Genomic DNA, 461,373 nt, shown 5'->3' with positions numbered 1-461,373 from the left:
GCATCACCTTCTGCTGGTTGCCGCCGGAGAGTTCGGACACCTTCTGCTCCGGCCCGGCCACCTTGATCCGCAGCCGATCGATGAAGGTATCGACGATCCGATCCTGTTGCGCGCGACTGACCAACCCGAATCGAGACAGCCGCGGCAACGCGGCCAGCACGATGTTCTCCCGGACCGACAGCTCCGGAATGATCCCGTCGGCCCTGCGGTCCTCGGCCAGCATGGCAATGCCGGCCGCGATCGCCGCGGGCGTGCTGCCGGATCGAACAGTCTTCCCGCCGAGGACGACCGAACCGCGATCCAACGGCAGCGCCCCGAAGATGGCCCGCGCGGTCTCGCTGCGTCCGGAACCCAGAAGCCCGGCCAGCCCGACGATTTCGCCCGCCCGCGCGGACACCGAGACGCCGGCCAGCCGAGGCCTGCTGACCAGATCCTCGGCCCGCAACACCTGCTCGGCCGCGGCATGCCGATCGTCGGCGAAGTTGGTCGCGCCGTGCGCGCGAATCTCGCCGATATCGCGGCCGAGCATCATGGCGATCAGCGGCAGCCGTTCGAGTTCGGCGAGCGGCCCGGTGTGCACCAGCTTGCCGTCGCGTAAAACGGTGACCCGGTTGCAGATTCGGTAGAGCTCATCGAGCCGGTGGCTGACGTAGACCACGGCGATCTCGCGTTCGTGCAGGCGCTCGATCACCGCGAACAGCGTCTCCACCTCGCGTGGTTCCAGGGCCGAGGTCGGCTCGTCCATGATGACCACCCGCGCGTCGATCGACACCGCGCGGGCCAGCGCGACCATCTGCTGCGCGCCGACACCGAGACTGCGCAGCGGTCGGCGGACATCGTCGGTGATGCCGTACCCGGCGAGCAGCTCGGCCGCCATCCGGAACATCCGCCGTTGGTCGATGAGCCCCAACCGATTTCGCGGTTCACGCCCCAGAAAGACGTTGTGCGCGATGCTCATCATCGGGATGAGATCGACCTCTTGGTAGATCGTGGAGATGCCCGCGCGTTGCGCGTGCAGCGGCGTCGGGAACACGGCGGGTTCGCCCCGATAGCGCAGCTCTCCGCCGTCCAGCTGGTAGACGCCGGTCAGCGCCTTGATCAGGGTGGATTTGCCCGCGCCGTTCTCCCCGACCAGCGCATGCACCTCACCCGGGCGCAGGGTGAAGGACACACCGTCGAGCGCGCGGGTGCCGCCGAACTCCTTGCGCGCCTCGACGACCTCGAGCACCGGTTCGCTCATCGGAATCTGCTTGTCGGCGTGATCAATACGAGTTGGCCGCCTTCGCGGCGGCATTCGTCTCGTCGTACTCGTCGTCGGAGATGATCACCGTCGCCGGGATGGCGGCGCCGTCCTGGAACTGCTGCAACGTCTGGAACGCCAGCGGGCCGAAGCGCGGATTCGACTCGATGACCGCGTTGTACGAACCGTCGACGATGAGCTGGACCGCGTTGTGCGTGCCGTCCACCGAGACGATCTTGATGTCGGTGCCGGGCTTCTTGCCCGCGCCCTTGATCGCGTTGACCGCCCCGATGCCCATCTCGTCGTTCTCCGCGTAGACGGCGGTGATGTCCGGGTGGCTCTGCAACAGCTGCTCCATCACCGACAGTCCCTTGGACCGGTCGAAGTCGCCGGTCTGCTCGGCGACGATGGTCAGACCGGGCGTGCCGGCCAGCCGGTCCTTGAAACCCTTTGTCCGGTCGGTGGTTACGTTGTTGCCGGAGGAGCCGAGCAGGATCGCGATCTTGCCCTGGCCGCCGGTGACCCGGATCATCTGATCGGCCGCGCGCTTGCCCTGCTCGACGAAGTCGGAGCCGATGAAGGTCAGGTAGTCGGTGCAGGGTTGGGAGGTGACCTTGCGATCCACCGTGATGACCGGCACCCGCTTGGCCTTGGCCGCGTCCAGCGCCGGTTGCAGGCCGTCGGAGTTCAGCGGGGCCACGATCAGCGCCTGCACGCCCTGATCGAGCAGCGACTTGATGTCGCTGATCTGCTTGTTCAGATCGCTCTGGGCGTTGGTGACGAGGAGATTGCCGGACGGAATGCCCAGTGCGGCAGCCTGTTCCTTGATCGACGCGGTCTCGGTGATCCGGAACGGGTTGGCTTCCTTCTCCGATTGGGAGAAGCCGATTTTCGCCGTCTTCGGGTCGATCTTCGGATAACCGGTCTGGGCCAGGGTGCAGGTCGACTGCCCGCTCGGCTGGGTCGCGGCCGCCGATGCCGCGGGACCGGCTCCGGTCGGCGCGGACGAATCCGTCTCGGATTTCGCGCATCCGGACAGGGTGAGGCCGACCGCGGTGGTGACGGCGACGACGATCGCGTGGGTCTTGTTGACGGGCATCGGTAACTCCTCCAGGGCACCCCGTCGAGGGCCGGAGCGCGACCCGATCCTCGCTGCCGTGCGAGGCGTTAGATGAGTTTTACAACGTTGGAACAACGTTGTAAGTAGTTTGGAGAAATCCGTTGAAGATCGGTTTCCGCGGATCGGGCCGAGGGCGAGGAGGAGCAGCGCAGTGGCCGCCACGCTCAAAGATGTTGCGACGCTTGCCGGCGTCTCCATCAAGACGGTATCGAACGTGGTCAACGGGTACGACTTCGTCAAACCGGAGAATCGGCGCAAGGTGCTGGCGGCGCTGGAGGCGACCGGTTACCGGCCGCACCGCGGTGCGCGCAATCTGCGGCGCGGGCGGACCGGGTTCATCGCGCTGGTGCTGCCGGAGCTGAGCATCCCGTACTTCGCCGAGCTGACCGGTCTGGTCATCACCGCCGCCCACCGGCACGAGTGGGGTGTGCTGATCGAACAGACCCAGGGCGTCCGGGGGCAGGAACGCGCCGCCCTTTCGTCGATGGGCCCCTACCTGATCGACGGGGCGATCGTGAGCCCGCAGGCGCTCGAGACCGCGGACTTCGCCGAGTTGTCTCCCGCGGTGCCGCTGGTGCTGCTCGGCGAGCACGCCGTCGACGTGCCCATCGACCATGTGGCGATCGACAATGTGCGCGCCGCTCACACCGCGGTGGGACACCTGGCCCGGATCGGTCGCCGGCGGATCGCCGCGATCGGCCACAACCCGCACCGCGGCACCGCCGCCCTGCGTCTCATCGGCTATCGGGAAGCGTTGGCCGAGAACGGGATTCCCGAGCGGAGCGAGTTGATCGTGACGGCGCTGGAGTATCACCGGCGCGACGGCGCCGAGGCCATGGATCACCTCCTGGATCTACCGGAACCACCCGACGCGGTCTTCTGCTTCAACGACCTGCTCGCCCTCGGCGCGATGCGCCGGGTCGCCGAACGGGGCCTGCGAATTCCCGAGGACGTGGCGATCGTCGGGTTCGACAACACCGAGGAGAGCGCGTTCAGCATCCCGTCGCTGACCACCATCGCACCCGACAAGATCGCCATCGCCGGCACGGCGGTCGAGCTGCTCCGCCGCCGCGGCACCGAAACCTTTGCCGTCCAAGACATTCAGATCCCGTTCACGCTGGAGATCCGGGAGAGCACCGGCGGCTGACCAACAGGGCGGCGGTGAAGGTCGAGTCCCGGAAGGGGTTTCAGCCTGCGCTCTGGTAGTCGGGTTCGATGCGGGCGACGACCCGTTCGAGGTCACGGGAGTACGGGTTGCCGGTGTACTTCATCGCGAGGCGGTCGATGATCGGCCAAGCGGCGTCGCCGTCGAGCCACTCGACGACCTTGCCGCGGATGATCACCGGCTGAAACAGGTTGTCGGCGGGGGTCATCGAGAGCGCGACGCGTGGGTCGCGGCGCAGGTTGCGGGCCTTACGACTGCTCGGACCGGTGAGGATGACGACGTGGTCGCCGTCGGTGCCGACATAGACCGGCACAGCATGGGGCGAGCCGTCGGGGAGGAGGGTGGCCAGATGGGCGTGCGGTGCGCCGTCGAGCACTCGGCGCACTTCGGGATCGAGAGTGCGGCGTTCGGGATCGTTCCCCTCGACCGACGCTGCATCGGCGCTGAAATCCTTGCTCATCTCGGTAAACCTTTCAAAGTTCCTTCAAGAGACCCCAAGAACGTAGCACTCTAAGTTCCCTAAGGGAACCCCAATTGGCGGGCCGGTTCCCGCACGCGACGAAAGCCGTCATTTACCTCGTGACAATGCGAGGATCGCGGACGACGAACCGTTGACCGGGCGCGGGGCGGACATGTCGGGGGCGACCAGGCCGATGCGCTTGCTCAGGTGGGCCACCTTGCGCAGGATCGGTTCGGCCTCGTCGGTGCGGCCGACGGCGGTCAGGGCGCGGCCGTAGACCCGCATGGCACGCAGGCGGCGGACGGTGGCGGAGACCTCGGTGAGCGCCCGCACGGCTTCGGCGGCGATCGGCACCGCGGCCTCGGCGTCGCCGCTGTAGAGGGCCACCTCGGCCAATCTGGCCAGCGCCCAACCCTCTTGGTGCCGGCGACCGTCGCGGCGGGCCACTTCGAGCGCCTGCTCGCACAGCTCTCTGGCTTTCACGGGCTCGCCGCGATGCAGGGTCGCGTAGCCGAGCTCGTGCAGGGCCATCGACTCGAGCCGGAGGCTGCCGACCAGTCGCGCGATGCACAGGGCCTGCTCGGCGGATTCGGCGGCTTCCGGCCAGCGCCGGGCGTCGCAGTAGGTGCGGGCGAGGGTCGCCCAGCCCATGCCTTCGCTCCACTGGTTGCCGCCCTCCCGTCCCAGTTCGATGGCGCGCCGGAAGTGTTCCGCGGCGACGTCGACGTTCTCCTGGTAAGCCATGGCGGTGCCGAGCATCTGCTCGGCGAGGACCGCGCCGGCCAGGTCGCCCAGGTTACGGAGCAGCGCACCCACATTCCGGAGGGTGCGCGCGGCGCCCAGATCGCCCATGCCGACCAACCGGGCGACCGCGGCGGCGAGTTGGGCCCGGCCCATGGTCTGCTGGTCGCCGTCCTTTTCGGCGGCCCGGCTCAACTTCTCCAACACGTTCGCCACCTGCGGCAGGTGCTCGCCCGCATCGCCGCCCACCGCGAGCGACAGCGCGAGATCGACTGCGAGCGTGCGGGTTCGGGCGTCGGAGACATCGGCCACCTGCCGATAAAGGGCAACCAGCCCGAATCGTTCCGCCTTTGCCCATGCGGCGCACTGCCGTTCGTCGGTGAACGACTGCCCGGCCACGCTGGTCGCGGCGTAGTAGTCCGTGCCGACGCCCGGATCACGCAGTTCCACAATGTTTTTCGCACTGGCCAGATAGAAATCGATCAGCCGGCGCAGGGCATCGGCCCATTCCTTCTGCTGCGCCGCATCCGCGACACCGCGGGCGAACAGCCGCAAGAGATCGTGATACCGGTAGCGGCTGCGCTCGGGCGTCTGCAACATGCCCAGGTCGACCAGGGATTCGCAGAGCCGCTCGGCCTCGATCCGATCCCGGTCGATCAGCGCGGCCACCGCGGCGACCGACAGATCGGGCGCGTCGGAGAACGCGGCGAGCACGAAGACGCGGGCGACGTCGGGGGTGAGCAGGCGGTAGCTCTCCCGGAACACAAGTTCCACGCTCGTGTTCCCGACCGAGAGTTCGGCCAGCCGGCCACGTTCGTCGGCCAGTCGTTCCGCGACCGCGGCGAGCCGCCAGGTGGGCCGGCTCGCGAGCCGCGCGCCGACGATGCGCAACGAGACCGGCAGATGCCCGCACGCCCGCAGGATGGCATGTGCCGCATCGGGTTCGTCCCGCAGCCGCCGCACCGACACCATCCGCTCGAGCAGCGACCACGCCTCGTCCGGGGTCAGCACATCCAGCGGGACCAACCGCGCGTCGAACAATTCCGCCAGACTCGAGCGGCTGGTGACCAGCACCGCCACTGTGCCGGAGCCCGGCAGCAGCGGGGCGAGCTGCTCGACGTCCCGTGCGTTGTCCAGCACCAGCAGAATGCGCTTGCCCGCAACGGTGTTGCGCCACAAGGCCGTTCGCTCTGCCAGATCGGACGGCAGCTCCCCCGCCTCGATGCCGAACGAGCGGAAGGCGACCGCCAGCAGCATGTCGGTCGAGCGCGGATGTTCGTCCAGCCCACCGAGATCCAGATACAGCGCGCCGTCCGGATAGTGCTTCCGCGCGCGATGGGCGAGATGCACTGCGAGCGTGGTCTTTCCGACGCCGCCCAGCCCGGTGATGGCGATCATCGGGCGGTGGTCGGAGTCCGCGGCCAAGATCTCGGCCAGCTCGTGGGCCACGTCTTCGCGGCCGACGAAGTCGGCGAGGTCGGGTGGCAGCTGGGCCGGAATCCGCCGGGGACCTGAATCCATTGCGACAGTAGGCAGCTCAGCGGCTTCCTCGAAGTCCGGCGCCTCCGCCGACAGGATCTGCTGATGCAGCCGGGCCAGCTGCGGACCGGGCTCGAGCCCGAGTTCGTCGGCCAGCACCCGGCGCGCGTTGCGGTACACGTCGAGCGCCTCGACCCGCCGCCCGCTGCGGTGCAGCGCGAGCATCAGCAGTTCGTACCAGCGCTCGCAGTGCGGGTCGGCCGCGATGAGCGCCTCCGACTCCGCGACGGCGACCGAATACCGCCCCAGATCCAGCGCGACGGTGACCCCGACTTCGTACAGGGCCAATCGCAGCCTGCTCAGGCGGGCGCGCTCGCCTTCGGCCCACGGTCCGGGCAGCCCGATCATCGGGTCGCCGCGCCACAGCTGCTGCGCCGCGGTCAACTTGGCGTCCGCCTCGTCGAGCGCACCCGACCGGCGATCGGATTCGGCGGCCGCGATCAGTTCCTCGACGGCGACGACATCGAACTCGACCGGCAGGTTGAGCCGATACCCACCGCGCGTCGAAGCGAGCCACTCACCTCCGGCGCCCGCGTGCCCGTGCGCATCGAAGAGCCGACGCAACACGAGCACATGGTTGCGCAGGACGCTGGCCGCCGTCTTCGGCGGCCGGTCGGCCCATAGGCGCGCGGCCAGCTGCGTCGTCGACAGCGTGCTCCCCGGCTCGGCCGCGAGCATGGCCAGCACGGCCAGCAGCTGCGGCGCCGCGATGTCCAGATGCTCGTCCCCCAGCCACACCTCGACCGGCCCCAACATGCGTAGTCGTAGTTCTCCGGGCCCCGCCCCATCAATACCCGAACACTGCTGCGGTGCCAAACGAATCCCTCACATTCGAATCCAGCCGAGCAACAAGGATTTCAGTCACTACCCAGCAGAGACCATGCCGGTACGGCACACTCAAACGAATGTGATGCAGGTCACATGCCTGGCCTGGTTACCTCCCAGTCCCCTGCCGCGCTCGTCCGCCGCAATTTGTATCGCTGTTCGAACCCCTCCAGATAGAGCGACGGCGCGACCGAGGACGACGACTGTTCGACCACGCCGTCGTCGGCGACATAGAAGATGGCGCGGCCGATGGCGATCTCGTCGGGGCGGGTCGGCACGAAGACCATCCAGCCGACGCTGAGCCGCTCGGCGACCAACTCGTCGACGGGGTATCGATCGGCGTCCGCGTCCTGGGCGCCGATGTGCGCTCGGACCAGTGCGATCGCGCGGTCCTGCGCGAGCGCCGCCGGAACCCTGGTCACCAAGCCCGCCAGCGACAGCTGGTACAGGGCACTGTCGATGTCGTCGTTCGGGTCGGTGAACAGGGCGGCCAGGGTGTCGCGGGTGACCACGCCCGCCTCCGCGGCCGCCACCAGAGTCGCCGCGGCGGCGCGCAATTCGTCGCTCGGATGGTCACTGAGCACGCCGCACACCACGTCGACCACGGTCTCGTCGGTCCAGATGCCGGGCACGGCCGGACTGAGCACGTCCGCGGACGGCGAGTCCCCGCGATACCAGCTGTTGTCCTCCCACCAGTAACAGAACGACATCAGCCCGCGGGCCGCCCGCGGATTGAGCACCTGGTTGGCCACCCACTCCGGCGCGCCCGCGTACAGCTCCGGATGCGGTGCGTCCTCGTTGTAGGCCGCGTCCAGTTCCGGAGCGTTCCACACGCCGCCGGACAGAATCGCCCGGCCGCCGGGCAGCACGTAGAGCGTGGATCCGCTGCGCGCCGATCCCTCGAACACGCCCAGCGCGGGCTGGATCCGCGGACCCCACTCCGAGCCGACGGCGACGAAGGCGGCGGCGATCGTCGCCCAGCGCGCCCACAGCACGGGCAGCACCGGAAAGTCGTCCAGCGACCGCACGGCGACGACACCGGCCTCCTGGTCCGCCCGGGTCTGCGCGGCGGCTTGCTGGGGCGAACGCCACTGCCGATTCTCGTGACCGATGTAGGCGGCCAGCCACATCGGCAACCGCTCGCGCGGAAACGCCTCGAGATCGGCCAGATACGCCTCGGGCACCAGCAGGTGCTCGTCCGGGAACGGCTCGTCGCCGTAGTCGTAGTCGAGCTCCAACCGGCCGCTGACGTCGAACTGCATGGTCAGCCGCCACCAGGGTCCGTCGCCGAGCGGGGCCGAGACCTCGCGCTGCCACCGGACCAGTTCCATGATTTCGTCCGACGGCTCGATCCGGGCCGCCCCGTCGGCCTCGTCGAAGTAGACGGCGGTCCGCACCCCGCCCGCCACCGTGAGGGCGAAGACCGCCGCCAGCCGCCGCCAGCCCTCCGGACCGGCGACCGCCAGTTCCTGCGCGATCCGGTGGGCCAGATCGGTGGCCTGGTCTTCGATCGTCGGTTCGGCTGCGGCCGCTTCGGGTTCCGGTTCCGGTTCCGGTGCAGGCGAATCGGGGGCCGCCGGCGTGGGCGCCGGACCCGCAGAACCGAGGCCGCCGAGCCGGAACGAAACGTCCGGCAAGGCACCGGAATCGGCACCGGCTGGAGTGTGCGGTTGTGGATCGGTCATCTAGTCAGCCACTCCTCACGAATTCCCGGAATCCATGTTGTCCATCTTGTCCGCGGCGCCGTTCATGCCTTTGCTGAACTTCTTCGCCGAATCGGTCATGTTGTCACCACCGGTCAGCAGGTTCTCCGCAGACTTGGTGTAACCCTTGTCACCCTTGGTGAACTTGTCGCCGTAGTCGTCCTCGCCGAAGGGAAAACCCTTGGCCTGCAAGTTGCTTCGCAGCGTGGCCATGATGGATTCGGTCGTCTTGCCGACCTCCTCCATCTTGGCCGCGGCACCGCGCAATCGCGTGGTGTCCACCTCGATCCTGCGTTCACCGGACATGGCGTCGCCTCCTGTTCTCCTACTAAGGTCAGTACCGATCGTCGGGACGCCCTGCCTCCCAATGTATTTCGAGACGCTGCATCAGATTGTCGATATCCCGCTGAATCCGTTCGGTCAGCTGCCTGCGGCCGGTGGCGACCGCGACCGGCGCCTCGTCGAGCGACATCACATACCGGCCGTCATCGACCACGTCGCGCCACATCATCTTCGTCTCGTGGATACCGCGCGGACCGTACTTCGAGCGCCCCTGCACCACGATGATCGATCCGGTGCAATCGGCCCGCCGCTGGAAGAACTGCTGGGTCTGATAAACCGGCGAATCCTCCCGCTCGTCCCGGATATAGCTGTTGCCCCAGGTCGGCACCTCGTGCTCGGCCGGGTCGGTCACGACCGGAATGTCCGGCAGCCGACCGGCTTCCACCGGCGGGAGCGAGGCGACCACCGCACCGGCCAGCGCGCGCGGATCACACTCGGTGACGGTGAAGGCCAGAGTGTCGTAGGTGATCAGGCCGGGGGCCTGTTCGAAGAGGTAGCCGTGCGCGCCTGCCCGCGCCGCGTGCAGGTGGTACTGCTTGGCCATATTGCTTTCCGCCTGCTCGTCCCAACTACGCACGCGGACAAAAAGTTCGGGGGCGGTCAGCACCTCGATCGCGCCGTCGAACGAGCCGCCGAGCCGACGCCGCAGGTCCTCCCACACGACCCGCTTACGCCGTTCCAGCTCGTCGGCCATGACCACCTCCTCGGTGACGAACAGGAACGGCGTCGGCAGCGAACCTTCGCGATACTGCTCACACAGGACGATGAACTCGAGCGCGGTGAACTTCCACTGCTGCGTCACGGCTCGATCACCGGCTTCGAGCGCTCGATGTCCGGCCCGAGGGCGCTGTCCAGATTGGTCACCGAGTCGAGGTACTTGGGCCGCTTGTATTCCCCGCTACCTTGACCGGGTCCCGGACCAGGGCCGGGACCCATGGGCCCCGGCGCGCTTCCGGCCTGCGCGGTCTGCATCTGATGGCCCTCGCCGATGCCCTGAATTGCCGCCCGCGGGAACAACTTCGACGACTCGGCCGGGCCACCGGACAGGGTGGTGAGCGGCGCGTGCGATCCGCCGGGTCCACCGGGCCCGCCTGGTCCACCGGAGGGGATGCCCGCGGCGTGTTTGAGCGCAGACGCGAGATCGCTCGGCGCCGCGCTGCCACTGGCCATCTCCATATGCTGGAGCTCGCCGATGCCGGGGATGCCGAGCACCCCGCTGCTCGCCAGGCCGGCGAGCGCTTCGGTACCGGTCTTGACCACGTCGCCGATTGTCGAGGTGAGCCCGCTCAATCCGTCGGTCAGCAGCTTGAGCAGATCCCCGCCGCCGGGCACCTGGGCGAGGCTGCGCCCCAGATCGCGCACGGTGTCCGGACTCAGGTTCCGCAGTGTTTCCGGATCGAGGTTCTTCAGCGTTTCGGGGCTGAGGTTCTTGAGCACGTCCGGGCTGAGGTTCTTCAGCGTTTCCGGGCTGAGGTGCTTCAACTCTTCCGGGCTGAGGCCGCCGAGGATGTCGGACCCCAGCTTCTTCAGTTCCTCCGGGCTCATCCCTTGCAGCAGATCCGAACCCAGCTTCTGCAAGGCCTCCGGGCTCATGTTCTTCAACAGATCCGGGCTCAGACCACCGAGCAGATCCGACCCGATCTTCTTCAGCGCCTCCGGACTCAGATCCTTGAGCGGGTTCTCGCCGTTCAGCAGCTTTTTCAGCAGATCATCCGGCGAGCCAGGGACGGGGCTGCCCGGCTTGCCCGGACCCGGGATGGGCGGGTTTATCTTGGGTCCGGGCGACGCGGAGCCCGGTCCGCCGATGGGCTTCCCGCTGGAACCGCCGCCCGGTCCGCCGGTCGAGCCGAGGCCGGGTCCACCGACGCTGCCGCTCGGCGCGGGCGATTTGCGCTCAGGATCGCTCGCGCCGAGATTGGACAGGTCGGGAATCTGCGTATTCGGGCCGGGCGAGCCGCTGCCACTCGAACCGGGCCCGCCCTTCGACTCGGAGCCGTTGGCGCCGGGGCCGCCGGACTGTCCGCCGCTGCCACCTGACTTGCCGCCGGACTTGCTGTCGCCGAGGCCTTGCTTGTGGCCGTCTTCGTAGCCGCCCTTGTAGTTGGGGTTGTTCTTGTCTACGCCGCCGCTGTTTCCGCTGCCGCCGCTGCCGGGCCCTCCGTAGTTTTGCCCGTTGCCGTTGCCGTTGCCGTTGCCCTTGCCGTCGCCTTTTCCGTCACCCTTGCCGTCGCCTTTTCCGTCACCCTTACCGCCGCCGTCTTCCAGACCCTTTTTGTAGCCGTCTTCATAGCCGGCCTTGTACTCGGGACTGTTCTTGTCGATGTCGCCCTTGCCGTCACCTTTGCTATCGCCCTTACCGTCACCTTTGCTATCGCCCTTGCCGTCACCCTTACCGTCTCCGGGCGGCGGGGGTGCGGCGACCGTGCCGGTCACGGCGATAACCGGCATCGCGGCGACCGCACCCTCGATACCGGGCAGGTAGGTGTCCTTGTATCGGCCTCGGTAATCACCGAGCCGATCCCGCTTCACGCAATCCGATGCATAGGTGTTGTCCCACGTCTTTTCGGGCGTCTTGTTGTAGGTGTAGTTCAGCCACTTCGAGCAGTACAGCAGATCGTTGCCGAGGTTGGTCAGGCTGTTGGCAAAGGTGAGCGAGCTTTCGGTGAATCGCTGAATCGCCTTGGTAGCCTGGTCCGCACCCTCACCGCTCCACATTTCGGACGTCACCCGTTTCAGTGCGCCGTTCAGGTCGGTGAGATCTCCGCTGAGTTGTCCGCTCATCCAGTTGTATCGAGTACCGGCCTCGTAGGTGCGCCAGTCGTGCCCGATCAACGACTGCCCGAAGGTCTGGAATCGGTCCCAGCCCCAGCCGCTGCCGTCCTCGACGCTGATCGGCTGGCCGGGGTCCACGCCGGTGGGCGGTTTCGGCTTGTCCGGGTTGCTGTTGGTATTCGACAAATGCGGTTCTTTGGGCGGATCGTTCTTCGGCTTGATGGGATCCACCTTCTGCAGATCGCCCACCTTTTCGAGTTCTTCGGTCGACTTCCCGTCCGCCCGAAGATAATTTCCACCCGCGCTGAGGAACGTGTCGCCCATGTCCTCCATGATTACTTTCATGGTGTCCATCGCGGCCAGCACGTCCTGACCCTTCTGATTGAAACGGTGGGTGAGCTGGATGCCGCCCGTCTCGTCAGACCAGTTGTCCATGTTGGCCATTTTGTTGTTATTGATGAAGTCCTGATACCACTTCAGTTTCCCGATCATGTCGTGGCACAACTGTGCGCACTGAACCACCACCTTGGGATCGAACTTCAGGGGATTGAACTTCAACGTGTGGTGATCCGCCTTCGACCGCAGATCCTTCCAATCGTTGGCCGAGGTCTTGGTGGTGTCGTCGATCTTCTTCGGCTCGTCAGCCATCTTCGCTTCTCCTCGTGGTCGATCGCGCCGTGCTATCCGGTTCGGGTTCCTGGTTCGAAGCTCCCAAAGCAAAAGGGACATCGACGGACTCGTCGGGTCCCGCTCGTTCGGGGGCCTCGGACGGCGAGGGCATCAGCATTGATCTCGGTGTCTTTCGTGGCTTGTCGTTCTTCTTGCGATCTCGGCGTGGTGGCTTCTGTTTGGCTCCGGCCGCGGATTGCGCCGCGGGGGGCGGGGTACCTGGCGGTGGTGCGGCACCCGGGGGCGGCGTGCCACCGGGCGCGGAGGACCCACCCGGCTGGTGGCCGTCCTGCGGCGGCATGGGCGGCCGTCCCGGGGTGGACGACTGCTGGGCCCCGGCCGCGCCCGGATGCGACGAGTTTCCGTGCTGCTCTGGGATTTTCGTCGTTCCCGGCCTGGACGAGTCGTCCTGGCCGCCCGGCCCGCCGTGCCGGTCACCGGCGCCTTGGCCGCCCGGATGGTCTCCGGAGCCCGCGGTGCCCGGCCGTTCGCCGGAACGCGGATCGCCCGGTTGCTCGCCGGAACCCGGGGCATCCGAACGATTCTCGGAGCCGGGAGCGTGCGATTGATCCGTGGCACCCGAGCCACCCGCTTGGCCTCCGGGTCCCTGACCGCCCGAACTGCTGGCAGGGCTCTGGCCATCCGCGCGGCGCTCCGAACCCTGCCCACCAGGGCGATCCTCGGCGCCCCGACCATCTGGGCGATTCTCCGAACCCGCACCGCCCGAACGACTCTCAGATCCCTGACCATCTGGGCGGCTCTCGGAACCCGAACCGCCTGGGCGATTCTCCGAACCCCGGCCATCTGCGCCCTGACCACCCGGGCGGGTCTCAGAGCCCTGACCACCTGGGTGGTTGCCCGAGGTATCCGGCCGATTGTGTGTCTCCGGCGCGCCCGGATTGCGCTCGGCACCGGGCAATTTGGCGTCGCCCTGTCGGTTCGGCAACCCGGAACTGCCTCGCGGATCGTTCGATGAACCAGGGTTGCTCCCCGTACCGGACTGGGCACCTTGCTCGCCCGAACCGCCGGCGGCCTGCTCGCCCAACTGATTCAGCATTCCCCGCAACCCGGACAGGTCCGGTGGCGGCGGCACATTCTGCGACGAACCCTCGCCAGATTCGGAGAGGCGGGTGAAGTCCGGCGACTGTCCGCCCTCGCTCCCCGGTGTCGACGCACCGCCGTCATCGGGAGGCGGAATCATCCCGTCCGCGGCGTGCAGGTTCTGCAACATGTTCGCCAGCTCTGCCGGGTCCGGCTGCGGCGGCTGCTGCTCGGCCGACTGATCCGTTCGGTCGTCCTCGGCCGAGTCATCTTGGTCCGCACCGGAATCACCGCGGCTTCCACCATCCTGGTCGGAATCGTCGCGCCGTTCATCGGCACCGCCCGCGTCACCGGAATCGCGGTAGTCGTTGCCGCCGAAGCCATCCGGTCCACCATCGCGACCCGAGTCGTCACCGACACCCGGACCACCGGAGTCTTTGCTCTGCCCGGAATCACGATCGTCGCCCGAATCACGATGGTCATCATCGGGACCGTCGCCGGAGTCGTCGTAGTAGTAGTGGTCCTCCCCGCCCGGACCCCAATACCCTTGGTAATCGTCGAAGAGATCGGGATCCGGAGGCTCCCAATCGTTCTCGTCGCCGTCCCTGCCGTACCCCGGTGGAATCCAATCGTCCAGCTCCGGTGCCTTCGGCGCGTGGTATTCGCCCGGCATCGGACCGATGTCCGGGACGCGACGCGGCCGTGTCTTGGTGGTCTCGTCGCTGCCGTCGACCCAGGAGTTCTTGCGCAGCGGAGGCGGCGGCGGCGCGTCGGTCCCATCGGGATGAGAGACGTAGATCTTTCCGGCGTCGTCGACCTTCCAGGTGGTGCCGTCCGGCCTACTGCCCCAGGAGGTTCCGTCCGGTGCGGTGACCCGAACAGCCCCGTCCGGCCGGACCTCGCGCACGGTGCCGTCCGGGTCGGTGACGAAGGTCGTTCCGTCCGGCCGGGTTCCGCGGGCCACGCCGTCCGGATCGGTGAACTTCGCACCGCGCGAACCGATTTCGGAGGTGGAGTGATCCGGGTGGGTGACCCGGAAGCCGCCGGAAGTCCGCTCCACCTCCGCGCCGTTGGACATCACGATCGGCTCGGTCACGGTCCGGACTTCGACCTCACCGTTCGGCGAGGTGATGCGCACGGAGCCGCGCGAGCCCGATTCGTAGGTGGTGCCGTCGGGGTCGAACACCTTGCTGCCCTTGGGCGTCGACTCCAGCCCGATCCCGTCCGGCCGATCCATCTGGATGATGCCGTGCTTGCGCGGGCCGTCTTGCGGAAAGCCGCCGAGCCGATCGCGCGGGCTGAAGTCCAGCGTCCCCTTCAGGTCGCTGTGGATGACGGTCCCGTCGGGATGCTGGGTTCGTCCGCCGCCTTGATTGTTCGCGGAGTCGAACACGACATGCTTGGTGCCGTCCGGGTTCTCGACCGTGACCGCGCCGTTGGGTTCGGCGGTCTGCTTGGTCCCGTCGATGCCGGTGGTGACGATGGGCTTGCCCGGCCCGGACTCGACCACGGTGCCGTCCGGCTTCGAGATGGTCTTGTCGCCGGTGGGCGAGGTGAATTCGGTCGCGCCGTTGGGCTTGACCGTCGTGGTCCAGTCGTCCGGGGACTTGGTTTGCACCGAGCCGTCGGGCAGCACCGTGTGCGAGACGCGATCCGGCCGGTTGAACGACGGCGACCGCACACCGGTGTCCTTACCCGCCGCGCCGCCCTCGGGCCGTGGGGCCGCGCCGGAGCCGTCGGGCGCGACGAACGCGATCGTGTGCTCCGGGCCGACCCGGAGGGCCTGCGGATCATCGGGACGGCTGACCACCATGGTCCCGTCCGGGCTGATCACATGCCTGGTGCCGTCCGGCGAGGTGACCACGAAGGAGCCGTCGGCCTTGCGCTCCCAGCTCGCGCGGTCGTTCGGCACGACGTGCGTGCTGCCGTCGGGGCGGGTGACCGTGGTGGGCCCGTCCGGCGGCGTGTGGATGGTGGTGCCGTCCTGCTCGCGCTGTGTCCGATCGCCGGACGCCGAGCGGAAGTCGGTCGCGCCGTTGCGCTGGATGGTCGTCGTCGACCCGTCCGGGGACCTGGTCTGCACCGAACCGTCGGGCAGCACCGTGTGCCGGGTGCCGTCGGGCCTGCCGAAACCGAACTCCCGCTCCGGCCCGCTCGCGCCGCCGGCCCGCGGACCGGGTTGTGCCGCAGGATGATTGGCGGAGTTCGGCACTAACTCGGTGGAGCCGTCGGGGCGGATGCGGACCGCCGTCGGGTCGCCGGGACGCCCGATGGTGATGTTCCCGTCGCGGTCGACCATATGCCGGGTGCCGTCGGGTGAGGTGACCAGCACCTCGCCTCGTTCGTTGCGGATCCAGTTCGGGTTCCCCGGGCGGTTTTCCTCGTGGGTCCACCCGCCGCGGCCGGTCTGCACCGCGCCCTGCGGCCCGTTCGGGTCGTGCTGTCCCGGCGGCGTGGCCGCTCGTGGCGGTGGCTGTTGCCCCTCGGGCGGCGGCAGCAGCCGCTGCTGCTCGGGGCGCGGCGGCGGCGCACCCGTGTCGTGCTCGCCGCGGGCATTCGACGACGAGGACACGTTGTTCGACTCCGGCGCCGACGAACGCGGTGGCGGCGGTGTCCCACCGGAATTCGACGCGGCGATCCGTTGCGGCGGCTGCTGCCCCGCGGTGGTCGAATTCGGCTCCGGCACCGACGAACGCGGCCGACCCGAGGGGTTCGAGTTCGACTCGGTGGCCGGCGGGCGCTGCGGCGACGAGGTTCCGTCGCCCGCACCGGAATTCGACACCGACGGACGTTGCTGCGGCCCCGCCGGAGACTCCGAACCAGGCCCGCGCTGTTGCGGCGGCGCACCAGCCGGATTCGACTCCGGACCCGCGCCACGCTGCGGCGGTCCACCGGCCGGATTCGACTCCGGACCTGCCCCACGCTGCGGCGGTCCACCGGCCGGATTCGACTCCGGACCTGCCCCACGCTGCGGCGGTCCACCGGCCGGGCTCGACTCCGGACCTGCCCCACGCTGCGGCGGTCCACCAGCCGGATTGGTCTCCGAACCGGGCACCCGCTGCTGCGGCGGCGCGCCGGCGGGGCTGGACTCCGAGCCCGGCGGCCGTTGCGACTGTCCCGCAGTGATATTCGATTCGGGTGTGGTCGAGCGCACCGAGGGCTGCGCATCACCGGCGGACGGTTGCGGCGCGGGCGAGCGCTGGTATTGCGCCGAACCATCGTTGCCGGAGGTCGTACGCGTGTCCCGGCCCCCGCCATCGGCACGTTCGGTCGAACTGCCGGCGTTCGACGAGCCGCTGTTTCCGGCGTTCGACGAATTGCCGTTCCCAGCAGTCGAATTCGTGGCCGTCGAGGGTCGCTGCTGGGTGCTGCCCGGCTGGTTCGATGCGGACTGCTGCCCATTACCGGTGGACTGGTTGTTCGTCGTCGACCCGCTCTGATGCGAGGACGATCCGTTCACGTCGCGCGAATTCTCGCTTCCCCCCGCGGTATTCAGCGGCGGCGCGTTCCGGTCGCGGCCTCCCCCACCGCCCGGCGACGAACTGTTCTGCCCGTTTGTCGAGTTGTGCTCGGACCTGTTCCCGCCGGCACTCTCCCCGCCGCCCGACCCGTTACGCGAGCCGCCGCCGTTTGCCGAATCACCATGGAGGTTCGGCTCGTTGGACCGGGCCGGAAAGATCGACGGAGACGTATCGTGTCCGTTCCCGCGCGATCCCGAGCCGGACTCGTCGAAGGTGATGGCCCGGTTGCTGCCCGGGGATCCGTTCGTGCCGAAGTTCCCCGGTCGATTCGTGGCGTGCTCACCGTCGAAACCGTTGCGCGAACCATTGGATCCGCTGGATCCGTTGTGCCCCGAATCGAAGGAGAACCCGCCCTTCCCGGTGAAGTTCGCCGATCCATCCTTGTTCGATCCCCACGGAACCTCGAAGCTGTTGCGGTTGTTGTATCCGTGGATCCCGACGTACCCCTTGACGCCACCCGAGATCCCGCCGCGCGCCGCACCGCCGACCCAGCTGACCGGGTTGCCGAACGTACCCTCCCAATCGCCGGTGATCAGGACCGCGCCGAGACCGCCGACCGCGGCGCCGAACGGGCTGGAGCCGACGCCGACGACTACCCCGTTCCCGGCCCGGACCCACGGGTTGGTGATCTTGTCGCCGAGCAGCTTCCCGGTGAATTTGCCGATGTTGTCGGCCGCGATCCGGCCGAACGGCGAACCGAGCCCGGAGGACAGCACCGAGACCCCGAACTCCTTGCCGTCGAAGTGTTTCCGGTGCCCGGCGGCCATCTGCCCGAGTTGCACGCTCGCGTCCATGGCGCCGGAGATGAACATCGCCTCGAGGATCTTGAGCAGGTAACTCTTGCTGAGGTTGGCGAACTTCTCGCCGAACACCGACAGCACCTTCGCCAGGATCCGTTCCTGGAGTTGCAGTTCCAGCCGGCGCAGGATGGATTGGGTGGCCGCGGTCTCGGCCGCCTCGACGGCCGGCGCGGTCGGCGGGAACATCCAGGCCCAGGCGATTTCGATGGCCAGCGCGATGAGCGAGACGATCGTCATCAGCTTCGCGGCTTCGATCTGCGTGCCGAAATCGAAGACGGCGTCGGAGATCTGCTCCATGAACTTCGCCAGCGATTCCACCGACTGGTCACCGGTGATGAGCTGGTCGAACAGCGCGCCCATCTTCTCGCCGCCCGCCCCTTCGGGGTAGGCGGACATCGTCATGCGCTTGACGTCCTCGATATCCGGGGTGAGCTTGTTCAGCGCCGAGCTGGCGTCCTTGAAGGCGTCCGAGACATGCCAGACCTCGGTTTCGTCGCCATCCGGCCACGCACCGCCCGCGATCCACCCCAGCCAGCGCAGCTCAGGCGGCAGATACAGTCCCATCTCGGCGCGAACTCAGTCGTCGTGGCCGCTGACCATCGACCGTCGTCCGCCGAATCTGCGCGCATCACCGAAGCCGGTGTCCTCGTCCTCGTAGCGCCGCTGCGGCGAGTTCGGCGGCGCGAACGACGCGGGCGGCGCGACCGGCATCGCGGATCCGAGGTCGGGTGCGTCCTCGATGAGGTCGGACAGCTTCGGCAGCTGAGACTTGCGCTCGCGCAGCGGTTCCATGAGCAGACCGACCTGCTGGGTCACCCGCCGGGCGGCCTCCTGCACGACCTCGGTCATCGCCTCGGCGATCTCGGTGTGGGTCAGGTCGCCGATGTCGTCGGCGAACTTGGTGTCGATGAGAATACCGTCGGCGTTGACGGTCACGGTGATTCGCTTGTCGCACGCGGTGGCGGTGGCGGTGAGCCGGGAACGATCACGTTGGATTTTGGCAATACCGAGCATTTGCTCATGCAGGGCTTCCAGCATCATCGCGGCGTCGGCCTTCAGTCGTTCGTTCGCCACCAGAAAGCCTCCACCTCGTAGTTCGAGCTCGCTCCGCAACGCCGCACTGAGCCCAGTTGCCGCACAATGAGATTCAACATGGCTCCGGTAACGGAGACATAATCCCTCACGTAATACACACATAAGTATTTGATAATCGCGGATTATCCTCGGCGATTAGGCGCGGTAACGTTCAGCGGGGAATCGATGCGGAGGCATCGCGGGTTCCGAATTATGTCGGGCAGCAGGAGAATTCGACGTGGACAACGACCGAGCCAAGGGTGACCTCGCAGATCTGCTGGACACGGTCAATCTGCATATTCGCTCGATCGCCGAGGCACAGCGGCAGCGGGTCGAACTCACCGCGACCGCCACGGCGGCCAAGGGCCGGGTGCAGATCACCGTCAACGCCGACGGTGTCGTCATCGAGACCCGATTCGCCGACGACATCGACGAATTGGATTACGACGAGATCGCCGACGCCGTCACCGACGCCACCCAGGAGGCCGCGATGGAGGTGGCCCGGCGCGCCAACGAGTTGATCGCGCCCATTCAGCGCACCCGATCGCAGCTGCCCAGCCTCTCCGAGATCGTCGCGGGCCTGCCGGATCTGAAGACGCGGGTCCCGGAACCGCAGCGGGCCTCCTTCGATGCTCCGTCGGCACGTGACAACGACCGCTGAACCAGCCCTGGCCTGACCGATGAGCATCGAGATGCCCGAGGGCCTGCAATGGCTCAGTTATCTCGCAGGCGCGTCTTGGCCGAAAGGCGACGAGGACGCGTTGTTCGCGCTCGGCGACGACTGGAAATCGGCGTCCAAGGACGTGCACGACCTCATCGAGGCCCTGCACGTCGCGTGTAACACCGCGCAGGTGAGCTACTCCGGCGACGGCGCGGACAAGATGAAGAAACAGTTCGACCAGTTCTTCTCCGGCGATCAGTCCGTCGAGAAGCTGGCCGAACAGCTCAAGCAGCTGGGCGAGTCGGTGCGCCAGTGCGGCACTCAGACCGAGTACGCCAAGCTCCAGATCATCATCACGCTGGCGATCCTGGCCGCGGAGATCGCCTACGCGCTGGCCACGCTCTGGGGTGCGTGGGCGGTGCCCGCCATGGAGGCCGAGGCGGCCGGCGTGTGCCAGCTCATCGGCCAGCGGCTGATCACCTTCCTGGCGAACCGGGCCACCCGGCTCGCGCAGATGCCGATGTGGAAACTGGCCGCGATCACCGGCGTCGAGCAGGCCGCGATCGGCCTCGGCGCGGACGCGCTCGCCCAGGGCATTCAGCTGGGCAAGGGGCACCGGGACAGCTTCGACGTCAAACAGATGGTCATCTCGGGCGCCGTCGGCGGCATCTCGGGTGCGGTGGCGGCGCCGGTCGGCAGCATGATCGGTAAGCGTCTCGGCAATTGGGTCGGCCACGACTCGATGACGTGGTGGAAGGCCGGCGGCATCGCGATCGGCGCGGGCATTCCCGCGGGTGTGGTCGGCGCCGGGGCGGGCATCGTCGCCAACGGCGTTTTCACGGGGCAGTGGGAGTTCGATCCGGCCGCGATCCTCGGCGGTGTCGGCGGTGGTCTGGTCGGTGGCGTGCACGGTGTCGCCGGACACGCGCAGTCGATCGGGATGGCCAAGGGCGGCTACACCGGGCTGTCCGCGCCGCCGCCGGTCGGTGCCGACGGCAGTCACGAGCGGCCCGACCCGAGGGTCGTCGAGGTCAACGAGGGCGACAGCGGATCTTCGCGCCCCTCTTCGCTTTACGACGGCGACAGCGGGAATCACCGTGCGCCGTCGGTGCATACGACGAGCGATCGGTCGAGTACGGCACCGGCGGATCACACCACCACGCACAACGATTCGACCACCCGGAACGGCCGGACGAACACCGCGGAGACGAACGGCAGGACCGAGACCAACAACTCGGCCGCGCAACAGAACAACAACTCGACGAGGTCCACCGACCGGTCACCGTCGACCAACCAGTCGCAGTCCACGAACCAGTCGCAGTCGAACTCCGGCTCCGGGCGGTCCAACGGCACTTCGCCCGCACAACAGCCTGCTACGTCATCGCGCGTCGAGGGGCAAACAACCCAACAACCCGCGACGCGCACCGGACTCGATCCCAATTCGAGTACCTCGCAACCGCCGCCGCAGCCGGTGCACGCGCAGTCCACGGATTCTCCTGCGCCGCAGTCGGCAACGCAGACCCACTCCGCGACGACGTCGAATCTCGAAGGCAACTCGAACAATTCGACGACCTCGACCGCGCAGGCGTCGGTGGAGCAACCGCGCAACGATGCATCCACGAGTTCGCCGCCGCAGTCCGCACACGTCGGGAACATCACGGAATCGCCTGTGCCACCGCCCGCGGCGCAGTCGAGCACTGGAATCCGTACGGACGGACCGCCCGCACAGCCGGTTACCGCGAACACCGGCGCTACGCCGAGCAGCACTCCCCCGCCGGTGACGTCGTCGCGGAGCGAGTCGCCGCTGCCCCCGCCTTCGGTCTCCGACAAGTCCTCGGTTCAGTCCCCGCCGCCGTCGGCACGACCCAGCATCTCCTCGGTCGGCGACGGCTCCGCGCGCCCGCCGATCACGGCAGGCGTGCGCACCGACCCGATCCCGAACAACCAACGCGCATCGACCTCGTCGGCGGTCACCCCCGAATCTCAATTCCGCACGGTCGAACCGGCGCAAGGTCCTCAAGACCACCTGACCACCCCGAAACAGCCCGAGACTTCGCTCGAAATCCCAAGGGAACCTGCAACTTCCAACGAAACATCGCGGGGCGCGTCCAGAGGCCCCGAGGTTCCGCTCGAATCAGCCAGAGAATCGGGCGATTTCGCGACGCCGAAAAGCGACGAACCGGTCCCGCATCCCTCGGATTCGAACTCCCCCGAGCAGCGCCCGCTGCCGGAGCCGACGCGCGAAAAGCCGCCCGCCGGCCTCGAATTCGTGCCGCAGGCCGACTTCAACCCCACCCCGCAGCAGGTGTCCGCGCTGCCCGGCCATCGCCTGGAGCGCCTCCCCGCCGGCGGCGACGGCCTGTTCCGGGCGATCGATCACGCGACCGGCGGCAAGCTCGGGCCCGGGCCGGCGGCCGTTCGCGAGAAGTTCGTCCAAACTCTGCAGCAGAGCAAGGACAAGCTGATCGGGAAGTTCGTCCCCGATGACCCGGACTTCCGCGAAGCCGCCCGGGAAATCGCCCGGATCGACGCCAACCTGCGCGACTACCCGGATCACCCGGATCGCCGAGCCTGGGAGTCCGAACGCGAGTTCCACACGCAGGATCTGGAATTGGAACGCTCGCTGGCGTTCGACCTACAGCACGAACAGCTGTCCCAGCCCGGCCCGCACCACAACCAACTCGGCGATTTCCTGCTCTCCGCGGGCGCCGACGCGAACGACCTGCACCTGGTGGTGGTGGACCGCGACGGCACGATGACGCATTTCGGCCCGCAGGACCGCCCCGAGCACATCCTGGTCCGCGCCGACGAGACCGGCGACAACTACCACGTCGCCGAACCGATCGCGCGTCACCCCGAAGACCCGAGCACGCCTCCGGGCGACGGTGCCCGCATCGATTCCCCGGGGCGGACGGAAACCCCGGTGCCGCCGCGTGATTCGTCACCGCCGCCGCCCGAGATCGTGGTCGGCGACCCGACCCCGCAGCAGGCGCCGTGGCCGCAGCACTGGGCGCCGGTGCCCGACCGCACCGATCCACTGTTCACCACGGTCGCCCGGATTCTCGGCCTCCCGGATGCCACGCACGTACGGTCCGGCATCACCGACCACCTGAACCGGCTGGAGCAACAAGAAACCAATTGGCGAGCCACCATCGAGGAGGAGCGCAGGCAGAATCGGGTCGACGAGACCCAATGGCAGAGCGAACTGGAACGCCGTCAGCAGTTCGAGAACTCGCTCGACGAACAGCGCAACACCGCGGCCGCGCCGCCGACGCCGCCGACGCGCGACACCGTGGACCGGGATCTGCACCTGGCGGCGTCCGCGTTCGGAATGAACGTCGTCGTCCAGCATTCGGACGGGCACGGCGCCGAGCACGCTTTCGTGCCGGGACAGCGGAATGTGTTCCTGCGCTACGCATCCACCGGCGAGTTCGAGATCGGCGTCACGCCCGAGGGCAACCTGTTCGCGGCACACCGGCATCCGAGCCCGCCCGCACCGCTCAGTTCCGTGATCGACCAGGTGGTGCCGCGCAGCGAGATCCCGCCGCCGCTGAATCGCGTCCTGGCCTCGCCGCAGATCCCGCTGCTCGACGGCGCCGCGCTGGCGCCGCACTACACCGGGGAAGGCCGCCCGATCGGGGTCAAATCCCAGCTCGACCCGATCCCGGACGCGAAGCCACTCGCCGTTCAGGAGCGCCTGCCGTATCACACGCCGGTGCGGCACATGAGCCCCGCGGAGCTGGAGAACCATCGGCTGTTCGTGCATGAGGGGAGGTTGTTCCGGGCCGCCGACGGCCGGCTGTTCGACACCACCCAGATCGCCTCGGCGCGCGAAGGCGGAGACGCGCGAGCCATCTTCGTCATGGACGAGTTCGGCAACCTCTACGCCGGTGACCAGGAACTCGGGTCCCTCCATCATTCGTCGTTCCTCGGTGGACGAACCGTCACGGGCGCCGGTGAGATCGAGGTCCGCGACGGCCGCCTCGTCGTGCTGAGCGATCGCAGCGGGCACTACCTGCCGCGCGGCGAGCTCAACGACTACGCGGTGGATCTGCTACGGCGACAAGGTCTTTCCCTCGACGAGAACTTCACTCGCCTCGGTTTCGACAACCAGCCCCGGGAACGATTCGGCGAAGTCGACCGGGAGCAAGCCGAACTCGCGCGGCGGCAGATCGCGCTCGATGCCGCCGCGGAAGCGCTGAGCCGCAAGGAGAACGAGCTCGACCGGGCGGGCACCCCCGACGATCCCGATGCCCGCCGAATCGTGCAGGCTCGACGAGAGTTGCTGAACGACGAACAGCACCAGCTGAATCAGTGGAAGGCCGGACTCGACCAGGGCATCGTCCAGCCTGAGCTGCGGGACCAGGTCGTCGCGCATCCGAATCCCACCGGCCCGAACGACCGGATCACGCCGCCCCGGCCGCCCCTCGGGCTCGACGGTACGAATCCGGCGGCCGACCGGACCGCCGCCTGGTGGCGCGACACCGGCGAATCCTGGTGGAACAACCTGCGATTCGACGATCTGTCACCCGCCTACCAGCACGGTCTGGTCACCGACTTCCCCGGCCTGCGCAATAGCGAAGGCATCCCGGCGGCGGTCCGGAACACCCTCAACACCACCTACATCCAGCACGAGATCCAGCGCCTGGAAAAGATCGCGGACGGCTCCTCGCTGTCGTCGAACGAGCGACGGCAACTGAACAACCTGAAAGCCGTACTCACCGACCTGAACACCGCGGACATCGACTCCGCGATCGCCGCCCATCGTGCGGGCACCGAGCAACCGGCGACCCATCTGCTGTCCTTCGATCAAGACGCCCAGGGCCGGCGGGGCCGCGAGGTCATCGGATTCGGTCCCGTCGACTCCGCCACGACGGTGCACTGGCAGGCGCCGCCGAACGCCTCGCTCGGTTCGGCCGGCCACGCGGTGGCGCACGCCGCACAGCAGCACGTCGAAACCGCGCGCACCCAACCGCACCACGCGACCGTGATGTGGGTCGACCACGACTCCACCCGCGGCGCCTCCGGGCCGTCGCGGCTGGTCTCGAAGCTCTTTTCCGGACCGCCCGACCCCACGCCGGGCCGGCTCGGGACGGCGATCGCCGAATTCACTGGGCAGCATCCCGCGGCGCGGGTGCACGTGTCCGCACCGGAACCGCTCGCGAAGTCGCTCGCCCCGCACGTCGATGCGAATTCCGTCACGGTGCACAGCGGTACGGCGGCCGGTGCCGGGCACCGGCTCTTCGGCAACGAATCCGTGCATTCGGCCGAATCACACGGCGGAGCACCGGATCTCGCGACGAACCGACCGGACCGCGGCGCGGAAACAGCCGATGGCAGCAGCGTGCGCCGCACGCCCGATCAGCCCGACCCGATCACCACGACCGCCGACCCGGGTTCCGATTTCCGCGGTCAGGTGCAGCCGCTGCCCCTCGGCGACACCGGTCCGGTGCGCGGCCTAGAAGCCGGACACCTCAACGATTGCGGGCCGTTGGCGCTCAACGAGCTCGTCCGGCTGAACAACAGTCCGGTCATCCATCCCCCGGAGGGTCCGGTCGGGCTCGCGGGCATGAGCGCGGAAGAGATCCAACGCGCCGCAGGCGCGCCGCTGCAACACTTCGGCGGCCACGACCGCGTCGCCGAACACCTGCGCGGCCTCGGTAACGGCGCCACCGCTCTCGTCGTCGACACCTACCACGGCCCAGCTGATCAGTACGGTGTCGGCGCGCACGCCTACGTGCTCATCAACGACCACGGCAGCATTACCGTCCGCGATCCGAGCACCGGCGCCGACCGGCCGTTCATCGCGCAGACCCCGGCGCACGTCCAGGACACGCACGCCGTTCTCTACACCGATACCGGTCAACCCCACACCGTCGACACGGGAAGCACACGCCCGCTCCCCGACGTGCGCGTCGGCGCGATTGATTCCGGTCCGCGGCACGACACGTTCGGGGTCCGTGAACTCCTCGAACGATTCGGCGGCACCGAGTATCCGCCCGGCACGGTGATGTATTTCCCGACACCGACGCCGGGAATGCTACGCATCCAGTTCGGTGACGACCACCACGTCCTGCTGACGACCGATGTCAACAGTCCGCCACCCGAGGTGAACCGGCGCACCGTAGATGACTTCTGGAACCATATCCGAGCCAGCCACGACGAAATGGGGCTGACCGACGTCACGGTTGCCCAGCCTGCGCATTTCGGGGACCAGTCCCGTCGGATATGGGACGTCTCCGACCTGAAAGTCGAGCTGGTCGCGAACGGCTTCGACTCGAAAACGTCCATCAAATTTCACGACGGCGACCACAGCCAGACCGCGATCGTCCGCAAGGACGGGAATATCGAGATCCGCGAGTCCGGCGCGGAGCATCGCCCGCCGTCACGCATCGTCAGCCGGACGGAATTCGAGGCCATTCTCGACCGGCACGACGTGCAGTCCGCCGAAGTCACGCTGCCGGTCCCCGAATCCTGGCATCGCGTCGCGCCGGGCCAGGACAACCTTTTCCCGACCCTGACCCGCATTCTGAACGAAGCCGACCCGACCCAGCTACGCCGGGAGGTCGCCGTGCACCTCCAGGAAAACCAGGATTTCTATGCCGGATATATTTCCAGCGACCATCTCGACAGCCTGTGGAGCAATCCGGAAAACCACCAGGATCCGAACTTTCCGGCCTGGGCGGCGAGCCAGCGTCCCGAAATACTGAAGTACGAGATATCGAAGCTGTATTACGAGTCCGGCGGCACGGGCTACCACTACGCCGGACCCGCGAAGATGGAATTCGCGCTGTACGGCGCCACCTGGGCCAAACAGATGAACATCACCACCCTCGACCCGCACCTGCCGAGAAATGAGGTGCCGAATTTCCCCGGCCGGCCGCAGATCTTCCTGCGGCGCGCGGAAGACGGCGCCTACGAGGTCGGGATGAACCGCGACGGCACCATGTTCTCGGTGGTCCGGCCCGATATGCACGTAACGCCGGACGAGCCGCCGACCATCTCGATGGAGATGATTCCGAAGCCCCTGACCACGATGCTGGCCGGCGGACCGGAGCCGCTGCTCGAGGGCGCCGCACTACAGAAGAGATACCTCGGGGAGCAGCGCCCGATGGTGCCGAAGAGCATCCTCGAGCAGCGCGGCTCCGCGGCGGATTTCGCCGAGCATCCGATCCGGCACTACCACACGCCGATTCACTACATGGACAGCGCGGAACGCGAGATGCATCGGCTCTTCATCGGGCCGGACGGCAGGCTGTACAACGCCCGCGACGGATATCCGTTCGACACCACGGACCACCCGAACACGATTTTCGTCATGGACGAGTTCGCCAATCTGTATGCCGCCGAAAAAAAGACCGGCCTGATCCAGCATTCCTCGTTCTTCGGCGGTCGGACAGTTACCGGTGCGGGCTTCATCGGCGCCAGGGACGGCTACCTGACCGAGATCATGGACAGCAGCGGGCATTACATGCCCGACTCGCAGATGAACGACTATGCGATCGCCGCATTGCGGGCTCAGGGCCTGCGGATCAGCGCCAGCTTCGAGCACAAGTACATGAACTCGGACGGTCACTGGGTCGCTCGTGACCCCGAGGTCGAAGCGCGGATCCAAGAGAACGCGCTGGCCCGCGCGAAACGAATTCTGACCGAAGGTCCGACCCCGACTCGGCCGTTCAAGATATACCGAACCGAGCAAGCACACGACCATCTCACCTGGAATGATTTCCCGCCGGGGACGACGATCAGCTTCCGCGGCGACGACCTGGCCACCACGGCGACGGTGACGAACGATCAAAACTTCCGGGTCGTCGATCGTCCCCTCGACGGTTCCCATCAAGACCAGCATTACCACGCCGACCCGACCATGCTGCAGGATCTGATTGCCGCTCGCGAGGTCGAGACCGTCAAGGTCGAACAGCCCGAATTCCCGCCGCGGGCAGGGCAGCACGACGAATCGACCATCAATACGCACTCGCTGCTCGAGGCCCTCCCGACGATCCACGAAGAGCCCCGGACCGCGCTGCCGCCGGGATTCGACCAGCACCTCAACAATTGCGCGCCGCTCGCGCTGCACGAACTCATCACCGACACCGGCAGTACGGCCGCCCGCCTGCCCGAGCATCCGGTCGGACTGGACGGCATGTCCGCCACGGAATTCCAGCACCTCGCCGGCGGCCCGTTGCAGTCGTTCACCAATCATCAGGCGATCGGCCGGCACCTGAGCGATCTCGGCCCCGGCGCCACCGCACTGGTGGTCGACACCTATCGCGGTCCCGCCGACCAGCACGGCGTCGGCGCACACGCCTACCTGATCACCAACGAACACGGCACCATCACGGTGAAGGATCCGAGCACCGGCGCCCATCACCCGCTCAGCGAGCACACCTCGGCGCCGGTCGACACCGTGCATGCCGTCATCTACGACGCCGGCGGCCAGCCGCACACCGTCGATCAGGTCGTCTCGCACCCGCTGCCCACGGCGCGCATCGGCGCGGGCAACGAACGGACCGGCGGCTTCGGCATCGAGGAATTCCTCACGAAGTTCGAGGGCTCGGAATATCCGGCCGGCACGAAGCTGCATCTGCAAGGCCAGGAACTGGAGGCCACCGCCACCTTCACCAACGACGACCACGTCATGGTGGACGACCTGCACGACTCGGCCAACCCGCCCGCCCTGCACGCCATCGACGACTTCTGGAGCATGCTCCGATCCGACCACGAGGCAATGGGTTTGGATCACGTCGAGGTGTTCCAGCCTGCGCTGCGCGGTGATACGAGTGAGCGCGTCCAGGAGATCTCCTACGTCACCGAGAAGCTGTCGCGCAACGAGTTCACCACCGGGACAATCCTGGAGTTGCACAGCGACACCACCGACTCCGTCGCGATCGTCCGCAGGGACGGCGCATTCGATCTCCACGATCTGCGCGCCGAGCCGGTCACGCCCCCACCGACCATCGGCAGGCCCGAGTTCGAGGCCCTCCTCAGCGATCACGAGGTGCACTCCGCCAAGGTCACCCTCCCGGTGCCCGACTCCTGGCATCGCATCAGCTCGGCCGACGAGCAGCTGTTCCCGACCTTGGCCCGCATTCTCAACGCCGAGGATCCCGCCACCGTGCGGCAAGACCTCGCGAACTACCTGCGCAAGCATCCGGGTCACTTCACCCCGTTGATCACCAACGATCGGCTGGACAGCCAAGCGAATGATCCGGCGAACCGGGCAAACCCCAGATTCGAAGGGCGGCTACAAGACCAGCGTGCCGCATTGCTGGGACGAGAGATATCGAAGCTGCTCACCGGCGCCGAAAGCACCGGTAGCCGGGCCATCGGTCCCGGCCGCGCGGAATTCCTGTTGATGGCGGCGGCGACCCAGCATCAAATGAATATCACGACCTTGGACCCGAACGGGCCGCGGGTCAATCTGAATTTCGGCCGGTCGAAGCCGACCATCTTCCTGCGGCGCCCGGAAGGCGGCGGCTACGAAGTAGGCGTCACCGAGACCGGCAATATCTTCTCGACGGTGAGACCCAGCCTGCCGCGCAGCTACGCGGAATCGGGCGACCTGATCCCACCGGATCAGATTCCGAAGCCGCTCACCGAGATGCTGGCCGGCGGGCCGGAGCCGCTGCTCGAGGGCGCGGCCATCGACAAGCGCTATCTGGGCGAACGGCGGCCGCTGGTGCCGCGGTCCGAGCTGCCGGAACGCGGCGACATCGCGGATTTCGCCGAGGACCCGCTGACCCATTTCCACACTCCGATCCACTACATGGACGCTGCCGAACGCGAGGCACACCGACGTTTCGTCGGACCGGACGGCCGGCTGTACAACGCGCATGACGGCCGCGTATTCGATACCGGCGGCAGCACGTCGTGGATTTTCGTCATGGACGAGTTCGGCAACCTCTATTCCGCCAGAAAAGAAACGGGACTCATCCAGCACTCGTCGTTCGTGGGTGGTCACCCCATTTTCGGCGGGGGCTTCATGCAGGTCGTGGCCGGCCGCGTCACCGACGTCACGGACAGCAGCGGCCATTACATGCCCAACTCGCAGATGAACGACTATGCGATCGCCCTGCTCAGAGCCCAAGGTCTGGAACTCGACGAGAACTTCGCGCGAACCTACCTGGATACCCAGGGCGAATTCCGAACACGCGATCGGGACCTCGAGGATCGAATACAAGAGGCCGCGCTCGCCCGCGCGGAGCGCATTCTGACCGACGGGCCGACCCCGACTCGACCGTTCCTGATTCATCGAATCGAGGAGTCGTACTCCTATCTCAAGTGGGACGATTTCCGGCCGGGCACGAAAATCACCTTCCACGACGAGGATTTCGTCACCACGGCGATCGCTCGGGAAGATCACACCTTCCGCGTCACCGATCGCAGCCGAGACGGATCCAGTCACGCGCGTACCTACGATGCCGACGTCGACACGATGCTGGACCTGGTCGTCGACCGCGATATCGAGACGGTCAAAATCGAGAAGCCCGAGTATCCGCCCAGGCCGGGCGCGAGTGAGTCGACCACCGACCTGACCGCACTCCGCGAGGCGCTCCCCGAGGTCACGGACCCGCCGCCGACTCGCCCCGCGGCCGACGACAACCTCGTCAATGAATGCGCCCAACTCACGCTGAGTGCCGTGGTCGACCTGACCGGCAGCCAGGTCGTCCGCGTTCCGGAGGGCCCGGTCGGGCTGAACGGCATGGACGTGACGGCATTCGAACGCGCCGCCGGTGCGTCGCTCGAGCACTTCCGCGATCACGGCGATATCGCCAGCCACCTGTTCCGGCTCGGCGACGGCGCCGTCGCGGTGGTCGTCGACTCCTACTGGGCGCCCGCCGACGAGCACGGCGTCGGCGCGCACGCCTACCTGATCGTCAACGACGACGGGGACATGGTCGTCGTCGATCCGACCAAGAACGAGGAGTATTCGCTCTCCCCGGACAACCACACCGCCGAGGGGGTTCGCTCCACCGACGCCATCATCTACACCGCCGACGGCCGGCCGCACCGCACCGGCGTGGGCGCGGGCATCACCGGCGCCGAGGCGATCGGCGATGTCCGGATCGGCGCGGGCGAGACCGAGGCCAAGACCGCCGATGTCCCGATCCGCGCCGGCCACACCGACGACCCGCCGCCCGGCGCCCCCAAGCGCACCCTCAGTGGAACACCACCGCGCGAGGGAGACGGGGCGGGCCCCGCGCTGAAGACCGCGCGGCTGACCGACGCATCGGATTACACCACGGCCGCCCGCCCGGAGACCGCCGCGGAATTCGCGGCCGCGAATCCGCATGCCAAGGTGGACGACACCACGGTGTCGAGGCTTTCCGATAATTTCGCGCGCAAGCGGTTGATGAGCGGGACGACCATATTTTTCGGCGGGCAGACCGATCCGGTCAAGGCCACGGTCATGCACGACGGAAACGTCCGTCTCCACGGCACGAGCCCGGAGGGAACCCCACGGCACGAGATCGTCACCTTCGAGGATTTCCAGCAACTGCTCGCCGACCGGGATGTCACCACCGTCGCTCATGTGTCGCCGACTCCGGCCACCTGGTATCGGCCGCCCAGCGACGGCGAGACGACCTTCTCCACGCTCGCTCATGTGCTGAACCACCCGGATCCGCAGGAGTTGCGCAATCGCGTGGCCGACCTGCTGGAACGCGAGCACAAGAAGTATGTCGAGCGATTCATCCCGCCGGGTCTGCAAGCAAAGGTGAGCAGCGAAGAAGCGCACTGGAATTCCGTGCTCGAACGGAAATCGGAACTCTCCGACCAAGAATTCCAGCGTGCAAAGAGCGACCATGAGCAAAACCTGCGGAACCTGGCCGCCGAACGAGAGCAGGAATTCCGGGCACAGATAGCGGCATTGCGTTCCGGCGACTCCACGTACGGTCATTACCGCGGCAGTCGAATGGACTTCATGCTGGCCACCGCGGGTCACATGAACAACGTGAATATAATTCTCGAGCACCCGAACGGCAGCCGGGAGCGATTCACTGTCGATTCGACGAAGCCCTACGTTCTGCTGAAGGCGTCCGACGACAATGGTTACGGCATAGGCGTCGATCAGCGCGGTGGTCTGTTCTCCACCATGGTGCCGATCCAGCACCACCTGTCCGCACCCACCGGGGACGTCGTGCCGAAGGCCGACATTCCACCGAAGTTCACCGAAATGCTCGCGAGCACAGCGAAACCCGCGCTCTCCGGCACCGCCGTCCAGCACAACTACCTGGCGGAGAACAAGCCGATGATCGTGGACACCGGGATCCGCGAGCGACTCGCCCCGGACCGGCTCGCCGCGCTCGACGCGGTGATCGACTCCGGCGAGTTGCAGAACCGGCCGAAAACTAAGCCGGTCTCGCACCACCACACGCCGGTTCACTACATGGACGAGCTGGAGCGCGAAACGCATCGGCTCTTCGTCGGCCCTGGCGGCAGATTCTTCCGCGCCTTCGATGGACGACTGTTCGACACGTCCGCGGGCGACCGGCAGGGCAACATGACCATCTTCGTCGAGGACGAATTCGGCAACTTCTACGCCGCCGTCAAGTTGCGCGGCACCCTGCAACACTCGTCGTTCTTCGGCGGCCAGATCGTTTCGGGCGCAGGTTTCGTCATGGCGCAGGCGGGACGGCCCACCCTCATCGCGCACAGCAGCGGGCACTACCAACCGAGTGCGGAATTGAACAACGCGGCGCTCGCGGTGCAGCAAGCACGGGGCCTGGTGCTGCACCCGAAGTTCGAGAGCACCGATCGCAGACTGCACCCGCTGCCGTCCGCCAGCGAAGAGATCAAGCGGACAGCAGCGCTCGCACGCGCCCAGCAAGTCCTCGCCACGCAGAACGCCCCAGCGCAGACCCGGTACTACCGGACCGACAACAACGAGCACGTGAACCAACTGGCCCGGCTCGGCGAGCAGAACTTCCCACCCGGCAGTTCCGCGCAGTTCTCGACCACCGCCCTGTCCACGAAGGTGACCTTCAGCGACGGAAAGTACCTGGTCCACGACGTCAACCGGAAGGGCGAGGAACGCACCCTCGAAGTGACTCGCGCCCAACTGGTCCGCCTGATCCTGGACCGGGAGATAACCAGTATCGCGGTGACCACACCGGGGGCACCACGCATCGGCCTCGCCCCCGGGACCGCCGACGGAAGCAGTGCCCACGCCAGGCCCACGATCACCGCCGCGGCCGTACCAGGCTCCGAATTCCACGGTCACGTCGAACCACCGACGACCAGCCACGTCGAACAGATCCGCGGTCAGATCGATAGCGCATTGCACACCGTGGTCGACGGTCACGGCGGCTTGCGGATCGACCCGATCGACCCGAAACGGGGCGAGTATCGCGTCACCGACACCAGTGGCGTCTACAGCAGAGACCAGCACAGCTTCACCGTGCGCGTGGAAACTCAACGTATCGGCGACGACACCGCCGCCCGGTCGATCCTGAATCACGACAAGGGCCAGCACGTCATCCAGATCTCCGACCGGATCTCGACGAAACATGTGCCCCGTGCACTGGCGCACGAGATCGGCGAGATCGTCGCCGACCGCAAGCGCTACCTCGTCGACAAGCTCGATTCGTTCGGCCCGCGCGACGGCGTTCTGCATCCCGGCGGACCCACCGATCGACCCCGGCTCACGCCGCACGACGCCGGCCGTATTCAAGAACTGCGGGTGCTCGGCGACGAACTCGACGGGCTGCCGGCCACCCAGCAGCCGGAACGCAACGCGCTGCGCGGTGAAGCGATGGCGCTGGTCGACCACCTGGGTCTGCGCGAAGGCACGCCGGGCGCCCAGGAACGCAGAACCGTGGTGTTCGATCATCTCGATCGTTCCGCCTCCGGTAGTGCGCACGTACGCACTCTGCTCGACGACGCAGGCCGCGAGCCGAATCGGCTGCCACCCGAGGATCAGCAACTCCTGCAACGCATTCAGGATCGGGCCACAGACGACCGGGCCAGGTTCGAGGCCCATCGAGCCGCCTTGCGGCCGGCCTTCGAACGCCCGATCGCCTTCGACGGCGAACGCGCCACCCCCGAACAGACGCGAATTCTCGCCGACCAGAGCACCCGGCAACGTGCGCAGCGCAGCGCCGAAACCCTCGCCGAACTGCGCACACAAGCCGCGGCCGCACCGCAGGGCGAATACCCGAAGTTGTCGGTCATCGAGGCAGGCGGTGGCGCCGCGCTCGCCGCCCGTGACCCGCAAGCATTGCTGGTCGACGACCGTGGGCGATGGCAGTCCGACAACGGCGACCGCATCGCCCAAACCGCAGACCAATTGCGCAATCTCCGCCAAACCGGACTCGGCGACCCCTACCAATTCGTGGGTGAGGGCAGGCCCGATGCCCGCGTACCCCTCGACGCGGTCCGCTACTGGGAAGACTCGATCGCCGCCCAAGGACCGGTGGTCGACGGCAGAACAGCATTCCGGATGGAGAACGGAAAACTCCTCGCCGACATCACCCCACTCGACGGCAGCCCGCCGATCACCGTTGATGTGCAAGGCATTCCGGTCATCGCGACCGGCTTTCCGCCCGAGATCATCCCCGGCATCGCCCGCGGCATCGGCGGGATGCACGGGACATTCGACACTGCCGCACGGGAATTGGGCAACCTCACCGCCTCTGGCGCCCCTGCGGCGAAAGCGCAGATCCAAGCCCTCTCCTGGCGGGACCCGGCCTCGGCGGGCAATGCCTTGGAGATCCTGTCGGCCAACGGCATCGCTCCTTCCGCGTTGTCCAAGCCCACCCGGGACTCGCTGGGTGCGGTCGACAACTGGAAGTCGTTGCGCGACAACCACCCCGGAAAAATCCTGTCCGGCGACGAAGCCAACCTCGCCGGCGTCGACCCGAACCTCGCAAAACACTGGATCGTCGCAGGCACCGGCGGCACCGGCATCAGCGGCGTCGAAAACATGCTCAAACTCAGCAACGACGCCACCTTCACCATGATCGGCCGCAACGCACCGCCCGGCCTCGCCGACAACACCCAATGGAAAGAAGTACGCGGACAACACGACCTCGGCTACGACCACAACAATCCGCGGGCCGCCAGCCAGAAGATCAATGGCGTCTGGCCTAATCCGACCGCCACCGGCCGCCTGACCATGGCATTCGACCGGAACATGAACATCGGCGGCATCGAAGAACGCCCGGGTTCCCGTTTCGTTGTCGCCGGTTTCGAAGGCGACGGGGTGATCGCCTCGCTCGGCACCCGCAACTCGGTGCCACCGGCAGTCGCCGACCTGGTCGACACCGCGATCAAACGCGACCCGAATTCGGTATCCGCGCGAATGCTTTTCGACAACGACGGCCAATACCTCGGCTACCGCATCACCGCCGACGGCCGCGATATCGACGTCACGGGCGCCGCCTCCCGCTTCTTCCCAGGCGGGCAACTGTTCAAGCCAGGCACCGGTGACGTCCCACCGCTGCCCGCGGTAAATCCAGGGAAGGTATGGGGCACGCAGGATTCCCGGTACGCGTTGTCGCGGCCGGAACCCGGCTTCGCCGCGCAAAACGCCTCGAATCGGGACGCTCCGCCTGAGGGTGGCAACTTCGACGGTGGATATGTCGCCTCCGCGACGCAGGCGACGCACTATGCGGCATGGCGGCGTAACGAGGCAGACGGATCGAATGTCATTACCGCCGCGGCCGTGCCGGGCTCCGAATTCCACGGTCACGTCGCACCGCCCACGACCAGCCACGTCGAACAGATCCGTGGTGGCATCGACAGCGCACTGAACAGCGCGATCGATGGTCACGGCGGATTGCGGATCGACCCGATCGCCACCGACAAAGGGGCCTACCGCGTCACCGACACCAGCGGTGTCTACGGAACCGGTCAACGCAGTTTCACGGTGCGGGTCGAGACCCAGCGCATCGGCGACGACACGGCGGCCCGCTCGATCCTCAACCACGACAAGGGCCAGCACGTCATCCAGATCTCCGACCGGATTTCCACCAAACACCTACCGCGCGCGCTGGCCCACGAGATCGGCGAGATCGTCGCCGACCGCAAGCGCTACCTCATCGACAGGCTCGACGCTTTCGGTCCCGACGAAGGCGTCCTGCGTCCCGGCGGACCGACCGACCAGCCGCCGCTCACGCCCCACGACACCGGCCGCATCCAAGAACTCCGCGTGCTCGGCGAACAACTCGACGCACTCCCCGACCCGGCCGGCCGAACGCCCGAAGATCGAACCCGCTACGCCGAACTGCACCGCGAAGCAACGGCATTGGTCGAGCACCTGGGCCTGCGCGACGGCACACCGGGGGCCGAGCAACGCAGAGCTCTGGTGCTGGATCACCTCGAGTCCGCCCCGACCGGTCGTGATCATGTGCGTCAGCTACTCGACGACGCCGGGGGCAACCGGGATCAACTCTCGGCCAATGACCAGCGGCTACTGCGTTCCATCCAGCGTCAGGCCGGAATCGATCAAGCGGCGTTCGACGCGCACCGGGCCGCCTTGCGGCCGGCCTTCGAACGCCCGATCGCCTTCGACGGAGAACGCGCCACCCCCGAACAGACGCGGACCCTCGCCGACCAGAGCACTCAGCAACGTGCGCAACGCAGCGTGACCACGCTCGCCGATCTGCGCGAGCAGGCCAAGGGCGGCGACTACCCGAAGTTGTCGGTCATCGAAGCAGGCGGCGGCGCCGCACTCGCCGCCCGCGATCCACAAGCCCTGCTGATCGACGACCGAGGACGCTGGCAATCCGACAACGGCGACCGAATCGCCCAAACCGCAGACCAATTGCGCAATCTCCGCCAAACCGGACTCGGCGACCCCTACCAATTCGTCGGCGAAGGACGACCGGACGCCCGCGTACCCCTCGACGCAGTTCGCTACTGGGAAGACACCATCGCCGCCCAAGGACCGGTGATCGACGGCAAGGCGAGTTTCCGCATGGAAGACGGAAAACTGCTCGCCGACATCACCCCACTGGACAACTCGGCGCCACTGACCGTGGAGGTCCAAGGCATCCCGGTTATCGCGACCGGTTTTCCGCCCGAGATCATTCCCGGCACCCGCGAGGTCGGCGGCATGCACGGCACATTCGACACGGCGGCAAAGGAATTGGGCAAGCTCAATACACCCGCCGCGACAACCGCGAAAGGCCAGATCGAAGCCCTGTCCTGGCGTGATCCGGCCTCTGCGGCCAAAACTGTGGACATTTTGACGACCAACGGCATCGCTCGCTCCGCGTTGAGCGACAACCTCAATCACGCGCTGGATTCGCTGAGCAACTGGAAGTCGTTGCGCGACAACCACCCCGGAAAAATCCTGTCCGGCGACGAAGCCAACCTCGCCGGCGTCGACCCGAACCTCGCAAAACACTGGATCGTCGCAGGCACCGGCGGCACCGGCATCAGCGGCGTCGAAAACATGCTCAAACTCAGCAACGACGCCACCTTCACCATGATCGGCCGCAACGCACCGCCCGGCCTCGCCGACAACACCCAATGGAAAGAAGTACGCGGACAACACGACCTCGGCTTCGACGCGGCCAACCCCACCGCCGCGAGCAAGCAGAACCCGGACGGCAGCTGGCCCAACCCCACCGCCACCGGCCGCCTGACCATGGCATTCGACCGGAACATGAACATCGCCGGCATCGAAGAACGCACCGGCCCCCAGGGCACCCAATTCGCTGTCGGCATACACACGGGCGACGGCGTCATCGCCTCGCTCGGCACCCGCAACTCGGTGCCACCGGCCGTCGCCGACCTGGTGGACGCGGCGATCAAACGCGACCCGAACTCGGTATCCGGACAGATGCTCTTCGACAGCGACGGTCAGTACCTGGGTTACCGCATCACCGTCGACGGCCGCGATATCGACGTCACGGGCGCCGCCTCCCGCTTCTTCCCAGGTGGACAACTCTTCCGGCCCGGCAGCGGAGCGGTTCCGCCGCTACCTGCGACGAATCCAGGGACGGTGTGGCGTACCAACGACTCCCGATACGCGCTGTCGCGACCGGAACCCGGCTTCGCCGCACAGAACGCGTCGAACCGGGATGCTCCGCCCGAGGGCGGAAACTTCGACGGCGGCTACGTCGCCTCCGCCATTCAGGCGACACACTATGCAGCGTGGCGACGCGGCGGTAATCGGCCCTTCGCATGAACGACGGAACCGAAGGCGGGAGAGGACAGGATGGGTAACGAACCATGACCGCGCCCTTCGCGCAGGTATGGCGGACGGCGGCGGTCGACGAGCCGAACGAGTGGGTGCGGGCCGTCGCCTGGGCCGAGATAGCCGGACGACCGGCGGCGATCGCCGTCGCGGGGACCACGCTCGCCGCGTGGGACCTGACCTCCGGTACGCAGCTCATCAGGTCGAGTGTGCCGGTCGCGCAGGCGAATTCGACCTTGGTGCAACTGACGGTCGGCCGCGTGGCCGGGAAGCCGGTCGCGGTGACCGGCGATGTCGCGGGCCGCATCCAAGCGTGGGATCTGACCAGCGGCGAACCGTTCGGGAAGCCGGTCGCCGAACTGTACGGTCGTGCGGCGGCACTCGTCGCGGCGGATGAGCTGGTGCTGATCGGCCGGGGCGCGGGCGCGACCTCGTCGGTATACGAGGTGCCGGTCAGCTCCGGATCGGTCGAGGTGTGGGACATCGCGAACGGGCAATCCGTCCACTCGCTGTGGCACGGCGGCTTCACCGATTCGATCGCCGTCGTCGACCATGGTGATCGCCCGGTGGCGGTCGTGGGATCGACCTACGCCGCACGGCCGTTGCTGGATCCGGACGACTCCGAATCACAGCTCACGACCTGGGATATCCGGACCGGGGCAAGCCTCGGCGAACCCGTCCTGCTCGCCGGCAACTCGGTGGCCGAACCGTTGGCGGCGGGCGTACTGGATGGACGCGCGGTCGCGGTCACGGTCGGCGGTGCGGGCCTGGACCTGTGGGATCTCGCCGAGCGGCAGGTGCGGACAACAGCCGCTTGCCCAGGCCGGATCGAGGCGATCGTCTGGCGGCAGACCGCGGCCGGGCCGATCGTGCTGGCCGGCGGCGGCGACGTGCAGGCGGCAGGCCGGAATTGGCTGCGGATGTGGGATCCGCGCGACTGGCGGCTGATCGGCGAGACCAGCACCGGGACCGGCAGCATTTCGAGCTGCGCGCCGGCCCCGGACGGCAGCGTTATCGTCGCGTGGGGTGACCGGGTCCAACTGCTGCGCGGGCCGGAAACACCTTGACCCGCGGCAGGTTCCAGGGTCTAGAGGCGGGCAGCGAGGGCCTCGCGGTAGGCACTCGCGGTCGCCTCGAGCCGCGCGCGAGTGAAACGCCCTGGTTCGCGGGTGTAAGCGGCGCGACCGACCGCAGAGCTGAACGCGTCCGCGGGGACGGCATCCATCGAGTCGGGGATGAACTTCAAGACTTCCGTCACCGCCTCGACCGCGGTAGCGACCGCGAGCCGGTCGCGGTCGTCCTGGTCCGCCACGGCCACCGGCACCAGTGCCACCGACGCGGCGGCCTGCTCGGCGACCAGGAGGAATTCGCCGGGACAAATGATCCGCGACGCGGTGGGGCCGCCGAACGCGGGCGGCGACGGCGGAATGGCCTCATCCAATTCGAACATGAACTGTCGCGGCAGCCCGCACCGCGCACAACTACCCGCGTAGACGGCGAGCAGCCGCCCCTCCTGGTCCTCACGCAGCACATGTTCGGCGTCGAATTTCGTCTCGCCACAGGAACAGGCGTGCAGATCCATATAGAGCTGGCATTCAACGGATGACCGAGCAATAAGCACCTGGAAATGCTACCCCGATCGGCCGAAGGAGCACGATGGACAAACCAGTGGAGATCAAGCCCGAAGGACTGCGCCGCGCCGCAACCGAATTCGACGATGTCGCCGATCGCGCCCAGAAGGTGCTGGACAGATTGAAGGGCGCGTCCGAGAGTAAGGGCGAGCCGTGGGGGCACGACCACGCCGGGGAGAAATTCGCCGACGGGGAGAAGGGATACAAGAAGAACCGCGACGGGACATTCTCCTCCCTGTCCAGCCTGGTCGGCGTCTTCAAGGACAATGCGAAGAACCTCCGGGATTCGGCGAAAACGTTCGAGGAGAACGAGCAGGCAGCGTTGCAGGCCCGGCAACCCGTGCAACGCACCAGGCGGGACTACGTCCAGCGGTCCGTGGAGGGCTACCGCCCCGCCCTGCACGATTCCATCGCCGCGGTGCCGCGGAGCAGGCTGTTGCGCGCCGACTCCATGCCACGCAACGACGCAGCCCCACTCGAACCCTTCCAAGCAGCGCTGCGCCCGACCGAGATCACGCCGCGCCGTGCGGACCGCGCCGACATGTACACGCCAGAGGGCGAGGTCACCGAGCCTGAATAGGGTTTGGCGTAGCGGCCAAACTTGTTGAATCTCAAAGTATCTCGAGACCGTAATCACTATCATCGGTCCGGTGAGCTTTCCCGAGTCGATCGTGCAGGCATTGCGTGCCGCTCCGGAAAAGGTGGTGGTCGAGCACGGTGCGCGGACGGTCACCCGGGGGCAGTTGCTCACGATGATGGGCACGATCGCCGGTGGATTGCGCGGGTCGGGACTCGGCCCTGGGTCCGGCGTGGCCATGGTCGTGGATGTGAGCGCGGAGTCGTTGGCCGCGTACCTCGCGGCGTACACGCTCGGTTGCCGGGTGATCGGGGTGCGGCCCGGGCTCGGCGAGCGTCAGCAGCGGCATGTCCTGAGTAATGGCGTGGACGCCGTCCTGGACGACCAGCGGGTGGCGGCGTTGCTGCGCGGGCCGGCGCAGTCGTTGACAATCGAGGCGCGGGCGAGTGACATCGCGCGGGTGTCCTACACCAGCGGCACCACCGGACTTCCCAAGGGCTGCGCGCAGACCTATGGGGCAATGTCCGTGCATTGGTCGTGGGGTAAGCCGACGTGGAGCCCGGACACCGCGGAGCTGGCTGCCTGCTTCGACCGTTATCTGTTGTTCGGCACGCTGGCCAGCGCGGTCGTGCAGGACTATCTCGCGCTGTGCCTGCTCGGCGGCGGCACCGCGGTGATCCCGGAACCCGGTGGGGCACAGTTGTTTCCCGAGGTCATCGAGCGGTTGCGGATCACCGCCACGATCATGAACGTGCCGCGGCTCTATCAGATGCTCGATGACTTGCGCGCCATGCCACTGGACACCAGCAGTCTGCGGGCGATGGTGGTCGCCGGGTCGCCGCTGGCCGCGCACCGGCTCGCGGAGGCGGTCGAGGTACTGGGACCGGTAGTACACCAGGCGTACGGACAGACCGAGACCGGCGGCCTCGCCGCGCTGACCCCGCAGGACATCGGCAGCGGCGTACTCACCTCGGTCGGCCGTCCATTGCCCGGCGTGCGCGTGGACGTCCGCGACGGCGAGATCTATGTCCGCAACGACTACATGATGTCGGAGTACTTCGGCGACCCGGCCGAGACCGCCGACGTGCTCGTCGACGGCTGGCTGCGCACCCGCGACCTGGGCTATCTCGACGACGGATACCTCTACCTGACCGGCCGGGCGCGCGACGTGATCATCGTCGACGCGCTACCGGTGTACGCCGGCCCGATCGAACGAGTACTGGCCGGGCATCCGGATGTGGACCAGGCCTACGTCGTCGGCGCACCCGATGACCGCCGCGGCGAAGCGGTGCACGCCTTCGTCGTCCCGCGCGCAGGCCACTCCCCCGACTCCGCCACGCTGTCCGCCCTGGTGCGCGCGGAACTCGGCGAATCGAGCATCCCGCAGACCTACACGGTGGTGCCGGACGCCCCGATCGCGGCGAGCGGCAAGCCGGACAAAAAGGCCTTGCTGGAGCTATATCCACGGTAAGCACGACGTTTGGAGGAGACCTTGTCAGAGCTCGACTACCTGATCATCGGCGCGGGTCCGGCCGGTCTCCAGATGGGCCACCATTTACAGGCGGCCGGTCGCGACTATCTGATCGTCGAGGCCGGAGCGGCCGCGGGCACATTCTTCAGCCGGTACCCCCGGCATCGTCAGCTGATCTCCATCAACAAAGTGCACACCGGCTGGGACGATCCCGAGCTGAACCTGCGGATGGACTGGAACTCACTGCTGCCCGGGCCGCTGTTCAAGGAATACACCCCGCGCTTCTTCCCCGCCGCCGACGACATGGTCCGCTACCTCGGCGATTTCGCCGCAGGGCACGAGTTGTCCGTCCGGTACGACACCCGGATCGAGCGAATCAGCCGACCGGACCTGTTCGAGGCCGTCGACCAGCACGGCAATGTGCTGCGCGCGCGACGGCTGATCATGGCGACCGGCGTCTCGAAACCCTATGTCCCGGAGATCCCCGGCATCGACACCGCCGAGCTGTACACCGAAGTGTCCGTGGACCCAGCGGATTTCACCGACCAACGGGTACTGATCATCGGAAAAGGCAACTCCGCCTTCGAGACTGCCGACAACCTGATCGAGACCACCGCCGTCATCCACGTCGCCGGTCCGCACTCCATCCGCTTGGCCTGGCAGTCGCATTTCCTCGGTCACCTGCGCGCGGTCAACAACAACTTCCTGGATACCTATCAGCTCAAGTCACAGAACGCGATCCTGGACGGCAACGTCATCGACATTGCCCGGCAGTCGGACTCGTCGTATCTGGTGACCGTGAGCTTCTCCCGGGCCAACGAGGTCACCAAGGACATCCGCTACGACCGGGTGATCGTGGCGACCGGATTCCGGTTCGACGCTTCGATTTTCGCGCCGGAGTGCCGGCCGGAGTTGGCGATCAACGATCGATTCCCGGCGCAGACATCGGCTTGGGAGTCGGTCAATGTGCCCGGGTTGTACTTCGCGGGCACGATCACGCAGGTACGCGATTTCAAGAAGTCGACCAGTGCGTTCATTCACGGGTTCCGTTATGGGACAAGGGCATTGCATCGGTTCCTGGAGCAACGTGAGCATGCGCAGGTCTGGCCTAACCGCGAGTTGCTCGGGATCGCCGACGACGTCGGTGAGGCGATCTTGGCGCGGGTCAACCGGACGTCCGCGTTGTGGCAACTGTTCGGGTTCCTCGGCGATGTCGTCACGCTGAACGCGGCTGGCACGGCGCGGTATTGGGAAGAGCTGCCGGTCGATTACGTGGCGGATGCGATCGCGGCGGGATCACTCGGCGAGGTGGACACCTACTTCGTGATCACCTTGGAGTACGGCAAGGACCACGACCGAGTCGACCCGTTCGATATCAATGCCAAGCGGATCGCGCAGTCCGACGCCGAAAACGCCCCGGACGGCCGGTACCTGCATCCCGTGCTGCGGCAGTACCGGGGCGGCGAGCAGATCGCCGAACATCACATCACGGAGAACCTCGAGAACGAGTGGACGCACGAAACAGTGCACCGCAAGCCGCTTTTCGACTTCCTCGAGACCGCGTTGCCCGCGCCGGAGCCCTCGCGATGACCGACCCGCTGTCCGCACTCGAGCAGCGGGCGCGGGAACTGCTCGATCCGGTGCACTACGACTACATCGCCGGCGGCGCGGGCGAAGAGATCACCCTGACCGACAACGAGCAGGCGTTCCGGCGGTTTGCGTTGCTGCCCAGGGTTTTACGCGATACCACCGGCCGGTCCATCGCGATCGACCTGCTCGGCGATCCGAGCGGCATGCCGGTCTTCGTGTCCCCTACCGCGTTTCACCGCCTGGCCCATCCGGACGGCGAGCGGGCCACCGCCAGGGGTGTCGCCGCGGCGGGGCTCATCATGATCGCCAGCATGGCCGGGACGGTGGCCATCGGCGAGGTGACCGCCGCCGCGCGGGAGGTCGACCGCGACGCGCGGGTGTGGTTCCAGCTGTACCTGCACCCCGAGCCTGCGGTGACCGAGGAGCTGGTCCGGCGGGGCGAGCGAGCAGGCTGCACGGCACTGGTGGTGACCGTCGACTCGCCCGTGCGCGGCCGTAGGTTTCGGGAGGACCGCCACGGCTTCCACGACCTGCCCGCGGGGATGTACGCGGAGAACATGCGCGGCCTGCCGGGGACGACCGGAAACGGGGTCCGGTCGATCGCGATGTCGGCCGACTTCACCTGGGACCACCTGCATCGACTTCGGGAGCTGACCCGGCTTCCGCTTGTGCTCAAAGGAATCCTGCACCCGGAGGACGCGCGCCTGGCGGTGGAGCATGGAGCCGACGCGATCGTCGTGTCCAATCATGGTGGCCGCCAACTCGATACCGTTTCCGCGACCTTGACCGCGCTGCCCGCGATCGCCGCGGCGGTGGGCGGGCGCATCCCGGTATACCTCGACGGCGGCGTCCGGCGCGGCTCGGATGTGGTGCTGGCGTTGGCCCTCGGGGCCACGGCGGTCGGTGTTGGACGACCAGTGTTGTGGGGCTTGGCCGTTGGCGGCGACAAAGGGGTTACGGAGGTACTCGACACCCTGCGCTCGGAGTTCGAGCACACGCTGACGCTGTGCGGTGTAGCCGAGCTGTCCGAACTGAACGCGGACCTGGTCACCGCGCGAGGGGCGGCACGGTGCTGAAGCGATTGACACCGCTGCTGGCGACCGCAGCAGCACTGTGGGCGGTGTCGCGCTGGCTGCCGCAGGCGGTAGTGGCGCTGCGGGTGTGGATCTTCGCGAAAGTCAACGGCAGCAACGAGATAACGCTCCCCGGCGAGCGCGGCGGCCCCGACCTGTTCCTGCGTCTCTACTCGGACCCCGCAGCCAACGGGCGCAGCCGAGGAGCGGCGCTGTCGGACCTGTTCTGGTACTGGCTCGCGCCTGGCCCCGAGGTCCACCAGGAACATCTGGAGGACGGTCCCCGCTACGACGAGGCGGCCCGCACCACCCGAGCCGTGCTGTCCCTGCCCACCCCCGAGATCGAGCGCCTCGCGGACCGCTGCGCCCGCCGAGTACTCGGCGAGCTTCCCCGCCGGCCGATGACGCTGGTCCGGCTGCGCGACCTGATGATGCCCATCTGGGCAGAGTTCTTCTACGAGTTGGTCTTTCGCGAACCCTGCCCGCCGGACGCCCGAGCCCTCATCGTCGGCAACGCCGACGACGTGGTTACCTCACTGAAATGCACCGGCCTCCGCCACATGCGCCGCCGCGACCGCCTGACCCGCTACCTGCTCGCCCGAATCGACGCCGGCGACGTACCGCACCAGCTACCCGGCTCGCTCGACCGCCGCGAACGCGCCCACTACCTGCAAGGCGCGTTCTTCAACACCGCAGTGGTCCAGATGTCCGAAGGCATTGCCCACCTACTACTCGCGATTGCCCAGCACCAAGACGTTCAGGACCGCCTCCTCGCCGACCCGAACACCCAATACCTGGACCACGTACTCGACGAAACCCTGCGCCAATTCCCCCTTTTCGGCATCGCCCACCGAATCACCACCGCCGACATCGATATCGGCGGGGACACCATCCCCACCGGAACCGTCCTCTGCTTCAACTACCAGGAATTCGAACGCACCGGCCACACCGACCCCGACCGCTTCAACCCCGACCGCTGGACCACCCACCGCCCCAAAGACACCCACCACATCCCCTTCGGCGTAGCCGCCAACCGCCCCTGCCCCGCCTGGCGCCTATCCCCCATAGCGATGCGAGCCGTAACCCGAACAGTCCTGTCCCACTACCACCTACGCTCCTCCGTCTCCCACACCCGCTCCATCCCCCACCGAGCCCCCTGCCTCCTCCTGTCCACCGACCATCCCCCATCACCAGCTCGGCTGCGCACCACCCTCACCGCCCTCCGAGCCCGCGACCGATTCGAAGATGTCTGGCGAGGCACCACCCAACTCCTCCTCGGCACCTGGATGGTCCTGGATGCCCGCCGCCTCCACCTCTGCCGAACCCACTTCGCCACCCAAGACCGTCCGGAAGCACCGACCTGCCCGGTAGCCCACCCACGCCAACCTTCCCCCGCACCACCTCGCTGACCAGGCGCAAGCGTCGACACGCAACCCGGTCCGTCTCGTGGGTAAGATCCCGATCAATGATGTAGATTGAATCTACATAGATACAATCTACGTAGATCGGATCTACCAAGGAGTCGTAGTGACGTCGGAGTTCGTCGGCCGGAGCGTCGAACTGGGGCTTCTGCGGACCCGCTTGCAGCGCGTCGCGGAGTCCGGCCGGGGCACCGCCGTCGCGATCAGAGGGCGACGGCAGGTCGGAAAATCACGCCTTGTTCAGGAGTTCTGCAACGCAGCACAGGTGCCGTACCTGTACTTCACCGCCACCAAAGGTATGCCGGTCACCGAATCACTCGCGTCGTTCCTGGCAGAGTTGAAGTGCTCGAGGATCGCACCTGATCCCGACACTCTCCCCGATAGCATCGGAGGGGGCTGGCCCGATGCGTTTCGACTGCTCTCCACTGTGCTCGCGGATAGCCCGACCGTAGTCGTGATCGACGAATTACCGTGGCTGGCAGAACAAGACGCAGTCTTCGATGGTGCGCTACAAACGGCATGGGACAGGTTGCTGCAGCAACGCCCGATTCTGCTGCTGTTGCTGGGCAGTGACATCCACATGATGGAACGACTCACCGCCTATGACCGCCCGTTCTACGGACGAGCCGACAACCTCGTCCTCGAACCGCTCAATCCCGCCGAAGTCGGTCACGCTCTTGCGCTCGAACCGGCAGAGAGCATCGACGCACACTTGATCACCGGCGGGCTGCCAGGCATCTTGCGCAGTTGGCCGCGCGGCCTTCCACCGCTCGAGTTCGTCCGGCGCGAATGCGACGACCCGGCGGCACCGCTGTTCGGCGTACCCGAGTCCACTCTCCTCGCCGAGTTCCCCGCGCCCGATCAAGCCCGACGCGTACTCGAAGCGATCGGCAACGGCGAACGCACCCACGCCACCATCGCGGCCACCGCAGGCAGCCGCAGCGGCACACTACCTTCAGGGACGTTGTCGCCACTACTGCACCGGTTATCGGCGGAAAAACACGTGCTGTCGGTAGACGAGCCCCTGTCGATCAAGCCCGGGAAACCCGCGCTCTACCGAGTCGCCGACAGCAATCTCCGGCTCTACCTCGCCACTCTTCGCACAGTTCAGGATCTGGTCCGACGCGGTCGCGGCGACGCGGCCTATAAGTTGTTCGCCCGACGCTGGACCTCCTGGCGTGGCAAAGCAGTCGAGCCCCTCGTACGAGACGCACTCGAACTCAGCGCGCTCGCCGGAGCACTGCCGTGGAAAGACGTCACCACAGTTGGCGGCTGGTGGAATCGCACCTTCAACCCCGAGATAGACCTCATCGGCGCCGACCGCTCCCCCGTCGCGAATCGGATCATCTTCGCCGGATCCATCAAATGGCTCGGCACCCCCTTCGACCGCCACGATCTAGCCGAACTGACTCGCGCGGTCACAGAGGTTCCAGGCTTTGAACCGCGCGAAACAGCCTCGGTCGTAGTGTCTTTGACAAATATCGACAGCACCCTTACCGACGCCCTCGACCTGGTGTGGAACGCCGCCGACGTGCTCTCGGCATGGGGCTGAGATCGCCTGTTATGGCGATTGAAGAGCGGCGGGTTCAGGGGAACGGGCGAATCGGAGGGTGACGAGTTGGAAGGGGCGCAGGCGGAGGCGGACTCCGGGGTCTTCCTGGGTCGCGGGGGTGTCCTCCTGAAGTGGTCGCTCGAGTAGGTCGCAGACCTGGAATTCGGTGAATTCGAAGCCAGGGGTTACGAGGGCTGAGGCTCGGCCGCCGTGGGATTCGTAGACGCGGAGGATGATGTCGCCGGTGGCGTCGTCGGCGAGTTTGACAGCGCTGGTGACTATGGCGTCGTTGTCGATGGTGAAGAGGGGGGCGACGGGTTCGGCTACGCCCGCGCGCAGTGGGGTGAGGTTGATGCGGTAGCCGGCTCGGACTGCGTCGCCGATGGTGGCGCCGGGGATCAGGGAGTGGCGGAAGTGGTGGGCGCCGTGGTCGGTTTGGGGGTCGGGGAAGCGGGGGGCGCGTAGCAGTGAGGCGCGCACGGTTGTTGTTGTTCCGCCGTCGGGGCGGATGGTGCGGGTGACGTCGTGGCCGTAGGTGGAGTCGTTGACGAGCGCTACGCCCCAGCCGGGTTCGGCGAAGTGGACGAAGCGGTGGTTGCAGGCTTCGAACTTCGCGTATTCCCAGCTGGTGTTCGTGTGGGTGGGGCGGTAGAGATGGCCGAACTGGGTCTCGGCGGCGTACCGGTCGGCGTGGATGTCCAGGGGGAAGGCGAGTTTGAGGAATTTCTCGGTTTCGTGCCAGTCGACGGTCGTGTCGATGTCCACGCTGTGCGCGCCCGACCGCAGGGTCAGGGTCTGTTCGACGGTGGAGGAGCCGAATGCGCGGCGGATCCGGATTCTGTTCGAATCCGGTTCTGCGGCAATGGAGTCCACCTCGACGAGGTCGGTGACGCGGTTGCGGTAGAAGATGTCGACGTCCCAGGCATCCCAGGAATTCGGGAGATCCGGGTGCAGCTGAAGCAGATTCGCGGTCGAGCCCGGCGGCAGGGTTTCGCGCTGATGCCCGACATCGAACAGCGACACGATGAGTCCGCGCGCATCGACCTCGACCCGCAGCAGACCGTTGTCGAGAACGAATCCACCCGCCGTGCGCTCGGTCACCGAGCACGGATCACCCGAATCCTCCGGACCAGCAGCACCGGCCGGAATCGAGCGCCACGTGTGCGGTGCCGGGTTGAAGACGTTCGGCCCCACCTGCTCACCGCCGAGCGCCCATTGAGACTGCTCGATGATTGCCGTAAGTTCCTCGGCCACGTCGGCGTACGTCTGCTCCGCCTCTCGATACACCCAGGCGATCGACGACCCCGGCAGAATGTCGTGGAACTGGTTCAGCAGCACCGTCTTCCAGATCCGGTCCAACGCCGCATACGGATACTCGACGCCATTCCGGACAGCGGCGGTCGCAGCCCACAGTTCGGCTTCCCGCAACAGATGCTCGCTACGCCGATTCCCCTGCTTCGTCTTCGCCTGACTGGTCAGCGTCGCGCGATGCAACTCCAGGTACAACTCCCCCACCCACACCGGCGGGTTCTCGTACTCCGCCTCGGCCTTGGCAAAGAAGTCGGCAGGCTTGTCCCACACCACCTTCGGCGAACCCTCGAGGTTCTTCATCCTGGCCGCCTTGGCGACCATCTCCCGCGTCGTCCCGCCACCGCCGTCGCCGTACCCGGTCGGCGCCAACGACCTCGACGCCCGCCCCTTCTCCTTGAAATTCCGTGCGGCATGCGCGATCTCGCGCCCCTGCATCGAGCAGTTGTAGGTGTCGACCGGCGGAAAGTGGGTGAAGATCCGAGTTCCGTCCACGCCTTCCCACAGGAAGGTGTGGTGCGGGAACTGGTTGATCTGACTCCAGGAAATCTTCTGTGTCAGTAGCCATTTGCTCCCGGCGGCCTTGATGATCTGCGGCAGCCCGGCGGCGAAGCCGAACGTATCGGGCAGCCACGCCTCCTCGTTCTCCACCCCGAATTCGGCCAGGAAGAACCGCTTCCCGTGCACGAACTGCCGCGCCATGGCCTCGGAGCCGGGCATATTCGTGTCGGCCTCGACCCACATCCCGCCGGCCGGCACGAACCGTCCCTCGGCCACCGCCGCCTTGACCTTCGCGTAGACCTCCGGCCGATGCTGCTTGATGAAGTCGTACTGCGCCGCTTGGGACATAGCGAAGACGAACTCGGGTTCCTCGGCCAGCAACGCGGCCATGTTCGCGGTGGTGCGCGCGACCTTGCGCACCGTCTCCCGCAACGGCCACAACCACGCCGAGTCGATATGCGCGTGCCCGACCGCCGAGATCGTGTGCGCGGACGGTATCGCCGGCTTGGCCAGCACCTCGACCAGACAGGCCCGTGCCGCCGCCGCGGTGGCGTTGACGTTCTGGAGATCGATCGCGTCGAGCGCCCGCTCGATCGCCCGCACGATGTCGTAGCGCCGCGCCGGATCCTCCGGCATCTCGTGCATCAGCTCGCCGAGCACCTCCAGATCCAGCACCAATTGCCAGACCTCCTCGTCGAACACCACGAGATCCATTCGGCCCAAACGATATTGCGGATCGGTACCGGCGGTGAGCTTGTCGCCGAGCGCGGTCGGCGCGAAGAACGGGATGACCGGATTCGACGCCGCCTCGACATGCAGCAGCACCTGCTCCCCGCCGACCGCCGGAGCCGCCACCCGCACCCACTGACTACGCGGATGCAGCCCCTTGACCGGCGATCCGTCCGCCCGATAGACCAGCCCCTCGCACTGGAAGCCGGTCATGTTCGGATCGAAACCGATATCGATGATCGCCTCGACCGTCTTACCCGCCCACTCGGCGGGCACCGTCCCCTCGACCGTGAGCCAGCTCGTCCCCCACGGCGCACCCCACTGCGCGCCGGGCGCGACCGGTGTTCGCGGCGCGGCCAAACCCTCGGCGACCGGCACCGGCTCATCCGGCGCCACCCAGATACCCGCGGTGAGCGGCACCGACTCCGGATAGATCGCCGGCGCGATCCGCTCCGACAGGACCCGCCCGAGGCGGCTCTCGATCAACCGACGGTCATCGTGCATAGCGGTAGCTCCGATCGGATCGTGGGCATGATCATCGAACTGCACCCATTCTGCGACAGCGCGGTGAATTCTCCGGCACAGTAAGTATTGATTTGCCTTGCAGGAGGAATCCATGGCGTCGAACTGGCGGTTGTTCGCGGCGGTGGTGAGCGTCAGCTCGCTCTTGGTGGGAGGGGCGGCCTGCGGGTCGGACAGCGGCGGGGACACGGTGACGATCACCGCGAACGCGATCAACTCGGCGGGCGGGAAGAACGCGGCCGAGGCGAAATGGATCGAAGACTGGGTCATCCCGAAGTTCGTGGCGCAGCAGCAGGCCAAGGGCGTCACCGTGAAGGTGAAGTTCCAGGCGACCGGGGTTCCGGACGAAGACTACAAGAGCCGGATCGCCAAGGACCTGAAGACCGGCACCGGGGCCGATGTGGTGTCGCTGGACGGGATCTGGGTCGGCGAGTTCGCCGAGGGCGAGCAGATCAAGCCCCTGGATGAGCTGGTCGGCGCGGACCGGGTCAAGGCGTGGGACGGCTGGCAGCACATTCCGGAAACCGTGCGGCAGTTGACTTCCTACAACGGCACGCAGTACGGCATACCGCAGGAAACCGACGGACGGGTGTTGTTCTTCAACCGCAAGCTGTTTCAGCAGGCGGGCATGCCGGCGGACTGGCAGCCGACCAGCTGGGACCAGGTGCTGGAGGCCGGGCGAAAGCTGAAGGCGGTGCCCGGAATTACTCCGGTGCAACTGAATGCGGGCACTAGCTTCGGCGAAGCGACCACCACGCAGGGCGTGCTGCCCTTGCTGGCCGGCACGGGCAGCACCCTGTTCGAGAACGGGAAGTGGGTCGGGAACACCGCGAAACTCCGTAGGGTGCTGGACTTCTACCGCGCGACGTACGACGACAAGCTGGGCGACGCCGAATTGCAGCAGGACGCCAAGGGCCGGGAGAAGAGCTTCGAGAAGTTCGCCAAGGGCCAGGTCGGAATCCTGTTGGAGAGCGACTACTTCTGGCGCGGGGTGCTGAATCCGCGCGGCGGCAGCTTCCCGATGGCCGAGCGGGACACCCAGGTCGGATGGGCGAAGATCCCCGCCGCCACGCCGGGCACCGGAGTGCACAACCAGGACTTCGTAAGCGTGTCCGGGGGCGGCGGGCGGGTGATCAACCCGAAAAGCAAGCATGTCGAATTGGCTTGGGAGCTTTTGCAGTTCATGAACTCGCCGGAGGCGTTCAGCGCGCTGATCGCGGGCGGCGGGCCGCGGATCACCGCGCGGCAGGACGTCAATGCCGATGCCCTGGGCGAAGATCCGATGCTGACCTTCGTGTCCGAGCAGATCCTGCCGATCACCTCGTTGCGGCCCGCGCTGCCGGAGTACACCAAGGCGTCCAAGGCGCTGGCCCAGGCGACGCTGGACGTGGTCACCGGTAAGAGCACGGCGGATGCCGCTGCGGCGTACGGCAAAGCGGTAGAGGAGGCGGTCGGCAAGGACAAGGTAGCCAGTGACTGAACCCGTCATCACTGAGGTACCGAAGAGTGGATCCGACACCGATGTCGCCGGGTTGGGGCGCTGGAAGGCGAGTGCGTTCGTCACGCCCGCACTGCTGCTGATCGCCGCGTTCCTGGTTTTTCCGGCGCTGTGGTTGCTGTGGATCGGGCTGACCGACCTCACCGTCTCCGGGCGTACCTCGGTCGACGTTTCCTTTGTGGGACTGGACAATTACGCGAAGGCGCTGAAAGACCCGCTGTTCGGCAACAGCGTGTGGATCACGCTGCTGTTCGTGTTCGGTTCGGCCGTCATCGGGCAGAACTGCCTCGGTTTCACCCTCGCCTGGTCGATGCGCACTGCTGCACGCTGGGTGCGGGCGGTGGTGGAAAGCCTGGTGCTGCTGGCCTGGATCCTGCCCGCCAGTGTCGTTGCGGTGCTGTGGATTGCGATGCTCGACCGCGACGAAGGCAGCGCCAACCGGCTGTTGAACACCCCCGGCCATGCGTGGATGATCCAGCAACCGTTGGCCGTCATCATCGTGTTCAACATCTGGCGCGGGACCGCGTTTTCGATGCTGCTGTATTCGGCGGCCCTGTCCACGGTGCCGCCTTCGCACCTCGAAACCGCCCGGCTCGCCGGCGCTTCCGGGCCACAGATCTTGCGGGACGTGCTGTTTCCGCACATGCGCGGGCACGTCCTGACCAATACGTTGCTGATCAGTCTGTGGACCTTCAACGACTTCACCCCGTACCTGCTCACGCGCGGCGAGCCGAACCATCGCAGTGAGACCTTGCCGATCTTCCTGTACCGGCAGGGAATCGATGACGGGGCACTGGGTTACGGCGCTGCCGCGTCGGTGCTGATGCTGCTGATCAACCTGGCGCTCGCACTGTTCTATCTGCGGCTGCTGCGGAGGAGGACGCGATGAATCCTCGACAGGTCGTCGGACGGATCGGGTTCTATACCTTCGTCGCGGTGGTGACCGGGTTCTTCGTGCTGCCGATGCTGTGGCTCGCCTCCGCACCGTTCGACGCGAACCCCGGGTATGCGCCGAGGTTTCCGAAACAACCGACTCTGCAACATTTTTCGGCACTGTTCGAGAACGATTTCACCATGGGCTCGTTGTGGAACTCCGTGCTGCTGTCGTTCTTCTGCATGGTGCTCGTGGTTTCCAGTGCGGCGCTGGCCGCGTACGCGCTGTCCCGCGTCCGGATCCCCGGCCGAGATGCCCTGCTGTACTTGCTTTTACTGCTGTCCAGTGTGGTCACCGGCACTGCGGCGATGGTGCCTATCTTCCTGATGATCTGGAAGATAGGGTTGCTGGACAAGGAATTCGGCGTCGTGCTGGTGCTGTCCGGCGGGTTGCTGCCCGCGGCGATCTTCATTCTGAAGGACTTCATGGACTCGGTGCCCCGGTCCTATGAGGAATCGGCGCGGGTGTTCGGGGCCGGGCCATTGCGCATCCTGCGCGACATCGTGGTGCCGCTGGCCCGACCAGGATTGGCGACCATCGCGGTATGGACCGTGGTGAATGTGTGGGGCAGCTACCTGGTTCCGTTCCTGCTCCTGCGCGACCAGGACAAGCAGCCTGCCGCGGTGGTCGTGCGCACCTTCTACGACGAGGGCGGCGGCGCGCAACTCGGCCCGATCTCCGCGTTCTCGCTGCTGTACTCGATCCCGGTCGTGCTGATGTATCTGTTCGTCAACCGGCGCTACGGCTTCCGGCTCCACGGAGGGATCAAGTCCTAGATGGCGCAGATCGATCTGGCCGACCTCACCAAGGTCTTCCCCGGCGACGTGAAAGCCCTTGACGCCCTGAGCTTCACGATCCACGACGGTGAATTCTTCGCGCTGCTCGGCCCGTCCGGCTGCGGCAAAACCACCCTGCTGCGCACCATCGCCGGCCTGGAAACCCCGACCAGCGGGCAGATTCGGATCGGCGACAAGGACGTCACCCGGCTGTCCCCCGGCCGGCGCGACGTGGCCATGGTATTCCAGGACTACGCACTGTTCCCGCATATGACGGTGGTCGACAACATCGCCTACCCACTGAAGGTCCGCGGCACCGACAGGCGTACCCGCGCGGCAAAGGCGACCGAAACCGGAGATCAGCTGTCGCTACAGGGATTGATGGAACGCCGGCCAGCCGAACTGTCCGGCGGGCAACAGCAACGGGTCGCCCTGGCACGCGCAATGGCCTGCCACCCCAAGGTCTTTCTGTTCGACGAGCCCCTCTCCAACCTCGACGCTCGCCTGCGCCTGGAAGCCCGAACCTTCCTCAAGAAGCTGCAACACGAACTCGGCGTAACCACCGTCTTCGTCACCCACGATCAAGCCGAGGCACTCGCCCTCGCCGACCGGATCGCCGTGATGTTCGACGGCCGGATCCGCCAACTAGGCACCGCCCGCGAGGTATTCCGCAGGCCCGCAGACACTTTCGTAGCGAATTTCATCGGCTCCACCCCGATGAACCTGATCCCGGGCAAGCTGGTCGGCCTGGATTCATCCGTTATCTGGGGAGCCCGTCCCGAATACCTCGGCTTCTCCGCCACAGCCGTCGATGACGCCCTGCACGGCACGGTATCCACCGTCGAACACCTGGGCGCGACTTCCCTTGTCACAGTGGAAGCCAACGGATTCACTGTAGGCGTCACCGTCCCCGAGGCAGCCGAGCCGGCCCTGGGCACCGACGGCTGGGTAATCCCCCAACCCGACCGCGTCCTCCGCTACGACGCAGAGTCGGGCAACCTACTCCCTTGAGCCACGCCACCGCCGCCTTTGCTCTGTGCGTACCAGGCCTGAAATCCCGCGAGCACCAGCGCGATCACGCCGACCGGCAAGTAGTACGCGAGCGCCGCGAACATACTGTCGGCGGCGGGCAACGCAAGAAGTGAACCGATCACGAGAACGCCTGCAACAGCCCACGACAGTCCGCGGGTGACGCGCAGCGCGGGCAGCACACACAACACCACCGGCACCGCCAGCAGCAGCACGAGCCACACTCCGTAACGGGCGGCTATCGACTCGCCGCACGCCGCGTCCATCTGCACGACCTCACACGATGAGATCTGGTGCAGCGGTTCGGATCCTACGAATATCCCCCACGCGACGGTCGCGCCGGCCAACAGCAACCAGGTCGCGCGCGAAAGTTCCATGTCCGCCATCGTCGCATCGATCGACGCTATCCGGATGTCTCACTCCGGGTTCGGCCGTTGGTGCGCAGGGCGGTGTTGTCGTCGCGGAGGCGGTCGTTGTCGGTGTGCAGGGTGGCGTTGGTGTCTTCGAGGTCGAGGATGCGGCCGATGCCGGCGAGGTTGACCCCGGCCGCGGCGAGGGCGGCGATCCGTTGCAGGCGGGCGATGTCGTCCCCGCTGTAGCGGCGGGTGCCGCCGTCGCTGCGGGCGGGGGTGAGCAGGCCGTGGCGTTCGTAGAGCCGAAGCGTTTGCACGCCGATCCCGGCAAGGTCGGCGGCGACCGAGATCCCGTACACAGCTTGGCTCGGGTCGGGCAGATGTGATCCTGGCTGGGGGTCCTGCTGCATCGCTCTCCTCATCTGTGGGTGCCGGTCAGGTTTTCTATTCTAGCCACTTGCGTTCACTTGTCGAGAGTGCTACAACAAATCTATGCCATTTGGCACAGGTTATCTGACTCGATAAAGAATGGAGTGTGTTGGAGGTGGCGACCATGCTGATGCGTACCGATCCGTTCCGTGATCTGGACCGTCTCACGCAGCAGGTGTTCGGCACAGCGGCTCGGCCCGCGGTGATGCCGATGGACGCCTGGCGCGAGGGCGACGAGTTCCTGGTGGAGTTCGACCTGCCGGGGATCGACCCGAAATCGCTGGATCTGGACATCGAACGCAATGTGGTGACCGTGAAAGCGGCGCGCCCGGAGCTGGATTCGGGGCGGTCGATGATCGCCGCGGAACGCTCCCGCGGGGTATTCAGCCGCCAGCTGTTCCTGGGCGAGGGCCTCGATACCGACAATATCCGCGCCGACTACACCGATGGTGTACTGCGCCTGGCCATTCCGGTCGCGGAGAAGGCCAAACCCCGCAAGATCGAGGTCGAACACCACGATCGGCGGCAGGCGATCAACGCCTGATCCGCCTGCCACGAAGCTGACGAAAGCCCCGGCGCTCCGGGCGGGTCCGGTCACCGGACCCGCCCGGTCCACCATTCGGAACAAACTGTGCGAGGAGGTATGCCATGGCCGCAGTCTCGACTAGCTACGCCGGGCGGCACACCCATGTGGACGACCCCGAGGCCGTGGTCAGCGAACCTGTCGTGACGACGGCGGCGGCGTGATGAGCGCCGAATCGCGCGCGTTGCAGGTACGCCTGGACCGGGTCGACTCGACGGCGGTGCTGACCATCGGCGGTGAGGTCGACGCGGTGTCGGCGCCACAGCTGCAATCCGGGATCGAGGAGGCCTTGGAGCGGGCGCCGGCGGTGCTCGTGCTGGATCTGTCGGGGGTGGGATTCTTCGGATCCGCCGGTCTCAGCGTGCTGCTGCTCGCGTTGGACAAGCTCGACAGGGACAGCTTGCGGGTGGTCGCGTCGCCGCAGGTACGGCGACCGATCGAGGTGACCGGGCTCGACGGCATGCTCGATGTGTTCGAGACCCTGTCCGCCGCACTGCGTTCCGGGGAGACTCCGAGCATCGCTTGACGGCGAAAACCCTTGGCCTGCACTCCCGCGGGATCGCTACGGTTGTGTCGTGGCCATGCTCGTGCACCTGACACCGGAGAAGAACGCCCGTCGAATCCGCCGGGCGGGCATCGCCGCGTCCGGGTATGGGCGCGGCGTGTTCTGCATGCCGGTGCTGCCGTCTTATGTGCTGTCGCATCAATGGTTGCGGGAATTGCGGCGCGGCGGGCAGCGATTGATCGTCGCGGTGCACTTCCGGGTGCCGGACGACGAACTCGTCCGAGTCGGGCACTACTCGAACGCCGGTGCGGAACTGACTGCGGCCGAGGCTGTTTCGATGATACTGCACGCCGAGGACCCGCGCGGATACCAGATCGTCGTACCTCGTTCGATCGCGCCCGCCGAGCTGCATCAGGTTCGGCACGTGCGGCAGGTGACGGGGTGGCGGTATCAGCCGAACGCGCACGGTCGGCGACCCTGCGCCTGCCCGGCCTGCCTGGGGCGCGGCGAATTCAAGGCCGCCGTCCTGCGCCGCCGATTCGACACCGATCCACCGGATCTCACGAAACCTCAACTGCTGGAACAATTACGGAACGCGAACGACGATGACGACGTGATCCTCGTGCTCTACGGCCTGGGTCGGCGCAGCCGTGGCGATGTCACCGACGTCGCACGTTTCGTCGATCACGCCAACCCCGAGGTCCGTTACGCGCTCGCGTGGGCGTTGCACAGATATCGCGGCACCGAGGCCCGCCGGCTGCTGGCCCGCTTGGCCGCCGACCCTGATCCTGAAGTGTGCCTCGCGGCGACGAAGCGTCGATAGGCCCGGCCTACTTGTTGTCGATACGCCCGATCGGGGCGGCGGATCGGTCGAGATCGGACTGGAACTGCTTCCAGCCTGTGTCGTCGATCCCGAGAGCGCTGCGCAGATAAGCCCACGAAGCCTGCCGGATCAGCGAGACGCGCTCGGGGCTCTCGTCGGTGGTGTCCTTGGCGTCGTAGGCGTGGATTCCACCCAGTGAGTGTTCGGCGCCGAACAGGGTGAGCAGGCTTTGCGCGCCGGGGCTGTAGGTGTAGACGTCGGCGAACCAGTCGGGGCCGCGTGTCGAGAGCAGCGACTGGTCGTGATCCCCTGCAACCACGAGGGCCGGCGTGGTCAGACCGTCGAAGTCGGGGTTCATGAAGGAGAAGTTCTGCACCGCGAACGGAGTCAGATCGCCGCCGCCGATGCCGGTAGTGGCAAGCAGCACACCGGCTTTCACGCGAGTATCGGTCAGGTCAGGCCCGGGCTGTCCGTCCGCGTCGAGGACGCGCGCGCCGAGCAGCATGCCGACGGTCTGTCCGCCCCAGGAGTGTCCGGCGACGGCGATGCGCTCGCGATCGATGCGCTCGGCGAGGCCCGGAATGGCGGCGACGAGGTCGTCGAGCTGGTCGAGTACGCGCACCACGTCCTGCACGCGGGTGCGCCAGATGTCCGGGTACCGCGGGTCGGCCGGAGCGAGGGCGAGTGTGCGCGAATCGAGGAACGTCGGCTGGATGACGACGAAGCCGTGGCCGGCCCAGAAATCGACCAGCGGGTCGTAGGAGGCCATCGATTTGCCGAAGCCGTGGGCGAGGACGACGACCGGGAGGCCGGCGCCGGAGACCGGTGCCGAAACGCGAACTTGCAGGTCGTCGCCTCGGTCCGGCGCGGATAGGACGACCGGTTTGATGCTGATGATCGGAGTGGTCAGGGCGGGGACGGCACTCGGGGCGGGTGCGGGCATGGGGGTTCCCTTCGAACGTGATGAGCGCCGCGTCCATGGGGCGGACGCGTAGGTTCCGGCGGACATACCAATGAACCGGAGCACTGTTCCGAATATACGGAACAGTGCTCCGATTGACAAGTGGAGTCTGAGAGAAGGGACGCTGCATGTTTTCCGACGACCCGGTCGCGGGATCCGGAGCGGACCCCGCGACCGATTGGGCTGTGCCGGAATCACATTCGTCAGGCGTCGAGCGCCGCGGTGATCTTGCGAGCCATCGCCGCCACCGCAGGACTCACCTGTCCCTTGCCGGACTGGATGGCGGCTTCGACAGCGACCAGAACCGTGTCGCGGAAATTGCCCGCCTCGACCGCAGACTGCTTACCGAGCAGCTGCACGGCCGCGGTCAGCGCAGGAAGCACCTGATCAGCCAGCTCGGCGACGGACTTACCCGGCAGGTGGATGTCCTTGGACTTCGCCGAGAGCACGTGCCCGACCAGTCCGGTCGCCGAGGTCAACGCGGTCGATCCCTGCGAAATACCCTTGTGCGGCGCACCAGCGGCAGCCAGCAGCGCGACAGCTCCATAAGCGGCGGTCCGCAGGGTGCTCTTGTCCTGGTCGGTCAGGGTGATGGTGATGGACATGTCGTGCTCCTCGAAATAGGTTGTGGCACCGGGTTGGCGCCGCTCGTTTTGTTCGATGTACACACTCTGTCCGGGCCCCCTGACACCGCGCTGATACGCACCTGACACCTCCACTGACACCACAATCGGCGCGCTACAGGTTCACCCCGCCGCTGACATCGAGCTTGGTACCGGTGACCCAGCGAGCGTCTTCGGAGGCGAGGAAAGCGACGGCATCGGCGATGTCGGGAACCTCGCCCATTCGGCCCAGGGCCGTCACGCTGACGTTGCGTTCCACGTTCGCCGGATCGGCCAGCACCGCGGCAGTCATATCGGTGCGGGTATATCCGACACCGACTGCATTGACGGTGATCCCCCGTGGCCCAAGGTATTTCGCCAACGAATGACTGAACACGTCGAGCGCACCCTTGGTGAGCGGATAGCCGATTCCATGAGCCGAGGCGATCCGGGTCGAAACCGAGGAGATATTGACGATCCGGCCACCGTCACGAATCAGCGGCAACAACCGCTGGGTGAGAAAGAACGGCGCTTTGACGTTGACCGCGATCATCCGGTCGAACTCCTCGGGCGTGAGCACCTCGATCGACCGCCCCATGATGTTGAGCCCGGCATTGTGGACCAGGATGTCGATCCCCGATTCCCCGTGTTCCCGGAGTCCGGCCGCCAACCCGGTCATGAATGCGTCCATGTCGCCGGCGATACCCAGCTCGGCACCCACGAGGAACGCCCGCCCACCGGTCGCGGCGATCGCCGCGACGGCCTCCTCGGCCGCCTCCTCGTTACTGCCGTAGTGCACCCCGACCAGAGCCCCGTCACGAGCCAAGCGCTTCGCGATACCGCGTCCGATACCCCGGCTTCCGCCGGTGACCAGCGCGACCTTCCCGCTGAGATTCCCCATCGTCACTCCCCTACCGCGCGCTCGGCCACCTTGACGCAGAGTTCGGTGCCGCCGTGCAGTGGCAGCGTGACCGCCAGGAACCCGTTGGCCGGATCACGCACGTAGGCAAGGAAATCCGGCTCGGCGTTGTCGTTCATGACATATCCGCCGATGCGCAGCTGCGGCGCGATGATCTCGATCAGCTCACGCGCGAGCGACGGCTCGACGCCGAGCCAGCCGTCGATCAGCGCGAAGTCGACCGGACCGCCGAGGTCGCGCAGCGTGGTCCGCGCGTCACCCTCGCGGATCTCGGCGTAGTCGGCGAGTCCGGCATCGGCGAGGTTGCGCCGGGCGGTGGCGACTTTGGCGGGCACGATCTCCGATCCGATCACCGTGCCGCCTCCGTTGTCCCGCATCGCGGCGGCGAAGTAGAGCGTCGACATGCCGACGGAGGTCGCGAACTCGACGACCCTGGTCGCGCGGAGGCCGCGGCACAGCAGATAGAGCAGGTCACCCTGGTCCGGGGAGATGGAGAAGCCGTACTCGCTGTAGGCGTGCGGATCACGCTCGAGCCCGTGGCGCGGGTCGTCGGGCGGATACTGTTGCGCCGCCGCGAGTTTGTCGATGACGGCGTTGACCACGGGGTCGAGGATGGGGCGGTGGGTGTCGTCGGTCATGATCGAATCTCCTTCACTCGGTACGCATTCGGTAAGGATCTCGACGAACGTCCGGTTCGGCCGAACAGATGTAATAGGTTGCGGCCCAGCGCAAATCGTTCACTCCACTACCTGCGGCACCCGCGGAAGCGGCTCGCCCGCTGGCAGTAAGGCTAGGCTAATATGGCTGGATGGCGGCAAGTGGCCAACCACAGCCGCGAAACGGCCAACCTCAGGCGAACAGGAGGAACGGGTGAATGCCGACAACTCACCGGATCCGCCTGGGGGCGAAAGGCTTCCACCGCCCGTGGCGATCCGCACACAGGTCGATCGCAGCACCTCACTGACCGAACACCAGCACCCGCATCACCTGATCGTGTGGGCGACCAGCGCGACCGTCACCGTGCGCACCGACACCCGGGACTGGCTCGTCCCGCCGACGCACGGACTCTGGCTCCCCGCCACAACCCCACACGCCGCGGACGTCCTACACCCCGGCGACGCCTGCACCATCGCGATCGACGCCTGCTGCCCGATCCCCTGGACCGAACCCACCGGCGTGCTGATCACCCCGTTGATCCGTGAGCTGATCACCTACCTGCACAGCCACCCGGACCCGCACCACACCCGAACCCACATCGAAACGGTCCTGCTCGACCTGATCGAACCCACCACCAGCACCAGCGTGCACGTGCCGCTGCCAGCCGACCCGCGCATCCGAACCATCGCCGACCTGCTCATCGCCCACCCGGCCGACCAGCGCGACCTCGCCGCCTGGGGCCACGAGGTCGGGGCAGGCGTGCGCACCCTCACCCGCCTGTTCGCCGGCGAAACCGGAATGACGTTCGCCCGCTGGCGCACTCAGGTCCGCATCCGCGCGGCGCTCACCCACTTGGCCCGCGGCACCTCCGTCGGCGCCACCGCCCGCGCCGTCGGCTACCGCAAACCCGGCGCCTTCAGCGCCGCGTTCCACCGCATCACCGGCCAATCCCCGAGCATCTACCTCGCGAACCGCGGCTAGACCTGTTCGACGGTCCGGGCCACCGGCGCGGCTGCGCCGGTGGCCGCGACGGTCAGTAGGTGAAGCGGCTGACCTTGTCCGGGTGGATGACGAGGCGGACCTGTTCCGCGGCAAGTATTTCCGCGAGTTCATCGGCGCGGACCGGGTCGTTCAGATCCCAGTAGCGCGAGGCCAGTCGGGCGCAGAGGTCATGTGCGCCATCGGGTTCCACCGTGACGCGGCCGGCCACCGACACCCAGCGTTCGCGTTCACCGACCGGGGCGGCGACAACGATCGAGGCGCGGTCGTCGCGCTGCAAGCGCCGCACCTTGAGTGCGTCGGGGGCGGTGAACAATTGGATCGTGCCGTCGTCGGTGACCTCGAACCACACCGGCCGTGGCTGCGGCGGGAGCGGCGCCGCGGCCACGGAGAGGAACCCGTGCAGCGGGCGGCGGAGGAACTCGAGGTCCTGGGCGGTCAGCGAACTGGCATCGTCGGTCATCGCGGCCTTCCGATAGAGAATGGTTCCAAGATCGTTCAACGAGGAACTTGCCGACGGTGTTCCGCGAGCACCCCTATCGGCTTCGGCACCAGCGGGTTTCGCTCGGCGATTCGAAGTCGCCCACCGGCTACGGTGTCGCTCGAGCAGTGATGCCTCGCGGCTTGAGCACCCGAGTATCCGACCCGGAAGCCGCGACGGCGATCATCGCACGACCGATCTCCCGATTGTCGTTGAACGCGTTCGGCGCCAGCCGCTTGAACAGCGGAACCAACGGCCGCGTAACGGTATACCCGGCGCGATACAACCGAGTCTTGGACACCACCCCGTCCTTCGGCTGCACGAACCCCGGCCGGAACATGAACGCCTGGAACGGAAGTGCGAGCAGATCGTTCTCGGTCTTCCCCTTCACCCGCGCCCACATCGACCGCCCCTGCTCGGTGCTGTCGGTGCCCTGCCCGGAGACATAGATGAAGGTCAACTCCGGATTCGCCGCCGCCAGCGTGCGACCGACCCGCAACGCCAGGTCATAGGTGATCCGCCGATAGTCCTCCTCCTGCATCCCGACCGAGGAGACCCCGAGACAGAAGAAGCACGCATCGAACTCCCCCAGCTCGCCCGCGATCGCCGAAAGATCGCTCGGGTCAGGCTGAACCAGCTCGCGCAGCTTGGTGTTCTCGATCCCCAGCGAGCTGCGCCCGACCGCGAGCACCTGCTCCACCCGCTCGTCCCGGAGGCTCTCGGCGAGCACCCCTTGCCCGATCATGCCCGTCGCCCCGAAGAGGATTACCTTCATGCTCGAATCTTGCCTCAACCGGACCATTATGCCGCCACCCGCGATTTCGGGCAGCCGAACGGCAGACTGCTCCCCTGGACAATCCGGACCATCGGCGGCAAAGATGGCTCCATGTTCCGACGCGCCGGTGTCGACCCCGCGGTCGAACAAGTCCGAAAGCTGGCGGATTCGCTCGACGTACCACGTCCGTGGAATCTGGCGGCCTTCGTCGAGCGCGTGGCGGAACGGGTCGGCAAGCCGATTCAGATCGTTCCCCGGCAAGACCTGACCACGGGCGGCTTTCCGTGCGGACTCGTCGTCGAGCGCGCCGACGACATCGTCATCGCCTACGACGCGGCCAGCACCGGCTATCACACCGACCACATCGTGATGCACGAGATCGCCCATCTGTTGCTCGATCACGCCGGGTTCGTTTCGGTGGGCGCCCAGCGCCGGACGCTCGCCACCCTGTTTCCCGACCTGGATGTCGACAGCGTGCTGCGCGTGCTCGCCCGCAGCGATTACGACGATGTCGACGAGAACCAGGCCGAGCTGTTCGCCTCGATGCTCATGTCCGACGTCGAGGTGGAGCGGCCGCGTTCGGTGCTCGGCCGCTTGGTCTTCCGGCGCTGAGTCCCGCGAGCAACGATGATCTCGACGCTGCCCACAGCGGTAACGCTGCCCGTGGTGGTCGCCGCGTTCCTGTTGCTCAGCGGCCGCCTCGTCGGCTTGCTCAGCACCGACCTGGACCGGCACGTCACCATTGCCTTCGGCTGTGTCGTCGCCACCGCGGCGACCCGGGAACCGACGGTGTCCCGCCTGGTCAGCGAGCTCTCCGGCGGGTGGCTTTCCGAACAGTTGATTCTCGAACTCGGCGCGGTCGGTTTCAATCTCGGCTATGCGGCCGGGCTGCTGATCGGGGCGGCGCTGCTGCATCGCACCCGCTCGCCGCGGGTCAGCTACGGGATGGCCGTCGGATTCAGTGTGGCCGCGCTGTGTTTCAGCGGATTCGGCGATGGCGACGGCACGATCTTCGAACGCACCGGATGGGCACAGTTCGGCTACTGGCTGTGCACGGTGCCGATCGGTACGGCGATGGCGGTGCTGATCATCCGGGCGGCCACCGCCGAACTGCGCAACCGCGTCGGCCGCCGGGAGTCGGCGGTGTACGTGGCGATCCTCCTGTGCGGCATCGCGGTCGTCGTCCGCGTCGGCGCGACCCTGGTGGCGTCCACCATCCGGATCGCCGGGCCGCGCAACTCGTTCACCGACATCCAGGCCGTCGTCGATCGCAACCTGGTGTTCTTCGATCTCGTGCTGTGCATGGGATTGACCCTGACCGCCATCGTCGCCGCGGCGCGCAGTCGGCGCGACGTCAACGATCTGACTCGCCACCGCAAAGCGCTTCGCCCGCTCTGGGCCGAACTGACCGCCGCGTGCCCGGAGATCGTGCACCACAGCCCGGTGCCGAACGGCGCCCAGCCCAACCGATATCTCCTGCACCGCACCGTCATCGAAATCCGGGACAGCATCCTGGACCTGGCCCGTTACGCGACACCGCACCCGCCCGAGATCGATGCGGCGATCTCGAGCGCCGCGTCGACCGGCTCCTACGACGCATTGGATCGCGCGGTCCTGCTGGTTCGCGCCCGCGACGCCAAGGCGCGCGGCAATCCACCGACCGGCGGCCGCTACTTCGGGCTCTCGGCCGCGGACAGCCTGCTCGATGAGGTGACCGCGTTGACCGCGATCAGTGCGCAATGGCCGGTCGCCGAGGCGATCGCGGCAGGAGTCGGGCAGCCCAGCGCACGGTGACCGCGGCTGTCCTTTGCGCGCTAGTGGATCCGCGGCGGCCCGGCGTCCACGATCTCCAGCGACAACTCCAGCGGGTCGAAATGGATGAGTGATTCCATCCACCAGGTCATGCCCGCTGCGCTGAGCTCCGCGAGGTCGACTGTGGTCGGTTCGTTCCATGCGGGGCTGGCGTTGCCGGCGACGACGACATCGAAACGCTCGGCCTTGTCCACCGCGGCGACGAGGCCGGTCAGTTCGCCGGGAGTCGGTGTGTGATCCTCCGGAAGCGGAAAGATCCCGTCGTGACGGGCGGCTCGGCGGATCACCTTCGGATTGCCGGTCGAACTCGCCACCCAGATCGGGATGTGGTGCGGGTGCGGTGTGGTGGCTTCGAGGCGGACCCGGTAGTGCGGGCCGGAGTGCTCGTAGGCCTGTCCGGACCACATCGCGCGGACGATGTCGAGGCCTTCGTCGAGCCGGGCGGATCGGGCGCGCAGGTCGTCGGGTTCGCCGAATCGGCTGAAGTCGCCGGACTCATCCGAGCCCAGACCGACGCCGAGGATGAATCGGCCGTTGGACAGGTTGCTCAAAGTGGCCGCGTGGCGGGCCACGACCCAGGGACGCCGCCGGGCGAGCGGTGTGACCGTGGTGCCGAACTGAATCCGGTTGGTGGCGTGGGTGATCGCGCCGAGGGTTGTCCACGGATCGGCGATCGGCATGGCCTCGCCCAGGAGGTGATCCCAGAGGAATACGCCGTCCCAGCCCGCGGCTTCGGCACGGACCGCCAAGTCGACGAGATTGCGCGGATCGCCGAACGGGCCGAACGGCGGTAGATAGACGCCGTAACGAAGGTGGCTGCCGGTCAAGAGATTTCCCCCGCGGTATTCGATCGATGGACGGAGCTGATGGTATGCCGTTCAGTGCCGTCTGGTACTCCAGTGCGATGGGCGGTAGTACCGCAGTCCAATGTGATTGCCGGGCCGGGGTTCTTACCGTCGGGTCATGCGTATTCCAGCCTTTGCTCTCTCGATCTGTGCGGCGGCGGCGCTGTTGGCCGGCTGTGCGGCGGACCCGGTCGAGGCCGCCGCGCGACCGTCGGATGGTGCCCGGGCGGACGTGATGGGTGATCTCGACACGTTGATCCGTTCCGGCGCGGTCGGCGCGCTTGCGACGCTCACCGGCAACGGTGACACGACCGTCCTGACCTCCGGTCTCGCCGATGCCGCTGCCCGAACCCCGATCCGCACCGATCGTCCGGAGTATGTCCGAATCGGCAGTGTCACAAAGACTTTCACAGCCGCAATCGTGCTGCAACTGGCGGCCGAACAGCGGATCGACCTCGACCGGTCGATCGACACCTACCTGCCCGGTCTGCTCGTGGGCGACGGCATCGACGGACGGGTCATCACGGTCCGCCAGATCCTGGGTCATCGAAGCGGGCTGCCCGAGCCGGTCGAACCAGAGGGATTGAACGAGTACGAGGCGGCACGCGCCGGGCGCACCTACACCCCCGCGCAAGAGGTCGCCCTCGCCTTACAGCATCCGGCAACGTTCGCACCTGGCGCCCGATTCGAGTACGCCAACATCAACTACCTCGTCGCCGGCATGTTGATCGAGGCGGTGACCGGACACCGGTACGCCGATGAGCTACGCGACCGAATCCTCACTCCGCTGGCCCTTTCCGACACCTACCTACCCGCCACCGGCGAAACCGGCCTGCGCGACCCTCACCCGAACGGCTATGCGACCGCCGACGGCAGCGTGACGGACCAGACGCGGATCGAGCCATCCATGCCGTGGACATCGGGCGCGTTGGTCAGCACCGGTGCCGACCTGAACCGCTTCTTCACCGCACTGCTGGCCGGACAGGTGCTGCCACAAACTCAACTGCGGCAGATGCTCGACGGTGTCGACATGGGTAACGGTGACGGCATGTCCTACGGCCTAGGCGTCGGCTACTCCCAACTACCTTGCGGCGCACAGTTCGTCGGCAATGTAGGCGGAGTCCCCGGTTTCACCACCGTCTCCGGCGCAACATCCTCCGGCCGAGCAGTCACCTATTCCTACACCGGCACGGTGGCTGACGCAGATCTCGGCGGAATGCTCAGCCACGCACTGTGTGGGTGAGCATCTCCTCTTGGTGCCGGGCCGGCCGTGCGGCTTCTCGACGTGCTGGACCAACCGTCGGCACTGCGGTGCCGTTCATCGCGCGGTCTCCGGGTCGACGGGGACCGCGGGTTCAGCCGTTTCGGCAGGGGTGCTGATTGTTGCGTAGACGATCGTTGCGGCGAAGAGGGCGAGGAAGGCCAGGGCCAGGGCGGGCATGGCGAGGGCTTGTGCTTGGTTCAGGTAGTCGGGGGTGTGGCTGTTGTAGCCGTCGACGCCGAGGAGGAGGCCGGCGGGTGATTGCCAGTCGTCGGCGTCGCCGCCGTCGGACATGAACCAGCAGAAAGTCGTCAGACCGAGCAGGTATGTCCACAGCAGGGTCAGGACAATGGACTGGCGAACCTTGGTCGCGGCGGCGAAAGCGCTGGTGGACAAGAACATTCCGCGTGCCATCCAGCCCAGCAGAGCGAAGCTCACCAGCCAAAGCGGTGCGCCGAGGAAGAACAGGAAGGCGAAGATCCAGCCTGGTTCTACGAGGAACCGGGCCAGGATGTCCACTACCTGAACTATCAGAATCGCCGTCGCGGTCGCCACGGCCCACCTGCGCATCCCACTCATCGTTGCTCCCCTCCCGTGCTCGGTCTTGCTTGCGGCTTCGAGTGTTCGCCGGATGTCGGATCGGGTCATGAGTATTCCTACTGGGCGGGGCTCGGTGGTTCCACGCCCTCAACTCAGGCAACCCACTTCACCAGGGGTTATGCCTGCACGCACGCCGAGCCCAATCGCGAGCACAACCGTCTTGAACAAATGTCTTGCACATTTGTCTCAATCGAGTTAGGTTCTTCTTGTCAGCAACTGAAGGAGACCGAAATGACCACCACCCGCGCCACTTTCGCCATCGACGGTCGCAACCTGTCCTACCTGGACTTCGGCGGCACCGGACGCCCTGTGCTCGCGCTGCACGGCCACATGTCCGACGCCGAGAGTTTCCGCGGAATCGCCGAGCGGCTTACCCCCGGCTCACGGCTGATCGGGCTCGACCAACGCGGACACGGGTTCTCCGATCGCGCAGCCGACTACTCCCGGGCCGGCTACCTCGCCGACATCGCCGCCCTGCTCGACCACCTCGGTCTGGAACATGTTGTGCTGCTGGGCCATTCACTCGGCGGCATCAACGCCTACCAGTTCGCCGCCCGTTATCCCGAGCGGGTCGAGGCGTTCATCGACGCCGACGGCGCGGTCAGCTTCGGCCTCGACGGCCAGAACCCACTCCAGTTCGTGCTGTCCCTGCGCTACGAGGCGCCGACCCGGCACGAACTGGTCGACGGCTTGGGCCCGATGGCCGCCATGTTCGGCGGTCTGGTCCGCGAGCGCGCCGACGGCAGCTGGAGCCTGCCGTTCCATCCCAGCGACATCGTGGACTCCGAAGACCAAGTGCACGGCGATCATTGGGCCGACTGGCTGACCAGCACCTGCCCCGCACTGCACTGCTCATCCGCGCCACCCAGGGCGTGATCCCGCAGGACCAGGCCGAAGCCATGATCGAACGCCGACCGAACACCCGCATGGTCGAACTCGACACCGACCACTTCATCTATGCGAACGATCCGAGCGGGTTCGCCAAGGTGGTCAACGAGTTCCTCCTCGGGCTCTAGTCGAGACTCGCACCGAGCGGTCAGACCTGTTACCGCCCAAGGTCAATGGATGCGCGGTGCAGGTACTGACAAGCGCCAAGGTGTCGCCAATGCTCTCGCCGCCGACGCCCGATCACCATCCTTGATCCACGCAGCTCAGCAATCCTTCGTCGACGGCTGGCAGCATCCGATGTGGGTCGGTTTCGGAGTGATGGTCGGCGTGCTGATCTACGTCCTCGCCCGCGGCCCCAAACCCCCCACCCCCGCGCCGGACGACCTGTCCCCCACCGGCGCTGTTCCAGCACCGAACGCAACCCCGGTCTCAACCCAACCGACGCCTAACTCCCGTACCTTTGATGATCCGGTCGATCGAGTTGCGCCGAGCCACAACACATTCGACCGCTTCACCTCACAATCCCGAGTTCGCTGTGGTCGGGAGCCCTGATCCCCGGCCACCCTGCACCCCGCCCACAGCGTCACCGAAGCGTTCACCGTCCCGGAGTGGCTCGGACCAACGCGTTGTACACCCAGTTGTGGGCTTGACCTACGGTGACGCGAGTTCTGAGCAATTGCCCGGTCAGCGACCAGTAACGGTGAATTCGATGGTCGGTGTCGGTCGCGTTGGTCAGCAATTGCTTGCGGAAACGTGGGGAATCACGTTCTCCGCGAGCATTGGCATGAGCGTTGACGAATCTGTCGAGTTCACTGCCGTCGCGCGGCCGCACACCTGCCGAGACAAGTGGCACCACGTCCGCCATTACGTCGGCCATGTCGGCGTACAGTCGTCGCCCGTCGCGGATCAGACTCGGCTGACTTCGCCAGAATTGCTGTCGCACAGCACTGTTCATTCCGGGATCGGCGACCAGGGCAGCCAACTCGGCATACGCGACGACCTCGACGACGGATGGGTCAACGGGCGGCTCCGGGACATTCCAGCCCACCCAGCCGTCGGTGTCGCACCGAGGTATCGGCGCGAGGACGCGTCGCCAGAATCGCACGAGGCATTCGTGTGCGGCAGCACCGTCCTGCGCGGCAGCCAGCAACGCGAGTCGCTCGGCCCGTTGCGGCGGGGCAGCTGTCTCGACTGCCCGCAGTGACGCCCGCCGCCAGGCCAGCGCCCTGAACTCGATGTCGAGCCGCCCACTTTCGGCGGCGACGACCTCAGCGATAGACCGATCTCCGTGCAACACATCGGTGATCGAGCCCAGCCCCAGGCCGAGCGCACGCAATCGCCGGACCAGCAGCAGCCTTTCAATGGCGCTGTCGGCGTCGAACATCCGATGCCCGCCCGCGCTGCGGTGGGACTCCAGAATGCCTTCATCGCAATAGAACCGAATCGTGCGCACCGCGATCCCGGTGCTGCGCGACAACTTTCCGATGCTTATCAGCGCACTCGCCTGTGTGTCACCTGTCACAACTTGTTGAACCTCCACCCCGGTGGAGCTCCTAGCGTAATCGCATAGCCGATCGGACTCATGCGACGAGTTCGGCAGGCACGCAACGCAAACACATCGAGCAAGGGAGATTCGTGGCAACCACGCAGGAAGAGATCGTCGCCGGCATCACGGAGATCATCGAGGAGGTGACCGGCATCGAGGCCGCCGAGGTGACGATCGATAAATCCTTCGTCGACGACCTGGATATCGATTCGTTGTCCCTGGTGGAGATCGCTGTACAACTCGAGGACAAGTACAGCGTGAAAATCCCTGACGAAGACCTGGCGAGCCTGAGAACCCTCGGTGACGCGGTCGCCTATGTCCAGAAGATGGAGGCCGAAAAGCCTTTGCTCGCGGCGGAGATGGAGGCGAAATTCAAGGAAGGCCAGGAGAGTTGAGCCTGCTGACCTGGCTACCGTCCGCGGCGAAATGGTGCGCCGGTGATTGCTGACGCACGGTTGGATCCCGCCGCCGTCGAGCTCGGCACCTTCTTTCCGCGGCCGCCGGAAACGGTATGGCGCGCGTTGACGGAGCCGGACCTCTTGGAGCGGTGGTTGCTTCGGCCGACCGGATTCACCGCCTCCGTCGGGACCCGATTTCGATTCACCACCCCGACCTCCTCGAGCGATGAAATCGCCTGCGAAGTGCTGGCTGCCCAGCGGTGTGCGCAGTTGACCTACAGCTGGATCTATTCACAGGCTCCCGCTCGGTGGGTGGTCGACTGGACGATGCGGCCACAGGGCAATGGCACACGACTTCTGTTGACGCAGACAGGTTTTGACATCCGAGACCGACGGCAGAAGATGACGCGCAACGCCATGGAGCGCAGATGGAAGCGGCTCGTCCTGCCGCGGCTCGGTGAGGTCATCCACCACTGAACCGATCACGAGAGACGCCCACTGTCGCACGTCGGGGGCGGCGGCATCGGTGGTCCCGAGCCCCGCTGACCGGAGTGACTTCGGGTCGTGGGCACCGGTTGGCGGCGTTTCGCAGCATGATGGGGGGATGGCTGAGCTGGTGAGTGTATGCGTGCATTGTTGATATTGGTCGTTGTGCTGGCGATTGCGCTGGTGGTGGGCGATCGGGTTGCTGTGGTGATGGCGCAGAACGAGATCGGGCGCAAGATCGCGGCGGACTATCAGTTGGCGCAGCGGCCGAGTGTTGAGATTCGCGGGTTTCCGTTTTTGACCCAGGCGGCCGACGGCAAGTACCGCGATATCGATATTCGGGTCGGTGATTGGAGCGAGCAGAAGGTCACGGTGCACAACCTCGATGTGAAGTTGACCGATGTGTCCGCGCCGCTGAGCGATCTGCTCAACAACCGCACATCGAACCTGGTCGCGGCTACGGCGGCGGCGACCGCCGTGGTTCCGTACGACACCGTGCGGGGATTCGCGCCGTCGGGAGTGGAGTCCATGTCGGATGCTCCGGACGGGCTGCGGGTTACCGGGACATTCTCGATGGAGGGTATCCCGGTGCCGGGGACGGTCGTCGTCACCGTCGCGCCGGTCGAGGACGGTATCGAGGTCACGCCGGTTTCGGTCCAGTCTGCGGCTGGTGGGCCGACGATTTCGCTGGCGATGCTGCGGCAGACGCTCACCTTCACCGTGCCGTTGCAGCGGTTGCCGCTCGGAGCGCGGCTGACGTCGATTCAGCCGGGGCCCGATGGTCTTCATGTCACCGCTGTGGCCCATGACGTGCGGTTCTCCGATTTGAAGTGAGGTCGACTTACGCGCGGGCCGGCGGTGTGCGGGCTGCGTCGGCGTAGCGGCGGGACAGGTGGGCGAAGGCGGCGGCCAGGTCGGGTGGGCCGACGACCTCGATGTCGGCGTCGAATCTGCCGATGGCGGCGGCCAGGCTGGGCCAGGACCATGAGCCGAGGATGAGTCGGCAGCGGTTCGGGGTGACCTCCTCGACGACTCCGTCGTGGGTGTAGCCGGCCACGACGGAGGCGGGGAGGTCGAGGATCACCTCGCCTCGGCAGGGCCAATCGACCGAGTTATCGGAACCGCGAAACCTGCTGGCGACGAACGCGGTTACGTCACCGCCGGGCAGGTCACGCGGGGTGAATCGAGGACCGGTGGGAATCCGGGGCGTTATCCGATCGGCGCGGAAAGTGCGCCAGTCCGCACGATCGAGGTCCCAGGCGACGAGGTACCAACGCCCGCCCCAGGTGACGAGATGGTGCGGCTCTACTCGGCGCGGCGGCACGTCTCCAGCCGATGCGGCGTAGTCGAAACGCAGCACTTCACCGGCGTGCACGGCGGCGCTGAGCGTCATCAGCACATCGCTGTCGACCTGCGGATTCGACTGCTCGACGGCGGTCACCTGGACGATTTCGATCCGGCGGCGCAACCGTGCAGGCATGACCTGTCGAACGGTGTTCAGCGCCCGCGCCGCGCCCTCCTCGATGCCGGCGCCGGCGGTGCTGGCGATCTGCAAGGCGACCGCGAGCGCAACGGCCTGCTCGTCATCGAACAGCAACGGCGGCAGCGCGGTTCCGGCTTCGAGCCGATACCCGCCGTCCGGCCCTTTGACGGCCGCGATCGGATACCCCAGCTCACGCAGCCGATCGACATCGCGCCGCACGGTACGCGGGCTGATATCCAATCGCTCGGCCAGCAGCGCACCCGGCCAGTCCCGCCGCGCCTGGAGCAGCGAGAGCAACGCAAGCAGTCGCGCGGAAGTTTTCGGCATAACCCCATACTGCCTGGAGAAGGGGACACAACCTGTCCGCTACCCCATCCGAACGACGATCATGACGCACGATGCCCATCGAGCCGGTTCGCGCACAGTACGGCACGCAGAGCCGCGGGCCGATATCGTTCGACCGGTGACCGATCACGAAGAGCGTCCGCTGCTCTTCCTCGATGTCGACGGGCCGCTACTTCCCTTCGGTGCAGGCACGCGCCCCGAACCACCCGGCCCCGCCGGGCACTTGGCGCGATTGCGCCCGAATGTCGGACTCCGGTTGATGGCACTGCCTTGCACGCTGGTCTGGGCCACGACTTGGGAAGACGACGCGAATACAGAGATCGCGCCACGGATCGGGCTGCCACAGCTCCCCGTGGTCGCCTGGCCCGATCCGTCCGACGAACATCTGCTCGAGGACCAGTGGTTCGGATTGTGCTGGAAGACCCGGGCTTTGGTGGACTGGGCCGCCGGACGCCCGTTCGCCTGGGTCGACGACGAGATCACCGAGTCCGATCGGGACTGGGTTGCGTCGACCCAAGCGGGCCCGGCTCTGCTCCACCATGTGGAAGCCTTCCGTGGCCTCGACGACGAGGACTTCGCCGTTCTGGCGGAATGGTTCCGAAGGCTCTGAAGCTATGGGCGGGCTCCCGTCTGGGCGGAGGTGCGGCTGCCGGATGGCCGGGCACGGTCGCTTCGGTCCGTGACGGTGTTGCGGAGGGTGCCGATGCCGGTGATTTCGACTTCGACGGTGTCACCGGGGGTCATCGGTCCGACGCCGGAGGGGCTGCCGGTCAGGAGGACGTCGCCGGGTTGGAGGGTGATCCAGCGGGTTACGTAGGCCAGTAGATCTCCTACTCCGAAGACCATTTCCGAGGTGAGGGCGGATTGGACGACTTGGCCGGCTAGGCGGGTGGTGATGCGCAGGGCGGAGGGGTCGGGGATGTCGGTTTCGATCCAGGGGCCCAAGGGGCAGAAGGTGTCTGCGCTTTTGGCGCGGGTCCACTGTCCGTCGGCGCGCCAGTCGTCGGCGGTGACGTCGTTGGCGCAGGTATAGCCGAGGATGAAATCTGTTGCGCGGTCGGCGGATACGTTTTGGGCGGTCCGGCCGATGACGACGGCCAGTTCACCCTCGTACTCCAGGCGCTCCACCTCCGCTGGACGGAGGATCGGAGCATCCACGCCGGTGATTGCGTTGGGGGACTTCAGGAACAGCGAGGGCTGCTGCGGCCAGGGTCTGCTCTTCTCGATGATCTGCCCGGCGTAGTTGCTGCCCGCGCAGACGATCGTGCGGGGCTCGCACGGTGCGAGAAGCGTTAGTTCCGAGAGTCTTCCCACCACCGCTCCGAGTTCCACGTCGAGCAGGTCGTGCACGACATCGCCGACCAACGCACCGCACCCGGTCCGTCCGTCGAGTGAGTAGCGGACGATACGCATAGCTCTCCTATTCGGGTCCGGCCAGTGCCTCGCGCACCAGCTCGACGGGATGCCACGCGGTGCGACCCGCGCCGTGGAAGATCTGCTGACGGCAGGACACGCCGGTCGCGGCGACGATGGTGTCTTCCGGTTCCGCGGCGAGGGTCGGGAAGAGCCGGTCGCCGCCGACGGTCATCGACATCTCGTAGTGCTCGGACTCGAAACCGAACGAGCCTGCCATTCCGCAGCATCCGGAGTCGATCTCCACGACCTCCACGCCCGGAATCCGGCGCAGCAGGGCCATGGTTGCCGCCGTGCCGACCTCGGCCTTTTGATGGCAATGACCGTGGAACACGATGCGTCGACCCGCGAGTGGAGAATCCGCGCGCAGCGTCAACCGCCTCGCGTCGATCGCTTCGACAAGCAACTCCTCCACCTGCCTGACCCGCTCCGCGATCGCACGCACGGACGTCGAATCCGGCAGCAGCGCAACATGTTCGTCGCGCAGCATGAACAGACATGAAGGCTCACAACCGACGATGGGCGAGCCGGGCTCGGTGTCCTCGGACAGCGACCGGACCAGCGTCGAAGCCTTCTTCTTCGCATCATCGAGCAGCCCCTTGGACATGCTCGACCGCCCACAGCATCCGCCGCTCGCCAGCTCGACCCGCCAACCGGAACGCTCCAGCAATTCGATTGCCGCAGCGCCGATATGCGGCTCGGTGAACGTGGTGAACGAGTCGGCAAGCCAGTTGACCGTGCCGAGTGGCGCCTGGCCCACTGTCACGTCGCGACGACGGAACCAGCGAAGCAGGTTGACTCGTTGAAACACCGGAAGCGGACGAGCGGCAGTGATGCCTAGCGTACGGTCCATCATCCGACGCGCGAATCCATTGCGCCCCGGCAGATTAGACAACGGAGCCGTCGCCGAGCCGATCCGATTGAGCAGCCGAATCGAGCCGAAAGCCCTCGAGCGCAACGGCGTTCCGTGGATCTCATGATGATGCGAGAGCGTCTCGGCCTTGAGCGACGCCATATCCACACTCATCGGGCACTCGCTCTTGCACGCCTTGCACATCAAGCACAGATCGAGGATCTCGTGCAATCGCTCACCACCGAGCGCAGCATGCGGATCCGGCTCGGACAACGCCTTCACCAGCGCATTCGCCCGGCCGCGCGTGGCGTGCTCCTCGTTCTTGGTCGCGATGTACGACGGGCACATCACCCCTGAGGTCGACTTGCGGCACAACCCGATATTCATGCACCGATCCGCCGCGCCCCGCATTCCGCCGACCACCTCGAACGTCAACGCCGTCGTCAACGGCGGTGCGGGCGGCAGTGCGTCACGGTCGCGCAGGTTGTCGGTCATCGGCGGCGCGTCGACGATCTTGCCCGGGTTCATGATGTTGTCGGGGTCGAAGAGCCGCTTGACCTTTCGCATCGCCTCGTACAGTTCATCGCCGAAGATCTCCCGGTTGAACTCGCTGCGCGCGAGACCGTCTCCGTGTTCGCTGGAGTTCACCCCGCCGTACTCGGCGACCAGATCCTTGACCGCTTCGGCGACCGTACGCATCTTGATCACCTCGCTCGGCTCGGTCAGGTCGACGAACGGGCGAATGTGCAGGCAGCCGACCGAGCAGTGCCCGTAGAACCCGGCCTCCAGCTCGTGCTCGTCCAGAATCTCCTTGAACCGCTTGGTGTATTCGGCCAGATGCGCCGGATCGACGGCCGTGTCCTCCACGAACGCGAGCGGCCGCCGCGTACCCTCCCCCGCGGCCATCAGCAGCCCGAGGCTGGACTTGCGCACCTTGAGCAGCGCGGCCTGATCAGCGGAGGTGATCGCCCGCAGCGTGTGATAGCCATGCCCGTTCTGCCGCCACAGCAGCTCGAGCCGGTCCAGATCGGCGACCAGCCGCGCCTCGTCGTCCCCGCTGAACGAAACGAAAAGCAGCGCACCAGGATCGCCGACCAGGATGTTGCCGAGCTCGGCGTATTCGATCTTCTGCCGGGACAATTCCAGGATCGTCCGGTCCATCAACTCGACCTGATGCGGTTCGCAACTCAACGCGTCCGCGGTCGCCGCGATCGCGCTCACCGTATCGGTGAAGTGCCCCACCGCATATACCGTGCGAGCCGGCTTGGGCACCAGGTCGACCAGCGCGTGCGTGGCGACCACCAGCGTGCCCTCCGCGCCGACCACGAACTTCGCCAGATCGAACGGCTTGTCCGCGCCGAAGCCCATCAGCCGGTCGAGCCGGTAGCCGCAGGCGCGCCGCCAGAACGTCGGCATCCCCGCCTTGATGGCTGCTTCCTCGGCGATGACCAACTCCGGAAGTGCTTGGTAGATGCGTCCTTCCAGCGTTTGCGCTGTCGCCCGCCGTTTCCGTTCGATCTCGTCGACGGGTTCCAACCGGGCGCGCGATCCATCGGAGAGCACCACATCCAGGGCCCGCACATGATCGATCGTCATGCCGTAGGTCCTGGAACCGCTTCCCGCGGAGTTGTTTCCGATCATCCCGCCGATGGTGGCCCGGTTGCTGGTCGAGGTGTCCGGTCCGAACATCAGCCCGTGCGCGGCCGCGGCTTGGTTGAGCTGGTCCTGCACCACGCCGATCTCTACCAGCGCGGTGCGCGCCTCGGGATCGATCTCCAAGATCCGATTCATGTACCGCGAAAGGTCCAGTACCAGGCCAGGACCGACGGTCTGTCCGGCCAGGCTCGTTCCGGCTCCGCGTGCCACGATCGGCACGCCGTGTTCACCGGCGGCCCGCACCGCCGCGGCGACATCGTCCGCGTGCCGCGGAAAGGCAACGCCCAGTGGAGTTATCGAGTACATGCTCGCGTCGCGGGAGAAGATGTGCCGGCTGTAGTCGTCGAAGGCGACCTCGCCGTCCATCGTCGCGCGGAGTGCGTCTTCCAGACGGGTGGCGACGGTCGATAGATCGGGGTCGCTCGTGGATATGTTCATGAGAGTCCTTCTGATCCTTGGCAATTCCGATAGGTGCGGCGGCCGATCCGACCAGCGAATCGGCCGCCACAGCGGTTAGACGAGGGGTGCGGGGTCCGTCACCGGATGCGCATCCGCCTTCACCGATTTCGAGATGACCACCGGTTGTCCCTCCGCCGGTACCGGTTTCGGATCCGGGGCCGGTTCGACCGCCGACGTCGCCTCGCGCATCTTCTTACGCAACGTCAGGACCAGCAGCCCCGCGGTAGCGAAAACCCCACCGAAGAACGCTTGAGTAAGCGCGTACCCGCCGCCGCTGAGGTCGCTGAGCCAGCCACCGATATAGGGGCCGAAGAAGCTGCCGAGATTGCCGACACCATTGATGAGACCCAATCCCGCCCCGGCGGCCGCGACCGGAACAAGCTTGGTGACCGTTGCCCAGAACGGTCCGTACCAGGCGATCGACGCTGCCGTACCCAGGATCATCGCCCCGAGAACCAGCCACTTCTGATCCGGCGAGATCAAACTCGCGCCGCCGAGAATAATCGCCGCCGAGCCGAGGACCAGCGCCATGTGTGCGATGTGCCCGCCGCGTTTGTCTGCCGATCTGCCGATCAGAATGATCGCGACGCCCGCGGCGATCTGCGGCAGTATCGCGACGAAACCCACCTTCAGGTCGGTGTGGAAGGCCTTCTTCAATACGCTGGGCAGCCACAGCGTGAGGCCGAGCAAACCCATCTGCGTCAAGGTGTAGATAAGCGCGAAGTGCCACACGATCTTGCTGGTGAAGGCCGCCTTGAACGTACCGCGATGCTGCAGTGGTTCCCCTTCCGCGACCCGGGCCTGCTCGATGTAGTCGCGTTCGGCCGTCGACAGCCAACCGGCCTTGGCCGGCGTATCGCGCACCACCGCCAGCCAGGCCGCGAGCCCGACGATGAGCGGTGCCCCGCCCTGGATGATGAACATCCATCGCCAGTCCGTGTAGGTCAGCAGAATGCCGGAGAACGGCGCGGCCACAATCGCCGCGATCGGGGTGTAGAGCTTGAAAATCGCGTAGGCCCTACCCCTTTCCGCGAACGGGAACCACGACCGGATGGTGGCCATCAACGCCGGTTGTACGCCACCTTCCGCCACGCCCAGCAGGAAACGGGCGATCAACAATTGACCGACGGAATTGGTGAAGCCCTGCGCCATCGCCGCAATACTCCACAACACCATCAGAATGGCGATCCACTGTCTGGCACTCCACCTTTCGGCCATATAGCCGCCGGGAATCTGCAACAGCAGGTAACCCCAGAAGAAGATGCCGCTCGCCAGACCCTGCTCGGCTTTGCTGAGCCCCATATCGGCTTCGAGATGCGGCAGCGCGAAACTGATGTTGGTTCGGTCGATATAACAGATGACATAGATGAAGACGACGACCGGCAAGATATAGGTCCACCGCTTCATTTCGGACAGGCGCCGGACTGGGGAAGTTCGCTCGGACAACGACCTACCTCCTCGTAGGTGGCCGACGGAAAGCGTCGGCGTATTGCGGATCCCGGCTCGTGGCGGAGCATCGGGAGAGTCACTCGGGGCGGAGCATCGAGGGGTCGAGATCAGGAGGCCGGTATCGCGGTGAAGCGCCGATCTGGCGGATCTGTCATTGCGGCCCAACGCCGTTGACGGGCGGGGGCTGACGACTTGCCCAGCGGTGAGCGATCGAATTCAGTTGGAATGGGCTGTATCCGGTTGCACCGGAAGGCTTTTCACTCGGCGCGTAACACCGACAGCGCGGCTTGCAGACCGGTGGGGTCGACGCTCACGCCGGCGAGTTCGAGACCCATCTGCACGCCGGAGAGGGTGCCGGCGAGGGTCAGGTCGTTGAGGTCGCCGAGATGTCCGATCCGGAACACCCGCCCGGACAGCTTGCCGAGGCCGGTGCCGAGCGACATGTCGAAGCGGTCCAGGATAATTCGGCGCACCTTGTCCGCGTCGTGTTCCGCGCCGAGCAGCACGGCGGTCAGCGAACCGGAGTACTCGCGCTCGTTGACGCACAGCACCTCGAGGCCCCAGCCGCGGACGGCCGCCCTGGTGGCCGCGGCGTGCCGGTTGTGCCGGGCGAAGACGTTGCGCAATCCCTCTTCCTCGAGGAGCTGCAACGCTTCGCGGAGGCCGTAGAGGAGGTTGGTGGCAGGGGTGTACGGGTAGAAACCGTGCTCGTTGGCGTCAAGGATCGGCGTCCAATCCCAGTAGGACTTGGTCAGCCGGGCCGTCGGTGCGAGCGCGAGCGCCTTGTCGCTGATTGCGTTGAAGCCCAAGCCCGGTGGCAGCATCAGCCCCTTCTGCGAGCAGCCCACGGTGACGTCGACACCCCAGTCGTCGTGCCGATAGTCGATGGAACCCAGCGAGGAGATCGTGTCCACCAGCAGCAGCGCGGGGTGATCGGCCTCGTCGATGGCGGCCCGGATCTCCGGGATGCGGCTGGTGACGCCGGTCGAGGTCTCGTTGTGTACGACCATCACCGCCGCGATGCTGTGGCCTTTGTCGGCGGCGAGCCGCTCGGCGACGACCGTGGCATCGACGCCTCGGCGCCAATCACCGGGCACGAAGTCGACGACCAGGCCGAGACGTTGCGCCATGTCGCGCCACAGGCTGGCGAAGTGGCCGGTTTCGAAGGCGAGCACGCGATCGCCGGGCGAGAGCGTGTTGACCAGCGCCGCCTCCCACGCGCCGGTGCCGGACGACGGGTAGATGACGACCGGGCCGCCGGTGCCGAACACCGGTTTCACCCGTTCGCGCAGGTCCAGGGCGAGTTCGGCGAAGTCGGGTCCGCGGTGGTCGATGGTCGGTTGCGCGATGGCGCGCAGGACGCGGTCCGGGACGTTGGTCGGGCCGGGGATTTGCAGGAAATGCCGTCCACTGTGAGCGGTCATTACATCGGTTCCATTCCGTGCCGTGATATGGCACACTGTGCCGTGAAAAGGTGCAGCAAGGGTAGGGATGTGTGATGAAGGAGTCAATACCTTGCGAAACGTTCTGAATACGCTCCGCGTGCTGGAGGAGGTCGCGGCGCGGCAGCCGATCGGCGTCGGCGAGCTGGCGCGGGTGCTGGAGATGCCCAAGAGTTCGGTGCAGCGGGCGCTGGTCACCCTCGATGAGGCCGGATGGATTCGGCCCGCGTCCGGCGAGGTGACGCGATGGGTGTTGACCACGAAGGCGCTGGCCGTCGGCAGTCGCGCCGGCGGAGATCTCGGGCTGCGCGGCGTCGCCCTGCCGATCATGGAGAACCTGCGGCGACAGACCGAGGAGACCATCCACCTGACCGTGCCCGAGGACAGCAAGATGGTGCTGATCGAGCGGCTGGAGACCGACAAACCGGTCCGCACCAACATGGCACTCGGCCACTCACTCCCCATGCACGCCTCCGCCAACGGGAAAGCAGTTCTCGCACACAGCAATCCGGAGTTCGTCCGGCAACTGCTCGCCGCCGAACTCCCCCGCTACACCGACACCACCGTCACCGACCCGGACGAACTGCGCGCCGAACTGGCCGTGATCCGAGAAACCGGCTACGCCGTCAACCGCGGCGAGTGGCGCTCCGACGTAGGCGCAGTCGCCGCAGTTGTCCTGGGAGACAACGGGAAACCGGTGGCAAGCCTCAGCGTGAACGTCCCCTTCAGCCGGCTGACCGAACAAACCGAGCCAGTATTCGGCGCAGCAGTAAACGCCGCCGCAACCACCCTCACCGCCCGCCTCGGCTAGCGCCCCGAACCCTCGCCCACCACAGCCGCACACCTTCTGACATCCGCACGCGTGTCAGGTCGGCAAGTCGCTGTGCGGGAAATCAGAAGTGGTGCGGCTGCCACGTGCCCGCACAAATCCGCGCCGAATGGGACCACGCTGAGGTGGATGCCGAATAGCCCCCATCAAGTCCCGTTCGGGGCACCGCCGCGCGCCGCGTGGGGTCGGCGGGGCAGCAGATGCCGAGTGGGCACTCTGGCAGGTCCCGTTCCAGGCACCACCGCACACCGAGCGGGACCACGCAGCGGCACATGTCGAATGGACACTCCGACAAGTCCCGCTCGGAGCACTACCGCACGCCGAGTGGGACCAGGCTGAGGTGGATGTCGAGTGGACGCTCCGTCAGGTCCCGGTTGAGACACCCTCGCACACCGAGGGGACAGGACCGGGGGTGCGTCGGAGGCAGGTGGGGAGGGGAAGTGGGTGGGGTTCAGTGAGTTGCGTGCTTTGCTGGTGGTTCTGTGGCGATAGGTGTCTGGGGTAGGTGGTGCTCGGCTATGTGAGTGCCTAGGCGTTTTAGTAGGTCTTCTCCTTCGGTGAAGCAGCGGTTTATGTCGGGTTCGATCTCTGATAGTGAGTAGGCGGCGGTGAAGCCGGCGGACTGTAATCGGGTTTTGGGCAGGGTGTTTCGGCCGCAGACTGCGATCACTGGGATGCCTGCGGCTTGGGCTGCGGTGGCGACGCCGGTGGGGGCTTTGCCGTGCAAGGTTTGGGCGTCGAGGGTGCCTTCGCCGGTTACTACTAGGTCTGTGCCGGTCAGGTGGTGGGCGAAACCGGCCAGGTCCAGGACCAATTCGATGCCTGGGGCTAATGTGCCGTTGAGGATTGCGACGGCGGCGAAGCCGACTCCTCCGGCTGCGCCTGCGCCCGCTGTGTCTCGGCGATCGGCGCCTGTGGTTGTCGCGACTACGTCGGCCCAGTGGGTTAGTGCGGTGTCGAGAGCGGACACCTGGGTCTCGTCTGCACCCTTCTGTGGGCCGTAAACGGTTGCCGCACCGCGGGGTCCGGTGAGTGGGTTGTCTACATCGCAGGCGACGGTGATATCGATGTCCGCCATTCGTTTGTGTAGTGCGGTCAGGTCTATCGTTGCTACTTCGGTCAAAGCCGCACCGCCGTCGGCGATTTCGGCTCCGTCGGCGTCGAGTAGGCGGGCTCCGAGGGCGCGCACTAGTCCTGCGCCGCCGTCGGTGCCTGCGCTGCCGCCGATGCCGAGCACGATGCGGCGGCAGCCTGCGCCTACCGCCGCCGCGATCACCTCTCCGGTCCCCCGGCTGGTTGCCGACATCGGGGCGAATTTGCCGCTGGGTAGGCGGAGGAGGCCGGACACGTCGGCCAGTTCGATGACGGCGAGGTCGTCGCGCCGGGCGTATATGGTGTCGACCGGTTCTCCGGTTGGTCCGGCGGCGACTACCGGTATTGCCTCGAAACCGGCGGCCAGCGCGGCGGCGACGGTGCCGTCGCCGCCGTCCGCGACAGGTACGACGGTGATCGAGGCATGCGGCAGGACCTGTCGAATACCGGCCGCGACGGCGGCGCCGACCTGGGCGGCGGTCATCGAACCCTTGAACTTGTCGGGTGCGATGAGGACTCGGGTCATTGCTCCTCAGTCCAGCAGGGCGGTCGCGGTGGGGGCGTCCGCGGCGGTTTGGGCCAGTTCCTCGAATTCGACGATGTTGTCGATCTCCAAGCCCATGGACACGTTGGTGACGCGTTCGAGGATGCATTCGACAACCACCGGGACCCGGTGTTCGGCGAGCAGCTTCTTCGCGTCCTCCAGTGCGGGGCCGATGCCGTCCGGTTCGAAGACTCGGATTGCCTTGCAGCCCAGTCCTTCGACGACCTTGACGTGGTCGACACCGTACCCGCCGACTTCGGGGCTGTTGATGTTGTCGAAGTCGAGCTGCACGTAATAGTCCATGCTGAACGCTCGTTGGGCTTGACGGATCAGGCCGAGGTACGAGTTGTTCACCAGCACATGGATATACGGGATGCCGAACTGGGCGCCGACGGCCAATTCCTCGATGAGGAACTGGAAGTCGTAGTCACCGGACAGCGCGACCACGGTGGCGTCCGGGTCGGCCGTGGCGACGCCGAGCGCCGCGGGCAAAGTCCAGCCCAGCGGACCTGCCTGTCCCGCATTGATCCAGTGGCGCGGGCGGTAGACGTGCAGCATCTGCGCGGCCTGGATCTGCGAGAGGCCGATGGTGCTGACATAGCGGGTATCCGGGCCGAAGGCCCGGTTCATTTCCTCGTAAACCCGCTGCGGCTTGATCGGCACATTGTCGAAGTGAGTCTTGCGCTGACTCAGCTGCTTTCGCGCCCGCACCTGCCCGGCCCAATCGCTGCGGTCGGCCAGTTTTCCTGCCGCCGACAGCTCGCGAGCAGCCTCGATGAACACCTTCAGCGCCGCACCAGCGTCGGAGGTGATGCCGAAATCAGGGGCGAAGACGCGTCCGATCTGGGTCGGCTCGATGTCGACGTGCACGAAAGTGCGGTCCTTGGTGTAAGTCTCAACCCCACCTGTGTGGCGATTGGCCCACCGGTTACCGATGCCGAGGACGAAATCGGACTCCAACATCGTGGCGTTGCCATAGGGATGCGAAGTCTGTAGCCCGACCATGCCCGCATACAGCGGGTGATCGTCGGGAATCGTGCCCCAGCCCATCAGCGTCGGCACCACGGGAACACCGGTCAGCTCGGCGAATTCGACCAACAGACTCGCGGCGTCGGCGTTGACGATGCCACCGCCCGCCACGATGAGCGGGCGCTCGGCCGCGTTCAGCATGGCAATGGCCTTCTCCGCCTGTGCCCGCGTCGCAGCGGGCCGATGCACCTGCAACGGCTCGTAAGTATCGATGTCGAACTCGATTTCGGCGAGCTGCACATCGATCGGCAAGTCGATCAACACCGGCCCCGGCCGACCCTCACGCATCAACTGGAACGCCTTCTGAAAGGTGCCCGGCACCTGCGCCGGTTCCAGTACAGTCACCGCCCACTTGGCAACCGGCCCAGCGATAGACGCGATATCGACAGCCTGGAAATCCTCCTTGTGCAACTTGGCCACCGGCGCTTGCCCGGTGATACACAGGATCGGAATGGAATCCGCACTCGCCGAGTACAACCCGGTGATCATGTCGGTACCGGCCGGACCCGAAGTCCCAACGCACACGCCGATATTGCCGGCGGCAGCACGGGTATAGCCCTCAGCCATATGCGAGGCAGCCTCGACGTGACGAGCCAGCACATGCTTGATCCCGCCGTGCGCGCGCATCGCGCTGTAGAACGGATTGATCGCCGCCCCGGGCAACCCGAACGCCTGTGTCGCGCCCTCTTTTTCGAGAATCAACACCGCGGCGTCCGCGGTACGCATCCGTGCCATCGTCAGTTCTCCTTGTCCGCACGCCCACTCAGGCGCTCCACCCCGCGCAGCAGGGCACTGTGGTCGAGTCCGCCGTCACCGATCGCCTTGGCGGAGGCCATCAACTGCTCGACCAGCGAGCCGATCGGCACCACCACTCCGGCCTCGCGCGCGGCGGCGGTCACGATGCCCATGTCCTTGTGGTGCAGGTCGATTCGGAATCCGGGCGTGAACGAGCGGGACAGCATGTTGCCCTGCTTCTGGTCCAGCACCTTCGAACCGGCCAGTCCGCCACCGAGCACGCGCAGAGCCGCCTCGGTGTCGACGCCGTACGCCTCGAGGAAGATCACGGCCTCGGCGAGCGCCTGGATGTTGGCGGCAACGATCAGCTGGTTCGCCGCCTTGACGGTCTGCCCCGAGCCGCTCGGGCCGACGTGCACAACGGTCTTGCCGACGACATCGAAGATCGGTTTCGCCGCCTCGAAGTCCGCGGCGTCACCGCCGACCATGATGGACAGCGCGGCGTCGACCGCGCCCTTCTCCCCGCCGGAGACCGGTGCGTCGAGCATCCGGAACCCCCGCGCGACAGCCTGTTTCGCGAGCTCGAAGGTGACATCGGGCCGGATGCTGGAGAAGTCGATGATCAGCGCGCCGGGCTCGGCGCTGTCGAACACGCCCTTCTCGCCGGCCAGCACTGCCTTGACGTCGGGCGAATCGGGCACCATCACGCAGATCACCTCCGCGCGGTGCACCGCGTCGGCGATCGAGGTGGCGGCGCGACCGCCCGCTTCGACGAGCGGTGCCGCCTTGGCGACGGTGCGGTTGTAGGCGGTCACGGTGTGGCCCGCCGCGGCCAGGTGGACGGCCATCGGGCTGCCCATGATGCCCAGGCCGATGAAAGCGATTGTGGTCATCTGTAATCCCTGAAGTCGTTCGTCGACAATGGTTTACGCGGTCCTACGGCGTTCGCGCGGCAGCCAGTCGAAGCTGTCGGCGGAGGCCGCGGACGGTTTGTATTCGAGTCCGACCCAGCCGCGGTATCCGCGCGTCTCGAGTTCGGCGAGTTGGCGCTGCAACGGGAGTTCGCCGGTACCAGGCTGATTCCGGCCGGGGCTGTCGGCGATCTGTACGTGCGCGATGCGGGCGGTGTGCTCGGCGATGACCTTGTCGACATCGTCACCGTTGACCGCGAGGTGGTACAGGTCCGCGAGCAGTCCGAGATTCGTTGCGCCCGTGGATGTCTGTACCCGATCGATGACCGCGAGCGCGTCCGCGGCGGTCCGCAGCGGGTAGCGATCCGCGCCGCTCACCGGCTCGACCAGCACGGTGCCGTCGATGCGGGCGGCGGCTTCGGCGGCGCGAGCGAGGTTTTCGGTCGCCACCTCGTCCTGCTCGGCGGCGGAGTTCTCCTCGGTCCGATTCCCGTAGAGCGCGTTGAACGCCCGGCAGCCGAGGCGCTCGCCGATGCCGATGGTGACGTCGATGTTGTCGCGGAACTCCGCGGAGCGGGCGGGCCAGGACAGCAGGCCGCGGTCGCCGCCCGGCATGTCCCCGGCGGCAAAGTTCAAGCCCACCAACGAGACTCCCGCGTCTTCGACGGCGGCGACGAAGGCGTCGACCTCCTGGTCGCCGGGTACCGCGCGGTCGAACGGCCACCAGAACTCGACCGCGTCGAATCCGGCCTGCCGTACCGCCGCCGGCCGTTCGAGCAGGGGCAGCTCGGTGAACAGGATCGAGCAGTTGACCTCGTATCGGAGTGAATGACTCATGGATCCCTCCAGATCAAATTCCACAATGCGGAAAAACTATTCTGATATACGGAATAGCTTAGGAGCAGGCTCTGACCTGGTCAAGGAACGTGCCGGCCGAGCACCGCCGGTAGGCTTCCACCATCCGGAAACATGGAGGCAGGCAGTGACCGCAGCGAACGAAACCAAGGGACGCACCGGCGGCGTCCAGTCGATCGAGCGGGCGTTCGGACTGCTCGAGACCATGGCCGACGAGGGCGGCATGATGGGACTTTCGCAGCTCGCCACCGCCTCCGGCCTGCCGTTGCCCACCATCCACCGCTTGGTGCGCACGCTCGTCGACCTCGGCTACCTTCGTCAGGAACCGTCGCGCCAATACGTCCTCGGCCCGAAGCTGATCAAGCTCGGCGAAAGCTCCGCGCACATGCTGGGCCTGCGCGCCCGCCCGCACCTCGCGCGACTGGTCGACGAACTCGGCGAATCCGCCAATATGGCCATGCTCGACGGCGACCAGATCGTCTACGTCGCGCAGGTCCCATCCCGCCATTCCATGCGCATGTTCACCGAGGTCGGCCGCCGAGTCCTGCCCCACTGCACCGCGGTCGGCAAAGCCCTGCTCGCCGGCATGCCCCCCGAGCGCACCCGAGACCTATTGCAGCGCAACGGAATGCCCCGCTACACCGAACACACCATCACCGACCCCGAAGAATTCACCCGCCAACTCGAAACGGCGGCCCGCAACGGCTACGCCATAGACGACGGCGAACAAGAACTAGGCGTGCGCTGCGTAGCCGTGGCCGTCCCCCAAGCCCCCGCCCACCTGGCCATCTCCATCTCCGGCCCGGTAGGCCGAATGTCCGAACAACTCGTAGACCGAGCCGTCCCCCTGCTCACCGAAGTAAGCCAAGCCCTATCCACCGACCTCCGCTGAAACGGACCGACCGCTGACTGCTCCGCAGGGATCACGACGTTTCTCGGCTTGCCGACTGCTGGGCGGACGTTCGAGCGGGTGGGGTCTCGGTGGTCATGAGGACGTAGGAGAAGCGGCGGATTCGAGGAAGCCAGGCTTGGAGAGCGGAGAGGTCGGGAAGGTCGACGGTTTCGGAGAGCTTGGTCAGGCCTCGGTGAAGTCGAATCCAGTGTGGGAGTTGGGGGTTGGGGAAAGGGCCGACCACTCGGTTGGACCAGGCCGATTCCGTGCGGTGGGGTTCTAGATCCAGGACGAACTGGGTCCAGGGGGTGTTGGCTGCGCGGTGGGCGATCCCGCCTTGGACGCCGTTGGCGGGATCCGGTGGGGTGTCGAGGACGCCGCCGAGCGGCCGGGCGTGGGCGGTGAGCAGACCGAGAAGGAGGACTACGGCCTGGTATTCGCCGGGTTGGCCGTCGGTGCCGAGAAAACGGGAGGCGTCGGAGAGGTCGCGGGTGGCGCGCACCATTCGGTAGAGGTTGAACAGGCGCTTGGCTTCGCGCGGGGTTTCGATCAGGAGGTCCAGCGAAGTCAGCAGGGCCAGTTCGGGTTCGGTGAGCGGCCGCGGTGGGGCCGGGGTGGCTCGGGGCTGGGTGTCGACCTCGGACCCGGGCTCGATGATGGTGAAGCCGCCCTCGTTGTACACACGGTTCGTGGAATTGGGTAGGAGTTGCTGACGGGTATTCGCCTGGGTCACCACTTGTTCGGTCGACGCGGGAGAATGGGCTTGATCCTGATCGATCGATCTGAGCAGTCGGCCGAGGCTTCCTTCCGACATGGCGGGCAGTGCGAGCGGGATATTGAGGATCTTCTCCAGGTAATCCTCGGGCGTATGCCAGTCATCGGCCATATCGCCGGCGATTCCGTCATGCAACAGGTCCGCGTACTGACTGCGTAGCGAACGCAGCAACCACCGCGGATCGACGCCGACGACGACAACGAACAACTTGAATGCCAGTAAGAGATGGACCGCTTGCAATACGGCGACAACCTGGTCCGGGCGGCAGCGGTCGAGATCGTCTATGTACAACACGATTCGGTCCGCAGGGCGTTGGGTACCAGCCCATTCTTCCGGATTCGCGCGCCATTCCTCCATCAACTGAACGAGTTGCGCGAGGTCCTTACGGATTGTCGAAACCAGGCCCAGGTTTCCGGAGTAGGAGTTTCCTTGCGCGCGATCGGCGAGGAACGAGTACAGCCGTCTGCCGGGCGCTAGCTGTGCCAACTGCCTGCCGAGTTCGCCGACGTGCGCGACGACGTCGTCGAGTTGGGCCTGGGCGACTCGTTGTTCGGCCTCGGCCGTGCGCAGTTCGGCGAGCTTGTCGGCCAGTTCTTCGACGGCCGAGCCGCGGGTCGCCTGGCTCAGCTGGGACTGCACGTCCTCGGTGACCTCGCGCAGATTCCGCAATCCCTCGCGGGTGCGGGCAAGTAGCCCGACCCCTACGCCGCCGAACACCAGCACGGAGGTGACGACCGGAGCCGCCCACTCCCGGACCACCGGCGCCACCATCGCCACCACCACACCGAGCAACAGCAGCACGACCGCGACCGCCAGCGAGCGGCGACCCCAGCGTTCAGACGCCCCGCGCCGCAGCCCGTCCGCCTCGGTCAACGTGCCGTGCAACTGAGCGGTGAACAGCTGGGCCTGCTCCACCTCGTCATCGACGCCCAGTTGACTCCACAGCTGACTGACCCGGCTGCCGAACACCGGCGAGGCCCGCAGCGCCGTCATGAGATCGCCGGCCGTGGATTTGCGCTCGGCAATCGCCCGGTCCACGGTGGCCTGGAGCCGGGCCGCGGTCACCCCGGCCTGCTCGGTGACGAACTCCAGTTGATCGCGCTGATCGAGCCGCTCGGCCAGTTCGGAGCGGATCTGCTTCGCGTGCTCCTTCGGATCGAAGGCCGGACCGGCGAGCTGCCGGAAGATCTCGTCGCCGAGGCTCGCCCACAGGTTGGTATCGGCGTAATGCCATGCGTTGAAACCGATTTGCGCGACCTGACCGCAGTATCTGGTGCCGTCCGATCCGGCGAGCAAGGTGACTCGGGCGCGCAGCATGGCCATGAAAGTGCTCTTGCCCGAGCCCCATTCGCCGAAGATTCCGATGGACAGCGGCAAAGGTGTTGCCTTGTCGGCGATTACGGTCGCCAGCATGCTGACGTAGGGAGCGAATCCCAGTTGGTCGCTGGAGAGCGGGAGTCCCTCGTTGGGGTCGACGAGATCGCGGGCGGTTCCGCCGGCCAGTTCCGATCCGCTCTGTTGCAGATAGCGGGTGAACTCGCGGTTGATCAGTTCCTCGTCTTCGGTTGTCCGGCAGACGAAGACGAGAAAATCCGGGCGCCCGCTCGGCAGCGCCTGCACCGCATCGATGACAGCGGGCACGAGGACGGCCGCGATGCCGTCGGCGGGTTCGGCCATCGCACCGGTGCCCAGCAACGGAAAACCAAGCGCCCGAGACCCATTCGCCGCTGCGGCGGCAACGGCGCTCTTGGCGACGAGACGCAGGGATTCATCGGTGATTTCGCCGATGTCACCAACCTGATCTCGCGGCGTGGCCAGGATCGCCCGCCGCAGATGCGTGACGGCACTCGACGTTTCTCCGGACAACTCCAATACAGCCGGAGCGTCGGCGCGGATATCGGCGAATCGAATGGAATCCCACGCCGCATCCGGGAACCGGCCTTCCAGCGCGCGGCCCAGATTTCCGAGACTGCTACCCAGAGACACCACGATCGTGTCGATCTCCAGGCTCCACGGCTGACTCGTCCGCGCGACCGAACACAGCACGTCCCCGATCACACCGAGCGCGACTCCGGACGGGACCTCTTCAGCCACGTGCACCCCCTGCTGACCTGTGTTCACTAGGCCGAAAGGGATTGTAGTGCAGCAGACATCGCCAACGGGGTGTTGCGGACTAACCCACGTCCCGACGCAACCAGGTCACCTCGGCCCCGGATTCGGTCCCGTAACGATAGATCTCCAGATCCTCGTCCCACGCAGTCCCGAGCGCCCGATCGATCTCGGCGGCCAAATCATAGGTGTTGTACTTCCCGAGTTCCCCCGCGGCTTGCAGCATTGCCCGCAGCCGCATTTCACCGAGGGTGACGTCGCCGTTGGCACTGGTGGAACCGTGCCAGAGCCCGAGCCCGGGCACGAAACAATAACGTTCGCCGTCGACTCCCTCGCTGGGATCTTCGGTCACCTCGAACCGCAGCACCGGCCACGAGCGCAAGGATTGAGCGATGCGGGCGGCGGTGCCGACCGGGCCCAGCCATTCACTGGTTGCGCGCAGTTGGCCGTCGGCGGGTTGCGCGGTCCAGCGCAGCTTGGCGGTCGAGCCGAGTGCGGAGGTGAGCGCCCATTCGACGTGCGGGCACACCGCAGCGGGCGACGAGTGGATGTACACCACACCCGCCGTCACGTCCGCGAACTGACTCGATGCGCGCACTACTAACACCTCCAGCGTCGACGGGGGACGTCTTCCCCAACGAGCCCGTCTGCTGGTGTTGCCTGAGTGTACTGGAGTGCCCGATGTTACGTGTGTTACTTCACCGCCGTGTTGCGTGGGATTGTCGCCTCCGCAATAACGGCATCACTGAGGGGCGGCCAGGCCGCTCTCGCCCAGTCGCCGAAATTCTGGTCGGTCAATACGAGACACGCCAACGACGACGCGGGGTCGACCCACAGAAAAGTGCCGGATTGCCCGAAATGACCATACGTTTCCCCCGAATTGGCGCTACCGGTCCAATGCGGAGTCTTCCCGTCCCGAATCTCGAAACCCAGACCCCAGTCATTGGGGCGCTGCGACCCGTAACCGGGCAGCACCCCATTGAGCCCGGGAAATTGGACGGAGGTCGCCTCGGCGTGGGTCTGCGCGGAGATCAACCGCGGGTCCAGCAATTCCGCCGCGAAACGCGCCAGATCGGCGGCGGTGGACCGGCCGGCGTGCCCCGCGGGCCCGGCCAGAACCGAACCTTTCATGCCGAGTGGCTCGAACACCGCGTCGTGCAGATATTCGTCGAACGCGATCCCGGTCTGCTCGGTGACAAAACTCGCGAGCACCTCGAATCCGGCGCTGGAGTAGATGCGGCGGGTGCCGGGTGCGGCCTGGATCTCGGTGGTGTCGAAGGCGAGTCCGGAGGTGTGCGCGAGCAGGTGCCGCACGGTCGAGCCGGGCGGGCCTGCGGGCTGGTCGAGTTCGACCGCCCCCTCCTCCACCGCGACCAGCACCGCATAGGCGACCAGCGGCTTGGTCACCGACGCCAGCGGGAACACCCGATCGAAGTCGCCCTCGGTCTCCGTCTCCCCGTCCCGTGCGACGACCGCGGCCGCCGCGTGCCGAACCGGCCAATCCCTGATCTGCTCGAGTGAACGCACTCAGCGAGCGTACGACCAGAACGCCGTTACCATCGAATGACTATGGGTGAACAGCTAACGATCCACGGCGAGGTCGAGTCCGGCTTCGGGCCCGTCGCCGACGCTTTCCGGCGCAATTTCGCCCAGCACGGCGAAATCGGCGCCGCGGTCGCGGTGTACGCGGGCGATCGGGCGGTGGTGGATCTGTGGGCCGGTCATCGCGATCGGCACCGGACGCTGCCGTGGGAGCGGGACACGATCGTGCCGGTGTTCTCCTCGACGAAGGGGCTGGCGGCGTTCACCGTCGCGTCGGCGGTTTCCAAGGGGCTGCTCGAATACGAGGAGCCGGTGGCGAAGTACTGGCCGGAGTTCGCCGCGCACGGCAAGGGCTCGGTCACCGTGCGGCAGCTGATCGATCATCAGGCCGGGCTGTCCGGCCTCGATTCGGTGGTGCGGCTGAGTCAGATCGCGGACCTGGACGGGCTCGCGCCGATCCTGGCCGGGCAGAAGCCCGCATGGAAGCCGGGCACCCGGCACGGCTATCACGCGATCACCCTGGGTCTCTATCAAGGCGAGTTGCTGCGCCGGGTCGACCCGCAGCACCGCACGCTCGGGCGAATCTTCGCCGAGGAGATCGCGAAACCGCTCGGCCTGGATTTCTTCATCGGACTGCCGGCCGAGCAAGGGCTGGAACGCATCGCCACCATGGCCGCCACCCGCGGCCTGGACGCGCTGCGCTACGAACGCGACTTCCCGCTGCGCATCGGCGCCGAGATCGCCGCCAAGCGCGGGTTCGCCTATGCCGCCCTGAGCAATCCGCGCACCGGCAGCCCGGCGCGGGCGACGCGACGCGAATTCCTCGAGGTGGAGCTGCCCGGTTCCAACGGCGTCGGCAACGCCCGATCGCTGGCCCGCGTCTACGGTGCCGCGGCGGGCCGCACGGGTGTCCTTCCGATCGACGACACCCTGCTCGACCGGCTGGCCGCCGCGGACACCGCCGACGACGTGCCGGCCGGAGATCTGGTGCTGCACATCAAGACTCGGTACCACCTCGGCTTCCGCAAGTCCGGCGGCGAGTTCCGCTTCGGTTCCGACAAGCGCGCCTACGGCACCACCGGCCTCGGCGGTTCCTTCGGATTCGCCGACCCCACAACGGGTCTCGGCTTCGGCTACACGATGAACCGCCTCGGCCTCGCCGTCCTGGACGACGTCCGCAGCCGCAACCTCCGCGAAGCGCTGCTGCGCAGCGCGGGCTGATTACTCAGCGCCACACAGAGATCCCTTTACGGCCGCGGTGGATCGGCCGCGACAATGACCGGATGGGTATGTGGACCGTCGCGCCGGAAGCCTTCGACTCCCCCGGCGCAACCCTGCTGTGGCGCGCTTACTACACCGAAGTCAGCGACCGCTGGTATCAGCTGCATGAAGGCCACGCGACCGACCCGATGGAACTCGAACGGGGTATCGCCGCGACGACCGGGGCCGAATTCACGCCGCCTCGTGGCGTATTACTGGTCGCTCGATATGCGGGTGAACCCGCTGGAACGGCCGGCGTGCACCTGCTCGATGCCGCAACCGCGGAGTTGAACCGCGTATTCGTCCTCCCTGCCATGCGCGGAAAAGGCGGCGCGGAACTGCTCAGCACGGCCGCCGAACACCACGCCCGCACCCTCGGCGCCGCGCGAATCGTCCTCGACACCCGCCGCGACCTGGTCGAGGCCCGAGCCCTGTATGCCCGGCTCGGATACGCGGAGTCGCCACCACACAACGACCAGATGTACGCCGAGTGCTGGTACGAGAAGAGGCTGTAACCGAACGGCAGTCCTGCTTACACTGACGATGCTCCACCCGCTTCAGCGATTCGAATCAACACCCGAGCACGGAATCGAGGGACCTCGTGGCAGAGCAGCCCACCACCGTCGACACATACATCGCCGCGTTTCCCGAAGACGTGCGCGGCATCCTCGAGGAAATCCGGCACACCATTCAGCGCGCCCTGCCGGAGGCGACCGAGGCGATCAGCTACGACATTCCGACCTTCAAGGTGAACGGCCACAATACCGTCCACTTCGCCGGCTGGAAGAAACACATCAGCGTCTATCCGATCCCGGACGGCGACAAAGCCTTCAATCGCGCCGTAGAGCCCTATCGAGCGGGCAAGGGAACGCTGAAGTTCCCGCTGACCAAGCCGATCCCGTACGACCTCATCGCGCAGATCGCGACCACCCTCGCCGCCCGCTCCTGAAGGCCCACAGTTAATGGGTCTACGCCGCTATCGCGGTAGGCGGCATCATGATCGACGTCTCGATGTCGATCAGCGGTGAGGGTGTCCGATGGCAAGTGGTCACTATGGATACGACCGGCTCCCGCCGATCCGGCACGGGCTCGTCGAGATCGATCACGCGGTCTTCGAGGCCAATCAGGCCCATATCCGCAGTGCGGTGATCACCACGGAGAATTCGGTCCCGCTCGGCTACACCGTGCCCGCCTTCGCGACGGTCGACGACGCCGTCCGGCGGGTCACGCTCGACGACATCGTCGCGAACGGCCCGGCCGTGCTGATCTTCTACCGCGGCGCGTGGTCGCGGCGCTGCACCGAAGCCTTGCGCCGATACGAGCGGGAACTACTGCCGGAGCTGTATCGGCGCGGCGTGAATCTGGTCGGGATCAGTCCCCAACTCCCCGACGGATCGCAGTACACCAGGGTGTTGAACAACCTGACCTTCCCGCTGCTGACCGACTCGGGCAACGTGATCGCCCGCACGCTCGGCATCGCCCATTTCGCCGACCCGAACACCATGGACACGGTCGAGCGGGCCGGTTATGCGGTCGGCAAGCGCAATTCCGACGGCGAGTGGGAGCTCCCCCATCCCACGACGCTCATCCTCGACCACCGGCGCACGGTGCGCTTCATCGATGTCCGCGTCGACGGCCTGCCGCCCACCCACCCCAAAGACATTCTGGCCGAACTGCATTCGTGACCTGGCCGGGCCAGGTCACGAACACGCTCGATTACCAGTCGGCCTCGGTGTACTTGATGATGCCGCGAATGTTCTTGCCGTCCAACATGTCCTGGTAGCCCTGGTTGATTTCCTCGAGCGCGTAGGTGCGGGTCACCATGTCGTCGAGGTTGAGCTGACCGGCCTTGTACAGGCGGAGCAGGTTCGGGGCGTCCTGGCGCGCGTTGCCGCCGCCGAAGATGGTGCCCTTCACCGTCTTCTGCAGCATGGACAGCAGGAAGCTGTTCATCTTGACGTCGCCGGCGTCCATCCGGCCCATCGAGGTGACCACGAGCGTGCCCGCCTTGGCGGTCAGGATCAGGCCCTCTTCGACGTAGTCGCCGTGCATCTCGCCCATGGTGAGGATGACCTTCTCGGCCATCCGGCCCTCGGTGGCCTCCAGCAGCGGCATGATCGCGGCGGCCATGCTCTCGTAGGTGTGCGTCGCGCCGAACTTCTGCGCCTGCTCGCGCTTCCACGGATTCGGGTCGATGGCAACGACTTTCGACGCGCCGGAGAGCACCGCGCCTTGCAGCGCGCTCATGCCGACGCCGCCGATGCCCGCGATCACCACGGTCTCACCGGGCTCGACCTGCGCGACATGGGTGGCGGAGCCGAAGCCGGTGGGCACGCCGCAGCCGACCAGGCAGGCCACCTCGAACGGGATGCTCGGGTCGATCTTGACCACCGAGGTGTGGTGCACCGTCATGTACGGGGAGAACGTGCCGAGCAGGCACATCGGGATGACGTTCTCACCGCGCGCCTGGATCCGGTAAGTGCCGTCGCTGATCGCCTGACCCATCAGCAGGCCCGCGCCCAGATCGCACAGCGCCATGTTGCCGCTCACGCAGGACGGACAGCGTCCGCACGCGGGAATGAACGACAGGATGACGTGGTCGCCCACGGCCAGATCGGCGGGGCAGTTCGGCCCGAGCTTGGTGATCACGCCCGCACCCTCGTGCCCGCCCATCACCGGGAACGCGGGCATCGGCGTCGCGCCGGTGACGATGTGATGATCCGAATGGCACATGCCCGCCGTTTCCAGCCGGATCTGCACCTCGCCGGAGACCGGATCGCCGACCTCGATCTCTTCTACCGACCATGGTTGGTCGATCCCCCACAGGATCGCGCCCTTCGTCTTCATTCCTGTCGACCCTCTCGCATGCACGTGCTTATATGTGACTGCACCCACAGTAAGCCAAAAGTGGAACGCGTTCTAGTACCGGGTTGGAAATTCAGCGGTATCGGCACTCGAGGGTCCGGAACACGTTCTAGTCCTGCGGCGAATGTCAGCCGCGCACGTCGTGCACGTGATGAACCAGATCGTGGATGAAGTAGAGCGCGAACGAGTCGACGGTGAAGTCCGCGCCGTCACTGCGCTCGCCACGCAGGGCGCGCTGCTCCGGGGGAACGGACTCGAAGGCACGCGCGATCGCCTCGGCCGCGCCGGCGAGTTCGGTGGCGACCCGGGCGGGGTCCTGCTGGTCGTAGCGGTCGGCCACGGCGGTCTCATCCTGGTCCCAGTTCGCAAACCGCGGGACCGTGCCGTCCGACGTGCCGCGCAGCATCTGCGCGAGGCGGTGATCGAAGAGCCGGCACACGTCGCGGACGTGCGCGCCGTACTCCAGCGGCGACCAGGTCGCGTCATCCGGACGAACCCGGGCATCAGGCCGCGCGAGCACCTCGGCGAACCGCGTCGCGGCGTCCCGGGTCAGCGGCGGCACATCCGTGTAGCCGGTCGCGGCAGGGTCGAAACCGCAATCGGCACAGGCACGTTCGAGCACCCAGGTCCAGTTCTTCACGTCAGGAACGATCGGCATGCGGCAAACCTAACCTGGCCGAATATCACCAACCACGGATATTCAGCCAACTGTCGGCAACATCCCGACAATCAATCCATCAGTCGGTGCGCGCGCTCGAACAGCTCCAGCGTGATCGCGTGCAGGAAGTCCCCGACCTGCTTGGGCGCCTTGCCGGCGAAGGCACGCGCGTGCGTGCCCTCCAGCACGATGCCGAGCTTGAAGCAGGCGAGCACGGTGTACCAGGGGACGGCGCTGAGGTCGCGGTCGGAGAACTGCCCGTAGTGCGCGACCATCTCGTCCGGCGTCGGCAGCCCGCCCGCGGCGCCGAGCTTGCCGACCAGCGCGGCGCCGGTGGTGCCGGGCTCCGGCCGGGTCGCGATCTGCCAGCCGAGGTCGAGCAGCGGATCGCCGATAGTGGACATCTCCCAGTCGACCATCGCCGCGACCTGCGGGCCGTCGTAGGCGAACATCATGTTGGCCAAGTGGCAGTCGCCGTGCAGGATGCCGGGCGTCCACTGCGCGGGCCGATTGCGGTCCAGCCACTCGCCGGTCCGCTCGACGCCCGGGATCTGCGGGCCGGGGTAGCCCTCGTTGGCCGAGTAGGACTCGAGCTCGCCGAGCCAGCGCGGAACCTGACGTTCCAGGAAGCCGTCCGGCTTGCCGTAGTCGGCCAGTCCGAGGGCCTGATAGTCGAGCGCGCCGAGCCGGGCGATGGCCTCGACCGCGGACAGGCCCATCGCCTTGCGGACGGCCGGGTCGCCCGCGTGCAGCTCCGGCAGCTCGTTGGCCGGATTGAAGCCGTCGATCGGCTCCATCAGATAGAAGACGGCGCCGATCACCGAGTCGTCGGGGCAGGCCGCGATCACCCGCGGCGCGCGCACGTCGGTGCCGTTGATCGCGGCGAGCAGGCGGGCCTCGCGGCGGATCACGTCGTTGCTCTTGGCCCGCAGATGCTTCGGGCCGCGGCGCAGCACGTAGTCCGCGCCGCCGCGGCCGAAGCGCAGCATGACGTTCTGCGTCCCGCCGCCGAGGGCGGTGACATCCTCGAATTCCCCTGCGGGCAAGCCCTGCTCATCCATCCACTTGCCGACGAGGGCGAAATCGACGAGTGCCGGATCGACGCCGACTGGTTGCGCAACAGACATGTCCAACATTGTGCACCACCCGTCGAACCGAACTGAGGGCACTAGACAACAGTTGGGCCCAACCTGGGCGGCGTAGGGTTTCGAGCACCATGCGCACGTTGTTGATCGACAATTACGACTCGTTCACCTATAACCTGTATCAGCTGATCAGCGAGGTGAACGGCATCGAGCCGACTGTCGTGCGCAACGACGAGGCCGGCGAGCTGGAATTGGCCCGTTTCGACAACATCGTCATCTCCCCCGGACCCGGTCGACCGGACGTCGCCCGCGATGTCGGCATCTCGGCCGCGGTGATCCGCGAGACGGACCTGCCGCTGCTCGGCGTGTGCCTCGGGCACCAGGGCATCGTGGTCGCCGCGGGCGGGACGGTCACCGTCGCGCCGGCCGCGCGGCACGGCTACCTGGACCGGATCGAGCACGACGATCGGGACCTGTTCGCGGGCCTGCCCCAGGGCTTCACCGCCGTCCGCTACCACTCGCTGGCCGCCGAGCCGCCGCTGCCGGACAGCCTGGAGGTCACCGCGACGGCCGCCGACGGGGTGATCATGGGCGTGCGGCATCGCACCCGGCCGCAGTGGGGCGTGCAGTTCCATCCGGAGTCGGTCGCCAGCGAGTTCGGCGCGGCGCTGCTGCGCAACTTCGCGAAACTCACTGCCGCACACCGGGCCCGGGCGACCGGGCGGGAGACCGCCGCGCAGCGAGTGGATCCGGTGACGATGCGGCTGCGCCCGATCACCATCGCGCAATCGCATTCCGCGACAACGCAATCCACCACCTCGACGCTGACCCACGAGCAGTTCCCCGCGCTGGTCGAGCAATTCGGCGCCTCGAGCAGCGGCCCGCTGACCGGTACGGCACGACCCGACATCCTGGATCGCTACGGCGGTGCGCCGCGGCATTGGCAGCTCCAGCACGCGGTGCTCGACCGGGCGATCGATACCGAGAGCGCGTTCGTGCGGCTGTATGGCAACTCCCCCACCGCTTTCTGGCTCGACAGCGAGCACGTCGAACCGGGGCTGGACCGGTTCTCGTTCCTTGGCGACGCGAGCGGGCCGCTGGCCGAGGTGGTGCGGTACCGGGTCGGCACGGGTGCGGTGACCGTCGAATCGTCCGACGGGAATCGGCGCGTCGTCGCCGGTGGGGTGCTGGACTATCTGGCCGCCGAGTTACGGCTGCGCCGGCTCGAACTGCCGGATCTGCCTTTCGATTTCGCGGGCGGGTACGTCGGCTATCTCGGTTACGAGGTGAAGGCCGACTGCGGCGGGCAGACCGCGCACCGGGCGCCGACCCCGGATGCGCAATGGATCTTCGCCGACCGGATCGTGGTGGTCGATCACGTGGGCGGCCGCACTCATCTACTGTCCCTGACGGATTCGACGGCGGACTCGCTGCGCGCGGGCGCCGACTGGCTGCGCGACACCGGCGAAACCCTGGAAACCCTGCCCACCTGGGCGAATCCGCCCACCCTGGAGATGCCGTCGGACGGCGAGGTGGTCGAGCCGCTGCTGACCCGCGGCCGGGAACGCTATCTCGCCGACATCGCGACCTGCCGGGAACGGCTGCTGGCCGGTGAATCCTATGAAATCTGCCTCACCGACAGCGTGACCGTGCCCGCCGTCGAGGACGGCGGCCTCGAGTTCTACCGCACGCTCCGGCGCTGCAACCCGGCCCCGTACGCGGCCTTCCTGCGCTTCGACGACCTCGAAATCGCTTGCTCCTCACCGGAACGCTTCCTGAAGGTCGACCGGAGCCGCACGGTGGAGAGCAAGCCGATCAAGGGCACCGCCGCGCGCGGCGGCACGCCCGCCGAGGACGAGCGGTTGGCCCGCGAGCTGGCCGACAGCCCGAAGACCAGGGCCGAGAACCTGATGATCGTCGACCTGCTGCGCAACGATCTCGGCCGGGTCTGCGAGATCGGCAGCGTGCACGTGCCGAAGCTGATGGCCATCGAGTCGTACATGACCATGCACCAGCTGGTGTCCACCGTGCGCGGCACGCTGCGTCCCGGCGTCGGCGTGATCGACTGCCTGCGTGCGTGTTTCCCCGGCGGCTCGATGACCGGCGCGCCGAAGCTGCGCACCATGGAGATCATCAACGAGCTGGAGACCGAGGCGCGCGGCATCTACTCGGGCACCATCGGCTTCCTCGGGCTCGGCGGCACCGCCGATCTCAACATCGTCATCCGCACCGCCGTGCGCTACGACGGGCGCTGGCGGATCGGCGCGGGCGGGGCCATCGTGCTCGACTCCGACGCCGAGGACGAGTACCACGAGATGGTGCTCAAGGCCGCCGCCACGTTGCGCGCGGCGACCGACCGCGTCGCTCGCTGACAACGGGCAAATCCTGCCGATATCCGGTACGGCCCGCCGAACGGAGGGGTCGGAGGATTCGGCGTGTCGGTGGGTCGTGGCATAGTTCGGTCACGATGAAACTCAGCAAAGGCGCCAACGCAGCGGTACCGACATCCCTTCTTGCCGTGGTTGTTTCGTGGCGGTCGGACCACACGGTGGACGCGCATGCCCTCTTGCTGGGCGAGTCGGGGACGGTCCGCACGGATCGCGATCTGGTCTTCTACAACGCCCCGCGCCATGTTTCCCAGGCGGTGACCCTCGATCAGGAGCCCGCGCCGCGGACCGCCCGGCTCAGCGTTTCGCTGCCGCGCACCGAGGCCGACGTCGATCGGATCGTGATCACCGGCTCGGTCGACGACGGGACCTTCGGCGACATCACCGGCCTGTCCCTCACCATCCACGACGCGCACGGCCCGATGGCCGGGTTCGCCATCGAGGACGCCGATCCGGTCACCGCGCTGATGTTCGGCGAGTTCTATAGACGCGACGGGCAGTGGCGATTCCGGGCCATCGCGCAGGGGTGGTCCACCGGATTGCCCGGTCTGGTCACCGAATTCGGGGTCAGCGTCGACGAGCAGCCGCGCGCGCAGCACCCGGCGAATCCGTTCGGTGGGCGGCCTGCGCAACCCCCGACGCTGGAGCGCATTCCCGTCGATGACGGCTCGATCGACCAGAGCGCCACGACGAATCCGCGGCTGCGGCAAACGGATCTGCTCGACCACCGGCGACCGATCGACCTCGGCCGCCGCCTGGCCGACCCGGTGCCCCCACCGCCCCCGCCGCCGAATCCCGAGCTAGCCGACTGGCATTCGGATCCGGAGAACCCGGCCCGCCTGCGCTGGTGGGACGGCACCGAGTGGACCAGCGCCACCCACCACCGGCACCAGCCGCGCGACCGGCACTGCGACCGCTGCGGAAACCTCCGGCGCCGCAAGCTGTTCGGCGGCCTGGCCCCGTGCCAGTCGTGCGAGTCGGAGATCGAAGAATTCCTGACCCACTGGCACACCCAGGCCTGGCGGGTGCTCACCGCGCACGGACCGCGCGGACCCGAATGGGCGTCGCTGTGGGCATCGTTGCGGTATCAACGAATCGACGAGAACGTGGGCCGGGAGGTGCTGCGCGACGGGGCGCTCAGCTACGTGGAGCGGTTGGTCACCTTCACCTTCGCCGACGGTGAAGTCGAGCAGGAGGAGCTGGCCGCGTTCGAGCACGCCGTCAGCGAATTGGGCCTGGACGGTCCGTTGATCGAAGACCTGCGCCGGCGAATGCATCGCGGCCGCACCCTGTCCCGGCTGCGGGCCGGTGACCTGCCGGTGGTGCGGACACCCGGCCTGCACCTCGACCCCGAGGAGAAGGTGCACCTCGATCTACCCGCGGTGCACGTCCGGCAACTGGCCCGCGGGCCACGCCTCACCGAGGGCCGGTTGATCGTCAGCAACAAGAAGCTGCGCTTCGTCGGCGACGGCACGGGCACCGAATTGCCTTGGTCACGTGTCGTTTCCGTGCACACCGAGCAGAACACGGTGGTGCTCGCGGCCACCTCCTCGCGCGGCGGCGCCAGCTTCACCGTCAGCGACCCGGACTACGTCGCCGCCGCGCTGGAGGGCGCGCTCCGGGTGGCCAAGCGCCTGATCCTCACCCCCGGCCAGCTCGACACCCGCAGCATCCCGCAGGAGGTGAAAGCTGAAGTCTGGCAACGCGACGGCGGCAAGTGCGTCGAATGCGGCGACAGCCACTACCTCGAGTTCGACCACATCATCCCGCTCAGCCGCGGCGGCGCCACCAGCGCCACCAACCTGCAAATCCTCTGCCGCGCCTGCAATCGCGCGAAAGGCGCGCGCATCTGAGCGGACCTACTCGGTCAGCAGCCCTGCGGTGTGGCCGAGGTCGACCAGCATGGCGTCGAACAGGATCTCGGGGTTGGACAGCGGGATCGGGTAGTTGCCGAAGACCTCCAGGGTGACGTGCCCGTACAAGCGCGCCCACATCTGGATCATCAGATACATCACCCCCAGATCGAGCTTCTCCGCCGGGAACTTCTGCCCGCTCTCCGACAGCGCCGCGAGCAGCTCGGTCTGGAAGTGCACGAGGTCTTCGCGCAGCTCCGGCGGGATGACGTCAGTGGGCGGGGTGACGATGTCGTAGTTGGCCAGCAGCCGGCCCGCGGCGGCGAGGAAGATCCGCCCGAAGGGTTCGTCGAATCGGCGCAGCGCGCGGGCCTCGCCGCCGCCGGGCGAGGCGAACACCAGGGTGAATTCCCTGGTGTGCGCCAGCGCCCAGCGGCGAAAGCCCTTGCAGATGGCGAAGAACTGCACCACGCCGTCGTCCGGCAGGGTCGCGATCTCGGCGGACAACTCGTCGGCGAGGTCGGCACAGAACTCCAGGCGCAGCCGTTCCAACAGGTCGTCCAGCGACCCGTAATAGCGGTACAGCGCGGGTGCGGTGATGCCGAGCTCGCGCGCGATCGCGCGCAGGCTCACGGCTGCTTGTCCATGGTCGACTAGCAGCGTCCTGGCCACCCGCCGGATCTCAGCGTCGGTCACGATCGGCGAGCGGCCCCGGGGTTTGGGGTTACTCATGAGGTGATTCAAGCGTATTGAACATCCCACCGCTTGATGCCGTTCAACCAGCCGGAACGCAACCGCACCGGTTCGGCGACCTGGCGCAGGTTCGGCATGGCGTCGGCGATCGCGTTGAACATCAGATCGATCTGCAACCGGGCCAGGTTCGCGCCGACACAGTAGTGCGTGCCGGTGCCGCCGAAGCCGACGTGCGGGTTGGGGTTGCGCAGCACGTCGAAGCTGAACGGATCCTGGAAAGCCTCCTCGTCGAAGTTCGCCGAGCCGTAGAACAGTCCGAGCCGCTGGCCCTTCTTGATCTGCTGGCCGCCGAGCTCGAGGTCCTGGGTCGCGGTGCGCTGGAAGGCATTCACCGGGGTGGCCCAGCGGACGATCTCGTCGGGCGCGGTGCGCGGCCGCTGCTCCTTGTACAGCTCCCACTGCTCGGGGTTGTCCACGAAGGCCTTCATGCCGTGGGTGATCGAGTTGCGGGTGGTCTCGTTGCCTGCCACCGAGAGCAGGATGACGAAGAAGGCGAATTCGTCGGAGGCCAAGCCCTCGCCGTCGATGTCGGCGTTGACCAGCTGGGTGACGATGTCGTCGGCCGGGCACTTGCGCCGGTCCTCGGCCATGTTCCAGGCGTAGCCCATCACCTCGGCGGTGGCCACCTGGTGATCGCCCTCGAATTCCGGGTCGTCGTAGGAGATCATCTGGTTGGACCAGTCGAAGATCTTCTTGCGATCCTCCTGCGGGATGCCGATCAGCTCGGCGATCGCCTGCAACGGCAGTTCGCAGGCGACCTGCTCGACGAAGTCACCGCTGCCGTTCTGCTTCGCGTCGTGCACGATCTTGGCCGCCCGCTCGGTGAGCGCGGCGCGCAGGCTCTCGATCGCGCGCGGGGTGAAGCCCTTGGAGATGATCCGGCGGACCTTGGTGTGCTTGGGCGGATCGAGGTTGATCAGCAGCATGTCGCTGAGCATGCCGATCTGCTCCGGCGTGACGTCCTCGTTGAACCGGATGATCGACCCGTTCTCGTGCGAGGAGAACAACTCCGGGTGCTTGGAGATCTCTTTGATGTGGTCGAGCTTGGACACGACCCAGTAGCCGCCGTCGTCGAAGCCGCTGGCCCGGCCGGACTGGGCGCACCACCACACGGGGGCGGTGCGGCGCAGCTCGGCGAATTCCTGCACGGGCAGTCGGCTGGCGAGCATGTCGGGGTCGGTGAAGTCGAATCCTGCGGGAATCGCGGGCGTGGTCACGGTCACGGGGCTATCTCCTACCGGTCTGGCGTGCAGACCTCACAACGTTGTGTGGAACACGTTCCAGAAACGATGGAACCACAGAACCACGGCCGGTGAACAGTGTTTAGTAAAACCTGTTTACTTGATTCCGCTCAGCGGGCGCGCGCACGCCCAACCCGTCCGGCTGGGCGTGCGGGCGTACGACTCAGCCGAGTTTGCGGAAGAATACGCGCAGGTCATCGACCACCGCCTGCGGATCCTCCATCGACAGGAAGTGCCCGCCGCGACCGAGGTCGGTCCAGTGCACGATGTGGTGATCGCGTTCGGCCCAGCGGCGGATGGTCACGTCATGGGCGGAGACCAGCACGCCGGTCGGGACCGTCGGGGCCGCCCAGTCGCCGGAGCCCCAGTTGCCTTCCGATTGCCCGGCCGTCTCGTCCGGGGACCATTCGCCCGAACTCCATTCGTTCGCGGAGATCTCCTCGTAGTAGATCTGCGCCGACGAACCCGCGGTCCCGGTCAGCCAATACAGCGAAACCTCCAGGAGTATCCGGTCGCGATCGATGCTGTCCTCGGGCAGACCGTCTTCGGGCAGGGTCAGCTCCTTGAACTTCTCCACCATCCAGGCGAGCTGACCCACCGGCGAGTCGTTGAGGCCGAACGCGACGGTCTGCGGTCGCTTCGAATTGCATTGCAGGTAGCCGTCATTGAAGTTCTGCATCTGCGCCCAGATCCGCTGCTCGGCCTCGGTGAGACCGTCCATTTCGCCTTCGATCCCGACCGGGAAGGTGATCAGCGCGTTGACGTGCACGCCGACGACCCGCTCCGCATCCTGCTTGCCCACCTGCGGCGCGACCCACGCCCCGGTGTCGTAGCCGTGTACTCCGTACCGGTCGTAGCCGAGCCTGGCCATCACCTGACTCAGCGCCCCAGCCATTTTCGCCGCGTTCATGCCCGGACCGGCCAGCGGAACCGAGAAGCCGAAGCCGGGCAGCGACGGAATCACCAGGTGGAAGGCGTCGGCCGGATCACCGCCGTGCGCCCGCGGATCCGACAGCGGGCCGATCACGTCGAGGAAGTCGGCGACCCCGCCCGGCCAGCCGTGCAGCAGCAGCAACGGCGTCGCGTCCGGTTCGGGCGAGCGCACGTGCAGGAAGTGGATGTTCTGGCCGTCGACCTCGGTGCTGAACTGCGGGTGCGCGTTGAGCCGGGATTCCTGTGCCCGCCAATCGAATCCGGTCTGCCAGTAGTCGGCGAGATCTTTCAGATAGCCGACCGGAACGCCCCGGCTCCAACCGACGCCGGGCAGTTCCGCGGGCCAGCGGGTGTTGGCCAGCCGCGCGTGCAGGTCATCGAGCTCGGCCTGCGGGATGTCGATGCGGAAGGGGCGGATGCTTTCCGGTGTGTTTGTCATGATCAGGACGGTATTGACGGCTTAGGACAGCCTCATTCCTAAGTCGAGAACGAATTTTCGGCGCATTGTGACGGGCCTCAGGACACCGGCGTCAGCGGCGGTGGTTGCCAACGTCCCTGGATCGCTTCGTCTTTCGGCGCGTACAGCCGCAGGGTGAGGGAGAACTGTCCCGACTCCGGGATGGGCAGCCAATTGCCCGGGGGCACAGCCGGACCGGGATCGGCGTGCTGGACCGCGAGATCGACGGATCCGTCGAGGTTGGGCACCACCGGCAGTTGGTGGCCGATCGCGTAGATCCCCGCCGGGTTGGACATCAGATAGCTGTCGGCGTCGTAGGCGGTCAATGACCAGAAGGCGTCGACCGGTGGCAGCTGTCCGGCCGGGAAGTGCAGCCGGAACCGGCCGGTGCTGCCATTCGCGCCGGCCGTGGCGAACAAGGTCGGATAGATCGCGTCCTGAGGCAGGTTGGCGCCCAACCCTTTCCAGGCGACGCCGGCCCGTTGCAGATAGTTGGTGCCGTAGGTCCCGATGGCGGGATCGAAGGTCCAGCCGTTCTCGTTCACCGACTTCGGATCGAGATAGACCGGAATCTGTTGCCGCGCAGCGCTGACCGCGGAACCCAGCTCACGATCGGAGAGCCCGTCGACCTTGCCGCCCGGCGTCAGGCCGATGGTGGCGAAGCGCTTCATCGCGGCCGCGTCGTCGGGCGCGGGCGGGTTGATCGCCAGCAGCGCGGCCATCCGATCGAAGAACGCCCGCGCGCTCAGTTCGGCGACCTGTTTGGCCGGCGGCGTCGAATCCGATTGCGGCGCAGGCTGAGTAGGCGCCGCCGGTCGCCCGGCGGTCCAGTCGCTCAACGGCGCCAGCTGCAACTGCTGCTGGAGCCCGTGCACCGCGGGCAGGTCGTCCGCGCCGTTGACCTGGATCCGGCCGAGCAGCCACACCGTCGGCGTCGGCATGGGCAGCGGGGTCAGCTCGTCGGGCAGCGTGCCGGACCAGCCGGGGCTGACAATCGCGTAGGTGAACGGAGCGCCCGACTTCGCTTGCGGCCGAACGCTGCTCGGGTTGTGCACGGTGTTCGACCACGCGTCGAGCAGCTGCATCAGCCAGTACCGTCCGCCGTCCATCGCCGGTACCCGCAACACCACCGGCTCGGCGCGCAGGTCGAGCCACGCGGCGGAATACAGCGTATCCAGGTTGAGCCGCACCACATCCCGGCGCGCGGGCGTCGGCGGCGCCGCGGCATGCTGGAACCGATTGGCCGCAGCGCTCGCCTCGGCGGCCGCCCTGGTGACGTCCATCAGCACCAAGGGAAAGCCGAAGATGTAAGCATCCTTGGCGACCGACTCGGTCGTACTGAGCGCCGCGGTGGTCGGCGACGCCGATGTCTCGTCGGCGTCACCGCACGCGGTCAACCCGAGCGCGGACGCCGCGGCGGTTGCCGCCAAGCCGAACATGGTCCGGCGCGACACTCCGCCGTCGGTCTCGCCCATAGCTCTTTCTCCTGCTTCCGATCCGATCGGACATTGCGAGAGATCCGCGCAGGAGTATAGCCAAACGTTTGCCGCGAACGGCTCAGGTGCCCAGCACGGCGTTCATGATGGTGCCCGCACTGGTCGCGATGACGCCGCCGATCATGGCCCCGGCGATCATCTTCGGCGATTGCAGCGCGCCGCCCTGCCACTTCTCCCAGGCGAACTTGCCGCCGGCGAAGATGATCGCCAGGATCCCCGAGAGCAGCGCGAACCAGGTGAGGTAGCGGACCATCTGTAACAGCTTGTCCGACAACGGCGGCGCTTCCGGGGTCGGGTTGCTCACCTGCGCCAACGTTGTGAAGCTGTCCCCGATCGACGTCAAAATGATGCTCACCGTCTGCTCCCTACGCTTCACTACAACTTTGCCGCCGCCGAGCTGCCACGCGAAAGTTGTTCAACCACCGATGAATTCGATCTTGGATGAGGATACTGGCACGCCGACTGTCGCGTGACCGCCATGTGCGTAACCACACGACATCTTCGGAATCGCCCCCCAAGCGGTAGTAAGCGACAACCCGCCGACGGACCGGCGGCGCGCGGCGACCGGGTCATCGAGCACCCCGCCCCACCCATCATCCCGACCCAGGGCAACCCCGGCAAGGGCACAGCGACACCGAACTTCACTGCGCTGCACCGACCCGACTGCATTGCAGCGAACAAACCGATACCATCGCAGTCAGCGAATCTTGCCCTGTCCCGAATCCAGAATGAGCTGACCACGATGATCCTGCTCGCCGTGCACGACACACTGCTTGCTCAGATCGGCAACCCCAGCCCCGAGGCTCCGCCGATCTCGGACAAGTTCCTCCAACTGGTCCGCTACTTCACCTGGTTCGTCCTCTTGGCGGGCATCACCGCCATCATCTACGCGGGCGGCAAGTTCGCGTGGGAGAAATGGACCGGCGGCGGACTCGACTCCCCGAAGATGGTGGCGGGAGCCATGATCGGCGGCGTGGTCGCCACCAGCGCCGGCACCATCATGAACGCCGTCATCGGCTGATCTCCCCGAATTCGCTGGTCAACGTGCGCGAAACGGCCGCAGCGGTATCGGACCGCCGCGGCCGTGCTTCGAACTAGTGGTCCGCGAGCCAACTTCCGTGGAACCCGAACGGGACACGGCGCGGGAGATGGATGGTGGCGACCGGTTCAGCCGCCACGTCGTCGGCATTCAGGATGGTCAGATCGCTGCGGTCGGTCTCGGCGTTGTAGACGTAAGTCATGAGATAGCCGGGGCCGCCTGCGTTCTGGTCGGCCGGGGCGAACGCGGCCTCGCCGGGGATCTTGCCGGGGCCGAACTCGTGCGCGATCTGGCCGCCCGTGTGCAGGTCATAGCGGATAAGGGCGCCGGCATCGCCGGACACTGCGGCATGTCCGAAGCGGGCATCCAGACCGACCAGGCGATCGTCCACCCGCGGGAACTCGGCGTTGCGATCGTCGAGCTGTTCCTCGGTGACGGCGCCGGTGGCGAGGTCGATCGTCCAGCGCCACAGCGTCGATTTGTCGAAGCCGTCCGAATCGGCGCGCCACAGTTCCGCGTAACGCATCACGTACAGCACGATCTTGCCCGGCTCGTCATAGGCGTTGAGCGAGTGGAAGACGTAGCAGGGGTCGATCGGGAACCAGCGGACCTCGCCGAACGGGTCGTCACGCCGCAGCACGCCAAGTCGCGCCTGGTAGCCGTCGTTCCAGCGGAACGGCATGCCTGCTCCGGACGCGGCGGTCGCCAGGTCGAAAACGACCGGTAGATCCATGAATACGACATGCTCGGCGGTCAGGTTGAAGTCGTGCTGCATCGTCGCGGCCGGCACGTCGATGGGACGGCTGAGCAGCAGGTTGCCGTCGGCGTCGGCGCGGTGGTAGGTCAGGAACGGCTCCCCGAACACCTCGTAGCCGAAGAAGTGCAGCTCGCCGGTGACCGGGCAGGTCTTGGGGTGCGCGGTCATCGCGGTGCGCAGCTTGCCGTCGAAATCGTAGGGGCCGACGGTGTCCAGCTCGCGGGTCAATTCATAGGGGTAGGACGTTTCGACCAATGCCAGGGTTCGTCCCGCGTGCCGGATGACGTGGGTGTTGGCGACCCCGGCGGTGAGGTTCCGCTCGCCGGTTTCGCCGTAACCGCGGGCATCATCGGTGAACGTCGAGGTGCGGACCCAGCGGTTGCGGTAGGAGACCGCGCGGCCGTTCTCGATCCGCACCCCGTGCACCATGCCGTCGCCGGCGAACCAGTGCCGGGCGGCCGCGGCGTGCGGGTTGGGGCCGTTGCGCAGGTACCAGCCGGTGAGCTCCGGCGGGATCTGCCCGGTGACGGGGAGATCGTGGGCGGTCAGTTCTTCGGTGACGGGTGCGAAGTTGCCGGCGAGGTAGGGGGCTGAAGTAGTCATGGGAGACAACCGATCTGGTCAGGCTTCGGCGCCGGCCGGCGCCTTGGACTGGATGTAGGCGACGTAGCGGATGGTGAAGACCACCGGGATCACGAAGGCCAGAACCTGCGCGATGGTCCGCGGGGCCGAGTCGGCATGTGCGAGGAAGGTCAGCACGACGCAGCCGACGGTGAAGCTCGCGGCCCAGACCGAGGTGAGCACGTAGGCGGTCCGGATGAACACCGGGTTGTCCCAAAGCTCTTTCGGGCTGGACTGTTTCGCGATACCGAGGGTGAACGGCTTGCGCACGGCCAGCGAGACGATCGCGATCAGCGCGAGCACACCGGAGGACAGCGCGGGGCTGTAGGGGTGCAGTGCGGTGTTCGGATCGGCGAAGGCGAGCACGGTCAGCGCCGCGAAGAAGACCAGCGAGCCGAGAGCGATCATCAGGGCGTCGAGGGTGCGGCCCGCGCGGAGCTGGCGGGTCACCTCGACCACCGACAGCAGCAGGGCGATCAACGCGGCCCACTGCCAATGCGCGGACGGAATGATCGCGTAGACGATCCAGGGGGCGAAAGTGCGCAGGTACGACATGTCCGAAGCTCCTCGACTCGCGTCGCCGCGATATTCCAGTTGTGACATGTCAAAACTAGAGCCTCCCAGTTCGACCTGTCAATAGTGGAATGTAGAGTGAGGGGCATGAGTCTCCGGTTCGCCATGCTCGGACTGCTCGCCGATCGCCCGGCCAGCGGATACGACCTGCTGCAACGGTTCAAGGTGTCGCTGGCCAATGTCTGGTCCGCGACGCAGAGCCAGATCTATACCGAGCTGGGCAAGCTCGCCGAGGCCGAGCTGATCGCCGTGTCCGACGAAGGCCCGCGCGGCCGCAAGGAATACACGATCACCGAGGCGGGACTGGCCGAACTGCGACACTGGCTCACCGAGACCCGGCCGAAAGGGGTGGTCCGCGACGAGACGCTGCTGCGCGTCTTCTTCCTCGGCGTGGTGTCGCAGGCGCAGGCCGCCGACTACCTGGAGGGCATCGCGACCACTTCCGGCAAGGGGCGGCAGGAACTACTCGAGCTCGAGGGAGCTGTCGACTGGGACGACAACGACTTCTCCCGGTACGGCCGCATCGCGCTGGAGTGGGGCGAACGCTTCTACGCGATGAACGAGGAGTGGGCCAAGTGGGCGATGGAACAGCTCCCCGAAGACTGAAATCCGTTGCGGTTCAGCGCAGGACACCCGCGGCCCTGGCCGCGCGCAGCCAGTCCGGGAACTCACCGAGCAGGCGGGCGTACAGCTCGCCGTCGTCGACTCGATCGATGTCGTCGAGTGCGAAAAATCCTGCGTTGTCGACGATTCGGTCGGTCATCTCGTCGAGCGAGCGCAGCAGGCCGTAGTTGGCGCGGCCGAGACCGATGAACTGCCAGAACGCCGGCAGGTGCGAGGCCTCGCGCATGAGCGCGCCGATCTCGCGCTTGTTCGCGAAGCCGCCGTCGGTGAAGAACAGGATCAGCGTCGGCCCGTCGCCGGGGCGTAGCGACGCCATGATGTCGCGCATGATCGGCAATTCGTCGTTGCGGCCACCGATTCGGTTGTAGTCGATGCCGGCGTGGGTGCCGCTGAGGTGCAAAAAGGTCTGCGCCCATTCGTCGCTGTGTTCGACGGTGATGTCGGGCAGCTTGGCGAAGGAGAGGGCGTAGAGGTACGCCTCCAGCGCGCCGTTGTCGTCCAATTGGGTTGCCACCGGGACCATTCGCTGCACCACGCGATGCACGACCTGGTTGCGGTACTGCTTGAGCATGCTGCCGGTCTTGTCGATCACCAGCACCACGCGGGCACGGATTCCCAAGGCGTCCTTGCTGATCAACACCTTGGCCACGGCCCGCTTGCGCAGGTCGAGCTTTTCCCGCTTCTCGAACGAGAGCGCGGCCTCGCCGGGGACCGTGCGCACGGATAGATCAGACGCAGGCTGCGGAGCAGCAGGCTCCGATGGCTCGGACGTATCGTCCACACTCACACCATGATCGGTGATCAGGTCCGCGAATCCGCCCGCGTACCCCTGCCCCACCGCCCGGACTTTCCACTCGGCACCACGCCGATACAACTCGAGCGCGATCACCACGGACTCACTGCCGAGCCCCTCGATTCGATACTCGTACAACACATTTCCGGACGCATCCGCCACCGTCGCCACCGGCGCGGCGAACCGACCGAACGTGGCGTCCGGATCATCCAACGTGACCACCGCCCGCAACTGCGCGATCTCCACAGGCACCGCCGCGAACGAAACCTCCAGCGCCGCAGACCGCAACGAAACCCCGGGAGCCTCCGGCTGATTGAAGAACACGAAGTCGGCATCCGAGCGCACCCGGCCGGCCGCGGTCACCAGCAACGCGGACACATCGACCGCCGCCTCGCTCCGCACCGACACCACCACCCGCGGCTGCGCCAGTCCCCCGTTCTGCCCCTTGACCAGTGCAGCACTCACGGCGACTCCCTAGAACAGACCGACGAACCGTAGTCAGGGTAGGGCAGCGACCAGGAGAACGCCGAGCGATCCGACCACCCCGGTGCGACACGGGTCACAGAGGTTGCGTCGAAACAGTTGTAACTCCACAATAGTTGTGTGATTACAACTGTTCCGGAGCTGACGGCGCGGCGTAAAACGCTGGTGCTGGCTACCTGTTGCCTCAGCCTGCTGATCGTCTCGATGGACTCGACGATCGTGAACGTCGCGATACCCGCGATCCAGACCGATCTGCACGCTCCGCTGTCCCGGTTGCAGTGGATCGTCGACGTGTACACGCTCACGCTGGCCAGCCTGTTGATGCTGGCGGGCGCGACGGCGGATCGGTTCGGGCGGCGCCGGGTATTCCGGATCGGGTTGGTCACCTTCGCGATCGGTTCGCTGCTGTGCAGCCTCGCACCGTCCATCGAGATCTTGATCGGTGCCCGCTTCTTGCAGGCGATCGGCGGCTCGATGCTCAATCCGGTGGCGATGTCGATCATCACCACGGTGTTCACCGGACGGATGGAACGCGCTCGCGCGATCGGGGTCTGGGGTGCGGTGGTCGGTATTTCGATGGCGCTAGGGCCGACGGTCGGCGGCGTGCTGATCGATGCGCTCGGCTGGCAGTCGGTGTTCTGGATCAACCTGCCGATCTGCCTGGTCGCGCTGGTGTTCACCGGGCTGTTCGTGCCGGAGTCGAAGTCGGCGACGTTCCGCGGCATCGACCCGATCGGGCAGGTGCTCGCGGTGGTGTTCCTGTTCACCACGGTGTTCGCGCTGATCGAGCGGATGCCGCTGATCTTCGTGGTCTCGGCGCTCGCGCTGGCCGCGTTCGTCTACTACGAGTCGCGGCGCGTGGATCCCTTCATCGATCTGCGGTTCTTCCGCAGCGTGCCGTTCGCCTCGGCGACGGTGATCGCCATCTTCTCCTTCGCCGCGCTCGGCGCGTTCCTGTTCAGCTGCTCGCTGTATCTACAGAACGTGCGGCACTACACGGCGGTGCACACCGGTGTGCTGTATCTGGCGATGGCCGTCGCCGTGGTGATCGTCTCGCCGCTGTCCGGTCGCCTGGTCGGCCGGGTAGGGACCAAACCGTCGCTGATCGGCGCGGGCGTGATGATGACCCTGGCAGCCGTCCTGCTCACCACGCTCGATGCGAATACACCGGTGTGGGCGCTGGTGATCATGTTCGCGCTCTTCGGGATCGGGTTCGGCGCGGTGAACGCGCCGATCACCACCACGGCGGTCAGCGGGATGCCGCTGGATCGGGCGGGCGCCGCGTCGGCGGTGGCCTCGACCAGTCGCCAGGTGGGCGTGAGCATCGGTGTCGCGCTGTGCGGCGCGCTGGCCGGCGCGGGACTGTGGTGGGTGATCGCGGTGCTGACCGCCGGGGTCGCCATACTCGGCGTAGTCGCGAACACGCCGTGGGCCAAGCGGTCCAGTGACCGCGTCGCCCCGCTACTGGAACAGAAAGTGCCCGTTCATGCCGCATGACAACCCCACTCCCGACGAGGTGTGGGCCCTGCTCACCCGCATCGTGATGTACTCGCGCGACCCGTGGCGGCGGGCCGCGAGCGAGCGGGCCGGGGTGTCGTTCAGCCGGATTCGGGTGTTGCGCCGGCTGCGGACCGGGCCGATGACGGTCAAGCAGCTGGCGCACGCCGCGGCGATGGACGCCCCGGCGGCCACGGTCGCGGTCAACGATCTCGAGGAGCAGGGTTACGTCGTCCGCGAGATCGATCCCACCAATCGGCGGCAGAAACTGGTGTCCATCACCGATGCGGGCCGCGCCGTGCTCGCCAAGGCGCTGGCGACGCCGGATCCCGCGCCGGAGTCCGTCACCGCGCTGTCCCCCGACGAGCTGCGCGCACTACGCGACATCCTCAGCCGGATCGAGCACTGAAACCGTTCAGGCGCTGACGAATTCGCGATCACCGTACTGAACACTGTGCGCATCCCAGGTACCGCCGAGCTTCGCGACGAACCGCTGCGCCAACTCCACATCGGCGATATCGACCACGAGAATCAACGTGCCGGCCTCGGTCACCGAGCCGCCGACGAGCCGTTCCCGAGCCACCGGATCGGCGACCAGTCCGTCCCGGAACCGCTGCACGTCGATCCCGGCGACGGTGACCGTAACCGCGTCCGCTTCAGGCGAATTCGCGGCAAGCCGCTGGAAGGTCAGCACCGACTCCTGCCGATACCGGGTGCGCACCTGGTCGGCGATCCGTCGCAGATCGGCGCTGCCGACACAGGCGAGATGGAATTCGCGGGACCGTTCATAGGTCGCCTGCCGGCGCTCGTCCGACCAGAACACGCCGCTGACCAACGTCGATCCGACCGGTAATCCGATGTGCTGCACCGCGATTGCGCCGACGGCCAGCTCGAACCCGGCCAGTCGGTTGCGCAGGCGCTCATCCTGCGGGTCGGTGATGGTCGCGGTGTTGTCGGTGGCGAACAGTTCGGCGGTGGGCTGCAACGGATTTCCCGCCGCACACGCCGCAGGCCCCGCCGCGGCAGGACCCACTCCCCCGGCCAATCCCGCACTGACGAATACCGATGCGACAACAGCAACCACGCGTGCCGCGATCATCCCGAATCCTCCCGAGCCGTTCGATCAACGCGATAGACACCTGCACCCTATCGCCGGGCTCGGCCTGATCAACACCTTATTACCGCCGTCCCCGGACACGGACGAGCGGGCGGCGCCCAATGGGGCGCGCACCCGCTCGACGGCAGTGACCGGATTATCGGTCAGTTGCGGAAGGCGTCCTTGACCTTCTCGCCTGCGTCCTTGAGGTTGGACTTGACCTGATCTGCCTTGCCCTCGTTCTTCAGGTCCTGGTCGTCGGTGGCGTTACCGAACTTCTCCTTCGCCTGACCGGCGAGTTCCTCAGCCTTGTTCTTGGCCTTGTCAGCTGTGCTCATTTGTCTAACCCCTTCCGGTTGGGTTCGACCGACCTGCCTTTATCGGGCCAGTCGATCCCCGGATAACCGGACTGAGTGGATGCAAACACGCGCGGGCTGTCTCCGGTACCGCCGGTAACCCTCAGTCAGGCCCCCGAGCTGCGGCTCAGGCGTAGAGTTCGAGGTGAAAATTCCCCGAGTCCCGCAGCGTGGCTCTCCGTGCCCGCGACCGAACCCGGAGGAATCATGACCCTCGTTTCGCCCGACGAACTCGTCCAGCAGCCGGCCTCGCGCCCGCCGCCGCAGCACACCGGGCCGCAGCTCTACGACGCCGCCGAGTTCACTCGGTTGGGCGATCGGCTGGTCCGGAACCTGTTCGACACCGGCCTGCGACTCGACACCATCCGCATGGCCTTCGATCGTGACCAGCTGACCAGCGCGGAACTCGACGAGAACCGGGCCGCCATCGTCGACATCCTCACGAATCTCGATTCGATGATCCGCACAACCGGCCTGGCCATGCTCTCCCTGACCGCCGCCGCACCGATGGGCGAGCTACGCAGCAGGCGGCGGCGATGAGCCGCCGCGCCGGGTCGCGCCCTTCGCTGGGCGGGTATCTGCCGGGGCGTTACCCTGATCCCGTGCACCTCACGGCTGGTCCGCGCGACCATGACCTCGGATGACCAGTACGCCGTCGTTGCCATAGCCTCGTCGGCGGGCGGTATCACCGCGCTGTTCAAGGTCCTCGGCGCTCTCCCGGCCAGCTTGCCGGTCCCGGTGCTCGTCGTGCAGCACCTCGATCCACGACACAAGACCGTGCTGGCCGAATTGCTCTCGCGCCGAACGGAATTGCAGGTGAAGCTGGCGCAGGCGGGTGAAACCATCACGCCGGGAACGGTTTACATCGCGCCGCCGAACTTCCATCTGCTGGTGGAGCCGCACGGGGTGCTCGCGCTGTCGGGCAGCGAGCTGGTCCACTTCGTCCGGCCGTCGGCCGATCTGCTGTTCGAATCGGTGGCGGGCGCGTATGGTTCGCGGGCCATCGCCTGCGTGCTGACCGGCTCCGGCAGCGACGGCGCGACCGGCGTGAGCGCGGTCAAGTCCCGCGGCGGCACGGTGGTCGCGCAGGATCCGGAGGAAGCGGAATTCAAAGGCATGCCGGGCGCCGCCGTGGCGACCGGCGACGTGGATCTCGTTGTGCCACTCGACGAGATCGCCGGAGTGATCCGCGGTCTCGTGGTGGAGAGCGCGACGTGACCGAACCGAGCGAGGAGATCATGACGGTGCCGGGCGAAGAGATCGACACCGTCGACCCGGCCCTCGAGGACCTGCTGCTGTTCATTCGCGATTCGCGCGGGTTCGATTTCACCGGCTACAAGCGCTCGTCGCTGACCCGGCGGATCCGCAAGCGGATGCACGAGGTCCGGGTGCTCGACTACCTCGACTATCGGGATCTGCTGGAGAGCAACGCCGAGGAGTTCCGGCACCTGTTCAACACCATCCTGATCAATGTCACCAGCTTCTTCCGCGACCTGGAGGCGTGGCAGTACCTCCAGCGCGAGGTGCTGCCGGAACTGATCGCGAATACCAAGCCGGACAGCGAGATCCGGATCTGGAGCGCGGGCTGCTCCAGCGGCGAGGAAACCTATTCGCTGGCCATCGCGTTCGCTGAGGTGCTCGGCGTCGAGGAGTGCGCGAAGCGAGTCAAGTTGTACGGCACCGACGTCGACGAGGAGGCGCTGCGCGAGGCCAGGTCCGGTGTGTATCCGGCGAAGTCGCTCAGTCAACTGTCGGTCGAACTGCGGGACCGGTACTTCGAGCCGATCGGCGACAAGTTCGCCTTCCGATCCGACCTGCGCCGCCGGGTGATCTTCGGCAGGCACGACATCACCCGCGACGCGCCCATCTCCCGGCTCGACTTGCTGGTGTGCCGAAACACGTTGATGTACTTCAACGCCGAGGCACAATCGCAGATCCTGGACCGGTTCCGGTTCGCGTTGCGCGAGGGTGGATTCCTGTTCCTCGGCAAGGCGGAACTGCTGCTGTCGGAGGGCGAGCGGTTCGGCGTGGCGAGCATGCGCCAGCGCATCTTCCGGCGCCGGGCAGGCGAGGTCCGGCCGCCGCAGCAGCCGAGTCCGGCCCGGCTCGATGTCAGCCTCGGCCTCGAGGTGCAGGGCCTGGTCAAGAAGCGCCAGCTGAGCGAACTCGCGCTGGAGACCGCGCCGTACGGCATGCTCGGCCTCGACGCGGACGGCAAGATCTCCATCCTGAACAACCAGATGCGCAGCCAATTCGGCCTGACCCAGCACGACGTCGGCCGGCCGCTGAGCGAGCTGGAAATCTCCTATCGCCCAGTGGAATTGCGCTCGCTGATCCAGCAGGCGGTGTCCGAACGCCGCCACATCCGGGTCGGCTCGGCCGAACGCAAACTCGGCCCGGACGACATCCAGTACTACGACGTGCACGTCCAGCCGTTGTGGGGCAGCGACGGCGCGGATGTCGGCGTCGTGGTCAATTTCGTCGATACCACGGTGGCGACCCGGCTTTCGCTCGAAGTGAAGGTGAAGCGCGAGGAACTCGAGACCGCCTACGAGGAGCTCCAGTCCACCAACGAGGAACTCGAAACCACCAACGAGGAACTGCAATCCAGCATCGAGGAACTCGAAACCACCAACGAGGAACTGCAATCGACCAACGAAGAACTCGAGACCACGAACGAGGAACTCCAGTCGGGCAACGAAGAACTCGAAACCATGAACGAGGAGATGCGGCTACGCACCGACGAGCTGAACGAGACCCGCACCTTCCTCGAGGGCGTGCTGTCCAGCGTTGCGGCCGGTGTGGTGGTGCTCGACGATCAGTTGCGGGTGCGCAGCTGGAACCGGGGCGCGGAGGAGATGTGGGGGCTGCGTTCGGAGGAGGTCCAGCAGCAGGTGTTCTTCGCGCTCGACTTCGGGCTGCCCACTCAGCAGCTGCACGAGAGCATCCAGCGCTGCCTCAAAACGGGGCGCCGCGACGCCCCGGTGGAGATCCCGGCGGTCAACCGGATCGGGCGGTCGATCACCTGCGCGGTGACCTGTTCGCCGTTGGACGGCACCCGGGACGGGGTGGTGCTGCTCTTGGAGGAAGTCCCGCCGACAAACATTGCCATACAGGGCAATTAACGCTGTCACCAGCGCAAGCGCGTAGGGTTGAAAGAGTGCGGTCGTATTCGGACGCTCACCAGGAAATTGTCCGTGAGTGGCAGGAATTCAGCGCCGAGCGCGAACGAGCCGCTCGAGCGGCAGCGGTGGCTGCGAAATACGAGGCACAGGCCACCCAGCGACCCGAAGCCATGCAGCCTTTCCGGCAGCGCATGGCTGAGCTGCATCGACGGATCGAAGGCCGGCATCTGGCCTGTGCGCGACTGCACCGGTTGCACGCCCTGCGCCTGCAACGCTGGTACATCGGCGACCGGGCCGCGCTGCGGCCGGTGTTCATGGCCGCGGTCGCCCAGCACCTGGGCGTGGACAGCGCGGCGGTCACCCTGTTCGGCCGGAAGGGTGACGAACTGCTGGTCGCCGCGTCGGACGTCACCGCACGCGCCGCGCACGACCTGGAACAGCTGATCGGCGAGGGCCCGGCCCGTGACGTGCTGGACGGCCGGGACTTCGTCACCGCGGGCGGCACCGATCTGGCCACGCGCTGGCCCGAGTACGGCCCGGCGCTGGCCCAACTCGGCGTGCACTCCGTGGTCGCTGTCCCGCTGCTGTCGTCGCGTCTGCTCGGCGCCCTGTGCGTATTCGCCGGCGTGGACGGATTGCGCACCGAGATCACCCCGGCCACCGCGAAGGTGGCCGACGCACTCGCCAACACGGTGCTGCTCGGCGCGCACGGAACCGCCGCCGACGGTGCGCCGCAGGGCACCCTGTTCGATGATGCCGATTACCTGGCTACCGTGCACCAAGCCGTCGGTATGGTTGCCGTGCAATGCAGTTGCGATATCGACGCCGCGCTGGCGCTGTTGCGCGCACGCGCCTTCGCGGACGGCATCGCAGTCCCGGAGATCGCCCGCCGCGTACTGGAGGACGGATACCAATTATGTTGACCGTCAAGGCATTTCATGACTGACGAACTGGCGTTGGGGATGTCGGAGTTGACCGCGCTGCTGCTGACCGGCGACGAGGTCGGCGAATCACTGTGCGCCATCGCCGATACCGTCGTCCGGATGCTGCCGGAGCACCCGATGGCCGGGGTCACGCTGACCCGGGAACACGGCACCATCGTCGGCGGTTCGAGCGCCGCGCACGAGATCCTGATGGAGGAGTCGCGATTCACCGAGGGCTACGACCCCTCGCTTCAGGCCATCAGTACGGCACAACAGATTTCGGTGCCCGATCTCGCGGCCGAGCACCGCTGGGGCGGGTATTCGACACGGATGCTGTCCCACGGCGTCAAATCGATCTACGCCCAACCACTTTCGATAGACGGGCAAACAGTCGGCGCGTTGTCGCTCTACTCGACCCAGCCGAACGGCATCACCGAACGGGTCCGGCAGGCGGCCACCCTCACCGCTGAACACCTCGGCATGCTGCTCGCCGTCGCCTCCGACTCCGCACGGCAGGCCAAGCTGACCGAACAGCTACGCGCGACGCTGGCCTCGCGCTCCACCATCGATCAGGCGCTCGGCATCCTGATGGCCGAACACCGCTGCGACCGCGACGCCGCATTCGAGGTGCTGCGCAACAAGTCTCAGCACAGCAACGTCCGGGTCGCGGACTTGGCCGTGGAGATCATCGAGACAGTCACCGGCCGCCGGCCTACCGCACCGCATTTCGTCGAGCCGGAGGGCTCGTCGCGGCCTCGCCGCCGTTCCTGATCACTCACTCCCCCAAGGTATTTCAACTCCCCAGCGATGCCGTCCAGGCAAACCGGCGGTAAAAGCGGTACCGCCGAGTAGAATTGGTGCTGTTCTACCGAGTCCCGAAGTGCGGCTCCGGATCATCCCACTCGACACTCGGGGAACGGTATGGACGAGCCCGCGTTATCCAACGACCACACCGAGCGGCGCGCACCCCTGCGTTCGTTGTTCCGGGACCGGCGCGACGCGGGCCGTCGGCTCGCCGACCGACTACAGGCGTTCCGCGGACCGGATGTCATCGTCCTCGGCATACCCCGCGGCGGCGTCACCGTGGCCCACGAGATCGCCGCGCGATTACGCCTGCCGCTCGACACCATTATGGTCAGCAAGCTGCGCGTCCCCTATCGGCCGGACCTGTCCTTCGGCGCGATCAGCGAGGACGGCACCCGCATCATCGACGAGGTCGTCGTGCGCAGCGCGTTCCTGACCGACCAGGAACTCTCCGACACCGAATCGCACGAGCGCGACCGGTTGCATCGCCTCGCCGAACGGTTCCGGCGCAACGGTCCGCGGCCGTGGCTGGGCGGGCGCACGGCGGTGGTTGTGGACGACGGCGTCACGACCGGCATCACCGCCCGGACCGCCTGTCGAGCGGCCTATCGGCGCGGCGCGATCCGGGTCGTGCTCGCGGTTCCGGTCGCGCCGCATCGCGTCGTGCGGACGCTGGCCTATCACGCCGACAAGATCGTGTGCCTGGAAACCTCACCCAACGCGCGCCCGCTCGGCGAGTCCTACCTGCACTTCGACCCGGTCGCCGATACCGACGTGGATCACCTGCTCCGCCGGCGCATACCGGCCGCGCTCGCACCCGAACGAATTCGCCTGGCGGAGAGCGGAAACGGAGGCGGGTAGCCGGGTTACCCCGCCCGCCGCGCCCGGAAACCCGGTGTGCCCCCTTTCGATGGCTGCACCACCCGCGATAGGTATACGATTCGGCGGGCGGTGGAATGGTCCAGACAGTGGCTGACCACCGCGATTTCGAGCACGCGATGTCCAGACGCGTGGGATGGAGCGGAGGCGGCATTGTCCGAGCTGTCGATTACTGCGTTCGCGACCGACACCAGCTTCAACGGTGTCAGCGAGGGGCTGCTTTCCGAACTGGTGGAGCACCTGCGGCAGAACCGCACCGTGCTGCGCGAGGAATGGGCGCGGCGGATCACCGAGGCGCAGTTACTGACCGCGATGACGCCCGACGAGATGTTCTCCGAGGCGACGTCGGTCTACGACAACTACGTGGCCGTGCTGGAAACCGGTTCGGTGGAGGCGTTGCAGGATTACGCGCGCGACCTGTCCGAGCGCATCATTCCGCGCGGCGTGGAGACCGACGAGGTCCTCGGCATCGTGCTGCTGCTGCGCGACGTGCTCGCGCGTTCGCTGTTCGAGAAGTACCAGGCCGACTTCCAGCTGCTCAACGCCGTGCTCGATGCCTACGAACCGGCCGCCAACCGGATCGCCAATACCGTGGGTGTGTCGTTCGTCGAGGAACGCGAACGCATCATCCGCCAGCAGCAAGAGGCGATCCGCGAGCTGTCCACGCCGGTGCTCCAGGTACGTGAACAGCTGTTGATCCTGCCGATCATCGGCGTGCTCGACGGGCAGCGGGCCCGTCAGCTCACCGAACAGCTGCTGCGCGCGATCCGGGCCAACCGCGCGAAGGTCGTCGTCATCGACATCACCGGCGTGCCGACCATCGACTCCACCGTGGCCAACCACCTGGTGCAGACCGTCGACGCGTCCGGCCTGATGGGCGCGAACGTGATCATCACCGGGTTGTCCTCGGAGATCGCGCTGACCCTGGTCACCATCGGGCTGGACCTGTCGAAGATGAACGCGGTCGGCGACCTCCAGGGCGGGATCGAGGAGGCCGAACGACTGCTCGGCTACGAGGTCAGCCGCACCGGCACCGGCGACAACACTCGCCGACCGGAGAACTGACGGCTATTCCGGTCCGGCGTTCTCGTGCACGGTCAGCAACAGGTGGTCGAACGCGGTCTGCACCTGCGGCGCCGCCGGCGGTAGTGAGTCGAGTTCGGCGATGATCCGCCCCGCAAGGGTGCGCAGCTTGACGTTGGTTTCCTGCGACCGCCACTGCAACACCCGGAACGCCTGCTCGGCATTGAGCCGGTACACCCGCATCAGCACGCCCTTGGCCTGCTCGATCACCGCCCGCGCCTCGAACAGCTCCGGCAGCGCGTCGGCCAGCAACTTCTGACGCTGTTCATCGATCGTTTCGGTCAGGTCGACGTAGTAACCGGTGGTGCCGACGACCTTGTCGTCCTCGGTCATGGTGTCGCCGAAGACGATCACATGGCGGATCTGACCGGCGGTGTCGATGATGCGGTGCCGGCTACAGAACGGTTCGGCATTGCGTAGCGACTTGGCGATCGTCTCCGCGACCTGCGCGCGGTCGTCGGGATGCTTGTGCGACAACAGCAATTCCGTCGTCGGCGTCACCGTCCCCGGCGCATACCCGTGCATCACGGCGACCTCGTCCGACCACTGCCACCGCTGATCGGCGAACCAGAAATCGAAGCTTCCGGTCGGCTGCGGTGTGCCGCCACCGACCACCTGAACGACCGCGTGGGTCGCCGATTCGGCGGCCGTCGCGCCTGTTTCCATCACCGGGTAAGTATGCGCGCTACCTGGGGTTTCTGCGCCGTGTCGGCGGTCGGCCGCTCGTGTCGGAACGGAACTGAAATATGGCAAATTCAGAGTCTTTGTGCCCTGTCCGAAGGGACTTTCAGCCCTATGCCGCCGGGTAAGACGAGTCACATCGCCACGACCGGATGCCGGCTATCGGGTTGGGCACACACTTCGGGGGTATGGCATCAGTGAATCGTTGGGAGGCGGTGAACATGATGAAGGTGGTTTCCAAGACATCGACACCACACCAAACGGCCGTAGTCGCACACCGAGTGGCTTTCGAGCTGGCAGCTGAACCGCATGAACTGGGCATGCTGCGCGCACTGACCGACACCACGTGCATGATGGCCGATGTCACGCTCGACGCGATCCCGGATATTCGGCTGGTGCTCAGTGAAGCGGCGACGGCGCTGATGCTCGACGCGGTGCCCGGCTCGACCCTGCGGTGCGCGTTCACCTACAACAAGCGGCGGCTCAGCGTGCGGCTCAGCGCGAGCACGACCCGCGATGTCGAAGTCAGCCGCGATCCGTTGAGCTGGCAGTTGGTGCAGGTGCTGACCGATTCGGCCGAGTTGCTCCAGGATTCGTTTGATCTCGATACCGGTGGATATCCGACGGCCATCGAATTCAGTTGGGAGCGAGGTACATCCGATGCAACGTGAGTTCACCACGGACCGAACCGAGACACCGCGGCGCAGCAGTTCGCGCGGGGACAGCTACGACAACATCGAGCCTTGGTTCGAGAAGATGGCGGCGCTCACGGTGCACGACCCGCACCGAAACGAGTTGCGCGAGGAAGTGATGCGGCTGTGCCTGCCGCTGGCCGAGCATATCGCGCGCAAATTCTCCGGTCGCGGTGAGGCTTTCGACGATCTGCATCAAATCGCCAGGGTGGGTTTGGTTCTCGCGGTCGACCGGTTCGACGTCTCGCGCGGGAGTTCGTTTCTGTCCTTCGCCGTGCCGACGATCATGGGCGAGGTGCGCAGGCACTTCCGCGATCGCACCTGGGCGGTGCGAGTTCCGCGTCGGCTCAAGGAGATTCAGCAGCTGATCGGGCCGGCGACCGAAACACTGTCGAACAAGCTCGGCCGAGTACCCAATGCCAGGGAGATCGCCGCCGAGCTGGGGGTCGAGCTCACCGAGATCACCCAGGCGCTGATCGCGCGCAATGGGTACCAGACGAATTCGATCGATGGCATCACCCGCGACGACGGCGAGAACGCGACGTTGTCCGTCGTGGCCGGCCTCGGCGCCGAGGAACCCTGCTACGAACTGCTGGAGCAGTCGATGACGGTGCGTCCGTTGATCGCGGCGCTGCCCGAGCGGGAGCGGCAGGTGCTGATCATGCGGTTCTTCGAATCGCTGACTCAGGCGCAGATCGCCGAGCAGCTCGGGGTTTCGCAGATGCAGGTCTCGCGCATTCTGACCAAGACGTTGAACACCCTGCGTTCGCAGGCGTTGGACGACCGGCCCGCGCAGGTGGCCTGAGCTACGCCACGTGCCCCGGCTTCAAACCGGCGACGAGGTTGTAGCGCAGTGGTTCGGTGTGCGGGGGCGGAGCGGAGGATTCCTCCGGTGCGATGAGCATGCCGACGTGATCGCCCAGGTCGTGCCGCTCGAGGATGCGGCCGGTGAACCAGCCCGCGGCGGCGGCCAGGATGGGTAAGTCCGCCGGGCCCGGATGCCATTTGCAGTGCGCGAACTTATTGATGTCGTCGCCGGTCTCCGCGCCGAAAAGTGCGGCGAGCGAGGACTGTTCGCGGCCGAGCAGATGAACGGCGAGGTGCTCGGCGGCCATCGCGACGCCGAAGGTGAAGTTGTTCTTGGAGATGCCGAGCAGAAACCGCGGCGGCTCGATGCTCACCTGCGAGGTGAAGCCGACCAGACACCCGGCTTGGCGGCCGCCGGCCCGGGCGGTCACGACGAACACCGGGTAGTCGGCGGCCGCGATCACCGCATCGAAACCGGTTCTAGCTGCTGTGACGTTGTCCGACATGGTCCTCGCGCTCGGCTCGGCCGTGCTCCGACGCCGCGGTTTCGGCACGGCTCGGGACCACGGCAAGTGGGCAGTCCGTAACCCACACTACGAGACATCGGCGGTGATCAGGGCGGTGAATTTCGTCAGCGGCCGGTCATGACGTCTTCCCGGAGTTTGAGGATGTTCGCCTTTTCGGCGAGGAGTCGTTCGATACCCGCGTCCAATTGGCGGGTGCGCTCGTCGAGTTGCGCCAGCACGTCGTCGCGGTCCTGATCGGTGGCGCTCTGCGGGGCGGTGCAGGCGATATGGATCAGCGCGGCGGCCTCGGACAGCGACAGGCCGGAGGCGAGCAGGCAGCGGATGTCGTGCACCGTCTTGACGTCTTCCTGGCGGTAATGCCGGTAGCCGTTCGGATCGCGCTGCGGGGTCAGGACGCCGGCGTTCTCGTAGTGCCGCAGCATTCGCGGGGTCGCGCCGGTGAGCTCGCTCAAATCCTTGATCCGCACCGCGAGCTCCTCCTTGACATTGACGTTAGTGTCATACCTTACCTTGGCCGTATGACGAACGAACGGAGTCGGCCGAAGGTGCTACTGGTGGTCTCGCACCCGGACCACGAGTCCGCCACCTGGGCCATCGCCCGCGCGGTGGAGCAAGGCATCCAGGCGGACGGAAACACTACTGCCACAACGCATGACCTGACCAAATCGGGCTTCGATCCGGTGTTCAGCGCGGCGGATCTCGCGGTGCATCGACTGGTCGGCGAGGTCCCCGAGGATGTGCGGCGCGAGCAGCAGCTGATCGAATCGGCCGACGTCGTCGCACTGCTGTTCCCGGTGTACTGGTGGTCCATGCCCGCGCTGGCCAAGGGGTGGATCGATCGCGTCTTCAGCCGCGGCTGGGCCTACGAGAACACCTCCCCGAACGGGCCGAGCGCGATCGATGAGCTGCATTTCATCGCGCTGGCGGGCGTCAACCAGGGCACCTTCGATCGTCGCGGTTACAAGGACTCGATCTCCCTGCAATTGCGACACGGCATCGCGGACTACTCCGAGATCGCCGAGTCATCCATCGAGATCCTCTACGGCACCGAAACCAGTGACCCGCAGGCACATCAGGAACTGGTTGCTCAGGGGTTCAAGCTCGGTGCCGATCTGGCGCAGCGTGCGCAAGCGGCGTTCGATGGGTCAGCCCGCCTGCGCGAGTGAGGTCACGATCTGCGCGGCGCGGGCGCTCGGCGTCCGCGCCTTCGCGGCCGTCCATCGCCCGTCCGCCGCGGCCGCTTCGATCGCCGCGAATCCAGGCTTCCGCATCCGGCCCGCCGCGATCAACGCCTCGGCCTTCGTCACATTCAGCTGCGACCAAGGGCTTTTCGCGCGGCGCGGTGAATACCGTTGCAGAAAATGCTGCTCGTCCAAGGCCTTTCGATGGCTGTCGATCCAACCGAAGCAGAGTGCGACATCCAGCGCCTCGCCGATGGTGAGTCCTTCGGCGCCCTTCTTGGCGATCACCAGCCAGACGTCCGTCGCGTCGTCATGCCGGTCGGCGAGCCACGACTCCCACTGCGCCGCGTTCGAAAACCGATGAGAACCTGCGTCGATGCATTCCATGAACTCATCATCCGCAGTTAAGTGCTCACCGAATGAGCACTTTCTTGTCGAGGTATGCCGATGATGCCGGACGCCACCAATCCAAAGGCCGACTCGGGTCCGAATAGCGGGGTGTTCCACACCGGAACCCCCACAGAATCGAGGCCCATTCAGTGCCCTGCCGCCCCGCCCAACTCGCCGCCGGCCTCACCACCGTCGCCTCGCTGGTCCTTCTCGCACCCACCGCGCATGCCGTGACGTCCCCGAGTTACCGGTGCAAGACCATCGAGTCGGGTAAGGAAATCAGCGACAACCTCGCCCCGGTGACAGCCGACAAGTGCACCGCAGCCAACAAGGCCCCCAAGGACGGCGAAATCACCGGACTCTTCTTCATCCTCGACTCCGCCAAGAAGGAGCCGTACTACCTCTGCGGCGTCAACCCCGACGGCAAACTCGCGCCCGTGACGACAACGACCGGCACCGCCACCCTCCCGGGGAAAGTCGCCGCCAAAGGGTGCAAAATCTTCCCGAAGGGCGAGATCAAATTCACCCCCCGAACAGTTCGAACAGGAACTGGCCAAGCAGTCCAAGGAAAAAGGTATGACGCGTTAGCCGGCCGCCCGCCGACGTCTCGACCAGCGGGCTGACCTGCGCAACCTGCCGACCAGGCCCTTATCGTGTGGTGGTGCGTGGCGAGACGAGCGAGACCGGTGGCGGCGAGGACGCTTCGCCGCGAGCGCTGTTCGTGGCCAGGTTGGCCGACTTGTGGGACGCCGCGGGCAACCCGACATTGCAGCGGGTCGCGGCCAGCACCGAGGCACGGCTGAAAGCCGCCCGCACACCGGCACAGAGTCAGCGTTCCTCGATGCAACGCATCAGCGACTGGCGCACTGGACGCAACGTGCCGTCCCGCTTCGAATCATTGGATCCAGTGCTGGTGACACTGATCGCGCTGGCGCGACAGACATCTGGCCCGGTCCCGTCGGTCTTGTCGAACCGGTCGGCTTGGCGGCGGCTATGGAAAGCGGCAAGCAGCGAGCCCGTACGCCCGGCGGTACTGACCTCGCTCCGCCGTGACGTCCCCACGTTCGTCGGACGCGATGTCGAGGTGCAGCGAATCCTCGACGCCGCCGGACCAGGCCGGGTGGTGTCCATCCACACCATCGACGGCATGCCCGGCGTCGGGAAAACCGCCTTGGTCACCCGCACGGCGCATCTGCTGTCCGAGGTGTTCCCCGACGGCAGATTCTTCGTCGAACTGAATTCACACACCCCAGGGCAGGTCCCCGCGGACCCCGCCGAGGTGCTGGCCACTCTGCTCACCGGCCTCGGCATCGCACCAAGCCACATCCCGGAATCCCTCGAAGCCCGCCGCGACCTGTGGCGCGACCGCGTGTCCGCCAAACGGGTGCTGCTCGTTCTCGACGACGCCCGCGACCACGACCAGATCGAACCGCTGCTGCCGGCTGGACCGGAATGCCTCACCCTGATCACCAGCCGCCGCCGGCTCATCGCGCTCGACGACGCCCTCCCACTGCCGCTCGACACCCTCGATCCGGATAGCGCTGTCGACTTGTTTTGCCGGTTGGCCCAACGGAATCCGCAGGGCGACGATGTCGCAGCGGTCGCCGAGATCGTCCGGCTGTGCGGGTACCTGCCGCTGGCGATCGTGCTACTCGCCGGCCGCCTCGCCCACCACCCCGCCTGGACCCTCACCAGCCTCACCGACGAATTCCGCACCGCCCGAAACCGACTCGACGAACTCAACGCCGGCCAACGCGCAGTCCGCGCCGCATTCACCGCCTCCTACGACAATCTGCCACCCACCAGGCGGCAGTTATTCCGCATGCTGGGCCTGCACCCGGGTACCGATTTCGACGCCTACGCCGTCGCCGCGTTGAACGACATGCCGCTCACCGAAGCACGAATCCACCTCGACGCCTTGTACACCGACAACCTCATCCAGGAGACCACCCGCGGCCGATATCGCCTGCACGACCTCGTGCGCGAATACGTGCGTGCCCTCAGCGCGACCACGCCGTCCAGCACCGGGGCGATGCGGCGGTTACTGGATTACTACCGGGCCACTGCCGCAGCGGCAGACCGATGGCTGACCAGAAGACCTCGCCCCACCGACGACAACCACCCCGCAGGCCTGACCGGCGGGGTGGTACGGGAATTCGACGGCGAGACGCGCGCGCTGGCGTGGATGCGGACGGAGCGAGCCAACCTGCTCGCCTGCCTCGAGTACACCGCCGCCCACGATCCCGCACGCATGGTCGGGCTGACCGAGGTGCTGGCGGAATTGCTGGAGCGCGAAGGGCCGTGGCCGACCGCGAGCAGGCTGCATGAGCGCGCCGCCGAGGCTGCCGGTCACCTCGGCAACCACCTCGGCCGAGCCAACGCACTCACCAACCTCGCCATCGTGCAGTGGCAAAGCGGGCGATACCAGTACGAGCAGGCCGCCGACCTACTCCGGCAGGCCCTCGCCCTGTACCGCGCGGCCGGCTACCCCATCGGCGAAGGCAATACCCTGGTCAGCCTCGGCGGCCTACACCGATACACGGGCGACTTCCGGCAGGCCACCGACCTGATCCAGCAGGCCCTGACCGTGTTCCGGGCGGCCGGCCACCGCATCGGCGAAGCCGACGCCCTGACCCGACTCGGCGGCTTGCTCCGCGACTCCGGCGACTATCCACAGGCCACCGCCCTGATCAGGCAGGCCTTGATCCTGTTCGGCGAGACCGGCTACCGACTCGGGGAAGCCGGCGCGCTCACCATGCTCGGCAGCGTGCACCGCGAGGCTGGAGACTACGGCGAGGCGACCGAAGTGCTGTTACGTGCCGCGGCACGGTTCCGGGAGATCAGCAGTCCCAGCGGCGAAGCCACCGCGCTCGGCAACCTCGGGCTCGTGCGCCGCGAGATCGGCGATCACGCGCAGGCCACCGACCTGATCCAGCAGGCCTTGGCCCTGTTCCGGGAACTCGGCCACCGCGTCGGCGAAGCCACCAACCTCAACAACCTCGCGATAGTGCGCCGGGAGACAGCCGACTACGGGCAGGCCGCCGACCTCTCCCGGCAAGCCCTGATTCTGTTCCGCGAGACCGGCTTCCGTATCGGCGAAGCCGAGGCCCTCGCCAACCTCGGCGCGGTCTGCCTGGAGACCGGCGATCACGATCGAGCCGCCGACCTCTCCCGGCAAGCTCTGGACCTGTTCCGGGAGATCGGCTACCGAGTCAAGGAGGCCGAACTCCGCACCACCATCGAGAAGGCCCTGCTGGCATCCGGCAAACCGGACGAGGGGACGACGATGTTCGCCGACGCACCACGTCGGCTGAACAGATCCGAAACCGATGCCGCGGCAACCCATCTCGCCACGCTCGAACCCCACCGTCCGAACTCCCGAGATCGACTCCCGCGCATCGGCCCGGATACCCGGAACCGCCGCTGATCCCCTCCACCTGCGGCGCCCCTACCACCGCTCCCGGATGGCGCCGCAATCATCACCGCAAACACTGAAGCATCGCCAAGCCACATCAGCTGTTCACACGGTGAACTCCCAGGTCAGAAGCCATGGGCCGGAATTCCGGTCCGGAGGATTCCGGAGGCCGGACCTCCGGGCATCGAGTCGAAAAGGTTTGCTCTGACGGCACTTTTACGGCATCTTTACGGGTGGTGCGCCGGGAAGCCTGGTCGGCAAACCCGGCTCGTGATCGCGGGTCGGGCGGCTGAGGGTGGGAGGCTCCCGATGGTTATCTCTGGCGGTACCACGGCACTGCCCTCTTCGAGTCCGCTGATCACGGCGGTCGTCAAAGCTCAAGGGGGAAGCCCATGTTCATCACACTCCGCGACGACAGCGGCACTGCGCTCGACTACGTCACCATGGCGCTCGGCTGGGACCCGGTCCGTACCCATCGATTCTTCGGCGCGCGCGGCAAGGACATCGATCTCAACGCCGCCGCACTGCTGTTCGCCGACGAGGAGATCGTCGACGTCGTCTACCACGAGCAACTCATCTCCCGCGACGGCGCGATCCGCCACCTCGGCGACAGCACCACCGGACAAGGCAAGGGCGACAACGAGATCATCACCGTCGACCTGACCCGATTGACCCCGCACATCAACGCGGTGGTCTTCATCGTGACCTGTTACACGGGTCAAACCTTCGAACAGATCGACAACGCATTCTGCCGGTTGATCGATAGCGTGACCGGCATCGAGATCGCCCGCTACGACCTCAGCGGCGGCGGATCACACACGGGGCTGGTCATGGGGAAGGTATTCCGCACCGACGGTGTGTGGCAGTTCGAGTCGATCGGCGAGGCCATCCGCGCACAGCACCCCGCCGAGGCCGTCACCCAGGTGCGCGTCATGCTGGTCTGACCTGGCCGTTCGGGCTGTTTGTGGGGCGGGCGGGGCTCGAACCCGCGACCAATGGATTATGAGTCCACGGCTCTAACCGACTGAGCTACCGCCCCGCTTCTGCGGGTGTACCGCAGGCGTGGGGGATGCTACCGGTTGGGGTGGGGCTTGCACCACTTGGACCCGGGTGGCGGTTAGGGTTGGGCGTCCGGCAACCGTTCTGGAGGGTCGAGCATGGCGAGTTTGTTCGCGAATGTGCTGAAGGTGCACCAGTGGGTGTACGAGAACAGCGGTGGGTTGGTGGGGCACCGGGTGCTGTTCGGGAATCCGACGTTGCTGCTGCGGACGGTGGGGCGCAAGACGGGGCAGGCGCGGACCTCGGCGCTGACGTACGGGACGGATGGGGCGGACTACTTGGTGACGGCGTCCAATGGTGGGTCGCCGCGGCCGCCGGGCTGGCTGGCGAATGTGAAGGCCAAGCCGGAGTGTGAGATTCAGATCGGGCGGCGCACGATAGCGGTGGTCGCGCGGCCGACTTATCCGGACGATGCGGATTACGCTCGCCGGTTCGCGATCGTGGACAAGATCAATAAGGGGCGGTACAGCGCCTACCAGAAGATGACCAAGCGGCCCATTCCGGTGGTCGTGCTGACGCCGGCCGGCTGAGTTCGGTCAGTCTCGGTAGTCGTCGTCGCGCTCCTCCCAGTGACCGTTGTAATCGTCGGGATCATCTCTGTCCCAACGTCTCCCGTCTTTCGGGGGTCTGCTGGCGATTTGCACGACAACGATGACCAGGGCCAGTACCACGAGGACCACACCAACAACGATCAGAGTCTCCACCCAGGGCACCCTAGCGCCGAGCCAGGGTGCCCGCTAGGGCGAAGACCGAACGGTCTCAGCGGGCAGAACCCACGGTCAGCAGGGTGCGTCCGACCGCGGTCCTGGATTCGATGGCGGCGTGCGCACTTTCGGCGTCGTCGAGCGGAAAGGCCTGGCCGATCACCACTTCCAGCCGCCCGGCCGCGGCCTCGGCGAGCGAACGTTCGGCGAGCCCGGCCCAGTCGGTGTTCGCGTCGGTGATGTCGAACAGCCCGTAGACGGTGATGCCGCGCGCCGTCGTCGTCGCGGCGTCCGGTGTCGCGAATTCGCCTGCCGAGGCGCCGTATCCGAGGAATCGGCCGCTGTCCGCGACGGCGTCGAGCGCGGCCTCACCCAGCTCGCCACCCGCTCCGTCGAGCACTACGTGCACGCCCGCGCCGCCGGTCACCGCCCGCGCCTTGTCCGACCAGCCCGGTTCGGAGTAGTCCAGGACGGCTTCGGCCCCAAGGCGCTCGGCGAGTTCCAGCTTGGTGCGGCCGCGCGCGGCGGCGATCACGTGCGCTCCGGCGGCGTGCGCGAGCTGAATCAGCAAGGTGCCCAAGCCTCCTCCGGCCGCGGTGATCAGCACCCACTCCCCCGGCTGGATCGCGGCCCGATCGAACACCGCGAGCGCCGTCTTGCCGTCGTGGGCGAGCGCGACCGCCTGCGCCAGGCTCAGTCCGTCGGGCACCGTGGTCAGCGATTCGGTCTTGGCCAAAGCCTTTTCGGCGTAGCCGCCGATCGGCTGGCCGCCGCCGATCTTGCTCGCCGCGGTCGCGGTGGCGACCCGCTTGCCGACCCAGGACGCGTCGACCCCGGCGCCCACCGCGCTGATCACGCCGGCGACCGCGCCACCCGGCACGTACGGCGTCGCCAGCTTGAAGTAGTCACCACCCCAACCGCTGCGCAACCGGGTGTCCAGGAACATCACGTCGGCGGCGGCCACGTCGACGACCACCTCGCCCGGCCCGGCGACCGGCTCCGCCACCTCACGCACGGTGAGCACCTCGGGTCCACCGAATTCCACTGCCTGCACAGCCCGCATGACCATCCTCCATCGCTTCCCTGTTCCGACTGACAGGACCAAGCATGGAACCTCAATCAACGTTGAGGTCAAGCCGGGCGATTATGCCGACCGCGAAATCACCACGCGCAGCCGGGAAACCGCGCTCAGGAACTTCCGCCACCGCAGCTGGAACTGCTCCCACCGCCACAGCTGGAACTGCTTCCGCCGCCGCAACTGCTGCTGCTCCCACCACCGCAGCTACTGCTACTGCCGCCACTGTCGTGGTGACCGCCGTGATGGTGATGACCACCCCCGTGCCCCGGATCCCAGCCCCCGCTACAGCTACTCGACGAGCCACCATCGGCGAACCCGGCGGCACCGGCCGCCCAGTACGGGTCGGAGCTGTCGTAACCCCCGCCGTAGCGCCGCCGCGGACCCCCACGCCGAGCCCCATACGGCGGAACCCGCCTGCTGTTGCGCCGCAGCACGCCGACGATCACGCCGATCACGATGAACGGTGTCGCGATGACCAGCAATATCACCAAGACGAAGAACACAAAGAAGATGGTCTCAGCCATTCATGAACCGTAACGGCGCAGCTCGCCTGCGTACAGTGAACTGTGCCGTCTTTCCGCTTCCGCAGATCCCGGCCGCGCGACATCGACCTCGCGACGGTCAACGCCGCAGTCGCCGCGCTGGAACTGCCCGAGGCCGTCTACAAGACCTCCCCGTGGCTCCCGCGCGACCTGGTGGAAACCGGCCTGCGGCAGTGGCTGCGCTGCTGCGGCGCGGCCATGCGCGACGGCCAGGTGGTCGGCATGCCGTCCCATGCGGTGGACGAGGCGTGGCACGGGTTCATCCTCTGCACCGAGCGCTACGCCGAGTTCTGCGCCGCCGCCTACGGTCGCTTCCTGCACCACTTTCCGGAAGGCGCAGGGCCGCCTAAGGTTTCGCACGGCTCGATGGCCGAGCAACTCGGCCGCACCGTGGTCGCCTGGGCGCTCGTCGCCGAACCGGGCGAGACCTGCGTGCTGTGGGATCTGGACCGCAGGGTCGGCGTCGAACACCCGTGGGGCGTCGACGCCGAACGCGTCGCGGCCATCGAGGCCGACCTGCGCGCCCTGGCGGATTAGGTCAGCTTCACCCGCGCCGCGACGAACCGGCCGACCGCGGGCGCGAGCCTGCTGAAGTGGTACTGCAACCGCGCTTCCGGCGTCACCGGAACGATGCTGCGGTCCTTCTCCACGGCCCGCACGATCTGCTCGGCCACCTTCTCCGGCCCGTAGCTGCGCTTGCGGTAGAGATTGTCGTAACGCTGCTGCTTGGCCTTCTCCTCTTCGGCGCTGACGCCCGAGAACCGGGTGTTGGCAACGATATTGGTATGCACGATGCCGGGGCAGATGGTGTGCACCGAGATCCCGCGGCCGGCCAGTTCCGCGCGCAGGCAGTCGGAGAACATGAACACCGCCGACTTGCTGGTGGAGTACGCGCTGAACCCCTGCTGCGGGCTGTAGGCGGCCATGCTGGACAGGTTGACGATGTGCCCGCCCAATCCCCGCTCCGCCATGGCGGATCCGAAGGCGCGGCAGCCGTTCAGCACGCCGCCGAGGTTGATCCGCATGACCCGGTCGAACTCCGCCGCCGAGGTGTCGAAGAACCCACCGGCCTGGCCGATTCCGGCGTTGTTGATCAGGATGTCCGGCACGCCATGGTTTTCCAGCACGATCTCGGCGTGCGCGGTCACCGCGTCCGCGTCGGACACGTCGAGCTGATACGGATGCGCCACGCCGTGTTCGGCGGCGATCAGTTCGGCGGTCTCCTTCGCCGACGCGAAATTGACGTCGGACAGCACGATTTCGGCGCCCCGCCGGGACAGGGCGAGCGCCGTCTCCCGGCCGATACCGCTGCCGCCGCCGGTGATCACCACCAGCTGATCCTCGAACGGCTTTGCGCTGCGGCCGACTTCGGCCCGGCGCAACCCGCGCGGGGTGGCGCCGCCGTTGACCGTGTCGATCAGCTCGGTGGTCGCGGTGGCCAGCAACTCGGGATGTGAGAACGGCATCCAGTGCCCGGCGGGCACGTCGCGGCGCCAGAGTCGTTGCACCCATTTGCGTTCGTCGTCGTAGCCGGCGGGCCGGACCGCGACGTCGCGACCCGCGACGATCAGCTGCACCGGCACCTCGGTGTGCCGCTCACGCGGGGAAAGCAAGCGCTGCACGATGTTCGCGCGATAGATCAGCAGGCCGTCGACCATGTCCTGCCGGAAGGTCGGGCCGAGCGTCACGTTCGACGGCGGCGTCTCGTTCATGATCGAGACGACCCGCTGCCACCGCTGCTCGGTGCCGAGCAGGCCGAAGACCGCGCGCGGCAGCCCCGGCGTCATGAAGAAGAACGTGTAGGCCGAGGACAACGCCTGGGTGAACGGCTGCCAGAGGTTGCGCGGCGTCGGCCGGGACAGCCGGTTGCGCATCCAGTTCCCGATGTGGTCGAGGTTCGGCCCGGACACCGAGGTGAACGACGCGATCTGCGCGGCCGCGCGCGGCTCGCACACCGCCTCCCACACCTGCACCGAACCCCAGTCGTGCGCGAGCACGTGCACCGGCCGGTCCGGGCTGACCGCGTCCACGACGGCGAAGAAGTCGCCCGCGAGCTGGTCGAGCCGGAAGTCCTCGGTGCGCCGGGTCCGGGTGGACCGGCCGTGGCCTCGGGTGTCATAGGTGACGACGTGGAAGCGCTGGGCCAGCAACGGCACCACCGCGTCCCAGAGGTGATTGGTGTCCGGCCAACCGTGCACCAGCAGCACGGTTTCCGCGCTCGGATCGCCGTATTCGTAGACGGCGAGCTCGAATTCGCCGTTGCGCACCGTCCGCTCGGCGGCCACGAGCTCCGGGGGTTCGATGGTCGTCATCGGTTTCTCCTTGCTGACCAGAGGTCGGGTTTACAGATCGAGCACCAGTCGCCCACCGGGCGAACGGGATACGCAGACGAGCATCTCGCCGGCCTCGTGTTCGGCCGCGGTGAGCACGGTTTCGCGATGCTCCGGTTCGCCGGACAGCACCCGCACCTTGCAGGTGCGGCAGAAGCCTTGGCGGCACGAGTAAGGGCGATCCGGGCGGGTCTCCAGGATGGTGTCGAGCGCGGAGCGATCCGCTGCCACCTCGACCACCTCGCCGGTGGAGGCGAACTGGATCTCGAACGGCACGCCGTTCACGATCGGCGGTGGCGAGAACCGCTCGGAATGCAGTTCAACGCCGGGCATTTCGCGTATCGCGGCGGCGACGGCGGTGGTCATCGGCACGGGTCCGCAACAGTAGACCGCGGTGTCGGCGGCGACGCCGGGCAGCAACGCGGCGGCGTCGGGCAGGCCGTGCTCGTCGTCGGTGCGCACGGTGACCCGGTCACCGAATCCGGCGATCTCGTCGAGGAACGGAATGGTGTCCCGGTTACGGCCGGTGTAGACCATCGACCAGTCGATCCCGAGCCGCTGCGCCAGCCGCGCCATCGGCAGGATCGGCGTGATCCCGATGCCGCCGGCGATGAAATGCAAACGGGCAGCGGGTGATCCGTGGCCCGGCACGGCGAACGGGAAGGCATTGCGTGGCCCGCGCACGGTGAGTGGCGCGCCGACCGGAAGCCCGTCGTGCACCTCAACGGATCCCCCAAGTCCGTCCAGAATGCGCCGCACCGCAACGCGATACGCGCGCGTGTCGGCCGGATCGCCGCACAGCGAATACTGCCGCAACCGTCCCGAGGGCAGTTCCAGATCCAGGTGCGCGCCGGCCCGCCACGGCGGCAGCTCCCGCCGGTCCGGCGCCTCCAGTCGCAGGCTCACCACGTCCTGGTCGTGCGCCTCGATCCGCCGCTCGGTCACCACCAGCGCCAGCCGATGATCGTCCACCCGCGGCGTGAGGTCACGCCGGTTGATCATGGTGGTCCAGCGCAGCCGGGCCGACGCGACCGCGTCGAGCACCCGCACCGCCCGGTCTTGATCACGCTTGCCGAACAGATCCGCGGGGAACCGTTCGGGCACGGGACGCAGGTTCACCACCGCACCTCCCGCACGCCGCACTGCCCCCGATTCACGACGCAATCGCTTGCGCGGCAGGTGACTTCGCGAGGTAGGCCACCGCCTGCGCGGTGGACCCGACCGAGCCGGGGTTGTAGCCGGGCTTGAACGTGGTCAGCGCACTCCACAGCAGCGACGGCACGCCGGGTAGCGCGCCCCGCCACATCGCGCCGAACACCCGCTTGATCAGCCGCGGGTAACCGAGATCGGGCAGGTCGGGGTCCTGGTGCACCATGAACTTCGTCCCGCGCACCACCAGCGTGATGAAGGTCGGGAAGACGAACATCATCACCGCCGCGCGCCGCACATAGCCCGCGCCGAAGTACACCGCGACGTCGTGCGCCACATGCCGGTGCTCGACCTCTTCCGCGCCGTGCCAGCGGAACAGGTCCGCGATGCGCGGCTCGGCGTCGAACTTCTCCAGGTCCGCGTTCAGCACCCAGTCGCCGAGGTAGGCGAAGAAATGCTCGAGGCAGGCGATCACCGCGAGCCGCTCGACCAGCGTCTGCCGCTCCGCGATCCCCTCGATGTCCCTGGGGCCCAGCGTCTTCCGGAACAGGTATTCGGCTTGGCGCACATAGGGTTCCGGGTCGATGCCGTGCGCGGCGAGCACCTCGGTGAGCACCTTGTCGTGCGTTTCGGCGTGCATGGACTCCTGGCCGATGAAGCCGAGCATGGCCTCGCGCAGCTTCTCGTCCTTCACGAACGGCAGCGCCTCGGTGTAGGCGGCGCAGAACATGCGCTCGCCCTCGGGCAGCAGCAGATTCAGCGAATTGATCAGGTGCGAGGCGATCGGCTCTTCGGGCATCCAGTGTAGCGGCGCATCCGCCCACTGGAACTGCACGTTGCGCGCGTGCAGCGCGACCTCGCCCGGATCGATGTCCGGTCGTCGCTCACCTCTACGAAGTAGCTTCATCGGTACTCCTCTCACGACTGCGTCGTCGCGCGCCTTCCTGCATGGCCGTAGCAATCATCATACACATACATGAAACCCTCGGTTACATAAAGATCTGTAGCAGCACAAATTGCACACATGGCCACATGAACAGCGCAAACGGCCGCCGGATGTGCCGCACCCAATAGCGTTAGCCCGCTTGACAATAGAGCGCACCACTGTGACCCACCTCGCGCCCGTTCAACCAAAAACTAGAACGCGTTCTAGTACGCTTTGGCTATGGAGCGACTAACCGGATTGGATGCCAGCTTTCTCTACTTGGAAACCGGGACCCAGCACCTGCACGTGTGTGCGCTGCTGATCCTCGATCCCAGCTCAGGGGACTATTCATTCGAGAAATTCAAGGCCGAACTCGGCCGGCGGCTACCCCTGATCCCGCAGATGCGCCGCCGCGTCTACGAGGTGCCGTTCAACCTCGATCACCCGGTCTGGGTCGAGGATCGGAACTTCGACCTGGACTATCACATTCGGCGCATCGGCATCGCCGCCCCGGCCGGTCGGCGGGAGCTGGCCGAGCTGGTCGGCGACATCGCCAGCCGCCCGATGGACCGCGACCGCCCGCTCTGGGAGATGTCGGTGGTCGAGGGCCTCGACGACGGCAAGGTCGCGGTGATCTGCAAGTACCACCACGCCGCGGTGGACGGCATCACCGGCACGAACATGATGATGCACCTGTGCGACCTGGAGCCGAACGCGGCCAAGACCCCGCCCGCCGAGGAATGGCGGCCGGAGTCGAGCCCGAACGACTGGCAGCTGCTGGCCAAGGCCGTGGTCAAGTTCCCGACCAAGGCGGGCATCGTCGGCATGGTGCCGAAGACCCTCGGCATGGTGGCCGGCTTCGCGAACCGGCGGCGTAACGACAAGGCGGGCATGGCGTTGCCGTTCTCCGCGCCGCGCACCCCGTTCAACCTGGCCATCACCCCGCATCGCGCGGTCGCGTTCACCGAGGCCGAACTCGGCGCGATCAAGGAGATCAAGTCCGCGTTCGGGGTGAAGATCAACGATGTGGTGCTGACCATCGTCGCCGGCGTGCTGCGCGCGTATCTGGAGAAGCACGACGAGCTGCCGGACCGTTCATTGGTCGCGTCGGTGCCGGTCTCGGTGCACGAATCGACCAGGCACACCGCGGGCATCAATAAGGTGTCCACGCTGTTCGCCCGGCTCGGCACCGATATCGCGGACCCGGTCGAACGCCTGCGACAGGTGGCCGAGGACAACCGCGGCGCGAAGGCCGAACACGATCTGATCGGCGCGGACTTCCTCCAGGACTGGTCGAAGTACGCGCCGCCGAACACCTTTCAGCTCGCGGCGCGGGTGTACTCGTCGCTGAAGCTGGCCGAGCGGCATCCGGTGGTGCACAACCTGGTGGTCTCGAACGTGCCCGGCCCGCCGATGCCGCTGTACTTCCTCGGCGTGCGGGTGGACGGAATGTATCCGTTCGGCCCGGTCTTTCACGGCGCGGGACTCACGGTGACCGTGATCTCCAACAACGACGACCTGGACTTCGGCTTCATCGCCTGCAAGGAGCTGGTGCCCGACATCAGCGAGCTCGCCGACGCGGTGCCCCATGTGGTGGACGAATTGCTCACCGCCGCACGAAAACTAGGCTGATCGATCAGGCCCTGTTCGCCATTGCCGCCGAACAGCGCCTCACAATCTCGCGGCGACCGCCGCGCAGGCGTCGAGCAGCGCGGGCACGAACAGATCCGCCTCCAGCACGCAGGCCGCATGCCCGCCCTTGAGCAGATGAATGCTCGCGCCGGGAATCAGGGTCGCCATCTCCAACTGCCGATAGACCGGGATCGCCCGGTCCTGCGTCGTGATGACCACCGCGGTCGGCATTTTCAAGGTGCACAGCCAGTCCGTCGCGTCGAACCGGCCGACCTCGCCGATCACCTGGGTGATCGCCCAGCCACTGGTACTGCGCAACTCGGTGAGCGCCCATCGATCCAATCGGCCCGGCGCCCAGGCGATTTCCGGCAGCTCCGGCAGCCGGCCGGCCAATTCCACGGTGCGCCGGAAGGAATACGGCCCGACCGCGTCGGCGAACGCCCCGAAGGCTCGATGAAACGCGCGCTCGCGCCACTTCTCCTGGAACCGATACGGCGTGGAGCACAACACGAGCCCGCTCACCCGATCCGGATGCCGATGCGCGGCAGCCAGACTCACCACTCCGCCGAGCGAATACCCCGCGCAGACGGCCTGTTCCACGCCGAGCGCGTCGAGCACCGCGACCACGTCGTCGGCGCAGTCGTTCACCGAGAAGCGGGCGGAACGAATCCCGCGACCATGCCAGCGCTGATCGAACAGGATCACCCGATAGCGCTCGGACAGCGCCGCCAGCGCCGGAAACCAGTTCAGGTAGGCGGTACATCCGGTGCCGTGCAACAGGACCAGCGCAGGCGCACCCGCCGGCCCGCCGGTATCGACCACATACGTGCGGCCCCGCCCGGGCAGCTCGACCAGCCGCCCGCCGGGCACCTCGGCGATATCCGGCACCCGCCTGGCGAAACGCCGCAGCGCCGCCGAGGATCGTGAGTTCGTCATCGCGCGCCTCCCGCGTATCGCGGACAGAATTAGAACGTGTTCTACACACGATGATGCCACAGCGCGCTACCGGCAACGGCGGGATGCGCTTACGCCAGGGCGCGGACGATCGATTCGGCGATGCAGGCAGGCTTGTCCGAGCCTTCTCCTTCGATGACCGTCGCGATCACGACCTGAAGCCCGCCGGGCACCTCATCCACCGTCACGATCGTGGCCTGACCGCGAATGCGCGACCCGGCCGGCACCGGCGACGGAAACCGAACCTTGTTGAGGCCGTAGTTGATCCGCGCACCGGCGTCGGAGATCTCGAAGATCTCCCGCATGATCGCCGGGAGCAGCGACAACGTCAGGTATCCGTGCGCGATGGTGGTGCCGTACGGCCCCGCGGCCGCGCGCTCCGGATCGACGTGGATCCATTGCCGATCCTCGGTCGCCTCGGCGAAGGCGGTGATACGGTCCTGGCCGATCTCGATCCAGCCGCTCACGCCGAGGTCGGTGCCCGCGGCATTGCGCAGCGATTCCATGGTGAAGACGGTGGGCTCGCTCATGCGAGAAACCCTAAAACGAACTCCCCGCCCCGGCCAGCCGATTGAGAAAAGCAGCAATCGCTGTCTGAGACAATGTAGACTGAGGGTGCTCGCGGCGCGGAATCAGAAACCGCCTCCCGCGCCGCGGGCGTGGCGATCACCAGCCTTTCGGCCGATCCGCGTGCGCCTTACCGCCGATCATGTTGCCGCCCTTGTCCACCGCGGCACGAACCCGCTTCCCGAAGTTCTCGTATCGACCCGGAAACGCGTACGCGCCGCCGAGACGCAGCACCGCACCGAGCAAGCGCGGCGGCACGTAGCGGGCCAGCGAGACCAGCTGCACATCCGGCCCGGCCACCGCCATCCGCTTACCGCGCAGCATGCCGTCCACCGCCCGTTCGGCGGTCGCCTTCGCCTCGTGGAAGACCGGCAGCCGCCAGGCCCAGTCCGGCAGGAACCTCGACTCCTCGATGCCGAATGCCAACGGCGTCTTCGTCATTCCGGGAATGAAGGTGGTGCAGGAGACGCCGCTCCCCCGCAGTTCCGCGTGCAGCGCGGTCGAGACAGTAGATGACGAACGATTTCGCCGCCGAATACGACGCCAGATACGGCAGCGGCGCGACACCGGCCGGCGACGAGACGTTGAGAAACGCCCCCGCACCGCGCTCGGTCATCCCGGGCAGGAACGCGCCGGTCAAGTGGTGCAGCGCGCTGACGCTGACGTCGACGAGGATGCGCTCACGATCGAGCCCCAATTCGTCGAACCGCCCGACCGAGATCAACCCCGCGACGTTCGCGACGCCGACCACCGCCCGCGGGCCGTCGAGCACCTGCCGCACAAAGTCTTGCCGGGCAACGGCATCCGTGAGATCGAGCCGGAACACCTCGACGTCGACCCCGTGCCCGCGCGCCTCGTCGGCGGTCTCCTTCACCGAGTCCTGCACATCGGCCAGCACCAGGTGGTAACCGAGCTGGGCGAGCCGCAACGCGACCTCCCGGCCGATTCCGGATGCGGCGCCGGTGACGACGACAGCTGTGCCGTCGGCGGGAGGCGGCAGTGCCATGGGAACTCCTCGGGTAAATCGGGCTCGACCCACCCAGACTACAGTGTCCCAGACAGTTGGACTGTCCGATATGGCACGATCGACCCCGAGGCCAACACTCGATTCGACGTACTTTCTGTAACGCGTTCCAGTACGTTGGCGTGGACGGACGAAAAACGGAGGTGCCTCGATGGGGCGGTTGACCGGCAAGGTGGCATTGATCAGCGGCGGTGCCCGCGGCATGGGCGCGGCGCACGCCAAAGCCATGGTGGCCGAGGACGCTCGCGTGGTGCTCGGTGATGTGCTCGACGACGAAGGCGCCGCGGTCGCCAAGGAACTCGGGGACGCCGCCGCCTACGTGCACCTCGACGTGCGCGAGCCGGCCGACTGGCAGGGCGCGGTCGCCGACGCGGTGCAGCGCTTCGGATCGCTGAATGTGCTGGTCAACAACGCGGGCATCGCCAACGGCAACCTGCTCGTCGACTTCGAACTGGCCGAATGGCAGCGGATCATCGACATCAACCTCACCGGCACATTCCTCGGCATGCAGGCCGTCACCCCGGCGATGACCGAGGCGGGCGGCGGCTCGATCATCAACATCTCCTCCGTCGAAGGCCTGCGCGGCAGCCCCGGTCTGCACGGCTACGTCGCGACCAAGTTCGCCGTGCGCGGCCTGACCAAGTCGACGGCACTCGAGTTGGCGCAGCACAACATTCGGGTCAACTCGGTACACCCCGGCCTGATCACCACGCCGATGACCGAGGGCATTCCCGCGGACTTCCTCCAGATCCCGCTGGGCCGCGCGGCGGACCCGTCCGAGGTGGCCGCGCTGATCACCTTCCTGGCCAGCGACGAATCGTCCTATTCGACCGGCGCCGAATTCGTCATCGACGGCGGCCTCACCGTCGGCATCCCGCACAAGACCTTCGACTAGACCTCAGTCGCCGTAGTGATGCGGCAGGTCGCGGGTCAGCACCAGCGCGAGCACCGGCAGCGCCATCAGCGCGAGGCAGGCGATCACGTTGATCCACTTGTAGGCCACGACGATCGCCGCGAACTCGCGCAGTATCGCCGAGGGCAGGTAGTAGAACGCGGTCTTGGCGCCGGTCACCTCGGCGTCGAGGTCCAGGCGCCGGGCCAGGATCGCCGTGCGCAGGATGTGGAAGTTGCTGGTCACCAGCACCATTCGGGTGGACTCGCCGCGCTCGCCCAGTAATCGCTTGGTGTAGAGCAGGTTCTCCCGCGTGGTGGTCGAACGATCCTCCAGCACAACGCTGTCGGCGGGCACGCCCTGATCGACCAGGTAGCCCGCCATCGCCGAGGCCTCGGAGACCGCCTCGTCGGAACCCTTTCCGCCGCTGGTGATCAGCAGCGGCCGCCGCCCCGCCGCGAGTTCGGCGCGATACACCTCGATGGCCCGATCCAGGCGGCTCGCCAGCAGCGGCGGCACCCGCGCGCCGACCAGCCCGGAGCCGTGCACGACGATCGCGTCCATGCCCGGCCGATAGGGCAACGCCCCGTAGAACAGCGAATACAGCAGGAAACTGGCGAACAGGAATCCGACGTAGCTCACCGCCATCGTCCCGGACGCCAAAATCACGATGGACCAGATATCGCCGGTGAAAATCGCCACCGCGAGCAACACGTACGGCACCAGCAGCACGACGCCGAGCACGAGCGGCAGCAGGTTCGCGATCCGCAGCCCTTCGCGCCGAATCATCTGCCCGCCGTTGACCATCAGCAACCCGGCGAGCACCAGCACGAGCAACGGTGACAACAGCACGAGCAGCCCGGCCAGCACCACCGGCAGGTCGCCCTGGGCGCCGGAACCGATCACCCACACACCGGTGAAAGCCAAGCCGAGCAGCAGAAACACCCCGTTGCTCAGCCGTCGCCGATCGCTGCGGAACCTCAGCAGGAAGACACCGAGCAAGACCAGGCCGACCACGAGCAGCATCACCGAACCACCGTAACCGGCGCATCGGCAACCGGGCGGCGATGCCACGCCGCCTGCACTCCGATCGACCGCCTCGCACGGCGCGGCTCCCTCCCCGCTTTCCCTTTGTCCCATATCGTGTCGCTCGTCCGAATACCGGCCGGGCGATTATTCGCGGCCGCCCTTCGGATTATTCGACTTTCGACACGCCCAACAATCCCCGTGAATGTCGTGATGAATGGGAGTCGCTCATCGCCATGCTTCGACACATCCGCCCCGCGCTCGCCGTTGTCGCCCTGCTGATATCGGTCGCACACGTGGCCGTCGTGCCGGGTACCGCTGCGGCACAACCGATCTACCCCAGGCCGGACCCCGATCCCTTCTACGCGGCGCCGCCCGACCTGGATCGGTTCGCCCCCGGTGACGTGTTGGCCGTGCGCCCGATGCCGCCGCTGCTCGGCTTTCCCGGCACCGCCGTCACGATGATCAAGTTCCGCTCCACCAATTCGGCGGGCAATCCGATCGCGGCCACCACCACCGTGCTGACCCCGCACGACCACGCACCCGGCGGCCCGCTGCTGTCCTACCAGCACATCATCAACGGCCTCGGCACCCAGTGCGCCGTGTCCCGGGTGCTCTACACCGGCGATCCGAATCTCGCTGTGCGCGAAGCGCCCGCGCTCAACACGGTGCTGTTGCGCGGCTGGACGGTGGCGCTGCCCGATCATCTCGGACCGACCAGCGCCTATGGGGCGGCGAAGCTGGGCGGCATGATCACCCTGGACGGAATTCGGGCGGCCCGCAGGGTCAACGAGCTCGGCCTGGCGAAGAGCCCGGTCGCGATGTTCGGCTACTCCGGCGGCGGCATGGCCACCGGCTGGGCGGCCGCGCTGGCCCCGACCTACGCGCCGGAACTCGACATCGTCGGCGCGGCCGAGGGCGGCGTCCCGATGAATCTGGTGAAGATGACCGAGGGCCTCGGTTACTCCAGGCATCCGGCGTTCGGGCTGGCCCTGGCGGCGGCCATCGGCCTCGAGCGGGAATACCCGACGCGGTTGCCGATCAGCGACAACCTCAACGATTTCGGCCGGGCCACCCGCGACCAGATCGCCAACGGCTGCACCAACGAGATCTTGGCGGCCGGCGCCGGGCACAACGTCCTGGACGTGGCCAGTTCCACCTCGCTGGCCGACGACCCGAGCGCCCGTTCCGTGCTCGAGGAGAACAGCCTGGAGCTCTACGCCGGCGTGCCGAAAATGCCGATCTACCAGTGGCGTTCAACGGAGGACGTGCTGATTCCGGTGGCCTCGATCGACAACACCGTGCGGCGCTACTGCGCGGCGGGCGTGCGGGTGCAGTCGGAGCTGATTCCGAGCCCGGACCACCTGACCACCGCCGTGCTCGGCGCACCTGCCGCAGTGTCCTGGATCGAGGACCGGTTCCGCGGCCTTCCCGCACCGAACGACTGCTGATCACCCCGAAGGCACCCACCATCGGGTCGCGGGCCGCCGCCGCGCCCCGATGGTGGGACCTAAGGTGGGGGCATGGTCACGATCATCGGCGGTGGAATCGCGGGGACGTTGCTGGCTGGGGCACTCGCGCGGGAGCAACGAGCGGTCACGGTCTACGAGAGCCAGCCGACCGTCGGCGCGGGACACTTTCTGGCACTGGATGATCGGGCGCATGCCGCGCTGACCCGGCTCGGCGTCGGGATCGACCGGCTGCACAAAGCGTCGCATCGGCTGACCGAGCTGCGCGCGGCCGACCGGACGGGGGTGATCCGCGGCGACGCCCGCACCGAACGCCGGCTGTACCTGCGCGCCGACCTCATGCGCGCGCTGACCGAATTCGCCACCGACACAACGGCGGACATCCGCTTCGGCACCCCGGTCACCGAGCTGAACAGCACCGAAGGAACGCTCTTCAGCGGAGCGAATCCGGTTCCGGCCGACGACGTGATCATCGCCGCCGACGGCATCGACTCGCTTGCCCGACGCACCCTCGAACCCGACCGCAATGCCGAATACTCCGGGCAGATCATCATTTACGGCATCACCACCAGGCCGATCCAGCCGAACACCGACCCGTCCGTCCTGCATTTCCACCGGCAATTCGACGACGACGGCCGACCGGTCAGCACCTTCGGGCACTTCTGGAACGACCAGATCTCGGTATGGTTCACCCGCCTGACGCGCGGGCCACTCGCCTTGCAGGACATAGGATCTCAGCCACTGGATGGCTGGACGGAGCCGATCCTGGCGGGTGCCACCGCCATCCCCGAACTCGTCGAAACCATGCTGGCTGCCACCGACACCGTGCACGTCTCCAACGCACGCACCGTGCCACTCGCCGACGCACGTCCCCCGCAGACTCCCGTAATCCTGTGCGGCGACGCGGATCACGCCATCACACCGGCCGCGGGCGTCGGCGCGCGCGATGCCATCGAGGACGTCGCGGCGCTCGCCGAAGCCATCATCTCCGGCAGTTCACCGGCCGCGGCGATGACCGAACGACGACGCCAGATCCTCGACGAGCGAGCTAAAGTCGCCCAAATGTTCCGCAGCGCAACATAAATCGGCGGCGCGGGGGCGAAAGATCGTCCCCGCGCCGCCGCAAGCTCTGGCGACTTAAGATTCCTTGCCGCTCTCGTAGGCACTCTGGCGAGCCTCGTTCAGGGTGGCCTCGGCGCGAGCCTTCTCCGCCTCGGCTTCCTTCTTGGCGGCCTCACGCTCGGACTCGGCCTTGTCCTGCTGGGCGCGGCCCTCGCTCTTCAGGCCTTCATTGCCGGTGATGATGCCGGCCGCTTCCTTGGCCTTGCCCTTGACGTCCTCGACGACGCCCTCGACTGCCTCGCGCGGTCCGCTGTCGTGCTTGGTCATGACTACTCCTCCAACTAGGGGTGTGGGCGGTCATTCGCCGCATACCCGGCCCCTCTGCCGCCAATCAGCACGGGACACGATGCGAGCTGTGTCTCCCGTCACGCCCATGGCGCAGCCAACCCCGTTCGCGCCGAACAACACTCGACATCGGCCTGCCGGCAACATTCGAGTTTCCGCTGCCGGATCGCGGATCTCGCTCGTTTACGGGACTAGAACGGGTCCGTCGCCGTGCGAACCAAGGGGTTTCGACGTCACATCGACGGACCCGCGAACAACAGTCCCAGGGCCAGCAGCGTCATCACCACGGCGATGCCGGAATCCAGCACCCGCCAAGCGACGGGACGGGCGAATAGCGGGCCGAGCCGGCGCGCCCCGTAGCCGAGGGCGGTGAACCAGACGATGCTGCCGAGCATCGCGCCCGCACCGAGAAACCAGCGGTCGGGGCTCGTGTAGGTATTGGCGAAGGAGCCGAGCAGCACCACGGTGTCCAGATAGACGTGCGGGTTCAGCCAGGTCAGCGCGAGCGAGGTGGCGATCGTGGCGCCGAGCGCGACGGTCGCGCCCGTGGACCCGGCGGTGAGCGCCGACGCCGCGAACGCCCGCCGGGCCGCGAGGACCGCGTAGCCGAGCAGGAACGCGGCACCCGCGTACCGCACCACCGTGACCACCTCGGGCACCGATTGCACCACCACCCCGAAGCCGCCGACGCCCGCGCCGATCAGCACCATGTCCGACAGCGCGCACACCGCGACCACCGCGAAGACGTGCTGTCCGCGCACCCCCTGACGCAGCACGAACGCGTTCTGCGCCCCGATGGCCACGATCAGCGAGAGCCCGAAACCGAGTCCGGACAGCGCCGCCAGGGCGGCCGAGGAGACTTCCATACCCATCGACGCTAGGGACGGCATTATCTCCAGGCAAACTAAAGTTTCTGCACTACCATTACGATTCCTTAACATGGATCTTCAGTTGGATCAGCTCCGCGCGCTGAATGCGGCGGTCACCGAGGGCACGTTCGATGCCGCGGCCAAGCGCCTGCGGATCACCCCGTCCGCGGTCAGCCAGCGGATCAAAGCGCTGGAGGACGCCGCCGGTCGCGTCTTGGTCCAGCGCACAAAACCGGTGTGCGCCACCGAATCCGGGCTCGCCGTGCTGCGGCTGGCCAGACAGATCGAACTGCTGACCGGCGATACCGCGCACGAACTCGGCGACGCGGATCGCCCGGCCCGGCTGCCCATCGCGGTCAACGCCGATTCACTGGAAACCTGGGTGATGCCCGCCCTCGCCGCGGCGCCGGCCGGCATCAGTTTCGAAATTCACCGCGAGGACGAGGAACACACCACCCGGCTGCTCCGCGACGGCACCGTCATGGCGGCGATCACCGCTACTTCCACCCCGGTGCAGGGCTGCAAAGTCGAACGGCTCGGCGCGATGCGCTATCGGCCGATGGCCGAACCGCGATTCGCGCGCACCTGGTTCGGTGACGGCGCGACCGCCAAGGCATACGCGGCGGCGCCCGTGGTGTTATTCGACCGCAAAGACGATCTGCAAGACCGTCACCTGCGCCGCCGCAGTCGCCAACCACTCGATCCGCCGCGGCATTACGTCCCCTCTTCGGCCGGATTCCTTGCCGCGGTTCGGCTCGGATTGGGCTGGGGCATGTTGCCGGACCTGCAAACTCACAATTTTCGAAGCACCGAGCTGGTGGCCGTCGACGGCGAGGCATTCATCGATGTCCCGCTGTACTGGCAGCAATGGCGGCTCGACTCACCGGCATTGAGCGCGGTCGCCTCGTCGATAGCCGCGACCGCCGCAGAATCGCTGCGCTGAGTACCGGGTATCGGATGGGCGTGCACTTGATCGTGCAGCCTCGCGCATTCGCGCTCGCAAGCGCGCTAAGCACTTCTGCGCCACAGTACTTTTCTCCTCGCCGAGTTCGATGCGATACGGTATTAGTATTCCGAGCAATTACTCGTGACTACGCGAAGGACGCATCCCATGGCCAAGAAAGTCACCGTCACCCTCGTCGACGACTACGACGGCAAGTCGAAAGCGAATGAAACAGTTCAATTTTCGATCGATGGCGTGGCCTACGAGATCGATCTGTCCACCAAGAACGCGGGCAAGCTGCGCGTCACTCTGGAGCCGTGGGCGGAAAAGGCGCGCAAGACCGGACGGCTGAAGCGGAAAGGAACCGGCAAAGCAACCTCCGCGACCGATCGCGAGCAAACAGCCGCGATCCGCGAATGGGCCAGGAAGCACGGGCACAACGTATCGACCCGTGGCCGCATCCCGGCCGACATTGTCGCGGCATATAACAACGCGAACTAGCACAACCGCGCCGATTTGTCCCTCGGCTCGACATATTGCCAGTTCATGGCGGTCGCCGCGGACTTCGGGCAGGCGTTGTCCGGCGGCGGGACCGCGAGGGTCAGCCGAGTTCGTCTGTAGAATTCCGGGTTCGGCGGCCGGAGTTCGACCGGCGCGGACTCGGACAGGACGGGGTGTGTGGCGATGCGCGTGCGAAAGCTGACCGCTCGGTCGGCAATTCTGAGTGCGTTGCTCGGCGCGCATCCGGCCGAGGCGCCGGTGAGCTGGATAGTTTCGGTCGCCGAGGAACTCGGACTGCAACAATCGGCCGCACGGGTCGCGCTGACCCGGATGGTCGCCATGGGTGATCTGGAACGCGCGAACGGTGTGTATCGGCTCTCCGACCGGTTGATCGAGCGGCAGCGCAGGCAGGACGCCGCGGTGAGTCCCGTGGTGAAAGCCTGGGACGGCGAATGGTTTCTGGCGGTGGTGACCGCCGTCGGCGACGACGCGCCTGCTCGGACCGCCTTCCGCGACACCATGCGCAGCCGCAGGCTCGGCGAATTACGCGAGGGCGTATGGACCCGGCCCGCGAACATCGAGATAGTTCTCGGGCCGGATGCCAGTCGGCGAGTTTCCGTGTTCACCGCCGCGCCGCAGGAATCACCGGCGCAACTGGCGGAAACCCTTTTCGCGCCCCAACTTTGGGCGCGCGACGCGGAGCGGCTGCTGCGCGAGTTCGCGAGTTCTTCCTCGATGCGGGAGCGGTTCGAGGTGGCGGCCGCGGCGGTGCGGCATATTCTCGACGACCCCTTGCTCCCCGATCCACTGCTCCCCGCCGACTGGCCCGGGTTGCGCCTGCGCGCCGAATACGCGGCGTTCCGAACCGAATTCATGGGATTCGCGGAACAGCTGCTCGTCACGTCGGATGTCTAATCGCTATCGATGAACTGGGCCGGTCGGTATCAGTTACCCGGCTTGGGTGTCGCGCGCTGAATGATCGCGGCCGTATCGATACCTGTCGGTAGCGTGCCGAAAACATCGCCGTGTTCGCCGCCGAGCCGGCTGACGGTGAACGCGTCCGCGACCGCCGGATGGCCGTAGCGAACAAGCAGCGACGCCTGAAGTACCTGCGCCATATCGCCGACGATCCGGCGAGCCCGATGCTGGATGGTGTCGAAGTCGCCGAATTGCTGTTCGAGCCGGACGATCGCGGCATCGAGGTGCGGGTCGGCGCCCGCGGCGCGTTTGACTTCGTCGAAAAAGGCGCCGAGGGTTTCCGGCTGTTTGGCCATCGCGCGCAACGTATCCAGCGCGGCGACATTGCCCGATCCCTCCCAGACCGACATCAACGGCGCTTCCCGATAGAGCCGCGGCATCCGCGATTCTTCGACATAACCGTTGCCGCCCAAGCATTCCAGCGCCTCCGCGGCATGGATCGGGCCGCGTTTGCACACATAGTATTTGCTGACCGCCAACGAGATTCGGCGCAACTGGTCGGCACCGTCTTCGCCGGCCGTCGCCCGGTCGGTGAGATCGGCCAGCCACAGTGCCACCGTGGTCGCCGCCTCCGCCTCGATCGCCAAATCGGCCAGCACATTTCGCATCAACGGCTGATCGGCCAGCGTCGCGCCGAATGCGCTGCGGTGCGCGGCATGATGGGCGGCCGCGGCGACGCCGGTGCGCATCGCGGTGGCGGTGCCGATGGTGCAATCCAGGCGGGTCAGGTTGACCATTTCGATGATGGTCGGCACGCCGCGGCCCTCGTCGCCGACCAGCCAGCCGACGGTGTTGTCGTATTCGACCTCGCTGCTGGCATTGGAGTGATTGCCGAGTTTGTCCTTGAGCCGTTGCAGCGCAAAGGTATTGCGGGTGCCGTCGGGCAGCACGCGGGGAACGAAGAAACAGGAAAGACCGCCGGGCGCTTGGGCGAGGACCAGGAATACGTCCGACATCGGCGCGGAGGTGAACCACTTGTGCCCGGTGATCCGATACGTTCCGTCGGACGTCCGGGTCGCGGTGGTGGTATTGGCCCGAACATCGGAGCCGCCTTGCTTTTCCGTCATCGACATCCCGGCGATGAGGCCGCGCTTGGTCAGCGGCGCGCGCAGCACCGGGTCGTATTCCTTTGCGCAGAGCAAGGATTCGTATTGCGCGGCGAGTTCCGGGGCGACGCGCAACGCGGGGACGACGGCATAGGTCATCGAGATCGGGCAGCCGTGGCCCGCGTCGACCGGGCCCCACACGCTCAATTTCGCGGCGCGGGTCAGGTGCGGGTTCGGCCGGGTGTCCGCCCAAACCGCGGCGTGCAGGCCGAAGCCGACCGCGTGGGTCATCAATCGGTGATAACTCGGGTCGTAGACGACCTCGTCGACCCGGTTGCCGTAACGATCGTGCGTCTTCAAGGTCGGCGGGTGGGCCTCGGCGAGGTCACCGAGCTCGATGGCTTCGGCGCTGCCGGCCAACCTGCCGATCTCGTGCAACTCGTCGAGCGCGTGGTCGGCGCCCGCGCGGTGCAGCGCCTCGAGCAGCACCGGCTGCTCGGCGGCGTCGTAGTCGACGAGCGGGGGAACTTGGTTCGTTACCGCGTGGGTGGCCATGATTCAGTATTACAGTGGTTCGTCAATTGACACAAGTATGTAATATCAGTGCGAAGCACGCCCCGACGTAGTCAGGAAACCCTGTTGTCAGACTTCGAGAATCATTCCGGCACCCGCCCGGCCGCGTGGTACGAGGGACTCACCGAAGCCCCGGACTCGCCGTGGGCGGACCGCACGCCGCCCCCGGCGGACATCAGCTACCGCACGCTGACCTACGAGGTCACCGACCGGATCGCGCGGATCACCTTCAACCGGCCCGAACACGGCAATGCGATCACCGCCGACACTCCGATCGAACTCGCACACGCCGTGGAGCGGGCCGATCTCGATCCGCGCGTGCACGTGATGGTGGTTTCCGGGCGGGGCAAGGGTTTCTGCGGCGGATATGACCTGTCGATCTTCGCCGAGAGCTCGTTCGATCCCGGCGCGGGCGCGAGTTCGCCCACCGGCACCGTGCTGGATCCGGTGGTACAGGCCCGCAATCACAATCCCTGGGGCACCTGGGATCCGATGGTCGACTACGCGATGATGAGCCGGTTCAACCGCGGCTTCGCCAGCTTGCTGCACGCGAACAAGCCGACGGTCGCCAAGCTGCACGGCTTCGCCGTCGCCGGCGGCACCGATATCGCGCTGTATGCCGACCAGATCATCTGCGCCGACGACACCAAGATCGGGTATCCGCCCACCCGGGTCTGGGGCATTCCGGCGGCGGGCATGTGGGCGCATCGTCTCGGCGATCAGCGGGCCAAGCGGCTGCTGTTCACCGGTGACTGCCTGTCCGGCAAGCAGGCCGAGGAGTGGGGGCTCGCGGTGGAATCCACGCCCGCCGACGAGCTCGACGAGCGCACCGAGGCCCTGCTCGAACGTATTGCGCGGATGCCGATCAATCAGCTCGTCATGGCCAAGCTGGCGCTCAACAGCGCGTTGCTGGCGCAGGGAGTGGCGAACTCCGGCATGATCAGCACCGTTTTCGACGGCATCTCCCGGCACACCCGGGAGGGTTACGCGTTCCAATTGCGTTCGGCGACTGCCGGTTTCCGCGAAGCGGTGCGGGAGCGCGACGAGCCGTACGGCGACTGGAAGCGGGCGCAGTTCGAGAAGTAGGTTCAGTCGGCAGGCGAGGCCCACCACGACGACATCTTGTGCCATCGCCTTCGACTCCCTGGAATTCTCGAAGCACGGTCGCGAATCACCGGACGGCACAGCACCGTTCGGACGATGACGGCGAGCGTGCACAAAGTGACGGCGACAATGCCCATGGGGACCCCGCTGCCTCCACCGAGCCCGACCAGCGGCGCCACCACGGCGCCGAACAGGAACTGCGTGCACCCGAGCACGGCCGAGGCGCTACCCGCGGTCGCGCCGTGCGCTTCGAGCGCGAGCGCGGTGGCGTTCGGCATGATGAACCCGATCGAGGACACCAGGAGGAACAACGCGGGCACCAGGAACCACAGCCCGACGCTGCCCTGCGCGACCACGACGAGCACCGCGAGGCCGCCGAGCGCCAAGCCGAGCAGACCGATATCCAGCAGCCTGCGCGGACTGCTCCTATTCAACAGCCGCGCGTTGGCGGCATTGGCGACCAGGATTCCCGCTCCGTTGATTGCGAAGAATACGCTGAACAACTGCGGCGACGCCCGGTACACCTCTTGGAATACGAAAGACGACGCGGAGATATAGGCGACCATCGCACCGAAAGACAATCCGACAACAAGCGCATAACCGACAAATGACCGGTCCCGCACCACTTGCCGCATATCGTGGCCCATCATCACGATTCCGCCGCCCCGACGATGATCGACCGGCAAGGTCTCGGGCACCCAGCGATAAGCGAGCGCCAGAAACACCACGCCCAGCCCGGCGAGCACCATAAACACGCCCCGCCAGTCCACGAATCGCAACAACTGCCCGCCGATGACCGGCGCGATGATGGGCGCGACGCCGTTGACGGCGAGCAGGATCGAGAAGGCCTTACCGGCCGCGGCCCCCTGGTACACGTCGCGCACGACGGCGAACGAAATGACGATCCCCGCCGCCCCCGCGAGCCCTTGCAGCAGCCGGAACAGGTCGAACACCAGCACATTCGGCGCCATCGCACACAGCAGCGAGGTGGCGCAGAACAGCACCATGCCCGCGATCAACGGCCCGCGCCGCCCGCGCGCGTCACTGATCGGGCCGATCAGTAGCTGACCGAACGCGAGCCCGATCAGGCAGGCGGTGAGCGAGGATTGCACCCCCGACTGGGATGTGTGCAAGGCCGCGGCGGTTTGCGGCAGGCTGGGCAGATAAAGGTCGGTGGTGACCGGACCGAATGCGGACAGCGCGCCGAGTACCGCGATCAGCCGAATACTGCGCAGGCCGCTGTCGGCACTCTGTTCGAGAGTGCCGGCGCCCACGTCTTCCACTTCGATATCCACGACGAACCTCCCTGGCCCTCCAGCGAGGCTCGCTCCAACGTATTTAATCCCCCATGACCCCCTTGGTCGAAAAGTGTACGGAGATCTGCTTCAACTCTCGGTGAACTGTCTATGGATTAAGCGAGCGATCTCTATGACGGGTGTCACGGGTAATAGGTCGAAGCGGACTGCCTATTTCGAGTCCTGGTTTGCCCGGAACGCACCGGGGGTGTGTCCGAGAGTGCGACGGTAGACCTCGATGAACGCGCTGGCGGTCGCCCAGCCGCACCGATGCGCGACGACGGTGACCGGCACCTGTTCGGCGAGCAGTTGCATGGCGTTGTGCAGGCGCAATTGGGTGCGCCACTGCGGGTAGGTCATGCCGAGTTCGGTGCGGAACAGGCGGGTCAGCGTTCGTTCGCCGGCCCCGACCTCGCGGCCGAGCCCGGCCAGCGTCCACACCTCGGTGAGGTCGGCTTCGACCAGCGCGCAAGCCCTTCGGAGTCGCTCGTCGCGGGCGGCGGGCAGCCGTAGCGGTTGTTCGGGGCTGCGGCGCAGTTGATCGAGCAGCACCTGGCGCAGCAGCACCAGTTCGGTGTCGGGCAGGTCTTCGGACGTCGAGCAGGTGATGATGAGCTCGCGGACCAGGGGCAATGCCGCGAGGACCGACGGCGTGGTCCAGCCGGGCGCCAGGTCGGGCGGAAAGCCCACCGTGTGGAAGCGCGTCGGGCCGTAGAAGTGATGTTCGTGCCAGCTGCCCGCGGGGATCCAGATCGCCCGGTCCGCAGGCGCGATCCAGCTGCCCGCGTCGGTCCGGACCTCGGCCACCCCGGAACTCGGATACACCACCTGATGGTCGGCGTGCCGATGCCGGTGAATGCGCGCTCCCCCGGCAAGCGTCTTCACCACGGTGGAGTCCTGGCTGAAGATCGACATAATCAGGCAGTTTATCGGAAGCCTGCTGCCTCGTGCCGTCCATAGGCTGCTGGATGGGTACTAGGCGGAGGAGTGTGATGGTGCGCGCGGGTGTCGAAGACGCGACAGTGGTGACCACGGATTCGGCGTGGAAACGCATGCGGTACTGGGTGATTGCGCATGCGGTCGATGACTTCTATCAGGGCTTGGTGCCGGCGAGTATTCCGTTCTTCGTGCTGGAGCGGCACTACAGCTACGTCGCCGCCTCGGGGCTGGCGATGGCCGCGGCGTTGGGTAGTTCGCTGCCGCAGCCGGCGCTCGGACTGCTCGCCGATCGGTGGCGGCTGCTGTGGCTCGCGCCGGCCGGGGTGGCGGTCGCCGGGCTCGGTGCCGGACTGTCCGGGCTGGCACCGGCGTATCCCGTGGTGTGGGTCTTGCTGCTGCTGTCCGGGATCGGCGTCGCGGCGTTCCATCCGTCGGCGGGGCGGGACGCGCGCCGGGACGCGGGGAACAGCGCGTCGGCGATGAGCCTGTTCGCCGCGGGTGGCAGCGTCGGGTTCTTTCTCGCTCCCGCACTCGCGACGCCCGCGCTGGTCTCCTACGGTGTCGGAGCCACCGCGTTCTTCATTCCGCCGGCGGTGCTGATGGGCTTTCTGCTGTGGCGTTACCAGTTGCGGCAGCGCAGCGGCGCGCACGCCGCTGCCTCGACCGCCGGCCACGATCGGTGGCTACCGTTTCTCGTTTTGACTGCCATTGCCGTTGTGCGCGCGATCATTTCGTTCGGACTGAGTACGTTCATCGCGCTGTACTGGATCAATTCGCTGGGCGGTTCACGCGCGCTCGGCGGTGCGGCGCTGACGGCCTTCATGGCCGGTGGGGTGGCGGGCACGCTGCTGGGTGGTCGCATCGCCGACCGCATCGGGATGTTGCGGACCATCCAAATCGGCAGTCTGGCAGCCATTCCCGCGCTCGCGGCGTTGCGTATCGTGCCGAGTCCGCAGCTCGGTCTCGCGGTGGCCGTGCTCACCGGCGTGACCGTGAATATTCCGTTCGCGGTTCTGGTCAAGCTGGGTCAGGACTACCTGCCGAAGCGGCCCGGCACCGCTGCGGGTGTCACGCTCGGTCTCGCGGTCAGCGCCGGCGGACTGTTCGTGCCGGTGCTCGGCTTGATCGCCGATCACCATGGGCCGCAGGCGGTTCTGACCGCACTGTGTTTCGTCCCCATCGCTGCCGTCGGTCTGGCCTTGCTTCTCCCCCAGCCGGCCGACTGAGGGTTTCAGAAGTCGGCCACGCTCCCTTCGACCCAACGGGGCAGGCGTTCGGCGATGAAGGTCGCGAGATCCCTTCCGCTGCTTTCGACTTCGCGGATCTCGGCGAGGTACAGCTGCATCGCGTGCTGCGCGGTCGCGGTCGAACTCGTCTCCAGGAACCCGGTGCGTTCGACATGCAGTCCCTTTTCGAGGGATTCGGAGCCGCCCTCGTAGACGGCGCGTTTCAGCGCCCCGACCGCCACCGGAGATCTGCGGGCGAGCCGAGCGGCGGTGGTGCGCGCCTCGTCCATCAGGTCGGCCGGTGCGACGAGACGATGCACGAGGCCGATCTCGTGGGCCCGGGCGGGCGTGATCGGGGCTCCTTCGAGGCACAGTTCCAGCGCGCGGGCCGCGCCGAGCACCCGCGTAAGCATTTGCGTGCCACCGCCACCCGGGATGATCCCGACCAGGATCTCGGGTTGACCGATCTCGTACGGGCCGTCGGCCATCAGCCGGAGGTCGCAGGACAGCGCCAGTTCGCAACCGCCGCCCAGGGTGCGTCCGTTGAGGGCGGCGACGAATACCTTGTCCGAGTCGCGCATTCGGCGGCAGACCTCGTGGTAGCGGCGCAGATCCGCGACGCCGCCCGCACCGGCGCGGGCCAACGCCGCCTGCCCGCCGGGGATGCGGTCGGCGGCGCGGCTCGTGCGCAGGGCCGCGGCGGCGGAGCGCCGGGTGAGGGTGACCGGGGAAGCCTCGGCGCCGGCGAGGATTTCGGCGACGTCGTAGTGACTGACGAAGACGTCCTCGACCGCGCTGGTGAGTATCACGGCGCGCGTGGTGTCGTCGCGTTCGAGCGAGGTGAGCAGATCCGCCAGGGCGGACATGATTTCGCTGGTGAGGAAGTTGTAGGGCGGGTTGTCCAGCCAGACGGTCAGGACGGCGCCGTCCTGTTCGGTACGGATCAAGCTCATGATTCCCCTTGTGCCGATGGTGTTTTCGATGCCGCGTCCGGTCGGAGCCCGAACCTGACCGCGGCCAGCATGATTCGCTGGTAGCCGACCGGGAACAGCCGCTGGAGCACATCCATGGCCACCGCGTCGGCGCCGATCCTGACTTTCGCCTTGCCGCGCCGGATTCCGTCGACGATCGCGACGGCGGCCTGTTCCGGTGACGTCCGCGCGATCCGGTCGAACATCTCGACGTTCGCCGCCGCCGACCCGGCACGGGCCACACCGGTGCCCTCAAATCGGGTGGACCGCGCGATATTCGTCCGAATCCCACCCGGATGCACCGCCATCACGCGCACGGGTGAACCGGCGAGCCGCAATTCCATTCGCACCGATTCGGTGAACCCGCGCACCGCGAACTTGGTTGCACTGTAGGCGGATTGACACGGCATCCCGAGCAAACCGAACACGCTCGACACATTGACGATGGTGCCGCCGCCGGCCCGCTCCAGGATCGGGTGGAACGCCCGGGTGCCGTGCACAACGCCCCAGAAGTTGATGTCGACGATCCAGCGCAGGCTCTCGTCGCTGATCGTGACACCGTCGCCGACCACCGCGACGCCTGCATTGTTCAGCACGATATCCGCTCTGCCCCATTGCCTTTCGACGGCATCGGCAAAAGCGTAGATCGCGTCCTCGCTCCCGACGTCGACCCGGTGCGTGCTGACCTCGGCGCCGAGTTCGGCCACCCGGCTCGCGGTTTCCTTCATTCCCGCTTCATCGATGTCGGCCAAGGCCAACGTCGCGCCACGGCGGGCGAATTCGACGGCCGTCGCCGCGCCGATCCCGGATGCCGCGCCGGTCACCACCGCCACCTTGCCGTCCAACCGCTTGTCAGACATGTCGCAGCCCTCCGCTCGTCCCCACCGCGACCACAATAGAGAACAAACACTCCCTAAATTGGAATTCCGCGAAAGACTGTGCGCGTGCACAATCGGATGCGAGCACCATCGGTCCGGTGCACGCCGGCCCGGTCGGTCGAATTCGTCTGGGACGCAGCCTGATCAGCAGGTAGAGATGTGGGACACGGACGGAAGAAGCTCTCGCCACGTGTGCGCGTCGATCTGTGCGGCCGCGGAGTCGCAGAGCTTGTCCGCGAACACGTCCGGGTCGGTGTACCAGAGCGCCGACAGTTCGTCGCCGATGCCGAGCAGGCGTGACTCGTCGTTCGGGTCGAAATGCAGGAACCAGGTCCAGCCCACCTCCGCCGCGATCGGTTCGCCGAGCGGTTGGATGTCGGACGGGTCGGCGATGTCCCACACACGGGCGGTCTGGTCGTCGCCACCCGAGGCGAGGCGGTGTCCAGATCGGTCCATGGCCAGGGTGCGTACCGCCGCGGAGTGTGCGCGCACCGAATCGAGGTCGCGGATTTCAGCCAGGTCGGTGACGTCCCAGGAACGAATCATGCCGTGGTCGTCCGCGCCGAACAGGGTGCGACCGCCAGGGGCGAAGACGAGGCTGCGCATGTTCGCACCGCCAGTGTCGAGGGAGGTCTCGATCGGCTCGGCCGGATCGGTTACGTCCCACAGGTGGATTCGGGAGTCGTCGTCGGCGGCCGCGATCAGCGGACGGTCCGGCGCGAACACCGCATTTTCGAGTTCGCGGTCGTGGCCGGTCGGCAATTGACCGAGTTCGCGGGCGCGGGTGGGATCGGCGACGTCCCATAGCCGCAGTGCGCGGTGGTCGACGCCGGTGAGCAATCGTTTCCCGCTCGGATCGAAAGCGATGGGCCCGCTGAGCGCGGCCCCGGGGAGCGCGCCGATCGGCGCCGGTCGCGCCGGATCGGCCAGATTCCACAGCCGCACCTCGCCGCCGCCGGCCGTGACCAGCAACTTGCCGTCCGGGCGCAGCGCGACGTGCGCGCCGTGCCGGTCGGGTGGACCCGCCGTCACCTCGCCGACCGAACGACTGCCGAACGGGCTGCTGACATCCCACACGTTGACCTGGCCGTCACGAAGCCCGCTGGCCAGCAGCTTGCCCGCCTGGTCGAAAGCGACCGAGCTGAGCGCGCCGGCGAACACGATGGGGACGTTCACCCCCGCGTGGCTCCACGTGCGGATCCATCCGTCCGAGCCCGCGGTCACCACCTGGGTGTCGGAGACGATCACGAAGGACCGGGCCGAACCGCTGTTGCCGTGGATCTCGCGTCCGATCGCGGTGATCCGGTCGCGGCGGGTGGTGTTCAGTGCGCGCATGGTGCCGCCGGCGTCCGCGACGGAGAGCATCTTGCCGTCGCGCCAGAATTCCAGCTGGGTGATCGGCACGGGACGCGATTGCTGTTTGCCGATGAGTTGCGCCTGGCCTTGATCGTCGAGGTTCCAGACCTGGATGACGCCGTCTGCGGTGCCCGTTCCGAGCCGGCCGTCCGGGCCGAGGGCGACGGCCTGTACCGCGCCTTCGCTATCGATCGGCGCGCCCAATGGGGTCGGGTGGTCGGCGTCGTCCACGGACCACAGGCGGACCGTTCGATCGCTCCCCGCACTGGCCAGCACCGGACGGTCCGGCGCCATCGTCAGCACCTTGACCGCGCCGGTTTGCGCGGCGACGGGCATCCCGCGGCGTTGAATCGATTGCGGGACAGTGGTATCGAGGAAGCTCAGCGTTCCGTCGGTAGCGCCCGCGACCACCGTGCGGCCGTCGGGCAGGTAAGCGAGTGCGGTGACCGCGGTGCCGTTGGCGAATTCACCGAGCGCTCGGGCTTGCTTTGGATCGCGCACATCCCAGAGGCGCACGCTGCCGTCGTCGCCCGCGCTGGCGAGCACGCTGTTGTCCGGGCTGAAGGCGACCGATTCGACGTTGTCGTGGTGGCCGGTGAGCTCCGGGCCGGCCGGGGTGATGGCGCGCGCGTCCGCGACGTTCCACAACCGGATGAGACCGTCGCTGCCCGCGCTGGCCAGCAGCTTTCGGTCCGAGCTGAGCGCGAGATCGCGCACCAGGCCCTTGTGCGCCACCGTCGACGCGATGTCCAGCGGCAGCACCTGGGTCGCCAGCAGCCGCGCTCGGGCCATCGGATCGTCCGGGCTCAGTCGATAGGCGGCCAGCGCGAGCTGGGTGGACAGACCGGGATCGACGCTCTGCACCCGCTGCGACTGCTCGATCAGCTGGCCGAGCACCACGCCCTTGTGTTCCTGGGCGACGGAAACACGTTGCACGACAATCACTCCGGACAACACCAGCGCCAGCGCGACGAGCACCGCGACCGTGGACCAGAGGACCTGGCGGCGAACCGTGTGCGCGTGCTGCCGGGTCAGCGACGCCGCGATGAACTCGCGGGCCAGCAGGTTCGGCGACTCGGTGCGGCGCATCCAAGCCGCCGCGTCCTCGAGTCGAGTCCTGGAGTAGAGCAACGACACCGGACGATCCTGACGCGCCCACTCGCGGGCGTCCGCTTCGATGCGCTGGCGGGCGGGCGCAAATTCCTTTTCCTCGGCGAGCCATCCGGCCATCCTCGGCCAGCCGCTCAACAGCAGATCGTGGACCAACTCGACTTCGCCGTTGCGCTGCACCACTATTCGCGCTCGGGTCAGGCGGGCGATGACGGCCCGGGTGGCGTCTGGGTCGGTGGATTCCTCGATGAGCTGCTCGACCGGCATTCGGTTGCGCACGATCGTGGTCGGGCCGATGATCGTCAACGCGATGAGCACGTGCCGGGCGGCGTCGCGTTGCCGGTCGGTGAGCCGGGACCAGAATGATTCCGCGCCTACCGCACAGGCTTTCGCCATTCCGCCGGCTTCGCGGTAGGCCTCCAGGCTCAGGGTCCGGCTGCGCCGGTTGGCCCAGGTCGCGGCCAGGGCGAAGGACAGCAGCGGGAGGCGCACCGAGCTGTGGGCGTCGATGGTGTCCAGGTCCTGGAGCAGGGTGTCGATCAGGGTGTCCTCGACGCGCAGACCGGTGGCCGCGGCGGGGCGCACGATCGCCTCGCGAAGTTCTTGGGGCGTCATGGGATTGAGCAGCATCGCGTGGTCGCGCAGCACCATCGTCAGCAGCGGATAACGCAAGAGTTCCGGCAGGTGTGCGGTGTCGAACGCGAGGACGACGGTGGTGGGCGCGTCGGCGCCCGCGGCGGCGAGTGACGCCAGTGCGGTCAGGAACTGTTGGCGCAGGGCCTCATTCGCGCAGCGGGTGAACAGTTCCTCGCCGCGATCGACGATCAGCAGGCAGTGACCGTCCGGGCGCGCCTCCAATGCTGACTCCAGGGCGGCCATCGGATCGTCGCCGGGGGTCATGGCGATCGGAGTCCTGGCTCCCGGTGCGGCCTGTAGCCCGGCGGCGAGCAGCGAGGACTTGCCGACGCCCGAAGGGCCCAGCAGCACAGCCATTGCTGGGGCGTCACTCGTTTCGGCGTTCGAAATCAGTTCGAGGAGTTGTCGTTTCGCGTCGTCGCGGCCGAAGAACAGGTCGCGGTCCTCGACGCGGTATTCCCATAGGCCGCGGTAGGGCTCGCGGCCGATGTCGATGCTCGGCGGCTCGACCTTGGCGGCCTTCCAATCCTCGTGCCAGCGCACCAGATCCAGCAGCGAAGGGTCGACGCGCGGGTTGTCGGCGGCCTGACGGCGGGCCTCGGCGATCAGGACTTCCAATACCGGGCGGACCGCGATGAAGGTGGCCGGGGTGCGGTTGCCGCGTCGCCAGTCGCTGATTCGTTGCGGGGTGACCTTGCCCGCGCCGTCCGGGATGCGCGCGTTGGCGGCTCGAACCACCGACTTGGCCGGCGGGGTGCCTGCGGCGGCGAACAGCTCGCCGAACCGGACGGCGAAGTTGCGACGACCCTCGTCCATCAGCTGTCTATCGCCACGGGGAGGTCGTGGCGGCTGCGCAGACCGGCGGAACGGACAATCGCATGTTCTCCGAGGTGTCGGGTGTCCAGGGCATTGTCGGGCCGAGCTGGCGATGCGCCGTGTTTGCGCGATAGCCAGACCGTTTCGAATCGTCGTGCTGCCGAGCGGTGGTGCCGACGGCAGCACAGCAGTTCAAAGGCATAACAAGGGTATCAGCCAGCATCTTCCACTCCGGTTTGCGACGCGATTGCCACAACAGTCGTGACGCGCACCGTGGTGTGCACGGTGCGCGTCACGTGGTGCCGTACGACCTACGTCAGACCCATCAGGATGGCGTTCTGCACCGCGGGCAGGAAGCCCAGCGACGTCACCAGCGTCATGCCGACGCCGATGCCGAGCCGCCGATGCCGGTTCCACCAGCCGATCGGGCCGACGTGGGTCCGGTCGTGGCAGCGGGTGATGGTTTCGGCGTCACTGGCGTTCTGCTCGTAGTAGCCGAAGCCGACCGGTGCCGAACTGATGTCGAGCAGTCCGCCGAGTGGATCGGCGGTGCTGCCGGAGAACCTGGTATCGAACATGATCGAACCTCCTGGGTCTGGTCGCCGGGTCAGCGGATGGTGTCGGTCCAGGGCTTCATCAGGGCGTCGTACACCTCCCTGGTGAACTTGCCGCGACCGACCAGGTCGCCGAGGGCGGCCGCGGTGACCGCGCGGTTGACCACGACGAGAGCGCCGATCGAGGTGAGCGACTTCAGTAGTCCGCCCAGATCGTCCGCGCCGGGTCCGCTGGTCGGCGACACCGCTTGTCCGGCAATGGTTCCCGCGATCTGGATGTGGCGGGAGCGACCGAACTCCTTGGCCGTTTCCGCCGCGATCTGCGCCGGTTGCGAGTCCTCCGAGGAGGAGCCCAGGCCGGAGAACAATGCGGACAGGCCCGCGCCGCCGGACAGGGCGGACAACCCGTCTTGCAGGCCGTTGCCGGCCGCGGTGTTGAGTTGTTCGCGTTCGCCCGGGGTGAGTTGCGTTGCGCGTTCGACGATTTGGGCGACGTCGCGCCACTGCGGGCCGTACAGGTACTCCAGGTGCAGGGTCGGGTAGTCGGGGTTCAGTTCGGTGTCGACGTTGGTCGGGTCAGACTTCATGACGCACTCCTATGTTTGTATTGCGTTGTCGGGCAGTGATTTCTGGTCTGTTCAGAGGGACAGGGCGACCAGTCGGCGATCGTCCGTGTTGGTGGTGCGTCCGTCCGCGGCCGCGTTCCCGACGAGCGGGATCTCGGCGCGCGGGGCGGGTGCCGACGCGGGCGCGGGGGCAAGCGCCTTCTGCAAGGACGCGATGAGGTCTTCGAGGCTCGCGGTGTCCTGGATGTCGTCCAGGAACTGGGTTCCGGTGGGCGTCATCCCGCTGTTCGAATCACCGCGCGGGGTGTTCTGGTCGCGCCAGGCCCGGATCGCGGAAACGATGTAGGACTTGACATCCGGGCTGGACAGTGCAACCAGCGGCACTACCACGATGACCGCGAGCAGCAGCAGCGGCACCACGACCACCACCGGCAGCACGCTGGCCAGCAGCACGGTCGCCGCTGCGGCGAGCAGCAGCGGAGCACCGACGAGCGCCGCCCCACCGGCGGTCAACGCCAGACCCGCCAGCGCGGCCGCGCCGAGCGCACCCGCCACACCGACCGGCACCGCCACCGCCAGCAGCGTCGCCAGCAAAGCGACGGTCAGCAGAGCCGCCAGCGCCGCAGGCACACCGAAGGCGATGAGCGGCAGACCGATCACCGCGGTCACCACGGCAGCGGCCACGGCCACCGAAACCGCCACTGCGACAGCAGTAGCCAGCGCCAGCAGCGGCAGCGCGGCCAAGGCCAGAGCAACCAGTCCGGCGACCGCACCAGCGCCGAGCAACGCGACAACCGCGCCGACGGCAATGGCTCCGACCACCAGCGGCGCGATGGCGAGCGTCGCCAGCGTCACCGCGCCGACGGTCAGCAGCACCGCCGTCGTGATCACCGCACCGAGCGCCAGCGCGCCCAGCAGAGTGGCGATGGTGGCAGTCGCGGCCAGCGCAAGCGCACCGAACACGACCAGCGCGGGCAGCGCCACGGCCAGCGCGAGTGCGCCGAACGCGATCAAGCCCGGCAGCGCCAGCGCGGTAGCCACGGCAATCGCACCGAAGACCAATGCACCCAACGCAATCGCCACCGGCAGCCCCAGCGTGACCAGCGCACCGAGAGCCAGCGCACCGAACGCGATGAGCGCAGGCAGTCCGAGCACCGCCGCCGCCACGACGGCAGCGAAGGCCAATGCCCCGAACACCACCGCGGCCGGCAATCCCAGCGCGGCGAGCGCGATGACAGCGCCGATAGCCAAGGCGGTCAACACAATCGGGCCCGCGATACCCAACGCCGCGAGGGCGACCGCGCCAGCCACAAGCAGCGCGCCCAGGGTGAGCACGGCGCCCAAGGCGAGCACCGGTGCAGCCACGAGAGCCAGAGCCGTAAAGGCAATTGCACCTGCGGCGAGCAGCGCACCGACCGTCGCGACCGCTGCCAGCGCGAGTGCGCCGAACACGATCAGCGCTGGCAACGCCAGTGCGGCAAGCCCGATCAGCACCGGAAGGGCCAGCGCTGCCAGCGCGATCGCGCCGACCGTCAGCAAGGCACCTAGCGCGAGGACGGCACCCACGGCGAGCACCGCCAGGACCACTGGTGCAGCGACGAGAGCCAGGGCCGTGAGCGCGACGGCCCCTGCGGCGAGCAGTGCGCCGACCGTGATAGCTGCGCCAAGAGCCAACGCACCCAACACAATCAGCACGGGCAGCGCCAGCGCGATGGCACCGAGCACGAACGGCGCGGCGAGTACGGCCAGCGTCAACGCGCCGACTGCCAGCGCGGCGAGCGCGACCGCTCCCCCGATGGCGAGCGCGCCCAGCACGAACGGGGCGACCACCAGTGCCAGCGCACCGAGTGCCACCGCTCCTGCGATGAGCAACGCACCGAGCACGAACGGCGCGGCCGCCAGCGCCAGCGCACCGAGCACCGCGCCGATCGCCAGAACCCCGAGCACGAACGGCGCCGCGAGCACCGCCAGCGCAATTGCGCCGAGGACGAACGGTGCAGCGAGGACGGCCAGTGCAAGCGCACCCAGCACCGGCAAGGCCAGTGCGGCGATGGCGAGTGCACCGAGCACGAATGGTGTTGCGAGAGCGGCGATTGCCACCGCGACGGCCAGACCGGCCAGCGCGGCGAGCACCGGCGAACCGAGCACCGCGGTGACCACCAAGGCGGCGAAGGCCAGGCCGGCGAGGACGGTCAACGTGCCGACCGCGAGACCGGCGACGACCACCGCGGCAGCGGTCAGCGCGGCGGCCACCACGGCCACTGCGACGACCGCGATTGCGCCGAGCGCGAGGAGGGCGGGCAATCCGGTCCAGCCCGCGAGCACCACCACCGCCACCGCGGCGAAGGCCAGGACGCCAAGGGTGACAACCGTGCCCAGCGCGAGCGCGCCGAGCGTGGCCAGACCCGCGAGGGTGGCCGCGATGACCGTGACCGCGGCGGCCAGGGCCAACGCGGCCAGGCCGATCGTGCTGGCGACGCCGAACGCGGTCAGCGCGACGACCGCGGCAAGGGCGAGCGCACCGAGGACGATCGCTCCCACGACACCGATGGCGGCGAGCGCGATCAGCGCCGGGATGCCGGTCCAACCGAGCAGCACGACCACCGCCAGCGCGGCGAACGCGAGCACCAGCGTCGTCACCACGCCGGCCAGAGCCAGCGCACCGAGGGTCACCACGCCGGCCAGACCCAACCCGAGCGCACCGAGCACGACCGCCGCGGTGCCGGCGAGCACGGCCAGCGCAACCGCGCCGAGTCCGAGCAGGATCGGTGCCGCCGCGATCGCCAACACGGCCGCGCCGATGGCCAGCGCGGTCAGAATTGCGGCACCGGTGGCGATCAACGCCCCGGTCCCGATCACCGCGCCAAGTGCCAACGCGCCCAACACGATCAGCGCAGGCACCGCCAGCACCGCGACCGCGACAACTGCGGCGATCGCGAGCGCACCGAGCACAAACGGAGCAGCAATCGCAGCCAGCACTCCGAGCGCCACCACCGCGGCAATCGCCAGCGCGCCAAGCACAAACGGCGCGGCAATCGCAGCCAGCACCACCGCACCGATCACACCGGCGGCAATCACTGCCGCGATTGCCAATGCGCCAAGCACAAACGGCGCAGCAATAGCGGCAAGTATCACCGCGCCCACAACGCCGGCGGTAACCAGCGCCAGTACCGGCAATGCGAGTACCGCCAGCGCAACTACTGCTGCGATCGCGAGCGCACCGAGTACGAATGGGGCAGCAATCGCGGCAAGCACCGCGAGTCCGATCACCGCAGCAATCGCCAACGCACCCAGCACAAACGGCGCGGCAATCGCGGCAAGAATTCCAAGCCCGATCACCGCAGCAATCGCGAGCGCGCCGAGAACGAACGGAGCAGCGATTACGGCAAGCACCGCCAGCCCGATCACCGCAGCAATCGCGAGCGCGCCGAGTACAAACGGCGCGGCAATCGCGGCAAGAATCCCGAGCCCGATCACCGCAGCAATCGCCAACGCGCCGAGGATAAACGGCGCGGCGAGAACCGCGAGCGCGATCAGAGCGGCCACGGCAACCGCGGTGACCACTGCGGCGAAGGCTCCGAACGCGAGCAACGCGGGTCCGCCGAACACGGCGATCACGACCAGCGCGGCGAAGGCCAGCGCCGCCAGAGTGACCGCGCCGCCGACGGCGAGGGTCGCGAGTGTGGCCACCAGGGCGGTCACGAACGCGGCGATCACCACTACCGAGGCCACCAGACCCGCGGCCACCACGATCGCGGCGACCGCGGCGATAATCCCGATCACGATCAGCGCGGGCAATCCGGTCCAGCCCAGCACCACGAAGACGATCGCGGCCGCAAGTGCAAGCACGCCGACAACGACCGCAACACCGAATGCGATGGCAGCGAGCGCAATTGCCGTGGGCAGGCCCAACGCGAAGACCGCAACGAGCGAGGCGAAGGTCACCGCGGCGATGACGATCAGTGCGGCGAGGCCGAGCGCGGCCAGCGCGATCGTCTCGACCACGGCGAACACCGTCAGCGCTGCGACCGCGGCAAAAGCCAACGCGCCGAGCGTGACCACGCCAACCAGAGCGATCGCGGCCAGCGCGATCAAGGCGGGAATTCCGGTCCAGCCCAGCACCAGCACGACCACCAAGGCGGCGAAACCCAACACGCCGACCGTCGCCACAGCAGCAAGGGCCAGCGCGGCCAGAGTTACCGTGCCAGCGAGACCGAATACGGCAAGGCCGAGTACGGCCAGCGCGGGCAAGGCCACAGCAGCGAGCGCGATGCCGCCGAGCACCACCAGCACCGGCAGCGCCACGACAGCCAGCACGATCGCGCCGATGATCAGCACGGGAATGGCAATCGCAGCCACCACGATGGCGCCGACGATCAGGGCCGCGATGATCAGCGGCGCGGCCAGCAAAGCAACTGCACCGACCGCCAGCGCGCCGACGATCAGCACAGTGACCATCACCGGAATCGCCAGCAGCGGCAGCGCCGCATGCCGAGTGCTGAACAATCCGTCGTTGTTCAGCATGCTGCGGATTTCGGTCAGCACCGGTTGGAGGACCTCGTGCAGCGAACCGGCCGGGTCCGCCATGAGCTTTCGGACGCCTTCGGCCAAGACCTGCAACGGATCTCCGTCGCCTACGGTCTGGCCGAGCATCGGGTTCAGCAGGTCGCGCAGAGCTTGCGCGGGGTCGGGACCGTCCTTGGGGAAGTCGAAGAGGGTGCGGGCCTGGCTGATCAGGTCCTCGATGGGCGAGGCGATCGGGTCGCGGCGGGCGCCGGCTTGCTCGATCGCCTCGTTGACGAACGCGAGCATGTCCTCGACGGGGCCGCGCAGCGGACCGCTCGGGAAGGTCGTGTCGGCCCAGCCGGCCAGTTGTTTCAGGTCGACGCCGGTGCTGATGACCTGTTCGGCGACGGCGGCCATCTCGGTGACCGAGGACGGCACGAAGCCGATCGGGCCGGAGGCGGTGGTGGTACCGGGTGCCGTGTTGGGCATGCCCGCTGCGTTCGGCGTGCCGGCGGGGTGCGGCTGGTCGGCCGGTGGTGTGGTGAAGCCGCGGATCATCTCGCCCGCGCCTTCGACCGGCGTGCCTGCGGTTACGTTGTCCAGCGCGTTCAACGCCTGGTCGATCGCGTTCTGTCCGGCCGGTCCTAGATTCGTCGCGACATTGCCGAGTTCGGGGACCGCCGCACCGATATCCGGTACGGATCCGCCGAATTCGGTGACCGCTCCGTTGACCGTGTCGCCGAGACCGGGCACGGCCGAGTTCAAGCCGGGGATCAGATCGGTCGGGTTGGCGGGGATCGGCGGAAACGCGGGGGCTTCGGCCGACGCCTGGCCGGTCGACACCATGACGGTGGCCAGCGATGCGAACGCTGCCGCCGCGTAGAGGCCCCGGCGATTACGTTTGGTTACCTTGCGATGCTTCGCGGCGCGCTTGGTTGTTCGAGAACGTTCGTTGGCTACTGACATGGGAGAACCTTTCGATCGAACAGGTGATGCAGCGAATACACAGCCGGATTCGGCTGGGCATGCTGAGCTCGCGCAGAGCTCTCCGAACGACGATTCGTGTGGGTCAGACCGGTCCGCTTTCACCGGTCGCGCAGACCGCGCGTGACCAGCCGCCGTTGGAGCCGACGGTGGTCCCGATCCGGGTGTGCAGGATGCCGCCGATGTCGCGGCAACGGATGTACGCGTGCTGCCCGGCGCCGGCCCCCGGCTCGCAGGTGATCGTGAGCTGGTTGGGCACCGCGTAGTCGGAGGTGCATCCGGACGGAGGTGGGTCGGCGGCGGCCGAGCCCGCGACGAACGCCGAACACGCGATCGTCGAAATGTAGACCGCAGCTAATGCTGCGCAGCTAGTGGTTCTGTTCATGCATTCAGGCTCGAGGTGGTGCCTGGGCGAGTCAACAAACAAGTTCGTCGATTCGCATATCCTCGCAGGTAGAGAGGTTGCGACCACTAATCCGCCGCGGATTATCTTTACGGGTCACTGACGCTGAAAACTCTTGACATCTCGATTCAGTGGCGCAGCTCACTGCCCTTGAAATGCGTTCCAGCGATCTTTCAGCAAACTTCCTGAGAGCTCGCGGCGTACGCCTCTTGAACCCGACCAAGCGACCATTTCGCCTGCCGCGGGAGTTAGCCGATGTGGCCGTTGGGCAAGCCGAGTCGTTCGCCGATGTCGGCGATGCTCATGCCGTGATCGTGTGCGTCTTCGATCGCGGTCTGCCGGATGCCGGACAGTTCGGCGATCCGGAGCTGGTAGTGAGTGATGAGGTTGCCGGCGAGCTGAGCGCGACGGATCGGATGCGCGACCGATCGGACTTCGTCGACGTCGTCATCGAGCGGGACAGGCTCGGACTTCACGACCGGCGATCGACCGATGACAAAGGTGCCGCGCCGCGGCACGGTCCGCACGAGTTGCTGATTACTCAGCAACTGGATCGCCTGCCGGATCACCGAACGCGATACGCCGTGCCGCTCGGCCAGCTCAGCATGGCTGGGCAGCTGAGCATCGCCGGGCAATGTCCCGTTGCGGATCCGCCGTGCATAGTCTTCCGCGATGGTGACGTATGCCGCCTCGGCCATCCCGTCGATCCCTTCGTCTGCGGTAACTGGGTTCGAGGGTACGGCGGGGAACGCGATCGCGTCGGGGGCGAGTTCGGGACCTGTTGCGTTTCAACAGGTCCTGGAGGTCTGAGTGGTCGCCCGAGCCCGGACCATCGCACCTCACAGCTCTCGGTCGACGACCTCCGCACGCGAGCCGAAGGCACTCCAGACCACGTAGAGACGAGGCCGATGGAACCGATCAGCGTCACCGTGCGTCAGTATCAGTACACAAACCACTTCTCGCTGGTCAGCGAGGCCAGGAGGGATCGGAATGCCGTTCGAAGTCAGTCCAGATAGTCTGCGCGGGGCAGCGGGCGTGCTGGCTGCGCTTCCCAACGAGGTCGATCGAGCCCCACACCTCGGAGCGGGTCCGAACGCGGACAAGTTGAAGGGCTCCGCGGTCGGCGCCGCGCTGGCCCAGTCGGACCTGGTGATTTCAGTGATCCGAACCGGGAGCGGAACAAGCCGACATCCCTTGGCAATCCGAGCAAACCGCCCTCAGTCGTGAGGGACTCCGCGTTCTGGCAAGCAACTACGTTGGCGCTACCCATCGCGTCGGCGGTGGCCGTGACTGTGTTCGCGTTGATCGCGCGTCTTGCTGACGCGGCCTACCCTTCGGTCGATGCGTCGAAGCATGTGGTGTTCATCGCCATTGTCATATTGATGGTTGCGGCTGCCGTTTTGATTGCGCTGCGGAGGACGCCACGGACACTGGGGATGGCTACCGGTGTCGCGACAGCGGGAGTGCTGGTTGCGTTTGTCTGGTTGGCGACAATATGAGCGGAATACCGTCGAAGTATGCGCGGGCGGACTGGTTCGGTCCTGAGTCATTTGTTGCCGCAGTCGTCGGCATGATCAGCATTGCGCTGCCGTATTCGGGAATAGTTCCCCGCGACGCGATCTGGTGCATTATCGGTCCGCCCGTCGCCGGTGGCTTACTCATCGCCCTCAGCGCCGCTGGACTGCCGCTCGGCGGCAGCATCCGCCGAGTCGGCGTCGGTTTGCTGGCCGCGTTCGCCGGACTCTTGCTGTCCATCATCGGATTTCTGGCCGGCCTCGCTATCGGTGCGATCTTCACCTAGTCGCGCCCGCGCCAGATATTTCAGTGGTGCGAGATCTGCCCTGCCCACATCGGTGCGATGTGGGGCGGTCAACTCGTCTTCATGAGGGCTTATCCGGTAGCGACCAGTTCCTCGTCAGGAACGGTCTGCGAGGGTTTGCGGCGGGTGCTGAGGGTGAGGAGTAGCGAAGCGGCTGTCAGTGCGACGCCGAACCAGAAGACGCTTCTTATACCTAGGTGATCGGCGAACAGGCCGCCGAATAGTGCTCCGAGGGCGATCGAGGTGTTGTAGCCCAGGGTGTTGAGGGACATGGCGGCTTCGAATGTGTCGGGGGCGGCGGCGAGGGTCATGTTGATCTGGCACAGGTTCATTGCGCCGAAGGAGACTCCCCAGAGGATGAGCGCGATGATCAGTCCGGCGGGCTGGTGGCCGATCGTGAGGAGCAACAGTAGGGACGTGACGATTCCTGCGCAGGCGACGATGAAGCTGGCGCGCAGATTCTTGGTCGCGGCGTATCCGGCGATGAAGTTTCCAGCTGCACCACCTGCGCCATAGATGATCAGCAATCCGGTGATATAGGCGGGCGTGACGGACGAATTGTCTTCCAGGAAGGGACGAATGAAGGTGTACGCCCCGAAATGGCCGAGGACATACAGTATTACCGTAAACATCACCACGCGCAGCTGTACGTTTTTGAGCGGGATTCCGAAGACTTCCCGGACCGACACCGCGTTGTCCGATGGGAGCGACGGGACTATCGCAGCGACCGCAAGGAGGACCAGCGCGCTGAGACCGCTCCAGATGAGGAACGTGGTTCGCCAGCTGGTGAGACTCTCCATGAAGGTACCTAGCGGCATGCCGACCACCGTGGCAATCGAGATACCGGACAACGCAACTGCAGCTGCCCTGCTCGCATGACGTCCCGGAACCAGGCGCATCGCCATGCCTACGCCGATGGCCCAGAACACCCCGTTCGCGAATCCCATGACGAGCCGGGCGGTCAGAACCAGCGGATAGTTCGGCGAGATAGCGGTGATCAGATTTCCCAGCGCCAATATCGCCAATAGTGCGGACAGTAGAAAACGTCGATTGACCCGCCTGGTCCAGGCCACGATGAACGGCACGCCCAGCCCAGCCGAGATACCATACAAAGTAACCATCAGCCCGGCGACCCCCACCGAAATGCTGAGGCTATTACTCACCGGAGTCAGCAGACCGACAGGCATCAATTCGGTGGTGACGAAAACGAATAGACTTGCGGTGATCGCGGAAACGCCCAGCCATGATCTCAGGGCCGAATACGGGTGTTCATCTTGTGTAGCCAACTTCTTCTCTCTGATTGCGCGAAAGTGCCACTCCCGATTCAGAGCAGCGAGGCGGGACGGCAGCTCAGCCGTCGCCGAACAGGCGATTCCTCGCACGACCGACACGGTGCTCGCCGAGCCGACATGCGGGACGAAGGTTCACGACAGGAAGTTAGTTTCCATGGAAGATAGATTACTTTCCACGGAAGGTATAGTCAAGAGATGGCCGCTGACCGCACCCCGCCCGAACCCGACGCCGTCGACCACATCGTCGGCCAGTGGCACCGCGAACGCCCCGACCTCGATCTGAGCCCGATGCACGTGATCGGCCGAATCTCCCGCCTGCACTGGGCATTCGACGAACAACTCAACCGCGTCTTCAATGACTACGACCTTGGCCGAGGCGAATTCGACGTCCTCGCCACCCTTCGCCGCTCCGGCCCCCCATTCGAACTGACCGCCGGCGAACTACGCGACTCGACGATGGTCACCTCAGGTGCGGTCACCAAGCGCGTCGACCGCCTTCAACAGGCGGGACTGGTCAACAGACGCGCGGCCGCAGACGACGCCCGCGGTCGCGTGATCCAACTGACCGATCAAGGGCGGGCCGTCATAGACAAGGCCATCGACCACCACGTGCGCAACGAAACACAACTGGTCTCCGGCCTCACTGCCGACGAGCTCCTGGCCCTTACCGACTTGCTGCGCAAACTAGGCCAGACGTTGCCGGCCGATGGCGGTTAAGACGGTCACGAGACCCCGCTTGGCTATCGACATCCCGCGCCCGGTGGCCGGTGAAATTCGTGCACCACAACGTGACTCGACCACAGCGAGCGAATGAGACTTGCGTGTCGAATCTGCCGACCGGCGCGCCATTGTCGCCACCTAGCAGAAGCTATCGATCAGGTGCCCACTTCGCCAAGTACGGAAGTTCGGCTTCGCGTTCCCATCCGCCCAATACAACCTCGGCCCGGCTACGCAGCTCGGCGACAACCTCCGGCGACTCCCGCACCGCCCACCCATAGGGATAGGGACGACCTGCCTCATGCCCCCATCAGGACCATGACCATGCCGTAATCGTTAGCGGCGTCGCCACCAGAACGACGCATCCCTCGCTCGATCCACGTCATCTCCCAGCCGCCGTCCGGCCGCCGCTCGGCTTCGAAGTCCGGATCTGAGCGATACCCGAGCGCGGTCGCCGTAGCACCACCGCTATCCGCCCACGGCCGCCAACCGAGGGCGACAAACGCATCGACCAATCCGTGCGGCGTCCACGGCGCCGGAAACCGCAGATCCATCGCGATCCGCAGCACCGTGTCGGAGGGATAGGGCTGCCACCGCCTGGCCAACATCTCGTACTCCCGCTCGAGGACATCGCCGAGCGCAAACTGCGTCAACTCGACTCGTGATCCTTCGCGGAGGTGAGCAACGTAGACCATCAACATCCGTACAAACGTACGAGCCTGATCCTGATTCGCGAACGGAGGCACCGGAATCGCGTCGACCGGCGTCAGCTCGTTTGCCGAGAATGCCATGCGCCGCTCCTACCTAGTTACCCGCACCAACAGCGAAACCCGCTGAAGGAATTCGAACTCTACCGACCGTCATCTTCGGCTCGCGTGCGCCAGTATTCGGCCTCATCCAGATCTCCACGTTCACGGAGCAACCGACTCAGGGCGTCCATTGCGCGAGGATGATTTCCGCCGGCAGCCCAGCGGAACCAGCATTCGGCATCGTCTGTTTCACCGCGTTCGGCGTGCATCGCGCCGAGGTCGACCATCGCCTCGAGGTGACCCGCGTACGCGATCTGGCGGTACCAGAATTCGGCCTCGTGATTCTCGAACCGTCCGGCGCGCATGATGCCCAGGTTGACCATCGCGTATGGGTGGCCGGTGGCGGCAGCCTGGCGTAACCAGTACTCAGCGCTCCGTATCGCGCCGCGTTCGGCAAGAAAGAGGCCGAGCACGTTCATCGCCCAGGGGTCATCGACGTTCGCGGCCCGGCGGAACCAGACCTCCGCCTCCTGCGTCTCACCGCGCTCGGCGTGCAGGATGCCGAGGGTGCACATGGCGCGGGGATGATCGGCGGCGACTTGGCGGCGCCAGTACTCGTCCTCCGGTGTCTCACGACGTAATGCGAGCAGGATTCCCAGATCGGTCATCTTCGCGATTCCACTCGCGCGGATGTACACAGTGACCCGACGACCGATCGAATGCCCTTCGGATGCAACGTGATACCCGTTGCATCCGATTGCACATCGGCAACGTCAGTCCGTCCGGTTCGACCCGCGTGGTCCACGCGTCACATCCCGCAATCGTCTCTGTCCATGCCGACGCGGCCCCCGCCGACTTTGTGCGGCGGATACTTCGAATCGATCCCCGCCGGTTAACTCCCGAGACGGAGACTAGTACTCACTTTTGAGTATCGCAATACCTGATACATCCAGCTCCAGGCCGTTGGTGCCAGAAAACTTTGCGACGAACCGATGGGGTCGGCCGGGTTCGTCATGGATACGCTGGTCCGATGGCGAGAGAGGACGCGTTGAGTGCGGCGGCGCGCGAGCGGCTCAACGCCGCCGTTGCCCGCGCCATCCGGGATCGCCGAATCAAACGGGAGATGACCAGGGAGCAGGTCTACACCACCGCCGACCTGCCCCGCGCCACGTACGACCGGATCGAGAAGGGCGAGACGCTGCCGGACGTCGGCCGGCTCGAGGCGATCGCGCAGGCGCTCGACACAACGGCGGTCGGAATCATCAACGAGGCCAAGCGATCTCTCGAAGAGCCCACGGACAAACGCCGGGAGGAAACCTCCGCGCGGGCTGCCAGAATCTACGGCCGGATGTTGGGTTTGGAGTGACATTGCGCGACACAGCGTCCTGAATCGCGGCCATTCACTGCGGCTTTCGGCATCCTGTGCGCTGTCTTGATCATCGGCGCACCGCCGGTCGACGAATACATCGACCGATGGTCGTTGCGGACGTTCGGCAGCGCGATCGCCATCCTCATCGCTGTACTGCTGACGGTCGGCGCGTACTGCTTCTACGCCACGATCTCTTTCGACATCATCGTCAGCAATCGCCGCTTCAGGTATTGCATCCCCATCGCGTGGATGCTCGCTACGGCAGTGCTCCTCACCTGCTGGTTCACCGGCGACGCCAGAGCGACAGAGGCGACCGACCCGCTCGGACTCCCTGACCTGCCGAGCCGAATCTTCACTCTCACCTACGCCGCCATCATGGCGATCGCCGCTCCTACCACGATGATCGCCACCTGGAAAGCACTGCAACGCAAAGACCTTCGCCTCCGTCTCCGCCACGCCGCCTGGGCACTGTTCGTCGCCGCGGGATGCACCATCGGCTCGCAGCATCCCTGACCCTCAACGCTCTCGTCCTGCACCTACCGCTGACGACGGTCGAACTGATCGAGCGGGCGTGGTGGCTGTCGTCCTTTCTGAGCGTGGCCGTCGCAGGGCTGTAGGGTCCGTGGGCGCTGACATGCGCGTGACGATCCGGACAGAACGGCGTGTGAGGATCTTTCGCCGACTTTTAGTCGACTCCAAGGGTCTGATACGAGTTCGGCCCCTGACCGGAGTGGGTAAACTCCTGGTCAGGGGCCGTTCAGGCTCCCCCATCTGGACTCGAACCAGAAACCTGCCGATTGTGAGTAGGGGGTGTTTCTGAGTTCTCAAGAGTTCTCAATACTGCCCGTGAGCTGCGTCTATAGGAAGAACCTGGCCCCCAACAAGTCCCGTTGAAGCCGGTCAATTCCCGCTGAAAACGTGTCGTTTCCGTGTCGCTAGTCGAGTGACCGACAAGGGCCTGCTGCTGCACCGTCAGATTAGCAGCACCTACAATTCGAGGCTCGCGTTGCCGCTACGCGAGGCGGCCCGAGCTCGACCAACGTGGTCCCACTCCCCAAGGCAACCTTCGGCGTGTTTCAGAGCGACACGCTCAGATCCCTGGACATATAGCAACAGGCACGCAAACTTCCAAGTCCGCGTGGTGACTGCGGTCGAACCATTGTGCTGGGATGCCGCCGAGTCATGTGCATGTGGTCGTGTCCCGAGGGGGACATACGCGCTAACGCGCAAATCCACATGTGGAAACGGTGAACGAGCCGAGCTTGCGTTGAGAGGCTTAACGTTATAAGCCAAGCCTTCTCGACTCCCATCGAGTGCGACCAAAATATAGGGGATCGGCGGACCAGCAACTCCTTCGACGGCTGATCGTTGCGGCGCCACCCGCCTCATGACGAGAATTTCTGCTGCAGAACGTGATTCGACTAATCTCTGGTGTATCTCTCAGTTATCTTGATCAGCAGAAGTCATTCGAGGACGCAGGGGGGTCTGATGCCTGACATCAACCGTGAGCGGCGTCGGGGCTGGGTGGAGCGGAGTCTCGCCGAGATCTCGTCGCTAACTGCTGGCCAGCGCCGATTTCTGTCCATTCCGATGATGGAGCATCGCTGGCACGTGCTCATCGATCGCGCGCCCACTCGGCAGGATCGGGCATCGGCTTTCGCGATCGGCCCAACCGGCGTATACGCGCTGGTATTCACCGAACGAGTCCCCGAACGCCAGGCCCTTCGCGCCATCCGCAAGCACGCGGAGGAGATATTCGCCGGCCTAGCGTTCGGGCGCAGTCAGTACGTGCCGCACATGCTAGAGATCCTGCTGCTCATGCCAAGAGCGGTAGCTACCGAGGCACACGACCCATTCACTTCCGTGGACGAGTTCACGTTAAGGAAGACGCTACTCAGCGGCGATAACACGTTGCCACTCAAGTGGATTCGCGAAGTCTCCGCGACGGTCGCGGGTCGGGGCAACCGCTACGAGTGGCTCAGCAGTGACGACGCACCGGTCGCGGAATCCATTGTGTCCGAATCGCTTTTCGGCGTCACTGAACTGCAGGAGGATGAACGCGGCAAGATGCTCGGCCGTCCGTTCAAGGAGTGGATGACCTTCCTCGACCCTGATCAGATCGGCTTGGTAAACATCAATTTCACGGGCCCAGCCCGCTTCAGTGGACCCGCAGGCACCGGGAAGACTGTGGTGGTATTGCACCGGATGGCCCGATTCGTCAAGGCGAACCCCGGTCGTGTGCTGTTCACCAGCTTCGTGAAAACCCTTCCGACGTACCATGAATCGGCGTTCCGACGACTCGCTCCGCAGGCCGTTGACCGGGCCGAGTTCATCGGCCTACACGCCTGGACCATACGGTTCCTCAAGAAACGAAAAGTCCCGTACGCTCTCGCCGACGACGATGCCCACGAGGATGCGTTCGCTCGCGCATGGACCACGGCCCGGCATGTGCTCGGTGAAATCCGTGATACGGACTACCAGTATTGGAAGGACGAGGTCGATCGGGTCATCAAGGGGCGCGGGCTGCCGGACCTCGAGGCATACAAGAAGGTCGCCCGTTCCGGCCGCGAGGGCGTGGGGCTTGGGCCGAAGCGTCGTGAGGACGTGTGGACGCTGTTCTATGAGCCGTACCAGTCGCGACTCAAGGAACGGGGAATCGATGACTTCAACGACGTAATCGGCAAGGCGATTAACGAGCTTCGTGATCGCCCGCTGGACGACACCGAAGACTTCGCCATGGTCGCGGTCGACGAGGTGCAGGACTTCACCCTGATGCAGCTGATGTTGGTCCACCAGATCGCCGGCGGGCAGCAGGATGCTCAGCTGCTACTGGTCGGCGATGGTCAGCAGCAGGTATACGCGGGCGGCTGGAAACTATCCGACGCTGGTATCCCGCTGCCCGGTGGCCGCGGGCGAGTGTTGAGGAAGAATTACCGCAATCGCGAAGCCGTCCTGCAGTTTGCGCAGCGGGTAGAGGCCGCCAACACCGTCGACGACCTCGATGGCGGGCCCGGATTTGTCCTACGCGACAGCGAAACCATTCTCCCCGGAGGCAAAGCGATCGAGAAGTCGATACGCCGTGCGGCAGTAGGCGACGAGCTCGTCCGCGCGCTCAATGAATTCGGCTACACCTCGTCTGATACCGCCGTAATCGTGGGCAGTCGACGAGATGCCGTCCGCTATCAGCACGTCCTAGAATGCGCCGGACTGTCGGTACTGTCACTCGACAAATACGACGGCACCCAGCACGAGGCCATTAAAGTCGGTACCGTCCATCGAGCAAAGGGCATGGACTTCGCCGCCGTCTTCCACATCACAGAGAAGTCGGAAACGCCGCTCAATGAACTCACCGGCGGTGCCCGTGACCGGGCGGAACTTGCCGCCCGGCAGACCATGGTGGCACTGACCCGAGCTCGCGACTTCGTCTGGGTAGGTGTGATCGAAGACTGACTATCTCGTCCTGCCAGGCAAGCGTTGGGCGGCACCCATATCCGCGGAATCTGTACTCCCACAGACGTCTTGCCGATACGGACCTACAGGATTGCACGAGGCCCACAAACCGCCATCCTACAAACCCCTTCTCGCTACGACTCCTGAGCTCCGCACCGAAATACCGCTCTATATTCTTGCCGTCAAAGGTACAGGTTGGCCAGGTTCGCAACCCGCTTCGTCCAAATAGCTACCCCGCCAGACTTCACCTGGTCGACCAGTTCGTACCGTTCACCCTGCTGCGCTAGCGGAAATAGCGCAGCGAAGGAGGCGCCCCGCGCCGTAAAATTCACACCTTACGAGTGAGGAGTGAACGGTGACAAACGCGGCGAAGCCGGACTTCGAGCAGAACCTGGTGGACTTCAGGTCTGCGAGGTTCACCCAACTTCGGCCGGGTCAGCGCCAGGTCCTCGCCGCCTACGCGGACCAGCACCTCGACACTGCAGATCTGGCCATAGAGATGCCCACAGGCGAGGGTAAGACGCTGCTGGCCCTGCTGATCGCCGATCATGCCCTCAGCCGCGGTTGGTCGGTGGCCTACCTGACTGGTACCCGCCAGCTCGCCGAGCGGGTAGAGGAGGAAGCCGAAGATCTGGATCTAGACGTCGTCCGCTTCGCCGCGAAGGACTACGGCGGTGCGAAGCTCGACGACTACCACCAAGCTCAGGCCGTCGGCGTGATGAACTACTGGGTCTACTTCAACAGCGATCCGAAGGTTGGAGCCGCTGACCTGGTCATCTTCGACGATGCCCACCTTGCCGAGCAGTCTCTCAGCGGGCTGCAGACCTTGCGCGTCCTTGACAAGCCCGGCCTCGGCCGCCAGCTCTTTCGAACGATCTGCGAGCTGGTGGTAGCGCACACCGACGCCTACCCCGGTCTACACGCAATGCTGGACGGGACCGCCCGACCTGGCACCCCTCCCGAACTGCTGTCCTTCAGAGATTGGGACGCGATCGTGGGCTCAACACGCGACGCTATCGCGGCATCGCCACTCGTCACGGACCGTGACCTCAAGGACGATATGCTATACGTCTGGCCAACCGTCCGCGATCACCTCACCCAGTGCGGCGTCCTCATCGGCCCATCCGGTATCGAGATCGGCCCCTACCATCCACCAACCACGCTAAACCCCCAGTACAGCCGTGCCAAGCAGCGGATCTACCTGTCAGCCACCCTCGGCTCGATGGACGACCTCCAGCGCCGAGTTGGAGGCGGACCGGTCACCCGTCTCACCACTGCCACCCCACTGCCGCCTGGGGCGACGGGCGAGCGGCTGCTGGTGCTCAACCCTAGTGCCGAACACCCCTTCAGCCAGAATGTGCTCGGCTGGGCCCTTGCTCAAACTCAGGCAGCCGGCGGCCGTGCCGCCTGGTTGTGCGCCAGCCACGCCGAAGCCGATACTCTCCAGAAGACTCTCACCGCTTACGGACAGCCGATATACCGCCTTCGCCCTGGGGACGACTCGATGGTCGACACCTGGGGGCGCGTCACCAACGGACACTTGATCACCGCCGGTCGCTACGACGGGTTAGACCTCGCGGGCGACCTGTGCAAACTGGTCATCATCACCACTGTCCCGCAGGCAAGCAGTGAGTTCGAACGATTCGTCGTCGCCTACCTCGGCGACGCCAGTTTCATGCGCCACCGGGTCGGCCAGCGAGTCACCCAAGCATTGGGTCGCGCCAACCGTGAAGAGACCGACCGCTCCCTCTACCTCGGACTCGACCCTAGCTTCGCGCAGATGCTCGCCGACCCTGCAGTCCGCAAGTCGATCCCTGCAGGCACCGAACCCACCATCCGCACGGCGCTGGAGATCTACGACCAAGGTTGGGAGGGCACTCTTCTCGCCTGCACCTCGTTCTGGCAACCAGCCATACCAGCTTCGACCTCTGCACCGACGAGCCCTCGCCGCAAGGCGAGGCCCGGCCGCAACATTGGCGGAAGCAGCCATGTCTCCAGCGCCGACGCGGAAGTCTCTGCGGTGACCGACTTATGGCTCAGCGACCACGCGGGGGCAGCCAAGAAAGCGAGGGAAGCCGCCGCTCAACTGGCCAAGGCAGGGGAGACCGAACACGCCGCGTTCTGGCGCTACGTGGAGGCCCACGCCCACTTCGATCGCGGACGCCCCCAAGACCTAGCCGCCGCGCGCAAGGCACTCGAGGAGGCCACCGCTGGTGGACCGCGCACTACTTGGTTCCGCCGGCTGGGCCGTACCGTCGCAGACCTTGAAGGCTACGAACAGACCGCCGACGACACCGACAGGTTCTTTCTCGCATGGGACGAGTGGCGACGTGAAACCGGTACCCGGCTTGATCGCGTCCTTTCCGAGGGACGGGCCTTGCTCACTGGCAGCCATGACCAACAGTGTGAAGCCCTGACCAGGCTCGCTCGCCTGGTGGGGGCCAACGGAGAACGCCCACCCAAGACCGAACAGAGCGCCACGGACTGCCGATGGACCTGGTCCACCGTCAAGCGCGCCGAACGCCGCGTCTGGGAGGTGAAGACCGTCCCGAAGGGAGAGCCGAAGCCACTCATCCGTGGAGATGTGAACCAACTACTCGGCCAGATCGAGGTCGAAACTCGGCGATCGGCGAAGACTCGTGTATGCGGCTGCTTGCTGACCCCGGCCACTACCACGAAGGACGACGCTGCCGAGGCCGCGCACGACAAGATCGTGTTGGTAAACCACAGTGCTGCCGTCCGCCTCTACGACATGCTGGCCGACCGCCTTCGCCAGTACGACGCCCTCTGCGGCGACAATCATGCCGAAGCACGTGGTGAAGCTCGCACGCGGATCGAGGCGCTCCTGCCTCAAGAGGACGGCTGGCTGGGCAAGCTGCTTGCACCCTCTCGCGGGCGGGTCGTCACAGCATACGACGTCGCTGCCATCTTCCCATCAACATGAGATGACAAATCCAGTGGGGTCTCCTGTCTCCGGACACGCCTCGGGATTCGGACTCAGCTACAACATCTTCCGACACGCTCGTAGATCATCTTGGAAACCACCGCGTACGCCAGATCAAGAGCGATGCCCCTATCGTCTGCGAGCAACTCCATCAGCGACTTCACAACTAGCAGCGTCACCAGCAGCACCACGTTCCGGTGGACAACGGTGCACAGTTCGAGTCGCTCGAGATACACCGGGATCAATACCCCATCGGCTGTAGACCAGGCGTCGATGAGTACCAGACTTTCCAAGATGAGCTCAGCGCCCGAGCCCTTAGCTGAATCGCCGGCAAACCCGGGGGTGGCACGCTTCGCCGCCACTCGGAGAAGGTTGTCGCGCCCGTCGCGAGAAGCGAAACAAGACAAGACTGTCACTGCCAGAAACAAGGCGGTGTAGAGATCGACCGGCTCGTCATGCAGGTGGCCAATGATCTCTTCTCGCGGACGCGGCATGATCGCGAGCAGGCGCTGCAACTTCATGGGATCGGCTGAGATCTCGACGATCGGTCGCTCGGAACGCAGGCGGTCAGGTTCATCGATACCGAGCTGTTCCTCCAGCTCATTGGCTATACCGATCAGCTTGCTCCACAGCGGCACGGTCGGACTGCGAAGCAGCCGTCGAGAACAATGGTTCATGATCGTATCGCTCACCACGGCATGGGTCTCGGGCCTAAGCCGATCGAAATTGATCTCGAACAGCCCGGTGTTGCCGACAGCGGTAACCATCGCCGCTGCCTGGGCGAACTTCGCGTCGGCGGTGACCAGCACCGGCATCCGCGGAACCGTGATCCCTTCGAACCGATCCACCGAGCGAAGCATTGACATATAGGACAGCAGACTCATGTCCCATCCGCCCGAACGGGAATTCTTCGCAAGAGAGGATCCATCCAGTTTGAACAGACCCGAACGCACCGTCCGTGCCACCTCGAGCGTACCGAATTCGGCGTAGAACAACATAATCCATGTCAAGGGGATGTAATTGATCTTCGTCTCGAGGCGCCGACCGAGCTCGAGGAGCAGCGTGCGCGAGGTCTCAGCGTCACGACAATTCGGTCGGTCCTCGCACACCAGCCGCCACAGCAGGATCGCAATGTAGTTGGGCAGAAAGAGGTTACCGGCTAGATCCTGCGCGTGATCGACAGCCGACGTGATATCGGGCAGCTTCACCAGCATTCGATCTTGCAGTGGAGTGCCATCGAATGGATCAACGCCGCAGTCGGTAGTCGCGGCCCGAAACAGCGCCGCAGATGATGCAAGCCGCCGAGCAAGGCTGTAGGACGACACGGAGTACCCATCGAACCCTGCACCTTCTACGGCCCCGACGTAACAGTTGAACTCCGCATCTCCCGATCGTGCCCAATCGCAAAGATTTCGGAGCCGACGATGCTGAATGTCGTTCTCTACAAAACCTTTTCGCATCACGGACTCCGCGATCGACACGACGTTGTTGTCCACTATCAGCTCGACATGAGTATTGCTGACCGAGCCTCGATACGCCTGGCCGACGAGGTGAAACTGTTCCCTCGGTGCGCCCTTGCCCTCCTTCTCCGCCATACGCTCCCTTTCCGAGCTCGTAGTGCCTCAAGGGGGAATTGTCACCACGCGACATGAGCATTGTCATCTGAATTGCCGCATACCACGAGGTCAGGAAACAATTCGCCCCCGAGTTCCGGGGTGTACCTGGCAGTCGCGAGACCATCCAGTGAGCAGGCTGAGTGGTCAGGGCCCGGATTCGCGCCAACGGCGCGACACGACGTAATCATCCCATGACATGTAGAGTTTCTCCGGCCCATCGACGCTGACGCAGTCGGGACGAGCGCGACCGCGCCCAAGTTCCGGAGGATTGCCAGCGGTCACCCGTAGTATTCAGGACAGTCGGGTAACGAGGGTGGGCTTCACGCGCGAATTGTGGTGAGCGGCTTGGGGTCAGGAAGGATGAGAGTTCGTGCGTGAGGATTCGCTACGCTGGGAGCAGATCAACCCCAGCGCCTTCGCTCACGAGCGGGATGGCCTGCATGAGCTGGCCAAATACCTGCCTGACGAGGACCCATTCCATGTATGGCCGAACGTCGAGTTCGTCGCCACCGACGGCTCGATCAATGAGGTCGATGCACTCATCCTCGTACCTCGCGGTCTATTCGTCGTCGAGCTGAAGCACTGGCAAGGCGACCTCATGGGCGACGGGACCCAATGGGTTCGCCGCATGCCCAAGGGGCGACTCGTTCCGGTCGACAACCCTTACATCCTGGCTAACCGGAAGGCTAAGCGCCTTGCCAGCCTGATCAACTTCTACGCCCGCAAAGCAGGCAAGCAGACACGAAGTCCGTTCGTGGGTGCCGCCGTCTTCGTGCATGCCCACAACATGGTCTCCTCGTTAGACGAAATCGGCCGCCAGCACACGTTTGGCCTGGACGGTGGCACTTCCAACCTGCCCAGCTTCAAGGAGTTCCTCCTTGACCGGCCCACAAACGCTCAGCTCATCAATGCGAAGCGCGGGCGCGAGATCGTCGATCTGGTTCGGGGAGCGAAGATCCGGCCATCGGTTGCGGATCGACGTATCGGACAGCTGATCCTTCATCCAAAGCCATTCGCGGAAGGCATTGGCTGGCAGGACTTCCTGGCTGGTCATGCTATGGACACCGCGCTCGTGCGACGGGTCCGCTTCTACCTGACCAGTCGGGCCGATGAGGAGGAGCTGCCGGTCATCAAGCGGGCAGCCGAGCGGGAATTCCGTTTGCTGCAAGGGATCCACCATCCCGGTATCGCGCACCCGGTGGATCTGGTCGACCATGCCTTCGGCCCAGCGGTGATCTTCGAGTACACCGTCGAGTCGCAGCGCCTGGAAAGCTGGCTCAATCAACGCCAGAACCAGACGCTGGCTCAGAAGCTGCAGCTGATTCAGGATCTCGCCGAGATCGTCGACTACGCACACTCGCGGCGGCTGTCGCACCGGGCATTACACCCGAACGCGGTCTTCGTCACCGAGAAGGAACGCGCGCACCCCGCGTTGGTGATCACCGACTGGCAGACCGGTGGTCGGCTCGCCGGATCGACGCAGCTCACCAAGCTCGGCTCGTCGAGCAATGGCACCGGGCTCGAGCTGTTCTTCGACGACGAAGTGCGCCGCTTTCAGGCCCCGGAGTTCGTCACCAACGCGCATGTGCCTGGCGTACAACTCGACGTGTTCGCGCTCGGTGCGATCGCCTACCGGATCTTCGCCGGGGTCGCCCCGGCCGAGAATGCCGAGCAGCTGGTCGCAGCAGTCACCAACCAGGGGCTGAACCTTGCCGCAGTAGTGGACGGCATGCCCGCTGGCCTGGTGGACCTGATCTATGACGCCACCCACGGCGACCCGAAGCAGCGTCTGTCCAGCGTCCGAGACTTCCTGCGTGGACTGGACGCGGTATGGGACGAGCTCACCACACCAGAACCCGAGCCAGTGACCGATCCGCTCGAGGCGAAGAAGGGTGATCTCCTCGATGGTGGCCTGACCGTTGTGCGGCGCCTCGGCTCCGGTTCGACGGCAGTCGCGCTACTGGTCAACCGGGATGGCCGCGAGCTGGTTCTCAAAGTAGCTCGCGATGAGCAGCATTCCCAGCGGCTCGAGGCTGAAGCGGCAGTGCTGGGCAAGCTCAAGCACTGGCAGGTCGCCGCCCTGATTGAGGGGCCGGTGACCGTTGGCGGCAGAACCGCGCTGTTGCTGGAGAGCGCCGGCCCACGGACAGTGGTCGAAGAACTCCAGGAGGGTCGCCTGGCGCTGGACCTGCTCGAGCGCTACGGCCGCGACCTGTTCGACATCGTCGATTTCCTCGACGGCCAGGGCGTGTGGCATCGCGACATCAAGCCGGCGAACCTGGCCGCACGTCCTCGCCCCAAGGACAAGCAGCTTCACCTGTGCGCGTTCGATTTCTCACTCGCCGCAGTCCCAGCCACCCAGCTCAACGCAGGCACACCGACCTACCTCGATCCATTCCTCGGCGAGCCGAGGCGGAAGGTATACGACGCGGCGGCCGAGCGCTTCGCGGTCGCCGTGACCTTGTACGAGATGGCTACCGGCGCCCTTCCGCGGTGGGGTGAAAACGCCAATCCCGCTGCGGTGACGGATGAGGTAACCCTCGAACCATCCGCCTTCGATTCGGCGGTCGCCGACCGCATGGTGACGTTCTTCGCCCGTGCGCTGTCACGCGATGTGGCCAAACGATTCGACACTGTCGAGGAGATGGCCGATGCCTGGCGCGGGATCTTCCGCGCCATCCCCGACACCAAACCTGATCCGTCGAAGGTCGGGCCTGTCACGGCCGAGCTCACCCGGACCTCTCCCTTGGAGGCCACCGAACTCACCGCGCGTGCGCGCTCCGCGCTCGAACGTCTCGGCGTGCACACCGTCGGCGAGCTACTGGACTACGAACCCTCGGCCCTCACCCGTGCCCGTGGTGTTCCCAACGCCACCCGCAAGGAAATCCTGGACCAGACCCGGACGCTGCGGGTGCGACTCGAACCTGCACGGGAGACGTTCCCGGAGGCCGCTGCCGAGGAGCAGGTGCCCCACGGCATCGAAGCAGTATGCGCGACGCTGCTGCCCAACCGCACGAGTCGAAACGCCAAGGAATGGACCGCGATGCAGGTGGTCCTCGGCCAGGCCACTACCGAGGACGGCGTATTTCTGCGCTGGCCGTCACAGGCCGAGGCTGCCCGCGCCACCGATCAGAGTCAACCCCAGATCTCCATCTGGCTGCGCAAGTACGTCAAGAAGTGGGTCGGAAGTACCGCCCTTATGCAGATCCGCGACGAGATCGTCGCACTGTTGGATGCTCGCGGCGCCGTGATGAGCGCCGCCGAGTTGGCGGAGGCGCTGGCCGCGGCCCGAGGTTCATACACTTCGGGACCCGCTCGACTCCCCCAGGCGATCGGGCTGGTCCGCGCGGCCATCGAGACCGAGCTGTCCACCGGTGGCGACTCCCGCGTCGCCATCCGCAGGTTCCGTAGCTCCGACACCGTCTTGGTCGGCCGCGAGCCAGACGACCCTGCCGCAGTTACCACTGCCGCCGATCTACTCCAGTTCGCCGTGTCCTTAGGGCAGTGCGCAACGCGTTTGTGCACGTCAGACCCGCTGCCGTCGCGACAGCGTGCCGTCGACGACCTGCGCGACATCGCCCCGCCGGATGGCATGCCGCCGCTCAGCGACCAACGTCTGCTCCAGCTGGCCGCAGTTTCGAGCAACGCCGAGGCCGCCGTCAGCGCGCAGGGGCAGTTGTATCCAGTGGGTATGCCGGCCGAGCGCGCTCTGAAGCTTTCTGCCGGTGCACTGTTCGGCAAGCGCATGGCCGTCGAGGAAGTACGTGGACGAGTGCACGCGCGGTTCCCCGACGCCGAGCCGCTGCCAGGTAGACCCGCACTTGACAAGCTGCTGGAGCAGTGCGGCCTGCGCTGGGACTCCGACGCCAAGGCATACGCCCCACCGACGCTGCAGTCATCGGTGACCTCGACCCGGATGCCTACCACATTGGGCCGGTTGACTGGCCCGACCGAAGTAGCGAAGGTCGATACCGCGCTTGCCGCCGTCATCGATCGCCGCGGATTCCTCGCAGTCCTGGCTCGCCTGAGCGCTGTGGACCACGCTCGCCGGGTCTTGCTCGCGAGACACAACCTCACCGAGGTCAACGTCACCGCGATCACGCTCGACCAGTTGCGTGCCCTCGGATACCCGTGGGAGGCGATTGTCGCCGCAGACAACGGTGAAGCCGGCAATGCGGACTTCCGCGGCCTCACCGAGCTCGTGCAGCATCATGTCCTCCCGGCCATCGCCGAGCAGCTTGAGACCGAGGCGCCAGTACTGATCACCGAGGCCGCCCCCCTGGCCCGCTACGGCCAGCTGCAGTTGCTACAGCAACTCGCCGACCCAACTCGCCCCCGACCCGCTGCCCGGCTACTGCTAGTACCCGCACGCCGCCCCGAACCTGCCATGCTGGACCAAGTCCAATTGCCGCTGACCTCCCCGAGCACCCAGTCGCTGTGGCTGCCGCAGGAGTGGATCGAACCGACCGCCGAAAGGGCCGCCCGCTAGATGATCGAGTTGAAGGCGCTGCAAGGCCAGGTCAAGAACCTGGTCGAAGACCTGCGCACGCAAGTCGCCGCCAAGGACGACCTGCGCACTGAGCTGCGGCAGGAATACGCCGACGCGAGGTCCGCCGAACGCATCGGCGTCACCTTCGAAACCTGGCTCGAGGACGTGCTCGACCAGGCTGCGGTGGCCTGGGTACTCGGTTGTGTGTTCGTGCGGTTCTGCGAAGACAACCGCCTGGTCGACAAGCTCTGGATCGGCGGTCCGGACGACGACGCGTCTACCGAACGAGCGATGCGAGCGATGCAGCAGTACATCATCGCCAATCCGATACACAACGACCGGCATTGGCTGCGTCAGGCTTTCGAGCATTTGCAAGGCTTACGAGCGACCAGCAAGATATTCGACAAACACAACCCGGTGTGGCGATTCGACATCTCCGCCGAGGCTAGCGAGGCTCTGTCGGACTTTTTCCGCCGCGGTGCGGGGTTCCGGTCGTTGTTGTCGGAGGATATGGATACCCGGTTCCTAGGCGATCTGTATCAGGAACTGTCGGTTCATGCGCAGAAGAAGTTTGCACTCAAGCAAACCCCGGAGTTCGTCGAGGAATTCATCCTCGACCGCACCTTCGCGCCGGCACTGAAGGAATTCAGTTTGGCTGAAATGTCGGTTATCGATCCGACCTGTGGATCAGGACATTTCCTGCTCGGCGCATTCCACCGGCTGCTGGATCTGTGGATGGAACGCGAACCCGCGACCTCAGTCGACGCCCTAGTGGAGCGAGCACTAGGGCAAGTAACTGGAGTGGACATCAATCCGGTTGCGGTGGCTATCGCTCGTTTCCGGCTAGTAATCGCTGCATTGCGGGCTACAGGACGCAAAAACCTCAATAGCACGTATCCGGTGCGAGTGGCGACCGGTGATTCGTTGCTGCATTGGGGAAAGGAATCCGGCAGCCATCAGGGCGATCTCCTCGCTGCCCTCGACGAACGACCCGAATTCGCCTATTACGGCGAGGACGGCGACCTGCTCGCTGAATATCTCCGGCCCGGAACCTACACCGTAGTTGTCGGGAACCCGCCGTACATCACGGTCAAAGATAAAGTGCTCAACGAGCGTTACCGCCACGACTATTCTGCCTGTTCCGGAAAATATGCCCTCGCCGTACCTTTCGCGCAGCGCTTCTTCGAACTAGCGAGACGGGGGGATCATGACGGTGATAGGTCAGGTTACGTGGGACAGATCACTGCAAACTCGTTCATGAAGCGAGAGTTCGGCAAGAAACTAATCGACGACTATTTTGCGTATGAGGTCGAGCTGACCGAGGTGATCGACACGTCGGGGGCATATATACCCGGCCACGGCACGCCGACAGTGATCCTTGTTGGCATCAACCGTTCGGTCAGCGACCGCTACAGTCGTTCGATTCGCGCGATTCTCGGAGTGCGTGGCGAACCAGCCCAGCCTAGGGACGCCGCTCAGGGCCACGTGTGGTCAGCAATAGTGAAACAGATCGACGAGCCGGGTTCCGAGTCGGAGTGGATCGGTGCGGTAGACCTCAATCGTGATGCGCTCAAGACCCATCCGTGGAGCTTAAGCGGCGGAGGCGCTTCCGAGTTGCTTGCAGTCCTTGATCAGGCAAAGCAACGGCTCTGCACTCGGATTCAGGGAGCCATCGGGTTCGCCAGCTTCCCTGGTCAGGATGAGGCATTCTTGGCGCCAGAACAGTGGTTCCTCCGACATGGACTCAGCGACACGGTTCACCGTAGGCTAATTGCCGGAGAACTAGTTCGTGACTGGGACGTACTGCGCGGCGATCATGCGATCGTGCCTTATGGTGAAGATTTAAAACCGCTCCCTTTCGAAATAGATGCACCGTGGGCTCGGCATCTGTGGACCGTGCGGGCATCTATTGGTTCAACAACAGGGTTTTCCGGTCAGCAACGCTCTGAAACGAATGAGCCTTGGTGGGTTTGGTATCGATGGATTCCTGAGCGTTACCGCATTCCGCTGTCGATAACCTTCGCGGAAGTTGTCACACACAACCACTTCGTACTAGATCGAGGCGGGAAGGTCTTCAACCGCTCGGCGCCGGTTATCAAGCTGCCGGAGGGGGCAACGGACGACGATCACTTGGAGCTGCTCGGGTTGCTCAACAGTTCGACTGCATGCTTCTGGCTTCGACAGGTCTGCGGATCCAAGGGTGGAAGTGGAATTGGCCGTGGAATTCAACCCGAGAGCTGGATGGAGAGATTCAACTTCACGTCAACCAACGTGGAGAGGTTCCCGCTGACTACCAAGCGTCCACTGACGCTGAGTCGGGATATATATCGAATGGCACAGGATCTCGCTACCTCTACTCCTTCGGCGGTAGCAACTGCTGGGGTGCCGACCCGCGAGAACCTATATAGTGCTCGCTCCAAATATGAGGCCATCCGCAAGAATATGATTACGGTACAGGAAGAGCTTGACTGGCAGGTGTATGGACTCTATGGGCTTATTGCTGACGACCTGACTGCTGTGAAACCACCGGCGCTTAAGCTCGGCGAGCGGGCGTTCGAGATCGTTCTTGCGCGCAAAATAGCGGCCGGTGTGGTCGAGTCACAGTGGTTCGCCAGGCATAACTCGGCCCCCATCATAGACCTACCTGATCACTGGCCCTTCGAGTACAAGGTATTGGTGGAAAAGCGGATTGCCGCGATCGAGTCCGATCGCAGTATCGGGTTGATCGAACGGCCAGAATGCAAGCGACGGTGGACGACTGAGAGCTGGGATGCGATGCAGGCCACTGCTCTGAGTGAATGGCTAATGGGGCGGCTTGAGGCATCTGAGCTGTGGGGAGGCAATCCGACCCTGCTGTCGGTGGCGCAGCTTGCCGATCGGGTACGCCACGACGAAGAATTCCGGTCCGTGCTGGACCTGTGGATTGGCACGGACCAGCATGACTTGGTGAAGACATTGAGCAAGCTAGTCGAAGATGAGCTCGTGCCGTTTCTGCCTGCCGGCCGGTACAAGCCCTCAGGCCTGCGAAAGCGGGCCCAATGGGAGCGTGCGTGGGCGCTACAGCGTCGGATGGACGCTGGCGAGAAGGTCGAGATTGACGTGCCTCCGAAGTACTCCAAAGATGACTTCACGAAACTGAGCTACTGGGCCAACCGCGGGAAGTTGGATGTGCCGAAGGAGCGCTTCATCTCCTACCCGCAAATGGGTCGGGACGGGGACAACACCGAGCTACTCGGATGGGCAGGCTGGGATCACTTGGCGCAGGCCCAGGCGCTGGCCGGGGTCTACCTTGACCGTAAGACTCAAGGCGGCTGGCCTGCAGAACGATTGTTGCCGATGCTGGCGGGGCTAGCAGAGCTTGAACCATGGTTGCGTCAGTGGCACTGCAAACCAACATCCAGTTTCCCCGGTTCCCCGGCAGAGTTCTTCACCGGGCTGATTGACACCGAACTGGCAGGTCTCGGCGCTGACCGGCATGCGCTGACCGAGCTGCGTGGCGTAGAGGAACTGGCATGACGCTGCTACGGGACCTGATCACAATCCCCACCTCGGTGAGCGACGGAGACTTCGTCGTGAAGGCGTCCGAGGGTGCGGATCTGGCGAATTACGTTGTAACCGAGCAGTTGCGGGACGACTTCGGTGACGCGCTGCGCATGGTAGGGCATGCGGTGACGACTGGTCGTTCACAAGCGGCGTATCTGCATGGGTCGTTCGGTTCGGGTAAGTCGCATTTCATGTCCGTGCTGCGAGAGATCCTGCAGCACAACAACCAAGCGCGGGCGATTCCGGGATTGGCGGCGCCGATCGCGGAAGCCGATTCCTGGTTGCCGGGCCGCAAGGTGTTGTGCCTGACGTTCCACCTGCTCGGTGCACAGTCGGTCGAGCAGGCGTTGCTGGAGGGCTACCTCAACCAGATCACGGCGCTGCACCCGGAGGCGCCGCCGCCGGCGGTGCATCGCTCGGATCGGATGCTGGCCGATGCAGCAACGCTGCGTCAGACCATGACCGACGAGAAGTTCTTCGAGGTGCTGGGGAACGGCGGACAGCCGGGCTCGGCGGGGGCGGGCCTGGCGTCGATGATGGCGCAGCGTCAGGGGTGGACTGCACAGAGCTACGACGCGGCAGCGGCTGCAGCACCCGGCACGAAAGAACGCGACAGCCTCGTCAGCGCGCTGACGACGGCGTTCTACACCGGCGCGGTGCGCAGCGGCGAGTACCTGGACCTGGACACCGGGTTGCAGGTCGTCACCCGACATGCGAAGAGCCTCGGCTACGACGTAGCCGTGCTGTTCCTCGACGAGTTGATCCTCTGGCTGTCCACCAGAATGTCCGACATCACCTTCGTCAATACCGAGGGCGCGAAGCTCAACAAGCTGGTCGAGTCCTCGGACGCGGCGCGGCCGTTGCCTCTGGTGTCGTTCATCGCCAAACAGCGCAACCTGGAGGAGTTCCTCGGACCACAGGTAGGCGGCACCGAGCGTGAGGTGCTCGCCGACGTGATGCGCAGCGGCCAGGGACGATTCGACGAAATCGTGCTGGCAGACACCAACCTGCCAGAGATCACCGAAGGTCGGCTGTTGCGTCCGGGCACGGAGACAGTGCCGAAGGACGAGGCGCGCCGGATCATCGACGAAGCGTTCGAGGCGGTGCGCGGCAACCGTGAGGTGTGGGACATCCTGCTGTCGGGTGCGCAGTATGGCGATGCGGGCATCGGCTCGGATCGAGCCACCTTCCGGCGGCTGTATCCGTTCTCCCCCGCACTGGTGGCGACCTTGGTCGCGCTGTCGCAGGCATTGCAGCGTGAGCGCACGGCACTGCGGGTGATGACCGAGCTGCTGGTGGAGCGGCGGAATACGTTGCAGGTCAACGATGTCATCGGTGTGGCGGCGCTGTTCGATCCACTCGTGTTGCATGGTGCACTGCCCGATCGGCCTCAGCTTAAGCAACAATTCCAGGCAGCCCGCGACACTTACCGGCAGAAACTGCGTCCATTGTTGTTGGCACTCAATGGGATCACCGAGGAGATGGCGGCCGGCCACGAGCAGTTCCAGCTCGACGACCGGTTGGTGCGAACACTGATGATTGGGGCGTTGGTGCCGGAAGTGCCTGCGCTGCACAACTTGACGGCCTCGCGCCTGCACGCGCTGAACTTCGGCAGCATCAGCGCGCCGATTCCCGGCTACGAGAACCAGACCATCATCAGCCGGTTGAGCAAGCTCGCTGACGACGCGGGCGAACTGCACAAGACCGACGGACCCGACCCGGTCTTCTCGTTGAAACTGTCGGCGGTCGACTACGACAAGCTGCTCGAATTGGTGCCACACAACGAAACCGCGACGGGTGTGCTGCAGCAGCTGGTTCGCGACATGGTCTGTGTCGAGCTCGGGGTGGGCAGCTCGGAGGGCACCTTCGGCGAGCTCGCGCACATGAAGGAGTGGCGCGGTCGCCGGCACCAGATCACCGTCAAGTTCGGAAACGTGCGTGATCGCGAGACGATGCCCGACGCGACCCTCTACACGGAGGGTGAAACGTGGCGGGTGATCATCGACTACCCCTTCGACAACGGCGGCAACCGGCGCGACGACCTGGCCCGCATCGAGGGGTTGGAGCGCGACAAGAACACGGTCTTCTGGCTGCCGTACTTCCTTTCGGACGACTTGATGGTCCGGCTGGGACAACTCGTGAAGATCAACTACCTGCTGGGCAGTGGCGGTACCGGGGACCGGCTGACCACGTTGGCCGCGGACTGGTCGATCGCCGACCGTCAACAGGGCAAGATCTATCTCCAGCAGCGTCAGCAGCACTTGAAATCCTCGCTGCTCGACACCTTGAAGCTCGCGTACGGCGTGGTCAAGCCGAGGCAGTCGGATACGGCCGTGGAACTCGACACCGGCCCGGTGCTGGTCTCGTTGCGAGAGGCGTTGCCACTCGGTGATCCTCGCGGCGGAACGGTGAAGGCAGCGTTCGACAACCTCACGTCGGACCTACTGGACTGGTCATTCCCCGGCACCCCGTGCCTTCCGGTGGCGGAAAAGCCGGTGACGAAAGGCGAACTGAACAAGGTGTTGGGCTTCGCCCGCGCCGCGGCCGCCGACGAGGCACGCCGGGCGAAGGTGGAAGGGAGCACGGACCAGAAGACGGTGCAGCGCATCTGCAACAACCTGCAGTTGGGCGAGATCGTCGAGAATCAGTACGTGTTGAATGCCACGACGTGTTGGTGGAGCACCCATCTCGTTCGGGAAGCCGCCAAAGACGGGTACACCGAGCAATTCCCGGTCCAGGTGCTGCGGCCATTGCTGGACAAGCCGTCGCCGCGCGGGTTCGAACGCGACCTGCAGAACCTGATCCTGGCGGTGTTCGCTCACGAACAGCAGCTCGCTTGGTACCAGCACGACGGCAAGATCGACATCCAGGCGGTGCAGCAAATCACCGACTCGATGATGCTCAAGCGCCCACCCATGCCCGAACAGGACATATGGGATCGGGCGGTGCGCCGGGCCAAGCCCATCTTCGGGATACAGCTGGCGGAATACCGCACCCCCGCGACGCTCGAGGATTTCGGAACGAAGATCCGGAGCGTGGCAAAGGTACACGTGACGGCCACCGACTTGCTGGTCACCGAATTGACCGAGCACGCCGGTGTGCTGGGCCTGGACACCGAGGCACGATCCGGGCGGCTGGCCACCGCGCGCCGAGTCGCGAAACTGCTGCGCGAGATTGCATCCGAGACCGACGATGCCGTGCTGGTGGGCATGGTGGCAGACGCCGAGGTTGGTGAGATCGAAGACTTAGTCGCAGGAACATCCTTCAAACAGTCGGATCAGGTGAAGGTGGCCCTGGCAGGCACGCAATGGGATCTGCTCGATGCGGCGGCACGGCGGGCGAGCCATGACGGGGGCGCCAAGCTCGTCATCGATGAGTTGCGCGCCGCGGCCGGCTACGAGCAGAGCGTGTGCGACCTGGCCGCAGCGCTGAAGAATGCGGTGAGTGCCGCCGCCGCGCTGCTCGTGAAGCCCGTGCCGCCACCGGCCCCACCACCGGCTGCGGTGTCCAAGGGCGATCCCACGTCCACGCGATTGCCGACGCGGCAGCAACGCGACGTCGCCGACACGTCGGCAATCGCAGCGGTGATGGCCGAAATCGAAAACGAAGTGACCGCCGGCCACAACGTGCGGATTTCGTGGGAGGTCATCGGTGATTCGTGAGCCTGTGCAACCGGCCACGATCCGCCGCAAGGTGGAAGCGTGGCTGTCTGAGGGCGACAGTCAGATGGCGCTCGCGCTGCGCGCGACCCCCGTGTGGGACGACGAGCCGATCCTGACAGTCGGGGAGAACGCGAACGCGGCGCGAGTGGTGCCGTGCCCCACGCCGATCGCGGTCCGCGCTGCGCTACATGATCGCCGCGAGGGTGAAAGGCTGGTGCTGCTCACCGAACTCACCGATCTCGAGCTCGGCGATGGCCTGCTGGCCCACCTCAGTCGCGGTCAGATCCGCAGCGTCGACCGCTGGGATCTCGTGCGACAGATGTTCAAGCTCACCAACTTGGACCCGACCATCGTCAGCTCGACGATGGGCGGCGGCGGGTGGATCGCGGATGCACTTGCGCAGTACCAGCCCCGCGAGGGTTGGCCCCCGCCACCAGGCACCGTCTTGACTCGCGACCATGTCCTCCGTTGCTTGTCTGCGCAGCTGCTCGGTCTGGATCGTGGCCGTCTGGATAGCGCCGGTCTGCTGCAATGGACTACCGACGCGCACAGCCTATTGCAGTTCAGTCACCTGCCCTCGGACGTGCTGAACGGGATTACCGGCTACCTCACCGAGATTGCCGGCCCTGCAGTGGCATCAATTATGGCGGCAGTGCGTTCCGGTCACGGCGTTGATGCAATACCGCTCGGCTTACTTGCCGCGGCGCTGTGGCCCGTTCCGAACGGCGCCCCTGTGAGCACTGACGTGATTATCGCTCGCACCCGGCTCGAGCCGTACTTCGGCGGAGAACGCCTGACCGACGAGCAGGCGTACGCCTTCCGTGTAGCCGCCGAAGCGTGGGTGGACCGAGCACTCGACTCCGACCGAGATGCCGGCTTGCTGCGCGAGGTTCATCGGGTCTTCAACCGCGCCGAAGACCTGGCCAAAAAGGTCGATGCGGCCAGGTTGCTTACCGCCTCAGATCTGTTGCCCCTGGGTTTCACCCACCGTCTGCATGCCTTTACGGCATCCATTCGGCGGGCGCTACCGACCAAGGGACGGGTATCGGCTGAGGCGGTGCTGTCAGCGCAGCACGCTCTGGAGGCGGTGGAACGACACCGGGGGGCGGACAACCAATCTCGGGTCGACACCGCCAGAATGGCCCTTCGACTGTTGCGCTGGTTGTCCACGCCTGAGCCTGCCGCGCCGCAAACCCTGCTCAAGGCCGTGTGGCGCCAGGTCCGGGAGGACGGTTGGGTGGATCGCGCCCGGCTCGACCTCTTTGTCGGCGACACCGATCCGAACGTCGCGCAGGCATACCGCCAGCTCTACCACGCGGTTGACCAGCGGCGAGCGCTCCACGATCACCAGTTCGCGAACCTGCTCGCCACGAGCACGGCTGCGGAATCCGAGCCCGGCACGTTGCTGCGCGTGGAGGATGTCCTGGATCGGGTCGTTGCACCGATACTGGAGCGCCATCCGGTGCTGCTGTTGGTGATGGACGGCATGAGCGTGGCCGCGGCGACGGAACTCGTCGAGTCGGTGACTCGGTCGGGATCCTGGCTCGAACTCACGCCGGACGGTGGAGCACGTACCGGCGTTCTCGCAGCCTTGCCCAGCGTCACCGAGGTCAGCCGATGCAGCCTGTTCTCCGGGCGGATCGCCGTCGGTAAGGCCAAGGCCGAGCGTGCTGCGTTCACTCAGCGCTTCCCGAAGGGAATGCTGTTGCATAAGGGTTCGCTGCGCGCCGGTGCCGGATCCGCGCTGGATTTCGATGTTGTCGAAGCAGTCGCCAACAGGAATGTTCCGTTGGTCGCAGCGGTGGTCAATACCATCGACGACGCGCTGGATCGTAGTGAACCGGACACGATCGTGTGGGGTCAGGAGAATATCGCCGCAGTGCGTGCGCTGCTGGAAGTAGCTCAGGATCGCGTTGTAGTGCTGGTCTCCGACCACGGGCATGTCCTTGATCGCGGACCTGATTCCGTCACGCGCACCTCACCTTCGAGCGAGAACCGGTGGCGGCCTTCGAATCCCCCTGCGGGCGAAGGGGAAATCGCCGTACACGGCTCGCGCGTGGGCTTGGGCAATAGCAGCGTCGTACTCCCGTGGCGCGAGGAACTGCGGTATGGCCCACGGAAGTCCGGCTACCACGGCGGCGCGTCGCCCGCGGAGGTTGTCATTCCGCTGATCGTGCTCAGTGCCGGCGACGACCAGGCAGTCCCGGGTTGGGGGGGTGCTCCGGTGGCCAGCCCGGACTGGTGGCGTGAGGCTCTGACGGGCGCGACGGCCGTGGCAGCGGCTCCGGTAGCACCGCGACGGCCGACTCCGAAATCGGACCAGGACCTCACCCTCTTCGACGAGAGTCCAGCACCAACTTCGGCACCGGAAAAGTCGCCGAAGCCGAAGCACCCTGCTCTGGTGGAAGCATTGCTCGCCAGCGAGATCTATCGCCAACGACAAGGCACCCGAGCGCCGCTGCCCAACGAGCGCGTCGCAGCGCTGCTGACGGTGTTGTTGGCTGGGGGTGGACGAGCCACCCTGGACACCATGGCTGCTCACGCGGGCGTGCCCGCACACCGCATCGGTGGCACCGTCACTGCCCTGCGCAAATTGCTGCAGGTTGAAGGCTATCCGGTGCTGGATATCGATGCGGACGGCCAAACGGTCAAGCTAGACACGGCGTTGCTTATTGAGCAGTTCGATTTGGAACAGGCGTGACAGCGGACGTGTCGGCGCGCCGCCGGCAGGACATCATCGAGGCGCTGCGCCGGGGCGCGGTGCCGATGAACGGGCTTGACGTGCTGGCGGTCGGTCTCGACCGCTTCACCAATGCGATGGACGCAGACCTCGACCGGGTTGCCTCCGGCAGCAGCGTATTCAAAGCGGTCCGAGGCGAATATGGCGCGGGCAAGACATTCTTCACCCGGTGGCTGGCTGAACGCGCCAAACGGCGTGGCTTCGCCGTCTCCGAAGTACAGATCTCCGAGACCGAGACTCCGCTGCATCGTATGGAAACTGTTTATCGGCGACTGGTCGAGCAACTGTCCGCCGAGCAGTTCCCGCCCAGTGCCCTGCGACCGATTCTCGACGGTTGGATCTTCGCGCTCGAGGAAGATGTACTCGCTGACGGTTCGATCGACGAGGAGGACGCCGAGGCGCTCGATGCCGCAGTCGGCGAACTGCTGGAACTGCGGCTGGCCGAGATATCTCGTAGCACACCAGGTTTCGCGGCAGCGCTGCGTGCTTACCGCACCGCCAACGCTGACGGTGATCACGCCACCGCCGACGGCCTCGCGGCCTGGTTGGGCGGGCAACCGCACGTTGCGGCGGCAATCCGCCGGTACGCCGGGGTCAAGGGGGATCTGGACCATTTCGGGGCGATGAGCTCCCTGCAGGGCCTGCTCACCGTGCTACGTGACAGTGGCCACGCAGGGCTACTGCTGGTGCTCGACGAGGTCGAAACGCTGCAGCGAGTTCGTTCCGACGCACGCGACAAGGCGCTCAACGCCCTGCGGCAGCTTGTCGACGATGTCTACTCCGGACGGTTCCCCGGGCTGTACCTGGTGATCACAGGCACGCCGGCGTTCTACGACGGACAGCAGGGTGTGCAGCGGCTCGCGCCATTGGCCCAGCGGCTGGCCACCGACTTTGGACCTGATCCGCGTTGGGACAACCCACGCGCCACCCAAGTCCGATTGCCCGGCTTCACCATCGACGCCCTCGTCGAGCTCGGCGGTAAAGTTACTGAATTGTATGCCGCGGCCTACGATTGCCCGCGTGTGACCGCAGTGGTCGATGCGGATTACATCGCTGAGTTGGCGCGGGCGGTCACCGGCAAGCTCGGCGGGCAGGTCGGCGTAGCGCCGCGTGTCTTCCTCAAGAAGTTGGTCTCCGATGTGCTGGATCGGGTGGAGCAATACGACGACTGGGATCCGCGCGAACATTATGCGCTGACCCTGCGCAGTGATGAGCTCACGGACGTCGAACGCAACGCCGCTACCTCGGCCGACGACATCGACTTGCAGCTGTGACGCTGGACAGGCTCGAGCCGGTGCTGGTGCACCACATCGTCAACTCACTGGGTTGGCGAGACCTGCGCCCGCTCCAGCATGCCGCGATCGAGCCGCTGACCGCGGGAGAGGATGGGCTGTTGCTGGCGCCGACCGCAGGCGGCAAAACCGAAGCGGCGTTGTTCCCCCTGTTGTCGCGCATGACCGCACACCGCTGGCAGGGCACCTCCGTGCTGTATCTGTGCCCGCTCAAGGCGCTGCTCAACAACCTGACACCGCGCGTCGAGCGCTACTCGGGCTGGCTGGGCCGCAGTGCTGCCGTATGGCACGGCGATGTCAGCGCAGCCGGTCGCCGCGCCGTGCTGACCGAACGGCCCGACATTCTGTTGACCACACCGGAATCGCTGGAGTCGATGCTCGTCAGCACGAATGTGGACCACCGCGCGTTTTTCGCCGGACTACAAGCGGTCATCGTCGACGAAGTGCACGCCTTCGCTGGCGACGATCGCGGGTGGCACCTGCTTGCCGTGCTTGAACGGCTCACCCACCTCATCGGGAGGCCGGTCCAACGTGTCGGTCTCTCCGCCACCGTCGGCAACCCCAAGGAGTTACTGACTTGGTTGCAGGGCTCCGGCGCGAAAACCCGCCCCGCCGCTGTCATCGCCCCCGACCTCAACAGCACCGCCGTGCCGAGCCCGCCGCCGGGCGAGGTCGAGCTCGACTACGTGGGCTCCCTGGCCAATGCAGCCACCGTGATCACTTCCCTCCACGCGGGTGAGAAGCGCCTGGTGTTCTGCGAATCCCGGCAAACCGTAGAAGAACTCGGCCAGCTGTTGCGAGAAAACGGCGTGACAACTTTTCTCTCACACGCCTCGCTGTCCGCCGACGAACGGCGGCGCTCCGAAGAAGCATTCGCGGAGGCACGCGACTGCGTTATCGTCTCCACCAGCACTCTGGAACTGGGCATCGACGTCGGCGACCTGGACCGGGTAATCCAGATCAACGCCCCGTCCACGGTGGCGTCGTTCCTGCAACGCATCGGACGAACCGGCCGTCGAGCCGACAGCAATCGCAACTGCCTGTTCCTGACCGTCGACTCAGACTCGCTGCTCAAAGCGGCCGCATTGTTGCGGCTGTGGGGCAAGGGCTGGGTAGAGCCAGTAACCGCGCCACCGGAACCGCGGCACATCATCGCCCAACAGATCCTCGCGTTGTGCCTGCAGGAGCACAGCGTCGGAGACCAGGTATTGCCACAGTGGTGGAATGGACTGGCACCGTTCGACTCCTCCGCGATGCCGATCGCACGCTTCCTGATCGACAACGGGTATCTGGACGGCGACAGCGGAATGCTGCACATAGGTCCGTCGGCCGAGCTGCGTTTCGGACAGCGCAACTTCATGGACATGACCGCAGTGTTCACCGGGCCACCAGAATTCACGGTGCTCACCGGCCGTACCGAACTCGGCCGAATCGACCCAAGCCTTCTCACCGAAGAAGTCCACGGTGATCGACGTCTGCTCCTAGGCGGACGAAGCTGGCGGGTCACCTATGTCGACTGGCGGCGCAGGCGCTGCTTTGTCGATCCCGCAGATGGTGGCGGTAAGGCCCGATGGATGAACTCGGGTATGGCCGGGTTGGGTTTCGAACTCACCCGTGCCATGCGTGACGTGCTGCTCGGCGCTGAACCACCCACCAAACTCACCAAGCGCGCCGTCAGACAACTCATGGAAATCCGAGACAGCAGAAGCGGATTCGTGGACTCCGACGCCAATCTCATTGTGCGAAACGGCGGCGACGACGTCCGCTGGTGGACCTGGGCCGGATATCGCACCAATGCGACCCTGGCCGCGACTCTCGGCGGCATCACAGACCCGCTGCAACGACACGACGACCATTACATTCGGCTACGCGAAGACTTCGATGCCATCAGTTGGAAGGAAGGCATCGCAGACGCAGGGACGAGACTCTGCCTGCCCGATGTCAGCGAGAAAGCCTTGGTGGGATTGAAGTTCAGCGATGCTCTTCCTAAGCGGCTCGCGATGGCAACCCTGGCCGCTCGGGTGGCCGATCTCGACGGTGCGGCGGCGGTGCTCTCCGAACACAGCCGAATCGTTTTGCGCGCCAGTTGAATCGGAGGCGCCGAGGGCATTCGCCCAGTTGGTCACCGGTCATCGAATCGTTCGGTCCATCACCCTGCGTTGCGCAGCACATCGATATCTAAGGTTGCCCCGGATTCCCGGACGGGTGGGTGTGGTGATGATGCCGCTCGGTGCGCGGCGGTGTGGGCTCGTTCGTAGTCCACGGGGCTGAGCATGTCGAGCTTCGAATGCCTTCGGGTGGGGTTGTAGAACGCTTCGATGTAGTCGAAGATCGCGTTGGCCAACTCCCGGCGTATGTTCCATTTCCTAGTATCGAGTAGCTCCAATTGCATTGAGCCGAAGTAGCTTTCGACCATGCTGTTGTCGACGCAGTCACCGATGGACCCCATCGATCCCAGCAGGCCCGCCGAGCGGATGCGTTGACCGAAGGCCCAGCTGGTGTACACGTCAATCAAGTTCACTGAATCACTTGCAGTGCAGGGGCTCTCAACGTCCATCGGCTCAGTCGGTGATGCCTACGACAACGCTCTGGCCGAGACGATCATCGGATTGTTCAAGACGGAGGTCGTCAACCGGCACGGCCCGTTCAGGACGACAGGCGAGGTCGAGTGCGCGGTGATGAAATGGGCCGACTGGTACAACAACGCCCGCCTGCACTCGCGCCTGGACTATCTTACCCCGGCTGAATTCGAGACCGAGTACTACGCTCAACAAACACCACGCCGACCGGCGCTGGTCTGACACCGAAGCCGGTCCCGAACCCGTGACGGTTCATTTCGATCTTGAGTTCGATGCGCTCACGAACAGATCGATGGCGATTGTTGCAGCCTCAGACGCGGGTGATTCGGCGACCGGAAAGGTCATCCGAGCGTCTGGTCGGCGCGGATTGCCTTCTTGGCCAAGGGAACCTGTGGAGCGATACTAACTCTCATGTCGGAGCGTTCTGGCATCCTTGGGAGAGCTCCGATATCACTGAGACAGATGGGACACTAGTGAGCACGTCGATGCAGACAGAATTGGTCGTTCTTGAGCCGTCCGACGTACCAACGGCCCATGCACTGGCCGAGCTACACGGCATCGAAGTGCAGCAGGTCCCGCGGCGAGGTATCGAGCCCGTCACCACCGTGACACTGGTGCTCATTGGTTCAATCACCGCCGTGGGCGCAGTGATGCAGGGCCTGGAGCAACGTAAAGGTGGACAGGTCATCGACTTGAGGCCTGGGGTGTCTAAGGCGATCTACCGTACTCCTGACGTGGTGTACGGAACGGTGATCGTCATGACAGCGGATGGGGTAGTCACCGTAGAGGTCAAAGAACCTGAGGGAATGTTTGGCAAAATTGTCGCTGCGCTGCCTGGAATGCTTGCCGAGGTCCCATCCGGAGCTGATGAAGTTGCCGATGCGATCTCAAACGAGTATCCCCAGCAGGTTGCGATCGAGCGTAGACAAATCGAGGACGCTGAAAGCGACGAATGAATCCTGCGGAAGGCGCGCGTCGCCTTCTTGCGCAGCTACGCCTCCAGTCGCAGGCCTTTGACGGGATGGCAGTCATTGACGAGAGCCTCGCCAGAAAGGGGGTCGAATGGTATCTTAAACAAGCTATAGCTCCGACGGAGCTTAACGAGGAAAGGCTTCGTTCACTCACCGATCAGATGACCCGGCCTGGCCGCTTTACCGTTGATGAGCTCTGGGATGCACACTTCATGCCGATAGTGGAGCAGATAGAGAAGGCTGTGGAGTATCTACCTTCGAGCGGTCGGGATGGTGAACAACATATTGTTATCGGCCATCTAGCGACCGGACAACTTAACGCCATGACAATGGCGGTGCCCGGACATCCAGGATCCTATCTCATCACGTTAGAAGATGGCATTATATCGTTCTGCTCCTTCATATGCCACATTATTTCCTGCGCCGTTCCTCATGTTGTGGAGGAAAGTGGAGAGACGACGTTCAACCTCAGTGATCGCGAGGCCGAGGAGTGGGTCGGCAAGAGTCCCAAACTGGTTGATCAATTCACTGAGTTGGTCGCCCGATACGCAGTCATCGGAAACATCCACGGGGTGCAGATCCCGGCGACATCCGCCGGTTGCCTGCGCCTTTCTGAAATGTTGACTTATGCTGCAGATTACTTTGTCGTAGGGCATGAGTACGCCCATGTCCTCGTGGGCCATTTCGATAACGCGGACGTTCGAAGAGAAATTCTTCCGATTATCGACGCTGAATCGTTTGCCTACTCGTGGCAGCAGGAGTTGGATGCCGACATTGTTGGCGCAATTCTGGCAATGCTAGCAATCGAGCAGTTCGACTATGCGACCGGATTTGCGGGTATCGAGATCTTTTTTGGCATGTTCGATGTCATCGACCGTGCCGTTTCCTTGCTGCAGACCGGCGACGAGGATGCACGCCAGTTGGGAACGCACCCTCCAGCTAGCCTTCGGAGAAGATCTCTACGCGCGGCGCTGCCGCGGCTGGCCGGCGGTGATCCTAGGGTTGCTGAACAACTGGAAATGGCTGTTGAAGTTGCGGATGGTCTTGCGAAGATTATCGATATCTTGTGGATCCGAACCAAGCCCTTCCTTATCGATCTAAGGGCTAGAGGAATACCTGCGGCGCAAAAATGGCGGACAATTTCTAAGAACCTGGCCTGATTCCGACAACTCAGTAACGGCTCAGGAATGATCTTGAGAGGTATCCCCTCTTTGCCGTACCTGCGCAGTTTCGGGGAGTGGCAATGGGAAGTGCAGCTCAGTCGGCAACCCCTGGGCAGGGCACACAGCTTCGGTTTATGGCGTGTCCATCGCGGTCTCGTAAGCATCCTGCGCCTCGGTGAGGCGGTCGGCGAGATCCTCCATTGCGGCCGCCGCCTCCAGGACCTCAGCAATGGTCCACGCCTCCTCATGGGGAACGGGCTGTTTGTAGCGGCTACGAGATACATGGAAGACCTGGCCCGATCGATTCGGATCAGAGGATCGCGGCTTGCACCAGGTTGCTGCTGCCGCCGGGAAAAGCTCCCAGGAACAGCGTGGCTGCCAGGCTCCATGAACGATCAGGTTACGGGCATTGACCGGCGCGATCGCTTATAGGAGACTACGAAGTTGATTGGTCTGAGCCAGAGGCTCTGGATGATCATTCACGATGCCTGATCCGCTGAGCCGAGAATCCAGTACTGCAACACCATTCGCGATAAGCCAGTCCATCGACTGCCCCTCGAAAATTACCGCGCCATGGCTGACGAATCCGGTCGCATGTGAAGACACGACGAATCGGACCATATCCTCAAGGTACGCATTGTGGGCGGAGACACAACCAATTGCGGTGAAGAGTTCGTCAGGCAGCTCAACCCTGGCCATTCAGACATTGTCTGGTGGAAAGCCCTCGTCCATGGCTTCTGGCAATCAGCCTCTCAACGGCAGCGATGATGCTGCGGACTCGAACAAGCCAGCCGTTGACTCGACGGTTGCGTCGGCGCGGCGTCGCAGGTCTCCTTCCTGGCGGGGCGAACGTCTCCATGCTTGAACAACAAGACACCGTCATAAGCCGCGGACCGAATATTGTTGTCGTCAGCGGTTATTGGACCAGCCAGTCCTATTCATCCGCTCGAAGTACTCGTCGTCGGCGCGCTGAATCTCTTCCTCGGTCAGCTGAGTTCGGGCGGATGGGTCAGTCTGACGGTGTTCTTGTGGGAATTGTCTGTGCAAGCGCGGGTCGGCCTTGGTGAGAAGGCGTTTTACCCCGGCGTTGGCCTCGGCCTGAGCCTTCCGATGGCAGTCGACCAAGACGCTGGAGAGCTGAGTACCGCTCCATTGCATCGCGGCCGGCGCGATCTGCATCGTGGTGATGTCGCCCTCAGCGTTGACCTCGACAAGGACGCCACGTCCTTCCCCGCGCCCTCGCACCGCCGCGACCGCGTGAGCGAGTTGTTCACCGCTGCGGCGGATCTCGTCGAGCTCGTGGTTCAGCTCCCGCTCCCACGCTTCGATGTCAGCCACCTGTCACCCCCGACGGTCGATAACGGTTCCAGAGGTGACGAGCGGTCGAAGCCCTGCATCCAGCAGGATGGTCGTCTTCCCGGGCCGCGTGTGGATCTCGATCGATTTGATCGTCGTGCTCGTTGCTTCGTCGCCATGGCGGATCGACACCTCGTCGCCGACGCTAACCGGTTCGCCAGAGAGGGTGCCGGTGACGAAGATCCAATCAGGTCGGCTCGGGAGGTAGTCGACCCGCTCCACGATCAGTTGTGAGTTCCCGTCGGTCATTGCGTGTTCCTCCGCCAAGTGTCGACGAAGCCGTCCTCGGCTGCGTAGGCTTCGTCCTCCAGTGCCCGTGTCATCGAGTTGATCTGGCCTTCCGCGTATTGGCGGACGTGCACATTCTCGTGCGCCAGGGTACGCACCAATGTTTCCGCGTCTTGGAAGGCAGCCGGGCCGAGTTGGACGCCGAGAGCATCGGTTCGTGCGATCGCACCTTGGAAGTCCAGGTAGGAGATCGTGTCTGCGTCGTCGAGGATCTCGATCTTGGCACCGCGGAGATCGATGCCGGCCAGCTGGGCGTAGTGCTCGATCGTGTCCCTGTCCCGGGTCAGGCCGATGTTGCCTTCCAGGACTTCCCGGTTGGTCAAGGCACCACCGCGGGAGTACAAGGCGGTGGGTCCGCTCCGGCCGAGAAATTTAGTGCGGGCCGCTTGGACCCACGTGCGGATCTTCTCGACCAGCGGCTTCAACCGTTGCACGAGCGGCCGCACGACGTCGGCAACGATTTTCGCTGCCTTGGCAGCCAGCTCGGCAATGATGGTCGCGATGCGTCTCGCTTTGGTGGTGATGCGGGCGACCAAAGCCACATTGCCGACCCACTCGGACAGAGTAGCGGTAACCGGTGCCAGGATCGCGAAAGCCGTTTCGGCGGCGACAGTTTCGATCGCGATGTCTTTGAGCTCGTCGAGGATTTTGCTGTGCGCCTCGTCGAGGTGGTGGGCGTATTCGCCGCACGCGTCGCCGAGCGCCTGGCAGACGTCGGCGAGCGCGTTGAGATCCGCCTGGCGGGTATTGCAGGTTTGAATCCCGATCTCGATCTCGGGTGACTGCTGGTTCGCGAGCAGACCGACTGCGCTCGGTACGGCTCCGGCCACAGTGCGGAAGTCCGAGGACGAGGTATGCCACGCTGCTTTGGCGCCGTTGAGCTGATCCTGATGGCCGTTGGGCCAAGCCCACCCGACAATGTCCTTGACGAACGACCACCCGAACGGCTCGGGTATCCCGGCCCCGGCCGCAGAGGGCGCGGTCTCGGGCAGACACGGATCGCTCGACAGCGACGGCGTCGGTGGCGCGGGCAGCTCCCGCAGGTTGGCCGCCGCTTCGGCGACCTGATGGTTGTAGGCACTGACTACGATCAGGTCCCGGGTCTGCCCACACGCAGTCGCCAGTTTCGATGACGTCGAGATCGCCAACTGCGCGGCCTCGTCATAGCCCGCAGCCCACTCGGTGCCGACGCTGTCGCTGCCCGCCATCCCCTTGTACGCGGTCAGGACCGCGACCAGCGCGGAGTGAGTGGTCACCGTATCGGTCGACATCTGACCGAAGACCTCGCCGGCCGAGGTGTACTCCTGGGCGCGGTGCACGATCAGCGGCACAGTCGGTGTGGTCACTGCGGCCACATCTGCACGTTGGTTTGTACAGCGTGGCTGTAGCTCGTACGTGCACGGCGGGCGACCTCACGCAGTTCGTCGAGATTTTCGCGCATCTCCGCCGCGCCGGCCATCCATCGGTCGTGCGCGGCACGCTGCGCTTGGGCAGCCCGGCTTTCCCACGACAGGTGCAGCTCGGCGACCTTGACGTCGACTTCGCGCAGTAAGCCCTCGACCTCGGCGCCGAAGGCAGCCATCGCCGCGACCGCTTCGTCGAGCTGGCTCAGATTGACTCGATAGTCGTCTGCCACCCGCCTACACCTGCCCACCAGCTTGGTCGATCGCGTCCCGAAAATTGGTATCGCGCAGCTCGTACTCATTCGCTGCCGTCAACAGGTTCGCCGCTGAATCTTCCAGGGCAGCAACGATCAGCTCGGCGCCCTGCTTCCATTCGACCCACGACTCGTCATAGGCAGACGCGGCCTTGCCCTGCCATCCGTCAACGAGCAACTCTCGCCCAACCGTGCCATCGAGCTTGCCGACCCCATCCTTGATGCGCTGGGCCTTCTCCGAGATGAATCGCGCCGCTTCCCGGAGTCGATTCACCTCAACCCGAAGCTCGCCCACCTCACATCCCCTTCCGGCAACCGCCTACCAGAGCTCTTCGCACTATAGGCCCGCGCCAGCCCCGACTGAGTCTTGCCCCAAGCATCGCGCCACCACCGCGGCCGGGCTGCGCATGACGCCGCTCAGTAACGCCACCTGCCGTCGATGAGCCGCCACGATGGTCGGCTCGCCGCACGCCCTCCTGCCAATCCCATTGTCAGCGTTGCTGTCCCAGACTATGCACGGCCAACCGTTCCCCGGTGCCCGCCGAACACGCAGTCTCTCGCCGCTTCTCCCTGCCCTCGTGAACCTCGGGATACCAGCACCCCTAACCACTGCGCACCAGCCCAACTACCTTCCACCACCCTCCGCACCGCTCCCTCTCGCATCTACACTTCTCCCCGCTATGACCACCAAACCCACTTTCTCCACCTTTCTCGCAAGCAGACCTCTTGCACCAAGGATAACGATTCGATAACTACCAGGGGTTTTGGCGGATTTGATACTAATGAGATGGGTCCGACGCCTGGACTAATTCGACGCCGAGGTGCTTGCTGGAGGTATGACCGCGACGCTCCATAAAGTCGTGGCTGGCAATGGGTATCAATATTATCTCCGCAATGTCGCCGCGAACGATGTCACTTCCCGAGGCCGATCCAGCCTCGCCGACTACTACTCCGCACGAGGCGAGATACCGGGCCGCTGGCACGGCTCCGGGTTGGCCGGCCTGGGCATCCATCCTGGTGAGGAGGTCACCGAGGAACAGATGAAGTCCCTGTTCGGACTAGGTCGCCATCCGAACGCCGAGGCGATCGGAGACCGCGTCTACGACGAGCAGATGGAACTCGGCGCGAAGCACAAGGACGCCGTCCGAGCCGCTGACAAGGCGACCCGTTTGGGTCATCCATTCCCGCTCTATGCCGATGTTTCCGAGTTCCGGAAAAGGTGCGCCAAAGCGTTCGAGCAACACAATATCGCGCACGATCTACCTCCTGACGATGCTATTTCCGATAGGGATCGGGCACAAATTCGCACCGATATCGCGTTCGAAATGTTCACCGAAACCTACGACCGGCCACCGGTTGATGCGCGTGAACTGTCGGGGTGGGTGGCCAAGAACTCGCGCCCGCACACCACCGCGGTCGCCGGTTTCGACATCACCTTCTCACCGGTCAAGTCGGTCTCGGTGCTGTGGGCGGTCGCGCCACGCGCGGTGTCCGAGCAGATCGAGGCCGCACACCACGCCGCGATCACCGACGCGCTGCGCTGGCTCGAGCAGCATGCAATCTTCACCAGGTTGGGCCGCCACGGGGTCCGGCAGGTCGAGGTCGAAGGGATCGTCGCGGCCGTCTTCTCCCACCGCGACAGCCGTGCAGGTGACCCGGACCTACACACCCACGTGCTGATTGCCAACCGCGTACGCACGCTCGACGGCAAGTGGCGCACCCTCGACGGAACCCAGATCTACCACGCGCTGGTGACGGTCTCGGAGATCTACAACACCCGCCTCGAACATCACCTCGAACGATTGGCCGGCGTCGAGTTCACCGAACGTCCCGGCCAAGACCCCGCCAAACGCCCGATTCGGGAAATCGTCGGTATCCCAACACCGTTGATCACCGCCTGGTCGCGGCGCGACACCGCGATCACCACCCGCCTCGGCGAGCTCACCGCACAGTTCCAAACCCACCACGGACGCGAACCAACACCAGGAGAAATGTTCGACCTGGCCGAGCGCGCCACCCTCGAAACCCGCCCCGCCAAACACCTCCCACGCTCCCTTGCCGAGCAGCGCAGCACCTGGCGCACGGAAGCCGAGCGACTACTCGGAGGTCGAGAAGCGTTGGCACGCATGGTCCATACGACGTTGAATCCGCTCCGTGCGCTCCGCCCGCAGATCACCGAGCACTGGATCACCCGCGCCGCCGAGCGCGTCATCGACGTCGTATCCGAACACCGCGCCACCTGGACGACCACCAACCTGCGCGCCGAAATCGAACGCCAACTCCGCGGACAAGTGGCAGGCGAGGACTGGGAACCCGTCGCCGAAGCGGTACTCGCCGAGACCATCTCCCCCACCCACGCCATCGCCCAACAGGATCCAGATCTGACCGACGAGCCCGAACTCCGCGCCGTTCCGATCGTGTTGCGGCGCCGCGACGGCACCAACGTCTACACCTCAGCGGACCGCCAGCTCTACACCTCGGCGCGCACCCTGTCGGTCGAGCAGCAGCTGATCGACCTCTCGATCCAGCCCGGCGCCCGCCAACTCCCCGCCGAAACCATCACCGCCGCAGTCGCCGACTACAACGCCACCCACCCGGATCGGCCACTCAATGCCGGACAAGTCAGCGTCATCGAAGGCTTCGCCACATCGAACCTGCGGGTCCGCACCACCAACGCACCCGCAGGTTCGGGCAAGACAACCGCGATGGCAGTACTCGCCGACGCGTGGACGGCCAGCGGCGGCCAAGTCCTCGGGCTCGCCCCGACCGCGTCCGCGGCGGCGGTACTCGGCGAGTCGATCAACCAACGAGTCGAGACTGTAGACAAGGTTCTCGACGTCCTGCACCGGCACACACCCACACCGAACAACTCGTATCTCGACCGTGAGTATCCACCGTCGTTGCCGCAGTGGGTCCTCGATATCAACCCTGACACGCTGGTGATCGTCGACGAGCACGTCAAAATCGGGAACCGCAAACGCCTTCGCCTGCTCCGATATCTGGCCGATCGCGGCGCGACGATCCGCTGTATCGGCGACCCTCACCAGCTCGCATCGATCGAAGCCGGCGGCGCCGATATCGACATGAACGCTGCGGCTCCCGAGGCCACACTGACCCTGACCCACGTCGTCCGGTTCACCTCCAGCGCTGAAGCGACCGCGAGTCTGCAGCTGCGCGAAGGCGATCCGACCGCACTGGGCTGGTATCTGGACAACGGCCGCATTCACAGCGGGCACGAAGGCGCGGTCCATGATGACGCGTTCGTCGCATGGACCGCGGATCACCTCGCAGGCCGCGACACCATCATGCTGGCAGCCACTCATAACGTGGTCACCGAACTCAACGCGCGCGCACGCGCCGATCGCCTCGCTCGCACTGGTGCCCCGGTGGGCGCGCAATCGGTGCTCTGCGACGGCTTAGCGGCCTCGGTCGGTGACACCATCCGCACCCGCCGCAACAATCCGCGACTGCGTTTAGACGAACGCGACTGGGTCCGAAACGGCTACACCTGGACCGTCACCGCAGTACATGACGACGGAAGCCTCACCGCCACCCACCACACACCCGGCCGAAAACCAGGCCACAGTGTGCGCCTGCCCGCCGACTATGTAAGCGAACATGTGCGCCTCGGATACGCGACAACGATCGATTCCGCGCAAGGAATCACCGCCGAAACCTGCCACGTCGCACTCACCGGACGCGAGTCGCTGCAACAGCTTTACGTCGCACTCACCCGCGGAATCTACGCCAACCACGTCTGCGTCCCGACCGCCTTGGACGGTTCAGAAGGCTCGTTCTGGTCCGAACCCGCAGCGAATCCACGCACCGCCGTCGAGGTTCTGCTGCGCATTTTCGGCCGCGATGGTGCGCAAAAGTCGGCGCACTCGATGCTGCGTGACGCGCTCAATCCGCACCGGCGCATCGGCCGCGCGCTCGATATCTACCTCGATTCGATCGGTGTCGCCGCCGAAAACGCACTCGGTCCCGAAGGTCTGGATCGTCTCGACGCTGACGCCGAGTCGATGCTCGCGCACCTCACCGACTGCCCCGCCTACCCCATCCTGCGCCAACACCTAGCGGTGATCGCGCTCTCAGGACGCGACCCGATCACCGAGTTACGCGCCGCGATCAACGCACGCGAACTCGACACCGCCGACGATGTTGCCGCCGTCCTGGACTGGCGCCTGGACCCAACCGGCACCCACTCCACCGGACACGGACCACTCCCCTGGGCCGCCGGAATCCCCGACGGCCTGGACGCCGAACATGACACCACCCAGCTCGCCGCCCGCGCCCGCATCGTCACCGACCTCGCCCACCAGATCCGCACCGACGCCGCGGCGTGGACACCAGCGACGGCTCCGCCGTGGGCGCGCGCACTCCTCGGCAAGGATCGAAAACTCGTCCGAGAACTCGCAGTCTGGCGAGCTTCGCTGCACGTAGACGACCGAGATCAACGGCCCACCGGACCACCACGGCACACCGTTCTCGAACGAGAACACCAGCGGCTCCTCGAATCCCACATCAGTGATGTCCTCGGTGACCCACGCCTGCCCGCCAACACGTGGGCACCTGTCGTGCAACAGATCGCACCACGGGTCGTCACCGACCCGTGGTGGCCGAGCATCGCCGCCAAGATCGAGACCGCTCACCTCGCCGGAATCGACATCCAAACCCGACTCGCCAACGCCGCCGACACCCGCCCACTACCCGATGAGATGCCTGCCGCCGCACTGTGGTCCCGGCTTGAGATTGACCACTCAGCCCTGGACATACTCAACGGCGAGCACACCAGTGATTCCTTATCTGAGCCGCACGACACCACGGTCACGCCAGCCGATCGGGTCGCGAAGAATCCGCTGATCGTGCTCCCCGACGCTCAACTCCGACAACAGATTACAGACCTCGAACTGCGTATCGCCTTCGCGGACACCGACGAAATCCTTTACGGCCCAGCTCCCGAACTCCAGGACAACGACGATTCCGTCCACACCAGCGCAGTACGAAGCGGGTTCGCTCCCTCCGCCGGCACCTCAGTGCTCGTCGCCGACTACCAGCGGCAGATCGATGAACTACGCACGGAGCAACAGCGACGCGCCACTCTCTCCGAGGCGCAGCAAGCCATCGAGCAACAGTTGCAGCGTGGTTTGAGCACCGACGAAGACAACGAGTTCGACGTCGACGACGATCCGATCACCCGACAACCCGACATCGACCTAGAACTTTGACGCAACAGGACGGGCACGACCAGCTTCATCGGTGCGGATTTCTGACCACCGTGACCTGCTCAGGTGGGAATTCAGAGCGATCGTCGACCACCCGAGTACCGATCCAGGGACACCTCCCCGGAATCCACCCATCATGAGCACTGATCTTTCCATCGACCAACCGAACCAAGCCCGAACAGAACCGCGACGGGCAGGCAACCGAAACCAGGGCTTGCGATGCCGGATCGAATGCTCCGACCCCGCAATGCGACAACTTGATCCATGGACCACACGCGCAATCAGACTTCGACATCAGGCACACCCTCTGCTCGTTCGTCGAGAACCATCCGACCGTTGTCGACCAACGTATTGCGGGCACGTCGGCGCACCCGGCATCGGTCCACAGAGCATTCGAGGTGCACCTGCATCGCCTTATGCGCCTGCGCAGTGGTCATCGGACCCGGATCCGCACCGCACGACCACACCGGCGCATGTAGGTAGTCGACCACGGGCAAATCGCTGGTCGGGCACCCAACGTCACGAGCGAAGCGTCTTTCGCGTTCGAGCCGCTCCCTGATCCGATCAACCGTGAGCTTGCTGTCAGGCATTTCTCTCATCCCTTTCGTGCGGGATCCGGCGACGGCCTCGGCCTGGGCGCGCCCAGCAGGGTTGACGCTCCTGCCGAGACGGGCCGCCGCCGGCGCATCCCGCATTTGCAATCAGACGGCCCGATGCCTATGCAGTACTTCTTTCACTGCGTCGGTGACTGGTGGCTCTTCAGCCAAGCTGGTCCAGGTGTAGGCGTCGTGTTCGGTGAGCTCGACCGGTTCGGGATCAACGACGTCGACGGTGAAGTTGAACTGCCGACTCTTCTTGCCACTGCCGGATTGATAGTCGAACTCGCCCAAGTACTTTCGGACTCCCGCGATGTCGAGTCCGGTTTCCTCTTTCACCTCACGGACGAGGGCTTGATCGAGCGTTTCGCCTGGATCGACCTTGCCGCTGGGCAGCTCCCAGATACCGCCCATGAAATCGTCGGCTGGTCGTTGCAGCAGCAAGACTTTGCCGTCGTGCGCAACGACCGCGCCGACGACGAGCTGTTGTACCTGGTCGCGTTCGGCATCGCTGGTCAGAGTCTCCAGCAGCGTGGTTTCGATCATCAATCCTTATCCCTTCAACTCGGTGTGGTGTTCGGCGACTTTGCGGATGGCTTCGATGTAGCAGTCCACGATCCACAGATCTTGTTCCTCGTGCCAGACCGGCAGTTTGAGTGTCGCGTGGTGGATCTCCTCCGCCCGCGGGTAGTCGCCCGCCGCGTAGGCCAGTTTCCCTGTGAATGCCGGGAACAGCGGTCCTGGCTCCTGAAACAGCGGTAGCTGGTTCAGCGGACACGTGGAACCTGGACGATCGATCTCGGCGCACCCTTCGGCCAGCAGCGCCTCATGGAACCGTTCGACCGGCAAATCATTGAAGGAATCAGCGTCGTACTGCATTGTCAGCCCATACCAGGATGACTGAACGCCTAGTTCGGCCCGCGGAATCGTCACGCCTGGCAACTCGTCGAGCTCGTCGGCGATGTATGCAGCGATACGCTGACGACCATCGAGGTACTCGCCCAGACGCGAAAGTTGTTCCAGCGCAACCGCAGCGGCCAGCGGATGGATGCGATGCTTGAGGCCCATGCCGGTGACGGCATACCGGTACAGTTCGCTGTCAGAAGGGATCTCGCTACGGCAGCGCTTGTTATATTGCCCGTGGAGCAGGACTCGGTGATACACCTCGTCGTCATCGGTCAGCACGAAGCCACCTTCGCCCGCGGACAAAGGCTTGGGTCCGTTCATGCTGAACGCAGCAGCACGCCCGAACGTACCGACCTTCCTGCCGGCGACGCTCGCCCCGTGAGCATGAGACGCGTCCTCGAACAGTTGCAGACCGTAGGTATCGGCGAGCTGTTTCAGGCTCTGGATTTGAGCGGGCATGCCCCACATGTGCGTGACCACAATGGCTTTGGTTCGGTCGGTGATCCGTCGCGGTACGTCGTGCGGATCGAGATTGCCCCTGGCGTCGCAGTCGGCCAACACCGGTGTCGCACCGAGGTGCAGCAGCGGGGTTGCCGTGGCGAAGAAGGTGTAGGCGGGCACGATGACCTCGTCACCCGGCCCGATCCCGCACGCGGCGTACATCGAGTACAGGGCGGCCGTGCCGGAGCTGGTGAGGACGGCATAACGTACGCCGAAGTAGCGCTGTAATGCATCTTCCAGCTCGGCGATCACGCTGGAGCGGTTGTAGATGGAGAAGCCATCCCACAGTTGATAGAGCACCGCGCCAGCGGTGGCCTCCGTCAGCGGCGGCCACAAAAAGTGCGGAGCCGCTTTACTAATGACCGGTGTGCCGCCGAGAAGAGCCAATGAAGATGTCACAGCAACTCCTGTGGGTTGATGGAAGTGCGGGTACGCGCGGCCTCGTAGCAGGCCGCGACGAAAGCCATGTGGGCCAGGTTGTCCGCGGGACTGCTGAGGTTCGGTCGAGTGCCATCGATGACGCGGTGGAAGTAGTCGATCTGGCAGGCGGCAGCCGATGGCCAGGCTTGCTCGCGCCGTAGTGATTCGATGACCTCACCGCCGTTGGTCAGCCGGCGAATGCACCCGCGTTCCAGATGGACGATGCCGTCGGAGCCGATCAGCCGGATCTCCTCGGCTTTGGGACCGACGAAACGCGAGAGCAGCAGCGATCCGTATAGGCCTGTGTCGTAGGAGAAGTGAACGAGCGCAGTGTCTTCGGCGTCATAGTTACGATCCGGCCGAGCACTGATCGATAGGTCAGCGGTGATGCTGTCCGGTAGACCGAAATACCAGAGAAGCAGGTCGATCAGGTGGTAGCCCATATCGATCACGCAGCCACCTCCGGCCTTGGCCGTGACGCCACGCCAGCCATCGGAAGGGTCTTCAACGTGCACGGTGTAGCGAGCGTCTACCAGGAACGGTGTACCGATCTGGTCTGCGAGCTGGGTAAAGCTGCTGTAGATCGGGTTGAAGCGGCGCTGCAGCGTGACCATCAGCTGGATGCCGGACTGTTCACACAGGTCGGCAAGTTCGACGGCCTCGACCAAACCCGTAGCGAACGGCTTCTCCTTCAGGACGTGAACCCCATGTTCCGCGGCCGCTTCGATCACACTTCGCCCGACATCGTGCGGAACGCAAACGATGACGAAGTCGAGCCGCTCAGCATTCAACATCTCCCGGAAATCGGTGTAGCCCGACACCTGGTACCGCTGCTTCTGTTCGACAACGATCCCCGGATTCTCATCACAGACGGCGACAAGCTCAGCGGTACTGGACGCGAGCAACCCTGGCAGATGATCATCCACCGCCTGGTGACCGAGACCAACGACACCAGCTCGAAGCATCGATCGGCCTTGGGTGGCGAGTCTGCTTGTGCGCCAGGATGGTTCGATCGTCTGCGCGCTGACGCAGGGCGCTAGTGAACTGCCGATAGTGCCCCGAAGTGATTCGCACGATCTCATTGGATCCCCCAGATTTGGTGAGTCGGTGCTCGTGATGGTCATCTTCTAGATTCGTCGTCAACGAGGTCCAGCAAGAGGGCAAGTTACGGGGCAGAACACCGTCCGTCCGCTCCATCCGAGTGCCGCTGGATAAACTGAGCCGACCGGTTACTCGGCAAGGGGGCACATGCCACCGAACGTGCATCTACAACGGCGACGCGAGGCGACACCGTCAAGGGTTGAGCCTCGGCGAGCGATGTGCCGTGCCGAACTGGCGGAAGCGGTCAACAGCTACCTGTGGCGCACTCACCGGCAGCGCTGCGAACTAGACGCCCGCACTATCGCGCGCTACGAGCGCGGCGTGGTCCGATGGCCGAACGAGCGATACCGCGAGGCATTCCGCGCCGTTCTCAGCGCAACCGATAGCGAACTCGGGTTTATCCCCTCCCGTCAGCGACGGGAAGACACCCAATCTCCCGATGGAACGTTGGCGGTGAATCTGTTCAGCCCGTTCGATCCGGGCGTCATCCCTGCCACCTATCTCGGATCGAGCACAACGGACGACAAGCCGGTCAGCCGCGTGGGCTGGACGGATGTGGACCAAGTGCAGACCGCCACGCGGGAGGCCGCTCAGGCCGAGAACCTGCATGGTGGCGGCTCAGCCAGCCTCACCGCAGGCGCACAGGTCACCCGCTTCGTCCGGCTGCTCGACGGGCATTCCGCACCGGCCACTCGACGTGCGCTGCTCGAAGCAATCGGGAACCTGAGCAGCGTGGCCGGTTACGCCGCCTTCGACATCGGCGACTACCCGGTGGCCGAGCGCAGGTTCCGACTAGCGCTGTGGTGTGCCGACAACGCCGGCTCCTGGGAATTACGCGCGAGCACGTTGGCAGATATGGCTCGAAAGATGGCCTACATCGGCAACACCGACGGTGCGCTGTCATTGATCGAACTCGCTCAGGTCCGGTCAGACCGACTGTCCGCCACCGCCCGCGCGATGCTCAGCGCACTGCGCGCCCAGTTCCTTGCCGCAACGGGACGGACGCAAGAGGCTCTCGCCGAGGTCGCCCGATCTGACGAGCATTTCGCCAACCGCACGCCCGCCACCGACGCTCCCTGGCTGTGCTACTACGACACCGCCGAGCACCTCGGCAGCACCGGGAAGGCATTGATGCCCGTCGCGAAAGCACGGCAGCGAATCGACTTGGCAGCACCAAGGATTCGTGAAGCCGTCGCGCTCCAAGGAACCCAGTATCCGCGGTCGCGAACCTTCTCGCTTACTCGATTGGCCACGCTGACAATGCAATTGGATGATCCGAGAGAAGCCGCTGTCATCGGCCTGCAAGCTACCCAGCAAGCCACCGCCTTTCGCTCACAGCGCATCCAGAACGAACTCCGCACGCTGGCGGCAGCAGCAGCACCTCGGCGCCGGATGACGGAAGTCGCGGAACTGCGGTACGCCATTGCCAGCAGCGCACCAACAGGTTCGGATCAATGAGTTCGCCACGCTCGCACACCTCGGCAGACGAGGTGTTGGCCAAAGCCGCAGAAGTCAGCGGCGTCGATCTGCGTGGTGCCGAAGTAATTCGAGACGGATCACATGCGATCTACCGGTTGGCCGATAACATCGTCGCCCGGATCGGACAACCAGGCAGCATCGATGACGCCAAACGTGAATTGCGAGTCTCCCAGTGGCTCAACGATTCCGGGATACCGACGGTCGAGGCCGAAACCTCACTGACGCAACCGGTCGTCGTCGACGACCGCCCCGTCACATGGTGGCGTTTGATCCCTGACCACCGTCCGTCGACGCCAGGCGAGCTGGGCGCAATGCTGCGGGCGCTGCACGAGTTGTCGCCACCATCCGAATTCGAACTCCCCGCCTACGACCCCTTCACCGGGCTCGAGGAACGCATCGACACCGCAGACATGCTCGACCGGGACGATCGAACGTGGCTGCTCCAGCACTACGCCCGACTACGCGCCCAGTACTATTCTTTGCCAAACACCCTTTCTCCCTGCGTGATTCACGGCGATGCCTGGCAAGGCAACCTGGTAGTGCCACCCTCGGGCATCCCGACAGTGCTCGACCTCGACAAGATGTCGATCGGCCGGCGCGAATGGGACCTCACCCAACTAGGTGTGGACTACACCGATTTCAGCCGCGTGCCCTACGACGACTATCAGTCTTTCGTCACCGCGTACGGCGGCGATGACGTCACCGAGTGGCCAGGATTCCGAATCCTCGCCGACATCCAAGAGCTGCGGTGGGTCGCGTTCGCCGTTGCCCAATCAGCAGGCAACGGCAATGCAGCTCGACAAGCCAAGCACCGGATCGCGTGCCTACGCGGGCAAGTTCCGCGACCCTGGCAATGGGAGGCGTTGTAACGAGGCCCCCGCCAGGACGTCCTCGACGTGCCTGCCGGAATGAAGTTCGATCGGAACGTCCGTAGACCTAGTTGTGGCGCATTGGCCGAAGATCAGGTTTCATGGACTTTGGGAGAATCAGTGCGACGGGCAGAAAGCGACCTGCCATGCCCACAATCATCTCCCGGCCACCTGCCCAGCTGACGAGCGCTCGAATAGATCGACTACCAGCCAAGCCGTCGCTGAACAGGTCCGATCGGGCCCATCTGACGAGTCAGCCACTCTTCACGCCTGTAATCAATTGGGCATCAACATCTTTCGGTTGCGAGCTGCCGCAGCATGCTGCACAACAGAGTTCTTCGCACCCGAGGACATCCAAATGAATCCTGATGACGTGTGGCTCAGCACCGAAGAATTGGCCGCGCGTCTGAAAATCCCGAAGAAGACACTTGCGGTCTGGGCATCGGCCGGGCGGGGACCGAGATACGCACGCATCGGTCGATATCGCCGGTATCGCCTCAGCGATCTACTGCTCTGGGAACAGGATCAGCTAGACAAGAGCGCACCGTCGAGAGTCGAGTATCCAGGCCAAGATTCCCACCGCCGACCGCCCACTCGGCCCGACCGCGGTCGCAGCAGAGATCACTGAGCGCCAGACACAGACAGCTACACATTAGCAATCATTCTCGTCTTGACGTAGTCCGCTGCGATGAGGCAGTTTTCGTGCCTAGACCTCGCCCGTGCGAAGACAGCAATCTTCCAGCCCGCCACGGCATCTCCTGCCCGTCGAGCCAGGCAAAACACTCAAACGGACTGACTCACCAGACCGATCCCAGAAAGGACAGTGATGCCCAGACAATCGCTGCCTATCGGCACCTACGGCCGGATCACCTCCAAGCGGCAGCCAAACGGAAGCTGGCGCGCCACCACGCGCTACCGAGACGACGACGGAATCACCCGCCCAGTACACAAATTCGGTCCCACGAAGGGGCAGGCCGAGGACATCCTTCGCAAGGCGCTCACCCAGCGCTCTGGGGGTCGCGGCCGCTTGATCACCCGGGACACGAAGCTCGCCGATTTGGCCGACCTGTGGCTGGCGGAGAAGGTCCTACAGGAAGGCATCACCGAGCAGAGTCTGGACCTGTACCGAATGGAGATCAACGTCTCCACCGACCGCCGGGCCAGTAAGGACACTGTCAAAATCAAACCGGCGCTGGGCGCCCTGCGGGTATGGGAAGCGACGACCTCGCGCATCGACGCGTACCTCAAACGCATCGTGCTCAATGGCCACCGGGAGAAGGCCCGGCGGCAGCGCGTCATCCTCTCCGAGATGATGAGCATGGCCGTGCGCCACGACGCCATCGACCGCAACCCCGTCCGCGAAGTAGCCGACCTCCCCCGCAAGCGCCAGAAACCTCGCGCCGCCGACCTCGAAACCCTCACAGAGCTTCGAGCCCAACTAAAGGCGTGGGTAGATGGAGAGCCGCTCGATGGGGCTCCCGCCTACACCTACGGCCCCAAACGCAACCCGAGGGTCCTCGACGTCGCCGACGTCGAACTCGGAACGGGCCCGCGCCCCGGCGAAGCACTCGCCCTGCGCTGGTCCGATGTCGACCTCGACAGCACCCCGGCGCGGATCACCTTCTCCGGCACCATCATCCGAATCAAAGGCAAAGGACTGATCCGCCAGGAATGGACCAAGACCGACTCCGGCTACCGGACCGTCGTACTGCCCCAGTTCGTCATAGACACCCTTAGGAGGGTCAAGGCCGAAGCAGTCGCGACCGAGCTGGACTTGGTCTTCCCCAACCGCGACGGCGGCATCTGGGATCCCCACAACTTCAACCGCCTGTGGCGCCAGGCACGCGGTGAGAAGTTCGCCTGGGTCACCCCCAAGACCTTCCGCAAGACCGTCGCTTCGCTCATCGCCGAGCAGTACGGCCCCCAAGCCGCAGCTCGGCAGCTCGGCCACGCCAACGACTCGGTCACCAAACGCCACTACATCGACCAACCCACCGAAGCACCCGACTTCACCGCCGCTCTAGGCGGCCTCGCACGCTGAAAGCGTGTCGTTTCCGTGTCGTTCTGACCCCGAAAAGCAAAAAACCAGGGTCGAACGTTACCGTTCGCCCTGGTCACTGCTCCCCCATCTGGACTCGAACCAGAAACCTGCCGATTAACAGTCGGCTGCTCTGCCAATTGAGCTATAGGGGACTATCCCTGGTCCGTCTGTGCTAGGCGGACCGAGGAGAAACTTTAGCGTATACGCTGCCGCCCGCCCAAATCGCGCCACTACCTGCTGACTTGTGGGGTGGGGGCGAGGGTTGCGGTGGCGGCGCGGTGGTCGCTGCCGGGGGTGCGGCGGACGGTGGCGTCAAGGGGGGTGAAGCCTCGGGTGAGGATGTGGTCGGGGCGGGTGAGGGGGAAGTCGGACGGCCAGGTGAAGGCTAGGCCGGTGCGGACGTCTTGGAGGGTTCGGGTGAGTGGGGTGAGTTGGGGGTCGGTGGAGGCGGTGTTGAGGTCGCCGAGGACGAGTAGGCGGTCGGCGGGGTCGCGGTCGACCAGGTCGGTGAGGGTGCGCAGGGTGCGGTTGCGGGATTCGGTTTCGCCGAAGCGGATGGAACCGAGGTGGACGGCGTAGACGGTGATGTCGCCGGCTGGTGCGTGGATGCGGGCGCGTAGGGCGCGGGCCCAGCCTTGGTCCAGGTCGAGGCGTTCGATGTCGTCGAGGGGGTAGCGGCTCCAGAGGCCTACGGTGCCGACTGTGGCGACGTAGGGGTGGGCTGGGTCCAGTTCCGCGGCGACGGCGGCGCGGTTACGGTCGGTGAGTTCCTGGACCGAAATCACTGTGGCGTCGATCAATTCGGCGGCGGTGCCGGTGGCGCCGAGGTTCTGGGTGGCGACGCGCACGGCGTCGGCGGACTCGCCGCCGTAGGGGCGTTCGACGAGCTGCGGCACGAAAAGTACTGACCAGGCCAGGATCGGCGCGACCACCGCGGCGAGGCCGAGTTTGGAGCCCAGACTCAGCGCGACAACGGCCAGTACCAGCGTCGGCACCAGCAGCCAGGGCAGAAAGCTGCCGACCAGCTGACGCAGCCCGTCAGGCAACAGCCGACAGCCGACCAGCAGCGCGCCGAGCACCAGCGCGACGCCCGCCAACGTGAAATCTCTCAGATACCCCATGCCGGCAACGATGAACACGCCAGATGAGAGCTTCATGAATCCAGGCGAGTTCGACCGTTCTCACATGGAAGTAACGGTACGGCCACCATCAGGGGCGAGTATGAATACATAGACGCTGAGCGGGTGGCGAAGTGGGCACTCCTCAGCAACCCGCTGAGCAACGGAATTAGGAGGCCGACATGAGCGAATTCGCATGCGGCGATTGCTGGCGCAACGAGAACCTGACCTTCGCCCAACGATTGGACCCGGCGCTGATCCGCCGGAGCACCCGGCAGCTCTGCGAGGAGCATCGGGCCAAGCGAGAAGAACTCGCCGCCTGAGCACGGTCGGAGAACCCTGGTCGGGTCACCGGCCCGGCCAGGCCGACACCGTCTACGTCCGGCGGACCCACCCCTGTGCGACATCGCCGAGGTTCCACCACGAAACATGGTCGGGGTCTTCGCTTTCCAGCATCCATGCGGTGGTGAGCTGATCGAAGAACGGGTCGTCTCCGGTCTTGCCGCCCTTCGGCTCGCCGATGAAGATCAGCCGGTTTCCGCCTGCCTCCTCGAAGTCGTGCAGCGCCCGTGAGGCCATGGGATCACCCCAGCCGGGCGGCCAGCACAGGCGAAGGACGCATTCTGCGTGCGACTCGGCGGCGTACTCGGCGAGATTCCCGACGTGCTGCCACACGTCCAGCTGGCCCGGTGCGCCCGGAAACGACAGGTTCTCGGACTCATCCGGGGGCGCCGAATCGAACGCCGCCACGTCGACTCCCAGCCGTGCGAGCTGCCGCGCCCAATACCCGCGCCCGGCACCCAACTCCAGCACCCGTCGCCCATCGGCGAAACGCGCTATCCAGCGCAGCGTTTCCGGCGACGGAATCGCATAGGCGTACACGGCCTGCAAGATCGTCTGCGCGTACCCGAGACGGGCGCTCCCGTTGGACCTGCCGCCGTTCACCACCCGGCGACCACCGTCCACCGCCACCGACGGCCCGACGATGTCCCAGTACGGATCCGCGGACTCCCCACCGGTCATGAAGTGCACGAACCGTAGATCGAACGCCGCGTCCGCACCCGCGTCACCGGTGCCGGCCAGCAGCGGCGCGGTGTCGAGGTAGTCCGCCACCTTCGGGTATTCGGTGCGGAGCCGGTGATCGTCGTCGAGCAGCGCCGCGAGTTCGGTCCGGCGCTCGGTGGTCAGCGAGAGGCCAGTCATGTGCTCGATTCTGGCCGCCCCCTTGCGCTTTGCGGGATCGGTTGCCGAATTCGCCCGCGCAGCCCTATCCGGATCGACACGGCCACCGCGCGTCGGGCAGGATAGAGCCGCGAACAGGCAACTGGGAGGAGCACATCGAGATGCTGCGGTTGATCATCGGCGTGGCGGCCGGGTATGTACTCGGCAGCAAGGCCGGGCGGGCTCGCTATGAGCAGATCAGCTCCGCGACCCGTGCGCTGTCGGAAAGCCCGGTGACCCGCAAATTGGTGCTGGTCGGCAGGCAGAAGTTGTCGGACAAGCTCAGCACGAAGCCGCGGCTGGAACCGATGGAGCCGCTGGACGAGCGCACCACGATTCTGGTGCCGCAGGACCAACTGCGTCGCTGAAGGCCATCGAAGACCCGGGGGAACCGGCGGTACTAGCCCCTGGTGGCGAAGTCGTTGTGGTTGCCCATCGCCTGCGTCAGCAGACTCTTCCGGTACTGCTCCAACGCCACCAGGTCGCCGAACAACGCCATATACGCGTCCGGCTCCTCGGTAGACGACACTCGTTGCAGCTTCGACTTCAGCTCGGCGATCTGCCGCCCCACCCAAGCCTCCTGGGTCCGGGCCAGCACGCCGGCGACAAACCGTGGGATATCGGCCGCGTTCTTCACCGGCAACGGCTCGTTCGCCAGCTCGGACAGCAACGCGCGCATAGTCAGATCGTCGGTCCGGTCCGAGATCGCGTTGACCCACTCGGCGCCCCCGAGTCCGGTCCCGGTACCGCCGACCTCGAAGATCAACAACCGCACCGCCGCATACGCGGGATGAGTGAAGGCATCGGCCTCGAGCGAGTCGAACACCGCCCCGGCCATCGCCGGATACTGCAACGCGGCGGCCAGCACCTGCCGCTGCGGCATCAACGTCGGGTCGTTCGGGTTGGGCCGCGCCGCAGCATGTTCGGCGACCACCTCGGTCTGACGCGCGGCAGGCGCCGGACGCCCGCCGGAACTACCGCCGCCCATTCGATTGCGTTTGGCTTCGTCACCGACCCGGCGGACCACGGTCTGAATATCGTCCCAGCCGATCCAGCCGGCCAGCTTCGTCGCGTACGCCTTGCGCAGCGCGTTGTCCTTGATCTGCGCGACCACCGGAATCGCTCGCCGCAGCGACTCGACCTGTCCCTCAGCGGTATCCAGATTGTGGTCGGCGAGCAGACCGCGAATCACGAACTCGTACAGCGGGGTTCGCCGCGCCACCAGATCGCGGACCGCACCGTCACCGGAGTGCTGGCGTAGCTCGCACGGGTCCTGCCCGTCGGGGGCGACCGCGATGTAGGTCTGCCCGGCCAGCTTCTGGTCTCCGGCAAAGGCTTTCAGCGCCGCTGCCTGCCCGGCCGCGTCACCGTCGAAGGTGTAGATGATCTCGCCGCGCCAGAAGTTGTCGTCCAGCAGCAGTCGACGCAGCAGCGCGAGGTGCTCCTCGCCGAACGCGGTGCCACAGGACGCGACGGCGGTCTTCACACCGGCCAGGTGCATGGCCATCACGTCGGTGTAACCCTCGACGACGACGGCCTGATGCCCCTTGGCGATGTCCCGCTTGGCCAGGTCGAGGCCGAACAGCACCTGAGACTTCTTGTACAGGATCGTTTCCGGGGTATTGATGTACTTGCCCGGCATGGTGTCGTCGTCGAAGAGCTTGCGCGCGCCGAACCCGATGACGTCACCGCCGAGATTGCGGATCGGCCAGAGCAGCCGGCGATGGAACCGGTCGATCGGGCCGCGCTGGCCCTGCCTGGACAGGCCGGCACCTTCCAGCTCCTTGAACTCGAAGCCCTTGCGCAGCAGGTGTTTCGTGAGCGTGTCCCACCCGGCGGGCGCGTAACCGCAGCCGAACTGCTGGGCGGCCGCGGCATCGAAATTGCGGTCGGTGAGGAACTTGCGCGCGGTCTCGGCGCCGGGCTCGCGCAGCTGCGCCATGTAGAACTCGTGCGCGGCGGCATTGGCGGCGACCAGCCGGGAGCGGGTGCCACGATCGCGCTGCACCGAGGTGCCGCCACCCTCGTAGTTGATCTGGTAGCCGATCCGGTCGGCCATCTGCTCGACCGCTTCGACGAAGCCGACATGGTCGATCTTTTGCAGGAACGCGAAGACGTCACCGCCCTCACCACAGCCGAAGCAGTGGAAGAGGCCATGATTCGGCCGCACGTGGAACGACGGCGACTTCTCGTCATGGAACGGGCACAGGCCCTTCATGGAGTCCGCGCCCGCGCGCTTCAGCGCGACGTACTCCCCCACAATGTCTTCGATGCGGACGCGGTCACGTATCGCCGCGATATCGCGATCTGGGAGTCGTCCGGCCACGGCTGTGAGCGTACCCGCCGGGGCCGACGTTCTTCACCCACGGCTCCGGCTTCACCGCAACTCCGCTGGCTCGCTCTCGAAGAAGCCGACAGCGACGACCGGACCGGACCTGCGCAGCGCCACGATCAATCGGCGCGTCATCCTCGTCACACTTACCGCCGCGGGGCTGGCGGAGGCGCTTGAACGAGGCGGATTCAAGCGCCGAGTTCCGCTGCGACGCGCTCGAGCCTGCTCTCGGTGTAGGACGCGATCTGGTCCACGATCACTCGGACCCGCGCGGTGTCGTCGGCGGCGGCGTCCCACCATGGCAGCAGCATCGGGTCGAGGCTCTGTGGTGCGGCGGCGAGTAGGCCCGCGGCGACGGCGTGGATGCGGTCGCGTTGGGCGGCTTGGCGGAGTTTGTGGTCGGGGTCGGACATGACGTAGCGCAGGGCCACGGTCTTGAGTACCGCCACCTCGGCGGCGACCACGTGCGGGACCTCGAGGTCGGCGCCGTAGCGGGAGAGGCTGTCGCTGCCGGCGGTCTCGCGGGTCGCGATGATGGCTGCGGTGGCGAAGCGGCCGACCAGCTCGCTGGTGAGTCGTTTGAGCGCAACGGAACTGGCGAGCGTGCCGTCGTAGACGGTGACCGCGGCGACCACCGGCAGCTCGGATAGTCGTTGCGCGGCGGCGACCAATTCGTCCGCCGACAGGGAGTAGTGCTTGTGCCGGCCGAGGCTGGCCAGCGCCTCCTGCTCCACGGGATCGGCCAGCGCGCGCAGATCGATGCGCCCGGCGATCACACCGTCCTCGACGTCGTGCACGGAATACGCGACGTCGTCGGACCAGTCCATGATCTGGCATTCCAAGCTGCGCCGCCGCTCGGGCGCACCCTGGCGAATCCAGTCGAGCCGATCGGTGTCGATGTCGTAGGCACCGAACTTGGTGCCGGAACCCGTTCTGCCCCAGGGATATTTGAGCGCCGCATCAAGAGAGGCACGGGTCAGGTTCAGCCCCGCACTGACCCCCTCGGCGTCCAGCACCTTCGGCTCGAGGCGGGTGAGGATCCGCAGATTCTGCGCGTTGCCCTCGAAACCGCCATGCGCGTCGGCGAATACGTCCAACGCCTTTTCACCGTTGTGCCCATACGGCGGGTGACCGATGTCGTGGGCGAGCCCGGCCAAATCGACCAGATCCGCGTCGCAGCCGAGACCGTCGGCAATACTGCGCCCGATCTGCGCGACCTCGATCGAATGGGTGAGCCGCGTGCGCGGAGTATCACCGTCACGCGGGCCCATGACCTGGGTCTTGTCCGCGAGCCGGCGCAATGCCGCGGAGTGCAGCACCCTGGCCCGATCGCGCGCGAATTCCGTGCGATGACCGGTCTCGAATTCACTACGCGGCGGGCCCAATCCGGCGGTTTTGGCCCGCTCGCCGACGAGTCGTTCGCAATCGTGCTCGGTATAACCGTCCACTACTGTCCTGCCGTATATCGGAAGTCCGCGGCGAAATGGGTGAGCTGGTACCAGAGCAAAGCGCCTGTCTCCCTGGCGATTCCGTGCGCCTGCGATTCGCGGGTGTAGACCGCGGGGCCGGTCCTGGTCGGCGCGGTCCAGGCGTCGAGGCCCTCGTCGCGGGCCATGGTGCGGGTGCGCAGCGAATGCCATGGGTCGCTGACCAGCACCGCGGAACCCATGTCGCGGGCCTGCATGGCCGTCGCGACCGCCTCGATGCTGCGCAAGGTGTCCGAGCCGGTCTCGACCGCGAGGATCTTGTCGCTCGGCACCCCGCGCGACTGCAAGTAGTTCTTGCCGGACGCCGCCTCGGTGTACAGATCGCCCTCCTGCTTGCCGCCGACGGTGATCACCCGTGGCGCCACGCCCAGCCGGAACAGCCGGTAGGCCTGGTCGAGTCGCGCCTCGAACACCGACGACGGGGTGCCGGAGTATTGCGCGGCGCCGAGCACCACGATGGCGTCGGCGGTCGCGTAATCGTCGATGCGCGCCACCTGCCACACCCGGAAGGCGGTCCCGCCGACCAGCACCAACCCCATCAGCACCGAGCCGATGAAGAGCCGCCGAAGCCAACGCAACACCCCCGCGCCGCGCCGTCGCGAAGGGACGGGGCCGGGCGCCGCATCGGCTCGAGCGCGCATCGTTGGCGAATCCACTCCCCAAGTCTGCCAGTAGGTGCGCGACGCACGGGTTGTTCGGGGATCTACCCGAGTCAGGTGGGCGCGAATCCCGGCTACCAGCCGCGTTCCCGCCACTCGGCCAGCTGCGGGCGTTCGGCGCCGAGCGTGGTGTCGTCGCCGTGGCCGGGGTAGACGACGGTGTCGTCGGGGTAGCGGGCGAAGAGTTTGGTGGTGACGTCGCGGTAGAGCGACTCGAAGTCCGCCGGGCTGGTGGTGCGGCCGAGGCCGCCGGGGAACAGGGAGTCGCCGGTGAAGAGGTGGACGCGGCCGTCGCCGTCGGTGAGGGCGAGGGTGACCGAGCCCGGGGTGTGGCCGCGCAGGTGGATGACCTCGAGGTCCAGCTCACCGATGGTGATGTGGTCGCCGTCGGCGAGCAGGCGATCGGGGCGGACCGGGAGCGGGTCGGCGTCGAGTTCGTGTGCGGCGGTGGGCGCGCCGGTGGTGGCGGTCGTCTGCTTCAGGGCCTGCCAGTGGTCAGGGTGCTGATGCGTGGTGACGATCACCGCGATCTGGCCCGGCGCCACGTGATCGATGAGTTCCTCGACCCGGTCGGCCTCGTTCGCGGCGTCGATGAGCAGGGCCGCGCCGGTGGCCGCGCACTGCACCAGATAACAGTTGTTGTCCATGCCGCCGACGGACAGCTTGAGGATGCTGGCACCCGAGACGTCACGCTGCTGCGGATCGGAACCCGGCGAGACATGACCGGTATACGGGCGATCGATGTTGATCACACCGACGATGCTATCGACCGCCGCGCTCCCCTGCCATTCCGCGCGAATCGAACGGCTCCGGCCTGTCGTCTTCGGCTCGGCAGGCGGGTCGCGCGATAGATTCTTGCCATGTCGCTGCCGAATCGTGTTGCCCGCTGGACGTCCTGGGTGGTGCTCGGGGTGTTGTTCGCCGGGGCCGTGCTGGTCGGCGCGCCGACGGGGGTGGCGGAGGCGCCGCTGCGGATGGATACCTATGTGGTCGATTCGGCGAAGGCGCTCAATGGTGGGCAGGTCGACCGGGTGCAGTCGGCGGTGGATCAGCTGTATGCCGACCAGCAGGCACGGTTGTGGGTGGTCTACGTGCGCGATTTCGGCGGGCTGGGGCCGGAGGTGTGGGCGGAGCGGACGGCGGCGGAGTCGGGGTTCGGCAGCCGGGATCTGTTGCTCGCGGTGGCCACGCAGGATCGTTCGTACTGGTTCTATGGGGAATTGCCCAGCGGGGTCAGCGATTCCGAGTTGAACAGCCTGCTGACGCGGGAGGTGGAGCCCGCGCTGCGGGACGGGCGGTGGGCGGACGCGGGTGTCGAGACCGCGGATGGTTTGAAGTCGGCGATGCAGGGCGGCGGGGTCAACGTCAAGTTCCTGCTCGTCATCGGTGTGCTGATTGTGCTGGTGGTGGGTGGGCTGGTGCTGTTCGCGCGCAAGCGGCGACGCGATCGGGCGAAGGCCGAACTCGCGGCGGCGCGCGAGGTGGACCCGGACAACACCGCCGCGCTGGGTGCGCTTTCGTTGGACGCGCTGCATGCGCGTTCGCGGGAGGCGCTGGTCGAGATCGACAATGCGGTCCGGACCAGTGCCGAGGAGTTGGAGTTGGCGACCGGCGAGTTCGGCGCGACCGCCACTCTTCCGTTCAATACCGCTCTCGACAATGCGAAAGCCGCTGCGTCCAAGGCCTTCTCGATCCGACAGCGACTCGATGACGACATCCCGGAGACGCCGGACGAACAGCGCTCGCTGCTCGTCGATTTGATCGGCACGGTCGGGCGCGCCGATCGCGAACTCGACGCTCAGGTCGCCGAATTCGACGCGATGCGCGATCTGCTGATCAATGCCGGCGACCGATTGGACGGGCTGACAAGGGATCTCGTCGAGTTGAAGAGCCGGCTGCCCGCGTCCGAGGCGGAACTGTCCCGGCTCACCGCCGCGCATCCGGCCAGTGTGCTCGCCCCGATCCACGACAACGTGACCATGGCGGGTGAACGAATCACCTTCGCGGAGCAGAACATCGACGCGGGGCGTGCGGCATTGACCCAGCCGGTGGGCAAGCAGGGTGGCGCGGTGGCGGCGATCCGTTCGGCGGAGGCGGCCGTCGGTCAGGCACGGACGCTGCTCGACGGAATCGACAACGCGTCCGCCAACATTCAGCAGGCCCGCGATGGGCTGCCTGCGGTTCTCGACGAGTTGCGTCGTGATATTGCCTCCGCCACCGAACTTTCCGGTTACGGCGGGCAGGAACTCGCTGCCGCGACGGCGACTGCACAGACCGTCTTGGACAAGGCTGCCGCTGCCGCAACCGCGGACCCCCTCGATGCCTTCCACGACGCGGTAGCCGCCGACGGCGACCTGGACCGCGCCATCGCTGCTGCTACCGACCGCAAACTCGCCGCCGAAGACCTGCGGCGCAGGCTCGACCAGGCGCTGACGGACGCCCGCGCACGAGTCAGCGCCGCCTCGGATTACATCACCACCCGGCGCGGCGGCATCGACGCCGAGGCCCGCACCCGGCTGTCCGAGGCACAACGCAATCTCGATGCGGCACAACAAGAAAGCACGACCGACCCCGCGCAAGCGCTGACCAGCGCCCAGTCCGCCGCCGACCTCGCCGGACGCGCGTTGCAGTCCGCCCAGGCCAGCGTGCGGGCCTGGGAGACCGCGCAACCGGTGTCGGGATCATCGCAGGCGGGTGCCGTGCTCGGCGGCATCCTGATCGACGGACTGCTGCGCGGTGCGGCCAGCGGCGGCCGTCGGTCCGGGTCGGGCGGCTGGAGCGCCGGGTCATACGGCGGTTCCAGCGGGTCCCGGCGGATCAGCCGCGGCGGCCGATTCTGACGCGCTTGACCCTGACACCGTGTGAGGTCATAGACCAGGAGTCGTTATGTTCACCATCGGAGACTTCGCCAGACACGGACGGGTGTCGGTGCGCATGCTGCGCCACTACGACGCGATCGGGCTGCTACGCCCGGATCGGGTCGACGAGCACAGCGGCTACCGCTTCTACTCCGGCGGGCAACTGGCCCGGCTCAATCGCCTCGTCGCACTGAAGGATCTCGGCTTCACGTTGGAACAGGTCGGCCAGATTCTGGACGATCAGGTCGGCGGCGCGGAACTGCGCGGCATGCTGACCCTGCGCCGAGCCGAGCTCGAGCAGCGCATCGCGGGCGACCGAGCCAGGCTGGTCCAGGTCGAAACGAGGCTCCGCATCATCGAGAAAGAGGGCGCCATGCCTGTCCATGATGTGATCATCAAGTCCATCCCGGCGGTTCGGGTTGCCGAATTGACTGCTGTCGCTGCCAGTTTCGAGCCGGAATCGATCGGTCCGGTCATCGGGCCGCTGTTCGAAGACGTCTGCAAACGGCTGGAGAATGCCGGGATACCGATCGCCGGGTACGCCATCGCGTACTACGACGAGCGTGAGGACGGTTCGGTGCTCGCGCACGCTGCGGTGCCGGTCAACCTCGACACCACCGAGGGGCACGATTTCGCGGTCGTAGACCTTCCTGCGGTGCCCCATGCTGCCACGGTCGTGCACCGCGGCAGCATGAACGAGGTCCTGGAACCGTGGCAGGCCCTCGGCCGCTGGGTCGACGACAACGGCTACCGGCTGAGTGGACCCAGCCGCGAGGTGACCCTGGTCTACACCGAGGACACAAGCGGCTGGGTTACCGAACTGCAAGAACCGATCGTTCCGAAGTAGTCGCGGAGCTATCGAGATCTGCGCGCTCTCTCGGGATCCGCACTGGCTTTAGGGCCGGATTTCGAGTGCGGATCCCGAGTTAGGGTGCGGATCTCGGTGAGAGAACGGTTCGTGGTTGCGTCGTAGGCGCTTTTTAGACCTCGATGGTGATCGTGTGGAAGCCGGAGGGGCCGGTGGGGAAGGGCGGGCGGTGCCGTCCTTCCTGGACTTCGCCGGAGCGGCTGATTGCCCTGGCTTGTACTTGGTGTTCGCCCGGGGGCAGTTCGATTGCGGTGCGCCAGCGGCGCCAGGCGGCGGAACCGAGTTCGGTGCCGAGATCGGCTGGGTACCAATCACCTTCGCCGATGCGGACTTCCACACCGGCGACGCCGTGCGGTGGGGCCCAGGCGACTCCGGCGATCGTGGTGGTGCCTGCGGCGGCTCGGCCGGGGGTGGTCACATCGATGCGGGCCTGCGGGGTTACCCAGAGCGGGCCCGCGGGCCAGCCGCGGCGCCACCAGTAGTCGACGTGGGTGTCGTCGGTGAGTTCCAGTTCGCCGAGCCATTTCGCGCCGGTGTACTGGCCGTAGAGGCCGGGGACGAAGACGCGGGCGGGGAATCCGTGCGCGGGAGTGAGGGGTTCACCGTTCATGCCGATGACCACGTAGCCGGGCCATTCGCCGGAGCGCAGCGGCTCGATCGGTAGTGAGATCGTGTAGCCGTCAACGGCTCTGGTGACCAGGCGGGTGGCGTCGGATTCGGGGATTGCGTGCTTCAGCAGGTCGGAGAGCGGGACGCCGAACCAGCGGCCGTTGGCTGCCCGGCCCTCGCCGGGGTGGTTGTGCACGCACACCATGACGGCGTCGAATTCCACTGCGTCTTCGGCCAATTCGTTCAGCGTCAGGCGCAGGGGGTGCGCGACCTTGCCGGTGACGGACAGTCGCCAGTGGGCCGGATCGATCCGGGGCGGGCGGAGATTGACGTCGGCGACGTACATCCGGCGGGCCGCGGTGACCAGCGGTGACAAGCCGGGCTCGTCCTCGAGTCCGTCCTGCGGCACGACGCCCAGCGCGCCCATCGGGCCGATGCGGCGAATGTCGTTGTCCTGCTTGCGGTCCAGGTCATGGTGCAGGGTGTGGGCGGCCGCGAACATGCCGGTGCCCGTTGCGATCCAAGCCAATCCACCGAGCAGTCCGTGTGGGCGCCTGCGTAACCCTGCGGCGAGCACCCCGCCGGCCGCGACGGCACCGGCCACGGTAGAGGGCGAGCGAGTCGACAATCGGGTCGCCAATGCGGCGACACCCGCGCCGGCCGCGGCAGTGACGGGTGTCCGCAGCCGATCGGGCAACGCGGCCAGCCCGACAGTCGCCGCGACCACACCCGCGCCGATACCCAACCGGGTAGCCACCTTGTCGTGCCGACCGGACATCGCGACCGTAGCCTCGACAACCGGCACCGGCACGACATCGATGACCGCCCGCCCCAGGGTGTCGATCAGCGAGCCGCCCCTGATCGCGGCGATCGCCTCGCCGACTCCCAGCGCCGCCAGCCCGACCGCGGCCGCACCGACCCCGCTGCTCCGGTCTCCGTTCGTCACCACCGCTGGCACACCCGCTTCCAACCCGATCGTCCGCTGTCCCCCAGCATTCTGCCCGACCCACAGCACGGCCAGCCGCTTTCACCCGCAGCCATCACCCGATCAGCACGCGCTACGGCCACTCGAGACCTGCACAGCCAGCGGCGATCCGCAGTTGATACCTCGACGGCAGACGACGGACCCGACTATCTCCGAATGGGACATCACGGCGTTCCTTCTCGCGATTCATCACCCTCATGTCCAGCTCGACGCGCGACTGTTCGTCGAGGGGACGTCATCGCGTGCTTACTCGCGATTCAGCGGCGTCATGTCCCGTTCAGCAGGAAGCTCGCCGGGTGCCGTTGCCGGGCATGGCCGTCTGCGGGGGGTTTCGCCTTGACCAGGTCGGTGACGGGGTAGACGACTATGCGCATTCCAGCGGTCATGGTGCCTCCTTGTCGGCTCGATCCGGTATGGCCCAGTGTTTGCTTGACCGGAGCCATCGAAGGAACGTGACAAATGGTCACGAGTTTCCTAGCCGCGCGGTTCGAGGAGCGGCCAGCGCACCTTTACCGGGTGGCGTACCACCATTCGCGGCAAACCATGGAGATCGTGCGACCGAGCCGCTTCGGCGATCGGCGGGGGCTATTCCCCGATCACCTCGGCGGACGACGCGATCAGCTCCTCGAATGTCGAGGCGATCAGGTGGTCTGTCGACACAACTGCCAAGCTGGCCGACCGCGCTCATCGCCGACCGATCGCGGCAATTCACGGGGATCGTGCGACCGAGCTGCTCAGGCGACCGGCGGCTACTCCTCGATCACCTCGGCGGATAGCTCGGTCAGCTCTTTGCGGACTGCAGTGAGGAGATTGTCCGCGTTGGCGCCGCCGCCTAGTAGGCCGACGGCTAGTTGGCCGTGGAAGGTGTAGACGAGGAAGGTGATTGCGGCGGAGGCGCCGGTTGAGGGTTTGGGGTGGGCGGAGAGATAGACGATTTCGTAGTCGGTCAGGGTGAGGCCGACCGGGGTTCGGAATCGGGGTACGGCACCGGTGTTGGTGATTGCTATGTGACCGGCCAGGGAGTGGATTCGGTTCGGGCCGTAGAAGTCGGGGAAGTGCAGGACCGACTGTTGCACGATGCCCGCGGCCAGGTCGGCGCGTAGGCGTTCCGAAATCCGTTGGGCCAGTTCGAGAATGCTCTCCGCGGGATCGATCTCGGCGGCGAACGAGGCGAGTCCGGCCATGTTGGTGCCTTCGGCGGGTGCCACTCGCGGGTCCAGTCGTGGCCGCATGTCCACCGGGTACAGGCAACCCAACGGCACCGGACCGTCTGTGGCATTGGATGTTTCGGCAGCGTAGGCGCGAAGCAGCGCGGCCGTGATCAATCCGTTGACGCTGACACCACGCTGATGACCCAGCACCACGATTCGCGCCGTCGTCGCCTCGTCCAGCCGCGCACGCTTAGGCCAAGCAAGCGAACTCGGTGCCGGATCATCCACGGGCACAGGCGCTGCCACCGCCGGCAGCGGCTTGGTCACGTCCTCGAAGCCAGACACCCCGCCCGTGACGATCCCCCGCTTCGCCACATGCCACTCCAACGGTTGCGGATACTCCTGCGGCACAACACTTATCGGCGCGGATTCGACGATGTCGGTATAGAACCCCCAGAACCGCGACAACAGTTCGACGCAGTGCCCGGCATCCGCGATGCTGTGATGCGCGAACAAGGTGACCCGCCACCGACCCGCACCGGACACCGCATCCAGATAAGCCAGCTGCGTCCCGGGGTCCACCGGCGTCGCCGGCAAACCCACAGTCTCCACATCGCCCTCGGTGACCGAGGCACCGATCGGCGAATCCCCTGGGCGCAGTAGATATCCCGTGCCCGCCTCGTCTTCCCCGATCCGGCAGAGCACCACCGGAAACGCCACCTGCAATGCGGCGAAAGCTTCCTTCAACGCCGCGACGTCGAGCTCTCCCGTTACCGACACCGACCGGCCCGTGTAGGTGCCGTGCCGTACAAACCGCTGTTCCGACGGCGCCAATACGCGCACCGTCGCATCCTCATCCCGCAACACCTCGCAAGCGTGCGGCAACACCGGCCGGGGCGCAAACGAACGTATGCGGAAGACTGGCCGACATGAGTCTCGCCGCACATCTGGAAGAACTCGGCCGCCCGCTGGTCGAGCATCAGCTCGATCACCCCACCGTGGCGGGCATCGCCAAGGGTGATCTGCCCGAGCCGGTCTTCCGTTCCTGGCTGGAGCAGGATTACCTCTTCCTGCTCGACTACGTCCGCGTCTTCAGCCGCCTGGCCTGGCAGGCCCCGCCGGCGCACCTCGGCGACCTGGTGGACCTGGCGCACGCCACCTATCACGACGAACTCGCACTGCACCGCTCATTGGCCGCGGAGTTCGGCGCGGACCTCGGCGGTGTCACCAAAGGCGTTGCCTGCGCGGCCTATACGACGTTCCTGCTCGACTCGGCCGCCGACTACGCCGAGGGCCTCGTCGCCCTCTACCCCTGCATGTGGGGCTACTCCACACTGGGCGCCCGCCTCGCCGAGAACCCACCCGCCGAACCCCGCTACCGCCGCTGGGTCGACACCTACGCCGACCCCGCCTTCGCCGCCCTCACCCGCCGCTGCGCCCAAATGATCGACGAAGCAGGCCCCGACCCGGACCGCGCCGAAACGCTGTTCCGCGAAGGCATGCGCCACGAACTCGCCTTCTGGGACGTCCCGCGCTGAAACCGCACACCCCTTGTTTCCCTGCACCTGGAATCGCATCCGATTCCAGGGCGGAGCATCAGAAAGATTGCGGGAAGCCAGCACCGCAGGACGATCTTGCCGACGGCCGCGCACCTTCCCGAAGACGCACACCTTCTGATTTCCCGCACACCAAATTGCATGCGATTTCGTGTGCGGGAAATCAGAAGGTGTGCGGGAAGTCAGGGGTGCAGGACGATCTTGCCGCGGGTGTGCCGCTGTTCCAGTTCGCGGTACGCGTCTTGGACCTGGTCGAGCGGGTAGGCGCCGGCGATCGGCACCTCGACGGTGCCTGCCGCGGCGAGGTCGGCCAGCTCGGTGAGCACATCGATCGTCCCTGCGGCGGCGTTGCCGTCGGCTTTCACGCCGTATTTCTCGACGGCGGCGAAGTTGATGATGGTGTCGATTCGCTCGACCGGAACGCCGATTTCGACGGCGATGTCCACGTAGTCGGCACCGAACGTATCGATGAACGCGTCCACACCGTTCGGCGCGGCGGCCCGGAGTCGATCGATCAGCCCGTCGCCGTATGCGACCGGCGTCGCGCCGACCTTCCGCAGCCAGTCGTGGTTCGCCGGACTCGCGATCCCGATCACGTCAGCCCCGCGCACCCGCAGCAGTTGCACCGCGATCGAGCCGACACCGCCGGCGGCACCGGACACGACGACCGTGTCGCCGGCATTCGCCTCCACCGCCCGGATCGTCGCGAAAGCCGTTGTGCCCGCGACATATAACGCGCCGGCGACATCCCAGTCCAGCCCGGCGGGCTTGGGCGTCACCTGAGCGAACGGCACCACCACATGCGTCGCGTGACTGGCGCGGTCGTCGGTGAACCCGAGCACCTCGTCGCCGACCTCGATACCGCCGACCTCCGCCCCGAGCTCGACGATGCGTCCCGCGAAATCGGATCCCTCGCCCGACGGAAACGTCGAAGGCCAGCGATCGTGCATCGCCCCGCTGCGGATGTACGCCTCGCCCGGATTGATGCCCGCCGCGACCACGGCGACCACCACCTGTCCAGGCCCGGCGGTCGGCGTCGGCACCTCGACCACCCGCAACTCATCGATCCCGCCATATCGATCGAACTTCACCGCTCTTGCCATGCTGAGCTCCTCGATTCGGTGACTAACGGCACATCGAGCGTCAACGGACCACTCGGTCCGGATATTTCCCCCGCGACGCCGTCGGAAAACCCGTAGACCGGCAATTGGAGGGCGGATCGCCCGTAATCGCCCTACGCTGACAACCGTGGGAGCGGAGAATGTGCGGGCGTCTGATGCCGACCGCGAGAAGATCGTCGAGCAACTGCGGCATGCGATGAACGAGGGCAGGCTGACGCTGCACGAATACGACGACCGGTTGCAGCAGGTGTATGCCGCCAAGACCTATGGCGAGCTGAATCCGGTGCTGGCCGACCTTCCCGCGCAGCGCGTTTCGCGCCCCCGGGACCTGAAGCGCATACCGCAGTGGATCGTCGTCATGTGGACGCCGTGGGTCTTCGTGAACATGCTGACCCTGTTGATCTGGGTGGCCACCGGCGCGGGCTACTTCTGGCCGTTCTGGGTGGCGGTGCCGTGGGGCATGGCGTTGCTCATCCCGACGGCGATCGGAATCACGGTGCGCAACAACGGTTCCGGCGCGGAGCGTCCGCCGCTCCCGCCGACGCCACCGACTCCCCCGCTACCACCGACGCGCTGAAACGACGAACGACCCGCACCGATCATCCGGCGCGGGTCGTTCGGTCGAAAGGTCAGGAACCCAGCAGATGCTGGGCCAGGTAGCCCTCCACCTTGTCCAGCGCGATCCGTTCCTGCGTCATCGAGTCCCGCTCGCGGATGGTCACCGCTTGGTCGTCGAGCGTGTCGAAGTCGACGGTGATGCAGAACGGGGTGCCGATCTCGTCCTGGCGACGGTAGCGGCGGCCGATGGCGCCGGCGTCGTCGAACTCCACGTTCCAGTTCCGGCGCAGTTGCGCGGCAAGGTCTTTCGCCTTCGGCGTCAGGTCCGCGTTGCGCGACAACGGAAGTACCGCCGCCTTGACCGGGGCAAGCCTGCGGTCCAGGCGCAGCACGGTGCGAGTGTCCACGCCGCCCTTGGCATTCGGCGCCTCGTCCTCGGCGTAGGCGTCCACCAGGAACGCCATCAACGAGCGGGTCAGGCCGGCCGCGGGCTCGATCACGTACGGCACGTAGCGCTCGTTGGTGGTCTGATCGAAGAAGCTGAGCTCGGTGCCGGAATGCTCCGAGTGCGTCTTGAGGTCGAAGTCGGTGCGGTTGGCGACGCCCTCGAGCTCACCCCACTCGTTGCCCTGGAAGCCGAAGCGGTACTCGATGTCGGTGGTGCCTGCCGAGTAGTGCGACAGCTTTTCCTTCGGGTGCTCGTAGAGGCGCAGGTTGTCCGGGTTGATGCCGAGATCGGTGTACCAGGAGAAACGGGTCTCGATCCAGTACTTGTGCCACTCCGCGTCCTCGCCGGGCTTGACGAAGAACTCCATCTCCATCTGCTCGAACTCGCGGGTGCGGAAGATGAAGTTGCCGGGGGTGATCTCGTTGCGGAAGCTCTTGCCGATCTGGGCGATGCCGAACGGCGGCTTCTTGCGCGCGGTGGTCATCACGTTCGCGAAGTTCACGAAGATGCCCTGCGCGGTCTCGGGCCGCAGGTAGTGCATGCCCTCCTCGGACTCGATCGGGCCGAGGTAGGTCTTGAGCATCATGTTGAAGTCGCGCGGCTCGGTCCACTTGCCGACGGTGCCGCAGTTCGGGCACGCGAGCAGGTCCATGGTGACCGTGTCCGGGTCGTCGATCTTGTGCTTGAGCGCGTACGCCTCCTGCAGGTGGTCCTGCCGGAAGCGGTGATGGCAGTTCAGGCACTCCACCAGCGGGTCGTTGAACACGCCGACGTGGCCCGAGGCCACCCACACCTGGCGCGGCAGGATCACCGACGAGTCGAGGCCGACGATGTCCTCGCGGCTGGTGACCATGGACCGCCACCACTGCCGCTTGATGTTCTCCTTGAGCTCGACGCCCAGTGGACCGTAGTCCCAGGCCGACTTGGTGCCTCCGTAGATCTCACCGCTCGGGTACACCAGACCCCGGCGCTTGGCGAGGTTGGCAACGGTGTCCACCTTCGACTTGGGTGCCACTCGAGAATTCTCCATCCACTACGAGTCGGATTGTGCGTTCAGGCCATTGTTTTGCGAGTACGCAACGATACGAAGACAGACTATCGGCCCTGCCTAACCTACTTTCCACCGCACGGGCAACCTCCGGCGCGGTGCGGCGAACGCGCACGCTCCGGCGCGTCCGTTTGACATGCGCAACTGTGCATATCAAAATGGGATCGCTTTCCAATAAGGAGTTGGTGCCATGACCGCCGAGACCGCCACCACCCATCCGCACAACCCGTACCGCTCGCCCGCCCCCGCGGCGGTGCCCGCGCGGACCGTCCTGGAGGACGCGGGTGAGCTGCTGCGCGCCCTGGCCGCTCCGGTCCGCATCGCCATTGTGCTGCAGTTACGCGAGTCGCCGCGCTGTGTGCACGAGCTGGTCGACGCGCTCGGGGTCACCCAACCGCTGGTCAGCCAGCATCTGCGCATCCTCAAGTCCGCGGGCGTCGTCCACGGCGAGCGGTCCGGTCGCGAGGTGCTCTACGAACTCGTCGACGACCACCTCGCGCATATCGTGGTCGACGCCGTCGCGCACGCCGAGGAAGGGTAATTCGTGCCAGAGAACAGTGTCGTTCCGCAGAAGCCGGTCGGCATCCGCAGCACCAGGCAGCGCAGTGCCATCGCGGCACTGCTCGGTGACATCGAGGAGTTCCGGTCCGCGCAGGAACTGCACGACGAGTTGCGCAAGCGCGGCGAGGGCATCGGGCTGACGACCGTCTACCGCACGCTCCAGTCGCTGGCCGACGCCGGCATGGTGGACGTGTTGCGCACCGATTCCGGCGAGTCCGTTTATCGCCAGTGTTCGACCGGGCACCATCACCATCTGGTCTGCCGGCACTGCGGGCGCACCGTCGAGGTGGAGGGGCCGACCGTGGAGGCCTGGGCAGGCGCGATCGCGCGCGAGCACGGGTTCACCGAGGTCAGCCACACCATGGAGGTGTTCGGCACCTGCGAGTCGTGCGCGTCGGCGGGCAATTGCGACGGCCGGACCACGATGTAGTCCACGCTTCGGTTCACTCAGCGGACCGAGCCCTGGTTAACACCGAGCCTCCCCGTGCAGATTTCAACGCGAACCCACGAACGCCCGGCCTACCCGGGTGTCGCGCTCTGGGGTTGCACATCTTCCGGGAGGCTCTGCCGTGCGCTCGACCCTGATTTCATCCGTAGTTCCGGCGCGTAGCCGCCGAATCCGCACCGCCGCAACGGCGGTCGCGCTGCTCGGCGCGGCCACGCTGGTCCTGACCGGGTGCAACGACAAGGACGGCGCGGCGACACCGGTCTCGGCGACACCGGCCACCAGCGCGGTGGCCAACGGCTCGCCGGGCAGCAACAACGCGAGCCAGTCGACGGTGCGCACGGTCGGCAAGACGGGCTGGTTCGAGGGCTTCGACATCACCGTGAACAAGGCGACCGTGGTGCCGGACGAGTTCGGCGGCGCGAAGGTGCTGATCGACATCACCTACAAGAACAGCACGCTCGACAACAAGACGATGAGCAACAACACCTCGCTGCTGGTCGGCAACGAGGTCGACGGCGGCGCGCTGTGGGACAACCCGACCGTGCCCGGCGGCGGCTCGGCGACCGGCAAGGTGACCACGTCGGTCAAGTCCGCCAAGGACGCCGAGCACCTGATCGACACGATGACCGTGGTGTACGGGCAGGCCGCGGACAACCAGACCAAGATCCCGCTCAGCGCCGCGGGCAAGGTGGAGAGCGTGCAGCCGAAGACGCTGCCCGTCACCGGCACGCTGGTGCAGGACCAGACCACCATCCAGGTGACCGCGGGCAAGCTCGGCCCGAGCTACACCAAGGACGAGCACGGCAAGGACGAACTCGCCCTGCACATCAAAATTATTGGCGGAGCGGGCATCCCGGCCGGCGGCAGCAACATCTTCACCGAGTACTTCTCCCTGAAGACCCCCGACGGCCAGAGCATCGTCGCCGACGACCGCGGCCAGATCAACGAACTGCTCGGCGCAGGCCAGACCATCGACAACGCAAAGAACTACGTCGTATTCGTCGTCCCGGCCCCCGCCACCGGCAACTACGTCCTGACCTACAACAGCCAAAAGGAAGAGGGCGCCGCCACCGCCCCGACCCTCGCCTTCACCGTCAGCTGACCCGCACAGACCGAAATCGCGAGGGTCCGTCCCCGACGCATCACCGATGCACACACGCACACCCCCTGATTTCCCGCACAAGCAATCGCATGCGATTCGATGTGCAAGAAATCAGGGGGTGTGCGGCTTCGGTGGTCAGCTGGCGGTGACGGGAACTGGTTCGGGGGTGGGGGTTTCGGCGGGGCGGCGGGTGCGTAGGGCGCCGATGCCGAGTAGGGCCAGGGCGGCGGCGGACCAGATCAGTAGCACCGCAAGGGGTTTGGCTGCGCCTGCGCCGTCGAAGAAGGCGACGGAGCGGAGTAGGGAGGAGGCGGCGCCGGGCGGGAGGAGCTGGCCGATCGCGCCCCAGGGCTTCGGGAGGAGTTCGGGGGCCGAGGTGGCGGCGGAGAACGGGTTGCCGATGAGCAGCATGGTCAGGGCGGCGAGGCCGATGCCGGCCGCCCCGAGTGCGGCGGCGGAACCGACGACGACGCCCGCGACGGCGAACGAGACGAGACCGGCGACGGCGGACAGTTCGAGGTAGGAACCCGGGACCACCGACATCCAGCCGTGGATGATCTCCATGCTCAGCAGTCCGCCGACCACACCAAAGGTCAACAGTCCCAGCGTTTTTCCACTGATCGTCGGGACCAGCAGACTGAGCAGCACGCCCGCCCCGATGCCCGACAATGCCAGCGGCAGCACCATCGCGCCGAACGCGGTGCCCCGCGGATCGTCGGGATCGGCGGCAACAACATCCTCCACCCGGGGCGCAGGTCCCCCGGCCAGCTGCTGGCCGATCTGCGTGAGTTGTTGCGCGACAACCGGACTCGCGGCGGAGGCGATCAGCACGCGCGGCGGCCCGTCGCCGGTGACGATGGCGCCGTACACCCCTCGATCCTCGATGGCGGCGCGCGCGGCGGCTTCGTCGGCCGGGCGGGCGATGTCGAAGGCGTCCGGACTGTGCTCGGCGAGCTGCGTCACGACCAGGTCGGCCTGTGGGCCGGTGACGGCAATGGGCAGATCGCGCGGGGCGATATTGGCTGCGGGCCAGGCGAAGGCGATCAGCATCAGCGCCTGGAGCAGGGCGGCGCCGACACCGACGGCGAGCGCGCGCTGGGTGGTGGTCATGACGTTCTCCCGTAAATCGAATGACCGTTTTCTTTGATGCTCACATCGTCGCCCGCACCACCTGAGCTTGTCAAGAACGGATGTTCGTTTTACTTTGTACGCATGCCCAGAGTCAGCGAAGAACACTTAGAACGCCGCAGGCAGCAGATCCTCGACGCCGCGCGCCTCTGCTTCTCCCGCAAGGGCTTCCACGAGACCTCCATGCAGGACGTCTTCGCCGAATCCGGCTTGTCCGCCGGTGCCGTCTACCGCTACTTCAAGAGCAAAGACGACCTGATCGCGGCGCTGGCCACCCAGACCACGGTGCCGCTGCGCGCGCTGATGACCGAGCTGATCCGCGCCGATCCCCTGCCGACGCCGGACCGCTTCGTCGCGACGATGGCCGAGCACATGGTCGCGAACAGCGGACCAGAGGGCCCGCTGCGACTGGCCCCGCAGGCGTGGGCGCTGGCCCTGGTGGATGCCGATGCCGCCGAGTACGTCAAGGACGCGATCCTCGGCATCCGGGCCTGCTGCTACGAATACACCGAGCGCATGCGCGAGGAGGGCTGGCTGGCCGCCGACGCCGACACGCACGCGACGGCCACCGCCCTCATGGGCGTGCTGCCCGGATTCATGTTGCAGCACTTGATCATCGGCGATCTCGCGCCGGACACCCTCGCCCGCGGCCTGCGCACGCTGCTCGCCTACGACGGCCCCGCCTGACCTACGTCAGAAGCTGAACGCGATCCCGCGCAGCACCAGCGCGACGATGAACACCGCGGTGAAGGCCAGGTCGATGGACAGACCGCCGGCCCGGATCGGCTGGAGCACCCGCCGGACCGGCGCGATCACCGGCTCGGTGGCGGCGTGGGTCAGCTCGCGGGGACGGTTGGCCCAGCTCGGGTTGTTGCCGAGGGCGGCCATCCAGTCGAACACCATCCGCGCGAGCAGCAACACGATGAACACGGTCAGGGCGTAACCGATCAGGGTGCCGATGAGGCTCATTCCGAACTCCTTCGTGGTGGCCGCGTTGGCCTTCTACCAGTGTCAACGCAGCGGGCGGGGTCGAAAGTGTCGCGTTTGCCGGATTCTCAGATGACTATCAGTCAGTGCTCACCACAGGCCGGGAACGAGCCGTTTGGTGCCGGTCCGATATTCCTCGTAGGGGTGGCCGAGGGTCTCGACCAGCGCCTTCTCTTCGACGTCGATCCGTCGGCTCAGGGCATAGATCGGCAGGACGACGGCGACGACCAACGATATCCAGTTGGCCGCGGCCAGGCCCAGGCCGACCATGATCAGCAGAATTCCGGTGTAGGACGGGTGGCGCACCCATCGGTACGGCCCCCGGTCGACCACCGTCTGGTCGGTGTCGACCTCGACGGTCGTGCGGAACGAACTGCCGAGCACGATGATCGCCCAGATCCGCACCACCAGGCCAAGCCACATGATCGCGCTCCCGGCGATCTGCCACGGCAGGTGCGCACCGGAGAACTGGAACACGCTGTTCGCGGACAGGAAGTACATGACGAACAGGGCGACGTTGGCGGCCGTCGCGACGACGATCACCAGGGTCAGCCGGGTGCCGCCGTCGTTCTCGGTAGACCCCTTGCGACGCAAGCGATCTCGAATCCGTAAGCCGATCTCCAGCAACAACCACACCCAGGTGGTGACTTCGGCCGCGTACCTCATATTCGCTCCCTCGCCCGGTCCCGTGTCGCCGGTACCGCGAGCAAACCAGCAAAGACGGTGCGGCGCATCAGGAACCTGCCCGATTCGCCGGCCTGCCTTGCGATCCGCGCCGGCCCATTGATCGCAACCATCGCCTGTGTAAGTGTCGGGGACGTGCCCCTCATGGGACACAACAGTTGTCGAAAGGGAAATCTGCTGTGACAGTTTCGAAGAAAACCGCTGCTGCGGTGACCACCCTCGGCGCGCTGGCCGCCGCGCTCACGCTCGCCGCGCCGACCGCGGGGGCCGCGGTCACCCGCATCGACGTCGCGCCCGGACTGAGCTTCGGTAGCTCGGGCGGTTCGTTCGGTGCCGGCTGCTCCTACACGGTCACCGCGACCGCGCGCCCGGGTGTCGCGGTGGTCTTCCTGGACGAGGTCGACGGACTCCGCACCGCGGACACGCTGAAGCCGGTCGGACCCGTCGCGGACGCGTCCGGAAAGGCCAGCACCACGTGGACGCCCGCCAAGAAGGGCGAGCACAAGCTCTGGGCGGCCGAGTACATCTCGGGCGAGACCTACTTCCTCACCACGGTGAACGTCGGCACCGGTATCAGCGCCGGTCCCGCGTGCGTTGTGCTGCCGTAGCACTTGCCTACCGCCGGCCGCACGCCTTCTGCCACGCACCGCGAATCGCCGCAATGGAAGCGTGCGTCAGGCATAGGCGTGCGGCTGACCGGTCGGAAACTGTTGCGACAGCACGATCGACGGGGCGGCGGCACCGAGGGTTCCGGCCGATCACCGGCAACGGCACCGATGTTCGCGGGCGGGTGGCCGCGACAGGGCGGCCATAGCAGGGGCGACAGGCGCACCGCGTTCAGCCGCACCATCCGTTGCGGTACGGCTGAACCGGACGCGCCGAAAGATCAGCGCGTGGGCGGCGGGGTCGAAGTCGGGTTAGGCGGTTGGGCCGGCGCTACAGGCGCCGACCCGTTGTCGCCCGGCGCGCCCGGCCGGTCTCCGCGCTCGAATCGGTGCATCCTCGGTCCGTCCTCCCGATGCATCCGCGGGCCCTCGTCCCGCCCGGAACGGTGACCCTCGGCCATCTGATTCCCGCCGTGGTGATGGCCACCGCCATCGCCGACGGCCAGCCCCACGCCGAATCCGAGACCGCCGATCACCACGGCCGCCAGTACCGCGCTCGCGATCCGCAACGGGCGTGATCCTCGCCAGCGGGTCGCCAGCCTCGAGGGCGGCTTCGGTGCCGCTGCTGGATTCGTGTTCTGCACCGGGGCGGTTTCCCCGGTGCCTTCGGCTTCTGCCATGACTGCGCCTTATATGTGGATTGTCCCGACCTGAACCCCCGACCGTACGAGCGAAGGGTGGGACTCCCCTGCGGATCTGTTGTGCAAGTGCTGTGTGCGCGGACGCGCCGAACCGCACTCGGCCGGTGCCGCAATGGTCCGCGCGAATCACTGCTCTCCGAACAGGCGCAACGCCCTACGGTCAGAGCCAGCCGAGACGTTCGGCGGCGCGGACCGCCTCGGCGCGGGTGGTGGTGCCCGTTTTGCCGATGGCAGCGGACAAGTGGTTACGGACAGTGCCCTCGGAGAGGTGCAGTTGTTTGGCGATGGCGCCCGCGGTCGCGCCGTCCGCGGCGGCGGACAGGACCTCGCGTTCGCGTTCGGTCAGCGGGGAGGTTCCGGCGGTGAGGGTTTCGGCGGCCAGGGCAGGGTCGACCACCCGCAGGCCCATCTGGACTCGACGGACCGCGTCGGCCAGTTCCCTTGCCGGAGTGTCCTTTACGACGAACCCGCTGGCACCCGAATCGATCGCGCGGCGAAGGTACCCCGGTCGACCGAAGGTGGTCACCATCAGCACGCGCACATCGGGGTGGCTGGCGTGCAGCTGCGCGGCTACCGAGATACCGTCCAGCCCAGGCATTTCCACGTCGAGCAGCACCACATCGGGCTTCGTGCGAGCGACGGCGTCGACTACCTCGTCACCGCGACCGACCTCCCCGACCACCTCCAGGTCGGATTCCAGCCCCAGCAACGCCGCGAGCGCGCCGCGCACCAGCGCCTGATCGTCGGCGAGCAACAGCCGGATCATCTGTCCCACTTTCTGTTTCGACTTGTCGGTAACGCCGTCATAGAACACGCACACCTGTTGATCTCCCGCAGACCGAATTGCATGCGATTTCGTCTGCGGGAAATCAGGGCGTGTGCGGCTGCATCAGGCCGGGACGGTCGCACGGACACGGACGCCTCCGTCCTTCGGCGCGGACAGTGTCAGCGTGCCGCCTGCGGCACGGACGCGCTCGCGCAGACCGGTGAGCCCCGAACTGGATTCCTGGCCCGTGCCCAGTCCGCGACCGTCATCGGCTACCTCGATGCTGGTGGCCGTGACCCGCACCGTGCAGTGCCGGGCGGCGCTGTGCCGGATCACGTTGGTGATCGCCTCACGCAGCACCCAGCCGAACAACTGGCTGTGCGGGGTATCCGGGAGCTGCGCGTCTTCCGGCAGGTCCGCGGCGATATCCGCCGCCGCCAATGCCGTTCGCGCATTGGCGAGTTCGCCGCGCAACGAAACCTCACGCAGCCCGCCGACGGTATCGCGCACCCCGGCCAGCGCCTCCCGCGCGAGCCGCTCGATATCGGCCAGCTCGGTCCGCGCACGCCCCAGGTCGACATCGATGAGCCGTTGCGCGAGTTCGGTTTTCACCGTGATCACGGTCAGCGAGTGGCCCAGGATGTCGTGCACGTCCCGAGCCACCCGGTTGCGTTCCTCCACGATGTCGAGCTCGGCCCGTTGCCGCCGGGCCAGCTCCGCGAGCCGCTCACCGCGCAGGCCCAACTGCCTGGCCACCCAGATCCCCAGCGGAATCAGGCCCAGCCAGAACGGCATGGCCGACAGGCCCGGGATGGCCAGCGGCGCGAGCAGCAGCAACAACGCGACCGCGACGGCCACATAGCCGGACTCGCGCCCAGGCATGTGGAAGATCGCGGTCACCGCGACGAAGCTCGCGGCGGGCAGGGCGACCGGGCCGAGCAGTCCGACCAGCGCCACCGTGCACCCGACCATCGCGGCCAGGAACAGCCACAGCCGGGGATCGGTCGGCCGCTCCACCACCGATTCGCCCCGTCCGCGGCGACCGAAGACGACGAACGAACCGACGACCAGCAGCGCGTATCCGAGCAGCACCGCGGTCGCGAACGCGCCCCGCAGCGGGCCGTCGTCTGACCAGCTCTGCACGACCGGCCCGATCATGAAGGACATCCAGGCGACCGCCATCAGCGCGCCGAACCACCCGCGCCGCCGCCGGCTGTTCGACGTGGGTCCGCCGTCGGTGACCACGCTGTCGATGAGGCCCACTACTCCGCCCGCGCGCAGGGACGCGAACCACGACGTCACACCCATGCCGCACCCCTGGCCCGCGAAGGGTCGCGAGAGAGCTGTGGCGCGCGGTCGATCACGAGGACAGACGCTACCGAACCCGGCTCAGTCGCCCTGGCCCTGTGGTCATTGCCACCCTGCCCGAACACCGCGGTGCGGCCGTCCACCACTCGGGGACGGCCGCACCGCGGCGCACCGGACGGCTCAGCGCGACGTGTCACGACGGAACAGCATCGTCGATCCGGCGACGAACACCGCGGCCCACACGACGACGTTGAGCACCGCGAGCGCGATCGACCCCGTGCCGGTGTCGCCGAACGGCATCCGGGCCAGCGTGGCGACCCCGTTGGTCGGAAGCACCTTCGACACCGTGCCGAACCATCCGCTCAGCGGAACGAACAACCCGCCCGCGAAGGACAGCGCCGCGAGCAACGGCCCGAGCAGCTGCATCACGTTCTCCGACGGCAGCAGGTAGCCGACGAACAGGCCGAAGGCGGCGAAGACCAGCGAGGTGATCCAGGCGAGCAGGAAGCAACTCACCCACGCGACCGGCGTCAGGCGCGCGCCGAGGAACGCGCCGACGATGAAGACCGCGCCGACCGAGGCCAGCCCGAGCACCATCGCGACGGCGACCTTGGTGGCGATGTAGGCGACCGGATGCAGTGGGGTGAGCCGCAATTGCCGGCTCCAGCCCTGTGCGCGTTCGATCGCCACCATCGCTCCGCCGCTGGTGGTCGCCAGCATCGCGCCGTAGACGGCCATCGACACCATGATGTAGCCGGTCATATTGCCGGTGCCGAAAGACTTTGTCCGGAAATCGGATTGCAGTCCGAAGATGACGAAGAACACCGGCGGGATGAGCAGCGTGAAGATCATCGTGCGCCGGTTGCGCAGCATCCGGCGCAGCTCCAAGCGCAGGAATCCGGCGCTGAAACCGCCCAGCGGTGTCCGCCGATGCCGGGTATCGGCCGGTGGGGCAAGCGTTGTCATGTCAGTGGTCTCCGGTGGTGAGCGCCAGGAACGCGGATTCGAGGTTGTGCGAGGTGATTTCGAGATCGGTCGCGGTGGTCTCGGTGAGCAGATAGCGGGCTACCGCGTCGGAGTCCTTGGTGTGCACGACGATTCGCTCGCCGCGCGCCTCGACTTCGTCGACCCCGGACAGCGCGAGCAGCCCGGTCGGCACGGCACCGGGCAGCGTGGCGCTGACCGCGCGTCCCGAGGCCAGGTTCTTGATCTCGGCGGCGCTGCCGTCCGCGACCACCCGGCCCGCCCGCACCAGCACGATCCGATCGGCGTAGGCGTCGGCCTCGTCCAGGTAGTGGGTGGCGAACAGGACGGTGCGGCCGCGCTCGGAGTCCTGGCGCATCGCGTTCCAGAAGTCCCGTCGCCCTTCGACATCCATGCCGGTGGTGGGCTCGTCGAGGATGATCAGGTCGGGATCGGGCAGCAGCGCGAGGGCGAAGCGCAGCCGCTGGCGTTGCCCACCGGAGCATTTGCCGACCATCCGGCCGGCGATCTCGGCGATGCCCGCCCGCGCCAGCACCTCCTCGACCGGGCGCGCGTTCGCGTATAACGTCGCGACCAGCCGCACGGTTTCGCCGACGGTGAGATCGGGCAGCAGCCCGCCGGATTGCAGCACGGCCGAAATCCGGCCTACTGCAAGCGCTTCCGTCGGCGAGCCGCCGAACACCTCGACGGTGCCGGAGTCCGGCGTGGCCAGGCCGAGCACCAGGTCGAGGGTGGTGGTCTTGCCCGCGCCGTTGGGTCCGAGGAACGCGACGATCTCGCCCGGTTCGATGACCAGGTCCAGTCCGTCGACGGCTTGCACAGCGTCGCCGCCGGGTACCGCGAAGCGCTTACGCAGATCGTGCAGTTCGATCGCCGGCGTCGCCCGGTGTGCCCCCGAGCCCCGCGCCCCCGAACCACCCGCCGCGGCGAAGACGGCCGCGGTCGTCAGTGCTGATGTCATGCATTAAACGGTCGCCCATCAGCGCCTCGAACACCCCGCACGCATGTCACGTGTCCGCCATGACAGATGTCATGGCGCCGATCACGGCGCCAGCAGACCCTGACGGGCGCGGCCCGCGCCGGAGAGCACGAGTACCAGCATGGTGGCCAGCGCCTGGTCGTCGAGCCCGGCGGCCGGGAAGGTGTAGCGCATGATGACGTCGGCGAGCTTCTCCCGCACGATCACGGTCAGCGAGCCGAATTGCAGCTCGTTGTTCCGCTCGGCGACCCGCTTGTGCAGCTGCGCCTTGACCGGACGATCCCAGGCCAGCACGCAGGTCAGCGTCAGCACGTCGAGCCCGGGCGCCAGCCGCACCGCGCGCAACGAGCACAGCGAGCCCTCGTATTCGAAGCCGATCGAGCCCTCCTGGTCGACCCGCACGTCGATGTCGTAGATCGACAGGCAGGCGCCGGCCCGCGCCTGCAACTCGTGTTCCGGACTCACCGTGGATTCCATGCCCGTACCGCCGTTCATTTGGTGCCGCCGAAGCGCCGGTCCCGCGAAGCGTACTCGAGGCAGGCGGCCCACAGGTTGCGGCGGTCGAAATCGGGAAACAGGGTGTCCTGGTAGACGAATTCGGCGTAGGCGGACTGCCAGATGAGGAAGTTCGAGCTACGGAACTCACCGGATGGACGCAGGAACAGGTCCACGTCCGGCATATCCGGTTCATCCAGGTACTTCGCCAGCGTCGACTCGGTGACCTTCTCCGGGTCGATCTCGCCCGCCGCCACCCGTCGCGCGATTTCCCTTGCCGCGTCGGCGATTTCGGCGCGACCGCCGTAGTTGACGCACATGGTGAGGGTCATCACCGTGTTGTCCTTGGTCAGCTCCTCGGCGACCTCGAGTTCGTTGATCACGCTGCGCCACAGGCGCGGTCGCCGGCCGGCCCAGCGCACCCGCACGCCCATCTCGTGCATCTCGTCGCGGCGGCGGCGGATCACGTCGCGGTTGAAGCCCATGAGGAAGCGCACCTCCTCGGGGCTACGCCGCCAGTTCTCGGTGGAGAAGGCGTAGGCCGAGAGCCACTTGACGCCGATCTCGATGCAGCCCTCGACGGTGTCCATCAGCACGGCCTCGCCGCGTTCGTGGCCCGCGGTGCGCGGCAGCCCGCGTTCTTGCGCCCAGCGACCGTTGCCGTCCATCACCAGCGCGACGTGGTTGGGCACCAGCACGGCCGGGATTTCCGGCGGACGAGCGCCCGAGGGATGCTGCGAGGGCGGCCGAACGGTGCGGGTCGCGCCCGACTTGGTCGCGGTGGAGGAGTCTCGGCGGAGGATCACGGCCCCTATCCTGCCTGATGGTTGTGGAGGCCTGGTGAAGGTCTCCACGGTCCCGCTGGATCAGGCGGGGGCGCGCACCGGGGTCGACCGCTCGATCAGCGGCAACGTGCGCAGCTGGCGTTCCAGATGCCATTGCAGATGCGCCGCGACCAGACCGCTGGCCTGCCTGCGCACTCCCTCGGGCACCGTCTCGACGTACTCCCACTCGCCGCGCAGCAACGCGACCAGCAGATCGAGCACCCCCGGCGCCGGCGTCGCCGACCCGGGCGGACGGCAGTGCACGCACACCGCGCCGCCAGCCGCGACATGGAACGCCCGATGCGGGCCCGGCGTCGCGCACTTGGCGCATTCGTCCAGCGCGGGCGCCCAGCCCGCGAAACCCATGGCGCGCAACAGGAATGCGTCCAGGATCAGCTCGTGCGGGCGCTGTTTGGCGGCGATGGCGCGCAACGCGCTCGCGGTGAGCGCGTGCAGTCGCGGCGCGGGCGCGCGTTCCTCGCCGGCCAGCCGTTCGGCGGTTTCCAGCACCGCGCAGGCGGTGGTGTAGCGGCCGTAGTCGTCGATGATGTCGGAGGCGAACGCCTCCACCGTGTGCACCTGGGTCACCACGTCGAGCGTGCGCCCCGGATGCAGCTGCACGTCGATGTAGGCGAACGGCTCCAGCCTGGCCCCGAACCTCGACTTGGTCCGGCGCACCCCCTTGGCCACCGCGCGCACCAGTCCGTGCTGGCGCGTCAGCAACGTGACAATGCGGTCCGCCTCGCCCAGCTTGTGCTGGCGTACCACCACCGCCACATCCCGATACAAACGCACGCCTCATCCTCCCACGAAGACCCGACAGCCTTTGGCAGGCGCGGCCTCTCCGCTGCCACTTCCCCGACGAATCCCCCATGCCGGTCGGCGTGCTGCCCTATCCTTTTTCTCTACCGTACTGCTGGGGAGGGGCTTTCGGCTTTGGACGATCTACTTGGTACCGGAACCGCCGCAGGTTTTCGGGCCACTCGTGAATTGCTCGGATTGCCGGTGCCCTGGTGCGCCCGGCTCTTCGCCGTGGCCGAGCGCACCGTGGAACGCTGGGAGCGGGGAGCATTCCAGATTCCGGACACCGCGGCCCGCGAGCTAGCCGAGATCGCCGACGAGACCGAGCAGGTGGTGGAGGCGATGGTCGACGCCATCGGTGCGGGGGAGATCTCGCCGCGCCTGCACACGTATCGGACCAACGACGACTACAGCAAGCACGAGCCGGACACGCGATATCCGGCCACCTGGCACCGGGCCGTGTGCGCCCGGGTCATGGTCGAATTACCGCAGGTGGAGCTGCAATTCGTGGAGTGATCAGCGGTACAGCGTCGGTTCGATGACCAGCTGGAACAGCGGGGTGTCGACGCGCACCGGGTTCAATGCGGTCGCGCCGAGTGCGGCGGGCTGCGCGCCCGGTCCGTCGAAGCGGCAGTGACCGTTCGGATTGACCACCAGCGCGCGTCCGTCGGCCGCGCCCGGCACGGTGATCCGCGCCGCGCCCTGCACCTCGACCGCGGTGTTCGGCGCGATCGGGACCAGGTTGTGCACCCACGGCGCGAGGTACGGGTGCGCGACGATGGTCGTCGCGTCGGGGCCGCGCTCGACCTCGGTGGTCGGCACCTGGATCGGCGAGATCGCGGGGGTGATCGACGGGTCGGTGACGCCGATACCGTTCGGGGCCTGGGCGTAATCGGGGGTGAGGGGCTGTGCCTGGGCCGTTGCGGCCAGGCCGAAGCCGACCGCGAGGCCGACACCTATCGCTACGAGCTTCATCTGGCCGATTCTGGGCGGCGGCGCAATCGGGCACGACTATTGCGCTCGAGCTGATTCAGGCGCGGATGAGACCGGAGATGAGCAGCAGCAACGACTGCTGGGCCTCGGCGCGGGCGCTGTCCGGGTCGGCGGCGTGCGCGACGATCAACGCCGATTCGGTGAGCGCGCTGAGCAGCAGTTGCGCCAGCATCGGGATGGGGCCGTCGGCGATCAGGCCCGCGGTGCGCGCGCGTTCCAGCATCGCGGTGATCATGCCGAGGCCGTGCTGCTGCTCGAATTCGCGCCAGGCCTGCCAGCCCATCACCGCGGGCGCGTCGGTGAGCGCGATCCGCAGCATCGGCGGACGCTGGCAGATCTCCAGGAAGACGCTGAGGCCGACCGCCATGCCCGCCATCACATCGTCGGGATCGACTGTGCCGATGGCGGTTTCGATCTCCTCGGTGGACTCGACCTCGATCTGTTCCAGCACCGCGAGGAACAGGCCGCGCTTGTCGCCGTAGTGGTGGTGCAGCGCGCCGCGGGTGACCCCCGCCTCGGTGACGAGTTCCTCGGCCGAGGTCGCCGCGAAGCCGCGCTCGATGAACAGCCTGCGGCCGGCCTGCTCGAGCGCGGCCCTGGTGGTGCGGGAGCGGTCCTCCTGGCTACGGCGTGGCATGCAGCCGAGTGAACTCCAGGATCGACTCGGTGAGCAACTCGGGCTGGTCTTCGGGGATGAAGGTGTACGAATCGTCGATGACCTTCAGCGTCGCATTCGGCAGGTCGCTGGTCAGGCGTTCGGCATAGGACATCGGGAACACCTTGTCCTCGCGCGCCCACACCACCAGCACCGGGATCTCGACCGACCCGAAGTGCGTCGCGGCCTCCAGCGTGTGGCTGGCCTTCGCGTTCTTCAGGAACTGCCGCAGGTTCTTTCGGATGGCGCCGGACGCGCGGCTACCGGCCAGGTAGGAGTCGGCGATCTCCGGCGGCACCCTGCGCTTGGCCACGAGACCGAACACCAGCGGCGTCGCGTGCAGCGCGCGGATGCGGGCCAGTTCGATCACCGGGCGCATCGAGCCGGGGATCTTGGCCAGCCAGGTGAACAGGTTGAACGGCGGCGGCATCATGGCCTCGTAGCAGTCGACCGCGGCGAGGACTACGCGGCCGATCCTGGCGGGATGACGGGTCATCAGGACCTGGGTGAGCGCGCCGCCGGTGTCATTGGCGACGACGGTGACGTCGGTCAGGTCCAGTCGTTCGAGGAAGGACGCGATGAGGTCGGCGAGGCCGGGGACGGTCAGGTTGGCGTCCGGGACCGGGATCTGGTGTGCGCCCAGCGGCCAGTCCGGGGTCAGGCAGCGGTGGCCCGCGGCGGCGATGCCGGGGACGACCTTGCGCCAGAGGTCTGCGTTGACGAGCAGGCCGTGCACGAAGACGACCGGCGAGCCCTCCCCCGTGTCGTGGTAGCGGATGCGGCCGCAGGGCAGGTCTACCTCGTGTGTGCGGCCGAGTTCGGTGCTGATTCCCATCGTTCCTCCAGTGCGTCGCGGTTCCGCCACTGTTACATACATTCGGTATGTATGTCTATAGTTCGGCCGGTAGAGTCCGGAAATCGACCACTGGATGAAGGCCTGAATTACGCGAAGCCAGAAGGCGAACTAGTCACTTGTCCAGGTGCGCGCTACCGTCTTTCGAAAGCACGACGAGACGGAGCCCACAATGACGGAACCCACTCGGCAGACCATCGAGACGCAGACCGGCGACCTCGGGCTGGCCGAGTATGCCGCTGCCCTCGCGCAGGGCACGACCAGCTCCGTTGCCGCCGTCGGTGCCGCTCTCGACCGCATCGAGGCGTCGCAGCCGACGCTCAACGCGTTCCGGATCGTGCGCCGCGAGCGGGCGCTCGCCGAGGCGGCCGAGGCCGACCGGCGGCTCGCGGCGGGCGACCGGCTGCCGTTGCTCGGGGTGCCGATCGCGGTGAAGGACGACACCGATATCGCCGGTGAGCCAACGGCATTCGGGTGCGGTGGGACGTTCGCGCCGAAAACCGAAGACGCCGAATCGGTTCGGCGCTTGCGGGCGGCGGGCGCGGTGATCGTCGGCAAAACCAATACCTGCGAGCTGGGCCAGTTGCCGTTCACCAGTGCCGACTCCTTCGGCTACACCCGCAACCCGTGGTCCGCCGAGCACACGCCGGGTGGTTCGTCCGGCGGGTCGTCGGCGGCGGTCGCGGCCGGATTGGTGCCTGCCGCACTGGGTTCCGACGGTGCGGGCTCCGTCCGCATCCCCGCGTCCTGGACCAATCTCGTCGGCATCAAACCGCAGCGTGGGCGAATCTCCACGTGGCCGCAGGCCGAGTCGTTCTACGGGCTCACGGTCAACGGCCCACTGGCCCGTACCGTCGCGGACGCCGCCCTGCTGCTCGACCTGGCCGCCGGACCGCACCGAGGCGATTTACACACTCCCGCAACGATTTCCGCCGGCGAGGCGGTCGGCCGCGATCCGGGCAGGCTGCGCATCGCACTGTCCCTGCGCACCCCGTTCACCGCGACCAAGACCCCGCTCGACCCCGAAATCGCCGCCGCGGTACGCCGCATCGGCGACACCCTGCGCGAACTCGGCCACACGGTGACGGTCGCGGACCTGCACTACGGCCTCATGATCGGCGCAACGTTCCTCCCCCGATCCATGGCCGGCATCCGCGCGGCCCATCAGAAACTGCCTGGCGCCCAGGTAGATCCGCGCACGATCGCCAACACCCGCTTCGGCCGCCTACTCGACGGACCCGCACTCGCCGCCGCCCGCCGAGCAGAACCCTTGCTACACAAGCGCATCGGCACCTTCTTCCACGACTACGACCTGGTCCTGGCCCCCACCACCGCCACCCCTCCCCCACGCGCCGAAGACATCGACGGCATCGGCGTCCACGCCACCAACAACCTCATCACCGCCGCCTGCCCCTACACCTGGCCGTGGAACGTCCTCGGCTGGCCGAGCGTGAACGTCCCCGCCGGTTTCACCGACGCAGGCCTCCCGGTCGGCGCCCAGCTGATGGGCACCGCCTCCACCGAACCCCTCCTGATTTCGGTTGCCGCCCAACTGGAATCGGAACTGCACTGGGAGCGCGAGCGCCCCGCGCCCTGGTGGCAGGCCGCCTGAATCACGCCGCCGCATCACGTCGTTCGGGTCGCGCCACCGAGCTAGAGCGGCGCGTCCCGCCACCAGCGGTCGACGAGATCTCGGCCGGAGGTGCCGCCGAATACCCGCAGCTGACAATGACCTCGCTCGCCGCCGTCGAAGCCGATCTGCACCGCGCCCGCGGGTTGACCGGCCGGGTCGTGGGTGTCCTGCCAGATCACCCGGCCGCGGCCGGTGGCGCGTTCCCATCGCTCGTCCCCGCCGGGAGGCAGGTCGTGGTACGGGCCGATCTTGCTGAGCGTGCGATTGACATTGCACTCGACCTGCAACAGCGCCACCGGATTCCGATCTCCATTACACGACAGGGTGGTCGTGTCGCCCGCCTGCTGATTCACATCGATCGGAAGCTTGTCCTTGCCGACCGCGACGCACCGGATGCCCTGGTAGCCGCTGTCCGCGGGCGTCTTGGGGAGCAGTTCGGGCAAGGCCCGGACCATGTAATTGTGGCTGCCCCAGGTTGGTGCCGTCGCGACCGGCGATCTCGGCGGCACCAACGTCGGGCTACCTACCGGCGCGGACGTACTGGGCGCCACCCGGGTATCATCCGAATTCCTCGTCAACGCAACAGCACTCGCGGCAGCAGCCAAGACGATCGCCAGGGCTGCGGCGATGACAAGCCCGGTCCGTCGCCTGCGGGTCTTCGCCGCCGGGGGCCGGACGTCGAGTGTGGGCTGTTCCGTGACACCGAAAGCGGTCAGTGCCGCGTACGCCAGCGTACCGCAGGTGCCGTACCGGTCCTCCGGCCGCTTCGCCATCGCCTGCGCGACCACGGCATCGATCGCCTGCGGCAGAGCAGGATTCACCGCGGTCGGTCGCGGCGGCGGATCCTGTAGGTGCGCTTGCATCACGGCAAGTGGGTTGGCTCGCGGAAACGGCTTGCTGCCGGTGAGCAGTTCGTAGAGCGTGCAGCCCAGCGCGTAGATATCCGCCCGGTGGTCGACGACCTGTCCGGCGAGCTGTTCGGGCGCGGCATAGGCCAAGGTCGCGAGGACCGTCCCGGTCTCGGTCAGTTTGGTGGTTTCCGCTGCGGCCCGGCCGATTCCGAAATCCGCCACCAGGACACGTTCCGGTCCCACCGGCCGACGCTCCAGCAGGATATTGGCCGGCTTGACGTCACGATGCAGCATCCCGGCCCGGTGCGCCTCGTCCAGGCCGTGCGCCGCCTCGCCGATGATGTGCAGCACCCGGGTGGGCGGCAGTTCGGCCGCGCCGCGGCGGATGAGCTCGGCGGCATCGACGCCGTCCACGAACTGCATGGCGATCCACGGCCGGCCGTCCTCGACCCCGCGGTCTTGCACCGCAACGATATTGGGATGATCGAGCCGCGCCGCCAGCTCTGCCTCACGCAGGAACCGAGCCCGGAACTCGCCGTTCGCGCTGTACGCCTGGGCAAGCACCTTCAGCGCGTCGCGGCGGGGCAGCCGGGGGTGACGAGCCAGATACACCGCGCCCATGCCACCGCTGCCCAGCTTCCGCTCGATCAGGTAGCCGGCGAAAACTGTTCCTGGCAAGAGACTTTCAGCCATCTCCGCTACCCGCCGCCCACCAGCAGTCCGAGCTGCGCGGTCGCCTGCTGATGGGCGTCTTTGATGTCGCGGCCGTGCACCGTCGCGGTGTGGCGACCGTACAGAATCTCACAGATGAACCGGACGGGGTATTGCGATGGCACGTCCAGTTGTTCGAAACACCGGGCATCCGGTACCCCGGCCGGTCCCGCGGCCGGCCGCAGTACCGGGTCGTCGGTGCGGCTCGTATCCATGAAGGCCCGGCGGGCGGCGGTCGCGTCCGAAAACTGCAGGAGGCCATTGGAAATGGTGAGGGCATAGAGTTCGGCCGGTGGATCCTGCTTGCGCCCGCGGTACAGCCGGGCGCCCCGCGGCCCCAACACCACCCCGGACATGTCGATCGCCGCATGCCAGCCCGCGTTCTTCTCGTACGCGCGGGTGATCACCACGGGATAGGGCCATCGGCCTGGCACCTCCGGCAACATCCTGGCGAGTAGGCGATCTCGGTCCAACGGCAACGTCGCGAGCTTGTCGCGCGGCGTGGCCGAGAACTCACGCAACCGCGGTAGCTGAGCGTCGAATGCGTTGCGCGCCACCCCGGTCATTACGCCCAGATCAGGCGCCGTGTGCCCGATCAGCAGCGTCACGACGAAGGATTCGTAGGCGATGGTCGCGGCCAGCGTCGGCACGTTCGGTCGCCAATGACCCAGCGCGGCAGCGTGATTCGGGATAGCGACGGCCACATTGTCGGGGCTGATCGCGGAATCGACCGCATCGATCTCCCGCGCCGCCTGCTGTGCCGCGGCGGCATCGGGAAAACGCAGCGCTAGTACGGTCAGCACGCGCGACCGGCCGACCACCGGGCGCTTCTCGTCCTGCTCTACGTCGGTACCGCTGACCGAGGCACCGGCCAGCATCGCGTGCCGGTCGAGCACCGCGCGAACCGGCTTGGCCAGAAATCGGGTCGCCTTGGCCGGCGTCGGCAGCGGGGCGAATCCGCCACGAACGTCGAACGTCAAGGCCGGATCCGCCTCGATGGGATCGATCATCACTTCGACCATCCGGACGGATTCCACTGTGCGCCCGTAGCCTTCGTTGTCGTTAGGCGGTTCGACGAGCGCTTCGATGGGGTTCGAGCCGACGTCGAGCGAGCGCACGTCCGGTATCACCGGGACCGGATTCCCTTGTGCCGCACAACCGGACACCGCCAGCAAGGTGGTCGAGACGAGCACGGCGAGCAGCGCGCGAGTCAGGTCAGAGAGGCGCATCGGTCCACCATTCGCGACGAAGTTGCGCACCGGACTCACCGCCGTTGACGGTGAGCCGGCAGAAGTTGCGGCCCGGATCCTCGAACGAAATCTCCAGCGTGCCGATGATGGCTCCCGAGCGCGCCCGATAAGTGCCCCAGCGCAGTACACCGGCGCCGGAGGGCCTGGTCCAGTGCTCCTCGCCCTCGACCTGCTCGGTCATCGGATCGGGTGGCGGCGCGGGTGCGATCGGCGAACGGTCGGTGTTGCAGGAAACATCCACTACTTCCACCGGATCCTGATCTCCGGTGCAGGACAGCCGATCCACTTGCACCACCGCGTCGAACGCGATGGGACTGAACCCCGCGTCGACGGGTGTGCACATGTTCAGCTCGCGGTAGCCGATGCTGTAGGGAGTCGCGGGTAGCAGATTCGGGAATGCGGCAATGGCGAAGCCGTGGTTGCCCCATTTGATGGACACGCCGCTCGACGGACGCGGCGGGGTGGTGCTCGGCGTCGGCGGAGCCGCCGACCGCTCTTCCCGGTCGATGTTGAACAACACCGAAACCAGTACCACCACAAGAGCAATCGCCAACGCCGCGGCACCGACGAGCAGCCGCCGCCGGGCCTGGGCGGGGCGTCCCGCGTACGGTGTGGTCTCGATCGCGTACACCCCGCGTAGTGCCGCTTCGGCCGCGGCGGCGAGCGCGCCGCAGCTCGGATATCGATCCCCCGGGTTCTTCGCCATCGCCTTGGCGATCACCGCGTCGAAACCCGCAGGCACCCTCGGATTCTGCTGCGAGGGCAGCGGCGGCGGCTCGTTCAGGTGCGCGAACATGACCGCACCCGGGCTGTCCTTCGGGAACGGAACCGATCCGGTGAACAGGTGATACAGGGTGGCGCCGAGGGAGTAGACGTCGGCGCGATCATCGGTCGGATCACCGCTGATCTGCTCCGGCGCGGCGTAGGCCAGGGTGGCCGACATACCACCACCGGATGCCTGCGTCGTTTCGTCATCGGCGGACGGTGCGATGCCGAAACCGGTCACCAGCACGCGATCCGGTCCCGCAGCCTGCGCGGCAACAAGAATGCTCGCCGGTTTCACATCACGATGGCGCAATCCCGCACGATGGATCTCGTCCAGTCCGCGTGCGGCTTCGGCCCCGATGTGGACCGCGCGCACGACATCGAGTCCGGCGGGGTTGCGCCGGAGCAACTCGGCAACGTCGATGCCGTCCACATACTGCATGGCGATCCACAGCCGGCCGTCTTCTTCGCCCCGATCCCGCACCGTGACCAGGTTCGGATGCTGCAGCCGCGCGGCGGCCTCGGCCTCGCGCAGGAAACGAGCGCGGAACCCCGGGTTGCCCGCGTACGCATCGGACAGGATCTTCAACGCGTCCTTGCGTGGCAGCCGGGGATGCTGCGCCAGAAAGACCGTGCCCACCCTGTCGCTGCCGAGCCGCCGCTCGATGCGGTACCCGGCGAACAGGGTGCCTTCGGCTAATTCCACGACGTCTCTCCTTTCTGTGCTCGCGCGCTAGAACGGCGCACCGGGCCACCAGCGGTCGTAGAGGTCCTGCCCGGAACTGTTGCCCCAGACCGCCAGGTAGCAGAAGTTCCGGAGCGGACTTTCGAATTCGATCTGCAACAGGCCCTGCGGCTGCCCCTTGCCATCGGTGTCGTTCTCCAAGATCACGCGGCCGCGCCCGGACGGCCGCTCCCATCGCTGCTCGCCGACCAGGACCGTTTGCGGGAACGGACGCGGGTAGGCGGGTGCGCGACTAGCACGACAGCTCACGTCGACGTAATCCACCGGAGCCCCGTTTCCGTGGCAGATCAGGGTGGCCAGCGGCGGCGCGGGCAGGTTCACGTCGACCTGACGGTTCTCCAGGTCGAGTGCGGCGCACCGCAGGCCCTGGTAGCCGGTGCTGAACGGCGAACTCGGCAAGAATTCCGGGAAGGCTTGCACGACGAAGTTGTAGTTGGCCCACGACTGCGGTGTGGCACCGGTCGTCGCCGGCGTCGTCGTCGTACTGCTCACCGGTGCGGCGGTGGCCGGGCGGGGATCAGCCGAATTCCCTTGCAGCACAACGACAGTTGCGACCGCGATGGCGACGACCACGGCCACCGCAAGGCCGGCTGCCGCGAATCGGACGCGGCGCTTACGGCTCGGCCGCGGCGCTCGCTGTGTCGGAGTGTCGACACTGCCGTACAGCGCGGCCCGCGCGGCGCCGGCCAGCCCGCCACAGGAGGAGTACCGATCGTCGGGATTCTTCGCCAGCGCCCGAGCCAGGACGCCGTCCATTGCCTGCGGGAGTGCGGGATTCGCTGCGCTCGGCCGCGGTGGCGGGTCGTGCAGGTGTGCCTGCATCACCGCGACCGCGCTGGTGCGCGGGTACGGCTTCGACCCGGTGAGTAGTTCGTAGAGCGTGCAGCCCAACGCGTATACATCGGCGCGATGGTCTACCGCGGCCCCCATGAGCTGTTCCGGTGCGGCATAGGCGAGGGTTGCCAGCACCGAACCGACCTCGGTGAGCGCGGTGGTTTGCCCTGCGGCCCTGGCGATTCCGAAGTCGGTCACAAAGACTCGATCGGGCTCGCCCGGCCGGGACTCGAGCATGATGTTGGCCGGCTTCACATCGCGATGCAGCACTCCGGCCCGATGCGCCTCGTCCAGACCACGGGCCGCGCCGTCGATGATGTGCACGACCCGTTCGGGTGACAGCTCGGGCGCGCCGCGGCGAACGAGCTCGGCGGCATCGATGCCGTCCACGAACTGCATCGCGATCCACAGCCTGCCGTTGTGCACGCCACGATCGTGCACCGCAACGACATTCGGGTGTTCCAACCGCGCGGCCAGCTCGGCCTCGCGCAGGAACCTGGCCTGGAATTCGGTATCCCCGCTGTGCATCTCGGAGAGCACCTTCAACGCATCCCAGCGCGGCAGCCGCGGATGCCGGGCCAGGTACACCGAACCCATCCCACCGGCGCCGAGTACCCGCTCGATCAGATATCCGGCGAAAACCGATCCCGGAGCGACACTCTCGGTCATGCGCCGGGCTCACTGTTCACCAGCAAGGCGTACTGCGCTGCGGCTCGTTGCTGTATCGATACCAGCTGCCGGCCGAACACTGTTGCCACATATCGTCCGAAGACGATTCGGCAGCTGAACCTCAACGGCTGGGGTCCGGCAGCCGCCGGCTCTTCGTAACAGATGATGTCCTCGATTCCACCCGGGCTGGGCAGCGGCGAGCCGCTCTCCGCGTTCGCCTTGCCCTTGCGCTTTGCGTCGTCGAAGGACTGACGGGCGCTGACCGAGTCCGGGAATCTGAAGAGCACATCGAGTCCATTCACCGCGACCAGATCCGGCTTCGCGGTCTTGCCGTAGATGAACATGACCGACGCGCGCGGGCCGTACACGACACCGCTGGCGTGCACCGATGCGTCCCATCCCGTATTCGGCCGGAGGCCGAGCACCGCGGGAAACGGCCAGCGTCCCGGCGCCTGGGGCACCATCCTGGCGATCATGCCGTCCCGATCGAGGGGCAAGGCGGCAAGCTTCTCGCGTGGTGTGGCCACGAAGTCGCGTAACCGCGGCAGCTGAGCGTCGAATACCTTGCGGGCCAAAGTGGTAAGAGCGCCGAGGTCGGGCGCGTTGAGCCCGGCAAGCACGGTGACGACGAAGGACTCCCGCGCGATCGAGACGGCGATCGTCGACCCGCTCGGCCGCCAATGCCCATGCGCCGCTGGATACTCCGGAATTCTGACCGGCTCATCGGCTGGGCTCGCCACGGTCTCGGCCGCATCGATCTCCTGCGCGGCCCGTTGCGCCGCAGCGGAATCGGCGAATCGCAGCACCATGATGGTCAGCATTCGGGCGCTGCCCGGCGGCGCGCCGCGTTCGACCGGCTTGTCGCTGCGGTCCACCGCGACACCCGCGACCATCCCGTTCCGCTCCAGCACCGCGCGGGTCGGTGCCACGAAGTACGCACCCGCGTGCGCGGGAGTCGCGAGCGGCGCGACGCCGAAGCCGCGGCCGGGGACGGTCAGGGCCGGATCGAGGTCGGTCGGTTCCGCCAAGATCTCGGCGAATCGCACCGATTCCACTATCCGGCCGTACTTTTCGTTCCCACCGGGTGCCGCCACGGGTGGTTCGAGACTGTAGTCACCCACCTCGAGCTTGCTCAGGCCCGATCGCGGCGGCGACGGATTGCCCGGCACGGCACAGCCGGCGGCGACGGCGAACGCGGCCGCCGTGATCGCCACCGCCGCGCGGGTCGTCCAGGATGTCGCGGTCATTCTCAACACCTCGTCACAGCGGCGCATCAGGCCACCACTGGGTGCGCAGCACGGTTCCCGACAGGTGACTGTCCACCTGCACACGACAGAAGTTCCGGGCCGGATCATCGAAGTACACCTCCAGCTCACCGCCGACTTCGCCCTTGCGATTGGTGTCGGTGCCCCAGAACACGTGTCCGGTGCCGGAGGGTCTGCTCCAGCGCTCGTCGCCCTCTGGGCGCGCAAAGTTCTTGTCGGGGAGCAAAGGCCGACGATCGGCATTGCACACCACCGACAGACCCCGCGCCGGATCTTCGTTGCCGGTGCAGAGCAGTTGCCCCGTCGGGACCGCCACGTCGAAGGAAACGGTGCCATAGGTCTGCACATCGATCGGGATACAGCTGCCGATGTCCTGGTAGCCGTTCGCCAGCGGGGCCGGCGGTAGCAGTTCGGGAAAGGCCTGGACGATGTATGCGTAGGTGCCCCAGTCGGCGGCATTCACACTCGTCGGACGGGCGCTGCTCGGCGCGGGCGCGGTGTCGGCGGGCGCATCTCGACCCGTCCAGATGAGCGTCGAGACCACCAGCGCCACAACGACAATCAGCAGCACCGCGACGCCGAGCGCCCGGTCCTGCCTGCGTCCGGCGCCGGTCTGCCGCGCACCGGTCAGCGCGGCCTCCGCCGCCGCGGCCAGCGCGCCGCAGCTCGGGTATCGCTGCTCCGGCTGCTTCGCCATGGCCTTCGCGATCACCTCGTCGAAGCCAGCGGGCACGCGGGCGCTCCGCCCGAGGGTCGGCCGGGGCGGTGGGTCGTTCAGGTGCGCGTACATGACCGAACCCGGACTGTCCCGCGGGAACGGAATAGCACCGGTAAGCAGTTGGTACAGCGTGCAACCCAGCGCGTAGACATCGGCACGGTGATCCATCGGCTCACCGCTGATCTGCTCCGGCGCGGCATAGGCCAGGCTGGCGGTGAATCCGCCCGCGTCCGCGAGCGTCGCCGAATCGTCGGCGGGACGAGCGATCCCGAAATCGGTGACCAGCACCCGATCCGATCTGCCATCCTGTTCCGCGACAAGGATGTTGGCCGGCTTCACGTCACGGTGCAGCAAGCCCGCGCGATGCAGTTCGTCCAGTCCCTTGGCCGCCTCGGCGATGATCCGTACCGCGCGGGCGACGTCGAGCACGTCGGGTCCGCGCCGAATCACCTCGGCGAGGTCGGTGCCTTCGACATACTGCATGGCGATCCACAACCGGCCGTCTTGTTCGCCACGGTCGCGGACCGCGACCAGGTTCGGATGTTGCAGCCGCGCAGCGACTTCGGCTTCACGCAGGAATCGGGCCCGGAATTCCGGCTCGTTCGTGTGCGCGTCCGCCAGGATCTTCAGTGCGTCCTTGCGCGGCAGCCGGGGATGCTGCACGAGGAAAACCGTGCCCATCCCACCGCTACCGAGGCGGCGCTCCACCCGGTATCCGGCGAAGGTTTGCCCTTCCACCACACCCACAGGTTTCCCCTCCCGCATTTCGGGTGCTCAGTAAAATCTAGCCAGCGCATTCGAACTGCGCTGAGCACCCGAACGCGCTGGGCAATCGAGCTGTTCGGCGGAGATTGAACCGACTTACCCCGGGTTCGCCACCGAACAGTCGGCCACCTGCCGAACTATAGCAGCGCTTTTGCTTCGGCACAGCCGCCAAAACTCAAGCCATTGCTCACATTTCGGTCCAGCGCAATTGCCGGAAATCCGCAATACCCGAAAAGGAATTGGGTTTGCCGGGACCTTGGACACGCCGTCGCGGGTGGTGGCATCATCGAGGGCCACGAGCGATCGACGGCGCCAGGCTTGCGACAGGGGGATCCATGAGTGCGGAACTCGTTGCGGTCAGGCTCGGTACCGCGTTGGTCGGTCGTGCGGCGCATCTTCTGTTGGCGAAACAGCAGGGGGATCAGGATCGGCGGTCGGAGATGGACGCGCTGGTTCGGCGGTACATTCCCGGTCTCCGTCCGCAGCGCAGCGTGCAACGGCAGTTCGAGCAGATCGCGGATGCGGTGGCGGTGCGGCTCGAACCCATGCTTGCCCATGAGTTTCGCGGGATGGATGAAGGTGAGCACACTGCTGTCGTCGATGCGGTGGTGGATACCTTCGAGAATGCCGATCTTTCCGATGCCGCGATCTTCGCCTCGAATGCCGACCCGGCGCAGCTCGCTCGCCGGATACGCGAGACCGTGCGACAGCCGACCTGGCTGAGCGCTTCGGGATCGGCGTTGTATGACCAGCTGATCGCGGAGTGCTGCGATTGCTATGTGCAGATCGTGCGCCATCTACCGGTGTTCGTCGAGCGGGCGGTGCCCGAATTCCTCAGGCGCATCGACAGATTGGGCACCGATGTCGAGCAGGTCCTGGAGCGACTGCCCAAACGCTCGCTGTACGCACCCGACGGCAGTGACCACGATGCGGCCTTCCGCCGCGAGTATCTCGAGCTCATCAGCCGGACCCTCGATGAGGTCGAACTGTTCAGTTTCGCGATCGAACAGCCTTTGCGGACAAAGCTTTCCGTCGCCTACGTGAGTTTGCGCGTGGTCGGCCAGACCTATCTGTGGTTCGGGGACAAGCGGCAGGCCGACGAACAGGGATTCGGCGGCGAGCGCGTCGAAGCGGCATTGAGCCGGAAGCTTCGAATCCTGCTCCGCGGCGAAGCGGGATCGGGCAAGACAACGCTGCTGCGCTGGTTGGCGGTCACCGCGGCACGAGCCACCTTCACCGGCGACCTCGCCGCATGGAACGGCCTGGTCCCCGTGCTGCTCAGGCTGCGCAGCTACGCCGCTCGCGAGCTACCCAAGCTGCACGAACTGCTCGATGACGCGGCAGGCCCGTTGACCAGCCACATGCCCAGTGCGTGGATCGATCGGCAGCTGGCGGACGGCCGGGTCCTGTTGCTGATCGATGGCGTGGACGAACTCGTTCCCGCGGATCGCGACAAAGTCAGAGAGTGGATCAACCTCCTGCTCAACGCCTACCCACTGACCAGGATGGTCGTGACTTCGAGACCGGTTGCCGCACAGCATGATTGGCTGGCACCTGCGGATTTCGCCCCGATCGAGCTGGAACGAATGACGCAGTCGGACCTGACTTCCTTCATCCGCCAATGGCATCAAGCGGTCGGCGCGAGCGGACAGCGACTGCCGTGCGCACCGGCCGAACTACCGGACTACGAACGCGCGCTCATCGCCAGTGTCGGGGATCGCCCCCATCTGCAAGCGCTGGCTGCCAGCCCGCTGCTCGCGGCGATGCTGTGTTCGTTGCATCTGCGGCGTAAGCGACAACTACCGCGCAATCGCATGGAGCTGTATCAGATCGCCGTCGATCTGCTCGTGCAGCGGCGCGACGCGGAGCGGCATATCCCCAGCGCGCAGAAGGCTTCGCTCAGCCTGACCGACAAGGTCACCGTGCTCCGTGATCTGGCCTGGCGGCTGTCGGACAACAATCTCAACGAGATCGACCTCGGCAAAGCCGCCGAATACGTGACCACGAAGATCGCGTCCATGCGCCACCTCGAGGTCGATCCGCACGATGTGCTGGACTATCTACTCAATCGCTCGGGCATTCTGCGCTCCCCCGCCCACGGCCGAATCGACTTCGTGCACCGCACCTTTCAGGAATACCTCGCGGCCGCGGAGTCCGCCGCGCAAGACCGCATGGGCAACCTCGTCGGGCGCGCTCATCTGGATGTGTGGCGCGACACGATCATCATGGCGGCGGGCCACGCCAACAGCAGCCAGCGCGGCGAACTGATCAACGGAATCCTCGACCGCGCGACCGACAACGACCAGAGTGGCCGGCACCTGCGACTACTGGCCGCGTCGTGCTGGGAAACGATCGAGTCGCTCTCGGGCGAGCTGGCCCTGCGACTGGACGAGACGATCGCCGGCCTGGTTCCGCCGCAGGATCTGGACGAGGCTGCCTCGCTCGTCGCCGTCGGCGAGCCGCTGCTGCGCTACCTGCCGAAGAATCTCGACGACATCCCCGACGTGAGCGCGATGACGACGGTCCGCACCGCGGCCCTCGTCGGCGGACCGGCCTCGTTGCGTTTGCTGGGCAGATATGCGAAGGACAGCCGACAAGAGATACAGCAGGAACTGATCAACACCTGGGACTACTACGACTCGACCGAGTACGCCACCGAGGTACTCGCCAACTTTCCCGCCCAGCCCGGTCTCGATCTCTGGCTGTGGCGGCCACGCCAGTGGAAACCCATTGTCCGGCTACGCAATCTTCGATCCCTGATCGTCGAATTTCCGTCGAGCATCGGCACCCTGGCGGCCGACGGGCTACCGGCCGCGCCGCTGCTCTCGCTGTTCCGGCTGACCGGAGTCAACGATCTGAGCACGCTGACCGCCTCGCGCGAACTGGGATATCTCCACGAGCTGGTTCTCGCCACCAATGACCATCAGGCGGTGCTCGACGGCTTGGACACGCTGGCCGCGTGCACCGGCCTGCGCCGCCTTCAGCTGGTGGGCTGGCGGTCGCTGCCCCGATTGACGTCACTGCCGGCCTCGCTGCGCATACTCGGCCTCGAACCGGTTCCCGTCGAATACAACCTCAGCTGCCTTGTGGATCACGAGCTGAGCGAACTCAGTCTCAGCGGCGAAGGTGCCCCGGCCGCACTCACCACCGCCGGCCGAGCGCTCGGGCTCGAACGGCTGACGCTGGCCGACTGCGATCTGGTCGACGAGCTGCCCGCACTGGCCGCACTACTGCCCCGGCTCCGATCACTGGATCTGTCCGCGGTCACCCTGCCGGACGACCTCACGCCGCTCGGCGATTTCGCACTGCTGGAAACGATCTCGCTGAACGACTGCGGCGGGCTGGACGGCAGTCCGGTTCCGCTGACCTCCATCCCGCAGCCGGATGCCGACCGGCGATTGGTCGTGACGGTCGACCGAGCCACGGCGACAACCGGGACCACGGTGTCGCAGGGCCATATCGTGTTCCACCGGCCATCGATCGCCGGGGATTCCGCGCGACCCTAGAACCCCAACTTGCCCAACTGTTTCGGATCCCGCTGCCAATCCTTGGCCACCTTCACATGCAGGTTCAGGTAGATCCGTGTCCCAAGAATGTGCTCGATCTGGTGGCGCGCGTTGGTGCCGACCTCTTTGAGCCGAGCCCCGCCTTTACCGATGACGATCGACTTCTGGCTGGGCCGTTCGACATACAGAATGGCGTGCACGTCGAGCATTTCCTCGTTCTGCTCGTAGGGCAGGACTTCCTCGATCACCACGGCCAGCGAGTGCGGGAGTTCGTCGCGCACACCTTCGAGCGCCGCCTCACGAATGAGCTCGGCCATGAGGGTTTCCTCCGGCTCGTCGGTCAGCTCACCGTCCGGGTAAAACGCCGGTCCCTCAGGCATTTTCGACGCGATGACATCGATGAGCACCTCGATCTGCTCACCCTTGACCGCGGAGACAGGCACCACGTCACACTCGGGCCCCAGCAGTTTCGAGAGCGCGAGCAGCTGCTCGCCGATCTGGTCCCGGCTCACCTTGTCGATCTTGGTGACCACACCGAGCAGGGTCGTCTTCGGCGCCATCTGCTTGATCTGCTGCACGATCCACTTGTCGCCGGGACCGATCTTCTCGTCGGCGGGGATGCACAGCGTGATCACGTCGACTTCCGAATACGTATCGCGCACAAGGTCGTTCAGTCGCTGGCCGAGCAGGGTGCGAGGACGGTGCAGGCCCGGGGTGTCGACGAGGATGAGCTGGGTGTGGTCGCGGTGCACGATGCCGCGGATGGTGTGCCGGGTGGTCTGCGGGCGCGAGGAGGTGATCGCGATCTTCTGGCCGACCAGGGCGTTGGTCAGCGTCGACTTGCCGGTGTTCGGTCGGCCGACGAAACAGACGAAGCCGGAACGGAATTCGCCGTCAGCCACCGCGCACCTCGCTGACCGGCTCCGCGTCCACGGTCATCGCGGAGTCGTCGACGATCTCGAAGACCGCGCCGTCGCGGTCGGTGAAGATGATCTTCGCCTCGGGCGACACCTCGCGCACCGCGGTGACGCCGAAGTCCGACAACCGGCCGCCGACCACCACGGCCGCCTCGAATCCCTCTGCGCCACTGGAGATCGCGGCCGCGACCGCCGCCTGCAACGCGGTCAGCCGCAGCGCCGTCAGGTTCACCTCGCCGGCCGCGTAGGTGCGGCCGTCGGAGTCGCGTACCGCCGCGCCGCTGGCGCCGCCCGCGCGGCCCATCGCCCCGCGCGCCAGCACCAGCAGTTTGTTGTCCTCGGGATCCAATTCGGTCATTCGGTGTCTCCGTCCTCGTGTCGACCGGCCGGGGTCTCCCGATCCGCGCCATTGCCTTTGCGTTTGCCGTTCGACTTCTCGCCCTCGGCATCCTTCACCTTGCGCACCACCACGGTGTGCACCCGCACCCGCCCGCGGGTGTCCGCGCCACCCTCACCACGCAGCATCAGCCCGTGCACCTCGACCTTGGACCCGGGCAGCGGCACCCGGCCGAGCTCGTGCGCCATCAGGCCGCCGACCGTGTCGACGTCCTCTTCTTCGATGTCGAGGCCGTAGAGGTCGCCGAGGTCTTCCACCGGCAGCCGGGCCGAAACGCGGTAGCGGCCGTCGCCGAGGTCTTCGATCGGCGGCGTCTCGTCGGTGTCGTATTCGTCGGCGATCTCGCCGACGATCTCCTCGAGCACGTCCTCGATGGTGACCAGCCCGGCGATGCCGCCGTATTCGTCCACCAGCAGCGCCATGTGATTGCGCCGGCGCTGCATCTCGTCGAGCAGGCTGTCCAGGGGTTTGGAGTCGGGCATGAACACGGCCGGGCGCATCACCTCGCGCACCAGCACCTTGCGGCCGCGTTCGGCATAGGGCACAAGGTCTTTCAGGTAGACCACGCCGAGGATGTCGTCGACGTTCTCGCCGACCACCGGGATGCGCGAGTGCCCGGACCGCACGGCGAGCGACATCGCCTGTGCGGCGGTCTTGTCCGCTTCGATCCAGACCATCTCGGTGCGCGGCACCATCACCGCGCGGGCGGCGGTGTCGCCGAGTTCGAAGACGGACTGGATCATTCGGCGTTCTTCGTCGGCCACCACGCCGCGCTCGCTGGCCATCTCGACCACCTCGCGCAGCTCGATCTCGGAGGCGAACGGCCCGTTGCGGAAACCCTTACCGGGGGTGATCGCGTTACCGAGCAGGATGAGCAGCCGGGACAGCGGGCCGAGCAGCGCCCCGATGAACTGCAACGGCAGCGCCGCGGCCAGCGCGATCGAATAGGCGTGCTGACGGCCCAAGGTACGCGGACCGACCCCGATCACCACGTACGACACCAGCACCATGACGATGGCGGTGACCAGCAGCGCCCAATCGTCTTCCCAGACCGAGATCAGCGCCGCGGCCAGCAGCACGGTCGCGCCGATCTCGCACAGAATGCGCAGCAGCACCATGAGATTCACGTAGCGGGCGCGATCGGCGACGATCTTGCTCAACCGCACCGCGCCGGGGCGGTCGGCCCGGACCAGGTCGTCCACGCGGGCCGGCGAGATGGTGTTCAACGCCGAATCGACACCGGCGAACAGTCCGCCCACCGGGACCAGCAGGACGGCGAGCACGATCAGGGTCAGCGAATTCACGCGGGTCCTAATGCGTCACCCGGTGTGGTGAAGCCCGCCTTCCCCAGCAACCTGGCGTCCCGGGCGGCGAGTTCGGCCCGCCGCTGTGCCTCGCGCAGGCTCTCGTACCACTCTTCGAGCAGGGTGGCCTGCAGCGCGAACATTTCCTTCTCCTCCTCCGGCTCGGCATGGTCGTAGCCGAGCAGGTGGAGCACGCCGTGCACGGTGAGCAGCGCGAGCTCGTGGTCGAGCGAGTGCCCGGCCTTGCGGGCCTGACCCGCGGCGAACTCGGGGCACAGCACGATGTCGCCGAGCATGGACGGGCCGGGCTCGGGGCTGTCGGGGCGACCGCCCGGCTCGAGTTCGTCCATCGGGAACGACATGACATCGGTCGGGCCGGGCAGGTCCATCCAGCGCATGTGCAGGTCCGCCATGGTGTCGAGATCGACGAGCACCATCGACAGCTCCGCGGCCGGGTGCACATCCATCCGGGTGATCACGAAGCGCGCGACACTGACCAGATCTTCTTCGGGCACGTCGATACCCGACTCGTTGGCGATCTCGATACTCACCCGGTCAGCCTAATGCCGCAGGTCGACACCCAACGCCGTTGGGTGTCGACCGAATGACCGACATTGTGCGCAACTCAGTGTCGATCGCCTCGGCTCGCGGCCCGGCGCTGGGCCCGATTGCCCGGATAGTGCGCGCCGACCTGCGGCGCACGCTCCGACTCGGCCCGATCGTAGGCGTCGACGATATCCGCGACCAGCCGGTGCCGGACCACGTCGCTGCTGGTCAGGTAGGAGAAGTGGATGTCGTCGATGTCGGTGAGGATCTCACTCGCCGCACGCAGACCCGAGCGCGCGCCGGTCGGCAGGTCGACCTGGCTGACGTCACCGGTCACCACGATCTTCGAACCGAACCCGAGCCGGGTGAGGAACATCTTCATCTGCTCGGCCGTGGTGTTCTGCGCCTCGTCGAGCACGATGAACGAATCGTTCAGCGTGCGACCGCGCATGTACGCCAGCGGCGCGACCTCGATGACTCCGGCCGCCATCAGCTTCGGAATGGCCTCGGGATCCATCATGTCGTGCAGTGCGTCGTAGAGCGGGCGCAGGTACGGGTCGATCTTCTCGTTGAGCGTGCCGGGCAGGAAGCCGAGCCGCTCGCCGGCCTCCACCGCGGGGCGGGTGAGGATGATCCGGGTGACCTGCTTGGTCTGCAAGGCCTGCACGGCCTTGGCCATCGCCAGATACGTCTTGCCGGTGCCCGCGGGGCCGATGCCGAACACGATGGTGTTGGCGTCGATCGCGTCGACGTAGCGTTTCTGGTTCAGCGTCTTGGGCCGGACGGTCTTGCCGCGCCGGGACAGGATGTCCAGGCTGAGCACCTCGGCCGGGGACTCGGAGGAGCCCTCCGTGAGCATCGAAACGGTGTGCCGCACCGCTTCCGGGGTCACCACTCGATTGCGGCCGGTGAGCGCGACGAGCTGTTCGATCACTCGCTCGGCGAGGGCGACGTCGGCCGCCTTGCCGGTGAGGGTGACGGAATTGCCGCGGACGTGAATGTCCGCGTCGAGCAACTCTTCGAGTTCACGCAGGTTCTGGTCGGCCGAACCGAGGAACGGGAACACGGATTCGGGAGCGAGTTCGATACTGGAACGCACGGTGCGTGCTGCGGGACCCGAGGTGTTGTCGTCAGCGCTCGTACCTGCTGCGGAGGTTGTCGGGTCGCCGATCTCGCCTTGTGTTCTCAAAAGTGGCTATAGCCTGCTTTCCGGTCTCGACGTGCTGCTGTGTTGATGAAAGTTTAACGCGCCCCACCGACACCGCCCAGTGAATAAGCCGCTAACGGAGAGGCTTGATGATCAGGGGATTCCCCGGCGTCGTTGCGCCCAATCCTCGGTGAAATCACGAAAGCGTCGCGTCGCCCCGGACGCCGACGTCGAGGCCGACCACACCAGCCCGACCTCGCGGGTGGCGCCGGCATCCGCAAGCGGGATCAGCACCGGCCCGGGTAGCCGCACGTCGGCCTTCACCCCGGCCACCCGCGGCGAGGTCGCCGGGCCGATGTCCTCCTCCGGCAGCACCCCGACGCCCAGACCTGCGGCGACCAGGCCCGCGACGGTGACGAGGTCGCTGGCCTCGAAGGCGACCCGCAGGCGCAGGTCGGCGGCGGCGGACAGTTCGTCGACGATGCGGCGCATGCCGAAGCCGGGATGCATGGCGATGAAGTCCTCCTCGGCGACCTCGTCGAGGCGCACCTGCTTGCGCCCGGCCAGCCGGTGATCGACCGGAACGGCCAGCGCGAGCCGCTGCCGCAGCAGGCCGCGCCAGCCGATTCCGGCCGTGGTCGGGCGCGGCGAGACGATACCCAGATCCGATGTCCCGCTGAGCACATCGTTGGCCACCATTTCGGCGGCCCCCTGGCGCAGCGCGAAAGTGATTCTGGCCGAACCGCGGCGGAATTCGCCGACCAGTTGCGGGACCAGCCAGCCGCCGAAGGAATGCAGGAAGGACAGGCGCACAACACCGTTGGCGGGGCTGTTCAGGTCGGCGATGGAGGTGGCGGCGGTGTCGAGTTCGGATTGCGCGCGGCGGGCCTGTTCGTAATAGATGCGGCCGAATTCGTTGAGGATGATGCGTTTGCCGCGGCGGTCGAACAGCTCGACCCCGAGCCTGCGCTCCAGGCGGCCGAGCATGCGGGACAGCGTCGGCTGGGCGATGTGCAGGCGTTCGGCGGCCGCGCCGACGCGTTCCAGCTCGGCGAGCGTGATGAACCATTCGAGGTCTTCGCTCAGCACGTGTCCACCTCCTCCCGGTGACTCGTGTCACAGGGCAGCTCGGAGCGGCCCGGACTGCTCTCCCTATATGCGCTCAGTGCATGAACTCCCCCATTATTATTCATTTCCCTTCGGAAGGGGTGGCCGGTGATCCTGAAAGCCATGACCTCGACGAAGAGCCCGCCGGTCGCCGGGGGGCGTACGTCGCATGAGCGCCGGATCACCACGGCACTGTTCGCGGCGGGGTTGGCCACCTTCGCGACGATGTACAGCGCGCAGGCGTTGCTGCCGAGCCTGTCCGAAGCATTCGGCGCGACACCCGCCCATGCGGCGCTCGCGGTTTCGCTGACCACCGCGTTTCTCGCGTTGGCGATCATTCCGGTGAGCGCGCTGTCCTCGCGGATCGGGCGGACGCGGGTGATGACGGCGTCCGCGGTCACCTCGGCGGCGATCGGGTTGCTGCTGCCGTTCAGTCCGTCGCTGGAGGTGCTACTGACCGGGCGGGCGTTGCAAGGGCTCACGTTGGCAGGCGTCCCCGCGGTGGCGATGGCCTATCTCGCGGAGGAGATCGGTACGGCGGGGCTCGGGGCCGCGATGGGCGTGTACATCGCGGGTACCAGCATGGGCGGGCTGGCCGGCCGGGTGATTCCGGCGTTCACCCTCGGACTGGGTTCCTGGCGCTGGGCCGAGGCGACCATTTCGGTGGCGGCCGCGGTGTGCACCGTGTGGTTCGTCCGCAGTCTGCCGCCGTCGCGTGGTTTCGTCGCCCGGCCCGCCGGAATCCGCACTGTGCTGGGCGATCTCGCCGGTCAATTACGGAATCGCGGGCTGCTGGCGCTGTTCGGGCTCGCGTTGGTTCTGGTGGGTACTTTCGTCTCGCTCTACAACTTCCTCGGCTACCGGCTCACCCAGACGCCGTTCGAATTGCCGGATGCGGTAGCGGGTTTGGTGTTTCTGCTCTATCTGGCCGGTACCGCGGTCGCGACGGTGGCCGGGCGACTGGCCGATCGGATCGGCAGGCATCGGGTGCTCGCCGGCACGGTGATGCTGATGGGTGCCGGGTTGGCGCTGACCATTCCCGACAACCTCGTGACGCTCGTGCTCGGCATGTCCCTGTGCACGGCAGGGTTTTTCGGTGCGCATACGGTGGCGAGCGCCTGGGTCGGCGTGCTCGCGTCCGGCAATCGCGGGGCCGCTTCGTCGCTGTATCTGTTCTCGTTCTATGTGGGCAGCGGCGTCATCGGCGGTGCGTCGGGCATCGCCTACACCAAGCACGGCTGGGCGGGACTCGTCGCCTGCGACGCCGCGCTGCTGGTGATCGGCTTGATCCTGGTGTCCACCTTGGCATTTCGTAGCCGCCACCACGCGCAGCATCAGCACGCCGAACTTCGCTGAGAGATCCTTGGCGGCGGCTGCCACCGCATGAACGACTACCAGCGTGGAGTCAGGGCACCGAGGGCGCCGAGCGCGACGGCCGCGGCGGTGGAGGTACGGAGCACAGTGGGACCGAGCAGGACGATGTCGGCGCCCGCCTCGGACAGCGCGGCCAGCTCCGAACCGTCGAGCCCACCCTCGGGGCCGACGATCAGCACGACCGCGGGCGCGCCCGCGAAGGCGAGTTCGGTGAAGCGTCCCGTGCCGGATTCGTGCAGGGCCGCGACGATTGCGCCGTCCGCCTTGGCTTTTCGGATCAGGTCGAGCAGGTCGCGGGTGCGGTGCAGATCCGCTACCTCGGGGATATAGGGGCGGCGGGACTGGCGGGCGGCCGAACGAGCGGCGGCGCGCCACTTGTCGACGGCCTTGCCCGCCTTGCCTTCCCAGTTCGCGATGCAGCGGGCGGCCTGCCACGGCACGATCGCGTCCGCGCCGGCCTCGGTCATCAGCTCGACGGCCAGTTCCGAGCGGTCCGACTTCGGCAGCGCCTGAACGACCGTCACGCGCGGCGAAACCGGTTGCGCGACAGTGCGATTCAGTACCCGCAGGTCCAGCCGGTCACGTTGGGCCGCAACGACTTCCGATTCGGCGAGCACACCGCGCCCGTCCGACAACGTGATCGGCTCGCCGACCCGGATGCGGCGCACCGTGGCGGCGTGCCTGCCCTCCGGGCCGTCGAGCACGGCGATGGCGCCCGGTTCGGGCACCTCGTCGAGGTAGAAGACCGTCGCGGCCAATTAGCGCCCGCTGAACGAGGCCCGCAGCCTGGCGAACAGGCCGCTGTTGTGCTCGGACTGGGTCGACATGACCTCGGCGCGCTCGCTCGGGCGCATGCCCTTGTACTTGCGCAGCAGTTCGGTCTGCTTGCCGTCCAGCTTGGCCGGGATGACGATGTCCAGGTGCGCGAGCAGGTCGCCGCGCGCGCCGGAGCGCAGCCGCGGCATGCCGTGCCCGCGCAGCACCGAGACCTCGCCCGGCTGCGTGCCCGGCGCGATGGTCAGCTCGGTGGGGCCGTCGAGGATGGTGTCGATCACCACGGTGGTGCCGAGGGTCGCGTCGACCATCGGGACGCGGATGGTGCAGTGCAGGTCATCGCCGTCGCGGACGAACACGTCGTGCGGCTGCTCGACGATCTCCACGTAGAGATCACCGGCGTGCCCGCCGCCGGGGCCGACCTCGCCTTGCGCGGCCAGCCGCACCCGCATGCCGTTCGCGACACCGGCCGGGATCGGCGCGGCGATCTCGCGACGCGCACGCACGCGGCCGTCGCCACCACACTTGTGGCACGGATCCGGAATGGTCTCGCCGGCGCCGCGGCAGGTCGGGCAGGGGCGCGAGGTGAGCACCTGGCCGAGGAACGAACGCTGCACGGACTGCACTTCGCCTGCGCCGCCGCAGGTTTCGCAGCGCACCGGCTTGGACTTGCCGTTGGTGCCCGCGCCGGTACACACGTCGCACAGGATCGCGGTGTCGACGGTCAGATGCTTGGTCACGCCGACCGCGCATTCGGCCAGGCTGAGCCGGGTCCGCAGCAGCGAGTCCGCGCCGGGCTGCACCCGGCCGCGCGGCTTGCGCGCGCCACCGGAGTTGCTCATGCCGCCGAAGAAGGCCTCGAACACGTCGCCGAGTCCGCCGAAGCCGGCGCCGGAGAATCCGCCACCGCCGCCGCCGGATTCCAGCGGGTCGCCGCCGAGGTCGACGATGCGCCGCTTCTCCGGATCCGACAACACCTCGTAGGCGGCCGACACTTCCTTGAACTTGGCCTGCGCCGTCTCATCCGGGTTGATGTCGGGATGGAGTTCCCGCGCCAACTTGCGATAGGCGCGCTTGATCTCCTGGTCGGTCGCGTTCTTCGCGACGCCGAGCAGTCCGTAGTAGTCCCGTGCCACTTGAGTTCTCTAGTCCTTGGTCGTTCTCGACAGTGCCGACGGTGCTTCACCGCTCCAACCGCATGCTGATGGCCAGCATTAGTCGGATGCACTCAACTTTATCCGGCCGGAAGTACGAGGGTATCAGCGGCATCGGAGCCGTCAGCGTTCGGCGAGGACCTCGCCGATGTACCGGGCGACCGCCGCGACCGAGGCGATGGTGCCGGGATAGTCCATCCGGGTCGGGCCGAGCACGCCCATGCCGCCGAGGATCGCCCCCGAGGTGCCGTAGCCGGTCGACACCACCGAGGTGCCGCGCATCTGCTCGACCTGGGTTTCCTCGCCGATGCGGACGGTGACGGTGCCCGGCTGCTGCGCGGCGGCCAGCAGCTTGAGCACGATCACCTGCTCTTCCAGCGCCTCCAGCACGTCACGCAGCGAACCGGGGAAGCCGAAATCGGCGGCGTTGCGGGTCAGGTTGGCGGTGCCGCCGAGCACGAGTCGTTCCTCCGGATGCTCGACCAGCGTCTCGACCAGCACGGTCGACACCCGGATCAGCACATCGCGCAGCCGCAGCGGCGCGTGCTCGGGTAGCTCGGCCACCGCCGCCGAGGCGTGCGCCAGCCGTTTGCCGTCCATCGCGCCGCCGAGCATGCCGCGCAGCGCGGCCAAGTCCTCGTCATCTACCAGCGCGCCGAGTTCGACCAGGCGCTGATCGACGCGTCCGGTGTCGGTGATCACCACGAGCAGCAGGCGCGCGGGATTCAGCGCGACCACCTCGATGTGCCGGACCGTGGACGCGGACACCGACGGGTACTGCACCACCGCGACCTGCCTGGTCAGCTGGGCCAGCAGGCGCACGCCGCGGCGCAGCACGTCGTCGAGATCGACGCCCGATTCCAGGAATTCCATGATCGCCCGGCGCTCGGCGCCGGAGAGCGGCTTCACCTCGGCGATGCGATCCACGAACTGCCGGTAGCCCTTGTCGGTGGGGATGCGCCCGGAACTGGTGTGCGGCTGCGTGATGTAGCCCTCGGCCTCCAGCACCGCCATGTCGTTGCGCACAGTCGCACTGGAAACGCCCAGATTGTGCCGTTCCACCAGGCTCTTCGACCCGATCGGCTCCTTGGTCGCGACATAGTCCGCGACGATCGCGCGCAGGACCTCGAAGCGCCTGTCTTCGGTGCTCGACATCGGCCCCACCTCCTCGCTTCGTCCTCGGGTACGCCGCACCGGGCGAATCCCGCATCACACAACACCGTGCGATTCCCGGTCGTCTGCTCAACCAGTCTAATTGCCTATACCCAATTCGCCGTCCCGCACGCCAGGCGGGCAGACGGTGTGCGCCGCGGCACCGACGGTCAGGGAATCGCGTGCAGGACGGTGGGGGTGATCTGGGCGGCTTGAGTGCAGGCGTCGAAGGGGAAGGGTGGGGCGGCGGGGGCCAGGTTGACCGAAATCGTCAGTAGATGGGCGTTGTTGGCGGTGGGTGGGTCGGCGCGGCGGTAGTTCAGGGTCACCGCGCAGCTGGAGTTCTGCCGGGTCGGGTCGGTGGACTGGACCGTGCGCAGCTCTATGCCGGTGAGGCCCTCCACGTTCGTGTGCCGCGCGTACTGGATGGACTGGCCGCCGTCGAGGCCGGAGGGCAGGCGCAGGACCTCCCCCGTCTTGACCATCTGCTCGCTGGTCTGGTCGAACGAGATCTCGACGGTGACCCGATGTGAACCGCCGGGCTGGACCAGGGTGATCGAGCACTTGTACGCCTTGGGCCAGCCGACCGAGGTCATCTGCCAGCCGAGGAATTGCGCGGTGATCGGGGCGGTGGCCGCACACGGGTTGCGCTGGATCAGCGACCGCCCGCCCTGATCGTCGATGGGACGCGGCGGCAGGGCCACCAGGCCGTCGAGGGTCGCGGCGAGGTATTCCCTGGTGAACCGGCAGGGCTGCGACCACGGGACCGGCGTCTTCGCCGAGCCCGCGAGCTTGGCGACGCTGAGGAAGTGCGCGAATCCGGTGTCCCCGGCCGGAATTCGGTACTCACAGCTGTACGCGTCGGCCCGGTCGTCGCTGTTCGCGCTGCGAAACACGGTGCGGCCGTTGATCTGCTCGGTCTTGTCCGCCGCGCGCTTGTCCGAGGTGTAGAGCTTGTCGAGTTCCAGATTGAACGCGTAATAAGCGTCGTCCGGAGCGCTGAGTATCAATCCGCATCCGGTCCAGCCGCTGCCGCGATCCATACCGGGGCTGCGGTCGAAGCGCTGGAAAACGCCTAGCCGCTCGGCATATTCGCGATTCAGCAGCGCGCACGGATCGGTGGCGCGGATTCGCGCCATGAGGTCGGCGGCGCCGGGCGCGATGGCCGCCAGCTCAGCCGAACCCGGCGTCCCTACCTGCGCTTTCGCCGCCCGCGGCGGGGAGGTCTCGGCGCTGGGGCGCGCCGAGGATTCCTTGGATATGGTGCCGCATCCGCACAGCGCGGCCACGACCACGGCTATTGCCACCATCGCCGCCCAACGCCGACTGCCGCCCACTATCAACGGCAACTCCCTCGGCTTATCGAACAATCCCCGGCAGGTTAACCCAATAATGAAGGCTCCCTCGCGGATTCTCCGATACCCGGCGAATCGTGACCCAATCAATGCCGGAATCGGCGTGACCCGAACAAATCTCATGATCAACACCTGCTCGGGAGCCGACGCCGGCCCGCAGTGAGTTCCTCGACCAGGTCCTCGTAGCCGACGGCCAGCTCAGCGAGGCGTTCCCAGGCGAACCAGAGGTCCCAGTCGGACTCGTCGGCCAGCGCCGCGTAGGCGCAGGCGGTGAACTGCGCGAGGCGGTCGAGGATCGCGCCGATGGTCTCGGTGTGCAGGTAGGCGCCGCCGCGCGGGACCGGCAGGCGGGTGGCGACCCACCGATCGATGTCGCGGACCTCCCGGGCGCGGTATTCGTCTATCTCCCGGATGGTTTCGCGGGTCGCGGTCGGCCTGCGTTCGTGCAGGGTGGTCAGCTCGTGCACCGCGGTCAGCAACGGATGGTCGCCGACACTGCCGCGACAGGCTTGCAACACTTGACTTCTCGTCGGCAACATCTCACTCACCCGGCCGTTCGGCGGTAGGCGCGCACTCTCGTTGCGGCACTGCGTCGCTCATCGGGTCGGCCTCCTGGTGCAGGCGCGCAGGTAGTCGAGCACCACCGCGCCGGATGGACGGAAGGTGTCGCGGGGCGGCACGATCCAGGTGCGGGACGGGGTGTGCGCGTCCGCCGGGGACGGCAGGGCGATCTCACCGCCGAACGGGACGACGGCCACGTCGAGCCGGAACAGCTCGGTGAACAGCGGCTGGTCGTCGGGCACATCCGGGCGGCACAGGAAAGTCCAACGGCGGGAACGGATGTGGGCCACGATCGGCCCGAGGGCGCAGCCGCGGTACAACATGTCGTCGCGGACGCGCTGGCCGAGCCGGGCAGGCATCGTGATTGCGCCTACCAGACCGACTTTGACCACGATTCGGCCCACCTCCGGGTGGATGCCGGCGGGTAGGCCGCAGCGCCGGTAATAGGCACAGCGCGAAACAGGGGTATCCGTGAACATCGGGTCGCTCATATCGAACCTCTACTCACCTCGATCGGTTGCGGGGTGCGCCCGATCCGAGTGGACCTGAACCCGCTCGCGCAGATAAGGTTTCAGGACTTCTAGGACACGGACCGGGGCGCGCTTTCAGTACAGCACCGGAAATGAGCGGCGGGACTGTTCCGAGTACCGGAACAAGGGGAAAATTCACAAGGTTCCAAAGAAGCCCGCCATATGGTTCCAGTTTCACCCACAGCCAATAGTGAGGCTACGAAAGGGAATTGTCGTGCCCCCCACCGGATCGACCCTCCCCCGACGCATGCTGGCGCGCCAGCTGCGCGAACTGAGGGAGAATTCCAGCGTCAGCGCGGAAACCGCGCGCAAGGCGATAGGCGTTGGCAAGCAAACACTGTGGCGGATGGAAACCGGGCAACCCGTCCGGTTGAATCCGCTGTTCATCGAGCGGCTGTGCGCGCTGTACGGCGCGCACGCGGACGTGACCCGGATGCTGCTCGGATTGGCCGAGGAGTCGCACCGCACCGGGTGGTGGCATGCGTACGGGGATGCCATTCCGAAGCATTTCGATTTGTTCGTCGGGTTGGAGGAGGCGGCGCAGCGGATTGTTTCGTATCAGACGGTGCTGCTGCCGGGGTTGTTGCAGACCGATGGATATCGGCGAGCCATGACGTGGGCGGTCTCACCCAGCATGCCCGCTGCGGAAGTCGAACGACGGATCGAATTGTTCACTCGACGCAAGACTCGGCTGACCGATGCCGGCAATCCGTTGACCATCGACACCGTCGTCGACGAATGCACCCTGCGCCGGGCAATCGGCGGTCCGGCGGTGATGGTGGATCAGCTGCATCATCTCGTCGGAGTCGATGAACTGCCCAACGTCTCCGTTCGAGTGGTCCCGCTCTCGAAGGAGGCATACGGCGGACTGGCCGTGGGGCCGTTCGTGCTGCTCGAATTCCCAAGGCACCCAACGGCCCATCTCACCGAGCCACCGGTCGTATACATGCAGGGTCACACCGGTGCGTTGTACCTTGAGAAGACCGACGAGGTGCAGAAGTACCAGCAGGCATATGTCGACCTGCAACGTTCGGCATTGGATGAGTCCCGCAGTCGCGCACTCATCCGCAAGATCGCGAAGGAGTACGCGACGTGAATACAGATCGATCAACCACCGCCTGGTTCAAGAGCAGCTACAGCAGCCCCAGCCAGGACTGCGTCGAGGTCGCCTTTCTCGGTGACGGCATGGTCGGCGTTCGTGACTCGAAGAACCCGGACGGCTCGTCGCTCGTTTTCAGTTCCGGCGAGTGGGACGCCTTCACCGCCGGTCTGGCCGGCGGCGCGCTCGACCTGTCGCGCGGCTGAGCCGGGCGGGTGAGCAGGGCCGGGGGCTTCGTTTGCGCGAGGTCCACTGCCCGATCTCTGCCAATCTCTGCCAACTTTTCGAACCCGCCGCCGATGGCGTCGACCTGCGGTGCGACTCGCTTGCACCCAGGTTGACGCATCGGTAGCGTCAGCATGATCTGACTAGGGGGCGGAGAAGCCGGTCCGGCCCCGTGCGATCTATCTGAGCACCGGCGGCGAAGGATCCGATGACGAGCAGGTCGATCTCGTGGCAGATGGCCACTCTCGCGCTCGGCGCCGTATTCGTGGTCGCCGGGTGTGGGCCGTCGAACGATGGGGGCAAACCGACGGGAAGTTCCACGACGTCGAAGACGAGCGTTGCCCCGGACGTGCCCGCCGGCTTTGACCCTTGTAAGGACATTCCGCAGAGCGTTTTGGACTCCGAGAAGTTGCTGGACAAGACGCCGGACGACTCCAATGCATCGGGCGGTATCAAGTGGCGCGGGTGTCTTTGGGCGCAAACAGACGGGTACGCCGCAAGTATCCAGACGACCAACATCACCACCGATATGGCGCGGGCGAAGAACTTCCTCGATACCCGTGAATTCACCATCAACGGTCGCCGAGCAATCTCCTACCGGCAGTCCACGGACCACCCGCAGGCCGCATGCACCGTGGATGTGGAGATGAAGGGCGGCAGCCTCGAATTCAACCTCAGCAATCCGCCGTCGCGGCGTATCACCGGGCAGCTCGACACTTGCGAGCTGACGCAGAAGCTCGCCGAGAAGGTCGTGACGACCATGCCAGCCAACGTGTAATCCATTGACCGCGACGGACCGACTGGGAGGGAAGAAATATGGGGGACGATCAGAACGCATCGCCTCGACCGATGTCCAATCTGGTGAACGCGGCGCGCGACGGACAATTGACAGTCGAGATGAAGCCTGAGGACTTCGTCTATATCGATCGTGACTGCGAGTACTTCAAGCGGACTATCCAGCGAATCCAGAGGATCGCGGATGAAGTGTCGAATCAGCCGAGCTGGGGCCTCGGGGAAACAAACAAGCAGATGGTGTCGGCAGGCACCGTGGTTGATCGATTCAAGGGGAAAGCCAAGAAGGCAGCGGACGGCAATGACGTCTACGCGGTCATGGAGCAGCATTACCAGATCGTCGAAGACATCCAGACGACCTATCGTTCGGTCCGAGAGCGAATGATGCAGGCGGACAGCAACTTTGCCAGTGAATTCACCCGTCTGAACGAGACGCTCCCCGAGCGCGCGCCGGCTCAACTCCCTGCTGGCCCGTACCTCCTCCCAGACGGGACCGGCCGATGAGCGGATATGAGTCCCCACGGATTCCGGGTGGCGGCGAACACACCGACAGCTGGGATCACTCGACAATCAAGGACGCCTTCGATCCGCTCGACACTACCGACGCGATCGAACAGGCCGAAAAATACTGGCAGATGCACCAGCTCTGGGAGCAGGGCGTAGCCACCTTCGCTCGCTCGATCCAGAACTCGATCTCTCAGGCGTGGTCCGGCCCAGCCGCGGACGATTCGAAGAAGTCGATCCAGGCGTACACGACCGATGCCCACACCCTGACCCCTGCTCTCGCCGAGCTCCACACTCGCGTCCGTGACGCCGCGACCGCAATCGTCAACACCAAGAAGGCGATTCCCGACACGGTCGACACCTCCTTCGGCTCCCGAGTGTTCCACCCGAGTCGCTGGGACCTGTCACGGGAGAAGTCCGAGGAGACGCAGAAGGCGCGCGTGGCGATGAACGAGCATTATGTGCAGCCGTTCAGCCAGATCGACGGCAAGATCCCGGTCTTGCCCACGCCGACGAGCCCCACCAAAGCTGTCGATATCACGCCTCCGCCGGGCGGTTACAAGCCCGACGAGAACAACAACGGCGGTCAGCCGAATCAGCCCAAATCAACTGACACCGAGAAGAATTCGAACAACCCGACCGTCCCCGGCGACAAGGACGGCGACGGCAAGCCCGACGAGTCGACTACGGACGAGAAGTCGACCGACAAGACGAAGAGCGACCAAACCACGCCGTCGAGCACGACGCCGAGCGACACCACGCCGGCCAGCACGACCCCGTCGACAACCAATCCGGGCGCCCCCACTACAGATCCGACGAAGACCGTTCCGTCGAGCACCACTCCGACGACCCCGGGCACCCCGCACTCCCCCGGCAGTCCGGGCAGCCCGGGTTCGCCGAATTCGAAGACCCCGCAGCCGGGCCGCAGCATCCCCGGTACGCCTGCCACTCCCGGCACCACGACGGCCAACCCGGCCGCCGCCGCAGCTGCTGCCCGCGGCGCAAGCGGCACCCCGGGCATGGGTGGCATGGGCGCGGGCGCCCGCGGCGGCAAGTCCGAGGACGACTCGGAACACAAGATCCCCGACTACCTGATCACCCAGGAGAACACCGACGAACTCCTCGGCGAACTCCCGAAAACCATCCCCGGCGGCGTAATCGGCGGCGACATCCCCACCTAAGACCCGCACCCCACGCCGAACGGGGCCGCACGGAGGCGACACCCCGGTTCCGCCGCGGCCATGTCCCACTCGCACGCGCGGACATACGGCGCCGGGCACCCGTAAGACCTATCGAACGCACGACATGGAGGAGATCGAACCGGCATGGCTGAATGGAATTGGGAGCCAGACGATTTCGCTGCCCTCTGGTACTCCGATGCCCATGACCGGTTCCCCAATCCGTTGCGCTACACCAGCCGGTTCGCGCTGCGCGACGAGTTCGCCGCGCACCGGCACGCCGTGCGCGCCCGCTACTCCGCCGACGAGCTGGAGGAGATCCAGCTCGCGCTGCACACGCTGGGCACCTCGGACCTGCGGATCGAAATCCTCGGCGGCACAAACAAACACAAGCACAGCACCGGACCCGACGATCTGCGCGAATACCGAATCGTCGGCGCCCGCAACCCCTATCGTGCCGTCACCCTCATGCAGGGCGGCACCGATCGTGAGCACGGTCCGATCCGGGTGCGGATGTTCCGCCCGGAAACCTTGCCCGCCCGCATAGTTCAGGCCATCCCCGCCTGCAAGCCGGGCAGCGCCGCCCCCGCCACCTTCCACCCCGACGACATCGCGCCGCGCCGCAACGGCCACTTCGAGGACGTCGCCCGCCAAACCCCGCGTGAGCAATACCAGCGACTGCTCGGCCGCCCCACCGACGGCGGCGGCACCGCGGTCCTGCTCGCCGCCCCGTTACCCACCCTCGCCCAACCGTCGAATGTCCTGCAATGGCACGACATCACCGACGACGGCCGCTATACCGAGATCCGCGGCCCGCACATCACCGTCCGCCCCACCGCTCCCGCCGACCTCACCACCCACTTCGCCACCTGGATCGAGCGCGCCCTCGAACGTCTCGCGGAAGACCGCAACGACACCTGGTAACGACCGATCCGGAACGGCCCGCGGATCCGAATACGGGGCGGCGACACCGGTCGCCGGCAGCACCCCACTTCGACGAGCGGAGCCACATGCGCAAGACAGCTCACCGGCAACTCGGCATAGTCGTCGGCGGATTCACGGCAGCAGTGTTGGCAGGCGCTGCGCTGGCCGCCCCCGCCGGCGCGGACGCCGCAACCACGTGCAGCGCGAAAGCGGAGACATATGCCCTGTTCAGGGACTGCATGAAGAAGCAGAGCCAGCAAACAGGTCAAGACCAAGGCTCAGCACCGCAGGTGCCGGATCAAGGCAACGAGGCAGGGAGCCAGCAGTCCAACGGGGCCGGGCAATCCCAGAGCCAGAGCAGTGGGGCGGGAAGCCAGGCGCAGGGCCAAGGGACCAACGCCGGGGAGCAAGGCAACAGTAGCCAGGGCCAAAACCAAGGCACCGGGACCGGTAACCAGGGGCAAAGCCAAGCCACCGGGCAGGCCGGCCAACACCAGCAACAGCAAGGTCAACCCACAAGTGGCAAGAATTCCAAGAAGGGCTAACCGCGAAAAAGGAGTCCGGGTCAGCGAGCAGAAGTCCGCTGACCTGGACTTTTCGTAGCGAAAGTGCCCGGCCGACTAAACGGCGTTTCCCAGAATCGGTATCGCTTTTCCGCGAGACCCCGATGCACGACTATCTGCACTCGAATCCGTTTCACACGATCGGCGAACACGAATGTTCGCTCCACGCCTAGGTACTCGCACGTACCTGCATCGGATCGGAAATGTGCGACCTTCAACTGGCGGCGCTGCGCTGACCGTGCTCATTAGTCGGGTCATCGGTCCATGCCCCGATCCACGAATGACTCGCCGCCAGTTCATCTTCGCGCGCCGATCGCGGTTCGTCGCGGGCCTCGGGCCGATACATCCGGAGCACCGGAGCCGTCTGCTCGATGGTGGCGAGTGCGGCGAACTCCGGTTCTCTCCGATCGGTATTGTCCGGGGCCGAATCATCGTTTTCCGGCTCGGCCTCGGCGGGCGCGGCACGTCCGTCGAGCAGGTTCAGCGCCAGCGCGCACAGCACAATGATTGCGCCGCCTGCGATTCCGCTCCAGGTGGGTACCTGACCGAAGAAGAACAATCCGAACAGCAGGCCCCACACGCATTCGACGGTCAGCATGTTCCCGCTGAGCACCGCGTCGATTCGTTCGAACGAATAGTTGATGAGGAAAACGTTCAGCACACTGAGCACGCCCCCGAGACCGATTGCGGCCCAGAGCATTACCGCTGACGTGTGCGACGGAACGTGCGGGAGACCATCTCCTTGCAGCACGGATGTCAGCACCACACCCACGGCTCCGACGCCGAGGGTCAACGCGGTGAGTTCGTGATTGTTCAATGAGCCGTCGTGCCAATCCCGGCCGAGATAACTCAGCGACATTGCCACCATCGCGACCAGTGCGATCAGGTTGCCGTAGTTGAGCGAACTCGTGGCACTGCCACCGAATCCGGACAGGATCGCGACCCCGACGGCGGAGCCGCCGACGAAGAGCACCCGGACCGCGGACACTCGCACGCTACGCATCAGCATGCCGAGCGCGGACACCAACGGGAGGGCGGCGATGAACGAAATATCGCTCACCGCCGTCATTCCCGCGGCTTTCGAGAACAAAGTCGTGCCTACTACGTACAGCAGGACGGTGCGTCCGATGACTACGCACCATTCCCGCATCCTGATCCGGAGTACGGTGCGCCAGCGGATCCATCGACTGAATACCAGTATGGCGATCAAGAACGCCAGTCCCGTGCGAAGATAGACCTGTTGGGGCGGGGTGAAACCGTTACCTAGATAGCGCGACAGCACCGTGAGCATGGCGAATGACGCGGTTAACAGGACCAGCGCTCCGATACCGCGCAGGTCAGTTGAATCTCTGCTTTGTACGACCTCGGACCCGTTGATGTCGCTCACATTACCGATGCGACCGACACCCGGAACCGTACTCCGGGGTATTTTTTCGCGATTCGCCGCAGCTACAACGGAATGGGGCTAAACAAGTCCCGCTGCGGTATCACGTGTGAAGTGTGTGCCTCAGTTACATGGGCAACCGACTAGGCGGAACCCCCTGCGGCATGGCGTATCCCGATATGCCGACGCTCTGTCCGGCAGTGGCAGCGCCGCCCGCGAGCCAGCCAGCCGGCCAGCACCCACGCGGCAGCCAATACCGTCACAGCCAAGGTATTCATTGCCGAGGCGCAGGTCACGAAGGTGGCCAAGGCGGTCACCGCAGTCGCGATAGGCGTCATTACATGCACCATTTTATGGGCGAATGACACTGGGTCATCCTCGTCGGCGGTGCACTCCGGGTCTGCCAGAACCCTGCCGACGATGACGATTCTTTTCATGCCACCCAGCGTGCCGCTGATCGGATCAACCGGCCAGGGATTGCCCTGCTCTTGCGCGCCAAGCGTGCAGAACGCGGTGTTTATGGACGAAAGTCCAGTACAGCGATACGGTCGAGTAGGCGGACAACGCTGAGACCTCACGCGTGTCCGACCATCTGGATAGCAGGGATCTGGAGATGTCGAACGGGCGCGAGCGAACGAGCCGCCGGAGCGGGGCGTCTTCGCGTGTGCGAACGATTCGACAACAAGGGGCGTCCATGTGCATGCGTGGGCGCACCATGACAACCGACAACACTGCGTGCGTTCGCGTAATGCGGAGCTGAGCGCAGCAAGGGGGAAGTCGAAATGAACGGGCCGCACAGCATTGCGTGCGGGAGGCGAGTCGTCCGCGAATACGAGGCCGCCGGTGGTTCGACGTGGGATCAGGTGCACGCGGTGCGATCGCATTGCGGTGTCTCGTTGCTGCGTGCCCATCGCATCGCGTATGGATTCACGCTCGTCGACGTCGCGCACCGATTACAAGAGATCGTCACCGCCGACGGGTCCTCGTGCCGTGGACTCTCGCATCAGAGCGTGTCCCGCTGGGAGACGGGTCTGGACATGCCGTCGTATCAGTTCCTCGACGCGCTGTGCCAGCTGTATCGCACCCGGCCGGACCGGCTCGGCTTCGGCCACGACTACACCGATGACGACCCGGAGCCGGTCGCGCCGCCGAGCCGCCTGATCGTCGGCACCGCTTCGCAAGTCGGCTCCACCGCGCGAGATACCGTGCGCGCGTTGGAGGAAGGACTCGAACTCAGCGGATATCTCGTCTACGTCCAGCCGCCTTCGGAATACATCCCGGCGCGGATGCGGGACCTGGCGCAGATCCAGCAGGTGAAGCTGACCGACCACTCCGCGGATCTGCACCGGCGGTTGCACCGCATCGAGGCAATCATCGCGGGGCTCATCGCTTTTCGGCTCAACGATGTCGCCGATCTGCACGACACCTTCATGTGGTTCGCCAAGGCGCGCCGGGCCGCCCGGCAAGCCGGGGACCCGACGCTCGAAGCCTGGCTGGCCGGGCACATGGCGCACACTCACGAGTGCTACCGGCACGCGCTGGATCAGGGTCTGGCAGCGGCGCGTTCGGCACAGGCGGCCAGCGGCCGGAGTCCGACGGCGGCCGGGGTGTTCGGGCTGCTGGCCGAGGCCGGCATCCAGGCGCGGATCGGGCGACGCCGAGATGCCCTGGACGCGGTGAACCGCGCGGACCGGATGTTCGCCGCGCTGCCCGACACGGCGACGACCGACGACAATCTCGGTACCTCCGAATACATTCTGCGCTGGCATCAGTCGCACGCGCTGAGCTCGATCGGCGACTGGCGGGCGGCCGAGTCGATCCGCGATCGCATGCTCGAACTGCCGATGGCGGAGAAGGATCAGGTCGGGCGGGCGCTGCTCGATCTCGACATGGCCACTCTGTGGACCCGGCAGGGCGAGTTGGACCACGCACGCGAACAGATCCGGCAGGTCTGGCAGTCGTTGCCGCCGGAGCTGCGGGTGGGGCAGGTGCGGCGCAACGTCTCGCAACTCGTGGTCGGGTTGCCACCGGCCATGCGGGACAACATCATCGAGCGGTGACCCGGCTCTTCGATGCCGCTCAGATCTGTGACAGATGGGTGCGCTGGTCGTAGGCCAGGAGTCGATAACCGCCGGCGTGACGTTCCCAGCTGGTGATCGAGGCATTGCCGGCCAATCCGTCCTCGGAGATGGCCGAAATTTCTGCTTCGGTGAGGTTTTCCAGCAGCTGGCGCAGGAACAGCACTACCGCGTCGTGCGCCACGATCAGCACACGCCGATGTCGCTGGTCGGCGGCGAGGTCGGCCACCACACCGCGCAGACGATCAGCGACGTCCCTGAACGATTCACCGTCAGGCGGGCGATAGCCGAGGGGGTCGCGGGCTTCCTTCGCGGATTCCTCCGGATAACGCTCGCGGACGACGATCGGCGACAGGGTCGACAGCCGGCCGCGGTGCCGATCGTAGAGCCGCTGGTCAATGTGGTGGCACGGGAGATCCCGGCCGGCCGCGCGCAATTCCTGCTCGAGGAGCTGCGAAGTCTGCACGGCACGCAAATACGGCGAACACAGCACCAGGTCAGGCAGCTGATCCGAGTCGCGGGCAGCGAACCATCGACCCGTCGCGGCGGCCTGCCGCTCACCCAGATCGGTCAGCCCGATGGTCGAATCGTCGGCCTCGATAAACGTATTCGCGGCATAAGCCGCATTCGCGGTGCTCTGTCCGTGCCGGACCGCGTACAGCAGTTCGACAGCGCCGGAATTCTCCGGATGCGCACAGGGTGCCTCGAATACACCCTGCCCCCAGGCGCTTTCATCATCGGTTCGCACATCATCCCCCTGTGTGATCACCAACGATTATGCCCCGCATACGAAAGCGCGGCCCCACAGAACTCCGGTTCTGTGAGACCGCGCGAAAGTAGACGGTCAGCGCGGAACGGCCGCCTCGACTACCGCGGCGACCTCAGCGGGATGGGAAACCAACGACGCGTGCGACGAATCCACCTCGCTCGTGTGCGCACCCATCCGGTTTGCCATAAATCGTTGGGACGCAGGCGGAATCACCCGGTCGGCGGCGGACACGAGGTACCAGCTCGGCGTACCGGACCACGCGGGCGTACCCGAGGGCTCGAGGTTGGCCGCGATCGCGATGGAGTGCTGATGCGTGACCATGTCGGCCGCGGTGGCCGGGCTGACATCTTGAGCGAACACAGAGTTGAACCGGTCGGGCGCGACGAAACCGTCGAGGTTCTTGCCCGCGATGCCGTTCGGGTCGTCGACGACGCCGAGTTGCAGCACCGGCGGCAGCAGCTGGCTGCCGGGGAAGCGGATCGGATCGAGCAGCAGCTGCGCGGGCTCACCCTGCACCGGCGCGAAAGCCGCGATGTAGACCAGGGATTCGACCTTCGCGTCGTGCACGTTGCTGATCACCGCGCCGCCGTACGAATGCCCCACCAGCACAACAGGTCCGGAGATGGTGTCGATGGTGCGCTGGATGGCCGCCGCGTCGAAAGCCGGGCCGCGCAACGGATTATCCGGCGTCACCACGCGATAACCCTGATCGCGCAGGGCCGCGGCGACGCCGTTCCAGCTGGTGGCGTCGGCGAAGGCACCGTGCACGAGCACGATGGTCGGCAACGGTGCGGCTTGGGCGGGGACGACAGCCAGGGTGGTCGCGGCGGCGATCGCCACCGCCGCTACGGCTGCCCGCAACGTACGAGATAGGTGCATGGTTGTCCCTTCGGGTCAGAGGCGCGATGTTCAGGCGGTCGGCTGGGCAGTCAGGTTCTGCTTGTTCAGGAAATCCAGTGCGGTGTCGGCGATTTCGCGCCAGCCGTGGTCGGCGGGCATGGAGTGACCGCGATCGGGGAAGACGACGAGTTCGGTGACGCCGGCGTTCTTCCGCTGAATCTTGTACTCGGCGCGGACCGTCGCTTCCGGCACGAGGCGGTCGCGCCCGCCGGCCAGCATCAGCAATGGACCGCGATCGCGCTTGGTGTCGACGCTCGCTTCGCTATTCGGCGTGAAATTGGCGAGGCCGCCTTGAAACAGCGGGCGCGCCGGGGCCGGAATGCCATAGGTGGCGAGTAATTTGTCCGATTCCTCGCGCGGGATTCCGCTGGCGAAGGTGCGGTGGTAACTCGCGGGGGTATGTGACCACGTTTTGCCGCGCAGCCAGGGCTTGCCGAGTATCGGCAGCACGCTCTGAATCTGCACCAACGGCAAGGTCAGTACACCGCGGAACTGGGCGGGTGCGATCGCGACGCAGCCGGCGGTGATACCGTAGCCCAGCAATTTCTGGGCGATCAGGCCGCCGAACGAGTGCCCGATGACCACGGGTGGCGTCGGCAGGTCGGCGATGAACTTCGCGTAATGCTCGGTGACCTCGGCGATGCCGCGGTTGTTCAAGGCGCCGGCATTCTTGCGGGTGGCGTCGGCGGTTTCGCCGTCGCCGGGCCAGCCGGGCGCGAAGGTCTGGTAACCGACGCGGTCGAACGCGTCGAGCCAGGCGCCCCAACTGCTGCTGTGCATCCATAGTCCGTGGATGAACACGACCGGACGCGCGGTGGGATTGGACACGAAAACCTCCTGGGACGGTGGACACAGACACCGCACGATCGCAATGATCGCGCGGCGCTGGGGTTTTCGTAACCCGTCGCATTTTGCCCGGCGCTGATGCGCCGCGTACGGGCTTGTTTTCCCCGCGAGCGGCGGGGAATTTTTCAGCTAGTCGCAGACCCTGGCTTGCTTGCCGGCGAGTGCGTCCAAGCCGAGCATCGCCAATAGGGACTGGCAATCATCGGCATTTTGTGAATAGCTGGCAACGGTGCGTGCGGCTACCGCGCTCTGTCGCGCAGTTTCGGCCTTTTCATTTGCCCGCGCCTCGGCGAATTCGCCCGGTTCGTGGATGAGGGTGATGTGTCGTGCCGGGGACATGAATCTCCTTGGGGTTGATCGAAGCCTACAAGGCGCGCTCGCTCCGCGACAGCCGAACCGACCCGGCAGTTCGCTGAAGCGGGCCGATCGGGCGGCGAATCGCCGGTAAATCGGCTGGTGGCGGGGCGGGTCGAGGGGGCTTGGCGGCCGCGCTCGCCCGGTGGTGAGGCGGTTGCGGCGGCCCCGGAGGAGCCGAGCCGGCTTGACGCCGAGCCGGGTCGTGATGATCGGCGGCGACAGTCCGACCGGCAGAGATGAGCGTTGCGTCACATGATCGCGGGAACGAGTCGCGCGGCACTCATAACCGAACGAATTCCGGCGGCCCTCGGCTCTGCGGCTACCTGACGAGAATGGCGTGCAACCTGATCATGGGACCAGGAGTTGGCGGACAACGCCGTCGGCCAGAAGGCGGCCACGGTCGGTGAGGATGAGGCGATCCGCCGCACGAGTGGCGAGGCCGTCGGCGATGACGCGCTCGGCGGCGGCGAGGCCGTCGGGGTCGAGGTCGCCGACCGGCAGACCGGTGCGAAGTCGAACGGCGAGCATGACGCGTTCGGTGTAGCGCTCGTCGGCAGTGAGGGTTTCCCAACCCGCCGCGGGGAGGCCGCCGCCGGTGACGCGATCGGCGTAGCGGGCGGGGTGCTTGATGTTCCACCAGCGGACACCGCCGACGTGGCTGTGCGCGCCGGGACCTGCGCCGAGCCAGTCACCGCCGTCCCAATAGCCGAGGTTGTGCCGGCAGGCCGCGGCTTCGCTTGCGGCCCAATTGGATACCTCGTACCAGGTCAGACCGGCTGCGGCGAGGCGGGCGTCGATGCGTTCGTAGCGGGCGGCGAGCACGTCGTCATCGGGAGCGGGGAGTTCGCCGCGGCGCACGCGACGGGCCAGCGCGGTGCCGTCTTCGACGATCAGCGAGTAGGCCGAGACGTGGTCGACGCCGGCTTCGAGCACGGCGTCGAGGCTGGCGTCGAGGTCGCTGTCGCGTTCACCGGGGGTGCCGTAGATCAGATCGAGGTTCACGTGATCGAACCCAGCGGCGCGCGCCTCCTTCGCGGCGGCGACCGCGCGGCCCGGAGTGTGCGTGCGGTCGAGCACCTTCAACACGTGGGCGGCGGCGGATTGCATGCCGAGCGAGATCCGGGTGAAGCCGGCCGCTCGGAGGCGGGCGAAGAATTCCGGTGAGGTGGATTCCGGGTTGGATTCGGTGGTCACCTCGGCGGTGCCCGCGAGGGTGAAGTTGGCGCGCACCGCGTCGAGCACCGAGGCCAGCCCGTCCCCGCCGAGCAGCGAGGGGGTGCCGCCGCCGACGAAGATCGTCGCGACCTCGGGCGTCGCGGTCGGCAGTTCCGCGAACTGTGCTGCGGCAGTGGCCAACTCACCCCGCAACGCGTCCAGCCAGGACTGCGGCGACGCGGACGTGCCGAGCTCGCCCGCGGTGTAGGTATTGAAATCGCAGTACCCACACCGCGTCGCACAGAACGGCACATGCACGTAGATCCCGAACGGACCGCCCCCGAAGTCACGCAACACCGGCCCCGACGTCTCGGTGCCGACAGGGATAGCCGCAGGTGAACTCACCCCTCTAGTGTGCAGGTCCCCCACCACCCGCCTATCTCCGGCGTCGAGATCTGGACGACCGATCACCGGGAACCGGCGCAGACGTATCGCGAGCGGCGACCTGCATCAGTTCCCGCTCACCGATGGCGTCAGTCCGCGGCGACCACGGTGTTCTGGTTCGCGGTGAGGAGCCAGCGGCCGTTTTCCTTGGACATCACGTACATCGGGGAGCCTTCGCCGGTGAGTTCGCCGTCGTTCGTCAGGTACCGCTGGCGGACCTTGACGGCCGCGACGTCGGGGCGGATGAACAGGACGTGCACCACCTCGTAGGTGACAGTGCCGTCACGCATCGCGCCGGGCAGCACCTTCGCGGTGAACTCGGCGATGGCCGCACGGCCCAGCAGTGGTTTGCCGCCGCCGGTGGTCCAGATGGCATCCTCGCGGAACAGGCCGATGAACTCGTCGACCAGTTCGTTCTGCTGGGAATGCTGGATGGTGGCTACTACTTCGCGGATGGCGTCGAGGTCGGTGTCGACGGATGCGGTACTCATGGCGTTCACGGTGAACCCTGAAGTGGACTTCAGGTCAAGCCCGGGCAAGGCGCGTGGCGCGGTTCACTTCCGGTGCCGTTCGCGCATCACCGGCCGCCATAGACGGATGATCTATGACTGGCGTCACATATCAGGTCAACGGTCCAGGGGATTTCCCGCAAAACTGCGGAAAATACGGACACCCCGTCGGAAGGCCACCGCTGAGGTGGCACAATAGCTTCATGCGCGCATCGGGAGTACGACTTGTGGCACGTCGCCACGTCGACTACAAGCGCGTCTGTAGTGCCTGCTGTCTGACCGAATCCCCTCGGTAGCTCAGCGACGCCCATCCCCGGGTCCATGACCCGGCGATCCCGATTTTCGACTTCATCGGTCCGCTGACACCGCAGGTGCGAGTCAGCCCCTCGCGCCTCCAGCATGGATATCAATAACCCGCAGGAGCGACCCCTATGACGTCGAGTACCGACGCCGGTCCGACCGACCAGTCCGGCCCCGAGTCCCGGCCAGGCCATCACACCCGTCCCGACCGCCCCGCGTCCGAGCGCCGCGTTCGCGCCGATCGCCCGCGCGCGGAAGCCGCCGCGGGCGCGTCGACCGCGCCGCGCGCCCGCACCGGTAAGCCGGTGCGCCGCAAGGCGGAGGGTCAGTGGGCGCTCGGCTATCGCGAACCGCTGAACCCGAACGAGCAGTCCAAGAAGGACGATAACCCGCTCAACGTCCGCGCCCGGATCGAGAACATCTACTCGAAGCAGGGTTTCGACAGCATCGACAAGGGCGACCTGCGCGGCCGGTTCCGCTGGTGGGGTCTCTACACCCAGCGCGAACAGGGCTACGACGGCAGCTGGACCGGCGATGAGAACCTCGACCTGCTCGAGGCCAAGTACTTCATGATGCGCATCCGCTGCGACGCCGGCGCGTTGAGCGTCGAGCAGCTGCGCACGCTCGGCCAGATCTCCACCGAGTTCGGCCGCGACACCGCCGACCTGTCCGACCGCGAGAACGTGCAGTACCACTGGATCGAGGTGGAGAACGTCCCGGAGATCTGGCAGCGGATCGAGGCGGTCGGGCTCAAGACCACCGAGGCGTGCGGCGACTGCCCGCGCGTGGTGCTCGGCTCGCCGCTGGCCGGCGAGTCGTTCAACGAGATCATCGATCCGACGCCCGCGATCGACGAGATCGTGCGCCGCTACATCGGCAAGCCGGAGTACTCCAACCTGCCGCGCAAGTTCAAGACCGCGATCTCGGGCCAGCAGGACGTGGTGCACGAGATCAACGACATCGCCTTCGTCGGGGTGAACCACCCCGAGCACGGGCCTGGCCTGGACCTGTGGGTCGGCGGCGGGCTGTCCACCAATCCGATGCTGGCGCAACGGGTCGGCGTGTGGGTGCCGCTGGACGAGGTGCCGGATGTGTGGGAGGCCGTGGTCTCGCTGTACCGCGACTACGGCTACCGCCGCCTGCGCACCAAGGCGCGGCTGAAGTTCCTGGTCAAGGACTGGGGCATCGAGAAGTTCCGCGAGGTGCTCGAGGAGAAGTACCTGAAGCGCAAGCTGATCGACGGCCCGGCGCCGGAGCAGCCGACCAAGCCGATCGACCACGTCGGCGTGCAGAAGCTGAAGAACGGGCTGAACGCGGTCGGGTTCTCCCCCATCGCCGGCCGGGTCTCCGGCACGATTCTGACCAAGGTCGCCGAGGCGGTCGAACGGATCGGGTCGGACCGGATCCGGTTCACGCCGTACCAGAAGCTGATCGTGCTCGACGTCGCCGACGACAAGGTCGACGCGCTGATCGACGAGCTGGCGCCCCTCGGTCTGCAAGCCCGTCCGTCGCTGTGGCGGCGAAACCTGATGGCCTGCTCCGGAATCGAGTTCTGCAAGCTGTCCTTCGCCGAGACGCGCAAGCGGTCGCAGGTACTGGTGCCCGAACTGGAGGAGCGGCTCGCGGATCTCAATGCGCAGCTCGACGTTCCGGTCACCATCAACATCAACGGCTGCCCGAACTCGTGCGCGCGCTCGCAGATCGCCGACATCGGGTTCAAGGGCCAGCTGGTCGACGACGGCAGCGGGAATCACGTGGAGGGCTTCCAGGTTCACCTGGGCGGCAGCCTCGGCTTCGACAGCGCCTTCGGGCGCAAGCTGCGTCAGCACAAGGTGACCAGCGATGAGCTCGGTGACTACATCGAGCGGGTGGTGCGCAACTTCATCAAGCACCGCGAGGATGGCGAACGGTTCGCCCAGTGGGCCGTTCGTGCCGACGAGGCCGATTTGAAATGAGCCTCGATTGCGCCGGGCACGTGATGGGAGAGCAACTGTGACAACCGAACTGGTGGCGAAGCTGGCCGAGGACGAGCTCCGGGCCCTCGCCGAAAAGGGTGCCGCCGACCTCGGGACGGACGCGTCCGCGCTCGATCTGCTCCAGTGGACCGAGGACAATTTCGGCAGTGCCGTTTCGACCGACCTGCAAGCAGTCGCTAGCGGTGGCTACATCGTCGCCTCGAACATGCAGGACGGCGTGCTGGTACATCTGGCCGCGCAGGTCCATGCGGGCGTGGACGTACTGTTCCTGGACACCGGCTACCACTTCGCCGAGACCATGGGCACCCGCGACGCCGTCGAGGCGGTGTATGGGGTGAACGTGATCGACGTCCGGCCCGAACACACTGTCGCCGAACAGGATCAGTTGCTCGGCAAGGATCTGTTCGGACGCGATCCGGGCGAGTGCTGCCGGCTGCGCAAGGTCGTTCCGTTGAAGAGGTCGCTGGCCGGATACAACGCCTGGGTCACCGGCATCCGCCGGGTCGAGTCGCCGACCAGGGCCAACGCGCCGCTCATCTCGTTCGACGAGGCGTTCGGGCTGGTGAAGATCAATCCGATCGCCGCCTGGTCGGACGACGCGATGCAGGACTACATCGAACAGCACGGCATCCTCGTCAATCCCCTTGTCGAGGAAGGGTATCCGTCGATCGGCTGCGCGCCGTGCACGCGGAAGCCGGAGCCGGGAGCCGATCCACGAAGCGGGCGTTGGGCCGGCCTCGCCAAGACCGAATGCGGGTTGCACCAGTCATGACGGAGACCATTGTGAGTGAACTTCTAGGCGAGTCCTCGAACACTACTGAACGCGCTTTCGGCATCACCGATTTCGATACTCTGGCCGCGTTGGAGTCGGAGTCGATCCATATCTTCCGTGAGGTGGCAGGGGAATTCGAGCGGCCGGTGATCCTGTTCTCCGGTGGCAAGGATTCCACCGTGCTGCTGCACCTGGCGCTCAAGGCGTTCTGGCCTGCGCCGCTGCCGTTCTCGCTGCTGCACGTCGACACCGGGCACAACCTGCCCGAGGTGCTGGATTTCCGGGACAAGATCGTCGAGCGGTACGGGCTGCGGCTGCATGTCGCCAAGGTCGAGGACTACCTCGCCGACGGCAGGCTCACCGAGCGTCCGGACGGCATCCGCAACCCGTTGCAGACGGTGCCGCTGCTGGACTCGATCAGCGAGCACCGGTTCGACGCGGTGTTCGGCGGCGGCCGCCGCGACGAGGAGCGTTCGCGGGCCAAGGAGCGAATCTTCTCGCTGCGCAACGCCTTCGGGCAGTGGGATCCGAAGCGGCAGCGGCCCGAGTTGTGGAACCTCTACAACGGCAGGCACGCGCCGGGCGAGCATGTGCGGGTGTTCCCGCTCAGCAACTGGACCGAGCTGGACATCTGGCGCTACATCGCCCGCGAGGACATCGACCTGGCGAGCATCTACTACGCGCACCAGCGTCCGGTGTACCAGCGCGACGGCATGTGGATGACGCCCGGCGTGTGGGGCGGGCCGCGGGAAGACGAAGCGCTGGAAACGCTTTCGGTGCGCTACCGCACGGTCGGCGACGGATCGTCCACCGGCGCAGTGCTTTCCGATGCAGCCGACAACGCGGCGATTCTCGCCGAGGTGGCCGCGTCCCGATTGACCGAACGCGGCGCTACCCGCGGTGACGACCGAGTGTCGGAAGCCGCGATGGAAGACCGCAAGCGAGAGGGTTATTTCTGATGTCCGACCTATTGAGGCTGGCCACCGCCGGTTCTGTCGACGACGGTAAGTCCACCCTGGTCGGGCGTCTGCTGTACGACACGAAATCCGTGCTGGCCGATCAGATCGATGCGGTTACTCGCGCGTCGGTGGACAAAGGGCTGGCCACGCCGGATCTTTCGTTGCTCGTGGACGGGTTGCGGGCGGAGCGGGAGCAGGGCATCACCATCGATGTCGCCTACCGTTATTTCGCTACGCCGCAGCGTTCTTTCGTGCTCGCGGATACGCCGGGGCACGTGCAGTACACGCGGAACACGGTGTCGGGGGCCTCGACCGCGCAGCTGGTGATTCTGCTCGTCGACGCGCGCAAGGGTGTCATCGAGCAGACCCGCAGGCACGCAGCGGTGCTCGCGCTGCTCGGCGTGCCGAAGCTGGTCCTCGCGGTGAACAAGATCGACCTGGTCGATGACCCGGCGACCGTCTTCGCGGAGATCTCGGCCGAATTCAACGGGCTCACCCGCACTCTCGGCTGGTCCGATGACGACGTGCTGGAAATTCCGGTCTCCGCGCTGCACGGCGACAACATCGCCACCCGCTCGGACAGCACCCCGTACTACAGCGGACCGTCGCTGATCGAGCACCTCGAATCGGTGCCGGTCGACGCCGACAGCACCGGCAATCACACACTGGGACTTCGGTTTCCGGTGCAGTACGTGATCCGGCCGCGCACCGCCGAGTACCCCGACTACCGCGGTTACGCCGGGCAGATCGCGGCCGGTGCGGTCGCGCCGGGCGACGAGGTGGTGGTGCTGCCCTCCGGGATTCGCACCACCGTCGAGCGGATCGACACCCCCGACGGTGAACTCGCGGTGGCGCAGACCGGTCGCAGCGTCACGCTGATCCTGGCCGACGACGTCGACATCTCCCGCGGCGACACCATCGCCTCGGTCGCCGACGCCCCCGAGCCGATCGACACCTTCGACGCCACCGTCTGCTGGCTCGGCGACAAGCCGCTGCACCCCGGCGCCCGCCTGCTGCTCAAGCACGGCACCCGCACCACCCAGGCGATCGTCGGCGCTCTGCTGGAACGCTTCGACGAGCAGCGGCTTATCGCCGACCCGAACCCGGACTCGTTGGCGCTCAACGACATCGGGCGCGTCTCCCTGCGGGTGGCCGAGCCGCTCGCGGTCGACGACTACCGGGTCAACCGGCACACCGGCAGCTTCCTGCTCATCGATCCGTCCGGGGGCAACACGCTTGCCGCCGGCCTGGTCGGCGACGTGCTGTCGGCCGTCGAAGTCGGCACCGGAGTCTGAGATGACGGAACCGTTCGGCATCGCGACGCGGCCCGTCGCCGCGTCCGCGGTGCCGAGCGGGGTGCGTGCGCCCGCGGCACTGAACATCGTCGGCGCTGCCGGGCTCGGGGTTGCGCCGATGCACGGTGGACCCGCGTTGATCGCGGTGGCGCATGGGAGTCGGGATCCGCGGTCTGCCGCGACGATGGCGGCGGTTGTGGCGGAGCTTGCGGCGGCGCGGCCGGGGTTCGATGTGCGGTTGGCGTTTCTCGATCTGAATGCGCCGTCGGTCGAGCAGGTTGTGGATGCGGTTGCGGCGCAGGGGCATACGCATGCGGTGGTCACGCCGCTGTTGTTGGGGAATGCGTTCCATGCGCGGGTGGATCTGCCCGGGCTGCTGGCCGAGGCGCATGCTCGGCATCCGCAGTTGCGGCTGACTCAGGCCGATGTTCTCGGGCCTGATGCCCGGCTGATCGGGGCGCTGCGCGATCGCGTGTCGGAGGCTGTGTCCGGAGCTTCATCGAATCGCTTGGGAATCGCGGTTGCGGCAGTGGGTTCCTCCTCGGCCGCTGCCAACGCCCGGACCGCCGAGGTTGCCCGCCGCCTCGGCAGGCTCACCGGGCACCTCACCGAGATCTGCTACGCGACCACCGAACCGACACTGCCCCAGGCGATTTCCCGCCTGCGTACTCGTGGTGCCGATGACGTTCTCGTCGCCCCCTGGTTCCTGGCCCCGGGTCTGCTCACCGACCGGCTCGTCACCGCGGCCCCGAATGTGGTGCACGCCAAGGTCATCGGCCCGCACGCGGCGCTCACGGACATCGTCTGGAACCGCTACGACGCCGCGATGGCGAACGCCCTCACGCTGTCGGCTTGATCGCGGGCCCCGCATCCTCGAGGCCGAACTGGTGCACGTCGCCGGACCGTTCAGCCCGCCACAAAGCGTGGCCGACACGGTTCATAGCGACGTAGTCGCCCGCTGCAGGCACGCTGGAAATGCGAAAGCGCCGTTCTGCGTGGACAATTTCCGCCGACATCGGCGACAACCGGGCACAAGAGCGCGGAAATGTCCGCAGAGACCGGCGGCCACGCTCAGCCGAGCAGGTTGTCCACGATGGCGCGGGCCGTCGCCACACCCCACTCGTCACCCATCTGATGGGCGGTGTGCGCGGCAGAGATCACGGCATCCAGCTCGAACGCGATGACGTCGGCATTGCGTTCACCGAGGTGCCCTTGCTCCTGCGCACGACGGATCTCGTTCGACAGAAACGTGATGAAGTCACGATGGTCCGCCGAGATGGCGTCCCGAACCGGGCCGGGCCGGCTGTCGAACTCGGCGAGCGTGGCCACGCGGAAGCAACCGCCGGGGAAAGCCGGCTCGGCGACCTGCCCGAACCAGCGTTCGACCAGCGCACGCAGCCGCGGCATCCCGCTCGACTCGTCCAGGCTCGGCGTGATGACCTCATCCAGGAACACGTCGCGCGCCGCCTTGACCGCGGCCAGTTGCAGGCTCTCCTTGCTCCCGAACAGCGTCGCGATCCCACTCTTGCTGAGGCTGAGATCGGCGGCGAGCCTGCCGATCGTCACGCCGGTCAAACCCTCGACGGACGCCACATCGGCCGCATGCCGAGCGATCGACGCGCGCGAGCGCGCCCCTTTCGCCAAACGCTGATCGGTGCCTGGCTGCCGCCCGGCAGCGGTGGTGGACTCGGACATCTCCCTATTCTTCCACGAAATGGCCTCAATACGAACGTACGGTCGTACTGCAATAAACGATGCGGTCACCACGACCATTCCCTCTGCGGCTACCCCTGCTGGTAGCGGTCGAGGAGTTCGGTGGCGATTCGAACCAGTTCGGTGCGGACTTCGGGGGGATCGAGGACCTCGATGGAGGCGCCCCAGCCTGCCAGTTGCTGCGCGAGCATCCAGGCGGTGGGGGCGGTGACCCGGACCCGGATGCGGCCGTCGGCGATCGGGCCGTCCACGACGCAGTGCCTGCCCTGCTGGTTGCGCAGGATCGGGAGTAGGCGTTCGGAGATGAGGACGGTGGCGGCGGTGGCGGCGCGGCGTTGTTCGAGTTCGTCGACGACCTCGTTCCAGGTGGCGGAGAGGTCGAAATCGGGTGGGCGGTGGGCGGTTTCGTCGGTCAGGACGGCTTCGGCGATGCGATCGATGCGGAAGGTGCGTTGGCCGTTCTCGGTGCCGGCGATGAGATACCAGATGGCGTCCTTGTCGATCAGGCCCCACGGATCGACCAGCCGCTCGGTGTGCTCGCCCTTCTTGCTGGCGTAGCGCAGGCGAACCTTGTTGCGCTGCACCACTGCTCGCTGTAGCAACGCGACCACCGGCGGTAGTTCGCGGTCCGTCTGGCCCCACCGGGCCGGGTCGATCACCACGGCATCGGCGGCCGCGGCGGCATCGGTGCGGAACGGTTGCGGCAACGCCCGAACCAGTTTGCGCAGCGCCGATTTCACCTCCGGCAACGCGTTCGCGGACGGTCCGGCCAGCAGGAACAACGCTCGCGCCTCCCCCGCGGTCAAACCGGTGAGATCGGTTCGCGCGCCACCGACCAGCGACCACCCGCCGCCGCGACCCGGCTGCGGATACACCGGCACGCCCGCCGTCGACAACGCCTCGAGATCGCGGCGCGCGGTCGCCACCGACGTCTCCAACTCCTCGGCGACTTCGGCGGCCGTCACCCGTCCGCGCGTCTGCATCATCAGCAGAATCGCCACCAATCTGTCCGCTCGCATGCGCACAATTCTGCCGGAGAAAGTGCTCATTCGGTGAGCACTTTAGAGCGGAGGATGGTTTCTACAAGCAAGGCACGAACCGATGAAGGAGATCGACAATGCTGCGAGGAATGGCGACGAGCACGTTCTACGCCGACGACCTGGAGGCCGCGAAGGACTGGTACACCGAGTTCCTGGGCGTCGAGCCGTACTTCACCGTCCCCGGCGGCTACTACGAGTTCCGCATCGGCGACTACCTGGCCGAGTTCGGGCTGGTCAACCGCGCGTACGGCCCGGAGGGTGCGCGCAACGCGCCCGGCGGGGCCATCGTCAACTGGCACGTAGACGACCTGCAGGCCACCTTCGACCGGCTGCTCGAGCTCGGCGCAAAGGAGTACGACCCGATCACCGAGCGCGGCGTGGGCACCGGATTCGTGACCGCCTCGGTCATCGACCCGTTCGGCAACATCCTCGGCCTCATGTCCAACCCGCACTACCTCGAGGTGCTGGCCAAAACCGGCCCGGCCTAGCCTCGAAAACGGTGACATGGTGCCGGACGGGACTCGTTCGTCCGGCACCATGCCCCGCCGCGTGTCCCGGCCGGTCGCCTCGGCCGGGACACTGCGCGAGCCGCCGCTGGCTGGCAGGCTCTGCATAGAAGTCGCAGCCGAGGCGTCTGCGGATTGGTCTGGATTTCTACGGCGCGCGGGCCAGCGCGGGCGTCGCGGTGAACCGGGCGTCATATGATCTGGCCCACATCCGCCGTTGCCGCCGCGCACGGCTTCCGGATCGGTCAGGTTTGGAAGGACTCCTATGGTCAGCCGCGCCCGCGAACTACCCGGCGCCCTCGATGACATGACCGAGCAGGCGAACACGGCGGAACTATTGCTGCGCCGGATAGCCCACGGCGACGAGCAGGCCTTCGCCGCGCTCTACGACCTCGTGGCCGGTCCGGTGCTCGGCATCGTCGCCGCGGTCCTGCGCGACCATGTGCAGTCCGAAGAGGTCGCGCAGGAGGTGCTGCTGGAGATCTGGGGCAAGGCGGCCCAGTTCGATGAACACGGCCGCAGCGCGTTGGCGTGGGTGCTGGCCATCGCGCACCGGCGCGCCGTCGAGCGGGTGCGCCTTCAGCACGCCAACGTCGAAAGCGACAACCGCGCAGGACAATTGGCGTCGCGCAGCGGTGTCGACGAGGTGGTGGAGACGACGCTGGACACTCTGGACCACGAGGCGGTCCAGCAGGCCCTCGACGCGCTCACCGATCTGGAACGCCGATCACTCGTCCTCGCTTACTACGGCGGCCACACCTATCGCGAGGTCTCCGAGGCACTGGACGAGCCGGTCGGCACGATCAAGACCCAGATGCGCGACGGACTGCTCCGTCTGCGGGAAAGCATGGGAGAGCGCCCGTGACGATATCCGACCTGCACACCCGCACCGGCGCATATGTTGTGGACGCGCTGTCCACCGCCGAGCGCGTCGTCTTCGAGCAGCATCTGACCGAGTGCGCGGAATGCCGCACCGAGGTCGATGAGCTGAGCGAGGTCGCGCTGGCACTCGCCGTCGCCGTGCCGCCGGTGCCCGCCGCGGAAATGAAGGACCGGGTGCTCGCCGATATTCGGGCGAGGCCGCAGCGGCGCGTCGATGATGTGCTCGGGCAGACCCAGCTGTTGCCCGCGTTGGACGCGCTCGGCCGTACGGACATCATGCCCGCGTTGAATGGGTTGTCGGACAACCACATTCCCCCGCCGCGTCGGGACTGGATGATCCGGGCGGCGATCGGCCTTGCGGCCGCCGTCGCGGTGGTGGCCGTCTTGATCACCGGGCTGTCCTTGGTCGGCGGGCCGGGTGGCGAGGTGGTCGCGGCGGATCAGGTGGGCGACGCGGTCACCTGGAACGGTGAACTGACGACGGGCGACGGCACGGCCACGGCGGTGGTGTCGGCCGGCGTGGGCAAGGTCGTCGTCATCGCCACCGGACTGCCCACGACCGACGACCAGCACAGATACCAGCTGTGGACCATCACGGCCGACGGCACGCCGCGTTCGGCCGGGATGATGCGCGTCGCCGGTGGTCGCGCCGAGCTGGCGGCGGATCTGACCGCAGACACCGCGCTGCTCGCGATCACGGCTGAACCGAGTAATGGGTCGGTTCAGCCGACGACGCCCATCGTCGCGCGAATTCCGTTGCGCTGACCTACTTCACACAGGTGAACTGCATGACGTCGATGTGCCCGGCACGGAAGTGGTGGGCACATCCCGTCAGGTAACGCATGTACGTCTGATAGGTGTCCGGGCCGCACAGCGCCTCGGCCTCGTCGCGCCGCTCCGACAAGGCCGCCGCCCAGAGGTCGAGGGTCTTCGCGTAGTGCAGTTGCAGCGGGTGGATCCGTTCGATGGCGAAGCCCGCGTTCTCGGCGTACTGCCGGATGCCCGGCGGGAATTTGCTGCTGTGGAAGGGTAATTGGCCGCCGGGGAAGATGACGTCGCGGATGAACCGGAAGAAGTCGATGTCGGTCCGGTCGAACTTGATGTCGTGTTCGCGCAGATAGGTCAGGCCGTAGATGACGATGCTGTGCAACAACATTCGGCCTTCTTCGGGCAGAATTCGGTAGGCGAAGTCGAAGAACTCGGCGTACCGCTCGTGCCGGAAGTGTTCGAACGCACCGATACTGACGATGCGGTCGACCTTGTCGTCGAACTCCTCCCAGCCTTGCAGGCGGACCTCGGCGCGGGCGCCGTAGCCGCCCTCGTCCAGCATGCCCTGCACGTAGCTGTGCTGGTTCTTGCTGAGCGTCAGCCCGATGACCTTGACGTCGTAGCACTCCAACGCGCGCATCATCGTCGAACCCCAGCCGCAGCCGATGTCGAGCAGGGTCAAGCCCGGCCGTAGGTCGCACTTGCCAAGTGCCAGATCTATTTTCGCGCGCTGCGCCTGTTCCAGGGTGTAGTCGTCCTGCTCGAAGTACGCGCAGCTGTAGGTGCGTGTCGGGTCGAGGAACAGGGCGAAGAATTCGTCGGACAGGTCGTAATGGGTTTGCACCTCCGCGTAGAACGGCGTGCGGGTCATGTCGATAACCTCCGTCGAGTCCATCGATGGTCGACCGGTCCGGCCGCGGGTACGACGGGATCGGGCGATGAACAGGCGATCGAGCAGCGGCGTCGCGGACGACGCCGTGACGTTCACGCAGCGGCGATGCATGGCCAGGCGACGGTCCTGACATCAGCTACGAACATCGGTGTTCACAATAGCGTAAAGACATCACTCCCGGACAGGGCGGGCCGATTCACTCGGATCAGGGGCGGAACCAGCGCTCCAGGATGGTGGCGACGCCGTCTTCCAGGACATTGTCGGTTACCTCGTCGGCCAGGTCCCTGACCGCGGCGGGCGCATTCGCCATGGCGACGGAATGTGCTGCCCAGCGCAGCATTTCGCGATCGTTGTAGCCGTCGCCGATGGCCAGGGTGGCGTCGCTCGGGACGTCCAAGGCCAGGCGGAGGCGTTCGAGCGCCCAGCCCTTGGACACGCCTTGGCGGGAGACGGTGAGCCACGGGCCGAATTCCCCGTGCACCCAGCTGGCGCCGGGGACCTCGAGCTCGTGCAGGAGGCGCAGCATTTCCGCCAGCGAGCCCTCCGGCCACCAGCCGTTGAGCCGCGGGGTCGGCTCGCTGCTCAGCGCGCTGTGGTCGACGAGCAGGTAATCGCCGAGCGAGTACTCCCCCGGGCTGACGCCGGTCGCCCAGTAGCCGACGCCGACCTTCTCCACGGCGAAGATCATCTCCGGGATCAGGGCGCGCAGCGCGAGGACCGCCGGCGCGGGGTCGAAGTCCTGCACGGTCAGCGGCTGCCCCTTGGCCACGTCGACATGGACCGCGCCGTTCGAACACAGCGCATGCCCCTCGACGAGGCCGAGTTCGCTCAGCACCGAACGGGTCGTCAACACGGTCCGCCCGGTCGTCACCACCACATGCGCGCCCGCCGCGACCGCCGCACGCACAGCCGCCGCCACGCGCTCGGTGATCGGGCTTCCCGTGTCGAGCAACGTTCCGTCTACATCCAGCGCAATCAGCTGGGGTCCCCCACTAGCCATCAATTCATTGTGCCTCGGCAACATGGTGCGCGTCCGCCGATTACCCGCGCCGAGACTGCCACGTACATCCGTGGTTCAGCCTGATCGGCGAGGCTGCACTGGCACCGCACACCACCAACGTAAACGGCCTCAGGTGCACACGCACCCCGGAAGTCCACCGGATCCGCACCCTCTCTCGGGATCCGCACTCGCTATGCGCCCCTAGAGCCAGTGCAGATCCACAAAGCGAGTGCGGATTTCACGCCGGTGGCGCACTAGCCGGGGGTCTTGGCGGAACATGGCTCTGGCAAGTTCGGTCGGCGAAGCGTGCTGGTGTCCACGGACATGCCGTACCCGGAAGTCGACCGAATCCGCACTCCCTCTCGGGATCCGCACTCGCTATAGGCCCCTAGAGCCAGTGCAGATCCCCAGAGCAAGTGCGGATTTCACGCCGGTGGCGCACTAGCCGGGGGTCTTGGCGGAACATGGCTCTGGCAAGTTCGGTCGGCGAAGCGTGCTGGTGTCCACGGACATGCCGTACCCGGAAGTCCGCCGAATCCGCACCCTCTCTCGGGATCCGCACTCGCTATGCGCCCCTAGAGCCAGTGCAGATCCCCAGAGCAAGTGCGGATTTCACGCCGGTGGCGCACTAGCCGGGGGTCTTGGCGGAACATGGCTCTGGCAAGTTCGGTCGGCGAAGCGTGCTGGTGTCTACGGTCATGCCGTACCCGGAAGTCGACCGAATCCGCACTCCCTCTCGGGATCCGCACTCGCTATGCGCCCCTAGAGCCAGTGCAGATCCCCAAAGCGAGTGCGGATTTCACGCCGGTGGCGCACTAGCCGGGGGTCTTGGCGGAACATGGCTCTGGCTAGATCGGTCAGCGAAGCCGTGCTGGTGTCTACGGTCATGTCGTACCCGGAAGTCGACCGGATCCGCACTCCCTCTCGGGATCCGCACTCGCTATGGGCCCCTAGAGCTGGTGCAGATCCCTAGAGCGAGTGCGGATTTCGCGTCGGTGGTGCGCTAATGGGGGTCTTGGCGGAGTATGGCTCTGGCTAGTTCGGTCGGCGAGGCCGTGCTGGTGTCGACGGTCATGTCGTAGGTGGTGCCGTGGTCGTGGACGCTGTGGAAGTGGCCGCGGGACAAGCCGACTTCGTTGCCGCGCGCCAGTTCTCGCTGCTCCGCGATCGGTAGTGGGCAGGTGACTGCGACCAGTTGAACGTCCAGGCCGGCGAGGGCGGTCAGCCACATCGGGAGGAGGTCCGGGGTCAGCAGCATCTCATCGATCACCAGGTGATCGCCGCCGTGCGCGAACGCGGCGGCCGCGGTGCAGGCCGAGCGCAGCATCCGACGCCCCACCTCGCCATACCGAACGACCAGCAGCGGATGCCCCTCGACATCGCGACCAGTGCGGTCATACCAAAAGCCCGCACGACTCAACGGCCCATCCCGTCCCCCACCCCAGTTCGGCGGCACCAGCCCGAAAAGCGTGTCGATCCCCCAGTAGACGATCGGAACATCACTCTCGTCCTGAATACTGCGCGCCAAGGTCGTCTTCCCCGCACTCGATGTCCCGTTGAGAAAGATGACCCGGCTCGGGAGTCCGCCACTCCGCATCCGGCAACACTATCGAGTGAGCTAGCGCGTGGTGCCGGCGAAGCCCCGCGCTAGCGATGGACGGCGCAGCGTGATTCCCGACGAGCTCGCGGGCGACGCGGCGGCTCTGCTACCGGACCAGCGTGTGGTGCCGGCGAAGCCCCGCGCTAGCGAAGGACGGCCGCAGCGTGATTCTCGATGAGATCGCGAGCGACGCGGCGGCTCTGCTACCGGACTAGCGCGTGGTACCGGTGAAGCCCCCTCGCTAGCGATGGTCGGCAGCAGCGTCGTTCACGATGGGCACGAGGGCGACGAGGTGGCTCCACTAGAGAAACGATGTGCTCTCGCCCAGCCCGAGTACGCAGGATCGAGGCCACAGCATCGCGGCGATCACAACTTCCTGCCGACACAACAGCCATTCAGCAAGAGGGTCACCCCTTCAGCGAGCCGCGCACTGCACACGGGGTGTCGCGCGGCGGCCGCCGATCCTCGGATCGCCCGGTGACCCGCTGCCCGCCGGGCGGCGAGTGAAGCTTCGAACGGGACCTGGCTGAGGACTCACTCGCGCTACGCCGCAGCCCTGTCCCGTTCGGCGAGAACTGTGCTGGCGCGCGGGCGATTAAAGACTCCGTCGGCCAGAACTTGCCGCCAGCCCGGAACCTGCCACATCCGGCTCGTCGAGCAGCCGCAGATCCCCGGATCGCCCGATGACTCGGTGAGTGCTGAGACGCCCCTGGGGCGACTATCAGGGCTACGCCGGCGGAACCTACGTCCGCGCTGCGGATCGGGTCTAGTGGGCGCCGGGGCCGCCGCCCGAGCCGCCGGAAGAGCCGCCTGAGGAGGAGCCGCCGGAGGACGTGCTACCGGAGGATGATTCGCCTGCGGTGGAACCGCTGGTGGAGCCGCCGGAGGTGCTGCCGCCGGTGGAGGTTCCGCCCGAGGTGGTGTTGCCGGATGTGCTTCCGCCGGAGGAGGTTCCGCCTGAGGTTGTGCCGCCGGAAGTGCTGCCGCCGGAAGTGGTGCCGCCGGATGAGGTGCCGCCGGATGAGGTGTTGGAAGAACCGCCGGTGGTGCTGCCGGAGGTGGAGCCGCCGGTTGAGGATTCGCCGGAGGAGGTGCTGCCGCCGGTGCTGGATTCGCTGGAGGATCCGCCTGACGTGGTTCCGCCGGAGGACGTGCTGCCGGAAGTCGATTCACCGGTGGAGCCAGAAGTGCCTGTGCTGGTTGATGTTCCGGTGCCCGTGGTGGTTCCCGCAGTCGGCGTGTCCACGGTGCCGCCGGTGGCAGGAGTGCTTGCTACGGGAGCCGAGGCGACCGGGTCCGGTACCGCGGGGGCCGGATTGGCCGGGGGCGCAGCGGGTATCGAGCCTACGGGGGGCGCGACCGGACCACCGGCGATCGGCACCGCGGGTTGGGCGGGAGTACCCGGCGCGGGCGGCTGTCCTGGCTGCGGGATGAGCTGGCCGAAGGGCAGCGGGTTGATGAAGTACGCCGGGTTGGCGTAGGTGCCACCGTATTCGGTTGTGGCACCGGAGGTTCGGGGCTCGGTGTGGGAGCCGAGGCGCGATTCGGCGACGCTGGGGCCGAGTTTGGTGGCGTGGGAGACAGGGGTGATGAAGAGGCCGTAGGCCGAGGGTTTGGGCAGCCCTGCACTGGTGGCCAGCGCCCGGGTGGTTGTCCACCCGGCCGGAGTCGCCACCCAGGCGTCCCGGTGGCCGGCCAGATCGGCGCTGGAGTCGTATAACAAGGTGTCGGCGGTCGGGGTGTCGAGGCCGGGGAAATGTTCGAGCACCGGTGACGCGCTGGGGGCCGACGGGCTGCCGAACACCGTCACCGCCGACATGGCGACCGCGGAAACCACAGCGGCACTGGAGAACACTGCGACGCGCGGCGAATGCTCCTTGCCGCCGGATGCGGCGAGCGCCATGGTGCGGGCGGCCATCAGGGCGGCGCCCGCGGCGACGGTCTGGCCCGGGTCGGTCGAAACCACCAGGGGGCGGCCGAGTTCGGCGAGCGTGCGGGCGACCTCGGCAGGCCGGGACGCTCCGCCGACCAACAGGATGCGGCTGATGTCGGACAGGGTGAGGTCGGCGGCCTTGACGGCGGCGCGCACCACCTCGAGGGTGTCGTGGATGTGCGCGGTGCGCAGGCCGTCGATGTCGACCATCGACAGCATCGACGTCGGCGTGGTCGTGCGCGGCCCGGCCTCATGGGCGTAGCGGGCGATCATCGCGCCGAGCGGCCGCCCGCCGAAGTCGTAGGAGCGCACCGGTTTTCCGACCATCGGATGGTTGTCCCAGTCGGGTCCGACGCGCACGATGGTGACGTCGAGACTGGTGCCGCCGAGGTCGTAGACGAGCACGAAGCCGGGCTCCAGCGGACCTTGTTCGTGCTCCAGCCATTCCGCGGCCGCGACCGGTTCCGGCACCAGCGCAACGTCACTCGCCCCGGACAGGTCGAGCGCCTGCCGCAGCAGCGACACCTCTTTGTCGGAATACGTTGCGGGATAAGCGGCTACGGCCCCCGACTCGGTCGCCGCGGGCTCGGCGTCGCGCAGCCCGTTTACCACGGCGGCGACCAGGTTCGCCGACGACCAGATGCGCCCGCCGACGATCATCGGCTCGGGATCGCGGCTCAGGTCGGCGAAATCCGTTACGGCCATGCTGAATTGCGGGATGCCGCCGATCCGTAGCCCGCCCGCGCTGTCGAAGGTCACCGCGGTGCGCCGACTGCGCACGACGGGCCGGGTTCGCGCACCGGTCACCGAAGCCGTCATAGAGTTCACTGCGCCGATGCTGAAACCCAGACCTGTGGTCATATGCTATCCCGTCAACGTACCGAGACCACGTCCATCACACAGAGAACCATGTGGCCGCGGTCGTCTTCCAAACAGCCAGCACAGATTAGCTGTTCGGCTCGCTGGAAGGATGTGGAATAGACATGAACGGCGAGAGAATGGCGCGAAACGTTTAACTCTTGACCACAATGATCCGGATCACCTGCGACTATGCTCCGCGTTCGAGTTGTTCAGCCCACTCGACAGGCACCGGTTCCATACCGCCCCATCCGATCTGGTTATCTCGCAGCGATTCGGACAATGCTCCGATAACCGATCAACAACCCGAATCAACCCGAGAATTCAGCGTCACATAAAGACACTGACTGGTCGGTAACCAAATCATTGCCAGCCCTGACGATTTCAGCACAGCTCAACTCCGCTCGCGAGATGCATGACGCATCAACTCCAGGTCTATTTCCCGCCAGCACGGCCGGCCTGCTCCGGCTTGACTTGGTTCTGCGACCGCACCACCGAGGTGAGATCGCAAGAACGAGAAGGGAAATGGACATCATGGCGACACGGTTCGCGGAGAAGGTCGTGCTGATCACGGGCGCCAGCTCGGGCGTAGGCAAGGCGGTGGCGGTGCGGGTGGCGAGTGAAGGCGCAGCTGTAGTGCTCGGCGCCCGGGGCAAGGACGCGGGCGAGCAGGTGGCCGCCGAGATCCGGGCGGCGGGCGGGCGAGCGCTGTTCGTGCCGACCGATGTGACAGTGGAGGCGGAGGTGGCCCGGCTGACCCAGGCCGCGCTCACCGAGTACGGCCGCCTCGACGCAGCGTTCAACAACGCGGGCGCGGTCAACGCGTTCGGCCCGGTCGGCGAGATCGACGAGGCAGGCTGGCGCGCCGACCTGGAACTCAACCTGACGAGCGTGTTCTACGGTCTGCGCCACCAGGTGCCCGCGATGATCGCCAACGGTGGCGGCGCGATCCTGAACAACGCCTCGAACCTGGGCGTGGTCGGCATGGGCTCGGTCGCGCCGTACGTGGCGGCCAAGCACGGCGTGGTCGGCCTGACCAGGGCGGTCGCGCTCGAGTCCGCGGCGCAGGGGGTCCGGGTGAACGCGATCGTGTCCGGCGCGATCGACACCCCGGCGTTCCGCAACTCGATGGGCGCAACACCGGAGGGTGAGGCGGCCATCGCCGCGCTGCACCCGCTGGGCCGGATCAGTCAGCCCGAGGAGACCGCGTCGTTCTGCGCGTACCTGCTCAGTGACGAGGCCAGCTTCGTCACCGGCGCGGCGCTCGCGATCGACGGCGGTTTCACCGCGCAGTAGCACAAAAAACACCCCGGCCTCGGCGCACGCCCCCATCGCGTGACCGGATACCGGGGTCCACCATCGACGGCGACATTGGCGTCGATGGTGACGGCCTCGCGGGACCACGTGGGTCCCGCGAGGAGTCTGGTCAGGAGCGCGTCAGGAGACGACGGACCGGGCCGCGGCGCTTGGTGGCGCCCGCCGCGCGGACCGCAGGCTGACGCAGGCGGATCAGGTGATCGAATTCCGTTGCACTGCCGGCGGGTTCGGGCAGGCGACCGGCGTTGTAGTCGTCGGCCAGCTGCTGCACCGTCTGCTGCGCACAGGACTTGTTGGTGCCGATGAAGCCGGTCGGACCGCGCTTGATCCAGCCGGTGACGTACGTGCCGGGCAGCACCGCACCGTCGAGACGTTCGAGCACGCGACCGTCCCGGTTCGGGATCACGTTCGTCGCGACATCGAACGGCAGGCCGGGCAGCGCCACCCCGCGGTAGCCGACCGAGGTGAGCACGAGACCCGCGTCGAGCCGCTCGGTGACGCCGGTCGCGACCGCACGGGTGCGGCCGTCGGCATCGGTGACGAGCTCGTTGCGGCTCACCTCGATGCCGGCCACCCGATCGGTGCCGAGGATCTCGGTGGGAGAAGTCAAGTAGCGGAACACGATTCGCTTACGCTCGCCGAACGGCCGCGCACCCACACTGTGCAGCAAGCGCAGCTTCTGCTCGACCTGATACGGCAGACCCTCGGTGACCTCGGGCAACTCGCCCTCGATCGCGATGTCCACATCCGCACCGAGCAGGCCGACGAATTCCGGCACGGTGAAGGCGGATTCGAGCGGACCGCGGCGGCCGAGGATGACCACCTCTTCGATCTTGCTCTCCCGCAACGCCCGCAGCGCGTACGGCGCGATGTCGGTGGCCGCCAACGCATCCGGGTCACTGGTCAGGATGCGCGCAACATCGAGGGCGACGTTGCCGTTGCCGACGATCACCGCGCGCTGCTGCGACAGGTCGAAGATGCGGTCCACGTGATCGGGATGCCCGTTGTACCAGGCGACGAAGTCGGTGGCAGAGATGTTGCCGGACAACCCTTCACCGGGGATGTCGAGCTTGCGGTCGGCGGACGCGCCGACGGCGTAGATCACCGCATGGAAGTGATCGAGCAGCTCCGCATGCGAAACATGCGCGCCCACTTCGACATTCAGGTACGAGCCGAAACCGTCCTGGGCCGAGATGATGTCGAACAGCTCGCTGACCTTGCGGGTCTTGTCGTGATCCGGCGCGACGCCGTGCCGGGCCAGCCCATAGGGCACCGGCAGCCGATCGAACACGGTCACCGACACGTCGGGCTGGGTCAGCAGCTCGTCAGCCGCGTACATCGCCGACGGACCGGACCCGACGATCGCCACCCGCATGGGCTGGCGCTCGGTGCGAATCTCGGCCGCGGGCACCGGCTTCGCCAGCAGCGGCCGCGGCCGGGCCTGCCGGTAGAAGTCGGCGTTGATCTCGATGAACGGCTTCTGCTCGTCGGTCAGTTTCTTCGCCGAGATGATCGCGTCGACCGGGCACGCGGTGGCGCAGGCGCCGCAGTCGACGCACGCCTGCGGGTCCACGTACAGCATGTCCGCGGTCAGGAAGTCCGGCTCATCCGGCGTCGGATGGATGCAGTTGACCGGGCAGGCGTACACGCAAGACGCGTCGCTGCAACAAGATTGGGTGACGATGTAGGGCACGTCAGCCGGCCTTCGCCGAACGCAGCGGCTCCGAACGGTAGCGAGTGGTGTGGCCGTCGATCTTGAGCAGCTTCCAGACCGCCTTGGAGACCGGGTTCATCAGGCCGATGTCCTTGGCCAGGGTGCGCACGTCGCCGAAGAAGTCGCTGAACTCCTGCTTGGATTCCTTCGACCCGTAGAACAGTTCCTTGCGCACGTAGTCCGGGATGTCGAACTCACGCCAGAACGACCGGGGCGGGGTGAAGATCGAGCGGCCCAGGATGTACATGACGATCGGCATCGCGATCGACAGGATGAACTTGCTACCCGGCTTCGCCTCGGGCACATGGATTTTCAGGAACTCGTGGGCGAAGGAGATGTGCCGCGCCTCTTCGGCCACGTGAATGGCCATGACGCCGCGCATGATCGGGTGCACGTCCTCGCCGGAGCGCAGGATCGCCTTCTGGATGTGGTCGATCGGCTCCTCGCCGGCCAGCACCGCCATGAAGAACAGGTTCGGGAACAGCGCCGCGACCGGGGCGCCCAGGTACTTGAACTTGCGCACCAGCGGGCCCATGCCGGGCACGTCCTCGCCGATCCGGTTCACCATCTCCTGGAACATCAGGGTGTGGTTGTGCTCCTCGATCATCTCGTGGGAGCAGTAGCGGAACTCGGGAGAACCGTTGGGCAAGCCGAAGTTGTGCGTGACCATGCCGCTGATCAGGATGGTCTCGAATTGCAGGCCCACCTTGGCGACGTTGGCCTGGCGGTACTTGCCGATCGCGATCTTGCGCTCGTCGGTCTGCGCGAGGTACCACGGGTGGCGACCGAGCGGGTCGGCCGAAACGGGCAGAATCCACCGCTCCGGGCCCGCCTCGGGGGCGAAGTCGGGGTTGTCCCAGTCGATGTCCTCGAACGGGTCGAAGTGCTTGTTGACCGATCCCTCGGAGAGCAGCAGCAGCTTCGAGGCGTACTCCTGCGCCTTCTCCAGATCAGAATCGACCGGGGGCGTCACGGCTGTAGACATCGTCGTCGCTGCCTCTCCTCGTAGGTTTATCTGTTTCCCATAGTTACACCTACGACCGGACACGTCAACCCACGAAGACATAACGCGCGAGCGGCCGCGGCCACCGGGACTCCTGGTCAGAGAGTGCCGGTGGCCGCGGCCGCACTCGACGCAGCTCACTCGACAGGCAGATCCGGCGGCGGCCGCCCTCGTCACCACCGCCACCGGATCACCCGTCAACGCAGTCCGAGCTGCGCCAATCCCACGACCACGCCGTCGGCAGGCAGCGCGAGTGCCATGCCGATGCCGGCGACGGACAACCCGGCGGCCAGCGCGACTCTGCTCAGTCGCTGCTTGGTCCGTTGCGACAGCACCATCGCCCTGGTGGCCGCCCGCCGGTGCGCGCCCTGGCGGCGCTTGCCGTGGTGTTTTCCCGCCGACTCCTCGGCGGCGACGGCCGCGCGGCGGCCGATGATCGCCGCGCCGTCGGCGATGGTGCGCTCCGGGTCGGGCGCCACGATCACCGGCCGGGCCAGCTCGCCCGCCAGCACCTGGGCCACCTCGACCGGCCGGGCCGCACCGCCGACCACGACGACGCAGTCGACGTCGGCCATGGTGACGTCCGCCGCCCGCAGGCATCGGTAGACGAGTTCCAACGAGGCCCGCACGTGTTTGGTGCGCAACTCGTCCGCAGTCGTGCCCGTGACCGAACCGGATATAGAGGCCGACGGCAAACCGTGCCCGGCCCGCGAGGCGACCAGCGCACCGAAGGCCCGGCCGCCGTATTCGGCGGAGTACATCGGCTGCCCGGCGATCGGATTGCTCGGGCAGCCCGCGCCGACCCGGACCAGCGTGACGTCCAGACTCGCGCCGCCTAGGTCATAGACGAGCGCCAGCCCGGGCATCAGCGGGCCGCGGTCGGATTCCAGCCAGGCCACCGCCGCGATGGGTTCGGCGACCAGTTCGACGCTGTCCAATCCGATGGCATCCAGCGAGGCGCGCAGATCGCCGATGTGCGTCTCGGTGTAGCGCGCCGGATAGGTGAGCGCGATGCCGACGTCGCTGCTGTGCGCGTCGTGCTGGGGCTGATCCAGCAGCGTCTCGCTGATCAGGCACTCGGCCACCACCGCAACCAGATCGGCGGGCGAGAGGGCGCGGTGGCCGACCCGCGCCGACATGATGGACCGCTGGGTGAGATCGGCGAACTCGATGATCGCGCGCCCGTGCCGCGGGATCATGCCGACCCGGGCCAGACCTGTGCTGTCGAACGTGAGTGTTGTTCGGCGGGTGATGGATTGGGAGCGCTGGGCCCATCGGCGGCCCGGCGGAGCTTTCGCTGAACCCTCCTCCGCGAGCGCGGAAACCGTGTTCACCGTACCGATGCTCAAACCGAGACCAACCGCCATCGCAATCCTCTGATCGCCGAGCCGATTTGCTTCGAACTCTGTCCACGCAACCACTCCGCGACCGGCCTGCCAACCACCGGACACCACGTTGTCCGCAGCCCGCCTGTTTTGACACAGGTTGCATAGCACAAGCATCCATCCTGGTCACCTGCCCTGGACGGCGGCGAATGCGTCGGCGGCCGGATCCCACTGCGACACGCCGATATTCAGCGATGTCCCATCAGTGTTTGCGGGAGCCTTCGACAACCGCACAGACGACAGGTCCCGCACGCGAATACACGTTCTCACATGCTGTGATAGCCCCTAACAATCCCCGGAAAGCCGGACACCGGACCGCGGGAGGCGGATACTGTCTCGACTCGCCGAGACGACACGCGCCGCGCACATCTTGAACGGACGACCCGATACGCCGCCGGCGCAACCTCGTACCCGATTCCGCGGCGTCACCCACCCTCGACAACGCACGGATTTCCGTGTGCCAGCACAAGATCAGCAACGTCCCAGCAGCCGGATGATCTACCGCACCGGCTGCGCCTGAATCCGCACCGTCCGGTTGTTCGCGGTCTCCCGCAGGATCCACAACGCCATCTGCGCGGCCTGTTCCTGCCATTGCGCGTACAGCGTCGGGAACGCGGACCGCTGGGCATCCTGCGCCGACTGCCACAGCGGCCGATCCAGATAGTCCGGTGCGCGAAAGAGTAAGGCGTCCAAGAACTTTCCGGTCGCGTACCAGGGATCGGTCACCTGTTCCGGCGCACCCCACCCCGCGGACGGACGCTGCTGGAACAGTCCGAGCGAGTCGTGATCGACCGCGACGGTGAAGTTCCGCAGCGTGGATTCCTGCAAGGCGGTGGCCAGCGACACCACCGCGGCATAGACCGGCAGCCCGCGCCGGCGCACCACCTCGACGATCACCCTGGCGTTGTCCCATTGCTCCGAGCTCGGCGTGAAATGCTGCTGCCGCCCTTCCACCCCATGCGGAATCACCAATGGCAAAGCGCCGTCGGCATACGGATCGGGCAGCGGCGGAGCGAGCGGGGTGGAATGCGCTTCCAATGCCACCGGTGGCGCGGAGATCGGCCCGGCAGGATCGACGAGCGGTGCCGGTGCGGCGACCGCCGAATTCGACTGGATAATCACGGCGGCGCTGACCGCGGTCAGCGCGAAAACAACTCTGTGGGTAATGGACATGGCGATGGATCAACTCCCCGCCTCCGACAAACACCCTGCTCATGCCAACTATCCCGGCAAGGTGAGCGGCGGCGATCGGCGGCCGGGGCGGCTCCCCGGCCGGGGTGGACTACCATCACGAATACACTTTCAGCAATCACGTTCCGATAAATCCGGAACCCGCTTTCGCATTCAGACACTAAGAGTTGAGTCGAGGACTTTTCAGTTTCGACACGCCGCTATGGGGTACTTATTTATTTTTGTGCGCAATTCATTTATTGCGCGGGCAACTCCGGGATTCTCGTCGCGCGGGCGTACACGGTTTCCCCGTCGGACAGGCGCAGTGCCTCCGCGTCGCCGCGGGTCACCTGCGCGGCGAACAGATCGCCGGTCGCCGCGTTGCGCAGTTCGACCCGCACCTCGAAACCGAGATGCACGACCCGTTCGACGGTCGCGCGGGTGACGCCCGCCGAGTCCGCGGTCCCCTCGTGCTCGGCCTGCGCCATGCTCGGCTCGCGCCCCACCCGGATGTCGTGCGGACGCACCAGATGCCCGTTGAGCCGCGCCACCGCACCGAGGAACGACATGACGAACTCGTTGGCCGGCCGGTCGTACACGTCCTCGGGCGTACCGACCTGCTCGATCCGCCCCTTGTTCATCACCGCGATCCGGTCGGCCACATCCAGGGCCTCCTCCTGATCGTGGGTGACCAGCACGGTGGTCACGTGTACCTCCTCGTGCAGTCGGCGCAGCCAGGTGCGCAGATCGGCGCGCACCTTGGCGTCCAGCGCGCCGAACGGCTCGTCGAGCAGCAGCACCTGCGGGTCGACCGCGAGCGCGCGGGCCAGCGCCATCCGCTGACGCTGACCGCCGGACAGCTGGGCCGGATAACGATGCTGGAAGCCGTCGAGACCGACGATGCCGAGCAGTTCGTCGACCCGCTTGGCGATCTCGTGCTTCGGCCGCTTACGGATCTTCAACCCGAACGCCACATTGTCGCGCACGGTCATGTGCTTGAACGCGGCGTAATGCTGGAACACGAAACCGATGTCGCGCTTCTGCGGCGGCACCCTGGTCACGTCGTTGCCGCCGATCAGCACGATGCCGGAGTCGAGCGATTCGAGTCCGGCGATCGAGCGCAGCAGCGTCGACTTGCCCGAACCCGAGGGCCCGAGCAGGGCGGTCAGCTCGCCCTTCGGGATATCGATGGTGACGTCGTCGAGCGCGGCGAACGAACCGTAGTTCTTCTTCGCATTGGTCACGGTGATCATTTGGTGCCCCGTTTGCGTTCGAGGAGGGTCATCAACAGGAGGGTGATGAGGGCGAGGCCCATCAGCAGGGTCGCGGCCGAGTAGGCGCCGAAGGTGTTGTGGTCGTTGATGTATCGGCCGTGCACCAGCAGCGTCAGGGTCTGCGACTTGCCGGGCTGCGCGGACGACACCATGATCACCGCACCGAATTCGCCGAGCGCGCGGGCCACGGTGAGCACGACGCCGTAGGTGAGACCCCAGCGGATGGCGGGCAGGGTGATCCGCCAGAACGTCTGCCAGCGGGTGGCGCCGAGGGTGGCGGCGGCCTGTTCCTGGTCGTCGCCGATCTCGTGCAGCACCGGCTCGACCTCGCGCACCACGAACGGCAGCGTGACGAAGATGGTGGCGAGCACCATGCCCGGCAGGCCGAAGATCACCTTGAAGCCGGCGCCCTCCAGCCCGCCGAACCAGCCGTGCACGCCCCACAGCAGGATCAGCGCGACGCCGACCACCACCGGCGAGACCGCGAACGGCAGATCGACGATGCCTTGAACGAGTGTGCGGCCGGGGAACTTTCCGCGCACCAGCGCCAGCGCGGTGAAGATGCCGAAGATGACGTTCAGCGGGACCACGATCGCCACGATGATCATGGACAACTGGAACGCCGAGATCGCCGCGGGCGTGGTGATCGAGTCGATGAACGCGCCGATGCCCTTTTCGAAGGTGCGCAACAGGATGATGATCAGCGGCGACACCAGCAGCACGAACAGGTAGCCGAGCGCGACGACCCGCAGCGAAATCTTGGTCGGCCAAGAAAGATTCATCGCGTCTCCTGTTCCTTGCGCACACTACGCTCGGCCAGCAGTCGCAGAATGAGCAACGACGCGAACGAAATGGCCAGCAGCGCAACCGAAACCGCCGCCGCGTTGATCGGCCGGTCGATCTCGATCTGCTTCTGGATGTACTGCGAGGCCATTTCGGTCTTGCGCGGAATCGCGCCGCCGATCAGCACCACCGACCCGTACTCGCCGATGGCGCGGGCGAACGCGAGCCCGCCGCCGGAGATGATCGCCGGGCCGAGCGTCGGTAACACGATGCGGCGGAAGGTAGTCCAGTTGTCCGCACCGAGCGACAACGCGGCCTGCTCGACCTCGCGGTCGGCCTCGATGAGCACCGGCTGTACCGAGCGCACCACGAAGGGCAGCGTGACGAACGCCAGCGCGACGATCAGGCCGGGCTGAGTCGCGTTGAGGTGGATGTCTATCGGGCTCTGCGGGCCGTAAAGCGACAGCAGCACAATGCTGGCCACGATCGTCGGCAGCGCGAACGGCAGATCGATCAGCGCGTTGACGATCCCCTTGCCGGGGAAGTCGTCGCGCACCAGCACCCAGGCGATGAGCGTGCCCATCACCACGTTGATCACCGCGACCACGATCGAGACCAGCACGGTGATCCGCAGCGAATCCAGCGCCGCGGGCGCGCTGATCGCGTCCCAGAAGCCGGACCAGCCCTCGTCGAACGAGGTGACGGTGAGCGCGGCCAGCGGGAGCAACACGATGATGCTCAGCCACAGCACCGCGATGGCGATGCCGAGCGGACCCACCGAGCCGGTTACCCGTAGCCACGACCAATCGAACCGGCCTGCGGGGCTACCGCCGGGAGCCGGCTTGCTCCCGGCGGCGGTGCTGCTGTCAGTCACAGTCGTCCAGTATCCCGTGCGCCGAACCCGGTTACTTGGTTGCCTTGTCGTAGATCACCGCGACGGAGCCGGTGTTCGGGGTGAACAGCTCCTTGTCCACGGCCTTCCAGCCGCCGAGGTCGCTGATGGTCCACAGCTTCTGCGGGGTCGGGAAGTCCTTGGCGAAATCGGCCGCCACCTTCGGGTCGACCGGGCGGAAACCGGCTGTCGCCCAGGCCTTCTGGCCCTCGGCGGTGTAGAGGAAGTCGCGGAACGCGACCGCCTTCTCCTGGCTCTTGCTGTTCTTGAGCACCGCGACCGGGTTCTCGATCTTGAACGTGGTGGACGGGACGAAGTGCTCGATCGGGTCGCCGTTGCGCTCGGAGAACAGCGCCTCGTTCTCGTAGCTCAGCAGCACGTCACCGGTGCCCTGCAGGAAGGTCTCGGTGGCCTCGCGGCCGGACTTCGGCTGCACCTTCACGTGATCCTTGGACACCAGCTGGCTCAGGTAGTCCAGGCCGGCCTGCGCGTTCTTGCCGCCCTCGGACTTGGCCGCGTACGGGGCGAGCAGGTTCCACTTGGCCGAGCCGGAGCTGAACGGGTTCGGCGTGACCACCTCGACGCCCGGCTTGAGCAGGTCGTCCCAGTCCTTGATGCCCTTCGGGTTGCCCTTGCGGACCACGATCGCGACGACCGAGCCGAACGGAATTCCCTTGGTGGCGTCGGCATTCCAGTTCGCGTCGACCAGGCCGGCGTCGACCAGGCGGGTCACGTCGGGCTCGACCGAGAAGTTCACGATGTCGGCCTCGGCGCCGTCCTTGACCTTGCGGGACTGATCGCCGGAGGCCCCGTAGGAGCCGTTGACGACGACGTTCTTGCCCTTCTCGGTCTTGTTGAACTCGGGCACCACCTTGTCGAATCCGGGCTTGGGGACGGCGTAGGCGTAGAGGTTCAGCGTGCCGCCGCTGCCGTCGGCGCCACCACCCCCGGCCGTGTCACTGGCTCCACCACCGCACGCGGTGAGGGCGACCGCCGCGAACGCGGTGAGGGCGGCGACGGCGGTGCGTCGGCGCGGGGAGAGCCAAAGTTTGCGAGACATCGGGGTGGGCCTTTCCTACGGACCGCCGACTCGGGACCTCGAGCGGCGGAGAGAACTACTGTTGGATCGGTAGACCTGCCGCCGCGTCGATGCGAGCGGTGGCGTGGCTATCGGCCGGTAGGCCATCAGGGTTCGGGGACGTCTGCGAAAAAGTTGCACGCCAGTCTACGAGGGAGGGACGCGCAAACGTGCCCGGTAGCCGATCAGCGACAGAGAATGTCGGCGACCGCGAGATTGCCGACCGCGATCAACGCCAGTTCATGGCGGACCCGCGGGACACAACTCGAAGACACGGGCAGACTGTAGCAGAGGCCGAGGCCCGAGTTCGAATCACAGAGTTCCAGGAAGAGGGGGGTTTCATCCCATGACTAACAGCCCGGATCGCGTCCGCACGAGATTTCCCGGCATCAGCACTCGCGCGTGGGAGCACCCCGCCGACCGCACCGCGTTGGTCGCGCTGCGCACGCTGTCCGGATTCGACGCCATCCTGCGCACTTTGTCCGGTTTGCTGCAAGAACGCCAGCACCGGCTGCTGTACCTCGCGACGGCCGTGCGGGTCGACGAACGACAGTTCCGTTCACTGCATCAATTGCGCGAGGACTGTGTCGCTGTGCTCGATGCCCGGACCACGCCGGAGATCTTCGTGTTGCAGAGCCCGCACGTGAACGCCTTCACCATCGGCATGGACCAGCCGTTTATCGTGCTGACCACCGGATTGATCGATCTGATGGATACCGAGGAGTTGCGTTTCATCGTCGGGCACGAGCTCGGCCACGCGCTGTCCGGGCACGCGGTGTACCGCACCATGCTCATGCATTTGCTGCGCATCTCCGCCAGCATCGGCTGGATGCCGGTGGGCGGCTGGGCATTACGCGCGATCGTCGCGGCGCTGATGGAATGGAGCCGCAAGTCCGAGTTGTCCGGCGACCGGGCCGGGCTGCTGTGCGTACAGGATGTGGACGCGTCGGTGCGGGTGCACATGAAGACCGCGGGCGGCACCTGGATCAAGGAGATGAACCACGGCGCGTTCCTGGCCCAGGCCGACGACTACGAACGTTCCGGCGATCTGCGCGACGGCGTGCTGAAGCTGCTCAACCTGGAATTGCAGAGCCACCCGTTCTCCGTGCTGCGCGCCGCCGAGCTGCGCCGCTGGATCCAGAGCGGCGACTACGACCGCGTCCTGGCCGGCGACTACCCGCGCCGCGACCAGGACAAGAACACCAGCATCTCCGAGGAGATCAAGGAAGCCGCCCGCACCTACCGCAACAACTTCGATCAGTCCGAGGATCCGCTGATCCGCACGGTGCGCAACCTCGGCCGCGATGTCGGCTCAGCGGTCAGCACGGTGGGTCAGGAGGTCGGCGAGACCGTCTCCAAGATCGGCAAGCGGTTCAACGACTGGCGCACCGGCGAGAACTAACGGGTGACGAGCCAGGCCACTACGACGAGGACGAGCAGGGCGATCAGGGCCAGCTGGACGCGCGAACGGGGCATCAGCGGGCACCGCTCTGCACGGTCGGGCGGATGTCGCCGTCCGTGAGGTCGGCGGGCACGGTGTCGGGCACGGCGGGCAGCGCCTCCTCGACGCCGTGCCTGCGGTCGAGGATCCGCAGCAGCGCGCGCAGGGTGCGGTCCAGCAGGTAGGCGATGGCGAAGCTGACCGGGACCATGCCTACGAGCACGACGAGGAACTGCGGGATGAACGGGAGTCCCGCGACCCACAGCTCGAAGCTGTCCCACCAACCTGCGATCTGATGCACCAGCCCAGCCTAGTAGGTCCACCTGAGAGCGAGGCAAGGTGAATATTCGGTCACGGCGACCACGGCAAACATGCCGCGACGGCACAGACAGTGGACGGGAGGCTCCCGTCGGCCCGAAGATGAGGTCATGTCGTCCACCGAGTCTTCCGACGATCTCACCGTCGATGAGCCCTATGACCTGCCGGTGCTCAGCCATCTGACCGAGTCGCACCGGCACGGCGCCTTCCCGCCGATCGACGACTACGCGTTCCTGTCCGACTGCGAGACCAGCTGCTTGATCGCCAGCAACGGCTCAGTCGAATGGCTGTGTGTACCCCGTCCGGACTCCCCCAGCGTCTTCGGCGCGATGCTGGACCGCAGCGCGGGGCACTTCCGGCTCGGCCCGTACGGCGTCAATGTGCCGAGCGCGCGCCGCTACCTGCCCGGCGGGATGATCCTGGAGACCACCTGGCAGACCGAGACCGGCTGGCTGATCGTGCGCGACGCGCTGGTGCTCGGCCCGTGGCACAACAACGACCAGCGCTCCAAGACCCATCGCCGCACGCCGATGGACTGGGATGCCGAGCACATGCTGTTGCGCACGGTGAAGTGCGTGAACGGCACCGTGGAGCTGGAGGTGAGCTGCGAGCCGTCCTTCGACTACCACCGCGCGGTGAGCCGCTGGGAGTACACCGGCAAGGTCTACGAGGAAGCGACCGCGGTCCGCACCGACGACCCGAGCGCGGGCCCGAGTCTGGTGCTGACCACCGACCTGAGGCTCGGGCTCGAGGGCCGGGAGGCGCGCGCCCGCACCAGGATGTCGGAGGGCGACGAGAAGTTCATCGCGTTGACCTGGTCGGAATTGCCCGCGCCCAAGTCCTACGAGGACGCGGCGCAGAAGATGTGGCAGACCACGGAGAGCTGGCGGCAGTGGATCACCCAGGGCAACTTCCCAGATCACCCGTGGCGCAACTACTTACAGCGCAGCGCGCTGACGCTCAAGGGTCTCACCTACGCGCCGACCGGCGCGCTGCTCGCCGCGGCCACCACCTCGCTTCCGGAAACCCCTGGCGGTCAACGTAATTGGGACTACCGCTACACGTGGGTGCGCGACTCCAGCTTCGCACTGTGGGGTCTGTACACCCTCGGACTCAACCGGGAGGCCGACGACTTCTTCGCCTTCCTGCGCGATGCCACCACCGGCGAGAACGGCGATGCCGTTCCGCTGCAAGTGCTTTACGGCATCGGCGGCGAACGCGAGATCACCGAGGAGACGCTCGATCACCTCAGCGGCTACGACCGATCGCGGCCGGTGCGCATCGGCAACGCCGCGTACAACCAGGACCAGCACGACATCTGGGGCACCATGCTCGATGCGGTGTACCTGCACGTGAAGTCGCGCCAGCAGGTGCCGGAAACGTTGTGGCCCTTGCTCGAACGCCAGGTGCACGCGGCCATCGCGCACTGGCACGAGCCGGACCGCGGCATCTGGGAGGTGCGCGGCGAACCACAGCATTTCACCTCGTCCAAGGTGATGTGCTGGGTCGCGCTCGACCGCGGCGCGAAACTCGCCGAGCTGCACGGCCAATACGAGAGCGCCACCGAGTGGCACACGATCGCCGACGAGATCAAGGCCGACATCCTCGAACACGGGGTGAACGCCAACGGCGTGCTCACCCAGACCTACGGCGGCGACACCCTGGACGCCTCACTGCTGCTGGCGGTGCTGACCCGGTTCCTGCCGCCGCACGATCACCGCATCCGCGCCACCGTGCTGTCCATCGCGGACCGGCTCACCGAGAACGGCCTGGTGCTGCGCTACCGCACCGACACCACCGACGACGGATTGTCCGGCGAGGAAGGCGCTTTCACCATCTGCTCGTTCTGGCTGGTGTCCGCGCTGGTGGAGATCGGCGAACTCCAGCGGGCCAGGCACCTGTGCGAGCGGCTGCTCGGCTTCGCCAGCCCGCTGCGCCTCTACGCCGAGGAGATCGACCCGCGCAGCGGCCGCCACCTCGGTAACTTCCCGCAGGCCTTCACCCACCTCGCCCTGATCAACGCGGTCACCCACGTGATCCGGGCCGAGGACAACCGGAATGCGGGCGGGTTCCAGCCCGCCCACTCCCCCGCGAACAACCCTGGATAGCAGGACTTTTCGTCAGACGGCCAGACTGTCGGCCTGCTCACGCAGGCCGCGCAGTTTGCCGATCTGCCCGTCGACCTGCTTGATCCGGTCGCCGCTGTGGTCGCCGTACTTCTGGTAGGCCGATTCGGCCAGGCGCAGCGCCTCGTCGGCCTGCTTGGCGTTGTCGCCCGCGATCTCGGTGAAGTGATCGCGCAGCACGCGCTGCATGGCGCGCAACCGATTTCGCGATTCCTTGCTCACCTGGAAGATCACGTCGTCCATCAGCCGGGCCACCGCGACCTTCGCCTCGGCCCGCCTGCGCGCCTTGAGGTTCTTGCGCTCGTCCCACAGCGCGTTGATGCCGAGCAGCACACCGGCGCCGATCGAGTACCAGTTCACCAGCGACATCTTCAGGATGCTGGTGACCAGGCCGACCATCAGGACGCCGCCGTAGGAGCCGCGCAATGCGGACAGGAACTGTTGTCCCACTCGGGCTTTCGCGCTCTCCAGCGGTTCGAGCGACTGCACCTGCTCGAGCACCTCGCCGGGGTTCTCCAGCCGCATGTTGGGCAGCGGCGCGGCCCGGTTGTCGGCCAGGAACTTCGAGGCCACCTGCTCGGACAGCTCGACCGAACGGTAGTGCGCCATCACGAAGTTCTCTTCGACCGCCTCGCAGATCCGCGCGTCGAGGTCGGTGCCGAATTCCTTCCAGCGCCGCGCCGGATCGTGCTGCATGATCTCGGCCTCGGCGTCGCGCACCAGGCTGCGCAGCCGGTGCCGCAGGTCGTGTTCGATGTCGGCCATCAGCTCTGTGCTGCCGTCGACCAGCGTGACCTGCCAGTTCGACGTGCGCTGGCGCTGCTGCTCCGCGTCGTCGCGGGCCCGGACCAGCTTGTCGGTGATCTCGGCGCGCATGCGCGGATCGCGCAGCGACTCGACCTCGTTGCGCAGGGTCAGGCCGAGATGACCGCTGACCAGCCGGATGTCCTGCACCGCGGCCTCCAGCGCGACGCTGTCCGCGCGCGCGACCACATAGTCGCGCAGGTGATCGATCAGCTGCGGCACACCGGATTCGATGTCGCGCTGATAGTTTCCGGTCAGCCCGGCCTGCCGGTGCAGTTCCGCGGACACCGGCGCCACCGCGAAACCGAGCCCGGCCGCGTCGAGCAGTTCCCGGTTGCGCTGCTGGGTGTGCGACCAGTGGGAGAACTGGTCGATCTTGTTCAGCACGCAGATGACGGTCGGGCAGATCTGCTGGATGCGTTGCAGGTAGGCGATCTGATCGACGGTGAGTTCGGTGGCCGCGTTGGTGACGTAGAGGACCGCGTCGGCGGCGGCGATCATCGACGTGGTGGTGTTGTCCGCCCCGCGCGCGCCCGGCGCGTCCATCACCACGACGCCGTCGGCGAGCAGTGAACTCGGCTGGGTGAACTCGGCCCGGATCACGCCGAAACCGGAGATCGCCGGACCGGGATCGAGCGGATCGACGGACTGCCGCTCAGTGCGCCCGTCGACCGAACGCACCAGCGTCGCAGTCGGTTCCGGCCCGTACTCGACGATGACCGGTACGCTCAGGTCGCTGTCGGTCGCGCTGACCGATGCGCCGACCAGGCTGTTGACCAGCGTGCTCATGCCGTTCTTCGGCTCACCGACCACCACGAGGCGCACCCGCGGATCGCCGACCCTGGCCCGGACCATGCTCAGCCGACTGCCGAGATCGTCCCGCCCCGCGAATCGGGTCATCTCCCGCAGTTCGTCCAGTATCCGGATCAGCGGCGCCATCGCGTCCGGATGTTTCACCGTCGCGGCCTTCAGCCCGGCTGCGGCAGACAACCTGCCTCCTTACATGCGTTTGCTCTTGATCGACATGGACGCCCCCTGCGACCCCTTGGTCACCACAAGCTCGGTTACATCAACGCTATGTCCAAGCCGCCCGGCACCATGTGGTGGGTCTCGGCCATCGTCGATTCCGGCAGCAGGCCGCCGGACAGACCGCCGCCGGCCGCGACCGCGAGGGTCGAGTGGTCGGTGTAGTAGGCGTGATCCTGGATCGGCACCATGGTCGTGTCGACCATGTGGGTGCTGTTGATCGGATCGGCGATGGCGTGCGGCTTCGGATCGATCGTCGTCGGCGGCTTGTACGTGGGCACCGGCGCCTGGGTCGGCGCGGGGTTCTGGAAGGTCGGCACGTCGTGAGTCGGCACCGGCACGTCGTGGGTCGGGACCGAGGTCGGCATGTCGGCCGTCGGCACGTCCGCGGTGGGCACGTCGCGGGTCGGCACGGACGGCTCCGGCTGAGTCGCGGTCGGCACGTCCTTGGTCGGCACGGTCGGCTGGGTGGTCGCGCCGCCGCTGGTGCCGCCGTGGCCGGTGCTCGGCCCGGTGGTGCCCGGCGTGGTCACGTCGTCGTCGGACGGGGTGGTCGGGGTGTGCGTCGGCTGGCTGCCCGTGGTCACCGGGACCTTGGTGGTCGGCACGTCCGGACCGGTGGTGATGCCGCCGGGCGAGGTCGACGGATGACCGGCACCCGGCACCTTCGTGGTGACGTCCGGCGTCTTCGGGACGCTCGGCGTGGTCACGTCGGTGGGCACCGTCGGGACCGGAACGGTCTTGGTGATGGTGGTCGGCGTGTTCGGCGTGGTGACCGAGCTGTCCGAGTGCTTCGCCGGGTCGGTCACCGGGGTCGGCTTCACCACCGGCGTCGGCCGGGCCTGATCGAACAGCGCGGGCGTGGCGGCGGCGGGCACGGTCAGCACGGACGGACCCTGCGGCGCCGTATAGACATTCGCGATCGGCGTGGTCGCGACGTCCGGCTGGATCGTGGTCTGCAACGGGGTCGCGGCGACGACCGGCGGGGCGACCACGGGCGCGGCGGTCGCCACCGGCGCCACGACGACCGGCGCGACCGCGGCGGTCGCCACGGGCGCGGCCGCGGCCACGACCGGGGCGGGCGTGGCGAGCGGCTGCACGATCGGCTGCGTGGTGGCGGCCGGCGCCGTGGCGTGCGAATGGTTCGAGTGGTGCGGCGAGGACGGGGTCGCGGTGGTGAGTCCGCCGACCGCGCCGGGCAGGCCGTGGCCGGCCACGTTCGGATCGGTCACCGAGCGGCCGCTGCCGTCGGGCACGTGCAGGCCGCTGCCGAGGAAGTCGGTGAACTGGTCGAGCTGATCGCCCACGTGGCCGATGCCCGCGTCGACCTTCATCTCGGAGTTGAAGTAGATGCCCTGCGGGCCGATGCCGAAGTCGACCGACCACTGGGTGCCGACGAAGATGCCGAGCGGGTCACCGCCGCCGTCGCCGACTCCGTCGAACGGGCCGGTGCCCGCGGTCGAGGCCGCGTGCGAGCCGGGCAGGTCGAAGGCGCCGGAACCCGGTGCGACGAAGCCGTTCGCGCCCGGCAGGCCGAAGCCGTGCCCGGCCTGGCCGAGTCCGTGGCCGGGCAGGCCGAAGCCGTGACCACCGGGCAGGTCGAGGTCGTTGGCCGCGCCGCCGCCGGTGCCCGGCAGGCCGAAGCCGTTGGACGGGCCGGCCTCCGTGCCGGGCAGGCCGATGCCGCCGGTCGAACCCGGCAGGCCCATCCCGGACTCACCGGGGGTCGTACCCGGCAGGCCGAAGCCCGACTGGCTCGACGGACCGGAGGTGCCCGGCAGTTCCATGCCGTGCTGACCCGACGGACCGCCGGGCAGGCTCGGCAGGCCCATGCCGGACTGGCCCGCATCGGTGCCGGGCAGCGCGAAGCCCGCGTCGGTGCCGTTGTAGTCGCCGCCGAGGGTCGGCAGCGGCAGGTTCGCGCCACCGGGGTTGGCGCCGGGCAGGCCGAAGCCGGGAGTGTTGTGCGAAACGGTCGAGTTGCCGCCGTGCGGCAGCGGGGCGGGCTCGACGACCTGGTCCGGGAAGGTGATCACCGGGGAGGGGATGTCGGAGTCGGGATCGCTGTTGTGCGCCCAGCCCGCGTTGCGGCTGTCCGCGTGCGAGGAACCGGGGTGCGCCGGGACGCCGCCGCCGTTCGCCGCAACCAGCGCGCCGCCGGTGACATACGCGCCTGCCCTGGCTACCCGCGCGACGCCGGTGGCCACTCGATAGGCGGTGTCACCCGTGCGCTCGGCTGCCTCGGTGGCGTCGTCATCGAAGGGCAGGTCACGCGTCATGAAAGCTCCATCTCGGGTTTCCAGCAACCATCCGCACCGGCCGGCCAGACCGAGTGAAGATCACCTAACACTATTTCGGGAAAACCCGACTGTCACATTCTGCAGGACTGTAGAGACTCCACAGGTGGCGAGCAACACAACCTTGCCATCCCGAAAACCAGAACGGAAGCCCTATTTCTAGTGGGTTATCCGACCGTACGCGGCCTCAAATTTGCACCATGACCAGGTCAGATTCTGCTGCCCCGCAGCCGCGTCGCACGAAGGTCTTCCAGACCCTAAGAGTTCTCTAACGATTGCTCAACAAGTGGTGAAGATCCTTTGCCTACCGTCGATTTCGTCGGACCAGTCGGACGACAGCATCGATCTGAAGGAGTCACCCCTCATGACTGCACTCATCGGACGCCGGGTCGCGGCCGTGCTCAGCGGCACCGCGCTCACCGCAGCCCTGATCGCGGGCATGGCGGGCGCCGCCTCGGCACAGCCGGGACCGCCGCCCATGCCGACGCAGCCGGGCCCCTATCTCGCGATCGATCCGGTCCCCGGCGAACTCATCGAGTGCCCCGAGATCGGTCCGGACGGATCGGTGGTGATCACCCACGGTGAGGGCGAGCAGGGTCCGTGGGTCACCATCGAGCGCGGCGATCTGCCGCCCGGCGCGGTGCCCGCCACCCCGCTCGACGCCGTCCCCTCCGCGCCGGCCCTGACCTACCCCGGAGTTCCGGCCGACGAGCCGGGGTGCGTCGTCGCCAGCGTCCGCTGACCGGCCGGGACTAATGTTGATCCATGACCGGACACCGGATCTTGGTCGTGGACGACGAGGTTCGTGTGCTCGCGTCGCTGCGACGCGGGTTGGAACTCTCCGATTTCGAGGTAGTCACCGCGGGCGACGGCGCCGAGGCGCTGGCGATGGTGCGCAGCACCTCGCCCGACGCCATGGTGTTGGACGTGAACATGCCGACGCTGGACGGTGAAGGCGTGGTCACGGCGTTGCGCGCGATGGGCAACGACATCCCGATCTGCGTGCTCAGCGCGCGCAGCGCCGTGACCGACCGCATCGCCTGCCTCGAACGCGGCGCCGACGACTACCTCACCAAGCCCTTCGACCTGGGCGAACTGGTCGCCCGGCTGCGCGCGCTGCTGCGCCGCCGGGTCATCACCGAACGACCGGACACGCAGGTGCGGGTCGGCCAGGTGCAGATCGACCTGGCCGGGCACCGGGTGCTGGCCGCGGGCACCCCGGTCGACCTGACCAAACGAGAATTCGAGGTGCTCGCCATGCTCGCCGACAACCCGGGCATCGTGCTCGGCCGCGAGCAGATCCTGGCCACGGTATGGGGTTACGACTTCGCCACCGACACCAACGTGGTCGACGTGTTCGTCTCGTATCTGCGGCGCAAGCTGGAGGCGCCCGGCGCGCCGCGGGTGGTGCACACGGTGCGCGGTGTCGGGTTCGTCCTACGGGAGCAGCCGTGAAAAGGTCACCGTCGCTGCGCACCCGGGTGGCACTGGTCTCCGGTGTGGTCGCGGCGCTCGTCGCGCTCACGCTGACCATCACGTTCGCCGCGTTGCTGAACGCGACCGGTGAGCGGCAGTTGGACGATACGGTCTCGTCGATGGCGGTGCGGGTCGCCCCACCGTTGAAAGGTGTTCCGGCGGAACGGGTTCCGGGGCCACCCGCGGCGGCTCTCACACCACCGTCGCCGCCGATGCCCGCCGATGCCCCCGGATACGCCACCGAGGCGCCGACCGCGGGAGCCACGATCCCCGATGCCGCGGTGACCGCTGAGCGCGGTGACCTGCCGCCCGACGTGGCGATCACCCGGGTCGACGGACTCCCGGGCGTGCTCGTCTCGCTGGACCCCGACCGCGATGTCGTCGCCTCCGCCATCCACCGCAGCCAGCTCATCGGACTCGGCATCGGCGTCGCCGGCGCGCTGACCGCCGCGCTACTCGGCTGGGCCCTGGCCGGTTACGCCGCCCGCCCGCTGCGCAGGCTGGCCACCGCCACCCACGGCATCGACACCCTCGAAGAACTCCCACCGCTATCCGGCCGTGGCGCACGGGAAGCCGAGGAACTCTCCGACGCCATCACCCGCATGCTCACCCGCCTCGAAGCCGCGCACCGCGCGACCAACCACGCCCTCACCAGCGCCCGCGATTTCGCCGCCGTCTGCGCGCACGAGCTGCGCACCCCGCTCACCGCGTTGCGCACCGACCTGCAAGTGCTGGCCACCAAGGAGATTCCCGCCGAACAGCGCGGCGCCATCCTCAACGAGGTGCTCTTCGCCGAACAGCAGATCGAGAACACCCTCACCGATCTCGAACGCCTCGCCGTCGGCGAACTCACCGAGCCCGACGTCTTCGAACCGTTCGACCTGTGCGAAACCCTCGACCGCGCAGCTCAAGACGCGCAACGCAGGCACCCCGCCGCCCACGTCGAACTCACCGAATGCGAGCCCGTCATGGTGACCGGCCTGCCCGGCGGACTCATGCTCATCGTCACCAACGCGGTCGCGAACGCCGTGCAGCACGGCAAGGCCGATACCGTCCGCATCTCGGTAAACCGTTCCGGCGCAGACCAACTGGACATCCTCATCGACGACGACGGCGCGGGCATCCCGGAATCCTTGTCCCCCAACGCCTTCGACCGTTTCGTCAAAGGCCCCGGCTCCCCCGGCTCCGGCCTCGGCTTGGCCCTGGTCCGCCAGCAGGCCGAACTCCACTCCGGCACCGCCGAACTCGCGCAGAGCCCGCTGGGCGGCGTCCGGCTCCAGGTCCGGATCGCCGCGCAACCGTCGAGCTGAGGCCTACTTGCCCTTCGGCTTGTCCGACGCGGCGTCCGAGGACAGCGCGGCCACGAAGGCTTCCTGCGGGACCTCGACGCGGCCGATGGTCTTCATCCGCTTCTTGCCTTCCTTCTGCTTCTCCAGCAGCTTGCGCTTACGGCTGATGTCGCCGCCGTAGCACTTGGCCAGCACGTCCTTGCGGATGGCGCGGATGTTCTCGCGGGCAATGATTTTCGAGCCGATGGCGGCCTGGATGGGCACCTCGAACTGCTGGCGCGGGATGAGTTCGCGCAGCTTGGTGGTCATCTTGTTGCCGTAGGCCTGCGCGGCGTCCTTGTGCACGATCGCGCTGAACGCGTCGACGGCCTCGCCCTGCAACAGGATGTCGACCTTGACCAGCGCCGCGTCCTGCACGCCGGTCTCCTCGTAGTCGAGGCTGGCGTAACCGCGGGTGCGCGACTTCAGCGAGTCGAAGAAGTCGAAGATGATCTCCGCCATCGGCATGGTGTAGCGCAGCTCGACGCGGGTCTCGGACAGGTAGTCCATGCCGCCGAGCTCGCCGCGCCGGCTCTGGCACAGCTCCATGATCGAGCCGATGAACTCGCTCGGCGAGATGACGGTGCACTTCACCATCGGTTCGTAGACGTGCCGGACCTTGCCCTCCGGCCAGTACGACGGATTGGTGACGACGTGCTTGCTGCCGTCTTCCATCTCTACGGTGTAGACCACGTTGGGCGCGGTGGAGATCAGGTCCAGATCGAACTCGCGCTGCAACCGCTCGCGGGTGATCTCCATGTGCAGCAGACCGAGGAAGCCACAGCGGAAGCCGAAGCCCAGCGCCACCGAGGTTTCCGGCTCGTAGGTCAGCGCGGCATCGTTGAGCTGCAACTTCTCCAGCGCGTCGCGCAGGTCCGGGTAGTCGGAGCCGTCGACCGGGTACAGACCCGAGTACACCATCGGGCGCGGCTCGCGGTAGCCGACGAGCGGTTCGGTGGCGCCGTTGCGCGCGGCGGTGACCGTGTCACCGACCTTCGACTGACGCACGTCCTTCACGCCGGTGATCAGGTAACCCACCTCGCCGACGCCGAGTCCCTGGGTCGGCTTGGGCTCCGGCGAGACGATGCCGATCTCCAGCATCTCGTGCGTGGCGCCGGTGGACATCATCTTGATCTTCTCGCGCGGTGTGAGCCTGCCGTCCACCACGCGGACATAGGTGACGACGCCGCGGTAGGTGTCGTAGACCGAGTCGAAGATCATCGCGCGAGCCGGCGCGTCGGCGTTGCCGACCGGCGCGGGCACCGTCTTGATCACCTCGTTGAGCAGTTCGGTCACGCCGACACCGGTCTTGCCCGAGACCCGCAGCACGTCATCGGGTTCGCAGCCGATGATGTGCGCGATCTCGCCGGCGTAGCGGTCCGGGTCCGCGGCGGGCAGGTCGATCTTGTTGAGCACCGGGATGATCGTCAGATCCTTGTCCAGCGCCAGGTACAGGTTCGCCAGCGTCTGCGCCTCGATGCCCTGCGCCGCGTCGACCAGCAGCACCGCGCCCTCACACGCCTCCAGCGCGCGCGACACCTCGTAGGTGAAGTCGACGTGGCCCGGCGTATCGATCAGGTGCAGCACGTAATCGGTGCCGTCGACCTGCCACGGCAGCCGCACGTTCTGTGCCTTGATGGTGATGCCGCGCTCGCGCTCGATATCCATCCGGTCCAGGTATTGGGCGCGCATCGCCCGCTCCTCGACCACACCGGTCAGTTGCAGCATCCGATCGGCCAGCGTCGACTTGCCGTGATCGATGTGCGCGATGATGCAGAAGTTCCGGATCCGCGACGGATCGGTGAACGTCGTGTCGGCGAAGCTGGCGGGCACTCCACTCCTCAGGGTATTGGCAAACTGCCGTCTATCGTCCCATGAGCAGTACGAAGCTCCCGCCAGCGGTGTGGCGAAGTGTGGTGCGACCCGCTCGCACGCAGTGTGCGCTGACACATTCGGTGCCGGATGGCTATGACTCGGACAGCGCCGCCGACTCGGCTTCATCCCTGCTCGCGAGGGCCATTGCCGGGCCTGATCCCCCGACACAGCAGCACGAGCCCAGATCGGCACATTCGTAGTTCGCCGAGGGCGGTCGCGGCGCGGGTGAGAAGACGGCGATGCGCCGTTATATTGCGAATATGGCCCGAAGTTGGAACTCCCTCGGCAAGCAGCTCGGACTTATCGCGAAGGAGCAGGGTCCCAAGATCGTCAGGCAGCAGGGACCGAAGCTGGTGGAGCGGCTGGTCGGTTCGCTGTCCGCGCGGCGGACGCCCGCGGTGAAGGTGCGCCCGACCGCGTCCACCCCGGTGCCGACGGCCGAGCGCGCCCGCCAGATCGTGTACTCGCCGCAGTTGGACGGCCGCGCCGATCCCGGTGAGATCGTCTGGACCTGGGTGCCGTTCGAAGAGGATCCGAGCAACGGCAAGGACCGACCGGTGCTGGTGGTCGGCCGCGATCGCCGGACGCTGCTCGGCCTGATGCTGTCGTCGAAGGCCGACCGGGCGCACGACCCGAACTGGGTCGGCATCGGCAGCGGCAATTGGGATGCCGAGGGCAGGCCGAGCTGGGTCCGGTTGGACCGGGTGCTGGACGTGCCGGAAGCCGGCATCCGCCGCGAGGGAGCGATCCTGGAGCGCAAGACCTTCGACCTCGTCGCCCACCGGCTGTGCGCCGAATACGCTTGGCACTGAGTCGAATACGAAATAGCAACGGGCCCACCGACCCGTGGTCGGCAGGCCCGTCGGGTTCAGCTCAGGAGAGCAGGTTGCGCGAACGGCCGAACAGCAGGCCGTACACCAGCGCACCCAGCGCGCCGCCGATCAGCGGGAACACCACGAACGCCCAGACCTGCCCCATCGCACCGTCCTGATAGGGCGCGACGGCGAGGCTGCGGGCCGGGTTGACCGAGGTGTTGTCCACCGGGATCGAGATCAGGTGGATGACCGCCAGCGTGACGCCGATCGACAGGCCGGCCAGCGGCACATCGGAGAGCTGATCGGTCGAGGCGAGCACCACGAACACCAGCAGCGCGGTCAGCATGACCTCGATGATGATCATCGCGGCCAGCCCGTACCCGTTCTCCAGCACCACCTCACCCATCGGTCCCTTCAACGCCGACGGACTGTGATGCCCCCAGCCGTTCGCGCCGAGCCCGTCGGCCGCGCGGTCATAGGACGGCAGGTTCTTCGCCAGCGCGAACAACACCAGCCCGGCCAGGAACCCGCCGATCAACTGCGCGATCCAATAGCCCACCGCCGTGACCACGCTGATCCGGCCGAGCAGCAGATGCCCCACCGTCACCGCGGGATTCACGTGGCAGCCGGAGATCGGCCCGATCGCGTAGACGAGAAACAGCAGCGTGAGCCCGAAGGCCAACGCCACGCCCAGCGCCCCGACTCGCGGCCCGGCCAGCACGGCCGTGCCGACACCGCCCATCACCAGGACAAACGTGCCGAGCGCTTCGGCGCCCCATTTCTTGCTGTCGGTAATGGGCCCGTACTCGGTGACCTCTTCGACGAATTCCTGAGCCGTTGACATCTGTCCACCTTCCGCGTTCCAGACAAGTAGCTATTGCCAGCCGTGGTATCGCTGAGAAACAGTGCCGTTCAAGATCAACGGTTTATATGACGGACGCTACGCGAGTCGGGTGATCTCTACAACGACCTCGAGATCGGTGGAGCCGCCGCCGGAGAAAATGCCTTTCAACGGCGGCACATCCGCGTAATCGCGGCCGACACCGACGGAGATGTGTTGTTCGTTGATGGCGATGTTGTTGGTCGGGTCGTAGCCCCACCACATGCCGGTCCAGGCCTCTACCCAGGCATGGGACTGGCCGGCCACGGTCACGCCGATGTCGGCGGCCGGGTTCGGATGCAGATAGCCGGAGACGTATCGACTGGGAATGCCCATGCTGCGCAACAGCACCAGGGTCAGGTGCGCGTAATCCTGACAGACGCCTTGTCGTGCGGCGAAAGCCTGCACAGCCGAGGTATGCACCGAGGTAGTTCCGGCGAGATAATTCATTTCCCGGTGCACCCATTCCGCAGCGCGGACAACGGCTTTCGCCGGCGGCAATCCTTTCGCCAATTGCTTGGCGATACCGGTCAGCTTCCGATCGCTCGGCACATACGAAGTGGGCGCGAGCATTTCGTCGAACCGATCGGCGATCCGCGCGTCACGCAATTCATCCCAGTCCAACTCCTCGGCCGGACCGGCGAACGGCTCGGTCTCCACGACGGACGACCCGGTGACCTCCAATTCGGTATGCGGAGCGTGCAAATCGAACGCCGTGACCGCGGTCCCCCAGTAGTCGGTGTAGCGGTAGGAGCGGGTGGACGGCTCCGTCTCGACCCGATTGAGGATCACGTTCTGCCTGCTGTCCGCGCGCGGGGTGAGCCGGGCCTCGTTGAACGACCGGGTGACCGGCGCGTCGTAGACATAACCGGTGGTGTGCACCACCCGGATTCGCCAGCTCATATCTCCCCCTCCACCTGCACGTTGCCGTTGCGATTGCGGTGCAGGTCGGTCCACGCCACCCACGGCGCCGCGTGGAAGTACTGCAACGCGATCGCCTCGCTCACCTCGCGGCAAGTCTTCTGCAACGACATCAGCCGGTTCTGCAAGTCCTCCAACAGCACACCGGGCGGCAGGAATTCGAGCTCGCTGCGCGCACGGCCGAGCAACCGCTGCGCCTCGTGCCTGGCCCCGACCCGGCTGCTCGGCCGCTGATCCAGTTCGGCCAAACAGTTTTCGGCCACCCGCACCGAATGGAACACCGAACGTGGGAAAAGGCGGTCCAGCAGGATGAATTCGGCGACCAGGTTGGCGTCGAGTGCGCCGCGGTGGGTGCGCAGGTAGGTGTCGTGCGCGCCGGCCGAGCGCAGCACGGTCACCCAGGCAGGTGAGGAGGTGCGGTCGCCGGCGCGCGAAAGCAGCAGCCGGACAGTCATATCCACGCGTTCGATGGAGCGGCCGAGTAGTAGGAAGCGGTAGCCGTCGTCGCGGCTGAGCGTGGAGTCGGACAGCCCGGCGAACATCGCCGCGCGGTCCTGCACGTAGTGGAAGAACTCGTGCGGGCCGAGGCTGCGGGCCGCCTTCTCGGCGACCGCGAGGCCGATGTAGGTGGCGTTCAAGCACTCCCACATCTCGCTGGAGGTGACTTCCCGTGCGCCCCTGGCATTTTCGCGGGCGTTGGCGATCGAGTCGATGATCGAGCCACCGTCGTGACTGAAGGCGACGAGGTCGGTGACCGACCAGACGTCCAGGGTTCCTTCCGGCGGCTCGATACCCAAGACTCGCAACAGGACTCGCGAGGTCCGGTCCGGGTCGACGGTGGCGTCCTCGAGCAGTTGATGCACCGCGACGTCGAGGATGCGCGCGGTGTCGTCAGCGCGTTCGACGTAACGGCCGATCCAGTAGAGGGATTCCGCGTTGCGGGCCAGCATCAGCGCATCACCACCCTTGCCGCTGCTGTTGGGTTTGCCCGCCTTGCGACCGGCGTTGTTCCTGAACCGATAGTCGACCGCGTTGTGACTGCCGCTGCTCCTGCTGTTGTTGCTGCTGTTGCTGATTCGCTTGCGACGCGGTCAGATCCCGCCCCACCTCCCGCGAATCCGACTGCGGCGGTTCACCGACCAGCTCCGCCCCGGCCAACTCCCGATCCGCCAGCGAATCCCGCCCGGACAACACCCAGGTGTCCTTACTCCCGCCACCCTGGCTGGAATTGACCACCAGCGACCCCTCCGGCAGCGCGACCCGGCTCAGCCCACCCGGCAACACCCAGACCTCGTCACCGTCGTTGACCGCGAACGGCCGCAGATCGACATGCCGTGGCACCAACTCGTTTCCGACCTTCGTCGGCACCGTCGACAACTGCACCACCGGCTGCGCGACCCACCCGCGCGGGTCCGCCTTGATCCGCCGGCGCGACGCCTCCAGTTCGCGCGGCGACGCATCCGGCCCGATGACAATGCCGTACCCGCCGGACCCCTCCACCGGCTTGACCACCAACTCGCCGATCCGATCGAGCACCTCCGCGCGCTCGTCGTCGAGCCAGCAGCGGTAGGTGTCGACGTTGGGCAGCACCGGCTTCTCGTTGAGGTAGTACTCGATGATCGTCGGCACATACGCGTAGATCAGCTTGTCGTCTCCGACACCATTGCCGACCGCACTGGAGATGACCACATTCCCCGCCCGCGCCGCATTGAGCAGTCCCGCGACGCCGAGCACCGAATCCGGCCGGAAATGCATGGGATCGAGGAACGTGTCGTCGATCCGGCGGTAGATCACGTCCACTTGACGCTCACCCGCGGTGGTCCGCATGTAAACAACGTTGTCGCGGCAGAACAGGTCCCGCCCCTCGACCAGCTCCACGCCCATCTGCCTGGCCAACAGCGAATGCTCGAAGTATGCCGCGTTGTACACACCGGGCGTCAGCACGACCACCGTCGGATCGGCTTCGTTCGGCGCGGCCGACGCACGCAGCGCCGCCAGCAGATGACTCGGATAGTCCCCGACTGCCCGCACCCGATGCGAGGAGAACAGATCCGGGAAGACCCGAGCCATGGTCCGCCGGTTCTCCATCACATACGAAACGCCGGACGGCGACCGCAGATTGTCCTCCAGCACCCGGAAGTCGCCGCGCTCGTCCCGGATGAGATCGATCCCCGCCACATGAATCCGCACCCCGTTCGGCGGCACCAGCCCCGCGGCCTCGCGATGGAAGTGCTGACACGAGGTGACCAGGCGTTTCGGTATCACCTCATCCCGCAGGATGTTCTGCTCGCCGTACACATCGGCGAGGAACAGCTCCAGCGCCACCACCCGCTGCTTGATGCCGCGCTCGAGTTTGGCCCACTCCGCGGCCGCGATCACCCGCGGCACCAGATCCAGCGGGAACGGCCGTTCCTGACCGGACAGCGAGAAGGTGATGCCCTGATCGATGAACGCGCGGTCCAGCGCGGCCGCGCGCGCCGCGAGGTCGGCCACGTCGATCGGCGCGAGCGCGGCGAACAGTCCCTTGTACGGCTGCCGCACCCGGCCCGCACCGTCGAACATCTCGTCGAACGCATTCGCATAGCGACCGGGGCGGTAACCCTCGAATAACCCGGGCGGTGCGACCTTGCCGTTGCCGGCCGCCCGCCCGTTCATACCGACCGGTCCGGACGCGGCGGATCGCGCCGAACGTAGCGGGGAGGCGGGAGTCATGCAAAAATCGTGCTACACGCAGCGGCAATGCTGTGTGTGACACAGGTAAATTTCTCGCATCACTAGTCCGCTACCGGCGATATCCCCCGGTCGATACACCGACCGGTCGGTGCGTTTCGCCGAGGCGGTCCGGTGCTGATTTCGTGCGCCGAGCGGCGGCTGGTATCCTCGACCTTCGGCGTTGCGTTACCCGTTTATCCAGGGTGCGACGCACGCGTAAGAACTTTTCCAGCACAAACCACTCAGCGACAGGAACACGAGGAAACAGGCGTGGCCAACATCAAGTCCCAGTTGAAGCGGATCCGTACCAACGAGGAAGCGCGCAAGCGTAACCAGTCGGTCAAGTCCGCGCTGCGCACCGCGATCCGCAGCTTCCGGGAAGCCGCCGCGGCCGGCGACAAGGAAAAGGCCGCCGCGCAGCTCCAGACCGCGAGCCGAAAGCTCGACAAGGCTGCCTCGAAGGGCGTCATCCACGCCAACCAGGCGGCCAACAAGAAGTCGGCCCTCGCGCTGGCTCTGAACAAGATCTGATTTCCCCGGTACCGATCAGGTACCACATGCATTGACGCAGCCGCCGTGGCCTCGACGACCACGGCGGCTTTTGTCGTACTCATCCCCCGGTCAGCGCACTGTTCACGCTAGGGATTCCGGATCGGCCCACAGCCTGTCGGTGGTTCCAGCTACCATTCGGCGCATGGTTACCGTTTACGCCAATCAGACCGTGGTCCGTGGCGAGGATCTGCCCGATGTGATCCGGGCCGCCGAGGTCCTCGGCCTCGGGGTGAAGATCGAGAACGTGATGGTTCCCATCGACGATGAGGGCAATTACTCGTTGGAATGGGTGGTCACACGGGACGACGAAGTGCCTGTGTACGACGACTGGGAGGGCCGCTATGAGGAGTCCGAGGAAGACGAAGAGGAGCTAGTACTCAGCTCTGTGGAGTGAGTCCTGGCGATGTCCGATCGACCAACGGCGCCGGATCGGCCGCAAGCCGGTCCAGCGCCGTCTGAGAATCCGCATCGGCCGCGCGATAGATGATGATGCGCTGGTCAGGATCCTGTAGCGGCATCAGTACCTCGTAATTGACCACCACTTGCCCGACGATCGGATGGCGCAGCGGCTTGGCCCCGCGCCCGTTCACCTTCACGTCGTGCTGAGCCCATGCCTGCGCGAACTCCGTGCTCCGGGTGAACTCGGCGATCAGATCGCTGAGCACCTGGTCCTCGGGATGGGCCGCCCAGGCCGCCCGCAGATCGGCGATGCCCTCGCGGATGATGCGCTCGCGCTCCACGTAGAAATCACGCATGCTCGGCTCCATCAGACACAGCCACATGGTGTTGCGATGCCGCGGCGGCAGCGTGTCGAAGTCGACGATCAGCCGCGCCATCTCCCGATTCCAGGCCAGGATGTCGTAGCGATGGTTGACCAGCATCGCCGGTAACGGCGAAAGATCGTGCACCAGCATGGCCAGCGCGGGCGCGGGCACCGTGCTCGGCTTGCCGGCGTTCGGCTGCCGCTGCTGAGCCAGATCGAACAGGTAGGCGCGCTCGTCGGTATCCAGCCGCAGCGCCTTCGACAAGGCCTCCAGCACGTCCGCGGACGGACGCAACCCGCGTCCCTGCTCCAGCCGGACGATGTAGTCGGTACTGACCCCCGCCAGCTCCGCCACCTCCTCGCGCCGCAGCCCCGGCGTGCGCCGCGCCTGCCTGCGCGCGGGCAGGCCGAGGTCACCCGGCATCAGTCGTTCGCGCCGGTCCCGCAGGAACGCCGCCAATTCATGGGTCGGATTCGCGGCGCTCACCGATCCGCCGTTGCTGCTGGGTCGTGCGCCAGCGCCGCCCGTCGCGTTCACCGTTCCAGTCATCGCCTTCGATATTACGGCTGCATAGGACTGGCTTTCCCAGGAAGAAGCTTCCCTTACCCATCTCCTCGCGCCGTTCCAGACTGGGTTTCATCACCAACGACGCACCAACGACAAAGGAGCTGGACATGTCCGGAGCCCTCACCCTCGATACCTACCGGCTGCTCGGCCGCTCGGGTCTTCGGGTGTCTCCGCTGTCTCTCGGCACGATGACCTTCGGCGCCGACTGGGGTTGGGGTGCCGATAAAGACGAGGCGCGCAAGATCTTCGACACCTACCTCGATCGCGGTGGAAACTTCATCGACACCGCCAGCCAGTACACCAACGGCACCTCCGAGCAACTGCTCGGCGAATTCACCGCGGACAATCGCGAAAGCCTGGTGCTGGCAACGAAATACACGATGCTGCGGCGCCCCGGCGATCCCAATTCCGGTGGCAACAACCGCAAGAGCATGTTCGCCTCGGTCGAGGCGAGCCTGCGCAAGCTCAACACCGACTACATCGATCTGCTCTACCTGCACGCCTGGGATTTCATGACCCCCGTCGACGAAATCCTGCGTGGCATGGACGATCTCGTGCGTTCCGGCAAGGTGCTCTACGTCGGCATCTCCGATGCGCCGGCCTGGCAGGTCGCGCGCATGCAGACCATCGCCGACCTGCGTGGCTGGTCGCCGCTGATCGCCTTGCAGATCGAATACAGCCTGGCCGAGCGGACCGTCGAACGCGACCTCATTCCGATGGCCCGCGAGCTCGGCCTCGGCGTGATCCCGTGGTCGCCGCTGGCCGGCGGCGTGCTCACCGGCAAGTACACCCGCGCGGACCTGGTCCACGAGGGTGCGGGCTCGCCCGAAGGCACCCGCAAGGACGTGGTCGCCGCACAGGGCTCGCTCACCGAGCAGGCGCTCGACATCGCCGACGTGGTCAAGGAGGTCGCCGCCGAGCTCGGCAAGACGCCCGCGCAGGTCGCGCTCGCCTGGACGCTGCGCAATCCCGGGGTCACCTCGCCCATCATCGGCGCCCGCACCGCCACCCAGTTGGAGGACAACCTCGGTGCCCTCGACGTCGAATTCGATGCCGCACAACTGATTCGGCTGGAACAAGCCAGCGCGATCCAACTCGGTTTCCCGCACGACATGCTCGCCCGGCCGATGACGCGCAACGTCATCTCCGGTGATCTGAAGGTCGTCGGGCGCTCCTGAGCGACCGGTGCACGCGGCGGTGCGGGCAGTGCTCGCACCGCCGCGTAATACTGTGCGGTGAATTTCGGCGGCGAGCATCGTCAGTACCGGTGACGACATCGAACCGGAGGACACAGTGGACCGAGATCAGATCCTGGCCTGGGTGCGAGCCGAACGGCTCAGCCTCGCCGACTTCTTTGCCGAGCTGGACGAGCACGAGTGGGGCGTGCGATCGCTGTGCCCCGATTGGACCGTGCACGAGGTGCTCGCGCACGTCACACTGTCCAGCACGGACACTATTTGGGGAACGTTCGTCGGGATCATCCGGGCGCGGGGTGATTGGAATCGGATGAACACCGACCAGGCCCGGAACCACGCCGCACGGTTCACCTCTTCGGAGCTGATCGAGCAGCTGCGGGAGTCGGCCGGGTCGGCTCGTCGTTCGCCGGGGGCGAGTCCGTTGGATCCGTTGGTGGACATGCTGATTCATGGGCAAGATGTCGCGCGGCCGCTCGGGCGGGTGCGGGCGGTTCCTGCCGAGCAAGGATGTGCGGCACTCGACCATGTGCTGCGCAGTCCGTTCTACGGTGCGCGCAAACGGTTGCGCGGGATTCGACTGACGGCCAGGGACACGGAGTGGACCGGCGGCAATGGACCCACCGAAGTCAGCGGGCCTCTGAGTGATCTGCTGCTCGTCGCGACCGGACGCACCGCCGGACTCGCCGCGCTGACCGGACCAGGAGTGGAGCAACTCACGACCGCATTGTGAGGTGCGATTCCGAGGAAAATTAGCTCGACACGCACGCTAGCGTTCTCGCTATGGATCTTGTGGCACGGGCCTACGGCAGCCCGGATGCGCAGAAGCTGATCGCCGAGCTTCAACAGGAGTACGTCCTCCGCTACGGCGGCCCCGACGCCACCCCGACCGATCCCGCCCAATTCGAACCACCCCTCGGCGCATTCCTCGTCGGCTACCTCGACGAAACCCCCGTCGCCTGCGCCGGCTGGCGCTCCCACAACGGCAACGAACCCGGATTCCGCGACGGCGACGCCGAACTCAAGCGCATGTACGTATCCAAAGATTTCCGCGGCCGCGGCCTATCCAGACAACTACTAGCCGCCATAGAACACAGCGCAACCACCGCCGGCCGCCGCCGAATAGTCCTGGAAACCGCCGACCAACAACCAGAAGCCCTCAACCTCTACACCTCCGCCGGCTACCACCCCATCCCCGGCTTCGGCCTATACCTCGACGAACCGGGAAGCCACTACTTCGGCCGAGAGTTGCCCTAGCCGACCGGAATCGTCGCCAAAGATCCTCGCAGTGAGCAGCTTTCGCTCACCGAGCAATACGTCTGATCAGTTGACGCAAGGGATGGTGTCACCAGTAATGGTGGCGTCCACTGGCTTTCCGACATCTGGGGTAGGCATTGCGGAGCCGGTGAGTGGGTCGGCGGTGGGCAGGGGCTGGGGGCGGGCTGGGTTGTACAGCGCGACAGTGGGATCCGGGTCGCCGAATGCGGCGCGGACCTCGCGGCGGATGGCTGCCGGGTCGATGATGTTGACGTCTTGGCCGTTGATGTTGTCGTAGCGGAGCACCGGAAGTGTGCGGAATTCGACGGCGGGGCTCTCGGATGTGCCGAGGGTGCGGAGGAAGTCGGTGATGTTCCAGCCGTCGGACAGCACGATATTGCGGTGCGCGACGTCCATCAGCGCGGACAGCTTGCTGACGTCGGTGAACGTGCCCGCCTTGCGCAGATCGAGCGCCACCGAGGTGAGGAACGCCTGCTGGCGGTGGGTTCGGTCGAGGTCGCCGTTCTCCAGGCCGTGGCGCTGCCGGACGAAGGCCAGCGACTGGGCCGGGTCGAGGCGCTGCCTGCCGGCCGGGAAATCTGCGCCGGAGTAGTAGCTGTCGTTCACCGGCTTGTTGAGGCAGACCTCGACGCCGCCGAGCGCCTTGGCCAGGTCATAGAAGCCGGCCAGGGTGACCTCGCCGAACCGATCGATCGGCACCCCGGTCAGATCACGCACCGCCTGCACGATCGACGCCCGCCCCGCCTCGCGGCCCGCACGCTCCAGCGCCTTGGTATCGGTCAAGCCTTGGTTGATCAGCTGATCCTGAACCGCGGCCTTTTTCAGCCCGTACGCTTCCTTGATCTTCACGTTGGTGTAGCCGGGAATGCCGAACACCTTGACGTAGTCGTCGCGCGGAATCGATACCGCGACAATCTTTTTCATATCCGCCGGAATGTGCACCAGGATCAGCGTGTTGGCGTTGTACCCGCCCTCTTCACCGTCACCCGCATGCAACTGATCGAGGATTTCCTTCGGCAGATCATTCCCGTCCTGATCTTTCCGGGTATCCAACCCGATCAGCAGAACATTCACATCACCAGCCAACGACCGCGGCGCATCCACCCCTAACGCCGCCGACCTGGTGAACCCCCGATCGAACCGTCCCTCGGTCGCCCACCCGACCGCAGTCCCCGCCAACACCGCCACCGAAACCCCACCGGCAAGGACCTTGAGTATCGTCCGCCCCACCCGCCGCTCCGGCCGCCGATGCACACCACCGCTCCGCCGCCGACCGCGCCAAGCACGGACCCGCCGGGAATCCTCAACCGGAAAGTCCGGTGCAGTTCGCTCGTCCATAATCAAATCCAGTTTGACATGATTTGATTAGCCATCTATTAGCCGAATTCGTCACAAACGTGCTGCTAGGTCGCCGTGATCGAACATCGTCGCCGCGATCTGGCATTCCGAACACCTGCCGAGTACCGGACAAACCTCACCCGACGTCGCGATCTGCCGTGGCGCTCTACCGAACGTTGAAATCGGCTATGCCAGCAAGTTTCCTCAATCGGCAGCCGTTGAGTTCTCCCTCACATGTGTCCCAGCACACATCCGATAACCTTCAATCGGACGTCTCAGGCCGATCAATGCCGTACCCCCAGAACTAGATCTCGCCCAGCAAACAGAACAGCATGGCGAACAATGAGCAATGGGATACGACGGCCGCAGCCCGCCAACCGCTACTCCAGCAGACCCTCGATAGGGCCGCACTTTCCGACCCGAATCGCCCTAACGATCACAAGGCCGAGGACGAGCGATGCTCAACGGGATATGGCGGCGGGCCTACTCGCACAACGTCACCACCATGTCCCGTTGAGCATGGTCACCATCATTGTCTTGGCGACTCATACGTATAGCGAAGCGCCAATTCACTCAACGGGACATGACGTGATGGGCGAAACCGCAAATCCGGCAGCACAATTCGGCCAGCCGATTCCTGCGCGAGCGAACCGATCCTGGACAGGTACGGTCAACTCACTCGATCCCGTGCAGGCCAACCACTTCCGCCGCAGCCGCGCGAGTGCGGTGCAGCCAAACCCTTCCTCGCGGACCGATCGGTTCCCACGCACCTTAACGCCATGTTCCGGCCGCCGGACAGACATCTCGGCGATCCTCGGGAAAACGTGCCGACCTCTACAGCGCAGCCAATTTCATTGCGCGCCTGTCACTTCCAGCTCCAGCCGCTGCGCCGCCCTCGATGATGGTCCGCATCTACGGCCAGTCGAACCGCGGGAATCCAGCCCGTCCAAAGCGATTGACCGAGTCGTAGGCAACCGCCCACTCCTATTCTCGCGGAGAAGTTCCGGTTCTCGCGGAGAAGTTCCGGCCACTGCGCAATACCGATCCGCTCTAAACCGGAGGGCAGCCAGGACTAGTACCGACCGTCAGTTCCAGCCCCTACACCCGAATCACAGGTGATCGTCTGCATCTACGGCCAGTCTGACTCGTCGGCTCATGACTGCCATTGCATTCAAAGCGGCTGGTCACCTCAAAAGTGCCAGCCCGATGGGCGTCGGGCCAGGGTCAGCCTGCGGAGTGTAGGTCCAGGATTTGAGTGAGGGCGTGTTCGAGGGCGTAGTTTGCGTCGGCGGCGCCACCTTTGACGTCGGCGTTGAGCGCGGCGACTACTTGGAGGGCGGAGCCGATGGTGGTGGGGGTCCAGCTGCGGGCCTGGGCTTGGGCCTTTTTGACCTTCCAGGGCGGCATGCCGAGTTGCTGGGCGAGTTTGAACGGGTCGCCACGGCCTGCGGAACCGACGCGGGCGATGGTGTGTACGGAGTCGGCGAGAGCATCGGCAAGCAGCACGTGCGGGACGCCGCGGTCGTTCGCCCAGCGCAGGGCTTCCATCGCGCCCGGGCGGTCGCCGGCGACGGCAAGCTCGGCCACATCGAAACCGCTGACCTCAGCTTTGCCGGAGTAGTAGCGATGGACAGCGGCGACGTCGATCTTGCCGCCGGTATCGGAGGCCAGCTGCGAGCAGGCCGCGGCCAGTTCACGCAGGTCGGACCCGACGGACTCCAGCATCGCCTGCACGACGTCACCCGCGACGCGCACTCCGGCGTTCCGGAACTCGCCCCGCACGAACTCCACTCGCTCAGCCGACTTGGTGATCTTGGCGCAGTCGTGCACCACCGCACCGGCCTTCTGCAAAGCGGGCACCAGGGCTTTCGCCCGACCGCCACCCGAATGCAGCACCACGAGCACCACGCCCTCGGGCGGATCGCCCGCCGCGGCGGTGATCACCGCGACCGCGTCCTTACCCGCCTCGGCCGCCGACTCGAGAATGATCACCCGGTCCTCGGCGAACAGCGACGGACTCAGCAGCTCCGCCAGTTCCGCGGTACTCGCGTCACCCGCCCGCATCCGGTCGATCGGCACGGCGTCTGCATCCGGTGCGAGCGCACGAACCTGCGCGGTGACTTCTCCCACCGCGCGCTCGACCAGCAGTTCCTCATCCCCCAGCACCAAGTGCAGCGCGGGCCGCTCGCTCATGACGCCACCTCGCCGACGCTCGCCTCCGCCATCGGCGAAGGCACGCCGTGTCGTTGGTCCACTCGCTGACGCTCGCTGGGCTCGGTCACGGCAGCGATCCTACGGTCCCCCACCGACAGACCCACGCCGCAGGTTCCGCGTGTTCACCGAGCACCCCGCAGGACCTGGCAACTCGCATCGACGATGCGGCGGATCAGCTCGCCCACGACGATCTGCACTTGTCCCGACGCAGCAGCTCATCGCGAAGTCACCACGCGCAGCGATTGCTCGTCGCCCAGCACGAGCACGTCGCCGCGCTGGTCGGTACGGGCCACCGTGGTGCCGAGAGCGGATAGCTCCGAGAGAATTGCGGCATTCGGGTGACCGAAGGTGTTGTCGGCGCCGACGCTGATCAAAGCCAATCGGGGGTGCACGGCGGCAAGGAATTCGTTTGTGGTGGTTCTTGATCCGTGGTGTGGGAGCTTCAGGACGTCCGCGTTCAGTGGAACACCGGTATCGAGCAATGCACGTTGCGCGGGAGCCTCGATGTCCCCGGTCAGCAGGATCCGCCCGGCGGGTGTGCTCGCGGCGAGGACAATCGAACGATCGTTGGCCTCCTCGGCCTCGGCTCCGGGAGTAGGGCGCAAACCACCCACTTCTGGCGCAAGCACCTCCAATTCGACTGCGCCGAAGCGGAATACTTGCCCGGCCGACAGCTCCAGCAGCGGGATATCGGATTCCTGTGTAACCTCCACAACCCGTGCCAGTCCGTCAGTTCGCGCACCACGCCGGGCTTCCGCACCATACGGATGGCCCGATGAGGGTCGATCGTGTAGCCCCGCGCATCGCTCGCCAGTCGGCTGGCACGAGTTGCCGACCAGCTGACATTGCGCGGCTATCTCACCAACCGCTGATCCTGATCTGCTACTCGCAGAGTCGCTCTGATGCTCCGGCGAATCACGTTGTGCCTGAGACAAGCTCGCTCCGCGCACGAGTTCGCAGTCACTGCTCGATCCGGTTTCGATCTCACGACCTCCGACCGAGGCGGAACCCGATTGCGAAGCCGAATGTGCACCTTCGGCGACCGCAGTGCTACCTACGCCCAGCGCCAACCCCTCGAGCTCATGCAGTCCGACTGCCACCGCTGCCACGGCCCGCCCGTCCAACGCACCGCTGATACCACCGATGTGATCGGCATGCGGATGCGTCAACACCAGTAGCGCAACACGAGATATGTGCAAGCGGTCCAAGCAATTCCGCATCGGACGCGCTTCCGGCCCGACATCGATCACCACCGCCGTACCCGCTCCGACCGATAAGGCGAGCCCGTCACCTTGCCCCACATCGCAGGCAGCCAGCACCCAACCCTCCGGTGGCCAGCCCGGCTGCCAGATCCGCACCGGGATCACCACCGCCGCCACACCGAACGCCACTGTCAGAACCACTCTGCGTATTACAGCGAAACGCAATACGAGAATGCCCACCGCGACAACTACGCAAGCGATCAGCCCACCGAATAGTCCGCCGGGTACCTCGACCGACGAGCCCGGCACATCAGCCATGTGCTCGGCGACGAACAGCAACCACCACATCGGCGGTGCGGCACAACGCACTACGAGCACAGCGAGCGGCAACCAGACACAAGCCAGCACCGCGCCGATGGCACCGATCACCGTGATCGGCGCAATAACCGGCTCCACCAGAACATTCGCGATGATCGCAACGAGACTGACCTTCCCGTCCAAGGCGACCATAAGCGGCGTGGTGACAACGAAAGCACCCGCCGCCACGGCGAAGATCTCGGCGGGTACCCGCCGCCAACCCCGCGCCCGCAGCCAATCCGCCCAACTCGGTGCCAGCAGGATCAATCCGGCTGTCGCGCACACCGACAAGGCGAAGCCAGCGGACACCGCGAGTGCCGGCCATACCGCTAGCAAGCCGACAATCGCCGCACATAGCGCGGGCAGCGCTTGCTTCCGACGCCCAGTCACCAACGCCAGCAAGGTGATCGCACCCATCGCCCCAGCCCGCAACACACTCGGATCCGGCCGCGCGATGATCACGAACATCACCAACGCCGCCCCGGCAACCAACGCCCCCGCGCGCGGACCGAGGGTCAGCACCCGCACCGCCAAGAGCACCGCCCCCAGCAGAATCGTGAAATTGGCACCGCTGACCACGCAAAGATGTTCCAGGCCTGCGATTTCGAACTCCTCGCGAAGTTCGTCGGACAGCGCTGACGTATCTCCGTCGACCAAAGCGGGCAATAACCCGGCCGGTTCGGGAGGCAGCGCCCCGGACGTCGCAGTCGCGAAATCCGTTCGCACCGAACGAGCAACCTGCTGCCACCACGGCAGCCCACCAACGGTCTGCGGCGAACCCTGCGCCAGCAACATCGCCACTGTCAGATCGCGACGCCCCGGCTTATCCACCCGCGCCTGGAACGCGACCGCCTGCCCCGGCACCAACTCAGCCCACGCATCACCGGACGCCAGAATCACCACGGCCCCACCGGCCCGCACCGTCGTCTCACCGAGCCGGTACTCATCCAAACTGCCCCGCACCACCCACCGACTACCCCCGAACGACTTGCCGCGCACCGCCTTCGGATCCCCACTGGGCGTAACCACCACCCGCACCGACAACCCCGCAACATCCCGCAACGGATGCGTAGCAACCCGATGCTCCCGCCACGCCGCAGCCACCGCAAACCCCGCCGCCAATACGACCGCTGCCAACGCCACCACCGCAACAACCCGCCGCCGCTCCCCCCGATGCGCCATCCCCCACAACAACAAAACCCACAACCCAATCGCCACCACAACCAACGCCACCGCAAGTACCACCCCCGCCACCCACCCCGCCGTCACCGCGACAATCGTTGCGCCCCAACAACAAACCGCCGCAGGCAACAACCGAGCATCAAGCACCTCCGGCTCATCAACCCCCGAATCCTCATCGTCGCCCCGCCCCGGCTCCCTCCGCCAACCCGCCACCCTCCGACCGACATCCCCCAAGACGCCGTCCCCACCCCACCCAACACGACGACCCGCGTACCGCCCATCGCTATGTCGGCCGACATCAAGTTCGCCGCGGTGTTCATTTCCACGACCCCACTCAAGGGCTGCATCGCCAGAACTCTCGCCATCGACACCCGAACCATCCACCCCGACGGCACCCCTGCGACGTCGACTCCCGATGCCTCCTTCGTTCCTCCGCCCACCCGCGTCGAAATCGCCGCTCCGCTCACTGCGGGTGACGAGTCCATCCCGCCGATCCATATCCCGACCAGGTGCAATCACACCGCCTCGTGGTCCCTGCAACTCTGCTGCCGAGGCGAACTCCCTACTTGTCGAGTACCGCCCTGCGGCCATATCGCCGCCCTGCTCACCGCGCATGCCGAGTCCAGCTCCAGGCGCCGCATTCCGACCGTGTGCCGTCACGTCTTCACCGCGTCGACGAGGCCCTGAAGCCGGTTCGACACTCACCGAGTGGGCAACTCGTCTGCCGCCGGGCCTCATACCTTCACCAGCTCACGCAGGCGGGCGAGGCGAGCGGGGCCGATGCCGTCTACTTGGCCGAGTTGAGTTACGTCGGTGAAGCGGCCGTGGGTGGTGCGCCAGGCGATGATGGCTTTGGCCATTACAGGGCCGATGCCGGGGAGGGCTTCTAGTTCGGATTCGGTTGCGGTGTTGAGGTCGACGCGGCCGGAAGGGGTTGTCGGGTGGGCGGATCCGGACGGTGAGGTGGAGGTGCGGCCGCCTGCGTTGATTGTGGTGCTGCCGAGTTTGGGTGGGCCTGGGTTGGGGCCGGGTGGGCCGACGAGGACTTGGTCGCCGTCGATCAGTCGCTGGGCCAGGTTGAGGCCGGCGAGGTCGGCGCCGTCCTGCGCGCCGCCTGCCGCGGTCAGGGCATCGGCGACGCGTGATCCGGCGGGCAGCCGGACCAAACCGGTGCGGTGCACCAAACCGACCACGCTGACGACCAATTCGGTGTCGGCCGCCATGTTCGGTTCGCCTGGAACTGGCACGGCCACAGGCAATGCGGCCGTGTTCGGCGGCTCCGCACCTGACATGCGCGCAACAACGGGAGTCGTGGTTGTCCGCATTGCCGGCAACGGTGGAACCGGTCGGGCGACCGGTCGCTCATGAAATATGACAACGGCGGCAATCACCATGGCCACAACACCGACCGCCAGCAACGTGCACACGCCCCGCCGTCCGGGATCGAGACGAGTGCCCCGAAATCGTTCCGGCACAAGGTGATCCCGCCATCCTCGATCCGAGGCGGGTTCATCCAGCCATCCGGGTGCGCGCACCTCACCGAGATCGCGATCCTCATCGTCCTCCGAATCCGCAGGCAGCTCGGCAAGATCCCACTGCCCCACTCGCGAGGGCTGCCCGCTGCTCGCATCAAGCTCCGCAAGTTCGGACCGTCCGTCGTACCGGGAGGATCCATGGCTCGCACCCACGCCCACGGCACCCGACCGCCGATCCGCTGCCGATTCGGCGTCCGCCTCAAATTCCGCCCTCGCGGAAACCGCCGTCGTTTCCGGACTTGCTGCGCCCCATTGCTGGCCAGCATCGAGCACGCCGTCCGCCGACCACTCGTCACGAACACGGACTTCCGATCTGTCTGCATGCTCGGGGCTTGTATCTGGCGCACCCGCGCGCCGACTCGTCCTCCGAGCGGCGGCCTTCAAGGATCCACTCCTGACCAGGGACCCCGTCTTCTCGGACAGCACCGAAGTCTCATGCAGTACCGAGGTCTTGCCGCCACCAGCCGACTGCTGGTCACCTCGCATCGGCCCTAATGGCTCCCGCGCATGCGCCAACTGCACTGACCGCGCACCGGCCTGTCGGTCACGCGCCGCATCGCCGAATCCATCTGTTCCCCGAATCGGCGCAGGTAGCGCACTCAGATGCGCCCGGCGACCACCGAGTGGACGCGCGGCCTCGGCCGCGATTCCCGTCCGGCTGGCACCGACACGGCTGGTCAGTGCGCCGAGCCGGCGCTGAATCCGCTCACGTTCGTCCTGTCGTGACATGAGGGCGACGCTAGCTCCGGACCGCGCCGAAAGATCTTGGGCGACCAGGCAATTCAGCCGCTCTGTGGATAACTGTGCGGGTGTGGACAACTCGCCGACGGCACGCAGAACGATCGTCGGGCGTGGCGGACGGCGAAGTGCAAAACTTGCCCGGTGATCCGATTCCGCTTCGGCTTGTCGCCGCTGGACCGAGTCGGACCGTGGGGAGATCAGTACCGGACTCTGCACTGGTTCGCGCTCACCGAGGGTTGGTACTACATCGATCTCGGCGACCATGAGCTACTGCGCTTTTCCGAGCGCACAACCGACCTGCTTCGAACCCAGGCCGGCCACCAGGAGATGCCGCACGACTGCTACGTCGAGTATTACGTGGCGCGTCTATGGGAGGACGTACTGACGTTGCTACCAGACGTTTTGGAGCCGGTGCCCGGCGATCTGATCGACTTCGTCGGCACCGAATCGACGGACTGGTCGTGGGCGGACACGCCCGAGGTCGACGCCGCGTCGACCTGGTACGGCGACCGCACCCTCGACACCGGATACCTGTGGTTCGGCCCGCACATACGGTGGTGGCGAACCGTCGACGGCGACTCCGATTCGGTCACTGTCGCTTGGCGTTACCCGACAGACCCGGAGAGCGAAATCGAGTTCACCGGTCCCCCGACCGGCCGAATCAGCATACCGACCGATGAATTCCGCACGGCTGTAATTGAATTCGACCAAGCCTTGATGTCTGCGATGAAAGAGCGCGTTAGCGAATTCGAATCAGCCTGTCCCCCAACGGGTATCGAGATCGATCTCGACCTATTGCAACACGAGCAACAGGATCGAGCACGCTGGCTGACGCAGGCACAGACGCGTCAACCCGACACCGACTGGGATGCCGTCCGCATCGGCGCCCGAACACTACGTCAATCCGACTCCGCGACTTACTGATCGGCCAGTTCCTTGGCGAAACAGTTCGACAACGGCAGGATCTCGTACGGCGAGAAGATCGGAATCCGGTGGTACCCACTGCGTTCGTAGAACCGCACGGCCTCAGGTTGCAGATGACCAGTCTGCAAGATCAACCGCGGTAAACCCTGTTCGCGCGCAGCATCTTCCGCCGCCGCAAGCAACAGAGGTGCGACACCCGACCCGCGATAACCCGGCCGGACGAACATCCGCTTGAGCTCCAACTCACCCGCATTCCACCGCACCGCCGCATGCCCAACCGGCTCCCCCGAATACACAACAAACGGCCGATGCACCTTATCCGGATCAACCGCATTCGGATTCACCCGCAACGTCTCCGCCAAATACGCATACCGCGGCCCAACCTCCGCCGCCATCTCCGCCCGTAAAACCTCCGCGTCCGAATGCCCCCACTCAACCACCGCCACCCGCAACACCGGCCGAACCGACTGCCCCACAGAACCCGTCACCCCGCCACGCTAACCACCACCCCCACCCCACACTCCCCTTCCACTCACCAAGATTATTGGCCCACTCCCACGAGCCGTATCCCGCCAAGACCCCGACTCACACCCCGCCACAGCCGTAACACCCACGGACTGTGCCGCCACTCGACAATCAGCTCAGCGATGTCCCGCTGGTGGTGCGGATGAGTGCCGAGCGGGACATGGGTGCGGTGTTACTGGTGTTTGGTCCCGTTCAGCGAACAGGGTTAATCGCAGCCGCCGGGGAGGACCAGGACGCCTACGGCGCCTAGGCCGAGGTGGACGCCTAGGGCGGGGCCGAATTCGGCGACTATTAGTTCGCGGATGCCGGGGATGAGGTCGCGGAGTTGGGTGGCGACGGTTTGGGCGGCTTCTTCGGCGCCTAGGTGTTGGACGGCTACGGCGGCGCCGTCTTCGCCGGCTGCGTCAACTGCTGCTGCGACCAGTTTGGCGAAGGCTTTGGAGCGGGTGCGGACTTTTTCGCGGAGTTCGAGGCGGCCCTCTACGATTTGCAGTAGGGGTTTGGTGACTAGTTCGCTTCCGAAAAATGCTGCGGCGGAGCTTAATCGGCCGCCGCGGCGGAGTTGTTCGGTGCGGTTCACCAGTATGAAGGTGCGGGCTCGGCTGGATGCGGCTACTGCGGTGTCGTAGACGACGTCCAGAGATGCACCGGAAGCCGCTCGGCGTGCCGCTGCCAGGACCGGGAACCCAGTGGCGAGGCCTGCGCCGAGTGAGTCGACGAGGCGCACTCGGTCAGCGGCGTCCATGTCGCGGACGGCTTGCCGACCAGCTTCCCAGGTGCCGGAGAGTTGGCGCGAAATATGCACCGCGACAACACCATCGCCGCCGCTGCGCGCCCACGCATCTTCATAGACGGCGCGTAGCTCGCCGGGCGATGACGCCGAGGTGGTCACGGTGTCGGAGGTGTAATCGATGTCGATCGGATCGACGCCTTCACGGATCGCGCGGTCACCGATCAGGACATGCAGGGGTACGACGGCGATATCGAGCTCGGTGGCGAGTTCGGCAGGGAGGCTGGCGGACGAATCTGTCACGACCACGACGGCCACGGACTACCGAACCTCCTGCAGGGTCTTCACCATCGCATTGGCCACGGCCGTATGCCCGGCCCAGCCCCAGTGGATGCCGTCGGGGTTCGCGTCACCGGAGAAGATGTTGTCGCGCACGGCTTCACCGAGGTCGACCAGCGGCACCGAGGTGCGCGCGGACCACGCACGCAGCGCCTTCACCGCGCGCTCACGTCCGGAATGCACGCGCCCGTAGGCGTCGCAGTTATGCACGGACGGCAGCACCGCGACGAACGGCAGCTCAGGCCGCAAGTGCGCCAACGCTTCCCGCGACTGCTCCAGGTAGTCCACGCTGACCTTCGGCGGAAGTGCCACGGGGCGACCGAGTTTCGACAGCTTGGGCTGCAACCAGGTGTAGGTGGCGCGGACGCCACGGCGAAGAGCAGGCGGACGGACGTAGCGGATCAGCTCACGCAGTGCAGTCGGCAGTGGCGACGGCAGCGAATCCATGCCGCCCACAGCGAATACGACAGCACCGGCGCGCGGCACCGCTGCCCACACCCGCGGGTCACCGATCAACGCCCAGTAGGCATCCCGGCAGGTCCAGCCGATCCGCCCGACCACCTCGACATCCCAATCCAGCTCGGCCCCAACCAGGTTCGGCCAGATCTGCGGATGATCCGCAGGCAACCCACCTTTGGGCCCGAAGTAGGACAACGAATCCGCGATTACCAACAGCACGGGCCGGGCAGTCGACGCACCGGGATCGACGGAAGATTCACCCGCAGACACCTCGACGGCCGCAGCAGCCTGCTCCGAATCGGCAGCTGCGGCAGATACAGATGCAGGCTCCCCTTCGGACCGCGCGGAGTCACCGTCGACAGCGGGCTCAGTGGCACCGGAACCAACCGCCGCAGCGACGGATTCACTCCCAGCCAGCGGGGAGTCGACACCGGCAACGGATTCGGCAGACTCGACAGCAGGCTCAGCAGCAATGCCCGCAGACACTCCGCCCACAGAGCCGCCTGCAATCCCGACCGAATCGGCAGCAGCAGCGCCTGATTCGCGGGGCGCGGCAGTATCAGCAGCCGGAGCGGACATCCCAGCAGAAACAACGGGCTCATCGGCAGAGGCACCGGAACCAGCCACCGCAGCAACGGATTCACCCACTGTCGGCGAAGAGCCAACGCCGACAGCAGATCCGACGGCCGGATTATCCCCGCGACCGACCACACCACCGACGGAACCTGCTGCAACACCGCCCGATTCATCAGGAGGTGGGTCAACCGAACTGGCAGGCGCGGAACCCTCGGGTTCGGCCGGCGCCTCTTCCTCCGTCGACCCCGACTCAGCAGCTTCAGGCTCAACCACCGGGGTTACCGGGGGCGGGCCGAACAGCGCGTCCGGGACCGAACGTTCCGGTTTGGCCGAAGCCTTCCGGAACAGCTCGTCCGGCACCTGCCGAATCGGATCTTCAGAGGACATCCGGGGCCACCTTCGCCGATGCGTTCCACACGTCAAGGCGCCAGCCGGGCTGGTCGATGCTCGGACCGTGACTGCTGAGCTGCACCCAGCTGGTGTTGGCCAGTCCGCCGAGGACGGGCCAGTTCGCTGGAGGCAGGTCGAGCAGCGCGGCCGTGAGACCGGCGATCAGCCCGCCGTGCGCCACCAGGATGATAGTCCGGCCGGGCCAGTCCTGCCGCTCGACGAGCAGTTCCCGCACCACGGGCAGCGACCGCGCGCCGACCTCGAGTTTGCTCTCCCCGTTGGGCGGCCGGTAGGTGGCGTCGAGCCGCCAGGCCTGACGCGCGCCGGGGTAGTCGGCGTCGACCTCGAGATGGGTCAACCCTTCCCAGTCGCCGAGGTCGGTTTCGCGCAGCCGCGGATCGGGCACCACATCGAGGGACGTGTGATCGGCCAGCGCGGAAGCGGTTTCGAAGGCGCGACGCAGATCCGACGAGATGATGGCGATCGCGTTACGCGAAACCAGTTCGCGCGCAGCCTCTTTCGCCTGGCGTCGACCGAGTTCGGTGAGATCGGTGTCGATCTGCCCCTGCATCCGGTCGGCGGCATTCCACTCGGTCTGCCCGTGGCGCAACAGGATCAGGTTGCGGACGTGGGCGTACTTGCTCACGGTCGCGCCTTTCCGAGGCTCGGCTCGCCGATGACTCGCTCGTTCACTCGGTGTCGCTCTCCGCGTCGCCGTTCACCGCCGCGACCCGCGCGTCCGGCCCGCCGATGCCGTCGACCGGCACGACCGGGCAGTCCTTCCACAGCCGCTCCAGCGCATAGAAGTTGCGCTCGTCGTTGTGCTGGACGTGCACCACGACGTCGACGTAGTCGAGCAGCGCCCAGCGGCCCTCGCGGGTGCCCTCGCGCCGGACCGGCTTGTGCCCGGCATCGCGCAGCTTGTCCTCGATGTTGTCGACGATGGCGTTGACCTGACGCTCGTTCGGCGCCGAAGCGATCACGAAGCAGTCGGTGATCACCAACTGCTCGGACACGTCGAGCACCACCACGTCGAGCGCCAACTTCTCATCGGCCGCCCGGGCAGCAACCTGCGCCATCTCGACTGCCTCAACCGAAGCACTCATGCTTGCCCCCCGCTACGCTCGCTCACTCAGCTACCTTCCGCTCCTGCGGGCACATAGAGGTGCCGCTTGGATATGTACTGCACCACGCCATCGGGGACGAGGTACCACACCGGCCGGTTCTCGGCGGCGCGGCGACGGCATTCGCTCGACGAGATCGCCAGCGCCGGGATTTCGACCATGGTCACCGCATCGGCCGGAAGATCGCGCAGATGTTCCTCGAGATGATCGGTATTCAGCTCATACCCCGGACGGCTCACCCCGACAAACCTCGCCAGTTCGAACAGTTCGGCCCAATCCTGCCATGTCAGGATGTTGGCCAGCGCATCCGCTCCGGTGATGAAGTACAGCTCGGCGTCCGGATGCCGGTCGCGCATCTCGCGCAGCGTGTCGACGGTGTAGGTGACCTTTTCCCGGTCGATGTCCGCGCGACTGACCGAGAAACTGGGGTTGGAGGCGGTCGCGATCACGGTCATGAGGTATCGATCCTCCGCCGGACTGACCTGTTTATCGGCCTTCTGCCAGGGCTGACCGGTGGGGACGAAGATCACTTCATCGAGCGCGAACCGATTCGCGACCTCGCTGGCGGCGACCAGATGACCGTGGTGAATGGGGTCGAAGGTGCCGCCCATCACGCCCAGTTTGCGGCCGCGCCGACCTGTCTCTTGCATGAGTGCCGAGCTTAACTGGTCGGGTTCGCGCGGCCAGGAGCGGCAAGCCGGGATGTGGTCGGCGGGTTCGGCCGGAGCCACGGGCGTGCTCGACTGCGCGCACGCCCGTGACACGGCTATTCCCCAGCCAGCCCGTAGCCGTCCTCCGCGTCCAGCATCTCGCCCAGTTCCCGGCGGGTCTGGGCGAGTTCCTCGGATACCTCGGCGGTCGGCGAGCCGCTGTCGATCAGCTCGGTGATCAACGACTGCATCGCGCTGAGCCATGGGCGGCCGGGTGCCACGTCCGGGACCCACAGTTGGAGCCAGGCGGCCGACCGCACGCAGCGTGCACGGGACACCACGTTTCCGAGGGCACCGAACAGTTCGGCGGCCCGCTGATACGCCGCAACCGCTGCCGCGTCCTGATCGCAGTACTCCAGCGCGATGGCGGCCGACATGGCGAGCTCGGCGTGCAGTCGACGCCGGTCGGGATCGTGCTCGATCAGCTGGGCAGCTTGGGCGAACTGTCTGGCGGCGTCGTGGTACCGGTGCAGCGCGTTCAGCGAGTCACCGAATTGGGCACGGACCGTGGCCAATTCGGCCGGCGGATAGGGAATTCCATCCGCCGCCAACGCTTCTTCGAAGAGTGCGGCCGCCTCGCCGTGCCGTCGACCGCGGTGGAAAGCGCGGGCCGCAATCACGGTGTGGTGCAACAGATCCGGCTCAGATACCCCCTCCCATCTGGCCGCGGCACGCACCGCGGCATCGGCCAGATCCAGCTCACGATCCGGTTGTCCGGAGATCGCGATGACCAGCTGCGAACTGAGCCGCGCCAAATGCTCCGCGGGCAATATGCCGGCCCCGACCGTCAACGCTTCCCGCAGCCGAGCCTCGGCCTGCTCCGGAGCATCCGCGAGCCGGGCAGCGCCGACCTCCGCCAGCCGCTGCACCTCCGCCAAACGCTCATCGTCGGAGACGACGCCGTCCGGCCACTCCTCGGGAAACGAGGCCGGCCGTGCCACACCGGTGGTGAGCACGGCTCCATCCGATGAACCAACACCTACATGAGAAGCAAAACCCGCCATCACAATTCCCCCACCTATTTGATCACCATTGCCCAGCCGACCTGCGCTGCCAAGACCTGCCGCACCACTCGGCGCTGCGGCGCCCCCCGAAGTGCCCCCACCAGCAGAACCACCCGCCGAAATGGAACCACCCACATCCCCTGCACCCGCTGGGGCCACAGCATTCACCCCAGCAGGACCATCCGCCTGACCAGCACCACCATCCGAAACCGCACCGGCACCCCCCGCCGGCGCAACACCACCATTCGAGACCGCACCGCCCGCAGCAGAACCGCCCATCGAGCGCGCGCTACCCGCAGACGTGGCACCACCAGCACCGCCTGTTGAACTGGTCGCTTCTGTCGGAGGCACACCTCCGGCAGAAGTTGTTCCGCCCGCGAGAGCGCCACCGCTCGCAGCGGAGAGATCCGCACTGTCCGGCGAAACCGGGCCACCGGCAGACGCCGTGCCCCCGGGTACGGCGCTGCTTTCGGTATTAGCACCGCCGGTTGGAGGCGTACCCGCCGCATCAGCGCTGGCTTCCGAGCCAGTTCCGCTGGTCAGGAACCCGTCGCGGGCGAGCGAAGCAGCATCGGTTGATGCACCGCCCGAGAGAGCTGCGCCGCTCGCGGGGACGATGTTGCTGGTCGGAGTAGGAGTTTCGCTCCTAAGCGCGGGACCGCCCTCGGCAAGAGGCACGTGCACGGAACTCGTATCGGCTGAAAGAGCAAGTCCGCCCGCTGTGGCCGCATCAGTGGCGGCCGATGCACCGTCGCACGTGCTCCCCTTCGCCTCCGGCAACCGACTGCGCAGGCCGAGCGGGAGGCGTTCCAGCAGCGGTTGTCGCGCGAGGCGGGTTGCGACGAGGGTGCTTACGGCGGAGTTTCCGTTGCGGATGTCGTATCGGGCGCATAGGCCGGCGATTTCCGTATCGAGTTCTGCCAGTAGGGACTCGACTGTTCCGCCGGCGACCTGGACGTAGCCGAGGCCGAGGGTGGCGAGTCTGCGCAGGAGTACGCAGACGCCGGTGAGGAAGGCGAGGCGGGCGCCGGCGTCGGCACCGGGGTCGGTGAGCCAGCGTGCGTGTTCGGCCAGGATCTCGAGTCCGCGGCCTTCGTTGCCGGTCAGAGCGCAGAATTCGATGTGCAATGCGACCGATGGGCGCAGGCTGTCGTTGTGCCGGACCAGCGGGTATCCGGTCAGGTGTGCGCCGCGGGCGTCGGCGATGCGACCGGTGCGCATCAACGGAAGCAGCGCTTGGCCGAGCACGCGGTGCGGCTCTTCCGCGCAGGTGCGGTCGCCGTCGATAACGGCCTGCCAGTGTGCGAGCGCGCCGGCATCGTCCCCCAAAGCCGCTCTGCCGGTTCCCCATTCGTTGCGCTCGCACGCGTCGCAGTCGGACATCCCGTCGCGCGGCGCTGCCTGCGCCTCCTCGTGCAGCCGTGCCCCCTCCTCGGCGTCCCCCAGTTTCCGCGCCAACTCCCCGCGCAGCGCAAGCACCGGGCGCAGGCTGTAACCCCGCTGCCGGTAACGGTTTTCGAGCTCGTCGAACCAGCGGTAGACGGTGGACACCGGTATCGCGGGGTTATCGATCAACCCCCAGGTCATCCACTTGAGGTACCAGTGCACCGAATGCGTCAGCGACCCGAGTTCGGCCGGGTATTCGTCGTAGATCCGCAGCAGCCGACCGTAGGCGACCGGTGCCAGGTCGCGTTCGCTGGCATAGGTGTACGACTCGGCGAGCTCCAGCAGCACCCTGCCTTCCAAATGCCGGTCGGACTCCGACTTCGCCGCGGCAGCAAGCATTTCCAGCCGTTCGACGCGTAGTCGTCCGTGCGGCAACGAATAGACCTGCGCCAACGCCTCATTGATCTCGGCGGTGTCCACGTTCACTCCGTCTCTTCGCCGGTGCCCGCGGCACGCTGCGTTGCCCAGCTGAGGAATTCGCCGAAGGCGCGGTTGAGCAGCGCGGTGTCGGCGGCGCGCAGCGGGCGGTGGGTCATCAGCAGGGCCTGCCCGTACAGCGATTCGACGGCCGTCTTGAGGAAGGCCGGGTCGCCGATGCGGGCGAGCCTGCGCACCACCGGACTGTGGTAGTTCAGCACGAGCTGCGCGCGCGGTGCCGCGGCGTCCAGCGCGCCGAGGATCTCGCTCCACAGTTCGTTCGCCCCGAGTGCGGTTTCCGCCCTGGTGCGTTCGTTGCGCGCGCCACGTCCGTCCAGATACAGCGCAGGCACCGAAACCGGATGGAACGCCCGCACGATCACGTCGCAGGACAACGGATCCAGCACCGCGCGGGCGATGGACAGCACCGGCGTCAGCGCCAGTTCCTCGGCGGGGTCGACGGGATCCAGTGCGGCCGTGATGGTGTCGGTGTCGAGGTCGATCACCTCGACACCGGGCATCAGCTGCGGCAGCGACGCGACCAGTTCCCGGTCGTAGGCGTAGCCGCCGTTGACGATCCCGATCCCCTGCGCCGCCGCGGTCGACGCCACCTGCCGGAACTCTTCGACCGACGAGGTCACCCGGATGACCGGGTGCTTACGCGCGAAGTCGGTCAGCGACACCCGCCCGTCGGTGGTCTCGAAGCTCAAGTGCGGCAGCATGATCCGGAACAGCTCCGGCGAATGCGTGGACATCGCCTTGACCCCGAGCGAGTGCACGGCGAGGAAGGCGGCCAGTCGCTGCGGCTGCTCGGCCGCGATCTCGGTGAGCCAGTCGCGGACTCGATCGCCGAGCACCTCGCGGATGATGGCGAGCCGCTCGTCCTCGTAGAGCCCTTCGCGAGAAGCGGTCGGCCGCAACGAGTCCGTGTCGATCACACAGCGCACGAAGAACGCCCAGTCCGGCAACAGCCCGCGCACGGCGTCGCCGAGCAGCATGCCCTTCAGATAGACCCGGTGCGCGCTGCTCTCAGCCGGATTTCCGGGCTGCGCAAGCACATACGCGACGCCGCTCACACCGGCCAGTTCCGCGTCCAGATCGATCACGTCGAGCGGATCGAATCCCAGTGTGCGCTCACCGAATTCGAGCAGCGCCTCGCGACGTTCCATGGCGGAGGGATAGTCGCGATGCCACACGGGCGGCCCGTCGGTGACCGGGACGATGAGACCGTCGGATTCGACCGTCACCGCGTACGGCAGCAATGAACCGTATTCGCGGGCGAGTTCGATCACCCGGCGCGCCCCGAACCACGACTCCGCGCCGACCCGAGGCGTCAGCTGCACCGTGGTGCCGGGCTCGGGAAACTCCTCCGGCTCCAGCAGCCGCACCGAGTAGGTGCCGTCCGCCGCGGCCAGCCATTCGACCGGTGCGGCAGCCGGATCGTCGGCGGACCGGGTGACCACGCGGATCTGCTCGGCCACGGTGAAGCAGGCCAGCAGCCCGATACCGAACTGCCCGAGAAACTCTCGCCGCGCCCCCTCGATGTCGTCCCGCTTGGACGAGCGGCCGATGGTCGCCAGGAACCGGTGCACGTCCGCCTCGGTCAGCCCCACCCCCGGGTCGCTGATCCGCAGACCGGTCTCGTCGATGACGATCCGAATCGCCGTAGGCGCCAACCGGTCTCGCTGTGCCCGCGCGGTAACCGCGTCGACCGCGTTCTGCAACAACTCACGCAGGTACACCCGAGGGCTGGAATACAGGTGGTGGGAGAGTAAGTCGACGATCCCCCGCAGATCCACCTGGAACGTATAGCTGTCCTCCACCGCCGCCACACCATTGGGCGTTCTCTCCACCATGGTGGGCAATCCTTGCGGCATCGCCCAATGGTTCGCTTAACGAACGCTGATGGTGCGCTTGCTAGGCACTCGGCCGCTTGGATCTGGGCAGCTTGGCGACGATCGCGGCATAGGACTGATCGACGAGTTCCCGCAGCTCATCGTCGGGAACCGCACCGCCGAGCCGGACCACGTTCCACCCGTATCGCCCGATATACGCCGAGGCCGACACGTCATCCGGGTACACCAGGATCAGCTCGTCGGCCTCCTCCCGGGTGCGTCCGCACTTCAACCCCACCGAGGTTTCACCCAGAAACGCGAAGATCTTGTCGCCGACCTTCGCGACCACATCGCCTTCCCACGGTTCGTCCTCCCAGGCGCCGGGTTTCACCAGGCAGTACTTCAGCAGTCGCGGGTAGTCCATGTCACGTCCTCACACCGGCAGCAGCATCGAGACGACGGCCGTCAGCTGGCTGGCCGAACGGCATTCGTGCATCTCGATCACCTGCCGATACTTGTCGGCGGCGGAATCGCCGGAACCCCAGTTGGTTTGCATCTCCGGGTTGAGCCAGTGCGCGTGCTTGGCGGTGCGGACCAGTCCGCGCAGCGTTTCCAGTTCGGGGTCACGGTAATTGGTGCGCGCGTCGCCGAGGATCAGCAGCGAGCTGCGCGCGGTGACGGCGTCCGGGAAGTCCCTGGCGAATCCGGCCAGCGCGTTGCCGTAGTCGGAGTGCCCGTCCATCCCGACGACCCTGGCCTCGGTGAAGATCCGGTTCATCGCCTTGTCCAGCTGCGTGCGCGGATCGAAGAACTGGGTCACCTCGTCGGTCTGGTCGACGAACGCGAAAATCCTTACCCGCGAGAACTGTTCGCGCAGCGCGCTGACCAGCAGCAGGGTGAAATTGCTGAACCCGGCGACCGAGCCGGACACGTCGCACAGCAGCACCAGCTCCGGCCGGCCGGGCCGCGGCTTGCGGTTCACCAGGTCGATCGGCACGCCGCCGGTGGACATCGACTTGCGCAGTGTCTTGCGCAGATCGATCTCGCCGCGCCGAGAGTGCCTGCGCCGCACCGCAAGTCGTGAGGCCAGAATGCGCGCGAGGCGCTGGGTGCTGCGGCGCATCTCGATCAGCTCGGATTCCGAGGCCCGCAGGAAGTCCACGTCCTCGGATTGGCGCGGCACACCGTAACTGGCGACCCGCTCGCGCCCGATCCGCTCCGCCACCCGCCGCCGCGTCTCCGCTTCCACGGACGCCCGGAACGCGTCGATCCGGCCGCGCGCGGCCCGGCGGGCGATCTCGGTATCGAACGCACTGGCATCCGGACCGGCCGCCAACCCGGCCAGGATCTTGGCCAGCAAGGTCTGCGGCTGAACATCTTTCAACGCTTGATACGCCGAGAACGACGACCCGCTCGCGGACTGATACTGCCCGAGCTGCTCGACCAACTGCGCGGCCAGCGCATCCAGCCGCGCGTCCCCCGCCTCCTGGGTCAACATCTCCGCCAGCATTTCCCGCAGCGCCGCGATGTCCACCTCACCCGTCGGCGTCCGCGGAATCTCCACCTCGTCGCGGGCACCGGTGCGCTCCCCGATCGCGATCGGGAACCACAGGTCGAAGAGCCGGTCGAACGTCGCACGATGGGTCGTCCGGCGCAGCAGCGAGCAGGCCAGCCCTTCGCGCAACACGTCACGGTCGAGCAGATCGAGCACGGTCACCACCCTGCCCGCATCCACGGTCTCCGAGGGCCCCACCGGAATTCCGCGCTCACGCAGCGCTTCGACGAACCCGACGAGATGACCGGGCAGTCCGTGCGGCGCGGTCAGTTCCGCATCCGGCGCGGGCTGCGATCGCGCGGACATCGGTTCAGGCCAGCTTCAGCTCGGCCAGCGCGCGCTGGTGATCGCTCTGATGCTTGAGCACGACGCCGAGCGTGGCTCGCACCGCCGAATCGTCCAGATCGTGCATGCCGAGCGCGAGCAGCGTGCGACCCCAGTCGATGGATTCGGCCACCGACGGCAGCTTCTTCAGCTGCATACCGCGCAGCACGTGCACGATCCGCACCAGCTGGGCCGCGACCGCGTCGGACAGCTCCGGCACCCGGCTGGCCAGGATGCGCCGCTCGAGTTCCTCGTCCGGGAAGTCCAGGTGCAGGTAGAGGCAGCGACGCTTGAGCGCCTCGGACAGCTCACGGGTCGCGTTGGAGGTGAGCACCACGAACGGCTTGCGGGTGGCGACGATGGTGCCCAGCTCGGGAACGGTCACCGCGAAATCGCTGAGCACCTCGAGCAGCAGGCCCTCGATCTCGACGTCGGCCTTGTCCGTCTCATCGATCAGCAGCACCGTCGGATCGCTGCGCCGGATCGCGGTGAGCAGCGGGCGGGAGAGCAGGAATTCCTCGGTGAAGACGTCTGCTTTCGTTTCTTCCCAATCGTTTTCGCTGGACGCCTGGATGCGCAGGATCTGCTTGGCGTGGTTCCACTCGTACAGCGCGCGGGCCTCGTCGACACCTTCGTAGCACTGCAACCGGACCAGCTCGGCGCCGGAGGTCTGCGCGACCGCCCTGGCCAGCTCGGTCTTGCCGACGCCGGCCGGACCCTCGATGAGCAGCGGCTTGCCGAGCCGGTCGGCCAGGAACACCGAGGTCGCGGTGGCCTTGTCGGCCAGGTAGCCGGTGGTCGCCAGCTGATCGATCACATCGTCGACCGAGGTGAAGATCGGCTCCTGGGTCGTCTCGGAGGTGGGGGCCACGTGCAGTCCTTCCTTGGGAACGAGCGCCGCTCGCTCCCCTATACCTATACCGGCCGGATCTGGCCGTCGCCCCACACGATCCACTTGGTGGAGGTCAGCTCCGGTAGCGCCATGGGTCCGCGGGCGTGCAGCTTCTGCGTGGAAATGCCGATCTCGGCGCCGAAGCCGAATTGCTCACCGTCGGTGAACGCGGTTGAAGCATTCACCATGACGGCCGCGGCGTCGACTCGGCCGGTGAATTCGCGGGCCGCGGCCAGCTCACCGGTGACGATGGCCTCGGTGTGCCCGGTGCCCCAGGTGTTGATGTGCTCGATGGCCGCGTCCAGGCCGTCGACCACCTTGAGCGCGATATCGAGGGTGAGGTACTCCTCGCCCCAGTCCTTGCTGTTCGCGGGCACCAGGCCGGGCAGGTCGCCGTGCACGGTGACGCCGTGCCGTTCCAGCGCCTCGATCAGCTTGGGCACCGCGACGGTGGCGATCGCGTCGTCGATGAGCACCGTCTCGGCGGCGTTGCAGACGCTGGGACGGCGGGTCTTGGCGTTGATCAGGATCTGCTCGGCCATGTCCAGGTCGGCGGCGGAATGCACGTAGACGTGGCAGTTGCCGGTGCCGGTCTCGATGGTCGGCACGGTGGCGTCGCGGACGACGGCGCTGATCAGGCCGGCGCCGCCGCGCGGGATGACCACGTCGACCAGGCCACGGGCCTGGATCAGATGGGTGACGCTGGAGCGATCAGCGCTGGGCAGCAGTTGCACGGCGTCGGCGGGAAGACCCTGTGCGACAAGGGATTCCCGCAGCACGGCGACGAGCGCGGCATTGGAGTGCGCGGCCGAGGATGAACCGCGCAGCAGCACGGCATTGCCGGACTTCAGGGTGAGCCCGAACGCGTCCACGGTGACGTTCGGCCTGGCCTCGTAGACCATGCCGATCACCCCGAGCGGCACCCGGACCTGACGGGTTTCCAGGCCGTTCGGCAGCACCGAGCCGCGCACGATCTCGCCGATCGGGTCGGGCAGCCCGGCCACCTGGCGCAGGCCGGAGGCGATGCCGTCGATCCGGGACTTGGTCAGCCGCAGCCGGTCGATCAGCGAGTCCTCGACGTTCGCCGACTGCGCCGCGAGCACGTCCTCACCGTTGGCGTCGAGCACCGCGTCGGCCGCGGCCAACAGGGCGTCGGCGGCGGCGTGCAGGGCCTCGTTCTTCTGCGCCGTGGTCAGCTGCGCCAGCACGCGCGACGCGACCCGAGCCTTGCGCGCGGCCTCGTGCACCACCTCGCGGACATCCGGCTCGGTCGTCGTTCCTACCGTCATGGGGTACAGCCTACTGACCCGCTATTAGGCCGATCCACCACTGCACACCACGGGGCCGTGGTCCTATAGCCCCATGCTGGGAGTCGCACTATTGCTGACCATCGTCGTGATCGTCGCCGCAATAGTCGGTGGCGTCCTACTAGTAGTGAAATCTGTATCGCGACGAGCGATCACTCAGGCCTCGTCGTCCATGGTCTCCGGCTGGTACCCCGATCAAGCCGATCCGAGCCTCGTCCGGTGGTTCGACGGACGTGAGTGGACGGATCAGACACAGGCGCGCCTCCACTAGCCTTTTGACACATGGCCGAAAAGACGGATGTTGCCTCGATCGCGGTGCTCGGCAGTATCAATATGGACCTGGTTACGACCACCGAGCGGCGGCCGGTGCCCGGCGAGACGGTGCTCGGGACCGGGTTCGCGATGGTGCCCGGTGGGAAGGGCTCGAATCAGGCGATCGCCGCGCGGCGGGCCGGTGGGGCGGTGCAGTTTCTCGGGGCGGTCGGTGACGATGTGTTCGCGGCCGAACTGCGGCGGGTGCTGACGGATTCCGGGGTGGGTATCGAGCGGCTGCGGACGGTGGACGGGCCGAGCGGGGTCGCCGCGATCGTGGTGGACGGCGGCGGGGAGAACAGCATCATCGTGGTCGGCGGCGCGAACGCGCGGATGACCGAACTGACCGACGCGGACCTCGAGGTGATCGCCGGCGCCGATATTCTTTTGTGCCAGTTGGAGATTCCGATCGACACGGTGGCGGCGGCCGCGCGGCACGCGCGCGCGAACGGCACGACGGTGGTGCTCAATCCGTCGCCCACCCAAGAACTTCCCGCCGAACTGTGGGCGAATATCGATGTGGCGGTGGTGAATTCGGGTGAGGCCGAACAGCTCGGCAGCGCCCTCGACCCGGTCGCGCACGTGGTCGTCACCCGCGGTGCGGACGGCGCGACCTATCGCGGCCCGGACGGCAAAGAACTGAGCCAACCGAGCCCCCGCGTCGAGGTCATCGACACCACCGGCGCGGGCGACACCTTCACCGGTGCCCTCGCCGCCGCCTGGCATCGCGGCCCGAAATACGCCCTGAACTGGGCGGGTACCGCAGGCGCCCTCGCCACCACCAAACTCGGCGCCAGCAGCTCCATCCCCACCGAAAAGGAGATCCGCGCCGCCCTCCCGGCCGACTAGCAGAAGCCGGACGATCAAGCGCCACAGCTGAAAAGGTCACGCTGAAGGGCGATCCGGCGACTATCGTTGACGTTCATGCCCACCATGCCGGAGCGCATACCGTCCGACGACGACAACGACGCATTGATCGGCCGGTTGGATGCCGACATGGTCACGCTGACCTTCATCGACAACGCCGGGATCACCCGGGTGAAGACGGTGCCGATGCGGCGGCTGGCGCAGGCGGCGCGGCACGGGGTCGGGGTGTCGCCGTGCTTCGAGACGTTCTCCTTCGACGACCTGATGACGACCGGCAAATATCTGGGCGGTCCGGACGGCGATCTGCGGCTGGTCCCGGACCTGTCCATGCTGACCGAACTCGCCTGCCAACCCGGCTGGGCATGGGCGCCGACCAACAAGTACACCCAGGACGGGACGCCTTTCGCGGCCTGTCAGCGCGGCTTCGCGACCAGGCAGGCCGAGGCGGCGCGAGCGGCCGGACTGCGGTTCTCGATGACATTCGAGACCGAATGGTCTGTTGGTCAGGACGGCACGCAGGACTTCACTCCCGCCGCCCACGGGCCCGCATACAGCCTGGTGCGACTAGGGCAGGTCGCCGACTACGCGCGGGAACTGGTCGCGATATTGGACCGGCAAGGGATCCTGGTCGACCAGTTCCATCCCGAGTATTCGCCGGGGCAACTGGAACTGTCCGTTCAACCGTCCGACCCGGTCGGCGCCGCCGACGACGCGGTGCTGGTGCGGCACACGATCCGGCAGGTGAGTCTCCAATACGGTTGGCGCGCGGCGCTCGGCCCATGTCTCGAACCCGGCGGCACCGGTTCCGGTGCGCACCTGCACTTTTCGGCCCAGGACGATCAGGGACCGATCTTCGCCACCGGCGACGGCCCGTACGGAATGCGCCGCACCGGTGAGGCTTTCCTCGCCGGAGTGTTGCGCGAGCTGCCCGCCCTCGTCGCGGTCGGCGCGGGTAATCCGGCGAGTTTCCTGCGACTCGTCCCGTCCCGATGGGCAGGCGTCTGGCAATGCTGGGGCCGGGAAACCCGTGAGTCGGCCCTGCGTTTCATCACCGGAGTGCAGGGCACCGAGGAGTGGGCGGCCAACGCCGAGGTCAAATGCTTTGACGCGACCGGCAATCCGTACCTGATCGTGGGTTCGGTGATCGCCGCGGGACTCGCCGGAGTGGCCGAAGAACTGCGCCTGCCCGCCGAAATCACCGGCGACCCGGTCGCATTCGATGCCGAACAGTTGATGTTCTCCGGCGTGCGCAGGCTGCCGACCACCCCGGCCGAGGCCGCCGACCGACTGTCGGACTCCGCGGTCCTGGCCGAGGCGATGGGCCCCGAACTGCACGACGCGCTGCTCACCGTGCGCCGCGCCGAGGCCGACCGCTATCGAGACACCTCCCCGGAAGAGCTTGTCGCGCTGACCCGTTGGCGGTTCTGACGTGCTGACGGACGGCCTGACCCTCACCGATCACCACTGCCACGGCGTCGTCCCCCACGATCTGGACCGACCCGGATTCGAACGACTGCTCAGCGAAGGCCCCACCGGCACCTTCGATTCCGCGATCGGGCTGGCGGTCCGCCGCTGGTGCGCACCGGCCCTCGACCTCCCGCCGCACGTAGGCGCGGACGCCTACCTGACCCATCGCGCCGAACTCGGCTGGCGCGAGGTCGCCACCCGCCTGCTGAGCGCCACCGGCACCACCAGCTGGTTCCTCGACACCGGATTCGGCGGCGGCACAGCGGAATTCGGCGCGCTCACCGATGGCGAGGTGCGCGAGGTGGTGCGGATCGAACAGGTTGCCGAACAGGTCATCGCCGAGGTAGGCGCGGGCAGAACGGTATTCGATCGGATCGAGGCGCGATTGCGGGAGCGCGCCCGAAATGCCGTCGGGCTCAAGACCATCGTCGCCTACCGCTGCGGCCTGGATTTCCCGCTGCGCGACCGACCGCCGAGAGCCGTGTTCCCCGAACACCGCCTCACCGACCCGGATCTGCTCGGCTGGCTGGTCGGGCTCGGCGCCCGCATCGGCGCTGATTTCGGCCTGCCCTTGCAATTCCACACCGGTTTCGGCGATACCGACCTGCGACTACATCGCGCGGATCCGTTGCTGCTCACCGACTTTCTGCGCAAAACCGCGAACACCGGCCTGACGGTGATGCTGCTGCACTGCTGGCCATTCCACCGCAATGCCGCCTACCTGGCGCACGCCTTCGCGCATGTCCGGATGGATATCGGACTCACCGTCCCCTATGTCGGACACCGCGCCCAGGCCGTCCTCGCCGAGACGCTCGAACTCGCCCCGTTCCGTTCGCTGTGCTACTCGTCGGACGGATACGGCCTGCCGGAACTGCATTTTCTCGGCGCATTCTGGTGGCGGCGCGGCCTGGGCAGGCTGCTCGACGAATGGATCGCGGAGGACCTGATCACCACGGCCGATGCCGAACGCCTGGCCACCGGCATCGCCCACATCAACGCCGAGGACGCCTACCCCGGCGCCCGCTGAGGCCACGGGAAAATACTCGAGCCGTCCGCGTATTTATTCGAGTGCACTTATTCACGCCGATCTTTACCGTTGACCAGGAAAACCAACGAAAGGATCGAACAATGTTTCCCGTCGAGCTGCGCGGCACCCGTGCGCAGACGCTTATGTGGGCCGAAGAGCACGCGGTCGAGCAGGCCGCGTTGCAGCAGCTGCGGAATATCGCCGCGCTGAAATGGGTCCACGGCGTCCGCGTGATGCCGGACGTGCACCTCGGCAAGGGTGCGACGGTCGGTTCCGTGATCGCGATGAAGGACGCGGTGTGCCCGGCCGCCGTCGGGGTGGACATCGGCTGCGGGATGGAGAGCGTCAAGACCGACCTCACCGCCGCGGATCTGCCGGACGACCTGCGTTCGCTGCGCTCCCGGATCGAGGCCGCGGTCCCGGTCGGCTTCTCCGCGCACGACAGCTCGGTCAACGTGACCAAGCTGGGCGGCGAGGTGTCCGCGCTGGGCGCGAGCACCGCGACGCTGCGCGCGGGCTGGGATACCTTCTGGCGTTCGTTCGCCGCGCTGGACGAGGGCGTGCAGACGCGAGAAGCCAAGGCGCACAAGCAGATGGGCACCCTGGGCGGCGGTAACCACTTCATCGAGGTCTGCCTGGATCAGGACGACGCGGTGTGGATTCTGCTGCATTCGGGCAGCCGCAATATCGGCAAGGAACTCGCCGAGCGGCACATGTCCGTGGCGCGGACGCTGTCGCACAACGTCGATCTGCCCGATCGTGATCTGGCCGTATTCCTTTCCGGTACACCGGAAATGGACGCCTACCGCCGCGACCTCACCTGGGCGCAGGAGTACGCCGCACGCAACCGCGCGGTGATGCTCGCCCTGGTGTGCCGGGCGGTACGCGACGAATTCGCCGAGCGTTCGGTGCGTTTCGAGCAGCCGATCTCGTGTCACCACAACTATGTGGCCGAGGAAATTATCGACGGCATCCCGATGCTGGTGACCCGTAAGGGTGCGGTCCGGGCGGGCGCGGGCGATCTCGCGCTGATTCCGGGTTCGATGGGTACTCGGTCATATGTGGTGCGCGGCAAGGGAAATCCGGCCTCGTTCCAGTCGGCCTCGCACGGCGCGGGACGGCGGATGAGCCGCAACGCGGCGAAGAAGCAGTTCACCGTCGCCGATCTGGTCGCGCAGACCGAGGGCGTCGAGTCGCGCAAGGACGCGGGCGTGGTCGACGAGATCCCGGCCGCGTACAAGGACATCGACGAGGTCATCGCCGCACAGCGGGACCTGGTCGACGTCGTCGCGACGCTGCGCCAGGTGCTCTGCGTCAAGGGCTGAATACAGGCCGCGCCCATCGCGAGTGGGCGCGGCCTCGATTCACTTGCGCCGCAAGGTGGCCGCGAACGCCGCGCCGACCAGGAACATGCCGGTGAGCAGCGCGAAGCCGTTCAATATCCAATTGTGTAGCGCCAGATGGAAATCGTCGGACAGCTCGGGCAGATTCTCCACCTGCCGGTAGGTGTCGTCCGGGAAGAGAATGTGCAGGATCCCGGGGATCAGGCCCCACACCAGACCCGCGATCGCGGTGCCCACCGGGGAGAACGCGGCCAGCGCCGCGACCAGGAACAGCAGCACCGCGCCGCCGATGATCTGGAAGTTCGAACCCCAGCGATCCGCCGAGCTGCCCAGGATCACCCACTGCCTGGTGTCGAGCGCGCCGTGTGCGGATAGCCCGACGCCGATCGGCGTGATCACCAACGAGATCAGCGTGCCGGCCAGGGTCCGGCCGAAGCCGCTGCGACTCTGGAACTGGGTGCCTGGCGGCGACCAGCCCGCCGGCGGCTGGTATTGGCTCGACATGGTTGCCCTCCTGCGTGGACCCCGGTGCCGGGGAACCTCTGCGCTCTATTCTCCGCTGTTCATGGTCATTTCGCGCCGAATGCCGCGCCGTTGCCCGGCTGGTTACCATCGGGTATGCGCCAGCAGCAACGGGATTCCGGTCCAGCTTCCTCGTCGGTGACGGAAGATCCCCCAGAGATCTCGGGCGTCCGGCGATCCTTCGTCACCGCGCGCGGTGTGCGGTTCCATGTGACCGAGGCCGGGCCGGCCGACGGCCGGCCGGTGCTCCTGCTGCACGGGTGGCCGCAGCATCATTACGCCTACCGTCATCTGCTGGCCGATCCGCCGGAAGGGTTGCGGATCATCGCACCGGATCTGCCGGGTTATGGCTGGTCCGGGCCGGCGCCGCATCGATGGGCCAAGGACGACGTGGCCTCCGATGTGCTGGCGCTGATCGATGAACTCGGGCTCGATCGGGTGCTGCTCGTGGGTCACGATTGGGGCGGTTACATCGGTCATCTCATGGTGTTGCGGGAGCCGGCGAAGTTCGACGGATACCTGGTGCTGAACATCGCGCATCCGTGGCAGACGGCACGCGGATTCCTGCCGCATCTGTGGCGGTTCCTGCTCTACCAACCGGTTGTTGCCTCGTTCGGAAAGGTCCTGCAAACCCGCACCAGGGTGCTCGATGTGATGCTCAGCAAGGCCGCCGAGAATCGCGCTGAGTTCGGTCCGGAAGTCATTCGCGTCTATACCGATCGGTTCCGCGATCCGTCGGTCGCCAGTGCCGCGGTCGATACCTATCGCACGTTCCTGCTGCGTGAACTACCGCGCGCCGCCCGGCATGGTGAGACCCGCCGCGCCACCGTTCCGATCCGCGCGTTGTTCGGTATCGACGATGGCGCCGTGCATCATTCGCTCGCCGCCGCCGAAACCGCGAAGGCCGACGACTACACCCTCGAACGCGTGGCGAACTGCGGTCACTTCATCGGCGAGGAACGCCCTGACCTGGTTCGCGCCCGCTTGATCACCCTCGCCGAGGAAACCGCGCGCGGCTGAAGCCGCGTTGGATGTGGTTGCGGCAGAGCCTGTTCCTCATGCCGTCCGCGTCACATCGTGGGTATCGATGCCCTGCAACGCGGTGATGTGCTCGACCACAACGGTATTGCCGCCGCGCTGTTTCGCCTGGTACATCGCGCTGTCCGCACACCGGATCAGATCCTGCACCAGCTCGCGGCTGCGACGATAACCGTCGGCACCCGCGTCGGCGACGGCGATGCCGATGCTGGCGGTGACCGAGATCGACCCGACGGGTTCGGCGACCGCGTTGCGCAATCGCTCGGCGGCGTCGACCGCGGTCGGCACGGGCAGGCGCGCGACGATCGCGAACTCCTCGCCGCCGAGCCGGGAGACGACGCTGTGCGCGGGCGCGGCGTGCTGCAATCGATCGGCGGTGCGGATCAGCACCTTGTCGCCGGCGTGGTGCCCGAAGGTGTCGTTGACGGCTTTGAAGCGATCCAGATCGACCATCATCACGCAGACCGGAATCGGCCCGGAGCCGCCGACCATCATCGCGGAGTGGTACTCGAATCCGCGCCTGCTCAACAGCGTCGTCAGCGGATCGCACAGCATGTCGGATCGCAGCACCCAGTAACAGAACTGGAGGCCGGGCGGCACCACGGTGGCCGCGACCATGCCGAGGATCATGATCACCGCCGACGCGGCGTCACCGACCCCGAACAGCGGAATCGACAGCACCACAGCCGAAGCCAGCGACCACCCCGTGTGCGCGGCGAGCACCTGCGGGCTGTGGAAGGCACTGACATAGATGCCCACGATCAGCAGCAGCATCATCCCGACCGACCGGACCACATTGCCCGGACTCAGCACGCAGACCACCGTGATGCACACGTCGCCGATCACGAGCAGGCTCAGCGATTCCACCCGGCTCGGCCACGGCAGCGTCCACCAGCGCACCACCCACACCACCGACAGGCCGACGATGCACCACAGCACGGTCCGGCCGAGCACGCTCTGCGGGCCTGCCGACGACGTCACGGTGAGCACGCTGATCAGCGGCGTCGCCAGCCCGCACAGTCCGATCGCGAACTTCACCACGCCGAGCGCGGAGCGGTCGGCCAGGGCGTTGACCACCCAGCGGTAGTCGACGCCGTCGCGCCACCAGTCGCGCAGCAAGCGCAGATAGTCGTTCATGACCGCGCCTCGCCGACGCTCGGCTCAGTTCCGCGCCGGGCGCGCTGTGACCTGACTCGCTCGCTCATTCGACTCGTCCTCGGCGTTCTACGGAAGCCTCGTATCGTCTCGAACCGCACTCACTCGTGGTGAACACCGCCATGGCCGGGGATTTCGGCCACTCAGCAGCGATGCACGCAGTGTAAGACAAAGGGCGGCGGATACCGAGAGTCCGACCGGTATCGATCCACAACATGCACGGCGGGGCGGGCGCGCGCGACGAGCGCGGTTCCTGTCGGTACCGTCGGGCACGATGGAGCGCATGACCACGGCGACCGATGTCCCGGCGATCGACCTCACCGCACCCGACCTTCGCGAGCGCGCGGAACACCTGCTGCGCGAACTGGCCGGGCCCAACGCCCAGCTACGGGAGGACCAGTGGATCGCGATCGAGGCGCTGGTGGTGCAGCGACGCCGCGCGCTGGTGGTGCAGCGCACCGGCTGGGGTAAGTCGGCGGTCTACTTCATCGCCGCGAAGCTGCTGCGTGGCGCCGGGCGGGGTCCCACGGTGATCGTGTCGCCGCTGCTCGCGCTCATGCGCAACCAGGTGGCCGCCGCGCAACGGGCGGGTGTGGTTGCCGCGACGATCAATTCGGGCAATGTCACCGAATGGGACGAAATCCACACGCAGGTCGCGTCCGGCGAGGTGGACGTGTTGCTGGTCAGCCCGGAGCGGCTGAACAACCCGGACTTCCGCGATCAGGTGCTGCCGAAGCTCGCCGCCGATGCCGGCCTCGTGGTGATCGACGAGGCGCACTGCGTTTCCGACTGGGGTCACGACTTCCGGCCCGACTACCGGCGGATCCGCACGTTGATCGCCGACCTCGGGTCGGATGTGCCGGTGCTGGCCACCACCGCGACCGCGAACGACCGGGTGGTCACCGATGTCGCCACCCAGATCGGCACCGACACCCTGGTGCTGCGCGGCACGCTGGATCGCGAGTCGCTGCACCTGTCGGTGGTGCGCTTCGACGACGCGGTGGAACGCACCGCCTGGCTCAGCGGGCACCTGCACAACCTCACCGGTTCCGGGATCGTCTACACGCTCACCGTCGCCGCCGCGCACGACCTGGCCGACGTACTGAACTCGCACGGACACAATGTCGCGGCTTACACCGGGCAGACCGATCCCGCCGAACGCGAGGCGTTGGAGTCGGCGCTGTTGAACAACGAGGTGAAGGCGCTCATCGCGACCTCGGCGCTCGGGATGGGTTTCGACAAGCCCGATCTCGGGTTCGTCGTGCATGTCGGTGCGCCGTCGTCACCCATCGCCTATTACCAGCAGGTCGGTCGCGCCGGCCGGGCGACCGAGCGCGCCGAGGTGGTGCTGCTGCCCGGGCCCGAGGACGCGCGGATCTGGAGTTACTTTGCCTCCGTGGCGTTTCCGCGCGAACACATCGTGCGCTCGGTGCTCGATGCGCTCGACACGGACCGGGCGTTGTCGACGGCCGCGCTGGAACCGATGGTGGAGCTGAACCGCTCGCGGTTGGAGATGGTGCTCAAGGTGCTCGATGTGGACGGGGCGGTGCGCCGGGTGCGTGGCGGCTGGATCTCCACCGGGCAGCCGTGGACCTACGACACCGAACGGTATGAGCGGCTGTCCGAGGCGCGCGAGGTCGAGCAGCAGGCGATGGTCGACTATCAGTCGACCGGCGACTGCCGGATGGAGTTCCTGCGGCTGCAGTTGGATGATCCGGGTTTGACTGCGGGACAGTCGGATTCGGTCGGCTGCGGGCGTTGCGACAATTGCACGGGTACTCGGCCCGATGTGTCGGTGGACGCGGAGGCGGTCGCTGCCACCCGTGCTCGCCTCGACCGTCCGGGGCTGGATCTGAGTCCACGCAAGCAGTGGCCGACCGGCATGGCAAAGCTCGGAATTCCGTTGTCCGGCAAGATCACCGGCGGGGCCGAGACCGGTCGCGTGCTCGGCCGGCTCACCGACCTCGGTTGGGGTCAGCGCCTGCGCACGTTGCTCGACGGCCCCGATGATCCGATCCCGGAGAAGGTGTTCGAAGCCTGCGTCGCCGTACTGCGCGACTGGAAGTGGACCACTCGCCCGACCTCGGTGATGGCCCTCGAATCACACCGCTACCCGGTGCTGACCGCCACGCTCGCAGCCGGCCTCGCCGAGATCGGCCGCCTGCACGACCTGGGTACGCTGCCGAACCGCCCGGACCGCGCACCGGTCTCCGCGGCGAACTCCGCACACCGCGTCGCCGGACTGTTCGACTCCTGGGACGTCCCCGACCTCACCGACGTCGAGGGCCCAATCCTGTTGGTGGACACCCTCTCCGACACCGGCTGGACCCTAACCCTCGCCGCCCACGCCCTGCGCACCGCAGGCGCCGACGCGGTACTGCCCTTCGCACTCGCCTCGGTGACCTAGGCCGGACCGGCACATCGAGTCGAGTCATATGGTCGCTAAAAGATCTTCAACAGCAACCATATGACTCGACTCGACACAGGGGAACAACCATTTGACTCGACTCGAACACGGAAACGACCATTCGACTCGCTCTTCCCAAGCCTCTCTGAACCGGACCACAGCCAGTCCTCACGCTGGAACCCACACGCTGCCCATACCAAGCTGCGGAAGACCAGGTCGGGGACGGCACACGACACGCCCAGCACTACTCCAGTGAAAACCTGGGACAAGTCTTCAGAACTATTGGCCAGTTACCACAGCGGATCTTTCCCCCGAAACAGGTACACCTGTCTCAGCACGTACACCTAAGACTTCCCAGGGCGACCTGGCCAGTAAAGCTGAAGACCTACACAAGTTTTCACTGAAGTAGTGCTGAGCACGTCGTGTGCCGTACCCGGCTTTAGTTATCAGTCAGGCGCGCGATGTCCAGTTCCAGCGTGGTCATCTGGCTGTGGTTGCGTTTCGAGAACTTTCAAGATCACCACAGGCGGTTGTGGCGTTGGCAAAGCTGCTTCGCATACCTGCTTCGTTCTTCGCATACCTGCTTGTTCCTTCGCATACCCGGTGGTGTGTTGAGGGGTATGCGAAGGGTGAAGCAGGTTTGCGAAGTTGACCTATCTGTCGCTTGGTCTGCGGTTTTAGGAGTCAGGTGCGGGGGTCTGGGAGGGTGATGGTTTTGGGGTCGGGTTCGATTCGTCGGGTGGCACTCAGGTGGTCGTCCGGGGGCAACGGACGGCGGGGTTCGCGGACGCCGGCGGTGCCGCCACCCCCTTCGCGGCCTGGTGGGCCGCCGCCGGTGGTCACCTTGCCGCCCAACAATCTTCGAATCGCTCTCAACAGTTTTCTCATGAGGTCCAGTGTGCTCGCCGAACCACCAGCCACAACGGTGTTCGCGAGCAGCGAAGCTGCTGATTACAGGCTGAGGGTTGCGCGCAATCTGGCGTCGAGTGATTCCGATTCGCTGACCGTCAGTTCGCCGAGTTGCTCGGTGAGCCAGGGGCGGTAGGCGCGGTGCAGTTCGAGGGTGTCGGCCCAGCCGTGTTCGGTGTGCGTGGCCAGCACGTGGCCGGGGTCGGCGTCGCGCAGCGGGACCACGTGCAGCCAGCGGTACGGCGAGGTGATCACCGCGGAGTCGGAGACCAGCACGACCGACATGCGCCGGGGCAGCGGGGTGCCGTCGCGCAGGGCCGGGGAGTAACGCCAGACCTCTCCGCGTCTCATGCGGCGCCGCGGGCGTCGGTCTCGGCCGCCTCGGTGACGTTCAAGTCGTCGTAGGCGGCGGCCTGCTCGGCGGCGTCGTCGACGGCCAGCTTGGCCAGGCTGTCGTGCACGAGCGCGGTGCGCAACGAAGCGTTGATCACCGAGGACAGGCTGCGTTTCTGCTGGTCGGCCGCCTGTTTCGCCCATTCGGCCACCTGCGGATCCAGCGTCACGGTCACGCGCGTCGCCTTGCTCATACCCTCATGCATACCAGAACGCAGCACATTACGAGGCGCGTTTTCGGACGGCGAGCAGGCGCCCGGTTCGGCTATCGTCGGATCCGTGGCCAGCAAGGCTGCGGCGTCGGCCATCGAACTGGATGTCGGCGACCGCACGATCCGCATTTCCAACCCGGACCGGGTGTACTTCCCGGAGACCGGCGCGACGAAGCTCGACCTGGTGCAGTACTACCTGAGCGTCGGCGACGGGATCGTCCGTGCGCTGCGTGACCGGCCGTGCATGCTGCACCGCTTTCCGAAGGGCCTGGCCGGGGACAAGGTGCACCAGAAGCGGCTGCCCGCGGGCGCGCCGGACTGGATCAACACGGTGCGCGTCTTCTTCCCCCGCTACAGCAGACATGCCGACGAGCTCTGCGTGAACGAGCTGGCGGACGTCATCTGGGCCGTGCAGATGTCCACGGTCGAGTTCCATCCGTGGAACTCCCGCGCAACCGACACCGAGAGCCCCGACGAGTGGCGCATCGATCTCGATCCGATGCCGGACTGCCCGTGGTCGCGGGTGCAGCGGGTGGCCGGGGTCGCGCACGAGGTGCTCGACGAACTCGGCGCGGTCGGCTGGCCGAAGACCTCCGGCGGCAACGGTTTACACATCTACGTCCGCATCGCGCCGAACTGGGGGTTCAAGGAGGTGCGCCGGGCCGCGCTCGCCTTCGCCCGCGAGGTCGAACGCCGCGCACCCGAGGACGTGACCACCACCTGGTGGCGCAAGGACCGCGATCCGAAGCTGCTGTTCGTCGACTACAACCAGAACGCCCGCGACCACACCATCGCCGCCGCCTACTCGGTCCGCGGCGTCCCGACCGCCACCGTCTCCACCCCGATCCGCTGGGACGAGATCCCCGACGTCGACCCGCGCGAGTTCACCATCAAGACCGTCCCCACCCGCTTCGCCGAACTCGGCGACCTGCACGAGGGCATCGACGACGCGGTCTTCGAGATCGATCAGCTCCTCGAATGGGCTGACCGGGACAAGGTCGACACCGACCTCGACGCCGAAACCGACCTCGACGCGGACTGACCCGTACCCCCCTCGACCGCGATGCTAACGTCGCTGCGGCGCTGTCACCTGCGCCGCAGTACTGCTTCGAAGGAGGTCTATCCATGAGCCGACCGGCAGTAGCGATAGCGATCGGGCCGGCCGATCCGCCTCCGGCGTTGTTGGTGAAGGCGGTCGAGGACGGCGGCGCGACGGTCGCCGATCTGGCCGAGGCGCGCGGGTTGATCTGGGCGGGGACCCCGGGACAGTTCCCCGATGAGCTGCCGGACACGATCGAGTGGGTGCAACTGCCCGCCGCCGGCGTCGAGGACTGGTTCACCGCGGGCGTCATCGCCGCTCACCCGAAGGTCCAATTCACTTCCGCCGCAGGCGCTTTCGCGGCGAGCGTGGCCGAGCACGCGCTGATGCTGCTGCTGGCCGGGGTGCGTTATCTGCCCGAGCAGCTGCGCGCGGGCAGCTGGCGGCAGCAGGATTTCTTCCCGCACATCGGTTCGTTGCGCGGCAAGACGGTCACCATCGTCGGTGCGGGCGGCATCGGGCGCGCGCTGATCCCGATGCTCACCCCGCTCGGCGCGCACGTGATCGCGGTCAACCGGTCCGGCCGTCCGATCACCGGCCCCGGCATTCCCGACACGATCGAGACGATCTCCACCGACCACCTCTCCCGGGTGTGGCCGCGCACCGACCACGTGGTCGTCGCCGCGCCCGCCACCGCGGCGACCCACAATCTCATCGACGCGGACGTGCTCGCCCGGCTGAAGCCGTCCTCCTGGGTCATCAATGTCGCCCGCGGCAGCCTGATCGACACCGACGCCTTGGTCACCGCCCTCGCCTCCGGCGCGATCGCCGGCGCGGGGCTGGACGTCACCGAACCGGAGCCCTTGCCGGACGGCCACCCGCTCTGGGTGTTGCCGAATGCCATCGTGACGCCGCATGATTCGAACCCACCGCAGTTGCGTCTGGCTGCCTTCGCCGACCACGCGGGTGCGAACGTCGAACGATTCGTCACCGGCAAAGACCTTCTGGCACCTATCGATCCGGACCGGGGCTACTGACTTCTCCCGACCAACGGGACATGGCTGCGGCATCGTATGAGTAGGCCCGCCACCATGTCCCGTTGAGCACGGTCGACCGGCGACATACGTATACCTCGCCGGAAAGTACTTATAGATGACTGATTCGGGGCACCCCCCTGCGGCCATAACGTAGTTCCTGTCAGCAAGAACGACAGCGAAACCGCAGCTCAGAGCCCCGAAGGAGCCATCATGAACACCATCGTCGCCCAGTACCTGGAAGCCTGGAACACCACCGACGCCGCCGACCGCAAGGCCGCCGTCGCCCGGGTCTTCACCGAGACCGCCGGCTACACCGACCCGCTGATGGCGGTCGCCGGCCACGACGCCATCGACGCCGGAATCGCCGCGGCCCAAGCACAATTCCCCGGCTGGACGTTCCGCCTGGCCGGTCCGGTGGACGCGCACCACGACCAGGTCCGGTTCACCTGGGAGCTCGGCCCGGCCGACGCCCCTGCTGTGATCGTCGGCTTCGACGTGGCCGTCATCGAGGACGGCCGGATCGCCAACGTGTACGGCTTCCTCGACAAGGTGCCCGCCGCAGCCTGAACCCGTTCCGCCCCAGCTTGATTCACCGAAGGAAACTCCGCCATGACCACCACCGCCCCGTCCTACCTGTCCTCCGTCCTGGCCCCCGGCCCGCAGTTGCTTCGCCTCTCGCTCCGCTCGGATGCCGTGGTCACCGGCGTCAACGGCCTGGCCTACCTCGCCTTGGCCAAGCCACTGGAGACGCTGCTCGGCCTGGACACCGAGATCGGCATCCCGATCGGGATCTTCCTGACGCTGTACGGCGTGGCGGTGGCGATCATCGGCACCCGGCAGACGATCAGCACCAACGCCACCCGCGTGGTGATCGCGGGCAACGCCGCCTGGGTCGTGGTCAGCCTCGCGGCCCTGATCGAAGGCGCGCTCGACCTGAATCCGGTGGGTTCGATATGGACGGTCATGCAGGCGGCCACCGTCGGTGGCTTCGCCGCCCTGCAATACCTGGGCCTGCGCAAAGCCCGCTGATCGCCGAACCGACCGCCGACCGCGGTACCAGCAGACCTGCTGGTACCGCGGTCGTTTTCGCAGGTCAGGGCCAATCGCGATCAGCCTGCAATGAATGTGCCATTGACAACTGGCACATCCATGGATGATTCTGAACGCATGACAAGGTCAACGAAGACCTCGATCCCTGGGGGTCGGCAACCGGCGGAGCGGGTGAGCCCAAGCGTGCCCAGTAATGCCTCTGCGCGGGCCACGCTGGCCGCGGCGGCCACCCAGATCGGGTTACGCCCACTGAACAACGCGGTGCCGATGAACGCCCCGGGCGTCTGGTTCGCCCGCAAACTGGTCGCCACCTTCATGGCGATCGGCGGCCCGGTCCCCCGCGGCACCGCCATCACCCCGGTTCGGTCCGGGCCGGTGCGCGGCGAATGGGTTCGCGCCGCCGGCGTCTCCTTCGGCCGCCGCGCCGTCTACTACCTCCACGGCAGCGCCTACGTCATCTGCTCGGCCCGCACCCACCGCGGGCTGGCCGCGCAGTTGTCGCGCAAGACCGGCCTCCCGGTCTTCGTCGTCGACTACCGCCTCGCCCCGGAACACCGCTTCCCGGCGGCGGCCGACGATATCGAGGCCGGCTACCGCTGGCTGCTCGACCGCGGCTACGCGGCGGACGACCTGGTGATCGCCGGTGATTCGGCCGGCGGGCATCTCGCGCTCGACCTGCTCATCGAGAACAACCGCCACCGCATCCCGCAGCCCGCGGCCGTGGCGATGTTCTCGCCGCTGTTCGATCTCACGCTGAAGCTGGCCACCGAACAGGAACGGCAGCAACGGGATCCGCTCATTTCCGCCGCGGCCGCGAGCCGGATGCCGCGCGAGTACACGAAGGGCCTGCCCGACGACCTGCCCCGGCTGCGGCTGACCGTGCCGGAGGGTATTCCCTTGCCGCCCATGCTCGTTCAGGTCGGCGGCGCCGAAATGCTCAGGGCCGACGCACGAGCGCTGTGCGAGACGGTGCGCGCCGCGGGCGGTAGCTGCGAACTAGAGATTTGGCCGGGTCAGGTGCACGTCTTCCAGGCGTTGCCGAACTTGGTGCCCGAAGCCGATCAGGCCCTGACCCGTGCGGCTGAATTCCTGCGCGCGGCGCTGGCCGACCGCACTGCCTCCGAGAAGGTGAGCTGACCATGTTCGGACTGGAAAAGCTGCTGCCGCTGGGCAATCGGCCACGGCGCACGCACGGCGCGCGAGCGGTGGTGACCGGCGCGGGCAGCGGCATCGGCCGGGCCTTCGCGCTGGAGCTCGCCGCGCGCGGCGGGCAGGTGATCTGCGCCGACATCGATGAGACCCGCGCCGATGAGACCGTCGCGCTGATCGAACGCAAGCATCCCGGCACCGCGCACGCGTTCCGCTGCGATGTGGCTCACCGCGAGGACGTGGAAAACCTTGCGCGCTTTGCCGAATCGCTGTTCGAGCGCCCGGTCAGCCTGGTGATCAACAACGCAGGCGTCGGCATCGGCGGAAAGCGGGTCGGCCAGGTCGGTTTCGACGACTGGGAGTGGGCGCTCGGCATCAACCTGTGGGGTGTGGTGCACGGGTGTGAGGTGTTCACGCCGCAACTGCGCGCCGCGCGCCGCGGCGGGATCATCAATGTCGCCTCCGCGGCCGGGTTCGCCGCCGCACCGTCGATGGCCGTCTACAACGTGTCCAAGGCGGGCGTGATGTCGCTGTCGGAGACGATGGCGGCCGAGCTGAGCGGCACCGGCGTCGCGGTCACCGTGCTGTGCCCCACCTTCGTGAAAACCAATGTGGCCAAGGACGGTCGGATCACCCAGCAGTCGGCGAGTCTGGCCGACACCCTCATGCGCTGGACCGGCTTCTCCCCCGAATACGTGGCCCGCAACACCCTCGACGCGCACGACCGCGGGCAGCTGTATGTGCTGCCGCAGCTGGACGCGCACGTCGTCTGGCGGCTCAAGCGCTACTTCCCCGCCCAGTACACCTATGTCCTCGGCCTCCTGGATCGGGTTCTGCCCCAGGACAACTCGCCTTCCACCGACCGCACCTCGGTCACCGACAAGACAGGAGTCTGACATGGCCATCACGATGGACTTCGACGACATGCTCGCCAAGATCAAAGACCGGCAGTGGGCGCTGGCCGACATCGATTGGGACGCACCGGGCGCCGAGACGATCTCGCCCGAGCTGCACGCCAAGCTCAAGCCGTTCATGGCCGACCTGATGTGGATCGAGAACGTCGGCGCGCGCGGCTTCGCCGCCATGGCGAAGAAGGCGCCCACCGAGACGCTGCGCGAGATCTACCGCTACTTCCACGCCGAAGAGCAGCGGCACGCCAATGCCGAACTGGCGCTGATGCGGCGCTGGGGCATGCTCGACGGCGACGAGATCCCGCAGCCGAACGTGAACGTCAAGCTGGTGATCGACTTCCTGGACAAGTACGCCGACGGCATGTCGCTGTCGTTCCTGGGCACCGTCATTCCGATGCTCGAGGTCGCACTGGACGGCGCGCTGGTCAAGTTCATCATGGACGAGATCCACGACCCGGTCTGCCAGGACGTCTTCAAGAAGATCAACAACGACGAATCCCGGCATCTGGCCGTCGATTTCGCGGTGATGGATGTGCTCGGTCACGCCCAGATCCGCAAGCTCGCCACCGATCTGGTCGGCGGCTGGCTGAAGCCGTCGCTGATCATCGGCGTGCTGAGCTATGTGCCGCTGCTGAACAAGATGCGCGACAACATCGTCGAGATGGGCGTCGACGAGGAGAAGCTGTACTCGGCACTCAAGCGCTACGCCAATGTCGGTGAGCGCAGCGAATTCGCGCGCAGGCTGCCGATGTATCAGCTGGTGAAGATGCAGGGCGGCTGGGTGATCGACCGCGGCCACCCGTACCACCTGTTCGCCGACGCGCTGGTGAAGATCACCGCCAGGGTGCCGAAGGCGCTGCTGCGCAAGGACCCGACCTGGGTCAAGGAAGTCACCTACGAGCCGGCGGCATAAGGCAGATGAGCAAGCAGACACTGGACGTCGCCATCATCGGCGGCGGGTTCGCCGGCATCGGCGCCGCGATTCGCCTGAAACAGAAGGGAATCGACGGCTTCGCCATCTTCGAGCGCGGCGACGCGATCGGCGGTACCTGGCGCGACAACACCTATCCCGGTGCGGCGTGCGACATTCCGTCGCGGCTGTACTCCTACAGCTTCGCGCCGAACCCGGACTGGTCGCACACCTACTCGGGTAGCAACGAGATCCTCGGCTATATCGAGTCGATGGCCGCGGAGTTCGGGCTCGGACCGCATTTCCGGTTCGGCAGCAACGTGTCCGGCATCGTCTTCGATGAAGACGCCGGGCAGTGGGAGATCACGATCGACGGACAGGACACCGTGCGTGCCCGCGCCGTCGTGCTGGCTTCGGGACCGCTGGCCAATGCCAGCTTTCCCAACATCCGAGGCATAGAGGATTACGCCGGGCACAAGATCCACAGTGCCCGTTGGGATCACGACTACGACTTCACCGGCAAGAAGGTCGCCGTCGTCGGCACCGGCGCGAGCGCGGTGCAGATCATTCCCGAGCTGGTCGATAAGGCGGCCTCGGTCAAGGTCTTTCAGCGCACGCCGGGCTGGGTGCTGCCCCGGGTCAACCGGCGCACCAACGCGGTGACCAAGGAGATCTATCGCCGGGTGCCGGCCGCCGAGCAGCTGGCGCGGCAGGCCTGGTTCTACGGGCACGAGTCGGTCGCCCTCGGCGTCGTCTGGAACACGCCGTTGACCAAGGTGGTCGAATTGGTCGGCAAGGCCCAATTGCGCAGGCAGGTCAAGGATCCCTGGCTGCGCCGCCAGCTGACCCCGGACTTCCGGGCCGGCTGCAAGCGGCTGCTGATGACCGACGACTACTACCCGGCTCTGCAACGGGACAACTGCAAGCTGATCACCTGGCCCATCGCCAAGCTCTCCGAGCGCGGCATCCGGACCGCGGAAGGTGTTGAGCACCAGGTCGATTGCATCGTGTTCGCGACCGGCTTCGACGTGTCCAAGACCGGTACCCCGATTCCGGTCGTGGGCCGGGACGGCCGGGTGCTGGCCGAGGAATGGTCGGGCGGCGCGTACGCCTACAAGAGCGTCGCGGTGTCGGGCTACCCGAACCTGTTCCTCACCTTCGGGCCGAACTCGGGGCCGGGCCACAACTCGGCGCTGGTGTACATGGAGGCGCAGATCGACTACGTGGTCAGTGCGGTCGGCACCATCCTGGAGCAGGATCTGCGCGTCCTCGACGTCCGCAAGGACCGGCAGGACCGCTACAACGCGGGCATGCAGCGCAGGCTGACCAGCACCACCTGGAACTCGGGCTGCCGCAGCTGGTACCTGACCGAGGACGGGTTCAACGCGACCATGTACCCGGGGTTCGCCACGCAGTACGTCAACCAGCTGCGGACCGTGGACCTCGCCGACTACACGGTCGTCGCCGCGGATCGCAACGCACGCAGGCCCCGGATCGCGGCGGTTTCCTAGATGACGGTCGCCGGCGACCTTGGCGATAGACTCGGTCGATCAATGATCGGGCTGTTCGGTCGCCGGCACACCGGGGCCGTGGTGGGCGAGGAGGTGGAATCGATGGAGTACCGCATCGATGACCTCGCGCGCGCCGCGGGCACCACCACCCGCAACGTGCGCGCGTACCAGGAACGTGGGCTGCTGCCTCCTCCGGTCGGCAAAGACGGCCGGGCCAGCATCTACGACAACTCGCACCTGGAACGGCTGCGGCTGATCGACGCGCTGCTCCAGCGCGGCTTCACCACCTCGCACATCGGCGACTTCATCACCAGCTGGGAAACCGGCAAGGACCTCACCGAGGTGCTCGGCCTGCAACACGCGGTGACCGCGTCCTGGGCCAAGGACGAGACGTTCGAGGTCCCGCGCGAGCTGATCGGCACCATCCTCGGCGCCGAGGCCGACGAGCTGGTCGACCGGCTACGCGAGATGAAACTGGTCCGGCTCGAAGGTGACACGGTCGTGTTCACCGAGACCCAGCTGCTCACCTCGTTCGCCGAACTGCACGAGTACGGCTTGGAGCTGCGCACGCTCATCGAGATCTATGCCAAGGTCGCCGACCGCATCGACGACATCACGCACATCATGATCACCGCCGCCAAGCAGCACATCATCGATGAGCACGGCCCCGGCTGGCTCCCCGACACCAGCAGCGAAATCGCTGACACCACAATGATGTTGAGCAAGATGCGCGAGCTCGCCGTCGCCTCGGTGCACTCCACCCTGGCCCGCTCGCTGGACGTCACCCTGCGCCACGAACTCGGTGACTACCTCGCCACCGCCGCCGAACGCGAACGCGCGCGGTCGGATTCGCGACCTGACACCTCCGCTTAGCGTCTTCAGTTCCGCGATCTGCGGGCGAAGAGCATTGCGGCGCAGACATATCCGACGATAGCCAGGCCGACAGACCAGACCACCGCCAATAGCGCGCTGCCCTCGGTACCGCCGGTGAGCAGGTTGCGGAGCGTATCGATCACCGGGGTCGCTGGCTGATGTTCGGCGAAACCGCGGAGCCAGGACGGCATGGAGCTGGTCGGCACGAAGGCGCTGCTGATGTACGGGATGAACATGATCGCGTAGGTGAATCCGCCTGCGGCCTCCGGGTTTTGCGCCAGCAGGCCTAACGCCACGGCGATCCAGGTGATCGCGTGGACGAAGAGCAGGATTATCGCGAGCGCGCCCAGCCACGCGAAAAAGCCGGTGCCGGAGCGGAATCCCAGGGTCGTGCCGACCGCCAGCACGATCGCGACGGCGATCATGTTGCGTACGACGCCTTCGCCCACGTGCCCGGCGAGCAGCGCTTGCCGGAAGATCGGCAACGTCCGGAATCGGTCCACCGCACCGGTGCGCAGATCGGTCGCCACCGCGGTGGCGGTGATCGATGCTCCGAATCCGGTGCACAGCAGGATGATTCCGGGGATCACGTAGTCGATGTACGGGCCGTCCACCTGGATCGCGCCGCCGAATACGTACACGAACAGCAGCATGATCAGCACCGGCAGCACCATCGAGATGAGCAGCGTGTCCCGGCTGCGCAGGGTGTGCCGGACCGCCCGCCGGAACATGACGGCGGAATCGGTGACGGCCGTGACCGGCTCGCTCATACCACCGCCGCGGTTCGCCTGCTCACCCGGCGGCCGCTTCGACGATGTCGGCGGTGCGCGGGGTCGCGTCCGCGTGCGATTGCAGTTCGCCGGCCAGCGCTTTCGCCCGCTGCACGGTCCCCTGCTCGAGCAGCGTCCGTACCCCGGCTTCCAGCCGAGCGCGGTCGAGTTTGCGGAAGCTCAAATGCGCACCGACGCCGAGCCGTTCGACCTGTCCGCCCCACATCGGCTGGTCGAACGACACCGAACAGACGAGCGTCGGCAGGCCGGCCCGCAGGCTCTCGAAGGTGGTGCCGATGCCGCCGTGATGCACGGCGGCGGCACACACCGGGAAGATGATGTCGTGGGCGACCGGGCCGACCACCTTGACCCGCGCACCGGTTTCCGCGTCGGCGGTGGCCAGATCGCTCCAGCCCGCACTCACCAGCCCGCGGATGCCGAGGCTTTCGCACACCTCCTCGACGATCGCGAGCACGGCGTGGGTATCGCGAATGGGCATGCTGCCGAAGCCGAAGTACACCGGCGGCTCGCCCTCCGCGATCCAGGCGATCACCTCGCCGTGATCGGCGGCCAGCTCGCCGAGGGCTTCGCGCGCGGTCCGTTCCAGCGGCAGGAAGCCGACGAGCGGCCGGCGCTCGCCCCATTCCTCGGCCAGGCCGGGAACCAGGGCGGGGTCGTAGATCTGCACCTCGGGCACACCGTCGCGTTCCAGTACGGCGGCCGGGCCGGCGGTCGAGCGCGGCAGGCCGAGTTCCTTGCGCAGCTGGTTCAGGTACTTCATGAAGACGATGCGGCGCAGGTTCTCGGCGAGCAACCAGGTGGCCCGGTTGACCACACCCGGCGGCTGCCAGTTCGACGGCAACGCGCCCGGGAACGGGTACGCGGTGTTCTTCCGGCACGGGAAGCCGTGCAGCGAGACCAGCGGCACCCGCATCGCCTCGGCGACGGAGGCGGCCCGGTCCTCGGTGAGCATCGTCGAGACGATGATGTCCGCGCCGGCGCAGACGTCGATCACCTCGCGGTTCATCTGCTCGGCGTAGTCGGCCATCTGCTTGCCGACGAGTTGCATGAGCCGGAAGCTGCTGCCCGCGGCGAGTGCCTTCTGGCCTTCGTCGGAGGCGTAGAGCTGTTGCACGTCCGGCCCGCAGCTGACCGCGGACAGGCCGGTGCGGGTGGCGAAGTCGACCAGGTTCGGCGGTGCGCCCAGCAGCACGTCGTGGCCGCGTCTGCGCAGCTCGAGGCCGAGCGCCACCGCGGGTTGGACGTCGCCGCGGGTGCCCGTCAACGGAATCGCCACTCTCATGCCAGCTCCTGTACTCGGCGGGCGCCCCCGCATTCGTCGTGCCGCAGGTCGGCGACTCGTCGTTCTTCCAGCATGCGCGTGGTGCACATGTCCGTACCGTGGTCCCATGCACGTCGCGCTGTTCACGGACTTCCATCCCGCGACCCTCGGCGGGATCCAGACCTCGGTACATGCCCAGCGTCGCGGGCTCGAGCGGCTCGGCCACCGCGTCACCGTGTTCACCGCGCCCACGCCGGAATCTACCGAATCGGAGCAGGACATTGTGGTCCTTTCCGCACTCGGCGGGGTTGTGGTCAACGGTTTCGCCATGGTGTTGCCGACGCCGGCGAACAACCGGTTGATCGATGCGGTCTTCGCCGAACGCGGGCCGATCGATGTCGTGCACACCCAGACCACCTACGGAGTGGCAATCGCCGGGCTGCGAGCGGCACGGCGGCACGGTATTCCGGTGGTGCACACCGTGCACAGCCGCGACGACGTGTTCATCGCCAACACCTCCCCCGTGCCGTACCTGTCCGCGCTCACCATGCGCGCGCTGCACGGGCGTTTCGTCTCCCATCGCGGACCGATGCCGCGCACCGACGAATCCCGCGCGGCGCGGCATGCCTGGCGGACGATGGTCGCGCAGGCGCAGGCCGCCGATCGAGTGATCGTGCCGACCGAGCATTTCGCCGGGCGCATCCTGGCGCATGGGCTCGATCGGCCGATTCGGGTGATCTCCAACGGAATCGATGACGAGCTGCTCGATGAGGCGCAGAAGCTCGAGGGCACGACAGGAAGCGGTTCGCTGCGAATCCTGTGGTGCGCCAGGCTGTCCGGGGAGAAGCGGCTACTCGAAGCCATCGAGGCGGTGCGGCGCGTCGAGAACTGCACGTTCGACATCTATGGCTCGGGAGATCTGTACGAGCGAGCGCAGGCGGCGATCGAGACCGGTGGTCTGAGCGATCGTGTGCGGCTGCACGGCGGGGTCAGTCAGGCGGACTGCCTGGCCGCTATGGCGACGCACGACGTATTGCTCTTTCCCTCTTCGGGTTTCGACACGCAAGGCATGGCGCTGCTGGAGGCGGTGGCGATGCGGCTGCCCGTCGTCTACTGCGATCCGGATCTGACCGAGACGGTGCCCGAGGGCGGCGGCGTCTGCACGCGCGACCCGTCGGTGGCGGCGCTCGCCGATTCACTGCGCGAACTTGCCGATCACCCAGAACAATTGGCGTCGATGCGCAAAGTCCTCACCGAGCACGCCGACGTCGCCCGGCAATCGCGCCTCACCGAAACAATCCTCTCGATCTACACCGATCTGGTCGGAGATACGAAACCCGCTATGGTGCAGACTGTTCCGAACGTGCCCACCGCTCCCGGGCGGATTCCCCTACTCGGCCACAGCATCGTGGCACTGCGCGACGGCCTGAAGTTCGTCACATCGCTGGCCGACGTCGGCCCGATCGTCCGGATCTATCTCGGGCCGCGACCCGTCTACGTGCTGACCACCCCTGACCTCATTCGCGAGCTGAGTTTCGGTGAGGCAGGCGAATTCCACCGCGAGGAACTCCGCGACGCGATCCAAGAGGTGATTCGCGGCGCGTCCAATGTGCTCAGCGGCAAGCCGCACGAACTGCGGCGTCGGATGATCGCGCCCGCGCTGCGGCAGCGCCGGTTGAACGAATACGCCGCGGTCGCCGCCGATCTCGCGAACACCTGGTCGGAATCGCTACAGCTTGGTCGGCAACTGAACCTGGTCGATGAGGCGCACCGCCTCGTCCTCGACACCATCTCCTCGACGCTGTTCACCGCGGAGTTCGGCTCGGACGCCAAACGGGAAGTGCAGCAGACCATTCCGTGGCTGCTCGGCCAGGTGATCCAGCGCGCCGCGCTGCCGCCGCCGGTGCGCCGCCTGCGGGTCGTGGCCAATCGCCGGTTCACCGCCAAGTCGCGTCGGCTGCGCGCCGAGATCGGGGCCGTGGTCGCCGAATACCGCCGGGCCGACCGGGATTTCCACGATGTGCTCTCCGCGCTGGTGCGGCACAGCGACCCGGAGACCGGCATCCGGCTATCGGACGAGGAGATCATCGACGAGTTGCTGCTGATGCTCGCCGCCGGGGTCGGCTCGACCGCGTCCATTCTCGGCTGGGTGTGGCACGAGATCATGCGCAACCCCGACATCGCCGCCGAATTGTGCCGCGAGCTGGACGATTTCGTCGGCGACGGGCCGGTCACGCCCGATCATGTCGCGGAGTTGCCCTACCTACGACTGGTGGTGCTGGAGACCCTGCGGTTCTGGGGTCCGTGGGTCAGCACGCACACCGCGGACGGCCCCGTCACGCTCGGCGGCACCACGCTGCCGGACGGCGCCATGGTGGTGTACAGCCCGTACATGATCCAGCACAACGCGCACTACTACCCTGACCCGGAAACCTTCGACCCCGATCGCTGGTTCCCCGGCCGGGTCGAGGAGATCGACAAGAAGGCGATCCTGCCGTTCGGGGTCGGCAACCGGCACTGTCCGGGCAACAACTTCGCGCTCATGACGATCACGCTCGCGACCGCCGCCCTGTTCGCTCGGTGGCAGCCGGTCGCCGACCCTCGCTACCAGGTGAAACCGTCGAATCGCGACTTCGTCGCCGCGCCGTCCCGGCTGCCGGTGGTGTTGCGGGCCCGGCGGTAGTGGGCCGCGGGGGCGCGTCGCGCGCCGACGAGTTCCGCGCGGTCGTATCGTCACCACAGTATGGACACCACCAACCTCGCTGACCTTTACTCGCTGCCGGAGCTGGACTGGGCGACCGTCCAATCGAAGCTCGATGAGAACATCCCGCAGGCCCCGGACACCGGCGGACCGAACCGGCACACCTACTGGTTGAGCACGATCAACCCGGACGGCAGCCCGCACGTGACCGCGCTCGGCGCGCTCTGGCTCGACGGTGCGTTCTGGTTCACCACCGGCGCGCGAAGCCGCAAGGGGCGCAACCTCGCTCGCGATCAGCGCTGCGCGATCAGCATCTCACTGCACGACTTCGACCTCACCGTCAACGGCACGGCCGCGCTGGTGACCGACTCGGCGGCGGTCGCCGAGATCGCCGCGCGCTACGCCGCGGACGGCTGGCCGGCCAAGGTCGACGAGAGCGGCCAGGCGCTGACCGCCGAATACAGCGCGCCGTCCGCGGGGCCGCCGCCGTGGCACGTCTACCGGATCACCGCCACCACCGCGATGGCCCTCGGCACGGTGGAACCGGGCGGCGCGACGCGCTGGCATTTCTGAGCGGGTCTGCTTCCCACGACCGGGTGTTCGGCCCGCGACGCGGCGTCGGGCCGTACCCTGCTGGTTGGCGCAAAGTGCCGACCGTCGAGCGGATGGGAGTCGCCCCGTGGCATCCGACCAGCCGAGAATGCCGCCGCTAGGGCTGGTTCGTGCGGTCGAGCTGGTGCGCAACGGGCTGTCGGTCGCCTATCGCAAGCTGGTGCCGGGGCAGGTCGCGGTGATGGAGATGCTCGCGGCCGGGTGGTTGACGCAGGCGATTCATGCCGCCGCCGAACTCGGGATGGCCGACGCGCTGGCCGATGGGCCGCGTAGTGGCGCCGAGCTGGCGAAGCTGGTCGGGGCCGATGAGGATGCGCTGCATCGGTTGTTGCGGCTGCTGATCGGTCACGGGATCTTCACCCGGCGGCGCGACGGCCGGTACGCGCTGACGCCGATGGCGCGGGCGCTGGGGCGCGAGGCCGACGTTTCGTTGCGGGATGCCGCACTGTTCTTCGGGAGCTCGATTCATCGGGAGAACTGGTCGCATCTCGTCGACGCGGTACGCACCGGGAAGCCGGTCGGGCAAGCGCTGCACGGCATGTCGTTCTTCGAGCACGCGCGGGCCGATCGGGAGTTGGGCGCGTTGTTCGACAATGCGATGACGAGCATCGGGAGCCTCGGGCTGGCACCGTTGCTCGCGGCCTACGACTTCGCGCAGTTCGAGACGCTCGTCGATGTCGCCGGTGGTGAGGGCACGATGCTCGCCGAGATTCTTTGCCGGGCACCACGATCCAATGGGATTCTGTTCGAGTTGCCGGAGGTGGCCGAGTCGGCGAGTAGTCGGCTGGCCGAACTCGGACTGGCCGATCGCTGCACGGTCGAACGCGGGTCGTTCTTCGATGCGGTTCCGCACGGCGGTGATGCCTACATCCTCAAGCACATCCTGCACGACTGGGCGGAAGACGACGCGGGGCGGATCTTGACGACGGTTCGCGCGGCGATGAAACCCGATGCGCGCCTGTTGATTATCGAGTTGGTTGTTCCGGAGAACAGTCGACCGCACCCGGGTAAATACATCGATCTCGAAATGCTGGTGAACACGGGTGGTCGTGAACGGACCGCCGATGAGTATCGGAAGTTCTTGGCGCGCTTCGGGTTCACGCTGAGCCGGATCGTGCCGACGGTGTCGCCGGACAATATTCTCGAGGCTGTGCCTGCTTAAGGTGTCAGAACGCTTGCGATGACCGTGTTCACGACTCGGCGGACGGCGTCGGGCTCCGGCGGTGTGCCTTTGCGGTCGGCGAACAGTAGATGCCCGGCGCCGATCAGCGTGGGCGCCAACACTTCTATGTCGGCTGTTGCCACGACGCGGCCTTCATCGCGTTCCGCGGTGAGGTAGTCCGCGATCATCGCCGTCGCCTCTGCAAGGAGCGGAACTCCCGTCGGTCTGGCCTGACGGAGCCTGGCGCGCAACTCATCTCGGAAGGTGACCAGGCTGACGATGGCTACCGCGACCGTGCCGAACACGTCGGTCAACGCGGTGCCGAGATTGCCGACCACCGTGCCGGTGCCCGCGGACTCGCGCAACGTGGCGCTCTGCTGGTCGATCCGTGCGATGCGATCGAGCACGAGTTCGGCGAGGAAATCGTCGAAATCGGCGAAGTGCCGGTGCAGCACGCCCTTGGCGCAGGCCGCCTCCGTGGTGACCGCGCGGCTGGTCAGCGCGCTCGGACCGTCCTGGATCAGGATGCGTTCGGCGGCGTCGAACAGCTGCTCGCGCACGTCGCGCATGGCCACTCCGGTGGGCACCGTGTACTTCTCCTCGCGTCGTAAAGGTTGAAGAGTGGGCATGTGCCCACTTATAGTGGGCACATGCCCACTATACCTTCGGGGCAACCGCCCCTTCCTCGGCAAGAGTCTCATCAGGCCCGCGAAATCGCCGAGTCGTTCGGCGTGGACGCCGAGCGCTACGACCGCTCCCGACCCCGGTATCCGGAGGAGATGGTGCAAGCGATCCTCGCTGCCGGTCCGGGACGCGATGTGCTCGATGTCGGTATCGGTACCGGCATCGTCGCGCGGCAGTTCCAAGCGGCCGGCTGCCACGTCTTCGGCGTCGAACCCGACGAGCGCATGGCCGAATTCGCGCGCCGCGGCGGCACCGAGGTCGAGGTGTCCACCTTCGAAACCTGGGATCCCGCAGGCCGGACCTTCGACATCGTCGTCGCCGGGCAAGCCTGGCACTGGGTGGATACCGTCGTCGGCGCGGCCAAGGCGGCCGAGGTGCTGCGCCCCGGCGGCCTGCTGGCCCCCTTCTGGAACGTGAGCCAACCACCGCCAGAACTCGAGCGCGCCTTCGCCGACGTCTTCCGCAAGGTCGTCCCCGACTCCCCCGTCGGCCAAATCCCCACCGGCTCCGCATCGCAGCTCTACGCGGCGATGTGCGACAAAACCTCCGACGGCATCCGCCAGTCCGGCGCCTTCACCGAGCCACAACAACAGCAATTCCACTGGCAACAGCAATACACTCGCGACGAATACCTCGAATACTCCGCCACCACCGGCGCCACCACCCGCCTCCCACCACCAATCCTCGACCGGGTCCTGGCCGGCCTCGGCACAGCCATCGACGCAGCCGGCGGCACCTTCACCGTGCACTACACCGCAGCAATGGTCACCGCAGTACGAACAATCGACTGACCACGAATTCCGGATAACCTTGTGGTGAAACGTTTCCGGAAGGCGCAGCCCATGTCGAACGAACCTCGAGCCCCCGCACCCGACCCTCGCGCCCACTGGCGCCACCTCCCCGCCGAACCCGCCCAGTACGTCGAAGAAACCCTGATAGACCCCACCTTCTCCACCTACACCCTGCCCGCAGTCGACCCCGTCCAAGACTTCATCCGCCTCTACGGCTAACCGATCCGGCCGCGCAACCGTGACTAGTCGTAGCGCAAGAGGATGCAGTCGTCCGTCTGGTTGAGGCGGTGTTCGGGGTCACGGCCAAGGATAGAGCTGCCGAGTGGGCAGGGTTGCGGAGCCGCTGCGGGCACCGCTGGTTCGTGCGCGGGCGGTGTATCTCGGTGTGGCCGAGGAGGATTGGAGCGGGGGTGCCGGAGCGTTCCGGCAGACGGCGGCGGTGGTGCGGGGCGAGATCGAGGCCTCAGGTGGGTGAGACGAAGGCGCGGGTGGTGATGCCGAGGGCGGTGGTGGTCACGCAGGAGGCGCGCATTGATTGGCCGACGGCGGCCGAGGGGGAATCGGCGCCGGGGTAGGGGCCGAAGATGGGGCTGTCGGGGGTGGCGGGGACGCTGATGCCGAGGCATTCGACCTCGAGGATGGTGGATCCGTAGCCCTCGTGGCAGAGGGCTACGGCGTCGGTGAGGCCGCGGTCGACGTAGCAACCGCCGGGGTCGGCGGTTGCCTCGTCGGCTCTGGCGATCACGGTGCCGCAGGCGAGCACGAACAAGCAGCCACCTCCGACGATTCGTCGCAGCACGGTGCTCACAGTGGATCCCTTCCTCGGTGCGATCGGGCAATCCCATCCGGAGTCGGTCCGGTCGCCGCATCTGCGTGAAGCGTTCCCCCTGATCGTCCTCGGCCATTCCACCAGACCCGAGGCTCGCCGGTGCGGGACACGACGGTGGCACGGCGGCGGGTTTGGCGAGATCGGCTAAGGCCGGGTCAGGGCCTGGGCGATCAGGGTGAGGTAGAGGGCGAGGATGAAGATGACGGCGGGGACGGGTGGATAGTCTTTGCGGTCGCCGCGCAGGAACTTCAGTGCGCCGAGGGCGGGGATCAGTAGCAGCGGGATGGGCAGCCAGGCGATGAGGGACGACGGCGGCGAATAGTCCCACGGCCGGACCAGGAGCAGGTCGAACAGCACCGCCGCGACCGCGCACAGCAGCGAGGCCGCAACGCTTTCCTTGGCGCCCAGGGCATTCGAATACAGCAGTTCGCCCGGACGACGTTCGCGGGATGTCTTTCTGGCGAACTCGAATTGGAGGAACGCGCCGGCGAAGACACCGGCGACCGCCGCGGCCTGCCAGTGCGCGCGCACCTCACCGGTGTCGATCGCCGAGACCACGATGTAGCCGGTGACGAGCAGTTGCACCGGATAGGTGACGACCAGATTCACCAGAATGTTGGTGCGCACGGTGGCGAACAGCTGCTCCAGACCCCACAGGACCAACCCGTAAGCCATTGCGACAGCGATCATTACGGCAGAACCCACGGACAGCGTGAGACTGCCAGCGACAGCACCGATCGCGATGATCCCCATGGCGACCCGCAGTTCGGCCGCGCTCACCGCACCGGTCACCAGCGGCCGGTCCGGGTTGTGCACGCGGTCGTACTCGAGATCCTTCTGCTCATCGACCATCCGCAGATACAGCAGCACGAACGCGACCACGATGATCCGGACCACGGTGGCGCCGGTCGGCCGCCAAGCCGAATCCGGCTGCGTCACCAGCGAAGCAGTGCCCTCCAGCGCGAGCACCCACAGCACTCCGTAGAGCAGGTAGTGCGGCTTGTACATCACCGCGGTGAACCGGGCGATACGCACCACGGACACCAACGGATTCGTCACGCGGACTCCGGTTCCTCGGCGTCGAAACCCAGTTCGTCGTCGGCGAATTCGAGATCGAGCTCGGCGGCGACCGCGTCGGCCTGCCGGATCTCGCAGTGGATCACGGTCCGGTCGGCCTGCTGACCGGTTATCTCCGCGACGCACTCGGCCGGACGATCCAACTCGACGAACCGCTCGAAAGCGCTTCCGACGCATTCCAATCGGGGTGCTCGGTCCAGCACCATGGACAATGCGGTCTGCCTGCACGCTTCGATCAACAGGCTGCCGGGAACGTGGTCGAGCTGGTGGTCGAACAGAAACGGGTGGCCCAAGTCGGGGACCAGGCTGGCCCGCGCGGTATTCCCCGAAAGCTCCGGCGCGGCGATCACCACGTTGCGCCAATTCTCCCGCCCGACCTCGGCCGCGACCGCCCGATCGGCGAGCGCCGAAGCGCCGAGAAACGGCCCGAGGCCGAGGCTTTTCCGGAACGCGCCACGCAGCCCGGCCCATTGCCGCGGGGTCATCCAGGAGAACGAGCCGTCGACGGTCATCATCGACTCGTCGCCGCAATCGATTTCGAGCACCATGTCCAGGCCCTGCACCGTTTCGCCGCGCAGGTGCCGCCGGGGCACCCGCACGCGCATCACCAGCTCCGCCGGGGCGGTGCCGACCTCCCAGGCCGGGGTGTCCGCGCCGGTGCCGTTGAACGTGCGCACGATGAACGCCATATCCGAAGGGACGCCGTAGAACTCGTGGCTGAGCGCGATCGCGCCCTGCCTGGCGGCCTCCATCACCAGCAGCGGATCGTGACGCAGGCCGAGCGAGCCGAGGTGATCGCCGTAATAGGCGTGCATCCTGGGTAATTGGGCGCCGACCACGAACTCGTCCTCGGCCACGGTATCCATCGAGGTGACGAACACCTCCGATACCGCGCACCGGTGCGCCAGCTCGCGCGAGATGGTGCGTAGATGAGTCGCGGTCTTCACCGTTTCCACGTTTGCCGTCACGGTCGTTCCTCCAGCCAGTCTTTCGCGGTCACCGGGCGCAGCGTTTGCGGCTGCGTCCCGACCCGCATCGGGAGTACATAGGACCCGAGCACGATCACCGACCACGGATCGAGTTGCCGCCCCTCAGCCCACGCGGAATACAGCAGCTGCGCGCAGTCCGCGTCCGTCCGATCCTGGAAAGCCGGTGCGGCACCGGACTTCTCCAGATCACGCAGGATCCGGGCGAGCGCATCGGCCCGGTCGAAGCTACGCGCGGGGGCTTGCGTGTAGAGGTCGTGCGCGATCGCCAGGGCATCCGACGTGCGGTCGGCCCCGTCAACTGCCTCGGTGATCACCGTTGCCCGGCGATGCTCGTCCAGGTAGATGGCGAGCTCCCGCAGCACATCGGCGGGATCGTCGGGCGAATGCACCAGATTCAGCAGATAGCTGTGGCGGCCGAGCAGGTGGCGCAGCTCGCCGGGTCGACGTTTACGCGGATCGGTCGGGCCCTTGGCGTCGGTAAGACGCACGGGGACAGGAAGTTCCGCGTCCTCGCCACGCACGACGAGCACCAGCACGTCCGAGATGCCGACCAGTAGATCGGCCAAACGCCGGCGTTCCGGTGAAGCGATGTTCCAGGCGAAGTACCAGAGCGCGCGGGCGAAGTGCCGGTCCACCGCGACGCGGAAGGTGGAGACTACGCGGAAGTTGTTGTCCGCCAGCCAGTCCAACGTCGGCTCGACCGATCTGGCGACGATGGCGTCCGGCTTGAGTAGCAGCATCGAGTGCTCTCTGGCGAACTTCGCGGCGTCGACACCGAGCCGGTCGAGTTGCTCGACGGTCTCTTGCAGGTAGGTGTCGTCGGTATACGCCGTTACCTTTTCCGGCTGCGGGGTCAGCGTGGCGAGCAGCTCGCGCAGCGGCGCGGTCACCGGTCTGTCCCGCCGGAGTCATTGCCTGCCAACACTTCTTCGATCGATGGCAACGGCACACCGAGATAGCCGGATTCCAGGCAGTGGTCCAGCAGCACGCGCAGATACTCCTTGCCGGTCGATGGTGATGGTTTGCCGAGCAGCACTTCGGCATTCGCGGTGCCGAAGGTCAGTCGCCGCTCGAAGTAGCTGGTGTAGAGCGAGCCGATGCGCCGGTAGTACTCGCGCTCGATGGCCGCGAGGTCGTCTTCGCGGAAGGTGGCCGCGGGCACGAAGGTCGCGACCTCGAACGAGGGGTATTCGGCGAGCACGTCGGAGACCTCGCGCAGCGACAGCGTGTCCCGGCCGACCGCGTGGAAGGTGCGCAGGTGCGCCGAGTCGAAATCCAATACGGCGGCGGCGATCACCTCGGCGACGTGATCGACCGGCGCCAGCGCGAGCGTCGCGTCATAGCGGCCGGGCAGCGAGCGCAGCTTGCCCTCGACCATCAGCTTGACCACGGTATAGAGGTTCTTGTACTCGCGGATCACGCCGGTACCGAGGGCGCCGGTCACGATGCCGGGCCGGACGATCGCCCAGCGCAGGCCGTGCTGTCCCGCCGCACGAACCAGGTGCTCGGCATGAAACTTGCTTTCCTCATAGCGGTTTCCGAAGGTCTGGCCGACATCGAGATCGTTCTCGTCGATCACGCCGCTTCGGTTGCCGCACACGTAGGCGGTGCTGACGTAGACGAGCTGAACGTCCCAGGCCTTGGCCAGCGCCACCGCGTTGGCGGTGCCGCGCACATTGAGTTCGTGGTAATCGGTCGCGTCGGCGTCGAACGCCGTGGTGGCGGCGCAATGCACGATCGTGCCGACCCGTTCGGACAGGTCCGCGGAATCACGCGGGGACAGACCGAGTCCCGGCATCCGGATGTCGCCGGCGACCGGGCGGCCCGCACCGAGGGCGGTGCCGTCGTTGCGGACGATGCGCGCGTTGTTGTGCAGTACCGCGGCGACCGGACGGCTCGCCGCGGCGAGGCGCGCCACCACCTCGGAGCCGACCAGGCCGCTCGCGCCGGTGACCAATACTGTGTCGCGCCTGCCCATTCCGTCGTCGTGCTGGCGCTCGGCGCCGACATGGCCGAGCAGCCGGTTGCGGTCCTTCGGTGCCTGTCGAGCGCCCGCATCGCCGGAGCCTGCGGCGAGGCCGGTCGTAACCAGCGCGATGACGTCACCGACCCGGCGGATTCCGACCAACCGCTCCGGCCGATGGCGCGGGAGGCGGAAGGTCCGCTCGAGCGCGACGGTCAGCTCCATCAACCGCAGCGACTCGAAACCCAGATCCTCGACCAGCCTTCGGTCGTCGGCGGCGAGCGCATGCGGGTCCGGGGCCATGGCCTGCACAAGCCTGCGCACCTGCTCGGCCACCGCGGCGTCGGCGACGGCTGTCATGGCTGCGACATTCCTTCCACGCGTAGATGCGGCTGCTGGCCGCCGGAGGCCAGCAGGTCGCGGGCCTCGTCGAGGGGCAGGTCGGTGTCGAGGTAGCCGGCGATGCGCAGCCAGTCGTAGCCGATGGCGAGCGTGCGCCGCCATTGTTCGCGCGAGTCGAACGAGGCGGGGAAGGCGATGGCATCCGGGTCCGCGGCGACCGAACGCACGAGGGTGACGAAGTCGTCGAGGACGGCGAGGCCGGTGATCGTGTCGCCGGAGTCCGAGAACCGCACCTGCCGAGCCGATTCCAGCCGTGCGAGCAGTTCGGCACGGTGCTGGGCGTGCGACGGAAGGAGGCGGCGCAGCGTCGATGGTGGTGCGACGTCGGCCGGCAGTGGGTGAATGCCGAAGGCGGACAGCGCTACTCGCACAGCCATCGCGATCATCCGGTGCGCGGCGATGTCGGCGACCGCGCCCTGACCGTTCTTGATCGCACCCGCCAGATCCTCGCGCGCGTTCTCCAGCACAATGTTCGACCACACCAGGTTCATCGCGCACTCGGTGAAACGACGCGCGGGCAAGGGCGACAGTGTCGCGATCGTGTCCTCGCGCGCGGCCCCTGTGACACCGAGCGCGGGGGCCGACGCGGACGGCACCGGCGTGTAGGGCCGTACCGGTTTGCACATCGCCAGTGCGGGCGTCAGGACTTCGCCGCAGCGCCACTGCAATCCGACGAAGCCGAGCCGGAGGAACTCGGCCAGCTCGGCGGTGATGTCGTGCGGTGCGCGGGACAGGACGGCGGCGAGGGAATGGCGGAACACCACCGAACGCCAGGCGCGGGCGCCGCTGTCCGAGAGGACGAAAACGTCGCTGTCACCGCGGATGACGTGCACGCGCTGCCCGATGTTCCAGGTGGTGACCTGGGGTCGCCTGGCGAACAGAATCTGGTCGGGGTCGTCGGTGACGCCCTCGACGCCCAGCTCGGCGGCGAGTTCGAGAACCTGGGTCCAGGTTGCCTGTTCGGACAACACGCGGGCCTGCGCGTCGCCGAGTACGCCGGGCAGTGCGTCGCCGTAGGTCTGGTCCTGGTCGTCACCCGCCCACGCGTCCGGATCGCTGAGATCGCGGTAGCGGTTGACGATTTCGTCGCTGCCGATCCGCTCGAGTTGCTGGGGCAGCCATTTGGTTTCCAGGTAGCTTTCGCCGCGCCGCGCGGCCCAGCCCTTGATCGCCTGTTGCAAGCCGTCGCGCGCCCAGTCGATCGCCTCTTCGCGGGCCTTGAGCGTGCGCAAGGCGAGGGCGTAGCGCAGGGCCTGCTGTGCTCTGGCGGTCCACCAGTCCGCGATGAGCGTCATGAAGGTGGAATGCGGCAGTAGCGTGCGCAATTCGCCGACGTCCGCGGTTCCGGAGCGAACGACCGTCGCGCGCAGGAAACGTTGACACCGGTTGAGCAGATCCTCATCGATCTCGGTGATGGTCGCGGCGTTCGCGACTTGTGCGAGCTGTCGCCGCATTTGAGACTCGGAACGGGTGCGTACCTCTACCCGGCGTCCGTCGATGAACAGGACGGTCGGCAGCGTGGGCAGCTCCTCGTCGCCGGGGGCGAGCACCAGGAAGTCGACGTCGGACCCCTCGTTCCCGAAGCCCTCGGCGAGTGAGCCCTCGAACAGGACGGTCGAATCCGAGGGAATCGCAACGCTTTCCAACGCACTGTCGAGCAGCTGGCGGACCCGTTCGGCGGCCAGCGTCGGTACGGGTGCGTCATCCGTCGCGACTTGATTCCGGCTTTCGCCGGAATGGAGGGGGGCGGGCGAGCCGAGCGACTCGATGGAAGTTGTTTCCGCCTCGTGCACAACCGCGTCCGCCAACGCCCCGCTGCGGAACTGATCCCACATGTACCGCCGACGCGGCTTACCGCTCGACGTGCGCCGGATGATCCCGCGCGGGCCGGTGACGATGGTGACCGTCTGCGCGGGACCCAGCTCGCCTCGGATGATCTTGCGCGCCTCCGGAATCCAGTCCCCCGGCTTGGACTCGGCGAACAGCGCGATACCTTGCTCGCCCGGCTCGGTGATCGCGACGGCGGCGAGTTTGCCTTTGGTGATGCCGGTTTCCTGCGCGACGCGCGATTCGATGTCCTCCATGAACACCGATCGCCCACGCACCTTCAGGCTCGACCCCATCCGGCCGAGCACGAATACCTCACCGCGATGCAGGAATCCGGCGTCACCGGAGTACAGCGCGCCGTCGATGATCCTGGTGGACGAGCTATCGGATTCGTCGGAATAGCCGAGCGCCACTGAATCTCCGACCACCACCATCTCGCCGAGCGTTCCGTCGGGCAGTTGGTGGCCGTCCTCGTCGACCACGGTGACGGTCGATTCCGTGGTCGAGTAACCGAGTCCGGTGATCCAGCCCGCGCCCTCGACCCGCTGGGTGTCATCGAGCAGTTCCCGTTCGAGGATGGTGACGGGTTCACCGAAACGCAGTGTCGGAGTGTCGATCCGCAGCGCGGTGATCGGGCGGTGCCGCGCCGAGGAGGTCACCATCAGCGTCGACTCGGCCAAGCCGTAAGCCAGCGTGTACGCGCTCATCGAAAAGCCGAGCGGCCCGGTGAGTTTCGCGAACGACTGGAGATCGGCCACCTCGACCGGCTCGGACCCGACGGCGAGCGTGCGCCAACCGGACAGGTCCAGATCGGCGATCTCCTCGGGCGAAACCCGGTGCGCCACATAGCCGAGCGCGAACGACGGTGACGGCGAGTGCTGGGCGTGCGCCATCGCCCGCAGCCAGCGGGCGGGATCGCGGACGAACTGATCCGGGCGCATCAGCCACAGATCACCCTGGTTGGTGACGGTGGTGAGGAACGCGCCGACCAGCCCCATGTCGTGATAGAGCGGCAGCCACGACACCATCGCCTCGCCGGCCCGCCACTCGACCAGCCGGGAGATCATCGCGATGTTGTTGGCCAGGTTGTGCCAGCTCACCCGCACGCCACGCGGGGCGGCGGTGGAGCCGGAGGTGAATTGCAGCAGCGCGCACTCGTCCGGCTCGCCGAACACCCGCTCGTCGGGCGGGCACGGTCGCAGCGTCGCGGCGTCGATCACCAGCGGTTCGTCGGTGCGCCCGGCCGCCGTGGCCGCCTGCCGGACGAACTGCTCGAATTCGGTCGAGGTGACCACCAGCCGGGGTTCGGCCTGCACCAGGATTCCGGCGATGTGGGCGATGATCTGGTCGAGGTCGCCGAACATCGGCGGCGCGACCGGGGTGAACACCCCGCCGCACGCCCAGACCGCGTAGAACGCGGCGACGCAGGGGAATCCGGTCGGCATGATCACGCAGGCGCCGTCGCCGCTGCCCATGCCGTGCTCCCGCATGAGCGCGGCGATCGACCAGGTCTGTTCGGCCAGTTCGGGATAGGTCCGGTAGGCCCAGCCGTCGGCCTCGTCGGCCAGCTGAATCCCGGCCGACCCGGTCGGGTTGGCTAGCCAATCACGTACGGCCGCAACGTCTTTGTCAATTTCCATCGCGGACATCTCCTTCGGCCAGCACAGTAACCGTTCCATTTGTGCCATCGACCCGAATCCGCATACTGGTCCGTACCTTTTTGGTCACGTCCTTGACCTGGACCACCGTCGGCACCCCGAGTTCGCGCGCCACGATCGCGACATGGGTGAGCGGGCTGCCACGCTCGATGACCAGCGCCGACGCCGAAGGCAGGGCGGCCACCCAGCCGGGATCGGTCCGATATGCCACCAGGATGCCACCGGCGACGTCGCGCGGCTCGTCGACGACGACCGCGGCGCCCTCGACGATGCCGGAGGCCGACGGGGTGCCGGTGAGCACCGTGCCGGCCTCGGCCGCCGGGGTGTCGGTGATCGGCACCCACCCCTGGGCCGCCAGTTCGGCGCGGCCGAAGGTCGATCCGGTGGTGACGAACCTCGCCGGGGCGACGAGCCCGGCATCCTTGGCGCGCTGGGCTTTTCGCGCGCCGACGAGGTCGCGCAGATCGCCGGTATCGGCACCGTCGTAGCTGCCGCGCAGCTCCTGCACGGTCAGGTAGAACACGTCGGAGAACTCGTCGATGACACCGCGCTCGGCCAGGTCGCGGCCCATCACCCGGATCATCCGCTTGACCATGCCGAAGGCTCTGGTCCGGCAGAAACGCAGCCGCTCGCGGTGCGCGGCGCAGCGGGAAACCTTGCCGCGCAACCGTTCATAGATCCGGCGGCGGAAGCCGTGCAGGTGGGTGTCGAGGTATTCCTCGGCCTCGTCGCGGTTGCCGAGCGGTGCGTCCGGTAAGGCGCTGCGCAGCATGACGAACAGGCTCGCCGGATCTTCGCGCAGGTCCGGGGTTTCCAGCTTGAGTTCGTCCAGGCTGCGGTAGCCGTAGTTGTCGATGTAGGCGTCGACCTTCGCGCGGAAGTCCGGCCGATCCGCCAGGGCGGGGTAGATCTGTTCCGGCGCTGTCGAATTCACCAGGGCGGTGAGTTCGGGGTCGGCGCGGGCAGCGTCGGCGAGGGCCTTCATCGCGCGGGCTGGTTCGGCGGATTCGACATCGGCGCCGGGTCCGACGACCGCGTAGAGGAACCATTCCGGGGCCTTCGGCAGCAGCAGTTTGGTCAGCAGGAACATCAATCCGGTGCAGGTCAACAGGATTGCGTCGAGGACCATCAGCGGGCCCCAGCGTTCGACCAGGTCGCGGTCCACCTTCCGGTAGGCGGCGTCGGCTTCGGCGCCGGAGAGGGCGGTGTAGTCGATGGCGTCGTATTCGTCGTAGACGCGGTAGAAGTCGGTCATGAACTGTTCGACGATGGCGTCGATGCCGAACAGTCGGCGCACGTAGGTCGCTGTGGTCACCGCGCGCGAGCGCAGGCGGCTCAGCGGGTTACCGAAGGTGAACGGGCGCAACGTCTTCGCGAGGTCGTCGGCGAGGGGCTCGTCCACGCCGAGCGCCGCCTCGAGCACCTTGCGGTTGAGCGGGTAGCCCGGTGCGATGCCGACCATGCGATACCAGTGCAGCAGGTTGTAGTAGACGCGGCCGTGAAAGTAGCCGAGTAGCACCGGAGTCCAGTGTTCGGTCTGACGCAGCTGCGCCTCGGGGACCCGGAGGGACTTCGCGTAACCGTGGTAGACGCGGCCGTAGATATCGGCGGCGGTGGTGTAGGTCAGCGGGGAGGTGAGGCCGTTGAAGCTCTCGATGATGTTGGAGTTGTCCCAGATTCGTTGTTCGCCGTCCGGGACTGTCTCGCCGGCGCCGCGGAGGAGCGCGCCGGGGCGCGCACCGAGGGTGGTGGTGATCGGGCGGGACTGGAGGAACCAGAGACCGTCTTCGTCGATCGCCCACTCCACGTCCTGCGGGGCGTCGAACTCGGCCTCCACCTTGCGGCCCAGTTCGGCGACCTCGGCGATCTCGGCCTCGGTGAGGGCGGGCAGTTCGCGCTGCGCCGGGTCGATCTCGCTGATCGTGTAGCCCTGAGCGCCCTCGGCGACATACGACCGGTCCTTGTCCCCCAGCACGGTTTCCAACACGGCGCCGGAGGATTTGTCGACCACAACCGAGTCCGCGTCCACCGCGCCCGACACCAGGCCCTCGCCGAGCCCGTAGACCGCGCTGATGACCAATTCGTCGCGGGCGCCGCTGATCGGGTTCGCGGTGAACGTCACGCCGCTGGCCCGCGCCGCGATCAGCCGTTGCAGCACAACGGCGACCGCGCCCGCGCGCGGCTGCCTGTGGGTGAACGCGTAGCGCAGCGATCGCTCGGAGAAGGCGGATGCCCAACAGTCGCGTACCCGGTCGAGCACCGCGTCGAGGCCGTTGACGTTCAGGAAGGAGTCGAACTGGCCCGCGTACGAGTGCTCCGGCCCGTCCTCGGTGACCACCGAGGAGCGCACCGCGATCGAGCCGCCGAGCCGCGCGTACGCGTCGGCGATCACCGCACAGATCTCGGCTGGCAGCGGTGTCGCGGCGATGTCGGCTCGCAGCGCGGCACCCGCGATGAGTGTCGCATCCAGGTCATCCAGCAGTGTGACCTCGGTCACTTTTCTCAGCAGATCGGTCTCGGCGGTGAATTGCGCGAAGACGTCCGTGCCGAGCACGGTCCAGTCCGGGACCCGAAAACCGCACTGGCGCAGGCGGTGCAGCCCACGCGCTTTACCGCCGCCGACGGCGGCGATCGTCGCGATATCGGTCCACGGTCCAAGCACCTGCACGGCATGCTCCCATCACCCCTGATCTTCGTGCCGGAGCACCACGCACCGGCTCACCCGGGCCGCGCAAAACTAAGTGGGGGTTGTATGGATATATCCGAGAATTCACCGCAGTGTTAGCCCACAATCCTAGGTGCTCGGTGCGGCAACCACCCGCGCGCGCCACGACCGTTAAGCTACAAACCAGTTTCGGTGTGTTCGGTGAGGATGTGATTCGGGCGGTGAGTTGGACCTTCACTCCGGACGAGTTCGCCCACCTGTGGGGCGAAACCGACCTGGATCGGCACCCGTATCCGTTGCGGATCCTGGAGACCCCGCGGACTGAGGACGAGGCCGATCGGCTGCGCGCGACGCTGAGCGAGCGGCTGCCGCTGCGCGCCGACCCCGATCTGAGCGCCTGCCTGCGGATTCTCGCCGCACCACAGACCAGGATCGTCGCGATCGGCGGCACGCACACGCCGGGGAGCGAGATCCGGCTGCTCGCCGCGGCCATCTTCGACCGGGCCGTGCTCGCCGTGCAGGAGCCCGGCTCGACGCCGGAGTTCGGCGGGCGGGTCCGGCTCTCGATCGGGCACAGCGGCAAGCTCGGCCTCCGGATCGCCGGACTGCTGCCCGCCGCGCCGCCCGGCCGGGAACCGGCCCGGGTCGCGCCGACGGCCGCCGTGCGCGACGAGGAGACGGTGGTCGCGCAGCAGCCGACGGCACCGCGCATCCGCAAGCTGCTGCTGAAACCGCACAGCGCGGAAGGACATATCCGGATCGAGCCGGGGCTGGACCAGCCGACGCCGGCCCCGCCGATCCACTACACCTGGTTCGACGTCAAGGGCGACGGGCGATACCTGATCAGGGCGGGCAAGGAAGTGCACATCACGCCCGCCTCCGCCGAGCAGATCGGCGCGCAACTGCAGAAACGCATCCAGTCATGAGCCCGGCCGCCGATGCCGACGGATAACCACTGCTGCCGGTCGAAGCGGCCACGGGCTAGTCTGAGGCGGACCGACCATCTCAGGGGTGTGCGATGACGATCGAGACCAGCCGAGCCGATATCGTCCGGTTCAAGCAAGCGGCCCAGGCAGGCAGCGTCCAGTTCGATCCGGCTGCCGCGCGGCGCTGCGCCGAGATGTACGACCAGCAAGCCGAGCGGTTGATCCACCTGCAGCAGCGCCTCGAAACCGCCGCGGAACTGGGCGGATTCGGCGGATTCGTATCCGCGCAGCAGTTACAGGCCGGGTTCAATCACAAAGCGCGCGACGCCGCCACGTTGCTGGACAGCTACATCGAGGCCGCGTACCGGATGAAGGAAGCCTTCTTGATCAGCGGCGGACTACTCGAAGAAGCCGATGCCGCCAACGCCGCCGCCCTGCGCGCCGTCGCCTCGAGGCTTCCGCGATGACCGGCACCGATCCCGACTACATCAGCTCGATGGAGCACTTCGAGTCGATGCGGCACGAAGAGATCTACGCCAAGACCCAGCAGATCGACGCCGCCGAGGTGCTGCGCGCGTCGGTCGCGTGGCTGGAAGTGGCCGGAACGCTGAGCACGTCCTTCCCGCTCACCCGCGGCAGCGTGGACCGGGTGATGAACTCGATGGAGTGGAAGGGTGCCGCGGCCGACGCCGCCTTCGCCAGCATCCGCAGCTTCGCGGCCTCGGCGGACGAACTGGCCGCGGTGATGGGGCAGGTCGGCGCCCGGCTGGGCGGCGTTGCCGCGGCGGCCGAGGCGGTCAAGATCGCGGTGGCGCCGCCGGGTTCGTCCGGGCCGATCGGTGCGGTCGCGCGGCTGCTGGAGGCCGCGCACGTCATCGACGCGAAGATGGCCGAGGAGGCGCTGCGGCAAGAGGCCGTGCTCGCGATGAACATGGTGTACAAGCCGGCCTATGGGATGGCAGGTAAGGCCGTTCCGGCGCTGCCGTCGCCGCCGGAGTTGCCCGCCGACATCAAGCCCGTACCCGCCGCGCCGCAGCAGCGCCGGCCGGCTCCGCCGAGTGAGCAGCCGGAATACACTCCGCCGCAACAGTTCCCACCGGACAGTCAGCCGAACGGTCGTCCGTCGACGCCCGCTCCGGCACCCTCGGTCCCGGAATCCCAAGCGCCCCCGAGCACTACGACTCCGCCGCGCCCGGTCCCCGACCCGCAGCCGACGCCTCCCCCGACGACCCAGGCGCCGCCACCGACCACTCAGCAAGCGCCGCCACCGCCGACCCAGGAAGCTCCGCCGTCGACGCAACCGGCACCGTCAACTCAGCAGGCACCCCCGCCTTCCCCTGCGCCGGCCCCGGCCCCGCAACAGGCCCCGCCACCCCCGACCACCGAGCAGGCACCCCCACCCCTGCCCTCTCCCCCACCCGCACCGCCGATCCCCGCCCCAGCGCAACCGCCTGTCCCCCTGCCGGATCCAGGCGGCCAGCCAGGCGTAACCGGCCCGATCCCGGCGGAAGACCAACAGCAACCACCATCAACCACCAACCAACCCGGAGTGGTCCCCTCCCAGAAGTAACCGTCGGCAAGCCAACCCCGTTGGCGCGCAACACAACACGCTGAGCGAAGACGCAAACCTTCTGATTTCTCGCATACGGAATCGCATGCCATTGCGTATGCGGGAAATCAGGGGGTGTGCGGGTGTTGGTCCGTCTGGACGAAGCGGACGGGCTGCGGTGAGCCTAGACCTTGACCAGGTCGTCGGCGTGGATTACGGGGCGCTGCATGGTTTCTGGGAGTTCTTTGGTGGAGTGGCCGAGCATGGTGGTTAGTTCGGTGCTGTCGTAGGCGACTACGCCGCGGGCTATCAGGCGGTCACCGGTGGAGATCAGGTCTACTACGTCGCCGCCGTAGAAGCGGCCGCGGAGGGCGGTGATGCCTGCGGCTAGTAGGGAGCGGCGGTCTTCGACGGCGCGGGCGGCGCCTTCGTCGATGAGCAGGGCGCCGCGGCTGTCGGCGGCGTGGCGGACCCAGAACTTGCGGGCGGACAGGCGGGTTGGGCGGGCCGCGAAGGCGGTGCCGACCTTGCCGGTGGTCAGGGCCAGGTCGGCGGCGCTGGCGGCGGCGAGCAGGACGGGGACGCCCGCGTCGGCGGCCAGGCGGGCGGCGGAGAGCTTGGAGGCCATGCCGCCGGTGCCGAGTGCGCCACCGCTGCCGGCGATCACGCCGTCGAGGTCGGCGCTGCTGCGCACCTCGGGAATGAAGCTGGCGGCGCCCTTGCGGGGATCGCCGTCGTAGAGGCCCTCGACGTCGGAGAGCAGCACCAGTGCGTCGGCGCCGACCAGGTGGGCGACGAGTGCGGCGAGGCGGTCGTTGTCGCCGAAGCGGATCTCTTCCGTTGCGACGGTGTCGTTTTCGTTGACCACGGCGATCGCGCCGAGCGAACGCAGCCGGTCCAGGGTCCGTTGCGCGTTGCGGTGGTGCTCGCGGCGCGCGAAATCGTCGGCGCTCAACAGGACTTGGCCGACGGTGCGGCCGTACCGGGCGAAGGAGGTGCCCCAGGCGTGGGCGAGGGCCAGCTGACCGACGCTGGCCGCGGCCTGCTTGGTGGCCAGGTCACGGGGTCGGGTGCTGAGTCCGAGCGGGGCGAGACCCGCGCCGATGGCGCCCGAAGACACCACCACCACATCGGATCCCGCGCGCATCCGCGCCTCCACCGCATCGGCGAGGCGATCGAGGCGCGCGGTGTCGAGCCCGCCCTCCAGGCTGGTCAGCGCCGACGAGCCGATCTTCACCACGACTCGGCGGGCCGACGCGATCGCCAGCCGGGCCTCACTCAGCTCCGAATCCGCCTCGGTAGCATCCGAACTCACTGTCATCGCAATCGAACTCCCTGCGCAGCAATAGAACTCGCCGACACCGAACCTACCGCAGCCGGCTCGGCCGAAGCCGAGCCCGCGCGTCTACTCTTCGTCTTCCTTGACCAAACCACGCCGCACCCGGGACGCGTGCTTGCGCTCGGCGGCACTGATCCGATCGTCCTGCTCGAGTCGAATATCGGTGCCACGACCGGTCGGCACCATGTCGATGCCCGCCGAAATCTGCGGCTCCCATTCGAAGGTCACGTTGCCGATGGTCACCGGGGCTCCCGGCTCGGCGCCCTGCTTGACCAGCTCGTCCTCGACGCCGAGGCGAGCAAGCCGGTCTGCGAGGTAACCGACGGCCTCGTCGTTGTCGAACTGCGTCTGCACGACCCAGCGCTCCGGCTGCGAGCCACGCACGATGAAGCCGCCCGGCTCCTGCGGGTCCGCGACGACGCTGAAGCCGGTCTGGTTGACCGCGATCGGCCGGATCACCGGACGTGCGGGCGCGGCCTTCGGATGCGCCTCGCGGTATTTCAGCACCAGGTCGGCGAGCGCGAAGGTCAAGGGCCGCAAGCCTTCCCGGCTCACTGCCGAGATCTCGAAGACCGGCCAGCCGCGGGCGGTGAACTCGGGGGTGACCATCTCGGCCAGCTCGGCGGCGTCCGGTACGTCGATCTTGTTCAGGATGACCACGCGCGGCCGGTCGGCCAGATCGCCGAGGTCGGCGTCGGCGCTCAGCGCGGGCTTGTAGGCGGCGAGTTCGGCCTCCAGCGCGTCCACGTCGGAGACCGGGTCGCGGCCCGGTTCGAGGGTGGCGCAGTCGACGACGTGCGCGAGCACCGCGCAGCGCTCCAGGTGGCGGAGGAAGTCGAGGCCGAGGCCGCGACCTTCGCTGGCACCCGGGATCAGACCGGGCACGTCGGCGACGGTGAAGGTGGTGTCGCCGCTGAGTACCACGCCGAGGTTGGGCACCAGGGTGGTGAACGGGTAGTCGGCGATCTTCGGCTTGGCCGCGGACAGCACGGACACCAGCGAGGACTTGCCAGCGGACGGGAAGCCGACCAGGCCGACATCGGCGACAGACTTCAGTTCGAGGACCAGATCGACCTCGTCGCCGTCCTCGCCGAGCAGCGCGAAGCCGGGGGCCTTGCGCGCTTTCGAGGCGAGTGCGGCGTTGCCGAGTCCACCGCGGCCGCCGCGGGCGGCGATGAACTGGTTGCCCGCACCGACCAGGTCCATCAGGACCTTGCCGTCGCCATCCAGCACCATGGTGCCGTCGGGCACCTTGAGCAGCAGGTCGACGCCTTGTTTGCCGTCGCGGTTGCTGCCCTCGCCGGGCTTGCCGTTGCCGGCCTTGGCGTGCGGGTGGAAGTGGAAGTCGAGCAGGGTGTGCACGTTGGGGTCGACCTCGAGGATCACGTCCCCGCCGTTGCCGCCGTTGCCGCCGTTGGGGCCGCCGAGCGGCATGAACTTCTCGCGGAGTACCGAGGCACAGCCGTGTCCGCCTTTGCCGGCACGCACGTGCAGTACGACACGGTCGATGAACTTGGACATTTCCGAATCATCCTCCTTCAGGACTGGTCGATCGCAGTGGTGCGGGGTGAAGCGGCGGTTTCTGTGGAAAACGCGCCGTGCTCCATGAAACGCGAAAACGGGCCAGGGTTGCGACCCTGACCCGCTCGGCTGTTGTCTGGAGAGGTAAGGCCTAGGCCTCGACCGGCTCCGGGACGACGATGTTGACGGTCTTGCGTCCGCGCTTGGTGCCGAACTCGACCGCGCCCGCCGCGAGGGCGAACAGGGTGTCGTCACCGCCACGACCGACGTTCACGCCGGGGTGGAAGTGGGTTCCGCGCTGACGCACCAGGATCTCGCCTGCGTTGACCTTCTGGCCGCCGAAACGCTTGACGCCGAGGCGCTGGGCGTTGGAATCGCGACCGTTCCGGGAGCTGGACGCACCCTTCTTGTGTGCCATAGCTGAATCTCCTCGGGATGTCTTACTTGATGCCGGTGACCTTGATGACCGTCAGCGGCTGACGGTGACCCTGACGCTTGTGGTAGCCGGTCTTGTTCTTGAACTTGTGGATGCGGATCTTCGGGCCTTTTGTCTGCTCGACGACCTCTGCGGCCACGGAGACCTTGGCCAGCTTTGCGGCGTCGGTGGTCAGGTCGGCCCCGTCAACGACGAGAACCGGATCCAGGGCGACGGAAGTACCCGGCTTACCCTCGATCTTCTCGACCTTCACCAGGTCACCGACCGCGACCTTGTACTGCTTTCCGCCGGTCTTGACGATCGCGTACGTTGCCATCGGTCGGCTTCCTCCACTCGATTAAGTACAGTCATGTTTCTTCTCGCGACACAACTGCGCGACGCGAGATGTTCTTGGCTGGCTTGCTGCGCGGGGCGTGGTATAACGCCCATCGCCAGGCAGCGACCGACCTAGGTTACCAGAGCACCCCATCAGCGACACAATCCGCCCGTCGGCAGCCTGCGAGCAACCCTTTGCCGGTGGGGTTTCGGTGCGTTTCCGTGCCGCGGTGGAGTCCCTGAGCACGGTCGTAAACCGGCTCAGAACGACCGTCATCCGACGACGCGGCCGGTCATACCCGAAGGTAGGACCGGCCGCGTCGAGGCTGTCAGATCAGCTGCTACGACTCCGCAGGCGGCGGGCCCGCGGGACGGCCGACGGCACGTCGCCGCGGCTTGCGCTGCGGCACCTCGACCGGGATCTCTGCGGTGAAGTCGACCGCGGGCGCAGGGGCCTGCTCCGGGGTCGGCAGCACGAACACCGCACCGCTGCTGTCGGCGGCGGGGGCCGCTGCCGAACGCGCGACCCGGCGACGCCGGCTCGTGCGCGGAGCAGGTTCCGGCGCACCGTTGGTTACCGCGTGTTCCGCGACCGGCGGGGTCACCGTTTCCGCAGGAGCCTCGGCGACCGGTTCGGGCTCGGTGACCGTCTCGACGACCTCGACCACCTCGGCCGGTTCGGTCTCCACCTCGTCGGCGGGCACCGCCACCGCGGCTTCGACCTCGGCCGACTCGGTCTCGACGGCGGCCGACTGCTCCTCGGCCACGTCCGAATCGTTCTCGTCCTCGTGATGCGCGGCCATCGCCAACGCCACCGGATGCGCCCGCTTGACGGCGATGTCCTCCTCGGACTCCACCGGCGCGGTCCCGTTGGTCGCGACGACCGGCGCGGCCGGGGCCGCACCCTTGTCCCGGCCCCGACGACGACGCGATCCGGTTTCCCTGGCCGCACCGCGGCTGCCACCGTCGTCACCGGAGGACGGCTCGACCGGGTAGGCGTGCACCAGGATGCCGCGCCCGTGGCAATGCTCACAGGTGGTCGAGAACGCCTCGACCAGTCCGGTACCCAGCTTCTTGCGGGTCATCTGGACCAGGCCGAGCGAGGTCACCTCGGACACCTGGTGCCGGGTGCGGTCGCGCCCGAGCGCCTCGGTGAGCCGGCGCAACACCAGATCCCGGTTCGATTCGAGCACCATGTCGATGAAGTCGACGACGATCATGCCGCCGATATCGCGCAACCGCATCTGGCGCACGATCTCCTCGGCCGCCTCCAGGTTGTTGCGGGTGACCGTCTCTTCCAGGTTGCTGCCGCCGGCACCGGTGAACTTGCCGGTGTTGACGTCGACCACGGTCATCGCCTCGGTGCGGTCGATCACCAGGGTGCCGCCCGAGGGCAGCCACACCTTGCGATCGAGCGCCTTGGCCAGCTGCTCGTCGATCCGGTACGCCTCGAACACGTCGACGCCGTTGTTCTCGTGCCGGGAGACCCGGGCGAGCATCTCCGGCGCGACGGTGCCGATGTACTTCTCGACGGTGCTCCAGGCCCGGTCACCTTCGATGACGAGCTTGGAGAAGTCCTCGTTGAACAGGTCGCGGATGACCTTGACCAGCAGGTCGGGCTCTTCGTACAGCGTCTTGGGCTGGCCGTCGTTCTTGCCTTCGGCGGCCTTCTCGATGGTGCGCCAGGTCGCCTGCAACCGTTCCACGTCGCGGGCCAACTCGTCCTCGGCGACGCCCTCGGACGCGGTGCGGATGATCACACCGGCGTCGTTCGGGACGATGTCGCGCAGGATTTCCTTGAGCCGCTTGCGTTCGGTGTCGGGCAGCTTGCGGCTGATGCCGGTGGAGGTGCCGCCCGGCACGTACACCAGGAAGCGGCCGGCCAGGCTGATCTGCGTGGTCAGCCGAGCGCCCTTGTGCCCGACCGGATCCTTGGAGACCTGCACGAGCACGAGTTCGCCGGGTTTGAGCGCCTGTTCGATCTTGCGCTCTTTACCGCCGAGACCGGCGGCCTCCCAGTTCACCTCGCCGGCGTAGAGCACGCCGTTGCGGCCGCGGCCGATGTCGACGAACGCCGCCTCCATGCTCGGCAGCACGTTCTGCACCTTGCCGAGGTAGACGTTGCCGACCATGGACGCCGAGCCGGTGCTGGTGACGAAGTGCTCGACCAGGATGTTGTCCTCGAGCACCGCGACCTGGGTGGCGGTCGGGTGATCCGGGAACGCCTTCTCGCGCACCACCATCACCCGGTCCACCGCTTCGCGCCGGGCCAGGAACTCCGACTCGGTCAGGATCGGCGGACGACGCCGGCCCGCCTCGCGGCCGTCGCGCCTGCGCTGGCGCTTGGCCTCGAGCCGGGTGGAACCGGTGATGCCCTGCACCTCGTCGACGGCGGTGGCGCGGCTGCGGCTCTTGTTCCGCGGCTCGCGCTCGTGCACGACGGTGTTCGGCGGGTCATCTTCGGTGGTGGTGGTGGCGGCCTCGGCCTCGGCGGAGTCGCCCGCCACCTTGCGCCGGCGACGACGACGGCGGCGACGGCTCGCGCCATCGGACTCGTTCTCGTCGTCGTCGGAGTCGCTGTTGTCCTCGGACGAGTCGCTGACGTCCGTGCTGTTGCCGGTCTCGGCGGTCTCGCCGGTCGGCTCGTCCTCGGTGTCGTCCGAGTCGTTCTCGTCGTCGGCATCGCTGTGCTGCTCGCCCCGACCGCGGCCACGGCCGCGGCGGCCACGACGCCTGCGACGGGGCTGACCGTCGGCGTCGTTCTGCTGGTCGTTGGCGTCCGGATCGTCCTCGACGGTCTCGGGCTCGTCCTCGACCACCGGCTCCTCGGCCACCGGCTCTTCGCGGCGAACGTCGCGCTCGGTGCGGCGCTTGCGGCGGGTCTGTTCGGCGGCCGCGGCATCCGGCGGCAGGAACAGCGGCGCCTGCACGACGGCGGCGGACTCGAACACCACCGGCGCGGCGACGTGCGGCTCTTCCCGGACCGGGTGGGTGAACAGCTGCACCGAGGGCTGGTGCGCGACCTCGTGCGGGTTCTCCGCGCCAGAGTTCCCGATCAGCGGTTCGGGCGCGGAGAAGACCAGGCCACCATGGCCGCGGCTAGGCGCGGGTTCCGGTTCGGCCGGGACCTCGACCGCGGCTGCCGCCGGTGCTTCGACCGGCTGCTCGGCCGCGGGTTGCGGCGCCGGGGCGTCGCCTTCCGGCGGACCCAGCGCGTCGCGGACGGACTCCGCGATCGCCCGATCGACGTTCGATTGCGCGCTGCGCGCTTCGGACCCCAACTCGGTGAGCTTTGCCAGGATGCGTTTGCTCGTTACCCCCAGCAGCTTGGCGAGTGCGTGAACTCGGATTCGCTCCGGCAATTGTTCGGCATCCTGTGGTGTTGTTTCCAATGGCTCTTTTTCGGCCACGAAGTCTCCTCGGACCCCCGGGCGCGTCCCTCCAGGTATGGAGTGAAGCGGCCGACGCGGGGGCACTATCCGTTCGCCTCACGCCGCTCAGCGCAAGGTCATATGGTCTCGCCCCGCATGTCCGGTTATCACCATGTTGTTCGTCGGTTTGGGCTAACTGGTCACGCGGCGCCTGGCTGTTGGCTGAACTCCACAGTTGTGAGCGCTCATCCAGCGTGCCGACGCGAACAGCAGGCCCAGCGACCGGGCCTTTTGTCCGTGGCAGCGATGATCGGCATCGAACCGCGGTGTGTCATCCGGCTGCGATGGCCCCGATAGTCCACGTACCTGCGCGAACAGTCGGCATCAAAAGCAGCCGATGTCAGTATCCCATACCGAGCGCCGCGGGTTCGCCGCGGCGCACGACTAACCTCGCTAAAGCTCGGTTAGTCGCGCACCGCTGGGCGCTGTGTCTTCGTTTCGCTCGCTGCGCTCACTCAAGACTGTGTTCAACTCGCAAACTATTTTCAGGCCGGGAACTCCGGGAACCACAGAGCAATCTCACGCTTGGCCGATTCGGGCGAATCGGACCCATGTACCAAGTTCTCCTGGGTCTCCAGGGCGAAGTCTCCGCGAATGCTGCCCGGCACGGCCTTTTCGACCGGGTCGGTGCCGCCGGCCAGCTGCCGGAACGCCGCGATGGCGCGCGGCCCCTCCAGGATGGCCGCGACGACCGGGCCGGAGGTGATGAATTCGATCAGGGAGCCGAAGAACGGCTTCTCGGCGTGCTCGGCGTAGTGGCCCTTGGCCAAGTCCTCGGACACATGCTTCAGCTCGAGGGCCGCGATCTTCAGGCCCTTGCGCTCGATTCGTACCAGCACCTCGCCGACGAGGCCACGGGCCACACCGTCCGGCTTGATGAGTACCAACGTCTGCTCAGTCACGGCGCACACTCTAACCGGAACCCCCAGTGGGTACCGAACCGGCGGTTGCCAAGGCAACCCGTTCAGGAGGAACGCTGGGCCCGCTGACTCGGCAGCAGGCCCTTCTCCATCCGGCCGCGCACGTCCGCGCGCAGCACCAGGATGAAGCCCCAGACCACCGCGAACACGATGCCGATGACGCCGATGGACAGGTGGATGAACATGCCGAGCAGCACGAATACCTGCAGCCCGAGATTGAACGGCATGGCCCATGACCTGCGCTGCACGCCCGCGCCGAGGAACATCACCAGCGCGAGCAGCACGAGGTAGGTACCCGAAATCCAGGTCACCCCGCCGCCCACCGAGCCGACGACCGGTAGCGCGAGCAGCACCACGATCGCCTCGAGGATCAGCGTGCCCGCCATCACCCCGCGGAAGCCCTTCCACGGATCGGTGGTCGGCGGCGGTACCGAATCCGGTTGGGCGGCGGGCTCACTCATGCGGGGTCCTTTCCGAACAGCGCGCGCGTCGCGCCAGCCGTCACCACGGAGCCGGTCACCACGACGCCGGCACCGGACACCATCTCCCCCGCCTCGCCCACTTCCTCGGCGATGGCAATCGCGGTCTCCAGCGCGTCCGGCAGGGTCGGCGCGGTGATCACCCGCTCGTCGCCGAAGCGCTGCACGGCGAGGTCGGCGAGCACGTCGACGTCCATCGCGCGCGGCGAACCGTTGCCGGTGACCACGATTTCGTCGAGCACCGGCTCCAGCGCGGTGAGGATGCCGTCGGCGTCCTTGTCGGCGAGCACGGAGACCACGCCGACCAGCTTGCGGAAGTCGAACTCGGCGGTCAGCGTCGAGGCGAGGGCCTGCGCGCCGGCCGGGTTGTGCGCGGCGTCGATGAAGATGGTCGGCGCGCTGCGCATGCGTTCGAGCCGGCCCGGGCTGGTCACGCTCGCGAAACCCGCACGGACGGCTTCGATGTCGAGCTGCCGGTCGGCGCCCGCACCGAAGAACGCCTCGACCGCCGCGAGCGCGAGCACTGCGTTGCGCGCCTGATGCTCGCCGTGCAGCGGCAGGAAGATCTCGTCGTATACGCCACCGAGGCCCTGCAATTCGAGCTGCTGGCCGCCGATCGCGATCTGCCGGGCCAGTACCCGGAACTCGCCGCCTTCGCGCGCCACCGCGGCGTCTACTTCGACGGCCCGGCGCAGCAGTACGTCCATCGCCTCGGGGTCCTGTTCGGCGATCACCGCGACGGTGTCGCGCGGTATCAGGCTCTCCGGCGCGCGTTTGATGATCCCGGCCTTCTCCCCCGCGATGGAGGTGAGATCGGTGCCGAGGTACTCGGTGTGATCCAGGCCGATCGGGGTGATCACCGCGACCTGCCCATCGATCACGTTGGTGGCGTCCCAGGTGCCGCCGAGGCCGGTCTCCACGACCGCCACGTCGACCGGCGCCTCGGCGAAGGCCGCGAACGCCATGCCGGTGAGCACCTCGAACTTGCTCATCGCCGGACCGCCGGCCGCGGCGGACTGCGCATCGATCATCTCGATGAACGGCACCAGCTCGCGGTAGGTCTCCACATATTGAGCGGGGGTGATCGGCGCGTTGTCGATGCTGATCCGCTCGGTGGCCAGTTGCAGGTGCGGGCTGGTGATCCGGCCGGTGCGCCGGTGCAGCGCGGTGAGCAGGGCGTCGATCATCCTGGTCACCGAGGTCTTGCCGTTGGTGCCCGCGACGTGGATCGCCGGGTAGCTCTGCTGCGGCGAACCGAGCAGGTCCATCAGGGTGGCGATCCGGGTGAGCGACGGCTCGATCTTGGTTTCCGGCCAGCGGGTGTCGAGTTCGGCCTCCACCAGCGCCATTTCGGCCAGCTCGACCGGCGACGGGCCGGAGCTCAGCCGCGGGCCTGCGGCCGGGTGGCGCAGCTCGTCGCCGTACTGCGGTTCCGGTTCGTGATTCATTTTCCGCTCAGTTCTGCGAGTCGAGCACCGATGCGCGCCACCTCGGCGGCGGCCACCGCCTGGCGGTCCTTGATCTTCGCGACCACCGGCTCCGGCGCCTTGGCGAGGAACGCCTCGTTGCCGAGTTTGGCTGCGGTGCCTGCCAATTCCTTCTCCGCCGCGGCGAGGTCCTTCTCCAGGCGGCGGCGCTCGGCGTCCAGGTCGACGGCGCCGGAGGTGTCCAGCTCGACGGTGACGGTGGCGCCGCTGAGCCGGACCTCCACGGTCGCGGTCGCCGCGAACTCGTCGCCGGGCTCGGTGAGCCGGGCCAGGTTCGCGACCGAGTCGTGCAGTTCGGTCAGCCCGGCGGTGTCCAGGCCGATCAGCTTGGCCGCCACCTTCTGCTTGTCGGCCAGGCCCTGATCGCCGCGGAATCGGCGGATCTCGGTGATCAACCGCTGGGTATCCGAAATGCGCTGCGCCGACACCCGATCCGTCGCCACCCCGGTGGCCTGCGGCCAGGCCGCGATCACCAGGGACTCGCCTTCGGTCAGCGCCTGCCACAGCGATTCGGTGACGAACGGGATGACCGGATGCAGCAGGCGCAGCACCGAATCGAGCACGTTCCCGAGCACCACCTGCGTGGTGTCCGCGCGCGCACCTGTTTCGGCGAACTGCACCTTGGTCAATTCCAGGTACCAGTCACACAATTCGTCCCAGGCGAAGTGGTACAGCGCCTCGCAGGCCTTGCCGAATTCGTAGCTGTCGAACGCCGAATCCACTTCGGCGCGCACCTCTTCGAACCGATCCAGGATCCAGCGGTCGGCGTCGGTGAGCTGGGCGCGATCCGGCAGTTCGCCGGTGCGCGCGCCGTTCATCAGCGCGAACTTGGTGGCGTTGAACAGCTTCGTGACGAAGCTGCGCGAGGCCAGCGCGTGCGGCTCGCCGACGGAGAGGTCACCGCCGGGCTGCGCGGCCCTGGCCAGCGTGAAACGCAGTGTGTCGGCGCCGTATTCGTTGATCCAGACCAGCGGGTCGATGCCGTTGCCGCGCGACTTCGACATCTTCTTGCCGAACTGATCGCGCACCAGGCCGTGCAGGAACACGTCTTTGAACGGGACCTGCCGCTGATCGCCCTTGCCCGCGGTGAGGACCGGGTCGTCGGCGACGAACGTACCGAACATCATCATCCGGGCCACCCAGAAGAACAGGATGTCGTACCCGGTGACGAGAACGCTTGTCGGATAGAACTTCTCGAGTTCCGGCGTGGCGTCGGGCCAGCCCATGGTGGAGAACGGCCACAGACCCGAGGAGAACCAGGTGTCGAGCACGTCCGGGTCCTGCACGTAGCCCTCGGGCGCGGTCTCGCCCGGGCCGACGCACAGCACTTCGCCCGCGGGGCCGTACCAGATCGGGATGCGGTGACCCCACCACAGCTGCCGGGAGATGCACCAGTCGTGCATGTTGTCGACCCAGTCGAACCAGCGCGGCTCCGAGCTGGCGGGATGAATCACGGTGTCGCCGTTGCGCACCGCGTCGCCGGCCGCCTTGGCCAACGACTCCACCTTGACCCACCACTGCATGGACAGCCGTGGTTCGATCGGCTCGCCGCTGCGCTCGGAATGCCCGACGCTGTGCATATACGGCCGCTTCTCGGCGACCACGCGGCCCTCGGCGGCCAGCCGCTCGCGCACCGCGACGCGCGCCTCGAACCGGTCCATGCCGTCGAATTCGGTTCCGGTGTCGACGATGTGGCCGCGCACGTCCATGATGTTGGGCATCGGCAGGTTGTGCCGCACGCCCATCTCGAAGTCGTTCGGATCGTGCGCGGGGGTGATCTTCACCGCGCCGGAACCGAATTCGGGGTCCACGTAGTCGTCGGCGATGATCGGGATCTGCCGGCCGGTGATCGGGTGCTCCAGGGTGGTGCCGATCAGCGCCTGGTAGCGCGGGTCGTCCGGGTGCACGGCCACCGCGGTGTCGCCGAGCATCGTCTCCACCCGGGTGGTGGCCACGATGACGTGCGGTTCGTTGTCGTCGAGCGAGCCGTAGCGCAGCGAGACGAGCTCGCCCTCGACGTCCTCGTACTTGACCTCGATGTCGGAGATGGCGGTGCGCAGCGCGGGCGACCAGTTGACCAGCCGCTCGGCGCGGTAGATCAGTCCGGCGTCGTAAAGCCGTTTGAAGATGGTCTGCACGGCGCGGGACAGGCCCTCGTCCATGGTGAACCGGTCACGGCTCCAGTCGACGCCGTCGCCGAGCGCGCGCATCTGCCACTGGATGGCACCGCCGGAGTCGCGCTTCCAGTCCCAGACCTTGTCGATGAACAGCTCGCGGCCGAAGTCTTCCTTGGTCTTGCCGTCGACGGCGAGTTGCTTCTCCACCATGGTCTGGGTGGCGATGCCGGCGTGGTCCATGCCGGGCAGCCACAGCACCTCGTAGCCCTGCATGCGCTTGCGGCGGGTGAGGGTGTCCATCAGGGTGTGGTCGAGGGCGTGGCCGATGTGCAGGTTGCCGGTGACGTTCGGCGGCGGGAGCACGATCGAGTACGGCGGCTTGCCGCTGGTGGCGTCCGCCTCGAAATAGCCTGCGGCTACCCAGCGCTCGTACATCGAGGCCTCTACCTCGCCGGGGGTCCAGCTCTTGGGAAGGGCATCGGCACGATTACGCGTCTGGTCAGGGGCTGCGCTGGTCACCCGACGATTCTAGTGGTCGGGCTCGAGCGATTTCCGCAGGGTGCGAGCCGACGCCGGACGGTCCGGCCGAATGCCCAGGGTGGACGTCACACTGCGCGCGTCGTGTGAGACTTGCCGGGTGAGTCAGCTCGGCGAATTCCTGAGGGCAAAGCGTGCGTCGATCGCGCCGGAACAGGTCGGCCTAGCGCCGGTCGGCAATCCGCGCCGGGTGTCGGGTCTGCGCCGCGAGGAGGTTGCCCAGCTGGCCGCGATGAGTGTCGATCAGTACACCCGGCTGGAGTTGGGCAGGGTGACCCGCGTCTCGGACGACGTGCTCTGCGCCATCGCGCGGGCCTTGCTGCTGAGCGAGGACGAACAGGCGTACCTGCGGCTGCTCATGCTGCCGCACAACAGGATTGCCGGGGAATCGGACATAAAGAAAGGCGGAGTCTTCGGTGGATGAGGGACACCGAAGACTCCGCCTACACCTGAAAGCTTACCGTCCCAACTGGAAGGGATAGGGAATCCATAAGCAATTCTCAGCTTCTGGCATTTTCTACCCTGGATCTCCGGATTAACCGGTCGAAACCGGCACCGGGGCGGCGGCTGGCGCTCGCGCACGCCACCGCGGCGAGCTCCGCCGCACCCTCACCGACGAAAGATCAACGGGCGCAATGGACGGTCCGATTCAGTCACAATTCGGTCCTGTCCGTATTGTCCGTTCTTGCCAGATCGGCCGTTGATGCGGAGTCTTGAAGGTGTGAACGCAACCGCTGGTCCGATTCAGGGAAATCTCAGTGAAAAAGCAGGGTTTTCCCCGTTGCCGGGACGGCGGCCGCTGGGGACCCTGGAAGAGGTGAACCCTCCGCTCGCCATCTTGCCGCCACCCGCTCCCGTGGACGTACTGCCCGCTCTCGCGCCGGATGCCGTGCACGATCTGCGCGGGCGGGCGATCGACGAGTTGCAGTATCCGCCGATGACGGCGCTGGTCGTGGCCGGGATACCGGGTGCGGGCAAGAGCACCGTGCTGCGCCGATTCTTCGGTGCGACCACCGAATCCGAGGATCCGTCCAACGGGCCGGAGGGATCGGTGGTGCTCGATTCGCTGCAAGCGCGGAATCGGTTGCGGCACCGGCTCGGCTGGTTGCCGTATTCCCTGTGGCGGCCGGTGGTGCACGTCGTGCATTTCGCGGGAATCCGTGCGGCGCTGCGCGATACGGACGGACCCGTGGTGATCCACGACTGTGCCACGACCGGATGGGCGCGCCGGATCATCTCCCTGTGGGCCGCGGGATACGGCCGGGAGCTACACCTGATCCTGCTCGACGTCCCGACCGCCGTGGCCCGCGCCGGCCAGCACGCGCGCGGGCGGCGGTCCAACCGAATGACCTTCGTACTGCACTGCTTTCGCTGGCGGCGGCTGATGGAGCGGCTACGCGCCGGTGGCGGGCTGCGGCCCGCGCCGGAGTCGCTGGTGATCGTCGACCGGATCAACATCAATCACCTGAGCCGAGTCACCTTCGCCGCGTAGCGAACTCAGGGCACCAAGACCGTCAGCGCGCCGGGCACGGCCCGGATGGTGACCGGCAGGGTGCCCGCCGGCTCGCCGTCCGCGGTCGCGGGGGCGCCGGGGGCGGTCAGGGTGATCTCCGCGGCTCGGTACTGCTTGACCTCCGGGTGATTCTGCCGTTTGCCCGCGGACAACGCAGGCAGCAGGCGCAGCATCTCCAACCTGGACAGCGCGCCGACCACGGTGAGGTCGAGCAGGCCGTCGTCCAGCACCGCGTCCGGGCAGATCAGCATGCCGCCGCCGTAGGTGCGGGTATTGCCGACCGCGACCATCACCGCGTTCAACTCCAGCTCGGTGCCGGTGCCGGGGTTCGTCAATCCGTCGGTGACCGCGCCGGTCAACTCGACCCGATAGGGCACGGTGAGCCGGCTGGAGATCTCGGCCAGCGCGGCGACAGTGTACCGCAGCCGTCCTCTCGGCCACCGCATAGCGTTGGCGCGCAGGGTGACTCGGGCGTCGAACCCGGTGCCCGTGACGGTGACGAACCACATCGGCGTCGATTCCGGTGCGGCGGAATCGATCTGGCCGAGGTCGATAGTCCTGGTCCGCCCGTCGACGACGATATCGGCGGCGGCGACCGGATCCTCGGTCGGCACCCCGAGTTCCCTGGCGAGGTCGTTGCCGGTGCCCGCGGGGACGAGGCCGAGCGGCACGCCCGTGCGCGCGACGGCATCGAGCGTCACGTTGATCAGCCCGTCACCGCCGATGCACACGACCGCGTCGGAGTTGCCCTGCTCGATCGAATCCCGGACCAGCCGAACGGTTTCGGCGGCCGACGGCGCCTGCACCTCGGCGACCTCGACCCCGCGTTCGCGCAACCGCGCCAACGCCGCGATCGCGGCCTCCTGCCCTGCACCGAGCCCCGCGTGCCGATTGGTCACCACGGTGACCGCACGCACGGCGCGGGTTGAATACTGCGTCACGGAACCAGCTTTCCAGGATTGAGGATGCCCGCGGGGTCCAATTCGGCTTTCACCGCACGCAATACCCGTACGCCGAGCGCACCGATCTCGGCGGGCAGCCACGGCCGGTGGTCGGTGCCGACCGCGTGGTGGTGCGTGATGGTGCCGCCGGCCGCCACGATCGCGTCGCCCACGGCTTGCTTCGCCGTGTGCCACTGGGCGATCGGATCGTCGAGCTGTTTCGCGACGATGGTGAAGTACAGCGACGCGCCGGTCGGGTAGGTGTGCGAGATGTGGCACATGACCAGCGGCGGGGTGCCCTGTCCGGCGAGCGAATCGGTCAGTGCCGCAGTCACCTTCGCCTTGAGGTTGGCCAGGTTCGCCCAGGTGGTCGCGGTCTCCAGCGTTTCGCAGAGCACGCCGACGTCCAGCAGGGCGTCGCGCATGTACGGCGCGCCGAACCGCCCGTGCTCCCACTCCTTGGCCGGAGTTTCGCCGAGCGCGGTGCCGCCCGCCGCGGCGAGCAGCGCACCTGCTTCCGCGCTGCGCGAAGCGACATGCGCCGCAGTGCCTTCGAAGGTGGTGATGGCAAGACAGCCGGAGACCGCGTTACCGCCGATATCACCGGCGCGAGCCAGGTTGATCCCGGTCTCGGCCTCATCGGAGAGCCGCAGCACCGTCGGCGCCGCGCCCGCCTGCACAATCGAACGCAGCGCGGCGGCGCCGGTTTCGAAGTCGGGGAACGACCATCCCTGGTAGGCAATGGTTTCCGGCACCGGATGCACGCGCACGGTGACCTCGGTGATCACACCGAGCGCGCCTTCCGAGCCGACGAACAGCTCACGCAGATCGGGCCCCGCCGCGGAGGCGGGCGGACGGCCGAGCTCCAATGAGCCGGTGGGAGTAGCGATCTTGAGCCGCTGCACCATGTCGTCGAAGCGCCCGTAACCCGCCGACGCCTGCCCGGACGACCGGGTCGCGGCGAAGCCACCGATAGTGGCGAACTCGAAACTCTGCGGGAAGTGCCCGAGTGAAAGTCCTTGCGCGCGAAGCAGTTCTTCCGCACGCGGCCCGGTGAGTCCGGCCCCGAGGGTGGCCATGCCGCTGACCGGGTCGATCTCCGACACCGCGTCCAGCCTGCGCAGGTCCACCGCGATCACGGTGCCGAAGCGACCGCGCACCGGGTCGACGCCGCCGACCACGCTGGTGCCGCCGCCGAACGGCACCACCGCGATGGTGTGCTCGGCGCAATAGGCCAGCACGGCGAGGACCTGCTGATGATCGGCGGGGAAAACGATGGCGTCGGGTGCGTCCTGCGGCCCATCGGCACGGCGACGCAGCAGGTCGGGGGTGCTCTTGCCGCCCGCGTGCCGCAGCCGATCGTGGTGGTCGGCCGAGACGTTGTCCGCGCCGACCACCTCGACCAACCCGTCTCGTTGGGCAGGCGTGAGCGCCGACTCTCGGAGTGACACTTCGCCCTCATCGCGGCGCGCCACCGGGTCGCCGGACACTCCGAACACCTGCGTCAGGAGGCCCCGGATCTGAGCCGACAGCGGCTTGTGTCCGGCCGGAATGCCCCAGGCATCCCAGACCATACTCGCCGCGGTCCCGGTTACGCCCGGGTTTTCCGCCGGAGCCGATTCCTCGCCGGTGTACTTCTGCGTCTCGACCATGCGTTACAGTTTGACATAGAATGTCAAGCAGTAACGAACTCGACCTCTCGAAGGTGACGCTTTGACCGCTCCAGACGGACCCGCCGACGACGCGCTCTCCGCCATCGATCTGGCCATCTTCACCGCGGCCCGCCGCTGCGTGGAGGAGTTCGGCGTGCGCCGCACCACGCTCACCGAGGTGGCCCGCCGCGCCGGCGTCAGCAGGCCGACCGTCTACCGGCGCTGGCCGGACACCGGCGCGCTGGTCGCCGAGCTGCTGGTGCGCGAGCTGCGCGCGATCGTCGCCGAGACCATGCCCACCGCGGGCCCCGGCCGCACCCGGCTGGTCGCGGGCATCGTCGCGGGCGCGGTCAAGATCCGCTCGAATCCGTTGTTCGGCAAGATCTTCCGCACCGATACCGATCTGATGCTCACCTATGTCTTCGGCCGCCTCGGCCGCAACCAGCGCGCGCTGATCGAGTTGTTCGCCGCGGGCATCCGCGCGGGCCAGCAGGACGGTTCCATCCGCGACGGCGACCCGGAACAGCTGGCCACCATGCTGCTGCTGATCGCGCAGTCCGCGGTCCAGTCGGCGGGCACGGTCGCCCCGCTGCTGGCCGGGGCCGACCTCGACACCGAGCTGGCCAGCGCGCTCGACGGCTATCTCGTGCCGAACCAGCGAAAGGCGCTGTGACGATGGCTTATTCGATCGATCTCGGAAAGGTGACGCGATGACCGCAGTGTCCAGGGGAGATTCCGCGCTCAACGCGGAGCGCCGCACCCGCGAACTGCGACGGCTCGGCGACGACGGCGAGATCGACGTGCTGGTGATCGGTGGCGGCGTCACCGGTGTGGGTGCCGCACTCGACGCGGCGGCGCGTGGGCTGCGCACGGTGCTGGTGGAACGGCACGATCTGGCGTTCGGGACCAGCCGGTGGAGTTCCAAGCTGGTGCACGGCGGGCTGCGGTATCTGGCCAGCGGTCAGGTCGGCATCGCGCACGAAAGTGCCGTGGAGCGGGGCATTCTCATTCGCACCACGGCACCGCACCTCGTGCGTCCGCTGCCGCAGCTGGTGCCGTTGCTGCCCAGCATCGGGGCAGCGCAGAGCGCGCTCGTGCGGGTGGGTTTCCTCGCGGGTGACGCGCTGCGCCGCGGTGCGGGCACGCCGGCCGCGATCCTGCCCCGTTCCCGCCGGGTCGCGGCCGCCGAGGCGCTGCGGCTCGCGCCGACCGTGCGCCGCGACGGATTACGCGGTGGACTTCAGTCGTGGGACGGACAGCTCGTCGATGATGCCCGCTTGGTGGTCGCCTTGGCGCGCACCGCGGCAGCAGAGGGCGCAACGGTCCTGACCCGAGTGGAAGCCCTTGATGTAACCGGCAATTCGGCGCAATTGCGCGACACCTTGACCGGCGAGACCATGACCGTCCACGCTCGCGCCGTCGTCAATGCCACCGGCGTATGGGCCGACGAGGTGGATCCCAGCATCGAGCTACGCCCTAGTCGCGGCACACACCTGGTGTTCTCCGCCGAGTCGTTCGGCGGCCTCACCGCCTCGTTGACCGTCCCGGTTCCCGGCAGCACCAGCCGTTTCGTCTTCGCCTTCCCCGCCGCGCACGGCCGCGTGTACCTCGGCCTGACCGACGAGGACGCCCCCGGTCCCGTCCCGGACGAGCCGAAGCCGACCGAATCGGAGATCGACTTCCTGCTCGACACGATCAACACCGCATTGCGCGAACCGTTGACCCGCAAGGACATTCGCGGCAGCTACGCGGGCCTGCGCCCGTTGTTGAAGACCGCCGACGACAGCACCGCCGACATCTCCCGCAAACACGCTGTGCTGCACTCCCCCACCGGCGTCATCACCATCGTCGGCGGCAAACTCACCACCTACCGGCAGATGGCCGAGGACGTCATCGACGCCGCCGTCGCCCGCGCCGGACTCACCGCGGGCGCGTGCCGCACCAAGCGACTCCCCTTGGTGGGCGCGGTTTCCGGCGCCGCCCGCGACCGCATCGATGCCCCGCCGGTCCTGATCGACCGCTACGGCAGCGAGGCGGCCACCATTCTGGCTGCCGCCCACCGCAATCCGGCCCTGGCCCAGCAGGTGGCTCCCGGAATCGACGTCACCGCTGCGGAATTCCAGTTCGCCGTCACGCACGAGGCCGCCCTGGACGCCGACGATCTGCTCGATCGCCGCACCCGCATCGGCCTGATCGCCGAGGATCGCACGGCCGCCACCCCGGCCGCCATGGCCGCGCTGGCGCCCGCGACTTAGGTTTCCGAGACGGTCCCGTCGAAGGTCCACGACGCGAGATCGGCGCTCATGGAGGCACGCGGCCAGTCGTCCAGGCCGTGTGCCGCCTCCGCCGCGCGGATCGCGTGCAGGCCGGGCGTCTGCTCCTCGTCGGTCAGGTAGCGGAAGCCGAGGCGCTCGTAGTACGGGCCGTTCCAGGCGACGTCGATGAACGTGGTGAGGGTAATCGCCTGCATCCCATGATCTTTCGCCCAGAACACGGCGTGGTCGATCAGGCGCTTGCCGATGCGCTTTCCCCGATGGCCGGGCAGCACCGACACCTGGTCGATATGGGCGTCGCCGTCGACCACGCCGAGGATCAGGTAGCCGATCGGATGGTCGCCGTCGTCGGCCCACACCCAGGCGCGCCCGGCGCGCTGGAATTCGCGTAGCGTTTCCAGCGAGGGTGGCTCGTCCTCCGCAACGGCCGTCATGCCGATATCGGCGAACGGTTTACCCGCCGCGATTTCGATCTCCTGGAGGGCTGGCAAGTCGACCTCGGTCGCCGGGCGAATCACGGACACCCCTCGCATCTTAGAGTTCAGGTGACCGGCGTGGCGAGAATGCCGCCGATCAGCACCCGCAGCGCCCATTTTCCGCGGGCGTCGCCCTCGCCCGCGAGCAGCGGTCCCTGCATCGCCGCGATCATCGGATAGCGGTCCGGCGGCAGCTCGGCGAAGTGCCTGGCCACCTCGGCGAGATACTCGACCTGCGACGAGCCCTTCGTGTTGTAGGCGCTCTGTTCGGCGGCCGCGGCGGTGATATGCAGGTAGATCAGGTCGACCGCCCATGCGTTGGTCAGCTCGTCCACGCCGCCCTCGGCGAACAGCGCCAGCATCCGTTCGAACAGCAGCAGCGCGTTCGCCCCGGTGGGAATCGCGCCGAGTGCGACGAGCGCCAGCCCTTCGTGCTTGCTCATCACTGTGACGGTCGTCTCGACCAGCGCGACCAGCCGTTCGCGCCAGGTGTCGCCGACCGGTTCGGCGATCGTGCCGAGCACGTGATCGAGCATCGCGGCCATCAGATCGTCGCGGTTGGCGACATAGACGTAGAGCGAGGCCGCGCCGGTATCCAGCTCCTGCGCGACGCGGCGCATGGTCAGCGCGGCCAGACCGTCCTCGTCGAGGATGCGCAGGCCGGTTTCGATAATCACGTCCCGGCTCAGCGGGGCCTTCGCCGGGCGAGCGCGGCGGCTGACGGGTGCGTTCATGGGTCGAGCATACGCGCCGAACGAACATCGTTTGACACGAACGCCGTTCGTCTCGTATCGTTCGCTAAAACGAACACCGTTCGTAACGATCGAAGTTCGATCGCTTTCTCTTCACCTCGAAGGAGGTGTCCCCATGACCACCGTCGCGCACCCCGCTCCCGCGCAACCCCAGGTCACCGGCCGGATGTGGGCGATACTCGCCGTCATCCTCGCGGCCGACATCCTCGACCTGCTCGACTCGACGATCACCAATATCGCCGCGCCCACCATCGCCGCGGACCTGCTCGGCGGCCAGTCGCTGATCCAGTGGCTCGGCGCGAGTTACGCCCTCGCCCTCGGCGTCCTGCTGGTCGTCGGCGGCCGGCTCGGCGATCGCTTCGGCAAGCGCCGCATGTTCCTGATCGGCCTGGCCGGCTTCACCGTCGCCTCGGTCGCCTGCGGCCTGGCCTTCGATCCGACCTCGATCATCGCCGCCCGGCTGGTCCAGGGCGCGTTCGGTGCGCTGCTGATCCCGCAGGGTTTCGGCATCCTCACCGCCGTCTTTCCGCGCGAACAGCTCGGCAAGGCGTTCAGCGTGTTCGGTCCCACGATGGGCCTGGCCGCGGTCGGCGGACCGATCCTGGCCGGGTTCTTGATCGACGCCGATCTGTTCGGATTCGGTTGGCGCGCCATGTTTTTGATCAACATCGTGCTCGGCGGCGCCGCGTTCGCCGCCGCCTACCGCCTGCTGCCTGCCGATACCGGCGACCGCACCGTCGCCATCGACGGACTCGCCGCCGCGTTGCTGGGCGCGGGCATGTTCGGTGCGCTGTTCGGGCTGATCGACGGCTCCTCGAATGGCTGGACCGGCGTGGCTTTCGGCTATCTCGCCGCCGGTCTGGTGTGTTTCGGCCTGTTCGCCCGCCGCCAGCTGACCGCCGCGAACCCGCTGATCCAGCCGACGCTGTTCAAGAACCGGGGCTTCACCTCGGGGCTACTGCTCGGTCTGGTGTTCTTCGCCGCGGTCGCCGGGCTGCTCTACGTGCTGTCACTGTTCCTGCAAACCGGACTCGGCTACACCCCGACCGGAGCCGCGGTCGGCCTCGCGCCCCTGGCCATCGGCATCGTGATCTCCTCGATCGCGGCGCACCAGTTCATCGCCCGGCTCGGTCGCAACCTCATCCTGATCGGTCTGCTGATCACCCTGGTCGGTACCGGACTGCTGCTCGCGCTCGCCGTGGCCGCGGGAACGACTGTCGCTCCGTGGGCGATCGCCGTGCCGATTCTGATCCTCGGTCTCGGCCTCGGCACCTGCTTCGGCACTATCTATCAGGTCACCATCGGCGATATCGAACAGGCCGAAACCGGTAGTGCCAGTGGCTCTCTCACCGCCGTGCAACAGCTCGCCAACGCGATCGGCGCGGCCGCCGTCACCACCGTGTACTTCCACTCCGCCGGCTCCGGCCAGGTCCACGCGCTGACCGTCAGCCTGGTTCTGGTCGCCGCCGTCACCCTCGCCAGCTGCGGTCTGGTGCGATTGCTGCCGCGCAACGCACCGGCCGAGCACTGACCCACCGATTGCCAAGGAACTCACCATGATTCTGCTCACCGGAGGCCGCGGCGCGGTCGCCACCCAACTGCTCGACCTGCTGCACGCCGACGGAATCGCCGTCCGGGTCGGCTCCGGCCAACCCGACAAACTTCAGCTGCCCGCCGAAGTCTCCGGCGTCGCTTGCGATCTCACCGACCCGAGCACCTTCCCCGCCGCCCTGGCCGGTGTCAGCTCCGTGTTCCTCTACGCGGAAGCAGCCGCGATCAGCGAATTCGTCTCCGCCGCAACCGAAGCCGGGGTCGAGCACATCGTGCTGCTGTCCTCGGCCTCGGTGCTCGGTCCCGACGCCGCCGCCAATCCCGTGGCCAAGACGCACCTCGACGCCGAGCTCGGTCTCGCCGACGCCCCGATGACCGCCAGCGTGCTGCGTCCCGGCGCGTTCGCGGGCAACGCCCGCAGCTGGGCCTGGTCGATCAAGGCCGGCACCCCGATCAACCTCCCCTACCCGAACGCCTACGTCGACCCGATCCACGAAATCGACATCGCCGCAGCCGCATACGCGCTACTCACCAAGCCGGACCACCGCGGCGAACAGCACACCCTGACCGGACCCGAGACACTCACCTTCACCGAGCAGATCGATCTCATCGCCGAAATCACCGGCCGCGCCATCGCCGTCGAGCAGGTCACGCCCGAAGCCTGGAAGCAGCAGATGGCCGACTACATGCCTGTCAAGTACGCCGATGGCCTGCTCGACTACTGGCGTCGGACCGACGGCGTCCCCAACCAGCTCACCGACACGGTCAGCGTCCTTACCGGTCGTGCTCCCCGCACCTTCGCCGGTTGGATGGAGGAGAACGCCGCCGAGTTCATCGGCTGAGCCTGGGCATCCGTGCCGAACGCACGCTCACCCCGCACACCGTTCGCTCAGCCGACACTCAGCATTGCGACTCGCTGAGGCGGCAACTAAACCGGGTGTCGGGCGAGACGGTCGCCACACTTGCCACGGCAGGCGAATTGGACGAAACGCCAGGCCATCGGCATTTACGGGCGGGCGACACCTCGGCAGGCGAACGACCAGAACCCCAGCGGCGCTGACCAATTCGGGAATCGGTCATTATTTCCAGATGAACACAAGTGCGCATCCCGGCCGGCTCCCACCGCCGCCGCGCGCGCCGATCCGCTCGGCGCGCACGCTCTATGCTGGCTTCGAATGTCGGTAGTGCGCCGGGAAGGAGGGCGCGGGTGCGCAGCAAATCGTCCACTGTCGGTATCGCGCAAGGTCATGGCCTGGTCGCGCGCTTCGGTGGCGTCGTCGTGTATCTGGCGGGTGAAACCGCGTCCACGGATCGCATCCTCGGTGCCATCGAGGCGGTCGCGGAGGTCGAGCATCCCGGAGCGGCGCTGGCCCAGCGGCTGGCGGCCGTGGTCTTCGGCGGCACCTCCGAGACGCCACCGTTCGGCGTGGTGGCGCCGACCGACGACGGAACGCTGATCCTGCTGCGCGGTCCGGTCTTCGCCGAGATCAACGGCGCGGAGGGCACCCGGCGGCTCGACGGGGCGCGCGCGTTCACCTGGGTCGACGAGATCGTGCGCGAACCGCTGCGCCGGATCACCGTCGGCACGGACACCGGAACGCCGCTGAAGGCGTTGCCGCGCACCGATCTGCGCGCGGGTGTGGTGCCCGGCGGTGGGTTCGTGTTGAACGCTGCGCTTCGTCGCGCGGGTAAAGCTGCCAAGAGTTCGTCGACGGCCCGGCCGTCCGCGCCTACGTCGACGACCGAGCCCGCGCCGACTGCGGCCGCCGGATTCGCCGCGACTCCGGAGCCGACCGGTGCCGACGAGGCTGTCGATTCGCCGACCTCCGTGGCCCCGGCTGTAGGCGATACTTCGACCTCGGCGAAGTCGTCGACCGCCCGCGCATCGTCGGTGACCCGGTCCGCGTCCGCGCCGTCGGCAACGCAGTCGGCCGCGGCCGGCTCGTCGGCCACTTCTTCCTCCACCACGCTCCATCCGAAGGAATCGGCGCGACCACGCGCAAGACCGCGGCCGCCGATCGGCAACCGTCCCGCGGCGGACCGTCAACTCGCCTGGTCTCAGACTCGTCAGCCCGAACCTGTTGCGCTGCACAAGACCTCGGCCGATCGCGTGCGACTCGTGCGTCCGGTCGCCGAGCAGGACCAAGCCGTCGGCACCTTGATCCTCGAGAACGGCACGGCGTTCCCCCTGGACCGCCCCTACGTCATCGGTCGCGGCCCGCAAGCCGACGACGCCGTCCGCTCCGCCACCGCCGAACCCATTGTGATCCAACGTGACCGCCACGTCTCCCGCGTGCACGCCTACGTCTCCGTGGACCGCGGCAAGGTCTTCGTCCGCGACGCGACCGCCACCTCCGGCACCTTCATCGCCCCGCCCGGCGCCGACCAGTGGACCCGCATCGGCACCTCCCCTACCGAACTGCCGCCCGGTTGGAGCGTCCGCATCAGCGAACGCGTCATCACCTACCGCTGCCCCAACGAGCCCAACCCCGACTCCTGACGCACCCGGATGCTCACCGTTGACGGCGGGCGCGGCGAAGGTAGCGGCGGCGCTTGCCGATTCGGCGGGCACCGACGGACGCGGCCAAGCCTGCGGCGGCGGCCAAGGCGGCCGAACCTGCGGTCGTAAGCACCGTCGGTGGGTGGCCGAGCAGGATCCAGACAGCGCCAGCAAGAGCTACGGCGAGAAGCGCGGTACTGATCGTCAGGCCGACGCTGTTGGCGAATCCACCACGGCCCCTGCGTAACCGGCGCATGTTCGACTCGAGGTAGGCCATCGAGAACAGAGCGAGCAGAACAACGCCCGCGGCCGTTGCGGTGATCGTCGGCCGCTGGACAGTGTGGAATTCGACTCGCTCGGTGGCGATTTCGCCACCGTTGCGCAGCAGCACAAGCTCGCCGGTGAGCGTCCCCGCCATCACGTACCGATTGACCGAAGGCGGAAGCATGGCACTTTGATCACCCGGCACGAAGGGAACAGTCTCGCCCCCGAGGGCAACACCGAGCACCGTCACTCTCAGCGAGGCTGCATCCGCCTCGATCCCATTGACACGCAACGAAATCGGCTTCGTCAAATCCACCTCGACCGGCGTCGTCACCGGATCGACGCCACCAAGGGTGACGGTCCCCGCCGCCAAATCACCGCCGATCGCCGACTCCCCCAACCCCAGCACGGCAAGCACAACCGCCGCCACCGCGAGAATCGCGGCCACCACAAACGGCACCCCAGGCGACTCGAACCCGACGACCTGCTGAATCGGCACCAGATCCCGCCGATCGATCTCCACCAGCCGCGCCCCACCCTCCGGCATCACCTGCAACGGCCGCACCCGAGCCACCGGCCCACGAACCGGCCGTGCCCCCGGCCCACGAGATCGCGGCCCAGCGGGCGGCCGAGTCCCAGCCGGAGGCGGAGCACCACCAGCCGGACGTGGACTACTCGGAGGCTGCACGCCGGAAGACCGCGACCCGGCCGGGTACCAGGGCACTGTCGGCGGCGCGTCCCCCGACGACGGCGGAGATCCGGTCGTCGACCACCGCCTGGTCGGCGGAGCAGCCCCGGTTGGCCTATCCGTCGAGGTCGCCGATCCGCCTGACAGCGGATATCCAGACGAGGACGGCTCCTCCAGCGATCTGCCGGGGTCGACATGACCAGGCACGACATCCTGCTCCGTCGATCCACCGGGCGTCACCGGCGGAAACGGTGGCAGAGTTCGGTACGGGCCCGGCGGAGTGTTTCCACTGGGGGACAACAACGTTCCGTCCGAATCGGATGGCGGAACGCCATGGTGCGGCCTGGGTGTCGCGGGTGGCGCACCGGAATACGGACCTGGCGTCTCCGGCGGCACACCTCGACGCGGCCTAGGCGTTACGGGTGGTGTTCGGAGGTAATCGCCTGTCCCCCGGCTCGGTGTGCGACCGCCTCCGGTTGCGGCGGCGACGATCGTGTCTGCACCGAACACCGGAATGCCAAGGGGGGTAAGCCAATCCTCGCCCCAGCAGTAGGCGGCGGGTTGGGCCAGGGCGATGCCGAAGGATTCGGCTGTGTCGAATCGTTGGGCGGGGTCGGTTGCCAGACCGCGCATCACCACGGCGGCGATCGGTTCCGGAATGCCGGGTGCGACCTCGCCGAGGGGGATCGGGTCGTCGAAGGCGTGCGCGAAGAGCATCGCCAGCGGACCGTCACCCGGTGGGAACGGCAGCACTCCGGAGAGCAGTTGGTAGAGCATTGTGGCCAAGGCGTATACATCCGTCGCGGGCGAAAGTTGTTGTCCGCGGGCCTGCTCCGGCGCGATGTAGGACGGCGTGCCGATGATGTCGCCCGCCTTGGTCACCAAGGTCTCGTCGCCGCCGACGATCTTGGCGATGCCGAGGTCGGTGAGCTTGATCGCCCCGCCGGCCGCGAACATCAGGTTCGCCGGTTTCACGTCGCGGTGCAGGACCTGATGCCGGTGCGCGGCAGTCAATCCCGCGGCGCAGGACAGGGCGATCGCGACGGCGGTCGCGGAATCGTAACCCTGGGCGGCGAATCGCTCGCCGACCGTGCCGCCGGGCAGGTATTCCATCACCAGCAGGCACAGCTCGCCATGCTCCAAATAGTCGAAAACCCGCACCACATGCGGATGATCGATCGCCGCGAGCACCCGCGCCTCGGCGGCGGACCTGGTCGTCGTGCACGAACTGCGGCGGAATCTGCTTGACCGCCACCGGTCGGCCCAGCCGGCGATGCGTCCCCGCGAGCACCACCCCGCACCCGCCGCGACCGAGTTCTGCGCCGATATCGTAGGCGGGCAACGCCGCTCGTATCAGTTCGTCCTGCTCGGTCACGGCGTCGGACCTTCGGCCGGGTAGCGATACGCGGCGGCCTCGTCGATCTCGTCCGTGTCGTCGTCGAGGTCGTCGTCCTCGTCCGGTTCCGGTGTCGGCGACGCGTAGCCGAGCAGAAACGCCACGGACGCAGTGACTCCCGCGAAGGCCAGCCACAGACCGGTGTCCGGCACCCACCACCGCGCCACCGACGCGGTGAACGCGAACACCAGCCCGATCCCGAGTCCCGGCGCGAGCAGCCGCACCCCGCGCTGCCACCGGTTGGCCGAAAGCCGATGCCGCGCAATGGCCAATGCCGCATCGGCGAAGCCGAGCGCGGTCAGCACGGCCAGCGCGATCCCGAACAACCCGTACACCGACCACAGCGATCCGCGCACATCGGTGATCACCGGAATCTTCGCCACCGCCGTATCGCCGGCACCATAGACCGCCAGCTCACCGCCGATGAACCCGGTCGCTTGCCCGTCCAGCCCGCGCAACTCCAGCCGATAGCGCAGCGAGTCGGATTTGCCTGGCGCAATGGTCAATTCGACGGCGGTGGAGTAGGAGAAGAAGCTCAGACCGAGCACGTGTCCGGCGAGATCGACGTGCCGGATCTCCAGCGGCTCACTCGTGTTGTTGGTCAGCTCGATCGCCACCCGGACGGTGCTGTCCGGCTCGAGCCGCAACGGTTTGTCCACCGTCGTCCCCGCGATATCGTGCCCGTCGAAATTCGCCGACATGTCGACCTCGTCGGGTCGCGCGTCCGCCTGCGCCGCGGGCCAGGCCAGCACGATCAGCAACAGCACCGGCCAGACCGCGCGCCGAATGCCCAACGGACCACTGTTCATTCGCCCCTCCGCGCGGGTAGCTGCGAGACGAGGCGATTGCCGTAGTACCACCCGCCGAGCAGGAGAAAGAACAGAATGATGGTCAGCGTCGACGTGCCCGACCCGATGCTGCCGACCAGCACCACGTCCAGCGGCGCGACCAAGGTGCGCCCACACTTCGCCGTCACCTGATGCCGGCCGACATCCACCGCGCCGGTGCTCAGCGGCACCTCGAATGCCCCGTCCAGCCCGGCGACGGTCTTTCCAACGGCGACATTCTCGATCGAGACGTCGACGGGCGACTGCGGATCGCACCCGTGCCCGCTGGCAGTGACACCCGAACCCGGACCAACCGCCGACGGCGTGAGATCCATTGCGGCAGGCGGTGATCGAGGCGGAGGCGGGGGCAGGACCTCGGGGGCGGGCGGCACGACCGCGGGCGTCCGAACCGGATTCCTCGGTGGCGCAACAACAACCGGCGGCCGGATCACCGGAGGCGGCAGCGGGACGGCCTCTTCCGGCGGTGGCACCTCGGACGTCGAAGTATCGGGCGGCGGCGTCGTGTCCGGTGGCGGAGTGGTCACCGGCGGGGTCGTAGCGGGTGGAGTCGTCACAGGTGGCGTCGTGATCGGCGGGGTCGTGACGTCCGACGTCTTCGGCTCGGTCGTCGGCGGCACACTCGGACAGGTCGGTCCGTCCGGCTCACCGCAAGGTGGCTGCCGCCGAGGCGGCACCCCGTCATGCGTCCCGCTCTGGTCCTGCGGCGGCGGTGGCGGTGGCGGCTGTGCCGGGATCGGCGACACCGGCCCATCGTGGGTCCCACCACCGTCTCCTGGCGGCAACGGACTCGTGGGCTGCCGTGCCGGAACGGGAGCCAACGGCGCGTCGATATACCGCACTCCCACAGCCGGCGCGGATCCATCCCGCGAAAGTAGTGATGGTGGTGGTCGCCACATCGGCCCGGCCGAAACCGGCCCGGCGCGGGTCCCACCACCATCGGGTGGCAACGCCGGCGACGCCGAACCAGTCGACTGCCAGACAAGCTCGGCCCCAGCGCGAGCTTGTCTGCCGTTCAGCCCACTACTCGGTGCCGACCCTCGCGGCTCCACCACTACAGGAGTCGGTTCCCCCGACCCCGGTTCCCCGATCGCCGCAACCCCCGGAAACCCAACCAGCGCAATGCCGTACAGAATTCCGGTAGTCCCGATGAGTACCCGACCCGCGCGCCTCTTCCCCACCTGCCGACGCCCTGCGCCGGCACGCGCAGCAACTGGTGCCAGCGTCCCCATCGGCCATGCTCTCGCTAGGCGTACCGCCGCCGTCGCTCCGACCCTGCCCGGTTCGACGGCGGACTCTGTACGACCGCGCCTACGTGCGTGCGATCCCTAGCATCGTAATGCCGTGCGCGCCAACGCGGAGCCAACTCCGTCGAGCCCGCCCGGCGGAGGCGGGCGGGGCGTCCGGCGCGATCTGGGGACGCGCACCATGCCGCACCCGGTTTAGGGTCAGCGCGTGTTCCGCACCCGCACCGTCCCGAGTGCATACCATCGAGGTAGCTGGTCCCCTGCCCGACTCAGACAGCGCGAAGAGGACAATACGAGCTATGCACCGTAATGGGCCGACCGAGGATATCGATGAGTCCGCGCTGAGCGTGACCGCGCCGAAAGAGCAGGCCGCGGGTGTCACCGCGGTCGCGGTGTCGCTGAAGCGCGCGGTCGACGAGATGGGCGTGATCCGTACCGCCCGTACCCTCGCTCGGGTCAATCAGGTGCACGGCTTCGACTGCCCCGGCTGTGCCTGGCCGGAGCCGACCGGTCATCGCCGTCCGGCGGAGTTCTGTGAGAACGGTGCGAAGGCGGTCGCCGAGGAGGCGACGGTGCGCACGGTCGCGCCGGAGTTCTTCGCCGCCCATTCGCTCGATGACCTGGCGGACAAGTCGGGCTATTGGCTCGGCCAGCAGGGCAGGCTGACCCATCCGATGGTGCTGCGCCCCGGCGACACCCACTACTCCCCCATCGCCTGGGACGACGCCTACCGGCTGATCGCGGATCATCTGGGCGACTTGGCATCTCCGGACGAGGCGGTCTTCTACACCTCCGGCCGCACCAGCAACGAGACCGCGTTCCTCTATCAGACGCTGGTCCGCAGTTTCGGCACGAACAATCTGCCGGACTGTTCGAACATGTGCCACGAGTCCTCGGGCGCCGCGCTGGTCAGTTCGATCGGCATCGGCAAGGGTTCGGTCTCGATCGATGACTTCGCCGCCGCCGATCTGATCATCGTCGCGGGCCAGAACCCGGGCACCAACCATCCGCGCATGCTCAGCGCACTGGCCGGCGCGAAAACCAAGGGCGCCAAGATCATCGCGATCAACCCGCTGCCCGAGACCGGCCTGCTCGGCTTCCGCGACCCGCAGACGGTCAAGGGGTTCACCACCGGCGTGTCGATCGCCGACCACTTCTTGCAGATCCGGCTCGGCGGCGACATGGCGCTGTTCCAGGCGCTCGGCCGGCTGCTGTTCGAGGCCGAGGACCGCGCGCCGGGCACGGTGGTGGATCGGGAGTTCGTCGACGCGCACTGCGCCGGCTTCGCCGAATACGAAAAGCAGGTCCGCGCGGTCGATTTCGGTACCGTGCTGGCGGCGACCGGCCTGACCCAGGCCGAACTCGACCGCACCGCACAGCAATTGGCCGAATCGAAGAACATCATCATCTGCTGGGCCATGGGCCTCACCCAGCAGGCGCACGGCGTCGCCACCATCGAGGAGGCGACGAACCTGCTCCTGCTGCGCGGTATGATCGGCAAGCCGGGCGCGGGCGTGTGCCCGGTGCGCGGGCATTCGAACGTGCAGGGCGACCGCACCATGGGCATCTGGGAGAAGATGCCGGACGCGTTCCTCGACGCCCTGGACCAGGAATTCGGCATCACCAGCCCGCGCAAGCACGGCCTCGACACGGTCGACGCCATCCGCGCGATGCGCGACGGCCGGGCATCGGTGTTCTTCGGGATGGGCGGCAACTTCGTCTCGGCCACCCCGGACACCGCGGTCACCGAGGCCGCGCTGCGCACCTGCGCGCTGACCGTGCAGGTTTCCACCAAACTCAACCGCAGCCACGTCGTGCACGGCCGGACCGCGCTGATCCTGCCCACCCTCGGGCGCACCGATCAGGACCTGCGCGACGGCCGCAAACAGCAGGTGTCGGTGGAGGATTCGATGTCCATGGTGCACCTGTCCACCGGCAGGCTGAAGCCGGTGAGCCAGCACCTGCGCAGCGAGGTCGCCATCGTCTGCGATCTCGCGCTCACCCTGTTCGGCGCGGATCACCCGGTTCCCTGGGCGCGGTTCCGGGGCGACTACGACACCATCCGCGACGCGATCTCCCGCGTGGTGCCCGGCTGCGCCGACTACAACACGAAGGTGCGCGCCCGCAACGGGTTCGTCCTACCGCACCCGCCCCGGGACAGCCGCGAATTCCGTACCAGCACCGGCAAAGCCAACTTCGCGGTGAACGAACTCAGCTGGACCCCGGTCCCAGAGGGCAGGCTGATCCTGCAGACGCTGCGCAGCCACGACCAGTACAACACCACCATCTACGGGCTCGACGACCGCTACCGCGGCGTGCACGGCGGCCGCAAGGTGGTGCTGGTGCACCCCGACGACATCACCGCGCTCGGCTTCGCCGAAGACGATCTGGTCGACGTGATCTCGGAATGGACCGACGGAACCGAGCGCAGCGTCAAGGGTTTCCGGCTCATCGCCTACCCGACCCCGCGCGGCAACGCGGCGGCCTACTATCCGGAGACGAATCCCCTTGTCCCGCTGGACCATGTCGCCGCCAGGTCGAACACCCCGGTCTCCAAGTCGGTGACCATCAGACTCGAACGGGCCGTCCATGAGTAGAGTCACCGCCCGCCGCAGAATGCGCCGGATCTCGCCGACGGGCGAGATCCAACGCCCCGACACCCTCGCCGTCGAGGAACCGCTGGAGATCCGGATCGGCGGTGAATCGCTCGCCATCACCATGCGCACCCCAGGCAACGACGTGGACCTGGTGCACGGATTCCTGTTGAGCGAGGGCATGATCGGCGTCGCCGAGGAGATCATGGCCGCTCGCTACTGCGCGGGCACCGACGACGACGGCAGGCAGACCTACAACGTCCTCGATCTCACGTTGCGCCACCCGATCCCGGTGCGGCCCAAGAACTTCCTGACCACGGGCGCGTGCGGCCTGTGCGGCAAGACGGCGCTCGACGAGGTCCGCACCCTGTCCCGGTATCCGATCGCCGAGGGCGGGGCGGTGGTGGACACGCAGGTGCTGTCCGGCATGCCGGACACGTTGCGCAGCAAGCAATTCCTCTTCGAGGCGACCGGCGGCCTGCACGCAGCGGGCCTGTTCACCACCGACGGCACGGCGCTCGCGGTGCGCGAGGACATCGGCAGGCACAACGCGGTGGACAAGGTGATCGGCTGGGCGCTGCGGCAGAACCTGGTTCCGGCAAGGGATCTGGTGCTCATCGTCAGCGGGCGCGCCTCCTTCGAGCTGGTGCAGAAGGCGACGATGGCGGGCATCCCGATGCTCGGCGCGGTCTCGGCGCCCAGTTCGCTCGCGGTCGATCTCGCGGCCGACAGCGGACTCACCCTCGCCGCGTTCCTGCGCGGCGACACCATGAACGTCTACACCCACCCGGATCGAATCGTCGCCACCCCGAACGACACCTCGATGCTGGCCTGATCGCTCTTGCCCGGACCGGGCGGCCGATTTACCGTGACAGCACGTAATCGGAGCAGTTCGGCGGGAACGGAGAGACCGATGCGGATTTCGGTGGAGGGCACGCAGGAGGGGTTACGCGTGCGGATGCGGTTCGAGCAGTATCGCCGCCGCCTGTTGATCACTCGAATCGTCTTGGCGGTGTTGGCCGTTCAAGGCGCGGTCGTCGGACTGTGGGCGACCATCGCGCCGCACTCCTGGTACACCAGCTTCCCCGGCTTCGGCATGCAGTGGATCGCGGCCGACGGCCCGTACAACCAGCATCTGGCCGGCGATGTCGGCGCGTTCTTCTTGGCGCTCACCGCGGTGACGATCGCGGCCCTCGTGCTCAATTCCACCGCGGCGGCGCGCATGGCGGGCATCGGCTGGCTGGTTTTCAGCGTGCCGCATTTCGTTTACCACGCTTTCCATCAGCCGATGGAGATGAGCGGTGTCGGTTTCGCCTTCAGCCTCATAGCCGCGGCGTTGCTGATCGCCCTCGGCCTGGCCGGTCTGCTGCTGCCGCCGCGCGGTGACATCCCGATGTCAGACCCGGCGCCGTTCAACGTCAAGTTCCCGCGTCGCCGACGTTGACCCCGCCGACGACAACGCCCCACAGCCCGTCTGGGCGCTGTGGGGCGTTTGAACTGTCCGTGCGGCTGGGGGCTGAGCTACGTGGTCAGGACCGCGAGCAGGCGGTCCTTCGCGAGGCAGAGCCGCGCCACCGACGTGAGGTTTCGTTCCCCGGGTCTAACAACCGCGAGTTGTAGCTCGTCAGTCCTTCAGGGCATCGAGCAGCGCCGCACGCTGACGTGCGCCGAGCCCGCCGATCCGACGATCCTCCGGGATCTCCGCCTGATCCATCAACTTGGCGGCCTTCACCGGTCCGACACCTGGCAGAGCCTTGATCACCGCGGCGACCTTGGTCTTCTTGACCAGCTCATCGGAGTCGGCCTTCTTCAGCAGGTCGGCGACCGAAACCTTGCCCGCCTTCACCTTGCCGATCAGTTCGGAGCGCGCCTTGCGGACCGCTGCCGCTTTGGCCAACGCTTCAGTGCGCTGCTCCGCGGTCATGGTAGGCAGTGCCATGTCTCCTCCGCTTCCACTCGTCACTCGAACATCTGGTTGACCGGACCGAGTAAACAGCACTCCACCGGCAGCGCAAGGCCGACACACCGGGACCGGTTCGGCGGAGTTAGCGATGAGTTTCCTGGCCAGCGGCCGCCGAAAGCAGTAATCAGCGGGCAAAAAGGACAAATTGCGCCGCTGTTCCGCTAACCGGACCGGCGGTAACACCTCGGCCGGTCGAAGCGACAGAATCTACGAAAGCATCAGCGCGGGATAAAGGTTCAATGGCGAACCACGGGGGATCAACGGCGATCCCCGGCACCGGGCGCGATCGGGATTTCCGATCGTCACCGTGTCCCACGGCGCGGATGCCGACAACAGCACAGTGTCTGCGGGGGCAACGCAACTTTCGGGGGGATTCCCCACGGCCCGAGCCACATCGATCGCCGTTGGACAGCGCAACGAGAGCGCGGAACCGATCCTTGACCGCCCCCGCGGCTGTGCTGCTAGTCTGCCGAATTAGAACACGTTCCAATTCGGCAGGAGTTCCGATGACCAAGCAGATCCGCGATGTGGTCGAGCAGTACGTCAAGCTGGTCGGCGCCGGTCCGACCGAGGCCATCGTCGAGCTCTACGCGCCCGACGCGACCGTCGAAGATCCGGTCGGCACCCCCGTCCGGCACGGACACGCCGCCATCCGCGAGTTCTACGACGTGATCGCCGCGCTCGACCGGGACACCGAACTGCGGCCGGAGACCGTGCGCATCGCCGGCAACGAGGCCGCCTTCATGTTCTCCATCGTCACCCGGGTCGCCGGGCAACGCTTCACCCTCACGCCCATCGACGTGATGGAATTCGACGACGCGGGCAAGATCACCCGCATGCGCGCCTTCTGGAGCCAGGAAGACATGGCCATCGAGCCCGAGTGACTCGCCGGGATTTTCGGCGCAGATAACGCTCGACCGTGTCCTCGGCGCGCTGAATCGACTATGAAGAGTAGGTGTCGATGCCACCTGTCCGCTACCCTCGCAGCGAGCTACTACCCAGCTCCCGGTGATCGGGCAGCCCGGCATCTCCCGATTTGTCGAGTTCCGTTCAGCCCATCCACTTTTGGAGCAGCATGCCCGAGGAACACCCCTTCGACGAAGTCGCGCAGTTGGCCAGGCGGGTCGAGCGGGCCCGCGGTCGACTGGCTTACCAGTTCGATCCCGCGCTGACCGAGGCATTGGCCGAGGACGAGCTGGAAGCCGAACGTGAACTGGCCGAGCGCATCCGCACCCAGGACCGCGGCCAGCGGTGGAAGTACGCGGAGGCCGTCTCCAACGCCGCCGACCGCGCCCGGCAGACCAAGGAAGCCATCGAGAAGGCCGACATCCGCGACCTGCTGATGGCCCGCAAAGCCATTGCCGCACAGCGTCGTGAGTCCAGCCCGCACGCGCAACTCGCCTCGCTGTACCGGCATCGCGCCTGGTCGTTGCGCGCGCTGGCGGGCGTGGTGATCGCCGGCATGCTGTGGTCGGCGGTCAACGTGCAGCACAACATCGCGCCGGACGGCATCACCGATCCGCTGTACTGGTTCAGTTACCTGGTCGAGGCGATGATCAGCGTGTGTCTGGTGATCATCATGATCGGCACGACCAAGCTGGCCGAGTGGGGTGTGCTGAACAGCCGCACCCAGGTTGTCGCGGCCGAAATCGTGTTGCTGGCATTGACGATCGGGTTGAACACGTATCCGCATGTGCGGGATGCGCGGTGGTTCGACGCGGGGGTGCATGCGGTAGCGCCGATGATGATCGGTGTCGCGTTGCTGACGCACAACGCGGCGAGCGCTCGGTACAGCCAGGCGATTACCCGGGCCACCGAGCACATTCGGGAGAATCCGGATCGGCCGCGGCCTACGTTCGACAGCACGTTGCTGGGGGCGCAGCGGGGGTGATGGGCGGCCCGGAAGGGTCGTTTGCCCGGCTGCCAGAAAGAGCCCGTGTTGTTGCGGGCCGTGAGTGGTCGGCGGTACGGTTTGCCCAGGTAACGGGGGTGGGCACCGGGATGTAGCCACCTCCGGATGGATTTCGCACACCGGCGGTTAGGGGAACGGATGACCAGCAGGGGGAGCAGGCTGCGCGGTATCGCCCTGGTAGTGGGTGTCGGGTTGGTGTTGGCGGGGTGTGAGAAAACGACGGATGGGGCGCCTACGGGGACGGGGGTGCCTGGTTCGACGGGGGTGAGTAGTTCGAGTGTGAAGCCGTCGGGGTCCAAGGATCCGGACGCGGCGATATGGGATCCGTGTACGGCGTTGCCAGACGATGCGTTGCGGGCTGGCGGTCTGAGTCCGGACACCCGCACCAAGGACGTCTCAGGAATCGACCCCACGGGCTGGAAGGTCTGCGGGTGGAGGTCCTCCGCCCGTTGGTACACCCTCGCCGTAGCTTCGGGGGCCGCGACCTTGGAACAGTTCCAGGCCCGGCCCGAATACGAACAATTCACGGCGACAACTGTCGCGGGGCACCCAGCAGTCCGGTTCCTGGACGCCGGCGACGAGAAGCGTCTCGATTGCGGCGTGGCTGTCGAGGTAGCGCAGGGCACGGCGAAGGGGACCGTGTACTTCTACGTCATCACTCGTTACTCGGTGGGGAAGCTCGGCGAGCCGTGCGACGAAGCTACAAGGCATGCCAACGAATTCGCGAAGTTCCTGCCAGGGGGGAACTGACATGGTCAGCGAGAGTGCATCCACCTGGCAAGGTTTGCTGGAGCGAGCGAACGCGGGCGAACTGGCCCTCAGCCCAGATGTCGGCAAAGAACTCGACGCCAAATGCCAGGCCTACCTGGACGGCCTCGATGATGTCCGCGATATGACCAAGCTGAATATCCTCATCGGCGGCTTCGGGACAATGCCATCGGGTCCGATCCTCGAACACAAGTTTCAGACCAAGGGCAAGGGCGAGAAGTCGATCGACACCTCGATCCAGACCCACATCGAAGAAGTCCAAGTGATGCGGCAAGTCTTCGCCAAGGCGATGGCGAACTACCAAGCAGTCGACGAATCCAACAGCCAGAAGCTTGCGACCATCAATGCCTCTATCGACCTCCCTGGGGAGGGCGGCTCATGAGTCAGGACGACTACCAAGCGCGGATCATCGCTGCTCAGCAGCAGTGGAACGACGATCGCACCGCCATCTACTCGCACAGCAGCCGTCTAGCCCAAGAGCTCGAGGAGGGTTACGATCCGCCGTCTATAACGAACCCCGGCGAAGATCTGTTCGTGATCGAGACCGGCACACTGCAAGACCTGATCAGCAAGGTCGACGCGATGAAGCCGGGTCAGGCGTGGGAAGCGTCGCAGATGTGGCAGAACCTCAGTAGCTCGTTCCGGGACAAGTCGCGCACGTTCGGTGACGCGATCAATGCAACGGTCGCCAACGGATGGACGGGAACTGCTGCGCAAAAAGCGGTGCAATCGGTCAGCCGGTACGTCGAACAGTCGCAGCAACTGACACTCGCCACCGAACTCATCTCCGTGAAGCTCAGCGAGTTTTACACCGGCCTGCATCAAACGCAGGCGCTCATGCCGCGGGCCAGCGACAGCAGCCCCGATCTGCGCGGTAAGACGCTGCCTAGCGAGGGCGTGCTGAAGGTCGACGACCACAACCAGACCGAAGCCACCGAAGAGGCTCGGCGCGTGCTGCGCACGGTGTATTGGCAGGTCGCGAACCAGACCGACAACGGCGTTCCGGTCGTGCCCAACAGCCCGACCCTGGTGAGCAATCCGGATCAGCCGTCGAGCCCGCCGTCGAATTCGTCCAACCCACCGCCTTCTTCCAGTACCGGCGATCAGCCGAAGCAGGAGAATCCGGCTTCGAACGAGGACAAGACCGGAGACAAGTCGGGTGACAAGTCCGGTGATCCGAGTCAGGATCCGAACTCGACTCAGCCGGCCAGCAACAACCCGCAAACCACTCCTTCGAGCACAACACCCCAATCCACCACGCAGGCAAACAATCCGGCGTCAACGCCGAACGCCACCTCGACAACTCCGAACCAGAACAACCCCGGCACAACGCCGGTGACGACACCCACGCCCAGCCGCAGCAGCCCGGGCAGCCCGACAACTCGTTCGCCCGGCAGCCCTGGCAGCCCCGGAAGTCCGCGCACCTCAACCACTCCCGGCACCCCCTCCCCCGGCCGCAGCATCCCCGGCACCCCGGGGCAGCCGGGAACGGCGGCCCCGCTGGCCGCCCGCGCGGGCACCAGCACCGGCGCCGCAGGCCGGCCCGGAATGGGTGGCATGCCGATAGGTGGCGCGGGCGCGAAGAAGGATGACGACGAGGGCGCCCACCAGACCAAGGACTACTTGATCGGGGACTGGTCCGAGGAGCTGCTCGGCGAGCCGAACAAGGCTGTGCCGCCGGTGATCGGGGAAAACTGAGCGTGCGCAGTTGGAGATTCACCGGCCAGGAGTTCGACATCCTCTGGTCGGCCTACGGTCGCGACCGCCTGCCCTATCCGCTGGCGTTCCGCCCGACGACGGCCGTCGACTGGGATGACCTGGTGCGGCAACGGGACTCGGCCGTGCAGGAGTTGCTCGACCGGTATTCGGAGAACTTGGAACTCGCCTTGACGACCCTGCTGGAACCCGAAACCCGCGTCGAATCCAAGGGTTTCGGCGGTTCCGGGCTCGCCGCGGTGTTCCGATTCCACGGCGCGGTCCGAAATGGCTCCGGCGCCACCCTCGTTCAGCTGCCCGGCGCCGCGGAAGACACCGGCGGCGATGTGATCATGGGCCTGTGCGCACCGAGCGAGGTGGCCGCCGCAGCGGTGGCCGCGCTGCCGAAAGCACCGGCGGGCACCCATCCGGCGGTCAGTTTTCGCCGGGACGAGATCGCCGCAGACCGCCAGCGCTACAGCCGCCGCCCCGACGAGGTCAGCATCAACGATCAACTCAACCGCATGTTCAAGCGCGACCGCACCGCCGTCGGCGAGATCACCGTATTCCCCGGTCCGGCAATAGATTCCAGGCCGACGACGGATGGACGCGGTTTCCTCTGGGCCGACTACGCCGACGACGGCCGCTACTACCTCAAATCCGGCGACCCCATCGTCGCCACCCCCATGAGCCCCACCTCGATGACCAACGAGATAGCCCGCCTACTCGACCTCACCCGCCGCTACTACCGCATGGAAAACGAAAAGACCGAAGCCACTTGGTAAGTGGCCCAGCCGACTACAGACCACCAGGCAAACGCCCACGCCCCGAACTCACCTCCGCCGCCAAATCGTCATACCCGACAGCCAATTCGGCGAGCTACTCCCACGCGTCGCCAGCTCCCCTGCGACCTACCGGCCAATGCCTCGAACACACAAGCGGCGTACCGCATCGACCGCCCCTGAATAGCCCAGGGACCAGCCCTCGGATCGAGGGATAACATCCGGGGCTGCCTGACAACGGTCTGCAGGGGTCACCGATTCTCAGCTCAATCTGATGCTGAGCTGGGTGCCGAGTTCGCGGAAGCCCAGGGCAAGCGCGACTCTTCTGGATTGTGGTGGGCGCGCACGCCATTGGGGTAATAGTCCGGCGTCGAGTGCGTGCGCCACTGCCGCGGACGCGACGATTCGGGCCAAGCCTCGGCCGCGACGGTCAGGTGCAGTCAGAACGGAGAGGTGAGCTGTTCTGCTGGGCCAAGTGCGGTACCCGGCGGCGGCGATCAGCTCTCCTCCGTCGCGGACGGCGAAGGCGGGAGAGGTGATCTCGTTCAGGCCGCTTTCAGCGGTGTCCTGATCGCCGGATCGTAGCGCGAGTTTGCGCAGGTCGAGATGCTCAGCGGGCAAGGGTTCGACAGATAACGAACTCGGCGGCGCAGGACGGAAGCCGTCCTCGTCCACGTATGCCAACACAGCGGGGCCGAGCACGTCCGCCAGTGGCAAAACGCTTCGGAGAACATCGGGGTCGACGAGATCGGCTGCCGACAACGGTGCCGCCGCGGCGCGAATCAACGCCGCGACAACAGAATTGGGTGCCGTCACGATCACTCGGCCGTGCAGCACGATGATGCCCGCCCAACCTTGCGGACAGATCAGCGCTTTCGGTGAGACCACCACGCTCAGGTCGGTCGCCGACGTGAACGAAACCGGCACTGCCGCCAAGCCTTCCCAGAGCGCTTGGGCTTTGATCAGCACCGGATCCGTCGACATGGCCTCATTGTTGTCGGTGGCCGGGCGAACCGACATCAGCGGGGTGGTGCCTCTCCGATTACACTGGCGCAAGGCCCATTTGGGTGGAGGGGGATTCCATGCGCCGAACGCGGCGACCTGTCATCGTGCTGCCGATATCGGCGGTTGTCCTGTCACTTGCGGCCGGGCATGCCTCGGCAGACACTTCATACACTCTCGAATTCCAGCCGCCGCCTGCGCATGTCATCGGCTATCCCGATGGCGCGCCGCAGGTACCCGCGGAGATCGCGACCCAGCGCCTGGATTGGCGATCATGCGTCGAAGCCGGGCTGGTTGCTGCCTCGCACGGCGATCTGCTGGCCGGCGTTCGTGCGCCACTGCTCGACGGATTGGAATGCGCGTCGGTGCGCACGCCGCTGGATTGGACGCGTCCCGATGCCGGGCCTACCGCGACCTTCGAGATATCGCGGCTGCCCGCACACAAGCCGGCCGGGCAGGCCAGGCAGTTGCTGACCAGTCCGGGCGGTGCGGGAGCGGGTCACCTGCTCAATCCGATCGAGTGGGGGATTGCCTTTCCCGAGCTGCGGGAGACCTACGATCTGCTGGGCTTCGATCCGCGTGGCACCGGTACATCCAGTACCGACCAGAACTGTGATGCAACGCTTTCGGGTGATGCGCTGCTGCGCGGCACCGGACGCAACGATCGCACCGACGTGCTGGACTTCTCCGCGGACTCCGTCCGCCTTCAGCTAGGCCAGGCCCGGGACTGGGTCCGGTCGTGCGTCGACCGCACGCCGCGCACCCCGGCAGGTACTTCCACGACCGGGACCATCACGTACTGGCAGACGGTCCGGGATCTGGACCTGGTTCGCGCGCTGTTGAACGCGCCGACCTGGAGTTATCTCGGTGTCTCACAGGGCACGCCGCTCGGCATCGAACTCGCGCGAAGTTTTCCCGACCGCGTCGAGCGCATGGTGCTCGATTCGGTGGACGACCCCCGAATCTCCACTGCCGCAGGCTATGCCGAACGCGTCGGCCGTCAGCAGCAGGCAGTCGAGCAACGGTTCGCGCCGTGGCTCGCCACACGCGGCACGGTATTCGGTAGCAGTCCGGATGCGGTGCTCGCCGCGCTGACCAGGCTCCGCACCGACCTGACCACCCATCCGATTCCGCTGCCGCTCGGCCGAACCTTCAGCGGCAACGACCTCAACACCCTGTTCTTCAGCGTCGACAACAGCCCGTACGAAGCGCTGGAACGAAAGCTCCTGACGTTGCGCACGGCACTCGATGTATCTTCGGGCACGGCACAGCTCAACGCCGCCACAACCTTTCGGCTGCCGCAACTGCTGGACGAACTCGCCGACGAGCTCTTCTTCGCCGGTTCGCGCGTCGGTTGGTGGACCGCCCGCGTCTGCAACATCGGCTCGTGGAGCCATGACCTCGACGAGATCGTGGACCGCGCACAGCAACTCGCGGACCGCGCACCACTGACCTACATCGGTATGAACTTCACCGCGGTGTGTGCGTTCTGGCCCGAATCACACACGGCCACAAGCTCAACGGGCTACGACAAGATCAGCTCCGCACTGCTGATCGCCAATGAGGGAGATCCGGTGACACCGATCTCGAGCGCCCGCACGGTCCGTTCGGCGATCCCCAACGCACGACTGATCACGGTGGTCGGCAAACCTGGCCATCTCGTCCTGCCGCAGACGAGGCCGAAGGGCCTGCCCGGATCGGTCCCCGGTACCAGCGCGTGCGCCCGGGCCATCGCGGTCGACTACCTCGTCAACGGGCGACTCCCCGACCGAGACACGCCCTGCCAACCGGACTGAGGCCGGATCGAGGGGCCGACTCCGGATATGGATCTGCCCCGAGGTCGATGTTCGAGTCGACCTCGGGGCAGTCGGGATTGCGCGGACCGCGGATGCCTGCAGGTGTTCACCCGCGACCCGGTCTATCTACCTACCGGAGGACCCCAGGGCGCCGGCCACTCCGCCAACGAAGTCGGTGACGGCGAGGTACGCAGCAGCGATGGCGACCAAAAGGAACTCCATGACCTATACATCTGTCAGCCGTAACGATTCGTTACCAGAATCTTTTGTGATTTATCCGTGGCTCTCCGCCGCCGCCGATCCACAGGCAGGCCCGGGCGCCCACCGCCAACTCACAGTAGACGTTCCACCAAGAGCAACGTGCCGATGATGATCATGGCGATGCCGGACACCCGGGTGACGATGCGGGCCGCGGTGGGGCGAGCGCGCAAGACGGTGCGGGCCAGGACGCCGACGCACAGATAGATCGCCGCACAGCTGAGCGTGTGGATCAGGCCGAGCGTGCCGATTTGGGCGGCGAGCGGCCAGGAACCGGTCCGGTCGGTGAACTGCGGCAGCAGCGCCAGGAACAGCAGGATGGCCTTGGGATTCAGGCCGCTGATCCCGATGCCGCGCAGCACGCTGGTTCCCCACGGAGCGGGATTCGCCTGCTCGGGCATCGCGGCGGGAGCGCTCGCCGTCGCGAGGGTGGTGCCGCCGAGCCACATCAGATACAGCCCGCCGAACACCGTAAGCGCGGTCAGCACAACCGGATTCCGGTCGACCACCGCCGCGACACCGGCGGCCACCACTGCGGTCAACGCGACATAACCCAGCAGCAGTCCCCCGACGGCCGGCAGCACCGAACGCTCACGCAGACCGGCGGCGATCGCATACGCCCAATCCGCGCCGGGCACCAGAATCAGCAGAACCGACACCGTCCAAAACGCGGCGATGTACCCGACAGCCATGCGGACCTGCTCCCTTCGAATGATTACCCGAAGGAAGGATAGGCGCGTTGATCAAGGAGGTGATTCCAAGTATTCGCAGCTGAGCGTCCATTTATGGAAGGATCTCCCCCATGGATCGCATCGACCGGAAGATTCTTGCCGAGCTACAGCAGAACGGACGACTGACGATCACCGAACTCGCCGCGCGGGTGCGGCTGAGCCTGTCGCCGTGTCACCGCCGGCTGCGGGAATTGGAGAAGTCCGGAGTGATCCGCGGCTATCGTGCGCTGGTCGACGCTGCGGCCGTCGGGCTGACCTTCGAGGCGCTGGTTTTCGTGACGATGCGGCAAGAGGATCGCACCACGGTCGCCGCGTTCGAGCAGGCCGTCGCGGAGATACCGCATGTGTTGCAGGCGCAGCGCCTGTTCGGCGATCCGGATTTTCTGCTGCGCATCGTGGCGGCGGATCTGCCTGCGTTCCAACAGCTTTACGACGAGAAGCTGGCCACGCTACCCGGCGTGCAGCATCTGACCTCGACGCTGGTGATGAAGCATGTGGTGCACGAACGGCCGGTGCCGCTGTGACCGATCAGTAGCGGTGGCGCTGTTCGACGGCGTCCTTGGCTTCTTTGAGGCCGGCGCCGGTCAGCTCGCGATACAGCTTGATCGCTTGAATCTTCTTGTCGTGCAGCAGGAGTGTGTCGATCTCGGCCCAACTGAAACCGGGCCGTGCGATGTTCGGCACGGCCCGGATCGGTTCGGCGGGGATGGGTGGCAGGTCTTGGATCCCCAGGTGCTGGAGGATCAGGTCGACTTTGACGTTCAGCGCGTCGATCTTCCGTTCGAGGCGGCGGTGAGCAAACATGATCGAATCGTAGTGACCGCCACCGCCGCTCGAAAGCTAGGCGGCGTCGAGCAACGCGTCCACGAGGTTGGCGGCGGTATCGAAGGTGGCGGCGTCACCCGCGACCTCGAGCAGCCGATCGACGCAGCGCGGCCCGGTGACCAGGCGGATCCGGCGGTCGGTGTGCCCGGCCCAGGTGCGGGCCTCGATCAGCACGTGCAGGCCGGCGACGCCGAAGAACGTCACCTGGGACAGGTCGACGACCACCAGCGGTCCGGCGGTGTTCAAGGAGCCGATCAACTGCGACCGGAACTGGTCGGCGGTGTAGAAGTCCACTTCACCCGCGAGCGCGCACAGGGTGACCTGCTCGCTGGGCGCGGTGATGGAGACGCTGAGCCGGGCTTCCGCCTCGGACAGATTCGGCAAGGTCGCTCGACTCGGTGCCACACCTCGGTTCGGCATGGGGTTCGGTCTCGACGTCGTACCCGCAGCGGATGCGGAAGTAGCAAGAGTGGTCGACATGAGGATCTCAGTCCTGTCGCGCACGGCAATTGACGTCCGTTGCCGGCAGTGCGTTGCGCCCCAGGGCTGCGATGAGCTCCAGAACTAGGCTGTCTGCTCAACCCTGAATACTGGGTACCCAGATTGGCGGTCTTTACACAAAGAAAAAAGCCATCGCGTTGTGCGATGGCTTCTTTCGGGTCTGACGTGGGGTTACGCCGACTTCTCCCGGCGTTCGGTCCGCTGCGCCTTGCGCGGCACGATGGTCGGCAGCACGTTCTCGGTGACGGTGTCGGAGTCGACGACCACCTTGGCGACGTCGTCGCGGCTGGGGATGTCGTACATCACCGGCAGCAGGACTTCCTCCATGATGGCGCGCAGGCCACGAGCGCCGGTGCCGCGCAGGATCGCCTGATCGGCGATCGCTTCCAGCGCGTCGGTGGTGAACTCGAGGTCGACCCCGTCCATCTCGAACAGCCGGACGTACTGCTTGACCAGCGCGTTCTTCGGTTCGGAGAGGATCTTGACCAGCGATTCCTTGTCCAGGTTGGTCACCGAGGCGACGACCGGGAGGCGGCCGATGAACTCGGGGATCAGGCCGAACTTGATCAGATCCTCCGGCATCACCTCGGCGAAGTGATCGGCGGTGTCGATCTCGGACTTGGACCGCACCTCGGAGCCGAAGCCGATGCCGCGGTGGCCGGTCCGCTCGGAGACGATCCGCTCCAGGCCGGCGAACGCACCCGCGACGATGAACAGCACGTTGGTGGTGTCGATCTGGATGAACTCCTGGTGCGGGTGCTTGCGCCCGCCCTGCGGCGGCACGCTCGCCTGGGTGCCCTCCAGGATCTTCAGCAGCGCCTGCTGCACGCCCTCGCCGGAGACGTCGCGGGTGATCGACGGGTTCTCGCTCTTGCGGGCGATCTTGTCGACCTCATCGATGTAGATGATGCCGGTCTCGGCGCGCTTGACGTCGTAGTCCGCGGCCTGGATCAGCTTCAGCAGGATGTTCTCCACATCCTCGCCGACGTAGCCCGCCTCGGTCAGCGCGGTCGCGTCCGCGATGGCGAACGGGACGTTCAGCATCTTGGCCAGCGTCTGCGCGAGGTAGGTCTTGCCGCAGCCGGTCGGGCCGAGCATCAGGATGTTCGACTTGGTCAGCTCGACGACCTCGCCGCGGCTGTCGCGGCCCTTGTCGCCGGCCTGAATGCGCTTGTAGTGGTTGTAGACGGCCACCGCGAGTGTGCGCTTGGCGGTGTCCTGCCCGATCACGTAGTTCTCCAGGAAGTCCCGGATCTCCGCGGGCTTGGGCAGCTCATCGAGCTTGACCTCGCTGGACTCGGCGAGCTCTTCCTCGATGATCTCGTTGCATAGATCGATGCACTCGTCGCAGATGTACACCCCTGGTCCCGCAATGAGCTTCTTGACCTGCTTCTGGCTCTTTCCGCAGAACGAGCACTTGAGCAGATCGCCGCCATCTCCGATGCGCGCCATCTCGTGGGTCCCTACTTCCTTGTCCGCGTGCAACCGTCCGTCCAGGTTGCCAGCTATCTGCCGCGTTAACTGTTCGCGCCACCGGCCGTAGTCGCAAACGCATCGACCGGTTCCGGTGGGTGAGGCAGTGCTGTCAACCGGGAGCAAAGGTCCCTAGGTTGACCGTACCTGTTGTGTGCGATGGAGGTCGACAACTCGAGCATGTTTCTCCGCCGGGTTGTGCGAGTTCTCACCGCACCGGAGCGCGTTGTGTCCGTTCAGCAGCCTTTTCGTGCGCCGGCCGCTTGTTTCATCGGGGCTGGTGACCAAAGCGTTTCCGGGCCAGCCGTGACACTGAAGCAGTCCGGCCGGGCAGCACGCAACAAGGCGCACTTCCCGGCCGGAATTCCCTGGGGTGTAGCAACTTACGAGCGAATCACCGCCGGGATCGGCGATTCGCTCCGGTGGATCACTTCTTCTGCGCGCTGAGCTTGCGGTAGTCGAACACCTGGTCGATGATCCCGTATTCCTTGGCCTCCGCGGCGGTCAGGATCTTGTCGCGGTCGGTGTCCTTGCGGATCTGATCCGCGTCCTTGCCGGTGTGGTAGGCCAGCGTGGTCTCCATCAGGCGACGCATGCGCTCGATCTCGGCGGCCTGGATCTCCAGGTCCGAGACCTGACCCTGGATGCCACCCTCCAGCGACGGCTGGTGGATGAGCACCCGGGCGTTGGGCAGGCAGGCCCGCTTGCCGGGGGTACCGGCGGCGAGCAGCACGGCCGCGGCCGAGGCGGCCTGGCCCAGGCAGACGGTCGCGACGTCGGCGCGCACGTACTGCATGGTGTCGTAGATGGCCATCAGCGAGGTGAACGAGCCACCGGGCGAGTTGATGTACATGGTGATGTCGCGGTCGGGATCGAGCGACTCGAGCACAAGCAGCTGCGCCATGACGTCGTTCGCCGACGCGTCGTCCACCTGCACGCCGAGGAAGATGATGCGCTCCTCGAACAGCTTGTTGTACGGGTTGGACTCCTTGACGCCGAAGCTCGAGTGCTCGATGAACGACGGCAGGATGTAGCGCGACTCGGCGCCCTGCGGTGCCATACCGCCGAGCGCTGCGCGTGGGTCAAACTGGTTGGCCATCTTCGTCTCCAAAGTCTGTGTGTGTAAGCCGCGGATGCGCTGAACGGACAGAGAGTCCGGATGGCGCCTAGTTGTCGGCGACGCCGTTGGTCTGGTTCGCGTGGCTGATCACTCGATCGATGAAGCCGTACTCCAGCGCCTGCTTGGCGGTGAACCAGCGGTCGCGGTCGGCGTCGGCGGCGACCTGCTCCACCGACTTGCCGGTGTGCAGCGCCTGCAGCTCGTTGAGCTCCCGCTTGGTGTGCGCGAACTGCTCGGCCATGATCGCGATGTCGGCCGCGGAACCGCCGATGCCCGCCGACGGCTGGTGCATCATGATCCGCGCGTGCGGCAGGGCGAAGCGCTTGCCCTTGGTGCCCGCGGTGAGCAGGAACTGCCCCATCGACGCGGCCAGGCCCATGCCGAAGGTGGCGATGTCGCACTCGGCGAACTGCATGGTGTCGTAGATCGCCATGCCCGCGGTCACCGAACCACCGGGCGAGTTGATGTAGAGCGCGATGTCCTTGGTCGGATCCTCCGCCGTGAGAAGCAGGATCTGCGCGCAGAGCTTGTTCGCGATGTCGTCGTCGACCTGGGTGCCGAGGAAGATGATGCGATTGGTAAGCAGTCGCTCGTACACCGAATCGCTGAGGTTGAGACCAGCAGTCGCGGATGTCATGACGACCCCTGCCTGATTGACTGTCACGGATACCTGCCTTTTCTTACCGGCTCGTTGGCCGACGGCCATCTCTGGTTCGTTGTCACAAACATTAACGAAGCAGGGCGGCACCGAACTCCCGGTACCGCCCTTCTTCGCTCACAGCGCAATCAACGCAGCTCGCGGCCGCTCGTCACGCTGCCATTGCATGGAATTATTCGGCCTTCGCCGCAGCGGTCTCGGTCGACTCGTCGTCCGCGGCCACCTCGGTGATCGCCTCGACGTCAGCGTCGGCGGCGGAATCCTCCGGGGCACCGAACATTTCGGCGGTGTCCACCACGTTGCCCTCGGAGTCTGTCACCTTCACCTTGCCGACGACGCCCGCGAGGGCCTTGCCGCGCCGGACGTCGGCGAAGATCGCGCCGAGCTGGCCGGCCTGCTGCACCTGCTGGATGAACTGCTCCGGCGCCAGGCCGTAGCGCTGGGACTGGAACAGGATCCGCTCGGTGAGCTCTTCCTGGCCGACCTGAGTGTTCTCCGCCTCGGCGATGGCGTCCAGCAGCAGCTGGGTGCGCACCGACTTCTCGGCGGATTCCTTGGCGTCCTTGTCGAACTCTTCGCGGCTGGAGCCCTGGGCCTCCAGCGCCTCGGCGAGCTTGGCCTCGTCGTGGTCGAAGCCGTGCACGGCGTCGTGGGTGACGGCGTCGATCTCGGCCTGCACGACGGCCTCGGGCAGCGGCACCTCGACCTGCTCGAGCAGGGTCTCGAGGACCTTGTCCCGGATCTGGCCAGCCTGCTCGACCTTCTTGCTCCGCTCGACCCGGCTGCGCAGGTCGGTCTTCAGCTCTTCGAGGGTGTCGAATTCGCTGGCCAGCTGGGCGAAGTCGTCGTCGGCCTCGGGCAGCTCGCGCTCCTTGACGGACTGCACGGTGACCTTGATGACGGCTTCCTTGCCCGCGTGCTCACCGGCGACCAGGGTCGAGGTGAACTCCTTGGACTCGCTCGCGGCCAGGCCGATCAGCGCCTCGTCCAAGCCCTCGATGAGCTGGCCGGAGCCGACCTCGTGGGACAGGCCGGTGGTGGCCGCCTCGGGGACGTCCTCGCCGTCGACGGTCGCGGACAGATCGATGGATACGAAGTCGCCGTCCTGCACCGCGCGCTCGACGCCGGTGAGGGTGCCGAAGCGCTGGCGCAGCGACTGCAGCTGCTCGTCGATGTCCTCGTCGCCGATGGTGAAGGCGTCGACGCTGACCTCGATGGACTCGTACTCCGGCAGCGTGAGCTCGGGGCGCACGTCGACCTCGGCGGTGAACGCGAGCTCCTCGCCGTCCTCGATCTTGGTGATCTCGATCTCCGGCTGGCCGATGACCTTCACGTCGGCCGCGGTGACGGCCTCGCTGTAGCGGCCGGGCAGCACGTCGTTGACGACCTGCTCCAGCACCGCGCCGCGGCCGAGGCGGGCCTCGAGCAGCTTGGCCGGCGCCTTACCCGGACGGAAGCCGGGGATCTTGACCTGCTTGGCCAGTGCCTTGTACGCGCGATCGAAGTCCGGCTTGAGTTCCTCGAAGGGCACCTCGACATTGATCCGGACCCGGGTCGGGCTCAGCTGCTCGACGGTGCTCTTCACGGACATGCTCCTTGTTCGTCGTCTGTTCTGGTTGAGACGCGATCCCCCGTCGTCCCGGACTTCTACCGGGACCCCGGCACCCGCCGGGCTGGCGAGGGACGCGGCGTACGCATCCCGACCAGGTTAGTTGACCGGCCGGGGCGCGCTGCACTGGGCCGCTTTTCCGGCCCTACTTACCGACCGATACCGCGTCGGTGACGAAGACCAGCGTCTCGTTCGGGGCGATGCCGCTGCGGCCGCTCGCGCCGTAGCCGAGGTCCGGCGGCACGATCAGCAGCCGGCGCGCGCCCTGCTGCACGCCGATAAGGCCCTGGTCCCAGCCGGGAATGACCTGACCGCCGCCGAGCGTGAGCTGGAACGGGGTGCCTCGATCGAAGGAGCTGTCCTTCTTCTGGCCGTTGGACCAGGTGATCAGCGCGTAGTTCATGGTCAGCGGCTGGCCCGCGGCGGCGCCGGGACCGGTGCCCGCGATGAGGTCCTTGGTGATGAGCTTCTTCGGCGGATCGCAATTGTCCGGGAGGGTGATCTTCGGCGCAGTGCCGAAGTCGCCGCTCACGCCGATGTCCTCCGCGGTGCATTCGCGTCCCTTGCTCACGGACGGGGCGCCCTGCGCCTGCGCGGTCGCCTTCGCGGCGGAAGAGGTAGAGGAGGGAGTGGACGACGCCTTGTCGTCCGAGCCACAGGCGACCAGAGTGAACGCTGCCGCGGCCATGGTGCCGATCCCGATGAACCTGCCGAGTGTGTGCATGCGGCGGACCCTAGACCATCGCGGCGGCGAACGTCCGAGTCGCCCGGCGCGCGTCGAACTGCCGTTACGCTGACACTGGAATTCTCCCCCCAGTACGAGGAGAGTCGGCGCATGACCCACCCCAGCACGGGCACTGACACTTCGGCCGACAACGTCGGCGGCGCGGGCGGCGAGACCGTGGCCCCCGAGCCCTATCGGCTGACCGACCTCCCGGGACCGCTGGATCGAGATGAGCTGACCTCGATCGATGCCTGGTGGCGGGCGGCGAACTACCTGGCCGTCGGGCAGATCTATCTGATGGCGAATCCGCTGCTGCGCGAGCCGCTTCAGGCCGAACACATCAAACCGCGGCTGCTCGGGCATTTCGGCACCGTGCCCGGGTTGAACCTGGTGTGGGTGCACGCCAACCGGGCGATCCGGCAGCGCGGGCTCAGCGCGGTGTTCGTGGCCGGGCCCGGCCACGGTGGACCAGGACCGAACGCGTGCGGCTGGCTGGAGGGCACGTACTCCGAGCTGTACAGCCACATTCCGCAGGATGCCGCGGGGATGGGTTCGTTCTTCGCGCAGTTCTCCTTCCCCGGCGGTGTGCCCAGCCACTGCGCGCCGGAGACGCCCGGGTCGTTCCACGAGGGCGGCGAACTCGGTTACTCGCTCATGCACGCCTTCGGTGCCGCGCTCGATCACCCGGATCTGACCGTGTTCTGCGTGATCGGCGACGGCGAGGCGGAGACCGGTCCGCTGGCCACCAGCTGGCACGGGAACAAATTTCTCAATCCGGCGCGGGACGGCGCGGTGCTGCCGATCCTCGCGCTGAACCAGTACAAGATCGCCAATCCGACCATCCTGGCGCGGATTCCGGAGTCCGAGCTGGTCTCACTGATGCGCGGGTACGGCTACGAGCCGATCATCGTGTCGGGCAGCGATCCGACGGCGGTGCACCAGGCGATGGCGGTCGCGATCGACACCTGCATGGAGCGCATCGCGCAGATCCAGCGGGCCGCGCGCGGCGGCACCGACGAGGTGCGGCCGATCTGGCCGATGATCGTGTTGCGCACGCCGAAGGGCTGGACCTGTCCGCCGGTCGTGGACGGTCAGCCGGTCGAGGGCACGTTCCGCGCGCATCAGGTGCCGTTGCCCGCGGCGCGCACCAACGCGAATCACCGTGCGGTGCTGGAAGAGTGGCTGCGGTCCTATCGCCCGGAGGAGCTGTTCGACGAGCTGGGGCGGCCGGTATCGGAGCTGCTGGATCAGGTGCCCGACGGCGACTACCGGATGAGTGCCAACCCGGTTGCCAACGGCGGCAGCCTCGTTCGCGATCTGAACCTGCCGGACTGGCGCGACTTCGGCGTCGAGGTCGCCACGCCGGGCGGGTCGCAGCACGAGGCGACCAGGGTGCTCGGCGGCTGGTTGCGCGAGGTCACCCGGAACAACCCGGACAACTTCATCACCTTCGCGCCGGACGAGCTGGCCAGCAATCGGTTGCAGGACATCCTCGAGGTGACCGGGCGCAACTGGCAGGCCGAAATCGGCGAGTACGACGAACATCTCGACCGCGCCGGGCGGGTGATCGAGATGCTCTCCGAGCACATGTGTCAGGGGCTGCTGGAGGGGTACCTACTGACCGGCAGGCACGGGGTGTTCACCTGCTACGAGGCGTTCATCCACATCGTCGACGCGATGTTCAACCAGCACGCGAAGTGGCTGGACGCGAGTGCGGCGGTGCCGTGGCGACGGCCGATCGCCAGCCTCAATTACCTGCTGTCGTCGCATGTTTGGCGGCAGGACCACAACGGGTTCACCCATCAGGATCCCGGGTTCCTGGACGTGGTGTTGAACAAGAAGGCGTCGATCGTGCGGGTCTATCTGCCGCCGGACGCCAACACGCTGCTGTCCACCTATGACCACTGTTTGCGGTCGCGGCACTACGTCAACGTGGTGGTCGCGGGCAAACAGCCGCAGGCCGACTGGCTTTCGGTGACGGACGCCGCCGAGCACTGTGCGCGGGGCATCGGGATCTGGGAGTGGGCGGGGCACAACGACGAACTCGGCACGGTGCCGGATGTCGTGCTGGCCTGTGCCGGTGACGTACCGACGCTGGAAACCCTTGCGGCGGCGGCGATCCTGCGCGATCGGCTGCCGGACTTGCGGGTTCGGGTGGTCAACGTGGTCGATCTGACGCGATTGCAGCCGCAGGACGATCATCCACATGGGTTGCCGGACAGCGAGTTCGACACGTTGTTCACCCATGATCGGCCGGTGATCTTCGCGTTCCACGGGTATCCGTGGCTGGTGCACCGGCTCACCTATCGACGGGCGAACCATGCCGGGCTGCACGTGCGGGGGTATCAGGAGCGCGGTACCACCACGACGCCGTTCGACATGGTGATGCTCAACGATCTGGATCGGTTCCACCTGGTGATGGACGTCATCGATCGGGTGCCGAGCCTGGGTGAGCGGGCCGCGGGGCTGCGTCAGGAGATGGTGGACGCGCGGTGGGAGGCGCGGGCCTGGACCCGGGAGCACGGCGAGGACATCCCCGGCGTCGCGGACTGGACGTGGCCGTATCCGGTGGAGTGAGCGGGTTGCTGTGGCTTGGATGAAACTTCCTTGCGCAGGTTGGCGGGGCTACGCGACGATCGCTACATGCTTCTGACGATCACTTGCACACCACCGGACGGCGCGGCGTGGCCGGCGACCGATCTGGGGTTCTTGCTGCACAAGAATCCCGACCGGGTGCAGGCGTTCGAGCAGTCCTACGGCACGGCGCACGTGGTGTATCCGGAGGCGACGGCCGCCCGGTGCACCGCGGCGCTGGTGCTGGAGATCGATCCGATCCGGTTGGTGCGCGGACGTTCGCGTGGGACACCGGATTTCAGCCTCGGGCAGTACGTCAACGATCGGCCGTATGCGGCGTCGTCGTTGCTGTCGGTGGCGATCGGCGCGGTGTTCCGCACGGCGCTGCACGGGCGTTGCACGTTGCGGCCGGAACTGGTGCAGACGGCGTTGCCGTTGCGGATCGAGTTGCCCGCGGTGCCGTGCCGGGGCGGGGCGGAGGTGGCGGAGCGGATGTTCGCGCCGCTCGGGTGGGCGGTGACGGCCACTCCCCTGCCGTTGGATCCGGCGTTTCCGGAGTGGGGTGATTCGCATTACCTGCGGGTCGAGTTGTCCGGGACCGTGCGGTTGGCCGATGCGCTGTCGCATCTGTACGTGCTGCTACCGGTTTTGGATGGGGCCAAGCACTATTGGGTCGCCGGTGACGAGGTGGACAAGCTGATCCGGGCCGGCGGTGGGTGGCTGGCCGAGCATCCGGAGCGTGGGTGGATCACCCGGCGGTATTTGGCGCGGCGGCATTCGCTGGTGCGGACGGCGTTGGCTCGGTTGGCGGAGCTGGAAGAGGTCGAGCCGGAGCTGCTGGATGCGGTCGAGGACGATGGTGATGAGGCCGTCGCAAACGAGGCCGGATCATCGGAGACCGCTACCGAAACAGGCTCCGCCGCGACAGCGGCCGGGGATCACGGTGCGGTCGAAACCGCAGAGAGCACACCGTCTTTGGCGGTCACTCGGCGGGCGGCGGTGCTCTCCGCGCTAAACGAAGTCGGTGCTCAGCGGGTGCTCGATCTCGGCTGTGGTGAGGGCACGTTGCTGCGGGAGTTGCTGGCCGACAAGGCTTTCAGTGAGATTGTGGGGGTGGACGTGTCGATGCGCGCGTTGCATATCGCCGAACGCAAGCTGCGGCTCGAGCGGATGCCCGAACGGGTGGCGCAGCGGCTTACGCTGCGGCAGGGCGCGCTCACCTACACCGATGCCCGGTTGCGCGGTTATGACGCTGCGGTGCTGATGGAGGTCATCGAGCACGTCGATCTGCCGCGGCTCGGGGCGCTGGAGCACGCGGTGTTCGCCTCGGCGGCGCCGGGAGCGGTGGTCGTCACCACGCCCAACGCGGAGTTCAACGTGCGCTTCGAGACGTTGGCGGCCGACACGTTCCGGCATGCCGATCACCGATTCGAGTGGACCAGAGCGGAATTCGCGGCGTGGGCCGACGGCGTCGCGGCACGGCACGGGTATACCGTGCGGTTCGTGCCGATCGGCGCGCCGGATCCAGAACTCGGAGCGCCGACGCAGATGGCTGTTTTCACGAAATCGGCGGTTACCACGACAACGGAAGGGGCGGCATGATGACGGAGCTCTCGGTGCCCGAGCTGTCCCTGGTGGTGTTGATCGGCAGCACCGGATCGGGCAAGTCGACCTTCGCGCGCAAGCACTTTCGGCCGACTTCCGTGGTGGCCTCGGATGCCTGCCGCGGTGTGGTCAGCGACGACGAGAACGACCAGTCGGCGACCCCCGAGGCGTTCGCGCTGCTGCACCACATCGCCGGCGTTCGGCTGCGGCGTGGACTGCGCACGGTCGTCGACGCGACCAACGTGCAGGCCAAGTCGCGGCAGGAACTGATCGCGGTGGCCCGCGCGCACGATGTGCTGCCGGTGGCGATCGTGTTGGACGTGCCGGATTCGGTGTGCCTGGAACGTAATTCGGCGCGGCCGGACCGGGCGACGCTCGGTGCGCACGTGGTGGTCCGGCAGCAGCGCGAGTTGCGGCGCAGCCTGCGCGGGCTGGAGCGGGAGGGCTTCCGCAAGGTTTACGTGCTGCGCGGGGTGGCCGAGGTCGAAGCGGCGACCATCGTCGACGAGAAGGCGTGGAACGACAAGCGGGAGCTGACCGGGCCGTTCGATGTGATCGGCGACGTGCACGGGTGCCGGAGCGAATTGGAAACGCTGCTGGGCGAACTCGGGTATGCCCTCGACCGCGACGATGTGGGCCGGGCGATCAACGCACGCCATCCGGCGGGTCGCACGGCGGTGTTCGTCGGCGACCTCGTCGACCGCGGGCCGGATACCCCGGGCGTGCTGCGGCTGGTGATGGGCATGGTCGCGGCGGGAACCGGCCTGTGCGTCACCGGCAATCACGAGAACAAGCTCGTGCGGGCCCTCGACGGCAAGCAGGTTCGGGTGGCACACGGTTTGGCCGAGTCGTTGGCGCAGCTCGAAGCCGAGGACGAGGTTTTCCGGAAGGCGGCGCATGATTTCTGTCGCGGACTGGTCAGCCACTATGTGCTCGACGGCGGCAAGCTCGTCGTCGCGCACGCGGGGCTGAAGGAAGAGTTCCATGGGCGGGCTTCGGGGCGGGTTCGGTCGTTCGCGATGTACGGCGAAACCACCGGGGAGACAGACGAATACGGCCTGCCGGTGCGTTATCCGTGGGCGAACGACTATCGCGGTCGCGCCACGGTGCTGTATGGCCACACGCCGGTGCTCGATTTGCAGTGGGTGAACAACACGCTGTGCCTGGACACCGGTGTCGTGTTCGGCGGCCGCCTCTCGGCGCTGCGCTATCCGGAGCGGGAGCCGGTTTCGGTTGCGGCCGAGGCGGTTTGGTACGAGCCGGTGCGACCGCTGGAAGCGGTGACGATCAGTACGCCCGAAGGTGTGGTGCATCGAGAACCGGGCGTACTCGACCTGGAGGACGTGATCGGCCGGCGCGTGGTGGAGACCCGGTACCACGGTCGAGTCGGCGTGCAGGAGGAAAACGCCTGCGCCGCACTGGAAGTGATGAGCCGGTTCGCCATCGATCCGCGCTGGCTGGTGTATCTGCCGCCGACGATGGCGCCGTGCGCGACCTCGGACCAGGCGGGCTACCTGGAGCATCCGGCGGAGGCGTTCGCGTACTACCGCGCGGAGGGTGTCGACCAGTTGGTGTGCGAGGAGAAGCACATGGGGTCGCGGGCCGTGGTGCTGGTCGCCAGGTCGGCTCAGGCCGCGCGGGACCGATTCGGCGTCGACGACGGCGGCACCGGGGTGATCTACACGCGCACCGGGCGTCCGTTCTTCGACGATCCGGCGCACACCGAGGCGTTGCTCACGCGCGTGCGAGCGGCCGCCGAAGCCGCGGGGTTGTTCGATGAGCTGCGCAGCGAATGGCTGCTGCTGGATGCCGAGCTGATGCCGTGGTCGGCGAAGGCAATCGGGTTGCTGCGCAACCAGTATGCGGCCGTCGGCGCGGCGGCTCGAGCGGCGCTGGGTACGACCAGCGACGTGTTGGCGGCAGTGGCCGAACGTGGACTGGATGTCGCAGATCTTGCGGACCGCACCGGGGCGCGCAAGGACGACGCGGTGGCGTTCACCGAGGCCTATGGCCGTTACTGCTGGCCGGTCGAGGGCATGTCCGGGCTCCGGCTCGCACCGTTCCAGATCCTCGCCGGTGAAGGATCGAACTATGCGGTACGCGAGCATGATTGGCACCTCACGCTGATCGACCGACTGGTCGCGGCCGACACCGAGCTGTTCACCTCGACGGGCCGCAAGTTCGTCGACCTGTCCGATGCGGACGGCGTCGCGGCCGCCACCGACTGGTGGACCGAACTCACCGCGTCGGGCGGCGAAGGCATGGTGGTCAAGCCCCGGCAGGCGCTGGTGCGCGGACCGAAGAAAGCGGAGGGCGCGACGGGCGACGGCCGGCTGGTACAGCCCGGCGTGAAATGCCGCGGCCCCGAATACCTCCGGATCATCTACGGACCGGAATACCTGCGCGAGGCCAACCTCGAACGCCTGCGTTCGCGCGGTCTAGGCCGCAAGCGCTCGATGGCATTGCGCGAGTACGCCCTCGGCCTCGAGGCCCTGGACCGACTCGCCGCAGGTGAACCCCTGTGGCGGGTGCACGAGGCCGTCTTCGCGGTGCTCGCCCTGGAATCGGAACCCGTCGACCCACGCCTGTGACGACCTAGGCGGGCAACTGTCTCAGACCCATTGCACCCGGTAACGGATAGGCGTTACCGTGAGTGTTAGCAAGCTGCTTGCAACTGTTACCGCGGCGGCTTGTCTGGCGTACTGGACAAAGGAGTCTGACCATGCCGTTAGCGAGCTCGGACAGCACGCCCAGCCACGCGAACATGCTCATCGATGACCGCTTCACCATTGTCGCCGCGAAGTTCTTCGCCCTGTTCCGGCGGAAGCGACAGGGCGGCGGCGCCCTCGCGGTCTACCTGCACGGAGAGCCAGTGCTGG

At 66.8% G+C, this 461,373-nt stretch carries 397 protein-coding genes and 2 tRNA genes (2 of these 399 running past the window's edge); 175 read left to right on the top strand and 224 right to left on the bottom strand.

The genetic code is table 11. The features are described 5' to 3' along the window. Positions 1-1,240: the 5' portion of a sugar ABC transporter ATP-binding protein gene (locus AB0M22_RS20575; protein WP_364728839.1), read on the bottom strand. Its footprint begins 296 nt before the window's first position; only the first 1,240 of its 1,536 coding nucleotides appear in the window; the start codon lies at positions 1,238-1,240; the stop codon falls past the left edge of the window. 22 nt (positions 1,241-1,262) lie between these two features. Further along, positions 1,263-2,339 carry an ABC transporter substrate-binding protein gene (locus tag AB0M22_RS20570; protein WP_364728836.1) on the bottom strand — a complete coding sequence of 359 codons (1,077 nt, stop codon included), beginning with the start codon at positions 2,337-2,339 and terminating at the stop codon, positions 1,263-1,265. 172 nt (positions 2,340-2,511) lie between these two features. Between AB0M22_RS20570 and AB0M22_RS20565 the strand changes: the two genes are divergently transcribed. Beyond that, the gene (locus AB0M22_RS20565) at positions 2,512-3,507 is read left to right on the top strand and encodes a LacI family DNA-binding transcriptional regulator (protein WP_364728833.1); all 996 of its coding nucleotides are present in this window, start codon (positions 2,512-2,514) and stop codon (positions 3,505-3,507) included. A gap of 40 nt (positions 3,508-3,547) precedes the next feature. Here AB0M22_RS20565 and AB0M22_RS20560 read toward each other — a convergent pair whose 3' ends face one another. The 8 genes from AB0M22_RS20560 to AB0M22_RS20525 form a co-directional block, all read right to left on the bottom strand. Further along, a complete protein-coding gene (locus AB0M22_RS20560) occupies positions 3,548-3,985 on the bottom strand; it encodes a PPOX class F420-dependent oxidoreductase (RefSeq protein ID WP_364728830.1) in 438 nt (145 codons plus the stop codon). A gap of 108 nt (positions 3,986-4,093) precedes the next feature. Beyond that, on the bottom strand, positions 4,094-7,021 hold the full coding sequence (locus tag AB0M22_RS20555) for a BTAD domain-containing putative transcriptional regulator (protein ID WP_364728827.1): 2,928 nt from the start codon (positions 7,019-7,021) through the stop codon (positions 4,094-4,096). A 161-nt stretch (positions 7,022-7,182) separates the two neighbouring features. Continuing rightward, positions 7,183-8,775: a hypothetical protein gene (locus tag AB0M22_RS20550; protein ID WP_364728824.1), complete on the bottom strand. Its 1,593-nt coding sequence runs from the start codon at positions 8,773-8,775 to the stop codon at positions 7,183-7,185. A gap of 15 nt (positions 8,776-8,790) precedes the next feature. Next, on the bottom strand, positions 8,791-9,099 hold the full coding sequence (locus tag AB0M22_RS20545) for a hypothetical protein (RefSeq protein ID WP_364728821.1): 309 nt from the start codon (positions 9,097-9,099) through the stop codon (positions 8,791-8,793). Between the two features lie 28 nt (positions 9,100-9,127). After that, on the bottom strand, positions 9,128-9,937 hold the full coding sequence (locus AB0M22_RS20540; protein WP_364728818.1) for an ESX secretion-associated protein EspG: 810 nt from the start codon (positions 9,935-9,937) through the stop codon (positions 9,128-9,130). Then, positions 9,934-12,555, bottom strand: coding sequence for a hypothetical protein (locus AB0M22_RS20535; RefSeq protein WP_364728815.1), 2,622 nt, complete (start codon positions 12,553-12,555; stop codon positions 9,934-9,936). The genes AB0M22_RS20540 and AB0M22_RS20535 overlap by 4 nt, the downstream gene beginning before the upstream one ends. Further along, positions 12,548-18,502, bottom strand: a complete 5,955-nt coding sequence (locus AB0M22_RS20530) for a hypothetical protein (RefSeq protein ID WP_364728812.1) — start codon at positions 18,500-18,502, stop codon at positions 12,548-12,550. Before AB0M22_RS20530 ends, AB0M22_RS20535 begins: the two co-directional genes overlap by 8 nt. 12 nt (positions 18,503-18,514) lie before the next feature. Continuing rightward, positions 18,515-19,012, bottom strand: coding sequence for a YbaB/EbfC family nucleoid-associated protein (locus AB0M22_RS20525; protein WP_364728809.1), 498 nt, complete (start codon positions 19,010-19,012; stop codon positions 18,515-18,517). Positions 19,013-19,250: 238 nt separating this feature from the next. Here AB0M22_RS20525 and AB0M22_RS20520 point away from each other — a divergent pair, with 238 nt between their 5' ends. From AB0M22_RS20520 to AB0M22_RS20510, 3 genes are read left to right on the top strand one after another with little or no spacing between them, the layout of a single operon-like run. Next, positions 19,251-19,673, top strand: coding sequence for a YbaB/EbfC family nucleoid-associated protein (locus AB0M22_RS20520; protein WP_364728806.1), 423 nt, complete (start codon positions 19,251-19,253; stop codon positions 19,671-19,673). Between the two features lie 19 nt (positions 19,674-19,692). Next, the gene (locus AB0M22_RS20515; RefSeq protein ID WP_364728803.1) at positions 19,693-37,809 is read left to right on the top strand and encodes a hypothetical protein; all 18,117 of its coding nucleotides are present in this window, start codon (positions 19,693-19,695) and stop codon (positions 37,807-37,809) included. A 44-nt stretch (positions 37,810-37,853) separates the two neighbouring features. Continuing rightward, on the top strand, positions 37,854-38,885 hold the full coding sequence (locus tag AB0M22_RS20510) for a hypothetical protein (protein ID WP_364728800.1): 1,032 nt from the start codon (positions 37,854-37,856) through the stop codon (positions 38,883-38,885). A gap of 20 nt (positions 38,886-38,905) precedes the next feature. Here AB0M22_RS20510 and AB0M22_RS20505 read toward each other — a convergent pair whose 3' ends face one another. Next, positions 38,906-39,439: a hypothetical protein gene (locus AB0M22_RS20505; RefSeq protein ID WP_364728797.1), complete on the bottom strand. Its 534-nt coding sequence runs from the start codon at positions 39,437-39,439 to the stop codon at positions 38,906-38,908. A gap of 35 nt (positions 39,440-39,474) precedes the next feature. Between AB0M22_RS20505 and AB0M22_RS20500 the strand changes: the two genes are divergently transcribed. The 6 genes from AB0M22_RS20500 (at position 39,475) to AB0M22_RS20475 (ending at position 47,133) form a co-directional block, all read left to right on the top strand. Further along, positions 39,475-40,029, top strand: a complete 555-nt coding sequence (locus tag AB0M22_RS20500) for a type VII secretion target (RefSeq protein ID WP_364728794.1) — start codon at positions 39,475-39,477, stop codon at positions 40,027-40,029. Between the two features lie 70 nt (positions 40,030-40,099). Next, positions 40,100-41,497, top strand: a complete 1,398-nt coding sequence (locus AB0M22_RS20495) for a fatty acid--CoA ligase family protein (protein WP_364728791.1) — start codon at positions 40,100-40,102, stop codon at positions 41,495-41,497. 21 nt (positions 41,498-41,518) lie between these two features. Further along, entirely contained in the window at positions 41,519-43,087 is a 1,569-nt protein-coding gene (locus tag AB0M22_RS20490) for an NAD(P)-binding domain-containing protein (RefSeq protein ID WP_364728788.1), read from the top strand. Then, complete coding sequence (locus AB0M22_RS20485) at positions 43,084-44,163, top strand: alpha-hydroxy acid oxidase (RefSeq protein ID WP_364728785.1); 1,080 nt, start codon at positions 43,084-43,086, stop codon at positions 44,161-44,163. The genes AB0M22_RS20490 and AB0M22_RS20485 overlap by 4 nt, the downstream gene beginning before the upstream one ends. Beyond that, positions 44,157-45,569 carry a cytochrome P450 gene (locus AB0M22_RS20480; protein ID WP_364728782.1) on the top strand — a complete coding sequence of 471 codons (1,413 nt, stop codon included), beginning with the start codon at positions 44,157-44,159 and terminating at the stop codon, positions 45,567-45,569. The genes AB0M22_RS20485 and AB0M22_RS20480 overlap by 7 nt, the downstream gene beginning before the upstream one ends. 118 nt (positions 45,570-45,687) lie before the next feature. Next, complete coding sequence (locus tag AB0M22_RS20475) at positions 45,688-47,133, top strand: ATP-binding protein (protein ID WP_364728779.1); 1,446 nt, start codon at positions 45,688-45,690, stop codon at positions 47,131-47,133. Between the two features lie 9 nt (positions 47,134-47,142). On the opposite strand, the gene AB0M22_RS20470 is transcribed toward AB0M22_RS20475, so the two are convergent. Beyond that, complete coding sequence (locus AB0M22_RS20470) at positions 47,143-50,175, bottom strand: glycoside hydrolase family 38 C-terminal domain-containing protein (protein ID WP_364728776.1); 3,033 nt, start codon at positions 50,173-50,175, stop codon at positions 47,143-47,145. A 112-nt stretch (positions 50,176-50,287) separates the two neighbouring features. Here AB0M22_RS20470 and AB0M22_RS20465 point away from each other — a divergent pair, with 112 nt between their 5' ends. Genes AB0M22_RS20465 through AB0M22_RS20450 form a run of 4 tightly spaced genes read left to right on the top strand, consistent with a single transcriptional unit; the run spans position 50,288 to position 54,412 of the window. Further along, positions 50,288-51,673 carry an extracellular solute-binding protein gene (locus tag AB0M22_RS20465; RefSeq protein WP_364728773.1) on the top strand — a complete coding sequence of 462 codons (1,386 nt, stop codon included), beginning with the start codon at positions 50,288-50,290 and terminating at the stop codon, positions 51,671-51,673. After that, the gene (locus AB0M22_RS20460; protein WP_364728770.1) at positions 51,666-52,580 is read left to right on the top strand and encodes a sugar ABC transporter permease; all 915 of its coding nucleotides are present in this window, start codon (positions 51,666-51,668) and stop codon (positions 52,578-52,580) included. Before AB0M22_RS20465 ends, AB0M22_RS20460 begins: the two co-directional genes overlap by 8 nt. After that, positions 52,577-53,401, top strand: coding sequence for a carbohydrate ABC transporter permease (locus AB0M22_RS20455; RefSeq protein ID WP_364728767.1), 825 nt, complete (start codon positions 52,577-52,579; stop codon positions 53,399-53,401). Before AB0M22_RS20460 ends, AB0M22_RS20455 begins: the two co-directional genes overlap by 4 nt. Beyond that, positions 53,402-54,412, top strand: coding sequence for an ABC transporter ATP-binding protein (locus AB0M22_RS20450; RefSeq protein ID WP_364728764.1), 1,011 nt, complete (start codon positions 53,402-53,404; stop codon positions 54,410-54,412). Here AB0M22_RS20450 and AB0M22_RS20445 read toward each other — a convergent pair. Both AB0M22_RS20445 and AB0M22_RS20440 read right to left on the bottom strand, forming a co-directional pair. Next, on the bottom strand, positions 54,379-54,816 hold the full coding sequence (locus AB0M22_RS20445) for a hypothetical protein (RefSeq protein WP_364728761.1): 438 nt from the start codon (positions 54,814-54,816) through the stop codon (positions 54,379-54,381). The genes AB0M22_RS20450 and AB0M22_RS20445 overlap by 34 nt on opposite strands. A 17-nt stretch (positions 54,817-54,833) precedes the next feature. Further along, the gene (locus AB0M22_RS20440) at positions 54,834-55,193 is read right to left on the bottom strand and encodes a helix-turn-helix transcriptional regulator (RefSeq protein WP_364728758.1); all 360 of its coding nucleotides are present in this window, start codon (positions 55,191-55,193) and stop codon (positions 54,834-54,836) included. A gap of 143 nt (positions 55,194-55,336) precedes the next feature. Here AB0M22_RS20440 and AB0M22_RS20435 point away from each other — a divergent pair, with 143 nt between their 5' ends. The 3 genes from AB0M22_RS20435 (at position 55,337) to AB0M22_RS20425 (ending at position 57,123) form a co-directional block, all read left to right on the top strand. Further along, positions 55,337-55,756, top strand: coding sequence for an HSP20 family small heat-shock protein (locus AB0M22_RS20435; RefSeq protein ID WP_364728755.1), 420 nt, complete (start codon positions 55,337-55,339; stop codon positions 55,754-55,756). 202 nt (positions 55,757-55,958) lie between these two features. Next, positions 55,959-56,321 carry an STAS domain-containing protein gene (locus AB0M22_RS20430; RefSeq protein ID WP_364728752.1) on the top strand — a complete coding sequence of 121 codons (363 nt, stop codon included), beginning with the start codon at positions 55,959-55,961 and terminating at the stop codon, positions 56,319-56,321. Positions 56,322-56,376: 55 nt separating this feature from the next. Continuing rightward, positions 56,377-57,123 (top strand): HEAT repeat domain-containing protein, encoded by a 747-nt coding sequence (locus AB0M22_RS20425; protein WP_364729846.1) that lies wholly within the window; start codon positions 56,377-56,379, stop codon positions 57,121-57,123. A 7-nt stretch (positions 57,124-57,130) separates the two neighbouring features. Here the strand turns inward: AB0M22_RS20425 and AB0M22_RS20420 are convergent, their stop codons facing one another. From AB0M22_RS20420 to AB0M22_RS20405, 4 genes are all read right to left on the bottom strand, one after another. Continuing rightward, complete coding sequence (locus AB0M22_RS20420) at positions 57,131-58,066, bottom strand: alpha/beta fold hydrolase (protein ID WP_364728749.1); 936 nt, start codon at positions 58,064-58,066, stop codon at positions 57,131-57,133. Between the two features lie 221 nt (positions 58,067-58,287). Beyond that, entirely contained in the window at positions 58,288-58,689 is a 402-nt protein-coding gene (locus tag AB0M22_RS20415; protein ID WP_364728746.1) for a hypothetical protein, read from the bottom strand. Between the two features lie 133 nt (positions 58,690-58,822). After that, positions 58,823-59,587 carry an SDR family oxidoreductase gene (locus tag AB0M22_RS20410; protein ID WP_364728743.1) on the bottom strand — a complete coding sequence of 255 codons (765 nt, stop codon included), beginning with the start codon at positions 59,585-59,587 and terminating at the stop codon, positions 58,823-58,825. 2 nt (positions 59,588-59,589) lie between these two features. Further along, a complete protein-coding gene (locus tag AB0M22_RS20405) occupies positions 59,590-60,243 on the bottom strand; it encodes a class I SAM-dependent methyltransferase (RefSeq protein ID WP_364728740.1) in 654 nt (217 codons plus the stop codon). 286 nt (positions 60,244-60,529) lie between these two features. Between AB0M22_RS20405 and AB0M22_RS20400 the strand changes: the two genes are divergently transcribed. Beyond that, positions 60,530-61,243 (top strand): AraC family transcriptional regulator, encoded by a 714-nt coding sequence (locus AB0M22_RS20400; protein ID WP_364728737.1) that lies wholly within the window; start codon positions 60,530-60,532, stop codon positions 61,241-61,243. 52 nt (positions 61,244-61,295) lie between these two features. Here the strand turns inward: AB0M22_RS20400 and AB0M22_RS20395 are convergent, their stop codons facing one another. Both AB0M22_RS20395 and AB0M22_RS20390 read right to left on the bottom strand, forming a co-directional pair. Then, positions 61,296-61,724, bottom strand: a complete 429-nt coding sequence (locus AB0M22_RS20395; RefSeq protein ID WP_364728734.1) for a pyridoxamine 5'-phosphate oxidase family protein — start codon at positions 61,722-61,724, stop codon at positions 61,296-61,298. 127 nt (positions 61,725-61,851) lie between these two features. Beyond that, positions 61,852-62,517: an epimerase gene (locus tag AB0M22_RS20390; protein WP_364728731.1), complete on the bottom strand. Its 666-nt coding sequence runs from the start codon at positions 62,515-62,517 to the stop codon at positions 61,852-61,854. A gap of 111 nt (positions 62,518-62,628) precedes the next feature. Between AB0M22_RS20390 and AB0M22_RS20385 the strand changes: the two genes are divergently transcribed. Further along, complete coding sequence (locus AB0M22_RS20385; protein ID WP_364728728.1) at positions 62,629-63,129, top strand: hypothetical protein; 501 nt, start codon at positions 62,629-62,631, stop codon at positions 63,127-63,129. Between the two features lie 15 nt (positions 63,130-63,144). Continuing rightward, on the top strand, positions 63,145-64,311 hold the full coding sequence (locus AB0M22_RS20380; RefSeq protein ID WP_364728725.1) for a DUF6545 domain-containing protein: 1,167 nt from the start codon (positions 63,145-63,147) through the stop codon (positions 64,309-64,311). A gap of 20 nt (positions 64,312-64,331) precedes the next feature. Here the strand turns inward: AB0M22_RS20380 and AB0M22_RS20375 are convergent, their stop codons facing one another. After that, the gene (locus tag AB0M22_RS20375; RefSeq protein ID WP_364728722.1) at positions 64,332-65,156 is read right to left on the bottom strand and encodes an LLM class flavin-dependent oxidoreductase; all 825 of its coding nucleotides are present in this window, start codon (positions 65,154-65,156) and stop codon (positions 64,332-64,334) included. 136 nt (positions 65,157-65,292) lie between these two features. Here AB0M22_RS20375 and AB0M22_RS20370 point away from each other — a divergent pair, with 136 nt between their 5' ends. After that, positions 65,293-66,417: a serine hydrolase domain-containing protein gene (locus tag AB0M22_RS20370; RefSeq protein ID WP_364728719.1), complete on the top strand. Its 1,125-nt coding sequence runs from the start codon at positions 65,293-65,295 to the stop codon at positions 66,415-66,417. A 75-nt stretch (positions 66,418-66,492) separates the two neighbouring features. Here AB0M22_RS20370 and AB0M22_RS20365 read toward each other — a convergent pair whose 3' ends face one another. Further along, complete coding sequence (locus AB0M22_RS20365; RefSeq protein WP_364728716.1) at positions 66,493-67,005, bottom strand: hypothetical protein; 513 nt, start codon at positions 67,003-67,005, stop codon at positions 66,493-66,495. A gap of 261 nt (positions 67,006-67,266) precedes the next feature. On the opposite strand from AB0M22_RS20365, the gene AB0M22_RS20360 reads away from it, so the two are divergent. Next, positions 67,267-67,911 (top strand): alpha/beta hydrolase, encoded by a 645-nt coding sequence (locus AB0M22_RS20360; protein ID WP_364728713.1) that lies wholly within the window; start codon positions 67,267-67,269, stop codon positions 67,909-67,911. Positions 67,912-68,100: 189 nt separating this feature from the next. Then, complete coding sequence (locus AB0M22_RS20355; RefSeq protein ID WP_364728710.1) at positions 68,101-68,475, top strand: hypothetical protein; 375 nt, start codon at positions 68,101-68,103, stop codon at positions 68,473-68,475. Between the two features lie 43 nt (positions 68,476-68,518). Here the strand turns inward: AB0M22_RS20355 and AB0M22_RS20350 are convergent, their stop codons facing one another. Further along, positions 68,519-69,400, bottom strand: coding sequence for a MerR family transcriptional regulator (locus tag AB0M22_RS20350; RefSeq protein WP_364728706.1), 882 nt, complete (start codon positions 69,398-69,400; stop codon positions 68,519-68,521). 158 nt (positions 69,401-69,558) lie between these two features. On the opposite strand from AB0M22_RS20350, the gene acpM reads away from it, so the two are divergent. From acpM to AB0M22_RS20335, 3 genes are all read left to right on the top strand, one after another. Continuing rightward, positions 69,559-69,864, top strand: coding sequence for a meromycolate extension acyl carrier protein AcpM (gene acpM, locus AB0M22_RS20345; RefSeq protein ID WP_364728703.1), 306 nt, complete (start codon positions 69,559-69,561; stop codon positions 69,862-69,864). Positions 69,865-69,924: 60 nt separating this feature from the next. After that, on the top strand, positions 69,925-70,344 hold the full coding sequence (locus AB0M22_RS20340; protein WP_364728700.1) for an SRPBCC domain-containing protein: 420 nt from the start codon (positions 69,925-69,927) through the stop codon (positions 70,342-70,344). Positions 70,345-70,491: 147 nt separating this feature from the next. Next, the gene (locus tag AB0M22_RS20335) at positions 70,492-71,187 is read left to right on the top strand and encodes a DUF2993 domain-containing protein (protein ID WP_364728697.1); all 696 of its coding nucleotides are present in this window, start codon (positions 70,492-70,494) and stop codon (positions 71,185-71,187) included. Positions 71,188-71,194: 7 nt separating this feature from the next. Here the strand turns inward: AB0M22_RS20335 and AB0M22_RS20330 are convergent, their stop codons facing one another. Then, positions 71,195-72,163: a transcriptional regulator gene (locus AB0M22_RS20330; protein ID WP_364728694.1), complete on the bottom strand. Its 969-nt coding sequence runs from the start codon at positions 72,161-72,163 to the stop codon at positions 71,195-71,197. Positions 72,164-72,299: 136 nt separating this feature from the next. On the opposite strand from AB0M22_RS20330, the gene AB0M22_RS20325 reads away from it, so the two are divergent. Beyond that, complete coding sequence (locus AB0M22_RS20325) at positions 72,300-72,791, top strand: HAD domain-containing protein (protein ID WP_364728691.1); 492 nt, start codon at positions 72,300-72,302, stop codon at positions 72,789-72,791. A 2-nt stretch (positions 72,792-72,793) separates the two neighbouring features. Here the strand turns inward: AB0M22_RS20325 and AB0M22_RS20320 are convergent, their stop codons facing one another. From AB0M22_RS20320 to AB0M22_RS20305, 4 genes are all read right to left on the bottom strand, one after another. After that, positions 72,794-73,594, bottom strand: coding sequence for a fumarylacetoacetate hydrolase family protein (locus tag AB0M22_RS20320; RefSeq protein WP_364728688.1), 801 nt, complete (start codon positions 73,592-73,594; stop codon positions 72,794-72,796). A 7-nt stretch (positions 73,595-73,601) separates the two neighbouring features. Further along, positions 73,602-76,541: an FAD-linked oxidase C-terminal domain-containing protein gene (locus AB0M22_RS20315; RefSeq protein ID WP_364728685.1), complete on the bottom strand. Its 2,940-nt coding sequence runs from the start codon at positions 76,539-76,541 to the stop codon at positions 73,602-73,604. A 75-nt stretch (positions 76,542-76,616) separates the two neighbouring features. Continuing rightward, positions 76,617-78,008, bottom strand: a complete 1,392-nt coding sequence (locus AB0M22_RS20310; RefSeq protein ID WP_364728682.1) for an MFS transporter — start codon at positions 78,006-78,008, stop codon at positions 76,617-76,619. Between the two features lie 260 nt (positions 78,009-78,268). Continuing rightward, positions 78,269-79,435, bottom strand: coding sequence for an aminotransferase class V-fold PLP-dependent enzyme (locus AB0M22_RS20305; RefSeq protein WP_364728679.1), 1,167 nt, complete (start codon positions 79,433-79,435; stop codon positions 78,269-78,271). Positions 79,436-79,526: 91 nt separating this feature from the next. Here AB0M22_RS20305 and AB0M22_RS20300 point away from each other — a divergent pair, with 91 nt between their 5' ends. Next, the gene (locus AB0M22_RS20300) at positions 79,527-80,264 is read left to right on the top strand and encodes an IclR family transcriptional regulator (protein WP_364728677.1); all 738 of its coding nucleotides are present in this window, start codon (positions 79,527-79,529) and stop codon (positions 80,262-80,264) included. A 469-nt stretch (positions 80,265-80,733) separates the two neighbouring features. Here AB0M22_RS20300 and AB0M22_RS20295 read toward each other — a convergent pair whose 3' ends face one another. The 4 genes from AB0M22_RS20295 to AB0M22_RS20280 are packed head-to-tail and all read right to left on the bottom strand — an operon-like array spanning position 80,734 to position 85,430. Continuing rightward, positions 80,734-81,900 carry a glycerate kinase gene (locus tag AB0M22_RS20295; protein ID WP_364728675.1) on the bottom strand — a complete coding sequence of 389 codons (1,167 nt, stop codon included), beginning with the start codon at positions 81,898-81,900 and terminating at the stop codon, positions 80,734-80,736. A gap of 6 nt (positions 81,901-81,906) precedes the next feature. Further along, positions 81,907-83,682, bottom strand: coding sequence for a glyoxylate carboligase (gene gcl, locus AB0M22_RS20290; RefSeq protein ID WP_364728673.1), 1,776 nt, complete (start codon positions 83,680-83,682; stop codon positions 81,907-81,909). Between the two features lie 2 nt (positions 83,683-83,684). Further along, positions 83,685-84,605 carry a 2-hydroxy-3-oxopropionate reductase gene (locus tag AB0M22_RS20285; protein WP_364729843.1) on the bottom strand — a complete coding sequence of 307 codons (921 nt, stop codon included), beginning with the start codon at positions 84,603-84,605 and terminating at the stop codon, positions 83,685-83,687. 3 nt (positions 84,606-84,608) lie between these two features. Further along, the gene (locus tag AB0M22_RS20280) at positions 84,609-85,430 is read right to left on the bottom strand and encodes a TIM barrel protein (RefSeq protein ID WP_364728670.1); all 822 of its coding nucleotides are present in this window, start codon (positions 85,428-85,430) and stop codon (positions 84,609-84,611) included. A 145-nt stretch (positions 85,431-85,575) separates the two neighbouring features. Here AB0M22_RS20280 and AB0M22_RS20275 point away from each other — a divergent pair, with 145 nt between their 5' ends. After that, on the top strand, positions 85,576-86,340 hold the full coding sequence (locus AB0M22_RS20275) for an IclR family transcriptional regulator (protein ID WP_364728667.1): 765 nt from the start codon (positions 85,576-85,578) through the stop codon (positions 86,338-86,340). 31 nt (positions 86,341-86,371) lie between these two features. Here AB0M22_RS20275 and AB0M22_RS20270 read toward each other — a convergent pair whose 3' ends face one another. From AB0M22_RS20270 to AB0M22_RS20260, 3 genes are all read right to left on the bottom strand, one after another. Next, positions 86,372-89,209: a P-loop NTPase fold protein gene (locus AB0M22_RS20270; RefSeq protein WP_364728664.1), complete on the bottom strand. Its 2,838-nt coding sequence runs from the start codon at positions 89,207-89,209 to the stop codon at positions 86,372-86,374. A 79-nt stretch (positions 89,210-89,288) separates the two neighbouring features. Then, on the bottom strand, positions 89,289-89,822 hold the full coding sequence (locus tag AB0M22_RS20265) for a DUF3145 domain-containing protein (protein WP_364728662.1): 534 nt from the start codon (positions 89,820-89,822) through the stop codon (positions 89,289-89,291). Positions 89,823-89,917: 95 nt separating this feature from the next. Further along, on the bottom strand, positions 89,918-90,751 hold the full coding sequence (locus tag AB0M22_RS20260) for a serine hydrolase domain-containing protein (RefSeq protein ID WP_364728659.1): 834 nt from the start codon (positions 90,749-90,751) through the stop codon (positions 89,918-89,920). A gap of 42 nt (positions 90,752-90,793) precedes the next feature. On the opposite strand from AB0M22_RS20260, the gene AB0M22_RS20255 reads away from it, so the two are divergent. The 4 genes from AB0M22_RS20255 to AB0M22_RS20240 all read left to right on the top strand — a co-directional run bounded on the left by AB0M22_RS20255 (position 90,794) and on the right by AB0M22_RS20240 (position 93,711). Further along, positions 90,794-91,987 carry a serine hydrolase domain-containing protein gene (locus AB0M22_RS20255; protein WP_364728656.1) on the top strand — a complete coding sequence of 398 codons (1,194 nt, stop codon included), beginning with the start codon at positions 90,794-90,796 and terminating at the stop codon, positions 91,985-91,987. A gap of 62 nt (positions 91,988-92,049) precedes the next feature. Continuing rightward, positions 92,050-92,541 carry a GNAT family N-acetyltransferase gene (locus tag AB0M22_RS20250; RefSeq protein ID WP_364728653.1) on the top strand — a complete coding sequence of 164 codons (492 nt, stop codon included), beginning with the start codon at positions 92,050-92,052 and terminating at the stop codon, positions 92,539-92,541. Between the two features lie 86 nt (positions 92,542-92,627). Next, a complete protein-coding gene (locus AB0M22_RS20245; protein ID WP_364728650.1) occupies positions 92,628-92,975 on the top strand; it encodes a DUF1801 domain-containing protein in 348 nt (115 codons plus the stop codon). A gap of 88 nt (positions 92,976-93,063) precedes the next feature. Next, entirely contained in the window at positions 93,064-93,711 is a 648-nt protein-coding gene (locus tag AB0M22_RS20240; RefSeq protein WP_364728647.1) for a peroxiredoxin-like family protein, read from the top strand. Positions 93,712-93,742: 31 nt separating this feature from the next. On the opposite strand, the gene AB0M22_RS20235 is transcribed toward AB0M22_RS20240, so the two are convergent. From AB0M22_RS20235 to AB0M22_RS20225, 3 genes are all read right to left on the bottom strand, one after another. Then, positions 93,743-94,873, bottom strand: a complete 1,131-nt coding sequence (locus tag AB0M22_RS20235; RefSeq protein ID WP_150406351.1) for an NDMA-dependent alcohol dehydrogenase — start codon at positions 94,871-94,873, stop codon at positions 93,743-93,745. A gap of 145 nt (positions 94,874-95,018) precedes the next feature. After that, entirely contained in the window at positions 95,019-95,549 is a 531-nt protein-coding gene (locus AB0M22_RS20230) for a DinB family protein (protein WP_364728643.1), read from the bottom strand. A gap of 71 nt (positions 95,550-95,620) precedes the next feature. Further along, positions 95,621-96,685: a phosphotransferase family protein gene (locus AB0M22_RS20225; protein ID WP_364728641.1), complete on the bottom strand. Its 1,065-nt coding sequence runs from the start codon at positions 96,683-96,685 to the stop codon at positions 95,621-95,623. 80 nt (positions 96,686-96,765) lie between these two features. On the opposite strand from AB0M22_RS20225, the gene pabB reads away from it, so the two are divergent. Both pabB and AB0M22_RS20215 read left to right on the top strand, forming a co-directional pair. Beyond that, entirely contained in the window at positions 96,766-99,006 is a 2,241-nt protein-coding gene (gene pabB, locus AB0M22_RS20220; protein ID WP_364728638.1) for an aminodeoxychorismate synthase component I, read from the top strand. 95 nt (positions 99,007-99,101) lie between these two features. Next, positions 99,102-100,874 (top strand): TerD family protein, encoded by a 1,773-nt coding sequence (locus AB0M22_RS20215; protein ID WP_364728635.1) that lies wholly within the window; start codon positions 99,102-99,104, stop codon positions 100,872-100,874. Positions 100,875-100,880: 6 nt separating this feature from the next. On the opposite strand, the gene AB0M22_RS20210 is transcribed toward AB0M22_RS20215, so the two are convergent. From AB0M22_RS20210 to AB0M22_RS20190, 5 genes are all read right to left on the bottom strand, one after another. Then, positions 100,881-101,606, bottom strand: a complete 726-nt coding sequence (locus AB0M22_RS20210; protein WP_364728633.1) for a TetR/AcrR family transcriptional regulator — start codon at positions 101,604-101,606, stop codon at positions 100,881-100,883. Between the two features lie 8 nt (positions 101,607-101,614). Further along, positions 101,615-102,844 (bottom strand): cytochrome P450, encoded by a 1,230-nt coding sequence (locus AB0M22_RS20205; protein WP_364729841.1) that lies wholly within the window; start codon positions 102,842-102,844, stop codon positions 101,615-101,617. 187 nt (positions 102,845-103,031) lie between these two features. After that, complete coding sequence (locus AB0M22_RS20200) at positions 103,032-104,240, bottom strand: epoxide hydrolase family protein (protein WP_364728630.1); 1,209 nt, start codon at positions 104,238-104,240, stop codon at positions 103,032-103,034. A 77-nt stretch (positions 104,241-104,317) separates the two neighbouring features. Continuing rightward, complete coding sequence (locus AB0M22_RS20195; protein WP_364728627.1) at positions 104,318-105,733, bottom strand: DUF1254 domain-containing protein; 1,416 nt, start codon at positions 105,731-105,733, stop codon at positions 104,318-104,320. An 82-nt stretch (positions 105,734-105,815) separates the two neighbouring features. Further along, complete coding sequence (locus tag AB0M22_RS20190; RefSeq protein WP_150406359.1) at positions 105,816-106,109, bottom strand: hypothetical protein; 294 nt, start codon at positions 106,107-106,109, stop codon at positions 105,816-105,818. 387 nt (positions 106,110-106,496) lie between these two features. On the opposite strand from AB0M22_RS20190, the gene AB0M22_RS20185 reads away from it, so the two are divergent. Further along, positions 106,497-106,775 (top strand): hypothetical protein, encoded by a 279-nt coding sequence (locus AB0M22_RS20185; protein WP_150406360.1) that lies wholly within the window; start codon positions 106,497-106,499, stop codon positions 106,773-106,775. A 73-nt stretch (positions 106,776-106,848) separates the two neighbouring features. Here the strand turns inward: AB0M22_RS20185 and AB0M22_RS20180 are convergent, their stop codons facing one another. Both AB0M22_RS20180 and AB0M22_RS20175 read right to left on the bottom strand, forming a co-directional pair. Beyond that, positions 106,849-108,153: a carotenoid oxygenase family protein gene (locus AB0M22_RS20180; RefSeq protein ID WP_364728622.1), complete on the bottom strand. Its 1,305-nt coding sequence runs from the start codon at positions 108,151-108,153 to the stop codon at positions 106,849-106,851. Between the two features lie 18 nt (positions 108,154-108,171). Then, the gene (locus tag AB0M22_RS20175; RefSeq protein WP_364728620.1) at positions 108,172-108,726 is read right to left on the bottom strand and encodes a hypothetical protein; all 555 of its coding nucleotides are present in this window, start codon (positions 108,724-108,726) and stop codon (positions 108,172-108,174) included. Between the two features lie 105 nt (positions 108,727-108,831). Here AB0M22_RS20175 and AB0M22_RS20170 point away from each other — a divergent pair, with 105 nt between their 5' ends. Beyond that, positions 108,832-109,350, top strand: coding sequence for a PadR family transcriptional regulator (locus tag AB0M22_RS20170; protein WP_364728617.1), 519 nt, complete (start codon positions 108,832-108,834; stop codon positions 109,348-109,350). A gap of 13 nt (positions 109,351-109,363) precedes the next feature. On the opposite strand, the gene AB0M22_RS20165 is transcribed toward AB0M22_RS20170, so the two are convergent. Beyond that, entirely contained in the window at positions 109,364-110,626 is a 1,263-nt protein-coding gene (locus AB0M22_RS20165) for a VWA domain-containing protein (RefSeq protein ID WP_364728614.1), read from the bottom strand. A 138-nt stretch (positions 110,627-110,764) separates the two neighbouring features. Here AB0M22_RS20165 and AB0M22_RS20160 point away from each other — a divergent pair, with 138 nt between their 5' ends. Both AB0M22_RS20160 and AB0M22_RS20155 read left to right on the top strand, forming a co-directional pair. Further along, on the top strand, positions 110,765-112,141 hold the full coding sequence (locus AB0M22_RS20160) for an MFS transporter (RefSeq protein ID WP_364728612.1): 1,377 nt from the start codon (positions 110,765-110,767) through the stop codon (positions 112,139-112,141). Next, positions 112,131-112,550: a MarR family transcriptional regulator gene (locus AB0M22_RS20155; RefSeq protein ID WP_364728610.1), complete on the top strand. Its 420-nt coding sequence runs from the start codon at positions 112,131-112,133 to the stop codon at positions 112,548-112,550. The genes AB0M22_RS20160 and AB0M22_RS20155 overlap by 11 nt, the downstream gene beginning before the upstream one ends. Positions 112,551-112,556: 6 nt before the next feature. On the opposite strand, the gene AB0M22_RS20150 is transcribed toward AB0M22_RS20155, so the two are convergent. Both AB0M22_RS20150 and AB0M22_RS20145 read right to left on the bottom strand, forming a co-directional pair. Then, positions 112,557-113,240: a hypothetical protein gene (locus AB0M22_RS20150; RefSeq protein WP_364728608.1), complete on the bottom strand. Its 684-nt coding sequence runs from the start codon at positions 113,238-113,240 to the stop codon at positions 112,557-112,559. Between the two features lie 161 nt (positions 113,241-113,401). Beyond that, a complete protein-coding gene (locus tag AB0M22_RS20145; RefSeq protein ID WP_364728605.1) occupies positions 113,402-113,575 on the bottom strand; it encodes a CsbD family protein in 174 nt (57 codons plus the stop codon). A gap of 225 nt (positions 113,576-113,800) precedes the next feature. On the opposite strand from AB0M22_RS20145, the gene AB0M22_RS20140 reads away from it, so the two are divergent. The 7 genes from AB0M22_RS20140 to AB0M22_RS20110 all read left to right on the top strand — a co-directional run bounded on the left by AB0M22_RS20140 (position 113,801) and on the right by AB0M22_RS20110 (position 120,389). Then, complete coding sequence (locus AB0M22_RS20140; protein ID WP_364728603.1) at positions 113,801-114,133, top strand: hypothetical protein; 333 nt, start codon at positions 113,801-113,803, stop codon at positions 114,131-114,133. Between the two features lie 90 nt (positions 114,134-114,223). Next, on the top strand, positions 114,224-114,811 hold the full coding sequence (locus tag AB0M22_RS20135) for a chemotaxis protein CheB (protein WP_364728600.1): 588 nt from the start codon (positions 114,224-114,226) through the stop codon (positions 114,809-114,811). Continuing rightward, the gene (locus AB0M22_RS20130; protein ID WP_364728597.1) at positions 114,808-116,718 is read left to right on the top strand and encodes a CheR family methyltransferase; all 1,911 of its coding nucleotides are present in this window, start codon (positions 114,808-114,810) and stop codon (positions 116,716-116,718) included. The genes AB0M22_RS20135 and AB0M22_RS20130 overlap by 4 nt, the downstream gene beginning before the upstream one ends. A gap of 125 nt (positions 116,719-116,843) precedes the next feature. Further along, the gene (locus AB0M22_RS20125) at positions 116,844-117,641 is read left to right on the top strand and encodes a GAF domain-containing protein (protein ID WP_364728595.1); all 798 of its coding nucleotides are present in this window, start codon (positions 116,844-116,846) and stop codon (positions 117,639-117,641) included. A gap of 15 nt (positions 117,642-117,656) precedes the next feature. Next, the gene (locus AB0M22_RS20120) at positions 117,657-118,412 is read left to right on the top strand and encodes a GAF and ANTAR domain-containing protein (RefSeq protein WP_364728592.1); all 756 of its coding nucleotides are present in this window, start codon (positions 117,657-117,659) and stop codon (positions 118,410-118,412) included. Positions 118,413-118,562: 150 nt separating this feature from the next. Further along, positions 118,563-119,306, top strand: coding sequence for a phosphoribosyltransferase family protein (locus tag AB0M22_RS20115; RefSeq protein ID WP_364728590.1), 744 nt, complete (start codon positions 118,563-118,565; stop codon positions 119,304-119,306). Positions 119,307-119,486: 180 nt separating this feature from the next. After that, positions 119,487-120,389, top strand: coding sequence for an STAS domain-containing protein (locus tag AB0M22_RS20110; RefSeq protein ID WP_364729838.1), 903 nt, complete (start codon positions 119,487-119,489; stop codon positions 120,387-120,389). Positions 120,390-120,392: 3 nt separating this feature from the next. Here AB0M22_RS20110 and AB0M22_RS20105 read toward each other — a convergent pair whose 3' ends face one another. After that, the gene (locus AB0M22_RS20105; protein ID WP_364729835.1) at positions 120,393-121,073 is read right to left on the bottom strand and encodes a PAS and ANTAR domain-containing protein; all 681 of its coding nucleotides are present in this window, start codon (positions 121,071-121,073) and stop codon (positions 120,393-120,395) included. Positions 121,074-121,276: 203 nt separating this feature from the next. Here AB0M22_RS20105 and AB0M22_RS20100 point away from each other — a divergent pair, with 203 nt between their 5' ends. Then, a complete protein-coding gene (locus AB0M22_RS20100) occupies positions 121,277-121,759 on the top strand; it encodes an anti-sigma factor (protein WP_364728588.1) in 483 nt (160 codons plus the stop codon). Further along, positions 121,749-122,585: an RNA polymerase sigma factor SigF gene (locus AB0M22_RS20095; protein WP_364728585.1), complete on the top strand. Its 837-nt coding sequence runs from the start codon at positions 121,749-121,751 to the stop codon at positions 122,583-122,585. The genes AB0M22_RS20100 and AB0M22_RS20095 overlap by 11 nt, the downstream gene beginning before the upstream one ends. Position 122,586: 1 nt before the next feature. Here AB0M22_RS20095 and AB0M22_RS20090 read toward each other — a convergent pair whose 3' ends face one another. After that, positions 122,587-123,093, bottom strand: coding sequence for a flavin reductase family protein (locus tag AB0M22_RS20090; RefSeq protein WP_364728582.1), 507 nt, complete (start codon positions 123,091-123,093; stop codon positions 122,587-122,589). Positions 123,094-123,218: 125 nt separating this feature from the next. Next, positions 123,219-123,581, bottom strand: coding sequence for a MerR family transcriptional regulator (locus AB0M22_RS20085; protein ID WP_191094290.1), 363 nt, complete (start codon positions 123,579-123,581; stop codon positions 123,219-123,221). 51 nt (positions 123,582-123,632) lie between these two features. Between AB0M22_RS20085 and AB0M22_RS20080 the strand changes: the two genes are divergently transcribed. Then, complete coding sequence (locus AB0M22_RS20080; protein WP_364728578.1) at positions 123,633-124,280, top strand: NAD(P)H-dependent oxidoreductase; 648 nt, start codon at positions 123,633-123,635, stop codon at positions 124,278-124,280. Here the strand turns inward: AB0M22_RS20080 and AB0M22_RS20075 are convergent. Then, positions 124,260-124,682 (bottom strand): hypothetical protein, encoded by a 423-nt coding sequence (locus AB0M22_RS20075; protein WP_364728575.1) that lies wholly within the window; start codon positions 124,680-124,682, stop codon positions 124,260-124,262. The two genes, AB0M22_RS20080 and AB0M22_RS20075, sit on opposite strands and share 21 nt — an antisense overlap. 302 nt (positions 124,683-124,984) lie before the next feature. Here AB0M22_RS20075 and AB0M22_RS20070 point away from each other — a divergent pair, with 302 nt between their 5' ends. From AB0M22_RS20070 to AB0M22_RS20060, 3 genes are all read left to right on the top strand, one after another. Further along, positions 124,985-125,308, top strand: coding sequence for a hypothetical protein (locus AB0M22_RS20070; protein WP_364728572.1), 324 nt, complete (start codon positions 124,985-124,987; stop codon positions 125,306-125,308). A gap of 38 nt (positions 125,309-125,346) precedes the next feature. Further along, positions 125,347-128,112, top strand: a complete 2,766-nt coding sequence (locus AB0M22_RS20065) for a tetratricopeptide repeat protein (protein WP_364728570.1) — start codon at positions 125,347-125,349, stop codon at positions 128,110-128,112. 380 nt (positions 128,113-128,492) lie between these two features. After that, positions 128,493-129,044 carry a TerD family protein gene (locus AB0M22_RS20060; RefSeq protein WP_364728567.1) on the top strand — a complete coding sequence of 184 codons (552 nt, stop codon included), beginning with the start codon at positions 128,493-128,495 and terminating at the stop codon, positions 129,042-129,044. Positions 129,045-129,065: 21 nt separating this feature from the next. Here the strand turns inward: AB0M22_RS20060 and AB0M22_RS20055 are convergent. Further along, positions 129,066-129,139: transfer RNA gene (locus AB0M22_RS20055), tRNA-Ile, on the bottom strand. Positions 129,140-129,257: 118 nt separating this feature from the next. Between AB0M22_RS20055 and AB0M22_RS20050 the strand changes: the two genes are divergently transcribed. Next, a complete protein-coding gene (locus tag AB0M22_RS20050) occupies positions 129,258-129,689 on the top strand; it encodes a nitroreductase family deazaflavin-dependent oxidoreductase (RefSeq protein WP_364728564.1) in 432 nt (143 codons plus the stop codon). A 6-nt stretch (positions 129,690-129,695) separates the two neighbouring features. Here AB0M22_RS20050 and AB0M22_RS20045 read toward each other — a convergent pair whose 3' ends face one another. The 3 genes from AB0M22_RS20045 to AB0M22_RS20035 form a co-directional block, all read right to left on the bottom strand. Then, positions 129,696-129,863 (bottom strand): hypothetical protein, encoded by a 168-nt coding sequence (locus tag AB0M22_RS20045; protein WP_364728561.1) that lies wholly within the window; start codon positions 129,861-129,863, stop codon positions 129,696-129,698. A gap of 55 nt (positions 129,864-129,918) precedes the next feature. Then, a complete protein-coding gene (locus AB0M22_RS20040; protein WP_364728559.1) occupies positions 129,919-130,926 on the bottom strand; it encodes a zinc-binding dehydrogenase in 1,008 nt (335 codons plus the stop codon). Positions 130,927-131,051: 125 nt separating this feature from the next. Next, positions 131,052-131,465 carry a hypothetical protein gene (locus AB0M22_RS20035; RefSeq protein ID WP_364728556.1) on the bottom strand — a complete coding sequence of 138 codons (414 nt, stop codon included), beginning with the start codon at positions 131,463-131,465 and terminating at the stop codon, positions 131,052-131,054. 42 nt (positions 131,466-131,507) lie between these two features. Here AB0M22_RS20035 and AB0M22_RS20030 point away from each other — a divergent pair, with 42 nt between their 5' ends. After that, a complete protein-coding gene (locus AB0M22_RS20030) occupies positions 131,508-132,020 on the top strand; it encodes a hypothetical protein (RefSeq protein ID WP_364728554.1) in 513 nt (170 codons plus the stop codon). Here AB0M22_RS20030 and AB0M22_RS20025 read toward each other — a convergent pair. The 3 genes from AB0M22_RS20025 to AB0M22_RS20015 form a co-directional block, all read right to left on the bottom strand. After that, positions 132,017-133,795, bottom strand: a complete 1,779-nt coding sequence (locus tag AB0M22_RS20025; protein ID WP_364728551.1) for an SDR family oxidoreductase — start codon at positions 133,793-133,795, stop codon at positions 132,017-132,019. The genes AB0M22_RS20030 and AB0M22_RS20025 overlap by 4 nt on opposite strands. A gap of 30 nt (positions 133,796-133,825) precedes the next feature. Next, the gene (locus tag AB0M22_RS20020; protein ID WP_364729832.1) at positions 133,826-134,815 is read right to left on the bottom strand and encodes a PDR/VanB family oxidoreductase; all 990 of its coding nucleotides are present in this window, start codon (positions 134,813-134,815) and stop codon (positions 133,826-133,828) included. A 151-nt stretch (positions 134,816-134,966) separates the two neighbouring features. Continuing rightward, positions 134,967-135,869: a metal-dependent hydrolase gene (locus AB0M22_RS20015; protein WP_364728549.1), complete on the bottom strand. Its 903-nt coding sequence runs from the start codon at positions 135,867-135,869 to the stop codon at positions 134,967-134,969. 258 nt (positions 135,870-136,127) lie between these two features. Between AB0M22_RS20015 and AB0M22_RS20010 the strand changes: the two genes are divergently transcribed. After that, on the top strand, positions 136,128-137,519 hold the full coding sequence (locus AB0M22_RS20010) for a wax ester/triacylglycerol synthase family O-acyltransferase (protein WP_364728546.1): 1,392 nt from the start codon (positions 136,128-136,130) through the stop codon (positions 137,517-137,519). Positions 137,520-137,558: 39 nt separating this feature from the next. On the opposite strand, the gene AB0M22_RS20005 is transcribed toward AB0M22_RS20010, so the two are convergent. From AB0M22_RS20005 to AB0M22_RS19990, 4 genes are all read right to left on the bottom strand, one after another. After that, positions 137,559-138,455, bottom strand: coding sequence for an alpha/beta hydrolase (locus tag AB0M22_RS20005; protein ID WP_364728544.1), 897 nt, complete (start codon positions 138,453-138,455; stop codon positions 137,559-137,561). A gap of 89 nt (positions 138,456-138,544) precedes the next feature. Beyond that, a complete protein-coding gene (locus AB0M22_RS20000; protein WP_364728542.1) occupies positions 138,545-139,003 on the bottom strand; it encodes a MaoC family dehydratase in 459 nt (152 codons plus the stop codon). A gap of 136 nt (positions 139,004-139,139) precedes the next feature. Continuing rightward, positions 139,140-139,364: a hypothetical protein gene (locus AB0M22_RS19995; protein ID WP_364728539.1), complete on the bottom strand. Its 225-nt coding sequence runs from the start codon at positions 139,362-139,364 to the stop codon at positions 139,140-139,142. Next, positions 139,351-140,046 carry an SDR family NAD(P)-dependent oxidoreductase gene (locus tag AB0M22_RS19990; RefSeq protein ID WP_364728537.1) on the bottom strand — a complete coding sequence of 232 codons (696 nt, stop codon included), beginning with the start codon at positions 140,044-140,046 and terminating at the stop codon, positions 139,351-139,353. Before AB0M22_RS19990 ends, AB0M22_RS19995 begins: the two co-directional genes overlap by 14 nt. Before the next feature lie 169 nt (positions 140,047-140,215). On the opposite strand from AB0M22_RS19990, the gene AB0M22_RS19985 reads away from it, so the two are divergent. Then, positions 140,216-140,959 carry a glucose 1-dehydrogenase gene (locus tag AB0M22_RS19985; protein WP_364728534.1) on the top strand — a complete coding sequence of 248 codons (744 nt, stop codon included), beginning with the start codon at positions 140,216-140,218 and terminating at the stop codon, positions 140,957-140,959. 3 nt (positions 140,960-140,962) lie between these two features. Here the strand turns inward: AB0M22_RS19985 and AB0M22_RS19980 are convergent, their stop codons facing one another. After that, the gene (locus AB0M22_RS19980) at positions 140,963-141,982 is read right to left on the bottom strand and encodes a YdcF family protein (RefSeq protein ID WP_364729829.1); all 1,020 of its coding nucleotides are present in this window, start codon (positions 141,980-141,982) and stop codon (positions 140,963-140,965) included. Positions 141,983-142,218: 236 nt separating this feature from the next. Here AB0M22_RS19980 and AB0M22_RS19975 point away from each other — a divergent pair, with 236 nt between their 5' ends. Both AB0M22_RS19975 and AB0M22_RS19970 read left to right on the top strand, forming a co-directional pair. Further along, on the top strand, positions 142,219-143,433 hold the full coding sequence (locus tag AB0M22_RS19975; protein WP_364728531.1) for a lipase family protein: 1,215 nt from the start codon (positions 142,219-142,221) through the stop codon (positions 143,431-143,433). A 72-nt stretch (positions 143,434-143,505) separates the two neighbouring features. Beyond that, a complete protein-coding gene (locus AB0M22_RS19970; protein ID WP_364728528.1) occupies positions 143,506-144,534 on the top strand; it encodes an FAD-dependent monooxygenase in 1,029 nt (342 codons plus the stop codon). Between the two features lie 54 nt (positions 144,535-144,588). On the opposite strand, the gene AB0M22_RS19965 is transcribed toward AB0M22_RS19970, so the two are convergent. Together AB0M22_RS19965 and AB0M22_RS19960 are read right to left on the bottom strand one after the other, a co-directional pair. Further along, entirely contained in the window at positions 144,589-144,840 is a 252-nt protein-coding gene (locus AB0M22_RS19965) for a CsbD family protein (RefSeq protein ID WP_150406395.1), read from the bottom strand. A gap of 251 nt (positions 144,841-145,091) precedes the next feature. Beyond that, positions 145,092-145,724 (bottom strand): LysE/ArgO family amino acid transporter, encoded by a 633-nt coding sequence (locus AB0M22_RS19960; RefSeq protein ID WP_364728524.1) that lies wholly within the window; start codon positions 145,722-145,724, stop codon positions 145,092-145,094. A gap of 73 nt (positions 145,725-145,797) precedes the next feature. Between AB0M22_RS19960 and AB0M22_RS19955 the strand changes: the two genes are divergently transcribed. From AB0M22_RS19955 to AB0M22_RS19945, 3 genes are all read left to right on the top strand, one after another. Further along, a complete protein-coding gene (locus AB0M22_RS19955; RefSeq protein ID WP_364728522.1) occupies positions 145,798-146,670 on the top strand; it encodes a LysR family transcriptional regulator ArgP in 873 nt (290 codons plus the stop codon). 168 nt (positions 146,671-146,838) lie between these two features. Next, on the top strand, positions 146,839-147,171 hold the full coding sequence (locus tag AB0M22_RS19950) for an Lsr2 family protein (RefSeq protein WP_150406398.1): 333 nt from the start codon (positions 146,839-146,841) through the stop codon (positions 147,169-147,171). Positions 147,172-147,360: 189 nt separating this feature from the next. Further along, on the top strand, positions 147,361-148,086 hold the full coding sequence (locus AB0M22_RS19945; protein ID WP_364729826.1) for a PaaX family transcriptional regulator C-terminal domain-containing protein: 726 nt from the start codon (positions 147,361-147,363) through the stop codon (positions 148,084-148,086). Positions 148,087-148,115: 29 nt separating this feature from the next. Here the strand turns inward: AB0M22_RS19945 and AB0M22_RS19940 are convergent, their stop codons facing one another. Continuing rightward, entirely contained in the window at positions 148,116-149,753 is a 1,638-nt protein-coding gene (locus tag AB0M22_RS19940; RefSeq protein ID WP_364729823.1) for an acyl-CoA dehydrogenase family protein, read from the bottom strand. Between the two features lie 81 nt (positions 149,754-149,834). On the opposite strand from AB0M22_RS19940, the gene AB0M22_RS19935 reads away from it, so the two are divergent. After that, on the top strand, positions 149,835-150,854 hold the full coding sequence (locus tag AB0M22_RS19935) for a crotonase/enoyl-CoA hydratase family protein (protein ID WP_364728518.1): 1,020 nt from the start codon (positions 149,835-149,837) through the stop codon (positions 150,852-150,854). A gap of 2 nt (positions 150,855-150,856) precedes the next feature. Here the strand turns inward: AB0M22_RS19935 and AB0M22_RS19930 are convergent, their stop codons facing one another. Both AB0M22_RS19930 and AB0M22_RS19925 read right to left on the bottom strand, forming a co-directional pair. Further along, positions 150,857-152,167 (bottom strand): multidrug effflux MFS transporter, encoded by a 1,311-nt coding sequence (locus tag AB0M22_RS19930; RefSeq protein WP_364728516.1) that lies wholly within the window; start codon positions 152,165-152,167, stop codon positions 150,857-150,859. Positions 152,168-152,338: 171 nt separating this feature from the next. Then, positions 152,339-153,082: a helix-turn-helix transcriptional regulator gene (locus AB0M22_RS19925; protein WP_364728513.1), complete on the bottom strand. Its 744-nt coding sequence runs from the start codon at positions 153,080-153,082 to the stop codon at positions 152,339-152,341. Positions 153,083-153,159: 77 nt separating this feature from the next. Between AB0M22_RS19925 and AB0M22_RS19920 the strand changes: the two genes are divergently transcribed. Then, complete coding sequence (locus AB0M22_RS19920; RefSeq protein ID WP_364728510.1) at positions 153,160-154,332, top strand: MFS transporter; 1,173 nt, start codon at positions 153,160-153,162, stop codon at positions 154,330-154,332. Positions 154,333-154,337: 5 nt separating this feature from the next. Here the strand turns inward: AB0M22_RS19920 and AB0M22_RS19915 are convergent, their stop codons facing one another. From AB0M22_RS19915 to AB0M22_RS19880, 8 genes are all read right to left on the bottom strand, one after another. Next, positions 154,338-155,285 carry an enoyl-CoA hydratase/isomerase family protein gene (locus AB0M22_RS19915; protein ID WP_364728507.1) on the bottom strand — a complete coding sequence of 316 codons (948 nt, stop codon included), beginning with the start codon at positions 155,283-155,285 and terminating at the stop codon, positions 154,338-154,340. Then, positions 155,282-156,163, bottom strand: a complete 882-nt coding sequence (locus AB0M22_RS19910) for an SDR family NAD(P)-dependent oxidoreductase (RefSeq protein WP_364728504.1) — start codon at positions 156,161-156,163, stop codon at positions 155,282-155,284. Before AB0M22_RS19910 ends, AB0M22_RS19915 begins: the two co-directional genes overlap by 4 nt. 162 nt (positions 156,164-156,325) lie before the next feature. Further along, the gene (locus AB0M22_RS19905) at positions 156,326-160,099 is read right to left on the bottom strand and encodes an AAA family ATPase (protein WP_364728501.1); all 3,774 of its coding nucleotides are present in this window, start codon (positions 160,097-160,099) and stop codon (positions 156,326-156,328) included. A 311-nt stretch (positions 160,100-160,410) separates the two neighbouring features. Then, positions 160,411-160,677: a hypothetical protein gene (locus AB0M22_RS19900; RefSeq protein ID WP_364728499.1), complete on the bottom strand. Its 267-nt coding sequence runs from the start codon at positions 160,675-160,677 to the stop codon at positions 160,411-160,413. Between the two features lie 29 nt (positions 160,678-160,706). Further along, the gene (locus tag AB0M22_RS19895; RefSeq protein ID WP_364728496.1) at positions 160,707-161,240 is read right to left on the bottom strand and encodes a hypothetical protein; all 534 of its coding nucleotides are present in this window, start codon (positions 161,238-161,240) and stop codon (positions 160,707-160,709) included. A 51-nt stretch (positions 161,241-161,291) separates the two neighbouring features. After that, positions 161,292-166,691, bottom strand: coding sequence for a hypothetical protein (locus AB0M22_RS19890; RefSeq protein ID WP_364728493.1), 5,400 nt, complete (start codon positions 166,689-166,691; stop codon positions 161,292-161,294). A 103-nt stretch (positions 166,692-166,794) separates the two neighbouring features. Then, complete coding sequence (locus AB0M22_RS19885) at positions 166,795-167,094, bottom strand: hypothetical protein (RefSeq protein ID WP_364728490.1); 300 nt, start codon at positions 167,092-167,094, stop codon at positions 166,795-166,797. 266 nt (positions 167,095-167,360) lie between these two features. After that, a complete protein-coding gene (locus tag AB0M22_RS19880) occupies positions 167,361-167,810 on the bottom strand; it encodes a winged helix-turn-helix domain-containing protein (RefSeq protein WP_364728488.1) in 450 nt (149 codons plus the stop codon). A gap of 558 nt (positions 167,811-168,368) precedes the next feature. Here AB0M22_RS19880 and AB0M22_RS19875 point away from each other — a divergent pair. Continuing rightward, positions 168,369-168,611 carry a hypothetical protein gene (locus AB0M22_RS19875; RefSeq protein ID WP_364728485.1) on the top strand — a complete coding sequence of 81 codons (243 nt, stop codon included), beginning with the start codon at positions 168,369-168,371 and terminating at the stop codon, positions 168,609-168,611. A gap of 71 nt (positions 168,612-168,682) precedes the next feature. Next, the gene (locus AB0M22_RS19870; RefSeq protein WP_364728483.1) at positions 168,683-168,913 is read left to right on the top strand and encodes a hypothetical protein; all 231 of its coding nucleotides are present in this window, start codon (positions 168,683-168,685) and stop codon (positions 168,911-168,913) included. An 89-nt stretch (positions 168,914-169,002) separates the two neighbouring features. Here AB0M22_RS19870 and AB0M22_RS19865 read toward each other — a convergent pair whose 3' ends face one another. Continuing rightward, complete coding sequence (locus AB0M22_RS19865; protein WP_364728481.1) at positions 169,003-170,313, bottom strand: MFS transporter; 1,311 nt, start codon at positions 170,311-170,313, stop codon at positions 169,003-169,005. A 105-nt stretch (positions 170,314-170,418) separates the two neighbouring features. Between AB0M22_RS19865 and AB0M22_RS19860 the strand changes: the two genes are divergently transcribed. Beyond that, positions 170,419-170,940 carry a MarR family transcriptional regulator gene (locus AB0M22_RS19860; protein ID WP_364728478.1) on the top strand — a complete coding sequence of 174 codons (522 nt, stop codon included), beginning with the start codon at positions 170,419-170,421 and terminating at the stop codon, positions 170,938-170,940. Between the two features lie 299 nt (positions 170,941-171,239). Here AB0M22_RS19860 and AB0M22_RS19855 read toward each other — a convergent pair whose 3' ends face one another. Next, positions 171,240-171,731 carry a hypothetical protein gene (locus AB0M22_RS19855; protein ID WP_364728475.1) on the bottom strand — a complete coding sequence of 164 codons (492 nt, stop codon included), beginning with the start codon at positions 171,729-171,731 and terminating at the stop codon, positions 171,240-171,242. 59 nt (positions 171,732-171,790) lie between these two features. After that, positions 171,791-172,357, bottom strand: a complete 567-nt coding sequence (locus tag AB0M22_RS19850; RefSeq protein WP_364728473.1) for a tetratricopeptide repeat protein — start codon at positions 172,355-172,357, stop codon at positions 171,791-171,793. A gap of 362 nt (positions 172,358-172,719) precedes the next feature. Here AB0M22_RS19850 and AB0M22_RS19845 point away from each other — a divergent pair, with 362 nt between their 5' ends. From AB0M22_RS19845 to AB0M22_RS19830, 4 genes are all read left to right on the top strand, one after another. Further along, complete coding sequence (locus tag AB0M22_RS19845) at positions 172,720-173,055, top strand: helix-turn-helix transcriptional regulator (protein WP_364728470.1); 336 nt, start codon at positions 172,720-172,722, stop codon at positions 173,053-173,055. Between the two features lie 66 nt (positions 173,056-173,121). Further along, positions 173,122-173,571 (top strand): hypothetical protein, encoded by a 450-nt coding sequence (locus AB0M22_RS19840; RefSeq protein ID WP_364728467.1) that lies wholly within the window; start codon positions 173,122-173,124, stop codon positions 173,569-173,571. A 975-nt stretch (positions 173,572-174,546) separates the two neighbouring features. Continuing rightward, complete coding sequence (locus tag AB0M22_RS19835) at positions 174,547-176,508, top strand: UvrD-helicase domain-containing protein (protein WP_364728464.1); 1,962 nt, start codon at positions 174,547-174,549, stop codon at positions 176,506-176,508. Between the two features lie 355 nt (positions 176,509-176,863). Beyond that, positions 176,864-179,452, top strand: coding sequence for a DEAD/DEAH box helicase family protein (locus AB0M22_RS19830; RefSeq protein WP_364728461.1), 2,589 nt, complete (start codon positions 176,864-176,866; stop codon positions 179,450-179,452). 53 nt (positions 179,453-179,505) lie between these two features. Here the strand turns inward: AB0M22_RS19830 and AB0M22_RS19825 are convergent, their stop codons facing one another. Continuing rightward, entirely contained in the window at positions 179,506-181,047 is a 1,542-nt protein-coding gene (locus AB0M22_RS19825; protein WP_364728459.1) for a hypothetical protein, read from the bottom strand. Positions 181,048-181,438: 391 nt separating this feature from the next. Between AB0M22_RS19825 and pglW the strand changes: the two genes are divergently transcribed. Genes pglW through AB0M22_RS19795 form a run of 6 tightly spaced genes read left to right on the top strand, consistent with a single transcriptional unit; the run spans position 181,439 to position 198,884 of the window. After that, positions 181,439-185,557 carry a BREX system serine/threonine kinase PglW gene (pglW, locus tag AB0M22_RS19820; protein WP_364728456.1) on the top strand — a complete coding sequence of 1,373 codons (4,119 nt, stop codon included), beginning with the start codon at positions 181,439-181,441 and terminating at the stop codon, positions 185,555-185,557. After that, positions 185,558-189,073 (top strand): BREX-2 system adenine-specific DNA-methyltransferase PglX, encoded by a 3,516-nt coding sequence (pglX, locus tag AB0M22_RS19815; RefSeq protein WP_364728453.1) that lies wholly within the window; start codon positions 185,558-185,560, stop codon positions 189,071-189,073. It abuts the gene before it with no gap. Then, the gene (locus tag AB0M22_RS19810) at positions 189,070-192,762 is read left to right on the top strand and encodes a hypothetical protein (protein ID WP_364728450.1); all 3,693 of its coding nucleotides are present in this window, start codon (positions 189,070-189,072) and stop codon (positions 192,760-192,762) included. Before pglX ends, AB0M22_RS19810 begins: the two co-directional genes overlap by 4 nt. Continuing rightward, positions 192,752-195,463 carry a BREX-2 system phosphatase PglZ gene (gene pglZ, locus AB0M22_RS19805; protein WP_364728448.1) on the top strand — a complete coding sequence of 904 codons (2,712 nt, stop codon included), beginning with the start codon at positions 192,752-192,754 and terminating at the stop codon, positions 195,461-195,463. Before AB0M22_RS19810 ends, pglZ begins: the two co-directional genes overlap by 11 nt. Next, positions 195,460-196,776, top strand: coding sequence for a BREX system ATP-binding protein BrxD (brxD, locus tag AB0M22_RS19800; RefSeq protein WP_364728445.1), 1,317 nt, complete (start codon positions 195,460-195,462; stop codon positions 196,774-196,776). The genes pglZ and brxD overlap by 4 nt, the downstream gene beginning before the upstream one ends. A gap of 20 nt (positions 196,777-196,796) precedes the next feature. Further along, the gene (locus tag AB0M22_RS19795) at positions 196,797-198,884 is read left to right on the top strand and encodes a DEAD/DEAH box helicase (protein WP_364728443.1); all 2,088 of its coding nucleotides are present in this window, start codon (positions 196,797-196,799) and stop codon (positions 198,882-198,884) included. A 59-nt stretch (positions 198,885-198,943) separates the two neighbouring features. Here the strand turns inward: AB0M22_RS19795 and AB0M22_RS19790 are convergent, their stop codons facing one another. Further along, positions 198,944-199,300, bottom strand: coding sequence for an IS3 family transposase (locus AB0M22_RS19790; protein WP_364728440.1), 357 nt, complete (start codon positions 199,298-199,300; stop codon positions 198,944-198,946). Here AB0M22_RS19790 and AB0M22_RS19785 point away from each other — a divergent pair. The 3 genes from AB0M22_RS19785 to AB0M22_RS19775 all read left to right on the top strand — a co-directional run bounded on the left by AB0M22_RS19785 (position 199,293) and on the right by AB0M22_RS19775 (position 201,504). Next, positions 199,293-199,595, top strand: a complete 303-nt coding sequence (locus AB0M22_RS19785; RefSeq protein WP_364728438.1) for an integrase core domain-containing protein — start codon at positions 199,293-199,295, stop codon at positions 199,593-199,595. The genes AB0M22_RS19790 and AB0M22_RS19785 overlap by 8 nt on opposite strands. Before the next feature lie 263 nt (positions 199,596-199,858). Next, positions 199,859-200,329, top strand: coding sequence for a hypothetical protein (locus AB0M22_RS19780; RefSeq protein WP_364728437.1), 471 nt, complete (start codon positions 199,859-199,861; stop codon positions 200,327-200,329). Then, positions 200,326-201,504, top strand: a complete 1,179-nt coding sequence (locus AB0M22_RS19775; RefSeq protein WP_364728434.1) for a hypothetical protein — start codon at positions 200,326-200,328, stop codon at positions 201,502-201,504. The genes AB0M22_RS19780 and AB0M22_RS19775 overlap by 4 nt, the downstream gene beginning before the upstream one ends. A 429-nt stretch (positions 201,505-201,933) precedes the next feature. On the opposite strand, the gene AB0M22_RS19770 is transcribed toward AB0M22_RS19775, so the two are convergent. From AB0M22_RS19770 to AB0M22_RS19745, 6 genes are all read right to left on the bottom strand, one after another. Further along, positions 201,934-202,206 carry a hypothetical protein gene (locus AB0M22_RS19770; protein ID WP_364728431.1) on the bottom strand — a complete coding sequence of 91 codons (273 nt, stop codon included), beginning with the start codon at positions 202,204-202,206 and terminating at the stop codon, positions 201,934-201,936. 210 nt (positions 202,207-202,416) lie between these two features. Then, positions 202,417-202,845: a hypothetical protein gene (locus AB0M22_RS19765; protein WP_364728429.1), complete on the bottom strand. Its 429-nt coding sequence runs from the start codon at positions 202,843-202,845 to the stop codon at positions 202,417-202,419. Between the two features lie 3 nt (positions 202,846-202,848). Next, positions 202,849-203,112: a hypothetical protein gene (locus tag AB0M22_RS19760; RefSeq protein ID WP_364728426.1), complete on the bottom strand. Its 264-nt coding sequence runs from the start codon at positions 203,110-203,112 to the stop codon at positions 202,849-202,851. Then, a complete protein-coding gene (locus AB0M22_RS19755) occupies positions 203,109-204,497 on the bottom strand; it encodes a hypothetical protein (protein ID WP_364728424.1) in 1,389 nt (462 codons plus the stop codon). The genes AB0M22_RS19760 and AB0M22_RS19755 overlap by 4 nt, the downstream gene beginning before the upstream one ends. Beyond that, positions 204,494-204,787 (bottom strand): WXG100 family type VII secretion target, encoded by a 294-nt coding sequence (locus tag AB0M22_RS19750; RefSeq protein ID WP_364728422.1) that lies wholly within the window; start codon positions 204,785-204,787, stop codon positions 204,494-204,496. Before AB0M22_RS19750 ends, AB0M22_RS19755 begins: the two co-directional genes overlap by 4 nt. 4 nt (positions 204,788-204,791) lie before the next feature. Further along, positions 204,792-205,103: a WXG100 family type VII secretion target gene (locus AB0M22_RS19745; protein WP_364728420.1), complete on the bottom strand. Its 312-nt coding sequence runs from the start codon at positions 205,101-205,103 to the stop codon at positions 204,792-204,794. Positions 205,104-205,644: 541 nt separating this feature from the next. On the opposite strand from AB0M22_RS19745, the gene mobF reads away from it, so the two are divergent. Beyond that, positions 205,645-210,036, top strand: coding sequence for a MobF family relaxase (gene mobF, locus AB0M22_RS19740; protein ID WP_364728418.1), 4,392 nt, complete (start codon positions 205,645-205,647; stop codon positions 210,034-210,036). Between the two features lie 278 nt (positions 210,037-210,314). Here the strand turns inward: mobF and AB0M22_RS19735 are convergent, their stop codons facing one another. From AB0M22_RS19735 to AB0M22_RS19720, 4 genes are all read right to left on the bottom strand, one after another. Next, entirely contained in the window at positions 210,315-210,623 is a 309-nt protein-coding gene (locus AB0M22_RS19735; protein ID WP_364728415.1) for a hypothetical protein, read from the bottom strand. A gap of 111 nt (positions 210,624-210,734) precedes the next feature. After that, positions 210,735-211,175, bottom strand: coding sequence for an NUDIX domain-containing protein (locus AB0M22_RS19730; RefSeq protein WP_357389748.1), 441 nt, complete (start codon positions 211,173-211,175; stop codon positions 210,735-210,737). 6 nt (positions 211,176-211,181) lie between these two features. Beyond that, positions 211,182-212,435 carry a DegT/DnrJ/EryC1/StrS family aminotransferase gene (locus AB0M22_RS19725; RefSeq protein WP_364728413.1) on the bottom strand — a complete coding sequence of 418 codons (1,254 nt, stop codon included), beginning with the start codon at positions 212,433-212,435 and terminating at the stop codon, positions 211,182-211,184. Next, the gene (locus AB0M22_RS19720; protein ID WP_364728410.1) at positions 212,432-213,421 is read right to left on the bottom strand and encodes a Gfo/Idh/MocA family oxidoreductase; all 990 of its coding nucleotides are present in this window, start codon (positions 213,419-213,421) and stop codon (positions 212,432-212,434) included. Before AB0M22_RS19720 ends, AB0M22_RS19725 begins: the two co-directional genes overlap by 4 nt. Before the next feature lie 589 nt (positions 213,422-214,010). On the opposite strand from AB0M22_RS19720, the gene AB0M22_RS19715 reads away from it, so the two are divergent. The 4 genes from AB0M22_RS19715 to AB0M22_RS19700 all read left to right on the top strand — a co-directional run bounded on the left by AB0M22_RS19715 (position 214,011) and on the right by AB0M22_RS19700 (position 217,946). Continuing rightward, positions 214,011-215,015 carry an XRE family transcriptional regulator gene (locus AB0M22_RS19715; protein ID WP_364728408.1) on the top strand — a complete coding sequence of 335 codons (1,005 nt, stop codon included), beginning with the start codon at positions 214,011-214,013 and terminating at the stop codon, positions 215,013-215,015. Then, positions 215,012-215,905, top strand: a complete 894-nt coding sequence (locus AB0M22_RS19710; RefSeq protein ID WP_364728405.1) for an aminoglycoside phosphotransferase family protein — start codon at positions 215,012-215,014, stop codon at positions 215,903-215,905. The genes AB0M22_RS19715 and AB0M22_RS19710 overlap by 4 nt, the downstream gene beginning before the upstream one ends. A gap of 358 nt (positions 215,906-216,263) precedes the next feature. Continuing rightward, positions 216,264-216,533, top strand: a complete 270-nt coding sequence (locus AB0M22_RS19705) for a helix-turn-helix domain-containing protein (RefSeq protein ID WP_364729820.1) — start codon at positions 216,264-216,266, stop codon at positions 216,531-216,533. A 198-nt stretch (positions 216,534-216,731) separates the two neighbouring features. Beyond that, on the top strand, positions 216,732-217,946 hold the full coding sequence (locus AB0M22_RS19700; RefSeq protein WP_364728402.1) for a site-specific integrase: 1,215 nt from the start codon (positions 216,732-216,734) through the stop codon (positions 217,944-217,946). A gap of 79 nt (positions 217,947-218,025) precedes the next feature. Here AB0M22_RS19700 and AB0M22_RS19695 read toward each other — a convergent pair. Both AB0M22_RS19695 and AB0M22_RS19690 read right to left on the bottom strand, forming a co-directional pair. Continuing rightward, positions 218,026-218,098, bottom strand: a tRNA-Asn gene (locus AB0M22_RS19695). Between the two features lie 78 nt (positions 218,099-218,176). Next, entirely contained in the window at positions 218,177-219,103 is a 927-nt protein-coding gene (locus AB0M22_RS19690; protein ID WP_364728400.1) for an endonuclease/exonuclease/phosphatase family protein, read from the bottom strand. A gap of 143 nt (positions 219,104-219,246) precedes the next feature. On the opposite strand from AB0M22_RS19690, the gene AB0M22_RS19685 reads away from it, so the two are divergent. Then, complete coding sequence (locus tag AB0M22_RS19685) at positions 219,247-219,387, top strand: hypothetical protein (RefSeq protein WP_191094305.1); 141 nt, start codon at positions 219,247-219,249, stop codon at positions 219,385-219,387. Positions 219,388-219,439: 52 nt separating this feature from the next. Here the strand turns inward: AB0M22_RS19685 and AB0M22_RS19680 are convergent, their stop codons facing one another. Next, a complete protein-coding gene (locus AB0M22_RS19680) occupies positions 219,440-220,267 on the bottom strand; it encodes a hypothetical protein (RefSeq protein WP_364728397.1) in 828 nt (275 codons plus the stop codon). A 140-nt stretch (positions 220,268-220,407) separates the two neighbouring features. On the opposite strand from AB0M22_RS19680, the gene AB0M22_RS19675 reads away from it, so the two are divergent. Continuing rightward, positions 220,408-220,653: a hypothetical protein gene (locus AB0M22_RS19675; RefSeq protein WP_364728395.1), complete on the top strand. Its 246-nt coding sequence runs from the start codon at positions 220,408-220,410 to the stop codon at positions 220,651-220,653. 32 nt (positions 220,654-220,685) lie between these two features. Here the strand turns inward: AB0M22_RS19675 and dnaG are convergent, their stop codons facing one another. The 4 genes from dnaG to AB0M22_RS19655 all read right to left on the bottom strand — a co-directional run bounded on the left by dnaG (position 220,686) and on the right by AB0M22_RS19655 (position 225,515). After that, positions 220,686-222,611, bottom strand: a complete 1,926-nt coding sequence (gene dnaG / locus AB0M22_RS19670; protein WP_364728392.1) for a DNA primase — start codon at positions 222,609-222,611, stop codon at positions 220,686-220,688. A 194-nt stretch (positions 222,612-222,805) separates the two neighbouring features. Then, complete coding sequence (locus AB0M22_RS19665) at positions 222,806-224,065, bottom strand: deoxyguanosinetriphosphate triphosphohydrolase (protein WP_364728390.1); 1,260 nt, start codon at positions 224,063-224,065, stop codon at positions 222,806-222,808. After that, positions 224,065-224,745 carry a YdcF family protein gene (locus AB0M22_RS19660; protein ID WP_364728387.1) on the bottom strand — a complete coding sequence of 227 codons (681 nt, stop codon included), beginning with the start codon at positions 224,743-224,745 and terminating at the stop codon, positions 224,065-224,067. The genes AB0M22_RS19665 and AB0M22_RS19660 overlap by 1 nt, the downstream gene beginning before the upstream one ends. Before the next feature lie 92 nt (positions 224,746-224,837). Continuing rightward, positions 224,838-225,515, bottom strand: coding sequence for an MBL fold metallo-hydrolase (locus tag AB0M22_RS19655; RefSeq protein ID WP_364728384.1), 678 nt, complete (start codon positions 225,513-225,515; stop codon positions 224,838-224,840). Positions 225,516-225,623: 108 nt separating this feature from the next. Here AB0M22_RS19655 and AB0M22_RS19650 point away from each other — a divergent pair, with 108 nt between their 5' ends. Both AB0M22_RS19650 and AB0M22_RS19645 read left to right on the top strand, forming a co-directional pair. Continuing rightward, complete coding sequence (locus AB0M22_RS19650) at positions 225,624-227,603, top strand: TPM domain-containing protein (RefSeq protein ID WP_364728382.1); 1,980 nt, start codon at positions 225,624-225,626, stop codon at positions 227,601-227,603. Positions 227,604-227,649: 46 nt separating this feature from the next. Beyond that, a complete protein-coding gene (locus AB0M22_RS19645) occupies positions 227,650-228,468 on the top strand; it encodes a MerR family transcriptional regulator (RefSeq protein WP_364728380.1) in 819 nt (272 codons plus the stop codon). 133 nt (positions 228,469-228,601) lie between these two features. Here the strand turns inward: AB0M22_RS19645 and AB0M22_RS19640 are convergent, their stop codons facing one another. Both AB0M22_RS19640 and AB0M22_RS19635 read right to left on the bottom strand, forming a co-directional pair. After that, the gene (locus AB0M22_RS19640) at positions 228,602-230,047 is read right to left on the bottom strand and encodes a molybdopterin-dependent oxidoreductase (RefSeq protein WP_364728377.1); all 1,446 of its coding nucleotides are present in this window, start codon (positions 230,045-230,047) and stop codon (positions 228,602-228,604) included. A 785-nt stretch (positions 230,048-230,832) separates the two neighbouring features. Beyond that, positions 230,833-232,101: an acyltransferase gene (locus tag AB0M22_RS19635; protein ID WP_364728374.1), complete on the bottom strand. Its 1,269-nt coding sequence runs from the start codon at positions 232,099-232,101 to the stop codon at positions 230,833-230,835. A gap of 62 nt (positions 232,102-232,163) precedes the next feature. On the opposite strand from AB0M22_RS19635, the gene AB0M22_RS19630 reads away from it, so the two are divergent. After that, positions 232,164-232,772: a TenA family protein gene (locus AB0M22_RS19630; RefSeq protein WP_364728371.1), complete on the top strand. Its 609-nt coding sequence runs from the start codon at positions 232,164-232,166 to the stop codon at positions 232,770-232,772. A gap of 200 nt (positions 232,773-232,972) precedes the next feature. Here the strand turns inward: AB0M22_RS19630 and AB0M22_RS19625 are convergent, their stop codons facing one another. Next, entirely contained in the window at positions 232,973-233,893 is a 921-nt protein-coding gene (locus AB0M22_RS19625; protein ID WP_364728369.1) for an NADP-dependent oxidoreductase, read from the bottom strand. Positions 233,894-234,038: 145 nt separating this feature from the next. On the opposite strand from AB0M22_RS19625, the gene AB0M22_RS19620 reads away from it, so the two are divergent. Then, positions 234,039-234,488, top strand: a complete 450-nt coding sequence (locus AB0M22_RS19620) for a DUF1707 domain-containing protein (RefSeq protein ID WP_364728365.1) — start codon at positions 234,039-234,041, stop codon at positions 234,486-234,488. Positions 234,489-234,540: 52 nt separating this feature from the next. On the opposite strand, the gene AB0M22_RS19615 is transcribed toward AB0M22_RS19620, so the two are convergent. Further along, complete coding sequence (locus AB0M22_RS19615) at positions 234,541-235,932, bottom strand: glycine--tRNA ligase (RefSeq protein WP_364728362.1); 1,392 nt, start codon at positions 235,930-235,932, stop codon at positions 234,541-234,543. Between the two features lie 223 nt (positions 235,933-236,155). On the opposite strand from AB0M22_RS19615, the gene AB0M22_RS19610 reads away from it, so the two are divergent. The 3 genes from AB0M22_RS19610 to AB0M22_RS19600 all read left to right on the top strand — a co-directional run bounded on the left by AB0M22_RS19610 (position 236,156) and on the right by AB0M22_RS19600 (position 238,076). Then, positions 236,156-236,506 (top strand): metalloregulator ArsR/SmtB family transcription factor, encoded by a 351-nt coding sequence (locus tag AB0M22_RS19610; RefSeq protein WP_364728360.1) that lies wholly within the window; start codon positions 236,156-236,158, stop codon positions 236,504-236,506. 3 nt (positions 236,507-236,509) lie between these two features. Beyond that, positions 236,510-236,956: a Fur family transcriptional regulator gene (locus AB0M22_RS19605; protein ID WP_364728358.1), complete on the top strand. Its 447-nt coding sequence runs from the start codon at positions 236,510-236,512 to the stop codon at positions 236,954-236,956. Between the two features lie 139 nt (positions 236,957-237,095). After that, positions 237,096-238,076, top strand: coding sequence for a hypothetical protein (locus AB0M22_RS19600; protein ID WP_364728356.1), 981 nt, complete (start codon positions 237,096-237,098; stop codon positions 238,074-238,076). Between the two features lie 135 nt (positions 238,077-238,211). On the opposite strand, the gene AB0M22_RS19595 is transcribed toward AB0M22_RS19600, so the two are convergent. After that, the gene (locus tag AB0M22_RS19595) at positions 238,212-239,186 is read right to left on the bottom strand and encodes a hypothetical protein (RefSeq protein WP_364728353.1); all 975 of its coding nucleotides are present in this window, start codon (positions 239,184-239,186) and stop codon (positions 238,212-238,214) included. Between the two features lie 102 nt (positions 239,187-239,288). Between AB0M22_RS19595 and AB0M22_RS19590 the strand changes: the two genes are divergently transcribed. After that, positions 239,289-239,891, top strand: a complete 603-nt coding sequence (locus AB0M22_RS19590) for a TetR/AcrR family transcriptional regulator (protein WP_364728350.1) — start codon at positions 239,289-239,291, stop codon at positions 239,889-239,891. A gap of 6 nt (positions 239,892-239,897) precedes the next feature. Here the strand turns inward: AB0M22_RS19590 and AB0M22_RS19585 are convergent, their stop codons facing one another. Further along, complete coding sequence (locus tag AB0M22_RS19585; protein ID WP_364728348.1) at positions 239,898-240,173, bottom strand: YggT family protein; 276 nt, start codon at positions 240,171-240,173, stop codon at positions 239,898-239,900. Positions 240,174-240,281: 108 nt separating this feature from the next. Beyond that, the gene (locus AB0M22_RS19580) at positions 240,282-240,857 is read right to left on the bottom strand and encodes an isoprenylcysteine carboxylmethyltransferase family protein (protein WP_364728346.1); all 576 of its coding nucleotides are present in this window, start codon (positions 240,855-240,857) and stop codon (positions 240,282-240,284) included. Between the two features lie 197 nt (positions 240,858-241,054). Here AB0M22_RS19580 and AB0M22_RS19575 point away from each other — a divergent pair, with 197 nt between their 5' ends. Continuing rightward, the gene (locus AB0M22_RS19575) at positions 241,055-241,483 is read left to right on the top strand and encodes a hypothetical protein (RefSeq protein ID WP_364728344.1); all 429 of its coding nucleotides are present in this window, start codon (positions 241,055-241,057) and stop codon (positions 241,481-241,483) included. 410 nt (positions 241,484-241,893) lie between these two features. Then, complete coding sequence (locus AB0M22_RS19570; protein WP_364728341.1) at positions 241,894-242,058, top strand: hypothetical protein; 165 nt, start codon at positions 241,894-241,896, stop codon at positions 242,056-242,058. A 283-nt stretch (positions 242,059-242,341) separates the two neighbouring features. Here AB0M22_RS19570 and AB0M22_RS19565 read toward each other — a convergent pair whose 3' ends face one another. The 7 genes from AB0M22_RS19565 to recO all read right to left on the bottom strand — a co-directional run bounded on the left by AB0M22_RS19565 (position 242,342) and on the right by recO (position 248,332). Beyond that, a complete protein-coding gene (locus tag AB0M22_RS19565) occupies positions 242,342-242,947 on the bottom strand; it encodes a response regulator transcription factor (RefSeq protein WP_364728338.1) in 606 nt (201 codons plus the stop codon). A 123-nt stretch (positions 242,948-243,070) separates the two neighbouring features. Next, entirely contained in the window at positions 243,071-244,255 is a 1,185-nt protein-coding gene (locus AB0M22_RS19560; protein ID WP_364728335.1) for a sensor histidine kinase, read from the bottom strand. A 180-nt stretch (positions 244,256-244,435) separates the two neighbouring features. Beyond that, positions 244,436-245,221, bottom strand: a complete 786-nt coding sequence (locus AB0M22_RS19555) for an ABC transporter permease (protein ID WP_364728333.1) — start codon at positions 245,219-245,221, stop codon at positions 244,436-244,438. A gap of 1 nt (position 245,222) precedes the next feature. Next, on the bottom strand, positions 245,223-246,200 hold the full coding sequence (locus tag AB0M22_RS19550) for an ABC transporter ATP-binding protein (protein WP_364728330.1): 978 nt from the start codon (positions 246,198-246,200) through the stop codon (positions 245,223-245,225). Positions 246,201-246,281: 81 nt separating this feature from the next. Next, positions 246,282-246,713: a YbjN domain-containing protein gene (locus AB0M22_RS19545; RefSeq protein ID WP_364728327.1), complete on the bottom strand. Its 432-nt coding sequence runs from the start codon at positions 246,711-246,713 to the stop codon at positions 246,282-246,284. After that, a complete protein-coding gene (locus AB0M22_RS19540; RefSeq protein ID WP_364728325.1) occupies positions 246,710-247,519 on the bottom strand; it encodes an isoprenyl transferase in 810 nt (269 codons plus the stop codon). Before AB0M22_RS19540 ends, AB0M22_RS19545 begins: the two co-directional genes overlap by 4 nt. Before the next feature lie 60 nt (positions 247,520-247,579). Next, positions 247,580-248,332, bottom strand: coding sequence for a DNA repair protein RecO (gene recO / locus AB0M22_RS19535; protein WP_364728322.1), 753 nt, complete (start codon positions 248,330-248,332; stop codon positions 247,580-247,582). A gap of 141 nt (positions 248,333-248,473) precedes the next feature. Between recO and AB0M22_RS19530 the strand changes: the two genes are divergently transcribed. After that, a complete protein-coding gene (locus AB0M22_RS19530) occupies positions 248,474-248,854 on the top strand; it encodes a DUF1870 family protein (RefSeq protein ID WP_191094009.1) in 381 nt (126 codons plus the stop codon). Here AB0M22_RS19530 and AB0M22_RS19525 read toward each other — a convergent pair whose 3' ends face one another. Genes AB0M22_RS19525 through AB0M22_RS19515 form a run of 3 tightly spaced genes read right to left on the bottom strand, consistent with a single transcriptional unit; the run spans position 248,855 to position 250,821 of the window. Beyond that, positions 248,855-249,313 (bottom strand): hypothetical protein, encoded by a 459-nt coding sequence (locus tag AB0M22_RS19525; RefSeq protein ID WP_364728318.1) that lies wholly within the window; start codon positions 249,311-249,313, stop codon positions 248,855-248,857. It lies immediately after the preceding gene. Positions 249,314-249,368: 55 nt separating this feature from the next. Beyond that, positions 249,369-249,968, bottom strand: coding sequence for a TetR/AcrR family transcriptional regulator (locus AB0M22_RS19520; RefSeq protein WP_364728315.1), 600 nt, complete (start codon positions 249,966-249,968; stop codon positions 249,369-249,371). Continuing rightward, the gene (locus AB0M22_RS19515; protein WP_364728312.1) at positions 249,955-250,821 is read right to left on the bottom strand and encodes an alpha/beta hydrolase; all 867 of its coding nucleotides are present in this window, start codon (positions 250,819-250,821) and stop codon (positions 249,955-249,957) included. The genes AB0M22_RS19520 and AB0M22_RS19515 overlap by 14 nt, the downstream gene beginning before the upstream one ends. 190 nt (positions 250,822-251,011) lie before the next feature. Here AB0M22_RS19515 and AB0M22_RS19510 point away from each other — a divergent pair, with 190 nt between their 5' ends. Beyond that, the gene (locus AB0M22_RS19510) at positions 251,012-252,451 is read left to right on the top strand and encodes an amidase (RefSeq protein WP_364728310.1); all 1,440 of its coding nucleotides are present in this window, start codon (positions 251,012-251,014) and stop codon (positions 252,449-252,451) included. A 41-nt stretch (positions 252,452-252,492) separates the two neighbouring features. Here AB0M22_RS19510 and AB0M22_RS19505 read toward each other — a convergent pair whose 3' ends face one another. Genes AB0M22_RS19505 through AB0M22_RS19480 form a run of 6 tightly spaced genes read right to left on the bottom strand, consistent with a single transcriptional unit; the run spans position 252,493 to position 261,021 of the window. Further along, positions 252,493-254,016 carry a serine/threonine-protein kinase gene (locus tag AB0M22_RS19505; protein WP_364728308.1) on the bottom strand — a complete coding sequence of 508 codons (1,524 nt, stop codon included), beginning with the start codon at positions 254,014-254,016 and terminating at the stop codon, positions 252,493-252,495. Positions 254,017-254,021: 5 nt separating this feature from the next. Further along, positions 254,022-255,263, bottom strand: a complete 1,242-nt coding sequence (locus tag AB0M22_RS19500) for a hypothetical protein (RefSeq protein ID WP_364728305.1) — start codon at positions 255,261-255,263, stop codon at positions 254,022-254,024. Next, a complete protein-coding gene (locus tag AB0M22_RS19495; RefSeq protein WP_364728302.1) occupies positions 255,250-256,755 on the bottom strand; it encodes a serine/threonine-protein kinase in 1,506 nt (501 codons plus the stop codon). The genes AB0M22_RS19500 and AB0M22_RS19495 overlap by 14 nt, the downstream gene beginning before the upstream one ends. Before the next feature lie 27 nt (positions 256,756-256,782). Beyond that, positions 256,783-258,297 carry a serine/threonine-protein kinase gene (locus AB0M22_RS19490; RefSeq protein ID WP_364728300.1) on the bottom strand — a complete coding sequence of 505 codons (1,515 nt, stop codon included), beginning with the start codon at positions 258,295-258,297 and terminating at the stop codon, positions 256,783-256,785. Beyond that, complete coding sequence (locus AB0M22_RS19485) at positions 258,294-259,544, bottom strand: hypothetical protein (protein WP_364728297.1); 1,251 nt, start codon at positions 259,542-259,544, stop codon at positions 258,294-258,296. The genes AB0M22_RS19490 and AB0M22_RS19485 overlap by 4 nt, the downstream gene beginning before the upstream one ends. A 13-nt stretch (positions 259,545-259,557) precedes the next feature. Beyond that, positions 259,558-261,021, bottom strand: a complete 1,464-nt coding sequence (locus AB0M22_RS19480) for a serine/threonine-protein kinase (RefSeq protein ID WP_364728295.1) — start codon at positions 261,019-261,021, stop codon at positions 259,558-259,560. Between the two features lie 359 nt (positions 261,022-261,380). Between AB0M22_RS19480 and AB0M22_RS19475 the strand changes: the two genes are divergently transcribed. Then, positions 261,381-264,551 (top strand): NACHT domain-containing protein, encoded by a 3,171-nt coding sequence (locus tag AB0M22_RS19475; protein WP_364728293.1) that lies wholly within the window; start codon positions 261,381-261,383, stop codon positions 264,549-264,551. On the opposite strand, the gene era is transcribed toward AB0M22_RS19475, so the two are convergent. The 6 genes from era to AB0M22_RS19445 all read right to left on the bottom strand — a co-directional run bounded on the left by era (position 264,548) and on the right by AB0M22_RS19445 (position 269,951). Further along, positions 264,548-265,453, bottom strand: coding sequence for a GTPase Era (era, locus tag AB0M22_RS19470; RefSeq protein WP_364728291.1), 906 nt, complete (start codon positions 265,451-265,453; stop codon positions 264,548-264,550). The two genes, AB0M22_RS19475 and era, sit on opposite strands and share 4 nt — an antisense overlap. Further along, positions 265,446-265,826: a cytidine deaminase gene (locus AB0M22_RS19465; protein ID WP_364728288.1), complete on the bottom strand. Its 381-nt coding sequence runs from the start codon at positions 265,824-265,826 to the stop codon at positions 265,446-265,448. The genes era and AB0M22_RS19465 overlap by 8 nt, the downstream gene beginning before the upstream one ends. Then, positions 265,823-267,169, bottom strand: coding sequence for a hemolysin family protein (locus AB0M22_RS19460; RefSeq protein WP_364728285.1), 1,347 nt, complete (start codon positions 267,167-267,169; stop codon positions 265,823-265,825). The genes AB0M22_RS19465 and AB0M22_RS19460 overlap by 4 nt, the downstream gene beginning before the upstream one ends. Beyond that, positions 267,166-267,720: an rRNA maturation RNase YbeY gene (ybeY, locus tag AB0M22_RS19455; RefSeq protein ID WP_040732959.1), complete on the bottom strand. Its 555-nt coding sequence runs from the start codon at positions 267,718-267,720 to the stop codon at positions 267,166-267,168. Before ybeY ends, AB0M22_RS19460 begins: the two co-directional genes overlap by 4 nt. A 74-nt stretch (positions 267,721-267,794) precedes the next feature. After that, on the bottom strand, positions 267,795-268,886 hold the full coding sequence (locus AB0M22_RS19450; protein WP_364729817.1) for a PhoH family protein: 1,092 nt from the start codon (positions 268,884-268,886) through the stop codon (positions 267,795-267,797). A gap of 129 nt (positions 268,887-269,015) precedes the next feature. Next, positions 269,016-269,951 (bottom strand): LysR family transcriptional regulator, encoded by a 936-nt coding sequence (locus AB0M22_RS19445; protein WP_364728281.1) that lies wholly within the window; start codon positions 269,949-269,951, stop codon positions 269,016-269,018. A 141-nt stretch (positions 269,952-270,092) separates the two neighbouring features. Between AB0M22_RS19445 and AB0M22_RS19440 the strand changes: the two genes are divergently transcribed. Then, positions 270,093-271,325, top strand: a complete 1,233-nt coding sequence (locus AB0M22_RS19440) for an MFS transporter (RefSeq protein WP_364728278.1) — start codon at positions 270,093-270,095, stop codon at positions 271,323-271,325. 35 nt (positions 271,326-271,360) lie between these two features. Here the strand turns inward: AB0M22_RS19440 and AB0M22_RS19435 are convergent, their stop codons facing one another. The 6 genes from AB0M22_RS19435 to AB0M22_RS19410 form a co-directional block, all read right to left on the bottom strand. Then, positions 271,361-272,101 carry a 16S rRNA (uracil(1498)-N(3))-methyltransferase gene (locus AB0M22_RS19435; RefSeq protein WP_364728275.1) on the bottom strand — a complete coding sequence of 247 codons (741 nt, stop codon included), beginning with the start codon at positions 272,099-272,101 and terminating at the stop codon, positions 271,361-271,363. Continuing rightward, positions 272,102-273,253, bottom strand: coding sequence for a molecular chaperone DnaJ (gene dnaJ, locus AB0M22_RS19430; RefSeq protein WP_150402998.1), 1,152 nt, complete (start codon positions 273,251-273,253; stop codon positions 272,102-272,104). A 141-nt stretch (positions 273,254-273,394) separates the two neighbouring features. Next, complete coding sequence (gene hrcA, locus AB0M22_RS19425) at positions 273,395-274,426, bottom strand: heat-inducible transcriptional repressor HrcA (protein WP_364728272.1); 1,032 nt, start codon at positions 274,424-274,426, stop codon at positions 273,395-273,397. A gap of 167 nt (positions 274,427-274,593) precedes the next feature. Continuing rightward, complete coding sequence (locus tag AB0M22_RS19420; protein WP_364728269.1) at positions 274,594-275,793, bottom strand: DUF3558 family protein; 1,200 nt, start codon at positions 275,791-275,793, stop codon at positions 274,594-274,596. A 110-nt stretch (positions 275,794-275,903) separates the two neighbouring features. Beyond that, on the bottom strand, positions 275,904-276,296 hold the full coding sequence (locus AB0M22_RS19415) for a DUF4254 domain-containing protein (RefSeq protein ID WP_364728266.1): 393 nt from the start codon (positions 276,294-276,296) through the stop codon (positions 275,904-275,906). Between the two features lie 78 nt (positions 276,297-276,374). Continuing rightward, positions 276,375-276,830 carry a DNA-directed RNA polymerase subunit beta gene (locus tag AB0M22_RS19410; protein ID WP_364728263.1) on the bottom strand — a complete coding sequence of 152 codons (456 nt, stop codon included), beginning with the start codon at positions 276,828-276,830 and terminating at the stop codon, positions 276,375-276,377. A gap of 253 nt (positions 276,831-277,083) precedes the next feature. Between AB0M22_RS19410 and AB0M22_RS19405 the strand changes: the two genes are divergently transcribed. The 6 genes from AB0M22_RS19405 (at position 277,084) to AB0M22_RS19380 (ending at position 281,591) form a co-directional block, all read left to right on the top strand. After that, on the top strand, positions 277,084-277,965 hold the full coding sequence (locus tag AB0M22_RS19405) for a helix-turn-helix transcriptional regulator (protein ID WP_364728261.1): 882 nt from the start codon (positions 277,084-277,086) through the stop codon (positions 277,963-277,965). Then, entirely contained in the window at positions 277,962-278,174 is a 213-nt protein-coding gene (locus tag AB0M22_RS19400; RefSeq protein ID WP_364728258.1) for a DUF397 domain-containing protein, read from the top strand. The genes AB0M22_RS19405 and AB0M22_RS19400 overlap by 4 nt, the downstream gene beginning before the upstream one ends. A gap of 227 nt (positions 278,175-278,401) precedes the next feature. Continuing rightward, positions 278,402-278,971, top strand: coding sequence for a DUF3558 domain-containing protein (locus tag AB0M22_RS19395; protein WP_364728255.1), 570 nt, complete (start codon positions 278,402-278,404; stop codon positions 278,969-278,971). Positions 278,972-279,042: 71 nt separating this feature from the next. Further along, positions 279,043-279,489 (top strand): hypothetical protein, encoded by a 447-nt coding sequence (locus AB0M22_RS19390; protein WP_364728252.1) that lies wholly within the window; start codon positions 279,043-279,045, stop codon positions 279,487-279,489. Beyond that, positions 279,486-280,670, top strand: a complete 1,185-nt coding sequence (locus AB0M22_RS19385) for a hypothetical protein (protein ID WP_364728249.1) — start codon at positions 279,486-279,488, stop codon at positions 280,668-280,670. Before AB0M22_RS19390 ends, AB0M22_RS19385 begins: the two co-directional genes overlap by 4 nt. A 144-nt stretch (positions 280,671-280,814) precedes the next feature. Then, a complete protein-coding gene (locus AB0M22_RS19380) occupies positions 280,815-281,591 on the top strand; it encodes an ESX secretion-associated protein EspG (protein WP_364728247.1) in 777 nt (258 codons plus the stop codon). Between the two features lie 777 nt (positions 281,592-282,368). Here AB0M22_RS19380 and AB0M22_RS19375 read toward each other — a convergent pair. Further along, on the bottom strand, positions 282,369-283,445 hold the full coding sequence (locus AB0M22_RS19375) for a DMT family transporter (RefSeq protein ID WP_364728244.1): 1,077 nt from the start codon (positions 283,443-283,445) through the stop codon (positions 282,369-282,371). Positions 283,446-283,681: 236 nt separating this feature from the next. Next, positions 283,682-283,975 (bottom strand): hypothetical protein, encoded by a 294-nt coding sequence (locus AB0M22_RS19370; protein WP_364728242.1) that lies wholly within the window; start codon positions 283,973-283,975, stop codon positions 283,682-283,684. 345 nt (positions 283,976-284,320) lie between these two features. Here AB0M22_RS19370 and AB0M22_RS19365 point away from each other — a divergent pair, with 345 nt between their 5' ends. Continuing rightward, complete coding sequence (locus tag AB0M22_RS19365) at positions 284,321-285,598, top strand: helix-turn-helix transcriptional regulator (RefSeq protein ID WP_364728239.1); 1,278 nt, start codon at positions 284,321-284,323, stop codon at positions 285,596-285,598. Between the two features lie 19 nt (positions 285,599-285,617). Here the strand turns inward: AB0M22_RS19365 and AB0M22_RS19360 are convergent, their stop codons facing one another. From AB0M22_RS19360 to AB0M22_RS19335, 6 genes are all read right to left on the bottom strand, one after another. Beyond that, the gene (locus AB0M22_RS19360; protein ID WP_364728237.1) at positions 285,618-286,364 is read right to left on the bottom strand and encodes a histidine phosphatase family protein; all 747 of its coding nucleotides are present in this window, start codon (positions 286,362-286,364) and stop codon (positions 285,618-285,620) included. A 96-nt stretch (positions 286,365-286,460) separates the two neighbouring features. Further along, positions 286,461-287,264 carry an alpha/beta hydrolase gene (locus AB0M22_RS19355; RefSeq protein WP_364728235.1) on the bottom strand — a complete coding sequence of 268 codons (804 nt, stop codon included), beginning with the start codon at positions 287,262-287,264 and terminating at the stop codon, positions 286,461-286,463. A gap of 30 nt (positions 287,265-287,294) precedes the next feature. Continuing rightward, positions 287,295-288,113: an alpha/beta hydrolase gene (locus tag AB0M22_RS19350; RefSeq protein ID WP_364728232.1), complete on the bottom strand. Its 819-nt coding sequence runs from the start codon at positions 288,111-288,113 to the stop codon at positions 287,295-287,297. 147 nt (positions 288,114-288,260) lie between these two features. After that, positions 288,261-288,470 carry a hypothetical protein gene (locus tag AB0M22_RS19345; RefSeq protein WP_107654883.1) on the bottom strand — a complete coding sequence of 70 codons (210 nt, stop codon included), beginning with the start codon at positions 288,468-288,470 and terminating at the stop codon, positions 288,261-288,263. Between the two features lie 366 nt (positions 288,471-288,836). After that, a complete protein-coding gene (hemW, locus tag AB0M22_RS19340; protein ID WP_364729814.1) occupies positions 288,837-290,000 on the bottom strand; it encodes a radical SAM family heme chaperone HemW in 1,164 nt (387 codons plus the stop codon). Positions 290,001-290,176: 176 nt separating this feature from the next. Then, positions 290,177-290,578 carry an SgcJ/EcaC family oxidoreductase gene (locus tag AB0M22_RS19335; RefSeq protein WP_364728229.1) on the bottom strand — a complete coding sequence of 134 codons (402 nt, stop codon included), beginning with the start codon at positions 290,576-290,578 and terminating at the stop codon, positions 290,177-290,179. A gap of 449 nt (positions 290,579-291,027) precedes the next feature. Between AB0M22_RS19335 and AB0M22_RS19330 the strand changes: the two genes are divergently transcribed. The 5 genes from AB0M22_RS19330 to AB0M22_RS19310 all read left to right on the top strand — a co-directional run bounded on the left by AB0M22_RS19330 (position 291,028) and on the right by AB0M22_RS19310 (position 296,754). Beyond that, the gene (locus AB0M22_RS19330; protein ID WP_364728227.1) at positions 291,028-292,851 is read left to right on the top strand and encodes a nitrite/sulfite reductase; all 1,824 of its coding nucleotides are present in this window, start codon (positions 291,028-291,030) and stop codon (positions 292,849-292,851) included. Between the two features lie 37 nt (positions 292,852-292,888). Beyond that, positions 292,889-293,644 (top strand): phosphoadenylyl-sulfate reductase, encoded by a 756-nt coding sequence (locus AB0M22_RS19325; RefSeq protein ID WP_364728224.1) that lies wholly within the window; start codon positions 292,889-292,891, stop codon positions 293,642-293,644. Then, on the top strand, positions 293,641-294,603 hold the full coding sequence (gene cysD, locus AB0M22_RS19320; RefSeq protein WP_364728221.1) for a sulfate adenylyltransferase subunit CysD: 963 nt from the start codon (positions 293,641-293,643) through the stop codon (positions 294,601-294,603). The genes AB0M22_RS19325 and cysD overlap by 4 nt, the downstream gene beginning before the upstream one ends. Next, a complete protein-coding gene (locus AB0M22_RS19315; protein WP_364728218.1) occupies positions 294,603-295,898 on the top strand; it encodes a GTP-binding protein in 1,296 nt (431 codons plus the stop codon). The genes cysD and AB0M22_RS19315 overlap by 1 nt, the downstream gene beginning before the upstream one ends. 118 nt (positions 295,899-296,016) lie before the next feature. Beyond that, complete coding sequence (locus AB0M22_RS19310) at positions 296,017-296,754, top strand: sirohydrochlorin chelatase (protein WP_364729810.1); 738 nt, start codon at positions 296,017-296,019, stop codon at positions 296,752-296,754. 215 nt (positions 296,755-296,969) lie between these two features. On the opposite strand, the gene AB0M22_RS19305 is transcribed toward AB0M22_RS19310, so the two are convergent. Continuing rightward, positions 296,970-297,593, bottom strand: coding sequence for a TetR/AcrR family transcriptional regulator (locus AB0M22_RS19305; protein ID WP_364728215.1), 624 nt, complete (start codon positions 297,591-297,593; stop codon positions 296,970-296,972). Positions 297,594-297,682: 89 nt separating this feature from the next. Next, the gene (locus AB0M22_RS19300) at positions 297,683-298,630 is read right to left on the bottom strand and encodes a YafY family protein (RefSeq protein WP_364728212.1); all 948 of its coding nucleotides are present in this window, start codon (positions 298,628-298,630) and stop codon (positions 297,683-297,685) included. A gap of 98 nt (positions 298,631-298,728) precedes the next feature. Between AB0M22_RS19300 and AB0M22_RS19295 the strand changes: the two genes are divergently transcribed. The 3 genes from AB0M22_RS19295 to AB0M22_RS19285 all read left to right on the top strand — a co-directional run bounded on the left by AB0M22_RS19295 (position 298,729) and on the right by AB0M22_RS19285 (position 300,804). Continuing rightward, positions 298,729-299,139, top strand: a complete 411-nt coding sequence (locus tag AB0M22_RS19295; RefSeq protein ID WP_364728209.1) for a VOC family protein — start codon at positions 298,729-298,731, stop codon at positions 299,137-299,139. Between the two features lie 283 nt (positions 299,140-299,422). Then, the gene (locus AB0M22_RS19290) at positions 299,423-300,022 is read left to right on the top strand and encodes a sigma-70 family RNA polymerase sigma factor (RefSeq protein ID WP_364728205.1); all 600 of its coding nucleotides are present in this window, start codon (positions 299,423-299,425) and stop codon (positions 300,020-300,022) included. After that, positions 300,019-300,804 carry an anti-sigma factor gene (locus AB0M22_RS19285; RefSeq protein ID WP_364728202.1) on the top strand — a complete coding sequence of 262 codons (786 nt, stop codon included), beginning with the start codon at positions 300,019-300,021 and terminating at the stop codon, positions 300,802-300,804. Before AB0M22_RS19290 ends, AB0M22_RS19285 begins: the two co-directional genes overlap by 4 nt. A 1-nt stretch (position 300,805) precedes the next feature. On the opposite strand, the gene AB0M22_RS19280 is transcribed toward AB0M22_RS19285, so the two are convergent. The 4 genes from AB0M22_RS19280 to AB0M22_RS19265 all read right to left on the bottom strand — a co-directional run bounded on the left by AB0M22_RS19280 (position 300,806) and on the right by AB0M22_RS19265 (position 307,051). Beyond that, a complete protein-coding gene (locus AB0M22_RS19280; RefSeq protein ID WP_364728200.1) occupies positions 300,806-301,678 on the bottom strand; it encodes a cyclopropane mycolic acid synthase family methyltransferase in 873 nt (290 codons plus the stop codon). 226 nt (positions 301,679-301,904) lie between these two features. Then, positions 301,905-302,699, bottom strand: a complete 795-nt coding sequence (locus AB0M22_RS19275) for an HAD family hydrolase (RefSeq protein ID WP_364728198.1) — start codon at positions 302,697-302,699, stop codon at positions 301,905-301,907. A gap of 1,003 nt (positions 302,700-303,702) precedes the next feature. Next, complete coding sequence (locus AB0M22_RS19270; RefSeq protein ID WP_364728195.1) at positions 303,703-304,296, bottom strand: chloramphenicol phosphotransferase; 594 nt, start codon at positions 304,294-304,296, stop codon at positions 303,703-303,705. Between the two features lie 769 nt (positions 304,297-305,065). Beyond that, the gene (locus AB0M22_RS19265) at positions 305,066-307,051 is read right to left on the bottom strand and encodes an Hsp70 family protein (protein ID WP_364729808.1); all 1,986 of its coding nucleotides are present in this window, start codon (positions 307,049-307,051) and stop codon (positions 305,066-305,068) included. Positions 307,052-307,624: 573 nt separating this feature from the next. On the opposite strand from AB0M22_RS19265, the gene AB0M22_RS19260 reads away from it, so the two are divergent. Beyond that, entirely contained in the window at positions 307,625-308,386 is a 762-nt protein-coding gene (locus tag AB0M22_RS19260) for a glucose 1-dehydrogenase (protein ID WP_364728192.1), read from the top strand. A 130-nt stretch (positions 308,387-308,516) separates the two neighbouring features. Here AB0M22_RS19260 and AB0M22_RS19255 read toward each other — a convergent pair whose 3' ends face one another. From AB0M22_RS19255 to AB0M22_RS19215, 9 genes are all read right to left on the bottom strand, one after another. Next, positions 308,517-310,100 carry an FAD-dependent oxidoreductase gene (locus AB0M22_RS19255; protein ID WP_364728189.1) on the bottom strand — a complete coding sequence of 528 codons (1,584 nt, stop codon included), beginning with the start codon at positions 310,098-310,100 and terminating at the stop codon, positions 308,517-308,519. A gap of 1 nt (position 310,101) precedes the next feature. Next, complete coding sequence (locus tag AB0M22_RS19250) at positions 310,102-311,106, bottom strand: diiron oxygenase (protein WP_364728186.1); 1,005 nt, start codon at positions 311,104-311,106, stop codon at positions 310,102-310,104. A gap of 215 nt (positions 311,107-311,321) precedes the next feature. After that, entirely contained in the window at positions 311,322-312,458 is a 1,137-nt protein-coding gene (locus tag AB0M22_RS19245) for an Hsp70 family protein (protein ID WP_364728184.1), read from the bottom strand. Positions 312,459-313,007: 549 nt separating this feature from the next. Continuing rightward, positions 313,008-313,682 (bottom strand): hypothetical protein, encoded by a 675-nt coding sequence (locus tag AB0M22_RS19240; RefSeq protein ID WP_364728181.1) that lies wholly within the window; start codon positions 313,680-313,682, stop codon positions 313,008-313,010. Between the two features lie 254 nt (positions 313,683-313,936). After that, positions 313,937-314,932: a sulfate ABC transporter ATP-binding protein gene (locus AB0M22_RS19235; protein WP_364728178.1), complete on the bottom strand. Its 996-nt coding sequence runs from the start codon at positions 314,930-314,932 to the stop codon at positions 313,937-313,939. Continuing rightward, positions 314,929-315,735, bottom strand: coding sequence for a sulfate ABC transporter permease subunit CysW (gene cysW, locus AB0M22_RS19230; protein ID WP_364728175.1), 807 nt, complete (start codon positions 315,733-315,735; stop codon positions 314,929-314,931). The genes AB0M22_RS19235 and cysW overlap by 4 nt, the downstream gene beginning before the upstream one ends. Continuing rightward, on the bottom strand, positions 315,732-316,514 hold the full coding sequence (cysT, locus tag AB0M22_RS19225; protein WP_364729805.1) for a sulfate ABC transporter permease subunit CysT: 783 nt from the start codon (positions 316,512-316,514) through the stop codon (positions 315,732-315,734). Before cysT ends, cysW begins: the two co-directional genes overlap by 4 nt. Positions 316,515-316,641: 127 nt before the next feature. Further along, complete coding sequence (locus tag AB0M22_RS19220) at positions 316,642-317,688, bottom strand: sulfate ABC transporter substrate-binding protein (protein ID WP_364728172.1); 1,047 nt, start codon at positions 317,686-317,688, stop codon at positions 316,642-316,644. A 203-nt stretch (positions 317,689-317,891) separates the two neighbouring features. Beyond that, the gene (locus tag AB0M22_RS19215; RefSeq protein WP_317983926.1) at positions 317,892-317,981 is read right to left on the bottom strand and encodes an Ms4533A family Cys-rich leader peptide; all 90 of its coding nucleotides are present in this window, start codon (positions 317,979-317,981) and stop codon (positions 317,892-317,894) included. A gap of 71 nt (positions 317,982-318,052) precedes the next feature. On the opposite strand from AB0M22_RS19215, the gene AB0M22_RS19210 reads away from it, so the two are divergent. Beyond that, positions 318,053-319,108, top strand: coding sequence for a M48 family metallopeptidase (locus AB0M22_RS19210; protein WP_364728168.1), 1,056 nt, complete (start codon positions 318,053-318,055; stop codon positions 319,106-319,108). 73 nt (positions 319,109-319,181) lie between these two features. Here AB0M22_RS19210 and AB0M22_RS19205 read toward each other — a convergent pair whose 3' ends face one another. Next, complete coding sequence (locus AB0M22_RS19205; protein WP_364728165.1) at positions 319,182-319,448, bottom strand: hypothetical protein; 267 nt, start codon at positions 319,446-319,448, stop codon at positions 319,182-319,184. A gap of 127 nt (positions 319,449-319,575) precedes the next feature. Between AB0M22_RS19205 and AB0M22_RS19200 the strand changes: the two genes are divergently transcribed. Continuing rightward, complete coding sequence (locus tag AB0M22_RS19200; RefSeq protein WP_364728162.1) at positions 319,576-321,573, top strand: glycoside hydrolase family 15 protein; 1,998 nt, start codon at positions 319,576-319,578, stop codon at positions 321,571-321,573. Between the two features lie 12 nt (positions 321,574-321,585). Here AB0M22_RS19200 and AB0M22_RS19195 read toward each other — a convergent pair whose 3' ends face one another. Together AB0M22_RS19195 and AB0M22_RS19190 are read right to left on the bottom strand one after the other, a co-directional pair. Then, positions 321,586-323,385: a dynamin family protein gene (locus AB0M22_RS19195; protein WP_364728159.1), complete on the bottom strand. Its 1,800-nt coding sequence runs from the start codon at positions 323,383-323,385 to the stop codon at positions 321,586-321,588. Between the two features lie 74 nt (positions 323,386-323,459). Further along, the gene (locus AB0M22_RS19190) at positions 323,460-325,700 is read right to left on the bottom strand and encodes a hypothetical protein (RefSeq protein ID WP_364728156.1); all 2,241 of its coding nucleotides are present in this window, start codon (positions 325,698-325,700) and stop codon (positions 323,460-323,462) included. 382 nt (positions 325,701-326,082) lie between these two features. Here AB0M22_RS19190 and AB0M22_RS19185 point away from each other — a divergent pair, with 382 nt between their 5' ends. From AB0M22_RS19185 to AB0M22_RS19175, 3 genes are read left to right on the top strand one after another with little or no spacing between them, the layout of a single operon-like run. Then, positions 326,083-326,460 (top strand): hypothetical protein, encoded by a 378-nt coding sequence (locus tag AB0M22_RS19185; protein WP_364728153.1) that lies wholly within the window; start codon positions 326,083-326,085, stop codon positions 326,458-326,460. 23 nt (positions 326,461-326,483) lie between these two features. Beyond that, positions 326,484-327,173, top strand: coding sequence for a response regulator transcription factor (locus AB0M22_RS19180; RefSeq protein ID WP_364728151.1), 690 nt, complete (start codon positions 326,484-326,486; stop codon positions 327,171-327,173). Then, a complete protein-coding gene (locus tag AB0M22_RS19175; RefSeq protein ID WP_364728148.1) occupies positions 327,170-328,504 on the top strand; it encodes a HAMP domain-containing sensor histidine kinase in 1,335 nt (444 codons plus the stop codon). The genes AB0M22_RS19180 and AB0M22_RS19175 overlap by 4 nt, the downstream gene beginning before the upstream one ends. 3 nt (positions 328,505-328,507) lie before the next feature. Here AB0M22_RS19175 and lepA read toward each other — a convergent pair whose 3' ends face one another. Then, positions 328,508-330,355: a translation elongation factor 4 gene (lepA, locus tag AB0M22_RS19170; protein WP_364728144.1), complete on the bottom strand. Its 1,848-nt coding sequence runs from the start codon at positions 330,353-330,355 to the stop codon at positions 328,508-328,510. Positions 330,356-330,657: 302 nt separating this feature from the next. Here lepA and AB0M22_RS19165 point away from each other — a divergent pair, with 302 nt between their 5' ends. After that, positions 330,658-331,209 carry a type II toxin-antitoxin system PemK/MazF family toxin gene (locus tag AB0M22_RS19165; protein ID WP_364728141.1) on the top strand — a complete coding sequence of 184 codons (552 nt, stop codon included), beginning with the start codon at positions 330,658-330,660 and terminating at the stop codon, positions 331,207-331,209. Between the two features lie 61 nt (positions 331,210-331,270). On the opposite strand, the gene AB0M22_RS19160 is transcribed toward AB0M22_RS19165, so the two are convergent. The 4 genes from AB0M22_RS19160 to AB0M22_RS19145 form a co-directional block, all read right to left on the bottom strand. After that, positions 331,271-332,056: an aquaporin gene (locus tag AB0M22_RS19160; RefSeq protein ID WP_150403048.1), complete on the bottom strand. Its 786-nt coding sequence runs from the start codon at positions 332,054-332,056 to the stop codon at positions 331,271-331,273. Between the two features lie 96 nt (positions 332,057-332,152). After that, a complete protein-coding gene (locus AB0M22_RS19155) occupies positions 332,153-332,995 on the bottom strand; it encodes a transglutaminase family protein (RefSeq protein WP_364728137.1) in 843 nt (280 codons plus the stop codon). Beyond that, positions 332,992-333,963 (bottom strand): alpha-E domain-containing protein, encoded by a 972-nt coding sequence (locus AB0M22_RS19150; RefSeq protein WP_364728135.1) that lies wholly within the window; start codon positions 333,961-333,963, stop codon positions 332,992-332,994. Before AB0M22_RS19150 ends, AB0M22_RS19155 begins: the two co-directional genes overlap by 4 nt. A 7-nt stretch (positions 333,964-333,970) precedes the next feature. Continuing rightward, a complete protein-coding gene (locus tag AB0M22_RS19145; protein ID WP_364729803.1) occupies positions 333,971-335,668 on the bottom strand; it encodes a circularly permuted type 2 ATP-grasp protein in 1,698 nt (565 codons plus the stop codon). Between the two features lie 327 nt (positions 335,669-335,995). Between AB0M22_RS19145 and rpsT the strand changes: the two genes are divergently transcribed. Together rpsT and AB0M22_RS19135 are read left to right on the top strand one after the other, a co-directional pair. Further along, positions 335,996-336,256 carry a 30S ribosomal protein S20 gene (gene rpsT, locus AB0M22_RS19140; RefSeq protein WP_364728132.1) on the top strand — a complete coding sequence of 87 codons (261 nt, stop codon included), beginning with the start codon at positions 335,996-335,998 and terminating at the stop codon, positions 336,254-336,256. A gap of 163 nt (positions 336,257-336,419) precedes the next feature. Further along, entirely contained in the window at positions 336,420-336,671 is a 252-nt protein-coding gene (locus AB0M22_RS19135; protein ID WP_150403050.1) for a hypothetical protein, read from the top strand. On the opposite strand, the gene AB0M22_RS19130 is transcribed toward AB0M22_RS19135, so the two are convergent. Continuing rightward, a complete protein-coding gene (locus AB0M22_RS19130; protein ID WP_364728128.1) occupies positions 336,655-337,590 on the bottom strand; it encodes a helix-turn-helix transcriptional regulator in 936 nt (311 codons plus the stop codon). The two genes, AB0M22_RS19135 and AB0M22_RS19130, sit on opposite strands and share 17 nt — an antisense overlap. A gap of 125 nt (positions 337,591-337,715) precedes the next feature. Between AB0M22_RS19130 and AB0M22_RS19125 the strand changes: the two genes are divergently transcribed. The 3 genes from AB0M22_RS19125 (at position 337,716) to AB0M22_RS19115 (ending at position 340,058) form a co-directional block, all read left to right on the top strand. Next, the gene (locus AB0M22_RS19125) at positions 337,716-338,786 is read left to right on the top strand and encodes an aldo/keto reductase (RefSeq protein ID WP_364728125.1); all 1,071 of its coding nucleotides are present in this window, start codon (positions 337,716-337,718) and stop codon (positions 338,784-338,786) included. Between the two features lie 115 nt (positions 338,787-338,901). Next, positions 338,902-339,534: a maleylpyruvate isomerase family mycothiol-dependent enzyme gene (locus AB0M22_RS19120; protein ID WP_364728122.1), complete on the top strand. Its 633-nt coding sequence runs from the start codon at positions 338,902-338,904 to the stop codon at positions 339,532-339,534. A gap of 50 nt (positions 339,535-339,584) precedes the next feature. Beyond that, the gene (locus AB0M22_RS19115) at positions 339,585-340,058 is read left to right on the top strand and encodes a GNAT family N-acetyltransferase (RefSeq protein ID WP_364728120.1); all 474 of its coding nucleotides are present in this window, start codon (positions 339,585-339,587) and stop codon (positions 340,056-340,058) included. Between the two features lie 66 nt (positions 340,059-340,124). Here AB0M22_RS19115 and AB0M22_RS19110 read toward each other — a convergent pair whose 3' ends face one another. From AB0M22_RS19110 to AB0M22_RS19095, 4 genes are all read right to left on the bottom strand, one after another. Next, positions 340,125-341,267, bottom strand: coding sequence for an LCP family protein (locus tag AB0M22_RS19110; protein ID WP_364729800.1), 1,143 nt, complete (start codon positions 341,265-341,267; stop codon positions 340,125-340,127). Positions 341,268-342,641: 1,374 nt separating this feature from the next. Then, positions 342,642-343,610 carry a DNA polymerase III subunit delta gene (gene holA / locus AB0M22_RS19105; protein ID WP_364728117.1) on the bottom strand — a complete coding sequence of 323 codons (969 nt, stop codon included), beginning with the start codon at positions 343,608-343,610 and terminating at the stop codon, positions 342,642-342,644. Positions 343,611-343,846: 236 nt separating this feature from the next. Next, positions 343,847-346,756: a ComEC/Rec2 family competence protein gene (locus AB0M22_RS19100; protein ID WP_364728115.1), complete on the bottom strand. Its 2,910-nt coding sequence runs from the start codon at positions 346,754-346,756 to the stop codon at positions 343,847-343,849. 350 nt (positions 346,757-347,106) lie between these two features. Next, on the bottom strand, positions 347,107-347,619 hold the full coding sequence (locus tag AB0M22_RS19095; protein WP_364728112.1) for a ComEA family DNA-binding protein: 513 nt from the start codon (positions 347,617-347,619) through the stop codon (positions 347,107-347,109). A 1,170-nt stretch (positions 347,620-348,789) separates the two neighbouring features. Between AB0M22_RS19095 and AB0M22_RS19090 the strand changes: the two genes are divergently transcribed. Then, complete coding sequence (locus AB0M22_RS19090) at positions 348,790-349,572, top strand: DUF5984 family protein (protein ID WP_364728109.1); 783 nt, start codon at positions 348,790-348,792, stop codon at positions 349,570-349,572. Here AB0M22_RS19090 and AB0M22_RS19085 read toward each other — a convergent pair. The 13 genes from AB0M22_RS19085 to AB0M22_RS19025 form a co-directional block, all read right to left on the bottom strand. Beyond that, positions 349,566-350,018 (bottom strand): GNAT family N-acetyltransferase, encoded by a 453-nt coding sequence (locus AB0M22_RS19085; RefSeq protein ID WP_364728106.1) that lies wholly within the window; start codon positions 350,016-350,018, stop codon positions 349,566-349,568. The two genes, AB0M22_RS19090 and AB0M22_RS19085, sit on opposite strands and share 7 nt — an antisense overlap. 284 nt (positions 350,019-350,302) lie before the next feature. Beyond that, positions 350,303-351,145: a DegV family protein gene (locus tag AB0M22_RS19080; RefSeq protein WP_364728103.1), complete on the bottom strand. Its 843-nt coding sequence runs from the start codon at positions 351,143-351,145 to the stop codon at positions 350,303-350,305. A 3-nt stretch (positions 351,146-351,148) separates the two neighbouring features. Further along, positions 351,149-351,895 (bottom strand): diglucosylglycerate octanoyltransferase, encoded by a 747-nt coding sequence (gene octT / locus AB0M22_RS19075; RefSeq protein WP_364728099.1) that lies wholly within the window; start codon positions 351,893-351,895, stop codon positions 351,149-351,151. Further along, positions 351,832-352,374 carry a hypothetical protein gene (locus AB0M22_RS19070; protein WP_364728097.1) on the bottom strand — a complete coding sequence of 181 codons (543 nt, stop codon included), beginning with the start codon at positions 352,372-352,374 and terminating at the stop codon, positions 351,832-351,834. Before AB0M22_RS19070 ends, octT begins: the two co-directional genes overlap by 64 nt. Positions 352,375-352,577: 203 nt before the next feature. Beyond that, the gene (locus AB0M22_RS19065) at positions 352,578-353,237 is read right to left on the bottom strand and encodes a histidine phosphatase family protein (RefSeq protein WP_150403061.1); all 660 of its coding nucleotides are present in this window, start codon (positions 353,235-353,237) and stop codon (positions 352,578-352,580) included. Positions 353,238-353,280: 43 nt separating this feature from the next. Then, complete coding sequence (gene rsfS / locus AB0M22_RS19060) at positions 353,281-353,697, bottom strand: ribosome silencing factor (protein ID WP_150403062.1); 417 nt, start codon at positions 353,695-353,697, stop codon at positions 353,281-353,283. A 26-nt stretch (positions 353,698-353,723) separates the two neighbouring features. Then, a complete protein-coding gene (gene nadD / locus AB0M22_RS19055) occupies positions 353,724-354,365 on the bottom strand; it encodes a nicotinate-nucleotide adenylyltransferase (RefSeq protein WP_150403063.1) in 642 nt (213 codons plus the stop codon). Positions 354,366-354,481: 116 nt separating this feature from the next. Then, positions 354,482-357,301 carry a hypothetical protein gene (locus AB0M22_RS19050; RefSeq protein WP_364728093.1) on the bottom strand — a complete coding sequence of 940 codons (2,820 nt, stop codon included), beginning with the start codon at positions 357,299-357,301 and terminating at the stop codon, positions 354,482-354,484. After that, complete coding sequence (locus tag AB0M22_RS19045) at positions 357,298-359,148, bottom strand: HSP90 family protein (RefSeq protein WP_364728091.1); 1,851 nt, start codon at positions 359,146-359,148, stop codon at positions 357,298-357,300. Before AB0M22_RS19045 ends, AB0M22_RS19050 begins: the two co-directional genes overlap by 4 nt. Before the next feature lie 61 nt (positions 359,149-359,209). Then, on the bottom strand, positions 359,210-359,551 hold the full coding sequence (locus tag AB0M22_RS19040) for an MmcQ/YjbR family DNA-binding protein (protein WP_364728088.1): 342 nt from the start codon (positions 359,549-359,551) through the stop codon (positions 359,210-359,212). 9 nt (positions 359,552-359,560) lie between these two features. After that, positions 359,561-360,988 carry a VWA domain-containing protein gene (locus tag AB0M22_RS19035; RefSeq protein WP_364728085.1) on the bottom strand — a complete coding sequence of 476 codons (1,428 nt, stop codon included), beginning with the start codon at positions 360,986-360,988 and terminating at the stop codon, positions 359,561-359,563. 4 nt (positions 360,989-360,992) lie between these two features. Further along, positions 360,993-361,877 carry a MoxR family ATPase gene (locus AB0M22_RS19030; RefSeq protein ID WP_364728082.1) on the bottom strand — a complete coding sequence of 295 codons (885 nt, stop codon included), beginning with the start codon at positions 361,875-361,877 and terminating at the stop codon, positions 360,993-360,995. A 44-nt stretch (positions 361,878-361,921) separates the two neighbouring features. Next, on the bottom strand, positions 361,922-363,187 hold the full coding sequence (locus tag AB0M22_RS19025; RefSeq protein ID WP_364728079.1) for a glutamate-5-semialdehyde dehydrogenase: 1,266 nt from the start codon (positions 363,185-363,187) through the stop codon (positions 361,922-361,924). Between the two features lie 73 nt (positions 363,188-363,260). On the opposite strand from AB0M22_RS19025, the gene AB0M22_RS19020 reads away from it, so the two are divergent. The 5 genes from AB0M22_RS19020 (at position 363,261) to AB0M22_RS19000 (ending at position 368,203) form a co-directional block, all read left to right on the top strand. Further along, positions 363,261-363,476: a DUF2510 domain-containing protein gene (locus tag AB0M22_RS19020; protein WP_364728076.1), complete on the top strand. Its 216-nt coding sequence runs from the start codon at positions 363,261-363,263 to the stop codon at positions 363,474-363,476. A gap of 11 nt (positions 363,477-363,487) precedes the next feature. Beyond that, positions 363,488-364,366, top strand: a complete 879-nt coding sequence (locus AB0M22_RS19015; protein ID WP_364728073.1) for a ribokinase — start codon at positions 363,488-363,490, stop codon at positions 364,364-364,366. Between the two features lie 75 nt (positions 364,367-364,441). Beyond that, on the top strand, positions 364,442-365,812 hold the full coding sequence (locus tag AB0M22_RS19010) for a glutamine synthetase family protein (RefSeq protein ID WP_364728070.1): 1,371 nt from the start codon (positions 364,442-364,444) through the stop codon (positions 365,810-365,812). Between the two features lies 1 nt (position 365,813). Continuing rightward, the gene (locus AB0M22_RS19005) at positions 365,814-366,878 is read left to right on the top strand and encodes an amidohydrolase family protein (protein ID WP_364728067.1); all 1,065 of its coding nucleotides are present in this window, start codon (positions 365,814-365,816) and stop codon (positions 366,876-366,878) included. Between the two features lie 101 nt (positions 366,879-366,979). After that, positions 366,980-368,203 (top strand): RtcB family protein, encoded by a 1,224-nt coding sequence (locus tag AB0M22_RS19000; RefSeq protein WP_364728064.1) that lies wholly within the window; start codon positions 366,980-366,982, stop codon positions 368,201-368,203. 39 nt (positions 368,204-368,242) lie between these two features. On the opposite strand, the gene AB0M22_RS18995 is transcribed toward AB0M22_RS19000, so the two are convergent. Then, positions 368,243-368,725: a hypothetical protein gene (locus AB0M22_RS18995; RefSeq protein WP_364728061.1), complete on the bottom strand. Its 483-nt coding sequence runs from the start codon at positions 368,723-368,725 to the stop codon at positions 368,243-368,245. A 156-nt stretch (positions 368,726-368,881) separates the two neighbouring features. Between AB0M22_RS18995 and AB0M22_RS18990 the strand changes: the two genes are divergently transcribed. Beyond that, positions 368,882-369,763, top strand: a complete 882-nt coding sequence (locus AB0M22_RS18990; RefSeq protein ID WP_364728059.1) for an alpha/beta hydrolase — start codon at positions 368,882-368,884, stop codon at positions 369,761-369,763. Positions 369,764-369,799: 36 nt separating this feature from the next. Here AB0M22_RS18990 and AB0M22_RS18985 read toward each other — a convergent pair whose 3' ends face one another. Further along, on the bottom strand, positions 369,800-370,918 hold the full coding sequence (locus tag AB0M22_RS18985) for a GGDEF domain-containing protein (RefSeq protein WP_364728057.1): 1,119 nt from the start codon (positions 370,916-370,918) through the stop codon (positions 369,800-369,802). A gap of 301 nt (positions 370,919-371,219) precedes the next feature. On the opposite strand from AB0M22_RS18985, the gene AB0M22_RS18980 reads away from it, so the two are divergent. Further along, positions 371,220-373,343 carry an ATP-dependent DNA helicase RecQ gene (locus tag AB0M22_RS18980; RefSeq protein ID WP_364728054.1) on the top strand — a complete coding sequence of 708 codons (2,124 nt, stop codon included), beginning with the start codon at positions 371,220-371,222 and terminating at the stop codon, positions 373,341-373,343. Positions 373,344-374,027: 684 nt separating this feature from the next. Here AB0M22_RS18980 and AB0M22_RS18975 read toward each other — a convergent pair. The 3 genes from AB0M22_RS18975 to AB0M22_RS18965 all read right to left on the bottom strand — a co-directional run bounded on the left by AB0M22_RS18975 (position 374,028) and on the right by AB0M22_RS18965 (position 374,839). Next, complete coding sequence (locus tag AB0M22_RS18975) at positions 374,028-374,231, bottom strand: hypothetical protein (RefSeq protein ID WP_364728051.1); 204 nt, start codon at positions 374,229-374,231, stop codon at positions 374,028-374,030. 63 nt (positions 374,232-374,294) lie between these two features. Then, on the bottom strand, positions 374,295-374,603 hold the full coding sequence (locus tag AB0M22_RS18970; protein ID WP_228542183.1) for a hypothetical protein: 309 nt from the start codon (positions 374,601-374,603) through the stop codon (positions 374,295-374,297). Further along, positions 374,600-374,839 (bottom strand): DUF6364 family protein, encoded by a 240-nt coding sequence (locus AB0M22_RS18965; protein WP_364728047.1) that lies wholly within the window; start codon positions 374,837-374,839, stop codon positions 374,600-374,602. The genes AB0M22_RS18970 and AB0M22_RS18965 overlap by 4 nt, the downstream gene beginning before the upstream one ends. Positions 374,840-374,924: 85 nt before the next feature. Here AB0M22_RS18965 and ligD point away from each other — a divergent pair, with 85 nt between their 5' ends. The 9 genes from ligD (at position 374,925) to AB0M22_RS18920 (ending at position 383,337) form a co-directional block, all read left to right on the top strand. After that, positions 374,925-375,899, top strand: a complete 975-nt coding sequence (gene ligD / locus AB0M22_RS18960) for a non-homologous end-joining DNA ligase (protein WP_364728044.1) — start codon at positions 374,925-374,927, stop codon at positions 375,897-375,899. Positions 375,900-375,982: 83 nt separating this feature from the next. After that, complete coding sequence (locus tag AB0M22_RS18955) at positions 375,983-376,933, top strand: D-isomer specific 2-hydroxyacid dehydrogenase family protein (RefSeq protein ID WP_364728041.1); 951 nt, start codon at positions 375,983-375,985, stop codon at positions 376,931-376,933. Positions 376,934-377,143: 210 nt separating this feature from the next. Further along, on the top strand, positions 377,144-377,500 hold the full coding sequence (locus AB0M22_RS18950) for a nuclear transport factor 2 family protein (RefSeq protein ID WP_150403081.1): 357 nt from the start codon (positions 377,144-377,146) through the stop codon (positions 377,498-377,500). 42 nt (positions 377,501-377,542) lie between these two features. Then, positions 377,543-377,962, top strand: a complete 420-nt coding sequence (locus AB0M22_RS18945; RefSeq protein ID WP_364728037.1) for a hypothetical protein — start codon at positions 377,543-377,545, stop codon at positions 377,960-377,962. Between the two features lie 204 nt (positions 377,963-378,166). Beyond that, a complete protein-coding gene (locus tag AB0M22_RS18940; RefSeq protein WP_364728034.1) occupies positions 378,167-379,120 on the top strand; it encodes an alpha/beta hydrolase in 954 nt (317 codons plus the stop codon). Positions 379,121-379,122: 2 nt separating this feature from the next. Then, positions 379,123-380,028 (top strand): SDR family NAD(P)-dependent oxidoreductase, encoded by a 906-nt coding sequence (locus tag AB0M22_RS18935; protein WP_364728031.1) that lies wholly within the window; start codon positions 379,123-379,125, stop codon positions 380,026-380,028. A gap of 7 nt (positions 380,029-380,035) precedes the next feature. After that, positions 380,036-380,956, top strand: coding sequence for a ferritin-like domain-containing protein (locus AB0M22_RS18930; RefSeq protein WP_364729796.1), 921 nt, complete (start codon positions 380,036-380,038; stop codon positions 380,954-380,956). 5 nt (positions 380,957-380,961) lie between these two features. Then, positions 380,962-382,464: an NAD(P)/FAD-dependent oxidoreductase gene (locus tag AB0M22_RS18925; RefSeq protein WP_364728028.1), complete on the top strand. Its 1,503-nt coding sequence runs from the start codon at positions 380,962-380,964 to the stop codon at positions 382,462-382,464. 42 nt (positions 382,465-382,506) lie between these two features. Next, a complete protein-coding gene (locus tag AB0M22_RS18920) occupies positions 382,507-383,337 on the top strand; it encodes a MerR family transcriptional regulator (protein WP_364728025.1) in 831 nt (276 codons plus the stop codon). A 5-nt stretch (positions 383,338-383,342) separates the two neighbouring features. Here AB0M22_RS18920 and AB0M22_RS18915 read toward each other — a convergent pair whose 3' ends face one another. Both AB0M22_RS18915 and AB0M22_RS18910 read right to left on the bottom strand, forming a co-directional pair. Then, a complete protein-coding gene (locus AB0M22_RS18915) occupies positions 383,343-384,107 on the bottom strand; it encodes an ABC transporter permease (protein WP_364728022.1) in 765 nt (254 codons plus the stop codon). Positions 384,108-384,129: 22 nt separating this feature from the next. Then, positions 384,130-385,410 carry a glycosyltransferase gene (locus AB0M22_RS18910; protein ID WP_364728019.1) on the bottom strand — a complete coding sequence of 427 codons (1,281 nt, stop codon included), beginning with the start codon at positions 385,408-385,410 and terminating at the stop codon, positions 384,130-384,132. A gap of 106 nt (positions 385,411-385,516) precedes the next feature. Here AB0M22_RS18910 and AB0M22_RS18905 point away from each other — a divergent pair, with 106 nt between their 5' ends. The 3 genes from AB0M22_RS18905 to AB0M22_RS18895 all read left to right on the top strand — a co-directional run bounded on the left by AB0M22_RS18905 (position 385,517) and on the right by AB0M22_RS18895 (position 389,864). Further along, positions 385,517-388,072, top strand: a complete 2,556-nt coding sequence (locus AB0M22_RS18905) for a cytochrome P450 (protein ID WP_364728016.1) — start codon at positions 385,517-385,519, stop codon at positions 388,070-388,072. 60 nt (positions 388,073-388,132) lie between these two features. Beyond that, a complete protein-coding gene (locus tag AB0M22_RS18900; protein WP_364728013.1) occupies positions 388,133-388,663 on the top strand; it encodes a pyridoxamine 5'-phosphate oxidase family protein in 531 nt (176 codons plus the stop codon). A 106-nt stretch (positions 388,664-388,769) separates the two neighbouring features. After that, on the top strand, positions 388,770-389,864 hold the full coding sequence (locus tag AB0M22_RS18895; RefSeq protein ID WP_364728010.1) for a methyltransferase: 1,095 nt from the start codon (positions 388,770-388,772) through the stop codon (positions 389,862-389,864). Here AB0M22_RS18895 and AB0M22_RS18890 read toward each other — a convergent pair. Next, a complete protein-coding gene (locus AB0M22_RS18890) occupies positions 389,861-390,493 on the bottom strand; it encodes a TetR family transcriptional regulator (protein WP_364728007.1) in 633 nt (210 codons plus the stop codon). The two genes, AB0M22_RS18895 and AB0M22_RS18890, sit on opposite strands and share 4 nt — an antisense overlap. 21 nt (positions 390,494-390,514) lie before the next feature. On the opposite strand from AB0M22_RS18890, the gene AB0M22_RS18885 reads away from it, so the two are divergent. The 3 genes from AB0M22_RS18885 (at position 390,515) to AB0M22_RS18875 (ending at position 391,814) form a co-directional block, all read left to right on the top strand. Further along, entirely contained in the window at positions 390,515-391,339 is an 825-nt protein-coding gene (locus tag AB0M22_RS18885; protein ID WP_364728004.1) for a class I SAM-dependent methyltransferase, read from the top strand. Between the two features lie 51 nt (positions 391,340-391,390). Continuing rightward, entirely contained in the window at positions 391,391-391,558 is a 168-nt protein-coding gene (locus tag AB0M22_RS18880) for a hypothetical protein (protein WP_364728001.1), read from the top strand. Positions 391,559-391,661: 103 nt separating this feature from the next. After that, positions 391,662-391,814, top strand: coding sequence for a hypothetical protein (locus tag AB0M22_RS18875; protein ID WP_364727998.1), 153 nt, complete (start codon positions 391,662-391,664; stop codon positions 391,812-391,814). On the opposite strand, the gene AB0M22_RS18870 is transcribed toward AB0M22_RS18875, so the two are convergent. From AB0M22_RS18870 to AB0M22_RS18840, 7 genes are all read right to left on the bottom strand, one after another. Then, positions 391,803-392,147 carry a hypothetical protein gene (locus AB0M22_RS18870; protein WP_364727996.1) on the bottom strand — a complete coding sequence of 115 codons (345 nt, stop codon included), beginning with the start codon at positions 392,145-392,147 and terminating at the stop codon, positions 391,803-391,805. The genes AB0M22_RS18875 and AB0M22_RS18870 overlap by 12 nt on opposite strands. Before the next feature lie 165 nt (positions 392,148-392,312). Further along, positions 392,313-393,227, bottom strand: a complete 915-nt coding sequence (locus tag AB0M22_RS18865) for a hypothetical protein (protein WP_364727993.1) — start codon at positions 393,225-393,227, stop codon at positions 392,313-392,315. Beyond that, positions 393,224-394,213: a ScbA/BarX family gamma-butyrolactone biosynthesis protein gene (locus AB0M22_RS18860; RefSeq protein ID WP_364727991.1), complete on the bottom strand. Its 990-nt coding sequence runs from the start codon at positions 394,211-394,213 to the stop codon at positions 393,224-393,226. The genes AB0M22_RS18865 and AB0M22_RS18860 overlap by 4 nt, the downstream gene beginning before the upstream one ends. Next, a complete protein-coding gene (locus tag AB0M22_RS18855) occupies positions 394,210-395,124 on the bottom strand; it encodes a nucleoside-diphosphate kinase (protein WP_364727988.1) in 915 nt (304 codons plus the stop codon). The genes AB0M22_RS18860 and AB0M22_RS18855 overlap by 4 nt, the downstream gene beginning before the upstream one ends. After that, entirely contained in the window at positions 395,121-396,557 is a 1,437-nt protein-coding gene (locus AB0M22_RS18850) for an SDR family oxidoreductase (RefSeq protein WP_364727986.1), read from the bottom strand. Before AB0M22_RS18850 ends, AB0M22_RS18855 begins: the two co-directional genes overlap by 4 nt. Next, positions 396,554-400,066, bottom strand: a complete 3,513-nt coding sequence (locus AB0M22_RS18845; protein ID WP_364727983.1) for an AMP-binding protein — start codon at positions 400,064-400,066, stop codon at positions 396,554-396,556. Before AB0M22_RS18845 ends, AB0M22_RS18850 begins: the two co-directional genes overlap by 4 nt. Further along, on the bottom strand, positions 400,056-402,752 hold the full coding sequence (locus tag AB0M22_RS18840; protein WP_364727980.1) for a phosphoenolpyruvate synthase: 2,697 nt from the start codon (positions 402,750-402,752) through the stop codon (positions 400,056-400,058). The genes AB0M22_RS18845 and AB0M22_RS18840 overlap by 11 nt, the downstream gene beginning before the upstream one ends. Positions 402,753-402,970: 218 nt before the next feature. Here AB0M22_RS18840 and AB0M22_RS18835 point away from each other — a divergent pair, with 218 nt between their 5' ends. The 3 genes from AB0M22_RS18835 (at position 402,971) to AB0M22_RS18825 (ending at position 405,245) form a co-directional block, all read left to right on the top strand. Continuing rightward, positions 402,971-403,675, top strand: a complete 705-nt coding sequence (locus AB0M22_RS18835; protein WP_364727978.1) for an ESX secretion-associated protein EspG — start codon at positions 402,971-402,973, stop codon at positions 403,673-403,675. 92 nt (positions 403,676-403,767) lie between these two features. Further along, positions 403,768-404,142, top strand: a complete 375-nt coding sequence (locus AB0M22_RS18830; protein ID WP_150403097.1) for a hypothetical protein — start codon at positions 403,768-403,770, stop codon at positions 404,140-404,142. After that, on the top strand, positions 404,139-405,245 hold the full coding sequence (locus AB0M22_RS18825) for a hypothetical protein (RefSeq protein WP_364727975.1): 1,107 nt from the start codon (positions 404,139-404,141) through the stop codon (positions 405,243-405,245). The genes AB0M22_RS18830 and AB0M22_RS18825 overlap by 4 nt, the downstream gene beginning before the upstream one ends. Positions 405,246-405,408: 163 nt before the next feature. On the opposite strand, the gene proB is transcribed toward AB0M22_RS18825, so the two are convergent. From proB to AB0M22_RS18780, 9 genes are all read right to left on the bottom strand, one after another. Further along, positions 405,409-406,545, bottom strand: coding sequence for a glutamate 5-kinase (proB, locus tag AB0M22_RS18820; RefSeq protein ID WP_364727972.1), 1,137 nt, complete (start codon positions 406,543-406,545; stop codon positions 405,409-405,411). Between the two features lie 84 nt (positions 406,546-406,629). Beyond that, positions 406,630-408,084, bottom strand: coding sequence for a GTPase ObgE (gene obgE / locus AB0M22_RS18815; RefSeq protein WP_364727969.1), 1,455 nt, complete (start codon positions 408,082-408,084; stop codon positions 406,630-406,632). A 151-nt stretch (positions 408,085-408,235) separates the two neighbouring features. After that, a complete protein-coding gene (gene rpmA, locus AB0M22_RS18810) occupies positions 408,236-408,502 on the bottom strand; it encodes a 50S ribosomal protein L27 (RefSeq protein WP_040732806.1) in 267 nt (88 codons plus the stop codon). A gap of 22 nt (positions 408,503-408,524) precedes the next feature. Beyond that, positions 408,525-408,836: a 50S ribosomal protein L21 gene (gene rplU, locus AB0M22_RS18805; protein ID WP_040732804.1), complete on the bottom strand. Its 312-nt coding sequence runs from the start codon at positions 408,834-408,836 to the stop codon at positions 408,525-408,527. A gap of 340 nt (positions 408,837-409,176) precedes the next feature. Next, on the bottom strand, positions 409,177-412,245 hold the full coding sequence (locus AB0M22_RS18800; protein WP_364727960.1) for a translation initiation factor IF-2 N-terminal domain-containing protein: 3,069 nt from the start codon (positions 412,243-412,245) through the stop codon (positions 409,177-409,179). Positions 412,246-412,751: 506 nt separating this feature from the next. Next, positions 412,752-413,168, bottom strand: coding sequence for a nucleoside-diphosphate kinase (gene ndk, locus AB0M22_RS18795; protein ID WP_107654803.1), 417 nt, complete (start codon positions 413,166-413,168; stop codon positions 412,752-412,754). Between the two features lie 62 nt (positions 413,169-413,230). Then, on the bottom strand, positions 413,231-413,647 hold the full coding sequence (locus AB0M22_RS18790) for a DUF4233 domain-containing protein (RefSeq protein WP_364727956.1): 417 nt from the start codon (positions 413,645-413,647) through the stop codon (positions 413,231-413,233). Further along, positions 413,644-415,014 carry a folylpolyglutamate synthase/dihydrofolate synthase family protein gene (locus AB0M22_RS18785; protein WP_364729793.1) on the bottom strand — a complete coding sequence of 457 codons (1,371 nt, stop codon included), beginning with the start codon at positions 415,012-415,014 and terminating at the stop codon, positions 413,644-413,646. Before AB0M22_RS18785 ends, AB0M22_RS18790 begins: the two co-directional genes overlap by 4 nt. Before the next feature lie 95 nt (positions 415,015-415,109). After that, the gene (locus tag AB0M22_RS18780) at positions 415,110-417,788 is read right to left on the bottom strand and encodes a valine--tRNA ligase (protein ID WP_364727953.1); all 2,679 of its coding nucleotides are present in this window, start codon (positions 417,786-417,788) and stop codon (positions 415,110-415,112) included. Positions 417,789-417,906: 118 nt separating this feature from the next. On the opposite strand from AB0M22_RS18780, the gene AB0M22_RS18775 reads away from it, so the two are divergent. Both AB0M22_RS18775 and AB0M22_RS18770 read left to right on the top strand, forming a co-directional pair. Beyond that, a complete protein-coding gene (locus tag AB0M22_RS18775) occupies positions 417,907-418,230 on the top strand; it encodes a helix-turn-helix transcriptional regulator (protein ID WP_364727949.1) in 324 nt (107 codons plus the stop codon). Between the two features lie 393 nt (positions 418,231-418,623). Continuing rightward, positions 418,624-419,298 (top strand): AAA family ATPase, encoded by a 675-nt coding sequence (locus AB0M22_RS18770; RefSeq protein WP_364727946.1) that lies wholly within the window; start codon positions 418,624-418,626, stop codon positions 419,296-419,298. Positions 419,299-419,303: 5 nt separating this feature from the next. On the opposite strand, the gene AB0M22_RS18765 is transcribed toward AB0M22_RS18770, so the two are convergent. Together AB0M22_RS18765 and AB0M22_RS18760 are read right to left on the bottom strand one after the other, a co-directional pair. Next, positions 419,304-420,260, bottom strand: coding sequence for a diacylglycerol kinase (locus AB0M22_RS18765; RefSeq protein WP_364727943.1), 957 nt, complete (start codon positions 420,258-420,260; stop codon positions 419,304-419,306). Continuing rightward, a complete protein-coding gene (locus AB0M22_RS18760) occupies positions 420,257-421,834 on the bottom strand; it encodes an FAD-binding oxidoreductase (RefSeq protein ID WP_364729790.1) in 1,578 nt (525 codons plus the stop codon). The genes AB0M22_RS18765 and AB0M22_RS18760 overlap by 4 nt, the downstream gene beginning before the upstream one ends. Before the next feature lie 139 nt (positions 421,835-421,973). Here AB0M22_RS18760 and AB0M22_RS18755 point away from each other — a divergent pair, with 139 nt between their 5' ends. Both AB0M22_RS18755 and AB0M22_RS18750 read left to right on the top strand, forming a co-directional pair. Then, positions 421,974-422,585, top strand: coding sequence for a TetR/AcrR family transcriptional regulator (locus tag AB0M22_RS18755; protein ID WP_364727941.1), 612 nt, complete (start codon positions 421,974-421,976; stop codon positions 422,583-422,585). 37 nt (positions 422,586-422,622) lie between these two features. Beyond that, on the top strand, positions 422,623-424,167 hold the full coding sequence (locus tag AB0M22_RS18750) for a glycerol-3-phosphate dehydrogenase/oxidase (protein WP_364727939.1): 1,545 nt from the start codon (positions 422,623-422,625) through the stop codon (positions 424,165-424,167). On the opposite strand, the gene AB0M22_RS18745 is transcribed toward AB0M22_RS18750, so the two are convergent. Both AB0M22_RS18745 and AB0M22_RS18740 read right to left on the bottom strand, forming a co-directional pair. After that, positions 424,164-424,709 (bottom strand): GNAT family N-acetyltransferase, encoded by a 546-nt coding sequence (locus AB0M22_RS18745; RefSeq protein WP_364727937.1) that lies wholly within the window; start codon positions 424,707-424,709, stop codon positions 424,164-424,166. The two genes, AB0M22_RS18750 and AB0M22_RS18745, sit on opposite strands and share 4 nt — an antisense overlap. A 17-nt stretch (positions 424,710-424,726) precedes the next feature. Continuing rightward, on the bottom strand, positions 424,727-425,395 hold the full coding sequence (locus AB0M22_RS18740; RefSeq protein WP_364727934.1) for a TetR/AcrR family transcriptional regulator: 669 nt from the start codon (positions 425,393-425,395) through the stop codon (positions 424,727-424,729). A gap of 133 nt (positions 425,396-425,528) precedes the next feature. On the opposite strand from AB0M22_RS18740, the gene AB0M22_RS18735 reads away from it, so the two are divergent. The 3 genes from AB0M22_RS18735 to AB0M22_RS18725 all read left to right on the top strand — a co-directional run bounded on the left by AB0M22_RS18735 (position 425,529) and on the right by AB0M22_RS18725 (position 429,464). Continuing rightward, complete coding sequence (locus AB0M22_RS18735; RefSeq protein ID WP_364727931.1) at positions 425,529-426,944, top strand: DHA2 family efflux MFS transporter permease subunit; 1,416 nt, start codon at positions 425,529-425,531, stop codon at positions 426,942-426,944. A 25-nt stretch (positions 426,945-426,969) separates the two neighbouring features. After that, a complete protein-coding gene (locus AB0M22_RS18730; protein ID WP_364727928.1) occupies positions 426,970-427,806 on the top strand; it encodes an NAD(P)H-binding protein in 837 nt (278 codons plus the stop codon). A 365-nt stretch (positions 427,807-428,171) separates the two neighbouring features. Continuing rightward, entirely contained in the window at positions 428,172-429,464 is a 1,293-nt protein-coding gene (locus AB0M22_RS18725; protein WP_364727926.1) for an FHA domain-containing protein, read from the top strand. Positions 429,465-429,477: 13 nt separating this feature from the next. Here AB0M22_RS18725 and AB0M22_RS18720 read toward each other — a convergent pair whose 3' ends face one another. The 3 genes from AB0M22_RS18720 to AB0M22_RS18710 all read right to left on the bottom strand — a co-directional run bounded on the left by AB0M22_RS18720 (position 429,478) and on the right by AB0M22_RS18710 (position 433,184). Beyond that, positions 429,478-431,607: a protein kinase gene (locus tag AB0M22_RS18720; protein WP_364727924.1), complete on the bottom strand. Its 2,130-nt coding sequence runs from the start codon at positions 431,605-431,607 to the stop codon at positions 429,478-429,480. A 180-nt stretch (positions 431,608-431,787) separates the two neighbouring features. Further along, positions 431,788-432,621 carry a hypothetical protein gene (locus AB0M22_RS18715; protein ID WP_364727922.1) on the bottom strand — a complete coding sequence of 278 codons (834 nt, stop codon included), beginning with the start codon at positions 432,619-432,621 and terminating at the stop codon, positions 431,788-431,790. Continuing rightward, positions 432,618-433,184 (bottom strand): hypothetical protein, encoded by a 567-nt coding sequence (locus AB0M22_RS18710; protein WP_364727919.1) that lies wholly within the window; start codon positions 433,182-433,184, stop codon positions 432,618-432,620. The genes AB0M22_RS18715 and AB0M22_RS18710 overlap by 4 nt, the downstream gene beginning before the upstream one ends. A 1,019-nt stretch (positions 433,185-434,203) precedes the next feature. Here AB0M22_RS18710 and AB0M22_RS18705 point away from each other — a divergent pair. The 3 genes from AB0M22_RS18705 (at position 434,204) to AB0M22_RS18695 (ending at position 437,942) form a co-directional block, all read left to right on the top strand. Continuing rightward, complete coding sequence (locus AB0M22_RS18705) at positions 434,204-436,501, top strand: FdhF/YdeP family oxidoreductase (protein ID WP_364727917.1); 2,298 nt, start codon at positions 434,204-434,206, stop codon at positions 436,499-436,501. Beyond that, on the top strand, positions 436,494-437,333 hold the full coding sequence (fdhD, locus tag AB0M22_RS18700) for a formate dehydrogenase accessory sulfurtransferase FdhD (RefSeq protein ID WP_364727915.1): 840 nt from the start codon (positions 436,494-436,496) through the stop codon (positions 437,331-437,333). Before AB0M22_RS18705 ends, fdhD begins: the two co-directional genes overlap by 8 nt. A 78-nt stretch (positions 437,334-437,411) precedes the next feature. Next, positions 437,412-437,942, top strand: coding sequence for a hypothetical protein (locus AB0M22_RS18695; protein ID WP_364727912.1), 531 nt, complete (start codon positions 437,412-437,414; stop codon positions 437,940-437,942). 180 nt (positions 437,943-438,122) lie between these two features. Here AB0M22_RS18695 and mihF read toward each other — a convergent pair whose 3' ends face one another. Beyond that, on the bottom strand, positions 438,123-438,437 hold the full coding sequence (mihF, locus tag AB0M22_RS18690; protein WP_029895202.1) for an integration host factor, actinobacterial type: 315 nt from the start codon (positions 438,435-438,437) through the stop codon (positions 438,123-438,125). A 530-nt stretch (positions 438,438-438,967) separates the two neighbouring features. Between mihF and AB0M22_RS18685 the strand changes: the two genes are divergently transcribed. From AB0M22_RS18685 to AB0M22_RS18660, 6 genes are all read left to right on the top strand, one after another. Beyond that, a complete protein-coding gene (locus tag AB0M22_RS18685) occupies positions 438,968-439,345 on the top strand; it encodes a nuclear transport factor 2 family protein (protein ID WP_364727908.1) in 378 nt (125 codons plus the stop codon). 191 nt (positions 439,346-439,536) lie between these two features. Next, positions 439,537-440,352, top strand: a complete 816-nt coding sequence (locus tag AB0M22_RS18680) for a hypothetical protein (RefSeq protein WP_364727905.1) — start codon at positions 439,537-439,539, stop codon at positions 440,350-440,352. A gap of 126 nt (positions 440,353-440,478) precedes the next feature. Then, positions 440,479-441,123: a DUF3558 domain-containing protein gene (locus AB0M22_RS18675; protein WP_364727902.1), complete on the top strand. Its 645-nt coding sequence runs from the start codon at positions 440,479-440,481 to the stop codon at positions 441,121-441,123. 1 nt (position 441,124) lies between these two features. Then, positions 441,125-441,523, top strand: coding sequence for a hypothetical protein (locus AB0M22_RS18670; protein WP_364727900.1), 399 nt, complete (start codon positions 441,125-441,127; stop codon positions 441,521-441,523). Continuing rightward, positions 441,520-442,839, top strand: coding sequence for a hypothetical protein (locus tag AB0M22_RS18665; RefSeq protein WP_364727897.1), 1,320 nt, complete (start codon positions 441,520-441,522; stop codon positions 442,837-442,839). The genes AB0M22_RS18670 and AB0M22_RS18665 overlap by 4 nt, the downstream gene beginning before the upstream one ends. Before the next feature lie 2 nt (positions 442,840-442,841). Beyond that, positions 442,842-443,621: an ESX secretion-associated protein EspG gene (locus tag AB0M22_RS18660; RefSeq protein WP_364727895.1), complete on the top strand. Its 780-nt coding sequence runs from the start codon at positions 442,842-442,844 to the stop codon at positions 443,619-443,621. Between the two features lie 258 nt (positions 443,622-443,879). Here the strand turns inward: AB0M22_RS18660 and AB0M22_RS18655 are convergent, their stop codons facing one another. Next, on the bottom strand, positions 443,880-444,602 hold the full coding sequence (locus AB0M22_RS18655) for a GNAT family N-acetyltransferase (protein ID WP_364727892.1): 723 nt from the start codon (positions 444,600-444,602) through the stop codon (positions 443,880-443,882). Positions 444,603-444,700: 98 nt separating this feature from the next. On the opposite strand from AB0M22_RS18655, the gene AB0M22_RS18650 reads away from it, so the two are divergent. After that, positions 444,701-446,416: an alpha/beta fold hydrolase gene (locus tag AB0M22_RS18650; RefSeq protein WP_364727890.1), complete on the top strand. Its 1,716-nt coding sequence runs from the start codon at positions 444,701-444,703 to the stop codon at positions 446,414-446,416. 332 nt (positions 446,417-446,748) lie between these two features. Here the strand turns inward: AB0M22_RS18650 and AB0M22_RS18645 are convergent, their stop codons facing one another. After that, positions 446,749-447,366, bottom strand: coding sequence for a LysE family translocator (locus AB0M22_RS18645; RefSeq protein WP_364727888.1), 618 nt, complete (start codon positions 447,364-447,366; stop codon positions 446,749-446,751). A gap of 110 nt (positions 447,367-447,476) precedes the next feature. On the opposite strand from AB0M22_RS18645, the gene AB0M22_RS18640 reads away from it, so the two are divergent. Beyond that, positions 447,477-447,929, top strand: coding sequence for an Lrp/AsnC family transcriptional regulator (locus AB0M22_RS18640; protein WP_364727885.1), 453 nt, complete (start codon positions 447,477-447,479; stop codon positions 447,927-447,929). A 4-nt stretch (positions 447,930-447,933) separates the two neighbouring features. Here the strand turns inward: AB0M22_RS18640 and AB0M22_RS18635 are convergent, their stop codons facing one another. The 7 genes from AB0M22_RS18635 to AB0M22_RS18605 all read right to left on the bottom strand — a co-directional run bounded on the left by AB0M22_RS18635 (position 447,934) and on the right by AB0M22_RS18605 (position 454,315). Next, positions 447,934-448,209: a 50S ribosomal protein L7/L12 gene (locus tag AB0M22_RS18635; protein ID WP_364727882.1), complete on the bottom strand. Its 276-nt coding sequence runs from the start codon at positions 448,207-448,209 to the stop codon at positions 447,934-447,936. A gap of 36 nt (positions 448,210-448,245) precedes the next feature. Beyond that, entirely contained in the window at positions 448,246-448,635 is a 390-nt protein-coding gene (locus AB0M22_RS18630; protein ID WP_364727879.1) for an STAS domain-containing protein, read from the bottom strand. 267 nt (positions 448,636-448,902) lie between these two features. Then, positions 448,903-450,183, bottom strand: coding sequence for an ATP-dependent Clp protease ATP-binding subunit ClpX (clpX, locus tag AB0M22_RS18625; RefSeq protein WP_150403131.1), 1,281 nt, complete (start codon positions 450,181-450,183; stop codon positions 448,903-448,905). 448 nt (positions 450,184-450,631) lie between these two features. Further along, positions 450,632-451,303 (bottom strand): ATP-dependent Clp protease proteolytic subunit, encoded by a 672-nt coding sequence (locus tag AB0M22_RS18620; protein WP_364727875.1) that lies wholly within the window; start codon positions 451,301-451,303, stop codon positions 450,632-450,634. Between the two features lie 67 nt (positions 451,304-451,370). Beyond that, positions 451,371-451,961 carry an ATP-dependent Clp protease proteolytic subunit gene (locus tag AB0M22_RS18615; RefSeq protein WP_364727872.1) on the bottom strand — a complete coding sequence of 197 codons (591 nt, stop codon included), beginning with the start codon at positions 451,959-451,961 and terminating at the stop codon, positions 451,371-451,373. 193 nt (positions 451,962-452,154) lie between these two features. After that, positions 452,155-453,567: a trigger factor gene (gene tig / locus AB0M22_RS18610; protein WP_364727869.1), complete on the bottom strand. Its 1,413-nt coding sequence runs from the start codon at positions 453,565-453,567 to the stop codon at positions 452,155-452,157. 169 nt (positions 453,568-453,736) lie between these two features. Continuing rightward, positions 453,737-454,315 carry an FKBP-type peptidyl-prolyl cis-trans isomerase gene (locus AB0M22_RS18605; protein ID WP_364727866.1) on the bottom strand — a complete coding sequence of 193 codons (579 nt, stop codon included), beginning with the start codon at positions 454,313-454,315 and terminating at the stop codon, positions 453,737-453,739. 111 nt (positions 454,316-454,426) lie between these two features. On the opposite strand from AB0M22_RS18605, the gene AB0M22_RS18600 reads away from it, so the two are divergent. The 4 genes from AB0M22_RS18600 to AB0M22_RS18585 all read left to right on the top strand — a co-directional run. Continuing rightward, complete coding sequence (locus AB0M22_RS18600) at positions 454,427-456,892, top strand: phosphoketolase family protein (RefSeq protein WP_364727863.1); 2,466 nt, start codon at positions 454,427-454,429, stop codon at positions 456,890-456,892. 66 nt (positions 456,893-456,958) lie between these two features. After that, a complete protein-coding gene (locus AB0M22_RS18595) occupies positions 456,959-458,491 on the top strand; it encodes a 3' terminal RNA ribose 2'-O-methyltransferase Hen1 (RefSeq protein ID WP_364727860.1) in 1,533 nt (510 codons plus the stop codon). Further along, complete coding sequence (locus AB0M22_RS18590) at positions 458,491-461,085, top strand: polynucleotide kinase-phosphatase (protein WP_364727857.1); 2,595 nt, start codon at positions 458,491-458,493, stop codon at positions 461,083-461,085. Before AB0M22_RS18595 ends, AB0M22_RS18590 begins: the two co-directional genes overlap by 1 nt. A 131-nt stretch (positions 461,086-461,216) precedes the next feature. Then, positions 461,217-461,373, top strand: the 5' end (the start) of a protein-coding gene (locus AB0M22_RS18585) for a serine hydrolase domain-containing protein (RefSeq protein ID WP_364727855.1). The gene runs 1,079 nt beyond the window's last position; the window shows 157 of its 1,236 coding nt (coding positions 1-157); it begins with the start codon at positions 461,217-461,219; its stop codon lies beyond the right edge, outside the window.

It is taken from the genome of Nocardia sp. NPDC051756, assembly GCF_040681495.1.
Lineage (GTDB): Bacteria > Actinomycetota > Actinomycetes > Mycobacteriales > Mycobacteriaceae > Nocardia.
The sequence above is the reverse complement of the archived record's forward strand: the minus strand, read 5'-3'. Positions and strand labels throughout refer to the sequence as shown.

Bases quoted from the DNA above. Each gene is read 5' to 3' on its own strand.
- AB0M22_RS20570 (WP_364728836.1), bottom strand. From the start codon at position 2,339: ATGCCCGTCAACAAGACCCACGCGATCGTCGTCGCCGTCACCACCGCG.
- AB0M22_RS20560 (WP_364728830.1), bottom strand. From the start codon at position 3,985: ATGAGCAAGGATTTCAGCGCCGATGCAGCGTCGGTCGAGGGGAACGAT.
- AB0M22_RS20555 (WP_364728827.1), bottom strand. From the start codon at position 7,021: ATGTTGGGGCCGGTCGAGGTGTGGCTGGGGGACGAGCATCTGGACATC.
- AB0M22_RS20550 (WP_364728824.1), bottom strand. From the start codon at position 8,775: ATGACCGATCCACAACCGCACACTCCAGCCGGTGCCGATTCCGGTGCC.
- AB0M22_RS20545 (WP_364728821.1), bottom strand. From the start codon at position 9,099: ATGTCCGGTGAACGCAGGATCGAGGTGGACACCACGCGATTGCGCGGT.
- AB0M22_RS20535 (WP_364728815.1), bottom strand. From the start codon at position 12,555: ATGGCTGACGAGCCGAAGAAGATCGACGACACCACCAAGACCTCGGCC.
- AB0M22_RS20530 (WP_364728812.1), bottom strand. From the start codon at position 18,502: ATGGGACTGTATCTGCCGCCTGAGCTGCGCTGGCTGGGGTGGATCGCG.
- AB0M22_RS20515 (WP_364728803.1), top strand. From the start codon at position 19,693: ATGAGCATCGAGATGCCCGAGGGCCTGCAATGGCTCAGTTATCTCGCA.
- AB0M22_RS20510 (WP_364728800.1), top strand. From the start codon at position 37,854: ATGACCGCGCCCTTCGCGCAGGTATGGCGGACGGCGGCGGTCGACGAG.
- AB0M22_RS20500 (WP_364728794.1), top strand. From the start codon at position 39,475: ATGGACAAACCAGTGGAGATCAAGCCCGAAGGACTGCGCCGCGCCGCA.
- AB0M22_RS20485 (WP_364728785.1), top strand. From the start codon at position 43,084: ATGACCGACCCGCTGTCCGCACTCGAGCAGCGGGCGCGGGAACTGCTC.
- AB0M22_RS20470 (WP_364728776.1), bottom strand. From the start codon at position 50,175: ATGCACGATGACCGTCGGTTGATCGAGAGCCGCCTCGGGCGGGTCCTG.
- AB0M22_RS20465 (WP_364728773.1), top strand. From the start codon at position 50,288: ATGGCGTCGAACTGGCGGTTGTTCGCGGCGGTGGTGAGCGTCAGCTCG.
- AB0M22_RS20455 (WP_364728767.1), top strand. From the start codon at position 52,577: ATGAATCCTCGACAGGTCGTCGGACGGATCGGGTTCTATACCTTCGTC.
- AB0M22_RS20450 (WP_364728764.1), top strand. From the start codon at position 53,402: ATGGCGCAGATCGATCTGGCCGACCTCACCAAGGTCTTCCCCGGCGAC.
- AB0M22_RS20445 (WP_364728761.1), bottom strand. From the start codon at position 54,816: ATGGCGGACATGGAACTTTCGCGCGCGACCTGGTTGCTGTTGGCCGGC.
- AB0M22_RS20440 (WP_364728758.1), bottom strand. From the start codon at position 55,193: ATGCAGCAGGACCCCCAGCCAGGATCACATCTGCCCGACCCGAGCCAA.
- AB0M22_RS20435 (WP_364728755.1), top strand. From the start codon at position 55,337: ATGCTGATGCGTACCGATCCGTTCCGTGATCTGGACCGTCTCACGCAG.
- AB0M22_RS20430 (WP_364728752.1), top strand. From the start codon at position 55,959: ATGAGCGCCGAATCGCGCGCGTTGCAGGTACGCCTGGACCGGGTCGAC.
- AB0M22_RS20425 (WP_364729846.1), top strand. From the start codon at position 56,377: ATGCTCGTGCACCTGACACCGGAGAAGAACGCCCGTCGAATCCGCCGG.
- AB0M22_RS20420 (WP_364728749.1), bottom strand. From the start codon at position 58,066: ATGCCCGCACCCGCCCCGAGTGCCGTCCCCGCCCTGACCACTCCGATC.
- AB0M22_RS20415 (WP_364728746.1), bottom strand. From the start codon at position 58,689: ATGTCCATCACCATCACCCTGACCGACCAGGACAAGAGCACCCTGCGG.
- AB0M22_RS20410 (WP_364728743.1), bottom strand. From the start codon at position 59,587: ATGGGGAATCTCAGCGGGAAGGTCGCGCTGGTCACCGGCGGAAGCCGG.
- AB0M22_RS20405 (WP_364728740.1), bottom strand. From the start codon at position 60,243: ATGACCGACGACACCCACCGCCCCATCCTCGACCCCGTGGTCAACGCC.
- AB0M22_RS20395 (WP_364728734.1), bottom strand. From the start codon at position 61,724: ATGACCGACGATGCCAGTTCGCTGACCGCCCAGGACCTCGAGTTCCTC.
- AB0M22_RS20390 (WP_364728731.1), bottom strand. From the start codon at position 62,517: ATGAAGGTAATCCTCTTCGGGGCGACGGGCATGATCGGGCAAGGGGTG.
- AB0M22_RS20385 (WP_364728728.1), top strand. From the start codon at position 62,629: ATGTTCCGACGCGCCGGTGTCGACCCCGCGGTCGAACAAGTCCGAAAG.
- AB0M22_RS20380 (WP_364728725.1), top strand. From the start codon at position 63,145: ATGATCTCGACGCTGCCCACAGCGGTAACGCTGCCCGTGGTGGTCGCC.
- AB0M22_RS20370 (WP_364728719.1), top strand. From the start codon at position 65,293: ATGCGTATTCCAGCCTTTGCTCTCTCGATCTGTGCGGCGGCGGCGCTG.
- AB0M22_RS20365 (WP_364728716.1), bottom strand. From the start codon at position 67,005: ATGCGCAGGTGGGCCGTGGCGACCGCGACGGCGATTCTGATAGTTCAG.
- AB0M22_RS20360 (WP_364728713.1), top strand. From the start codon at position 67,267: ATGACCACCACCCGCGCCACTTTCGCCATCGACGGTCGCAACCTGTCC.
- AB0M22_RS20355 (WP_364728710.1), top strand. From the start codon at position 68,101: ATGCGCGGTGCAGGTACTGACAAGCGCCAAGGTGTCGCCAATGCTCTC.
- AB0M22_RS20335 (WP_364728697.1), top strand. From the start codon at position 70,492: ATGCGTGCATTGTTGATATTGGTCGTTGTGCTGGCGATTGCGCTGGTG.
- AB0M22_RS20330 (WP_364728694.1), bottom strand. From the start codon at position 72,163: ATGCCGAAAACTTCCGCGCGACTGCTTGCGTTGCTCTCGCTGCTCCAG.
- AB0M22_RS20320 (WP_364728688.1), bottom strand. From the start codon at position 73,594: ATGCGTATCGTCCGCTACTCACTCGACGGACGGACCGGGTGCGGTGCG.
- AB0M22_RS20315 (WP_364728685.1), bottom strand. From the start codon at position 76,541: ATGAACATATCCACGAGCGACCCCGATCTATCGACCGTCGCCACCCGT.
- AB0M22_RS20305 (WP_364728679.1), bottom strand. From the start codon at position 79,435: ATGACCGCTCACAGTGGACGGCATTTCCTGCAAATCCCCGGCCCGACC.
- AB0M22_RS20295 (WP_364728675.1), bottom strand. From the start codon at position 81,900: ATGACCCGAGTCCTCATCGCACCCGACAAGTTCAAGGGTTCGATGACC.
- gcl (WP_364728673.1), bottom strand. From the start codon at position 83,682: ATGGCACGGATGCGTACCGCGGACGCCGCGGTGTTGATTCTCGAAAAA.
- AB0M22_RS20280 (WP_364728670.1), bottom strand. From the start codon at position 85,430: ATGAGTCATTCACTCCGATACGAGGTCAACTGCTCGATCCTGTTCACC.
- AB0M22_RS20255 (WP_364728656.1), top strand. From the start codon at position 90,794: ATGGGTGAACAGCTAACGATCCACGGCGAGGTCGAGTCCGGCTTCGGG.
- AB0M22_RS20250 (WP_364728653.1), top strand. From the start codon at position 92,050: ATGGGTATGTGGACCGTCGCGCCGGAAGCCTTCGACTCCCCCGGCGCA.
- AB0M22_RS20240 (WP_364728647.1), top strand. From the start codon at position 93,064: ATGGCAAGTGGTCACTATGGATACGACCGGCTCCCGCCGATCCGGCAC.
- AB0M22_RS20235 (WP_150406351.1), bottom strand. From the start codon at position 94,873: ATGAAGACGAAGGGCGCGATCCTGTGGGGGATCGACCAACCATGGTCG.
- AB0M22_RS20230 (WP_364728643.1), bottom strand. From the start codon at position 95,549: ATGCCGATCGTTCCTGACGTGAAGAACTGGACCTGGGTGCTCGAACGT.
- AB0M22_RS20225 (WP_364728641.1), bottom strand. From the start codon at position 96,685: ATGTTGGACATGTCTGTTGCGCAACCAGTCGGCGTCGATCCGGCACTC.
- pabB (WP_364728638.1), top strand. From the start codon at position 96,766: ATGCGCACGTTGTTGATCGACAATTACGACTCGTTCACCTATAACCTG.
- AB0M22_RS20215 (WP_364728635.1), top strand. From the start codon at position 99,102: ATGAAACTCAGCAAAGGCGCCAACGCAGCGGTACCGACATCCCTTCTT.
- AB0M22_RS20210 (WP_364728633.1), bottom strand. From the start codon at position 101,606: ATGAGTAACCCCAAACCCCGGGGCCGCTCGCCGATCGTGACCGACGCT.
- AB0M22_RS20200 (WP_364728630.1), bottom strand. From the start codon at position 104,240: ATGACAAACACACCGGAAAGCATCCGCCCCTTCCGCATCGACATCCCG.
- AB0M22_RS20195 (WP_364728627.1), bottom strand. From the start codon at position 105,733: ATGGGCGAGACCGACGGCGGAGTGTCGCGCCGGACCATGTTCGGCTTG.
- AB0M22_RS20185 (WP_150406360.1), top strand. From the start codon at position 106,497: ATGATCCTGCTCGCCGTGCACGACACACTGCTTGCTCAGATCGGCAAC.
- AB0M22_RS20180 (WP_364728622.1), bottom strand. From the start codon at position 108,153: ATGACTACTTCAGCCCCCTACCTCGCCGGCAACTTCGCACCCGTCACC.
- AB0M22_RS20175 (WP_364728620.1), bottom strand. From the start codon at position 108,726: ATGTCGTACCTGCGCACTTTCGCCCCCTGGATCGTCTACGCGATCATT.
- AB0M22_RS20170 (WP_364728617.1), top strand. From the start codon at position 108,832: ATGAGTCTCCGGTTCGCCATGCTCGGACTGCTCGCCGATCGCCCGGCC.
- AB0M22_RS20155 (WP_364728610.1), top strand. From the start codon at position 112,131: ATGCCGCATGACAACCCCACTCCCGACGAGGTGTGGGCCCTGCTCACC.
- AB0M22_RS20150 (WP_364728608.1), bottom strand. From the start codon at position 113,240: ATGATCGCGGCACGCGTGGTTGCTGTTGTCGCATCGGTATTCGTCAGT.
- AB0M22_RS20145 (WP_364728605.1), bottom strand. From the start codon at position 113,575: ATGAGCACAGCTGACAAGGCCAAGAACAAGGCTGAGGAACTCGCCGGT.
- AB0M22_RS20140 (WP_364728603.1), top strand. From the start codon at position 113,801: ATGACCCTCGTTTCGCCCGACGAACTCGTCCAGCAGCCGGCCTCGCGC.
- AB0M22_RS20135 (WP_364728600.1), top strand. From the start codon at position 114,224: ATGACCTCGGATGACCAGTACGCCGTCGTTGCCATAGCCTCGTCGGCG.
- AB0M22_RS20120 (WP_364728592.1), top strand. From the start codon at position 117,657: ATGACTGACGAACTGGCGTTGGGGATGTCGGAGTTGACCGCGCTGCTG.
- AB0M22_RS20115 (WP_364728590.1), top strand. From the start codon at position 118,563: ATGGACGAGCCCGCGTTATCCAACGACCACACCGAGCGGCGCGCACCC.
- AB0M22_RS20105 (WP_364729835.1), bottom strand. From the start codon at position 121,073: ATGGAAACAGGCGCGACGGCCGCCGAATCGGCGACCCACGCGGTCGTT.
- AB0M22_RS20100 (WP_364728588.1), top strand. From the start codon at position 121,277: ATGGCATCAGTGAATCGTTGGGAGGCGGTGAACATGATGAAGGTGGTT.
- AB0M22_RS20095 (WP_364728585.1), top strand. From the start codon at position 121,749: ATGCAACGTGAGTTCACCACGGACCGAACCGAGACACCGCGGCGCAGC.
- AB0M22_RS20090 (WP_364728582.1), bottom strand. From the start codon at position 123,093: ATGTCGGACAACGTCACAGCAGCTAGAACCGGTTTCGATGCGGTGATC.
- AB0M22_RS20080 (WP_364728578.1), top strand. From the start codon at position 123,633: ATGACGAACGAACGGAGTCGGCCGAAGGTGCTACTGGTGGTCTCGCAC.
- AB0M22_RS20075 (WP_364728575.1), bottom strand. From the start codon at position 124,682: ATGGAATGCATCGACGCAGGTTCTCATCGGTTTTCGAACGCGGCGCAG.
- AB0M22_RS20060 (WP_364728567.1), top strand. From the start codon at position 128,493: ATGTTCATCACACTCCGCGACGACAGCGGCACTGCGCTCGACTACGTC.
- AB0M22_RS20050 (WP_364728564.1), top strand. From the start codon at position 129,258: ATGGCGAGTTTGTTCGCGAATGTGCTGAAGGTGCACCAGTGGGTGTAC.
- AB0M22_RS20040 (WP_364728559.1), bottom strand. From the start codon at position 130,926: ATGCGGGCTGTGCAGGCAGTGGAATTCGGTGGACCCGAGGTGCTCACC.
- AB0M22_RS20035 (WP_364728556.1), bottom strand. From the start codon at position 131,465: ATGGCTGAGACCATCTTCTTTGTGTTCTTCGTCTTGGTGATATTGCTG.
- AB0M22_RS20025 (WP_364728551.1), bottom strand. From the start codon at position 133,795: ATGACGACCATCGAACCCCCGGAGCTCGTGGCCGCCGAGCGGACGGTG.
- AB0M22_RS20020 (WP_364729832.1), bottom strand. From the start codon at position 134,815: ATGATCAACCGGCGTGACCTCACGCCGCGGGTGGACGATCATCGGCTG.
- AB0M22_RS20015 (WP_364728549.1), bottom strand. From the start codon at position 135,869: ATGAAGCTACTTCGTAGAGGTGAGCGACGACCGGACATCGATCCGGGC.
- AB0M22_RS20010 (WP_364728546.1), top strand. From the start codon at position 136,128: ATGGAGCGACTAACCGGATTGGATGCCAGCTTTCTCTACTTGGAAACC.
- AB0M22_RS20005 (WP_364728544.1), bottom strand. From the start codon at position 138,455: ATGACGAACTCACGATCCTCGGCGGCGCTGCGGCGTTTCGCCAGGCGG.
- AB0M22_RS20000 (WP_364728542.1), bottom strand. From the start codon at position 139,003: ATGAGCGAGCCCACCGTCTTCACCATGGAATCGCTGCGCAATGCCGCG.
- AB0M22_RS19995 (WP_364728539.1), bottom strand. From the start codon at position 139,364: ATGCTGCGCGGTAAGCGGATGGCGGTGGCCGGGCCGGATGTGCAGCTG.
- AB0M22_RS19990 (WP_364728537.1), bottom strand. From the start codon at position 140,046: ATGGCACTGCCGCCTCCCGCCGACGGCACAGCTGTCGTCGTCACCGGC.
- AB0M22_RS19985 (WP_364728534.1), top strand. From the start codon at position 140,216: ATGGGGCGGTTGACCGGCAAGGTGGCATTGATCAGCGGCGGTGCCCGC.
- AB0M22_RS19980 (WP_364729829.1), bottom strand. From the start codon at position 141,982: ATGCTGCTCGTGGTCGGCCTGGTCTTGCTCGGTGTCTTCCTGCTGAGG.
- AB0M22_RS19975 (WP_364728531.1), top strand. From the start codon at position 142,219: ATGCTTCGACACATCCGCCCCGCGCTCGCCGTTGTCGCCCTGCTGATA.
- AB0M22_RS19970 (WP_364728528.1), top strand. From the start codon at position 143,506: ATGGTCACGATCATCGGCGGTGGAATCGCGGGGACGTTGCTGGCTGGG.
- AB0M22_RS19965 (WP_150406395.1), bottom strand. From the start codon at position 144,840: ATGACCAAGCACGACAGCGGACCGCGCGAGGCAGTCGAGGGCGTCGTC.
- AB0M22_RS19960 (WP_364728524.1), bottom strand. From the start codon at position 145,724: ATGGAAGTCTCCTCGGCCGCCCTGGCGGCGCTGTCCGGACTCGGTTTC.
- AB0M22_RS19955 (WP_364728522.1), top strand. From the start codon at position 145,798: ATGGATCTTCAGTTGGATCAGCTCCGCGCGCTGAATGCGGCGGTCACC.
- AB0M22_RS19950 (WP_150406398.1), top strand. From the start codon at position 146,839: ATGGCCAAGAAAGTCACCGTCACCCTCGTCGACGACTACGACGGCAAG.
- AB0M22_RS19925 (WP_364728513.1), bottom strand. From the start codon at position 153,082: ATGTCGATCTTCAGCCAGGACTCCACCGTGGTGAAGACGCTTGCCGGG.
- AB0M22_RS19920 (WP_364728510.1), top strand. From the start codon at position 153,160: ATGGTGCGCGCGGGTGTCGAAGACGCGACAGTGGTGACCACGGATTCG.
- AB0M22_RS19915 (WP_364728507.1), bottom strand. From the start codon at position 155,285: ATGAGCTTGATCCGTACCGAACAGGACGGCGCCGTCCTGACCGTCTGG.
- AB0M22_RS19910 (WP_364728504.1), bottom strand. From the start codon at position 156,163: ATGTCTGACAAGCGGTTGGACGGCAAGGTGGCGGTGGTGACCGGCGCG.
- AB0M22_RS19905 (WP_364728501.1), bottom strand. From the start codon at position 160,099: ATGGACGAGGGTCGTCGCAACTTCGCCGTCCGGTTCGGCGAGCTGTTC.
- AB0M22_RS19900 (WP_364728499.1), bottom strand. From the start codon at position 160,677: ATGTTCGATACCAGGTTCTCCGGCAGCACCGCCGATCCACTCGGCGGA.
- AB0M22_RS19895 (WP_364728496.1), bottom strand. From the start codon at position 161,240: ATGAAGTCTGACCCGACCAACGTCGACACCGAACTGAACCCCGACTAC.
- AB0M22_RS19890 (WP_364728493.1), bottom strand. From the start codon at position 166,691: ATGTCAGTAGCCAACGAACGTTCTCGAACAACCAAGCGCGCCGCGAAG.
- AB0M22_RS19885 (WP_364728490.1), bottom strand. From the start codon at position 167,094: ATGAACAGAACCACTAGCTGCGCAGCATTAGCTGCGGTCTACATTTCG.
- AB0M22_RS19880 (WP_364728488.1), bottom strand. From the start codon at position 167,810: ATGGCCGAGGCGGCATACGTCACCATCGCGGAAGACTATGCACGGCGG.
- AB0M22_RS19870 (WP_364728483.1), top strand. From the start codon at position 168,683: ATGATCAGCATTGCGCTGCCGTATTCGGGAATAGTTCCCCGCGACGCG.
- AB0M22_RS19860 (WP_364728478.1), top strand. From the start codon at position 170,419: ATGGCCGCTGACCGCACCCCGCCCGAACCCGACGCCGTCGACCACATC.
- AB0M22_RS19855 (WP_364728475.1), bottom strand. From the start codon at position 171,731: ATGGCATTCTCGGCAAACGAGCTGACGCCGGTCGACGCGATTCCGGTG.
- AB0M22_RS19850 (WP_364728473.1), bottom strand. From the start codon at position 172,357: ATGACCGATCTGGGAATCCTGCTCGCATTACGTCGTGAGACACCGGAG.
- AB0M22_RS19845 (WP_364728470.1), top strand. From the start codon at position 172,720: ATGGCGAGAGAGGACGCGTTGAGTGCGGCGGCGCGCGAGCGGCTCAAC.
- AB0M22_RS19835 (WP_364728464.1), top strand. From the start codon at position 174,547: ATGCCTGACATCAACCGTGAGCGGCGTCGGGGCTGGGTGGAGCGGAGT.
- AB0M22_RS19825 (WP_364728459.1), bottom strand. From the start codon at position 181,047: ATGGCGGAGAAGGAGGGCAAGGGCGCACCGAGGGAACAGTTTCACCTC.
- pglX (WP_364728453.1), top strand. From the start codon at position 185,558: ATGATCGAGTTGAAGGCGCTGCAAGGCCAGGTCAAGAACCTGGTCGAA.
- AB0M22_RS19810 (WP_364728450.1), top strand. From the start codon at position 189,070: ATGACGCTGCTACGGGACCTGATCACAATCCCCACCTCGGTGAGCGAC.
- AB0M22_RS19780 (WP_364728437.1), top strand. From the start codon at position 199,859: ATGCAGACAGAATTGGTCGTTCTTGAGCCGTCCGACGTACCAACGGCC.
- AB0M22_RS19775 (WP_364728434.1), top strand. From the start codon at position 200,326: ATGAATCCTGCGGAAGGCGCGCGTCGCCTTCTTGCGCAGCTACGCCTC.
- AB0M22_RS19770 (WP_364728431.1), bottom strand. From the start codon at position 202,206: ATGGCCAGGGTTGAGCTGCCTGACGAACTCTTCACCGCAATTGGTTGT.
- AB0M22_RS19760 (WP_364728426.1), bottom strand. From the start codon at position 203,112: ATGACCGACGGGAACTCACAACTGATCGTGGAGCGGGTCGACTACCTC.
- mobF (WP_364728418.1), top strand. From the start codon at position 205,645: ATGACCGCGACGCTCCATAAAGTCGTGGCTGGCAATGGGTATCAATAT.
- AB0M22_RS19735 (WP_364728415.1), bottom strand. From the start codon at position 210,623: ATGCCTGACAGCAAGCTCACGGTTGATCGGATCAGGGAGCGGCTCGAA.
- AB0M22_RS19730 (WP_357389748.1), bottom strand. From the start codon at position 211,175: ATGATCGAAACCACGCTGCTGGAGACTCTGACCAGCGATGCCGAACGC.
- AB0M22_RS19720 (WP_364728410.1), bottom strand. From the start codon at position 213,421: ATGCTTCGAGCTGGTGTCGTTGGTCTCGGTCACCAGGCGGTGGATGAT.
- AB0M22_RS19710 (WP_364728405.1), top strand. From the start codon at position 215,012: ATGAGTTCGCCACGCTCGCACACCTCGGCAGACGAGGTGTTGGCCAAA.
- AB0M22_RS19705 (WP_364729820.1), top strand. From the start codon at position 216,264: ATGAATCCTGATGACGTGTGGCTCAGCACCGAAGAATTGGCCGCGCGT.
- AB0M22_RS19700 (WP_364728402.1), top strand. From the start codon at position 216,732: ATGCCCAGACAATCGCTGCCTATCGGCACCTACGGCCGGATCACCTCC.
- AB0M22_RS19690 (WP_364728400.1), bottom strand. From the start codon at position 219,103: ATGAAGCTCTCATCTGGCGTGTTCATCGTTGCCGGCATGGGGTATCTG.
- AB0M22_RS19685 (WP_191094305.1), top strand. From the start codon at position 219,247: ATGAGCGAATTCGCATGCGGCGATTGCTGGCGCAACGAGAACCTGACC.
- AB0M22_RS19680 (WP_364728397.1), bottom strand. From the start codon at position 220,267: ATGACTGGCCTCTCGCTGACCACCGAGCGCCGGACCGAACTCGCGGCG.
- AB0M22_RS19675 (WP_364728395.1), top strand. From the start codon at position 220,408: ATGCTGCGGTTGATCATCGGCGTGGCGGCCGGGTATGTACTCGGCAGC.
- AB0M22_RS19660 (WP_364728387.1), bottom strand. From the start codon at position 224,745: ATGCGCGCTCGAGCCGATGCGGCGCCCGGCCCCGTCCCTTCGCGACGG.
- AB0M22_RS19650 (WP_364728382.1), top strand. From the start codon at position 225,624: ATGTCGCTGCCGAATCGTGTTGCCCGCTGGACGTCCTGGGTGGTGCTC.
- AB0M22_RS19645 (WP_364728380.1), top strand. From the start codon at position 227,650: ATGTTCACCATCGGAGACTTCGCCAGACACGGACGGGTGTCGGTGCGC.
- AB0M22_RS19630 (WP_364728371.1), top strand. From the start codon at position 232,164: ATGAGTCTCGCCGCACATCTGGAAGAACTCGGCCGCCCGCTGGTCGAG.
- AB0M22_RS19625 (WP_364728369.1), bottom strand. From the start codon at position 233,893: ATGGCAAGAGCGGTGAAGTTCGATCGATATGGCGGGATCGATGAGTTG.
- AB0M22_RS19610 (WP_364728360.1), top strand. From the start codon at position 236,156: ATGACCGCCGAGACCGCCACCACCCATCCGCACAACCCGTACCGCTCG.
- AB0M22_RS19595 (WP_364728353.1), bottom strand. From the start codon at position 239,186: ATGACCACCACCCAGCGCGCGCTCGCCGTCGGTGTCGGCGCCGCCCTG.
- AB0M22_RS19590 (WP_364728350.1), top strand. From the start codon at position 239,289: ATGCCCAGAGTCAGCGAAGAACACTTAGAACGCCGCAGGCAGCAGATC.
- AB0M22_RS19585 (WP_364728348.1), bottom strand. From the start codon at position 240,173: ATGAGCCTCATCGGCACCCTGATCGGTTACGCCCTGACCGTGTTCATC.
- AB0M22_RS19580 (WP_364728346.1), bottom strand. From the start codon at position 240,857: ATGAGGTACGCGGCCGAAGTCACCACCTGGGTGTGGTTGTTGCTGGAG.
- AB0M22_RS19570 (WP_364728341.1), top strand. From the start codon at position 241,894: ATGCATCCGCGGGCCCTCGTCCCGCCCGGAACGGTGACCCTCGGCCAT.
- AB0M22_RS19565 (WP_364728338.1), bottom strand. From the start codon at position 242,947: ATGATCCGGCTGTTGCTCGCCGACGATCAGGCGCTGGTGCGCGGCGCG.
- AB0M22_RS19560 (WP_364728335.1), bottom strand. From the start codon at position 244,255: ATGGGTGTGACGTCGTGGTTCGCGTCCCTGCGCGCGGGCGGAGTAGTG.
- AB0M22_RS19555 (WP_364728333.1), bottom strand. From the start codon at position 245,221: ATGACAACGCTTGCCCCACCGGCCGATACCCGGCATCGGCGGACACCG.
- AB0M22_RS19550 (WP_364728330.1), bottom strand. From the start codon at position 246,200: ATGACATCAGCACTGACGACCGCGGCCGTCTTCGCCGCGGCGGGTGGT.
- AB0M22_RS19545 (WP_364728327.1), bottom strand. From the start codon at position 246,713: ATGAACGGCGGTACGGGCATGGAATCCACGGTGAGTCCGGAACACGAG.
- AB0M22_RS19525 (WP_364728318.1), bottom strand. From the start codon at position 249,313: ATGAAGCTCGTAGCGATAGGTGTCGGCCTCGCGGTCGGCTTCGGCCTG.
- AB0M22_RS19520 (WP_364728315.1), bottom strand. From the start codon at position 249,968: ATGCCACGCCGTAGCCAGGAGGACCGCTCCCGCACCACCAGGGCCGCG.
- AB0M22_RS19515 (WP_364728312.1), bottom strand. From the start codon at position 250,821: ATGGGAATCAGCACCGAACTCGGCCGCACACACGAGGTAGACCTGCCC.
- AB0M22_RS19510 (WP_364728310.1), top strand. From the start codon at position 251,012: ATGACGGAACCCACTCGGCAGACCATCGAGACGCAGACCGGCGACCTC.
- AB0M22_RS19505 (WP_364728308.1), bottom strand. From the start codon at position 254,016: ATGGCTGAAAGTCTCTTGCCAGGAACAGTTTTCGCCGGCTACCTGATC.
- AB0M22_RS19500 (WP_364728305.1), bottom strand. From the start codon at position 255,263: ATGCGCCTCTCTGACCTGACTCGCGCGCTGCTCGCCGTGCTCGTCTCG.
- AB0M22_RS19490 (WP_364728300.1), bottom strand. From the start codon at position 258,297: ATGACCGAGAGTGTCGCTCCGGGATCGGTTTTCGCCGGATATCTGATC.
- AB0M22_RS19485 (WP_364728297.1), bottom strand. From the start codon at position 259,544: ATGACCGCGACATCCTGGACGACCCGCGCGGCGGTGGCGATCACGGCG.
- AB0M22_RS19475 (WP_364728293.1), top strand. From the start codon at position 261,381: ATGAGTGCGGAACTCGTTGCGGTCAGGCTCGGTACCGCGTTGGTCGGT.
- AB0M22_RS19465 (WP_364728288.1), bottom strand. From the start codon at position 265,826: ATGACCGAATTGGATCCCGAGGACAACAAACTGCTGGTGCTGGCGCGC.
- AB0M22_RS19440 (WP_364728278.1), top strand. From the start codon at position 270,093: ATGACCTCGACGAAGAGCCCGCCGGTCGCCGGGGGGCGTACGTCGCAT.
- hrcA (WP_364728272.1), bottom strand. From the start codon at position 274,426: ATGTCGAGCACCGAAGACAGGCGCTTCGAGGTCCTGCGCGCGATCGTC.
- AB0M22_RS19410 (WP_364728263.1), bottom strand. From the start codon at position 276,830: ATGAGCGACCCGATGTTCACGGATACCCCTGTTTCGCGCTGTGCCTAT.
- AB0M22_RS19395 (WP_364728255.1), top strand. From the start codon at position 278,402: ATGACGAGCAGGTCGATCTCGTGGCAGATGGCCACTCTCGCGCTCGGC.
- AB0M22_RS19390 (WP_364728252.1), top strand. From the start codon at position 279,043: ATGTCCAATCTGGTGAACGCGGCGCGCGACGGACAATTGACAGTCGAG.
- AB0M22_RS19385 (WP_364728249.1), top strand. From the start codon at position 279,486: ATGAGCGGATATGAGTCCCCACGGATTCCGGGTGGCGGCGAACACACC.
- AB0M22_RS19380 (WP_364728247.1), top strand. From the start codon at position 280,815: ATGGCTGAATGGAATTGGGAGCCAGACGATTTCGCTGCCCTCTGGTAC.
- AB0M22_RS19375 (WP_364728244.1), bottom strand. From the start codon at position 283,445: ATGCTCACGGTGCTGTCGCGCTATCTAGGTAACGGTTTCACCCCGCCC.
- AB0M22_RS19370 (WP_364728242.1), bottom strand. From the start codon at position 283,975: ATGAAAAGAATCGTCATCGTCGGCAGGGTTCTGGCAGACCCGGAGTGC.
- AB0M22_RS19365 (WP_364728239.1), top strand. From the start codon at position 284,321: ATGAACGGGCCGCACAGCATTGCGTGCGGGAGGCGAGTCGTCCGCGAA.
- AB0M22_RS19355 (WP_364728235.1), bottom strand. From the start codon at position 287,264: ATGCACCTATCTCGTACGTTGCGGGCAGCCGTAGCGGCGGTGGCGATC.
- AB0M22_RS19345 (WP_107654883.1), bottom strand. From the start codon at position 288,470: ATGTCCCCGGCACGACACATCACCCTCATCCACGAACCGGGCGAATTC.
- AB0M22_RS19335 (WP_364728229.1), bottom strand. From the start codon at position 290,578: ATGAGTACCGCATCCGTCGACACCGACCTCGACGCCATCCGCGAAGTA.
- AB0M22_RS19330 (WP_364728227.1), top strand. From the start codon at position 291,028: ATGACGTCGAGTACCGACGCCGGTCCGACCGACCAGTCCGGCCCCGAG.
- cysD (WP_364728221.1), top strand. From the start codon at position 293,641: ATGACGGAGACCATTGTGAGTGAACTTCTAGGCGAGTCCTCGAACACT.
- AB0M22_RS19315 (WP_364728218.1), top strand. From the start codon at position 294,603: ATGTCCGACCTATTGAGGCTGGCCACCGCCGGTTCTGTCGACGACGGT.
- AB0M22_RS19310 (WP_364729810.1), top strand. From the start codon at position 296,017: ATGCACGGTGGACCCGCGTTGATCGCGGTGGCGCATGGGAGTCGGGAT.
- AB0M22_RS19305 (WP_364728215.1), bottom strand. From the start codon at position 297,593: ATGTCCGAGTCCACCACCGCTGCCGGGCGGCAGCCAGGCACCGATCAG.
- AB0M22_RS19300 (WP_364728212.1), bottom strand. From the start codon at position 298,630: ATGCGAGCGGACAGATTGGTGGCGATTCTGCTGATGATGCAGACGCGC.
- AB0M22_RS19295 (WP_364728209.1), top strand. From the start codon at position 298,729: ATGCTGCGAGGAATGGCGACGAGCACGTTCTACGCCGACGACCTGGAG.
- AB0M22_RS19290 (WP_364728205.1), top strand. From the start codon at position 299,423: ATGGTCAGCCGCGCCCGCGAACTACCCGGCGCCCTCGATGACATGACC.
- AB0M22_RS19280 (WP_364728200.1), bottom strand. From the start codon at position 301,678: ATGACCCGCACGCCGTTCTACGCGGAGGTGCAAACCCATTACGACCTG.
- AB0M22_RS19275 (WP_364728198.1), bottom strand. From the start codon at position 302,699: ATGGCTAGTGGGGGACCCCAGCTGATTGCGCTGGATGTAGACGGAACG.
- AB0M22_RS19270 (WP_364728195.1), bottom strand. From the start codon at position 304,296: ATGCGGAGTGGCGGACTCCCGAGCCGGGTCATCTTTCTCAACGGGACA.
- AB0M22_RS19265 (WP_364729808.1), bottom strand. From the start codon at position 307,051: ATGACGGCTTCGGTGACCGGTGCGCGAACCCGGCCCGTCGTGCGCAGT.
- AB0M22_RS19260 (WP_364728192.1), top strand. From the start codon at position 307,625: ATGGCGACACGGTTCGCGGAGAAGGTCGTGCTGATCACGGGCGCCAGC.
- AB0M22_RS19250 (WP_364728186.1), bottom strand. From the start codon at position 311,106: ATGTCTACAGCCGTGACGCCCCCGGTCGATTCTGATCTGGAGAAGGCG.
- AB0M22_RS19240 (WP_364728181.1), bottom strand. From the start codon at position 313,682: ATGTCCATTACCCACAGAGTTGTTTTCGCGCTGACCGCGGTCAGCGCC.
- AB0M22_RS19235 (WP_364728178.1), bottom strand. From the start codon at position 314,932: ATGATCACCGTGACCAATGCGAAGAAGAACTACGGTTCGTTCGCCGCG.
- cysW (WP_364728175.1), bottom strand. From the start codon at position 315,735: ATGAATCTTTCTTGGCCGACCAAGATTTCGCTGCGGGTCGTCGCGCTC.
- AB0M22_RS19220 (WP_364728172.1), bottom strand. From the start codon at position 317,688: ATGTCTCGCAAACTTTGGCTCTCCCCGCGCCGACGCACCGCCGTCGCC.
- AB0M22_RS19210 (WP_364728168.1), top strand. From the start codon at position 318,053: ATGACTAACAGCCCGGATCGCGTCCGCACGAGATTTCCCGGCATCAGC.
- AB0M22_RS19200 (WP_364728162.1), top strand. From the start codon at position 319,576: ATGTCGTCCACCGAGTCTTCCGACGATCTCACCGTCGATGAGCCCTAT.
- AB0M22_RS19190 (WP_364728156.1), bottom strand. From the start codon at position 325,700: ATGACGCGTGACCTGCCCTTCGATGACGACGCCACCGAGGCAGCCGAG.
- AB0M22_RS19185 (WP_364728153.1), top strand. From the start codon at position 326,083: ATGACTGCACTCATCGGACGCCGGGTCGCGGCCGTGCTCAGCGGCACC.
- AB0M22_RS19180 (WP_364728151.1), top strand. From the start codon at position 326,484: ATGACCGGACACCGGATCTTGGTCGTGGACGACGAGGTTCGTGTGCTC.
- AB0M22_RS19165 (WP_364728141.1), top strand. From the start codon at position 330,658: ATGGCCCGAAGTTGGAACTCCCTCGGCAAGCAGCTCGGACTTATCGCG.
- AB0M22_RS19160 (WP_150403048.1), bottom strand. From the start codon at position 332,056: ATGTCAACGGCTCAGGAATTCGTCGAAGAGGTCACCGAGTACGGGCCC.
- AB0M22_RS19155 (WP_364728137.1), bottom strand. From the start codon at position 332,995: ATGAGCTGGCGAATCCGGGTGGTGCACACCACCGGTTATGTCTACGAC.
- AB0M22_RS19150 (WP_364728135.1), bottom strand. From the start codon at position 333,963: ATGCTGGCCCGCAACGCGGAATCCCTCTACTGGATCGGCCGTTACGTC.
- AB0M22_RS19145 (WP_364729803.1), bottom strand. From the start codon at position 335,668: ATGAACGGGCGGGCGGCCGGCAACGGCAAGGTCGCACCGCCCGGGTTA.
- AB0M22_RS19135 (WP_150403050.1), top strand. From the start codon at position 336,420: ATGGTTACCGTTTACGCCAATCAGACCGTGGTCCGTGGCGAGGATCTG.
- AB0M22_RS19130 (WP_364728128.1), bottom strand. From the start codon at position 337,590: ATGACTGGAACGGTGAACGCGACGGGCGGCGCTGGCGCACGACCCAGC.
- AB0M22_RS19125 (WP_364728125.1), top strand. From the start codon at position 337,716: ATGTCCGGAGCCCTCACCCTCGATACCTACCGGCTGCTCGGCCGCTCG.
- AB0M22_RS19115 (WP_364728120.1), top strand. From the start codon at position 339,585: ATGGATCTTGTGGCACGGGCCTACGGCAGCCCGGATGCGCAGAAGCTG.
- holA (WP_364728117.1), bottom strand. From the start codon at position 343,610: ATGAGCGAGCGGCCCGCGCTGCACTTGGTGCTGGGGGATGAGGAACTG.
- AB0M22_RS19070 (WP_364728097.1), bottom strand. From the start codon at position 352,374: ATGAATCGGGCGGTGTTGCAGCAGGTTCCGTCGGTGGTGTGGTCGGTC.
- rsfS (WP_150403062.1), bottom strand. From the start codon at position 353,697: ATGAGTGCTTCGGTTGAGGCAGTCGAGATGGCGCAGGTTGCTGCCCGG.
- nadD (WP_150403063.1), bottom strand. From the start codon at position 354,365: ATGCAAGAGACAGGTCGGCGCGGCCGCAAACTGGGCGTGATGGGCGGC.
- AB0M22_RS19045 (WP_364728091.1), bottom strand. From the start codon at position 359,148: ATGGTGGAGAGAACGCCCAATGGTGTGGCGGCGGTGGAGGACAGCTAT.
- AB0M22_RS19040 (WP_364728088.1), bottom strand. From the start codon at position 359,551: ATGGACTACCCGCGACTGCTGAAGTACTGCCTGGTGAAACCCGGCGCC.
- AB0M22_RS19035 (WP_364728085.1), bottom strand. From the start codon at position 360,988: ATGTCCGCGCGATCGCAGCCCGCGCCGGATGCGGAACTGACCGCGCCG.
- AB0M22_RS19025 (WP_364728079.1), bottom strand. From the start codon at position 363,187: ATGACGGTAGGAACGACGACCGAGCCGGATGTCCGCGAGGTGGTGCAC.
- AB0M22_RS19020 (WP_364728076.1), top strand. From the start codon at position 363,261: ATGCTGGGAGTCGCACTATTGCTGACCATCGTCGTGATCGTCGCCGCA.
- AB0M22_RS19015 (WP_364728073.1), top strand. From the start codon at position 363,488: ATGGCCGAAAAGACGGATGTTGCCTCGATCGCGGTGCTCGGCAGTATC.
- AB0M22_RS19010 (WP_364728070.1), top strand. From the start codon at position 364,442: ATGCCCACCATGCCGGAGCGCATACCGTCCGACGACGACAACGACGCA.
- AB0M22_RS19000 (WP_364728064.1), top strand. From the start codon at position 366,980: ATGTTTCCCGTCGAGCTGCGCGGCACCCGTGCGCAGACGCTTATGTGG.
- AB0M22_RS18995 (WP_364728061.1), bottom strand. From the start codon at position 368,725: ATGTCGAGCCAATACCAGCCGCCGGCGGGCTGGTCGCCGCCAGGCACC.
- AB0M22_RS18985 (WP_364728057.1), bottom strand. From the start codon at position 370,918: ATGAACGACTATCTGCGCTTGCTGCGCGACTGGTGGCGCGACGGCGTC.
- AB0M22_RS18980 (WP_364728054.1), top strand. From the start codon at position 371,220: ATGACCACGGCGACCGATGTCCCGGCGATCGACCTCACCGCACCCGAC.
- AB0M22_RS18975 (WP_364728051.1), bottom strand. From the start codon at position 374,231: ATGAGAAAACTGTTGAGAGCGATTCGAAGATTGTTGGGCGGCAAGGTG.
- AB0M22_RS18970 (WP_228542183.1), bottom strand. From the start codon at position 374,603: ATGAGACGCGGAGAGGTCTGGCGTTACTCCCCGGCCCTGCGCGACGGC.
- AB0M22_RS18965 (WP_364728047.1), bottom strand. From the start codon at position 374,839: ATGAGCAAGGCGACGCGCGTGACCGTGACGCTGGATCCGCAGGTGGCC.
- AB0M22_RS18955 (WP_364728041.1), top strand. From the start codon at position 375,983: ATGAGCCGACCGGCAGTAGCGATAGCGATCGGGCCGGCCGATCCGCCT.
- AB0M22_RS18950 (WP_150403081.1), top strand. From the start codon at position 377,144: ATGAACACCATCGTCGCCCAGTACCTGGAAGCCTGGAACACCACCGAC.
- AB0M22_RS18945 (WP_364728037.1), top strand. From the start codon at position 377,543: ATGACCACCACCGCCCCGTCCTACCTGTCCTCCGTCCTGGCCCCCGGC.
- AB0M22_RS18935 (WP_364728031.1), top strand. From the start codon at position 379,123: ATGTTCGGACTGGAAAAGCTGCTGCCGCTGGGCAATCGGCCACGGCGC.
- AB0M22_RS18925 (WP_364728028.1), top strand. From the start codon at position 380,962: ATGAGCAAGCAGACACTGGACGTCGCCATCATCGGCGGCGGGTTCGCC.
- AB0M22_RS18920 (WP_364728025.1), top strand. From the start codon at position 382,507: ATGATCGGGCTGTTCGGTCGCCGGCACACCGGGGCCGTGGTGGGCGAG.
- AB0M22_RS18915 (WP_364728022.1), bottom strand. From the start codon at position 384,107: ATGAGCGAGCCGGTCACGGCCGTCACCGATTCCGCCGTCATGTTCCGG.
- AB0M22_RS18910 (WP_364728019.1), bottom strand. From the start codon at position 385,410: ATGAGAGTGGCGATTCCGTTGACGGGCACCCGCGGCGACGTCCAACCC.
- AB0M22_RS18905 (WP_364728016.1), top strand. From the start codon at position 385,517: ATGCACGTCGCGCTGTTCACGGACTTCCATCCCGCGACCCTCGGCGGG.
- AB0M22_RS18900 (WP_364728013.1), top strand. From the start codon at position 388,133: ATGGACACCACCAACCTCGCTGACCTTTACTCGCTGCCGGAGCTGGAC.
- AB0M22_RS18890 (WP_364728007.1), bottom strand. From the start codon at position 390,493: ATGCCCACTCTTCAACCTTTACGACGCGAGGAGAAGTACACGGTGCCC.
- AB0M22_RS18885 (WP_364728004.1), top strand. From the start codon at position 390,515: ATGCCCACTATACCTTCGGGGCAACCGCCCCTTCCTCGGCAAGAGTCT.
- AB0M22_RS18880 (WP_364728001.1), top strand. From the start codon at position 391,391: ATGTCGAACGAACCTCGAGCCCCCGCACCCGACCCTCGCGCCCACTGG.
- AB0M22_RS18850 (WP_364727986.1), bottom strand. From the start codon at position 396,557: ATGACAGCCGTCGCCGACGCCGCGGTGGCCGAGCAGGTGCGCAGGCTT.
- AB0M22_RS18845 (WP_364727983.1), bottom strand. From the start codon at position 400,066: ATGGAAATTGACAAAGACGTTGCGGCCGTACGTGATTGGCTAGCCAAC.
- AB0M22_RS18830 (WP_150403097.1), top strand. From the start codon at position 403,768: ATGACGATCGAGACCAGCCGAGCCGATATCGTCCGGTTCAAGCAAGCG.
- AB0M22_RS18825 (WP_364727975.1), top strand. From the start codon at position 404,139: ATGACCGGCACCGATCCCGACTACATCAGCTCGATGGAGCACTTCGAG.
- proB (WP_364727972.1), bottom strand. From the start codon at position 406,545: ATGACAGTGAGTTCGGATGCTACCGAGGCGGATTCGGAGCTGAGTGAG.
- obgE (WP_364727969.1), bottom strand. From the start codon at position 408,084: ATGTCCAAGTTCATCGACCGTGTCGTACTGCACGTGCGTGCCGGCAAA.
- rpmA (WP_040732806.1), bottom strand. From the start codon at position 408,502: ATGGCACACAAGAAGGGTGCGTCCAGCTCCCGGAACGGTCGCGATTCC.
- rplU (WP_040732804.1), bottom strand. From the start codon at position 408,836: ATGGCAACGTACGCGATCGTCAAGACCGGCGGAAAGCAGTACAAGGTC.
- AB0M22_RS18790 (WP_364727956.1), bottom strand. From the start codon at position 413,647: ATGAGTGAGCCCGCCGCCCAACCGGATTCGGTACCGCCGCCGACCACC.
- AB0M22_RS18785 (WP_364729793.1), bottom strand. From the start codon at position 415,014: ATGGCGCTGGTGGAGGCCGAACTCGACACCCGCTGGCCGGAAACCAAG.
- AB0M22_RS18760 (WP_364729790.1), bottom strand. From the start codon at position 421,834: ATGGTCTGGGATGCCTGGGGCATTCCGGCCGGACACAAGCCGCTGTCG.
- AB0M22_RS18750 (WP_364727939.1), top strand. From the start codon at position 422,623: ATGACCGCAGTGTCCAGGGGAGATTCCGCGCTCAACGCGGAGCGCCGC.
- AB0M22_RS18740 (WP_364727934.1), bottom strand. From the start codon at position 425,395: ATGAACGCACCCGTCAGCCGCCGCGCTCGCCCGGCGAAGGCCCCGCTG.
- AB0M22_RS18735 (WP_364727931.1), top strand. From the start codon at position 425,529: ATGACCACCGTCGCGCACCCCGCTCCCGCGCAACCCCAGGTCACCGGC.
- AB0M22_RS18730 (WP_364727928.1), top strand. From the start codon at position 426,970: ATGATTCTGCTCACCGGAGGCCGCGGCGCGGTCGCCACCCAACTGCTC.
- AB0M22_RS18715 (WP_364727922.1), bottom strand. From the start codon at position 432,621: ATGAACAGTGGTCCGTTGGGCATTCGGCGCGCGGTCTGGCCGGTGCTG.
- AB0M22_RS18705 (WP_364727917.1), top strand. From the start codon at position 434,204: ATGCACCGTAATGGGCCGACCGAGGATATCGATGAGTCCGCGCTGAGC.
- fdhD (WP_364727915.1), top strand. From the start codon at position 436,494: ATGAGTAGAGTCACCGCCCGCCGCAGAATGCGCCGGATCTCGCCGACG.
- AB0M22_RS18695 (WP_364727912.1), top strand. From the start codon at position 437,412: ATGCGGATTTCGGTGGAGGGCACGCAGGAGGGGTTACGCGTGCGGATG.
- mihF (WP_029895202.1), bottom strand. From the start codon at position 438,437: ATGGCACTGCCTACCATGACCGCGGAGCAGCGCACTGAAGCGTTGGCC.
- AB0M22_RS18685 (WP_364727908.1), top strand. From the start codon at position 438,968: ATGACCAAGCAGATCCGCGATGTGGTCGAGCAGTACGTCAAGCTGGTC.
- AB0M22_RS18680 (WP_364727905.1), top strand. From the start codon at position 439,537: ATGCCCGAGGAACACCCCTTCGACGAAGTCGCGCAGTTGGCCAGGCGG.
- AB0M22_RS18675 (WP_364727902.1), top strand. From the start codon at position 440,479: ATGGATTTCGCACACCGGCGGTTAGGGGAACGGATGACCAGCAGGGGG.
- AB0M22_RS18670 (WP_364727900.1), top strand. From the start codon at position 441,125: ATGGTCAGCGAGAGTGCATCCACCTGGCAAGGTTTGCTGGAGCGAGCG.
- AB0M22_RS18665 (WP_364727897.1), top strand. From the start codon at position 441,520: ATGAGTCAGGACGACTACCAAGCGCGGATCATCGCTGCTCAGCAGCAG.
- AB0M22_RS18655 (WP_364727892.1), bottom strand. From the start codon at position 444,602: ATGTCGACGGATCCGGTGCTGATCAAAGCCCAAGCGCTCTGGGAAGGC.
- AB0M22_RS18650 (WP_364727890.1), top strand. From the start codon at position 444,701: ATGCGCCGAACGCGGCGACCTGTCATCGTGCTGCCGATATCGGCGGTT.
- AB0M22_RS18645 (WP_364727888.1), bottom strand. From the start codon at position 447,366: ATGGCTGTCGGGTACATCGCCGCGTTTTGGACGGTGTCGGTTCTGCTG.
- AB0M22_RS18640 (WP_364727885.1), top strand. From the start codon at position 447,477: ATGGATCGCATCGACCGGAAGATTCTTGCCGAGCTACAGCAGAACGGA.
- AB0M22_RS18635 (WP_364727882.1), bottom strand. From the start codon at position 448,209: ATGTTTGCTCACCGCCGCCTCGAACGGAAGATCGACGCGCTGAACGTC.
- clpX (WP_150403131.1), bottom strand. From the start codon at position 450,183: ATGGCGCGCATCGGAGATGGCGGCGATCTGCTCAAGTGCTCGTTCTGC.
- AB0M22_RS18620 (WP_364727875.1), bottom strand. From the start codon at position 451,303: ATGGCCAACCAGTTTGACCCACGCGCAGCGCTCGGCGGTATGGCACCG.
- AB0M22_RS18615 (WP_364727872.1), bottom strand. From the start codon at position 451,961: ATGACATCCGCGACTGCTGGTCTCAACCTCAGCGATTCGGTGTACGAG.
- AB0M22_RS18605 (WP_364727866.1), bottom strand. From the start codon at position 454,315: ATGCACACACTCGGCAGGTTCATCGGGATCGGCACCATGGCCGCGGCA.
- AB0M22_RS18600 (WP_364727863.1), top strand. From the start codon at position 454,427: ATGACCCACCCCAGCACGGGCACTGACACTTCGGCCGACAACGTCGGC.
- AB0M22_RS18595 (WP_364727860.1), top strand. From the start codon at position 456,959: ATGCTTCTGACGATCACTTGCACACCACCGGACGGCGCGGCGTGGCCG.
- AB0M22_RS18590 (WP_364727857.1), top strand. From the start codon at position 458,491: ATGACGGAGCTCTCGGTGCCCGAGCTGTCCCTGGTGGTGTTGATCGGC.